Below are 461373 nucleotides of genomic sequence, written 5' to 3'. Positions count from 1 at the left end.
TCTCCGTTGGGTACACTTTTTTCCATGCTTTCGCAAACTACCTGGGAACATGCTTCAGGTAGTTTGCGAATCCTGATTTCCCCATACTTTCGGTTCCCGGCATTTTGGCCATTTCTATTGTCCAATTATTGATTTTCTCCTGAATTTATCATGCCTTCTGTCCAACTCATACACAATCCGGGCGCCGGAGACGAAGAACACACCAAAAAAAAATTGGTGAAAGCCATAAAAACGCGAGGCTACGAGTGTAGATATAGCTCCACAAAGGAAAAAGGCTGGGATGCCTGGGAAGTACCTGAACAGGAGGTCGACTTCATCGCCCTCGCCGGGGGCGACGGCACGGTTCGCAAAGTGACGGCAAAACTGCTGAAGCGCACATTGCTGGAAAAGCAATTCCCCATTGCATTGCTTCCTTTGGGCACGGCAAATAACATCGGCACAACGCTCAGGCTACCGCACGATACCGAGGTGCTAATGGACAGCTGGCCAACGGCAGGAATAAAGAATTTTGACGTCGGAATTGTCAATGGCCCAAAGGAGTCCGCATTCTTTCTGGAAGGCTTCGGTTACGGATTATTTCCTGGTCTGATGAAAGAAATGAAGTCGGTCGGGGAGAAAGAAGATGCCACGCCGGAGGAAAAAATAGATCAAGCGCTGCAAACTCTGCACGGAATATTGCAGAACTTCGAAGCCAGAAAATGCCACCTTGAGGTAGATGGACAAGATATCTCCGGCAAATTTCTGCTGGTTGAAATTATGAATACCCGTTCTCTTGGCCCCAATCTCCACCTTGCCCCCGATGCCGATCCGGGCGATGGATACCTTAATGTAGCGGTGATTAACGAAAATCAGCGATCCGATTTTTCCCAATACCTGATGGATCGGATTCATGGAGATTCCAAGCCATTTTCTTACCATACTTATCAGGCTCAGAAGGTGACCATTCAGTGGGAAGGCACCCTCGCGCATGCTGACGATGAATTGATTAAACTAAAAAAAGGTACCATGGCCGAAGTCGGGATCCGGGCGGGAGTGCTTGAATTCATGGTGCCTTGACCAATGCCGTGCTTGTCAAAAAGCCTCCCCGATCGTGATGTAAAAGTTCCCTTCGGCATAGGGAGAAAGGCCGTAGTCGAGACGAATGTTCAGGTGATTTTTCTTTTGAGCCGTAATGCGTAATCCGCCGCCGTAGGTGTATTTGGGTTTGTTGAAGCGGATGCCATCGTTTTCGTTGCCCAGGAATCCCAGCGACCCAAAGCCAGTCAAGCCGATAAATTTCCACACTTCCCAACGCAACTCGGCCTGGCCAAGAAGGGCGTTTCTGTCGCGAAAAAAACCTTCGTAAATCCCTCTCATTTTCTTGGGCCCGCCCAGAAATGACAGTTGGCTGAACGGAATGTCATCGCCAAATATCGCGCTGGCCGTATAGTTTGTAGCCAGCACGACCCGCTCATGCAGGGAGAAGTAGTTGGCAACGTCGAGATAGATTCTGGTAAAGTTCCGGTCGGCACCAAAAATTCTGGAAGTAGGCAGAACATACAATTCACCGAACATTCCTCTTCTGGGATAAAAAACCTGGTCGCGGCTGTCGCGCAAAATGGATGGCCCAAGGCTGGACGTGCGGCTGAAATCGCTGCCCGCAATGCGACCCGTGGCTAGCTCTCCGTCTTCGACGGTCCCGGTGACCTTGTAGCTTTCGTACTGATAGCGTAGCCCCAGGTAAGTCCTGGGAGCGACAAGCCTGGCGGCCAAAAGACGAATGCGGGGAAAAGTCACGTCGAATTTTTCTTCCGGCACACGATCCTCACCGATTCCGTAATAGTTGAAATTATATTTGAACCAGCCGTTGTCGCCATTGAAGTAGTAGCGGTTGTTGTCGTAGAAAACATTGAATGGGACGAAAAACAGGATTTGCTTTTTCTGAGTGTAGGTGGCACCAAAGGAAATCTGGGAGGGTTTGTTACGCACCGTATCTTTGGCAAATGAGAAAGTAGTGGTGCCGACCACTCCCCCGCCCCAGCCCGTTTCGGGCAACCTGAAAGCGACGGGCAATACTATGAATTTGGTATCGGTAAGAAACCCGGACGTATCGGCTTTCTTTGTAGAATCAGTTGGAAAGGAGAATGCGTAAGCGCAAAAGTGACTACCCAATAGTAACAACAGCAAAAGAAAGCGCATATAAACCGGAGATTTTTGGAGAAGATACGAAGGATGTCCGTAAAGGGTTGCCAATGCCCCACATTAAGCCTTTCTTCCGAACTTTCCCCATAAATAATACCAAAACTCCCCATTCCGGCCTAATTTTACGATTTGCGAAAGTCGATTAATTTATTCACTCAATCACTCATTCAAAATTGAACTACCGTATAGAAAAAGACACGATGGGCGAAGTGCAAGTACCCGCCGACGTGTATTGGGGTGCCCAAACCCAGCGCTCAATCCAGAATTTCCCGATCGCTCAGGACATCAACAAGATGCCCAAGGAAATCATTAAAGCTTTTGCCTACCTCAAGATGGCCGCCGCGCTTACCAACGCCGATGCGGGAGTGCTGGACCGGGAAAAAGCCGATTTGATCGGTAAAGTCTGCGATGAGATTCTGGCAGGAGACCTTGACGACCAGTTTCCGCTGGTAGTTTGGCAAACGGGCTCAGGGACGCAATCCAACATGAACACGAATGAGGTGATCGCCTACCGTGGTCATGTGCTCAACGGCGGCGACCTGGCTGATAAACAGAAATTCCTGCACCCCAACGACGATGTAAACAAATCGCAGTCGTCCAACGACACGTTTCCCACGGCCATGCACATCGCGGCTTACAAGATTCTGATCGAATTGACTATACCCGGCATCACCAAACTCCGTGATACGTTGAAAGCTAAATCTGAGGCGTTCAGGGACGTAGTCAAAATCGGTCGCACGCACTTCATGGATGCAACGCCCCTCACGCTGGGGCAGGAATTTTCGGGTTACGCCTCACAGCTCACCCACGGACTGAAAGCCATCGACCATACCCTGGCACATCTCTCGGAACTGGCACTGGGCGGCACTGCCGTTGGCACGGGCATCAACACGCCGGAAGGCTATTCCGAAAACGTCGCTGCGCACATCGCTGACCTAACCGGTCTTCCCTTTGTGACGGCGGAAAACAAATTCGAAGCCCTGGCTGCCCACGACGCCATCGTGGAAGCACATGGCGCGCTGAAGACGGTGGCTGTAAGCCTGATGAAAATCGGGAACGATATCAGGATGCTGTCTTCCGGTCCGCGTGCCGGGATCGGCGAAATCCAAATCCCCGATAACGAACCGGGTAGTTCCATCATGCCCGGTAAGGTGAATCCCACCCAGTGTGAAGCCATGACGATGGTCGCGGCGCAGGTACTTGGCAACGACGTGGCGATCAGTGTCGGAGGAGCCAATGGCCACTTCGAGTTGAACGTCTTTAAGCCCATGATGGCCTACAACTTTCTCCATTCAGCCCGGCTGATCGGAGATGTGTGCGTATCGTTCAACGACAACTGCGCCGTGGGCATCGAGCCCATCCGGGAGAATATCCAGAAGCACGTCAACAACTCGCTGATGCTTGTCACGGCCCTCAATCCAAAAATCGGCTACTACAAAGCCGCCGAAATCGCCCAGACTGCCCACAAGAACGGAAGTACCTTAAAGGAAACTGCCGTAGCACTTGGGTACCTGTCGCCGGAAGAATTTGACGAATGGGTAAAGCCGGAGGAGATGGTAGGCAAGGTGGATTTAGGCTAAGGCTTCTCCCAATAATCGAAGCCCCTGGAAAGATCGCCTCTCCCCGTACCTTATCAAAAAACAGGGAGGCAACACTAGAAAAGCGGACAACATGGACATACCACCATGTTGTCCGCTTTTCTAGTGTTGCCAAACTCACCGGTGCTCAGACATATAGGGTCTGCCGTTCAACCCATAAATTTAGTGACATCCCCAAAAAAAGTCTATTTTGCCAGGCGATTTGTAAGGATTCCGCGAAAACTCCGCGTCGCTTCCTTATTAATCATTTTACTCTTTTTATTCCATTTCAATTTCTTAATCCATCAAGTATGAAGAAAACTCTCCTCTTATTGCTGAGTCTCATTCTTTTTGAGGCACACGCACAAACTCAAATCCAGGGCAAGGTGATCGATGATCAGTCGTCGCCGCTGCCTGGTGTCAGCGTATTGGTCAAAGGCACCAATACAGGTACAACGACGGATGCCTCGGGCAACTACGAACTGACAGTTCCCGCAGGTGCCACCCAACTGGCGTTTAGCTTTATTGGCTACGCCACCGTAACCAAGGACATCAATGGTCAGACGACCATCAATGTGTCGCTCGATCAGGAAAGCAATCAACTGCAGGAGGTGGTAGTTAACGCCCTGGGCTTCAAAACCCAGAAAGACCGCTCCGGCTCCACTTCTTCCACGGTGACTTCTCAGGCCATCAAAACGACCGGCGAGGTGGGAATCCTCAATAGCCTGGCGGGAAAAGCATCGGGTGTGAAGATCGCCCGCGCCAACGGCGACCCCGGTGCCGGTACCAGCATCCAGATTCGCGGTGCCAACACCATCGGCGGCTCCTCGCAGCCATTGGTAATCGTCGATGGCGTTCCGATTTCCAACGATAACCTCTACGGCAGCGGTAGTTCGCGGGCGGGCGGCGTGTCGCAGCAGTCGCGGCTCAACGACCTGAATCCTGAGGACGTTGAATCGGTGCAGGTCTTGAAAGGCGCCTCGGCGGCGGCACTTTGGGGGTCACGTGCAGCTAACGGCGTCCTGGTGATTACTACCAAGCAGGGCAAGCTGAACCAGCGAATGAAAATTTCGTATTCGGCAAGTTATTCGCTGGATGAGATCAACCGTAAGCACCCTTTGCAAACTACCTGGGGACAAGGCACGGGAGGCAAGTACAACGCCACCTCGGCCAACTCCTGGGGCGATAAAATATCAGCCCGTGCGGGAGGCGAAGATGCAGTGACTACCTCGGGAGAGTATTTTCTGGGCCAGAACGGCGAGAAAGTTTATCCCATCAGGACCAAGAACTCACAGCAGACCTTTGTGGATGACAATTTTAACGATGTTTTTCGCACGGGTTCTTTTCTGGACCACAACCTGACGATTTCGGGTGGCGGCGGCAAAACCACCAACTATTTCAGCCTGGGTTATCTGGGACAGGACGGCATTATCAAGAACAGTGATTACACACGGTTCACGATGCGGTTCAACAACCAGACGTTTTTTAACAATTACGTAAATCTGACCACTAAGGCCAACTACGTCTTTTCGGATGCCAACCGCATCCAGCAGAACTCCAACACGGCAGGATTGTACCTCGGACTGCTCAGGACGCCGCCTGATTTTGATCAAAACCCTTATATCGGCACCCATTTCAGTGCGACGGGTGTCGCCACAACCGACCGGCAGCGCAGCTACCGCCGTTATCTGGGGAACAACGTCAACCCAACCTACAACAATCCGCTATGGACCGTTAACGAACAGGAAGGCACTACGAAGGTCAACCGCTTCAATGCCAATTCCAACCTGAACATCAACCCCGTCAGCTGGCTGCAGCTTGACCTGCGCGGCGGGATTGACACCTATGTGGACAAGCGGGTGTATTTCGCTCCGGTGGGCTCGGCGAGCTTTACCAACGGACGACTCGACAATGAGGACATCACCAATACGGAAATTAACGTGGATGCCATCGCCCGGGCCGATTTTCCGAATCTGATTCCCGACAAAGTAGGGCTGAACGTGACTGCCGGCTTCAATATCAATGACCGCAACCGCGGGAGTCTTTATGCCTCTACCAACAATTTCCTGGTCAACAGCCGCTTGCCGACTTTCGCCAATGGCGTTGCCCCTTTTGACATCAGAAACAATACCACCCGCATCCGGTCCAACCGGGGCTATGGCATTCTGTCGTTTGACATATTCAAGCAGATTTTTCTGAATGTGTCCGGTACGCAGGAAGCCGCTTCCACCATTAGCGGTACGTTTTTCTATCCTTCAGCGGATCTGGCCTGGCAGTTTAGTGATTTGATAAAGAATCAAAACGATATATTTTCCTTTGGAAAATTGCGCCTTTCCTACGGACAGGTGGGCGTGCAACCACTACCCTATAAATTCGGCACGACTTACGAAACTTTCACGTACGGCACCTACGACGACGCACTGGACATCAACGAGTTTGGGGGTGGTTTTCGCCTGAATGACGACCAGGGCAACGCCAATCTAAAACCTGAAATAAAGACGGAGTTTGAGATAGGTACCGACCTGCGTTTCTTTCGCGATCGACTCACGCTGGGAGCCACTTATTACAAAAACGAGATTAATGACATTTTGCTGGCGGTGAACCTGTCACCTAGTTCGGGCTTTTTGTCCAAGTATGCCAACGCCGGACGCATGGAAAACCGGGGTCTGGAAATTGACTTCAATCTTGCGACGCTCAAGAAGGACAACTTCTCGCTCGATTTTTACGGCAACTTTAACAACAATCGCAATAAAGTCCTTGACCTGGCCGGCGTGGATCGCGTGGCCCTCACCGACCAGTCCATTACTTCCAATGCCATCGTGGGGCAGCCGCTGGGCATCCTGTTCGGTAGCCGGGCCGCCCGGAAGCCTGACGGCTCCCTGGATCTGGACGAGAACGGCTTTCCCAAACTTGCTCCCGAACAAGGAATTATCGGTGACCCGAACCCAGACTGGCGGGGCGGCCTGGGCCTGCGGGGAGCGTTCAAAGGGCTGTCGTTCAATGTACTTTTCGAGACGTATCAGGGTGGTGATTTCGCTGAGCGCACGCGTTTCGTGCTGAACAGCTTTGGTACCTACAATGATACCGAGAACGAAGTGACACTGACCAAAGACCTGAAAAATGCGGCGGGCACCATTTTCCCGGCGGGTACTACGGTTCGTGGCAACATTGGCAACTATGGTGCCGGTGATATCCTGCTCGACGAGCAATGGTACACTACCCTGGGCGGAGGCCTGGGTGGCTCAGCCATCAATGAGTTCTCGATCACCGATGGTAGCTGGACCCGCCTCCGCGAGATATCTTTGGGCTACAGCATTGGCGGGGCCAAATTCCGCAACGCCACCAAGCTAGGCTCCATTGACCTGTCCGTTTCGGGCCGAAACCTGAAACTCTGGACCAAAGTCAAAGGCATCGACCCTGAGGTCAACCAGTCGGGCGTCGACAACGGCTTTGGCATCGAGTACTTCACCAATCCAAGCACAAGGTCTTGGGTATTCACAGTGAAGATCAATTATTAATATGGCTGTCGGCCATCGGCTGTTGGCTTTCGGCTTTTTGAAATGAATTGAAGACAGAGTCAAGTACTCTCTCATTCACTCATTCACTCATTCAAAATTGAACAGATGAAACACATAAAGTACCTCTCACTTTCTTTCCTTCTGCTTGCCGGCTCCGGCTGTGAGTCGCTGGTGAAGGATATCAATGACAACCCGAATGAGATTTCTTCGGACAACTTTCAGGCGGGAGTCCTGTTGCTGAAAGGCATGGAACTCGCTAACGTCAGCGTGCAGCTGGGCCACCAAACCCGAATTTCGGGCATGTGGAGCGGCCAAACGCGCGGCGCGGCCCTGCTCTACAAGAGCATATATGAGTACAACCTCTCCGCCGAAGAAACCAATGGCATCTGGCAAAACGCTTATCAGGGCGTGGTAAAGCAAGCAAGACTACTGCGCGAGCACACTGCCGACAGCCCCAAGGCCGCCCAGTTCTCGGGAATCTCCAAGGTGATCGAGGCGAACACCGTGGGAACTATCGCCAACCTTTTCGGTGATGTGCCGTACAGCGAAATATCCAACGACGACATCGCCGACCCAAAGTTTGACACCCAGAAGGAGGTTTTTGCACAGCTCCAAACCCTATTGGACGGCGCTATTGCCGACCTGGGCAGTGCGGCTAACACTGCGGTGCCGGAAGATCTGTACCTTGCCGGAAACACCCTGAAATGGACCAAAGTAGCCTACACGTTGAAAGCCCGGCTTTATATGTACACCCGTGAGTATGACAAAGCGTATGAAGCCGCCTCCAAGGGTATTTCCGCCAGCAATGAAGCGCTGGTTTTCACGCCGCCCAACATTGGTAACGGGAGCTTTAATCTCAACTATAAGATGATCAATGAGCGGGGTGGCTATTGGACTTTCGCTGGCGGGCACCTGGAAACGCTGCTTTCCGGCAAACGAAACAATGCCAAAACCAACGAGGCTGCCCGCTTGACTTACTACCGTTTTGATGGGAATTCGGCTAACAATAACAAAGGCATTGCTGCCGCAGGTCGCCCGATGACCTTGATTGGTTTTGAAGAGAATCTGCTCATTCTGGCTGAAGCAGGTACCCGCACCGTGAGCGCCGAAGAAGGATTGAAGCAGTTGAACAAACTTCGGGCTTATCTGGCTTCGGGCACTGCCTTTCAGAAGTTAAACGCAACCGACGCGCTGAAGTACGACCCCTACGTGCTGGCAGACTTTGAAAAAGGCGGAATCGAGAATGCCGATAATCTGGACTCTAAACAAGCCTTGCTGCGCGAAATAATCGAGGAGCGCTATGTGTCGGGCTTCACGGGTTTGATGCCTTTCGATGATTTGCGGAGGCTGAGTGTTAAGGAAAAGGCTATCGCAGTGCTGCCCCCGTTCAATTCGGCCACCGCTACCAAGTACCCACAGCGCTTTGTAGTGGCTCAAACCGAACTGAGCGCCAACCGCAACGCACCCCGCGATTCGGGAATTTTCACGGAAACGGAGGTGAATAAATAATGATGAATGATAAGTGATGAATGGTTTGCGAGCCATCCTCACTCATCATTCAAAAGTACTTCCATCATTTTCTCGGCGGCGATACGGCTCTTGGTTTTTATAAAATCACGGGGCGTATCGTCGCCGATTTCGTAAGTAATCCCCACAGCGTTGAACCGCACGAAAAACCAGCCCTTGCTCACTGGCTGACCAACGTTGGATGGGGAAATGTTGGGCTCATAATCAGGAATTGCCCGTTTGATTTCGTTCAGCCAGACGTTGGTGAAATCAGGATAGGCTGAGGCCGTGTCGGAATTGTTGGTGTAGTACACGTCCTCATAGGTTGAGTGAAAGTCCAGACCCATGATGACCCTCGCCTGATTTTTATTTGCAAACTCGACAAGGTACTTGGCCATCTGCCTCGTTTCGGGCTGATTGTAGCGGTCCCAGTCACGATTGAGATCGATGCCGCCGGCATTGTGCCGCCAGTGGCCCAGGTCCACGCCGTCGGGGTTCTGCATCGGGAAGAGAAGTACCTGGTACTTTTGCTTGAATTTTTCAGTGAGTGGGTCTTCTTCAAGCAGTCTTTCCACGAAATGCAGGAAGGCGAGTTGCCCGGTAGTTTCGGGCGGGTGCTGACGACTCATCAGCACGATTATCTCGTTCTGCCCTTTATTTTTTTCAAATAGGCTGGCCGTGTAAAGCGGACGTCCCAGCGTGCTTTTCCCGTAGGTATCCATTTTCGTTTCCGGGCTTTTCCGCTTAATTTCCGCCAGCCAACCGCGCAGGTGCTCCGTAGTAAACAGCTCCTGTCCGGCCACCCAGAGCGTATCCTGGCTGAGGTTCAGCGGAAATTGGACATTACCGCCTCGCTTTATTATCAGGTTGCTGTCAAGGTCGGTCCATACTCTACCATCGTACGATAGCTTGGGCAGATAACGGTGCTTGCCGTTATGGTAATCGATATTGAGATAAACCTTCCTCGGAGTTTCGCTCCACAGTTTGAATGCGTACCAGGGACTGGGATTGATGGGCGTGTTTTCGGGTTCGATGCTGACGGTGAAAGTACTGTCGTTCTCCGCTTCAAAATCGTTCAGCCGAGCGCCGTTAAATTGGTTGGAAGCCGATACACCCTGAGCGGTCACATACGTTTTCTTTTCCTGGTATTGAACCGGCCTGGTTTCCGTATCGACGTAGTTGGGGAATTCGTGCGGGCGGGAGTCAGGGTTGTACATTTCCCTGGTACAGCCAGCATTCAGAAAAAGCAACAGTACACAGCCTGTCAGGTAGTTTTTTTGAGTCATAGCGTTCTGTTTGAAAAAATTTCAAAGGTGTGACTTTCCTGGAAAAATTCGTAAAATTCACTCTGCTTCCAGAATTCCTCCTTTCAAGTGGTAGATGTTTTTGTCCGTCCAGGTACTAACCCGGCAATAGTCCATAGCGGCCACTTTGCTGCGGGTACCATTCGTGCAGATGACAACGACATCAGTATAAGGGTCCAGAATTTTACGGTTCTCCCGGATTTTGGAAAGCGGGATATTGATTCCCCCTTCGTTGAATTCCTCAAACTCCCAGGGTTCCCGCACGTCGACTACAACCGTCCCTGGCTGTTTTTGCAGCCGGTGCATTTCGGACAAGTCAATATCGGTGTAGTTTTTTTGTGGCATTTTGATGGTGTATCAAAAGCAGTTACAGCCTTTCCTGGCCTTAGATTGGATAAGTTTCAAAGATAGAAAATAGAATGAGGAACATTTTCACCGTCAGAATCTTTATATTATCGCCAATGGAAGTCCGCTTTGCATTCAAATATTCGATTTGGCGGTAAAGTACCAACACAAACAGACAGGCAAATTGACTTTTTTATGATGTCTCAGCAACTTATCGTCCTGCTTATTTTTCTTGCCGCCGTTGGTTATCTGGGCAGACGGGCCTGGGTGTCGCTACGCCGTCCGGCGCAGGCAGGCTGTGGGAAGGGCTGCGGTTGCGGGGAAACCGACAAACTAGTTTCGGCAAAGCAGCCTGTGTCTGAAAATAACCAGGCTTAGTTTTTCCCGGAATGCTGCGCCGTCCTTTTTCAAAAAGATTATTGCTGGCTATTTTGTCGCTGCTCGTGTTATTGGGCGGCCTTTCCGCTTGGGCCATCACTTACAAAACACGGTTTTTGCAGCAGATCGAGCAGATTTCCCGTGAAAACCTGGACGGCGAACTGAGTGTGCGTGATGTGGGCTTTACGCCTTTCAAGCATGGCGTGGGGATCACTTTCTCCTTTCACGATGTCAGGTTGACTGGCCGGCGATTCGCCCGCTACCATGTACCCCTGCTGGCGGCGGAGAGCGTGAGCGCAACGCTGGATTTCGGCAAGCTATTGCGGGGAGAGGTACAGATTCGCAAACTCGGTGTGGAGCGTGGGGTGGTTAAGGTTTTCAGGGGCAAAGATGGCTACACCAATGCTTCTCTGTTTGAAACAGTCGAGCAGAGATGGGAATCCGATTTACCCGTCAATCAGAGCAGGAACTACTTTGGCAATCTTGAAAAAATCATTTTCCGCGATTGCCCGATCCAGTACGTCGATTCCCTGAAAAACAAGAAATTTGCCGCCACCCTGCGGCAGGTCGAGAGCCAGTTGGGGCGGACTGACTCTACGCGTCGTTTCCTGATCGACGGCTCTGTATTCTTCGAAGAGTTGGTTTTCAACGCCGCCAGAGGCAGCTTTTTCCGGAAGCAATCCGCGCAGACCCACCTCGATCTCGATTACTTCCCGGCCCGGCATTTGTGGCGAATAAATCCTTCGACGGTGCAGGTAAACGATCCGAAAGTGGATGCGATCAGGTTCCATGGAGATATCCATCTAGCCGAAAAGCCAGGCCGACTGGCACTCGATTTTTCATTGGAGAAAACGGATTTGGCGGCTACGCTGCATCTGCTGCCGGCCAAATTGGAAAAAGCCATTGCCAAGCGAAAAATACTTCCCACCCTGCAGGCTGATATTCAGCTTCGCGGACTGTTGAATGACCCTTCCCCGCTACTTACCGTCCAGTTCCAGACCGACACCTTCCGCTACGCACTGCCATACGGCTTCCTGCGAGACATGAGAGTCAAAGGTACTTTTACCAACCGCCTTGACCCGAACGCTCCTACGGGCGACCCCAATTCGCGAATTACGGTCAGCGAGGCCGTGGGCTATTTCGAGACGATCCCGTTACGCGGTTCGCTAAGTATTACCAACCTTAAAACCGCCACATCCGTTATGGATTTTTCGCTGGCTGCGACGCCGGCCACTGTCAACGCGCTGCTGGACACCAGCCTTTATGCCGTCCGGAAAGGCAATGCCACGCTCAAGTTTCACTACGAGGGAAGCCCGGTAAAGTTTTATGATCCTGTTGCCGACCGCATGACCGGAAAGTTGAGGGGTAGTCTGCAAATGAATGACATTGCCTTTGCCAAAAAAACGGGACACATCAACGTCAGCCGCCTGAACGGTGAGGTAAGATTCGATGAAAACCAGGCCATACTGCCGCGGCTGACGATGCACGACGGCCGTAACGACCTCACTATTTCGGGCAAGGTACTGTACTTGCCTGCCTCCCTTTTTGGCTCCCAACGGCCCGCCGAAGCCTTTGTGCACATCGCCATCCCCGAGTGGAATGTCACCTGGCCCGACCGGCTGGCGGGAATGCGGCAGCGACGGCAGCGGGGCAAGTCAAAATTCCGCCTTACCAAGCTCCTGGACGAAACAATTGAAAAGTTGAAAGTAACAGCCAGCCTGGAAGCGAAACAAATGAAATACCGGCAGTTGGTGGCTACCCAGTTGCGGGGCAATGTCACGATTCAGAACCAGTCGCTTGAATTGCGCAACCTTTCAATGAATACCTGCGGCGGCCGAGTCGGCATTTCCGGCGGAATCAAAACCTACGGAGGCCGTAAGCTTCCCATTTTTTACGTGAAGGGAAAAGTGGCACAGGCGAACATCAGATCCGTATTCCATTCAATGGGTAATTTTGGCCAAAAGGCCATCACAGACAAAAATCTGCGTGGCATCCTGTCTGCCGATTTTGCATTTCAAGCCAAAATAAAAAGCGACACCTCCTTACTGAGATCCTCGATGCGTGGAAACATAAACGTGAATCTGGAGAAAGGGCAAATTCTGAATTTCAAACCCATGCTGGATATACGTAAACTGGTTTTCAAGAATCGCGCCTGGGACAATGTCCGTCTGGCTCCTTTACGAACAACATTCGTTCTGCAAGGAGAGGAAATCAAAGTAGCCCGCATGAAGGTGCAGGCCAACGTGCTTTATTTTTTCCTGGATGGGGTATATAGTTTTGGCAACAAAACCGACCTCAGTATCCAGATTCCGATGAACAACCTTAAACGAAAGGCGCCGCAGAATCAATTGGAGATTAGAGAAATAGAAGATGTAAAGGGCCAGATTCTGTACCTGAGGGCGATCAACGAAGGCGATGAGGTGCGAATCCGTTACGACAAGATGAAAAGATTCGACTAGACCTCACAAAACGCTGCCTGACAATTAGAATAGTGAACAAAAATAACTGGTAATCATTTATTTACCCAATATTATTCAATACGATTGAGGATTTTATATTAATCGTACGCCATTGGAAGCCGGATACTGAATAAGGAGCCTTTTCCCGCAACTGACTCGACGGTCAAGCTGGCGGACATCAATTCGCACAAATGCCTGACGATGTGCAACCCCAAACCCTCCCCGTCGGGCTGGCCGGGCGAAGCAATTGGCTCTTCCGGAAGCGAAATCGGCGGATGCTGCGTTCCGGCCGTAGGATCTGGTTCCAGAACAGCGGTGGGTTCAGAATGGGGTTTCAGTTGGGCAGAAATGACCGACGCCAGATTCGGCGGCAGGCCCGGTCCGGAATCCTGAATACCAATATGCCAGCGTACCCCGTCCTCCGAAGACCAGGAGACTGACACGACGCCCTGGGACGTATATCTGATAGCGTTCATCAAAAGATTATGAACGATCCTTTTGACCTTGACCACGTCCCCCTGCACCTTCATCTCCTCGGGTCCGTCGGCCATAAGCATCAGTTTTTTTCCCTCGGCCACGGGACGTGCCCCCGCCACTACTTCCCTGATTATCTTGGAAGCGTCAAACTCCGACAGCTGGAATTCCTCCTGCCCTGCTTCCAGCCGCGCCAAATCAGTGAGCTGGACCAGTACGTCTTGCAAACTTGTCAAGTTCCGGCTCAGCATTTTGATCAACTGGGCGCGTTCCTCCTCAGTACGACCGTCCTGATTCAGCAAAGAGGTCACGCCCTGAATAACCCCAAAGTTGCTTTTGAGATCGTGCGAGGATGTCCGCAGGATCTCACCCCGGTTACGCCCCAACTTATTGAGGTCGTCCAGAGCCCTTTGCAGACTTGCGCTGCGACTGGCGGCGGCAATCTGCTGTTGGATAGCGTATTCCGTCACGCTGCCACGAATGGTTTCTTCTTTCAAACGCGCAATTTGTACTGCTGCGGTCAATATTTCCGTAACATCTGCCTCCGGGTTGAACTCTTTGAAAATCGTCAATTCGTCATTGAGGATTTCGTACAAATAATCTAGTTCATTGAGGATGTCGCCTAGCATTCGTCCCTTGCGCCAGCGATGCAGCCCGTGGAAATTAGCCAGGTGCACCGGGTCGGCGTCCTCGGGTTCATTACGCAGCCGCTGCCCCAAAATATTGAGGATCATCGGGAGGTGGTCGTTAAACTCAATGCGATCAAGCACGACGACATGTGCCAGACTCTCGTCTTCCTCGCATTTCATTCGCCAGCGTTGCAGAATGGCATCGCGGCGGCTAAATAAGTAATCGGCAATTTTCACAGGTGGCGCTATCAGGTCTGATGGCATACTTGGGTTTGTGGGACAGCCCATGCGCAGGACTGGTAGATTTATATTTGGATGGTTACCATCAAATATAAAGATTATTTTGTTCTTACCTGGTTAAACAATTTGTTTAGGGCTATATTTGCTATTACCACTCAATCCTGATCCCGCCCGATTCGATATTTACGATGAATAATTCCGCTACTTCCAAGGTAAAGATTCCCCCAAAAACCGATTTCAGAAAAACTACCCTTCTCCTTATCGAAGACAATCCGGATCATCTGTTTTTGATCAAATCGACGCTGGACGAATGTATGCCCGGCGTGAACGCCATTGGGGTAGAAAATGGGAAAGAAGCCTTGAAGTATTTGGCAGATCAGGAGAATAGCCTAGCTCACCAAACGCCCAAGCTGATCCTTGCCGACCTTTACTTGCCGAGCAGGGAAGCGGGATTACTCGCGCTGCAGACGATCAAAGAATTCTTCAAGGCAAAGAAATCCCCGCCTATCCCCATCGTGATGTTCAGCTACTCCGATCAGGACTCGGACATCAAGGATTGCTACGCCCGGGGCGCCAATGCCTATGTAGTCAAATCTCCCGATTATCAGGAATGGGCGGATTACTTCACCAATCTACGCGAATTCTGGCTGGAAACCGTGAGCCTTCCGCAACGGGGGTAAGAATCCGATTCGCCTGCCTTTCTACACATTCTGGCACAACATCTGCGGATGTACTCAATGCACGCGTAGACTTTGTGTCGTCACTCTCAATTTGGTGCGAAATACGGTCCCTTTGACACGGTTGTAGCCCCGAAATACCGACATGTTTTTTAAGCCACGGTCCATGGCTATCCCCTCCCCGGCTATCGGCACAGGCAGGGTGCGCAGGTACTTTAACGTACAGCCCCGCCTGGATTGATCAGCCCAATTCGCTAAATTCGGTTTGTCACATGTACTTGGGTTGCCTGAATAAAATCTCCAAGGAAGATGAAAAATTCACCATTTAATCAACTTCCTAACTCTCATTTAGTTGACTCACAAAAAAGGTCAATCGGTCCCGAATCGGAATAGGGGTGGCACTAAACTTTTGATGAAGGAGGGATTCAAACTAATGAATTTCACATACTGAAAGTAGTGCTGAACATAAAACAAACCGTATAGAAATCATGAAAAAGATAGCAAGCTTATATATCCTAATGCTTGGCCTGTTGACTGCGCCGGTGGCCCAGGCTCAACTCAGCCCGAACCTCGTACAGGCGGGAATCGATGCACTGATGTCGGCCACCATCACCAATGCTCAGGTGGCCGAAATTTCGCGGGAGGCGGTCAAGGAAATGGATGCGAAAAATCCGGTAGCCAGTGCCAGTGACCCCTACGCCAAACGCCTTAGCCGCATTGTGGGGCGCTACCCTACCATCAATGGCATCAAGCTGAACTATAAAGTCTACAAAGTACCCGATGTGAACGCTTTCGCAACCGCCGATGGCAGTGTGCGCGTATTTCAAGGTTTGATGGACATCATGAACGACAAGGAAATTCTGGCCATTATCGGTCACGAAATCGGGCATGTCGTCAATAAAGATTCGCACGATGCGACCAAAAGTGCACTGCGCCGCTCGGCCCTGCGCAATGCCGCGGCTGCCAACGATGGTGTAGTGGGCCAATTATCGCGTTCCGAGCTGGGGGGCCTCGCCGATTACGTGGCAGCAGCGTCGTTTAGCCGACAGCAGGAAACTGAGGCTGACGATTTCAGCTATGCGTTCCTCAAACGCAACGGCCAGAGCGTACTGGCTTTGGCTTCGTCGTTCGAAAAGCTCGACAAGGCGGGCGGCGGGAAAGTACCCCAGTTCCTTTCCACGCACCCCGACAGCAAGGCACGCGCCGCCCGGGTACGCGCCCGCGCCAAACAAGAAGGAGTACGGTAGTTTTGGAGTATAACCCATAGCCGCTGCTTTACACGTTGTTGTGAAGAAAAATAAAGGCCATATCACTGCGCAAGGCCATGCTATAAGTAAGCGAAGAACGCCCGGATAGCCGTCTCCGGCTGGCGCTCTACCCGGAAAAGAGCCTAGTGCCAGCGGAGGGTTGGACAGGTCTGGGTTTCCTGCTGTGGTAAATGACGGATGGGATGGGTGAAGGTGCAATGAGGCGGGTGAAAATGTTGCCCACAAAATGATCATTTTGTGGGCAACCATCCCGGCAGATCCGGATACGCAATGAAATGACAAACTACTCCCTCGACCAGCAATAGGCAATTCCAGGGAACACCTAATGTTTTCAATCAGCAGGTACTTCCCACTTGATTATTGCGTTTAATCTTCATGAAAACATTCAAAATACTCCAATCATGACCCCGACCATTACCCGTAAAGAATTCTTAAAAACCGGCGCCCTTGCACTGACGCTTCCCTTTCTTACCAAGACTATTTCCTGGGCCAAACCACCCAAAAATATTGGTTTGCAACTCTACACCCTGCGCAATTTGATGGGAAAAGATCCGAAGGGTACTTTGAAAAAAGTGGCCGACATAGGCTTTACCGAGGTCGAGACGTTCGGCTATGCAGATGGCAAGTTTTTTGGGATGGCGCCCGCCGAATTCAAAAACTACCTCAAATCGCTGGGCATGTCCACACCTAGCGGCCATTATATGCCCGGCCAGCTACAAACCAGCCTCAACCAACTGGTGGACGATGCGGCCGCCGCCGGACAAAAGTACGTGGCCTGTGCCTTCCTCATGCCCAATGAGCGGACACTAGACGACTACAAAAAATTTATCGACCTCTTCAATAAAGCTGGTGAAGTTTGCCAGAAGGCCGGGGTTCAGTTTTGTTACCACAACCACGATTTCGAGTTTGAGACCGTAGGCGGAAAAATCCCGTATGATATGATTCTGAAAGAAACGGATCCTAAGCTGGTCAAGATGGAATTGGACTTGTACTGGTCCTCCTTTGCCAAGCAGGATGCCGTAACCCTATTCAAACAAAATCCCGGCCGGTTTCCGCTGGTCCACATGAAGGATATGGCCAAAACCGAAAAACGGGAGTTTGCCGAGGTGGGTAATGGTTCCATCGACTTCCAGCGCATTCTGGATGCGGGCAAGACCGCGGGTTTGAAACATCTTTTCGTGGAGCAGGACGTTACGAAGCAGCCGCCCCTGGAAGCGATTGCGATCAGCTATGCCAATATCAAAAAGATGAATGTATAAGTACGGCAACCGCAGCAAATACATTCATCTCTGTTCTTAAAACAAGGACTAAAAATGGCTCAAAAGCCAATGCCTACAATGCCCCGTCTTTGATTTCCTCCACGACTGCCGGATCAAGCAGCGTGGAGGTATCGCCCAGATTTGACGTATCGCCTTCGGCAACTTTGCGCAAAATGCGTCGCATGATTTTTCCAGACCGGGTTTTGGGCAAACCCGTGACAAACTGCACTTTATCGGGCCGGGCAATGGGGCCGATCACCCGGGCGACCGTAGCACCAATATCCTTGCGCATCATCTCCGGTTCGTCGGGCCATTTTTCGGTGATGACATAGGCGTAAATACCCTGCCCTTTTATATCGTGCGGATAACCCACTACCGCCGACTCGACAACGCCCAGGTGCATGTTGATGGCATTCTCGACTTCCGCAGTGCCGATACGGTGGCCCGATACATTGATGACGTCGTCTACCCGGCCTGTGATACGGTACATTCCGTCCTCATCGCGCAGACAGCCGTCACCCGTGAAGTACATGCCGGGATAAGCGGAGAAGTAGGTCTTCTGGCAGCGGTCGTGGTCACCCCAGGTCGTGCGCAGCATGCCGGGCCAGGGAAATTTGATGCAAAGATTACCACTGACACCGTTGCCTTCGATTACCTTCCCGGCCTCGTCCACCAGCACGGGCTGCACGCCCGGCAGCGGTAGCGTGGCAAATGTGGGTTTCTCGGGCGTAACGCCCGCGATGGACGATATCATTATTCCGCCCGTCTCGGTTTGCCACCAGGTATCGACCAATGGAGTATCGTCGTGGCCAATGTTGTGTTTGTACCACTGCCAGGCTTCTTCGTTGATAGGCTCACCGACCGACCCCAGCTTTTTCAAGGATGAAAGATCGTGATCTTTAACGTATTGCAATCCAAAGCAAATCAGCGCGCGGATAGCAGTGGGGGCAGTGTAGAGAATATTGACCTTGTGTTTCTCGGTAATTTCCCAAAAACGTCCGGCATCGGGATAAGTAGGGACGCCTTCGAACATCAGCGACGTAGCACCGTAGCACAAAGGACCATAAACGATGTAGCTGTGTCCGGTAATCCAGCCGATATCTGCCGTACAAAAGTGAAGCTCACCCGGCTCATACTGAAAAACATTAGCGAAGGTATAAGTCGCATACACCATGTACCCGCCACATGTATGGACAACCCCTTTGGGCTTACCCGTGGAACCGGAAGTATACAGTATGAAAAGCGGGTCTTCGGCGTCCATTTCTTCCGCGGGACAATCAGCATCCACATATTTCACCTCCTCTTCCCACCAGTGGTCGCGGCCTTTGAGCATCGAGACAGGCGTGCGGGTGCGGGTCATGACGATGACATCTTTCACTGTCGAGCATTTTTCGAGGGCATCATCCACGGTTTCCTTCATTGGAATGACTTTGGCTCCCCGAAAAGCTCCATCGGAAGTAATGACCATGGTGCATGCTGCGTCGTTGATGCGGTCAGCTATGGAACGGGCCGAAAAGCCGCCGAATACCACCGAGTGGATGGCCCCAATGCGGGCGCAGGCCAGCACAGAAATAGCCAGCTCAGGTACCATGGGTAGATAGATGCAAACCCGGTCGCCTTTGCCTACGCCGTGCTTTTTCAAGACATTGGCAAAGCGGCAGACCCGGCGGTGAAGCTGACTGTACGTAATCGTCACCGCTTTATCATCAGGTTCATTCGGCTCCCAGATGAGGGCAGGCTGTTCGCCGCGCTCGGCCAGGTGACGGTCCAGCGCGTTCTCGGTGATGTTCAGTTTTGCGCCTTTGAACCACTCGATTTTTGGTTCTTCGAAGTTCCATTCCAGTACTTTATCCCAGGGTTTGCGCCACTGAAAATGGCCTGCTATGTCTGCCCAAAACGCTTCGGGATCGTTTACACTTTTATCGTAGGCAGCCTGGTATTCTTCAAATGTGGTCGTTTTCATCAAAGTTGCAAGGTTTAGCATTTGGTGCCGGATATACAATCGGCAGAGATTCACATTATTGATTAAAAATTGGGAAAATATACGAAAATATTACCTGATTAAACTGATTTATCCCGCCGGCGGGAATAACCGTATGCCATTAGGTCACTGATCATGAATAATTCAACGATCAATATTTTTGAAGGAAAAAACGGTTTTTTTAAAACTGGTTTAGTAGAGCCCGTCTGAGAATCGAGAAAGTGAGTCAGAAGGAAAAACCGTATAATTCTCTTTACAGACCAATGCAATTTATTTGATTGAGAAGAACCAATGAGCCCAGGAGGGGTACTTTGAATCGGCTAGCGAGGGGCCACAGGTTAGAATATTCCCCGAACCTCAATGCGTCGCCTCCCCTGCTCCACTCGGCAGCCGAATCTCTTCCACAATCTGCTGCACATCCTCGGGTGGATCGGGCGTGAAGGCGCTGATTACCAGCGAGACTATAAAATTTGCCAGCATGGCCACCGAGCCGAAGCCCTCGGGTGAAATACCAAACCACCATTCGGAAGCGGGCGACGGCGCTGCTCCCAGCCAGCCCAATTTGAACTTGATCATGTAGAACAGCATCAGCAGCGTGCCGACGATCATCCCGGCCACGGCCCCTTCCTTGTTCATTTTTTTATAAAAAATCCCCAGGATAATAGCCGGAAAAAATGAGGCCGCCGCCAGCCCAAAGGCCAGCGCAACTACCGCCGCCACAAAGCCGGGCGGGTTAATGCCAAAGTACCCCGCCACGCAAACGGCCAAGGTAGCCGATACCCGGGCGGCAATCAGTTCGCCTTTCTCAGAAATATTGGGTAAGATCATCTTTTTCAACAAGTCGTGCGACACCGAGGCAGAAATCACCAGCAGCAGCCCCGCTGCCGTGGAGAGCGCCGCCGCCAGTCCGCCCGCTGCCAGAAGGGCAATGACCCAGTTGGGCAACTGGGCAATTTCGGGGTTAGCCAGCACCATGATGTCGTTGTCGATTTTCAATTCGTTGACTTCGGGATCGGCTACGTATTGAATTTTGCCGTCGTTGTTCTTGTCATCGAAAGCTAGAAGCCCGGTCGTCTCCCAGTTTTTGAACCATTTGGGTACCGAAGCGTAGTCGCGGTTGCTGACGGTTTCGATGAGGTTTGTCCGGGCGAACACCGAAATCGCGGGAGCAGTGGTGTACAGAATGGCGATGAAAAACAGCGCCAGGCCCGCCGACATTCGGGCGTCTTTCACACGCTTGACGGTAAAAAACCGGACGATCACGTGCGGTAGTCCCGCCGTACCGACCATCAACGCCAGCGTAATTGCAAACAGGTCAATTTTTGATTTGGTCCCCTGCGTGTACTCAGCAAAACCTAATTCGCGGGACAGGCCATCCAGTTTATCCAATAGATACACCCCCGAGCCATCGGACAAGGTACTTCCCATTCCGATCTGGGGAATGATCGCACCCGTCATGTTGAAAGAAATCATGATCGCCGGAACCATGAAGGCAAAAATCAGCACGCAGTATTGCGCCACCTGTGTGTAGGTAATACCCTTCATGCCACCCAACACGGCATAAAACAGCACGATCACCATCCCGATAATGACGCCCGTATTGATATCCACTTCCAGAAAACGGGAGAAAACTACCCCTACCCCGCGCATTTGTCCGGCCACATAAGTGAACGACACTAGCAAGGCGCAAATCACTGCCACCGTGCGGGCAACATTGGAGTAGTAACGGTCACCTATAAAGTCGGGGACGGTAAACTTACCAAATTTTCTCAGATAAGGCGCTAGTAGTAAAGCCAGTAGCACATAACCTCCCGTCCAGCCCATGAGATAGACGGTGCCATCGTAGCCCATAAAAGAAATCAAGCCGGCCATCGAAATAAACGACGCAGCCGACATCCAGTCTGCCGCCGTAGCCAGGCCATTGGCCAGCGGCGACACGCCGCCGCCCGCTACGTAGAATTCCTTGGTGCTACCCGCTCGCGACCAAATGGCGATACCAATGTAAAGGGCGAAGGTCAAGCCAACAATTATATAAGTCCAGATTCTTACGTCCAAGGGAGGGGTAGTTTATGACGGGGTGGCCCGAGTTGTTTTATGTTTGTGAGTTATGAGCCATTGTTGCTCAGCTCGGAAATATCATTTTGTGGCTTTGCACCTTTGGGACTTCACACCTCATTCGTCATAGCCATACTTCCTATCCAGTCGGTTCATCAGGAAGATATAGACAAAAATAAGGAGCACGAAAACGTAGATGGAACCTTGCTGGGCGAACCAGAAGCCTAACTTGAAACCGCCCAGTCTGAAATTGTTGAGGGCATCGGCGAAGAGAATCCCCGCACCATAGGAAACCAGAAACCAGATTACCAGCAGAATCGCCAGATAGGTGAGGTTTTCTTTCCAGTAGCGTTGGGCGGTGGTTTTGTCGGGTGTCTTCATCAGGTTAGTTTGGGAGAATTCCTTAGCCAAAGATCAGAAAGGCGTAATTTTACCTTATGAATGATTCATTTTGCCATCTTACTTTTCAGGAGCAAGCCTTTATTCAGGAACATATCAAAGACGATGTTCCAACCCTGCTGTTGCAAAGCAATCGCTATCAGGATATTGATGTCAGAAAAGCGGCGCTCCAGATTGCGGCCCGGCAAAAGGCAAAACATAAACTACCCGACTGGTATGCCAACGAAAAATTGTATTTCCCCCCGCCCCTTTCGGTAGAACAAAGCTCCTCCGAGGCCACAGCGCGCTTCAAGGCCAGCCTTATCTCGGGTCAGAAATTAATCGACATTACGGGCGGTATGGGCGTGGATTGCCATTATTTGGCTCAGAACTTCGAGAAAACGGTTTATTTCGAACAGTTATCCGAAGTAGCCAGGGCAACGGCCTACAATTTCGGCAAACTGGGGATTTTAAATAAAGTTGAGATCAGGGAGGAAGACGCCATCGCTGCACTTGCGCAAAACCCTGAACCTGCCGACTGGATATATGCCGATCCTGCCCGCCGCGACGACCGTAAACGGAAAGTAGCGCAACTGGCCGACTGTACTCCCGACCTGACAGAGTCGTTACCCACGCTTTTCCGTTCGGCGCCCAATGTTTTGGTCAAGACCGCGCCACTGCTTGATATCGATCTGGCTGTAAATCAAATGAATTCCGTTCAGGAGGTCTATGTCACAGGGTTTGACAGCGAGTGTAAGGAGGTACTTTACGTCTTACATCAGTCGTCCGTGCCGGCTGGACACATCCCATTAAAGGTGAGGATTCTGAGTGATGATGGGGGCGTTCTACACAGTTTTGATTTTACCCGGCAGGAAGAAGCCGAAGCGGCACCTTCGTACGATGCCCCCCAAAAGTACCTCTATGAACCGCACGCGGCCATTCTGAAGGCGGGAGCTTTTAAAAGTCTGGCGGTGCGATTGGGCCAGATCAAACTCGCCTCAAACACCCACCTTTACACATCCAGAAAGTTGATAGCCGATTTTCCAGGACGAAGTTTTGAGGTAGTTGCCGTTTGCCGACCAGACGCCCGTGCCCTGGCTGAATTTGTCCCCGAGGGTCGCGCCAACCTCACGCTTCGTAACTTTCCTGGAAAAGTGGATGACTTACGGAAGAAGTGGCGTATAAAAGAAGGCGGCGACGTATATCTCTTTGCGGCGACCCTTTTCGATGGCAAAAAAGTTGTCATTGTGGCCCGTAAACCGTATATTTAAACAAAAAAGTACCTCCTTTTTAGTAAAAATCATATGAGAACAAAAATTTACCTCCTTCTCTTGCTGGGCATGGTGTGCACGCCCGATACCAATGCGCAGGGTGTTTTTCCCGGAAAAGAAAACCTCAATGGCAAAGATTACTTCGGGCTAAATCTCAATTCCGGCATTCCCTCACGCTACTTGGAAAACTACTGGGATGAATTCCTGAATACCTACGGCAAAACCCACAGCCGCCGGGGCGTTATTTCGGTGGACCGGGCCAATGTCCCATCCATTTCGCATGAACCCGTGGAAATGCTGAGCCAGGTTTCTTCTGTTCGTAACATCAGCCACGTTTTTTTGGCGGTAAAAGTCGGCAACCATTTTATTTCCAACTTCACCGACAGCACGTACACAGCCACCGAGAATTTCCTGAAAGAATTCTCTTCCTACGCAGTAGCCCGCGATGAAGTGAGAATGGCCGAAGAATACTACGCCGAAGCCGACAAGAATCACAAAAACCTCGAACGTGACAATGAGCGCATCGTGAAGGAGATAGAGCGAACGCAGAAGAAGCTGGAAGAATTGCTGCGCGACCAAGAAACGAACAAAGCCGATCTGGCCGGATCAATCATCGATCTGGAAAACAAGCAAAAAGATCTGGAAGCTGCCAAGGGTCGTATCCCCAAAATGTGAGTGTACACACTACGGCCCTCCGAATGACCCCATTGCCGGCAAACCCATCACTCTCTTGACTAAATGGTAGTTGGTTCCTTTCCTGCCTTGAAAGGAGACTATTGTTTACCAACAAACAGGTTGTCAATTTGCTGGGTTATCACATCTGAAATCTTTTCTTCTGATACGAATGTTCTGACCAGACCAGGCAATTCGGAATCCATGATAATTTTCCCCTCTTCCACCCGAATACTTCCTGCTATTTTAGTGCTTATCAGACCTTTCTTTAACTTAAAAGAAAAGTCCATGGTGTTTCCTGACCAGCTTTTAGTAGGTTCTTTCACGATCACGCCGCCCGGAAAATCCCGCTTCATCAGTTCGTCTAAAAAAGAATCTATTTTCTGGATAGCCACTTGCTGGCTTGCCTTATGATTTCGTTCAATTCTCATGGTTTCTTCTATTTGAATGCTATGAAACTATACCTGATGTTGATTACAATCAGCATTCAATGTCGTATATAAATTTGGTGCCATGATTGGTACTCCTTTCAGATTTCGAGCAATCCTTTATGAACCCTAGCACAGTCAGTGAGCGATATGCCGTTAGCAATGAGTTTGTAAGGCCAAATCAAAAATTCAGCCATGTCGTCACACACCTCGGCAGCCAGACTCAACCACATCAGAGCGATGGATTGTGTTTTGCTACTTCCCCCGGTCTATTGTTTCAGCAATGTGAAGAATTGTGAGCACGTAACCACGCTAAGCTACTTTCTGGCCAGATTATAACTCAGGTTCAGGAGCGCCTTATAGTAGGAATCCCGATCCAGCTCGATGGGTTGAAGGGCAGCGTACGAATCTATCACCCCTTCATAGTCATTCTCATAACCGAAGGCCTTCCAAATTATTTTATTTTCAAGATCAAGTACCTCCGCAGTGATGGCCCCGCATGCCAGATCGCCGCATTCCGGACAAACGTACAGTGGCACGCGTCCGGTTATCAACCGAGGTTTTTTGACAAAAATCAGCTCATACAGACTCTCCCATTCGTAGTCTTTGCGGACATTCCACCCAAACGGAGTAACCAGATCAAGAGGTGACAGACCCAGTATTTTGTGTAGGCTTTCCCCCCCGATGAGGTAATCATGGTAATGCCTCTCTTTTCTGTTGTCATCTCCCCGCCTGGTTGCGGATTGGAATTGCAAGGTCTTCATCTACGGAGCGGCAGCTGTAAAAAATGAGGATAGACGAACTTTCATCTACCCATTGTTTTTGGTCAGGTACAATCAAAGAACCAGGCGGTTGGGTTGCACCTTCCGTTTCTGGCCCTTGAAATTAACGATTTCCACTCCTACAACCCGCTCGCTCAGAGGAATCTGCCGCACCGACTGGGAGAGGAAAGAGGCACCATAGTACAGTTCGTAGCGGCGGGTTGTTCCGTTTTTAAATTTCACCATGGCAAATGCATCATCGGGTTGGACGGGCAGCCACGTTACCTGCTTTTGATCCTGGCCAAAAACGCGCATCGGTCCCCGGTTTTGGGTGGCTACAATCAGGCGGTTTCCCTGAGCGTCGGGTAGCTGGACCAATCCCTTCGCGTTGCCCGGTACGTAGAAACCCGTTTGGACCTGAGTTTGGGGCGTAAAGTTTCCGTGCCCATCTCCCTTCAGAAGCAAACCATTCGAAGCATCAAAGCGCCCTACACTAACTTCGTTGCCGAAGTCATTGGCTACCAGCAGTACATCTAGGTGACCATCGGCATCGAAATCCTCGGCGATCATGCCGTTGATGGGGGCGACCTGCGCCAGGGCGGGCAGCGGCCGCAACTCAAACCGGCCATTCCCTTTGTTCTCTATGTAAGAAGATTTCAGGTAATTGGCCTGCAAAACCAGGGCTTCCCTGCGCTGTTCCTCCGTTAGCAGGTTATCAAAAGTGGCTTTGGTAAAATCGGCGAAAGTCTGGTACCTGGCCCGCATCGGGATCATTTGTTTGATCATATCCTCGCGTCCGTGGTAGGGGACCAATTCCCGCTTGCCGGCCGCATCAGGATAATATACCATCGGGATGGCGTCGTACATTCCGTCCTGGTTGAAGTCACCCGCCAACATGGTGAGGGGCGTTTCGTCCGAGGTGCGGGCAAGGTTGTTCAACCCCATATTTCCCACCACATAATCCGTATCACCGTCATTGTCGAAATCGCCGCCAATAATGCTGTTCCAGAATCCTTTGTACTTTTCAAGGTAGCTGTTCAAGGCTGCATCGGGAACGAAGTTTCCATTTTTATTCTGGAAAACCTGCAGTGGCATCCACTCGCCGGCTACGATCAGATCCATAAAGCCATCATTGTTGTAGTCGGTCCAGAGGGCATCGCAGATCATACCGCCGTTCTGCAGTTGGGGGGCGACCTGGGAAGTCACATCCGAGAACTTCGGACTACCCGGTTTAGAATCATTCCTTAAGATAAAACTGTTGACCGACCGGGGATAGTGTTGCGGGTCGATGCGCCCGCCGACGAACAGATCGAGATCCCCGTCGCGGTCGTAGTCCGTGGCACGGACACAGGAGGTACTTACTCTGGCCTCCGGCAGCGAGCCTGCGGCCAGGCTGAATCCTCCTTTTCCATCGTTGAGGTACAGCCGATCCTGATAGCTGGGATCACCGGCATTCTGCTCGTTGCTGCCACTGGCAATGTACAGGTCGTTGTCGCCATCGCCGTCCGCGTCGAAGAGCAGCACGCCAATGTCTTCCGATTCTTTCTCTTTGCCTTCTCCACCGGGCAGCAGATCTTTTAGTTGAAAAGTACCATTTGCTTTTTGTACAAAAAATCGTCCTTTGTGCTGGCGGGAGCCCCCCACGAATAAGTCAGCCAGACCGTCGCCATCAATGTCCGCTGCGGCAACCGCCGGAGGAAACTGCGAAAGTTTGTGCAGTAAAAGTTTCTGACCGTTGAAATCGATAAACTCCGGTTCTTCGTGGACATAGTCAATTCCCACCGAATCCATGAGGTTGCGAAACAGCTGTCCAGGAAGCGGGTCAGGTGCATACGCATCCGTGGCCTCTGATTGCCTGACGGTCAGCACCTGATCAGCCTTTACGCTTTTCAGTGTTTGCTGCTTCCCATTGGGCCATACAACGACGACCCGGTCTACGGTCTGCACATCTCCCAGGCCAAAATGCGCCATCGGCTCCACAGAGGACAAGTACCCCCGATAGGGCGAATGCTCGTACATCTGCCGCAGGCTGTCATTGTAAAATATTTCAACACGTGCGCCCAGCCCATTCAGATTGTGTTCGCCTCCCTGAAAAGCAATTCGCAAATAGTGGTTTTTCTCCGGCCTGGTTTCCATCAGATTGTTCCGGTAAACAAAGGCCGAATCATCAATATTGTTGACGATCATGTCCAGGTCACCGTCCAGATCCAGGTCGGCATAGGCCGCGCCATTTGAAAATGAAGGCACGCCGATCCCCCACGTTTCGGTCACGTTTTCAAACGTCAAATCGCCCCGGTTGCGGAAGGCGTAATTCTTGATTTTTACGGTCGGAATCTGGTCCAGCATATAGTCCTTGGAAGCCACGGTGCCACTTTCGGCGCGAAATTGAGCGAAATCGCGATCAGTGACGTCACGGGGAAACCCGTTGGTCACAATCAAATCGCGGTAGCCATCGTGGTCGAAATCAGCCAGCAGGGGAGTCCAGCTCCAATCCGTTTCGGCGACATCGGCCATCATCCCCATATCCGCAAAAATGGGTTCATTGGTACCAGGCTTGTTCCCCATGTTGATCTGCATGGTGTTCCGAACGTACTCGTAAGTGAAGCCGTAAAGGTCATTATTGAGGTACCCCTGGTAGCTGTTCGCCCCCATGAGTTTTTTCTTCCGCTCATTGTCGCGGGGTAGCATATCGAGGGCCATGACATCGGCCAGACCGTCGTTATTAAGGTCGGCCACGTCGTTGCCCATCGCCGAGTTACTGGTATGTTTGAAGTAGGCCTGCGCCTTGTCCATGAAAGTACCATCGCCGTTGTTGATGTAGAGCAGGTCGTTGGACAGGTAGTCGTTGGTGATGTAAATATCCTTGTAGCCGTCGCGATTGAAGTCTGTTATGTTAAGTCCCAGCCCGTAGCCCTCCGTCTGGATGCCCGCTTCTTTGGAAACATTCACGTAAACCGGATGACCGCCCTGCTGACTCCAATCGCAGCGGTAGAGCCGGTCGGTCGTAGCTGAGGAGCCATCCGTGTTTTTTTTGTGGTAAAGATTAGGGTACTCTTCAATGGTGTCGATCAGGACGTATAGATCCAGATCACCGTCGTTGTCGTAGTCGAAGAAGGCAGCCTGCATTGAATGCCCGGTATCGGCAACACCGTACTCGGCGGCCATCTCTTTGAAATGCGGTACCCCCTCAGCGTCATTTCCCTGATTGACAAACAATAAATTGGCTCGTTGCGATTCAGATTTAAAGGTCGTCGCCGAAAGGTAGATGTCCATTTTACCATCTGCATTGATATCCACCAGACTCACGCCCGAACACCAGCGACCCAGATTGGAAAGCCCCGCCTGTTCACTGATGTCACTAAACTTCATCCCTCCCTTATTGAGATACACCTGACTATTGACCTGATTGCCTGAGAAAACTACGTCGGGCAAACTATCGCCGTTCAAATCGGCAATACCCACACCTCCCCCATTGTACACATACTCGAAGTCGATAATATTGATACTGTCGTTCTCAGTAATGCGGTTGGAAAAGTTCACGCCCGATTCCCCGGCGGACAAAAGGGTGAAAAGCTTTTTTTCCTGACAGGCAGTAAAAAGGAAGGGCAGTAGAACCAGCAAAAACAGCTTGGCTGCTGTCGGTCGCTTCCGGGAATTGGATAGAGGCATAACGAAAGTTACAGAGGCTTCCGGAGACTCGATCCAAAGTGAAGCTACAAAACGATTAAGGCTCATTGGAAGGTACTTGTAAATTAAAATGTCAGGTTCAAATATACCAAAAAGGCAAGCCGTTTGGCTTGCCTTTTTGGTACGAAACGAAGCCAAAGCAATTACTTATAGCCCGGATTCTGCTTTAAAGTAGCGGGGCCTTCTGCACCCAACAAGTCGATTTCGGCTTGTGGAATGGGCAACAACTCATCCTTACCCGTAGTGAAGCGTGAGCCTCCCAGGGTAGTTGGCAGGAATTTCGAGTCATAGGTGAGGTAGCTGTTTATTTTCTGCTCGGCCGTTCCCCAGCGCACCAGATCGTAGAAGCGGTGACCTTCGCCCGACAGCTCAAGCTTGCGCTCGAAACGGACAGCATCACGCGCTTTTTCCTTGGTCGCGAACTGTGCTGCCGGATACTCGGCTATAGTATAATTGGCGGCGGGTTTGCCATCCTGCATCACGAAACCTGCTGGGTTAGCCGCGCGGCGACGAACCATATTGGTGTACTCACGAGCTTTTTCCAAACTACCCACCTCGATTTCAACTTCGGCGGCCATCAACAGTACGTCTGCAAAACGGATAATCGTGTAGTTGAGGGCCGTGTAGCCAGGCGTCCAGGTGCTGTTGTCCTGCAAAGAACCCACGTCAGATTTGTAGTAAGTGTATTTCTTGGGAGAATAGGGACCTCCGTTAGCCGGATTCCGAATCCAGTCAGCACCGGGGTGCGGCTGCCAGTCGAGGTACATGATACCGCGGCGACCCACCGAGTGATCCAGACGGGGATCAAGGTTGCCCGCATCCGGGGTGAACGGCTCGGCAGATTTAAGAGGAAAATCACTCTTGACCGCTTTTCCGGCATCGTTATACGAACCATCCAGCAGGGGAAGGCCCGTCGCATCGGTTCGGAAGGAATTCACCAGCTCAAAACTTGGCTGAAAGAATCCGCAGCAGTTACCCGGCCCGGAAGGACCCGTGTTGTAAGGATAATTCAGGTCAAACTCCGGGAAGGCATTGTTGACAGAGCCCGTATTCGCTGCATTTTGGATCGCAAAAACCGACTCCGCATTGTTATCGTTCGAAGCTCTGTAGATGTCGGCGTACTTTGGCACCAGCCCGTATTTCTTACCATCGGAAGTAACGCCGCTGGTAATCACCAAATCAAATAGCGGTTTAGCCTCTGTGAACTTCTTCTGAGTAAGATAAATCTTGGCCAGATATGCTGCAGCCGCCCATTTATTGGCACGTCCTACCGCTCCCTGCGTAGCGGGCAGGTTATCGTATGCGTACTTCATGTCCTCCTCAATGAAGGGGTACATGGGCTTATCGTTCTTGATCGTCTCAATGCCCGTACCATAATCGTCCGCTTCGGTCACGATGGGCGTTTGGCCAAAGTTGCGCGCCAGTTGGAAATAGTAGTGAGCACGCAGAAAACGAGCTTCGGCCGAAATCCTCTTTTTATCAGCCGCCGTTACCGAAGGATCTGCCTTACTTAATAAACGCAGAACGTTATTGGCGCGGGCAATACCTTCGTAGTTACCCACGTAATTGTCCCGAATCACCCCTTGTGTAGGTTGCGTCTCGAATCGTTGAATCGGATTGATGTCGCTGAAATCGCCGGGATCGGTACCTTTATTGGCGTCGCCGCCGCGGATACTACCCCACACCCAGTTGGTGGCGCTGGCCATGCGGTTGGCCCGCCCGTTGAGGTTGGAATAAACCGCGATGAGCGACCCTTCAATCCCTGCCTTGGACGTCAACTGCGACTCACTGATCTGTCCCGTCGCCGGAATTTCCAGAAAGGAATCGTTGCAGGAAACGGCAGCAAAGGCCAGCCCCGCCGTAACGGAGGCGATCAGGGCCGCACTTTTTAATGATATATTTTTCATTGTGTATTAGTTTATATTTTTTCTAGAGATGATAGATCAAAAGCCCAGGTTCACCCCAAAGTTCCAGCTGCGTGTGATCGGGTAGTTACCCACATCAATTCCGAAATTGGTATCGGCATTACCACCCACCGAAGGATCGAGCCCCTGGTACTTGGTAAGTGTCAGCAAGTTATTAGTAGAGGCGAACACCCGCAAACGCTGCATTCCGATGCGTGACAGCAGGTTGGCCGGCAGCGTGTATCCGATCGATAAATTCTGGATGCGCAGGTAAGAGCCGTCTTCCACGTAGTACGAGTTGGACTGGGTGTTGGTGCTGAAATTGGAAGCCGATTCGTAGATGGGTATCGTGGCATCGGTGTTCTGGGGCGTCCATGAATCCAGGATACGCGTCGACTTGCTCGATCCCTGGAAGGAGGGATAGAAATCAGTGAACCATTTCGAGACGTTGAAAATCTTGTTGCCCGCCGTACCGTTGGCGTAGATGTTCAGGTCGAAGTTTTTGTATTTCAACGTAAACGCCAATCCTCCTGAGAACTTCGGTACAGGACTGCCCAGATACGTACGGTCGTCGGCAGTGATTTGTCCGTCGCCATTGACATCACGGTAGCGGAAGCGCCCCACTCCATTGGGAACGGCGTTTGCTTCGGGGTCCTTCGCGTTGATCTCCGCAGCAGCCTGTGTAGAAGTGACACCGTCCTGCTTGGGAGCAGCATCGATTTCAGCCTGAGTCTGGAAGAGGCCCACAACATCATAACCATAAAAAGAAGAGATCGAATAGCCCAATTGGTTACGAATAGGGTTGATTCCCCGGAAGCCGGGGTTTACTGTCGTCAGGTACTGCTGATCGCCCGCCAGGCTCACTATTTCATTACGCAGGATACCCGCCGTTACGTTCACTTCGTAGCTCAGGTCTCCCTTGATACGCCCTTTGTTGATCAGCTGGATGTCAATTCCTTTGTTCGACATCTGGGCCGTATTTACCGAAGGAGGCGCAGCGTAGGTACCCAGAGTAGCCGTCACGGGTACTTGGTAAAGCAGGTCTCTGGTGTCTTTCTTCCATAGGTCCAGAATCACGTCCAGCTTACCATTAAACAGTGTAGCGTCGAAGCCGATGTTGGTCGTAACAGAGGTTTCCCACTTCGCATTGGGGTTGCCAATACGCGTCCGGTAGTATCCTTCCTGGGCGCTGCCGTTGGTGCCATTGATGTCATAGGAAGAGTTACCAATGTTGGCGGCAAAAAGGCTGTATTGGTTATTGGGGTCCACGTTGTTGGAGTTACCCATGATGCCGTAGCCACCACGGATTTTCATGTCCGAAATCCAGGGAATGGATTTCATGAAGTTCTCCGAGGACATCCGCCATGCTGCTGAAACAGCGGGAAACACGCCAAAACGACTGTTGGCTCCGAAACGAGATGAACCATCGCGCCGTAAAACACCCGTCACGATGTATTTATCGTTGTAGATATAATTGACCCGTCCGAACAGCGAATAGAAATTCACCCCCTTGCCATAACCACTGCCTACCACACGCCCGGTTGCACTGACGGTGTTCAGGTTGACGTAGTTGGGATCAGTCGAGAAAGGGCTCTGACCGTTACCATTGATCCCTCTGAAGATGCCCGTGTTAAGTGCTTCCTGACCGGCAAGCAGATCGATGTTATGTTTGCCGAAGCGTTGCTTGTAGTTAGCCGTGTTGGTAAAGACATATCCGAAGGAATAGCCACCACCTTCGCCGTAGCTGAACGCCGAGTTGTTCTCGGAGTTTTCGTACTGCAGGCGTCCGTAGTTGTAGAAGTAGTAGTTATTATACTGACCACCGATGGAGCTGCGAAGCGTCAAACCGGGAATGGGATCGTATTCGATGTACACGTTACCAAATCCGTTGCCGTTGAAGTTCCGGTTAGCGGCAGAACCGTCGCGGTTAGCCACAGGGTTGCGGGGGTTGTTGAATCCTTTGGCTGCCGTACCGGCATAGCCGCCGAATTCATCGTAAATCGGAATGATGGTAGGCATCCGGTACGCCAGGTTGATGTCGTTCTCATCGGCTGCCACGCCGGCACCGTTGTTGCCACCGCCCTGGCCCAGAATCTGCAGGTAAGTAAACTGTAAGTTCTCGCCCACCCGAAGGTTTTTCAGCACGTTGAACTCGGTATTTGCCCGGAAGGTATAACGCTTGAAATCGTTGTAAGTCAGGATACCTCCCTGGTTTTGGGCGCTGAAACTCAGGTAAAAACGACTGTTATCGCCACCGCCTGAAAAACCCAGGGAGTGACGCATGAGAGGGGCTACCCGCGTAATGGCATCATACCAGTCAGTACCCGCCTTGTTCGCACGCACTACCTGGTAAATACCGCCAGCCTTGGGGTCAATGTTGTATTTTTCCCTTTCTGCGGCCAAATCCACCGTACCAACAACCCCGGGCGTACCGCCCACGTTGATGTAATCAGGAATGACGGGTTCAGGACCGGGACCAAACTGCGGATGTTCGTACTTAGGTTCGGTCTTGTTTTGCAAAGCGTCGTTGCGCGCTGCATTGAAAGTCCAATCGGCGTACTGTTGCGGGCTCAATGATTCGAAAGGCTTACCGGGATCGGTGGCTCCAAACAGTCCATCATACGTAATGCTCAGTTTCTTGGCACCTTTGCTTCCCTTTTTGGTCGTGTACACAATTACACCGTTGGCAGCCCGTGCTCCGTAAATTGAAGCAGCGGCAGCATCTTTCAGCACCGTCGTCGACTCGATATCATCGGGAGCCAGAAAGTTGGTGTTTCCCACCGGTACGCCGTCCACTACATAGAGGGGCTCGTTACCTCCAAAGGCACCAAAACCGCGCACACGGATCTGACTGTTGGTACCGGGCTGACCGTTGGTGATCACTGTCACGCCCGCTACGCGTCCGGCCAATTGCTGCTCCACGTTACCCGAGGGTACCTGGGTCAGATCTTTGGCTTTCACCGTGGCTACAGCCCCGGCCGTTTCGCGACGATTGTCGGTGGTGTAGCCGGTTACGATCACCTCGCTTAACTGACTTACGTCATCCTCCATCGTCACGTCGATGGTACTTTTAGTGCCTACCGTCACTTCCGTGGCCTTGAAGCCGATTGCAGAAAACGATAGAATGCTGCTGGGTGAATTGACATTGATGCCGTAAGCACCTTCCGAGTCGGTAGTTGTACCCGTTAAGGTGCCTTTCAGTACGATGTTCACACCAGGGATTCCCTGGCCTGAGCCGTCTTTCACGGTACCCGTGACCCGGCGGTCCTGGGCAAAAGCCGTGAGATTCAACACTGCCAGAAATGCAAGAACACTCATGTTCCTGATCCAGCTTAAGTAGCTTTTTCTCATAAGATTGATTAGGTTAATAATAGGATAGTGAAAGAAATTGAAAATGATTCAATGAAACATTTTCTGAAAATAATTCAATTGCAAAAGTAAATATTTACTTCCTAATATTCAAAACTTTATAGTATTAATGCTGTCACTGAAAGTTCAATATTTGTGTACTTGACACTTTATCAAATTGTTAAGATTCGATCCTGACGATAAAAAAATTGAATTTCAATTCCATTTTTTTGAGTCGCTTCTGAAAATCAATGTTTCACTCCGAAATGATTTTCAAAAAATCAGGAAAACTGAAAGGCAGTCTGTATTATAAACGGCTCTCTATTTGCCAATGGCAATGCATTTCACAGGGAAACAATTTTTGATCCTTTTCTGGCTTCTGTAACAATTGTCACCAAGATTTTGCAGTGAGGAGCCGAACTTTGCTTAAAATTCAGGTGGGGCATGACTTATTTTCAACTGGTTGATTTCCAGGCGGAGGTTGTCTTCGCAGCCTTTTCCTTTTTATGCGTCTACCTGATCAGAAGATACCGCATACCAGCCATACCTGAGTATTTTGCAATAACGGATAGCGTGTCGCACTACTTTTCTGTTCACACACTGTTCATTTTTATCCATCTTCAAAAATAAACTTCAAGTACCCCATGTTCTTTCAACACATTTTTGATAAAACGCTGGCCCAATCCAGCTATATAGTCGGCTGCCAGAAGACAGGCGAATCCATAGTGATCGATCCCAAGCGCGATGTAGACACCTACCTCGAGATAGCCCGTCAGAACGGGCTCCGTATCACCCATATCGCCGAGACACACATCCACGCTGACTTCCTGTCGGGATCGAGGGAGCTGGCAGCACTCACAGAGGCCACCCTATACCTCTCGGACGAAGGAGGACCCGACTGGCAGTATTCGTTTCCGCACCACGGACTCGTGCAGGGCGATAAAATTGAGGTAGGCAACCTGACGCTGGAAGTCATTCACACGCCGGGACACACGCCGGAAAGCATCAGTTTTCTTCTGACCGACAATCCCGCTTCTTCGGTTCCGGTGATGGTATTTACCGGCGACTTCGTGTTCGTGGGCGATGTGGGACGTCCCGATTTGCTCGAAAAAGCGGCCGGTATGGCTGGTACTCAGGATGCCGGGGCAGCACAATTGTACCATTCGGTGCAAGCCTTTGCGTCCCTGCCAGCTTATATCCAGGTATGGCCGGGTCACGGGGCGGGTTCGGCGTGTGGCAAGTCACTGGGTTCCGTGCCCAGCTCAACGGTGGGCTACGAAAAAATCAGGAACTGGGCCTTTGATTACGAAGGTGACCCCGAAGGCTTCGCCAAAGAGCTGCTGTCCGATCAGCCGGAGCCGCCGAAGTACTTTGCCATGATGAAAAAACTGAACAAGGAAGAACGCCCGCTGCTCACGCAGGTACCCGTTCAAAAAAAGCTTACCGCAGAAGAGGTGAGGGAAGCCATCGCGAAGGGGGTAAAGCTAATTGACACAAGGGACAAATCGGCCTTTGCCAAAGGATTCATACCAGGCAGCATCAACATACAGGGAAATAACTCTTTTGCCACCTGGATGGGCTGGTTCATCGATTACGATGAACCATTTATGCTGGTAGCCGCTGAGGACCAAATCGAAGACCTGACTCGCAAATTAATGCGCATTGGGATGGACAATGTCTATGGGTATGTCGAAGATATACGTGTACCGGATACCGACTTACGGCAAGCCGACATCATTGACCTGGGTACTTTTAAAGACTACCGTCAGCGCGACGATGTGCAGGTTGTGGATTTACGGGGCGCCTCCGAATATAAGAGTGGTCACGTTGAGGGCGCTGAGAATATTTTCATCGGTACCCTACCCCAGAACTTCGACAAGATTAGCCGCGAGAAGACAGTAGTCGTTTATTGTCAGGGCGGCGACCGCGCCACCATCGGTTATTCGCTGCTGGTTCGGGAAGGTTTTCAAAATGTTAAAAACTATTCGGGCAGCATGAATGAGTGGGTGGATAAGGGCAATCCGGTTGCGACCGAAACGGTCGGGACAGATAGCTGATAGAACGGGCACGTGCTATCTTGTCCACTTTTAACAGACCATACTGCGGTGGATCTTTAGCAAATCCATCTCTCAAGAAGCTTTTGCTCATCAGCCGGATCACTCTATGAATTCTCTAAAGTCCGTTTTGACCTCAGGCAGGTTCTGGCTTATCGCCTGTCTGACAATGGGGCTGGCTCCATTTCGCCCGGAGCCACACATTCTGGGCAAGCTGCGCTGGGTACTTGGTGGGGCAGCGGGTATGAAACTCGTCGACTGGGGCGACTTTCTCCTGCACGGACTACCCTGGGTTGGGCTTCTTGGCTATGGTATCTGGTATCTAAAGCGTAATAAAAAAGCATGAATCAATCAGAGGAGAGTGGGAAGGTCCACCGGGTTGTTTTCCATTTGTCTATCAGCGATGCGCCTTCACAGAAGGCGCTTATCGGCAACATCACAAACCTACTGGAAGTATGGCCCCAAACCGAAATAGAGGTAGTTTTTCATGGACCCGGCATCGCGATGGTTGTACTCGGGAGCGCGGCACACACTGAGCAATTGAGGGTACTTGTGGAAGAGAATGCTATACGACTGGTAGTCTGTGAAAACATAATGCGGGGCAAGCAACTAACTACGGCGGATTTGCTGCCTTTTGTCGAAACGGTCCCTGTTGCCATTGCTGAATTAATCCAAAAGCAGGAACAAGGTTGGGCTTATATTAAAGTTGGCATATAACCTGGCATTCTCGGTGGAAAGTTGTTTTCAATCCTTCCACCGCCGAAGGAGCAGGCATTCATGGCTGGGAACTACTGCATGTGACATTTGTCACGGAATCCGGGCTGGACACGCTCTAATTTTGGAGCATGAACACTCAGCTGGCTATTGTAAAGGTATTGGCCGTACTTTTTATCGGGTACGCCCGCCCGACTTGGGCCGATGTCCTGGTACCTGTTTCGAATACACCTCAGAGCTTTACACACCAGCAGCCGGATTCTTTGTCTGGGTTGGGTAATTTTCTTCGTCGTGGCCAACTTTCCGCACACGGGCGGCTATTCTGGTTGAGTACGGATAACCGTCAGAACCTGAGCGATTATCATGCGATGGGAATCGGAACCGGCCTGGGCTACCAGACTGCCCGAATCGGCGGGCGAATCGAACTGGGTGGCAGTATCTTTTTCAGTTCAAACCTTTTTTCATCTGATCTCGCGGTCCGCGACCCGAAAACCGGTCAGGGAAATCGCTACGAAGTCGGTTTATTCGATATAGAAAACCCCGCCAGTCGGGGGGTGTTCACCCGCCTTGAAAAATTGTACGCGACGTATCATTTTGGCCCCAGGGCCCATGTTACCCTTGGCCGGCAACTACCCCATTCTCCTTTCATCAATCCGCAGGATGGCCGTTTGTCTCCCACCTTTGTGGAGGGGGTAATTGCAGAATGGAGAGACTCGTCCAATACCCAGATTCAGGCTGAATTTCTGACCAGGATAGCTCCCCGATCCACGATGGGCTGGTACGGAGTGGGCAAAAGCATCGGGCTCTATCCGGAGGGAGTCGATGCGGCGGGCAAGCCTGCCCAATACGCCGGTAATGTACAGTCGGACTATGTCATTCAACTGGGGATCAAAAAGAAGGTGGGCATGGTCTCGTTTCAACTTTGGGATACCCATGTCCAGAACGTTTTTAACATGCTGTACACACGAGCCGACCTGGTCTGGCCTTCCGCAAAAAAACGACAATGGAAAGCGGGTTTCCAATTGGCCCGGCAATGGGTCGTCGGAGACGGTGGCAACAGCCAGCCGGACAAAGCGTACAATCCGGCTTCGAGGCGTTCACTTGTCATGTCGGGGCAGCTTGGTTATCAGACGCCTTACTGGGCCCTGTACGCGAATGCCACACGAATTACGGCCGAAGGTCGGTTTCTTTTTCCCCGCGAATGGGGCCGGGAGCCATTCTACACTTTCCTGATGCGGGAGCGAAACGAAGGTTCCGGTGACGTGACAGCCCTAAGTTCAAACCTGTTCTTTACTCCCAATTCTCGATTAAAATTTGAAGTCAGCCACGGGTACTATCGGCTGCCCGATGTGAAGAACTACGCCCTGAACAAGTACGGTCTACCCGCCTACCGACAAACGAATCTGGGACTTACGTATCGATTTAACGGTTCGCTGAGTAAATTTGACACGCAGGTGTATTGGATAATCAAAACGGCCGTCGGTAGTTCCTACGGCAACGACCGATATGTGCTCAACAAAGTGGGCATGAACCAGCTTAACATTGTTCTTAACTATAAAATATAATCGAAGATGAAAATGCTAAAAGTACTGATGATCCTGGCCGCGATGATAACTACCTCCGTCGCTTTTGCCCAAAAATCGCCAATGGCACCGGGTGATTTTCATGGTGCCGTGGCGGATAAGAAATCATACAAAGTGGTGTACCAGCTTAACAGCGATGACGAAAAGGTCATCAAGGGGACACTCAAAAACATCGCCAATGCGCTGGACGATCCGCGCCTGAAGGGAAAGCTGGAAGTAGAACTCGTGGCGCATGGCGGTGGGGTAACGGTGTTCAAAAAAAATCAGCCCTACGAAGCCCAACTGAAAGCCTTGCAAGACCGGGGCGTGATTCTGGCCGAGTGCGAAAACACAATGCGGGAACGGAAAATCGAAAGAAGTGAACTGTTCGACTTCATCTCCTATGTACCAAGCGGCAATGGGGAGATTATTATCCGGCAACAGCAGGGTTGGGCGGTCATACACCCCTGACCGTGGGACTACCTGCCCGAAAGCTGGCATCCGGCGCTGACTATAAGCGCCGGATGCCAATGGTACTTTACTTCATCAACGATACTGCTTTGTCCACTTGCCCTGCAAAATTGGTAAGGGTTTCGCTTACGCGCATAATGCCGGCTTCGGCTTCTGTCCAATTGCTCTGCTCGATAGCCTCGCGAATCATGGGGAGCGTCTTCACACCATACCCCGTATAGAAGCCCGGGGCATAAATCTGGTGCCGGAACCAGTCACGCCGCGGCAGGCCTTCGGGATGGGTGAGGTAGCGCTCCGATTTGTAAAGGATCTCATTCAGCTTTTTCAAATCGCCCGTTGAAAGCTTCTCAGCTCCGTTGCTTGCCCGTGCGTAGTCATTGGCACTTTTTTCCAAAGTGGCCAGGGCATTGTCGAGCGGGGCAAAGTTGAGATAGGGCACGGTACTTTTGGGCTCCGGCTGAGTGAAGGGTTCCTTCGGATCAGCGGCGAGCTGAAAACGGTTTTCGGCCAACAGTTTATTGTGGTCGTCAGCTTGCATACGCAGGGTTTCGACGCTTTGTTTGATTTCAGTAGCGTACTGCTGCACGGTGTTCGCAAAGTTCTGAAATTCGAATGGCAGTACCGTGGCGTCGGCCAGGCGGAGCACGCAGCGGCCCATCACCTCGGCCAGAGCGATACCGTAAGAGAAATCGGTGTCCTTGAAACGGGTGTAATGGTCGTAAGAATCATAAATGGAGTGGTACTCTCCTCCCCCATCTTCCCCGCCAAAGCCCAGGTTCATGGAGGCAATGCCCAGATGCTGGATGAAGGGCGTGTAGTCGGAGCCGGATCCCAATGCACCGATGCGCAGGTCGCTGCGGCTGCGGGCCTCCTGCTTCGCTTTTGGGCTACCGTCCACAAGTACCTTGGCGCGCAAGCGGTCGGCCACGCTTACGTTACGTTGCGGGTCGGTGACATCGCGGGCTACCTGATTGAGAAATTTTTCGAGCGTGTGCGAGCCGCCCGCATACAGGAAGCCACGGCCGTTGGAGTCCGAGTTGAGGTAGGCCACGGCTTTATCTTCCAATTCCTTTTGCCGCTCTTCTACCCATTCCGTCGAGCCAAGCAGCCCCGGTTCCTCCGCATCCCAGAGGGCATAAACGATCGTTCTTTTGGGTTTCCAACCCGATTTCATCAACTCGCCTAAAGCTCGGGCCTCTTCCAGTACGGCCACCGCTCCGCTCAGGGGATCGTTGGCGCCGTACACCCAGCCGTCGTGGTGGTTGCCGCGAATCACCCACTCATCAGGATATTCACTGCCCTGCAAAGTGGCAATTACGTTATAGGCGGGTTGCACATCCCAGTTGAATTCCAGCTTCAGATGTACCTTCGCGGGCCCGGGGCCCACATGGTAGGTAATGGGCAATGCCCCACGCCACGAAGCCGGAGCCACTTCGCCCCCCAGCGCTTTGAGCAACGGCAGGGCATCGCCGTAGGAAATGGGCAGCACCGGAATTTTCATGATGGTAGGCGCGTCCTTATGGTCGAGCCGTTTGGCATCCTTAGTGGCCCCGTAGCCAGGGGTGAGCGGATCACCGGGATAAAGCGGCATATCCAGCACGGAACCGCGCTGCGCCCCGTTTTCGTTTTTATAGGCGCCTTTGGGATAAACATCCCCCTGAAAAAATCCGTCTTCCTTAGGGTCTGAGTAGATGATGCAGCCAATGGCTCCGTTTTCGGCGGCCACTTTCGGCTTGATGCCGCGCCACGAATTACCATATTTGGCCAAGACGATTTTCCCTTTCACATCAATACCCATTTTTTCCAGAGCCTCGTAGTCCTCGGGAATGCCATAGTTGACGAATACCAATTCGGCGGTCACGTCGCCATCGGCCGAGAAGGCGTGGTAGGTGGGTAGTTGCTCTTTGGTTTGGCCGGAAGTGGCGTCTTCTTTCAGGCCGGGCTCAACCAGTGACGCCTTGAATCTGGTGGGTTCGACCAGCTCTACGATCCGCGTTTTCGGCGTAGGGAACAACACATAAGAAATGTCGATACGGGCGTCGAACCCATACGATTTAAATAACCCAAGGGCGTATTCGGCCACTTCCTTGCCGAAGGGCGAGCCGACATGGTGGGGATGGGCGCTCATGCGCTTCATGTGGGCACGAAGGTTCTCTGCTTTGAGTTGTTGGTCGAACTTCGTTTCAAGGGCCACTTCTTTCTGGGTACCCGCCGCATCAAAGCCCAGGATACTTTGTGAAAAGGCTGGATTCAGTGCACAAAACACAGTTCCGGAAAACAATAGAATCTTTGGTAGATGGTGACGCATAGGTTTGATTAGGTCAATAAAGAAGGTTTTTGGTAAAACAAAGCTTAATTTACTACCAAAAATTAAAAAGAAAAGAAAGAACCCATTTTGGGTTATACCCCAGTCTGTTTCGCAGAATGACGATTACTGGTGAACTTTACTGATTCGTAAGCCATTATCTTCGTTTGCCGTTCATGAGCATTCAATATATTCTTGAAATTGCAGGTACCTGCGCCTTTGCCATATCGGGTGCGCTGGCCGTAAAGGACAAAGACAATCCCGACTGGTTTTCTGCCAGTTTCACGGCATTCGTGTCTTCCATAGGTGGGGGTACGGTACGTGACCTCCTGCTGGGTAGCTACCCTCTCGTCTGGATCAGTGACATCACCATTTTGTACGCCATCATGGTTGGAATCGTCCTGACCTTTATCTTTTATAAAAAACTCATTCGCCTCCGCAGGACCCTTTTTCTCTTCGATACTTTCGGTATTGCGCTCTTCACAATAGTAGGTACGGAGAAAGCCCTTTCGCTGGGTGTCCGCCCCGAAATCGCGGCCATCATGGGTGTTTTTTCAGCGGTCATGGGCGGGGTGATCCGGGATACGATGACTAACGAAATCCCCATTGTTTACCAAAAAGAAGTATACGCTACGGCTTGCCTGGCCGGGGCGGTATCGTACCTGGTGCTCGACTACGTGGGCACTGAGCGCAATACCGCTTTTATTCTCGCGGCGGCGGTCATTATCCTGCTGCGCATTTTGGCGGTTCGCCTGAAGTGGCGGGTACCTACTTTTTTCAGATAGACCCGCGAGTTGGCTTTTTCTGTTTTTTTGTCGAATTTACCTATCGAAATGCAGGAACCGGTCCACCACCGACCCTGCCTTCAAAACAGATCGACATGAAAATCAACGCCTCCACTTTCCAACCTCGATCAGCCCGTATAACCCTTCCTGCCTTCTGGCTGAGCGTGGCTATTCTGGCCACTGGCCAGGATGCCCTTTTCGCTTTTCTCAAAGACACCTCTTTTTATTGGAGTGAAAGCCTGCTGTACAAAATCTACTGGCTGCTGTTTATTCCACTGACTGTTTTCATTAGCCTGGTCGCCAGGCGGTTTCCGGTCAAACACCTGCTTCTCCGGAACCTATTGATCCACGCGCTCCTGGCCATTCTGACAAGTCTGTTTCAAATACTACTCTTTTCGGCATTGATCGCGATTTTGAGTGAGGTTATATTGGGATACCCCTTCTACTTCCAGGGAGTACTCCGCAAATCCCTTTCCGAGGATTTTTTTACCGGGATACTGATGTACAGCCTGCTGATACTGCTTGCCAACCGTTTTACGGAAAAGCGAATCAACCGGCTTCCATCCGCGGGGGTAGTTTCCGGGGCCGATAAAAATGGGAAAACTACCCATTTAAGCATCTTTTTAGTCAAAGACGGAGCCAGAACCTTGCGCCTGGCCACTGAAAAGATCGACTGGATCGGCTCGGAGGATTCCTACACGGTGCTGCATTCGGCAGAAGGCAAATGGCTGTATCCCGAAAGTCTGACCAAACTGACGGAACAGTTGGACCTGGAGAAGTTTCTCCGCATCCACCGCTCCTGCATCGTGAATATTCACCGGGTAAAGAAAGTCACTTCCCGGCTCACGGGCGACTACGATGTGCAGCTGGATGATGGAACAGTTCTGCGCATGAGCCGCCATTACGCCCGGAAAGCCAAAGGCGTGCTGATCTGATTCGCGACTGAGGGGGGAAAGTCCGCGACTCGGCAAAAAAAACTACATCAGCAAGCTGTGTGCCCTTATTTTTGGAAAGTTCGTTTTTTCAAAAATAACCATCACTGCAACGCCATGGATAAGCTATTTCTCATTTCAGCCTTCCTGTTTTCACTGATTTCCTGCCAGAGCCAAAGCCAGCGAAAGCCCGCCGGCACAAGTACCCAACTACCCGCGCCCCCCGTCGGAGGTGGGTGCGATGGCTGCGAAATTATGTACATCGACATGCCCGACGAAATCAATGCTACCGATACGAGCGTCGGCTGGACCGGTGCCCGTACCAAACTTGCGCTGACGGGAACGGTATATAAAAACGATGGCCGCACTCCCGCGCCGAATGTCATCGTCTATTACTGGCAAACCGATGAGCGGGGATTTTATTCAAACAATGGAGAACTACAGGGAGACGCCGCCCGGCATGGGTCGCGGCGAGGCTGGCTGAAAACCGGTGCCGACGGCAGCTATGCGCTCTACACCAACCAACCTGCCCCCTACCCCAATCGCGACATTCCGGCCCACATTCATTTGTCTGTTAAAGAGCCCGGCATCGCCGATGAGTACTATGTGGATGAACTGGTTTTCGACGATGATCCGCTGCTTACCACGGCCAGGCGGAAAGCCCTCGAGAACCGGGGCGGCAGCGGCGTGCTGCGCCCCCGCAAAGAAGGCAACGCCCTGCTGGCCGAACACGACATCATTTTGGGTTTGCATATTCCCAACTACCCCGAAAGCCAAACAGACAAGACTAACACGGGCCTTTCAATCGGTGAGGAAAGCCCATCCTTCACTCCTTACCACGCCTGGGGGGCCGATCGCGGATCAAAAGCATGCCCGGTCTGTAAATACGGACGAAACTACGGCATTTTGTATTTTGTCAGGAAAACCGAATCACCAAAATACATCAAAAAGTGGCTGACTTTTTTGGAAAAGCTTAGCCGCGAGAAAGGCGATCAGTTGAAGGTGTACATGGTTATGGATGCGGGCGATGAGCGCGAATCTACCATTCGACTACTTGAAGGGTTGGGGCGTGAGCTGGATATTCGGCGGCTGGCCCTGACGGTGGTTCCGAACTTTGAGGACAAGGTTAGCGAAGTGCACCTCAACCAAATAGATCTGGCGGCCGCCAACACATTCGTGGTGTATAATGCTCGGGTGATCGTTGACAAGTACGAGAATTTAGAGCCAGGGGCGGCGAATTTCGCGAAGTTGACCAGGAAGGTCCGTTGACTGCAGGATGATCGATTCAGTTAAAAAGAAATACGTTCAGATTTCGATTTTCCGTCATGTTCAGTTGTCCGTCATTTCGCAATTCCAATGACAAAGCGTCGGCATCAGCACCGATGACCGTGACCACGTGGCCGTCGCGAATTACAACCTCGTCGCCAGAGTTAGGCACACGACCGCAGCTCCATGTGCTGGCCACGTGCCAGTCGCCCGACTGGACGCTTTCGCAGGCACTCGGCAGGCCGAACTCGGCGGTGACACTGCGGTCAGATTCCAGGTTCAATGTAAGTACCGAGTCCGTCCCGATCACCGTTCCTGCTTCTGTCCAGTACCTGAACGTTTCCCCGGGGTTGGCCCTGGCAATGAGGGTGACCGGAACATCCCGGAAATATATCCCATTCCAGGGATACGGTGTTGCGCTGACTCCTTCGGTGGAGGGCAAAATTTCGATACTGTTTATTTTGACGTACCCGGCTTCTTCCGATGAGACATTCACGGTCAGACTTTGCTCGCCACTCAGGCCAAACCTATTCCGAATGTGACTGCGGGCATAAGGAGGGCGCTGCTCCACAAAGTCGGTCATTATCTGAATGTTTTCTTCCCAGTCTGTCATGTTTTCAGGGCGTTCCCAGCGGCTAATCTGTTCAGGCATTGCCGGCAGGATTTTTTGCCTGGCTTCATTTATGAATCCTGTCAGTCGCGAGGGCAGGAAAGTCGTGTTGAGCAAGTCGGCATACCGACTGATGAATTGCTCGCTGAAATCCTGGTTTTCCAATAGCCTCCGCAGGACAAACGTCCGGGCCGGACTCGGATACCCATTCGGATCATTGTTGGTGGCGAAGGCCAGTCCATCATGAGCCGGGGAATTGGTCATCCCATAGTCAGTGTCGTACATCATCCAGCGCCATCGTCCGTCATGCCCGTATGGGGCATTGGGCTGGTAAGCGTCCACTTTCTTCCGCCAGCAACGGATGTTGTTCTCAACCCAGTCGGTATTGCTGACGTAGACTTCTGCGATAATATAGTCGATATAGTTCTCGATATCCATTCTCGACTTGACTGTTTCGTAGTCCTGCCCCTGCACGCCATTCTGCAAAGTGGAGATTAGTTGATTGTAGGCCGTGATATCCCCTTCGTTCACTTCGTAATTATTTTCGATCAGATCCACACTATCTAGAGGCACTTGGTACCTATTATACAGGTAAAAGCGATCATACCTTTCCCGCAGATTATGAATCCCCCAGTACTCCCCATTGAGCAGAAGTACCGAGGGGCGGTATCCTTGTGTGTCGAAGCGCAGGTGCTTGACCGCCGTCTGATACATGCCGTCCCTGAACATGGTACTACCCCAATCGTTCCCGGAAGCACGAAGAATCAGCCTTTTGTGAAATTCATTCGACTGCCCCGGAAAAAAAGGCTGGTCGAAGTAGGAATCACTATACAGCCGGAGACTTTTCTGGGGGTTACCACGTGTGTATCCGCCATGTATCCTCAAATCGATGGCCTGGTTTATGACCACATCCTGGTTTGCAGAATCAAGAAATTCGATATTGGCCCGGCTTTCCCATTCGCTTCCCGACAGCATAAAGTTGCCGGGATACCCCCCTGCTCCATAAGCATTTGTCGTACTGTTCCCTGCCCGCCAGCCATCAAAGGTCACCCCGGCGGTATAGATTCCCTCTTCGTAGTCGAAAAGGCCTTTCGGTGGGACAGCTATGGATATAACCGGCAAAGAATAACGGCTACTGCCAGAAGGTGTTACCACATAGGTCTTCGTAATGGTTTTGCTGGGCAGGTATCCCGGCCTTGCCACCATTGAGCGAACAATGGTAGCTTTGAACAAGGAAGAATCCGGTAGATAGGTAGGGTTGTGGTCGTAGGATGATGCATGCAATGACAGCTTGTTGGGTTGGCTCGTGTTATCGCTGATTGCCAGGGGCGAGCTGTAGGTCAAAGTCTCGAAACTACTGTTGAGTAATGGTCCGCTGGGCTGGCCGGGTACTTGTTCGTAACTGTTTTTATATTGAAAACTCGCTCCGCCTGCATCATCGGGATCGGGTTCGGAGCCATCCAGGGTATAATAAATGGTGGCTCCCGGCTCGGATGTGCTCAGGGACAGATCAAAATCGCTCCCATAAAATCCCGCATCCATTGAAAACTCAGGTTCATCCAGTATTCCGTCATAGGCAGCTGCCCCGGTATTGTCAGCCCCCGGACTGGCAGGCGTCAGAAAAAACCATCCACCCGTAGCGTTTGGCTGACGCCCCCAGGATATGTCAGGTCGCTGGGGATCGAAACTGACTTCATCTACCGCAGTGCTCCCATTGGGCTCGTAAAGCCCCACAAATTCCCCATCGGCCGACAAGCTAAATCCCAGGTGTGTGCTTCCCCGTGAGGTTTCGCCACTGGCCCATAGAATAAGGTACCTGTTGGGTCCGATGCTTACGCCCGAAGGCAGTTGATGTTTGGTACGATTGTTGGGCTTGTCGGTTATGTAATATCCAGAAAGATCTATGGTGTTATCTGACGGGTTGTAGAGTTCGATCCAGTCACTATAATCCCCCGCGTCATCGGCAATGGTAGCGTCATTGCTGGCCATCAGCTCATTGATGACCACTGACTGCCCAACGCATGGCCCAAAAAACAGAAACAGATTAACCAAGGAGAAATAGAAGATTTTCATACCAGTCGAAGTGGAGTTGAGTTTAAATTGGTCATAAACCCGCAAAAATCACTCCAAAATTCAGAGGCCATTCCAGGATGCCGGATCGGGTCAATAGGGCATGTCATTTGAGGCAAACACCACCCCTGCCGTTTGATTACTGCCGGGTTGGTCGTAAATTACCGCCTTTTACCGCGAATCAGTTAATCGACGCTGGCAGTGTCTCTACCAAATTCCGGAGAAAGTACCCGCAGCCTGGTACTTTTCTTCCTCCACAATTTTTTCATTAGCATCGGCACCATACTGATTTATGTATGCGCCACGGTGCTATTGCTGCAAAACAACCCTGATCTTTCCCTGCCACTGGGCTATTTTCTGGCGGCGGCAGGCTGTATGCTGGCGGGGAAAGCATACGAACATTTTGAGCACCGCCTTTCGCTCAAAAAGCTCATCCGGAGCGTCATGCTCGTCATCGTAGGGCTGGTGATTCTGCTTTCAGTGGGATTGTATTTTCTCGATCCCTTCGTGGAGGCTGTGGTGTTGCTGATCGGATACCGGGCGATCTACCTCCTGTCGGGATTGGAGTTTTGGGGATTGTCGGCCCTGGTGTTCGACGTGCGGCAGAGCAAGCGCATCTTCGGCATTATTGGCTCGGGCGACCTACCCGCCAAGGCCATCGGCGCCCTGCTGGCGGTACTGATTCACTCGGCTTACTCACTTTACATTTTGCTTTGGGTGGCCTGTGCCGCCTTTTTGCTGGCTTATCTGGTACAGACGCTGACCTTCCGTTCCACCGTGATTCCCGATCATCATGCGGTGAAGCGCCGGACGTTCAACGCGAGCCATCCGCGACTTATTGATCGCCTCTTTGGGGGGAGCTGGTTGGTGTACTACCTGTGCCTGGGAATGGTGTTCGTATCAGCGGCGGCGATTTTTATCGAGTATAGTTTTTTCGTAAATGTCAAGCATAAGTACCACGACCAGGACGACGTCATGAGTTATCTGGGCTACCTGCTGACCATCGCTTTCGGCACGGCCACCGTAATCAAGCTCTTGCTTTCCAGTCGGATAATAGAACGCTTCGGACTACGAACAGTACTGATTCTACTTCCTGTCCTGACAGCCGCCGCTTCTATTGGGCTTTATCTGTTTTCGTTTCTTGACACCAGCGAAGTCGTGCTGCTCAATATGTTCAGCGGGCTGTATATTTTCTTTGAAATCACGCGCAAAACTACCTACGACCCGGTCTTTTTGGTCCTGTTCCAGCCGCTTTTCCTGCACCAGCGTCTGAAAGCTCACACCCTGGCCAAAGGGATTTATGAACCCCTGGGCATGGGAATTGCGGGGGTAGTTACCCTGATCGCTTACCTCAACCACGTGCATCTGGCGGCGGGTTCGTTTTTGTTCATTACAGCCCTTGCCCTGGGAGCTTTGTATTTTTTGGTAAAAGCACACGGACACTACCTTCTGGAACTCAAAAACGCCCTCAGCAAACGTTTCTTCAAGGATGACGATCTTTTGTTTCAGGAAAACGCGGAAGCGCTCATTTTGGAAAAACTCGGCAGCAGCACGCCTAGCGACGTACTTTTTTCGCTGAACTGGCTGGCCTCTCACCGTCCCGATTTATTGGCAGCACAGTTCGATTCCCTGCTCCACCACCCCTCCGAAAATGTTCGTCGCCAAACACTGCTTACGATTGCCGATTCAGGCGAAAATTACGACCCGGTAGCCCTCTACCAACTGGCGCAGCGCGACGAGTCTGCGGCCAACCGTAAGCTGTGCGGCATGATCGCCTGCCAGCAAAACGATCTGGCCGAAAGCCAGGTATTGGCTTTCCTGAACTCAGACGACCTGAGTACCGTGGAAGGAAGTATCATCGGCTGTAAAAGGTCGGGCCGTTTTGTCTCTCTTACTGATGCTACGCTACGTTTTCTGACCGAATCGGAATACGAAGAAGACCAATTGGCTGCCCTTGATTGTATTCAGGAGCTGGGAGAAAAAGGTTACGAGCCCTTTGTCTACCAATCATTGAACAGCCGCTCATTCGCCGTAACTGAAAATGCCATCGCAGTAGTAGCCAGGCAACCGGATCCGGAAACCTGCGCAAAACTGCTGCAACTCACCCACAACCGCACCTACGACAAGCAGGCCATCATGGGCCTGCTGCAGGCTGGCGAACCCGGGGACGCCGGTATACGGCAAACCATCGCAGAAGGCAAACCGCACCTGATCCATTTTATTGCCACCGGCTGCGAGCGCTTCCGCACACCTCGCACCTTGCGGATACTCATCGAATTGCTGGCCAGCAATCGGTTGCGGACACGTACGGCTGCCCTGCGGTCACTCAGTCGGATCGATCCGCCAGGCAAAGACCTCGACCGACTTCCTGACTACTTACAGCAGGAATTCGATCACCTCTACCACTTGGTGGGTGGACTAAATGAAAATAGTAATGAATCCCTGAATAATAGCCTCGATTTTGAGGTCGATGAAAGCATCCGGCGTATCTTCTATCTGTTCATGCTTACCCACGACGCCCGCATGGTGGAAAACGCCATGCTCAATATCGAACACAGCTCGCGCGAGAAGCGGGCTAACGCTATCGAGATTCTGGACAATATCATCCCCCGTAACGAGTATCTGGCCCTTCATGCTCTGCTTGACGAAACCACGCCGGAAAATACGCTGACCATTTTTGAAAAAACGGTTTGCCGCCAGCAGCAGCCGGGTTCCATCGTAAAGTACGTGCTGGCAAATGGCACCGCGAAGTTTAGCGAATGGAGCGTGGTGCAGGCCATCAACGCCACGCCGGGCGGTTTTGACCCAGCTATATTGCTCAGGTATATAGGTCACGCCGATCCGCTGGTGCAGGAAGCGGCTATTCTCAAATCCACGGAACTCAATCTGTTTAATCCCCAGGAAAATATGGTCCACCATGAAGCGAACGTCAGCGTAGTTTCACCACTTGAAAAAGTGATGGTTTTGAAAAGGTCGCCCCTTTTTGAGAATACCCCCGAAAACGTATTATCGGCAATCGTGCCGATAATCACGGAACAAACCTGCGGGTTGGGTGAAGTACTATTCGAAAAAGGAGAATTGGGAACCTGCATGTACGTGATCTACTCCGGCACAGTGGAAATCTTTGACGGCAAAACCAAACTTGCCCAGTTCGGTCCCAACGATATTTTTGGCGAGCTGGCACTGCTGGACGCTGAAACCCGTTCGGCCTCAGCGGTCATTGCTGACCCAACGCTGCTTTTCCGCATCGATCAGGATGATTTCTATGACCTGATGGAGGAGCGTTCCGAACTGCTCAAGAGCGTGTTGAGCATATTGTGCAAGCGAATCCGGATGCAAAACGATCGGTTGCGGCGCATGGAAACACTCACGGATTAAATAACCGGCGGACGGATAAAGCGATTCTCTTCTGGAAGGGCAAATCAGGGTCAGACAAAAGTATTTAAGTGGCCTGACCTGAGTTTTGAGGATGGTTTGTATCTTTGCTGCCCAAATGGGCAACCGCCCGCGACTTTTAACCAAACACTTAACCGATTATTTTTTGTTATGGCCAAAATGATGCTGCTGGAAGGTACCGGATTGATTATCAATCTGGACCAAGTGATTACCGCTCAAAAAGGAATTGCCAATAAGAGCAAAAAAGCCTGTATTCTTTTTAATATGTCCGATCAGAAAGAAGTTCTCTGGGAGTTTGGCGACGACAACGACTGCAAAGAGGCGTTCGACGCATTGACGGGATCAGAGGAGTAATAAATAGGAATTTCCTGAAAAAGAAGGGGCGGTATCCGAAAGGATGCCGCCCCTTTTAGCTATACGCCAAACAGTTTTCGTATGATCGCCCCTTACTTTTTCCATCCGCCCAGAATTGCCCCCATCGCGGTCATGCTCACTACGCTAAACCCTGCGTTCAGCACCGAAAGGGCCATTGGCTTCATTTCGTAAGCATTGTTGGTGAAAATATTGCCGCCCACAATAAGCGAGCCGATCAGGGCGCCAGTTAAGGAACCCATCTGGACAGTCCTGACATTCATCGACTTAAACAGTAAGGCCAGGGCATAAGCACCCAATAGGTAGGTCACGAAACTAATGACATAAGCATCGGCTCCGCCACCTTCAGTTACCACCTTTTCTTCGGTTACGCCCGACAGTTCCATCCAGGTTTCCTGGAATCCCAGGTACCAGGCGGCCCCCAATACGAAGGTAGCGACCGCCGCCGCCAGCACGGCGAGGTAGTTGATTTTTAATGTCATGATTTTAGGAGGGTTTAGTGAATCAGTTTCCTAAGATAGGCAATGAAAACTGATGCCCCAAATCACCCCCTACCCCATTATTTTGCCCAACGAATTGTCATACAAACCCCTGGCTTCCGAAGTACCAATCACAACTTCCTGGTCAACCACAAAATCCTGCGCTGTAACCGTTCCCAACAGAGCATGCGGTATTTTCTGATCTCCGCCCAGGTACTTTTGGAATTCTCCCTGCTGAGCGGGCTTCACCGACACCAGCACCCTTCCCTGCGCTTCACCGAAAAGATAGGCGTCAGTGCGGAAATTCGTGTCGCTGGCGATCTGGAAACCCAACCCTCGGGGCATTGCCGACTCGGCCAGAGCGACAAACAACCCTCCGTCCGATACGTCATGAACCGACTGCACCAGATTTTTGACAATGAGCTGCTTGACTGCCTGATGAAGCGTGTACTCCTCCTCCATATCGAAAGCGGGAGCCGGCGACTCTTTCACCTTGCGGTAGCTGTACAGGTATTCAGATGAGGCAATATCGTTCTTCGGCGCTCCGACCAGGTAAATCAGATCGTCAGTAGCTTTGAAGTCGAGCGTCATTTGGTGGGCAGGATCTTCCATGAGGCCGATCATGCCGATAGTAGGTGTTGGAAACACAGGACCATCATCGGAGCTCTGATTGTAGAAACTCACGTTGCCACCAGTGACGGGTGTGCCGAATTTCTCGCAGGCCGCGCCCATACCCTTGACTGCCTGAACAAACTGCCAATAGACTTCCGGCACGTAGGGATTGCCAAAATTGAGGTTGTTGGTCACAGCCAGCGGTTCGGCGCCGGTGCAAGTCAGATTTCGGGCAGCTTCCGAAACAGCGATTTGTGCGCCGATAAACGGGTCGGCATTGACGTAACGGCTATTGCAGTCCACTGTCATAGCGATGCCCTTTTTGTAATCGGGGCGGCTTACATCACGGATGCGCACCACGGCAGCGTCGGATGGGCGGTTGGTACTGCGGTTGGCCGTGCCCACCATGGAATCGTACTGCTCGTAAATCCAGCGCTTGGACGCAATATTGGGGTGTGAAAGCAGGTGTCGGGCTACTTTAACGATGTCCTCCGTACTGACATCAGATATTTTATCAATATCAAATTCCTTGAATTTCTGGTAGTACGCGGGTTCGCGATACTCGCGGTGATACTGCGGGGCGCCACCGCCCAGCACCAAATCGTGCGCGGGCACGTCGGCGATGAGTTCGCCGTGCTGGTAAAAGTGCAAACGTCCGGCGTCGTCCGGTCCGGCAGGCACCACTTCGCCGATTTGGACGCAGTGCAAATCCCACTTGTCAAAAATTCCCTGAATGATGTCCTCCTTCCCCTTCTGAACTACCACCAGCATCCGTTCCTGCGACTCCGACAACAGAATTTCCCAGCCGTGCATATTAGTCTGGCGGGTGGGTACTTTATCGAGATCGATCACCATGCCGTGTTCGCCTTTCGCACTCATTTCTGAGGTCGAACATATGATACCCGCCGCACCCATGTCCTGAATCCCGATGACGTGGCCCGTGGCGATAATCTCCAGCGTGGCTTCCAGCAGCAGCTTCTCCATGAACGGATCGCCGACCTGCACGGCGGGAAGCTTTTCATTAGACTTATCCGAAATATCTTCAGAAGCGAAGGTCGCGCCGTGAATTCCATCCTTGCCCGTGGCCGAGCCGACGATATATACCGGATTTCCGACGCCATAGGAGGTCGCCTTGGCGACTTTACCTACCTCCACAATGCCCGCCGAGAAAGCGTTCACGAGCGGATTGGTGTTATAGCACTCATCGAAAAAAACCTCCCCGCCGACCGTCGGAATACCGAAGGCGTTGCCGTAGTCGCCGATGCCTTTCACAACGCCACGCACCAGCCACTTCGTCTTGGCCAGTTCAGGGTTGCCGAATCGCAGCGAATTGAGCTGTGCAATGGGCCGGGCCCCCATCGTGAATATGTCCCGATTGATGCCCCCTACGCCCGTCGCCGCGCCCTGATAAGGTTCCAGCGCTGAAGGGTGGTTGTGCGACTCGATCTTGAAACTACACGCCAGGCCGTCGCCGATGTCGACCAGTCCGGCATTTTCTTCGCCAGCCTTGGCCAGCATCCGGTCCGAGTCACGCGGCAGGGTTTTGAGCCAAACGATGGAGTTTTTGTAGGAACAGTGTTCCGACCACATTACGGAGAATATACTCAGCTCGGTGAAGTTGGGCGTGCGGCCCAGAATTTCTTCGATTCGGGCGAATTCTTCGGGTAATACACCAAGTTTGCGGGCGGTTTCGACGGTGGGGATGGCGTTGCCGTCGTTTATTTCAGACTTCATTTAGTAGTGGAGCGTTGAAAGTTGATAATTAAATATGCAGCGACACAGCACAAAACTAGGGTTTTATGCGTAGAGAAGCGGCATCGAAAGATTTTTTCTGATAAAAGTATTGACAGAATGGAAATGATGCTTAATTTTGCAGCCTAGTTTGACCCGAAGAGGAATGGCAGAGTGGTCGAATGCGGCAGTCTTGAAAACTGTTGTGGGGCAACCCACCGGGGGTTCGAATCCCTCTTCCTCTGCAACACGTAAGCGGCTCAGAACCAATAGGTTCGGGCCGCTTTTCGCGTAGAAAACATGCCTTGGTGCCAAATAAGTGCCAGCTGCTCATCGATACATTGGGTCTTTCCATGCCATCATTCTTAGAAAAATACCCTTTTCGAGAGGCGTTCTTATCCGACTCAAAAGGGGACCTATCCAAAAAATGGTACATTAACTATTACGCTTGGTCCGAGCAAAAGGGCAAGCTGATCAGAAAGCGTGTGGTCATAAACCACCCTACAGCAAAGGAGCGCTATGCTCAGGCCAAAATCATAATTGAGGCAATTAATGCCGAACTGAAAGCCGGCGCTGTCGTCGAACCGATACCCTATGTTGAGCCGGAGGTTAGCCCGTCGATGGCGATGGAAAAGGCGGTTGCCTTTTACCTGAGTGCTAAGGAAAAGGAAGTCGGAAAGAACACCATCAAGACGTATAAGAAGGATTTACGGGCATTTTCTGTCTGGTTGAAAGAAGCCGATCTGGAAAAGTTGCCACTGAATGAGTTCGATTTACAGGACGTCTTTGATTTTTCAGACTACCTGGACCGGCGAAAGTCTCCGAAAACAGGGAAAATTGGCATGGCCAAAAAGACCTACAGCAATATTATAGGAACCATGCGTGGAATGTGGGCTATGCTGATTGGGCGGGAGATCATTTCTGAAAATCCATTTTTGAAAGTCAAGAAGCGTAAAGGCGGACGAACCCAACACATTCCGTATGTACCCTGGCAAGTTCGCGAGTACAAAAACATTTGCCTTCGCCAGGTACAGGATCGGCAACTGTGGCTTTTCGTCAATTTTATATACTTCTGCTTTCTTCGGCCACGCGAAGAAGCCCAAAAATTACAAATCAAGCACATCTTAAAGCGTACACTCATTATTCCGGGCGATCTGGCCAAGAATAATAATTCGGAGCACGTAAGGATACCCAAGGGTTTAGAGGATCTGATCGTGGAATATAAACTCCGCTCCTACCCGCCCGGTTATTATGTATTTTCGAAAAAGGGGGAACCGGGACCGCAGCCAGTCAATGACAAATACTTTTGGGAGCATAATAAAAAAATCCTGCAGTTAGCAGGATTCACCGACCAGGATTATGACTTGTACGGCTGGAAGCACACCGGGGTGATCAAATTATACCAAGCCACCAAAGATATCAAACTCGTACAGGTACAGTGCCGGCATAAGGACATCAGTACAACTGATATTTACCTGCGTGACCTAGGGCTTTTTCTGGATCAGGACGCTCTCGACATTTTTCCAGATCCAGAAAAAGACTAACACTAAACTAGCAACCGCCCCGCTCCATCCTCGTATACAGCGACAATAGTCCACCAAACTTCCTCACCAGCTCCCAGAGCTGCCTCGATCTCCTTCCAAAGCGGCTCGAAGCAGGCCCGGCTCTGCCGCACGCAGTACTCGCCGCTCTCGTAGCCCCAGCTCAGCCCAGGCAGCAGACAACCCTGCGTGTCCTTGATCCAGTTGCCTGGGTGACAGTAGATAAACTGGAAACCCAGCACGTCCAGCAGCCAGGGCAGCCACCGCTTGAACTTGGGCGAGTAGCGTTTCCCCACCTGGTACCGCCCGGTCGGAATGGCTGTCTCGGAGTGGACTTTTATCGCTATGAGCTCAGCGAGCGTCATACCGGAATGCAGGTCGCGGTCTTTGTCTTCCACCACAAAGCCATGTTTTTTGCCGTTGACATATAGTATCGACAGGGTACTATTCTTCCCACGCTTCACGCGTTTTTGCAGGATTTCCATTGTTGAATGCTAGATAAAGGAGGATGGCCAGTGAGAAATGCAGGGCCAGCAGCGTGGCCAACAGCCCGCCCATCAGCTGGTGCGGTCGAGTTTCTGGCTCAGGGCGTCGAACTTGCTGCCCAGCGAGTCCATGTGGTGGCGGATCTCGGTGATGTTGTCGCCCATGCGTTGCTGATCGTCCAGGCGTCCCTTCACCGACACGAGCACTTCCAGCGACTTCTGGTTGAAGTCGCCCATTGCTTTGGTCACTTCCTTGTTGTAGTCCTTCTCCTTGGCGTAGAGCTTAAAAAAGACGTACAGGCCCACCACCAGCACGATCACCGCGAAGGCGTAGCCAGCCATCGAGGCCGGCGTCACGTCGCGGGCCAGGTCGAAGCCCTGGGCAATCACTTTATCCTGCATGGCCTGAGCCAGAATTAGTAGGTTCATTTTTTCAGTAAGATTATAGCTGCCATACCGATCGCCACGAAGACGGCACTTGCGCAGAGCAGCATCATAGCCTGCATCATCACCGGCATGTGGGCGTCCTTCTCGCGGGTTTGGGTTTGCACTTGTTTCTCTTCAGTCTGGCTTTGTTGCCGGGCGGCCGATTCGCGGATGATCTCCCGGACGGGATAGGGCGCCGGAACGCGGACGATCTGTGGCACGTGCAGGGTATCGTAGCGCCACAGCGTGTCATACAGTATTTGGCCGGGCAGGTACTCACGGATGATCTCGCGCTGCCACTGCTCTCCCGAGTCGGCCGAGCGGTAGACGGTGCTGTCGGCGCGGGTGGCCACCGTGTGCAGGGTGCGGCAGTCGGTCAGCAGGCTGAACAGCGTCAGCAGCAGCAGCAAGCGAAGCGTTTTCATATACTCAGGTTAACGGAATGAATCACATCGCCGAACACCGTTCCCCGCCAGGTGCGACTAGCATTATCCGGGTCGCGGATCTCGATCGAGTGCGGCTGGTTATCGGCGGCGGGGTTGACGTAGCTGATCGTGACGACCTTCCCTTTCTTCGTCACTTTCGCCAGCCCCCGTTTTTGATCCCAGGCATCCAGCACGTCGGAGCCGTCCAGACGGGGGGTGATCCAGCTGCCGCCATCGATGCGGAAGGACGCATAGTGGCTTTCGCCGCCATCGGTGGCCGCGCTGGTATGGCTGTACAGCAGCACGCCAAAATGAAAGACGTCATAAGTCCACTGCGGGTAGCCGCCGAAACCCGCTCCGTTTGATTTGTAGGGGAATTCTCCAGGCCCTTCCCAGCGATCTTTCCCGGTACCCATCCAGCTCACTTTCTGGTCGGCAGGGTTCTTGCTCAGCCAAAAATCAGTATCCCACACTATGGCGATATCGCCTTCATCCAGACCGAGGAATGCGGCCGTCACGAGTTCAGACGGCGAGAGCGGCGCTTTGTCGGAGCGACTGAACTTTCCGGCCGGGCTGGCCACCTCCACCTGCCAGCTGAATCCCGGAAGCCATTCGTGCACCGGAAAAATGAACACGCCGGTAAACAGCCCCAGCTTCCTGCTGACCTGCATGTTGTACAGGCGCTTGTAGACGTAGGTCGTTTCGTCCGGAGCATTCTTGTACCACCCGGTCATGTGGGTGTTTGTGCTTTTGAGCGTGCCGCTGAATACGCCACGCGGCAAGTTTCGGGCGGGAGTATTGTACACCCAGCGCAAATCCGTCAACTTCTTGTTGGCTGTCGAGTATTCATTCGGCAGAATGTCGTAGTAGTTATGGCTCAGGTAGCGCCGCTTGCCATCCCTCGGAATTCGGTTGCCCAGCTCATCGTAGAATATGCCCCACGAACGGTTGTCCTGGGGAATCCAGTCGTCGCCTTCCATGGTCTCGTTGACCATGACGGGCATGATCTCGATCCGTCGTGCGGCTGCCCGGATATGATCATCGCTGAATGACTTGACCCATTGATTCCCATTCATACTCAGGTTGAGCAGGGTGCGGGTCTGGGGAACATCGTTGTAAACGCGATCGGCTGGCAATCCCGCCTCTTTGGTCCGCCACTTCTGGGAGTAGTGAGTTACGCCCAGGCGAAGCAACTGCGAGATGGTCTGGCCCTCGGTGTGGGGAGCCTGCACATAGACCTTGTTGGCTGGCAGCGTGATCGCGGGCGATGACTCTGGCCAGGTGCTGTAATCCTTGGGCTGCCAGCCAGCCGGCACAGGATTCACCCAAGCCAGATCCTGCGACTGCGGGAGCCAGCCACCTTTAAAATAGTAGGCCGTGACGCCGCCGACGTCGCTGATCGGACCGAAGGCGTAGGAAGCATCCTTATCGAACCAGCTGCCAGGCTGGGCGTTCATGTCCCACCGGGCCAGACTCTCGGCGCCTTTCTTGATCGGATGCTTCTGGATGCGGACGGGCGTGTTGCCAGCGTAGTGGTAGTTCGTCAGGTTCTGGCTCGTCCGGACGATATCGTTATTGACCAGGTACAGAAACTCGTAGCCCTCCCGGAGCTGGAAAGTACTTACATCACTGATCAGCCAGTTTTCGCTGGTGCCGGTGATCGTGACATCAAGTATATAAGGATGCGACTTGCTGAGCAGTACTGGCTGTACGGTTTGATCTGCTCTCCCCGGATCGGGTACTGGTATTTTGGGCGGATTGACCTGGCCAGAAAACTTCTCGATCGTGAATTCACGCGGCTCACTCGATCCCAGACAGGTGTTGCCGATCAGGCGCAGCGAGTAAGTGCCGCCCGACAGGCTTTCATATCCCAAAGTCAGCGTATTAGACTTGGGTTCGAGCTTGCCGGCACGTTGTACAGCACCGTTTTTCAGAATCTCGAAATCCATTCCGTGGACTTCTTCACCGTGGAAAACCAGGACGAGCGATTGCTCCGTGACACTGGTTATAGTTCTGATTTCAGGCCCGGCCTTGCAGGGTTGGAGCGTAGGCGGTGCCGGCAGGGTGATGACGGGCGGTACCTGAACGACCGGCTTGGCCTGTAATACCGAATCGACGTAGTGCTGCACATATTCTTCGCTGGCAAGTTTGCCAGGCGGAAAGGTGATGGTTTGCCCACGGGCAAACGGCAGACAGAAGGCAAAAAACAGACAGGCCGACAATAGCTTTTTCATGAGAAAAAATAAGGTGAGAAATGAACCGACTTGTGTAAAGCAGTTCAAAACTCACCCTTTCGGACCTCCGGTAATAGGACGAAAACTCAGCGGCGCCAGGCGTCGAGCGTGCAGTATCCGCCCAGGGGAAGCGGTGCTTTCAACCCTGACAGATAATAGTCGAGTCCGCGCACGTGGACGGCTACTTCTTCGCCCGCTCGCCGGTGGAAATCCAGCCGGGCCAGCTGGCCAGCGGTGAGGGCCACGCTCAGCTGAACCGGGAAAGTTCGCAGGCGGAATGAATCGTAGCGCTTCCAGAATGTATCCCGCAGATTGTTGGGCCCTACGAAGCTGAGCGACTGGTTACCGTAGGCTGTACTGGCCCTGGGTACGCCACCGACCACGCCTTCCCAATACAGCAGCCGGGGTTTGAATTTCTTGTCGAGCTGGCCGTTGATCGGGCTGATCCCGACCTGCTCCGTGATGGGCAGGCCGGTCGCGCCGTCCATGAGCAGGGTGCTGAACTTTCCTTTCAGCGGGAAAAGCGTCGAATCATCCGTAGCCGGCGCGGTGTATTTGGCTACGGCGGCGGGCGTGGTTTTCATCAGGCCGTCGTCGCTGTCGAGTTCCCAGTCCAGTTCGAGGCGGCGGTCGATGACGGTGCCGGGAGCGAGGTTGGGCTGGGTGCGGTCGGTCAGGTTGAGCCGGGTCGGCGTGGCCAGGCCGCTTTCGGAATAGCGGAGCGTGATCGTGCGGCGGTGGACGTCGTAGAAAGCACTGATCCCGAAGGGTGGCAACGTGAGCGCCAGCAGCAGAGAGCGGGGTGTGAGGTCGGCGGGCAGGTGGTTGCGGTATTCCAGCACGGTGCTGCCGTCGAGCGCAAAGGTGTTGTAGATGAGCAGGCGCTGCGCGGCCGGATCGTCCATGAACTCGCCCTGGAACGTGCAGCCGACGATTTCGCCCAGGCGGCGCAATACCCAGTGCAGGTTGAGCATAGGCACCCGTGGAGCCGTAGCCAGGTAGCCGTCCGCCAGGATGTAGTCATTCATGCGACCGCTGAATCCGCTGGGCGGCGTGGTGCCGTAGAACTGTGCATTGAGGATGGTAGGCAGGGTATAGACCGTGCGGCCGGCCACGACTTTTTCCGGAACGATGTCCTTATGATCGGCGGGCAAGGCTTCGGAGCCAAACGGGATCAGGTTGAGCGGCACGTCGCGCAGGTCGCCGAAGAAATCGCCGAAGCTGCTACCAAAGCTGATCTCGTAGCCTTCGGGCTTGACCCCTTGCAGGAAAGTGAATCCCCGCTCCACTAGGTCGCCATCGGCGTACTGCTCGGTGAAGTACTTGCGCGGCCGGGCCACGGCCTGCGGATCGGCGGCGTACTGGAAAAGCCGGTTGTTGACCGGGCAGTACGGCACCGTGAACCGATACACCTTCGACCCGCGTACCTGACCAAAATCAAACAGCGGATTATACCTTTCCAGGACAAAACCCGTGCGGGGCGCCAAATAAAGCGGTACCCCATCCAACCGAAACTCAACAGATTTTTTCATTATCAACTATCATTTATCACCCTGATATTATTGTCAAGCTGAGCGAAGACGAAGCTAAGCGTCATGCTGTTTCCCCATCGCCGCTGCATCGGCCGCGCGGTTGCTGGCGGCAGCGGCCTGGTAGCCCGCATCGGCGGCGCGGTTGGAGGCGTCGGCCACGCTGTACGTCGCGCCCACCAGGCCGTCGATCTTGCCCGACATATTGACCGTGATGTCTGAGAGGGTACGGATGGCTTCGGCGGTGATCTCCGTGTTTTTCACGATTTTCTCCATCAGCTGCTGGCTCTTGGCGATCTGGGCGTTGGCGGCATCGACGCTGCCCTGAGCGGCCCCTACATCCTGGTAATCGTTACCGTTGTAAGCATCGCCGCCCCAATCGCCGCCGCCAAAATCGACCCCGGCATCAAAACCACCGCCCCCGCTTTCGTAGCCGCCGTAACCGTAATCGTCGTAGGTATTGGCATTGGATGGGGCGCCCATGCTGGTGTTACCGCTGCCCTCCTGGCGGTTGTCTTCCTGCCAGCCAAGGTCTTCGTCGTAGCTACCATCCAGCCCCTCCCGGTACATTTTGCCATAGAGCATATTTTGGTACGAGCCGCCGTTTGAATCCATCAAAGCTCCCTGTTCGGCGTACACGGGCGCACCATTGCGATGCAGCGAGGAGTGCAGCAGCTTATCGATCATCTTCCGGTTGTTCCGGTAAGTGTTTTTGGACAGGATCATCACCGGCTCCCCGCCCTCCATTTCGCCGACTTCCTCGCCGGTGTCGCGCCGGATCATCGAAATACCCGACTGGCCGTAGCTGCTGCCGTGGCCGGGACCGTCCGGAACCCCGGCGTTGCGGATCTTACCGCCCGAAGCAAACGTAGGCGGCGACTGGCGCTTGATCAGGGCGATCTGGGCAATGGTGGTTGCGGCAGCCGCTGCCACTCCCACCAGGCCGAGCGGCCAGCCCATAGTTGCCAGAGATTTCAGGGCGGCGGCGGCTCCGTTGACGACGGCCATCGCGATTTGTCCGGCCTGGTCGCGTTTCCAGGCGCGTATCTTCAACTGCTTCTCCTTTTCATCGGCCTGCTCGTTGATGTTCTTGATGCCCGTTTCGTAGGTCGCCTTGTCGATAATCCCCTTCTGATACTGCTGTTGGAGTTTCAGTATCTTATCATTGCGCTCTTTGTTGTTTTTGTCGATCTGGCTTTCCAGGTACTTCTGGTTGAGCTGCTGCATCACCTCGATGCCCTTGCCGACGATATCCAGAATTTCCGCTCCTTTGGTAGCCCAGCTTTTCAGGCGCTCCTGGTTCATCTCCTTCTCCCCCATCAGCTTTTTCGACAGGAAGTCGGTGAAGCTGGCTAGGTCGCCGGACATGAGTGATTTGATGGCGTTGAACCAGCTTTCCTGGTTGGCCTTGCGCTCTTCCAGGCTTTTCTGCTCGGCGGCTTTGGTGTCGGCGTTGTACTTATTGTTGGTGGCGGTTTTGTCGGCCACCAGTTTGGCGTCGATGCCGCGCGTAGTCGCGTCCAGCTCATTGAGGATCTGCTTCTTTTTCTCGGCATCGTCCCCGGCCAGCTTGATGAGCTGGTTGCTGGTCTCGATGGCCTTCGCCCGTTCCTTCTGGGCAATCTCCTCGATTTTCCGCAGCTCGTTCTGGCGCTCCAACTCGATCAGGTCCAGCTTCAATTTTTGCCGCTGGCTGATGCTAAGTTTTTCGTTGCTCAGCGCATTTTCCAGCACAGCCTTGCTGGTGGCGTACTCGCGGTTTTGCCGTTCGGTGCGGGCGGCTTCTTCCAGCTTACTGATTTCGTCGAGCTTCTTTTTCTCTTCGGCTACCGCCTTCGTCCGGGCGTCGGCTTCCAGCTTCTCGGTTTCGGTCTTGAACTTCTCCCGGAGTGCGATTTCGTAAAGTACCTTGGTTAGGTCGTCGGCCTTCGACTTGGTGTTGGCAGCCAGCTTCTCGTTCAGCTCGAATTCAAGCTGGGCTTTTTTGCGGGCCGTTTCGTCGGTGATGGCCGCAATGGCGGCGCGTTCGATCTCCTTGTTGGCCTTCTCGTTGGCAGCTACGCGGTCGGCTTCCTCTTTTTCGGCGGCTTTCTTAGCCTTGGCTTCTTCGGCTTCCCGGTGTTTCTGGGCCGCTTCCTCTTTTTTGGTCAAGCCCCTGGCGTGGGTACCTACCTCGTTGTTGACGATCGCGTCGATGGTCTTCTTTTCTTCGTCGGCCCGGGCGGCTCCCTGCTTTTGGGCCAGGTCTTTCTGGGCGGCGACGGCCGGCGCTTCGATTTCCTTGAACTGATCGACGAAGGTCGATTTCAGCCCGTTCTTAATCGTATTGAACGTATTGGTGGCGTTGTTCTTCAGCTGGTCGAAGGTGATCTTGCCATCCAGGAAGAGCAGCCCGTCGATGATGAGCTGCAACACACCGACGAGCGTGCCGGCAGCCGCCGCCACGATGCCGAAAACTACCGTGAGGACCTGCATCACGGTTTTGGTTTTGTCGGTCTTTTCGTCGAGTCCGAAGAAGACGGCAATCACTTTGCCGACGCTGCCGAACAAGTTGCTCAGCACGTCCCACAGCATCATGAAGGCATCGAATAGCGGCGTACTGCCCTCGATGACGTCGCCCATGGCCGACTGAAACACGCCCCAGGCGTCGTAGGCCTTGATGATGAAGGGGCTGAGTTTTTCGCCCAGGGCCACGCCCAGATTGGCCGTGGTGGCCTCCGACTGCTTCTGCTTGAATTCCAGCGTGTCGTTGTTGGTCGCCGCCATTTTGTAGGCTTCGTCCGTGCCGGTGAGCGCCGCCGTAAATTCCTTCACCTGCTCGCGGTGATTCATCAGGTGCTGGGCGGCTACGACGTTCTCGGTGCCGAACATCTTGGCCAGTTCGGCGGTCGTGAGGTTGCGCTTGGCTAGATTTTCCAGCGATTGGTCCAGCCCGACGATCTGCGGGTTGAGATCGTCGGCCGACGACATCAGTTTGATGAGCGTGTTCCGGAACATGGTACCCGCCTGCTCGCCCTTGATGTTGATCGTCGAGAGCGATTGCAGGGCGCCGTTCGTCTGCTCGAAACTGACGTTAGCGGCATTGGCCACGGTACCTGATGCCTTCAAGGAGCTGGTCATGTCGGCGATTTCGGCGGAGCCGACCTGGGCACCCGCCGCGATGGCGTTGATGAAACGCCCGGCGTCGCTGGCCGGCGCGTTGAACTGGTTGAGCGCACCCGCCATCAGCTCCGTGGCCGGCGCGAGTTCGATCTTGCCCGCCTGGCTCAGAATGATGGCTTCCTTGGTGACGCCGGCCAGGGCGGCGGCGTTTTCGGTCAGGTCCGATTTGGCCGAACCCATCAGCTGGTAGGCAGCCAGCATTTCGTCGCCGGTCTTGCCCATCTGCGGACCGAGGGATTTGGCCTGGTCTTTCAGGTATTCCAGCTCGCTGCCGGTGATTTTGGTATTGGCCGAGAGTTCTTTGGCGGCGGAGTCGAATTTCTTGAAGTTCTCGACGGCATCGCCGACGAATTGGGCGATTATGCGGCCCGCCTCGTACACGATCGTCATCACAAAGGCCCCCATGATCCACTGTTTCAGGTTGGACCACACGCCCTTGGAGCCATCGGCTTCGTCGGCCACGGCCCTTACGTCTTTCCTGACATTGGATAGCCGGGTATTGACCTCCTTTAACTCCTCGGTCTTTTTAATGTACTCCTCCGTGCCGGGCGTAAGGTCTTTGAGTTCCTTGTTAAGCTGCCGGGCGTAGCCTTCCAGCTGCTTCACCGTCATGCCCGCCTGGCCCATCGTTTCGCGGACGTTCTTGATCTCGGCTTCCAACGCCTTGATCTCCTTCTGGCTTTCGGCCCACTCTTTGGTGCCACGTTGCAGGTCAGCCTGCGCTTTTTTGGTGTCTGCGAGTTTTTGTTCCAGCTCCCCCAGGGCATTCAGGGCGGGTTTGCCGTTGATGTCCAGGTTCCAGACCGAGTTTTCGACGAGTTGCATCCGTAAACAGAAAAAGGTACGCTACGAAGATGCAGCGTACCTTTTGGCTGGGGTAGGACGGGAAAATCACACAATCCGTGTTAAATTGTCAATTTATAATTTCACCTGGAAGATCTACTTATAAATGGGTTATGGAAAAGCAAGAAAAATCACATGATAATCGAGAGTCGATTGAGATAACAAGTCTCGCTCAATTATTAGCATATACCTCTCTTAAATGGTGGCATGTCTTAGCGGTAATAGTAGGTATAACCTTCACTCCATTATATGCTTACTTAACTCTTGGATGGAGTCCTTCTCAAATAGGCCTATCAAAGGAACATTGGCATAGTTCTGGCAGTAGCCTTGTAATAGTCGTTGCCTCTCTCACAAAATCATTGCTTTTTTTCAATTATGTGATCATTATTTTAAGAGAGGATAAAGATGACCTTTGGAAGTACTATAAATTTATAGGACAGGTCTTGCCAGTGATGCTCTTGATTACAATTTCCTTTGCTATTGATTACTATTTCTGCTATTGGTTTGACTCAAATTACTTTACAGGCATTTCTGAAAATAATGAACGTATGTATTTTGATTTCTTTTATTACAGCTTTATGACTTTAACAACAGTAGGGTATGGCGAAATAGTAGCTGTTGGTAAGTCCCCAATGTGTGTTGCAATGATCGAGGTTGCTCTAAGTATTGCTCTTTTTATCGGCATTATCGGTGGCTTTGATAATATACTTTCTGGATTTAGGGGGGCTGGCAAGAAGAACGAAAAGCCCAATATGGAAAACCTTAGAAACTTCACTCATCCCTTACCCTTTGCTAAGAAGAATAACAAGCGACGATCGCGCTGAATAGGTGAACAGATGCATCCACTTGAAGTAGGTGGAAGATTAACAGGAAGAGGAGATTTTAGATATAAATGGCGGGCTTGCCGTTGATGTCCAGGTTCCAGACCGAGTTTTCGACTAATTGCATCCGTTAACAGAAAAAGGTACGCTACGAATATGCAGCGTACCTTTTTCGGAGAATAGGACGGGATTGTTAGGGTTTGAAGGAGGTTTATGGGTACACACCACGGATTAGAACCATAGATCAGGGTTATAATTTAGTAGAAAGGAAAATGCCTTTCCTTATGATCAAAAGTATCAACTCACAAAAAACTACTATGGGCATCGAACAAGTTTCAAAAAACTACCTTGACCAAGTTCCTGATAAAGCGGATTATAAAATATTCGAAGAAGCTTTACAATGCTACATTCATGGTTTGCATAGAGCTTGTTATATCATGATATGGATTTCAATTATTGAATCGTTGAAGCGTAAGTTATTTCAACTAGCTAACTTAAATCACAACTTAGCCAACTTATCAGTTACAAAAATTGAAGGTTTCGAAAGTAACGGAAAGTCGACAGATATATTAATTTTAGATCAGGCATTAGCTTGTGGTTTAATTAGCAAGGAAGAGAAAGATAAACTATCATACATTTGGACTCAACGGTGTATTTGTGCACACCCATACAATACAACACCAACAAATTCAGAAATAATTCATGCAATTGAATTAGGAATAGCGATTACGCTTGGTAAAGATTTAACTTTTGACAAAGGGATGATTGACGAAGTAATTGATTCAATAACCAATTATCCATATTTCATTACAAATGATGTTAATTCTATAAGACAATACACTAACAATACTTTAATAAAAATACCTAAATTTAGATATCAATACACTTTTAATCAGATTCAAATTAAAATTATAAATTTATTAAAACAGACAAATTATGATTCATGGATTTTATTTAAGTTGAGTAATATCAGCTCAAGCATCCTGTTCTTAGAAGGTTATAATTTAAAAAATGATCCGTGGAATATGGAGAAAGAGGCAAAACTTTACCCATTCGAATGTTGGATCGGTTTTACAAATGAAAAAACATGGCCGATGTTACCTGAACGAGTGAAAGATATTTTAATCAACTACTTATCACCTGACTCCTTTGCTGGAAATACCCATCTTAAATCGGCGATATCCTCAATATTTAACTCTAAATCTATTAGCATTTCTCATTCTAAAATTATTGAGTCTATTTTAGATAAATCTGCTTTTGTAAATGTTTGCGACATTTATAATAATAATGAAAAATTAAGTGATCGAATTCTCTACCTTTTAGATCATACAAACTTTTATGAACAAAATGATGCTATCAATTTCTTAAAAACAGAGAAAGGGGTTAATTTCATTAACTCTAATAGTGAAAAATCTAATATTAAAATTGGAATTCTACTTGGAAGAAGTGCAATAGAAAATAACTTTGAAGCTTCGATACTTTTAACTTATATGCAAAATTTCAATTTTATAGAAAAATTTAAAATCAATATTTTTACTGGTTTTTTTATAGATGGATCACTTAGGCTTTCGCTAAATTCTAATAAGAATTTATTAAAACACCTTCCTATACTCAATAAATATAGTGACGATTTCATAGTTCCTGTTTTTGAAAATATTGAAAAGTATATAGCCGATACTGACTCGGACGCAATATGTTATCAATTATATACTTTCAATGATTTCAAATCAAAAGTATTAAAAGAACAATCGTTTAATGTAGCCTTAAAAGAGTGTATTGCTAATCTTTTAGTTGATATCGAAGAAAAATTAAAAGGCTGTGAAGATGATGGTCTTCCTTTTTAATTTTTCACTCCCACCAGTCCCCCTTCCCAAAAAACGGCTTCTCGTAGTACTCCTTCAAAGCCTCCATCATATCCGCGGGTAGCTTCTCCATCAGGTACTTCGCAATGTCGTTGTAGATATTGCCCTTGTTAACATTATAGAAAGGATTCTTCGAGCGTTTGATGGTGTTTCTTATCAAACGGTCACGTCCGAAGGCATAGACCAATCGGGTCGTGGCCCGCTCAACAGTAAGCGCTACGCGTCGACGGGAGTTGATAAAATAGCCTGGCACGAATAGTGTCACAGATTTGGCACCAATCGTGACAGTGTCATTATTGATGAATTTTTCGACACCCACGCCCTCGATGAAGTCGATCAGGCCATCCACGTCTGGAAATTTGGAGTAGATGACTTTCTTCATGTCCTTAAAGCGCCCGTAGCCACGCATCCCCATGCGGAACTGCGCTTCGAGCTGGCCGGTCACGAAGGTGCGCTCCGAGTACAGCGAGCGTTTCAGCTCCTCGGTCAGTACCACGCCCGCCTGCTCCATATCGTAGCGCATCTGGCGCACGCCCTCGCTGAAAATGCGGTCACAGGCATCGACGACTTCTCCTTCGAAGCGTTTGGCTATTTCTTCGGTAACATCCATTTGTTGTTTAGATGTTTAGGGTTTAGTCGTTTAGGTTGTACATTAAATCATTCACCGGGATGGTAATGTCGATGTCGATGAGCCAGCCCTGTACGTTGGCGTTGGCGATGCGGCCTAGGGGCAGGAGGCGATCCTGGTAGATGGTAAATTCCACTTCATCGTCCTCGGTGGCATGGGCGGCGGTCCACTCTGCGCACTCGCGCACGAAGCCGATCAGCCGCAGCATCTTCAACCAGGTACGGTTGCGGGCTTCCAGCTTAACCTTGGCCGTCAGGGCACTACCCCCCATTTTTTCTAGGATCATCACGCTACTGGCGAAAGTCGCCCGGGTGAGTCCGGCGCTGTTGTCGGTCAGCGGCGTTTCGGCTACCTGGGCCAGCATGACGCGCTGGTTGGGGACGATGCTTTTCTCGAAAAGGTGCTGGATTTCCTGGCTACCTTCTTCACCCGACGAGACAAAATAGTAATCGTCGGCCACGCCCAGGTGGGCAGCCGTGGCCTCGAAAAAGGCTTCCAGACCCAGCAGGTCTTTGATGTCGAGCGGGGCGGGCATTTTACTCATAGCTGGTTTCTTCCTGTTGGTTCGCGATTTCTTCCTGAATCAGTACGTCGTCGAGCATGGCCGCCCACACCAGGTGCGCGGGTTGTCGGCCCACCTGGTCGAAGTTGCCGAAATGGCCATCCTTGGCCACGTTTTTCAGCAGCATCAGCCAGCCCCGGCCATCGGGGTAGCGGGGTTCCTCGCTGGGGTCGCCGCCAAAAATCCGATCGTACTGATGGAGGAAGGCCTTGGCCGATCGCTCGAAGTAGTCGAACAAGGCCAGCCGGAGGGGTTCGGGCAGCCGGACCAGGGCGGCGGCACGGTAGCCCGCTTCGATCTCGTTGTAAGGCTTACGGACATCACCGTTCCAGTCATCAGAGTCGCGAAAACGGGCCAGGTCGGGCCGCGTGGGGCGGCAGAACGTGGCCAGGATGCGCTCGAAGGCCGACACGTCGGGTTCGTCGGGATGGGTAAAGGCCATGTACTCCATCAGCCCCATGCTGGTTTCGAGGGCGGAGCTGTCCGAAAAATCTTCGTCGAACACATGGTACAGGATGCCCTCGTGTTTGAATTCGGCAAACGGGCGAACCGTAGGCGGTGTCCAGATCCATTCAAACTGCTGGCAGAGCATCGCCCACTCGACCGGGCCGAGCCGCCACTTGCGCCAGGCTTTGTCCGGAACTTGCAGCCAGAGCTGCGCGGCCAGCATTTTGATATCCTCGGTAATCTGCTCAGCCGGGAGCCGGGAGAAAGGGACCAGGCAGCCCCAGAGCAGGGGGCTGCACTCGTGCCAGCCATCCGGCGCGACGTAATTCTTTCCCCGGTAACTTACTACACTCATACCTGCACGGCCTTAATAATGATGGGCGCATCGCCCCAGTTGACGATGACATTGGCAAAACGGTAGGTCTGATTCCCGGCCAGTACGGGCGATTCCAGTCCTTTGGAAGCAATGGTGAGCCGTAGCTGCTGAAAGGGGCTGGACGCATAGAGGATGCGGACATCGAAGCTGTATGTCCCGGCCGCCAGTCCGTTGGAGGCGTAGCGAATGTTGCCGCCGCCCAGGGTATCGGTATTGGGCACCACTTCGTCGCCATTGAGGATCAGGGCCACCACCGGGCTGTTTTGCCCGCCGATGGGGGTGGTGGAATTCTGCAAGCCCAGGGTAACGGGGGCAGCCAGGATGCAGGCACCGTTCGCATCGGCCAGCTCCTGGGTGTCGAGCGCCGTGGCGGCGGCTTTGGCTTTGGCATCGGCGTCGGCCTGGCTCAGCTCCGAACCGAAGGCATTGGCCGGTACGTCGATGGTCCAGGTCGTGCCGACGTTGCCGCTGGCGCAGTTGCTCCGCTTCTTGGTGGATGACTGACTGATGGCCAGCGACCGGAAGGGCGTGGTGATCGCGTCGCAGTCGGCGGTGGCCCAGGGCGAAATGTAGCCCTCGGTACCGGGCGTATTGGCCTTGGTGATCAGCGGCCGCACGTTGGTACCATCGTCGAGAAAGTACCTGACCAGCTCGTTCACGATGCGACGGCCCGACCGCAGGCCATTGGCCCCGATCTCGCAGGAAGTACTCCACTGCCGCCAGCCCGTGGGGCGGGTTTCCTTGGCGATCTTGGGCAGGCGGCTGAATCGCGTGACCGGGTTGGCGTAGCGAAACGTGAGGCTGCGGCCGATGGGCCACTCCTCGATGCTGTCGGTGGTCAGGCTGTCGAAGGTCGGCGTGAGCGGCAGCCAGTCGGTGGCATCGGCCAGGTAAAATTCCTGCGACAGCAGCAGATCCTCGAAGTAGGTCCGGTGCGCGGCCGTCATGCGGTCGCCGGTGACGAGCGTGATCTGCCGTTCGCCCGTCACTTCGTTGATGACTTCTTCCGAGAGAGTCGGCAGGTAGTCGTGGCCAACAAAGCGCTCGACCAGCTGACGACTCACCTTGACGCTCTCGACCGGATTGCCCACGAAAGCCACGGTATCGTAGCCCCCCAGGCCATTCTGATAGAGCAGATAGCGGATTTCCTCGAAATGCTCCGTCCAGACCCGGAAGCTGCGGACCTCCGAAATCATCTCCTCGAACTCATTGCTGAGCCAGACCTCGTAGCGGATCACGGTTTTGGGTCGGGTGCTCAGCCCGAGTGCACCCATGCCCACCGGCACGGCGTACACGGTCATGTAGCTGGCATTGTTCAGGCTCAGGGCGGTGTAAGTATCGCGGGTATTGTCAGCATACAGACACCGCACCCGGACCAGCAGCCGGGCCGGAGCTGGTGAGAAGTTGGTCAGGAAGTAAAGCCATTCGGGCTGATCCGTCCGGACGAGCTTATTATCGGGCTGCCAGGTCAGGAAGCGCCGGCCACCGCCGATGTGACGCGTGAAAAACAGATCGCGGTAGGTGTCGTAGTCTCGCTCAGCAATGCCCGCCTTGATGGCCCAACTGGAAGTACGCTGCTCCGTATCGAGCAGGGTGCCGGCATTTTTGCGGGTGATGGTGGTGTAATACTGCCGGGTCATGTCGGCACACACCTCAATGCTGGTGGAGCCCAGCACGGGCGGACGGGCCACAAGCAGGTCATCGAGGCGGGTCTGCAACTCGAAATAGGCGCCGGCCGACGTGGTGGAGCTGGCCGTGGGCGGTTCTTCGCTGGCTTCGCTCACCGAAATGGAATCGAACTGACCGGACTGGAAAGACTTCTGCACGAACAATTCGCAGAAATACGCCAGATCGACCCGGCTTTGCCCGCCGGGCAGCACGACGGGATCGACCGCCACGACGACGGGGTTGCGCGTGAGCGCCAGGGCTTGGTGTTGGATGGTGGCTAGGTAGTCCATTAACGCATTCTAAAAACCTTGGCGTACTGGGAATTGTCGGGTAGGCGGTTGGGCACCTGGCTTTCGGCAGCGGTGCTGGCGGCGTAGAGCGGGTAGTCGTCGAGATGCTTCCGCAGGAACGACGTCAGGGCGTTCAGGTGCTTTTTGGACTCGCTTTGCTGCGTGGCCACGAGGGCATTGATCGTGTCGGCCGGGGCGGACTTGCGGTTGTAGATGCCGTCGAAATCGGACGTCACCCGGACGCTGCCGGAAGAAAGTACTTCGAATTGGAGATTGGGCAAAGCCAGCCAGAAAGCCGTATGCGCCAAAGCGCGGGCGATGATAGTAACCAGATCCAACTCTTTTAACGATGCGGTTTGATTAACGAGCTTCGCTTTCAAGTCTGCGTACTGCGCCTGACCCAACCGGGGCAGGATAAAATCGCGCTCGGCCAGCTCGATGTAGGGCCGCAGGTTGACGTAGAGCCGATGGTTCTCGTTGATGATCGGCAGGAACGCACTCATGTCCGTCGCCGATGACACAAACAGGCTCCGTGACTTCTTTGCGGTCGGAGAATTGGTGTACGTAGGATAATCGGCCGACCGACTTTCCAGATACTGCAGCAAAGATTCCAGACTCTGCACGGCGTTGCGCTCCGTGGCCCGCAGGCGCTTGTCCAGCACACCAATGCGGACCGGGGCCGTGGATTCGGTCCCCACTTCCTGCAAACCATTGTCGCCGTCGTTACCGATGGCAAAGGGCAGGTAGTGCAGGTAGGCGTACCAGGCCAGGACTTTCTGGACGTAGGGCAAGACCGCCCGGTTGGCTTCGGTCAGCGTATTGTCGGAGAGCTGGGTGTTCAGCTGCGCCACGAACTCCGGGCCGATGGCGCGGGTGAGTTCGCCCGTTTCGGCCAGCTCAATGTAGGGCGTCAGAAACTCGTCGGTGGTGGCCGACATGACGGCCCGGCCCAGGTAACGGATTACGTCGGGGACTCCTCTAAGCAGCATTATCAGGTTTTTTAGGGTCGGAGCCGTTACCGGCCGACGTGGTTTTGTTCTCTTTGCCCGCGGGGTTCTTGTCGTCGGACACCAGCAGAATATCCTGGAAGCCTGCGAAAACGTCTTTGGGTAGTTTGAGCGCTTTCTTGACGTCGGAGTTGAAAAGACTGCAGACTAACTTTCGCTCCCTGGCCGTGCGGAAGTGTTGCTGGAAATTGGCCGAGACTTTCAGTTCACTGCCCGAGCCGCCCAAGGCGTTGCCATCGGACACGCCGGAGAGTCCGGGCAGGATGCGGGAAGCGTTGGCAAAGCCCAGCAGGGCGATCTGGTAGGCTTCGCTGAGTTCCTTGGCGTTGAGCGACCGCTTGATTTCCTCAAACTGGATGAATCCGGCCAGCTTGCCATCGGGTGTCAGGTCGCACTCGTCGTAGATGATCCGGGGGCCGGTGTCGTTCTTTTCCGAGAACATGGCTTCGACGTTCTCGTAGAACTTATCGCGCACCTTGTTCTTCTGCTTCTCGAAGTCTTCCGGCTCTTCTGGGCTTTCGGTGTCGATCTCCGCCGCCGCCATCTCGTCGAAGTAGCGGGAAGCGATGCGGCACACGTGCGCTAGGTTCTTGTTATGCTTCACCGTCCCGATCATCGACTTGGCGATGTAGTTCATCACCTCAATCCAATGCACCGACTGTTCGCCCCAGTACTGGGCAAACCCATAGTACGGTTGGCCGCTCTGGTAGGGTCGCAGGTGAACCATCGTTTCGAGTACGTCGGCATTAGCAGGATTGAAGACCGGCAGGATCTGGCAATTCTTCTCGACCGACTCCTGATCCGACCAGTCCGGGCAAAGCAGATAGTGTTTTACAACCGGATCGGCCAGCGTCGCCCGGCAGATGAGCGAATCTTTCAGTGAATAAATGGGCAGCTTGTCCACCACGCTACGCCGGACAAACGCGTTGCCCGTCTCGACCAGCCCGGTATTGATCCGATCCACCACCTCGCCCAGATCGGGCAGGCCGTAAGCGCTCTGATACTCCTCGATGGCCTGATTCGTGAACGGCTCCCGGATGGTTTGACCGTCCTTTTGCACGTGTTTGAAAAATCCGAAGCCCCCGCCAAAGAGGAAGTCGATCCGGGCCTGCACCAGGTTCTGGGCGTCGCCATTGGAGCGCAGCAACTTTACCCGCTCGTTGGGCAACAGGTTGTTATCACCCCAGGGGTAGTACTTGTAGCTGGTGCTACCGACTTTCACGGCCCGTTCGGTGCTGGGTTTCGGCCCCGTGGTATCGCGCTGACCTTCATCGGCCATTTTAGCCGGCGCCGAGAACGCGAACTGGCGTCGGCCGACTTTGATTTTGGTAGTTGCCATTAAAATCTGTGATCAATTAAGTAGCCATTGAAAGTGACGAGCAGGCAAAGCAGCACATCCCGCTTCAGCCACCGCCCGCCCTGGTCGCGAAACTCAAACCGCAGGTAGCCCGCGCGGCTATTCTCCCGCCGCACACTCAGCAAGTCCGCCTTCTTCCCCGATTGAATGTGGCCAGAGCGGTTTCGGCAATTTTGTTTCTCGCCGTAACTCCCATCCTTCTTCCGGTAAGTGATCGAAAAAGTACGATCCTCGAACCTGGTCAAGAGGTCAATTTGCCGGCGGACGTCTTTGACATAAATCGTTTGCATGGTACAAGATTAGCCCGCTCAGGTGGTTTGGAGTAGGACGGTTTTTGGCTGTCCGCATCATTCCGGTGTTTGAAAAACATTCAATTCTCACAATCTGGCAGTTAGGCCCAAAAAATACCTTTTTGATTCCGGCACTCTAACAGGCCCATGCCCGCCCTATATCGAATTGGCAATTGCCAATTGCCAAAATGGAATATATGCAGGGGGCTGTCAGGCGGCCGATGCGATCCTCAATTTACCACGGCCTGAGCTGGTTATGGGCACGATGCGTGCGAATTTCTTGAACACGATGTAATCGAAAGCATCTGACAAGTGCGTTGCGTATTGCTGATCCAGTTTCTCGTCCAGTTCGCTTCGCTTGTCCTTCTCGAATGAGTCGCCAATGATCGGAGCATGTTGGAGACTAATGAGTAGCGACTTGCACTCTAACTCATTGATACGGATACGAGGAATGGAAGGCTTTGATTCAGCAAGGATAGTGTTGACAACACGATACCTGATCTTATAAGGAGGATAGGAATTTTGTACGCAGTCTTTCACGACCCATCCGTTTTTACGTAGTACCGCTACGAGTTGTTGGTAGTGGGTTTTGGCCCTACCTGGGTCACCCTTCTTGCCACTGCTATCTCCATAGAGGAACAGGACTTTCTTCCGGTGGTCCTTATACTTATCACAGAATTGCCGCGCCATTTCTTCCACGAGCGTGGTGTCGGCCCGCTTCACGAACAGGTTGTCCAGAAACCTCAATTCTCCCGGAAACTCCTGAGCAATGAGCATACACGTAAACCTCGCATTGAAGTCGCAGCTTACCTCAATGGGTTTGGTGGGGTCGTAGTCGATGCGCTTGTGTACGTACAGCCGCTTCTCGTCATCGAACTGGTAGTCATACATCTGACTATACGTGTGCCGGTTGGTGCTGAGCGCTGCGTAATACGCATTGCTCAGCCTGACCACGCGCCGGTTCAGGATCTCAACCTCAAAGGTCAGCTCATCCGCGCAGCTCTCACGTTCGGTTTCGATGAAGTTCCCTGGCAAGTTGTCCAGGTTGTCATAGGCCGTGGCTTCCTGGAAGTAGTACCGCGCGGGGTCCTTTTTCATGAGTTCCTCCGTGCGGTAGATCCACTGCTGCTCGGGCGTCCAGGCGGCTGATGTGAAGTCCGCGATCAACCAGTGCAGCGGATGGTTGAAGCCCTTCCGGTTAGGCCGCGGATCGGAATACAGGTACTTGTTCGCCCGTACGGTTTTCCGAAGCACCGTATTATAGAACTCCTCTTTCAGCTTGAAAGACTCATCCATAAGTAGTACGTCCAAATTCAGGCCCCGTGCCGTATCGGGACGGTCGGCCGACAGGAAGACGATCGTACATCCGTTTTTGAAACAGATGCAGTTTTCGTAGGTGTTGATGCCCTCGTGCGGTTTCCACCATTCCTCGGGCGGGCGGCGGTTGATGGTGTAGTGTCCCCAGGGCCGCGACTTCGGGTCATACTCGTACAGCCCGTACTCTTCCAGCACCTTCCGGCTCTGCGATAGCACCACATCCTGCACGTGCCGGAACGTCATCGACGCCAACCCTACCTTCGAGCGGGGCAAGGCGAACGCCACTTCGGCCAGCAGCCGCATGAGCGTATTCGTCTTGCCCGAGCCACGTCCCCCGTTAAACGTCGCCCGGAATCCCGTCTGGTACTTCTTGCCGTCCTTTCCTTCAAAGTCGGCCTGATTCTCCATCAAAGCCCAAAGGAATTGCCCTTGGGCGCGGTTGACCTGCAACCGCACCTCCCTACCCGACGCTATACGTGCCATCTTCTACGTCGTTTGGGGGTTGAGAATCGGGCGCGGCCATGTTGACCGACCCGTTGAACACGTATACCCGCGTACCCGCTGGCATGGCCACATCCGGTGGCACGGCCGTTTCTGCCTTGTCGATCTGTTGCAGATCCCGCAGCTCCTTCACCGCTTTCAGGATCAGGGCGCCATCCTTATCCCGCACGGCGATTTGCAAAGCCACGTAAGCCGACTCCACCAGGATCTTGGCTGCCCCGCGTTTGTCCAGCTCGTAGGCATCGCCCCACAGCTCGTAGCTATCCCGCAGGATCTGGTACGCGTGGGTTTTCTCATGGCCGTATTCGGTGTGCAGCATCTCCACCACCTTTTGCGGGCTGAACATCTTGGTGGCCCACGACCAGGCCTTTTTCATTTTCTCAAAGTACTCCTGGTCGCGGTTGTTCAGTTCCGCATGCACCACCAGGTGATCTTTGAACTTATCCATCCGGTGGTTGCCCTTTTCGGGCTTGAAATCCCCCAGCGGGGCCAAATCCATCTCACTCATAGCGCCTAAAAACATAAAGTCACGCCGCAAGATGCAGCGTGACTTTGGCAGAGAGTAGGACGATTCTGTATATTGCCGGAAACTAAATTTCTAAACAAATGGCACTTAGTTCATCCTCCTTATTCCATTTCACAAAAGGTTTACTTCATAAAAACATTTCTCCCTTCGAGGGCTTGAAGGGCATTATTCGCGATGGATTCAATGTCTCAATTTGCGAAGAAACAATTTATTCAGAATTAAGAGAAGGAGAACCATACGAGTATTCTTATGCAATCCCAATGGTATGTTTTTGTGACATACCATTGGCCTTAATTAAAGATCATGCAGAAAAATATACTAATCCCGACTATGGTGTCTATGGGATTGGACTAAGGAGGGAATGGGGCAAAGCCAATGATTTGAGTCCTATAATTTATTCTACTGAACATTCTTTGATTGGATGGTATCTTGAACTAGCAGGGTATCCATACAATCTTATTTCCGACATGGTAGAGCAATTGAAACTACTCTCAGATATAGCAGCCCCCATAAATGTTGATGGCAAAGTGTTTAACAAAGAGTTTGTTGATTTCTTGATCAAGGATGGGAATGACACATTGAAAATTTTAAATGCTGGTATTGAAAAAAAGGTAGCGGGCACAATCTTGTCTGGGACTACCCCAAAGATCCGTCTATTTAGAAAGCCTCATACAGGAAAATATTTTATCCGTGGACAAGAGTACCCAAATTATAATTTTTACAATGAACGGGAGTGGAGATATATACCGAAAGAATTGAAGACTATCCCCCATTATTCAAGACCCGATAAAGAAATTGATCAATTATTGGATAATAACCCTTTTTTAGATTCTGACAAACTATATGCAGAAGCGAAAGAATATTATAATAATACTAGGTTCAGTCAAGCCCAATCTTACGATAACATAACATTTAGCCCAGAAGACGTGTCTTTTATCATAGTCAAAGATCAAAATGATGTCGAAGAGCTCATTGAGGAAATTCTAACTACAGATAAAATATCGTTTGGAGGGAAAGACTTACAAGACAATAGCCAAGATATAGAAAAACAAAAGTATTCCTTGATTTCAAAAATCCTATCCTACGAGCAAATTAAAGAAGATATTTTCTCCCATTAAAAAAAAGAGCCCCAAACGGGACTCTCTCCATTTCAAAACAAACTCATCCCACTCGGATCATTTATAGCCTTCTTCGCCCGCTCCCGAAACTCATCCTCTCGCTCAGCCGGCGCGTGATTCTCCAACTGAGTCCCTTCCCGGAAGAAATGCCCCCAGCCACGCTTAAGCTGACGACCACGCTCATTGTGCTTGTCGTACGCAAAGTCCGGTACCTCCAATTTCCGGAATGAGTGAGTGAGCCAGGCCCACAGCAGCGCCCAGTCTACCAGGCGACTCTTCCGCGCCCGGCAGAGCATCAGCACCGCATGAGTGAGGAACAGCCGTTGCGGTTCGTTCTTATCGTCTTTCTTCTTAGCCTGTTCCTTGAACAAGCAATACAGCGCCCAGATCTCCGACGAGATCATCGGCTCCGCCAGTCCCACATCCTCACTTGACATGATCCGCAGGCGCTTCCACACGTATTCCCCGTAGCCGGAGGAGTACAGTTCCACCGCCCAAAACAGCGCTTCATCCTCCATTCCCCTGCGGATGCACTTTTGCAGGGCCGAGCTGCACACGAAGAAATCGTAGCCGCCCACCGTCGTTATATCGTATTTACCCATTAGATTTTCCTGATTGAGATTACACCATTCATTACTACCACTTCCACCTGGTCGCCCTGGGCGAAGCCCGCGTCCTCCATCCAGACACCCGCCAGTTGCAGCGCCGGTACCAGGCGTACCTCCCGCCACACGTTTTGCCGGGGTTGGTAGCCTATTGTTCTTGTCCTTACTTTCTGTACATTTGCCATCGCTTAGAATTAGTTAACTGTTAAAGGTTGATTGATCTGAACCCGGCCCGCCAGCCGGGTTTTTTCTTTGTCAGAACAGCGAAGTCTGATCGTCTTTCCTGAACAGAGGAAGGTCGCTGTATCCCTTCTTCTGCTCCCGTCGCACCCCGCCAAGGGCGTTGGGCTGTTCTACCATCAGTTCCCGGAGCGCCTTCTGCTCTATGGGTGTCAGCTTATTGAAATCGCGCTTCTTCATCGCTTAGCCAGTTTTTTGAGTAGTTGAAATTCATCGACCTTTCCCTTGGAAATGGACCAGGACAACCGCAGCGACATCGAGAAACTGACCACGCCATGCCTGAACAATCCCCAGGCTTTTTGCATGATGATCCGCAGCCGCGACCGCCATTTTTCATTTTGCTTTTTCATGATTTGCTTAGAATTAAAGTGACTGATTATGTGATCCTTAACTGATATAAAGATCTTCATACAGAACGGATTAACAACTCCGCCAACCTTTTATTTTTCAGTATTTTATAAAAAAAACGACCCGGATTTATCGGGTCGTTTTATGTTCAAAACAGCGACAATTGGCCAACCTTCGGCTTCACTTCTATCGGTGGCGGCACTACCACTTTCGGCTCCGCTTTACGATCTGCCGCCTCTCGCACCAGCGACTGCATCACCTGCCAGGCCACACTCTGCTCTTTCGTGATTGGCAAAAGGTGTGGTATGGGCGGCCCGCCCGTTGCATGAAGCGGATTCACCTCATACCCAAACCGCCAGTCATCCGTCCTGAGCGAGTCCTGACAGCACACCTGCCCCTGGCAACCGTGCATCGCCATGTTCAGCACCGTCATCTTCGCACAAATCGGATCAAGATCCTCCCCGCACACGTAATTACCCGGATGGTAAGCATTGAACGAAAGCAGCGTTCGCCCGCTCCCCACTGCCGGATCATTGATCCGCTTGCCACGCATCGGCTGGGCAGGATCGGTGTTGATCTGGGTCATCAGGTCACACACGTCGGGCGGGGTAAAGAACTGCCCCAGCCACTGCCGTTTGCTGCTGCTGGCCAGGTACTCATACACCGTCCCCAGGGCATCGAACCACGAACGTCCGTCATCCGCTATTTCCTTATCCATCACTTCCATCCAGGCCCGTAGCAGGTTGCCCAGCTGCACGTAGTCCGCTTTGTACTTGGCCAGCATCCGTTCGGCCATCTCCCGATCACCGTGGACCAGGAAGCACCCCACCGAGTAGTCGATCCAGTCCCGGAACACGTCCGCGGGGTCGTAACGATATTGGCCCATATCACGCAATATCTTTATCATCGGCCCCACCGATCGCGGGGCGTCCATCATATATCCCATAAAGTTTTTGATTGAGGTACAACAAAAAAGGCCCCGAACAATCGGGGCCTTTTTTCTCAGAATGGCAGATCGTCGTCGTTATCTGCTGCGGTCACCATCCCGCACATTTTCAACAGGTGTTCCGCGTAGTAGTCTTTGATGCGGAAGGTAGTCACCTCCTTGAACCGCTCCTCCAAGCGCTTCACCAGGCTCCACACCGGATTCACGTACCCGCCTGGCCGATGCGCCTTGATGAAGTCGATCGCATCCTCAAACGTAACATCCGTGTTCAGCAGCTCCATGCTGTTGATCTCCGCCAGCTGACCATCCAGCGCAGCTGCTTCCTTGCTCCACCAGCGGCGGCTGACGTCGGCGGCATGGTTGGGGTCGCCGTAGTGGTTGAAGTCTTCCTTCCTGACGCCCGTCAGCCATTCGTTCAGGATGCTCTCCTTACTGACCCAACTCTCAGCGTCCGCCTTGACTTGCTTCCAGAGCCGCACCAGCTCGCAGGGGTTCACGCTTTGCTCCGCCAGGTAAGTATCCACTTCGCTTTCCGGCATACCCTCCGGCAGCTCCGTAGGCAGGTTGCCCAGGTGAGCCACCGTATACACCTCCAACTTGGCGCACACCAGCGCATCCAGCTTATTGATGTGCATCCGCTGACCTACCTCAGTCGCCCATTTGATGTAATCCTGTTCCCCCTTGCCAGTGGCCTCGATGAACCGCGCCATATTGCTGGGCTTCTTCACACCCGCCACCACCGGAGCCGCCACAGCCTGGGGTTTGGTTGCTACTTTGTTCGACTTCCGAACTTTCGTTTTTGCCGCTACCGGCGCTGCACTCATGCTTACATTTTCCATTTGCTTAGAATTAAAAAGTGACTGATTATGTGATTGTTAACTGATATAAAGATCTTCATACAGAACGGATTAACAACTCCGCCAATCGTTATTTTTCTGGAAAATGAAAGTTTTTTTTGGAGATTAAGAACAAAAAAAGCCACTCTCGAGAGTGGCTTGGCATGGAGGATGGTAGGAGAAGGAAGTGTAACGGTAAATGTAAAGGCTCACAAAAAAAGCCCCCAACTAGATTGTCAAGGGCTTACTACAAAAAAGTGGATACAGTTTCAATTTCTTGTCAAAAAAATTTCATTGGCAATTATTGGCAATACTGCATTATGCAGAAATGTTCCACGGAATTGGCTATACATAATCCCCCGTGTTGTTGAGTATGATGTGCTGTTCAAATACAGAGCTATTTCCTCTTTGAGACTATATTCTTTGATCACGCCTTCGAAAAAATCGTCTATACCTGTCACACTATAAGTACAGATAGTTGTCAATTTACCAAGATGTATTTTTGATTCATCAGTTAAAACACCAATTGTAGTTAGTACCGATATTAACTTCTCTTCCTTGAAGGCTTGATGTTCAATACTAATATCAAATAGAAAAGGTGTATTAGGAGGAAATTGAATTTTAGGTTGACTTAATAAAAAATCTACAATCTCGATTCCTTTAATAGTGACTGTATTTTCTGATGGGATGGAAGGACTCATGCTTCTGCTGCGGTTCTAATTGACATTAGCTGAATTGCGTAAATTTTCTCACCAACATGCTTAATTTGATTCGAATCGTAAAAATTTGCAAACATGAAGTTGCTCTGCTGTTCAGAAACCTGTCTATTAAAGCCATAGAAGACTTTCTCTTCTTCAATTTCAATATTGAGAAGGTCGATTTCCAATGCTCTCTCCAATTTGATCAAAGTATCCATTGTGAAATTATGAGTTCCTGAAAGCCACCTGGTAACCTCCGATGGACTTCCTTTTCCCAATGCCGCAATAAGATCTTTGTGCTTCCATCCTTTATCTTCCATTGCATCAGCAATCTTAGCTGCCATGCTCATTTTTTTATCAGCAATTTCGAACTCTTCATCAGAAATCGAGTCTAAAATGTCGTCGAGTATGGAATCGCTATTTTTTTCTAAATCATTCATAATCATCATCATTAAATTCCAAGTCGCCTTCAAAATCTGAATAACCGTTTATATAACGTAAATCACTATCTTTTAGGCGTTCTGTAATTTTTCCTGATAGCTCTCTCAGAAAATAATTTTCCTTTGTAAGTTTGTCATCCTCCTGAAAAGCCCTAATACTCTTCGGTTTATAACCACCATTGCCTAGAATAATCAGCTCTTGACCGTAACGGATGCAATAAAGTCTTAGATTGGAATCAGGGTCATCATATAGTGCGCAAACGCCATCACCAGGACTCCCTTCATTTACTTTAAAATACTGTTCCCTAGCACCATGATTTTTAGCAATAGATCTCAAACGCTTGACGATATCCTGGACCTCTTCTTTAAAATCTGTGGCGTTCTCTTTTAAAAACTTATCAAAGAGTGTTTCCTGCTCGTCACCTAAGATTACAGAATAAATTGACGCTTTGTCCCCGCTTAGCTTAGAAAGCTTTATGAGTCTACAGTTCATTTGGTGGGTGGGTAGCAAAAGTAGGCAATTTTACTTATAAGTAAAATTTTATTAAAAAATCATTTAAGCTACTTATAATCAGTTAGTTTAATAATCATGCTTTTAAAAGGGCAGCTTCACTGCCTTCTGAAAAGGATGCTTCAAGTTACTTTTACCCGTCGACTTCCGCAACTCCACCACATCGCCAAACACCTTCCTGAGTAAAAGAAAGTCCTTTTCCTCATTCTCCACGTTCCGGAACTCCGCCAAACCACCCCGATTGACAAACGTGTCCTTCTGCGACCAATAGAAGCGCGTATCCTTAAAGATCAGTCGATGGTGGTAGGCATTCAGCAGCGAAACCCAGAAATCCTCGTTGCAATGGATATCGCCGTTATACCACAGCTTCGAACCTGACAGCACGCCATGGGCGCAGCCCGTCACGTAGCCACTGAGCTGAATCGGCTGCAAACTACTAAACCGAATCGGGTTCGGCGAAATCGCGAAGCCATACAGAAAGGCCCCGGCTTTCCGGGCCGCATGAGCCGTCATCTGTACGATATCGTAAGCCACATCAGGGTCCACGATCGGCTCTTCCCCCGGCTCACCATACACCCGGCGCAGATGGTCGATGTCGTCGTCAAGCATGAAGATATCGCCCAGGTTCTTGATCATCCAATCCCGCTTCCGGGTCAGCCCGATCACCGAATCCGGATGAGTGATAATCTCAATGCCCGGATTACACTTCCGGTACTGATCTGCCTGGCGCTCTTCCACGCACAAAGCCGCACCATACACAGCGCTGGTGGTCCTTACCCTGGTCGCTCTCTTGTGTGAGGGAATTACTATCTTTACTTCTTTCATGGATAGATAAATACAAAATGGAGGGATATACCAAAATTCAAAATTTGAAGGGTTTTTATGTCAGTGACAATTCATTGAGCTGCCCACACTGCAATAATCTAATTGTCCCAATTCTATTTAATGGTATTGAGTTCGATTGGCTTTTGATGAAGAGTGCAAATACCTTACAAAATTTGATTGTTCAAGCTACTTGTCCAAACATAGATTGTAGAAGCTGTTTTTTGATAGTTTGTGAATACGCTACGACATGTCATGACATTCCTAATGTTGAAGAATATCTGTATCAGAATCCAAGTGTTTATTTTTATTTACCATTTAAAAAACAACCCGAAGAATTAACTCCATACTTACAAGTAGCTGAGCAAAGACCTTTCTATAAATCATTCCTGAAAATTTATTCTCAATCATACTCAGCGGAGAACTATAAGCTATTCGAAATAGCTGGTATGGGTTTTCGTAAAGCATTAGAATTTCTCCTGAAAGATTATGCCATATATCTGATGCCTGAGCAAGAAGAAGCGATTATCAAAGCTGCTTTAGGTAATGTTATAAATATAAATTTAAAAAACTTTCCAACACTAGTTGAATTAGCAAAAAGGGCCACTTGGCTAGGGAATGATGAAACTCATTATTTACGCAGATGGGAAGACAAAGATATTTCCGATTTGAAACGATTAATCATCCTGACAGCTCATACGATTGAACAGACAGAAATGATCAAGCAGTACCTCGATGAGATGCCTGCTCCTAAGTAGCCCTATTTCCCCAGAGCTTCAATCACCGCCTTTCCCTCCAACACGTGCGTCGTCCCTACCTTGCTTGACTTATAGCACTGGCTCGTATCCAGCCCCAACTTCTCCGAAAGGTGATTCAGGTCGATCTCATTCCGGCAGACGATCACGATCGCATCGTACTTCTCCGAAAACTTCGCCACGATCGGTAACTCAGGTTGCTCTGTGGCCACGTCAGCCTTCGCCCCCGCCAGGTCCGACGATAGCTCATCGAGGCTCAGCCCGAAACTGTCCAGATCCACGTACTCCTCAAACTCCGCCTTCAGCATGTCCATATCGAACTCACCGGCGTGGCTGTTCTCAATCATCATCACCTCCCGCAGTTCCTGCTCGGTCAGCTTACGCACGGCGGTACGGACGTCGATTTCGTAATCCCCCAGGCCATTACTGGCCAACATCTCACAACGCTGATTGCCGCTTAGCAAAGTACTATCAGCATCCCGCACCGGAATTCCGATCATCCCAAACTTTTGCAGCCGCTCCCAAAGTCGCTGCTTTTCAGTAGATTTGATTTTCCGGGGATTCTTAACGTGTGGCACCAGATCGGACACCTTGACCCGCTCGGTTTTGAACAATTCATTAATCATGCAATCGTATGTTTATCAAATGTAAAAACCCCTTCCTCAAAGCCCTCTGGCCCATTCTCCGCATCGTCCTCATTGGCACCGCCCTTAGCCTGCTCATTACCTGGCTAACTGACCAATGTACCCAATCACCGAAGGCTTAGGCCTTGTGAGCCTGGTAGGTCAACTGAGTTAAGGACTATGATCAGATACTCAGAGAACGTGGCGCTCCCCCACCATCTGTTCGATCTGACTCCCCACTTTGGCTAGTTCAGTCTCCCACTCCGCCTTCTTCGACGGCGACGCCTTAGGATTGCCCAGCTTGCGCGTCAGCTTCGAGCGTTTCTCCCGCAGCCGTTGCAGCTCCGTCGTCAGCACGGCCTTCTGAGCCACGTCGTCCAGCGTCCGCGCTTGTACGACGATCGACGGTTCGGATTCAGGCCGAAACACCGGCTGAGCATCGATGCCATTCCGCTCGATAAACTTCTTCTCATCCCAGATCCCCTCGATCTCATTTTGCAAGGCTACGATCCGTTCTGTCAGTTCCGGACAATCCTGATGCGCCGGTACCTTATGGAGCATATTGCTCAACTCCGCCTGTTCCTTCCTGAGCTTACTGGCTTCGGCCGTCAACTCGGCCTGCTTATCCGCAAACCGGTCACTGGATGATTTCACCACCGGAGGTTTTACTGAAACCTTCTGGCTCCTAACAGTCGACAGCTCATGGGTAGAAGTCCCCACAGGGGCCGCATTCGCCATCTTCTGCAAAGCCGCCAGCTCCACCCGAAGCGGCTCGATCTGCTCCGGCCGCGCCCGTCCGGCACTAAGCTGCATTTCAAGCAGCCTGATCGCCGATTGCGTCTGCTGGATCTTTTGCTGTGTCGTCGTCTTCGACATCATCTTCAATAAGGTGCTTGAAATCATTAATGATCGCCCGGTAGGTGAATACCTGGTGATCCAGGTCCATATCCACATCCGTCTGCTGATTTTCGTATTCGCTCAGGTACTGATCAAGTACCGTCCGTATCCAGGCTGCATCCACACGGCGTTCGTGCAGGTACGCCCGCAAATCGCGGAAACCATCGGGAGCAGGGATCATTTGGCAAGTATATAAGCCGGTGAGTCGCTGCTAACAACACGATATACCTAAAAAGGAATACACAAGTCATGCGGCACTTACACCCGCACGCTCACCGGCCATGCCTTGATTCCAGCATAGCCACTTGCGTATTCCTCCAGTAAAAAGCAATCGTATTGTTAGCGTTACAAATATAGCCAAATGCCCCTCCCACGCAATGGACGAAAAAAAAGCCTGACCAATGGCCAGGCTTTCCAGGATAATCAACCGTGCTAAATCTTAGTCCTCCGGCTCTTCCGTCCCATCGGGATCTTCATCAAAGTCATCAACTTCACTGTCATCCTGAGCGAACAGGGCCGCCTGGCGGACGAAGGACTCCACCACCGGCTTCAATCCACGCAGCTTCTCCGCCGACGATAGCTGTAATTTTTCCAAAGCTTCGGCCATCTCGGTCGCTTGCAGGTCCGCGATCTCATCCTCACTCATGCCTTCATATTTAGCATTCGCTTCCAGGTGATCGAGCTGCTTTTGCAGCCGCTGGCTGATTTCGTTTGCAAACCGCGTCGGTTCCGCTTCGGCCGGTGAGCCCTCAAAGGCTCCATCCGTTACTTCGTTCAGTACCGACATGGCACCTTTGGCGGCTGAGTTCAGCTTGCCCAGCGCCGCTTTAATTTTTGTCTTTGACATCTGCAGTATCGTTTACGGTCGTCCGCTCCATGAATCCCGCGGCTATCGGATTCTTAGCCAAGTCAGCCAGAACCTCCTGTGAAAGCGAGTTCGAAAGCACTACACCAGTTTCTTCTTGTTCCAGCGTGACCCTGCCGTCATAATCCGGCAGGACACGCCACTCTTTTTTCTTGCTCATCCGATTGGTCAGGTTAAGCCACAGGTACCGTGAAAGGCATCGCCTTCACTGCCGTAGCATCTGTGGGCAGCACCACCGAAGTGGCCAGGAAAGGCGCGTGGAAATTCAGGTCCATCGCCTTCGCCTTGAAGCTGATCGAGTTCTGATCGCCGCCTTTCGCCCCGGAGTCGTCCGACTCCTCAATTACCAGCGGGTTCCAGCTCGCCCCAAATACCCGGCGATTGCCGTTCTTGTAGTAGGCCACGATCACGCCACCCTCGTTAAAGAAAGCATCCAGGGCCAGCATCGACTCCTTCGACACCCCCGCAAACTTCGCTTCCACCTCGTGATCGTGGCTCTGGTATCCCAGAGCGCCTTTCTTCGAGGATTTGACCCGGCAGGTACCGTGGTCGAACGTGAATTCCGCCCCTACCACCGTTGCTTTCAGGGGCGGCACTACGGTCACTTCACCCGTGACGGTGTCCTCCCGTTTGGGCCAGCCAGTGCCACCGTTAAAGTCGCTTTCGGCAAAGCCCACCAAACGGGCAATTCCCCCCAGGTTGCTTGCCCCACGAGCCACGTAGCTCAGATTTTTGAATTTACCAGGCATAGTATTGAATGATAAAAAATGAATGAAAATTGGGGACGATCCGGGCTTTCGCCAGACTATCGCCCCCAAATAAAAGTCTACTTATAGAGCACGATCACCCGACCGTCCGCGTAATCCACGTTACACTCGAAGTCGATCAGGATCTTGATGTCACGATCCACCTCCTGGAACTTGATGCGGGGAATGTCCGTATCGACGTCCTGGTGCAGCCAGAAGAAGTTACCATTCGGCGACCAGATCATGTTGCTGATGCCGATCATGTACGTGCGGGGCTTGATCACCGTGTTGGGCAACAGGTTAAACACGTAGTTGTCACCTTTCTTGCTCACCACCTGCGAGCCGTTGCTCAGCGCCGAATCCAGGGCATTCACCATGAACTGGTACCAGATGGGCGGAATAAACAGCGAAGCATCTTCGTCCCGATACTCAATCAGCGTCTCCGAGCTGTAAATAAGCTCTACCATCTTTTTCAATTCGCCCAGGATGTTCGCTTCAGTGACCGAAGCCGCGGGGTTGGCCACCTTGTTACCAGCGGGAATGTCCCCTACCCCACCGTTGGCGACCGTCGTGTAGCCGGCCGTGAGTTTGAAGTCCAGACCGTCGAACAGGTTCAGACCTCCCTGCACGCCGGTAGCGCGGTTTTCCACGCCTTTGAAGATCGCCCGGTTGATCTCCTTGCCGATGCCCATCATCACGCGGTTCATCAGGTAGTTGCGTCCGGGCAGACTGTTGATATCGCGCGGATTACCTGGCTCACGCTGGCCGATGTACGACACGCGTAGTTTGTAAAGCTCTTCTTCGGTCAGCTTCAGGTCCACCTTCGCGGGCTTCAGCTTACCGATGCGCTCCTTCTGGCGGATGAACGTCGTCGAGAAATTAGTGCTGCCCGTCCGGCCCGGCTGGGTCAGGTTGTCCAGCTCATCGCGCACCAGCGAGATTTCCTCATTGATGCCCAGGCGCACAAAATCCTGCTTGGCGGCAAAGCCGTCCGCCATCTTCAGTCCGAAGATCTTGCCGTAGTCCTTACGGTCTTTCGTTAGGAATTCCGACAGCGCCGAAACGTCCACTACATTACTTGCCATTTTCTAAAAAATTAAAAGGGTGATACGATTCGGTTAAACTTATTCGGGGAGCATCCCCTTGTAGCGTTCGCTCAGGCGCTTCATTTCTTTGGCTTCGGCGTTCTCCTCGGTCTCGGGAGCTTCGTTAGTCGTGTCGGCCTTGGCACTCACGCCGCCGATCGCTTTCTGGTGAGCATCCCAGGCAGCGGCCTTAGTCTTCAAAGAAGTATTTGAAGCCTTCAAAGCCTTCACCTGGCCAGCTTCCGCTTTCAGGGCGTTGTAGTCCGCAAGCGTCAGGGTCACCGTCCCGGCTGCTGCCTTCGTTTTGGCAGCAGCAGTAGCCTTTTTTTTATGCGCTTCTTCCTGCTCCGCTTCGTCGCCATCATCGGCCTGATCATCGTCATCACCATCATCATCGACGCCTTCTTCATCGGCAGCTTCCTGCTCCTGATCGGCTTCTACGTCGGCTTTCGCAGCATCGGCACTCTTACCGAAGCCCAGGGCGCTTACCATCAACTGGCCCAAAGTCTTGCGTTGTAAATCCATCGTTATTGGTTAAAAATTTAAGGTTGCTAATTTGTCACGGCACGGGCCGCCCCGCCTGAGCGGACCGGGCTGGCGAACCAGTCGAAGGGCTAAGCCGCCAGCTCCATCACTTTCGCCACGGCATTACCCAGGTAGCCGATCTCATCCGCCATGCCGTTCTCCACGGCAGCCCTGGCGTTGAACATCCCACCCTTCGTCTCGAAGACTGCATCAGAAATGCCCGGACGATCCGCCCGTACCGACGCCTCGAAGGCGTCCCGCATCGGATTCATCTCACTTTGCACGGCTTTGATGAGTTTGGCATCGAGCGGTTCCACGGAGTTGAAAAGCGCCTTATTCTCCGAGCCTTCTGCCCGGATGATCGTCACCTTCATCCCCTGCTTTTCCAGCGCCTTCGACATATCCACGTGCATGGCCAGCACCCCGATGGAGCCAACCTCCGAAGCCGTCGCGCTTTCCATCACGATCCAGTCCGTAGCAGCCGCCACCCAGTAGGCCGCACTGGCGGCCATCCCGGTCACGTAGGCCACCACGGGCTTGGTGCATTGCCGCACCACTTCGGCCAGCAGCTCGGTACCATTCACCTCGCCACCGCCCGAGTCGATCTCCAGCACCATCCCGGCCACGTCGTCCCGGCTTTCCGCTTCCAATATCCAGTCGGCAATGTCCTCCGTCCCGTAGCTGCACATATCCCCGTAGCGGGTCATGGTGCCAATAATCGAAATGACGGGGACGTATTTGGGTTTGCTGCTGGCCGCCTGAGCAGCCCCAACCGCAGCTTTTACTCTGTCAGTCTGAGCCTTCTTGTCAGTCTGAGCGGACGGGGCAGTCCCACTGCCGAAGACCACCCTGGGTGACTTCCGGTCGCGTGCCAGCTTAGCCGCCGTCAAATCGACTTTGCCCTGAACCACAAGCGGTGCTAGTCGGTCGTGCAACCGAGGCTCAATGGCCCAGGGCCCATTAAAAAATCTGTGAAGCATTCGTCGTGCTGGATTAACCTGGTACGAACTAAGTGAAAGCGGAAGGAAGGGAGTAGGACAAAAAAAACCGGCAGCAGCCGGATTTATTATTTGAGGATTAGAAACTACAAAAGCTTTCCACGATCAACCGGGCAAATTCGCCGCCTGAATAAAAAGCCCGTTTTTCTGCTCAGTCGTAAGCTGTGCGACCTGAATCACGGCGTCCAGAAGCGGGCTATCGCGCCGGACGGTCGTTCCGCCGTAATAGGCTTCCTTTGCTACCATCTGATTATCTGGATCCAGGGAAGCGATTACGGCGTCAATAACGGGTTTTAGTCCCGCCCGTTCCACCACCACGCGCAACCGCCACGCCGCCACTTCGTCGGGTATAGGATTTAGCGCCGCCAGTTCCGCTTCATTCATCGGCCGGACCGTCCAGCCTAGTAGGTATTGTCCATTTTCGATATCAGCTACCGGATCCGCGATTTCTACCACCTCGTTTTCTTCCGGTTCGGGCGCGTCAAGTTGTATGACCGTCAGTTCGACCAGGTAATCAGGAAGCGGCCCCGGCTGTCCATCGACCAGGTAGCGCCCGTACCGCATTTCGCCGGCCAGCTTTGTTTCCGTATCAAATAGCAGCGTTCTCATACAGCGGTCAGGTTTTGGAGTTGGAGTGCCGATAGAGCCTTCGGGAAATAGGTTACTTTACGGATATAGCCATTGAAATAGTTGGTGCCCTGTAAGGGGCCAAACTTCAATTGGCTGGTCGTGCCGTGGAAGTTGTCGATACCAGTGGGGATGGCTCCACCGCCATCCACGCTGGAAAAATTGCCGTCTGAGCGATACGCTGTCGCCACCTTGCAGTACTGGCCCGAGGGCCTGGTGATCCCTAGGCCCGTCCCATACAGCCCCGCACCCATTGAACTTAGGCCGTACCCATCGGGCGAAAAGTTGGCACCAAGAATCACGTGGGTTGTCGAACTGTTGAAGGTCAACACGCGGGAGGACGACCCATTGGTTTTGGTGAATTCGCACAGAAAAGTGCCTTCGTTGGGATTGTACCAGCTTGAAAAGTTGGCCCCATTGATCTCCATGTATACATGGCCCCGCGTCACGGCGGCACCGGCTGTGGGAATGTAAGACGTTGGGAAGGTCGCACCTTTTTCCACCTGTATGCCGCCAATATCAATGTCGGCGTTGTTGGTGAAGCCTATGTCGATGAATGCCGATGCGTTGGTGCCTGAGTTGATCACCACATAGGCCCTGCGCAATCCCTCGGGGCCGTGTGGTCCGAGGTCGGTAGGACTAGCACCCGTACCAGCGCGGGCCGCTACGGTATAGATTGAGCCACTGCGTACCCGGTAGAAGTACGAAATGCAGTACTGGCTGCCGGTTTGGTCGATTCCCGTCTCCGAACTCACGCGTCGCAGGGTCCGGTAGGCCCCTCCGGTTTGTATCCGCTTCATGGTCATCTGCCCGTCCGCGAATAAACCATAGTTAGAACTCGTCTGGTCTCCCGTTCCCGGACTTGTAAAGAAATACCCATTCATTGAGGCACTACCCAGGTGCGCGTTGGTTCTTCCTTCCTCAAACAGAAGTCCTTTCAATTTCAACGTTATTGGGTCGTGGTCGAATCTCGGCACGTTGTCCCCGACAGTTTCGATAAGTCCGGCATTATTCACGCACGTAGCCACGCCCGAACGCGCAAAAGTGATGCGCGGATCAAGTGGCCCCTCCTTCGTGAAGTCGAGCCTAAGCGTGGGTTGAATGCCCCTGGCACTCTGGACGGCGGCGGTTAAGAAACTCATGCGATTTGTCTTTCACCCGTAAGATCCCATACATTGGCGGCAACGCGCTTCAGTCCCAGATAAGCATACTGCTTGGCAGATTTTAGCGTCTCACTGCTGTTGATCGTCACGCCCGCGCCCGGCACGATCGTCACCTGGCCGGCCCCGGCCTGCACCAGCACGATCTCGGTATGGTCGGCCCAGGCCACCGAACTGGCCGGCGGTACGGTGATGCTCACGGCTCCGGCGAAGGTGCAGCGGATCTCACGCCCGGCATCGGTTAGCGCCAGCACCCGCGCCGCTGTTGTCTCGGTGATGATTGGGAACCAACCCGCCGCCAGGGCAGCGGCCAGGGCCGCATCGATCAGCACCTTGGTCTGCCCGATCTGGGTCTGCCGAGTCTCCACATCCTGGCGGGCGTTGCTGACCGTCACCGTATTCTGCGCTACCTGGTCCCGTTTGGTCTCCACCATGCTCAGCATCTGCGAAACCGCAATGGTATCCTGGCTGACAAGAGACTGCCGGTCTTCCATGTCCTGGCGGGCGTCGCTGACCGTCACCGTGTTCTGAGCCACTTCTTGCCGCTTGGTCTCCACCATGCTCAGCATCTGCGAAACCGCCAGCGTGTCCAGGCTGATTAGCCCTTGCCGGTTTTCCACGTCCTGGCGGGCGTCGCTGACCGTCACCGTGTTCTGAGCCACTTCTTCCCGTTTGGTCTCCACCATGCCCAGCATCTGCGAAACCGCCAGCGTGTTGGTGTCCACCTCCTGGGCCTTGGCCAGCACGTCGGCGAAATAGGCCGGGATAGTCTCAGTCGTACCGTCCGTATAGGTGTAGATCAGGTCGGCATCATTACCCTGCTCCACGCTCACCAGGCCACGCCCGGCGAAATCCGTAGCGTCCGCAATGTCTTCCACCAGCCCAGCCGCTCCCAGGTAGCCCGCTGCCGGCTTGGGTTCTTGCCCGCCCGTCCAATCGGAAACCCGTACGAGCTTGCGCGCACCATCGGTCACCGGCAACAGGACGGGCGTCCAGCCCTTCGGACCGCGCGGCCCCTTGCCCAATACTTCTATTTGCTCTGCCATTGGCCTATCTGCTAACGTCTTGGATTACTTCGAACTTTCCTTCCCGGATGGTGGTCGTGTCGCCTTCGCCATCTGTAACTTCCACATCATACACGTAGGAGCCTGGAACCAATGATTTAGTGGCTCCTGCGGATTTAGAAAACAGGATGTCCCGCCCGTCAATGTAAACATCAGGCTCGAAGGCTACCCGAAAGTCTGAGCCATATTTGCGCACTTGCATCTTTGCCTGGGCGATAGGCAGGATGAAGTCGCCGATCACTTCCAAGTTCTCCTCGAAGGTGTCGCCCCGCCGCACCCGCAGGTCTTTTCTAAGATTTTTGCTTTGGTATACCATCGTCAGTCTATCAATGCCCACACATCCACCGGCTTGCGGTACCGCCTGAAAGCCTTCGCCCCGAATTTCGAGACCATGAAAAAGGCCAGCTGAGCCTCCCACAGCGGCATGCCCAGCAGCAGCAGGTACTCATAAAACATGTAGTCGGCGATCCGGCGAGCCTCGTAAAAGAAAGTGCCGTTGGGCATCACCCCCACCTGGTTGACGTAGCAGTCGTCATGCACAACCGCCGCCGCAAAGCCAATGCCATGCGGCGGGATGATCGCCCAGAACAGCTGCGGCACCGACAGCCCATCCGTCACGAAGCCGGCCGGCACCACCCTCTTACCCACCAGGGGATGGTGGTACTCGAAATCCTCGGTGGTGATGAACTGATCCGTTTTCCTGGGATTGCCCTCCCCCGGGCGCGTCTTACGGATGTTGATGTCAGGCCACTGGGTCATAGGTAGCGCTCCTGGGTCATGGCATTGGCCACGCCCTGCTCCACGAAGGGCAGCAGCAGCGGCCAGGCCTGTGAGAAAATGGCCTGGAACTGCGGGAACACCGCTGTGCCATCGGCCGGGCCTTCCACCAACTCGCCCTGAGCGTTAACAAAGCTTTCATCCGTCGCCCGAAGCAGCACGTACTTCGGTTCCGTACGCCGATGCACCGAGCCGTCCGGCCGGTAGATCGTCGAGACCGTGCGCAGCTGCACCTCCTGGCCGTCCAAGAGGATATTGATGCCCAGAACTGCCACCTTGTGGGTGCAGTCGGGAAAATCAGGATGGGCAGCCACTTCAATTTCGTGTATCATTATATCGATAAGTTAGAAGTAAGTCGAACGGTGACAGTCTTGCCGACCGCCCCCGAAAACGTAAGCGTGTTGTTGGCATTGGCCAGGCAACTGGCGGCTGGCTGCACCGTAATCGTGCAGCCGTCGTTGTAGACCATCTCGAACTGGAAGGCGTAGGTGCGCCGGATATTGAACGACTTCGCCGATCCATTGCCCTCGAAGACCAGCGTCTCCCGCAGCTTGTCGGTTTCCAATACCGATTCCTTCGCGTTGGTGCCCAGCGTGACGCTACCCCCAAAATCAGAGCGGTTGTAGCGCGCCAGTTTCGAGCCGTAGCCATTGGTACCATGCGTCCCGTAAGCGAAAAGCGTACAGTAGTTCCCTATATACACGTTGCCAACGTTAGCGAAGGCAATGGTCTGGAAGGCGATGCCATCGATGGCATCCGTGTTACTACAGATCGAAATCGCGCCCTGGGCAAAATTGTAGTAGAACACGTTGCCACTGCCCGTATAGGCCGCATGGTCCAATATTTCCAGGTAGCCATTGTTCTGAATCGCGACGGAATTGGAGAAGCACAGCAAGCGGTACGTCCCACCGCCGACATTCACATTATTGGTATCCAGCAGGTTGGTGCGATTACGGAATCTGAGCGTGGCCCCACTCGCAATCGAAATCGAAAGATCAGGAATGATAGCACTCAGGTCACTGGTTACTTCCACCAACCCGCTCAGAATCCTGATGGCCAGCTTCTGGGTTTTTCCGGAGTGAAGTTCAATCGCCCTGGCGAGCGTTTTTACTGCCCCACTAGCGGTGCTGTTGTCATCAACGCCCGTGCGGGTATCATTCCCGGTGTCGCCGCGAACGTAAATCGTCGCGACATTATTCAGGCTGCGGGCCACGAAACCTGAGTTCAGGGCTTCGGAGGACGCCTTCACGTCATCGGCGTAGCGCCCCACATCCTTCAAGGCTTCCAGCACATCGGCGTTCACCACGCCCTCCGAGCCGCCTACACCCCGTTTCGGCTTGTTGAGCCGGGCTGTGATGCTGTCGAAAAATTGCTGCAGACTACTGAAATTAGGCATCGGAAATAGTACTTAGGCGTTAAAGTCGAGTGAAAAGCCAATACCAAAGTCCGAATCCGGCAGTACTTCCGCAAGGACGAGACCGTTGGGCGCCACGAGCTGAAACGGGGGTACATTCAGCCTGGCCGTGAGCGTAAATCGTGAATTGGCCACTCCCGCCACCGCCTGGGTCAGCCCGACCCGCAGCCCCCGCTCCTCGTTCCCCAGCACGTAGCAGCGCCCATTGTTGTCTTCCACCAACACCACATACTGCCTGTTTTTGCCCGTCGCAAAGAAATTGGACAGGGCGACGTTCGTGCCCGGCAAGTCATACTCGATCGTGACGGTAGTGATCATTCCCGCGTAGCCAAAGCTCATCGTGCAGCTTTTTGGCGGAAAATCCATGCGGTACAGGGTGGCACCCAGGGCCACCGCCAGGCCGCCCACCGGGAGCAGCCCCGGCGTCGCGCCGGCCGCTGGGTTCCTGCTCGGGTCCAGCACCGACACACAGTTGGCCCGATCCAGCAGGAAGAGCCTACGCACATAACCAATATTCGGGGCATGATACCCCCCTAAAATAGCCTCCTGAGCGATCATTTGGAACCTGGGACGAAAAGTGAGTTTTTGGGACAAAAAAAGCGCCTTTCTGGACGGAAAGTGAGCAAAATGGGACGGAAACTCATTTGGCCATTTTCTGCTGGCGACGCACCCGCTCTCGGAAGCGCTTCGACGACGCCCGCAGGGCCTCCTGCTTATCCGGGTTGTCCTCCATCTTGAATTGCCGGTAAAACTCGAACATGCCGCCCCGCTCCGATCCGTTCCGGCGCATGTAGCCCATCGTGTAGAAGATCGCCTTCAACTCGTAGATCATCGACAGCGCATTCCCCACGTACAGCAGATTCTCCTCGTTCAGAAACTCCACCCGAAGCGGGAACTCCGTGTCCACTTCCAGCAGCCGCGCGCCTGGTATCGCTTCTGGTTCCAGGCGCTCGTGGTAGTAGTGGCTCAGCTCGGTAGGCCCCTTTGTGGCCAGCATAATAATCAGCAGTCCGATCAGGCTATCCTTCCGGACCGACAATACGCCCGGCCCGTGCATTTCGGGCGACGTCAGAAACTCGTGTACATGTGGTTCGACGGGAATCAGTAATTTCATTGAAAAGGAACAGGAATATGGTTTAAGAGCGTTATTTTTGCAACGCAACCTGATTCCGTCTTAGCCTTGCCTGGTGAAGACATTCCAAGCTCCCTGTGTCCAGCAGGGGGCTTTTTTTGTGAAGTGAAGGTAGGGAGAGCCGTATGCTCTCCCTTGGATACATATACGCCGCTGAACCGTTCGGCGATAATTGTATTATTAAAAGGCTAATTTACCAAAGTCCTACCTCATTTCCAGCGTATAACGCGCTATCCAGCACACTTTATTCCAAACCCACCCCAACCAAACCCGGTATTTTTTTTGTATTTTCTTACGCAGTGCCTTACCGCTTATTACTAAGCGAGTTAGCCGACAATTTGGCATAAATGAATTCTTACGCGCGTCAAATATTTTTGTACGCAGCCTCTCTCCTGGGGCCGAAGGCACAAAAACCGTTTTTACTTTTTGTAATTTCTTGACTTCGAAACAAAAAACTTCTTCTCTTTTTTATTTTTGATTCTCAACACTTTAACCAATAGATTTTAATTAAGTCAAAGAATTACAAAAATAAATGAGTTTTAGAGTGAGGGGTTTTGGGGGAGTTCGGCCAGTCCCTTCGAAGCCAAAAAAAACGGCACCCCCTGCGGGATGCCGTGAAAGCGGATTTTGTGTTTTTTAAAGAGTATGGCTGAAAAGCGTCAGCGACTGGCCATGATAACTAAACTCTTCGGTTTCCGCGCGGCTAAACTGCCACAACGCCACTGGGGAGTTTGATAACCTTCTCCACCACGTCGCGGTCGTACACCATCCGACCATCGTTAATCAGCGTCACCAGCTCGCTATAAGAACGTCTGACGAAAGCCATGTCATCGAGTATGAGCAAGTCCAGGTGTTCCACTTTGTAAGGTGGACCTTGCAGGCTCCGCCAGAGCCGCCACACCAGCAGCTTCCGGCCCTTGGCATCCGTCCACAAGCTGCACTCCCGAAGCAGGGCAATGTAGGGATTTGGTTTCGTTTCGTCATTCATGCTTAGATACGGGTACGCCCGCCGGTTAAAAGTAAAAATTTAAGATTCTAAAAGGGCATTTCGCCGGGGGGCATGGGGGCGAGGCCTTCACTCTGATCAGGCCCGGTAAGGATTTCCGGCCGGCGCGTCTTGAAATAGATCAGTTCCTGCCGCTTGCCGTCGTGCTCCCGGATGATGCGGCCCTGTCCATTCTGGTATTCCTCCGGATTCAGCTCGTAACCATGGTAGTCGGCGTACTTGCGCAGGTAGTCGCTGAACTTCTGCGTGCTCAGGTCGCGGATCTTCTCGCTGTCCATGTACTCCTGCTTGGCGTCGGCCTTCGACACGAAGACATTCAGCCGCCCGCTCTCGGGATCGAAGTACAGCTCGGCCCACTCGAAGAAGCGGCCGCCCATCGAGCTGAGCAGATTCCGCTTTTGGATGTTGTTCATCGGCGGCTTCACTTTCTCAGTGGCCGCCAGGTAAAAGGCCAGGCACTCCCCCAGCAGGTTGTAGAAGCGGTTCCAGTCCTCGGGCGTGAAGTCGTAGAAAAGCCTGCGGCCGCCGAAGTCGTCGGTGGGCTGCCGGGTCTCGCGGTAGTTGCCGTTGTTCTCGTGGTAGTAATCCGAGAAACTGGTCACGAGCTTGCGCCGCTGGGTGGATTCGGAGAAATCCCGGTCGCCGAAATTGGAGTCGAACCAGAATTTCGGCGACTCGTCGAAGGGGATGGTATAGCTCTGGGTCTGCTTGGGGTTGGGGTTCATGTCCCCGGTGATGTCGCCGTAAAAGAAACCGAAGTCCAGGTACTCGAAGCAGTCGTCGACGATGATCATGTCCGTCTGCCGGGTCACCTTGTCGTAGATGTGCGGGTTTTTGGTCAGGTTCGGGTTGCGGCCGCTGAACGATACCGAATACCGCCAGATCCATTTGAGCGCCTTCCCGGTCAGCGACTTGCCCGAGCCGCCGTTGGACTTGCTGTCGTCGCTCATGTCGCTCAGCTTGTTGTCCATCGCCCACACCGCCCAGGCGCGGCTGGGATCTTTGTAGCGGTGCATCATGTAGCCCAGGGTGTAAATCCGGTTGACCAGGTGCATGCGCTGCTCCTGGCGCTCGGCGTCGGTAAGCAGCGGACCGGCCAGGTCGAAGCGGTGCGCCGCCAGGTAGGCGTCCTGCTCCTGCTGGCTCCGCTTGGCGAAGAACAGGCCCTCTTCCTCCTGGGTCAGGCCGTGCTCTTCGACGTACTCCTCGCGTTTGGCGGGTTTGTCGTGGGTCATCCAGAGCATCTGGCGCTCCTCCAATTCCTTCCGCCAGTGGACGCGCGCGGTGTTGATCAGGAAGCGCAGGAACATGCAGCTATCGTCCAGGATCTCGATGTCGTAATCCCCTTCCCCGCGCCGCCCGATCCTGAGCATCGGGTCCTTTCGCTTGATGCGCGGCTGGTGGTGCTTGTCCTTAGCCGGATACGAAATGACTTTATCCTCCCACACATATTTGCTGGTGTTCAGCCCCTTGCTCTCCTCGATCGCGCCGGGCGTGATCTTCCAGGTGCAGTTCGGAAAAAACAGGTACTGGTGGTCCGGCCCGGTGGCCACGAAGTCCAGCTCTACCAGGGGCAGGTTGGCCAGGTTCGACACGCTCAGCTGGTTGGTCGTGTACATCGAGTTGCGCAGGTCGAGCGTGATTTCGGGGTCGAACTGCGCCCGCTCTTCCAGGAAAAAGTGCAGGTAATTCTTAACCTCCTGGGGATCGACCTTGCGCACGACGTTGCCCGTGATCTGGACGTAGAAGTACCCGTCCTTGTCCCGCTCCGACTTGAAGCGTGCGAAGCCGGACCTGTACAGGAAGTTGTAGGCCTGCACGTGGTTGAACTTGTACTGGACGATCGGCCGGCCAAATTTGTATTTCGGATTCCCGTCGTCGTCCAGCGTCCGCTCCATGTCCCAGAACCGGTACGGCATGGCCGTGGCCACCAGCCGGTCGAAGTCCTTTTTCTTATGCGGAAAACGCAGGTAATCGCGCAGGTCCTTGGAGACGGCCTTTCCCGTCTCGGCGTCGAATTTCAGGATCTTGTCCGGCAGCCAGATCGTTAGCAGGTTGATGTACTTGCCCGCTAGCGCGTGAGCGGACGTCTTACCCGTCTGGTCGATATCCGGCAGATTGTAGAGCTTGTAGGTCAGCTTCATCAGGGTGCCGTAGTCGTCCCCTCTCAGCGTCTCGGTCTCGGAGTTGAGCCAGATCACCCGGTAGCCCAGCGCGGCCACGTTCAGGGCATCGGAACCGCCGCTGCACTGGATGATCTCCGGCAGCTTCACTTCCTGGCGCTCGACCTCCTTGGCCTTCTCCTTATCGCTTTCCTGGAATTCAGCGGCCGCTGCCTTGGCCGCTTCGGCCTCGTACTTCTCTTTCTTGCATTGCGCCACAAACTCCTGGGCCTGCTGCAGACCGTGGATGAAGTGCTTGGGCTTACTGCCCACGTACCGGAACCGCTTGGCGTGGGGGGCTTTGGGGCGGTAGATCTTGCCGAAAGTACCTTCGTCGAAATAAAAAATCGGGTACTCATCGGTACTGTAGGTAGTGAGGTGTTTGCCTTTGTAGACGGTGGAATACGATTCCAGCGCCTTGCAGTGGTACATCGCGAAGATTTGCCGCCCCTTCTGGGCGCGGATCTCGTCGCTGCTGCCCAGGTTTGCCCACGCGCTGTCGGTCAGGACCGTCCGCAGTTCTGCGACGGTGATCTCACGGGGCACCACGTCAATGTGGCCCTCCTGGTCGGACGGTCCAGCCGGACGCTGCTCGTAGCGGGGTTTGGGGGCGTAGTTGCGGGCGTCGTCCTGATAGTTGTAGAACTGGCAGACATCACCCAGGGCGGGACCGTACTCGATGCCATCTTCCAGCATGGCGATGTGGATGGCATTGCGCCACTTGGAGTCACCGCCGAAGTCAGTGACACCCCACTCCCCCGACTTCATTTTCTTCACACTGGCCGACGGCGTGTTCTCCTTCCGGATCGAGAACTTCCGGTGGGTATTCTTAAAGCTTTCTCGCGAATCGGGATAGCGGCTAACGATATAGCGCTCACCACCGTCTTCGGCAAACAATCGGGCTAGGTCTACTTTATTCGACATTCAGTTAAGTTGTAAAATCCCCCTGCTCTCATAGCCCGGCAATGCCAGGCCTGAGAAGCATTTTTCTAAACAAAAACCTAGTATGAAAGCAGGGGGGAAGGGAATCAATGAGAGAGCGTAAATTTGATTTGCGTAGCCAGGCGGTAGTTCTCGATGGCCCCTTGCAGCCGGTTGCCGTACAGTTCGACGGCAGCCAGCCAGGCATCGCAGTCGCCCCGCTGATGCTTGAAATCGATGTCGTTTTCCAGGATCAGCAGGAAATCCACCATGCCCGTCACGTAGTCATCCATAATGATCCGCAGGGCGGTCCTCTCACCCTCTTGCAGGTGAAGCTGATGGCTGCCTTCTTTCAGCATCGACAGGGCATGCACCTTGCTTTCTGCCGATCCCATGTGGGTACCTGGCCCCATCTTATACTTCTGCTTGGCCAGCAAGATCATCGTGTGCATCAGCCTGATTTCTGCGTAGCTGAAAGCATAGGGCGTCGTCGTGGTTTTTGTGTCCATTAGGTTCAGATGGTTACTACCGAGTTCCACTCGTCTTCCTCAATGATGTACTCACACCCTTTGCATTCATGCAGGTAGGTCTCGTAAGGCGACGTCAACAGGATCTCAGCCTTTTGCTTCAAGCCACAAGTGGGGCATTGAATGATGTCGTAGCGCTTTCCCATCTGGTCAGTATCTTCGACCGTGGTCGGGTATTTGATTTTTTTGGCTGTCGTATTCATTGTTTGTCAATTAGTTGGTGGTACTCACGTTCGTCTTCTGATTGGGCGCGTTGCAGCTCTTGAAGCCGTGATGTGGCGCTATTGGCGGCGATCGCTGCTCTGAGCGTTTCTTTTCGCTCGACGATCCGGGCTTTCAGGATCAGGGCGCGGGATGGGGTTTTCGTGTTCATCGATAGGGATTGCGTTACGGATTTCATAAATGGACCAGCCGATCACGGCCAGCAGGATTATCCAGAGCACCAGAGAGCCAAGCACAGCGGTTGCCTCCTTGATGCGGGTGAGATCTTCAATACTATCGGTCATGAGTTCATCAGTTGCTGGTACTCATCGGCTTTTGCGCGGATAAAGCGCAACTCCTTCACCGTAGTCGCCGGGTCGTGCCATTCGATACCGAAGCGGAGCAGATGATCCTTCCACTCCTCCATTTCGGTCATAATCGACCATCGCAGGTGAGCGTACTGATCGCCAAAAACGGCACCCAGATGATCGGAGTAAGTCAGCCCGTCGAAGAGCCGATTCCAAAAGGCACTGTCTTCCCGCTTCACCGGATTAGCCTCCATTTCACCAAGGAAATCACGCACAGGCGGCACCGGGTTGGGGATTGTGTAGTAATTCAAATCGATTGTTTCCATTTTTGCTTAGATAGTTAAAGGTGAATTATTGATTTGACTCCAAACTTGAAGCTCGTTTGCGCCGGGCGGCGGACGGATTGGTAGTGGAAAGCTGGGGGCGAACCAGCCCCTGCTTACGAATAGCCTTTTCAATGGGCGTGGCATTCGCAACCGCTTTCATATCGGCTACAATAAGCCGCAAGGCCTCATTGCCGACCGTGCCTTTTAAGGTGTTCTGCCAGGAGTGATAGCCAGTATCCGTCTTGTGCCAGTCGGACAGCGCCTTAAGTCGTGCTCGCCATTTCCGACCGTGAATTTTGTACAGCTGATGAAATTCCGAGAGTAACAATTCTTTATTGCCGTTCACTAAATCTCTACTTCCCATTGTGCTTTTTGAATTACATTTACGTCGTAACTATTACCGGGTAACAATTACGACGTAAAGTAAATCACAATTTTGTGATTATACAATAGAACACACACAATTTTGTGGTTAAATTTTTAATAATGGCCCATTCCGTGGAACTAAGCGCACAAGAGCTAAAAAAATTTAGAAAGGAATTTAATCTCAGACAGGAAGATCTGGGGGAAGAACTCGGCGTGCATAAAAACACAATCTCTAACTGGGAAAAAGGCAAGGGAATCCCTGACACTAAAATGCAGCAACTCCTGACCTACATTAACAATTTGCGAAATCCCTCAAAAAATGAAGTTGCGAACTCAATCCATCCACACAAAATCAGATACCCCGACGATGTCGAACTTATTGAACTCCCATTCGTCTCCGTGCCGGCCCGAGCTGGATTTGTGGATTTGCCTGACGGCGTAACAGGTACCACAATTGAAACTTATCCAGTGATCAAAACCAAAAACGTCAACTACGAGGGACAAATCCTAATCGAAGTAAATGGTGACAGTATGGAGCCCAATTATCCCAGCGGCACCATTGTAAGATGCAAGCAGGTGGATCCCAATAACTGGGCCTATCTGAAAAGTGGGGTTTATGCGGTAGTATTTGGCAATAGCTTCGTCATCAAGCGCGTGAAAGACAACAACTTTCAGGAGGGCTTTCTAACGTTACACAGCGACAATACTGATACAGGCGGTAAAATGGACGTCAGAATCAAAGACATCCGTCAGATATGGCGGGTTGAATGGATTGAAGGCGCACCGGCGCGGTAACAGGAAAACAGATCTATTATTTCAGCATACTATGTCAGCAAAAACATCTACCCGCAAAAAACTGATAATCGGCCTTTTGTTTCCCCTGGCAGCGGCATTCATTTTCGTTCGGCAGCAGCAGAGCAATAATCAGCCCCTACCCGCATCCGAACCACAAGGCTCTATCCACTTCTCAAGCAGCGAGTATGGCAAAGCTTGGCCGCTTGTGGGCGTTGATGCTGGCCAAGTTTACTGTGTGGAGAATGCAGTAGTATTCCGGGCCGACAATGGCGGACAGGTTTACGGCTTGAATGGGTATGCCGCCTCTTACGCCCGAGCAAAAGGCTACGACTGGAAACCTATTGGAGATATCCAGGCAGTTGGAAAAAGCATAGACATTATGCTAGTGCCGGGCAGGGAATTGTGCAAATAGCATTCATGCCAAATAAGTGCCAGTGCCAATAAAAAACAGCTTGGTGCCAATAGATTTTTATCAAAAAACAGCCCTCACAGGCCGCAAACAGGCAATGTCTAAGAAAAGATTAAGAGTTCGAATCCCTCTTCCTCTGCAACACGTAAGCGGCTCAGAACCAACAGGTTCGAGCCGCTTTTCGCGTAGAAAATAGCCAGAAGTGCCCCCTAAGTGCCAGTTTCTAAGTGAAACTCTGGGCCTTTTCATGCCAGAACCCAATAAATATACACTTACCGGGAAGCCATTTTAGGCGATTCTGGCGGTGATTTTGGTATTGGCGGAGAGTTCCTTGGCCGCCGAATCGAATTTCTTGGAGTTCTCGACGGCATCGCCGACGAACTGGGCGATCATGCGGCCCGCCTCGTAGACGACCGTCATTACGAAGACATCTATAACCCAGTTTTTCAGGTAGGACCGGATGCCCTTTGAACCATCGGCTTCGTCGGCCACGGCCCTTACGTCTTTCCTGACATTGGATAGTCGCCCATTGACCTCCTTTAACTCCTCGGTCTTTTTGATGTACTCCTCCGTGCCGGGCGTGAGGTCTTTGAGTTCCTTATTGAGCTGCCGGGCGTAGCCTTCCAACTGCTTCACCGTCATGCCCGCCTAGCCCACCGTTTCGCGGACGTTCTTGATCTCGGCTTCGAGCGCCTTGATTTCCTTCTGGCTATCGGCCCACTCCTTAGTGCCGCGTTGCAGGTCGGCCTGCGCTTTTTTGGTGTCTGCGAGTTTTTGTTCCAGCTCGCCCAGGGCATTCAGGGCGGGTTTGCCGTTGATGTCCAGGTTCCAGACCGAGTTTGTGACGAGTTGCATCCATTAACAGAAAAAGGTACGCTGCGAATCGGACCGCCGATGCGGATGCAGCGTACCTTTTGGCTGTGGTAGGACGGGATAGTTAAGGTTTGAAGGAGGTCTGCGGGGACACGTATCAGTTAGCAGTATTTCTTCTCTCTGATATTTGGCAAAGTGCTTTGATCATTTCGCCGAAATCATCTCTTATTGTCAAGTTATCATGAAAATACTTCATTGTGTCACCCGTAGCAAGTTTGATTTGTAGCTTATAATACTTTGGGCCAGCACCTTGACTTATATCGTTTATTTCACTCCATTTTATAGTCGTGTCTTTACTATCACCTAAAATAAATTTCTTTGTCCACACGATTTTTATTTCATTCTGGTCAATTTCCCATGCAGTTTTCCCTGTTACAAATTTTTGCCAGAGTACATAAAAAATGAAAATAATTATAGAAGCAATTAATATGGATAATCCTCTATTTTGAAGTCCACTAGGTGGTAATAGTACTTCTGCACTGACAATAACTGTAATAGAGCCAGTTATAAATAAAACGATAGCATTCGTCTGTGATACCAATTTGACTTTATATATCACTCTTGAAATTCAGAAATTTGATGAAGAATTTTATAGGACTTGTTAGATTTTAGTGTTAGGTCTGTGGGGACACAGACCTTTACCTTTGAGTATTGCGATTATTCCAAGATCACAGATTTATTGGCATTGATTATATCTGAGGGTAATGCCATTCCCCTTCTAGCTTTTTAAATTACCAAAAGAGCCTGTCAGGATAAGTGAACAAGGACACAGACGAAGCATCGAGGCTTACCCGTGGATATAGACTTGTCCTGATTTTTCTGAGCAAGCGTCAAATAGAAATTTGGTGGAAAGCACCGTTATCAAGGTTTTAATGAAACTCAGCAAACCGGCTCAATCTCTAATCCATTCCCCTTTCCATCATGTACAAATTCGTCATCGGGATCGACATATCCAAGCTCACACTTGACGCGGCGCTGATCGTCGGTGGTCAGCCGCAGTCGGCCACCCACCACCACCTGGGCAACAACGTCGAGCAGATCGCCCAGCTCTTCGCCGAGTTGGGCAAAAACCCCGGTTTCTTACTCGATGAGTGCCTGGTCTGCGTCGAGGCCACCGGCCTTTACGCCCATCCCCTACTGACCTTCGCCGCGCAGCACGGCGTGAACCTGTGGCTCGAGTCGGCGGTTCGAATCAAAAAGTCCATCGGCCTGCAACGCGGTAAAAACGACAAGGCCGATGCACTGCGAATCGCAGTCTACGCGGCCAAGAACCAGGAAAACGACCGCATGTGGAAACCCGCCAGCGCCACGCTCACGGTGGTCAAAAACCTGGCCAGCCTTCGCGATAGGCTAATCAAGAGCAAAAACCAACTCACCGTTCCCGTCGAGGAGTTCAGCCAGATGGGCGACACGCGCACGGCGGCCATGCTGGGCAAGGCCATGAAATCCACGATTCGCTCCCTGGAAGCTGACATCGCCGCCATAGACAAGCAGATAAAAGCCATGATCGACGCCGATGAAAACCTCAAAGAACTCTTCGCGTTGGCCACCTCGGTGGTGGGTATCGGTACGCAGACCGCCCTGGCTCTCATGATCTACACCGACGGCTTCACGCTATTCGACGACGCTAGAAAACTGGCTTGCTATGCCGGGGTTGCTCCATTCGTCTATGCCTCCGGCACAAGCGTCAAGGGTAGAACCCGCGTCTCGAAGATGGCCAACATGGACCTGAAGACTGCCCTACACATGGCCTCACTGACGGCCGTCAAGCTCGACGTACAACTCAGGACGTACTACCAGCGAAAGGTTGCCGCCGGAAAGAGCAAGATGTCCGTTCTCAACGCCGTGAAGGCAAAACTTATCCATCGAGTCTTGTCGGTGGTCAAACGAAAACAGAAATATGAAAATTCCGCGAATTTCTCCTTGGTTTTGTCATAGAAATCCACGGTGAGGAAGGATTAGAAACTTTGTCGGTTAGTGAAAGATCATTACCGCTAGAATTACAATAGCCAAACCAATTATCATTGTCATTTTACCAACTAATTCCATTTTTTTTAATTGCTCTTCTGCATCACCTTCCATTGCCTTTTTTGAATAAATATTAATTATTATAATTAAGACAACAAGAATAATTATAAGGACTAATTTTAGAATAAGCAACGGAAGTGTGGGTAGTACACTCCAATAGGGAGTAATTAAATAAAGACCCGAAATAACTAATAAAACGATTCCGATATTTCCCATTTTACTCAAAATAAGTGAGTGCAACCGAAATTGTATTGCTTCATCATGCGTCGTTTTGGAAACTATTATTCCTAGAAATGCGTGGGCAAAGCTTGTGCCCAAGCCCATTGTAAGACCTATAAAATGTAGGATTAGCATTACCTCTCTCATTGTCTTATATATTTAAAATTCCTGAAATTTTTCCTACTGTTGACCCTACTTACCGCTAACTCATAAAGTTAGCCAACTATTATAGTAAAATATCTACCTAAATATCTAGTGAATAGTGGCTTATATAAACCCTTCCGAAGGAGGGGATAGATATTAAAACTACACAAAAAGCCTACTACGCATTTTGTATTGTTTGACAAAAATGTTTTTTTGAAAAACCAAATTTTAACGTATACCCTTGTTGCCTTAGCTGTTTAAAACAGCTGGGCAGGCAAAATTCAAAATTAATGACAATTGTGCTCTTTACTTACTCACTCCCACCATGCCCCCTTCCCATAAAACGGCCGCTCATAGTACTCCTTCAAGGCTTCCATCATGTCCGCGGGTAGCTTCTCCGTCAGGTACTTGGCAATATCGTTATAGACACTGCCATTATTCACATTATAGAAAGGGTTTTTCGAGCGCTTGATGGTATTTCTTATCAAGCGGTCACGGCCGAAGGCGTAGACCAGGCGGGTCGTAGCGCGCTCCACGGTGAGGGCTACACGACGGCGGGAGTTGATAAAATAGCCTGGTACGAATAGTGTCACAGATTTGGCACCAATCGTGACAGTATTTTATTGATGGATTTTTCCACGCCCTCAGTTGCCACAAAAGCTACCATTGAATTAATATAATTTAATATTAAAATAATCGCATTATCAAAAATAATGCCAATATTTCTTTTCATATTAATGTCTTCCGTGTATATTTACATTCAACACCGTACCATACACACACCCAATCATTTATCCCAATTTTTTTGTTCTGGAAAACCGCTCCTTCGTATTAGGTGACTTTTAGACTAAAAAGGTTGCACGGATCAAAAATCAAAAAAAAGAATCCCCTTCACCACTGTCCGACGTATCGGCGATGATGAAGGGGATTCTTTTTAGTCATTATAAGGAAAAGGGCCTCTTAAAAAGGAAACGGCCGTCAAACGGGTCGGTTTGAATGAAAAGATCGTTTCCATCTTCAACTTTTCTTTGGTGTCAATTCTCAATTTTCCGAAATCACGCATCACTACCTGCCTGCCAGGAAGCTCGGGTTTGGCATAGCTCTCATGGGCAATACAGAATTCGATTTCATCCCGAAAAATCTAAACCGCAGAATCGGGCGTATGTTTTCGCAGCCTGTCTGCTAAGGGGAGCGAAAGGGTACCAAAAAACAGCCTGGCAGCAATGCCGCCAGGCTGTCCGCATTACTTTCACAATTATTAACTAAACGATTTTACAATCACTAGTTAACGATCTTTGCATAGCAGTATCCACTGCTTCTCTTTCTAAAAACGCAGATTTGGCAAAAAATATCCCCTTCACCAGTCAGGTGAAGGGGATTTTTAGTCTTGGGATTAGGAGCAAAAGGCCACTTAAAAAGGAAACGGCGTTTGCGGTTTCGGAGTGCTCTCACCGCAGGCCCCAGGCTCAGCCCCGATTTTGTAGTACCGATTCGCAATCTTCTGCGAAACCTTCATCGTCACGCCGTAGTAGCAGATCGTCACCAGGCCGTTGTCCGGTGCCGGATCAGACTGTACGTTCATCGATGCACCCAGCACCAGGGCCGTAAGCAACAGCCCGCTCGTTAGTTTTTTAAGCATAATAAAAGGGTAGGTTATATGTGAAAGCGAAAGATAAAAAATATACTTAAATTCCAATAGTACTCCACAACCTCCTGGCGCTCTTTATCCCCAGGAGGCCTTATTGGCCACGCAGACCGGAAGATTCTGAAAAGCAGAGCGCCAGGTCAGGTTAAACAGTTGAACTGACCTGCATCACCAAGCCTTCCATGCAGGCATAAAAAGGAAACCCGGCGACGTGGGCGTTCATCATTGCCAGCTTTTCTTCCGATGGTTCGTTCCGGTAGCTTTCGATCAAGGTATTGTACTGAACATCCAATGTGCTATATTATGATCGTTTTGAACTGAGTCGGCAGATGGACGCTATTTTCCATGTCAACTGCCAGGATCTTGCCTCCCGGTCGGTGGTAGAAAAAGCCGGCGTCGACAGGGTAAAGAGTATGACAGTACATTGATTTATCTTTTAGAATACAATGAAAAAAATTAAACTCACATGGTTCATTCTTTCGGTGCTGGCGATTAGCTGTGAACAGGAAGAACAGTCTACCGTCAGTAAACAAAGAGACATTCACCAGGAAGATTGGTCGAAAAGGGCCGCGAATATCTCGGAAACCGACTCGCTGATTTTTGGAAAAACCTACCTTTCGGTTTATTCCGAGATGTACAGCTTTTCACAAAAGCAAAAATATAGCCTGACAGGCATGATAAGTCTCAGAAACGTGAGTGAGACAGACACGATATATTTGCTCAGGGCGGACTACTACGATACGGCTGGGTCAAGAATCAGGGGGTACTTTAAGAGCCCTGTGTACTTACGGCCCATGGAAACGGTCGAAATCGTCATCGCCCATAAAGACATTGAGGGTGGGACTGGGTCAAACTTCCTGTTTGAATGGAAAACGCCGCCGAACTGTCCTGAGCCCTTGTTCGAGGGGGTGATGAACTCCATGCAGGGAAGCAAGGGGGTGGCGTTCGTGACGCAAGGCAAGAGGACAAAATAAGACTTTATCAAAATGCATGGTATCCGACAGGTGGCCCTCACCAACAGGGCATACCTCGGGGAGGGCTATTCTGCTCACTCCGTAAGGCCCCGATTCAAAACGATCACCAGGTTCTCTGGTGTTTGGACTTGCAGAGCCTTGACTAACTGACCAAGCGCCGCATCCTCATACCAAAAGTTAATTGATAGACCGACTGCCACACCCAGCCGTCCTTCCAAGTGTGGAAGCTCATTTTCTTTTGCCATTGCATCAAGATCATTGTCTTCTTGGCTCAGCTTCAGGAAACGACACCCGCGCAGTTGCCCAAAAACTTTTTGTAAGTACTTATACTCTTGAAAGGGAGTAATCTGACCGGGCTTGCATTAGCGAACCAATTAAAGAAACGATAGGAAGCGCCATGTAAGCAGAGTCGCTTCGTGATATCAGAAGAAAATCAAATAATTCCCCTATCTCTTAATACATTGATTATAAAATAAATAGCAATATAAAAAAAGAAAATATTTGATCCGCTGTCACCCATTTTGCCAGTGAAGTCGTCTTACTATTGTAAAAGGTATTCTGACTATGGCAAATAAGAGAGATCCCATCGGGAAAGCTGATCTGATATATAGATATCTCAAAGGAGAGCTTTCTTACAGTGAGGAAGAGGAAATCAGGAAGTGGGCTGAGGAAGATACGGCTAATCAGCAATTGCTGGAAAAATTAGAAAATGAGGAAGCAGTAGCAGACGACCTCCAATTTTTTTCCTCGGTGGACAAAGAGTCCGCCTGGGAGAATATCACCAAAACGATCGGCGAATCTTCCGTTGAACGCCCGGCACTGACTTTTAGATACTGGAGATACGCAGCTGCGGCAATGGTAGTGGGTATCCTCACATTCGTGGTACTCAAAAATGCGTATAAAGGTGAGGGTTCAAAAATTGCCACGGTGGATGCACCCAGCCAACCCAATGATGTATTGCCTGGCGGAGACAAGGGTACTTTAACATTTTCTGACGGTTCCCAGGTACTGTTGGAAGACATGGCCAATGGCACATTCAGGGAAGAGAATGGTATCCGTATCAGTAAAAAAGACGGACAGATTATCTATGAGATCATTGATCACGCAGGAAAGCAGCACAATTTATTCAACACCATAAGTACCCCCGTAGGCGGACAGTATCACATCATTTTGCCGGATGGCAGTGGGGTTTGGCTCAATTCGGAATCTTCCCTGCATTTTCCAACCGCGTTTTCCGGATCGAAAAGACGGGTAAAATTGACGGGCGAAGGGTACTTTGAAATCAAAAAAGATGAGTCGATACCCTTCGAAGTAGAAGCCCTGAATACTCGCGTGCAAGTACTCGGCACTCACTTCAACCTGATGGCTTATGCAAACGAAGCCGCTTCCAAAACAACTTTGCTCGAAGGCTCCGTAAAAGTGAGTAATGGCTTAGCTACCAAAATAATAAAGCCGGGACAGCAGGCCATTGCCCGCGATAAGATTCAGATCAAAACCATAGACACCGATGAAGTCGTTGCCTGGAAAAATGGGTATTTCCAGTTTGAAAATGAAGACCTGAGAACCATCCTCCGTCAGCTTAAACGCTGGTATGATGTGGATGTAGAAAACAGTGAGCAAATCCCTGACAAGCATTTTACGGCGTTCATTTCCCGAAACACCCCCTTGTCACAAGTACTCAAAATGTTAGAATTGTCCGGTGAGTTAAAATTCAAAATTGAAGGAAAAAAAATCTTCATTCAAAAGAATAAATAAGAACAATTTAGGCCCAAAAAAAACCGATAGCGGGGCAACGCTACCGGCGATATCCGGGCTTAACGATTGATTGTACAGTGCGAACCATAAACCATTTTTAAACCCAAACTTCGTAAAGTTATGAAAAAAAAGCTACGCTACAAAAGTGGCCGAAGACCTCGCCTTATTCCATCCAAATTGCTGTTCATGATGAAATTAAGTGCTCTACTACTTACCATTGCCTGCATGCAGGTTAGCGCGTCCGCCATTTCGCAGAAAATGTCCCTTTCCGTTAAGAATGCACCTCTGGAACAAGTCCTTAAAATCATAAAAAAGCGAAGTGGCTATCAATTTATCTATAATAACGAGCTCCTTGAAAACGCCAAACCGGTCACGGTGAATATCTCTGACGGTTCCATCCGGCAAGTTTTGGAGCAGTGCTTCGAAAACCAGCCCCTGTCGTTTGAACTACTTGAAAAAACGATTGTAGTCAAGCCAAAAGTACCTGAAACTTCAACAGGGGAGCAAGCGATTGAGCCTGAGGCCCTGGTAGTTCGGGGGAAAGTCACGGACGAGCGGGGCGGCGCCTTGCCCGGAGTGAGTATACTGATCAAGGGGACGCAACAAGGAATGCTGACAGATGCCTCAGGAAATTTCAGCATCGAAGTACCCGATGAAAACGCCGTGCTGGTATTCTCATTCGTCGGATTCATTACGCAGGAAGTACCTGTTGCCAACAAATCGGTGCTCAATGTATCCATGAAAGTGGATGAAAAGGCATTGGAAGAAGTCGTGGTGGTTGGATACGGTACCCGCGCAAAGAGTGACCTTACAGGTGCCATTTCTCAAATCACGGCCGAAGAAATAACAAAACAGAATACGCTCTCCCCCCAATTGGCCATGCAGGGCAAAATGGCGGGCGTGTTTGTGAGCAACCCCGGGAGCGACCCTACGGCCAGGCCATCGATCCGGATAAGGGGGGTAAGCACGCTGGGTTTTAATGACCCTTTGTATGTCATCGACGGTATTCCACTGACCGAAGGCGGCGCAGCCTCCTCTTCCTCACGCGAACAGGATTTGCGAGGGCCGGTCAATGTGTTTTCCCTCATCAATCCCAATGATATTGAATCCATATCGGTGTTGAAAGATGCCTCTGCTTCGGCGATATACGGAGTGAGAGCCTCCAACGGGGTAGTATTGATCACCACCAAAAGAGGTTCCAGCGGCAGAGCCACCGTGAATGTGTCCGCCAACTACGGAGTGCAAAATAATTCAAAGCGCTATAAGATGGCGTCGGTGCAGGAGTACGTAGACTGGAGTATGGAAGCTAAAAATGCGAATCCTGCCTTCAATCCGGATCAATATTTCTCGCTGTATGATGCGTCTTCTCCCAACTACCTGGGTAACAGCCAGGACTACACGGACGAATGGGTAAATTCAGCCATTTTAAAGAATGCCAAGGTGCAGGATTTTAATGTATCCATTTCAGGGGGCAATAAGGTGTCTACCTACGCCGCTGGTGTTGGTTCTTCCATGCAGGAAAACGTCTTCAATTCCAATAAATTCACCAGGCATTCCCTCTTCTTCAATTCTGATCATCAGCTTACCAAGTGGCTGAAAGTCGGGGAGTCGTACCGGTTTATTTATACCAAAACCGATTCTCATCCGGGCGGTGAGCTAACTACCGCTTTCGGCGCACCATGGCAACCGCTTTATGATGCTGATAATCTGTACGGTTTCGCTTCCCCGGGTCGCTCCATCGACGACAAATTCTATTCCTACGGCTATGGTACCGCTACACGCTCCAATTTTCTTGGATTGGCCGAATTGGAAATCAACAACCGGTCCATGTTAAGGAATTTGGGAACCGTCTATGCCGAGGTGACACTGTTGCCGGGCCTCAAGCTCAAGACCAATTTTAGTTTCGATTATTACAACAACAATCGCGATTCCTACTCCGATGTTGACCGTGGAATATTTGAGGTCGTCAGAGCCATGCCCTACCCGGCTACAACCGGCAACACCTACGGCAGACGATTGAACGACAACATAAACCTTGTTAAGGAACTGTCGGCTACATACTCCAATTCCTTTGGCAAACATTCCTTCGATGTGATTTTAAACGGAATGGATCAGAAAGTACAGTGGAACCTTACACAAATGACCGTCAGCAATCAGTCGCCCATTACCGATTTTGATCAGCGGCGGATTGAAGAGGGATGGGACAATAATTCCAAAAGCGTTTTCTACGAACGAAACCGGTCCGGACTTCAAGGGTACATGGGTAGGTTGAGCTATAATTTTGATCGGAAAATCTATCTCGATGCCACCGTCAGGCGCGACGGAACTTCCAAATTTGGCCCTGGATACAAATGGGGTACTTTCCCCTCATTTGCGGCCGCCTGGCGGATATCATCCGAAAAATTCATGGACTTCAAATGGATGAACGACTTAAAGATTCGGGCAGGCTGGGGGAAATTGGGAAATCAGGAAACCCGGGATTACGCATTTCTCTCGCAGGTCAATATGAACCCGAAAGCTGCCTTCGGCACGGGAGCCAATGGCAACGGCACTATATATGCAGCCTCCACCTTGGGTGATTTCCCGATCGAGGACATGAGTTGGGAAACCGTCACAACGAGCAACATTGGCTTCGACGCCCTTTTCTTCAACAGCAAACTGGCTGTTACCCTGGAATATTATAATCGACTGACCGACGGCATCCTGCAGACAATTTCTATCCCGAAGGTCATCGGGGTACTTAGCAGTCCGGTGGTAAACCTTGCCCAGGTGACGAACAAAGGAATCGAGTTTCAAGTCGGGTACTCCGACGTAGCGGGTCCTGTGTCCTATAATGTCTCTTCCAACTTCACCACCGTAAATAACAGTGTAAAGAAACTCTACGGTGGCCAGCCCGTCACGAACGGCAATACGAGAATAGAAGAAGGCTATTCGATGAACTACCTGTATGGCTACAAAACCCAGGGTCTTTTTCAAACTACCCAGCAGGTAGCCGAACACCTGGCTACGGTGACTGATGCTGGGTATGATGCTCAGAAATCGCCCGGTGATGTGATTTTCTCGGATCTCAATGGGGCACCACTGGAAACCGATCCAGAGGGTAGTTATATCAGTTATTCCCCTGACGGAAAAATCGACGGATATGATCGTACCTATCTAGGGAAATCAATTCCTGGCTACTACTATGGAATAAACGCAGGACTGAAATTTAAGAACTGGGACACCAACCTAAGTTTCAGGGGTACCGGCGATGTGCAAAAAGTGAACACACTCGGAAAGCAGACCATCTCAGGTTTTGGTAGTCACTTTCAGTCGGCCTATCGCGACCGGTGGACGCCTGCGAATACTTCAAGTACCATTCCGAGAGCCGCTCAAAGCGATCCTTCGGGCAACAACCGGATAGCCGATCGCCATATTGAAGATGCCGGATTTCTGCGTTTTCAGAACTTCCAAATCGGATACAGTTTCCAAAGTTCTTTCTTGGAAAGTAAGGGCATGAAGCAACTACGTTGCTACCTCTACGGAAACAATGTTTTCGTTATATCCGGCTACAATGATCTCGACCCTGAGGATATCACCACGCCAACCACGTTTGGATTTGGGGTCAATCTTAGTTTTTAACTTTTAGACTATACTATTATGCGAAATATACACTCCTATTTTATTGCCACACTCGTCGCGGTGATGTGCCTGACCGCTTGTAATCCTGACACCATCGATCTTACGCCAATTGGGAATACTGAAGGCGAATATTTTCAGAACGAAATCCAGATGGAGGAAGCGGTGCTGGGCATTTATCAGAAACTTGCTTTTTTCTACGCTTTCAGAGGAGGCCAGAATAACCATTTGTCTCCTATTTGGCTTTTGCCGAGCGACGATCTCACTACCTCGGCCAATTACGCTCAAGAAAATTTTGCTTCGCTGAACGGGGGGAACGGTCAGTTAAGCCTGTTTTACGATTTTTCCTATCAATTGATAGCCCGCGCAAACACAGTCCTGCAAAAAATCGAAGACAACGGAGACTTCGCTTACGTCAAACAACCAGAGCTTAAGAATCATCATAAAGGAGAGGCTCTTTTTTTAAGGGCACACATGTTCTTTATGCTTTGGAATGTCTACGGCACCGCACCCGTGGTGACCAAACGAATCACCAACCTCGCCAATGCTTACCCGGAAAACTCGAAAGGAACGGAGCTTCTGGATCAGGCGATTGTGGATTTGAAAGAAGCAATCTCTCTTTTGCCTGATAGCTGGCCCGCGGCTATGAAAGGACGAATCACCAAGAATGCAGCCCGTGGGCTTAGAGGAAAAGGTTTGGTATTCAGGGGGTCAGTATCGGGGACAAAATCCGACTTTACCGAAGCAATAGCTGATTTCAATTCCATCACTGGTGTCAAGCTTACTGCAAACTATAATGCCAACTTCAATTCTGCTACTGAGAACAACGAAGAATCCCTATTTGAGTACCAGGCGAATTCCTCACCCGGCAATGTGAATCCATTTGTTGGCGGCGCTGGTGGAAATGATGCATTTTCGGTCATTGGAGAAATTGGCGCCTATTTTGGAATGTTCAACCAAAAACCATCCTGGATCGGTAGTTCCTATTTCTATGCAACCCCTTCCATTATTAATGCTTATGAGTCGGGCGATCCCAGAGCAACGTATGTTCTAAAGCCTGGTGTTACCACTGGTATCAATGTAATGAAGTACGTTAAAAACACGTCCTACGCTGCAGGTGGCAATGGCGAAGGAAATGGGGTTACGGTCAATAATCCCCGGATTCTCCGCTACGCGGATGTACTACTACTTAAGGCAGAAGCAATCGTGAGATCCGACGGAAGTCTGGAAGAAGCGATTGGATTGATCAATAGAATCAGAGAAAGGGCCCGAAACTCCGTGGAATCAGGTTCACCATCGAAAGTACCCGCTGATCGCAGCACTACCGTAACGGATAAGGCCACAGTTTTAGATTGGATTTTCAAAGAACGCCGGATAGAGTTGGCGTTCGAAGAAGGCCATCGCTGGTGGGATTTGCGCCGTCGTCACATTGCCAAGGAAATCGACCTGAACAATTGGGATTTCCAATCCAGACTCCTCAATTTTAAATTCGAGGATCGGCATATTTATTTTCCTCTACCTGAAAAAGAAGTCGTCGAAAACCCTAATATGAATCAAAACGAGGGCTATTAGGCACGCAAGACTGAGGACTTAAAAACGGCAGAATACAAGGCATAATTTCATGGCTTTGTATTCTGCCGTTTTTGCTTTGGCATTCTACCATTTTCTTTTGAATAATATGTGCTTAATCTTCCTATCTTAATACAGCGAATGCCACTTTCATAATACTTCATTTAAGGCTAAACCGACGGACTTGATAGCTGCAAACCAAGTGATATATCGGACAGCATAAAGCCAGTCGGCAATTATTCCGCAGCAGAAAGTTGATGAACAAGTAGTTGTAAGGCCCGTTTGCGTGAACAGGCATAGAATATAATTGATCGGTGGAAGCCCAATTTACCACGACGTAATTGTTATGATTTCGACAAAAATTTGTACTTTGCCGAAACATTGGGCACTTTCACAAAGCGCAATGATTAGGGTACTTATGGGTGTATCCGAAATTAGTAGTAGCATGAATTCGTCGAACTATATACCAGCCAATGATCTGACTTTCAAATCTGTATTTGATAGTAGTTACTCTGGTTTGGTATATTTTTCCAGTAAGATTATCGGTGATAAAGCTGAGGCGGAAGATATCGTTCAAAATGCTTTTGTAAGCTACTGGAGATGCAAAGAGAATGTAGGTAGTGAAGTACCTGCTATAAAGAGTTTTTTATACACGACGGTGAAAAACTCTTGCATGGATTTACTCAAACATAGATTGGTGATTCGTAAGTTTCGAGATCAGCTTGAGAAGGAGCCCATGGAGGAAAATCTGATGGAGAATCAAATAATTTATGCCGAAGTACTATCAGAGCTTTTTGGTGCCATTGAAAAACTACCGGCAGGCAGCAGACAGGTACTTGAAATGAGCTATCTGCAAGGGAAAAAAAATTATGAAATTTCGGAAGAATTGGGCTTGTCAATAAATACTGTGAAGACACAGAAGCAACGAGCTATTAGCCTGTTAAGATTAAAATTGGCTCCATCTTCATTCTTACACATGCTGGTTTTATTTTGCATTTAATCAGCAAACCAACTAGTGTAAATTTAGAAATATAATCCTAGCGCAATTTCATGCTGACGCTTCACCAGTCAGCATTTCTTTATACAATCGTAGAAATGGCGAACAGAAGATATAGATGTCAAACCCAACATCAACCCTGTGCGTGCCCCTTTGGTTTCACTGACTCACATAAAAAAAAAGCTAAGCTCTTTCGAGCTTAGCGAATCAGGCGGTCCCTTCAATACTAAGTCTTTCTCACTGCTCCTTTGACTTAGAATCTCTTTTTCCTTTTTTGTCAGCCCTTTTTTCCTTCAGGTTTTTCTCAGCCTTCTTTTTAACACCTTTCTGGACGACCTTTTCTTTTGACATGGTTCTGTTCGTTTTCTTGTAAGGTAGCTCTCTTTGTCGAGCATTCAAGCAATCGAAGCAAACTGATTTTTACCTAAAACTACATTGCCAGAATACAGGACGCAATGCGGCATATTTGGATAGTCATGATTGACATCCAGGCTGAATTCCAGAAAGATTGCATCCGTGGAGGCGTTTCAAAGTTTGTAATCTGTTGTCATGGGTAGTTCGCAGCCAATGGATGCTGGCCTTTTGTTGTCTTTGTTTTTGAGAAATGCGGGCAGTGGAAACTACCGGCCCATCCAGCCGCCGTCCACCAGCATGATGGAGCCGTGCACGTAGGACGACGCCCCGGAACACAGGTACACGACCGGCCCGGCGAAGTCCTCCGGCTCCCCCCAGCGGCCCGCCGGAATCCGGCCCAGTATCGACGCCGCCCGGGCGGGGTCACTGCGCAGCGCCTCGGTGTTGTCGGTGCTGACGTAGCCGGGGGCGATGGCGTTGACATTGACGCCCCTGCCCGCCCATTCGTTGGCGAAGGCCATCGTCAGCTGACCGATGGCCCCCTTGCTGGCCGCGTAGCCCGGCACGGTGATGCCGCCCTGAAACGTCAGCAGCGAGGCGGTGAAAACCACCTTGCCGCTACCCCGCGCGACCATCTCCCTGCCGATTTCGCGGGTGAGGATGAACTGCGCGTTCTGGTTCACCTCCACCACTTTGTCCCACATCTCGTCGGGGTGTTCGGCGGCGGGCGCGCGCAGGATCGTCCCGGCGTTGTTGACCAGGATGTCGATCACGGGAAAATCAGCTTTCACTTTCTTAATGAAAGTGTACAGGGCATCTCGGTCGCCGAAGTCGCAGGTGTAGGCCCGGAAGTCGCGGCCCGTGGCCCGCACTTCTTTTTCCACCTGGCTGCCCTCCTTTTCCAGCGTCGCGCTCACGCCGATGATGTCGGCGCCCGCTTCGGCTAGGGCTACGGCCATGGCCTTACCGATGCCTCTTTTACAGCCCGTCACCAGGGCTGTTTTTCCGTCCAACTTAAATTTATCCAGTACACTCATGAAGTTGATTTTTTGGGATGATGAGAGAATATTTATACCTGGCAATCCATGAGCACCTTCATGCCGTCGGGCTGCCGGTCGATGTCCTCAAACACCCGCTGAATGGTATCGAGGGGCCTTACCGCCGTGATCATGCGCTCCAGCGGCAATGTGCCCCCTTCCACCAGGGCGATGGCCTCCTCGTAGTCTTCGGGCTCGTAGACCCTGGCCCCGATGAGCTTTAACTCCTTCCAGAAGAATTTGAACAGGCTCACGGACTTGGGCTGGCCGTGGATGGCCACCATCACGATCCGGCCCCGGATGCCGGCCACTTCGGTCATCACGTCCACGGCCGCCTGCACGCCCGACACCTCGAAGACCACATCGGCCAGGCGGTTCTCCGTTTGACCTTTCACGAACTCCACCAGATCGATCTTCGCCGGGTTCACCGCCGTGAAGCCCCACTCCCTGGCCATCCCGATGCGGGTTTCGTTCACTTCCGAGATGATGACGTTCGCGCCCTTCTGCCGGGCGACCATCGCCACCAGCATCCCGATGGGTCCGCCACCGAGCACGACCGCCGTCTCACCCGATTCGAGCCCGGCCATGCGCACGTCGTGGCAGGCCACCGAGAGCGGCTCGATGAGGGCGGCCAGCTTCAAGTCGGTCTCTGCGCCCAGTTTGTGCAGGGTGAAGGCGGGCACGTTCCAGTACTGCTGCATGGCGCCCGGTGAGTCGATACCGATGAACTTCAGATCCTCGCAGATGTGGCTGATGCCTTTGTCCGAGGGCTTTTGGCCGCGGTGGTCCAGGGGCCGGACGACCACTTTTTCGCCAATATGGAACCCCGATACCCCCTCCCCGACCGCATCCACGGCGCCGGACATCTCGTGGCCGATGGTCAGGGGCGTCTTCACGCGCTTGTCCATCATGCCGTGGTAAATGTGCACGTCGGTACCGCAGACGCCCACGTAGGCCACTTTGATACGGACCTCGTTCGGAGCCGGCGCTTCGATTTCCCTTTCAATGACAGTGAAGGTCTTGTTGCCTTCGTAAACCGTTGATTTCACTATATCGTGATTTATAATTATTGAGTTATTTATAATGTAAAAGCATCAGAAATTCTCAACTACCCTTCTCTTCCCTGGCAACATGAGATTTCGCTCTTTGGAAAGGAAAACGCATCATACTATGATAGCCGCCGTCATGGTCAATGTGCTTCAATCCCCGGCGCAGGACTTAAAAAGACTCTTTTTTGAATTTGGCGGTGCGATTGAGGCCAATGGCGCGGGGGCTTTGACCTAGGCCATGATGCTGCAATTGATGCCATCCGGTGCCCATTGGATGGTGTATATTCTACGCCCCATCGGTAGTGATCAGCCAGGCAATGCCGCCATGGTAAGACCACACAATGCGGCAAATCCCAAAATAGTACCTGTCTATGTCAATACAGGTTCGGTTGCCAGCTACTTTGAATACTAGTTTTGTGCGAAGAAGTACTTCTTTAGTATCATTTGGGTGTGTGGGGTGTTAAAAGTACCGTGTCAGTCCTCCATCTAATCCACTTTATTAAAAAGATTACAGGTGCCTTATGTCAAAACCTACCTATTTGTCCGATATCAATCAGGAAAACTACCCTTTTTCGCACGGAAGCCGGCTGGTCTATGGCTGTTCAGGACTGGGCGGTGTATGGGGCGAAACCAACTATGACGAGTCGGTGGACTGTCTGCTATATGCCTTTGAAAACGGCATCGCGTCGCTGGATACCTCTCCCTCCTACAATCAATCGGAAACCGTGGTAGGTCGCGCCCTGGCACAATGGAAAGGAAAACGGCCCTTCATCAGCACCAAGGTGGGGCGGCTGAAAAGCGACAATGCCCACGAAACCATTGTAGATTACAGCGCCGAGCGCATGAAACGCAGCGTGGAGGAGAGTCTGGAAACACTCGGGGTAGATCAGGTGGATTTGTTGTTCCTCCACGAGCCATATCTGGTCCGTCTGGACAGGATCGAGGAAATCATCGACACCCTCAAAGGATTCGTCGACGCGGGCTATACCAAACTGATTGGGGCGGGTGGCAATCCAACGGACAGCTTCCGACCTTATATTAAGAAAGACAACTTTCAGGTCGTTTCCGGCTTCCTAAGAGTGGATGCCTGTAATATTTCGGGTTTTGAAAAAGATATGCCGCACAACCTGCGCGAGGGGGTGGCTTATTATGCGGCCTCGGCTCTGCATTTCTCATTGTTGGGCAACCGTTTTGAGCAATTTTGCGACGAGCGCCCCAACGATCAGTGGATTACTGATCGTGACGTGGACAATGCCATCAGAGTGAAAGCCATCGCCGACCGGGAAGGCATGAAGCTTTCCACACTGGCGCAGAGGTTTTTGTTTTCGGTGAAAGAAGCCAATCGCGTGGTAATGGGTGCGCGCAAAATCGAGCAGATCAAATCCACCGTGGAAGATTGGAAGGCGGGCGTTCTGCCTGAGGCGCTATTCGATGAAATAGTGGGAGTCGTCCGATAATTGCGTATAATTATAAGGTGGTCAATAAACCCTTATAAGAATGACCTTGCTTTTTCCCCAAAACACAGCCGGCCAATGGTTGTTCAAGACCATAATGGCCATTTTTACCGGCATGTGCGTACTTTCTTGCCATGCCGACAGGAAATCCCTTGGTCAATCGGGCAATCATCTGGGCAATGCCTCGAGTCCGTATCTTCTGGAACACGCCGACAATCCCGTAGGTTGGTACGAGTGGGGCGATGAAGCGTTGAAAAAGGCAAAGGAAGAGAACAAACCCCTCATTATCAGTATTGGGTACGCGGCCTGTCATTGGTGCCACGTCATGGAAGAGGAGAGTTTCATGGACACGGCCGTTGCCAATTACATGAATGCCCATTTTGTTTCTATCAAAATCGACCGCGAGGAACGGCCCGACCTCGATGAGATTTATATGAATGCTGCCCAGCTCATCAACGGCAACGGCGGCTGGCCACTCAACGCCTTCGCGCTGCCCGACGGCAAGCCTTTCTACGCCGGAACCTATTTCTCCAAAGATCAATGGCTGAAACTCCTGCAAAACATCCACAAAGCCTACGAGCAGGATAACGCCACACTGACGAAACAGTCTGAAGATTTGACGCAGGAAATCAGGAAAATCCAAACGGCGGCGGCTGACGCCGACACTTCGGCCGAGGGCAACGGGACATTATATGAACTTGTTTACAAAGGCTTGCTGGACCAGGTGGATTTCGCCGATGGAGGTTTCAAGGGCGCCCCCAAATTCCCCACTCCCGTTCGTTGGGAATTCCTGATGCAGTATGCCTATTTGACCAAAGACAAAAAAGCCCTTTCTGCCACCACGACCCTGCTCGACAAGATGGCTCGCGGAGGCATCTACGACCAGTTGGGCGGAGGCTTTGCCCGCTACGCCACCGATGACCAGTGGCGGGTCCCGCATTTTGAGAAAATGCTTTATGACAATGCGCAGTTGGTCAGCCTGTACGCCCACGCTTATCAATTGACTGGTAACGAAAATTACCGCCGTATCATCAAAGAAACCCTGAGCTTCGTAAAGCGCGAGCTGACCAGCGCCGAAGGGGGCTTCTACTCTTCCATCAACGCCGACAGCGAAGGCAAAGAAGGGAAATTCTACGTGTGGCAATATGACGAGATGGCCCGTCTTCTCGACGCGCCCGAACTGGCGGCTCTGGAAAAGACTTTTGCCATTTCTAAAAAAGGGAACTGGGAAAAAGGCGAGAATATCCTGTATCTTGATCAATCCGCCGGTCTCTCCGACCTTAGTGAACCACTGGTTGCCAAAGCCAGGGGTAAGCTTTTCGCGGCGCGAGCCAAACGGGTGCATCCCAGCCTGGACGATAAGATTCTGGTTTCATGGAACGCCTTGATGCTCAAAGGCTACGTGGATGCCTACCGAGCCCTGGGTGATCCGGCATACCTGCAAGCGGCGGAAGAAAATGCGAGGTTTCTGGAGAAATACATGTTGGGTAGAAATTTCAGATTACAGCGTAGTTTCCGCCGCCAGAAGGTCTCCATCGATGCATTCCTGGAAGATTACGCTTTCCTGGCCGATGCCACGCTGCACCTTTACCAATCCAATTTCAACAAGCATTGGTTCGATGTTTCTGAGGGATTGATCGAGTATGCGGATACGTATCTTTTTGATGCAGAATCCAATTTTTACACGACCCACACCGCAAAGAAGGAAAACATACTTATCAACAGCATCGGCGTCAACGACGGAGTCGTTCCCTCTGCCAACGGGATTATGAGTCTGACCCAATACCGGTTGGGTAAAATCTTGTATGATGAAAAGTACGTCACCAATGCCCGAAAAATGCTGGACCGGATCAAATTCAGTCTAGCCACGGACGCCTCTTCCTACACCAGCTGGGCGCTATTGCTGGGTCTGGAGCATTACGGAACGTATGAAGTAGCCATCCTCGGTAAAAACGCCCTCGGGCAAAATCTTCTCCTGCAAAAGTACTACCTCCCCAATGCCGTCTTTGCGGGCGGGGAGAACGAAAACCTCCCCCTGCTGGACGATAAAAAAGTGGCCGGGCAGACCCGTATCTACGTCTGCAAAGACAAAGTCTGCAAACTGCCGACCGATGAGGTCGACCAGGCTTTAAAAATGGTCACTTTTTGAGTCAAATTCTTCTTGTTTTCCGGATCACTCCGCGGATTTCTTCTAGTTATTCCTTCTTTCTTTTTGTTTGCGCCAAAATAGTATCAGCCTTTGCTTATTTAACGATGGTGCTTTTTGGTTAATAAATAGAAATTTGTCGAGATTTTCATATAAACCATAAACAACATTTTCTTTTCAGAACAAAGGTAGGGTCCCTGTCTCTTCCTGGCGACATAGGCGTTTCGGACTACTGGCAACGGGCGTGGATTTCCTTCCTGGTTTTCATTTGAACCCCCAAACAACACAGTAACTAACAATCAAAACTATGGTAGAAACTAGTACTCATTTTTTAAGAAAAATGCTTTTGCCGCTACTGCTCTTCGTACTACTCGGGGAGGCATTCGCGCAAGAAGTACTTGTGACCGGAAAGGTCACGAGTGAAGCAGGCGAAATAGTACCTGGTGCCACGGTCGTGGTTCAGGGAACATCGCGCGGTACAACAAGCAACGCTGAGGGCAACTATTCGATCAGCGCTCCGGGCAACGGCACTTTGGTGGTGTCATTTGTCGGCTATGAAACCACGGGCATCCCGATCAATGGAAGGAGCAAGCTAGACATTGTTTTAAAGGAAGGAGCTATCGAACTGGAGCAGGTAGTGGCGGTCGGCTATGGCACCCAGCGCAAGAAAGAAGTGACCGGTGCGGTGGGCCAGGTCACGAACGAAGTACTTGTCAAGTCTTCAACGGCCGACCTGGGTACCGCATTGCAAGGGCAGATTGCGGGGGTCTCAGTGCAGGCGAGTTCGGGTGCCCCGGGTGCCACCGCCAATATCCAGATCCGGGGAATCAACTCTGTTACCGGGGCGAACGAACCACTTTACGTGGTGGATGGCATTCCATATAGTGGCGATCCAAGGCTGAGTATGAGCGAAATCGAAACCATCGACGTACTGAAGGATGCGGCTTCGGCCTCCATTTATGGAACGCGCGGCTCAGGCGGGGTAATCCTCATCACCACCAAGCAGGGCAAGGCCGGTGCCATGAAAGTGAGCCTGGACGGCTACTACGGTATTCAGAAAATTACGTCGGGCGTCCCCCGTTCTGACTTCGAGGGGCAGATGTACTCCAATTTTCTGTACACTAACAATATCAACGGAACGCACCTGGGCAATACCTGGACGCCACTTGAAACCAATCGTTGGGGATTTACCAACAATACGGACATCAACGACGTCATACAACAGGACAATGCTCCTATTCAGAATTACGCCCTCAATATTTCCGGTGGGAAGCAGGATTTGTCGTACAGTATCAACGCCAACTACTTTGGCCAGAAAGGAGCCATTATCAATTCGGGTTACGATCGTTTTAACGTTCGGGCCAATACGAGCTACGTAAGGAACAAGTGGACGTTCCGGACCAGCATCGGCCTCCGCCTGGAAGACCAGCAGTATGAGCCCTGGGGTATGCTGCTTGAAGTATACCGGTACAAGCCGTTCCAGCAAATGATCGACCCCAATGTCGGCACGATTCAGGACGCCGGCAACAATGGGAGCAACGAAGCCATCAATCTGGGTACCCTGACGGCTCGCGTCAAACAAACCGATCGCAGAAAAGGAGGACATTTTAACGGTAGCCTGCAGGCGCAGTACCAACTGACCAACAACATCAAATTGCTATCCCGCTTTGCGGCGACCAATACCTACAATACGCGGGTGCGGGTGAATCCGCTGTTCGTCACCTATGACAACGAAGGCATCCGGCTTCCCGAGGTAGTTCGTTCGGGCGTGTACAACAGCAGCGACCAGGCTCCGACTTTCGTTTGGGAAAACACCATCACGTATTCCAAGCGATTCGGCGAGCACAAAGTGGATCTTCTGGGCGTGTATTCCATGGAGAAGTATTCGTACTCTTCATTCTATGCCCAAAAATATGGCCTGGTCAGCAATGACATCACGGTGCTGAACGGCGCCACCCTGGATCCGAGCGCCGGGTCAGGTTCGGGCTGGGGACAGGATCGCACCAACTCGCTGATCGGGATGCTGGTCAGGGCACAGTACGATTACAAAGGAAAGTACCTGCTTAGCCTGAGTACCCGAAGGGACGGCTCATCGCGCTTCTCCCAAAAGTACCGCTGGGGCATGTTTCCATCCGTGTCGGCAGGGTGGAACGTTTCGGACGAAAATTTCTGGGGCTCCCTGCCAGCCGCCTTCAGTACTTTCAAAATCCGGGGAAGCTACGGCACCACGGGAAACCAGAACTTTCTGGATTATAGCAATGCCGCCACGATCACTCTCGCCAAAGACTACGTTTTTGGCCGGGAAGGAGAGGACATCCTGGCTTTGGGGGCAACTCAAACTTCGTTCGCCAACAAAAACGTGAAGTGGGAAACTACCACCCAGGCCAACCTGGGGTTTGACCTGGCCTTGTTCAACAATAAGCTGACTTTTACGGGAGACGTCTATAATACCCAGAAGCGCGACATGCTCTTCCCTCTGCTGGTGCCACCTGCCGCCGGGGGCGGAAACGGGGCCACGGTTATCCTGAATGTGGGTGACATGAACAACAAAGGCATCGAATTCTCCTCGACTTACCGTCATAGCGGTGACCTTTCCTGGTCGGCCAGCGGTACTTTTTATAAGAACGTAAATACAATCACCAAGATGAGTGGCTCCAACAAGGTCGCTTACATGGCAGGCGGAACTGTGGTGAACGGCGTTCCCAATCCTGACCGTGTGACAGTGATTAAAGAGGGCCTCATTGCCGGAGCCTTCCTGGTGATGCCTACCAACGGCATCATTAAATCCGCCGAAGAACTGGCCGAGTACAAAAAGCTGGTTCCCACGGCCAAAATCGGCGACCTGCGGTACATCGATGCCCTGACGGTCGATACCGATGGCGACGGGATTCCTGACAAAGGCGATGGTCTGCTCAATGACGACGACCGGGTATTTGGCGGCAGTGGAACACCGGATTTTGAGTTGGGCTTCAACCTGAATATGGACTACAAAGGGTTCGATCTCTCCATGCAATGGTTCGGGTCGTTCGGAGCCGAAGTGATCAATGGCAGCAAGATATACTCCTACTACTACGGCACTCACCGTGACCTGGAGTACCAGTACACGGCCAAAAACCCGAACTCCGACATTCCTGCTTACCGGGGTGGCGGCCACGCCAACAATCGCGGCTGGTCAGACTACTGGATCGAGGATGCGACCTTCGTCCGGCTGCGGAACATAAGCCTCGGTTATACCATTCCCACAGCAGTAACGAAGAGGGCAGGCATCTCCAAGTTGCGGGTTTACGCCGCCGCACAGAATCCAATCACGCTTACGAAGTATACCGGATTCGATCCGGAAGTCGGGAACGATGGTCTGCAGACGCGCGGCCTGGACAAAGGAAGCTACCCTATCAGCTCGCAGTATCGCTTAGGTCTTCAGTTCGATTTTTAAATCAAAAAAACTAACACGATGAGATATTCAATATTAAAACACCTCGCCCTCAGTCTGCTGCTGGTAGGCACGTTGGGTTGCTCCGATTTTCTGGAAGAAACCAATCCCAACGAAATGTCTACGGACAGTTTCTGGAAAACCCTGGACGATGCCGACACGGGTCTGATCGCGGTTTATAATGCATTCAAGAACAACAACGTCCTCAGCACAGCCGACGAATACAACCGCAGCGATATGACCTGGCCGGGTTGGGGACGGCCCAATACCTCCAATGAGTACTATCTGCACACCTTCAACAGTGGCTCCGGTGTTCCCAACAACAAATGGGACGCCCTTTACAAGGGTATTTTTCGGGCTAACCAGGTAATAGAAGGAGTCGACAAACTGATAGGAACGTTTAGCGATCCGGCCAAAACAAAACGCGCTACGGTGATCAAAGCGCAGGCACATTTTTTCCGGGGGCTGTTCTATCACTACCTGCATAGCTCATTCAACAACGGCAGCGTGCCCATCTTCGATTTCGTACCCCAGAACGAGTCGGATTTTTATCAGCCCCTACAGGACGCCAAGAAGGTACAGGATTTTTTTCGGACTGACCTTGAATACGCATATAGCAACCTGCCCGCCAAATGGACGGAACGCAAAGACCTGGGCCGTGTTACCGCCGGAGCGGCAGCGAGCGTGCTGGGTACCAGCTACCTCTACGAAAAGGATTACCCAAAGGCTGCCACTTATTTCAAAGACGTAATTGAAAACCCTTTATACGGCTATGCGCTCACACCGAGTATTGGCGATAATTTTACCACCCGCCGGGAATTAAATGAGGAGTCGATCCTGGAAATTAACTATTCCCTGGCCTTTAAGGCCGAGCTGAATCCCTACGCCGAAGAGAACGTTTCCAGCACGTTGAATTACACTTTCAGCCCGGTCGGTGGTTTTCGGGCGGTGCTGCCCAGCCTTTGGCTTATCAACGCCTACAAAAACGAGGTAATGGACAAGAACGACCCGCGCAACTTTGTAACAGACAAAGACGGCACCAGAAGAATGCGCAGCTATTCTCTGCGTACTTCCCATTCCATTGCGCTACCCGATGACCTCGATCAGACGTACTACCTGAAGACGTCTGCCCAGGGGGCTGCCTACAATAATGCCGAAACGGCCTACTACCGGAAATACACCAACTGGGATATCGTATCCAACGAAAAGGACATTCTCCCCAATCTGCGCTCAGGCATCAACGTCCGGGTAATCCGTCTGGCCGATGTGTACCTGATGTACGCCGAAACCCTCATCAAGGGCGGTACCGACGCTGCCGGGGTGCAGGAGGCCCAAAAGTACATCAACCGGGTAAGGCACCGCTCGGCTTTACAGCTTCTGGGGACCAGCGCGAACAGCGAGTTCGCCAGCGCCGACCATGACGGCAAAGCCTACACAGCCACCAGCCTCATGCAGCATTTGATGTACGTGGAACGCCCGCTCGAACTGTCCGTGGAAGGCCATGCCATTCGTTTTCTCGACATGAGGAGATGGGGCATCACCAAGCAACGTTTCCAGGATCTGTCGAAGCAAAAGTACTACGGCGAAAACCTTCCTTTCGTGGGGGTGGACGGGAAGCCCGCCACGCGCTGGGGAAGCGTACTGACGCCAGGTACAAAAGCGACTTACAAGGAAATGGTAGACTATACACAGGCTGCGCAGAACTACACGGAGTCGGCCCACGCCTACTGGCCCATTCCAAGCAGTGAACTCATATCCAACCCCGTTATTAAATAGGCGTGTGTGACCACACGTCTTGTCAAAATAAAAAAGTATGACAATGGAATTTCTAAGAAAAATAAAAATAGCTGCGCTCTTTCTTTGCCTCGCGCTCCTGGCGGGCTGTTCCAGAGACTACGTTGAGCCTAATGAGTTTTCCGACGTATCCTGGTACACCAGTAATTTTCGGGAAAGTACTTTCAGGGTTGGAATCGACGATTTTATGTCTTTCTCCGATTTATCACACAACCCGCTGTCACACAAGTGGGAGATTGCCGAAGGAAACTTATTCTTGAAAGGGCCAATGACCCGTTCTGATACGCTGCTCGATAAGTTCGTCATTCCAGGGGCAGGCCTGGAAACCTCCGACAAAACCATTCATGTCTATTTTAAGAAAGGGGGGATTCAGCCCGTTCGGCTTTACAATACCTACCGCGACTCTGTGGCCTATTACGGAACAGACACAGTTTATTCCAAAAAAATCGGCGATGTGTGGGTAATCGATCACACTTTCATGGTAGACGTGTACGATACCATTCAGCCCCAGATCCAGATTCGTCAGGATGGCAAGGTCATCCCGCTGTCCAAAGACACTATTTATGTGGAAGCGGGTGGTAAACTTGAATTCGTGGACCTGACAAAAATCGGTCGCCCCGACACGCGGTCCTGGACTATTGCGGGGGTCTCGAGTGCCGATTCGGTGGCGGCAATCACCTTCAAAAAGCTTGGTACTTATAGCGCCTCATTCAATTCCAGCCGTCAGCAACCCAATTTCCCCCCGGAAAATGCGCATATCAAAGTACCCAACCCCATTAAGGTCATCAAATCGACCAAGCCCTTCGTAATGACGGGGAAGATAAGTGAGCTGGAGGATGAAACAATCCAGATCCCCTTCAACGGAGAATTTGCGCCTTTCATCGGTCAGGAGAAATTCTTTACGGTCACCATCAATGGCAGGGCCGGTAAGATACAGTCAGTCACGCCCAATGCCAAAGATGCCACCTTACTCAATATCAAGTTGGCCGAACGCATATACCGTCCCGATGTGATCAAAGTATCGTTCCTGCCCGGCAGCACCCTCTCTTCTACCGACGAAAGGACTCCCGCTACCTTCACCGACCTTCCGGTGGCGATGCACGATGTCAACCTGCTGCCTGTGGCCACCTATGGTTTCGAGGCTGGAGGTACGGGATGGGTGCCCATGTGGGACAATGCCGCAGCCTACGAATTCTCGACTACCAACGTCGCAAGCGGGAAATACAGCATGAAGATCGTTACGACTACCGGCAAAGGGGCTTTCACGAGTGAAAAAGCTCCCTTTGACCTGAAGAGTGGCACGACCTACATCTATCGCTACAAAATCTGGGTTGATCCGGCCTCCCCGTCCGCTTCGATCAATACCTGGATTTTGCCAAACTACCAGCAGATGTGGCAACCGCTGAAAGATGTCAAAACCGGCAAATGGGAAACCGTCACCCGCGATGTCGAGTATTCCGGCGACCCCAAAAACCGCTTCTTGTATATACACGTACCCGAGGCGGGAACCTTTTATTTCGATGATTTTTATCTGGTGGAAAAAGAGGAAAGGCCGAAGTAAGATTTTGGATTTTTATTAGAAACCGGGAGCAGTTCTGCGCAATAGTATGCACGGAACTGCTCCTTTCAGGTTAGAAGGTAACTAATGCATCAGCCGCGCATTTTATGCAAAATTCTGAGGCAGGGCATTTACCCCCTTTCTCCTGGTTCATCCCTTTTTTTCCGGAGTACTTTATGATGCATTTGTTAAAATTGAGTCTGGCCTGAAATGCGCCTTAGACATTTTCATGAATACCCTGCTTCGGGTGTCACCAAAACAATCTATTTGGTCATACTCCAAACCGCCATTTTCTCATTTTCCGGAAAACTTGAACTATTAATTGACATTTTTTAGACAAATGCTCTGAACTATGCTAAAATAATACCACCCTTTGCTAATTCATTGATAGTGCTTTTTGGGTAATAAATAGAAATTTGCCAAGATCAATTTCCTTAAACTCAAAACCTATGAATAGACTTAGACAAATTCTTCGATTATCGGCCGACGCCAGGAAGCACTTTCTGCTTGTCATGGGAGTCTGTGCGGCACTGACCTCCTACGGGCAAAATCGCCAGGTAACCGGAAAGGTTACCTCAGGAGCCGACAACATGGGTCTTCCCAGCGCCAACGTCCGCATCGCCGACACCAATCAGGGTGTACTAACCGACAAAGACGGAAACTACACAATCACGGTGCGTGGCAACGACGACAAGCTGGTATTTAGCTACATAGGGTACATGGGCCAGGAGATTGTAGTAGGTAACCAAAGTACCGTGGATGTTAAGCTGGCCGAGGATCTCAAAAGCCTTTCGGAAGTTGTGGTCGTGGGCTACGGCAGCCAGAAAAAGAGCGATCTGACCGGGGCGGTAGGGACTGTGGACGCCGAGGAAATCGGCAAATTCGCCACCGGCAACGCCGCTTCCACTATTCAGGGCCGAGTAGCGGGCGTGCAGGTGACTTCCAATGGCGGTGCGCCCGGCGCGGGTCAAATTGTAACCGTAAGGGGTACGAGCACATTGTCGGACTCTGGCCCGCTGTACGTCATTGATGGGATGCTCACTGGCAGTATGGGTTCATTGAACCCGCAGGACATAGAGTCGGTGTCGGTTCTGAAAGATGCTTCTGCATCGGCTATTTACGGTTCCAGGGCGGCTAACGGAGTAATTATTGTTACGACCAAAAAAGGCCGTAGCGGCGAGCTAAAAGTAGACTTCGATATCACGACAGGGATCCAAACCCCGACTCGCTATTTGCCTTGGGCCAACGCCCGGCAATACGCCGATATCGTGAATCGCGCACGCGACAACGATGGAAATAAGCGCTTCCCGGCAAATGATGCGGAGTTTGACCCTGCGGTTGACAGCGACATTCAGCGCGAGAGTTTGCGCAACGCGCCCATGACCAACGCCAGTCTGCGATTTTCGGGCGGAAGCACCAATATGACCTACGCGCTTTCCTTCAACTACTTCGATCAGGTTGGTATTATCCGGGAGTCGGATTATAAGCGGCTCAACGTGCGGGCTAATTCTACTTTCCAAAAAGGTAAGTTCAAATTACAGGAAACGATCGGGCTGACCCGTTCAGTAAACAACCCCAACTTCTATTTCGGTCGTGAACGCGACCTTCTACCTACCATTCCAATCCGGGACAAAGATGGCAATTTTACGGGAACGGGCCTTCCGGCTGGAAGTACTACCAGCCTGGGAGCTTACTACGGGGTAGGTAATCTTAGCAACTCGCTGGGCCTGGCTACGGTAGAAGACCGTACCAACAAAGAAAACGGCCTGATTGGCAACGTCGAGGCGTCCTACGAAATCATCAAAGGACTGACCTACAAATTGAACCTAGGGGCCGAGGTGAGTGCGGGTAACAACTACCGCTTCACGCCTAAATACTTTTTCAATGCGACTTCCTTAGGAAACACCAATTTTGCCGAATTGGCCGAATCGAACTCCAATTTCCTTTCACAACTTATCGAAAATACCCTAAACTACAACAAATCGTTCGGGAATCATTCGCTGGGCTTATTGGCCGGGCAGTCGTCACAGCGCACCCAGAACCGCTCGCTTGGCGTGGTGGCGCGTCGCTTTCCTTCCAACGATATTCGCGTGGCCTCGGCGGCAGCCGATCGGGCGCAGATGCCTTCCTCTGAGTATGACACCGGGCTACTCTCTTACTTTGGCCGCGTGAACTATACCTTTAACGATAGATACCTACTAACGGCGACTATTCGCCGTGACGGTTCATCACTATTCCGCGAGGATTTGCGCTGGGGCGTGTTTCCCTCGGCGGCTATCGGCTGGAACATCAGCAACGAGTCGTTCATGCAGAATGTCAAAGGCATTTCGAACCTGAAACTCCGCGCCAGCTATGGGGCTATCGGCTCCAACAATGTACAGGCATACGCCATTGATCCCGAATTGAACCTTAACTCGGAGTACATTCTGGGCGTTACGCAGCAGCGGGTAGGTGGCTATTCGATTACTAAGGGCGTGAACTCAAATATCACCTGGGAGACGACCAAAACGACCGACATTGGCTTGGAATTCAACGCGATGAATAACAAGCTGCAATTCACGGTGGATTACTTCATCCGCAATTCGGAGGACGTGCTGGTCAATCTGTCGCTGCCGCTTTACACAGGCTTCGGCAACCCAGTACCCTTTAACTCAGCCAGCATCCGCAACAAGGGCTTCGAATTTCAGGGCGTGTACTACGGCACAGTGGGCAATGATTTCAAGTTCGACCTCAGCGGCAATTTCAGTGTCCTGAACAATGTAGTTACGGCACTTGGACGGGCGACGCCCATCGTAGGAGGCGGCTTTACTTCCAACGGGTTGAGTTCTACCCGCACGGCAGTGGGGCATCCGGTAGCTGCCTTCTATGGTTACGTGCTGGATGGTATTTACCAGACCGATGAGGAGGCCAAGGGAGCTAATGACTCCAACAGCCCTCGCGCGGGAGACTTGAAGTTCAAAGACCTGAACGGCGACGGCAAGATCGACGCCGCCGACCAGGACTACATTGGCAACCCGACGCCGAACTTTATATATGGTTTCAACGTGAACGCCCAGTACAAAAATTTTGATTTCACACTGTTTTTTAATGGCGTAGCAGGCAACGACCTGCTGAACAGTAACAGGTATCGGGGATATTTTGACACCGAGGGCAACTTCCTGGCCGATGCATTGAACGCCTGGACGCCGCAAAATACAGAAACCGATATTCCGCGCAATACGCTGAGCGATCCCGGCTACAACCGCCGGATGTCGGCCTTCTATCTGGAAAGCGGGGCGTACTTCCGGCTGCGCAATGCCCAAATCGGTTATAACCTGCCCAAGGCGGTCGCCAATAAACTGGGGATGGAGCGACTTAGAATTTACCTGACTACCCAAAACCTGTTCACGATCACCAAGTATACGGGCTATTACCCCGAAGTTGGTCAGGGCGGTCGAGGCGGTCCCCGCCTGTTCAACACCGGCGTGGACGAGGGGGCCTACCCGCAAGCGAAAAACTATCAGATCGGTTTGCAGATTGGATTCTAATCAATGGATAATGAATAGTGAACAATGAACACTTTTCATCAATAACCCAATACCTAACCACCAAAAAATCATGAATATACAAATCCTAAAAAAATCCGTCGTGCTTACGGCGGTACTGGGTACCGGAATAATGTTCGGCTGTAACGAGGAGATTCTGGATCAGAAAAATCCAAACGCGCTGACGCCAAGCACTTTCTGGCAGACCCAGGAAGACGCTACCAAGGCCATACTTGGTGCGTACAGTCCGTTCACCCATATCTGGGATTACGCCCGGTTTGAGATTTTCCTATCGGACTACCGGGACGACGTTGTGAACGGTTATGGTACTTCCGAGCGTACAGGCATTGGCAACTTCAACGGCATATCGCTGGGGAACGGTACCATGTGGGTGTGGAGCACCAACTATCAGGGCATTACCCGAGCTAACGAAGTGCTTTTCAATGTGCCTGACATCAAAATGGATGCCACACTGCGGGACAATATTCTGGGCGAAGCCTACTTCATCCGGGCCTACAACTATTTCCAATTGGTCAACAACTGGCTGAACGTGCCGCTGATTACGCAGCCCATTACGGAGATTAAAGATCCTGAGGCGATCACCCAAGCGGATCCCGAAGAAGTGTGGAAGCTAATCATTTCCGACTTGACTCAAGCCCAGAAGCTACTGCCTCAGAAGTGGAACGCTGCCAACGTGGGCCGCGCTACCTGGGGTACCGCCACTGGATACCTCGGGAAAGTATATCTGTACCGCAAGAATTTTCAGGCCGCCAAAGCCGAGTTCAAGAAAATTATCGACAGCGGCAACTATAAGCTGACCGATGACTATAGCGATAACTTTACCGAAGACAAGGAGAACAACTCCGAGTCGCTGTTCGAGATTCAACTCATCGCCGATGGCAACGGCGGCTGGGGGGGCGATGCCCCCGGACTGGGTAAGGGAGCAGCTTTCCAGCCCGACATCGCCCCGGCGGGCTTCACGGGCCAGGACGGGATGCGCATCAACCAATGGGCGCTGGATTTGTTCCTGGACGAAAAAACGATCAACGGCGAAGTCGATCCGCGTACCTATACGACCATGTTCTGGAACACCACGGCTAAGACTAACTACCGGGGCAAAACCCTGGCTGCCACGACTTACGAGGGTAAGACCTACACCCAGGTTTACGGGGCCAACGCCAAGAACCTCGTGTATGGTAACAAGTTTCTGGATACCCGCAAAGGTTATTCGAGCTCGCAGAATATCTCGTGGCACCAGTCGGGCAACAACCTGCGCCTGATGCGCTACGCTGACGTGCTGCTGATGTACGCCGAGGCCGAAATGGGCAGTTTTGGCGGCGGGGCCGCCACCCAGGCGGCCGTGGACGCCGTGAACCTCGTCCGCAAGCGCGCCGACATGCCTCTCTTTGATCTGAAAATGACCATGCAGGACATCGCTGACGAGCGCGTGAAGGAATTGACGCTGGAAAGAAGCCGATACTTCGATTTGCTCCGCTGGGGCATGGTGAAATCACGTATTGCCGATAATCCGCAGTTTAAGTCTGAGAGCGGCGGCACGGGAGCATACAAGCCGGGGCGGGAATATATCGACATCCCGCAAAATGAATTGGACGCTAATCCCAATTTCAAGCATAACCCCGGCTACTGATTTTTATAGGTTAGTTATAGGTTAATTTTACTTAGAGGGATCATGGTCATCGTGATTCCTCTTTTGTGCTGAATATGAAAAGAAAGGGTTTGTTATGCCAGAAATGTACCGCCCATTGCCAGAGCCCCTGAGCTTACGCATCGATCCCATTTGTAGCTTTATTGGATAATTAACACTGATTAAACTCAGAAGTATGAATATTAAATTGCTGGTAATGCTGCTCTTGGGCCTAACGGCTGTTCACTGCAAGGAAAGTACCACTGTTCAGGAGAGTCCGGTAGCCGAAGAGCAACCTTTCTTCAACGCAGGGGCAGATCCCAAGCCTGCCGGAAAGACCTGGAAAGCAGTGGAAAATATGTCCGATGACTTCGAGGGTACTACGCTGAACGAAAAGAAGTGGCAGAAAGAACCCATCGGTAACGACTGGAATTGGATTGGCCGTCCCCCCGGCCTTTTCAAGACGGACAATGTTGTCGTAAAAGACGGCAAGATGAATGTCACAGTGGGAAAGCTGGACAAACCGACGACCATCAACGGCAGCAACTTCACCCATTACGGGGCCATTGTACGCTCTCTCAACCCCGGCCAGGTGGGCAGGTATTACGAGTGCCGGATGAAAGCCAACAAAACCGTGATGTCCTCGACCTTCTGGCTGATGACCAAGTACAACTGTGAGAAAAAACTGGAACTAGACATTCAGGAATGCGTGGGCCGCACCTCCGACAAAACGGCGAGTTGGGCCCAAAAATGGAACCGGATATTTCACTCGAACTCCATCCACCGCCAGACCGACTGTCAGCCCAAACCTGTGCAGATTCAGCGGCAGGTTACGACCGAAACCGAAAACTGGGAACGCTTCTATGTGTACGGGGCCTGGTGGAAATCCGCCGACGAGATTCAGTTTTTTCTGGACGGAAAGTACGTGTACTCCATTACCCCGGATGTGGCCTGGGATGTACCTGCTTATCTACAAATGGCCGTCGAAACCTACGACTGGAATCCTATTTCCGACGATGGCGGAGGGGTGGACAGCGGTAGCTGGGAAGATCGCACGACGCAGTATGACTGGATCAGAACTTGGAAACTTGAATGAAAAATGAAAAACAGTATAACTAAACCCATTAAGAACTTGCCTACGCTGATGGCGCGGCTTTCGATTCCCGTTATGAAAAAACTAAACCTATTTCTTAGCATATTCTTCCTCCTCTTAAGTATTCCCGGCAAAGCGCAGGAGACAAAGTATCAGCCTAGCTGGACTTCGCTCCGCCAGCACCATACCCCGCAGTGGCTCATGGATGCCAAGTTCGGCATCTACTGTCATTGGGGAATCCAGACGATTAGCTACCAAAAAGGCAAGGAAAATCTATCGAACGATGAGTTAATCAAACAGTTTAAGGGCGAAAAATTCGACGCCGATCTATGGGCCAACCTGTTTGAGACTGCCGGGGCCAAATTTGCGGGTGTCATTGGCTGGCACGGCAGTGACTTCAAACATTGGGACAGCGGCTTGTCGGACTATAACTCGGCTAAAATGGGGCCGAAAATCGACATCATCGGTGAGGTTTTCAAGGCAGTAAGGAAGCGGGGAATGAAAACGTTGGTTTCCTATCACTCTATCAAGAATGACGACTGGATTGATTTTGCGAAGGAAGGGGTGGACAAATACGAACCCGATATTTTCTGGGTAGATGCCAGTTTCGGGGGCACGAAGGGAGCGCACGGTGAAAAAACGGTGAGCAGGTCGAAATACATCGGGCAAGCCAAAAGTACCACCCAGGCATTTCAGGAAAAGTACCAGCGCGAATTGATCGCCTACTTTTACAATAAGGCTATCGAGCGAAACAAGGAGGTAGAATTTGTCTACAAATCCAACGACATTCCGCCTTCGGTGGGAATGCGGGATTTGGAAAATGGCATTTTACCCGAAACCGCCTACGACGTGTGGATGACCGACATGGACATGAACGTCCCGCCCGATTTCTCAACCCACGGCTGGTTTTATCGCGAGGGTATTCCGTTGCGCTCTGCCAATAGCCTGGTGGATATGCTGGTGGACGTCGTGAGTAAAAATGGCATTTTCCTGCTGAACATCCCGCCTATGGCCGACGGTAGTTTTCCCGAGGAGGTGACCAACAACCTTACCCAGATGAGCAAATGGCTGCGCCAGAATGGCGAGGCTATTTATGGCACTTCGCCCTGGTTTATCTACGGAGAAGGCCCCAACGACATCGCCGCAGGGAACCACATCTTTCACCACAATAATCACTTTGCGCAAATCGCCTACGACAAAGCAGACATCCGTTTTACATCCAAAGGCAACGACCTGTACGCGACAGTTTTGGGGAAACCCGAAGGCAATTTGACAATCAGAGCGCTCAACACGGCTTTCAAACTGCGTGAAGGCGGTATTACGCGCATCATTCACCTGGCTTCAGGAAAACAGGTAGCTTTCGACCATAATGACAAAGCTTTGGAATTGAAGCTCAATAATGTAGAACTCGACGAAATGGCCAACGTCTTCAGAATTGAACTCAGATAGGTTTAATAGGGAGCTATTGGCCATTCTGATTCACTAAATCAAGTTTTGACAGTTAATTTTTTGACAAAATGAGGAAGATTCAAACCTGCTTTTCTTCGTAGTATCCGGGAGAACCATCGAAGCTCAGTCCGTACCGCGCTACGAGCCGGATTGGAACTCGATACGGGCGCAGTACCAGAAACCGAAATGGTTTCGCGATGCGCAATTCGGAATATTCCTGCATTTGGGGCCTTATTCGATTCTGGCGTACAGCCGTGTTGAGTTTTAGTAGCGTTGGTTCGGAAACGTCCTGTGAACCACTTTTTTATACAGAAACATTCCTAGCAACTCATAGCGATCCCAAATTATATCACCATCAACTACCTTACAATTTGATAGGTTTGATACAAAAGCAAAAGCTAACTATTGGGATTTTTACAGATTATCGGTTTGGTAAAGAAAAACACAAATTACTTAAAGCGGCACCTATATGGAAAGCATAAAAAAAATAACACAGATAGACAAACAGCCCGTATTATGAAAATCCCGATTCTAATTTTTATCTTCTCATTTCCATCCATATTTTGCGCGACCGCCCAGGTAGGCGAAAAAAATACAAAAGGCTTTCCCTTTGTACTACCCAAGGAAAAGCCCAGCCGCCCTCTGAGCGCGGCTATGCAGCGCAACTACGATGGGTACATGGCCCCAAGGCCCGAAAACAACGAACTGTACTCTCAATTCAAGTACACCGAGTTGAAGGGATTTGAGTATAGCGACCATGATGGCACCATTTCTCGTCGCGATCCATCGAAAGTGATTTATGAAAACGGGAAGTACTACGTCTGGTACACCTATCGCCATACCCCGACCCCGCCTCAGGGTGCGGAAAAAAGCAACGATACCATCCCTTCGGCCGATTGGGATCTGGCTGAGATATGGTACGCCACGAGCAAAGACGGTTTCACCTGGGAGGAGAAAGGCGTTGCCGTCCCGAGGCCCCCAAAACCTAATCTCGGCTGGCGGTCGGTGACAACGGCTGATATTCTCAAATGGAAAGGCAAGTATTACCTGTTTTACCAGGGCTTCATGGAGGCCAGCGGCACCCGCGGCGATGACTGTCCGGTGGCCGTCTCGTTTGCCGACTCTCCGGACGGACCATGGACGGCATACGACAAAATCGTGATCCCTAATGGAAAGAAAGGGGAATGGGACCAGTATTCCATTCATGACCCCTACCCTATTGTGTACAACGGAAAGATATATCTGTACTACAAATCCGATTTTGACGGCAACCCGAATCTGGTTCGTATGCAGGGCTTGGCCGTGGCCGATAATCCCCTGGGGCCATTCACTAAAAACCCTTTCAATCCTGTCATTAATTCGGGCCATGAAACTACCCTGTTTCCCTTTAAGAAAGGCATAGCGGCATTGGTTATTCGGGACGGGAACGAGCATTTTACGGTTCAATACGCTGAGGACGGAGTCAATTTCGAAATAGCCGCCATTACGGAATATATGCCCAACGCGGCAGGGCCCTACATTCCCGACGCCTTTACCGATACCAATTACGGCAGGGGGATTACCTGGGGCTTGTCACATTTTACCAACGCTACTACCTGGGACAAAAATCATGCGGTATTGGCCCGCTTCGATTGTGATTTAAGTTTGGATGTAGACGACCCGGAAATGAAACGCCTGGGCGTACAGTTCAAACCCGGGTTCTATTATCAAATGGGTTTAAGCAAAAAACAGCGCGATCGTATCGATGCGCAGAAGGATAAATAAAACACCTGTCAAGCCCCACTGAAACGGAACCCATAAACTGATAGACAGGATAAACCATAAGTACGATTGATGAAACCCACTCACGCCGAGGTAATCATAGTAGGTGCCGGACTGACCGGGCTACTTTTGGCCCGCTACCTGAATCAGGCAAACGTCAGCCTGGCCATCGTCGAGGCAAGAGAACGAGTAGGCGGTAGAATTCTTACCCGGCAGCCGGCGGAAACTACCCCACTTGAAATGGGCGCCACCTGGCTGGGCCGCAAGCATACCGAATTGGTGCGCCTCTTGTCAGAATTGGGCATCGGCACTTTTGAACAACGGCTGGGCGACACCGCAATCTACGAACCCATCTCTACCAGTCCGCCGCAACTTGTTACGTTGCCGCTCAACGCCGACCCCAGTTTCAGAATTGCCGGAGGTACTTCGGCCTTGATTCAAAACCTCCATAAATCGCTGCGGGAAGGTCAGCTGTTTGCAGGCCAAACAGTCAAAACGATTCGGCAAGAGGATGGCGCGTTAAAGGTGCTGACGGAAGATCGGGTATTCGAAGCGCCGGTCGTGGTCAGTACGCTGCCGCCTTACCTGTTCGCCCAGACCATTTCTGTAAAGCCCGCCCTGCCTGCGACGCTCATGGCGGCGGCTCGAGGTACCCACACCTGGATGGGGGATTCGATTAAGGTGAGCCTCGCCTACGCACGACCGTTTTGGCGAAAGGTAGGCACAAGCGGCACGGTTTTTAGCAATTCAGGGCCAATCTCTGAAATGTACGACCATTCGAACATCGAAGAGACACGATTTGCACTGATGGGGTTTTTCAATGGCTCCTACTATTCGGTGAGCCGGGAAGAGCGTTTAGAACTGGTTTTGAAACAACTACAGAATTACTACGGTGAAGAAGCCGGAGATTTCTTAGCGTACGAGGAAGCAGTCTGGCGAAATGAACCTCATACATATTCGGCTTACGATTCGCCCATCGTTCCTCATCAGAACAACGGACACCCCGCCTACCAGCAAGCCTGTCTTGATGGCCAGCTATTCATCGCGGGATCTGAAACTGCTGCAGCTTTTCCCGGCTATATGGAAGGCGCGGTGCGGAGTGCGGCATTTGTTTTCGGGGAGATCAAAAAGCGTTTTCAGTAAAAATAAATATGCCAACGATCAGTAGAATGGATCATATCATTTGCACTGCAAAAGGCCTCACCTCTGTGGCCTTTCCCTACATTGGTCATTGCATCAAATATTTATTTTTCTCTTTTTTCGCATTCACTTTCGTTTCCTGCCAAAAACAACCCGAAACCCTTTTTGAAGAGCAGAAATCCGAAGTCACAGGCATCGACTTTGCCAATAATATTATCGAAAATGACACGCTGAATTATTACACATTCCCATACCTGTACATGGGTGGCGGGGTGGCGGTGGGTGACCTTAACAACGACGGACTGGAGGATGTCTTCTTTACGGGCAATATGCAGGAAAACAAACTGTACCTGAATCAGGGAAAAACCGGAAACGGGTCTTTTTCTTTTCAGGATATCAGTAAAAATGCGGGCGTGGCGGGTGACAACCGCTGGTACGCAGGCGTGACAATGGCCGATGTCAACGCCGATGGGTGGCTTGATATTTACGTATGTGTTTCGGGCAAATACACGACGACCAAAAATCAGCTCTTTATTAACAACCACGATTTGACCTTCACTGAACAGGCCGAAGAATACGGCCTGGCGGATGCATCGAATTCGATACAGGCGACGTTCTTTGATTATGACAAAGACGGTCTGCTGGATGTTTTTGTTGCCAACTATCCGGTCATCAATGTGAGCGTTGGGAATGACTATTACTACCGGAAAATCCAGGAAAACAAGCCCGAAGAATCGGGGCATCTGTATCGGAATACGGGAAACAATACGTTCAAAGATGTCACAGTTCAGGCGGGCATGCAGCGGTTCGGGTTATCGCTGGGGGTGATTGCGCAAGACTTCAACGGCGACGGCCACACGGACTTATACGTTTCCAACGACTTTAATGTGCCAGATTATTTTTACCTGAATAACGGCGACGGGACGTTTACCGAAAGCCTGCAGGAGACCATGCGGCAGACTTCGCAGTTCGGCATGGGCGTGGACGCAGGCGACTTCGACAATGACGGCCTCACTGACCTGATGCAGGTGGACATGACGCCGGCCGACTACAAACGCGCCAAAACCAATATGGCCAGCATGAGTCCCGCCACTTTTTACCAAATGGTGGATTACGGCTTTCACTACCAATACATGCAGAATAGCCTGCAACATAATAACGGCATTGACGCGCTGGGAATGCCGCAGTTCAGCAACGTGGCCCGGCTGACAGGGGTCGCGACAACCGATTGGAGTTGGGGTACTTTACTGGCAGACCTCGACAACGACGGACGTAAGGATATTCTCGTGACTAATGGAATGCGCCGCGATGTCAACAATAACGACATCAACGAAAAATTCAAGGATAAGACATTCTTCACCAAAAACGAAAATTTCGACTATCAGCAATTACCCAGCACCCCTATCGACAACTACGCCTTCCGAAACGAAGGCGACCTGCGATTCCGGGAGATGACTACGGAATGGGGCCTCAACTACGCCGGCTTTTCCAATGGGGTAGCCTACGCCGATTTCGACAACGACGGCGACCTGGATCTGGTCATTAACAACATCGATCAAAAAGCGTCGGTATTTGAGAATAAAGCGGAGGAATTTGGAAACAATTACCTGAAATTAAAGCTAAAAGGGCCACAAAAAAACCCATTTGGATTGGACAGTAAGGTTTCTTTAATCCTGGCTGACGACACCCGGATATCCTGGCAACTCACCCTCAGCCGGGGTTTTCAATCCAGCGTCGCACCTTCCCTGACCGTCGGCCTGGGCAAAAACGCTACTTTGAAGCGAGTAAAGGTGGCTTGGCCGGATGGTCGGGAAACGATCCTGCAGGATATTGCAGCCAACCAACTTCTGGAAATCAACTACGCCAATTCGGTTCCAGCTATTCCGCCGTCCCGGGCGAGTAACGTTTTTACCGATTTGACAGAAGTTTCCGGCCTGAATTTCACACACCAGGAGGATGACTTCGACGACTACGCCGAAGAACCTCTACTACCTCATCGTAATTCGCGGTTCGGCCCGGCTCTGGCTGTGGGTGACGTAAACAACGACGGTCTGGAGGATTTTTTCGTCGGAAACGCTGCCGGAAGTACGGGACGAATGTTTCTGCAGAACCACGACGGGACATTTGCACCTACCCCCGGCCCCTGGGAAAAGGACGCAGCGCAGGAAGACACGGGGGCGTTACTCTTCGACGCCGATGGCGATGGGGATCTGGATCTCTATGTGGTCAGTGGTGGCAACGACAGCCAGCAAAGTGTGGCTTTTTACCAGGATCGGCTCTACATCCAGACCAAAAATGGTTTCGTAAAAAGTAGCCTTCCCGCCATGCCGACAAGCGGCCAGAAAGTGATCGCGGGCGACTACGACAACGATGGCGATCTCGATCTGTTCGTCAGCGGCCGGGTGGTACCGGGTCGTTATCCTCATTCTCCACGCAGCTATTTACTAAAAAATAATGGCGGGAAAGACTTAGCCTTGAGATTCAGTGACAGAACGGACCACGACGCACCCGACCTGAAAAAAATCGGGCTGGTCACATCGGCGGTGTGGCTGGATTTTGATAAAGACGGGCAGCAGGATTTAGTCGTGGCCGGAGAATGGATGCCGTTACGTTTTTTCAAAAACAAAAACGGCAGGTTCAATGAGGTCACCGAAGCCACCGGGCTTCAAAACACCGAAGGCTGGTGGTATGGCCTTACGGTGGCGGACGTCGATCAGGACGGTGACGACGACATCATCGCCGGCAACCTGGGCCTTAACTATAAATACCACGCAAGCGAAGCTTCGCCCTTCGAAATTTACGTCAATGATTTTGACGAAAACCAGCATCCTGACATCGTGCTGAGTTATGAGAAAAAGGGCAAAAAACTACCCTTGCGTGGGCGACAGTGCTCCTCCCAGCAGGTGCCTGCTATCAGCAAACGCTTCGAAAGCTATGCCTCCTTCGCCGACGCCAGTTTGGAAGATATTTATACCAAACCCATGTTGGAAAAATCCCTGCATTTCCAGGCTTTCACCTTCGCACACGCCTGGATCGAGAATCTTGGAAACGGTCATTTCGCCAGTCATGAGCTGGGTCGTCCGGCACAGGTCAGTTCAATCAATCAGATTATTCCTTTTTCATACAATCAGGACAAGTATCCCGATTTCCTTCTTGCCGGAAACCTTTATGGCTCGGAAGTCGAAACACCGCGCAACGACGCAAGTGTGGGAATGATTATGGAAGGCGGCAAAAGCGGTATAGCAAAGTACGTTACGGCCCGCCAATCGGGCTTATTCCTGAAAGGTGACGTGCGGGGCCTGTTGCCGATCAAGTTGGGAAAAAGCAGGAAGCAGGCGTTTCTGGTCGCAGCCAATGGGGCGCAATTGCGGCTGGTTGGATTTCAGCCCGAGTAGAGCAAGTAATGATGTGCAAATTGCGCTGTCTGCCAGATGGACAAGCCCTGACTCTATAATACCTTTCCTTCGAAGTTTTCCTTTATTAAACTACCCCACTGTATAATCTGCTGCCCAAATGGTAGTACGAAAGGAGTGGTGGAACGATTTGGAGCTTAACTGCCGGCGAATTCATAACTACCTGCAAAATCGTTGAATTCAAAGATTCGATAATGTAGTATAAGGTACCTATGACCATTTCCCCGGAAAATCCAGCGGGTCATCGTATTGCTTATGCTACTTCACCAACTCCGTAAAAAGTACCCTTTTCTTTCTTAATAATTCTGGCCGCTCGGTCAGATTGGACCTATCCGTATGGTCCTGTCCAAGGTCGAAAAGTAGGGTTCTCTCGATTTTGCACAAAGCCGGCAAAACAGAGATTCCAAAAGGGGTAATGAAGCGGGCAATAAGGATCAAAATACCGACTTTGGCAAATGCCAGTAATCGTGGGTAGGTTGAAAGCAAATAGTCTGCTGGAGATCTGGACAGCGTGTGGCCGGATGTTGCCAATATAGTATGAATGTATGCTAAGGTAGTTTAAAGGGTTCCTCTCTTTCATCTCTAAATTTGTAGGATAATATCTTGTAATAATGCCATTACTTTGATTTTTGTCTTATCCCGGCACCTCAAAACCTCGGAAAGGGCGGTCGAGCGGAGGCCAAAGTAGTACATTTTTGACCTTGCTTTTTTAATTATTTACCTTCTTCAAGCATCATGTTTTCAAGATCTGCCTCTTCTTTATGTTATCTGCTTGTATGTTTCCTGAATCCCTGGTCTCCGGCCTGGGCGCAGATTGATATAGAGGTGGATTTTACCACCGAGCGCGCCATCGGTGGAAGCAGCCAGCTCGACCGTTCCGCCTATTTCAACCTGCATCAGGGAAGGTCGCTCAATGAATTCAGCGCGGCGGAGCGGAAGTATTTGTTTGAGGATCTCAGAATCGGCGATGGTGGTCGTGAATTTTCAGGTGCAGGGACTCTCGAAGCGGATCTCGGTAACTTACCTGATGAAGCCACGATGCGGGCACGGGGTGAAAGCTATCTGCAGAAGCAGCCTGTATTGAAGGATCTGCGGCAAATGGGTGGAGTGATCTCTACCGATCATCCCCGCCGGGTGTTCAGCATGGAGGTCGATCCGGAGCGGCTGGCTCAGCACACCACTCACTATTTCAACTATTATTTCGGCAAAAACAAACCGCTCCCCGCGTACTACGAACCGATTAACGAGCCATTCGTTCATGCCGGGGAGTTCGGAAAGAACTCGGACGAAGTCATTAGCCGCATGTGTCAATACCACGCACTGCTGGCCGATAAAATGCACCAGCAGGTACCTGGTGTCAAGATTGTGGGCTATGCTTCGGCCTGGCCCGAGTACGACTTCAAGGATTTCACGATTTGGGAGCAGCGCATGAAGCAATTCATGGACGTGGCGGGCGAGAAAATGGATTACCTGTCCGTCCACCTTTACGACGGCATGAACCTCGAAGGCAGCATCGCCAAACGGTCGGGCAGCAATTCGGAAGCCATTCTTGATTTGATTGAAACCTACTCATTCATCAAGTGGGGATATGTGAAGCCGATGATGATTTCGGAGTTTGGCATCACGGGTAAAGGATGGAGTGATCGTTACCTGGAAGCGCGGAATGCACTTACGGTCAACTCTATCCATAACCTTACGATGGGAATCATGGAACGGCCTGAGGTGATAAAAAGAGCGGTGCCTTTCATTACCGGAAAATCACAATGGTATCTTAATTCGCACCCCGGCCAACCCTACCAGTGGGTTATCCTGCGGCCCTCAGCCAACGACTCAGGCTGGGAGTTTACATCGCTCGCGGGTTACTATGACATGTGGAAGAACGTGGAAGGTACCCGCGCCTGGACACAAAGCAGCGACCCCGACGTAGCCACGGCGGCCTTCGTGAGCAAAGGGAAAGCATTTTTGGTGCTGAAAAATCTAGAAGATGACAGTCCCAAAATCCAGTTGAAGGCCTTGAAGGGAAACATGAGGATCAAGGGCATCACACAAAAAGTATGGTACATGAATCCCGATAGTAGTGTGAACTATCAGACTACGGAAATCAGGGAGATTCCGGCAGAAATAGACATGCCGAAAGCGGGTATGATCCTGTTCGAAATAGCCTATGACGCCCCGAACGCCGAGGTTTTTCAACAAAAACTGAATCAGACTAAGTACTATTCTCAAACTTATCTCCAGCCCGTAAAAAAAGGCACTCCGTTGACATTCGAGATAAACGGCGTGAACCAAAAAGCGGAAAAAGCTTACCTGCGCCTGGCGCTTAGCCGCAACCACGATCTTTCCTTGAAGCCCAAGGTCACACTGAACGGAAAGCCGCTGAAGGTACCCGATGACTGGGCGGGTTATGATCAGAAAAGCCGTCATTCGTTCTTCGGTAGCCTTGTAATCCCGGTCGATGGGACGCTCGTCCAACAAGACAACGTGGCCCAAATTACATTCGACGACGCAGATGGAGGGCGGGTGAGTTCGGTGGTGCTGGTAGCTGTTTCCAAAGAAAAATAGTCAGTAAAACATGTCTCACTCAACCCGATTGATTCGAAACAAACAGTCCGGCATCGTTAAATAATCTAAGAGTGAAAACCTGTCTACAGCAAGCGAAAGGACAATTCCTGTTGATTATTCTGACAATTTTTCTTGTCTCTTTTACCTCGCTAACTAGTTCTGCCCAAAGCCAGCGAACCCGCCTCACGCTAAACCGGGATTGGGTTTTTACTCAGGAGAAGAACGAAGACCAACTGAACAGGGCTTCCTTTAACCTCAGTCAGTTGAAGCCCGTCAACCTGCCGCACATTTTCGAATGGGTATCCATGGATTTGAACGGTTCAAAGGACGATAAGAATCAGAAAACATTTCAGCGCACTAGTGGCTATTACGCCAAGGACTTGTCGATCAAACCTGAACCTGATCGTAAATATTTTCTGGAATTCGAAGGCGTTCACCAGGTGACGGACGTGTGGGTCAATGGCCGGCATGTGGGGCAAAACGCGCTGGGGGGGTATACGCCTTTCAGTTTCGATATCACTGCCTTTTTACAGGCCGGCAAGCCCAATCGCGTAGTAATCAAAGCCGACAACACAGTCAATTCCGAAGTACCTCCCGATGGCGACAAGGCCGACTTTATCCGGTACAATGGTCTGTATCGGGATGTGTACCTGGTCACAACGCACCCGGTGCACGTGGGCTTTGCCTGGGAAGAGGCTGACGCAGGTATTTTTATCACTACCCCTTCGGTAACGCCGGAAAATGCGACCGTCAGTATCAGAACGACTGTAAAAAACGAGTCGGCCAAAGTGCAACCAGTGGAGGTAGTGCAGCGCATTATCGATGCCGACCGCCGGGTGGTAGCCAAGCTTTCAGACAGGAAAAAAATTGCCGCCAACGCGACGGTCAATTTCCGACAAACCGCGGGCATCGAAGAAAACCTGCAATTGTGGAGCATTGACACGCCCTACCTATATCAGGTACTTACCGAAATCCTGATCGATGGCAAGGTCGTGGACCATCAGGTCAATTCCTTGGGGATCCGAAAGATAGAATTCCTTTTAGACAAGGGATTTTTACTGAATGGAAATGAGGTGGAGCTTATTGGCGTGAACCGCCACCAGCAATTCCCCTTCATCGGTGACGCGGCGTCCAACACTTTGCACCGGGCCGATGCGCTGCAATTCAAGAAAATGGGTTTCAACGTTGTGCGGCTGGCGCACTACCCCCACGACGATTCGTTCATCGAGGCCTGCGATGAACTTGGCATTTTGCTGTACGAGGAAGCTCCCACCTGGATTCATATTGGCAATCAGCTTTGGATGGATCGGTTGGTAGAATCGACCCGGGTTATGATCCGTAACCACCGCAACCACCCCTCCATCATTATGTGGAGCGGAGGCATCAATCACCGCGGCCCCGTTCCAGCACTTCACTACGCCGCCAAGGAAGAAGATCCCACCCGCCCCACCGCCTCAAACGGCAGCCCATGGACGGGGCCGCGAAATTCGGGCGTCACCGACCTCTACACTCCGATGGACTACCAGGGGCTCGCCCTGCCAGAAGGCGAGCTCATGTTTTTGTGCGAACACGGCTCGTCCGCCGATGCGCATACCAATCAGCTGGAAGTCAGCAAGTCGCGACAGGCTACTAATCGCATCGGCGCCGCTGCCTGGACGGCCCACGAATACCTGGCCTTCGAGCGCGATGATCTGATGAACCTGCGGCGCCCCTTTTCCATATTCCGCCAAACCTACCCCCTGGCCTATTGGTATCAGTCCGAAATGATCCCCTCACCCATGGTGTATATCGCCGACGAGCGGGTTTCGAAAGACGGTAAGGTAATCGTTTTCAGCAATTGCCCCGAAGTGGAGCTATACCATAACGACCAGCTGATTGCCCGACAAACTCCTGACTTTTCGCGCGAAAAAGCGCATCTCAACCATCCTTCCTTCACCTTCGATTTCGACTGGAAAGGTGGAGAGCTACGGGCTGTGGCTTTCCACCAAAAACAAGTTGCGGCTGAATTTAAAAGCCGAAAGTCAGGTCAGCCTTTTGCGATTAAAATGAGCCGAACAGAACTGGACGGCAAACTTTCTGCCAACGGTAGCGATATGACGTTTGTCTACGCTCAGATCGTGGATGATAAGGGCGCTATCGTGTACGATGATTCCACGGAGGTTCGCTTTGAAATCATCGGTGATGCCAAACTGGAAGGCGACCAAGCATCGGGTGCCAATCCTATCAAGGCATCCTTCGGCACCGCTGCTGCCATTATACGCACCGGCACCACCGCTGGTCCGGTTCTGATCAAAGCCACCGCCAAGAACCTGCGAAGTGGTGAAATCAGCCTGGAAATTGGGGAAGAAGTACCTGAGGATTATCCCGTTTTTTTTGAGGAAAAAGCCCATCGTCTGGACTTGGGAAATACCAAAAATAAACTGGTGCAGTTTGGTTGGGAAAACATAAACGACACCAACCTTAAAAACTACCCCCTGGCGAATTTTGGAAAAGCCAAACTAGCCTTTGCCGGCACGTACGAGTTTGAAGATAATTTCGGGGCTGTCGGCGATTTGCCTTACCTGGTTAACGATGGCATACTGGCCAGGAATGGAAGCATTGGTTTGCGGTTTTCCGACCTGCCGAAGGGAAAATATGAGTTAACATTCTACCAGTACCAGATAGATGAAAAGACGGATTATGCGATCAAACAGTCCATAACAATTGAGGACGAGCAAGGAAAAAGAGTGGCAACCGGGCTTTTGCCAAAGAAAAAAAGCAGTGGACCCACTTCCGTCGCCGAGCCTATCCGCTCAACCTACACCATCCATTCAGATGGCAGGAAGGATATTTCCGTGCAATTGAGTACCCTTGACCAAGGCAAGACACTGGGGTTGAACGGACTAACAATCAAAGAATTAAATTAAAAAAATACACTATGCGAGTACCTGACCCTATCTCCGAAATGACTAAACGCAGCTGGCTGATTCTGGCCCTATTTCTTTTTCTTTCCGTAGATGCTGATGCCCAAAACCGACGGGGTGCCGGTCGCGGCGCGGCCGTATCCGGCACCCCGGCACGACCCAACATCATCTATATCATGTCCGACGATCACACTTCGCAGGCCATCGGGGCTTATGGGGAAAGGTTGGCAAGCCTGAATCCTACGCCGAATATCGACAAACTGGCCAAGGAGGGAATGTTGTTCGAAAATGCCTTCTGCACCAATTCAATATGCACCCCCAGCCGCGCCAACATCATCACCGGCCAATACAGCCAGACCAACGGCGTCCTCGACCTCGACGGTAATCTGCCGCCTGAACGTCAGTACCTGCCCGCGGAGATGAAAAAGCTGGGCTACCAAACGGCCATGATTGGCAAGTGGCACCTTGAAAACGAACCCGCTGCCTTCGACTACTACAAAGTACTGAAAGGTCAGGGTGATTATTTCGACCCAAAGTTTGCCGACAGCAAAAAAGGTGCGTGGCCCAATAATATGGTCAATACGAAGGGCTACGTTTCGGACGTGATTACCGACATTACACTCGAATGGCTCGACAAAGCCGACAAGAGCAAGCCGTTTTTTCTGATGCACCACCACAAAGCTCCGCACGACGATTTCGAGTATCCTGAGCGCTATGAAAAGTACCTCGCCGATACTGATATTCCCGAACCAGCGTCCATGTATGCTCAGCCATTTTTCGGCTCGGAAGCCACTGTGGGACGTTACGGGAGCTTGCGCCGCCGCATCGGTACTTCCATTTCAGCCCGCCATCCTTACCGCAGCTACACCCGTCAGTATGGCCTGGACACGATTCTCGATCCGCAGGCCCAGACCTCGGCGGCGTACCAGATGTATCTCAAAAAGTACCTTCGCTGTGTGAAAGGTGTGGACGACAACCTCGGACGGTTGTTCGACTACCTGAAAAAGAACGGCTTATGGGATAACACCATCATCATCTACACCTCCGACCAGGGCATGATGCTCGGTGAGCACGACTACATGGACAAACGCTGGATGTACGAAGAATCCATGCGGATGCCGTTTATTGTCAAGAACGTCCAGTCGGCCCAGGCCAACACCCGCACAAAAGCCCTTGTCAACAACTGCGACTATGGCCCCACGATGCTGGAACTCGCGGGTGGCAAAGTACCCGCCTACATGCAGGGCGAAAGCTTCCGGAAAGTGCTGCAAAACCCGTCTGAGTCTTTCCATACCGCCACTTACTACCGCTACTGGATGCACCTGACGCACCACGACGTACCCTCGCATTTTGGCGTCAGGACGGACAAGTACAAGCTGATTTTCTACTATGGCGCGCACTACCTGCCTGAGCTGTACGGCAAGCCGAGCATGCCCTGGAAAAAGGACATCAATGAGTCGTATCCCTTCGAGCCTACCCCCGCGGCCTGGGAGTTTTACGACCTGACGCTCGATTCGAAAGAGGTAGTTAACCGCTACAACGACCCGAAGTACAAAGCCATCATCGCGGGATTGAAGCAGGAAATACTGGCTCAGCGCAAAAAGTACAACGAAACTGACGAAAAGTACCCCACTATTCAGAAAGTAATCGACGGGCATTGGAACGATTGAGTCGAAGAAAAGCCAATACTTATCCGTATCGTTCAATCATGAAAACCATTGCTACCCTGATTTTCAGCCTGTCCATTTTCCTTCCCGTACAGGCTCAGGAAAAGAAACCAAACATCATTGTTATCCTTACCGACGATCAGGGGTGGGCCGATGTGGGCTTTAACGGAGCGACGGATATTCCCACGCCAAATCTGGATCGGCTGGCTACCAACGGGATTATCTTTTCCAACGGCTATGTCTCGCATCCCTACTGCAGCCCTTCCAGGGCGGGTCTGCTTACCGGACGCTATCAGGCCCGGTTCGGACACGATTGCAATATGCCTTACGGCGATGATAATGATGCGACCATAGGTACGCCACTTTCAGAAAAAATGATTTCAGAAGCCCTCAAAGAGCAAGGATATCGTACCAGCGCCATTGGGAAATGGCACGTGGGCGATCATCCCGACCTCTACCCTACCCAACAGGGGTTTGACCATTGGTTTGGCTTCGTGGGAGGCAGCATGAATTACTGGGGGAAGCGGAATGGTCCGCTACAGACAATAGTGCGGAACGGAGTGCCGGTTCCTGAAAATGAACTGCATTATCTGACCGATGACTTTACCGATGAGGCGATTCGCGTCATCAATCAAAAAAACGACAAACCCTTTTTCATTTATCTGGCCTATAATGCACCACATGCCCCCGACCAGGCCACTGAGAACTACCTCAAACAGACTGAACACATTGAGTACGGCGGGCGAAGCATTTACGGGGCGATGGTCAACGCGGTAGATGCGGGCGTCGGAAGGATTGACTCAACGCTGGCGGCCAATGGTATGAAAGAGAACACCGTCCTTATCTACCTGAGCGACAACGGCGGAAGGAATCAATATGCTGATAACAGGCCCAACAGGGGCTATAAAGGAATGCTGTACGAAGGCGGGATCAAAGTGCCTTTTTTCATCTCCTGGCCGAAGGGTCTTCCGAAAGGCCGGCGGTACGCACAAGTGGTGAGTTCACTCGATATCTTTCCCACGGCGCTTGCAGCGGCTGGTGCTGATCCACTCAAAGAAAAGCAATTGGATGGCGTGAGCCTGATTCCGTACCTTACTAAAAAAAGAAATTCCAATCCCCACGAAAAACTGTTTTGGCGGGCCGTGGGTGGTTTTGAATACGCCACCCGAATCGGGGACTATAAATTGTACAAGCGAGCGAATGAGAAAAACTTAATGCTCTTTGACCTTCAAAACGATCCTTTTGAGCGAAACAACATCGCTGCCAACCACCCCGAAATCGTGGCTAAACTAGACAAGGCCTACCGGGACTGGGATGCCCAGAACATACCCCACGGCTGGGAAGCCCCCCACGTGGAAAATGTAATTAAAGAACAGCAAGCTTGGAAAGCCCAAAGAGAAAAGGCCATGCGTCCGAAAGGAAAATAAAGATTAAAAGATCAAAATATCATTACATCCCATCCTTGACTAAAATGAAACGATACTGCCTCGCCCTCGATCTTAAAGACGACCCCGCCCTGATCGAAAAGTACAAATGGCACCACGCGCCCGAAAACCAATGGCCCGAAATCAACCAAAGCATACGCGCGGCGGGTGTGACGGACATGGAGATTTATCTGTTCGGAAACCGGATGTTCATGATTATGGAAGTGGACGACACCTTTTCGTTCGAACGGATGGACGAGATCAACCAAAACCCCCGATCGGTGGAATGGGAAGACCTGATGTGGGGCTTTCAGCAAGCCGTACCGGGGGCGAAGCCGGGCGAGAAGTGGGTGCTGATGGAGCGGGTGTTCAAACTACCTTGAATGGGTGGCACATCCGTGAGAAAAGAGAGAATTGAGCCTGGGGAGCCATCGGGGATTTCAATGTTGTAGCCCTGCTTATTAGCAACCTGCCCTACCTCACCAATTCTGAAACAGTCGTTAAAATTGGGGAGAAATCTGGAGCAAAAGCAGAGTTCATCACCAGTCAGGAATTACTCTTTCCCCATTAAAATAACTACATTACTTTGTCACCAGTATCCTTTTGGTAAAAGTACGCCCGTCGCAGTTAAATTTTAGCAGGTACGTTCCGGCCGATGAAAGCTTCAGGTCATTTAGCATAATTTCCTTCTCGCCAGGCTCGACAGCCTTAGCCTGTTGACTTACCAATTGCCCCGACAAATCATAAATCCGAACGACTATTTTCTGTTTACGGGCAATGGTCAATCGTAGCGTAAGTGTATCATTGTCAGCAACCATAGGATTGGGGTAAACGGTTAGAACTTCCAATGGCATGGCGGCTTCCTCAACTCCGGTCACTATTTCTCCTTTGATCAGGGCAAGCGAGGCGTAAGGCCCGATAGATACCTTACCGCTATATATTTTTCCCTGAGCATCGAGGTATATTTCGCCGCCCAGATCAATGATTCTGGCCTGCGCCGTGGGGTTGGGCTCAAAGCGGATAAAAGCCGCCGGGTCGTCACCCGCTTCCAGCGTAACGGGTGCCGGCTTGCCATTGGGTTCGTAAGATGGGTATTGCTTCCTAAATTCGTCCAGTGTATACTGTATTGTGGAAGCCCCCTGCACTTTGATGACGTTGCCGGTTTTGAACGGCTGGCAGTAATAGTTGCTGTCCAGCGTGCCAAGTTTGTCCAAATCTGACGGATTGAATGAGTTATTGAAATCGGCGCAATTTTGACCAGGCAATCGGGGAAAAAGAATATTTCGCGTCATGGTATTGTTCAAAGCCGAGGCCGTGCTGCCATTTTCTCCGAAGGTATTTTTGTACGTATTGAGCGCAATCCCGGTACCATTGCAGTTGTACAGCGTGTTGTCGTAGAAGTAGTTATTGCCCGAAAGATTTGCCAAAATTCCCCAGTTGCCCAGGTTATAGACCGTATTGTTGAACACCTCCTGCGCTCGCGAATCGTTGTCTATATAGATCCCGATTGTCTTGACTTGTTCCCCCGCCGGAGCGCCGAGCCGGGCACCGGGCGCATGGTGGACAAAGTTCTCGTAGACTTTGTTTGGGTTCTTATTCCCCACCGTATAAATACCCCCGCCATCGTCTTTAATAATACAAAACCGCTGAATGTCATTGTGGCGGACGACGAAGTTTTTGCCCAAATAATTGACCGCGTGATATCCGATGCTGTCCACCGTATTATTCTCTATGATACTCGGATCGCCCTCTCCATTAGACACCAGCCTCACTCCCGTATAACCGATAAACCCTTCACCGCCCATGCCTGCTCGGGTCGCGATATTGCGAAAGCTATTCCCCGAAATCAGAATTCCGTTGCCGCCCTCCCAGCGAAAACCTACATCATTGACGTTGGTGATGGTGTTGTTCCTGAAAACCGAATTGGTAAACCGCCAGGTACTCGATCCGTAGTCTGCCCCATTGTTCAGTTGGCAATTTTCGATAGTGATATTATCGTCGATCTGCCCGGCCAGAATATTGTTAGAGGCATTTTCCAGCCCTAATCCCTGTATCTTGACAAAGCTGGCATTATTGATTGTAAGTACGCTGGGAAATTGCGGCACCTCGATGTCAAGGGTATTCGGGTCGGTGGTAGAATAAATATAAAGCGTCCTGTTGCTTATATCGTGGCACCACTCGCCCTCGCGGTTCAACGTATTCAGATGGTTTTGGAAAATATAGCCGAAGCGATCGCGGATGGTATTCAGACTTGCGTCCGCGCTCGTCGCCGTCACGACTACGGTATTGCCCGTGTGCGAAACCACTGTTTCGTTATTGAACAAATCCCGGTTAGTGCGAATCGCGATTTCGGCCCCCTTAAAATGATTTTCGGGATAAGGCAATGTGGCAGCTTCTGTAATGAATTGATTGTTGGCTGTGTGGCTACTGATGGTGCGGAATCCTCCATCATTAGGATTAAAGTCGGGTTCGCGGCCAATTTGTTGGGCCACATTGTTAATAAAAAGGGAGGGCGTCCGATAATAAACCAGGGTATTGCTGTTGAGGCGGCTAAGGGGTTCCAGCGCAGTTACCCAGACATTGTTACTTATTTTCTGCCAATTCCCCACCTTCTGCGAGGCACGAAGAACGGGCATCGGCCCTACCCCGTAAGCACTATATACCACAGGATCTTTACTGGTCCCCTTACGCCCATTGATCGTAATGGAGCCATAAAAAATATCGCCTTTTTTGAATAAAATGCTGTCTCCCGCCACAAAGCTATTGTTCATGGAGTCAACCTTTTTTAGCGTTTTCCAAGCCTGGTTTACCGAGGTACCCGGATTGGCATCGTTGCCCTCAGAGGTACTCACGAAGTAATTGGTGGCACTGGCCGCCCGATTAAACAGCAGGAGGATGGCTAGGGTGAAAAAATATTTTTTCATCGCTCGGTAAGGAAGATCATCTGCTATTTTCTACTTTTCCGCTTACGTCCCTTTGCAGGTACTAATTCGTAGCTGCGAATCCAGTCATAATACGTCACATTCTTGTTTGTGTCGGCCAGTTCTTCGGGCGTGGGAGGCACCTCCCAATTGTAGGTTTCGGTGACGAGGTGCATGTACATCGGCACATCGAAAGGTGTTTTGCTGATCGTGGTATCAGGATGAATGGTAAACCTGTATTCGCCATTGTAGTAGAAATCCAGCGTGTTGGCGTCCTTCCACCAGCAGCCGAACGTATGGTACATGCTGTCGGCCGCAGCGACCAGATCCGTTTCGCCGGGCGTGGAAAGAACCGGTAACTTATTGCCGTCACAGTCGGTCCGGAATATGTGGGCGTTGGATTTCATCTTATACTTGAAAGCCGCGTATTTCTTGGCACCACCGATGGCTTCAACGATATCAAGTTCCTGCTGCACTGTTTCGCAACCAACTTTGTGTGCGGGTGTCTTAAGCCAAAACGTCGACGACATCGACACCCCCGAGGCTTTCATACGGGCTTCGTAATAGCCGTAAAGCGCCCCGCTGCTTTTGGAAGCCACCGCCCCGCCCGCCAAGTGATAGACGCCTTCCGGCGGATCGAGTACCACATCTTTGATTTGCAAACTACCCTCTTTCACTGCGACATTTTCAGCCCGGAAGGTAGCCGGCGGGCGACCGTCCTTCCAATAAGGAGAGCGGGCGTACCACTTCGTAGAGTCCAGTGAGGTGCCCTCGAACTCGTCGGAAAATGCTTCGTTTTTAATCCATTTATAGCCTTTGGGGGGAGCAGGTTGGGCATAGGTGGTCGCCAGGCCGGCCCACAAAATGAGCAAAGAGGTTAGCTTGATTTTCATTTCCTAGGGTGATAAAACTATTAGGTAGAGTACGTGCTTTCAGGTTATCGAAGCCTGTTTTGTTTCACAACCCAAAATTATCTACAAATAGTCGCATCAAAGGATAGGTACTTGGCGGAAAGTGATACTAAGTTGGCAAATGATTTAGCACGGCCCCTATCCGTTAAAGGAGGCCTCCACAGTGTGGTAGGCGATTGCCTCCATTTTTCGTTTTTTCGGAATCAACACTAATCCTTATAGTCCCGGGAGTACTGTGTCGGCGTTTTGCCGACAAATTTCTTGAAGTACCGGTTGAAGTTTGAAAGGTTATTGAAGCCGCATTCAAAACAAACCTGAGAAATGTTCAGGTCTGTTTCTATAATCAGCCGGCAGGCGTGGCCCACCCGTACTTCCAGAAGAAAGTTGGAAAAGGTTTTATTCGTTTTTGTCTTGAAATACCGGCAGAAGGAGTGCACGCTCAAATTGGCCACGCTGGAAATCCCGGCCAGGGTTATTTCGCGCTGAAAGTTGCTAAGCACATACTGGTAGATACTATTCAGCCGCTCACTGTCGATGGCATCGTACGTGTGCGAAAAACCCACAGAAGCCAGCTGACTTTCAGTTTCTATTTCGGTGAGCTCAGCCAAGATACTGAAAAGAAGGATGATACGCTGGATTCCTTCCGAACGGTGAAGCTGCTCCATAAGCCGGCTTATCGATTCCGGGGCGTCGCTCCGGATCTGAATGCCCCGTTGGGAGCGGGAAATGAATTCGTTCACATCTTTCATTTCCGGGACGCGAAGAAAACGCTCACTGAAAAAGCCCGGTAAGAAGTGGATGACGTAGGCATCGGAAAGAATACCCTCTCCATGTGCGTCATACCGGAAAAGGTGAGGGAGATCCGTACCGAGAATGAACAAATCGTTTTCTTCAAATGGTGCCACGCAGTCACCTATTATGAAAGTGCCTTTGCCTTTTCTGATGTGGATGATCTCAATTTCTGGATGATAATGCCACTTGTTGTGAAAAACCGGCACTTCGTCATGACGTATGCTGAACGACTGTTCAACCTTGTTGGAAATTTTTAGGAGTTGTGCTTTCATGAGTCAAAATACAGCTGACTGAAATTTCATGCTAATATAGTATTGTTTATTGCTAATTCAAGTAAAGGTTGAACCGTATCTAATCCTTTATTTTGTTTGATTTTTTATATTAAAGAATTAAAAACAGCAATTATCAAAGATTTCTGCCCGGCAAACAGAGCATAGATCAAGTAGTTATGATATTATTCTGATTCTTTTGGGAGAAAAACCTTAGCCGGAATTTTTATTCCATTTCATTCTTAAAAACAAATCCTTGAAGACTATTATTCTCAACAAGCCGGGCGAACTTCACCTGATTGAACGGGCGGAACTCGAAGCCGCCGCCGATGAAGAAGCAATTGTAAAAATTAAGCGAGTGGGGATCTGCGGTACGGATTACCATGCTTTTAGCGGCAACCAGCCTTATTTTTCGTACCCCCGGGTCCTGGGCCATGAGTTGGGGGCCGAGGTCATCGCACTGGGTGGTAGCCAGGCCATCGCCACACTGAAAATCGGTGATAGGGTTTCCGTGGAACCTTACCTTAATTGTAACGATTGCCAGGCTTGCCGGGGCGGACATTTCAACTGCTGTGAACGCATCCAGGTGTTGGGCGTCCACACCGACGGTGGCATGACAGAATTCCTCAAAGTACCTATCCGCAAACTTCACAAGTCGGAGGTACTTTCATTTGATCAACTTGCGCTGGTCGAAACACTCGGAATCGGTCTGCATGCGGTCAACCGCGCAGGAATTCGACCAGAAGATTCTGTCCTGGTGATCGGTGCGGGGCCGATTGGACTATCGGTAGCGCAATTTTCCAAACTGAGCGGGGCTACCGTCGGTGTGGCGGATATGACCGCGGGCCGCCTCGAATTCATCCGCCGTCACGGCATATCCGACCGAAGCATCGTAGTGAAGGAGCCGCTGACCCCTGAGTACATACGCGAGTTTTTTGGAGGCGATCTCCCATCGGTCATCATTGACGCTACGGGCAACCGCGGCTCGATGCTCAACGCTTTCAACCTGATCGCCCACGGTGGAAAGGTCGTGTTCGTGGGGCTTTTTCAGGGCGAGGTGGAATTCAACGACCCAAATTTTCACAGGCGGGAGGTCACCCTGCTGGCCAGCCGCAATTCACTTCCCGACGATTTCAGGAAAATCATCTCCCTCATGGAAACAGGGCAGATAGACACGGCCCCCTGGCTTTCGCATCGCACAGACTTTGAGCATTTATCGACGGACTTTGCCACTTTTATGGAGCCTGACCAGGAACTGATTAAAGCAATCATAGAGGTATAATAATCGTTGACTTACGCTTCAGTTTTGGTCATTATACGAATACACCATCGATTTTGCACCAAAATAGTATTACAAATAGTCAAGTTATCCATACATTCGGTTGGTTATATCCCATAGATTTGTCTATAAATGCTAAATCGGAATATAAATTAATATCCGTTTAACCTCACCTCATTTACCTGTTGATTTTACTATGAAAAAACTACTGCTGTTCATTGCCCTTTCTTGTACCTATGTTCAGGCTGATGCTCAGAACAAATACCAGGAAAACTGGGAGTCAATTAAGGCTAACTACAAAGATCCGGACTGGTTCCGTGATGCCAAACTAGGCATATTCATTCACTGGGGAGTGTACGCCGTGCCGGCTCACAGCTCAGAGTGGTACCCAAGAAACATGTACCAGGATTCGATCGTGCTGGGTGGTCACGGTGAAAAACTGCAAAACAAGCCCTCCGGGGTGAACCTCTATCACGTTAAAAAATATGGCCCCCTCAATGAGTTCGGCTATAAGGATTTTATTCCCGACTTCAAGGCAGAGAAATTCGACCCGGCCGCCTGGATCAGCCTTTTTAAAGATGCAGGCGCGAAGTACATCGTGCCCGTGGCCGAACACCACGACGCTTTCGCGATGTATAACTCCTCCATCACCCCCTGGAACTCGGTCGATATGGGGCCGCACCGCGACGTGCTGGGTGAACTTCGTAAAGAAACGCTGAAGCAGGGGCTGAAATTCGGCGCTTCCTCGCACCTGGCATTCAACTGGGATTTCTTCAACAAGAAGCCCTCTTTCAATAACATGGCCCCCAAGTACGCTCTGTTGTATGGCCCCAATCACGAGCCTTATGCTCCCGCCAGCGAGGACTTTCGGAATTACTGGTGGAGCCGAACCAAGGAAATCATCGACAACTACCAGCCCGACGTTTTGTGGTTCGACTTCGGTTTCGATCGCCCTGAGTATGCCCCGCAACATCTCAAGCTGGCCGCTTACTATTACAACAAGGGCGAGGAGTGGAATAAAAGAGTGGTGCTGCAATCCAAAAACCTTAAATACGAATCTTTCCCGCTCGGCACCAACGTGCTCGACATCGAACGAAGCAAGCTTAACGAAATCCGTGAACTACCCTGGCAGACCGATACTTCAGTGGGAGCTAACTCGTGGGGGTACGTCGAAAACTGGAAGTCGAAAAACCCGAACACGATTGTGGACGACCTAGTGGATATCGTAAGTAAAAACGGCAACCTGCTGCTCAACGTGGGGCCCAAAGCAGACGGCACCATTCCCGACGACCAGAAAAACGTGTTGCTGGAATTGGGCAAATGGCTGGAAGTGAACGGGGAGGCCATCTACGGCACGCGACCTTATAAGATCTACGGCGAAGGGCCCACCAAAATAGTGGAAGGCCATTTGTCAGAGGACAAAAACAAGGATCTCGGCGCGGAGGATATCCGTTACACCCAGCAAAAGGACGGGCAGCTTTACGCTACGATCATGGACTGGCCCAAGGAAAACAAGACCACCATCCATACCCTCGCCAAAGGCAACAACCTGCTTGGCAAGGTGTCGTCTGTGTCGCTGCTGGGCTACGACGGAAAGTTGAAATTCAAACAGGCCAAAGACGGACTGGAAATCACGCTGCCTGATGCCCCCGTGGGGAAGTACGCTTACGTCTTCAAGATTAATTGAGGCCAGGTTTGACCATAAAGGCAAAAAGAGAAAAGCCGCTTTCTCCCGATGGGAAAGCGGCTTTTCTTGTGTAAAAACTACCGCATTTAATCGTGTTCATGGAAGTTCAACACCATATTGGCATGGGGCCTGCGCCGGATGGCAATGGGGTATTTACCCACCCAGGTACCTTCACACCAAGCTTTTCAAAGCTACCGCCGGATCGGCTAGCTTTTCTTTATTGATAATTGCCCTGTCTCTAATCAATCGGGTGCCCATCACGTAGGCTTTGGCGTTGTTCACCGCATCTACGGCAAGTAATTCCTGGCCTTTAAAGTACCACACAGAAAACTGGTCTTCCCGATCTTCCTTCCGCACGACCAGATTATCGAAACCTTGCGAAAGTCCCGCAATTTGCAGCTTGATGTCGTACTGATCCGACCAGAACCACGGAATGGCGTCGTAATAAACGTTTTTTCCACACATGGCGGCAGCGGCCACTTTTGCCTGATCAATGGCGTTTTGAACCGACTCCAAACGTACGTATCGGCGGTAGTGGGGATTGAAATGAAAAGTACAGTCGCCAATGGAATAGATGTGTTCGTCGCTGGTGCGGGCCGTTGGGTCCACTTTGATTCCGTTTTCAATTTCCACGCCCGCCGAACTACCCAAGGCTGTGTTTACCCGCACCCCGGTTCCCATGATGATCACATCCGCTTGGTAAGAACTCCCATCGGAACATTGCAGGGTACTTTGGGCATCGCTACTTTCAACAGCTACTACCTGCTTACCCGTTTCGATAATCACACCATGATTCTGGTGAGTATACCGGAAAAATTCGGACATGAACGGACAGGTAACCCTGTGCAGTATACGTTCTTCTCTTTCAAGGATGTTCACCTCTGCGCCCATTTTACGCAAAGAAGCAGCGGTTTCGAGACCTATGTACCCACCACCAATGATGAGCACCCGCTTTTGCCGGGACACTAGCAGGGCTTCGCGGATTCGGGTGATGTCCTGAGCCGTCCGTAACGGAAAAACGTTTTTTGCGTCGGCCATTCCCTTGATGGGCGGGAGGCAGGGCCTTGCTCCCGTGGCCAGCACCAGTTTCTCGTAATACTGGCGGCGTCCATCGGCGAGCGTCAGGTACCTTTCGGTGCTTTGGACATTTGCTACCTGCACACCCAGACGAAGCTCGATAGCATCTTTCAGATAGGATTCCCGGGGTTTCAGCAGATAGTGTTCTACACCAAGTTCGCTGGTCAGGAAGGCTTTCGAGAGCGGGGGGCGGTGGTAGGGTAGTTCAGGGTCGGCATCAAACAGGATGATCCTGCCCGGCCATCCTTCCCGCCGCAGGGCAAACGCGCAGGTGACCCCGGCGTGACTGGCGCCCACCACGCATACCACCTTATCGTCAGGGGAGTCCATCATCGGGTTTTACCTAGCAACCGTTAGCGTGATTCCGTCCAATGCTTCGGAAATCTGCACCTGGCAACCCAGCCGGCTGTACTCATCCACATCGTCGTTCAGTTCAAGCATATCCATTTCGATCTCTTCCGGCTCGCCCACAATAGCCATGTACTCCGGGGCTACGTGTACATGGCAGGTGGCGCAGGAGCAGACTCCGCCGCAGTCGCCGTCGATTCCCGGCACGCCGTTCTGGACAGCCAGCTCCATCAAAGACCCGGAAAAGGCTTCCAGGGTGATCGATTCATCAGTATTCGTAATGTAAGTAATCCTTGCCATAAGTACTTTTATTATTACTATTTGGTAAATGCTTCGAATGCTACCTCTATTTTGTGAAAACCAACTTTGCGCCTGAATTCACCCCATTCCTCGATGTTTTCCTCGTAATTTCTGATTTTCATGGAACTCACCTTTTGTGACAATCCGACAAGAAGGTGTCTCAGGATTTGTCGGGCGTGGGTTGCGCCCAGGCAATTGTGGTGACTGAATCCAAAACTGACGTGAGGATTAATTTTCCGGTCGAGCACTACCTCATTTGGCTTTTCAAATGTTCCGGCATCTCGGTTGGCCGAGGCCCAGCACAGGGAAACCCGCGTATCGGCTTTCACGGCATGACTGCAGACTTCCGTATCTTCCGAGACCACCCTGCCCATGTGGGTCAATGGAGCAAAGTACCTGACAAGCTCTTCCACGGCCTTCCCCACCATCTCCGGCTCGTTGCGCAGGCGTTCAAGATGTTCGGGGTGCTCTGCCAGATAAGCGATTGAATTCGTAACGGCATTGATGACGGTATCCCTTCCCCCCGCGAATGTAAGTACCATGACTCCCTTCACTTCTTCCCTGGTCAATTTCCGGCCCTGATAGTCAGCAAACAGAAGTACGGAATAGAGGTCATCCCCCGGATTACGGGAGGCATTTTCTATCTGATTGTCGATGTAGTCATACAATATCGCGGCTTTTCCGGCATCGAGCGCTTCGCCTTCGCTTCTAAAGACGTGGGTTCCCCACGAAATCCAGGTTTCTGATTTCTCCATAGGCACATTGAGTAGCAGGGTCAGCGCTCTTGATTGCAGCTTTAATGCGAACTCACCCACTACTTCGACCTTATCCCGGTGAAGTACTTCGTCCAGCAATTCCGAAACCAACGCTGTCAACTTTTCCTGGTAGGCCTGTTCATTGGGCCGCCTGAACCAGGGTTCCAGCAGAGCGCGGTAGTCGGTATGTTCCGGTGGATCTACTTCGAAGGGTACCTGACGGGTTTCACGAATATTGACTTCCGAGGGTACCACAATCCGGCCGGGCGTGGCGCCCGAACGGAAGGTCTTCCAGTTGTGTGCCGTCTTACGCACGTCTTTGAGCCGGAGCAACATCATCACCGGGTCGTCCTGATCGGCCACTTCGCCAAACCCAGCCTTTTCCCGGACTTCTTCAAAAGGGTCATCGAATTGACTGGCTCTCCTGTTGTTGTTCATCACTTTTGCGCGTTTAATTGTAATGGCTATCCCACTTTCCCATCGGTGCAAACTTCCGACATTATGCTTTCGAACGGTTGTCCTACATTTTCAGATTGTTGACCTATATTGTCCAATAATTCAAGAATCGTTAGAGATTTGTGCTAAATGAAAGCTGTTTTTGAAGAAGTCCTGTCAAAAAGAGGAGAATCGGTTTTGTGCAAAAAAGTATCCCTGCCTTCCTTTGACGCTCCATTCCATTTCCATCCCGAATACGAACTGACCTGGATTCGGAAAGGGGAAGGTTTACGCTATGTGGGGATGAATGCCGGGGCTTTCGGCGCCGGAGATCTGGTTTTGCTGGGATCTAACCTACCCCATTGCTGGGTCAACCAACCCGAGGAAGACGGGAGTAATGTGGAAGCATGTGTCGTCCAATTTGACACACGCCTCTTAAACGACTCATTGCTTCAGTGGCCCGAATTTCAGCCCGTTGCCAGGTTACTCGACTATTCCACCGGGGGAATAAGCTTTGACAATCATACTATCGGACCGCTATTCGAGCGATTGGTCGAAGTCGCTGGCCCCAAAAGAATCATCTGTTTTTTGGATCTGCTGCTGCAACTAGCCGAAACGCCACGCCACATCATTATCGAAACGGGTGACTTGTACGCAGATCAGCAGCGCTTTAAGGTGATTTTCAGCTACCTCATCGAGCATTTCAGAGAACCGATCGAACTGGAAAAGGTGTCCGGTCTGGCGGGCCTTACACCTACTTCGTTTTGCCGCTATTTCAAAAAGATAACCGGCAAAACCCTTTTTGACGTAGTCTTGAACTACCGGCTCGAAGCCGCTGCCCAGCTACTGCTGCGAACCGAAAAGCCGGTCAATGATATTGCCTTTATGTCTGGTTTCGAAAACCTTCCTTATTTCAGCCGGACTTTTAAAAAATGGAAAGGATTGTCGCCTAGGGCTTTTCGACATCAATACCGTGCATAATTATCACGTGTTTGCTGCCGATACAAGGTATACTCCAAAGGACGAGGTCAAGCTACAATTGAACTGTTCTCGGAAGTATTGTCAAGCCTGAATTTCTCCGGATGGAGAACTATTGACTCCCAGGAACTACCATCTTCAGTGAAACTATGTAGTCTTCAAAGAAAAAAGAAGACGTTGACCTCCTCCCCTACCTCATTCAAAAGATTTCGGCCCTTTTGCGGGTCGCCAACTTAATCTTGGTTGGCAAATTCTGGTATTAACTTGGCATTGGAGAAAGAGAATCGGGCAATTTGGTGATATTACCGCTAAAATCACTTTATATCAGTTAAATAAACCTTGAAAGACCACGATGACGGGCCGCCGACAATTTATAAAAGAAACCTCTCTGCTTGGCGCTGTTTTGGCAGCCGCACCCATTAAATCGTTTGCCATTTCACACCAGCACCTTCGGCCCGACGACGAGACCATCGGCCACAATGGCTTTCGTTACAAAGTAGATAAAGCCTGGGGCAAAATCAGTCCCGACAGCAACCCGCTGCTTAACTGCCACGAGATGGTGCAGGACAGCCAGGGCCGGTTGATTATGGTCGGCGACAACACGCGCAACAACATTCTGATCTTCGACAAATCCGGCAAACTACTCGACAATTGGGGCCACGCCTATCCCGGCGGTCATGGCCTTACGCTGGCGCAGGATGATAGCGGAGAGGATTTTCTGCTCATCGCCGACTGCGGATGGTACCAGGATAAAACGGGAAAATTCAACAAGCAGCAGGGCCAAATCGTGAAGACTTCGGTGGATGGCCGATTCCACTTTGCCATCGGCCACCCGTTGACCATCGGGATCTATAAAGCAGACGAGCCTTTCATGCCTACCGAAACTGCCGTGGCACCCAATGGCGATATCTACGTGGCCGATGGCTACGGTAGCGACTACATCATTCAGTATAACAGCAAAGGGCAGTACATCAGGCATTTTGGCGGCCACAACAATGCCGATAATGAACATAACCTCTCCAACGCCCACGGCGTGGCGGTGGACTTGCGCGACAAGGCCAACCCCAGGCTAATCTGTACGTCTCGGGCCGAGAACTGCTTCAAGATATTCACGATGGACGGAAAGTACCTCGAGCGCGTCGATCTGCCCGGTATGCACATTTGCCGCGCCGTAATCAAGGGCGACAACCTCTACGCAGGCGTATGCTGGAGCAAAGATGCTGACGGTAAAACCGATTGGGGCGACTCGGGCTTTGTCACAATTCTGGACAAAAACAATAGAGTCGTGAGTAGCCCCGGCGGCATGGCTCCCATGTATGAAAATGGTATTTTACGACCGACCCTGCAAGCGGCCAACCCTACCTTTCACCACGGTCATGATGTGTGTGTGGACGAGGATGAAAACCTGTATGTCTGCCAGTGGAAGGCCAACTATACACCACCTGTGAAGCTTACAAGAGTTTAAACAACAGATAGTTAATCCCAAACCTTGAATCCTGATTTTCAGTAAACTAATATCCTTTTTTACCTTTCAATACTATGCTGAGATTACTAGCTTTCTTCCTGCTCGCTCCCCTTTTAAGCACTCAATCATTTGCCCAAAGCAATACGCCGCCCCAGAAAATGGAAGACGGATCGCAGCGGCTCACCAAAGCACAAATACAGCAATGGGAGTCGCTGGGATACGGGATGTTCATTCACTTCGGGATGAGTACCTACGATGGCATCGAGATGTCTCCCGGCGACCTACCCGCCACGGCTTTCAACCCCACAAAGCTGGATGTGGAGCAGTGGATCAAAACAGCGGCGGAAGCGGGCATGAAGTACGCCGTGCTGACCACCAAGCATGTAAGCGGCTTTTGCCTGTGGCCCAGTAAATACACCGAATATGACGTGGCGAACAGTTCGGTGAAAGTGGATATTGTCAAAGAATTCGTCACCCAATGCCGCAAGTACGGGCTCATGCCGGGGCTGTACTATTGCTCGTGGGACAACAAGCACTTGTTCGGCAGCAAAACGCCGCCCAAACACACAGGATTCGGCACGGCATATACTACCGAAAAGTACCGTGAGTTTCAATGGAATCAGCTGGAAGAACTCTGCACCAATTACGGCGAAATCGGCGAAGTCTGGATCGACATCCCGTTGTTTCTACCCCGTGATTATCGCGAAGAACTCTACGACCAAATTGTAAAATGGCAGCCCAAAGCGGTGGTGACATTCAACAACGGCCACGGCGATGGTACTTCTCTCAAAATTGCTTCGACCTGGCCGACGGATTTGCTCGAAATGGAGCGGCAACTACCCGATGGTAGTTTCATGTCCAAAAAAAGCCAATACGAAGCCTGGAAGAATGTAGATGGAAAGTACTACTACCTGCCCGGCGAAATGAACCTGCCGATCGGTAACGAATGGTTCTTCGTGGAGGGCGATCTGCCTAAATCCGACGAGGAGCTATTGGGCATGTACCTTATCAACCGATCGCGCGGCGCGAACTTCCTGCTTAACGTTCCACCGAATAAAGACGGGGTACTTCCGACAATGTACGTCGATGCCTTAATGCGTTTGAAGAAAAACATCGACAAGCTGGGCTTGGATTAAAAGTCAAAGCCCTTACTTTTTCTTCACAATCAAGATCGCGTCCGCCTTCCCCGACCAGGGCGACCGTTCCGCTTCTCCTTTCACAAAATCCCTTACTTCCGTGTACTCCCCCGTGAGCGTATTGAACCACTGCATGGTGGCGGTTTTCTGGTTTTCCTTGTCCAGAAAGTGCAGGGTCACGGCGTAGTTTTCCTTGGGCATGTACATCAGCACGGTGCCATCCTTCTTATTGGTGAGGTTATAACCGTTGGTATTCTGCCAGGGGTGCGGCTTGAACTGCTCGAAAGAATGGCGGCGAAAGAATTCGCTCATATGCGCAAAATAGTCAAAGTGAGGCTTGTACACACCCGCCGGTTGATCGAACGGATCGTGAATGACGGCGTTCCAGGACGTTCCCTGCCAGTAGTAGGTCGTGTAAACACCCGCAAACAGGCACATGTAATTTCGCCGCAAACACACCTCGGCATTGGTGTAGGCACCCGGAAAAACATGGTAGGGCGATTCCTCGTAACCGCCATGTTCGATGTTGAAGACGGGCTTGTTCTTGAATTTGTTATTGGCATCGAGCATCTTTTGGTACAGCGTGTGCGTCCAATCCTGGGTGGACAAAAAATCCACTTTATCAGGATTGCGGCTGCAGAACCCAAAGTCATGAACCGACACCAGGCGGTCGTATGAGTCCAGATCGCGAATGCGGCTGACACGCTCAGAAATGTACTCTTCCGTGGCACGACCATAGTAAAGGGCTTCTTTCGAAACGTCCCAAATGATGTTGGGAAATGCCTGGTAACGCTTCACAACGTAGTCGAAATACCGATTGTCCTCCGGCGTATTCATGTCCGGCCAGGCCACCCGCTTATTCCAGACATAAATCATTAAATGGCTCACGATCTCGCGATCGTGCATTTCGGCCAGCACTTTGTCCAGGTGCTGGAAAAAGGCCGGATTCAAAGTGCTGTGGTCCGGCTTTTCATTAGAGCCCATAAACGGGAAAATATCCTGTCGTCCGCCATACTCGTGCTCTGGATGATCGGCCAGCCGGCTATCCTTTTTCCATTCTACGTCGTGCGAATAGACGTTCATCACAACCTGATTCAACCCATTTTTTTCCAGCAGATCCAGTAGCTTTTTGGTTTTGGGCAGGTCGCCCTTCCCGTAATCCAGGGCAAACAGCCAGTCGCACTCGAATGCCAGATTGAAGTAGTGCGTTCCATCTTCGTAATAAAAGTGCTGTGGGTCTTCGGCTTCCAGTGTCACTGCGCCGTGGCGATTCGGCTTTTGGTTAGCCGAAGCCTTTATGGTGCCTCTTTTGCCCGACAACGCCGGAATAGCGCTCTCAATCACATAGGAGTATTCGCCAATTTTAGAAGCAGAAAAACGCAGAACCCATTCGTCATTGCCATTGTAAAACAGCGGCAACTTTTTTGTTTCCCCATTCATCGAAACAGTAGCCTCCGCCTCGTGGTCGAATGGATTTCCCTTCACACCTTTGGCTTTGAAGACGATATCATTGACCTCCCATTGGGTAGTCAAAATAACGGGACTTTTGGCCAGGGTTTCCCAGCGCCTTATTTGGGAAAAAGAAGCATGAGAAGTACACACCAGGAGGGTTGCGAGGAAGCATGTTTTCAGGATTGTACGCATGAGGGTTGCAAGAGTTGGATGGATCCGGTTTGCGAGTAATATTTCACCAAAATATTCTACAAAGAATCCCCCCCGTGCGTTCTCATTCCCAATGCCAAGAAAGTACCAGAATTGGGCAATAATCGCCTATTTGCCCCTAATGGAGTTCGCGTCGGCAGGTACTAACGACCTCGACCTTACGGGCTACTTAGCCCTTCCCTCCATATGGAAAGCCTGAGATTTTATTGCGAAAAAGCGCGGTACCGGAACATGATGATGTCAAGTACATTCCCATTCCTTAACGGTCAGCTGACAGCGCCCTGGCTTCAATAAATATGCGTTTGACATCAGGGTGGGCGGTCCTGATGTTCTTTTCAAGCTGCACTACCGCCAACTCCACTTCCAGTGCGGTCAGTTCGGGTTGAAAATTCACATCAAGGGCCAGGAACACCTCATTCGGGCCAAAATGCATCGTTAGCGGCGGTCGGGCGCTTAGCACCGTGGGCTCGGCCCGTATTATTTCGCTCAAGCTCTCGACCACCCGCGGGTCGGCCCCTTCCCCAATAAGCAGTCCCTTACTTTCGTAGGCCAGGAAAATGGCGATAGCCGACAGGATCAACCCAATCACCAGCGAAGCAGCCCCGTCGAGGTAGGGATTGTTAAGCTTGTGTCCCAGGTACACCCCCAACGCCGCAACCACCAAACCCAGAAGTGCGGCGGTGTCTTCGAATATGACGGCAAAATTAGAGGGGTCCTTGCTGGCCCGGATAGCTTTAAAAAAGTTGGGTTCGGTCCGGGTTTGATTAAACTGTTTGAGTGCCAGAAATAAAGCCACACTTTCGAACACACCGGCGAGCCCCAGCACGACGTAGTTCCAGGTAGGATCCGAAAGAGGCTGGGGATGCCTGATATGGCTGATGCCTTCGTAAAAAGACATGCCGCCCCCGATGGAGAAAATCAGGATGGCAACGATCAGCGACCAGAAGTACAGCTCTTTTCCATGACCGAAAGGATGTTGGGCATCGGGGGCTTGTTTGCTTTGCCGGATGCCGTACAAAAGCAGCAGTCCGTTGCCGGTATCGACGATAGAGTGGATGCCTTCGGAAATCATAGCTGAGCTGCCGGTGAAGCTGGCCGCTACGAACTTTGAAATGGCGATGCCCGCATTGGCTGCGATGGCGGCATAAATGGCAGTTTTGGAATCAGATGGTTGGCTCATGTAATTGGTAAACGTTTTTCCTCCTCTTTAAAATAGGTATGCCAAGCTTTAAAACAGGCAAATTGATGGACCTTTCTTGGTTGATCAGGCAGCCGTAATGAATCTTCAGGCCTTAATTGTTCACTTTTGAGGCCAATCGTTAAGGCGAGTGGGGCGTAACTACCCTCGGAGCTCGAATGGACGCCTTCTTCCGACCACCTTTTACGGTGGGCGTTGGCTTTTCAATCTTCATTCCTGTTCTCAATTGCCGGGCTCACTATTCCCGATGCCCTCAACCTGGCAGAGCCAGGTTCTCTGCCAAGTTCGGGACCACAGTTTTGAGATCCGCAGGGAAGCCGCAGCCCCTTAGGCTCGCTTCCTGCCATCGTTACCATTCCCATTATTTCAAATCCCGGTATCCGACTGAAGGACTCTCCTATCGCCGATCAGCATTGGACAACCGCTCAACAATTGCCAAAAGCTCCGAAATTATCACCCGACAGTCAGAAAAAATCGGGTGGCGCGGGTTAATCAGGTAGTTGCTCCTAATGGATAAAATGGCACGGGGTACTTTTACTACCTACCGAGCCTAGCGCATAGCCATTCCAGCACGAAAGTCCGGGAAGGCAGCGGATGAACGTTGCCGACGGCCCGCCCCTGCGCAAGGTTTCCGACCGGCAGGTACGCATCAAGTCAGGCACCTGGCCGTTAATAACTCATTCCCTTAAACCTCAGGGTACTTTTTTTAGCTTTTCACCGGAAACCTGAAAGCGCTGCTTTGATTTCATCTGCGAGGTCAACCTCTTCTCCACCTTTACCAGCCACAACAATCCCACAACCCCGGAAAGTACCGTCCCAACCATAATGGCCAACTTGGCGCCACTCTGTTGCGCGGCATCTGTGAAGGACAGGCCAGCAATGAATATTGACATCGTAAAGCCGATACCCGCTGTGAAGCCCAGGCCGATGATGTGTCGCCATTTCAGTCCAAGGGGCAGTTTGGCCCCGCCTGACTTAACGACGCCCCAGGAAAATAGAACGATACCCAACGGCTTACCCAAAAACAACCCTGCTACGATACCCAGACTCAGCGGCAACGTCAGCAAAGCGTAGATGTTCCCGGTTAGGACGATACCCGTGTTGGCCAGCGCAAATATAGGCATAATAAGGTAGTTGACGGGTTTGTACAGCGCGTGTTCGATCCTGCCCAGTTGGCTGAGTGGAATGGTCACCGCCAAAAGTACCCCGGCAATGGTGGCGTGTACGCCTGACTTGAGTATGAAAAACCAAAGCAACAAACCGGGGATGAGGTAAAACATGAAGCGAAGCACTTTGAAGTAATTGAGCGCAAAGAGTACAGTCAAAGTAGCCGCCGCGCCGAGCACCATGTCGGCGTGAATCTCATTGGTATAGAAAAGCGCGATGACCAGCACCGCGATCAGATCGTCGATCACCGCAATGGCAGTCAGCAGGACTTTCAAAGCAAAAGGCACCCGCTTGCCCAACAGCGACAGCATCCCCAAAGAAAAGGCAATGTCCGTTGCGGTGGGAATTGCCCAGCCGTTGGCGGCAGTAGAATCTGCGTTAAAAGTCAGGTAGATTGTCGCCGGAACGATAGCCCCGCCCAGCGCGGCCACAACGGGCAACACGGCCTGCCGCCAGTCCGATAACTCTCCCACCAGGATTTCGCGCTTGATTTCCAGCCCTACAAAAAAGAAAAAGACGGCCATCAGACCGTCGTTGACCCAGTGACTAATGCTTTTGTCGAGCGGCGGAAAACCGACCTTTTGTTGCCAAAAAGCCAGGAACTCCTCCCCATGTGACGAGTTGGCCCAGCTCAACGCTATGGCCGTAGCCACCAGCAGCAAAACGCCAGACAATCGCCCGCTCTCGGCCAGGTCGCGGATGGGGTTGGTGACCGGCTCTACGACTGGCTTGACTGCATTTTTTATTCTGACTATTCTTCTTTTGGTCTTCATCTATGTTTTTTAAAGCTTGCGCCCTTTTGGGCATGACATTTGGTTATCTGGTGCTGCGCCTTGTAGTTGCCAGGGTTCGTCAATGGATTCAGCCGCATCGCCGTGGAGTTGGAGTTTCTGAAAACAGCCCCCCCGGACGTCCCTGGTACTTGGGCGTGCTTTGCTGATGGCTTTCCCTGGGCACGATGACGCGATGATGGAACGCGGCACGATGCCAATGCGAGAAGGAAAACGGCTGCGACATTGGATTTTTCGCGAATCTCCGACCTGTTGTGCCTTATGCGGATATTTAGTAGGTATGCGTCGACACACCTGGATCGACTATTTCCCTCTGCCCTTCTTAACCGAAGGACTCGAAGGTACTTAAAAGCAACGCGAAAACCGCGATGATGAAAGATTGACTAATTTTCATACCAATGCGGGAATAGCGTACAGGGTTAAGCTTGTTTTTTCGGCAAAAGACTGTGTTTCTCAAAGCGCCATGTGCCCGGCGGCTTCGGGTTGATAAATCACCTCCTCGATCTTGATCGTGACCGTGCCATTTGGTGTATTCATCTTAGTGAGCGTTCCCTGCCGGCAGCCGAGAATGGCAACCGCCAGCGGCGCGAAAATCGAAATGCGCTTTTTTTCGATGTTGGCGAGTTCCGGATAGACGAGCTGGACTTCCAGCGTGTGGTTGCTTTCGGGATAAGTCAGCCTGACGCGGGAATTCATCGTGACCACGTCCGCCGGCATGTCGGCCGGGTCAAGCAACGTGGCCTCATTCACAGTCCGAAGGATTTCATTGGTCTGGTTATTGGAAAAATTGAAATCGGTTTTTGCCCGACCAATCCATTGCTGGAGCCGCTGGTAATCCAGGCGGCTAATGATGAGAGTATTCATGACTTGGCTAATTTGAAAGATGGAATGATTAATTAAGAGGAAATTTTGACGGGTTTCTTTCCAGAAACCTGGTCTTGTACACGAGGCTCTGAATAAGAATGCCCATAATAACGGCCACGGCGATCATCAGCGTGGTGATGACCGACACCCCGGCAGCTTCGCGGTGGGAGACCTGCACGATCTCCTGGCCGGTTTCAGATTGGATTCGGGCAAGCGTGTGCAGGTTTTCGATGCTTTGGCGGAAGAGGGCTACTCCGTCCTTATTATACAACGCAGTGGCTATTTCCCTGTTTTCGTCGGCTGCCTGCTTCATTACCACTTGCTCCAAACGGGCATTGTCGGCCAAATCGGATTTGAATTTCTTCAACACCGCCGCCTCATTCCGGGTAAGCACGGTTTGTTCAAAATCGGCTACCAGTTGGTTATTCCTCACGTCATGTTCCGAAAATCTGGTTTTTAACTCAGCGGTAGTGAGTCTCGAGTGATCGCTCAGGTGGTTGTCGAGGAGCCGGTGCTTATCGTGGAGATTCTCGCTGAGATAAACAATGATCAGCGCGGGCTGCAGGCGATCATTGTAAACCGACGTGACAGCGGCGTCCATGTTGCGTGCTTTTTTTTCCAGGCGCAGCGAGTAAAGGATCACGAGGACCATTACCAGAAATAGCAGGGCCGCTACTTTCGCTTTTTGGGTGAGCAACTGTGAGATAGTCATAATTGAGCCGTGTCTGAATAGGCGATTTGAAAAAACATAATTCCTAAATTTTGAATTTATTTTTTATAGCTGTAAATTTACAACTGTAAAATTACATACGCAAACTTAATGACTTATATCAGCACCGAACCCCGCGTAACCGATTCATGGGAAGACATCTGTTACCCTGTTGAATCACTCTGGCTGAATGACCTGCTGCCCGGCTACGATATAATAGCCACCGACCGCCAGCAACTGGTGATCGGGCAGCATCTCGGGGGACGCAAAACACTTTTTGGCATCCAAAGCGCGGATTATACTGTCGTCCCCAACGCCACCATCCGGGAGATCATCGACGAATTGGTGCCCGACTATCAACTAGTGATCAAGCACACCACCACCGGTGAGTTCACAGTAAGCATTGTGCTGCCTGCCACCGTGCAGATCGGTACGGAAGCCCTGCACCGTAGCCTGACGCTGACTAACAGCTATAATGGCAAGACCCCGTTCAGCATTCAGGGCCAGTCGCTGACGGCTCTGTTGGATCCCGCCACGCGATTGGGCAGCAGCCTTTACCGCAACATTTGCCAGAATGGGCTGATGGGTTGGGCCGATCCGTTCACTGATCTAGCCGAATACGAATCCTGGCTTGAGCCTTTGGCCGGGGGACGCAAAAGGAAACAGCCGCCCAGGAGTGCCAATGCCCCGGAACGGATCCGGCAGACACGCTCAGAGATTCGCAACATTCACCACAGTACGCTAACCATTGAGCTTTTCAAGGAACACTTGCGTGACCTGGTCGCCGAGCACTTGATCACCGAGCAGACACTCACTTCTGAAGTGTACGGTCACTTCCAGAAACCGGTCGCCATGGGAACGGATGATGCCTTATTGAAGGAACTGCCCATTCCGGTGCAAATGGCCAAGCAGGCTAAAGAGCGGTTGCGGTTCGAAGAGCGGATGCTGGGGTCAGAACTTTCGTACTGGCTGCTCTACAACGCGGTCAACTACGCGCTTTTCACTGCTCGCAGTAGCCTGACCCTAAATGATCGCTTTAGGCTTGACGAGCGCGTTTTCCATCAGTTGGCCGCGCACGCGTTTGCCTGAACCTATAGCTTTTATCTTTTTCAAAACAAAAAGACATGAATTCACCTGATCTGTCAACGGACCTGAGCGGCGTCTCAGACGCCCTGTCAAAAATCGACGGCAACCTCCAAAAAGCGGAAGCCAAGGCCGCCTCCAATGTTTTCCCCGACGAGCCACGTGGCGATTTGACCGTTTGCGGATTCCTCTTGCTGAATAATCTTGAGCATGGCACAGCGGTAGGGTGAAGAGCAGGGCCCCAACTAAATAGTATTATTTATTTCTATTGAATATCAATCAGCAATGCATTCAAAAAGAACCACAAAAGAATACCTACTGCTATTTACCAAAGGGGCGGGCATGGGTGCGGCCGACGTGGTGCCGGGCGTATCGGGCGGCACTATTGCTTTCATTACAGGTATTTATGAAGAATTACTGGCTTCAATCCGGTCAGTGGACACGGGGGCGCTCCAATTGTTGCTGGAGTTTCGGCTGGCCGAGTTTTGGCGGCACGTCAATGGAGCCTTCCTCCTCGTGCTGCTCTCCGGGATTGGCTTTTCGGTGTTGGCGCTTTCGCGCATAATCCTGTACCTCCTGGCCAACCACTCCGAACTACTCTGGTCCTTTTTCTTCGGTCTCATCGTGGCCTCGGCCTGGGTGGTAGGACGAAAAATCGGTCGGTGGAGCGTGGGCGTCGTGCTGTTTGGTTTGCTGGGAACGGCCATTGCTTACTACGTGACGGTGGCTACGCCCGCGCAGACACCGGAATCCTACTTTTTTCTATTTTTGTCGGGAGCCATCGCCATCTGCGCGATGATCCTGCCGGGTATTTCGGGCAGTTTCCTATTGGTGCTGCTGGCCAAGTACGAGTTCGTCCTCAACGCCGTTAAGGAATTGCGGCTGGATGTGATCGCCGTGTTTGCCGCGGGCTGTGTGGTGGGGATCTTATCCTTTTCACGCGTTCTTAACTGGGCGCTCAAAAACTACCATAACGCCACGATCGCCCTGCTGACAGGTTTCATGCTGGGTTCACTCAATAAAGTTTGGCCTTGGAAGCATACCCTCGAAACATTTACCGATCGTCATGGGGAAGTAAAGCCACTGGTGCAACAAAATATCCTGCCGGGCATTTATGAGTCACTCACAGGCCATGAATCCTATATGGGCTATGGCATAGTCCTTGCCACGATTGGATTTTTGGCGGTGTATCTGACAGATCACTTCACGAGAACAGAATCGTCATCAACAAACTTCAAAACTACTCACCGATGAAACCCTACCTCGTTGCCGTACTTCTGGCCCTTATAACAATAGCTAGTTGTGGAGAGAATTTGAAGAACAAATCGATCGATCACATCTCAGCGCTTACGATGGAAACAGACGAATCATCGGACGGCCTCATCATCGGGAAGTCCTGGCGGCTGATTGAAATGGAGGGAGATGTGATTGGTGCACCTACCAATCAGGTGAACGAAATTCACTTCACACTTAAAGCTGATCAAAACCGGTTCACAGGGATCGTCGGCTGCGACTCATTCAGCGGTAGCTACAGATTGAAATGGGGTAAAGAGATTCGCCTCTCACGAATAACCATAACCAGAAATGATTGCCCCGAAATGTATGCCCGAAAGAAAAATTTGCTCAACGTCTTTGGGCTGGTGGATAATTACACGATAAAAGGAGACACATTGACCCTGCTATTTGGCGAAAGAGCACCACTGGCCAAGTTCAAAGCGGCACGGTCGGCTGATTCGACGCTGGCTGGAAAAGTAGGGCATCACTTTTGAGTATGATCGGCGTCATCAAAGGATTGGGTAGAAAAATTAAGATTTGCACCCTATACCTAAAAACAACGCTCCATCAAGATGAAAACCGCTTCCCTGTACAAGGACCTGACTTACCAGGACAATAAGCCACTGGTCCAGCCGCTGTTGGAAACAGACTTTACCCGCGAAATCAGAATCGTGTTCAAAGGGGGACAGATGATGAAAGAGCACTTTACGCCCTTCCCAATTGTCATCGAGATCGTGGCAGGAGAGATTGATTTTGGCACGCGCGGTACAATTCACCGCGCCGTGAAAGGAGACCTGATTTCTCTTGGAGGGGACGTACCTCACGACTTAACGGCCTTAACCGATAGCATCGTCCGGCTGACGCTATCGAAACCCGACCGGAGTGAGCGGGTAATGCAAGTGGCCAATCAATAAATGTAGATGCATTTCGAAGGGAAAATGTCCAGCACTTCCTCCAAAATGGTAAAATGGGGACATATAGCAAACACCTCTTCGTAATAGCCCGGTGCCTCGATTTCAGGAATGATAGCAATACTTCGTCAGGCGGCGAAATCCATCAATTCGCGGGCCTGTTCCTGCGTATAGTAGCCTCCGTAGGCATTTGCATTCCCCTCACGGCTGTAAAACGCGGACTGGCCTAGCACTCTGTTCGAGGTCAGGTGGGTACTCCAGGCGGCACGCTACGAAGATGGTAAGAAAAGAATTCCTTTAAATTCCGCTTCGTCTGCTGATCTCCAAAGTTGGCTACTGACTTGTAGACGGCCGCAGTTCAGAGCCTGAAAGGAAGGCTCATGGAGCAATTCCATAAAGACCCATAATTCATACCGCATCTCCTTCGATTCATACCGCGGTCGGCAGCCCTGCTCTCGCCAACTTTGTAATGACAGTCGAAGGGCATTGAGCCCTTCGAAATTACAAACCAATAAACCTCTACATTATGCCGACGCTAACCATTAAAGACGGTACCCAGCTTTACTATAAGGACTGGGGAACAGGACAACCCATCGTGTTTCATCACGGATGGCCGTTGTCCAGCGACGACTGGGATGCCCAGATGATGTTTTTCCTGTTGCAGGGTTACCGGGTAGTGGCCCACGATCGCCGGGGTCACGGTCGCTCTACCCAAACGACGGATGGTCACGATATCGACACCTACGCTTCAGACGCCGCTCAACTGGCCGAGTTCCTGGATCTGAACGATGCGATTCACATTGGTCATTCTACCGGAGGGGGGGAAGTGGCTCGCTATGTAGCCAAATATGGCAACGGGCGGGTGGCCAAGGCAGTCCTGATCAGTGCCATCACCCCACTCATGGTCGCTAACGAGTCAAACCCCGACGGTGTGCCCATGTCGGTATTTGATGAGATTCGGGAAGGAACCGCTACCCGGCGTCCGCAGTATTTCAACGAATTCACCACGGCTTTCTATGGCTTCAACCGTCCAGGGGCTACCGCTTTGCAGGGCGTTCAGGATAACTGGTGGCGGCAGGGCATGATGGGGGGAATTAATGCCCACTATCACGGTATCAAGGCCTTTTCGGAAACAGATTTAACGGAAGACCTGAAAAGTATTGACGTGCCGGTTCTGATCATGCACGGAGAAGACGACCAGATCGTTCCCATCGGGATTACAGCCCATAAGGCGATCAAGCTTCTCAAAAACGGGAAACTGATCACGTACCCCGGCTTTCCGCATGGCATGCCTACCACCGAGGCTGCTACGATCAATGCTGACCTACTGACTTTTGTCCAATCGTAATCACAACACCTCTCGTTCCAAAGGCAGAGGGGTTGTGTGCATACCTGCGCTTGCGGTACGTATACGCCCGAAATCATATTCCCTATGAACCAATCAATTTTAGGCCTCCACCACATCACGGCCATTGCCAACAACGCGCAGCGTAACGTTGATTTCTATACCCGGGTGCTGGGGCTGCGCATGGTCAAAAAGACGGTCAATTTCGATGATCCAACCACCTACCATTTTTATTATGGGAACGAAGAAGGTACCCCCGGTACAATCCTGACCTTTTTTCCCTGGGAAGGCATTGGCCAGGGACACAACGGTACCGGTATGGCTACCGAGATCGGGTATTCGGTTCCGGCGGATAGTCTGGGCAGCTGGGTGGAGCGATTCCGGGAGGCAGGTGTAACAATGGGCGAACAGGCGGCCCGATTCGGAGAAAACTACCTACCCTTCAAGGATCCTGACGGTCTGGAATTTGCCCTGATGGTACCCAGGCAACCCGACGGCCGTCCCGCCTGGGAAACCGGAGAGGTGAAGCAGGACATGGCTACCCGGGGGTTTCACAGCGTCACCCTGACATTACAGAAAATAGACGCCACGGCGAAAGTACTCACCGACATTTTTGGCTACCGGCTGCTGGGGCAGGAAGGGAATCGCTACCGGTTTCAGACGGATAGCGTGGCCGAAGCCGCGATTGTCGACCTGCTGGAAGTACCGGACGGGCAGGCGGGACGCAATGCCGGTGGCACAAATCACCACGTTGCTTTCCGGGTAACCAACGAGAGCGTTCAGATGGAGTTTCGGGAAAAGATTCTTTCCGGCGGATTACAGATTACTCCTAAGATCGACCGCGACTATTTCTTTTCAGTGTATTTTCGTGAACCCGGGGGCGTACTCTTTGAGATTGCAACCGACAACCCAGGATTTACGGTGGATGAGCCGCTGGCCGAACTTGGGAGCCATCTCAAACTGCCTAAACAGTATGAAGCCTCGCGAAGCCGCATAGAAAAGGCGCTCCCGGTACTGAAAACCATATAACTGCATGGAATATGACGAACGTTGAAACAAAGCTGGACCAGAATGGCAAAGGAGCGTTCAAACTGTACGAGGATAAGACAGAACTGGGTGAAATGGTTGTCCGTGTCGATGACGGTAAACTGACCGTCTACCACACGGAGGTAGTACCGGAGGAAGAGGGCAAGGGGTACGCGAAACAGTTACTGAAAGCTGTAGTCGATTACGCCCGCGCACAACATCTTCAAGTGATACCCCTGTGCGCGTACGTTCATGCCCAGTTTCGCCACCATCCTGAGCAGTATGCCGATGTATGGACAGAATCAGCTAATTAAAAAGCTCTCTTCTTTTTCAACTCTCGAACTCATTTTCAACCATGCATCCAGATCGTATTGTGTCGGGAGGGCAACCGCTCACAACGGCAACAAAAGTATTACTGATGCTTCATGGGCGGGGTGGCAGTGCTCAGGACATTCTGTCGCTGGCGCAGCAGCTCGATGTGGATGACTTTGCCCTCCTGGCGCCACAAGCCACTGGCCACAGTTGGTACCCATACTCGTTTCTGGCACCACAGGCCCAGAACGAACCGGCCTTATCCTCTGCCCTGACGATGCTTGGCGACCTGCTGCAAAAACTGGAAGCGCAAGGTCTCAGCCGAAAAAGTATTTATCTGCTGGGTTTCTCGCAGGGAGCCTGCCTGACGCTGGAGTTTGCGGCCCAAAACGCGGATCGCTACGGAGGTATTGTGGCTTTTACGGGTGGCTTAATCGGCGATCAACTCGACACGAAAAAGTACCATGGGTATTTTGCTGGTACGCCTGTTTTCATTGGTACCGGAAATCCCGATCTCCACGTGCCCGTCGAACGGGTACAGGCTTCGACAACTTTGCTGAAAAGCATGGGGGCATCCGTTACGGAAAAAATATATCCAAACCGGGGGCATACCATCAGTCAGGATGAAATTGACATAGCCAACACCCTCATTTTCAAAACTTAGTACAACTAACTTTTCTCTCTATCCTCATGAAAACTACCCTGGGCATATCCGCCGAAAACCGCGAAATTGTGGCGCATGAACTGGCCAAGCTACTGGCCGATGAATTTGTGCTATATACCAAAACGCTCAACGCCCACTGGAATCTGGAAGGCATGGATTTTCATTCCGTTCACCTCTATTTTGAAGAGCTGTATAAGCAATCGGCCGAGATCGTCGACGGTGTCGCCGAACGCATCCGGCAATTGGATCACTATGCCCCCGCTACCCTGAAAAATTTCCTGCAACTCACCCACCTGACTGAGCAGGACGGCAGCGGAAACGACAGCAGGAGTCTGATCGCCAAACTACTCAGCGACCATGAAAGTATTATTGAGTTTATCCGGGGTACCATTGGTGAATTTCAGGAAGCCCACCACGATGCTGGCACAAGCGATTACGTGACGGGCCTGATGCAAACCCACGAAAAAACCGCCTGGATGCTGCGCGCGCATTTGAAGTAAACTTTCTGTTGATTATCATTACATTGTGCTAATAGAAGTACCCATCAATCATTAACCCGCCCGACTGTCCTGACCAGGTACCCTATGACTACAAACGAGCCTATATCAGAACGCTGGCCCGCGTTGCCCTACGCTGAGTGGAGCCAAACCCTGGAAACGCTGCACCTCTGGACTCAGATTGTCGGTAAAATCCGGCTCCGGCAAACCCCCTGGATCAACCATTCCTGGCACGTATCCCTGTATGTGACGCCGACGGGCCTGACGACCGGCAGCGTTCCCTATGACCGGGGCCTGTTCCAGATTGATTTCGACTTTCTGATTCACCAATTGACCATCAAAACCAGCACTGACAAGCGGGTCAACATCGGCCTGTACCCGCGGTCCGTTGCCAGTTTTTACACAGAAGTACTTGATACATTCCGGCAGCTGGGAATAGATATTACGATACAAGGTACCCCCAACGAGCTACCTGATGTCATCCCTTTTGCCGACGATCAGGTACACCAATCGTACGATGCCGAAATGGTCGGTCGGTTCTGGCAGGCCATCGTCAGGATGTACTCCGTTTTTGTCAGGTTTCGGGCGGGCTACACCGGTAAATGCAGCCCCGTGCATTTTTTCTGGGGTAGTTTCGATCTGGCGGTCACCCGTTTTTCGGGTCGTCGCGCACCGCTCCATCCGGGTGGAGCACCCAACCTGTCGGCGCGGGTCATGCAGGAAGCCTACTCGCATGAGGTTAGTTCGGCGGGTTTCTGGCCCGGCAATGCCCAGTTTCCGGAGGCTGCTTTTTATTCGTATTGCTATCCTACCCCAGCGGATTTTGGGCAGCAGCCGGTCGAGCCGGCCGGTGCCTACTTTCATCCGGAGATGGGAGAATTTATTCTGCCTTATGAGGTAGTGCGTCAATCGGCCGAGCCGGAGCAGGCACTACTCGCGTTTCTGCAAACTACCTACGATGCCGCCGTGTCGACCGCCCACTGGAACCGGGACGAATTGGACTGTGACCTGAGTAGCTACGAATACCAGTAAATACGTTAGCATGGATTCCAGCATTTCAATCAACGCTGAAAGTGCCGTCACTACCATCATCATCCAGCGGCCCTATAAGCAGCAAGTCAAGGCCTACGAAAACTGGCTGCGGGAAATAGTACCCCTGGCGCAGGCCGCATCGGGCCACCGGGGGGTTAATATTATTCGTCCGCACGGGATGAGCGATGAATACACGATAGTGCTGCATTTTGATTCGGAAACTAATCTGCGGCTCTGGCTGGAATCCGGCACCCGGAAGCGATTGATCGAAAAAGTACGTCCCATCCTGAATGACGACGAGACAGTTGACATCAAAACAGGCCTGGAATTCTGGTTCACGCCGCCCCAAAACCCACCGGCAGCTCCTCGTTACAAGCAGTTTTTGATTACGTTGTCGGCTATTTTTCCCCTGGCGTTTCTGATTCCGCCCTTTCTCGCACCGCTTATAAAGTACCTCCCTTTTCTTGGCGTTCCACTGATCAAGGCATTCATCACCAGCCTGATCATTGTTGGCCTGATGACGTTTGCCATTATGCCGCACTACGTCCGGCTGGTGGCTCGCTGGCTCTATAAATCGTAGGTACTTAAAGTCTATTCAGAAACCACACCTGGGGAGCTTATTGGAGTATATTTGTAAGGTAGTTGGTGCTCTGCTTACCGAAATACTCATGCTTACGCCAAAAAGTGCCTATGCTGTCAGATACGTGCGATTTTCTTTGTCAACGCTTCATCGGACGACTGGCCTTTTCCGGCTATCGGCTAACAGTTAGTCTCTTCATTTTGGGGATGTGTTCCCCGCATGCCTACTCACAAAATATTAGTCGGCAGCAGGTGAACAATTTGCTCGCAGCGTTGAAAACCAGCCGATCTGATCCAAAAAAGATCTCCATTTTACTTGAATTAGGCAAGTTTCATCTCTATAAACCCGGCGAAGCCAGGGTAGATCTCGACAGTAGCCGGATGTACCTTCGTCAGGCTGAAAAATTGAGTGGTTCGCTGCGATTAGTCACTCGCCAGCACGAAGCGGAAACGTTGCTTCTCGTCGCGGATCTGGAAGGGGGCGACACAGCTACCGGTCAGTCCCGTTTTGCCGACCTGATTTCCAATTGCCAGCAGGCGGGAGACAAGGAAGGGGAAGCCATTGCCCGATTCCGATTGGGTATCTGGCTGCGAAATTTTGCCCCCGACTCTACAACCGTACTGACCAACTTTCGTCAGGTAGCCTCGATCTACCAGTCGCTGGACAAACCCGTAGAGGAGATTAACACCTTGAAGGAGATTGCCATCACCCACTTGTACGAAGGACAGATACTACTGGCTGAGGCTGAGCTATTGAATGTCCTGCATCGCTTTAAGGCGATCCACTACCCCAATCTTCATTATACCTACGATCTGCTTTCTACGATTGGTCGGCTAAAAGGGGATTTGAATGAGGCGCTAAGGTATGGGCTATTGTGCATAGAAAGTATGAACAGGACCCATGACACCGCCTCCGCCGCCGCATTTTACGGTGATCTCGCGCAAATTTACGAGGTGGCCGGCAACCACCCGAAAGCGATTGAATGGTACGGAAAATCCCTCGCGGCATGGCGCCAGGAAGGGCTGCCTAATTTTGCCCTTTACAATGCCGCCGGAATTCTTGCCAAGGACCTGATTGCCCAACAAAAGCCAGAGGAAGCACTCCGTTTTTTTCAAAATCTGGTCAAGGAAATTCCGACGAATACGATCATTCAAAAAGGGTGCGTGGCACAGAATCTGGCTCACTGCTACGCTGCCCTGAAAAACGACCGACTGGCGGAGCGTTACTATAAGGAAGCGCTGTATTGGTACGAAAAAAACAAACTCGATTTTGAAGGATCCTTACAAATCCGGCAGGATTTGGGTTCGTTTTATGTCAAACAGAAACGATATAAGGAAGCAGGTTTTTACTTAAAGAAAGCCCTGACTATTCTGCCCGAAAAAAAAGCCTTGTCTACCTTAAGGGATATTCATTTTATGCTGTTCAAGGTTGATTCGGCCCAGGGGAATTATTTATCGGCCATCAATCATTTTGATCTCTACAAGACTTTTAACGATTCCCTCTTTAACGAGTCCAGAAGTAAGCAGCTGACCCAGTTGCAGTTTCAGTACGATATCCGGGCCAAGGAGCAGAATATCGTATTGTTGACCAAACAAAGTGAACTTCAGCAATCCGCGCTTGAGCGGGCCGAAACCACCCGCAATGCCATGCTGATGGGGGCGGTTTTGCTAGTGGTACTTTTGGGGGTGAGCTACAACCGCTATCGGCTCAAACAACGCAGCAACCAATTGCTGGAAGTAAAGCAGCTTGAAATCAACCAAAAAAATGAATCGCTTCAGCAGGTACTGACGGAGAAGGAGTGGATGCTGAAAGAAATTCATCACCGGGTAAAAAACAATCTGCAGATTATCACCAGTCTGCTCAATGCCCAGGCGGACTACCTTCACGATGCTACTGCGCTGGCGGCGATCCGGGAAAGCCAGAACCGCGTACAGGCCATGGCTCTGATCCACCAGAAGCTCTATCAGTCCGAGCAACTGTCTACGGTCGATATGGCCGAATACATCAACGAAGTGGTGAACTACCTGTTGGAATCGTTTAATTGCCAGCTGTCCATTCGGACGGTCCTGAATGTGGCCCCCCTCCAGATCGATGTCAACCTGGCGACTCCCCTTGGATTGATCATCAATGAGGCTTTTACCAATGCACTGAAATATGCCTTTCCCCAACCGCTGTATAGCGCAGAAAATCCAGGGGTCGTTCATATCAACCTCATGGTAGATGATGCCCAGAACTGCCAGCTACTTATTCAGGACAATGGTGTTGGCCTGCCAGCCGGATTCGATCCGAATAAAACAAGTACGCTGGGGCTGACAATGATCCAGGGACTGAGCCGTCAGATCGGAGGGAAACTGCACATTGAACGGGGTTCGGGTGTAGGTATACGCCTGGATTTTAGCCCTACCAAAAAAATAGAATAGCCTTAGCAGACGTATCCCGAATCCCAGAAAACAGCAACCAGTAGAGCCGGTTAGGTATAGCTGGCACCCAGAGTGACAAATATTTCAGGTGAGGGGTGATCTGGGCGGCAGGCTAATCCCCAATTTTTTAATCCGGGCTTCCAGCGTCGTTGGTTTAAGTTCCAACAGTTCGGCTGCTCCTCCCCTCCCGCGAATTCGTCCCCCCGATTGATTCAGAGCCGCGAGGATAGCCGATCGCATGGTGTCCTCAATGGGCTGTATACGTCCGGTACGTTGTTCGTCTTCCAGGAGGCCATCGGCAGGAAAAGGGGAACGGAGCGGTTCGGCTAACTCCAGCGTCGTAGACCGGGACAAAATAGCGGCTCGTTCCAGTACATGCTCAAGTTCCCGGATATTGCCCGGCCAGGCATACGTCAGCAGCTGGCTCATCGCGTTATTGGCAATGCCGGTCAGCGGCTTACCCAGTTTTTTGCTGATACGTTTCAAGAAATGCAGCGCCAGCCTCTGAATATCCTCGGCACGTTCCCGCAGAGGCGGTATAAGAATCGGAAACACATTGAGCCGGTAGTATAGATCTGTCCGAAACCGCCCTCCGGCCACTTCCTGTTGCAAATTCCGATTGGTAGCAGCTATAATCCTGACGTCGATGTGGAGGGTACTTTTCCCGCCGACACGCTCAATCTCCTTTTCCTGAATGGCCCGCAAGAGTTTCGCCTGTAATTCAAGAGGTAGTTCGCCAATTTCATCCAGAAACAAGGTCCCCCCATTCGCCAGCTCAAATTTACCGATCCGTTTTTCGGTGGCGCCAGTAAAACTACCCCGCTCATGGCCAAAGAGTTCTGATTCGATCAACTGCGCCGGTAAGGCGGCGCAGTTGATCTTGATAAAAGCCTGCCCCTTGCGGGGTGAGCGATTGTGCACGGCACGGGCTACCAGTTCTTTACCTGTGCCGGTTTCGCCCAGAATCAGCACGGTGGCATCGGTAGGGGCTACCTGTTCGATATGGGTAAATACTCGCTGGATGGCCAGGCTGTGGCCGATGATCTCCCCAAAATTATGGGTAGTCTTGATCTCATCGGCCAGGTACGTTTTCTCCTGTTCCAGACGCTCACTCAGGCGCTTGATCCGCTCAAAGGCAAACACATTGTTCAGCGCCAGTGCCATCTGAACGTTAATGTCCTGCAACGTATGGAGGTCTTTATAGGTGAAGGCATAGGGCGACTTACTGGCCAGTATGAGTGAGGCAACCGGCTGCCCGCCTAGGAAAACCGGAGCGTACATAATCGATTGCACGCCCAGGGCCTTCCGGTACAATTCGCCCAGTGCATTTTCGTCTGCCTGATCCGTAAACTGAAAGCCAACGTGCAGGGTGGGTTTTGTCAGACAGAGCCGTAGTGCCGCCATGGCGTCTCTATGAACCGGTTGGCTGATCGTGCTGAGTAGGGTTTGGAGTTCCAGCAATTCAAACTTTCCCTGTACCTTGTGTACGGTTGTTTCCAGGTTAGATTCTGAATGTTGCACTTCATCGGTTCTGTAAAGTGCCAGCAAATCAATAGGCAGCAATCCGTTAATCGCCTGAGCCACCTGAACCAGCATTTCGCTCATACAGCCCTCCGTGCGGAAAGCATTGGCAATTGCAAGCTCGATGGCTTTCGTATGTCGTCGCCTGTCGAGTTCCTCATAAGCCAAGAGATTATCGAGCGTCAGCGCAATCTGGGGACAAACCAAGCTGACGGTCTGGTAATGCCCCTCCGTGAATCCGGACACCTCTTTACTCGACAGCATAATCGTAGTCACCGAGTTGCGTTTCAACGGGATGGGAAAAAGCACCGCTGACCGGACGTCAAATTTGTCGCGACAAGCGCGCGCCGTTGCGTATTCCTGACAGAGCCGGTCAAACTCATCCCCTACAAATATTCCGGTCTGTCCACCCAGGCGGTCCGGTACCTCATGATCCGGTTTTTCAATCAATGGGTCATCCGCCTCTTCGGCCAGCAAAGCCCCCATGTTGACTCTTTTAAATGTATTGTCATTCGTTTTTTCAAGCATCAGCCCACTGAACGATGACTCGTCGGGTAACCCTATCCGCAGCGTGAGATACGAGAATGGCACAAATCGATTGATCTGCTCCGCGATCGACAGGCAAAATTGTTCCCGCTCCTGTATATGGATACTGGCGTTGTTGACCGCTATCTGAATGCTTTGCTGCTCGCGCAATTTGGCTTCTTCGCTGTGGGCGTGTCGGTAACGGGCAATTTCCAGTGTCGACAAAACATCTCGCTCCCGAAATGGCTTGGTCAGGAAGCCAAACGGTTGGGTTACCTTGGCCGCTTCCAGGAGGCTGTCTGTCAGGTTAGCGGATAAAAATACGAATGGAATAGCCTGTTCTTTCAGCCAATGGGCCAAATCAATCCCTGTCTCCTGCCCATCCAGAAAAATGTCCAGCAATACAATGTCAGGTCGTTGGCTGTTTACCCGTTTCCTGGCTTCAGCTACGGATCCGGCTATTCCTTCAACCTGGTAGCCGGCCTTCGTCAGGATACGCCTTAGATCATTGGCGATAAGAAATTCATCCTCAACAATAAGAATGGAGGACAAGGGCGTTGACTCATTAACTGGCAGCATATAGGTTCAGTCATATAACTACCTATAAAGATACGACTCCAATTTGACTTCATCCAGAGCCTCCAAAATAGTGGAGGCTCTACTATTTTGGATTAGTTTCCAGTCTGGACACGATAGATAACTACCTTATAAACAACGGTTTAATCTGACAGGTTGGTAACATCCACGGCCTGGCATTGTATTGATCTTGAAGGTTAATAGAACATTCAACCCTTCATTTTTTGCGAGCCATGAATCAAAACCATTCGCCTGAGTCCTTACATGTAGAAAACCTGAATCTGGATAAATGGACTCAACCTGTCCATTCGACTGGCCATCATTCAATCGTCCTGATTCAACATGGTGAAGGCTACCTTACAATCAACCAAACTCAGTTTCGCTTTCGACCGGGCGATGTTTTCCTCCCAGGCCTCCGGGATCAATACAGTTTTCGCTTTACACAACACTGTGATTTCTACTGGCTCTCCTTTTCTTCTTCCTTCGTTGAAAATCTATTGACAACGGAAACTCAAACCTGGAATTTTATCAACCAGCCTGATCTTACGTGTTCCGGATCAATTGCCACCAACGCTACTGATCAAAAAAATTTACTGGCTCTGGCAGCCATTCTTTTGTCTGAAAAGCGCAGTCTACGGTCTTTAACCCACAGCCCCATCGTCGACTCACTGATGAAAACTTTTCTAAGCATGATCGATCGACTACACAGCCAGCGGGAACCTGCTGCAATGGACCGGCACTCCTATCCGTCGGCAATAACCCGGCGGGTGATTGCCCACATCTGTCGGCATATCCATGAGCCGGATCTATTAAAAATGGAAACTATTGCAAATGAATTCAATTATTCATCAGGACATCTGAGCGCCTTGTTCAGGCAGCAGGTTGGTGATTCCATTCAGCAATTTATAATCAAATATCGACTAAAAATGGTCGCCCGAAAACTGCGTCACTCCACCCTCACTGTTTCCCAGATTGCTGATGAATTTGGCTTTTCTGACGTATGCCATCTGAATAAACATTTCAAGCGGCACTACAATCACACCCCTACGGTACACCGCCAGATTATTCTGCCTTGACTCCCATATTCACCATTGATCATTTTTGTCCAGACTGGTGGATTCTGCCTCATATACCTGCATAAGTCTTGCTCGCTTTGTGAAGATCGGTAAATCAATATGAATAGAAATTTCAGGGTCAATCTACCTGAACATGCCCGAATACTCAAACGGATGTCATCACAACCACATCCTTGTCCGCCGCGCTTTCCCTTTGCAAAGTACGGCTCATTGAAACATCGGGATGGACGTATTGGCCAGGCACGCAGCATTGCTTGGTTTCACAAAACATCTCGTTGGTAGCCACATCTTTTGCACTGTTCTGAAAAGTACAGCCTTGATTACTAGTATGACAGGTAGGCAGCGTCATCTCCAACGTAACCAACTCATTTATAAAAACTTAGCATAAGAATGGTGGCAAAGTCAAATTTTCAAGGCCTTTATTCGTAAATACCATAACCATTAATACGAAGTTAATTAACACGTAAGTGTATGAACATTAGAGGGTTGTATATGATTTTTTTCTTAAATGCTTGGAAGTCGAATTGATTTTGGTTACAATTATCCCAAAAATCAATACATACTCCCCTCCCAAAATGAAGATTAAGAAAACCAATTCTGCCAGCAGTCCAGATACTGACAAAAAGAGTAACATCTTTGTAGTTGCCGAGCTTGCGCGGCTGATCAAAAATTTAGAACTGGACAAGGGTGATATAAGCCATACCCTAACAGATCAGGCGGCGTATTTTCACCTGATCAATCCCAAGTACCTTTCCAATTCTCTCGCCTCCGACTGGATCGCCATCCGTGATTTCATCGGTTTCGATGATTCGGTCAGGGTTTTCAGTGCACAAATGATGACTGCGCCGATTTTAGAGAAAGTAGGCCAATTCACCCGGGCCGATATTGAGAAACTCATGACAATGCTTTACGATTTGCAAGCCAGCCTGGAAGCCGAACTAAACCGCTGAAATCAAGCGCTGGTGCCTGACCAGTCTCCATGTATAATTGATTTTCTGAAGGTCACTTTGTGAACTGCTGGGCAAATCAAGTATGAGTCATTCCCTCCCTGGACAACGCACCACATCCAGGGGTAGCTGGGATTTGTACTCGCTCAACGAGTCACGGTAAGCCGCAGGCACGCTTTCCTTTGGTGCTGCCCCGATGGATACAGGGGTAGCACCAAAAGAAGAGTGTGCGTCAGTATAAACTGGCGGCAGAAATCACGGACTCCGGACAAATGCTCAATGCCATGAGTTCTTACGCCGCTCCGGATAAGCTGGAACCAGGCAATGGCGAACCAAAATTCGATGCTGTGGTCCATTTCGCTGCTGTACCCAGGATAATGATCAAACCCGGTAATGAAACATTTCTGGTCAATATCGTGGGTACATACAATAGGATTAAGCCTTACGAATACACTGAATTTTTTCTCGATTATTTTCAGCAATAATTGGCTGATCGGGTTTTCCCGGATGTGCCCATTGCCCGTAAATCGGGAGAATACAAAGCAATTATTCCAATTGGAAAATTCGTGAAGTTTTGGGTTTTAAAGAATAACGGAATTGGCAGAAGTACGTAAAATTGGACTGAATTCAGGTTTATACGCCTAAAATCAAAAATAATCCAACCTTCAAAAGCGTGAAGTACCTTTTATTAACCCTGTGTGTCCCTTTCCTGTTTTTCTCCTTCAACCATCCCCGGACCAATAGCGGAGTCGAAAAAAAGGGAGCACCAAAAGGCTTTCTGATTTCTGCCCAGGAATTATCCGGCATCAAAGAAAAGGCGGGAGCGGGCCTTGAACCCCACCGCACCAATGTCGCTCTTTTTCTGAGCTTCGTAGATAGTTTGATGCTGGTGTCATCGGATTGGCCTGAGCTATCGGGCGAGGTGGTAATTGCCGGGCGCAGTTCGACAGAACCCGTACAGCTAAGTTCTACCGGCGGCAAGTTGGCCTATGGCACCGCTATAGCGTGGCACCTGACGGGTGATAGCAAGTACGCCGTCAAATCAAGAGAACTCATCCTGAGCCTAACCAAAACCTATGGCTACCGGAACGAGGAGCATAAGGATTTTCAATGGGGTGCGCAGGGGATACTCAACCTTGCCCGTGGAGGCACTCCCTATATTTATGCCGCTGACCTTCTGGAAGGCTGGAAAGGCTGGACCATCGAAAATAAATGGAACTACCAACGCTGGCTACGCGATGTCATGTACCCCAAAGTGGCATGGGCCAGCCGGACCAGAAAAAACAACTGGGGTGTAGCAGGCTCATTCTCCGCAGCGCTCATTGCCTACTACCTGATGGAGCATCCCGATTGGCGTTTGGAAGAAGTAAGTCCACTTTCCGTAAAGCTGGCTCCCGAAGAAGCCTTTGCGGTCCATAACAGGTATCAGATCGGACGCTTGAAAACATCCGCCGATTGGAAGATGGATGCCAAAGGCGACCTGTGGGGCATACTGCCCAACGGGGCGATCCCCGAAGAGATCCGCCGGGGAAAAGACCCGATCGACGGTGAATTCCTACCTTCGGATGGGAGCGGCACCGACTACACTATGACACATATCGAACACCTTACCGCCCATGCAGAGTTTTTATACCGTTTGGGTGATAGTTCACTCTACGACCATAGGGAAGCCGATGGATCAGGCTCTTTGCTTCAAGCCTACATGTTTGTGATGAACAACCCGATCAAATCGCATTGTTTTACGGATACCAGGATCAATGCGCTTTATATGGCCTATCATTACTATAAAGACCCGGCCATGTTACGCTCATTGAAAGAATGCGGGCCCGGAAACATTTCCGGACAACGCCTCGCGCTTTTTGGCAGGTTGACTCATCCTGTTGACCTTTCGGAAAACTAAATGAACATGGTGAACGAATTGCCTTCAACTCCATGATCGCCGCCCTGAACTTCATGAGTGCGATCGGATAGGTTTTTGTTCAGGCTTGTACCCTGTCAGGTTCTTCCAATCAAACCACCTTCCTATTTCTAATTGAAAAGAGGAAATCCGACAGGGGAAATTGAGGACTCTCACCTACTATCTGATCCAGAAATTCCTCTGTATTACCCGGTATTCCCTTACTCAAACAGGTTTTCCGTCCGGTCCAGCATTAGGATCGACGCCTGCGGCACAATGACGTACTTTTCACCATCGTATTCCAGCTCGATGGCGTTACGTTGCAGGTAAATCGCCAGATCCCCTTCTTTGGCCTGTAAAGGCATGTACTTGATATTTTCTTCGATTTCCTTCCAGGGTTCGTCATCCATCGCTGAAGGAATCGGGTAGCCGGGGCCGACCTTGATAACGTAGCCCGTCTGCACCTGCTCTTTTTCGGTAACGGTGGGTGGCAGATACAGGCCGCTGTGGGTACGGTCGTTGGGGCTTTTGGGGCGGATAAGAACACGGTCGCCAACAACGATCAGGCTGCGCAAGCGGTTATCGGGGGTTAATTCCATTTTCTGTTTTTGAGGGTTGATGGTGGATAATTTCTTCACCGAAAAGGTTCCGGTGCCTAATACAAGTCATTCTCTATAAATATATTGACAGGTGTGTTGCCTGCCTTTTTATACGCGTTCATCCAGATTCGGTAGGCATCGCAATCTTCGGAGTAGTTCTCCCGATCCGTGGTGTGGCATCCGCCGCTATTCATATTTGTTTCCGTCATACTTGATAGCTTAAATGTGTCGGCATTGGTCGCTTTTATTTTCGTCACCCAGCCATTTGTCAGGTAGTTATCGACCAGCGTTTTAAGCGCGGAAGCATTGGCAGCCATGGCGGCGGCATCCAGTTTGAAGAAGGTAAATGCATGGGCCCCATGATCGAAACTCTCTTCGGCCTGCTGAATCGAAGACGCTATCCCTGCCACCGGCCCGGCGTATTCGGCTTCATTTACGTAAAATTTGCCGGGCAGATTGCTCCGCAGCAGGTCAAGCGCAAAGCGATGGTCGTAAACCAACGCGTCGTTGATTTTGATTCCATCGAGCTCAGCCGCTATTTCGTTGAACGAAAACGTATTTCTGAGGAAAGAGATTCGGTCATACACCGAGCCATGCTGACTGATGACCCGGATGGTACTGTCCACGTAAGTGACTGCCCGCTTGAAAAGCAGGTTGGTTTCTTTCAGGAGATGCGTCCGGTAGCGGTACCAATCACGCCCATCCGGTCCGCTAAATACAGCACCCGACTTCGGACTTTTGGGTTGAACCTCATCAAAATTAGGGTAGTCTGAATGCCATTTTTGGTTCAAACGCTCGATATCGCTGCCGTACTGAGCCTTCAACCAACGCCGGTAATCCTCTACAATGGGCCGAGAATAGTCCGTGAAACTATTTAGTACATCAAGATCCATCGGCTCTTCACTATCCCATTTATCGGTGCCAAAATCAAACTCTCCCTCCTGAGCGCGCGTCCACACGAGATCAACATAGAGTAGTTTGCCGGAATCCTGCAGGTACTTGTAACGCTCGATTACCTCCGCCGCGAAAGTGGTTATTCTGTTTTTGGTCGATGCTGCCGCCAGGGAGGTCATCACGTGCTGAACGTGCAGCGCGGGTGGCCGCATCAAGCCCCCGTACTTCTGGTAGACTGCTTCAGTACCGTCCATGCCCACACAAAGTACCCGATCCTCCGGTGACCAGCCGTCCCCGGTGGTCACACCATATGGGCCTGACGCCCCGTGCGAAACACTGTCTCCCGTCGCTACATCAATGTTGAGTCCCACCTTCATGCCTAATGACACGGCCTGGTTTATCTGGTCGTCGTACTGCTGCCACAGGTTATAGTCAGGCCTGTTTTCCTGCCGAAGGACTCCTCCCTGCTGTCCGTGGATGGTACCCCATTTGACGGTAAGAAGTACGGCGTTGAAGCCAAGCCGATACGCGCCTTCAATATCATCCAGCCCTTTGTACTGATCCCCCTCGTTGACCAGGGAGATGGCCAGATAGCGTTGGTTGTCCTGCGCATATCCGCTGGCATTGCACCAGCACACCATTACTCCCAGCAACACGGCGCTCCTGAAAGTCTGACCGACCGTCACGAATGGAAAATACAACACCTAGAATTGGAAATAAATGAATTGATTGGACGTGAACACACCAAAGAAATAGATGAATACACAAAGCAAGACGAAAACACTGTAAAACAGTGCGGTGTTGCGGGTGGGAATATGCAAAAAATAATGCTCTTTGACGAGCATAAACAGAATAAGCCCCACCGAAAACCACATCTCCACCCCATTGAGCGGTGAACGCAACGGCTCGGTCCAAGAGAGCGTGAAAATTTTACCTAAAATATCAAATGCCTGACCTACCGGTGCCTTATCGTTTCGGAAGAACACCCAAGTCAATGCCACGAGGGCGAAGGTAAAAATAACGCTCAGCACTCGTGAAAGGGGATTTTTTGGCAAGATAATCCCCCACTGTTTCAGAAATTTATCACGCAGGGCAGCAAGTACCAGGTACAGCCCGTGCAGACTCCCCCAAATTACGTAGTTCCAGCTTGCCCCGTGCCACAGGCCACTCACCAGGAAGACCGTGAACTGATTGAAATAGCGGCGGTACTCTCCCTTTCGGTTGCCCCCCAGCGGAATGTAAAGGTAGTCGCGAAACCAGGTCGAAAGCGAAATATGCCACCGTGCCCAAAACTCGCTGATGGACGCCGACTCGTAAGGCGTGCGGAAGTTCTGCATCAGGTCGAAGCCCATGACCCGCGCCGCACCGATGGCGATATCGGAATAGCCAGAAAAATCGCAGTAAATGCGAAAGGTGAAGAATAGCGTCGCCACCAACAGCGTAAGGCCATTGTGGTCGTAAGGGTTGTCGTAGGCGTAATCCACCACCATCGCCAGGCGATCGCCTATGACTACTTTCTTAAACATCCCGAAGGCCATTTGCATCAATCCTGCTTTCACATTTTCAAAGTCGTATTTGAAATACGAATGAAACTGAAACAGCATGTTCTGCGGCCGCTCGATGGGGCCTGCCACCAATTGCGGGTAGAACATGACGTACAGAGCATAAATCCCGAAATGATACTCGGCCCTCTGGTTTTTGCGGTACACCTCGATGGTGTAGCTCATCGCCTGAAAGGTATGGAACGAGAGACCAATGGGCAGAAGTACCCGGCCGGCCCCGTTGGTAATCCAATCAGCAATGCGGGCCGGAATCAGGCCGCCCAACGGGGGTACGTAGGGTCCGAGGTCAATGAGGGCTAAAAAACTATTGACGGAATCGCTGAGGAAATCGTAGTACTTGAAAAAAGCCAGTATCCCGACATTAGATATCAGGCTGATAATCAAAAGCATTTTGCGCTTTCGCTGGTCTTCCGTTTTTTCGATCCAGATGCCGGCTATGTAGTCGATGACGATCGTCCCGAACAGAATCAGGATATACACGGGCTTGAAGACCATGTAGAAATAGCAGCTCGCCGCCAACAGCAAAATCCAGCGCCCCCGCCACGACAGGCTGTAGTAAGCCAGTGTGACGACAATGAAGAAAATTATGAATTGGAGGGAGTTAAACAGCATCGGCCTTGACGTACTCGCTATTGACGATCTCTTCTTTTACAATAAACAGCGGGCGGTTCTTGGCCTGAAAAAAAATACGGAGGACGTATTCCCCGATAATGCCCAGAGCCAGCAGCTGCACGCCGCTGAACAGAATGATGACGAACAGCAACGCCGTGAAGCCTTCGATCACTTCGGTGAAAAAGAGCTTTTTTATGACTGTAATGATAAAATAAATAAGCGAGATCACGATTGCCACCGCGCCGGTGCGGGTCATGAACTTGATCGGAAACTCGCTGAAATTGAAGATACCGTTATAGGCCAGGGCAAAGAGCATTTTTAACGAGTACTTGGATTCTCCCGCCAGCCGTTCATCACGTTCATATTCGAACCCTTTCTGCTGGAAACCCACCCAGGACCGCATCCCGCGCAGGTAGCGGCTCTCCTCGGGCATTTTGATGAGCACGTCCGCTACCCGCCGGCTAATGAGCGCAAAATCACCACTATCCAGCGGAATATCGACGTACGAAATAGATTTCAACAGGCGATAGAAAAGGAAATACGCCCCTTTTTTAAATACATTTTCCTTTCGTTTGCGACGTACGGCGTACACTACATCATAGCCCTGCTGCATTTCCCGATAGAAATCCGGCAGCAATTCGGGGGGATCCTGTAAGTCGCCGTCGATCACAAAAAGAGCTTCCGTGGCCCGTGCCGAGGCAATACCGGCCGAGAGGGCCAGCTGATGGCCATGGTTGCGGGACAGAAAAACGCAATGATAGCGGGCATCGAGCAGCGCCAACTGGCGCATGAGTGTAGGCGTAGCATCCCGGCTGCCGTCGTCGATCAGAACAATTTCGATCGTCAGGCTCATACTGTCCATCAGCGCGTTGAGTCGCTCCACCAAATGGGGAAACGTTTCGGCTTCGTTGTAGAGCGGTGCTACGATGGATATTTGAGGGAGGTTGTTCAAGATAATGGCGGAGCAGGATTAGCGCACAAAAGTACGTTTTCCGTTCTAGAAGTGCTAAATCAGGGCAAGGTCATGTTCCCGGCCACGAAGGAGCGGCCGGTAGCTTCCGGGCCGGGAGTAAACAAAATCCCCCAATCGTAAGTGCCGGAGGGAAACGCTTCGTACGGAATGACCGTTTCCAAACCCGGCGCGTAATGTTTCAGTACATTTCGTCCTGAATAAGGACGTTGATTGAGCTTAAAAATATAAATACTGGCTCTGTTCCTTAGAAAAACATAGGCCCCGGAATCGAATCCGGCCGGAATTTCTGCGCCCGGTTCGGTGACCAGCAGCCCTTGCGGAATTTTCTCCATGGTAAAACGGAGCGAATCGGGCGAGCCAGAGGCTGCATTTCGTATCTGCCTGGCCAGCGGCTCAAAGGTGTCGGGGTAGTTGTAAATTTGGCGTTCCGTCATGAACTGCATCAGCGAATCCACATAAATCGCCTGGGGCGACCCGGGAACATGGCCCAGGCCGAAGCCATGATGTTCCTGGTTGTATGCATTGGTGAGTAAGTACTTGCGCCTTTCCGAAATCGAGGGGCCATAATGGATGAAAGTCAGGCCATAAATCACAACGCTCACGGCGAGTCCCAATTTAAATCCTGCTTTTTGCCAACGTCCTTCGGTGCTGTTTACGAAAGCCAGATAGCTGACGACAAGAAACAGCGCGGGGTAGATTTTGTAATTGCTCACCACCATGACAAAAAAGCCAAAGCGCGGCCGTAGCAAGGCGATTACTCCGGCATTGGTCAGCAAAAAAAGCATAATGCCCAAACAGAAGTACCCAAGTGCTTCTCGACCAAACGTGGTCCGACCAGACGCGGCCCGACCAAGCGTGGCTCCGTCAGATTTTTCGGACGACACAGCAAAGGAATGCACCCAGGACGGGACTTTCTTGGTCCAATTCAAAGTGCGCCGGAGCCAGGGCCACAGGTAGCTCAGTAACCAAACGGCCACCCAAATCATGACCATCATGCCCATCAAAATGGGTAGGGCAGTGCGGACTTGAATGGAGCGATCGGGCACGAGGTCGAAAAGGCCACCGAGGAAAGCAAAGAAACCTAGAAAAGTCAAGTGAGGATTTTGAAAGAAAAAACCGAGACTCGACTCGTTGTTCAAACTACTCATGCCTGAGAAATAGAGCGCAACGGCCACGGCACCGCTCAGCAACCAAACCACGAGCCCCCGATATCGGGTTTGGAACAACAACACCCCTGCGCCGCCCACCCAAACGAAAATACCGTTGCTCATGGCAAAATTGGCGCACAAAGCGGCCAGAATCGCCAGGCCAAGACGATTTTTTGCCAGCAGGAACATGGAAAGGCACACAAAAAATACTACCGGCTGATGCTGCAAACTGCATATTGCCCACAAAAAAATGAGATGATACTGTAGCTGGAAGAGCAAAAAAGGCACGGGTAAGAAAAAGTACGGGGGTAGTTTGGCCCAGCGGAAAGCCTTCCAGATCAGGAGCAGCGTGCCGAGGGTGAAAACCATTCCTGCGATGTGCAGGAAGGTAAAATTGAGCTCCCCCGTCACTGCGTAGTAGGCTACGGCAATCCCTTTGCCGAATACCATACGATGCTCATTATTGGGTTGAAAAAGCAGTTTTATTTTCTCGCTGAATCCTTCGCTCAGAATCCATTTTCGCAGAAAATCAGGAAAAGGATCGAAATCATCAAACCAGGGAACGTTTACCGAGTACCTGACGACAACAAAGATGAACAAAACAACGGGCAGCAACCCGAAAATCAACAGCAGTCGGTTACGGGTTTTACTCATCGGATAGGGTTTCCTCTTTCATATAGATCGCCTCCTTGCCGAAGTATCCGGCCATCAGCCTGTTCCACCAATGATTGTGATTCTGGTTAATGTCATCAACATAGAGAGACTGGGGGCGGTTTTTGAGCGCAGGCAAATAGACCACAGACTCAGTGGACGATTCGATGAGCTCGTAGCGGCGGTAAAGCTCGGCGTCGTAGGCAGCGGCCCTTCCGCTGAGTAAGTCGCCATAGGCCGCCCTCACGCTGGCACTTTGGTAGGTTGAAAAAATCACCTGCAACCCCAGCAAGCCGATAAGGATGTATTGGGAAATCACAGACATTCCGGGCAAATCCAGCTTTCGGCTTGCCCACTGATATAAAACGCCAAATACATAAAACCACCCAACCAGAAAAAACAAATAGACCAGATTGACTTCCCGCTCCGTGGGATCGATGCCGATGCCGTAATAGGAAGTAAAAAGCTGCGCGGCCAGAATGCCGACGTAAAGCAGGAAGACGTACCAAAACGGCACCGCAAAGCGAGCTCGGGCCTGTGGGGTGATCCGCGAAAGTACCAGCAACCAGGCCGCCGTAAACAGCAGTAACGGCGTTTTTGTGATCCAGCCCAAAGTCACTATCCCTAACATCCGGAAGGCATTCAGAAAAGACAACGGAATGTTACCGCCCAGAGGATTGCCCCCCAGACGCACATCCAGTCCCGGTGCCGTGAAGTACAGGTAACAACCCAGGGCAGCCGCAGCAACTACCCCCACCATCAGTCCGTCGATTTGTCGTTGAAACAAAAGCCTGAATCCACAATAGCCCGCAATCAACAACAGCATGGTGAGCAGATTGGCCTCACTGGAACCAATGACAGCAAAAACCAGAAAGCCCGCCAGGATGCCGGTCAGGATTTTCATCCATTTGGTTTCCAGCCTGTACCAGCGCAGTACGACGATGACCCAGCCGAAAGTCAGGATACTTGGAATGGTGTAGGTCACGAAAGCAGCCATCCAGTAGAAAAACCCCGCCAGACTCGGTATTTGCAGGATGAAGAGAAAATAAAGTACCCCCGCAAAACCCAGGTGTGCCAATCTGGAAAGCGTGGGCGTAAGATGACGCGCCAGTCCATAAAATGCGGCCACCAGCCACAACAAAAGAAGTACGGGCAGAACCTTGAAACCCACGATGGAATGAAACAACAGTGGATTGGAGTGATTGAGAAAGATGCCAAAGTACCGCCCGGTCCAGCCCGTGTAGTAGTAATGCATCGCTTCCTGCCAACCGAATTTGAAAACGGTATCAATGTAGCCGTAATCGTCGGCGGCGGATGGATGGTTGAAGTACGACAGCACCAGAAGCGGCAGCAGGACAAACGCCAGCAGCAGCAGGTTGAAGACATTACCTTCCTTCCGATATTTTTTGAAAAGATCAGTCATGCACCACTTTTTCAATAATGTAGCGGGGGCGGGCCTTTACCTCCTCGTATATTTTGCCAATGTACTCGCCAATCAGCCCGAGCGCCATCATATTGGAACCACTGAAGAAAGTAATGGGAAGCATTGTGGACGTCCAGCCCGGTACGGTGAAGCCAAACAGGTAGGAAGTCAGGATGTACACAAAAATGGCCATCGCGACCACGAAGTTGAACACGCCGAAGTAAAGTACCAGGCGCATCGGAAACGTGGAAAATGAAGTGATTCCGTTCCAGGCAAAGAGCACCATTTTCCGGAGAGGGTACTTGGTTTCGCCGGCCAGGCGATCCAGTCTTTTGTAAAAAACCTGCTCGCTCCGGAAGCCCACCAACGGTACTATGCCTCGCAGGAAAAGATTGATTTCCCGAAAATTGCCCAGCTCCTGAAGCACCCGGCGATCCATGAGCCGGAAGTCGGCGTGGTTGAAGACGACCGGAACGCCCATTTTCTGCATAACGGTGTAAAAGCCCTCGGCGGTCACGCGTTTGAACCAGCTATCGGTAGTGCGGTCATTGCGCACGCCGTACACGATCATGGCCCCGTCGCGGTGTTTTTCCAGCATACCCGTCATGGCGTGGATATCGTCCTGCAAATCGGCATCAAGCGTGATGAAGCAGTCGAAATCGTCTACGTGGTGTTCCAGCCCCGCCAGAATGGCACTTTGATGGCCAAAATTACGGGATAGCTTCACGCCGATTACCGTCGGGTCACCCGCCGCAATGTCAGCGATGATTTCCCAGGTACGGTCGCGGCTACCGTCATTGACAAAGCATATTTTGCTATCCGGGCTGATGAGTCCATTGCCCACGATTTCGGCGAAATAGTGCTTCAACGTCGCATAGGTGTGGTGCAGAATCGCTTCCTCGTTATAGCAGGGCAGTACCAGCAGCAGGCGCGCTGAATTCATAGGGTCGTCGTTTGGTGGGGCAAAATTAGCAGGAAAAGCCAAACCCCCGAACTTCGGTGCAGTTTAAACCGATGCCCGCTTGCGCCGGAGGAGAATGGGATACGCCAGCACGGCCGCCAGAATCACCAGGGTCCCCAGGTAAAATCCGGCGGTCATCCGTTCTTTCTCCCCAAAAATAAGGAAGGCCAGAGCGATACCGTACACGGGTTCGAGGTTGACAGTCAGGCTCAGCATATAAGCCGAAAACTGCTTCATGAGATGCGTGCCCATCGAATAGGCGTACACTGTACAGACCAGCGCCAGGATCAGAATCCAGGGCCAATCGGCTGGGACGGGCCATAGCGGCAGCGCATTGTTGAGCTGGTACTTTTCAAACAAAAAAACGAAAAGCAGCGAGCAGACGCTTGCCCCGATCATTTCGTAAAAAGTAATGACAAAGGCATCGTTCTGCTTTACAAAATGGCTGTTGGCCACGGTGAAGCATGCCGCCAGAAAAGCCGAGCCCAGAGCCAGCAGCAGTCCAAGTGCGTGATCGAACTCGAAATGAAAGACCAGGTACAATCCGGCCAGGGCCACTAGTCCTAAAAGCACTTCCAGGGGATTTACCCGTTTTTTTCCCACGAGCGGCTCCACGAAACTCGTCCAGAGAGAGGTGGTGGACATTCCTGCCAGGCAAACCGAGGCCGTTGAGACACGCGCCGAGGCAAAAAAAAGAATCCAGTGCGTGGAAAGCAGCGTCCCGACGGCCATCATGCGAAATAGCTGTCGCCGGCTTACGCGGAAATTTTTATTCTGTAAGGAAATAACTGCCGCCAGCCCCAACGCCGCCAGCACCGTGCGATACAGCACCAATGCGGCAGGAGCAATGGTGACCAACAAGCCAAGAATCGCCGTAAAACCCCAAATCAGAACGAGGAAATGCAATTGCAGGTACGAGCGTAGCGGCGGCGATTCGTCGTTCATCGCGGCAATGTTTTGAAAAGTCCCAGCCCTACGAAAGTGAAGACAATATTCGGCAGCCACACCGCCAGCAGCGTATTGATATTACCCGACTCAGCCACGCCTTTCGAAAGTAAAAAGAAGAGGATATAGATGAACGCTAAAGCAAAGCCGAGTGCGATCTGCAGCCCCACCCCCTGCCGGCTCTTGCGGCCCGAGACGATAAGACCGATGGCGGTCAGAATCAGCATGGCGAAAGGCTGTGTGAAGCGGGTGTACTTTTCGATCAGATAGACCTCCAAACCGTCGGAACCCCTGCTTTTCAGGAGGTCGATGTAAGCATTGAGTTCGGGTAGCGTGAAGGTCTCGAATAGATTATAGTCACTCTCGAAATCCTTAGGACTCAGATTGATGAGCGTATCTTTTTCGACCCCAAAGCTTAGCGCCTCGTTCTGCTTTTCAAGATTGCGGATGCGGTAGTTCTTCAAAGCCCACTTGTTCTTTTCGGGTTGCCATTCGATCTTGTCGGCGGTCAGTTTACTTTTGAGTTCGTTGCCCACGACGGTTTCCAGCGTGAACTTGTTCCCCGTCTTGGTTGCCACATTGTAGCTTTCGAGGTAGGCGTACACATTGGGCGCAACCTTGATGTGGACGTTGCGCCCGTCAAAATAAAACTCGTCCTTGACGTACTTTTGCTCAAATTCATTTCTGATTTTATTGGCTTTGGGCAACACCCAACCTACCAGCCCGAACATCACTCCCCCGATAATCGTCGCCCCCATCAGATAAGGGACCAGCAGCCGCCCAAAGCTGATGCCACTGCTCAGGATCGCGATGATCTCGGTGCGGGCCGCCATGCGTGAAGTAAAGAAAACCGTGGCGATGAAGACCATCAGCGGACTGATGTAGTTGATCCAATATGGTACCAGATTGAGGTAGTAATCGAAAATGATGGCAGAGGTCGGTGCCTTCTTTTCGAGAAAGTCGTCTACCTTTTCCGTGTAGTCGATCATGCAGATGATGAACACGATGACGAACGCCACGAACAGGAAAGTGACCAGCAGATTCTTAAGGATGTAACGATCCAGGATTTTCAATTCGGAGAGCCTCAGAGGCGTTGAACGAGTAGGTTTTTCGACACTTCCTGACTGATGAACAATGTCTTGACGTCATCGATAAGTACCAGTGCCGACCTGTCGTAGTCGTTGATCTCCCTCACCTCCATCCGGCAACCGAGCATAATGCCCGAGCGGTCGAGGTGTTGAAGAAATGGCGTTTCATGGTCAAGGACACCCATCATCAGCACCTTATCCCCTATTTCGACTTCCGAAAGTTTCAGGTAGTCGGCAGTGGGCATGTTGCCCTTCGCGTCAGGAATGGGATCGCCGTGCGGATCAAACTGAGGGTTGCCCAGAAATGCGGACAGCCGGTCCACCAAACGGTCGGACGGAATGTGTTCCAATTCTTCTGCGATGTCGTGCACCTCGTCCCAGCCAAAACCCAGCTTCTCGACCAGAAAAACTTCCCACAGCCGATGCTTGCGGATAATTTTGAGGGCCAGTTTTTCGCCCATCTCCGTCAGCGTAACGCCCTGGTACTTTTTGTAATTGATCAGCCCCTTTTCTGCCAGCTTCTTCAGCATGTCCGTGACTGATGCAGCACGGGTTGCCGTACCTTCTGCCAGGGCGTTGGTGCTTACCTCTGCCCCTTCGGGACCGGAGAGGTTATGGATGATCTTTAAGTAGTTTTCTTCTGTGAAGGAATTCGCCATGACGAAGAGATGAAATCGGCAGGGAGTTGGTTTAGCGTGCAAAAGTACAGCTTACTTGTGGCAATTAAAAAGATTTAGATTAGTCTAAAAATATTTTTTATCTTTGCCCCGGAAAGGGATTTGGGGCCGCAAATACCTGATTTCAGGCACCTGACAGCTAAAAATACCCTTCTCAGAATCCCTTTGGCTTTGAACCGAATTCTTAAATAACCTTAAATGCATAAAAATTCACTCTTGCAGGAAGAAGGCAAACCTTTGCCTTCCGAACTTTTACCTTCGCTGCCGGAGGTTTACGCTTCCATAAACGTACCGGAGGGAAAAGGTTGGTGGAAAAAAATGGCCGCTTTCATTGGCCCCGGCCTGATGGTGGCAGTAGGCTACATGGATCCCGGCAACTGGGCTACCGACATCGAGGGAGGCTCCCGTTTCGGCTACACCCTATTGTCAGTCATTCTGATATCCAACCTCTTTGCGATGCTCTTACAGCACCTTTCGCTTAAGCTCGGTATCGCCACGGGACGTGACCTTGCGCAGGCCTGTCGCGATTATTATTCACGTCCGGTGTCATTTGTCCTCTGGATTTTGTGCGAGATTGCCATTGCCGCCTGTGATCTGGCCGAGGTGATTGGTTCGGCCATCGCACTGAATCTGCTCTTTGGAATGCCGCTGGCGGTGGGCGTGGTCCTGACAGGGTTCGACGTGCTGCTGATTCTTTACTTCCAGCATAAGGGCTTCCGGGTGCTGGAAAGCATCGTCGGCGGGCTGATTGCCCTCATCATGGTGAGTTTCATTTACGAAATGATTGTGTCCCAGCCATCGCTGGCGGGAATTCTGGGGGGCCTTGTCCCGCAGGCCCAGGTAGTAACCGACTCCACGGCCCTATACATCGCGATTGGTATCCTGGGCGCGACGGTCATGCCGCACAACCTTTATTTGCACTCCAGCATCGTGCAGACGCGCAATTACAAACGCGACGATGAGGGTAAACGCTCGGCGATTAAGTTTGCCACGATCGACTCTACGGTATTCCTGGGTCTTGCCTTTTTTGTCAATGCTGCCATCCTGATTCTGTCCGCCGCCACTTTCCACGCCAACGGCAACTTCGAGGTAGCCGACATCACCGACGCCTACAAACTTCTCGATCCCATGTTGGGAGCCAAATGGGCCAGCGTTCTTTTCGCCGTGGCTCTCCTGGCATCGGGCCAGAATTCCACACTGACGGGTACTTTGGCCGGGCAAATCGTGATGGAAGGCTTTTTGAATTTACGTTTGAAACCCTGGTTACGGCGACTGATCACCCGACTCATCGCCATTGTCCCGGCACTGGTCGTGGCAATCCTGTATGGGGAGAACGGTGCTGCCGAATTACTGGTCCTGAGTCAGGTGATCCTTTCCATGCAGCTGAGTTTTGCCGTTATTCCGCTCGTGATGTTCACCAGCGACCGGGCCAAAATGGGCACATTTGCCAATACAAAACGACTAAACGTTATCAGTTGGGTTGTGGCAACTATCATCCTGGTATTGAATGCCTACCTGCTGTGGGATACGTTTTTTTAAAGGGGCGATTTGGTAAAATTGAAACGCAGATTTGGTTAATGTATTCCGACTCGCTCTTACTCAGAGCGGCAACTACCTGTTTCTACGGCTCACTTGCAGAAAATAGCCCTCAATCCACCGAAAGGTTGATTTTGCAGACTCGATTATCGTATCGGCTGCCTCTGGACGTTTTTGGGCATACGATTCGCAGTAAGCCTGAAAAGTTTTCCACTCTTCAATCTTCCCCCCCGAGAAGAAACTACCTCCATTCTGCGGCTCAACGCCGATGGTCTTTGCAAGCTGGCGGCTGATCACTTTCCCACCCAGCTTGGAGCCTTCGAGCACATACATCACGCCCACTGCCTCGGGTAACGAAAGCCCCCCCTGCCGCTCAATGGCATCTCCCTGGGAAAAATAATCCGGATTAAAACTACCCGAAAGTTGCTTGATATCAGCAATAGCCAAATTGCTGCGCGGGACAAATTCAAGGTTTGCAGGATTTTTATCAAGAGACTCCCGGACCTGACTTTCCAAAGGGGAAAACGCACCGTGAAATGCATACAGGACTTCTAGGTAACCTTCCCGACTGAGTGCCGGGCTCATCACCCGCCGGCTCGGTTCGGTTTGTTCCAAAGACTGGTGCTGCGATTGCGTTTCCGCTTTTAATCTTTTCATAAAGCCTGCCGAGGCGAATGACACCTCAACGGGCTCAGCGGGTAGTTGTGGAGTCATAACAGACGGGAATTCGGGAAAATCAGATAGAAAGCACTACCCACACCGAGGGTACTTTCAGCCCAAATCAACCCTTCATGATTGTGCATCACCTTTTTACATATGGCAAGCCCCACACCCGTTCCATTTTTACCATCAGGCTCATTATTAAGGCGCTGAAACAGTTTGAAGATCGTACGGCTATACGCGGGATCAAAGCCTACTCCCCTGTCCCGAAGTACGATGGAAAAGTAATTTTGGGCCGTTATCCCGAATGCCTCAATCGCTTCTTCGGTGGGCGAGGTAACCTGAATAGAAATCAAATTGGGTTCATCGGGCCGGCTGAATTTCAGAGAATTAGTGATAAGGTTCAAAAACAGTTGTTTCAGTTGAAAAGCAATGCCCACAATTTCCGGCAGTTCCTCCACTTTCAATTCCGCCTGCTGCTCCCGGAAAACATCCGCTTTATCAATGAAGATTTCCTGCACGAGGCTATTCAGATCCACTTCTGCATGTACGTTCTGCTTGGCCGAAATATTGGAATAAGCTGAAATGTCGTCAAGCAACTGCTGCATGCGCCGGGCCGATACCTGCATCCGGTTAATCGAATCCAGCAACACTTCGGAAAGATTGTGTGAATCCTTACTGAGAGCCCGACTAGCTAATACCTGGATTTTCCGCAATGGCTCCCTGAGGTCGTGGGAGCTGATCCAGTTGATGTTCTCAAGCTCTTCATTGACGGCCATCAATCTTTCATTCAGTGCACGCTGCTGATCGGACTCCTGCTGAATGTGCAGGGTGCGCAGTTGTTTACGCAGGGCGAAAGCCAGCCGGGCCGTAATCTGAACCTGAGCATCCGACCAGGGTTCGCTGACGTCACGCACGGTCTGTTGCCAGGCACTGAATGAACTACGCGGAGTAAGGGTACCTTTGCTGTTATTAGGCTGACGGGAATCAGGTTGGCCGCCCCAAGTAACGGTTTGAACCAGCCCCGGCCTGAACCAAACAATGCAGTCCTTAGAAGCAAAATCGAGGGGGTGGTAAATGATTCCAGAGGCTACCTCCTCGATTGCTTTAGCAGCGGGGTAGTGTGCCGCCAGATTTTTGGTCGAGAAACCCTTAGTGGAAAAGGACGATTGCCGAAGAAATTCCACCAGTCTGAGAGTTGCGTCAGACGGCGGAGTCAAGCCCTTACTGTAGATTTTATCCATCACGACTATCGCAACGCCCCAGGCTTCGGCCATTCGAAGCAACTCAGGTTTTTCTACCAGTGCCGGCAGACCAAAACGGTTTTCATCCTCAAAAAAATGCAAGAGCGCATTCAGTTGTTTTTCGGTAGCCAGCGATTCCGCCGACTGCTCCATACGTTCCAGCAACTCGATTTGCGAAGACAGCAATATTCCAATCATCTGGGCCGTATTGCGCTGCCCGAGCGTAGGATGATGGGCAGTGCGGTGGTGGCAGGCAATCAGCCCCCAAAGTTGCCCGTCCTTTACGAGCGAAATGGAAAAAGAGGCACCTACCCCCATATTCCGCAGATACTGGATGTGGATGGGCGACACACTCCGTAAGTAGGCATAACTCAGATCCAACTGCTCGGGAACAGTGCCTGTGCCATCGCCGGGCTGTGTGAAAAGTGCCACGGGTTCAGAGCCTGTGTCATTGATAGACCGTATGGTATTGCGCACATACAGAGCCCGCGCCTGAAGGGGAATATCGCCGGCCGGGTAGCGTAAACCCAGATACGGTTCCATGCCGTCGGCCAGGCATTCGGCAATAACTTCGCCCGAGTGATCTTCGGTATCGAACCTGTATATCATGACGCGGTCGTAGCCCAGGATTCTGCGCACTTCCTTCGCTACGGTATCGCATAAGTCGACCAGACTGCCGGGCGTTTTTATCAGGCTGAGCAGTTCCGGTACCGTAATCGTCTCCGGGTGGTCTTCGACCGCAGGTTCAAGCTCCAGAATAATCAGACCAGCGGAACGGTGCGTCATCATGTGATAACTGACATCGTCATGCCGGAGCGTCAGTCCCGAGCTCTGGCCTTTTTCACCCAGCCGTTCTTCTAAAACATCACGGTGCTGGGGAAACAAGTGAAGAATGTTCCTTCCCAGAATTTCCTGTAAGGGAAGTTGAAGAAACCGGGTGAGGTTTCTGCTGCAATGGGTGACGGTCCCGTCCTGAGGATTGATGGCCAGCAAATAGCCATGGGCCTGAATGGTACCCGGAACGTGAATGGGTTCCTGGTCGCAATTGGAAATGGTGGTGACTGTCTTGTTAGTCAGATCGATCATTTTGGATCCAGATGAACAGAGGAGCGCTGAAACAGCTACTTGACAAGTTCATTTAGCAAAAAGGGAGACGAAGTGGGTGAAATGGCTTTCTGCAGCGCAATTCTCACCAGTATTTTCAATTCATTAAAGTCCCTGGGTTTGCAAATATAATGATCGGCCCCCTTATTTCTGGTGGTTTCGATCATGTCGGCAGAAGAGCTCGTAGAGATAATGAAAACCTTGGTAATTGAATCACCCAGTTTTTTTCGCAAAAAATCAAGGCATTCGAGGCCGCTCAGCCGGGGCATGTTCAGGTCCAGGAAAATAATGTCCGGGGATTCACCGGCTTTTCTGAGCGTGTTCATAAGCGACTCACCATCAGCAAACTCTTTGATGATCAACTCATGCCGCAATTCAGTAATTGCATCCAGAAAAAGAAAACGGTCGTCCTCGTCATCGTCCACCAAAAATACCTTGGGTTTGAATGCCGGAAAACTGAATGCGGATAATGTCATAAATGGGATCTCAAAGGTTGGATATTGAGAAGTCCTTACTCTCCTGCCGACAAAATGAAAAATGTCAGCAGAAGAGCAAGAATAACCATAAGCGGTATTTGCAAATTTAATACTTTGATCCGAATCTGCCGAAGAGTTTTTGCGATCATCCGGCCCAGGGGCACTTACTTCGCCTTCATGTCTATGAAGGGTATGATGACTTCCTCCAACGACACCCCGCCGTGCTGGAATGTATCGCGGTACAGGTTGACGTATTGGTTGTAGTTATTGGGATAGGCAAAGAAATAGTCCTCCTTCGTAAAGACATAGGAAGTCGAAACGTGAGGCTTGGGCAGGAAGAAACGCTCCGGCTTCCGGCATACCAGCAAGTGGTTGTCATCAAAGCCCAGATTCTTGCCGTGTTTGTAGCGCAGGTTCGTATTGGTTTCCCGGTAGCCGATAATCTTGGCCGGCTTCTGTACCCGAATCATACCGTGGTCGGTCGTAAGAATCAACCGTCCTTTTTTCTCAGCTACCTTTTTGATGAAATCCAGCAACGGGGAATGCTGAAACCACGACTTGGTGATGGAGCGGTAAGCTGCTTCGTCGGGAGCCAGCTCTTTGATCATCTGCACATCGGTACGGGCGTGAGAGAGCATGTCCACGAAGTTATACACTACCACGTTGAGGGCATTGCCCATCATGTTATTGAAGTTGTCCACCAACGATTTGCCCTGGTTCGTATTCAGGATTTTGTGGTAAGACATCTTCACATCAAGTCGGTTCCAGTCGAGTTGCTTTTGCAGCAGTTCGCTTTCGTACTTGTTCAGGCCTTCCTCACCATCCGGGGTGTTCTCGTCGCTCACCCACCACTGCGGGTACTTTCGCTCGATCTCACTGGGCATCAATCCGGCAAAAATCGCATTGCGGGCGTAGCCAGTCGTTGTTGGTAGTATGGAATAATAGGAAGACTCTTCTTCAATTGTGAAGTAATCCTGCATTACCGACTGAATCATTTTCCACTGGTCATAGCGAAAATTGTCGATCAACAGGAAAAACAGGGGTTCGCCGCTGCCTTTCAGATGCGGGAATACCTTTTGTTTCATCAATTGGTGCGACAGAATGGGGCGGTCGGCCCGGGGGTCGTTCAGCCAGCCGTCGTACTCTTCCTCTATGAACTTGGCAAAGTTGTTATTGGCGTCGCTCTTTTGCATCGCGAATACCTCCGCCATTCCCTGATCCTGCGAACTTTCCAGTTCCAGTTCCCAATAAATGAGCTTTTTGTAAATATCCGCCCACTCCTCATGCCCGATGCGATCCTGATACTGCATCGCCAGATTGCGAAACTCCTGCTGGTAGCTAAGCGTCGTTTTTTCAGTAACAAGCCGCTTATTGTCCAGGATTTTCTTGACCGAAAGCAGAATCTGGTTTGGGTTAAGGGGCTTGATGAGGTAGTCGGCGATTTTGGAGCCGATGGCGTCCTCCATGATATGCTCCTCTTCGCTTTTGGTGATCATGACCACCGGGAGAGAAGGCCGCATTTGTTTTATCTGGGCCAGTGTTTCCAGGCCCGTCATGCCAGGCATCATTTCATCCAGAAAAACGATATCGTATCGTTCGCTTTCAACCTTATCAAGGGCATCGGCGCCGCTGTTGACGGGCGTCACGGTACATCCCTTGTTGGTCAGGAACATAATATGTGGCTTCAAAAGGTCGATTTCATCATCGGCCCAAAGGATCTTATATTGCATATAATTAGAGGTTTTACGGGTAAAATGGACTGGCGGCTATCGTTGATCGATACGAAGCAGCCCATATAATCGGCTTTAATAATTTAGTTTAAACGCAGAAAATGCCTATCCCGTACTTACAGCTTCAGGACAAAAAACGGGCTGATGGGCTAACCCGCTAGAAGCCAACAAATCAAGGCATCAACAAATCCGCAGCCTTTTACAGAAATTTCCGTGCCACGCGCTCCAAATCTGCCGGCGTATCGATCCCATGCGAATCATCGGGGGTGATAACGGCCTGGATCGTGTAGTCATTTTCCAGCCAGCGGAGCTGTTCCAAAGCCTCGGCCTTTTCCAAAGAGGATACCGGTAACTGCGTAATCTGGGCCAAAACATCGGTACGATACGCGTAAATTCCGATATGTTTGTAAAAAATATGGCGGCCCAGCCAGTCTGCCTTTTCCACTTCCCGGAGATAGGGGACCGTTTGCCGACTGAAATACAATACATTCCGACTCGCGCTGAGCAGTACCTTAGGCGTGTTGGGGTTGAACAGCGTTTCTTCATCATCGATCGCTTTTACCAGCGTGGCCAGCTGCGTTTGTCCGTTGAGCACGGAAGCCAGGCGATTGATCTGCGTGGGCTGAATGAACGGTTCGTCGCCCTGGATGTTAATCACATAATCGTACACGCCTTCCAGGTATTGCAAAGCTTCGAAACAACGGTCGGTACCGCTCTGATGGTTGCCGGAGGTCATGACTACCTTGCCGCCGAAAGACTGCACGTGGTCGAATATACGGTCGTCATCAGTTGCAATAACGACCTGCGAAAGCCTGGATGATAACTTGGCCTGTTCGTACACCCGGCGGATCATACTCACTCCGCCGATTTCGGCCAAAGCTTTGGCGGGAAAACGGGTGGAAGCATAGCGGGCGGGAATGATACCGACAATTTGCAAAGCGTGGTGAAAGTTTGATTATTTGATTATTCTTTGTCCAAAACTACCATTTCCATTCGACAACCCGTGTCTTTGTCCCCCGAAAACCTGTTCACCCATACTTTTTCCGAAACCATCTGGCGGGTTATGCCGCATCCCGACCGCGACGAATGGATTGTGGAATTGCGTGACGCCGAAACGAAAACAGTTTCCTGGGCACTTCTGGACCTTACCACCAATCAGGTACTTTGGCAAAAATCTCCCTCAGCCACCGAATGGTGGACTACCCTGGCGGGTTTCGCCGGGGACCGGGTATTCCTGCACAACTACCGCTTTCCCGATATTCCTGAACCCACCGATCTGCTGGCCCTCTCAGTTGCTGAGGGCGAAGTGGTCTGGGCTCTACCCGGCTGGCTGTTCGTCCGGATCCTGCCAGGCACTGAGCAAATCGTGGTGGCGCAAAAGCAAGCGGAAAGAATTCAGTATCAGCTTTGCGACAGTAATTCAGGGTTGTTAAAAAATCCGGTTCTGGAAAAAGATCTACCCGCTGTAACCGAACCGAATCACCACATTCCCGTTCGCTATGAGCCTCATGATATATACTTCCGTCAGCTTTCAGCGTTTTTGGGGAGAATGGTGGAAACGCAGGACGCTGTTGCCATCGATTATCTTGAATCAGACCCCTATGTGGTCTTTTCTTATTATCTTTACGATCAGGAAAAAGCGGCTCAGTATCTGCTGGTTGTAAATCGAAACAGGGAAATAATCTATCACAACCTATTGAGTGACAAGCGTCCGGGCATCAGCCTGGACACCATTTTGTTAAAAAATAACCATCTGGTTTTCCTGCGGAATACCAACGAACTGAACAGCCTAACATTGACACACTGAAATGAAGCCATTGCAGAGTTTGATTCTCCTTTTACTTGCCTTATTTTCGACGTTTGCGGCGCAAGCCGAAGCTACCACCACTCCTGCCGCTGCTATACGGGACTCTCTCGGTACGGAAGTAGCCAATGGCAAAACATACATCCTTCACAAGGTCGATCCCGGTCAGACGTTGTACGCAGTCATGCGCCGGTATGGCGTGTCAGTCAATGATATCCGGGCGGCAAATGAAGGCATGGCTGACGGCCTGCGGGCGGGCCAGGTGATCCGGGTGCCCTACACCCCTCGTAAGTCGGCCAAGGCAATTGCCCGGGAGGAAAAAGCCGCCGCGAAGGAAGAAAAGCGGGAGGCCAGAAAAGCCGAACCCGCCACCGCCACCGCGCCGGGAATGCATACCGTGGAACAGGGGCAAACTCTGTACAGCATTGCGGTTAAGTACGGGGTACTGATGGCCGACATCCGTAAATGGAATGGCATGACCTCCGACAACGTCATTCTGGGGCAGGATTTAATTGTATCGGAGAAAGTCTATTCCGAACGCAGCCCGAGCATTACGCCCTTCCCCACCCCCAAGCCAGCCGAAAAGGAAGAACCCGCACCGGTGGTGGCTGAAAAGCCTAAAAAGACTATTGAAGAGCCTGCGCCCGCCCCCAAGGAACCCACCGGAAGGCGCATGAGCGAGTCGGGATTGGCCGAAATTATCGACACGGGCGAAAGCAGCAGCAAGTACCTCGCCTTGCACCGCACCGCACCTTTGGGTACTTTGGTGCAGGTCAAGAATCAATACAACCAGGAGGAAATCTGGGTGAAAGTCGTCGGGCGTATCCCCGGCACGAGTGCCAACGAAGATATCGTGATTAAACTTTCGGCGCGGGCCTTTGAGAAACTTTCCCCCAACAGTCGCCGTTTTAGGGCCGAGATCAGCTATATCTCGGCAAACTGACATCCATGAAACATTCCCCCGAATACCGGTCACGACGCGAAGAGGAGCGCGCCGAACAAAAAAAGACCATTGGCTATAAAGTCTGGAGCGTAGTTTTTGCGCTCATGTATCCCTTCATTGCCGTTTTCACCTTCCTGTTTTCCACGCTGGTGATGATTTTTTCCGGCATTTCGCAGGGACTGGCCTATGTGCTGGGTAAGGTAGTCCGCAAGTAATCCCTTGACAGAATCATTAGAAGAACTACTGGATCGGAAGTACGAGCAGTACAATCGCCCCGACTTTGTCCCTCACGATCCGGTCAGCATCCCGCACCGATTCAGTCGGAAGCAGGACATCGAAATCATGGGTTTTTGGGCGGCGGTGCTGGCGTGGGGACAGCGCAAAACCATCATCAATAAAAGTTCGGAACTGGTCGCGTTAATGGATAACGCACCTTACGATTTTGTCCTGAATCATCAGGAAAGCGACCTGAAACGTTTCCTGGCCTTCAAGCACCGTACTTTCAACGCTACCGACGCGCTCTATTTTCTTCATTTTTTTCAGGATTTTTATTCAAAAAATGACTCGCTCGAAGAGGCTTTTCTGGTCGGGAATCAGGAGGCCCAATCCACGACGGAGCAGGGTTTAATCACCTTCCACGATCAATTTTGCGGCCTGGACTATTTTCCATCCCGCACCCGGAAGCACATCGCGACGCCCGCCCGCAAGTCCACCTGCAAGCGGCTCAATATGTTTCTGCGCTGGATGGTGCGGCAAGACGACCGGGGCGTGGATTTCGGGATCTGGCGGCGCATTTCGCCTGCCCAGCTGGTGATGCCCTGCGACGTTCACGTGGACCGTGTGGCACGGCACCTGGGGCTAATCCAGAGGCCCAAAACCGACTGGCAAACAGCTCTCGAACTAACTGCCGCTTTACGCGAGCTGGATGCGGAAGATCCGGTGAAGTACGATTTCGCTTTGTTTGGATTGGGGATCGAAGGATTTGTGTAACAAAGGTCGGGCAGTTGGATAGCGGTGCTATTTAAATTCAATATCCGGATCCCAAACTTCGACGTCCGGGGGTAGATTTGCAGGCTGCAGCCACTTTTCCAGGGAATACAACTTTTACTATTCTATTTCCCGAAAACACGTTTCATGCAAAAAATCGCCATGCTCGGCTCCGGCTTCATTGGCCGCTTCTATGCCGAATCCATCCACGGCCAGCGCAGCCGTGATCGCGTAACGGCCATCTACGCCCGCCGCGATGAGAGTGCCAGAAAATTTGCCAAAGACTATGGCTGTGACTTCGCGTCCAGTGATATGGAGGAGGTGATCGCCCGTCCCGATGTGACTATGGTATGCGTGGCCCTGCCGAACCACGTTCACGCGGAGGCGGTCATGCTTTGCGCCAAACACAAGAAAAACGTCATCTGCACCAAGCCCTTGGGCCGTACCGCGGAGGAAGCCTTGCAAATGATGAAAGCCGTGGAGGAAGCGGGAATCTTCGGTGGCTATCTGGAAGATCTTTGCTATACCCCCAAATTCCTTAAATCCATGGAAAGCGTCAGGAGTGGCGCCTTGGGGCGCATTCTTTGGGCCAAGTCGCGCGAGGCGCATCCCGGCCCGCACAGCGAATGGTTCTGGGACCTGGAACAGGCGGGCGGTGGTTGCATTCTGGATTTGGGCTGCCACTGCATCGAGATTTCCCGTAATTTTATTGGCAAGGACATCAAGCCGGTGGAGGTCATGTGCTGGGCCGACACCCAGGTGAAGCCTATCGAGGCAGAGGACCACGCCATCGCTCTGGTCAAATACGAAAATGGCGCGATCGGGCAGTTCGAGACAAGCTGGACGTTCCGGGGCGGCATGGACTTGCGCGACGAGGTGATGGGAACCGAAGGCACGATCTGGATCAACAACTTCCTGCGTACCGGCTTAGAAATGTACACCTCCGGCAAGGGCGCCGATTATGTGGCGGAGAAAGCCGAAAGCAACTCCGGGTGGCTGTTCCCGGTCGGGGATGAAGTGAACGACCTGGGCTACAATCACATGTTCACCGATATGTTCGGGGCAGCCGAAAAAGGCACTGACCCCGCCGAAACCTTTTATGATGGCTACGTGGTCAACGCCGTGATCGACGCTGCCTACCGCTCGGCGAAAACCAAACGGTGGGAGCCCGTCGAACTGGCCATCTGGCGCGGTCAGGAGGGGTTGACCAAGCCGAGCAACTACACCGACTACGATGCCGACCACTACCTTATCAAGCAGGAAATGACGCACGACGGGCGAAACAAGCTGATTTTGAAGGAAAAAGTCAGTGGGAAAATCGTGGAGCGGGACGTGTGACGGCTTTCGGCTTTCGGCTTTCGGCTTTCGGCTTTCGGCTTTCGGCTTTCGGCTAAAAATATACACCTTGTTTTTTCCAACGTAAAAAGATGAAACACGTACTCCTTTTCCTGGCAACACTACCGGTCTTCGCCCAAAGCCCCACTTTCAAGGCCGAGGTCATCGACCCGAAGATTAGCATCGGCTATGGCCTCGCGACGGGCGATGTGGACGGGGATGGCCAAATCGACATTCTCATGGCCGACCAAAAAGAAATTGTGTGGTATAAGAACCCCGGTGGGCCAGGTACCCCCTGGAAGCGACACGTGATGGCTGCCAACCTTACTGCCCGTGATAACGTGTGCATTACTGCCCGCGACATTGACGGGGATGGCAAGGTAGAAGTGGCCGTAGGCGCGCAGTGGAATCCCGGCGAAACCCGAAATGCCAAAGAATCCGGTGCCGTTTTTTATCTCATTCCCCCTGACGATCGCTACCAGCTGTGGGAACCTGTGGCGCTGCACCACGAAGTTACGATCCACCGCATGCATTGGGTGCAGGATACCGACGGCAAGTACCAGCTCATCGTGCTGCCACTGCATGGTGAAGGCAATGAGAAAGGTGAAGGTGCAGGTGTTAAAATGATAGCCTTCGAGGTGCCGGAGCATAAAAAAGGTGATTGGAACTACCAACTGGTAGGTACCGACATGCATCTGACCCACAACATGGAGCCGATGGAAGCCAAAGGGGCGTTTCTGGGCATGGCCGTAGCAGGAAAGGAGGGCGTGCAGGTTTTTCTGGACGGAGCGGATGGCTGGGCACCTTCGGGCAACTGGATGGTACTTAAAAATGGTGTGGGCGAGATTCGCACCGGCAAGCTGGGTAATAACCAGCTATTCACGACCACCATAGAGCCCATGCATGGCAATAGCCTGGTCGTATACACAAAGGATAGTCGCCGTGTGCTTACCGACCGGCTGAACCAAGGTCACGCACTAGTAACGGCTGATTTTCTGGGCCTTGGCCGCGACCAGATTGCCATGGGTTGGCGAGAGAAAAACACAGCCGAACAAGTGGGCGTCCGCCTCTATGTAGGTACCGATGAAGCAGGAAAAATCTGGCAGGAATACGCTCTCGATGAAAAGGTGGACATGGCCTGTGAGGATATGAAAGCCGCGGATCTGGACGGCGATGGTGATCTGGACCTTGTGGCGGCGGGCCGGACAACGCATAACGTGGTCATTTATTGGAATCAGCGATTTTAGAGCAGAGCAAAAATAGCACATGCATGACCTCCCTTTGTTCAGATAATAAAGTACCTGATATTTGGTAAAGTTCTAAATAATATTAAATTTGTACCATAATACGCGTGTTTAGTGAGTATATCCGCCCCAGCAGTATTCACCCTATAAACTACCGTACTCATGGACAAGGTAATCTCTTCCGCCGCCCGATTTTCGCTCTTCTTCCTACTTTTTCTGGCGTGTAGCCACAGCTTCGCCCAAAGAACACCCAAGCATAACGATGTCGTCGCGCTGAGCAAAAATGCCGACGAGAACGTGGCCGTGCTAAACAACTACCTGGATGCGCTCGTAAGCGGCGACCTGAACCGCGCCCGCTCTTTACTGGCGGCCGACTATCAGGAAAACGGGCCTGGTTACGAAAAGCCGATGAATAGCGAGCAGGCCATTAATAGTTGGCAAAGTTCCCTTAACCAGCGCACCGACCACCGCATCTCCGACCGCCGTACCCTGGCCTATCAGGAAAAATCCGGCCTGAACGAAGGCGACTGGGTCATGGGTTGGGGCACGTATCACTGGAAAGAGAAGGCAGGGGGTACTATGATCGAACTACCTTATCAAATCACCGCCCGGGTGAGTAATGGCACGTTGAAAGAAGCCCGGTACTACTACGACCGGGCCACTGTCCGTGACAAAATGGGCTATGTCGCCATCCCGCCCGAGGTAGATCCTGACGCCTACATGATCCGCAAGATGCTGGAAGCCGAAACGCAGGCATGGCTCAATAACGACGGGAAAACGATGGTTTCCTATTGGGCCGACCTCCCCTACGCCGCCCATACCGTAACCGACGAAGCGGGCAAGGCCTACGACATTACGGCCACCGAAATCGGCGAAATGGTGACCCGACTGTCCACCCAGAGACCCAATAAACCCGGTACGACTTTCACCACATCCAACTTCACTATTCGCCCGAATGGCGATGCCGCCTGGGCCAGTTACGAACAAACTTTCCATTATCCCGATGGCAGGGAACCCGTAACGAATATCGAAAGCCGATATCTGGAAAAAATCGACGGAAAGTGGAAGATTTCCCACATGATTTCGATTCCAAAGCGGTAAAGCAATGCGATGCCCAGCCGTGTACGCCCGGCAGTAGCACACCGAAGCGTGTATGCTGCCGGACGTGCAGCATCTGCACCTTAAAGGCAAGTACCCGCTTAATCAGGCACACTATTAGTAACGAAAATTCCAAACCAAATTCTCGTTATTGAAATGCAGATAGCCTCTAAGCGAAAGTCAGCGATTACTCACGTAGAATCCATGGCCAAATGGATGGATTCAAAATTCACCATTCCGGGTACCGACATTAAGTTTGGTTTCGATGCCCTGATCGGACTTATTCCCGGTGCCGGCGATTTTGCCACTCTGGCTATTTCCGGCTATATGATCACCATCTTGGCCAAGAACGGCGCCAGCGGATTCGTCGTAGCCCGCATGGCCCTCAATATCGTGATTGATGCACTGCTGGGCTCCGTCCCGATTCTGGGTGATATTTTTGATGTAGCCTTTAAGGCGAACATCCGCAATATGAAGTTAATGCAGGAGCATTATGTGGAGGACCGCCACAAGGGCGGCGCCTGGAAAGTGATCGTACCTGTGCTGCTGGTACTTGTGCTCGTGGTGGGTACATTGGCCTGGTTGAGCTATACATTTTTTGTCTGGGTGTTTAGTTGAGTACTCTTTAATTTTATCAATGCGAATTGAATTGTGATTGCGGTTCACAAGATCAATTAATGTCCTCCTAACGAGCATTCACCTGGACGGCAACAGCTACGTGTTGATTGAAAGTATATTATAGTATTCGGAGGCTATATTTCCTCCGAACTTTTCTACATCGCAAATGATTAATTGACTAGTACTAATCACTATTCATTTGCGTCCGCTTCCCCCTGGTAAAGATTCCACTTCCCAATCACTCCGCAAGCGCTTTTCGGCCTTGCAGAATCTGCCACCTTTTTTCCGGCTGGTCTGGAATACAAACAAGCCGCTGACAATCGGCAACGTCGTGTTCCGGCTGTTGAAAGCCGGGATCCCGGTGGTGATGCTGTACATCGGGAAGGAAATCATCGATGAGGTCATTCGCCTTATTGCCGAAGGCGGTTCCCAGCGGTACTTATGGACCATGGTCGCGGCGGAATTGGGTCTGACCGTCTTTTCGGATTTACTGAGCCGGTTGATTGGTTTGTGCGATAGTCTGCTGGGTGATCTGGTCGCGAACAAAACTTCCGTCGATCTGGTCCATCACGCGGCGCAACTGGATTTGTACCAATTCGAAAATCCGGTTTTTTACGACAAACTCGAGCGCGCCCGCCGCCAAACTACCAGCCGCACGGTGCTATTGACGCAGGTACTTTCGCAGGTGCAGGACATTATTTCGCTGCTGCTGCTCGGGGCAGGACTGGTGGCGTTCAGTCCGTGGCTGATTCTTATTTTGATCGTGGCGGTGATTCCTTCGTTCTTGGGTGAAACCCACTTTAACGAGCGCAGCTACTCGCTTACCCGCAGCTGGACGCCCGAGCGCCGCGAACTCGACTACCTCCGCTACATCGGGGCCAGCGCCGAAACGGCCAAGGAAGTAAAGGTTTTTGGCCTGGAAAAGTACCTGACCCAACGCTTCAAGGCGCTATCGGACGAGTACTTCGAACAGAACAAAAAAATCGTCCTCAGCCGCGCGACCTGGGGGTACCTGCTGGCGGCCCTGGGTACTTTCGCTTACTACGGTGCCTACGTCTTTATTCTGATTCAAACGCTCGCTGCCCTCATCACGATCGGTACCATGACGTTCCTGTCGGGTTCGTTTCAGCGGATGCACGGAATGTTGCAAGGAATTATGAGTCGCTTTTCCAGCATCGCTGAGAGTGCATTGTACTTACAGGATTTGTTCGATTTCTTCGCTATTGAACCCACCATCAAAGCGAATGCCAGTGGTGTGCTTGTTCCCAAACCAATTCAGGAAGGCGTAACCTTCGAAAATGTCAGCTTTAAGTACCCCGACAGCGAACGCTGGGCCATTCGCAACCTGACTTTCACCCTTCATCCTGGCGAAAAACTAGCACTGGTGGGCGAAAATGGTGCCGGCAAAACTACCCTTGTCAAGCTGCTCTCGCGACTCTATGAACCCACCGAGGGCCGCATTCTGCTGGATGGTTTACCACTGGAAGCGTACAGCTTGGCTGATTTGCGCGCCAACATCGGTATTATATTCCAGGACTTCATCAAATACGAAATGACTGTCGCCGAGAACATCGCCGTCGGCGACATCGAACGCCGCGACGACGACGAACGCATCGCTGACGCCGCCCGTAAGAGCCTGGCCAGCGAGGTAGTCGATCAACTCCCGGCGCAATTCCAGCAGGTACTGGGCAAGCGCTTTAAAGACGGTCAGGAACTTTCCGGCGGGCAGTGGCAGAAGGTGGCGCTGGCCCGCGCCTACATGCGCAATGCTCAGCTCGTGGTACTTGACGAACCCACTTCTGCTCTCGACGCCCGCGCCGAACACGAGGTGTTTCAGCGATTCAGCCGCCTGATCGAGGGTAAGATGGCCGTGCTGATTTCGCACCGCTTTTCCACTGTTCGCATGGCCGACCGGATTTTGTTTTTGGAAAATGGTCAGCTATTGGAGTTCGGCTCGCACGAAGAACTTCTACGGGTGGGAGGCAAGTACGCGGAGCTGTTTAACTTGCAGGCGCAGGGGTACTTATAAGCAAGAAATTCTGCCTCGCCTTGGTCATGTTAATCCTGTTTCGGCAAATCACGAATTTGCTTCCAATCACATGCTAATCGTATCAATTAGCCAATGCAGCCCGTTGCTTCCGGTATCTTAGCGCGATAAAAGAGGCCGTCGCGGCAATCGTGATGGCGGCAGCGAGGGCGTAGGAAAGTCCGTGGGCAAGCTGAAATCCTTCGGGGGCGATGAAGATGTAGGAACTACACACCATCGTCATGAATACGGCCGGCAGCAGGGAAATCCAGTAGTTTTTGTTGAGGTTAGACAGATAAATCGTGATCGTCCACAGCACAATGGTCGCCAGGGTCTGGTTGCTCCACGCAAAGTACCGCCAGATAATCCCGAAGTCCATCTGAGTTAGACCGAAGGCCACCACGAACAGCGGAATGCTGATCAACAACCTCTTGACCAGCGTTTTCTGATTTACATTAAAAGTATCGGCAATGATCAGCCGGGCGGATCGGAAAGCGGTGTCGCCTGACGTGATGGGCGCGGCCACGATCCCGAGCAGTGCCAGAATCCCCCCAACCGGACCAAGCATATTGAGCGAGATTTCATTGGCGGCCCAAGCCGCGTTGTTGTTGTTGGCGATCATCGCTTCGTTCAATCCGCCCACGGAGCCGAAAAATGTCATGGATACCGCCGCCCACACCAGCGCAACTACCCCTTCGGTGATCATGGTACCCGAGAAAATCATTTTTCCCGAAGTCTCGTTGCCCATGCAGCGCGCCATCAGCGGCGATTGGGTGGAGTGGAACCCGGATATCGCCCCGCAGGCAATCGTAACAAACAACATGGGAAACAGCGGCGTTTTATCAGGATTGGAAGTCATGTTCCTGAGGGTACTTCCGGTGATTTCGGGAATATGGTACCCGCCCGTAAACAGGGCAATCAGCAGACCAACGGCCATCAGCAGCATGGCTATCCCGAAAATCGGGTAAAGCTTGCTGATGAATTTGTCAATCGGCAGCAACGTAGAAAGCAGATAGTAGACCAAAATAATGCTCACCCAACCCCACATGGTAAGGTAGCCGTCCGTCATGCCATCGATGATTTTGGCGGGGCCCACCAGGAAAACCGTTCCCACGAATATGAGCAGCAGCACCGTGAACACCCGCATGATTTGCTTCGCGCTGTCGCCCATATAAATCCCAACTACCTCACTGATGCTCTTGCCATCGTGCCGCAAAGACATCATTCCCGAGAAGTAATCGTGAACCGCCCCGGCAAAAATACTCCCGAGCACAATCCACAGGAAGGCCGCCGGACCGTACATGGCCCCCGCGATGGCCCCGAAGATGGGGCCGAGACCGGCAATGTTCAGAAACTGTATCAGGAAGACTTTCCAGTTGGGCAGCACCACGAAATCAACGCCATCCGCCAGGCGATTGGCCGGGGTGGCGGCGGACTTGTCGGCCCCAAATACGCGTTCCAGAAAACTACCGTAGACATAGTAGCCCAAAATCAAAACTAGTACAGAGAGGATAAAGGAGATCATATAAAATAATAAATTTGCTGATATGCCTACCAGCAAAGATAGCGACAGTCGCTATCTAATCAATTATCCTTCTCACCACCGTTGCTGACGGCGACTCAGCCAGTTCAGACTACCTCCTAAATTCATCTGGAAATAAAATTGACTGAGCCGATCTTGCGGGGCATTGCGCAATTCGGTGTAGTCTGAGTACCACTCGGTCAGGCCGCCGAGACGGTAGCCCAGCCGGAAGCTGGCCAAACTGCTCCATCCCACCTTCCGGCTCACAACGTCGGTCCCTATCCCTATATTCACATAATTCGAAAAATGGGACAGGGAAACAGCATTGCCGGGCTGGCGGAGGATCGCGTCGAAATCGGCGTTTTCTGTCATACGGGTGAGCGTGACGGTGGTTAAATTCGCACCAGCCGCGAGAAAAGGATACACCCTTACGCGCTCGTTTGGCTGATAAAGGGCATAGCTGGCATTGAGTTGCACATTGAGCGTCCTCCGGTCAGCGGCGGAGGTTTCGTTCGTCCGAGGGCCGGAAGGGTTTACCGAGTGAGCCACTTCCAGCCCCAGGAGCACCCGCCTTATGCGGTATTGAATTCCTCCGCCCCAAAATAATTGAAGCTGGCCTAGTTCGGGGTACCCTGAATTGCGCAAGCGCTCATTCACCCCCCGGGCGTTGGATTGCGTTACGATTTGAGTAAAGTAGATTTCGACCCCTCTCATACCGATACGGCTGGTGTCCTGTTCCGCAGGTTTCGCGGGATAAATGATGGGATTTTGCGATTGGGCAGCGGCACTCAGTCCGATCAGCACCGTTAAAAAGCAGAATGATGTTTTCATTTTTGTACGTTTTGATGAACTGAGGAAAAAGCACCAGTCATTCTGGATAATTGCAAGGATGCACTGGGGTTTGAATTGGTTGTAAAGCGCAATACGAATATCATTGTTTCAGCTATTTCGTGAAAATAAAAGGCACAGCGGATAGTATTGGATTGAGCTTTCTAAACATCCACCTTGCCAGCAGTTGCTCAAAAACTAGTTCTTTTTGGGGGAAATTTCTCTGCTCAACTGTTATCTTTGATTAAATACAACTATTTTCCACCAATCTGTAATCCTATTTAACCATGAAAAAAAATGTACAAGTTTGGCTGGCGACGTGGCTGCTCCTCGGGCTGCACACGGCGATGGCCCAGACCCAGGTCAGCGGTACGGTGACTGCTGAGAAGGACGGTTCTTCCGTACCCGGGGTGAGCGTGGCTGTAAAAGGCGCTACGCAGGGAACGCTGACCGACGCCAGCGGCACATACAGCATTCGCGTGAACCCGAATACGACGCTGGTGTTTAGCTCCATTGGCTACACGACAAAAGAGGTGGCCGTGGGCAACCGCAGCATAGTCAACGTAACGCTGGCCGAAGACACCAAACTACTCAACGAAGTGGTAGTTACCGCACTGGGCATAAGCCGGGAGAAGAAGGCGCTGGGCTATTCCGCTCAGGGAGTAGACAGCGAAGAACTCGTTCAAAACCGGCAGACGAACCTCGTCAATGCCTTGCAGGGCAAAGTAGCCGGTGTCACGATCAACAGTACGGGCGGTGCACCCGGACAGGGCGCACGCATTCTGATTCGCGGGATCAATTCCATCGACGTAGGACGCGACAACCAGCCTCTGTTTGTGATCGACGGTATTTTGTTGGATAACAGCACTTCCACGCAGGGTTCAGGCGCCGAATTACGGGGTATGTCCAACCGCGCGGCGGACATCAATCCTGATGATGTGGAAAGCATCAACATTCTGAAAGGCGGGGCGGCTACCGCGCTGTACGGACTCCGTGGCGCCAACGGGGTAGTTGTGATTACGACCAAATCGGGCAAATCAGGGGCTCTACGTGCCAATTTCAGCAGCACCTACGGCGTCGAGAACGTCAACAAGTTTCCTGAAACGCAGGACAAATATACGATTGGGTATAGCGGAGAATATGATCCCAACAGCTTCTGGCCTTCCTGGGGGCCCACCGTGGAGGATGCCAAGAAAATAGACCCCACGCATCCGGATAAACTCTACGATCACTTTCGGGATGCTTACCAGCAGGGCCAGCAGTTCCAGAATAACCTTTCGTTTTCGGGGGGCACGGACAAGGTCACTTTTTTGTCCTCGATCTCCCACCTGCGCCACGAGGGTGTAATTCCCTTTACGAATTTCAATAAAATCTCGGCGCGGCTGAATGCGCAGGTGAAGTTCAGTGAGAAGTTCACGACCAGCACCAACCTGAATTTTATCAATTCCGGCGGCGATCGCTACAATGCCGACCGCTTCAACGAGAGCCTCAACTACTGGTCGCCGCGCTACGACGTCCGCGACTACATCAAGCCGGACGGTACGATGAAAACGTATGGCAATAACAACCCCATCTATGGTGCCTACACCAACAAACTGAATGATAATGTCAATCGCCTGATCGGTGGTGTCAACTTCAACTACTCGCCACTCGCGTGGTTGTCGTTCAACTACCGGGCCGGGCTCGATACCTATTCGGACGACCGGCTGCGAACGGCTCCCGGGCCCCGTGGCTTTGCCGATGAAGACACCTACGAAGACAACGGCTTGGGTTTCGTGTACCAATACCATACGGCCTTCCGCTCCATCACTTCCACCTTTACAGCGAGCGGCACGGCGAATCTGGGTCAAAACCTGAAAGGTACCCTGCGCGTAGGTCACGATCTGTATGACCGCAAGATTCGCAGCTTCGGCGCCGAGGGCAACGAATTGACCGTATATAACTACTTCGACCTGCGCAACGCCCGGACGATCACGCCGACCCAAAGAGCTGAAGACTACCGGCTGATGGGTATTTTCGGCGAGCTGACGCTCGATTACAAAGATTTCCTTTTCCTGACGCTGACTGGTCGGAATGATATTACTTCCTCGCTCCTGGCGCCCAACAATTCGTTTTTCTACCCTTCGGCCAGCGTAGGTTACGTTTTCTCGCAGCAGTTCAATATGCCCGCCTACGTGAGCCTGGGCAAGATACGTGCTTCCTACGCCAAGATCGGCAAAGATGCTTTGCCCTACTCTACAACTACGGGTTACGCGGCTTACAACAGCCTGCCAACGGGCGTTACGGGCTTCTCGCGCGGCTCACGGCTGGGTGACCCCACGCTTCGGCCCGAGTTTACGGAAACCTACGAAGGAGGGTTGGAACTGGGCTTTTTTGGCAATCGCCTGGGTCTTGACTTTACCTACTACCATTCACTCAGTAAGGATCAAATCATCAACGTGAATGTCTCATCCTCGACCGGCTACGCCACGGCAGCGGTCAACTCCGGCACCATGCGGAATCAGGGTGTGGAGCTGACATTGCGGGGTACCCCCGTCAAGAAAAACGACTTTTCGTGGGATGCGAACCTTAATTTTTCGGCTAACCGAAACAGTGTCGTCTCCATTCGTGAAGGGCTGACGGAGATCAGTCTGGCCTCACAGTTTGGCTATTCAGGCTCAACGGTGACCCAAAAACTCATTCCCGGTGAAGCCTACGGTAATCTTTATGGCACCAGCTACCAGCGTTACTATGCCAATAGCGCCGAAGAGGATCCAAGGCGGGTAGATACCAGCCGACCGATCGTGATTGGTTCCGATGGTTTCCCCGTTCGTAACTCGGCCCAGAAACTTCTGGGCAACGCCCTGCCCCGCTGGGTTGGCGGTTTGAACAATACTTTCAAATACCGCGATCTGTCGCTGTCGGTTCTCTTCGACGCGCAGGTGGGTCAGGATCGTTACAACCAATTGGATAATTTCTTTTCGGCCTTCGGTATTGCCAAATACACCGAAGACCGCAATGAAACCCTGGTTTTCGATGGCGTCCTGGCGGACGGCACACCAAATACAAAGGCTGTTTTCAAAGGGCAGGGCGTGGGCCCTGATGGCGTAAACTACGGCAACGGCTACTACCGCAACGTGTATCGCGGCGTCTCCGAAAACTTTGTCGAGGACGCTTCCTGGGTGCGGCTGCGTTCGTTGCGGCTTGCCTACAACTTGCCAGCGTCTATCCTGAAAAAGGGCCCGATCCGCAATGTTCAGTTAAGCGTAACGGGCAATAACCTCTGGCTCGCCACCAAGTACCGCGGCTACGACCCCGAAGCCAGCTCGTTCAACAGCGGCAGCAACGTAACCGGCTTCACCGGCTTCGTCTACCCTGCCGTCCGGAGTTATTTATTCACCTTGAATGTAGGATTCTAAATCAATTTTGAATTTTGAATGAGAGAATGAGTGAATAAAATATTGGGTTCAATTGAATATTCTCTCATTCTCCCATTCTCTCAATCAACATTTTAAAATGAAACGTACCATACTCATATTGGCCCTCCTCACCACCTTCGGGATGAGCGGCTGCAAGGATTATTTCGATCTGAACGAGAATCCTAACCAGATTTCCAATCCGCCCTTACAGTCGCTGCTGGCGACGACGACGCAGAAAACGGGCCTCAACTCGCAACGGGTAGCGAACACGACGTCTTACTTCGTGCAGTACCTGGCCAATCCCGGCGCGGGTGGCTCCACCGATACCTACCAGGAAACGGATTATTCAAGCACCTGGGACGCTCTTTACTATGCGATGGCTGATTTGACGGACATGAAGCGATTGGCCGCGGAACAGTCTTCCAGTGAATACGTGGGCGTAGCCAACGTCATGCTCGCGTACCACCTCAACCTGGTCAGCGACACTTTCGGGGCCGGACCGTTCAAGGAAGCTTTTACGGGTGAGCCGCTCACGCCTAAATACGACTCGGAAGAGGAGATGTACAACTCCGCCCTCACATTGCTCAATGAGGCAATTACCGAACTGGGTAAGACAGATTCCAAGATCAAACTCAGCGCGGGGAACGACCTGATTCACGGCGGAAAGCGCGAGGCCTGGCTGAAAACCGCCTACGCTTTGAAAGCCCGCATGCTCAACAAGGTTTCCAAGAAGGCAAGCTACGACCCCGCAGCGGTACTTGAGGCGGTGAGCAAGTCCTACACCTCCAATGCCGACGATGCCCAAATGAGCGTCTACCTGCTCCGCAATCCCTGGGCGCAGGTGGCGCGCAATAACGCATTGCTGGTACTTGACGGCTGGCTTTCGGCCCAACTCATCAACCAGCTCAACGGCACCACTTACGGCTTGTTCGATCCCCGCATCGAAAAAATCACCGATAAAACGGTGAACGGCACTTACGTGGGTACCGTCAATGGCGCGGGCAATCCAACCGGAGCACCCAATACGGTGAAGGATGAGAACTACATCTCGCTGAACTCTCCGCTGACGGGCGACAATTCGCCACTCCTGATCGTGACTTATGCCGAGGTAAAGATGATTGAAGCCGAGGCCGCCCTGCGTGCCGGCAACCGCGACCGGGCTTACAAAGCTTACCTGGAAGGAATCAAAGCCAATATGGACAAGCTTGGTGTGGCCCCTGCTGCCCGCGACAAGTACATCGCCGATCCCATTGTGTCGGTCGGAATGGCCAATCTGGCGCTGGCCGATATTTTCAAAGAAAAGTACGTCATTACCTACCTCAATCCCGAGGCTTGGAATGATGCCCGCCGCTTTGATTATAAGTATAAAGGGTTCAAACTACCCGTTAGCGCCGCGTTGTCGACATTCATTCGTCGGGTAGCCTATCCGTCCAACGAAATCTCAGAAAACGGCATCAATGTGCCTGCCATCGGTTCACTCGCCGATCCGTTATTTTGGGACAAATAGGTACTTGCTGAACACTTGACGGTGTTTGCAGTTATTAAGCCTTCGATCGGGAGAAAGAATGTATCTCTCCGGTTGAAGGCTTTTTCATCTTAATTATTCAAATCCATGACGCGATTCCTCATTCTCTTCCCGCTTATGCTGGCTGGCTTGTTCAATTTTCCGGCCCTGAATCCCAACCCGATTGAATCCATGCCAGCGATTCCGATCTGCCACACGCCCCTCCCCCTCGACGGCATGAAGCAATTTGCGCTCGATCCGGCTTTCCAGGCGCTGCACCTGTCGCCGCTGCCGCTCGACTACGATGGCATGGGTGAAGAAATCACCTTCGCCACGCCCGACGGCAAAGATGCCAAGGGGTACTTTATCAAAGCCAAAAAGAAGAGCGATAAGTGGCTGTTCGTATATCAGGAATGGTGGGGCATGAACGACTACATCCGCCGGCAGGCCGACACTTTTTACAAAGACCTGGGCGAAGATGTCAATGTGCTGGCCCTCGATCTCTACGACGGAAAGGTGACCGACAACCCACAGGAGGCAGGCAAATTCATGATGGCCACAAACAATGATCGACTCACCAATATTGTGGAAGGCGGGTTTACCTTCGCCGGCCCCAAAGCGCAAGTTGCTAATGTGGGCTGGTGCTTTGGTGGCGGCTGGTCGTTGCAATCGGGCCTCATGGGTGGCAAGAATACCGTCGGGACGGTAATGTATTACGGCATGCCCGTGCAGGATGTGGAGCGGCTCAAAACGCTCAACGGCGACGTACTGGGGCTTTTCGCCACCGAGGAGCGCATCTCGAAGGAAGTCATCGAGCAATTCGATGCCAACATGAAGAAAGCAGGCAAAACGCTGACCTACAAAATCTTCCCCGGTGTGCACGGCTTCGCCAATCCGAGTAACCCCAGGTACGATGCCGAAGGAGCAAAGGAAGCATACGACATGGCTTTAAATTATTTGAAGAAGCGGTTGAAGGTGTAGGACTGGCTCTTAGGCCCTTTGCTTACATGAATGGTTGAAAATCTGTATATTTACAAATACATTTTCTTTCCAGATATTTTGAAGATCATGGATAAATTTCAGCTGCATGAGTCAATCGATGTACTGCCTCCTCCGCTTCAGGCAGAAGTAGCCGATTTTGTGGCCTTTCTACGCTATAAATACCGACTCCCCTCCTCGGAATCAAAGTCGAAAGCGTCGTTATCCGAATTCATCGGTCTTGCCCCTGATCTGGACGTGGCATCGTTTGACCAATACCTCACCGAAACCAGAAGCGAGTGGAAGGAGCCCTTTTAGACAGCAATACGGCTATTTATTTGCTGAACGGCACGTTGAACACCGCCAATTCCAAGGCCATTGCAGAAATTGCGGCCCAGCCCTTTATGCTTTCTGTTATTGGCAAGATCGAGCTCCTTGGCTGGAAAGCGCCCGATAAGGAAGAGGCCTTGAAAGTCAATCAGTTTGTTGAAGCTGCCATCGTGCTGCCTTTAAACGAACCCGTCGTCGAACGAACTATTGCCCTTCGCCGTCAATACAAAATAAAACTACCCGACGCTATCATAGCTGCCACAGCCCTGGAATTCGCACTGACACTTTTCACGCGGAACGTGTCAGACTTCAAATCGATTGAGGATATCACGATAGTAAATCCTTTTGAATAATCAACCTGGCCCATTAATTAGCAACTGTCCGATTCCGAACCAAAAGTGTTCGAAATCGGACAGTTTTGGTTCAGGTACTTTCTGATTGACAGAAGGTTGAATTCCCGGCATGAGTTTTTCCAATTGTAGGGGCGAACCTATGTGTTCGCCCAACGTGCGTCAGCCATCGGGCAAACCTGCGGCTTGCGCATTCATCGGGCGGACACACAGGTCCGCAGGTGCGCCCGTCTGCCCCTACAAATAAAACCATGCTCAAAAACTACTTCAAAATCGCTTACCGGAATCTCCTGCGCAGCAAGGCATTTTCGGCCATCAACATGATCGGACTGTCTTTCGGATTGGCCACCTGCCTGATCATCGGTCTGTTCATTCTGGACGAACTGAGTTTCGACCGCTTCCACCAAAAAGCCGACCGGATCGTGCGGGTGACGTTCAGGGCCAATATGAGCGGCAACAAGATTAACGAGGCCAGTGTCATGCCGCCCACGGCCAAAACGCTGCAGCGCGACTACCCCGAGGTGCTGGAGGCTACGCGGCTGCGGCTGGCAGGCGACTTAAACCTGGTGAAAGATGACGCCGTTTTTAAGGAAACCGCCGTTGCCTTTGCGGATTCCAACTTCTTCCAGGTATTCAGTTTTCCGCTGATAAAGGGCGACCCAAAAACCGCCCTGCTCAAACCCAATACGCTGGTCATCACCGAGAAAATAGCCCAGAAGTATTTTGGCGATACCGATCCGATTGGTAAAACACTGAAATCTAAAGGAAATGAAATTATGGAGATCACGGGAGTGATGGCAGAATGGCCCGTCAATTCTCACATCCATTTTGATTTTCTGATGTCGATGGCGGGACTGGCTGAGTCCAGGGTCAATTCCTGGATGCAGTCCGAATACTTTACCTACCTCGTCCTGCCCAAAGGGTACGATCCTCAGCTACTGCAGGCCAAACTACCCCAAATGGTAGAAAGGTACTTTGGCCCGGAAATCAAGCAGGCCTTCGGGATGAACTACGCCGCTTTTCGTGAGAAAGGCAATGAGTTGGGTTTGGTCTTACAACCTCTTACAGACATCCACCTGTACTCTGATTTCGCCTATGACCTGAGTGCCGCGGGGGATATTCGCTATGTCTATATTTTTGGCGCCATTGCCCTGTTCATGCTGCTGATCGCCTGCATCAATTTCATGAACCTCAGCACCGCCGGCGCATCGAAACGGGCGCGGGAGGTGGGCATCCGGAAAGTGATGGGGTCGGAGAAAAGTACCCTGGTCGGTCAGTTTTTACTGGAATCCATCATGCTTACCGCCGTGGCGCTGGTGCTGGCAGTCGCACTCGTGTGGCTGGCCCTGCCATTTTTCAACGACTTGGCCGACAAAAATCTGACGCTTAGTTTCACGGCCATGCCGTGGCTGCTGCCGGCTTTGCTGGCGCTGGGATTGGGCGTGGGCGTACTGGCGGGTAGTTACCCTGCTTTTTTCCTCTCTTCCTTTGCCCCTATTTCCGTTTTGAAAGGGAGTACCCACAATCCTTCCCGGGGACGCCGGGGCATCGGCTTACGGGGTACCCTGGTGGTCGTGCAGTTTTGTATTTCCATCATCCTCATCGTCGGGACGACCATCGTGTACCAGCAACTGCGCTTTATCCAGAACACCAAACTGGGGTACGACAAAGATCAGGTACTTGTGTTGCAAAGTACCTACCGCCTGGGCCAGAACGAGCAATTGTTCAGAAAACAACTCATGCAGGATTCGCGGGTGGTGGATGCGACCATCTCGGGCTATGTCCCCGCCGGTCCCTCGTACAACAACAATTTCATGGTGTATGGCGACGATCGTGTCAACGAGTTCACCAAGGGCATCAGGTACGACGTGGACGAAAACTACATTCCGACGCTGGGCATGGAAATGGTCGCCGGGCGTAATTTCTCGCCGGATTTTGGTACTGACTCGTCCGCCATTATTCTGAATGAAACGGCGGCCAGAGAAATGGGCTGGGGAAAGGATGCCATCGGCCATACGGTCACCCGCCCCAACAACGAGGGTACCAAAACGACCTACCGGGTCATTGGGGTCGTGAAAGACTTCCATTTCAGATCCCTGCACGAGCGCATTACGCCGCTGATGATGACGCTGGGCAACAACTCCGGAGCGATCCTGGCAAAAGTAAAAGCCCGCGACCTGCCCGCCCTGATCAGCTCGGTGGAAAAGCAATGGAAGGCGCAGGTGGCGGATGAACCGCTGGAATATGCTTTTCTGGAAGAAAACTTCAACGCCACCTACCGCGCCGAGCAGAAAACGGGCCGCATCCTTGGCCTTTTTGCCGGGCTGACGATTTTCGTGGCCTGCCTGGGGCTCTTCGGTCTGGCCACTTTCACCGCCGAACAACGCACCAAAGAAATCGGGGTGCGCAAGGTACTGGGCGCCAGCGTAACGGGCGTCGTGCTGCTTCTTTCCCGAGATTTTCTCAAGCCGGTACTTATTGCCATTCTGCTGGCCAGCCCCATAGCCTGGTACGGCATGAACGCCTGGTTGCAGGATTTTGCCTACAGGATCGATATCAGTTGGTGGGTTTTCGCCCTGGCGGGTGTGCTGGCGGTGGGGATCGCGCTGCTGACGGTAAGTTTCCAAAGTGTGAAAGCAGCTCTGATGAATCCGGTGGAGAGCCTTCGGTCAGAATGAGGTGGAGAGTAATACCTGCGCGGGAATACCGAGTTTTTCGTGAAAGACGCGGGCTAATTTGAGCGTAAGCGGTTTTTTTCGGTTCAGTAGGGCAGAAACGTAACTCTTGCTCCCTACCCACTCCACCAAATCCTTACTTTTCAACCCTTTCTCTTCCATTTTCAGTTTAATTGCTTCAATAGGGTCCGGTGAAGGGATGACATAATGTTGGTCTTCATAAGCCTTGATAAGCAACAAAGCAATTTGTAAATCGTCCCCCGCTGTACTGCCGAGTTCGGGTTTATTGTCGAACTGCGCGTCAACCCAGTCTAACATCGCCTCGTAAGAATTTTCGTCTCTGATTGGTTTTAATTCCATGTTGTTTATTTTATTGATCTCTTTATTGATAGGTATATAGTCTCATTAAGCAAGGTGTATGAAAAGCATGACGCCCCCGATCAACCATTCCCTATTTCTTATACTGAATAGTCTTGACATCAACCTTATCATATTCTGCGTGCGTGCCGAACCATTTAATCTGAACCGCTTTATACGCAAACACTATTCGTACGACCAGGCGATAATGATTCCCCATGATATTAAACACCACTCTGTCATCACCGATTAAGCTCGCACTACCATACACAGTCTTCAAATCCTGAAAACTGGCAAAATCCGAAAGTTCCATCTCGCGATGCCATTCTTTTAGAGCATTTGCCGCCTTGGGATATAAAGTGCAATAAGACAGCAGCGTTTTGCGCGCGATGATGTTGAACATACAATAGTCTACTAATAGTGAACAAATATATTTTAATTCGCTTTCAAGTCAAACTATATCATTAAAATGACTTGCTCCTTTTAAATATACCCGGCCAATACCTGGTGACAAACACCTTCATTTTCACTGAACATGATTTGAGCGCAGGTTGTGGAATCTGGTAAAATCATTATTGAGTAGATAAATCAACCCTATCGTTCAGCACTTTACACACTTTTACATTTCCTTTACATTCTTTTACAGCGCATTTTTCGGTTTGGTAGTTGGGTCCGATACATTTGTTCAGGTATCAACCAAAACATACAAAACAGATGAAAAAGCGAATCAAGATCCCCCTTCTGCTATGCCTTTGCGCACTGGGTAGTTTGGGGCTGGCGCAGGAATCCGGGCAGCAATGCGCCGCTGCCTTCCTGGGCACCGGGATGATCGTTGACGAGTACAGTCCCCGAGGAAAGTGCACGCTGCCGCCTAACACCGAAGGCCAGTTGAGTGTGCATGTGGTCGAACTGTCGGCCGACCGGGCCAGGTCCCTGGGCAAAATCGCTTTCAAGGTGGCGATCAGACGCGCGGAAACCAACACCCTGACCATGTACTCCAATCAGAATTATCAGGAAATAGACCTGAGCCGGATTCTGGCCCGATGCCACACAGGCGACCGCATCGTGTTGCTAACCGTCAATGATCGATACTCCCTCCCCCACAACGAAATCGCTATCCAATGAACAAGCTGAAATCAATCCAAATAATTGCCATGCTGGGCCTGCTGATTCTGGCCGGCATATTCATCTCCGCCCGTACAATCGACGCCGGGACTGCATCCTCCGGTCCGGTTCTGCTGGATGGCAGGACGCTCCACACGTCCCAGATTTGGTTGAATAGCAACGGCAAACTGAGTCTCATCGTCGGCAGCTCCGAAAATAAGGCAGCTACCAGGGTACCTTTCCGGGTCGTACTGAAACGGGGCAATATGATCATCAGCCGGGCGGTCTCCGAGACCGACGAAATGGAAATCAGCCGCCTGTTAAAGTTAGCTGCCTTGGGGGATGAACTTGAGGTAGAACCCCTGGATAAAAACCTGTCGAACGCCAGGCGGGTATTTCGGGTGGGTCAGTACCCGTCTTTCCACTGGATACCGGCCCTGAGAATTCATGGCGATGGTTGCTAGGCACCTGGTTAGCATTTTTTTAGTACATTCGGGGTCATGGGAAAAATCGTAGCGGGTGTCATTTTCTTGGTTTCAGGCTGGCTGTTCATGCAGCTGGCTCCGCCGGTTCACCAGTCCGACAGCCAGCGATTTGAGCAAAATATAAACCTGGCCCTGCGCCGGACGGCCCATCACCTGCTGACTGCGGCGGGCGATTCCACTTCCGGCATTTCGCCCGTCCAGCATCCCGACGCGGTTACCTACTCGATCCGCCTTGAACGGGCTTTCGACTACGACCAGATCCCCGACCTGCTGCATGAATCGCTCCATCTCCACGGGGTGCAGGATTCCTACGACGTAGCCGTCCTCGACTGCGCCGATGGCGTGCTCCGGTTGGGGTACTCCCACCTGGACCTGAAAGAAAAAGCCATTCCCTGCGTGGGGCGGCAGCAGGAAGCCGGCTGCCGCAATCTGCTGATTACTTTCAAAAAGCCCTCCCAACAATCCGGCACCCGTTGGTGGGCCGGGTTGTTCGGCTTCCTACTGGCCGGAATCAGCGGGCTGGTCTGGTACCGCGTCGCCAGATCCAGGGATAAAGCCCCGGTTCCTGCCTCCGCTACGGACCATCTTGCGGAGGTCATCCAGTTCGGTAGAACTACCTTCCACCCGGCTGATCAGTCCCTGAATGCCGCCGGTGTGCAGCACCCCCTCACCTACCGCGAAACCAAGCTACTGCGCCTGTTCGCCACTCACCCCAACCAACTCCTCGAACGCGAGCTGATTCTCAAACTGGTTTGGGAAGACGAAGGCATTATCGTGGGCCGGAGCGTGGATGTATTCGTTTCGCGGTTGCGGAAACTGTTACGCAGCGATCCGACAGTCAGCATCTCTTCGGTACATGGCGTCGGTTACCGGTTGGAAGTAACGGATCAGGAATCTTGATAAAATTTCTTCGCTCTGTACTTTGCGGTAGATTTCTCCTACGTTTGCGCTGAAACGTTCGTTTCAGCCTTCAGATAAACTGTTGAAACTTATTATTAAAAGGGTAAAGGAAGAAAAGTATTAAGAAAATCCTCCGAACGATTAAAACTGGCAGTATTATTGCACTGTTTAAACAGATACTTTAATCCATTAAAGTATCCTGGAGACTCCCCTAATTTATCTTCAAAAACAGTCAAATATGTATCTTGCAGGAAATAATTGTTATCTTGCAAGATAATAAGGCACAGTGGGTTCCCTCGTTCACTTTGTAATACACACTAAAATGGCAGTCCAATCTTTTATTTCCGGGAAAGTATTTATTTCGATTGCCGTTTCAACGTTTTCCTGGCTACTCCTGGGCTGTATTCTCCACTTTTTTTTCGCAGATATTTCGGTGATTATTTTCGTCTGTATCGGCCTTGGTTCAGGCCTAATTTTAGCCGTGCTTCTATCGCTTGTGCATCAAAATCCGATTTCCGTGCCTGGGCAGGCGCCCGAATCCCCTGAGAAAAACTCACCCGACCAGAATTTCCCTACTCCGGAAATTCGTCCTAATCTGGGAGGAGACTCCAAACTTTGAGAATAGGAGAATTAGTTCTATTTATTCCAGCCGCTTCCACTGATTACGCAGGTAGCTGGCGTTGTACTGTCGCAGGCGTTCGTCCAGCTGGTACCCCAGACGGTAACGATTCCCAATCCCGTAGCCCCTGGCGTAAGCATACTCCCAGCGAAACTCTTCCGAAGTACGTAATCGGGCCGGACCTGCACGAAGTATTTTGCCCGGTGGAATGGGAACGGCGAAATTAAAGCCAATCGTGCCGCCGTTGCTGGTTTGGATGGCAAAGAGTGCTACTTCCACATTCGGGAATTGACGGACCAAATCCAATCGCGCGCCCACGTCACCGTCCAGATACCTCCCCCCCGTTAGCTTAACGGTAAAATCCAAATCATTGAAGCGGTAAGCCGCATTTCCGAGGAGCAGAAGCTCATTTATGGAAGTATAGTAAATCCCCCCCTTCGGATAATAGTAGAAGCCGGTCATGCTCGCTTCCAGGCCGTAGGTCCAACGACTGTTAGGATTCATCCGTTGGTACTGGATATTCACGCCGTAACGGTCGTTTTGGAAAAATCCTGCCGACCCGGAAATGAAATGGTTTTCCCCCAGCGCCAAAAACTGATTCAGGTAAAGCGGTGCCAACCGAACGCCGTTGGGGCGCTGGTCGAGGTTGTTCATGACCGGAAACAGCAGGCCGAAATTCAGGGCCATGCCTCGCCACAAATACAACTGGCTCTGGAGCATCACACTTAGCCTGGCTTGTACGGTTTGGGTAGGATTACCAAAGTTGGCGACGACTTCGGGTTGTAGCCGAAAATCCAGTAAATATTTGAAGGGGTTGATCCGGCTTCGGCCGTAGTAGGCGCGGCGTTCGGCCACCGAAACCGGGCGAGCTCGCAAATCATCGCCAAGCGTATACACACCAACGGGTACACCCTGAATCATCGGAATAAGGGTGCAACTGTCGCGCGCTCCGCAGGCCGGGAGCATGCGTACCAAACCTTGCAACGGATTACGGAAAAGACGCTGTTCGTAGAAGACCGCGGCCGAGTCTTGGCTCACGTTTTCCATACTCCCGTACTGTGACAACTGCCCCTGCACCGACCGAGCCAGCAGAAAACAGCAAAGGAGACCCAAAGATTTAGCGGTTTTCCTCATAAATCTTTTTTAGGCGGCGACTGGGTTTGGCTAGGGCGAAGGAGTAAGCGGTTCCGAAGGTAAACTGATCCAGGTTAATGAGTCCGCCTTGCACTACCCAACGCTCAAATAGTTTGACATACCCACCCGCATTCAGGCGGCGGGAATCGAATTCTACCATCAGACCTGCTTTATCCTGAAAATCAAGCTTAGCCCCACCGAATACCCCAACCAAGTAGCCATTATTATGGAAATATTCGCTCTTTCGTTGCCACTTGAAGCTGCTGAATACGCTGGCGTTATTCGTAACGCTGGCATTCCGGTATACAAAATAAGGACTGCCCACTCCTGCGGTTGCCTGGATTTTCCAGCGAGCATCCAAGGCGAAGTTCTTGGTCGCGACTAACACATGCGTAAGCATGGCAGCATCAACGGTGAAAGGCGAAGACAGAATAATTGCCAGGGAAGGTCTTTTTTCCTTTTCCTTCAATAGGAGGTATTTGATATCCAACTGCCGGTCTCCCAAATCCTTGATCACCGGATGTTCTGCGTTGTTGATTGCTTTGAGGACACTAATATTTATGTCAAGGCGGGGCAAAATCGTCAGATTGGCAAACATGATGGCTTCGGCGTTACGGTCTAGCCGGCTAAGCGCGTAGCCTTTGGGATTATAAACCGCCCCAAAAGTGAGATGTCCTTCCGGCGTAGAATCAGCCGTCGGCACATAAAGCAAACCCGGCTTTCCCGAAAGATTCACCTGGCCATTGCCAGGTGTTGGTCTTATAAAGCAGAAGCTTAGCACTAGAAAAATTCCGGTGCTAAGCTTCCTAAACCCGCAAACAATAATCGTATTACAAATAGCGATCATACGTACCCTTGGCTTGACTACACTTCTGTGCTCAAATCTTGCCGGGTCACACTACCAAAGCTGGTAATCATATGCCCTGTCCCTGCTGGTATTCGCAATTGGCGATGAAAATTGGAATTTGGGCAGCGGCAGCGGCAACGGCCGCATCGAAGTTATCCTGAATGGCATTACGGTTAGCATTAAGGGCTGAACTAGCAGCAACAATAGCGGCGATTTTTACCCGATCGCAATTCACCCGCGCCTGGGCTTCCAACTGATTGATTTGGTTGAGTTCCGCGTAGTATTGGACCGTTGCCAGGACAATATACAGATTCTTGAGGTAACTGGGGTAATTGCTGCTCTGGATAGTGGCGATGGCCTGATTGAGTCTTTGCTGAGCGGCAGCCCGTTCGGTGGCAAAAGAAACGCTACTCTTGCAAGCGGCGGCGGCAGCATTGGCCGCGGCAACGGCCTGTTGGTTGGCCAATAAGGCGGCAGCCAGCTGCTGGCTGCGCTGCTCACGTAATTGCGCCAGCGTGGCTTGGTAGGCATCCTGGGCCTGCTTTTTGCAGGAAGTGTTAGCAGCCGTGCGGGCGGTAGCATCTTCCTTTACCTCTTTTTCCACGACGGGCTTGATTTCCTGTACCGTTGGGAGAACCGGCTTAGTAAGATAAATCGATAGAGCTGGACTTGACTCTGCCCGCTCCACAACTCTTTTCATGTTGTCGGGCAGGGCACCACCTGCCATCAGATTCTTGACTACCTCAGGATTCACTTCTGAGAATAGCTTCATCTCGTCGGCAGACAAAGAACTGTTCAGCGCATCGACAGCCTTCTGAAATTCGGCGGGCAATTTACCGTTGGCACCAGTCATACCGTTTTTAAAGTCCAGAGAGACCGCCGCGGGCAGCAGCGCCGAAGGGGTCGTTACGACAGCCTGGGGCGTTACCAGATCGGCGTTGGGCATTTTAATAGCCGTAAAGCCTTTCAGTAAGTCCGCGTTGGGCGTGGTTGACAGTGGCTCGTCCAGCCGTTGGCAATTGAACAGAACCAGGGTAAGGGCTAGCCCGTACACGAGGGGAATTAGGTTGCGCTTTTTCATAATTAGATTGGTTGACTACGGATGTACAAAGGTTGACTACTGGAAAAGATTGAGTTAATTATATGATTATGGTAATGGAATTAAAAAAAAGAAGAATAGGTTACACTATTTAAACAAGGAGACAAATTATTTGCCGCGCCCCTCAACCATTACCTGCATCGTTTTCAAAATCAATTGCAGGTCATAGCGGATACTATATTTGCGAAGATAGCCGAGATCGTGACGCATTCGGGCCAAATTGAGCGTCAGCGAATCGGCATACCCAACGGTGAGCTGACCAATAGAGGTAACACCCGGCTTTACCGTGAGCAGCCGCTTGAATTGGGTAGGATCGGCCCGCATCAGCATATCCACATCGTAGCGGAAAAGCGGACGGGGACCTACCACCGACATTTCCCCCCGCATGACATTGATAAATTGCGGCAATTCGTCCAGTCGGGTTTTCCGAAGGATGCGGCCGATGGGCGTTACCCGAGGATCATAGTTGCCCTGCGAATGTTGCAGCCCCATTTTATCGGCATCGGTGTACATCGTCCTGAATTTGTAGATGTAGAAAAGTTGGCCCCAGCGTCCGGTCCGTTCCTGCTTAAAAAAGACGGGTCCCGGCGACAACAGCTTAACGAGTAAGGCCACCACCCCGAATACCGGAGCACCCAACACCATGACGACCGCCGAGAAAGCCAGATCGAACGTCCGCTTGGCCATTTCGTCCTGCTCGTTGACGTAAGGCTTGGTGGAAACCTCGATTACCGGAACGACATCATGCTCAACCATTTTGGCCTGACAAGGGAGAAAACCCCGGAAGTCAGGAACCAGGCGAACCTGCACCCGCTGCCGCTCTCCAAGGCCGATGATGCCCTGAATCTGCACTGGGGTCAGGGATTTCATGCAACAGTACAGATAATCGGCTTTGGTAGCTTCCAGCCGGTCTTCCAGTTGCGCAAATTCTTCTTCAAAAGCCTTTTCCGAGAACTCGAAGGTTCCCCGGTACTCCATCCCCAGATCTTTCCGGGCTTCGTAGCGATTTCGCAGTTCCTGGCTCATGTCACAATTCCCCACCATGATATAGCCGCTGCGGTTATGTCCTGCCTGCCGGAAACTCCGGAGTGCCTGCACCATCAGCATCCGCACCAAACTGCCCGACAGCACCAGATTCGCAATGGTCCAGAATAACACGAGACGAGAAACGCGCGCGCCGTACTTGGAAAAGAACAGCAGCGCCGCCACGATAAGTACCAAGAGAACGATCACTTTAAAGAACCTCCCCAGGAATTCCTGTACAGAAAGATCCAGGCGAGACAGCGGATAGGTTTGCAAAAAATAAGTGAGACCCAGCCACAAAAGGTTGAGCGCCATCTGCAAAATCAAATAAATATCATCAGCGGGCGGATACCCTAGCATTACGTAGGTGGACAGCCCAAACCCGAGATTCAGAAGAATGATGTCGATCCATAAGCTATAGGCAGCCAATCGACCCTGGTAGTACTGTTTCATAACGATATGGACTTAGAGGTGCAATTCTGTGGACTTGAGCTTTTCAATTGAATTGGTGTCTAAGGGACGTTTACACCGACAAACAAATGCATTTTAATCAGACTTTGCAAATTATTTTAACTGATTTTCCAAAAAATTATCAAGCGGTATTGAAATTTCATGTGCCAACATTATTTTCAATTGGATAAATCTAAATATCCGATTATCAACTAGTTGCATTAATCAAAGAAAAAATAAAAATGACATGCTCAGGACGGCCGCTTGCGGCAAGCCAATAAAAAAACACTTATCATAAGCTTATATGTAACTAAGTACTCAAATAAATTCAATCGCAACAATGTCCATGCCTCAGGTCGCTTACCCAGGGTAACACACCGGGATTGGCAGAGGGCCAGCGGATAGAGGATCAGTATCCTTACTCTTCCGAAGCTTTCAATAAAAGGTTTGTGTATAGTAGGATATTGCCGCTGGTGAGCTTCCCCCGTTGAGGATAAAAAATTCGGGGGCATCGTTAGACGAGTAAGTTCCGTTGTATGGCTACATAGGAGTTACGACATTCAAATGTAAACAGCCTGCATCGGAAAAACTAAGAAAAATTTCTATTTTTTTTTATTAGTGACATAAAATGCAAGTAATCCTCTCTATACTTCCAAAAACTACCCCATGGGATGAGCGTTTCTGACATCACGATCGGTGAGCCGCAAGAGTGACTCTTCCATTTTTGCTAAAATAGCCGTGCGGCCCAGCTGATTCTCGGCGTAGGTACGAGCATTCGACCGGTAGGCCGACAAATCAGTCGCCAACGCCTGTTCAATACCATGGCGCAGGGCCTCGGCCGATTCGGGGGCGACCAGGAGGCCCATATCGTGTTCCCGGATAATTTGGTACAACGATGTCCCGGGCAGGGCGGTCACGATGGCACAGCCGCCAGCGGCCAGGATGCCCGTCAGCTTGCTGGGCATCACCAGGTCCGAGGCCGCCTTTTTCTGCAAGACCAGGTGCAGGTCGGCCATCGCCAGCAGGGCAGACAGTTTCTCGTAGGGCTGCAAAGGAAAAAATCGTACATTGGTCAGGCACCGCTCCTGCACCAGCGCTTCCAGCCGCTCCCTGCCGCCCCCCGAGCCGACGAATACAAAAAGCAGATCGCGGTGGTGGGCCAACTGCGCGGCCACCTCCACCACCATTTCCAGCCCCTGCTTCTCCCCCGTGTTGCCCGCGTACAATACCACCTTCTTTTCCGACCCGATGCCGAGCTCGGTCCGCAGGGATTCCGCGCGGGGGATGGGCTTAATCTTTTCGGTATCGACCCAGTTGGGAATCATGAGTACTTTGTCGGCGGGGATTCCTTTCTCCACAATCTTCCTTCTCATGCCCGGACTAATGGTCGAAACCGCCGTACTGCCTCGCAGGATCAGCCGCTCGGCCCGGAACATCAGCGCCAGCAGCCGCTCGTTTCGGATCATGCCCAATTCTTTGGCGGCATCCACCTGCAGATCCTGCACGTGGGTCACCAGCTGACTCCCTCGCAGCCGGGCGTAGGCCAGGGCCAGAAAGCCCAGGTGAAAGGGCGGCGAAATACTAATCACCAGATCAAACTTCTTCTTGAACAGGAAACTGAGCCACCAGCGCAGGCTGCTGGCCAAGAACGAAAACTCGTGCAGGATGCGCCTGAGCGAAGTCACTTCTTTGGGTACGTACAATGGGCAGCGGTATACCCTCACCCCCTCCCTTTCTTCGCACTGCCATCCCTTTCCGGGGTAGGGTTCCTGCACCCGCCACTCGGGATAGTAGGGCATGGCGGTGATCACCGAGATCTCATGACCACGACCAGCCAGCCAAGCGGCCATCTCGCCAGTGTATTTGCCGATGCCCGCGAGTTCGGGGGCATAGTTGATGCCGTAGATGAGGATTCTCATGGCAAATGTATTCAAGGTACAGTTTTCAAGTATTCAACTTTTAGCCTAATTGGTACCTGCAGATTCAAGAAATCCGGTCACGAATAATTCTGACAGGAGAACCATTACATATTTTATTGGCAGGCAAAGATTTGAAAACAGAGGACCTTGCTCCCACTATGGTTCCTTCTCCTATCCTTACCCCCGGACCGACGAAAACGTCTGTGGCCAACCAACATTCATTCTCAATGTGAATAGGCTCAAAGAAAATTGGGAAATCAGAATTAGTATAGTCGTGTGATCCTGTACACAGATAACATTTTTGAGAAATGACAACATTTTCTCCAATTGTAATTGGTCCTAAACTATAAAGCACAGCATCATCCCCAATCCAACTATATTCACCAATCCTTACCTTCCAAGGAAATTGAGTACGCACTGTCGGGCGAATGATAACACCTCTCCCGATATCTGCTCCGAATGACCGTAACAGGAACCTGCGCCAACCGTACATGAATTGGGGAGAAGGGTTGAATAACAAAGATTGAACAATCCACCAAAACTGAACATACCACCCTTGGCGTCCTCTGAAATCTTTTGGCAATGAAAACCTCTTGAGGTCTTGTATCATCTGATATTTTCAAACGAATGCTGGAATTCCAAAAATGGGAAGCTATTGAAGTAATTCAAATTGAAGAATATCCCTCATTTTCCTAGCAGCTTGGTCGACGTTGTAATTTTCTTTGTAGACCTTTCGTGCATTATTCGACATTTCAAGTTTTTCTTTGGTTGAAATGCTTAACCATTGTATTAACATTTTTTTTGTACCTTCCTGATTATCGTCAGCAACTAGGCCTCCGCCCCCTTTTGCGATTTCCCTGCAAATATTAACTTGATTTGAAATCAACACTGGCTTACCACAGGCTAAAGCTTCCACTACTGCGATTCCAAAATTTTCCTGATGACTCGGTAAAATGAAAGCATCGCAATTATAGAAAGCGCCCCACTTATCATCACCTGTAAGCATTCCCGGAAAAAGTATATTACCATCTTCAGCAGCCATTTCCAGCATTTTCATACCGTAGTCAGTCTCTCTGCCTGGTCCCGCTATTACGAGCTTCGGTAGTATGTACCCCTGCTCTTTCAAACTAAGATAGGATGAAATGAGCACATCAACACCTTTTTTTACATCGATTCGGCTCAAAAATAGTAAATAGCTTTCCTCCTTTAACGATGGGCATATAGTTCTAAACGCACTATACATATTGGTAGTTTCTTCGGGTGGAGGTAAGATCCCGTAACCTACATTTAGTTCCTTTTTGGGGCGATAGGGGCTGAAAGGTTCTCGAGCCAGCAATAATTCTTCCTCGCAGGTAAACAGTACACCATCCGCATAGTTTATTACCTTTCCCTCGATTAGCTTCCAGTAAATAATATTTCGAAGCGCCTTGAGCTTTCTCCCCGCCGCCCTTTGAAACCAGGGATCTAACATGCCATGTGGCATCACAAAGACAAGTGGGTTTGTTTTCTTGTCTTTTTTTTGAAAGTATTTTCTCATCGAGCGGTAAACTGCATAACTCGGGTATACCCAAAGCCCATGAATAATGACCACATCGAAGCGCTTAAAGTTGGTAAGCAGCCATGAAAACAGGGCAGGATTATATCTCCATGGCCCGCGCCCCTCTCCAAGGGCATGAACGGGGAATGTATCTCCCCAACTCAAAGCCTGGGTAGGATTATCGAGACACACTACCTCATTATGCACCCCCAATTGTTCCATCGCAGGAACAGAATTACGAATACCCTGACAGGGGCCACCAATCGTGGGGTTCATACTTGGAATCACTCTGAGAACTTTCATTTTTAATTAGTAACAGATCTATAAATATTCTCAATTTTATCCAATGAGGACTCACATTCGAATCGTTTAGCGTTTTCCAAACCACTTGCGATTAGGAATTTTCTTTGACTTTGGTTTAAAGAAAGCAAACGATCAATTACATGTGCACCTTGCAAAGTCCAATCGCTCAATTTATCATCTTCAAATGGACGTCGATTAATATAGAAAGCCGCATCACCAGCAACCTCAGTCATTGGGGCTTCGTTTGTCGTAATCACAGGAATCCCACATGCCATTGCTTCCACAATGGGCCAGCCAAATCCCTCAGCCAGTGAAGGGAATAATAATAAAGCAGCACTTTGATAGGAAAGTAAAACGAAATTATCTGATCTATTAGTTAAAAAATAAATATCACTTTGAAATTTAGAATTTTCCTTAGCATTTAGCAGAGATTTTGATGGGTTAGGGCCAACCATTAACAGTGGCAGTTTAAAACAAGATAGATGCCTCCATGCATCATATAATTCTACAACTCCAATTCTGTTTTTATACCACTGATTCCCCCCTACATGTAAAATAAATCCATTTGATAAATCTAAATTTAGTATTGAGGAAATCTTTTTACGGGCAAAGAGAGAGTCAGTGGGTGAAAAGTGACCTACTAAACCATTATAAACTATATCAGAAATACTAGGTTTAAAATCTAAAATGCGATATAAATCAGACCGTGTCTTTTTCGAAATACAAATAAAATTTTTTCCGTTTCGCAAACCCATTTTTATGTATCTTTGATAAATTTTTCCACTAAAGGAAGTAGGGTTTTCCAAAATCATACCAGCGGCACTAAATTGGGCAAGAAAATCGTGACAATGAATTATATGATGGAATTTCTTGGTTAAGGGAACCCATGGCCCTAATGCATTATCAGTAAAAACAAATAGAATATCTTTTTGATTATTATTCAATCTTAGTTCAACTAATCTCAGTCTAACCTCTATAGGAAAAATAATATATTGATCGATATAACCCATCCATTTTTTTAAAGATAAAGGAACTGGAAGAGAATAAAACCGAGGATATGCTGTCCAAACCTTTACACTATGACCTCGTGAAAGCATACCATTGTAAAGCCAGTTTGCATATCGCGGCATACTTTGTGAAGAAAGAAATGGAGGATGAGCAAAAAAAATAATATTCATTAAATAAAATTCAAAATTTATCAGTCAGCAAAATAGTTCAAAATATTACTATAAATTGAATCTGTCGAAGACTCTAACGAATAATATTTCAGTCTTGAATATGCCCAGGAATAATCCCTTTCAAAAAAGGATAAGGAGGTAATTTTAGATGCCAAGTCTATTGCATCACCCTCATTGAACACTCTGAATCTTTCCCATGATTTAAAGTCGACGTTACAACCGACTGCATCACTTGTGATTACGCTACAACCTGCCTGCATTGCTTCGTTAACAACCAACCCCCATGTCTCACCCCTTTTTCGAGAAGGCAAGACCAGAATATCTAAGTTCAAATAGTGGGCAGGTAGTTCGGACTGATTTACAAAACCTGCAAAATGCGCCCTTATGCCATATAGATTTTGAATTTCAACCGCTTTAGACTTTAATTCATCTTCCATTTCACCACTACCTATAAAATAAATGTGAACCTTTCGTTGAATTTCAAATGGTAGATATCGAATAGCATCAAATAAAATATCAGGTCTTTTTTTTGAAATTAATTTTCCCGAAAAGCCAATAACCAAATCTGACAATGAAATATTCAAATTTTCACGTAAATTATTTCTAAGAAATTCTTTATCAAAGTTTGAAAAGGCCTTAAAACGATCAATAGTAAAGTAATTAGCTGGGAAAAGCATATTTTCAGAAACACCGTGCTTTAAATAATGCTGTTTATTTAATTCTCCAATATAAAATATTAAGCTAAATCTTTTATAAATTGTTTTATATAAAATAGTCCTGAAAAAAGATTTTACAATAGAGCGCTCAACCGCTTCGTCCTGAGTCTCACATCTAAGACATACAGGAATTCTCCAAATAAATGCCAAAATAAGCGCAGTAAAATCAAATCTGTAATTCATTCCAGTTAAGAATATCATATCAGGTTTAATAGAACGCAAAATGCTATTTATTCCTTTTCCTGTTAATGAATTCCATCCTGACAACGGCTTTCCATTGTCAGAATGTAAAATAATGCTACTATATCCATTCAATAATGGCAAATCCCATGATATTTTTTTATTAAAGCCAGAATCAAGATATCCATCAACAGAACAAGAAGATGCATAAATAACCGTAAAATCGCTACCAAATTTTTTAGCGAGACTTTCCCAAAGTGGAACTCTGTATTGTACAGGATGAGAATCAAAGACAATTAACTTCAAAATTATAAATCGTATAAATATTGCGGTAAAAAAATTTATTGGATATTCATTGTGATTATTTTTATTCAAAAAAATTAAATACTTTTGAGTAAAAACATAAATATCTTAAAAAAGGAATGTGATTCAATATAGCAAACATCGTCTAGTGGTTAAGCTCAAATGAGGAAAAATTTATCTGATAGACTATTGGCTAAAATCTTCTAATAATCTAATTCATGCGAAAACTTAAAATTTTAATATCTAAGATTCCACAAATTACTTACTAATGAACATTTTAAATATAAATATCTAAGATCAAAAATATTAATCCTTTAAAAGAGAACATCTTTTATAAATATTTGTAAAAGATATAAAAATCATAGTAATTAGAAAATAGTTAACGCGAATAAGCAAAATATATCGATATATTAAACTATTACAGATAAGATTTTTTTACAAATGAAAATCTCAATACGAAGAGTAGTTTAGTTTTAATAAATAAAGCTACATTAACTTATCGATGAGTGGGTTACTTTGTAAAATAGGTACATCCTTTTTGTAAAAGAAAGAAATGTGCAAATCCGCATCTTCCCTTAGCTTTCCAATCTTATTCACTACGGCTTTCACCAGATACTAAAAATCAAAGAACACTTAGTTTTTCAATTCCTTTTTACACTGGTCCCAAGCAATTCCACTGGATTCAATTCTGGATTATAACCCGGCAGTGCAACCAGATGCACTCTCCCCGATCTGCTTGCTAGAAAATCCTTAACTGCCTGGCTGTAATGAATATTGGCTCCATCCCACATAACCAGCAAGTTTTTGCTGCGGTACCTGCGGCAGGGGTACTGCAAAAACCAGCTATGCCTTCACCTTTAAAGCTTCGCTCTTTCCCCCCAACATACTATCGACCGTTGGGTGACAAGGCGCAATCAGACTTAGGTGCTCCTCGCCTGCCTTCTCCTTGATAACGGGTGTTTGCACCCCGAGGCGCCAAGGTTCGGCAGAGGAAAGGCACCAGATAGCAGGCGGCTTCGTCAGCAAAAAGGATAACACTGTTCTCATCCTCAGCTTTTTTTATTCCTGAAGCGTCTCCTCTCACCACCGCTATGCATTCCACGGGTCTTGATGGCGAGCCCTCCTAAACGGTTTTTGCAGTCTCCACCCCAACCTTTTGAGGAGGCCGCACCTGGGTTGGGTTATAGCTTGCGCCGAACAGCCTTTCAATCACCCAGTACACCCGTTGACGAGTTCAGACCTCTCCGCCAAACCCGTGGTGCTGGGCTCCAAATTCAAGTTCCTCCATCAGCCTTTCTAACTGATCGGCGGTCAAACGGGGCGGAGCACCGGTGGTCTTGCGGGCAACAAGCCCCTGCGCGCCTAAATCCCAGTATTTCCTCAACGTCTGGCTGACCCAGCCCTCGGCCAGGCCAAGCGCGACCGATATGTCCTTCTGACGCCAGTCGGCATCTTTCAACTCTACACTACGCTTGCAGAAGGCTTCGCAATCAAATAGTTTGTATTTTGTTCTCATGAATACTAGTTACAAACTTCATGCGTTTATACAATGATAAATAATCTAACTTGCAGAAATTCTTGTATACAACAAGATGAATTATAAAATATTATTAAGTATAGCTTTGCAAATATCCTCATTACCAACTTTCAAATCTCTGACTCTTTTCATACCTGCTATCCGTACTTTTTCTATGAGATCATGATCAGATAACAATTTAATTAATATACTTGCACACTCTTCTTTATTGGACCAAAAGAAAGCCTCATTCCCATCTAAGTACATTTTCTCATGTTCAGGTGTTCGCTCTGCAACAAATAAGCTTCCTATAAAAGGAATTTCAACTGATCTTCTCGTATATAAATCACGATTACCTTTAGACAAAAATCCTAAACATATTTTAGATCCCTGTATGCCAGAAACATAATCTTGGTTATATATAGCAGGTCCTTTTATATAATTTTTTAATTTGTCATAATATTTACTTTTATTCCAATGATCACCGTATATAGTAACAGGAATTTTTTTTTCAATTAAATACAGTAGAAACTCATCTCTTTTTTCATAACGCATCCAAGTACCAATAAATGAGACATATGAAGTATTCGATCTTTTAATAAATGATTCTGGTTTATGGTATACCTCGTCATAAGACATAGATACTCTTATAACATTTTTTGCACCTAAGTTATAGTATTCAATAATGTTGATATCTCTAACTACTGCACACAGATCGTAAAAAGGAATGGATTTCTTCAAAGCTCTAAAACGATTACCATCTCGCCCTCCACACGGATCGTCATTATTATACAATATTACTGGACAACCTTTCGCCCTTAATGCGATCAAGCATGATGGTCCGAAAAACTCTCCATTATTCACCCAAATCAAATCTATATTACCGGAAATGGCTAGAATATTTTCTATCCACTTTTTGATTACTTTTTGAAGAAAAAAGTATCCAGTATGATAGTGAAAAAAATTAAATAGTGAAAAATAAAAAAAAATATTTAGCTTTTGTCTTGGATTATAAATAATTGCGTCATATCCTAGCCTTTTAAGAGCCTCAAACCTGTGACGAGATGTTGAGCTTAATTTATCATCTCCTATGTAAAGGATTTTTTTCATTTTTTAGGAAAAAAAATGTATCTAAAATTTTTGAAAAATGGAATATTAGCCAATATAACAAAATACCTTGTATCCATCCTCTAAATAAGAATTGAAAAATATACAACACATTTTCAAAATTGATGTACAAGAAAATATTTGATAATGAAAGCAGACCTAAGAAACTAAATGTCATTTTAGAGGAGTCGCGTTTTAAATAGAAGATATCCCAAAGAAAATATACTGGAATAATTAATATAAACAAAAAAAGGAGATACCACCATCCAAATGATGCCATACCAAAACCCGCAAAATGGCCAACTCGGAACGAACCTAAAGCATTTGTCTCACCACTACGCTGAAATAAAAAATCACCTGATGAAAATGAAAGCAATTTTGATTTATTTATATCCAAATTAAGAATATTTATCAATGGATTAGGCAGAATCGCGAGTGGTCTTTCTATTGCATAGGCAGTAATTTTTGGATCAATATACCCCATCTTTTCTGCCAAATTTAAACTTAAATCATTAAATTTCAAATTACAAAATCTCGATAAAAAAATATTATCAAGATAATATTCATCCCACTTAGTGGCATTTTTGTCATTATTCCCCTTTTTATTTTCATTATATTCAAATATAGCTTTTTTGTCAGAAAATTTATCTAGTGTATTTAACAATAACTCAGTTCTGTCACTATCATTTCTTTGATTCCTTACAATTAGCATTGCAGTGGCTATATCAGATAATGGGCTAATCAATAACCACAATAGCACAGTGCTTAAAACTATATTTTTCGCATTAATTATTCTCGACGAGAATACTGAGAGTAAAAGACCAATAAAGTACCCAAATCCTAATGCTGTAAAACCAAACATAAAGGCACCTCTACTGTTTCTGCCCAAGCTTACTAAAAAAAGTAAAATTGCAAATGCAACTAAGAAAATAATTTTTTTAGTTGTTATATTTAAATTCCTTCCATATAATTTACTAAATAACAAATAGAAAGGTGCATATGTAAATATAGTAATTGCCTGAATGAATTTGTCTGAGACACCATCGATTTCTGAATTATTTGATGGTGAATAATAGTAAATATAAAACATAGAAATGAGTCCTACATAACCCATAATCCATACCTGAATATTTGTTGGAGGCGTGAAGAGATTTAATTTTACTAATTTAAATTGCGTATTTTTAAATAGTTTTGTACTCCCTAAAATCTTACGATATATTTTGTGTGCTATAATTAGAATAATTAGACAAATGATAGAGTGAATAAATACCAAATTAGGAACTATTAAATTATTTGTTACTTCATGGCCTTCTATCGTTGTAAATAATAGTGGAAAATAGAATTGAGTTAAACTATATCCTAAAAGCATAAAACAAGAGATTGGGTATTGATTAAAAATAATTATATCTAGAATATAATATAATGTGATTATCCATGCAAATAATATTATTACTATCGCTAAAAAATTATCGAATCTAGGCCAAATTCCTAATTGAATAAAGCTCACAATTAACAATATAGGCCATGAAAATCTTTTAAAATTATATAAAAAAACTGGTTTCAGTATTTGAATTTTCATTATATATTTTAATTATTGATTAGTGAATTAGTCTATAAAGAACGCTACCTCCTTTTTGCGGAAGAAAGAAGTTAGAAGCTCCGCATCATTCCGTATTTCCTTGACTTTCCTCACCACTCCCTCTACCAAACCCTTCAAATTCAGGAACACCTGATTTTTCAGTTCCCTCTTCAATTGGCTCCACAGGAGCTGCACGGGGTTCAACCGCGGTGGCGGACCACTCCTGGCTATATCCTGGTAAGGCAACCAGGTGCACCCGACCTGGCTTCCTGGCCAGAAATGCCTTAACAGCCCAGCTGCGATGAATCGTGGCCCCATACGATTATCAGATCTTCGCTGCGGTACCTGCGGCACAGGTATTCCAGAAAGTAAACTACCGTTTCACTATCATGCCCACTGAGGTATAAACGGCCATTGGGAGTCAAGGCGGCGATCAGACTCAGTTGTTCTTTTCCCGCCTTCTCTTCGATGACCGGCGTCTACCCTCAAGGTGCCCAAGTACGGCTCAGGAAAGGCAGCAGATAGCAGACGGTCCGCCGCGCGGCTGTTTCATCAATGTATAGGATAACCCTGTTCTCATCCTCAGCTTTTTTTTTGTCCTGGAAGTACCTCATCCCGACAATGCTCGACCTTTTGCTTATCTTGCTGTCGAGCTTTCTTGACAGGCTTCTGTAAGCTCCATCCCAGCTTTTTCAGGATAAGGCCCACTTGGGTCGGGTCATAGCTCACATCGAATATTCTTTCAATCAACGAATTAACTCGCTGTCGGGTCAATATCTATCCCTTATACCCGTGGTACTGTGCTCCCCTTTTAGGTTCCTCCACTAGCTTTTCCAATTGATCGGTAGTCATTCGAGGCAGGGCACCGGTGGCTTTCCAGGCCAAAGGCCCCTGAGCGCCTGACTCTCGGTACTTCTTTAAAGTTTGGCTGACCCAGCCTTCGGTCAGGCCAAGCGCGGTCGATATGTCCTTCTTACGCCAGTCAGCTTCTTTCATCTCTGCGCAGCACTTCCGGAAAGCTTCGTAGTCGGTAAGCTTATATTTCGCTATCATTCTTGCAAAATACAAACCTAATACATTTATTCACTAATCAATAATTCGGTAAGGTATTTAAACTTTTTGGTTTTAAAAAAGCTAAGAAAAATAGTGGAATATAAAAAATACGAAAAAGAATAGATTAGATTTTTAAAATTTAAATCATTCAAATTTTAAAAATTATTAACAGTATTATACCAAAAAAGGATGCAACTATTTTAAATAATATTTAATCAAATTTTTTGCAGTGTATACTCTTCCAACTCGCCCTCCTATAGAAATAATAAAAATAAATATTCTCAGAAACTTTGGAAACAAAAATGAAACAGTTTTCGTGTTTTTGCTTAGAGATTTTAAATAGTTAACGTTTCCATTTACTAAGCATTTTAATCCAGTGTCCTTTTCAGCACAATAATAGCACAAGGTTCCATGAAGTTTAAATATAAACAAGGAGCTATCACTAATTATATTGTTGTACAACCGATTGATAATTGGGAATCTTTGAGAAATTAATTCGCCATTTTTATTCAAAAAATTAGATGCCGCATCTGAATGCCGTCTAATAAAAGTAATATTCTCACTTACAAGACCAAAATGATACAACTTACAAGCTCTTATCCAAAATTCAAAATCTCCAGCATAAGGTATGCTTGGATTAAACCATCCACAATTTTTAATTATTCCAGTTCGCGCAGATATATTTGAAAGGTTCCCTGGTATATTACCAAATACATAAAAGAAAAGATCGGAATTAGAATTGGTAATTATCTTTGGTAATACAGTACTCTCAAACCCAATTAGACCCTTAACATTAGATGGACAATGGTTGAATCTTACAAAGCCGATATTGTTTTGAGCTGTTCTCCAATATTCAAGGATTAAATCCAAAGCATTCGTAGTGTTAAAATAGTCATCTTGGCATAAAATTTGAGAAAATGGTGCCGTACTTTTAGAAAATAAAAAATTCAAATTACCAAAAATACCTAAATTACTTTTTTGAAAGTAAACCTTAATTCTTTTATCACTAATTTCTTTCAGATATTGACGTGATTCATCTGTAGAACCGTCGTCACTAATCAATAATTCCCAATTTTGAAGTTTTTGATTTAAGATAGAACTTATACATTCAACTATAAATGGCATACCATTCCATACGGGTGTAATTATTGAAATTTGAGGACCTATCGTTTCCATTTTAATTTATTTATTTATCATTCCCCTCAACTTGATTAAGATTAACTTTGGCAAATTCATACAAAAATAAATACTGTTCAATAATAAGATTATTATTGAAATCAAGACAATTGGGACTACATAATCTGAAAATCTAGAAAGACAAATCGTAGCTATCCCAGCAGTCAGTATCGAGAAACTAGAAATTAAAGAAGTTTTAATTGGCCATTTTAAACCATTATTTAAAAGCCATCTTTTTGCTACAATTTTATAGCCTTGGGTAGCTACTAACTCGGAAATTAATAGTGCCACACCTGCGCCAGGAAGTCCAAGGTAAGGTACTAAAATAAAAAGTAAAATAAATAATGCTGATACCGCAACTATGGATATAAACAATTGAGGCCTCAATATATTATTACCTCTAATAATCGCCATTGCTGGTTGTGATTGCGCATATACCAAAACACCTAGCGACAAAGTAGCCAGTAGATATGGGTCATAAGCTATTTCATTTTTCACCCAAATTTTATACAATTCAGGAGCTATTGCTTGCAAAATAACAATACCAGGAGCTAACAGCACAATAACAACAATCCAAATAGCTGCAAATGATGCATCTATTTTTATTTGGTCCCTTCTATGTAGAAAGTTCATTAACTCAGGCAGTAATGGATTTGTTATTGTTCCTAGGCCTTGTAATGCAACGTTTGAACCAGTTCTAATTGTAGAAAAAGTAGCGATCCCAACAGCACCAACTAATGGTGTAAGAACTAATCGAACACCCTGCTGACGGAAATTCTCTAGTAAGTCTTTCACGGAAAGTATTAGGGATGCTACAAAGGTTTTCCAACCAAGTTGCAAAGAAGGAATTATATAGTAAACCTTCTCTTTTTTGAGTAATCTAATCATATCAATGTATAGAGGTATATTATAAATTAATGTTACAACAGCAGATACTAAGCCAGTAACAAACAATCCGTAACCCAACAGTACTGAAATAATAGGTGAAGTAGTAGTAACAATCGATGAAACTACTCCCCACCAAGACATTCGAGGATAGTAACCATAAACAGCCAATGCTCGGCCCATAATTGAACTTATACTTCCACTAATTAGCCACGAAATACTTTGCGAAAGTAGTACATAACCCGCAATCCTCACCGTATGTGTATCAATACCATTTACTCCTCCAAAAATCAAATTCAAACTTCCCGTCGCGAATAAAAGCAAAATCACAATAATCTGAACGAAGCCAAGTAATACTCCAACTAATGATCCAGACCACAAAAATCTTCTAAGTTCCAATATGTTTTCCCTACCACAACGTAAAAATTCGAAACCTAAATAATTTTGATAACCTTTGTCAAGAGTTGACAGAATAGATATCATAGATTGAATTGCTAACCAAACACCATATGTGCTAACTTCCCAATGGGTCAAATATATAGGCACAAAGGCCAGTTGACTGATGAGCGTTATAACTATACGGGCCCAAGATGCGGCACTGCCAGAAATAATTCTGTTTGTAGATGACATTAGATCAATACATATTCAAATTAAATATGTAATTTATTTATTCTTAAAAAACTTAGGATTATAGTTTGCTAATTAAATTTTTGAAACAATTGCCATATGTATTCCAGCCCCCAAGCTTTTCAACCCTCAATATTGCAGCATTAGACATACTTTCATATATCATTTTATCAGCAGCCAAAATTTCAAACTTTTCTAAAATCGCATCAGCAGACCTTATGGGTACAATAAACCCTTCAACCTCGTCATTTACAAGATCGTGTGCACCAGTGTTAGTAGAAGCAATGACAGGACAACCACAGGCCAATGCTTCTCCAATTACCATTGCTAATCCTTCCTCAATACTGGAAAGGACAAATACATGAGCTGTACTGTAAAATTCGGATAATTTTGAGTTAGGCACAGTGCCCAAAAATTTAACATGAGTAAGGTTTCGGTTTTTGATCAGATATCTTACCTCATTTTCTAGATTCCCAATTACTATAAATTCTTTCAAAGGATGCTTAAAATTTTGAAATGCCTCTAGTGCGTATAAGAACCCTTTCCGTATACTCACATTACCAACCCACAAAATTCGAAATTTATCAGAAGGGGTTTTAAGTAACTTTTTAAATCTTTCAAGATTTGCCCCATAAGGTATTTTGTTGAGTTTTGTTGCAGGAACTCCCATAGAAATAAATGATTGCTTCACAAATTCCGAAGGAACTGTAATCTGATTTGAAGCGTCATATTCTTTCTCTTCCTTTTCAATGACCCGAGGATCAATGCCTTTGAATTTATAACCCCATATTCTGTATTCTTCTTCTAAAATTTCATTTTGAAATCTAATATGAGAAGATCCTCTATCACATATATATTTTCCACCTAAAATTTGGTTCTTTAATCCTGAAGATAAACCACTTCCAGATAAAGCAATTAGAATCGTGGGATGTGATATATTTCTAGATACAAATTTATCTAACGACTGTTTATCGATCCATTCCCACTCTTTGTTCAACCATGAAAACCTATTTAGGTAAATAGCTCCTCTTTTCATATATGGAGCATGAATCCATGGAAACGTTTTTATTCTAGAATTGGGTATGCCAAATTCATTTTTCAATTTAAATTTAGGATAACCAGTATAAATTGTTTGAAGTAAATCAAATCTTTCCAACTGTCTTGCTAAATGGAAGTGATGGAATCTACCAATAGAAATCTGTGTAACTTTCATAATCTATCTTTCATGTTAATGAAGGCATTCTACAATATTGTTATCTGAATTTTAATATCAAATAATTGGCAATCTAAAATTAAGAGTTAAAATAGTAAATAGATTTTAATCTAAATCTTGATTTAATGATCAGGATTTTTATTTTGACTACCCAAGAGTATGTAATAATAAAAAATTCTCTAAGAATTGAAAGAATTAAGGGAGGATATTTAATATCTTCGCGATAAATATTACCCAAATCAGCATTGATGGAGCTATAATCCACATACCAAATATCTTCCATCCAAAACATTTTTGTACCAAATTTTTTAAATTCAAATAAAATTCGCTTATTATAGTTATTTTGTTCAGTAGAGCGAATTTTTTTTATAAAAAATCCTATTTTCTCATAATCGGAAATATAATTTTCTGGAATATTCTTAAGAAAATTGGAATAACGAATTTTTTGAAAAGTCCTTGAATATTTTCGATATCTTATTCGTAATGTGCTACTCTTATTAATATTTTCTAATATTGAATATAGCCTTTGTCTTGATTGATATTCACTTTTCCTTATCATAGCAAGATGTAAAAAAGAAATAGATTCTACATTATATTCATTTCTACCAGGTGGTACGCGAGGACTATGAAATTTTTGTCCAGCATGTGGCATACCATCGTCCATATATCCAATCAAAAAATAATTCGAATAATTTAAGTAAGTTTCTCCACCTGGCAGCACATCAGGCTTTTTAAAAAGTAATCTTGTCCCCTCATCTAACTGACTAATATAGTTCCATTCAGGAGATTCAATACAACTTAAAGGAATAATTTCATCCGCGTCTAGTGCTAAAAGAATTTTTTTTCCTTCAATTATGCTTCTAGCTTTTTCAATTAGAATATTTTGCCTATAATACTCATTGTAATCCTCTTTAAGATTCTTTAAGTATATAACTTTTGGGTATTTATTAAGTATCGCATACGAATTATCATCTGAGTTTTGATCTATTATTATAATATAGTCAGCTAAAAGAGATGTTATTCTAAGAAATGTATCTAAAATCCAATCCTCATTCTTAATTGGAGTTAAGACAATAATGGGAATATTATTAATCATATTTACCTCATTCATTATTTATATAATCATGAATATTTTAAGCATAAATTAAAAATGCTACTCTTGAAATATATTTTTGTGATACTCTTTATACCAATCCGCAAAATGTATAATCCCATTACTTAATGTGTATTGGGGAGTATAATTAATGTAATTACTTAAGGTCTCATTATTTGCCCAAGTTTTTGCTACATCTCCTGGCTGCATCGGTAAAAAAATTTTTATAGCTGATTTTCCCAGCCTTTTCTCTAATTCCTCGATAAATTCGAGAAGATTTATTGGAGTTCCATTTCCAATATTAAATATTCGATAGTTTGAGTCACTTTCAAATTTTGTTAGACAAGCTCGTTGCGTCCCAATTGCGATATCATCTACATAAGTAAAATCTCTCTCCATTTCTCCATTATTAAAAACATTTATAGGCTTATGGTTCAGGATTGCCTTTGCAAATATCATTGGTGCCATATCTGGTCGCCCCCATGGGCCATATACTGTAAAAAACCTTAAACAAGTTATTGGAATACCATAAAGATGACTATATGCATGAGCCATTAACTCATTACTTTTTTTGGTAACAGCATAGAGACTCATCGGAGAATCAACTTTATCATCTTCAGAGAAGGGAATCTTTGCATTTGAACCATAAACAGATGAGGAAGATGCATGTACCAAATGTTTAGGTGGAAAATACCTACAGGCTTCTAGTATATAATGAAAACCAACAATGTTTGATTGCATATAAACATCAGGGTTTTCAATTGAGTATCTAACCCCTGCTTGCGCTGCTAAATTTATTACATAATCAAATGATTCATCTTGAAATAAACTAAATAATTGTTGTTTATCTTCCAAATTCATTCGTATAAAACGATAATTTATACTAGAAACACTTTTTATTATTTGGTACCATTTTATTTTATCTCTTAAAATGCCCAATTCACCAAGCCGTAAATACTTAAGACGAGGTGAATAATAATCATTTATATTATCAAGACCAACTACCTCGAATCCTAAATCTAAGAATTTTTTTACAACATGATAGCCAATAAAACCAGCACTCCCTGTAATTAGTATTTTCATTATCTTATTTTTTGTTAAATATTTTCAAATTATTATTTAATTATTTAAATAAATATAATCAGTGTCTGCCTTTCAAAACTCATCCCCTTTGTGTTTTTTAACAAAATTCACAAATCTACTATTGAAAATTACTATTTTGTACCTTTTTCAATAGTATTTTCTTCACAGGAATTTCAAATATGTAGTAAATAATAGTTGAGAAAAAAAATAACAGTATAAAATAATTTATAAATTGCCCTATTGTATCAACTTTTATTTTATTATTCAAATAATACTCAAAGAAAAGCAACACTGGCAATTGAAGAATATATAATCCATAACTTATTTCGCCCAACAAAATAAAAATTTTATTATTAAGTAATTTCCTTGGTCTCATACTTAAATTGCATAAGTTTATAACAAATACAAAATATACTGGTGTCAATACCCCACCTTCTAATAATCGATTTTCTTTTGGAATTATCCAAATTGTTCCAATTATCATTATTAAAGATACTATACACAAAATATTTGACATTCTTGCTGGTATTTTTTTTACTGTAAATAGATAATATTTTCCACAAATCATTCCTGTAACAAATATTGAAAGTTTAAATATTGGATGATTGTATAAACTTAAAATTAATTTTTTTATAATGAGAGATGTTCCAATCATGTTTTTTGACAAAATAATCCCAAGTTGATATGTAGTAACTAAACTAATCAACCAAAATAATGTGCCAAATGTAATAATATATTTATTTGATTTATAAATGAGTTTAGAAAATAATAAAGGGAAAAGCATATAAAAAAAATATTCACATGATATTGTCCAGCCTGGAAAATTTATCGATCCGGCGTACAACCAGCGTTGAACACCAAGTATTTCAGGCCAAACTCTATAATATATACTTTTATCAAATTCTTCGATAAAATAATTAAAAGCAATACATATTAACAGAGACAATATATATAATGGGTATATTCTTGCCAATCTTTTAATCCAAAATGTATACCTATAACTTGAATCAATTTTTCTTTCGCCCAATAAATAATTTTGATTTGAAATAATCATTACAAATCCAGAAATAAAAAAGAAATAGTTTACCGCTTCACCAAATTTAGTTATTATTGAATTTGTTGAATATTCTCCTTTTGGTAAAAAGTGAAATAATAAGACAGCAAATGATGCAATAAATCTAGTTATATATAATGGTCCTGTCTTTTCTAATGATTGAAATTCCATGTCTATACCTAGTAAATTACTGAGCTATTTGAATTAAAAACCTAAAGATATATTCTAATTTTATAAATAATAAAATTAGAATATATCTGGCCAGTATTTAGATTTTACTAACTCATTTATTAAAATGATTATAGAAATATTGGGAGAACAAATTATAATACAACTCTGACATTATTAGAATTTAGAAAATTGTGCTATTCATACATACATTCTCTGTTCTTGTCAGCAAGCATAATTATGCAACTGTATATAATAAGTGCATAAAAGTTACAATGTAGCTAAAGCATGTACACTGGGCCGATATAACTAGTTAGAAATTCTGATACAAGTTTTACAATCCAGTTCTCTCCTTCCCAAAATCGCATTATATTCTACACTTGTAGATTCAATATTCTCAGATGAATAAAATTTGATAGTGCGACACGCCATCAATGGCTCATATACTGTAATTGCTTCGTAAACAAATCCTAATTGTTCAAATTTTCTGATTCAGATACCCTATACCTTCCAACTTTCTTTTCAAAAATCAAAACCTCTGACATTATATCTGCTCTAATAATATCGTACAGCCAGATCTAATTGACTGGTATGGTTTTTCAAATTTATCATTTTACGCTAAAACTATCTTTTGAGCAAAAGATAATTGTGACTGTGGCCCACCTAGCGGCTTATTACATTTTGGATGTAACAACTGGGTGTGGAGATGACTATCGTTTTAACAGTATGTGATTATTTCCAACATTGTATTTCTAACTCTTCACCTGGATGCTTTCTCTTCTACAAAGTTTCGTCAATAACACCTTCTTGTGCCGCTGGAAATAATTCACAAACTCCATTGGGCTCTTATATTCACGCTTAAGGTTAGGTCCATCGTCTGCTGCAAAACCGCTTGACCCAATTCTTACTTGCGCTTGGTCGGCTATCATCCATTCCTGTTACTAAATCGTAGTTTAATTATGGTATCAAGGAAAATAGTGTAATCAACATGAGGACAACATAGGAAAACTAAATCGGGCTAGTCGGGATATTCTGATTTCCTTTTCTAAAGAGTTTGGACACATTTTGCTGATACGTTTTCAAAAAAAGAAAGTAACAGCTGGGACTGTGTTTTTTTTTAAAAATCTTTAGTCGATAGTTTCATTTTGTAAATTTAACTTAGTATAATAATTTTAATTAATTATACTTTCGGGCTTACTACTCTGTATCTTTCATACATTGGTAATACAAGCAATTACAATTAGCTGAGATTCAGATAAGTCGAGTTTTACTTGGCTTACTTTATCCCATTTTCACCCCCCTGTAAAAATTAGTATTTGGTAATGACGCTAATATATATGGATAGTTTAAAATTATAGTGTTGTAAAAATCATCATTTAATAAATTCGGATGAACTTCGCCCTAAAGTTTATGAAATCTTTCAGGATACTTTTTTCTAAAATCTTAACTCCCATTTGGGGAAATTTCAATAAAATAGCCGTTTTCTTTAAGTAATTTTGTTCCTAATTTTATCATCTTACTAGGGGATGGAACATGTTCAATAACATGCGAAGAAAAAAAGATATCATTGAATTCTGGAAGCGATTGCTCGTCTGTCTGAATATTTAATCTTAGTTTATTATTACCAAATTCTGCTCTCTGTTTAGATATTTCATAACTTGAACAATTATATCCTTCTTTAAGAAACTGGAACGATTGATATCCCCAACTTGATCCGTAATCCAATATAGAAATATCATTTGGAGCGATGTTACTAAATAATATACTAACAACAACGCTCCACAACTTAATATTTTTGTTATTAAAGTTGCTCTGTTTAAGGACTTCTAACTCTTCATCGGACTGTAATTTTGTCGTTATGTTATCATCTTGCTCGTACCCTTTCTGATTTTTTTTTGAAATGTCTCATTATCTTTTGGATGACGGAATTGCAATAAACATTTTTTGCATTTGAATAGTCTATTAGTGATATATTTCCTATCCACTAATTGAACTTCATCGCATCCGCATGCAGGACAAGTTTTCTCAGAAAAATACCCTTCTATAATTCTTAGCCAATATTTAAATTTCCTAGTTTAAATATTAGGAATATAATTTATTATTAATATTTATTTCTTTGCTAATATTTTTTTTACCCGATTTAAAATCTGTTTGCGTTGTCCATCATTGTCTTCTTCATAATAGCCGTAACCATATCCTCCATATCCGTAACCATAGCCTGCTCCATAATTTACACTATTGAAAATAAGGCTCAAATTGTTGAACCGCTGAGCCTTCTGTAATTCGGCAATATCGCGCAAGTGGGCGCGTAAGGTATAGTTGTATCTCACAATGTATAATGTAGCATCAGCGCACTCAGCAATGAGGGCGGCGTCGGTAACTAGTCCAAAAGGAGGGGCATCCAAAAGCACATAATCGTATTGTTGGCGAAGTTCGTCGATCAAACCGGGTAGGCGACCATTACTAATTAACTCGGAAGGATTGGGCGGCAGAGGGCCACTCGCCATGATGTTAAGATTGGGATGAACGGTTGTTTTCTGGATAAGATCGGGCAATTTCCCCTGGCCGATGAGGTAGTTGGTCACCCCGCGATCATTACTGATACCGAGCCGTAGGTGCAGGGAGGGCTTTCGAAGGTCGAGTCCCACGATAATGACTTTTTTGTCGGCGTAGGCAAGACTAGCCCCCAGATTGAGCGTCACGAAGCTCTTGCCCTCCCCGCCGATAGATGAAGTAAAGAGCAGGACACGGCAGGTACCGTCGCCCAGGTACTGCAGATTGGTGCGCAGGGCACGGAACTGCTCGGCCACGGCGGAGCGGCTCGTCATCTGGATGATCGTGTCCTCACTTCCTTTGGTCCCGGCCAGCATGCCAATTTCTCCCAGTATGGAAGCGTGGGTGGCGGCTTCGATTTCGTCGCGGCGCTGTACGGTATTATTGAGCAGAAAGAGTAGGTTAATCAACAGCAGGGGTGTAATAATCCCGGCAGCTACAGCACCCAGCCAAATTATGGAACGTTTAGGTTTAACTGGTAGGTAGGAGGTCTTGGGCGCATCAAGCAGACGGCTGTCGGTAACAGTAGAGGCGTAGGCGAGGGCGGTTTCTTCGCGCTTCTGGAGCAGGTAAAGGTAAAGATTCTCTTTAATCGTCTGCTGCCGCTTGATGCCGACATACTCGCGCTCTTTCTGCGGAATGGAACGTAACCCCTGAGAGAAGCGAGAATTGACCGAAGCCAGATTTTGCCTGGTGATATCCAGTCCCCGACGTAGGTTTTGCAGGTTTTCCTTGATGGACTGCCGGGTGTTGGCGAGTTGGGAGTTCACGGTTTCGAGCAGGGGGTTTCCCGGTTGAACGGTGCGGACATAACGCTCCTGTTGTTGCTTGAGGTCGGCGTAGCGAGTGAGCAACGACACCAGCACCGGGTCGTTAATCAGGTAGGTCGCGGGAGCAATGGCTCCTTCACCACTGGCCTCGATGTAACGGTCCACACTTTCCAACACACTCATCTGGGTGTTGACTTCATTCAATTTTGTATCGTTTTCCTGAATATTTTCGAGGAAAATCTGCGTCTCAGCTCCAATATCCGTTAATCCCTGGGACCGCTTGTAGGAAGCTACTTCGCCCTCTACATCACCTAGTTCGCCGGTCACTAGTTCCAGTCGGCTCCCGATGAACTCGAGGGTATTGGAAGCTTCGCGGTTCTTGTCGTTAAGATTACTCTGTACGTACACATCGAGCAGGTTATTGAGGATGTCGCGGGCCCGTCGCGGGGAAGTATCTTCCAACGAAATATTAAGTACCGTGCTTTTGGGGTTGCCCTGTTGCACTGAAAGGCGCCCTTGAAAGCTCTCAGCTAAACTAGCCAAGTCGCGGAAATGCACCTGGATGTCGTTAAACCCCCGGTCTTCGATACTATCGGCGCGCGAGACGGTGAATACCCCCCAGGCATTGGTAAACTTTTGCCCAAAAGAATAAACTTTCGATTCGTCATTGAAGCGGAAGTGTCCGGCGTCCTGAATATGGATCAGCAAAGGCTCGGTATAAGCGTAGGCGTTCAGAACCTCGGGCTTTACCACTACATTGGTCGCCTTGTAGAGATCGACCATGTGCAATCCATCCTTGGCGTCATAGGCCACGTTTAACCCCAGGTTTTCGACAACCTGCGCCATCAGGGTGAGGGAGGAAAGCACTTCAATTTCGTTTTCCAGGATTTTATTGCCACTAAACTGTCCCAATTCGGCCAGCAAATCCTCAGTGCCACCACCCATTCCTTTTTGCTCGTCCTTAATGAGCAGTGTAGCGGTGGTAGAATAGACAGGCTGGGTGGTTTGTAAATAAAAGTAAGCGGCCGTCAGAGCGATGACCACAAAAATCGGAAACAGATACCAATAGCGCAGGTAACGGCTGATGTACTCCCGCAAATTGAAATCCGATTCTTCCTGTTCAAAATACTCTTCGTGTTGCATTGAATAGTGCTACGTTCTTGGGATCTGGTTTTGGTTTTCTTAATAGGAATCGAAAGATCCTAACGCGTCAGGTTAATAGCGATCAGGCCCACGGTGGAAACAATACTTATAAAGAGGGGAAGCAACTGGAGGCGGCGGTCAGTAAAAGTGGTCCGGGCTTCGACAGGTTCGATGTACACCACATCGTTTTTATGTAAATAATAATAGGGAGAGCTAAATATGTCGCGGGAGGTGAGATCGACTTTAGCGAATTCGCGTAATCCGTTCTCCTCCCGAATCACCGTGACGTTGTCACGACGACCGTAAATCGTTAAGTCACCCGCCAGGCTCAGCACCTCGGGCAGGGTAATCTTCTCATCGGGAATCACATAGATGGCAGGTTTGCTTACCTCCCCCAGTACTGACACCTTGAAGTTAAGGGAGCGCATGGTGACCGTGGGTTCACGCAGCACGGTAAGCAGACGGCGGCGGATGGTGTCGGCGGCGATTTGCGTCTTCAAATCCTGAATGCGAATCTTGCCCACAATGGGCATTTCGATGTTGCCATCGCTATCGACCAGATACCCCAGGCTTTGTCCTGAACCACCGCCGGTATTGCCGTAACGCATCGCTGAGGTGGTGTATTGATTGGGAACATTAAAAATAACGTCCGACTCGGGATTCAGGCTACCGACGACAATAGACAGCAGGTCATTGGGCTGGATCGTAGGAGTGTAGGATTGCCGGATGCTGTCCACCGAATAGCGGAGCGAATCACTTTGGAAATAAACGATGGACTTGGGAGAGACGCAGGATTGCAGCGAACAAAAAAGAAAATTTACGCTGATCAACAAAAGAATGGCAAAACTCGGTTTGCGGGTGCGGTCAAAATTCATACGTAGGGGATGCGGTATAAATATATTCGTTGCTAACTTATGAAAGAAACTGTTCGAATGTGTGTACAGCAACGCTAAACTTTGGCGGGCCAATGCCGGGAAGTGTTTCTCCCGATAGTGGTTCTCTGAGGGAAGAGCACCAAAGTTTATTCAAAGTAAGAGGATAATCTTTTACTTCTCCTAAAATCGTCTTGTTTTTTTTATAAAATATTCGACAAGTACTATTCTATATGCCCTTTGGTGACAATTTGTAATTTTGAAAAGGGTAATCTTTCAGGTCTTTCCTTTTCGTCAATTTTTTCAACTGCTCCACGTGGCTGATACGGTGGGCATCGGAACCGAGAAAAGTGACGAGTCGATGTTTCAGCAGCCACTCGGCGGTCCGTGTTACGCCTTCCCCGTAGTGCCCGGTCAGCGAGAGGGCATTGAGCTGTAATTCGCAGCCCTGATCGCTGAGTTTTTGAAATATGGTGGGATCGGCGTGGTAGTAAGCGTAGCGTTCGGGATGCGCCAAAACGGGTTGGTAGCCATGGCCAATGATGGAAAAAAGGATTTCCGGCGTGTTCATCAACGGCGTGGTGTAGGGTAGTTCCACCAGCACCCGCTTGCCGGGCAGGGTGAGTAGCGGCTCTCCGGCGCTGAGCAATTCACTGAAATGCTCGTCCAGAAAGTACTCCGCCGCCGCGTCGAGCTGAATGTCCAGCCCCGCTTCGGCGCAGGCCGCCCGCACGGTCTGCAGTCCCTCGGCAATCGTGGCGGGCGTGTTGCGGTAGCAATCCCATATAATGTGGGGCGTGGTGATGAGGTGGTGATAGCCGTAAGCTTTCATTTGCCGGATCATGGCCACGGCCTCCTGCGCATCGCCAACGCCATCGTCGATGCCCGGCAGCAGGTGCGAGTGCATATCCGCGCCCAAAAAAGACAGATCGAGCGGTAGGGACGGGGTTTTGAAAAGCCAGTTCAGCATAGCCCGCAAGGTACCAAATGATTGGCAAAATAAGTGATTTGGCCGGATTAAGTAATTAGTTCTGCTTTTTCACCATCAGGTAGCTTATAAAACAACAAGCCCCGGATTTTTTTATCCGGGGCTTGTTCGGGGAGGTACTTAGTCAACTCAAATCGCTTCCTTCGTCTGCTCATTATTGACCAGCCGCCAGATTCCCATTGGGTTGGCATTTTTCAGCTCGTCGGGCAGGAGGCTGTCCGGCCAATCCTGAAAAGACTGCGGACGCACGAAGCGCAGGATGGCATCTCGGCCCACGGAGGTGAAACGAGAGTCGGTGGTGGAAGGGAACGGTCCGCCATGGTGCTGCGCGGGGCAGACCTCCACACCAGTGGGGACGCCGTTCATGATGAAACGACCCGCCCGGCGGGAAAGCAGCCGCAGCAGTTGCGGGTACCTGGCGGCTTCGTCGGCGTCGGCCATCAGGGAAGCCGTAAGCTGGCCCGAAATGTGCCAGAGCGCGGCTTGTAGTTCCTCCATGTCTTTACACACGACCAGCAGCGAGAACGGACCGAAGACTTCCTCGTGCAAATTGGGGTTGTCCATGAACGCCTTGCCGCTCACGCGGGCGATGGATGCCTGCGACTGGTTTTCACCTTCCACTTTCTCGTCGGAAAGTACCAACGTTTCCACCTCCGGCTCAGCCAGGGCGGCGTCGCGCAGCTTGAAGTAGTTTTGGCGGATGCCTTCGGTCAGCATCGTCATGGAAGTGACTTTGCCCACCTCTTCGGCGTACTTTTCCTCAAATTCTTTTAAAGCCGGCGACTCCACGGTGAACACCAATCCTGGATTGGTACAGAACTGTCCGGCCCCCAGGGTGACCGACCCCGCCAGCGTTTTGGCCAGCGAGTCGGTTTGCGCGGTCAGGGTATCGGGCAGGATCACGACCGGGTTCACGCTGCCCATTTCGGCAAAAACGGGAATCGGCTCGTCGCGCTCCTGCGCCATTTTGTAGAGGGCCATGCCTCCTTTCAGCGACCCGGTGAAGCCCACCGCCTTGGTGTGCGGGTGTTGCACCAGTGCCGTGCCTACCTCGTAGCCGTCGTCGTAGAGCATCGAAAAGACGCCATCCGGCATGCCGGTGCGCTTCGCGGCCTTCACGATGGCCTGCGCCGTCAGATCGCTGACGCCGGGGTGTGCCGGGTGTGCTTTCAAAATGACGGGATTGCCGGCGGCCAGCGCCGGACCGGTATCCACGCCCGCAATCGAATAGGCAAAGGGAAAATTGCTCGACCCAAACACTACGATAGGCCCGATGGGAACGAGCATTTTGCGCAGGTCCGGCTTGGGCGCGGGCTGCCGGTCGGGCTGGGCGGTATCTACCCGGGCTTCGACCCAGGAACCTTCGCGGATGAGGTCGGCAAACTGAGTGAGCTGCCCAACGGTGCGGCCGCGTTCGCCCTGCAGGCGTCCCATGGGCAGTCCGGTTTCCTGGTGGGCGCGTTCCAGAAGTTCGTCGCCCATCGCCATGATTTCCTCGGTAATCGCCACCAGAAAATCGGCGCGTTTGGCGGCGGGCAGGGCGGCGTACTCGTCAAAGGCTTTTTCGGCGAGCTGCATCGTCCGCTGCACTTCCTCCGGCGTGGCGGGGTGGAATTCTTCGGATAAATGTGAATCGCTTACCGGAACGTACGATTGAAAAGTTTTGGCATTGTCGGCGGATTGTGAGAAGCCGATATAGTTTTTTCCTATGATAGACATGGTGTTACTGTTTAAGTGTTGAATTGTTGATTTGTTTAGAGGGTTAGGAAGTTAGGAGGCAGGCTGCTGCGTGGCGTATCTACCCGACTTGTTTAGAGGATTGGTATAAAAAGAAAAGATTTGCGCTGATTTCCTCAAAGGGCGAGCGCAAATCCTGAAATAAATAATGTCTGCGGACATTTACTGGTCAATGGTCAGACTAAGACTTGCCGAACAATTGTCCATTATCACTTATCCATTTTCCATTCACTAAACCAGTCGCCCGATCAGGTTATCCACCGAAATGCCTTCGGCTTCGGCTTTGAAGTTGCGGACGATGCGGTGGCGCAGCACGGGCAGCGCGACGGCCTGCACGTCTTCGATATCGGGGGAGTACTTGCCCGACAGCAGCGCGTTGCATTTGGCGGCCAGAATAAGCGCCTGCGAAGCCCGGGGACCTGCGCCCCATTCGAGGTAGTTGGCGGTGTCGGCGGCGGCCAGTTCGGTATTGGGCCGGGTTTTCTGCACCAGCTTCACGGCGTACTCGATCACATTGTCGGTGACGGGCACGCGGCGCACCAGATGCTGGAACTCCTGAATGTCCTGTCCGCTCAGGATTTCCTGCACGGAATGCCGCTCGTCGGTGGTCGTGGCTTTCACGATGCTCACCTCTTCGGCGTAGGAGGGGTAGTCCAGCGAAATCATGAACATGAAGCGGTCCAGCTGCGCTTCGGGCAGCGGATACGTACCCTCCTGCTCGATGGGATTTTGGGTCGCCAAAACGAAAAAGGGCCGCTGCAGGTCGTGGCGTTGTCCGGCCACCGTCACCGAATATTCCTGCATCGCCTCTAGAAGCGCCGACTGCGTTTTGGGCGGGGTGCGGTTGATTTCGTCGGCCAGAATAATGTTGGCAAAAACAGGGCCTTTCAGAAATTTGAAGTTCCGTTGCTGGTCCAGCGTCTCGGAACCCACAATGTCCGAGGGCATCAGATCAGGCGTAAACTGAATGCGGTTGAAGCTCAAATCCATCGACGAAGCGATGGTTTGAATCAAAAGCGTTTTGGCCAGGCCGGGAACCCCCACCAGCAGGCAGTGTCCCTGACAAAAAATGGCGGTAAGCAGTAGTTTGACTACGTTATCCTGTCCAACAATGACCTGCCCGATTTCGGTGCGGAGTTTCTGGTACGCTTGCGTCATCGCCTCAGCGGCCTCGACGTCGGAATTGTATTTCACTAGATTCAATGATAGAATGAGTGAATGAGTGAATGAGTGAATAATAAAATAGGCAGGCGCAAGCCATATGCTTTGGCAGCGGCCAACCGTCATTCTATCATTTCTATCATTCTATCATTCAAAATTAAAAACTACTGATTCTCTTTTGGGGAAAGCCCGAAGATACTACAGTTTTGGAATTCATCATCCACGCTGATGAAAACATCACCCGCCGCTTTCTTGAACCACTCTTCGAGGGCATTGTTTTTCTTATTGCCCAGCACAATCTGGGATAATTTTTCGTAATCGTCCCGCAGGTTGGCCGTGTGCCCCTCCGATTTGCTCTTGTAGTAAAGAATCCGCATGGCCGAGCGGCCGTCCTCAGTACGGTAAGCTATGGGGGCGCTGATCTGTCCCACTTTCATGCTGTCGAGGGCAAAGTACAGGGCCGGGTCCATCGAAGCATCCAGGGGAATCCGCGTCAGGCCGGTCTGCGGGTCCATGATCAGGCCACCCGCGTCAGCCGTCAATTTGTCTTCCGAATCATTCTTGGCCGCTTCCGCAAAGGTCAACGTGTCTATTTTTATCAGCACGTGCAGACTGTCCAGGTAGCGGGTCGCTTCGGTCACGTCAGTCCCGCGGTTGTAGTCGGGCCGCAGCAGGATGTGGCGGGCGTGGTATTCGGCCCCGCGCGTTTCGAGGAGTTGAATGAGGTGGAATCCGAACTGGCTTTCCACGATGTTGGAAATTTCGTTGGGCTTCATGGCCAAAGCCGCCCCCTCGAACTCGGGCACCATGGCGCCCCGCTTGGCAAATCCCAGGTCACCGCCATTCTTGGCCGAACCAAGGTCTTCGGAATAGATCTGCGCTAGTACAGCGAAGTCTTCGCCGTTTTCGGCTTTCTTCTTGATGTCCAGAAGTTGGTTGCGGAGCTTTTCCTTTTGTTCCTGGGTCACCGCCGCCACACGCACGATTTGCCCTACTTCGACTTCCGCCGGAATGTAAGGCAGGGAATCCTTGGGAATGGTATTGAAAAACTTGCGGACTTCGTTGGGCGTGATCTTGACATCGCCGGCGATCTTCTGCTGCATGGTTTCGACGATCGCCTGGTCTTTCACCTGCTGACGCAGCTCGGTCTTCAATTCGTTCACGCTCTTCCCGTAGGCCTCCATCAGATTTTTTTCCGAGCCGAAGCGCTGAATCATGTAGCTCATCCGCCCGTCGAGTTGTTCGTCCACGCGGCCTTCCTCCACCGTTACGGAGTCGATTTCGGCTTTGGCCAGGAGCATTTTATTAATAATCAGGGATTCCAGCAGCTGGCAGCGTTCAGGTGTACGCTGGCCTTCGGCTTTGTAGCTCTGGTAAAGCTCTTCCAGTTCGGAGCGCAGGATGTAGTAGTTGTCCACGCGGGCAATGATCTTGTCCACGCTGATGCCCGTTTGCCCCTGCCCGAAGCCCAGCGTGGATATCAGGCCGAATGCAAGGAGCAGCGCGTTGCGAAAAAAAGTTGTTTTTATTTTCATGGTTTATTTTTGAGTTTCAAAGTTTCAAAGCCACATAGTGGCAAAGTACCGGTCGGGCTGGCGCACTAGTATAGGCTGTCAGTCTGAGCGGAGCCGAAGACGGGCTGGCGCACCACCGGGCTGGCGCACCAGCAAAGAATTTATTTTGAGCCGTCAGCCGTTAGTTGATAGTCAATTACCGCGTCAGCTTGTCCAGTTCCGCTTTATTGACCTTCACGGGGTACTTCTGCTTCAGCGTATCCAGCCACTGTTTTTCCAGAATTCGCTGGTAGGCATTGATGACCGAGCCCCGCGCTTCGGCAAATGTTTTGGTGCGCGGCTCCTCAATTTTTTCGATTTCGATCGCCGCGACTCTACGGCCCGGCAGATCGACGGTCTGCTTTCCAACTTGCCAGGCCGCATTCCTGAAATACGCATGATCCTGAGCAAAGTACCCGCTGCTGATTTTAACGCTGCCGGGTGCGTCGAGGTTCATGACGCGTTCCAGGTCCTTTCTTGAACGACTGAAAAACTGAAAACTTACGCGGCGGTTGCGATTGGGATCAGGCACGGGCCGGAAGGACCCGTAGTCTTTCTCCATGATCCGGGTAATCGGGATGCCCTGCCCGTTGAGGTAGCGCACCACCCGGCCTATCCGCGCCGCCGACACCGTGTCGGCTTCTTCGGGGGTCCGTGCCCCGGCGACTTCCACCACAAAGTCAGCGTTCTTCTTCATGGTAGCCGCCAGCAGGTACAGGGTGTTCAGTTGTGCCGCCGTAAACTCCGTTTTATTTTCTTCAAATACTATTTCCTCGCTCTTCAGCCGCAGGAGATAAGGCGGCTCCGCCAAAGTGCTCATCACCTGATTCAGGGTGGCCGTGTCCTGTGCCTCCACCACGGTGGCCAAAGCCCGCGCGGGGTACTTGTACTGATCGATATTCTGCTCGTAGAGTCTGACCTGTCCCAGCGAATCGTCGAGCGAACGCTGCCAGACCTGCTCTTCCATGACCTGCGACAGCAACACACCTTCCCGGATGTCTTTCATCAGCGTCCTGAATTCGGGATATTTGGTTTCCAGATTGTCGCGCTCGTATTCCAGGAGTCGTTTGTTGAGGAAATCGTTGTAATAGGTCCGCAAAACGATTTTCGGATCGGCCCCCTTCGGGCGTGGTTTCAAACGGTTCCTGGTGTATTCCAGAAAATCTTTGCTCGTGGCGGCCGCTTTCTCGATGGTGAAAAGCATCGGGTTCTCCACGTCCGCCGAAAAGGTTTCGGGTAGTTTCCATTTTCCTTCCAGCAGCGTGCTGTCGGCCAGTTCAAGCATTTCGCTCCAGGCGTCGGGATTTTCGCTGATCTCGTACTCCCGGCGCAGGCGGTCGGTAAAGGCTTTCCTGATCGTTTCGCCCCGGCTGTCGGTCAGTACTTTCTGCTTCAACGAAGCCTCCATCACGGCATACGATTCCAGCGGACGCTTTTCGACCAGCCGGATGATGTGCCAGCCGTAGGGAGTCTCGACGGGTTGGGAGTATTCACCTACTTTATCCAGACCGTAGGCAGCTTTCTCGAATTCGGGCATCATTTCGCCCACGCCAAAAAGCGGCAGCAGCCCGGCCGCCTGCCGCGACTGAAAATCGTCGGAATACACCTGCACGATTTTCTCCCAGGCTTCGTCTTTTTCCAAACGATTATAGGCTTCCCTGATACGCTGTTCGGCGGCTTTCTTTTTCTCGCTGGAAAAATCCGGCTTCAATTGAATCATCACGTGTGCCACCCGCAGTTTGTCGCGCGCCGGACGGCGGTCGAGGACTTTGATAAGGTGGTAGCCGAACTTCGTCCGCACGGGTTCCGAAACCTGCCCAATCGGCGTAAGGTAAGCCGCATTCTCAAAAGGATAAACCATCTGGAAGGCCGTAAAGTACCCCAGGTCGCCTTTGTTGTCTTTTGCCGTGAGGTCTTTGGAAAACTTCTCTGCCATGTCGTTGAAGTCCGAGCCTTCCAGCAGCCGCCCCCGCATGGCTACCGCCGCCCGGTAGGCCGACAGCGTATCGGCGGGTGAGGCTTCTTCCGGCACGGCCACCAGGATGTGTGCCGCCCTGACTTCCTGCTTGAGGCGGTTGTAGGCTTCCTGCGTAAGTTCGGTCACGAGTTCGTCATCCCTCAGGTAAGGCGCAGCCAGTTGCTCGCGATACGAGGCGATTTCTTCCTTAAAATCACTGGTGGTGTCGCGGCCCTGCGCCTGGGCTCCCAGCAGTTTCAGTTTGGTGCTGGTGTAAACCTCAAAGTACTCCGCCGCGCTCAGCGACTTGGCCGAATCCGCCGAAAAGCGGTTTTTGGTAAATGACTGGAAAAAAGCATCGGGACTGAACGATTCGTCGCCGATTTCTACCAACACGGGTTGTTTGGGTGCGGCAGGCTTGGTCTGCTGGGTGGGTGGGGCGGTGGTCTGGCAGGAGGCCATCACGGCGACAACTCCTGCTACCGACCAGATATTTTTAATCATTCTTTTGTAAAAACGTAGCTATTCCGGCGCTGCTTATGAAATGTATAGTAAACCGCCCGGCAGTTCAAATATTGTCCAAACGCCAAAGTTACGGGCTTTCGCTGCCAGATGAAAGATTCCCGTCACGATTTGGGCCGGGTCCGGCGCTTTACCTGAACCGTTTGGGAACGCAGCTCGTACGATAACTCATAGTGAAAGCTGCTTTTCAAATGCGAATCCTTAAAGGTAAGAGGTACTTTCCACAAGGGATTTTCCACCGCTTTCCGGTACCCGAGCTCGGCGCTGTTCTGGCCAAGAATATCGTCGGCGTCGAGGCGGTCGGCCAGTTGAAAACCTACCCCCGCTGCCGTAAGACCCAGCGAGAGGTACTTTAGAGGCGTCAACGCCACGTCGGCCAGCTCGGCCAGTGCGGCCGGAACTTTGATGAAATCGTGGTACTTGCGGATCGTGGCCAGTGTCTTCTGCGCCTGGGCGTAGTCGTCCACTTCCACCAGCGCCAGCGTCGCCACGATTTTGCCATTTCTGGGTAGCGGAATCTGAATGAATTGAAAATCTTTTTCCGGGAAAACCTGCCCGGTTTTTGCCTCCACGATCCCCCAGCTCCCGTAGCTTACCGCCACGGCTTTCCCGGCGGCGTCGAAGGAAGTCAGCGAATAAGCCATCATCAATTCATCGCGCAGCGTAAGGGTCTCTTCCAGATCCACCGCTTCCAGGCGCATGATTTCCATACTGGTCAAGGTCTGCCGGGTGCAGGAAGAGATTAAAAGTGTGAAGAAGACGAGAAGTTGGGGTAGTTTGGGAGGCATTATCTTTTGTACAAAGTTCTTGGTTCTTCGTTCTTGGTTGGGTTTCCAACCCTCTTGGGTGTAAAGCGGTCTTCGACGGCTGCGACGGACCGTCCCGCTCAGACCGACAACTAGCTATCTATCAACATACTATTCAAACTATCTGAATTTAAAAAGAACACTGAACTAAGAACCAAGAACGGCCGCAGGCTCCTGCTGGCTCAAACAGTGAAAACTACCCTGCCCCCAGATGATTTCGGTGGCCGGAAGCGGGATGATTTTGCGGTCGGGAAAGGCTTGCTCCAGAATATCCACGGCGACCTGGTCGTTCGGATTTTCGAAAACCGGGACGATGACGCCCGCGTTGCAGATCAGGAAATTAGCGTAAGAACCCGGTGTCCGGAAGTCGCCGATCATCACGGCTTTGGGCATGGGTAGTTCAATGACGTTGAGCGGTTTGCCGTTCAGGAGCCGCATTTTTTTGAGCAATTCCAGGTTTGTTTGTAACACCGCGTAGTTATCGTCATTCGGGTCGCTTTCCACACAGGCCACGACCGTGTCTTCATTCACGAAGCGCGTGGTGTCGTCGATATGCCCGTCGGTATCGTCGCCGACAATGCCGTCTTCCACCCACAGAATTTGCTCCACGCCGTAGTAGTTACGGAGGTATTCCTCGATCTGGCCTTGATTCATATCCGGATTCCGGTTGGGATTCAGCAGGCACGACCGGCTTGTAAGCAAACTACCCGCGCCATTAAACTCCACCGAGCCGCCTTCCATGATGATGCCCGGCTGCACCGCAAGCAGCCCCAGATGCTCGGCCACGGCCAGCGGGGTGCGGTCATCGTCGTCGTAGGGCGGGTACTTGCCGCCCCAGGCATTGTGCCCCCAGTCCACGACCAGGCGCTGTCCGGTTTCGGGATTGAGGAGAAAGGCCGGACCATGGTCGCGGCACCAGGCGTCGTTGGTTGGTTTTAGCACGAATTCGATTTGCCCCAAATCTACCCCAATGGCGTCCAGTTCCTGAATAATAAAGTCTTTCAGTGCTTCATCGTTGGCTATGATCCCTACCTTCTCGCCCTGACTAATCGCCTTGATAAAGGCCAGGTACTGGGGCCGCATCCGGGCCAGCTTATCGCCCTGCCACGACGCCTCGTTGTGCGGGAACGTGAGCCAGGTGGCGCGGTGGGGGTGCCATTCGGGCGGGAAGTGGAAGCCAAGTTGTTTGGGCGTGAGGGTGAGGGAAGTATTCAAAAAGCTTGCTGTTGATTGTTTGGATGCAAAATTAGAGAAAAGCGTAGTATTTATGACACTTGCTAAGGGAATCGAACCGCAATAATTACATTTTCTGTAAAAAATTAATCTTATTTGTAAATTCTTTTTTCATATTTTACGTTTGAAATGACGTGGTCGTAATCAGTAAAACCATACTCGTTGAGTTCTGTCAACAGCATTCCAGTGCGAGTTCCGCCCTTAACGATTGGTATAAACGGGTAAAGCTGGCTGACTGGAACGACCTGAATGCCGTTAAGCAAACTTTTAATTCAACCGATTACGTAGGGAATGATCGTTTCGTTTTCAATGTTCGGGGCAATCGTTACCGTATTGTGGCTATGATTTTTTTTGATAAACGCACGGTATTTATCCGGTTTGTAGGCACCCACGCTGAATACAATAAAATTGACTGTACGACGATTTGACAAATCCTATCAATAATGAATTCACCAGCTAACGAAACTGAGTACCGCCAACTAATGGCGACCATCGAAAACTACCTACAAAAAGCCACTTCGCGTGGAAGCTTCGCCAGCCTTACCTCCGAGGAAGCAAAAGAATTAGCGCAATTGGCCGAAATCGCTGAAAGATATGAAGACAGTATCCCTCTTATGCCGATTCAGGTGCCCCAAGGGATTCCCGAAATGATCAGCTTCAAGATGTACGAGCGGAAAATGAACCAACGGGAAATGGCTCAATTGCTGGAAATAGCCGAAACGCGATTGTCTGAAGTCATGCGAGGGAAGCGTCGGGTGTCTCTTACTCTCGCTAAACAGCTACGCGCAAAATTGGGAATAGATGCGGACTTTATTCTGGAAAATGCTTAGTTAGTTACTAATTTATTGATGATTAGCCTTATCAAAATACAATTTACCCTAGCTCTCAAGGCTTTAAAGCAAAAGCAATGAAGATCACCCGAGTAGTCTTCTGGCTGATATTAGCCGTAGCAGTCTGCGCTGTTGAGGGGTGCAATTTGCTTGATTTATCGCCCAAGATTGCCGTGAAGGGTAGAGTTGTGACGTACAGAAACGATATGCCGATTGAGGGAGTCAAAGTGGTTGTTTTAAAGCAATTGTTCAACTGTGGATTCGCTTGTAGTACTTACGAAAAAACGGGTGATTCTACTACTACGGATCCAAATGGAAACTTCTCCCTGTCACCTTCCGAGACAGATTTAATTCTTGGGGTTTACAAGGAAGGTTATTTTGGCCGTTTTCCGGGAAATACAAGAGAATTGCGTTTTAAGGGGACAAAAACTGATTTCGGCGATATAATTTTAAAACCCTACGGCGAGATAGATTTCAAATTCATCAACTCAACGAATGGACAAGATAGCATCAGTTATAAAATCTATGCCTGTGGAGAGGATGTAGATAGAGGGTTTGAGAACGTTACCCACTTTTACAAAGAGTTTACGATTAAAAAAGCTATTGAAGCAGAATGCGAAGTATATGTATACATCACTCTAATTCGGAATGGAAAGAAGAGAGTTGTCAAAGAGTTTTTTTACCTCGACCGAAACGAGATAAAGAAAAAGACGATCGAATTATAGACGATTCCCAATCTTTATAAAATCACATGATAGTATCAAATGATACTATCATGAGCTATCCTTTTGCTTAGCCTGATTTGCATTCGCCTTTGGTGTACCATGTAATCCCGTGCCCTTCCGCCTCGCAATCGTTGCTGTATGTCTTCCCATTGCAACCGCAAACAGGAGTATAAATTCTATAACAACATCTATTGGATGGTTTCTCAATACAACCAGGATCTACCCTGACTTTCTGGCAACCAACAGAAGCGATCAAAATTATCATCGTAAGTATCCTTTTCATAGTCCATTTTCAGTTGAACAAAATACTTTTCACGGAAAACGAAGCGTTGAAAAGTTTTGACCGCATCATTATTCAAAACGAAAAAGCATGAATGCTCTCCTTATTTCCTTTCTCCTCTCTCCTTTCATTCTTTTCTCCGCTTTTGCGCAAGTACCCCTCTATGAGAAAATGCAAAGTCTGACCTGGAAAAATCGCGTGATCGTGATTTATGTACCGGAGGCCGGGTCCAAAGATTTTCAAAAACAAAAACAGATCCTGGCGGAGAAAACCAAAGGCGTCAGGGATCGTGATCTGGTAGTGATCGAATGCATCGGCAAAACCCTCAGCTCCGAGGACCGAAACTACGTTGCCCGCCATTTCAATCACGACCTCGCGGAGTTTGGCGTGTGGCTGGTCGGAAAGGATGGCGGCACCAAACTTTCCGAAACCAGGCCTGTGACCACCGAGAAATTCTTTTCGCTCATCGATGCCATGCCCATGCGGCAGTCCGAGATGAAGCGCGACGGAAAATGACCCTTCGGCTCCGCTCAGACTGACAGCCTATGCTAATGCGCCGGCCCGTGTGCTTAGTTTTTATATTTTTTTATAGGTATAAGCGCAACGTTCCTTGCAGGGCGGGTTCAGGATTAATAAGTTTCCGGTAAGCGAATAGTGCCACTTCACCTCTTCAACCACTTTTGGCGGTATCACTCCGTTGAATCCGGAAGTGACGACCGGGTCGAACTTGAAATAAATAACGTCGGGCGCTTCCAGTCGGTACTCGCCCGAACTGAATATGGGCGCCTGCGACTGACCCGGCTGCGGGCGATTTTCCAGGAAAGTACCATCGGCCCGGAAATCCAGCACCTGCGTGGTAGCAGGAGTGGCGGTTTGGACCGGACAACTGGTATCGCCCGGGCTGAGGCAGAATTCGGTGAGTTGCCACTTGCCCTGAAGCGCACTTTGGGCGGGGGAGAGAGATTCGTTGCTGCTGCATCCTGCCAAAAACAGAAGAATCATCAGCCATCCTAGTTTTTTCATTTTCTTACGGTTCTTTTTATCCAAGATACGGTAGGGTACGAAAAGGTTGGAACGACTGCCGGCACTTTTTGCGAGATCGAAAAAAAATCGGTCAGGGGAAATTCTTCACGTAGGGTTTGGTGGCGTTGCCCGCCGAATCGAAGCCGTACACCACTAACTTGATGGGTTTGCCCTTGGGAATCCGGAAAGGAATGCGCCGGTAGCGAAAATAATCCTTCGTATTGGTCGTGCTGACGCTATCCGGGTGACCGAAATTGTAAATGTAATCGCTCAATTCCGGGGGCGAGAAATTCAGCGAAACGGAATAAGCATCAGCATCTTCACGGATGGACACGTTGGGTTCCATCGTTGGGGGCGTATTATCGATTTCGACCCGCGCTACGGTAGCGTACTTCGGCTGCTGCCAGGTGGCGTCAAAAGTGGGCGCATTGCCGCCCAGAACAGCCAATATCGTCTGCCCTGATACCTTGGGCAGCGAATCAGCAATCATTTTACTCGCCGGCCAGACCTCGCTGTATCCGGCGGGATCGCGGGGGGCGGTCGTGGCGGCCGGGCCTATTTTGTAGCGGTAGTATGCCTTCCCCGAAACGGTCGTGTTCCAGGTCTTCTGAACGGGCCGTCCGCTTAAATCGGAATCTTGCAGATTGGTGGCTGCCAAGGGGTAACCTTCTATTGCCACATTATTTCCCTTGTCCAGCGTGCAGTTGGGCGCTTTCACGTCAAATTTCCCGTTCGCACTCACGCAGCCCGTCACCGCCAGCACCGACAGCGCGTAGTTGGTGCCCGCACGATAGTCGGTACCGCTGGCAACCACCTCGCAGGGCGCACCAAGGTAGCAAGGCGAGGCACCTTCGACCGCCGTCGTATTGATAAGGCCAGATACGCCGTCGGCCAGGCTCCCGAACACGGGCGATCCGGAACTACCCCCGGCGATGCCCGGCGCGTCGTTGGCGATGAAGTCATACCAGGTCCAGCTGAATTCCAGCAACTTGTCTACTACCCTTCCTTGGGTACCCGACGTCCGGCGCATCCGCCACTCGTCGGAAGGCAAGTTGTCCACCGGGATGCCGAAAATCTGGATCGGTGTACCCGCGGCGGGTAGGCTGCGGGCAATGGGCAGGGGCTGAATACCCTTGTCAATCATTTGCTTTACCGTAGCGTTCAGCTCCACAACGGCCAGGTCGGTACCCTTCATGGTCGAGTAAGCGATTTGCCTGACCGCCACTTCGATGCGGGCCGAATCCGGTGTATTTTCGAATACGTTGAAATATATTTTGTGGCTGACAGCTTCGTCGATATGCACCGCATTGGGGTCCCAATCCTGTACGCAGTGACCATTGGTCAGGGCGTAGGCCGGGGCATTTTCGTTGTCGGAAAGCCGCACAAAGACCGCCGTGCAGCGGCTGCCGCCAGAGTACTGACCAACGGCTTTCAGCAGATCGGCGTTGCCATTTTCGTTGGAAACCAGGCCGTCGGAAAAAGCAGGTGGCTCGGGGGTATTGATGGGGTCTTTGCAACTAAACAACAGGCAAAGCGCCAGGCTGGTCAGGATATTTACATTTTTCATACCTCTTAACGATCGATGGAATGGTACTTTTGTAAAAAATAAAAAATCGGAATCCGTTGAAACTTCATGCCACTACTCCGCACGCACGATCATCAGGCACCTTTCTGGCTACCCAACGGCCATCTTCAAACTATATTCCCCGCACTGTTCAGAAAAATTAAAGATGTCCGCTACACCCGCGAGCAGATCGTAACGCCCGATGAGGACTTCCTGAACCTGGACTGGTCGCAAACCGGGCAAGGCAGTGCCAACGCACTGGTTATTCTCTCCCACGGGCTGGAAGGTGACAGCCAGCGGCAGTACATCCTCGGCATGGTGCGGGCGCTGACCCGACAGGGCTTCGACTGCCTGGCCTGGAACTACCGCTCCTGCGGCGGCGAAATGAACAAACAACTGCGGTTTTACCATAGCGGGGCCACGGAAGACCTGGAAACCGTGGTTCGGCACGCCTTATTGAAGGGTTACCAGACAATTCATTTAATGGGATTCAGCCTGGGCGGCAACCTGACTCTAAAGTACCTGGGGGAAAAGGGAAAGTCGGTCTACTCCGAAATAAAAAAAGCCGTCGTGTTCAGTGTCCCCATGGATTTGCTGGCGTGCAGCCGCGCCATCGAGAAGCCCGAGAACCGGCTGTATCTGAAACGATTTCTGGGTTCGTTGAAACCAAAAGTACACGCCAAAGCGGCCGTTTTCCCCGAAGGGATCAACGCCGGAGACTACGCCAAGGTCAAAACCTTCTACGATTTCGACCACATTTATACGGCTGCGCTGCACGGTTTTGAGGGGGCTGACGATTACTACCGGCGCAACAGCGCCAAGTACTTCGTGGAATCTATCAAAATTCCTACGCTCATTGTCAATGCCCTGAATGATCCGCTCGTTCCGGCTGAGAGCCTGCCGCAAGCCGCGATTTCGCGATTACCGAACGTGTGGCTGGAACTAACCGGGGCGGGCGGGCACTGCGGTTTTCGGGACCGAAAGACAAAAAACGGGCTTTATTGGTCAGAAAAGCGAGCCATAGAATTTTTGGTGGAGGAATCCCCGGCTGTTTCGTAATTTTGCGACCTTCAAAGCATTTCACTATACTAACAGGCGAACAAATTCAGCCCAAAAACCTCCCCATGTTGACCCAAACTTTGAACCCCACCCACATTGTCATAGATTTTGACAGCACTTTTACGAAAGTAGAAGGACTGGACGAACTGGCGATGATTGCCCTGGCTGCCCACGAGGACCGCGAAGCTATCGTGCAACAAATCCGTGAACTAACGGATCTGGGCATGAACGGCGAAATGCCCTTTGCCGAGGGATTGCGCCGCCGCATCGCGTTGCTCTCCGCCAATCGCAGCCATATCGACCTTTTGATTGACTATCTGCGCACCAAGGTTTCGGAGTCGTTTTTGCGCAACAAGGCGTTTATCACCGACAATGCCGATCATATCTATGTGGTCAGCAGTGGCTTCAAAGAATTCATAGTACCCATCGTCACGGAACTGGGCGTTCGGGCCGAGCACGTTTTTGCCAATGAATTTTTGTTCGATGAAGAGGGAAACATCATCGGTGTGGACGAGAACAACGTACTGGCCAGCGATGGCGGCAAGATAAAATTGCTGCGGACGCTCAATCTGGTGGGCGATGTGTATGTCATCGGCGATGGTTATACCGACTACGAACTCCGTGAATCGGGTCTGGCAAATCGCTTTTATGCGTTCACCGAGAATGTGAATCGTCCGCGGGTCGTCGAAAAGGCCGACCACGTGTCGGGTTCACTGGATGAATTCCTGTACGACAATAAGTTGAGCCGCAGCCAGTCGTATCCCAAGAGCCGCATCAAGGTACTTTTGCTGGAAAATGTCCATCCGGCAGCGAAGAAGGCTTTTGAGGACGAAGGTTTCAACGTAGAATTCCTGAAAGGAGCCCTGGACGAGGACGAACTTTGCGAGCGTATCCGCGACGTGTCGATCATCGGCATCCGGTCCAAGACCCAACTGACCAAAAAAGTACTGGAAAGCGCCAACCGCCTGATGGCAATCGGGGCCTTCTGCATCGGCACCAATCAGATCGACCTGGAAACCGCCACCGAGCGTGGGGTGGCAGTGTTCAACGCGCCTTATTCCAATACCCGCTCGGTAGTTGAGCTGGCCATTGGTGAGATGATTATGCTGATCCGGAATATCGTCCCCAAGAGCAATTCCATGCATCAGGGGATCTGGGACAAATCTGCCAGCGGTAGTTACGAGGTCCGGGGCAAGAAACTGGGCCTGGTCGGTTACGGAAACATCGGTTCGCAGTTGTCAGTCGTAGCCGAAGCCCTGGGGATGGAGGTGTATTTCTACGACGTGGTCGATCGCCTGGCCATCGGGAATGCCCGTAAGGTCAATTCCATGGCCGAATTGTTTGGAATCGCCGACGTTATCAGCCTGCACGTGGATGGTCGCAAAGACAATACCTATATCGTCGGGAAGGAGCAATTCGACCAGATGAAGGACGGCGTGATTTTCATGAACCTCTCGCGCGGTCACGTCGTGGAAATCGACGCGCTGGCTGCGGCAATCAAGAGCGGAAAAATCGCCGGGGCTGCGGTGGACGTTTTCCCGCAAGAACCAAAAACCAATAACGAAGCCTTTGAAAGTGAACTGGTTGGTCTGGACAATGTCATCCTGACGCCCCACATCGGTGGCAGCACGGAGGAAGCGCAGGAAAATATCGGTCACTACGTACCGAGCAAACTGCTGGAATACATCAACAACGGCAGCAGCTACGGCAGCTACAATTTTCCGGAAGTGCAGCTCCCCAAGCTGGGTGATTCGCACCGCCTGCTGCATGTCCACGCCAACGTGCCGGGGGTACTTGCCAAGCTGAACAGCATATTTGCCAAGCACAATATTAACATCACGGGCCAATACCTGAAAACGAACGAGACCATCGGCTATGTCATCGCTGATATTTCCAAAAACTACTCCGAAGAATTTGTCCGGGAACTCAAAGCGGTGGAAGGGACGATTCGGTTTCGGATGCTTTATTAGGTCAAGGGTTAAACGGTCAAAGGGTTAAACGTCGTTCTGCGCTATCCGGTAGATTTCGACAGAAAAGAAACCTGCGAACCGTTGACCATTTAACCATTGACCTTTTAACCTAAAAAGAAAACGCTACCAACCCCGCCCCATGCCCCAAACTTTTTTCACTCCCGGCCCGGCCGCCCTCTACCCTACTTTCGAGAAGCACCTGAAAAGCTTCGTGGACAGGCAATTGGGCTCTGTTTCGCACCGCAGCCAGCAGTACCGCGATTTGCACAAATTCACGGTCGAGCAACTGCGTACATTGCTTTCCGTCCCCGAAACGCATCAGATCCTGTTTTTGGGTTCGGCTTCGGAGGCCTGGGAGCGGATTCTGCTGAATTGCGTGGAACACGAGAGTTTTCACCTGGTGAATGGCTCATTTTCACAAAAATTCCGTGATTATGGCGATGCCCTGCGCAAGTACACCCACACCTTTGAGAAGCCGATGGGCGAAGGCTTCGACGCCGCCACAATCTCAGCTCCTGAGTACGCCGAACTCATTTGCACCACCCACAACGAAACCAGCTCGGGGGTACAGATGCAGGTAGCCGATATTCACAAACTCAAAAACAAGTACCCCGACCAACTGCTGGCGGTGGATATGGTATCCTCTGCCCCCTATCCGGCGCTGGATTACGAATTGGTGGATACCGCCTTTTTCTCCGTCCAGAAAGCCTTTGGCATGCCCGCCGGTCTGGGCGTCTGGATCGTGAATGAGAAGTGCCTTGCCAAGGCCGAACGCCTGAAGAAAAATGACAGGCTTACCATTGGTGCGCATCACGATCTGCCGACTCTGTGGAAGTTTGCCCAGAAACATGAGACACCCGCTACGCCCAACGTGCTGGCAATTTATATCCTGGGCAAAATAGCAGAGGATTTCAACCGAATCGGGGTAAACCAAATGCGAAAGGAAACCGAATACAAAGCTGGACTACTTTACAACTTCGTCAGGAAGCATTCAAATTTTGAGGCATTTGTCAAGGAAGCGCGTTGGCAATCGCAAACGGTGGTGGTAGCCAACACAAAAATGGATTCCCCGGCGGTAATCGGCAAGCTCAAAGAAAAGGGAATGGTCATCGGCAGCGGCTACGGCGAATTTAAGGCTTCGCAGGTCAGGATCGCCAACTTTCCGGCAACCTCTGTCGAGCAGACCGAAAGCCTGGTGAAAGCCATGGAGAAGCTGGGGTGAGAGCCCACCCTATGCGTGAATACAGTTACGTACACTACCTAGGACTGGAAGTCGTTTTATACAGCAACCCACCAGAACACCCATGTCACAACTCACGCTGTTGCTTTTGCTCCTGATTACGGCCGCTCCCCTTGGTTGTTCACCCGAAGTGATCAAAAGTATCCGTCTGCAAGAATTCACGCGCGGGACGCAGCGGAGCATCGAAGTAGATGCCGAGAAAACAGTCGTGATAATAAACGAGGCGGAGGAAACGACGAAAACCGACCCGGTAGTTTGGAAGGAATTGAAGGGGCAAATCCTGGATTTGCCCCTTACCGCACTGGATAAAGTGACCGTTCTGAGCAAAAAACACCAGTTTGACGGCGCATTGGCCGCTTCCCTGACCATAACTACCCCCGACAGTACTTACACCTCACCCACCTTCGACCACAATGCTCCACCCGCTGAATTGAAAGCCATTGTCGATCGTCTGTACCAACAGGTTCCGGCGGCAATGCGGGAGCGTTTCGGGCAGTAACCTTTACTTCATCGGCGGGCTGATCACGCCCAGCCACCTTCCCATCCAGTAAGGCAACAGCCAGATGTCCCCCGCACTGTTTTCGGACGAGCCATTACTTTTGCTTTTGCTGTCCAACTGAAACGTATTGGCATTGTGCCGCCGGATAGGGCGCTCGTCGGGCGGTAGTACTTCGGCGGTGGTCTGGCCCCGAAAATTGGGGTCGATCAGTTTGATGTCCTGCCGGTGGCTGTTCTGAACATCCCAGTTTATCATATCGAGCGGGTATTCCTGCAAATACCAAACAGCCTCCGTTAGGTCGAAGTTGGGCGTTCCCGTCAGGGCCGTGAAGATATTCCAGGCCCCTTCCTTTTCGGGACGCTCCGCTTGCCAGTGATCGAGGATGGCCTCCTTGTATTTGGCCCGCAAAGTATCGTTGAAGGCGTAGCGGTACAAGCCCCAGTACCCCACAAAGTACATCTCGTCGTCGGAGTGGTTCCAGCCATCCGACAGGTTTTGCGCCAGGGCGCCCGATTCATCGGTAGCTTTGCCGATTTCGCTCATCGGACGCATCAGATTTTCCAGGTAGCCGTGCTTTTGCAGCAGTTCCATCGCCTTCTCCTTATATTTTTCTTTTTTGGTGAAGTGGTAAGCCGTTTGCAGCATAGCCGTGATATTGGATGAATTCAGCTTCCGATCGCCAATGTTGGTTGGGAAGCCATTGACGTAAGCCGGATTCCATTTGCCCCACTGGGTGGGTTTACCGTCGTAGTCGATCAGGTACAAGTCATGGTCGAGGATGTGCCCCATAAGGGTGTCGATGAGGGCAATAGAGCGCCGTTTGAGAGCAGGGTCATCTATCAGCTCGGCCATCGCGCCGAAGGCAAAAATATGGCCGATGGCCTCATCGCTGCTCGTGGTTGCCTTCCAGTCCCACTCCGGGTTTTCGGAATGCTGCCAGCGGTCCGGATCTGACAGCTGGTCGATGTAGCCACGTCGCTCGAAAGAGCGCGACGGAAAACCGGCTACCGGATTGATGGTGTAAAGCCGCTCCATGGCGTCCAGTGATTCGCGGCAGTTTTGCAGGGCTTCGGGGTCTTTGGTAACCTTGTACCGAAAAATTTCGCCGCCCAGGTACATCGACGTCCACAAGCCGTCGTTGTCCGAGTCGCCAAGGTACCCCGTGGCAAGGTTTCCCTTGTCCATTCGGGTAACGGTGGCATTGAAGCCGTTACGGATATGCCGCATTCTGACCTGCTTATCGTAAAACATTGCCTTGTCGTACAGCGTCATGAACTTGAATTTCAGTTCGCCCAGCCCCGATTTGGTCAGAATCAGCACTGAGTTCTCCGGGCCTTCGGCGATATCCACCACCTCGTTGCCCGGCAGCCAGCGCTCGCCATAGTAGTAGTCGATTTTACCGTCTGCATTTACCGCAAAAGCCCCCTGTGAAGTACCAAAGTAGCTCTTGTTGCCAATGATCTTGACCGCCGTGATATCGGTAGCAGGCAGTTTGTTTTTCAATACGGCCTTTTTCGCCGCGGGATTCCATTCCTGGTAGCCTTCCGAAGTACCCACTACGGCCCTGGAATTATCGGCGATGTCGAAAGCGGTGAAGTTTTTTCCACTCAGCACCTCGGTCCATTCCAGGGTGGCGGGCGTGAAGGTGTGCAGTCCCGACTTCGTCAAAACCCAGAATTGCATTTTTTGCGGCTGGTACTTTATGTCGAGAATATCTGACACATCCTCCTGCCATACCTTTTTATTGTCCACCAAAAAGACCAGTTTCTGGCCATCCGAAACAAGAAAAGCAAAATCCTCGCCGCCCGCAAAGTGTTTGGCACCGGTCAGCCCGTGTTCGTCATAGAGGCTGCCCGCCCAGGCATCGCTCAGGATGGCTTTGTCGCCCAGAAACACGAATTGATTCTGGTAAGCCCCCAGATCACTGAGCTTTTTGTCTTTGATAAACCGGTAGCGACCGTCCGGCACGATGCTTCCGGGATAGAGAAACTGACCGCCATGGGGCAGCATCAATCCCTGCGAAGACAGAATTTTGATCACGCCGTTGCGATCAGCGCGCACTTTCCTGAGCTCCACATCCGGAGCATCCAGATAGTACTTTACGCTATATTCCTGGACGAATGGCTTGTCCTGATAGGCGCGTTGGGCTTTTGCCTGACAAATAGCCAGGACCAGGATTGTCAATAAGATCGGAAACAATTTTTTCATGCGAATCGATTGAATTTTGGGGTTTTACTTCTTCATTTCCTTTGGGTCGACCACCACGTACTTGATCGTCTCCCGTTTTCCATCCCGGCTGTACGAATAAGTTATCCGCAGCAGCCCGTCGGTGCCCTGCGTCAGGCAGGGGTAGGAGAAACTACCCTGGTCCTTTGGTTCGTTTTCCAGATAGGTTTTCCACTTCCACGACTGGCCTTCATCGTCGGACAGAAACAGGGCCAGCCGATACCGGCCGTCCACGACATCGTTTCCCACAAATGCCCAGCTGCCGTCACGCAGCGTCAGCAACGCCACGCTTGCCGTGTTCGGAATGTCTGTTTTAGTCGCCGCCGACCAGCTTTGCCCACCATCCTCCGATTCGCTCACCTGCACCCTTGTGGGCCAGTCGCCGCTGTCGCGGAGGTAAGCGACCAGGTTCCCGTTTTTCTTTTGGGCCAGGGCAGGCTGGATGGGCCCGCGCCCCACGAGCGGCAGGCTGGGTAGCCAGGTAGTTCCATCGTCGTTCGAAATCGCCATGAGCGAAAAGTTAAAACCGTCAGAATACAGCGGCAGGACAATCTTCCGGTCTCCCAGCAACAACGGCTTGATCCGGGTCATCCAGCCCGTACTACGCTTGGTGGGATCGGCTGCCGCATCGGCAATCATAGCATCGTAGCGCGGGGCATACTCGGCCCAGCCGCGCGGTAGTTCGGGCAGAGATTTCAGTTTATTCTTCACTTCTGCGGCAAACGATTCGTCGGGTTTGAGCAGGATATTGTCCTGCCAGTTCCAGACGGGCGCTCCGTCCTTATTGTATTCCGTCGAGGTACGCAGCCGCAGGATCGATTGTTCCCAGCGGTTGGCCTGCACCGCAATCCACACCAGAAACAACTTTTTTTCGTGATTCAGGAAAAGTACCGGATTGCAGTCCGGAAGATGGGGCGTGTCAGCCATCAGGAAGGGCGCAGACCACTGCTTCGAGCCTTTTTTCAGCCGCGCCCCCATGATCCGCACATCATCGGCAGACCTTTCGCCACTGCCCTGAAACCAGGCCGCGAGCTGATCGCCGTTTGGCAATTCCACCAGGCTGCTGCCATGGGTGTGGTCTTCCTGCGGGGGGAAAATCAGTACTTCGGAAATTTTAGGAGTGAGTGGCAGGGAGGTCTGCCCGCGGGAGGTAATGCCCAGCGTGACCGTCAGCGCAAATAGAAGGATGATTTTGATATGCATGAAGTTTTGGCTCAATTTCCGCAATGATTACTCCCGACAAGAGAATTTGGGCTATCTGAAATTTAACAAATTGGCAATATGGACAAGCCGTAAATTACGCTGACATTATGAAATTGGCGATTTGCGCAAAACGAGGATAGATTAACGCAAAATGCGACGTAGCTTGTTTTGGAAACCGGTAAATTTAGGTTCCTAAACGTAAAATGGTTGGATGATTCACTGTTCTATCCTACTGTTCCTGAAACCTATCGTCAATAAAACCTCCCTTGACATGACTCAGCCAGACGCCCTCCTCCTCCAAAAGATCATCGACGGCAACCGCAGCGCATTCGGCACACTTTACCAGTTCTACCGAAAGCCCGCGTTACGGTTTTGTATCACGCTTCTCAAAGACGAGGCCGAGGCCGAGAACGTACTGCACGAGGTGTTTCTGAAAATCTGGGAAAGAAAAGAGCAGATCAATCCCGCCCTGAATTTCAACTCCTATTTATTTACCTGCCTGCGAAACTACGCGTTCGATCACTTCAAGCGCATGGAGAAGGACCGCAGGTTGCGGGAGCAGTACCTTCAGCAGATGACTCACCAACTACCTGAAGAATCGGAGGATAAGCATGAGCAATTCCAACTGCTGGACGAGGTTGTCGGCAACTTGTCGGAGAAGCGCCAGCAGGTACTTTTGCTCAATGTCTACGAAGGAAAATCCTATCAGGAAATCGCCGAATTGATGCATATTTCCAAAAACACCGTCAAAAACCAACTCGTCAAAGCGCGGCAGATCCTGCGTGACCAGTTTTCGGTGGCGTTTGCGTGAATTCAGGGTACATCCCCGAGTACTGCAAGGTACTTTCAGAGTTATCGCGACTTTGACTTTATACTTCTATTAAACCCGTCCCTCCATCTGAGCCCCTGAAGAAAGCAACTGACAACGGTGGCCCCGCCCATCGGTGTCAGTTGTCTTCGATACGCCCAAACTTCGTCGTGGCTTCGTATCGGCTCGCCAAAAATTAACATAAAGAAAATATAGCCCGGATAGTCCGATTGATCAGCTGGTCAGTATTATGTGTAAACCAGCAAATTAGAACGGATGCCCTCGCATGATAGAGCTATTCAATTGATTGAAAAGCTAGTCAGAAACGCTCTGTCGGAAGAGGAATTGAACGAACTCCTCGCAAACATCGGACAGCAGGAAATGACCGCAGAGTACTCGGTCATATTGGAAAAATATTTTTACGGATTGCTTACCAAGGATCAAGAATAATTTTTCACACTCAAACCAATCGAATGCTATGAAAACAGGATTACTTCTCCATCTAAGGGCCGGGTTGGCGACCGCTCTGCTGCTGGCGCTCAGCGTGTCGGTGACCCTGGCGGGCCCTCCCCTCGCGACGGCATCCTCCACCATCCGTACCGTCAGCGGTACGGTCACTTCGCAAGCCGACGGCTCCACGCTTGCGGGAGTCAACATTGTATTAAAAGGTACACAAACGGGTACTTCCACGGATGCTTCGGGTAGTTTTTCGCTATCAGTACCCGATAATGGAGCTACGCTGGTCTTTTCTTTTATCGGCTACGAATCTCAGGAGGTAGCGGTGGGCAACCGCAGCGTGATCAACGTATCACTGTCCGAAAGCTCCGAAAACCTGCAGGAAGTCGTGGTGACGGCCCTGGGCATTAAGCGCGACGAACGCTCCCTGGGCTACTCGGTGGGCAAGGTGGACGGCAATGACCTCAGCCGCGTGGCTCAGGAAAATGTGCTGAACGGCCTCGCAGGGCGCGTAGCAGGTGTTTCGATAAGCTCCACGGGCGGCGCAGGCTCCTCGGTGAGCATGGTGATTCGCGGAGCGACTTCGCTCAGCAACGACAACCAACCGCTGTTCGTGGTGGACGGTATACCTATCACCAACTCGCTGAACAACATTAGCCAGGTGGGCCGCGATAACAAGGTGGATTATGGTAACGCCATCGCCGACCTCAATCCCAACGACATCGAAAACGTTTCGATCCTGAAAGGGCCGAGCGCCGCCGCACTTTACGGTTCGCGGGCGGGTAACGGCGTGGTAATCATCACAACCAAGAGTGGATCGAGTGCCAAGAAAATGACGGTTAATATCTCATCGAATACAGTTTTGGAAAAGCCGTACAAGTTTTTGGATATGCACTCCAAGTTCGCTACAGGTATTCTACCTTTCACACCCGACAACAACCCGTATCCGGGCGGGGTACTACTAATCGACGAAGGCTCCGCCGGAGGAGTGGGGCCAGAGTTGGACAAGGGCTACAAAGCCATTCAGTGGAACAGCCCGATCGGAGCTGACGGCAAACCCATCCCGACTGAGCTGGTGTCGCACCCCAACAACGTGCGCAACTTCGTGCAGACGGGCATCACGACAACCAACGGTGTATCCGTTTCCAACAACAGCGACCTTGTCACCTATCGCCTTTCGTACTCCAATATGCAGAACCGGGGCATCATCCCGAATTCTGATTTGTTCAAAAACAACCTGGGACTAAACTCGACGTTAAAACTGAGCAATAAATTGCAGTTGAGCACCGTCGTCAACGTGAGCCGCAGCAACTCGAACAATCGTCCGGCGGGCAACCGGGGCAGTAACCCTATGCAATGGGCCTACGCCGTGTCGCCACACATCGACATCCGTGACATGGAGAATTATTGGATCCCTGGGCAGGAAGGCATTCAGCAACTTTCGCAGTCAGCCGGTAATTTTAACAATCCTTATTTCCTAGCCTACGAGGTCAACAACAGCTTCGTGCGCGACCGGGTATATGGCAACATGAAGGCTGACTGGCAGATTACGCCGGAGTTCAGCGTGATGGGTCGCTTCTCGCTAGATACGTATAACGAGCAACGTGAAACTAAGATTGGCAACAGCTATACTCTTGAGCCGCGCGGGGGATACGGCATTATCGACATTCAGCAGTTTGAGCGCAATACCGACGTGCTGGCCACTTACGCAAAGGATTTCAACGATTTCAGCCTTTCGGTTTCGGGCGGGGGAAACATCCGCTATCAGACTTCCTCTAACGCAAGCACCGCCAGTCGCGAACGGACGGGGCTGGTCATTCCGGGGCTTTTCACGCTGGGCAATATCGCACAGACCGATATACAATACAGCAGCTACCAGAGCCAACGCGCCATCTACAGCGTGTATGGCTTGGCTAACTTTGGGTATAAAGACATGGTATTTCTGGACGTGACCGCCCGGAACGACTGGTCAAGCACTTTGCCCAAGGCAAACCGCTCCTACTTCTATCCCTCGGCGTCGCTGAGCGTGCTGGTCAGCGAAATGCTGCCTTCGTCCAACACCCTCAGTCTGCTGAAACTACGCGGCGGCGTGGCACAGGTGGGTAACGACACCCAACCTTACGCCCTGCTGAACACCTTAGGCAACGCAGAGGCCTGGGGCGGCATCACGCGGCTGTCCAAGTCGGGCAATATTCTGCTACCCGATCTGAAGCCCGAAATTGCGACTTCTTACGAATTTGGGGTGGATGCGGCTTTGTTCCGCAATCGCCTGCGCCTGGCAGCTACCTACTATATGGTGGAAAACCGCAACCAGATTATCCCCACGCGGCTATCGCCTTCAACGGGTTTCTCGACCAAGAATATCAATGCGGGGCTGCTTCGTAGCAAAGGCATCGAACTGGCCCTGGGCGGCACGCCCATCGACAGGAACGGCTGGCGGCTGGACGTTAACGCTAACCTGACGCGCAACCGCACCCGGATCGTGGAACTGGCCGACAACCTGCCGTTTTACACCCTCTGGACCGACGCCAAAGGCGGCGCCTGGACCTACGTAGGCGACGAAATCGGCGACATCTACGACGCCGAGATGGTGACTGTTACGGATAAGAGTTCGCCCTACTTCGGCTATCCGATTCTGGACGATAATGGCTCATGGCAGGATATCAGTGCCTCGAACACCCGCAACAAAATTGGCAACTTCAACCCCGACTTTATTCTGGGTGGACAGGTGTCGCTCAGCTACAAGGCGTTCAGCCTGAATATGTCCTTTGACTGGCGTAAGGGCGGCGATTTCGTTTCACAAACCTACCGCTACGGCGAGTCGGATTTGAAATCACAACGCTTCCTCGATAACCTCATTAATCCTAATGGTCTGTCGGGCGATGCTTTGGTCAACTACCTGAAAGCAAATGAAGATGAATTGATCAGAGTCAACCAAAACGGAAAGTTCAACATTGTGGGCGGTCCCACGGCAGAGTACGGCGGGTTCCCGTTCAGCTATGGTGGCAACACCTACGACTACGCGGTGTTCAATCCGGGCGTGATTGCCCAGTATAACGCTGAGGGCGAGATCATCGGCTATACCGAGAACCTCGGCGGCCCCGACACAAAATACATTCCCTACGGCGACAACTACCCGTGGAGCTTTACCCGCGCCGCTACTTTCGATGCGGACTTCATCAAGCTGCGGGAAGTCTCGCTGGCTTACAATCTGCCGCCCGCTTTTACCAAAAAGTTGAAAATGCAGAACGCCAGCGTCTCGGTTTACAGCCGGAACATCATTCTCTGGACCAAAGCCAAAATCGGCATCGATCCCGAAATGGCCTTCCAGCAAGAATCGGGTGCACAAGCCGGAACGCAGTTCAAGCAGGGCATCGAGCGCTACAACGTGATTCCCTGGGTGATTCCCGTGGGTGTACGGCTTAATTTGACATTTTAACTTTTAGATACTGGACGTTGGCTATTGGATCTTGGGCTTTGTTTCTCACAGAAAGTCCAAAATCCAGTATCCAAAATCCAAAATCCTTTCAGACATGAAATTATCGAATAAAAAGTACCTCGTTTTCCTCGTTGTGCTGACCTCGTTCTTCTCTTGCAAAGATCTGACGGAACTCAACGAAAACCCCAACGGTGTCGACTCCGACCGGGTAAATCCTAACCTGATTCTGCCCACCGTGCTGACCGAAACAGGGAAAGCCTACGTAAATCTCGGTTACGGGGACATCGCCGGGGTGGTGCAGCACACCCAAAAAGACGCCTGGTCGAGCGGCCACAACGACTATGACTGGTCGAGCCAAAGCTGGGGTGGCTACTACAACATCCTGCGTAACAATGACCTGCTGTACCAACGCGCCGTGGAAACTAATTTTGAGTTCCACCAGGGTGTTTCGCTGGTGATGCGAGCCTTCCTGTTCGGCCTCATTACCGATTTGTGGGGCGACGCCCCCTACACTTTCGCGCTGAAAGGCGAGATCGGCGGGGCCGAAAACATCACACCCGCCTTCGATAATCAGGAAACGATTTACAATGGTGTGCTGGCCGATTTGGAGAAGGCCAATGCATTGCTTTCCAAGCCGAAGGGGGAGTACCAGGGCATCGTAGATAACGTGGATGTGTATTTCAAAGGCGACCCGAAGGGATGGCAGAAATTTGCCAACTCACTGGCTTTACGATACTACCTGCGAATTTCGGCCAAGATGCCCGACGTGGCAAAGTCAGGAATTTCAAAAATACTCGGAGACGCGACGAAGTACCCCATCATCACCAAGAACACTGAGGACGCCGTGATGAGTTTTCCCGGCACCAGCAACGATACGGCCTGGCCCGCCAACTCGGACTTTGACGCCAGCGGAAGTAGCTATCGGCGCATAAAAATGGCTTCCACGCTGGTCGAATCCCTGCAAGCCAAGAGTGACCCGCGTTTGGGGATTTGGGCCAATAAGGTGCAGATACCGTTGGTTGTAGACGCCACTTTACCCGCCGGAACGGATAAAATTGTGGATGGCAAGCGGCTTCTTTCCCCCGATAAAGTAGGTACCGAAAAAATAGATACCGATCCCGAGTACGTAGGACTGCCGCCAAGCTTCTCGGCTTTGCCCTCGGCCTATAACCTCAACCCGACGCCTGGTCAAACCTCATTTAACCCCCACGCGTCGTTTTTGAACGATATTTATAAGAAAGCCACCGGACCACTGCTGAAAGCAAGGCTGATCTCCGCCGCTGAGGTGCATTTCATCCTGGCCGAAGCCGCGCAGAAAGGCTGGATCACCGCCGATGCTAAAAGCCAATACGAACAAGGCATTGAAAACTCACTGAAAACCTGGGGTGTTGGCGACAAGTACCCCACCTACATCGCTCAAAAAGGCGTGGCTTACGATGGTACTTTGGCCCAGATTATGGAGCAAAAGTGGATCGCCAGCTGGACTGCCGCCACCGAATCCTGGTTTGACTTCCGCCGCACCGGACTACCGGCACTGAAAGCGGGCCCGGCGGCCAAGCGCTCTGTCCTGCCCGTCCGCTTCTATTACACACAGGACGAGTTGAATCTCAACGAATCCAACACCATGGCGGCTCTGGAAAAACTGGAAGTCACCAACTATTCTCAAGCTGACAATAAGAACAGCGCATGGTCGAAACCGTGGCTCATTCAAGGAACCGGTAAACCCTGGTAATTCGATAGGTTAGTGATTAAACGGGTGGGGACGTTTCCCTGCCCGTTTTTGTACAATATCCCCGCTACGGCGGCCAGATCCATCCATGTCCAAAAAAATATTTCTGCTTCTTGCCCTGGTCCTGTTCGGTTTTCAGCCCGCCCGTGCGCAAGCGTTACGCGCGGGTGCGGCCAAGCGCATCATCACACCCGACCCGCTGCTACCGGTATCGGGCGGCATTGGCACACCCAAGAAAACGGTCGAGAGAAAAGGCGACCTTTTTGTGCGGGCGATGGTGTTGGAAAAAGGTGATACGCGTGTCGCCTTTGTGAGCGTCGACAATCTCGGCTGGCCTTCGGTCCTGGGCGATAAGTCGCGGACTCTGGTGAAGGGAATCAAGCCCGAAAATATTCTGATCGCGGCCACGCACACGCACTCTGCCCCCGATGCCTACGGTTTTCCGAATGAAAAAGGCGAGTCCATCGCCGATTTGAAGTACCTCGACTGGTGCGTGCAGCAGATCGCATCGGCTATTAATGAAGCCGTTGAGAAGCTGGAACCCGCTACCCTGAAAGTGACGACGGGCGAGGCCAAGGGAAAAATCGCCTATAATTATTACGCGCCCCGGCTCTACGATCCGCGATGCGGGGTGATTCAGGCGACAAGTACCCGCAGCGGCAATACCATTGCCACCCTGGTGAACTACGCCGTGCATCCCGAAGTACTTGGTTCGAATCAGGGGATCCTTAGCCCTGACTTGTGTGGCCCGCTTTACGACCGCATCGAGGCCAAAGCAGGCGGCGTAGCTATGTTTATCAATGGCGCCCAGGGCGGGATGGTCACCGCGGACGTGCGCCTCGAAAACGGAAAGGAAGCCAACACCTGGGAGGAGTGCCACCGCATCGGTGAGCTGCTGGCCGACGAAGCCCTGCGCATCGTAAGTTCTGCCCCCAGGCTGCAGAATCCGGATTTGTATTGTACTTCCCGCCGCATCGAATTCCCCATTGAGTCGGATATGATGAAGTTCATCCTGAAAAAGTCTTCACTTGATTACCGTTTTGACAAGCCCGATACGGTCAGTACCCAGCTAAACCTCGTCAACATTGGCCCGGCGCAGATTCTGACCATCCCGGGCGAAGCACTCCCTAACATTGGCTACTACTTAAAGCGTAAAATGCCGACCAAACATGCTTTTCTGTTCGGGCTGACCAATGACGCCTTCGGCTATATGCTCACCAAAGTGGATTTCAATAGTTTCGAAAGATACGAATACGTGAGCCGAACCAGCCTGGGCGAAATGACGGGAGAGATTTATATCGACAAGGCCCTGGAATTGGTGGACAGCAGCCCGAAACCGGAATAGCTGTCGGGCCATTGGCTTTTATTCAGTATTAGAAAAAATGTATTATTATGAAAAGAATTACCACCGCACTCCTGTTCATTTTCTGTCTTCCCTGCCTGGCACAGGAGGACATCACCCCATCCACCGCCCTGGCTGCCTATCTCAAGAATGGCGACAACTCCTACGCCTGGTCGGTGCGGGATTCGTTCCAGATCGCCTCCGTGAAGGGCTACAACCTGTATCTGACCTCGCAAAAGTGGCATGAGTACACCTGGCGGCACCAGTTGACGGTGCTGGTACCGGAAAAGGTCACGCACGACGGCGCACTGCTGTTCGTCACCGGTGGGTCAAATAATAATGAGGTGCCTAACTGGAAGAAAAACGATGACGGGACGATAATCAGCATCGGCAAGATCGCCATGCAGAACAACGCGATCACGGCAGTTCTGTGGCAGACGCCCAATCAACCCCTTTTCGATGGTCGGAAAGAAGATGAGATTATTTCCTATACCCTCCACCAGTTTCAGGAAGACGGCGACTACTCCTGGCCGTTGCTGTTTCCGATGGTCAAGAGCGCGGTGCGCGCCATGGACGCCGTTCAGGATTTTGCCAAAAACACGATAAAAAAGCCCGTTTTCCGGTTTGTGGTTTCCGGTGCCTCCAAACGTGGCTGGACGACCTGGCTCGCCGGGTCGCAGGATATGCGCGTGGCGGCCATTGGCCCCATGGTGATCGACATGCTCAATATGCCCGTCAATATAAAGTACCACCTGACGGCCTGGGGTGATTATAGCGTCGAGATTCAGGATTATGTCGATCTGGGCATTCCCCAAAGCATGGAAAGCGAGAGCGGCCGGGCGCTCAATTCTATGATTGACCCCTACTCCTACCGCCGGGCGCTCACGATGCCGAAAATGATTTTTATCGGAACCAATGACCCCTACTGGCCCGTGGATGCCGTCAAAAACTACTACGACAGCATTCCCGGCAAGAATTTAATCAATTATACGCCCAATGCAGGCCACGACCTGGCCGGCGGAAAGCAGGCACTTGAAAGCCTGAGCGCTTTTTTTGGCACGACTCTGCAAAACAAACCCTACCCCGAGTGCAGCTGGGAGTTTTCCAAAAAGAATGGCAACATCGCCCTCGAAGTCAAAGCCTCACCCGACCAATTGCTGGATGCCATTGTCTGGTCAGCAGACTCGGAGGATCGCGATTTCAGAAATGAAACCTTCACCAGCCGGAGTCTGGGGGTCAATCATAAGGAGAGTGTTTCGGCTACCGTGCCCCTCCCTAAAAGCGGCTTCAAGGCTTTTTACATGGACTTAAAGTACCAGTCACCCAATGGAGGCAGCTATACGGTAAGTACTCGTGTTTTTGTGACCGACACCTCAGGGGTTTTGTGAAAAATAAAGTGATACCGGCGTAAAGCTTCTGCCTTAAAAATATGAACAACTTCACAGCTAAACGACTACCCAACTTGTCTTACCGTGCCCTTACCCTCCTCTTTTTAACGCTTTTCCATACTACGCGCACCTTCGCTCAGTCGCCGTCGCCCCGTGCGGCGGCGTTGGCGGAACGACTGGCCCTCGATGCCAAAATCGACCAGCGGCTCCTGTTCCCCACCGCCACGCCCGACCGGGTGATCATGAACGTGACCGAAACGCCGGAAACTTCCGTAGCGGTCAACTGGCGTACCGACCCTACCCAATCGCAGGGCGAGGTGCAGTGGGCTGTGGCTACCGACGGACCGGAATTTTTGAAAAGTGTTCAGAAAATCCTGGCAACTACCGAATTCCTCTCCATCCAAAACGGTGAGGTGACGATCGAGGCCAACTACCACGCTGCAAGGCTGGCGGGACTGGAGCCAGCGCAGTCGTACGTGTACCGCGTAGGCTTCGGGGATCATTGGAGCGAGTGGCACCAGTTCAGGATGCCCGCGAAAGGCAAGGCGCTATCGTTCCTGTACTTTGGCGATGCGCAGAACGATGTGAAGTCACTCTGGTCACGGGTAGTGCGGGAAGCGTACAAGAAAATGCCGCAGGTGGACTTCATGCTCCACGCGGGAGATCTCATCAATCGTTCCAGCGAAGATATCGAGTGGGGCGAGTGGTTTTATGCCGGCTCATTCATTCATTCAACGGTTCCCAGCCTGATGACACCCGGCAACCACGAGTATGCCAAGGGCGTAATCCTGGCTCCGCAATGGAAAAAGCAGTTTAACCTCCCGGCCAACGGACCGGCAGGGCTGGATGAAACCTGTTACCAGATCAATTACCAGGATTTGAAAGTAATATCACTGGACGCCGAACAGATCGACGAGTCGCCCCGATTTGCTGCTCAGCAAGCCGCCTGGCTGGATTCCATCCTGACCAACGACCCGCGCCCCTGGACCGTCGTGACACTGCATTACCCGTTTTATTCCACCAAGCCCAACCGCGACAACGCCAAACTCCGCGATCAATTCAAGCCCATTATCGACAAGCACCGCGTGGATCTGGTACTGCAGGGCCACGACCATGCCTACGGACGGGGTAGCGTGGCTAACGCCCCGATTTCTGCCAGCAGCCGCAAAAGTTCTTCGGCTACGGTGTATGTCGTATCGGTGTCCGGGCCGAAAATGTACGATGTCTCTGATGACCCCTGGATGGATCGCCGTGCGAGCAACACCCAGCTCTTTCAACTCATTTCACTGGAAGGCAAGCAGCTGATCTACCAGGCCTTTACCGCCACAGGTGAGTTGTATGATTCATTCTTATTGGAAAAAGGCAAGGATAGCATCAATAAGCTGACAAACAAAATCCCAGCAAAGGCGGAACGGGCGGATTAACCCGGCGATTGCGCATCACTCTATGAAGACCTAACCCCTCAATCATGCAATCCAACATTCTGACCGAAGTATTCCTCCCTCTTGCGCTGGCGATAATCATGCTCGGCATGGGCTTGTCGCTGATGGTCGAAGACTTTAAGCGCATCCTGTTGTATCCCAAGGCGATTACCGTCGGGATAATCAATCAGATTGTGCTGTTGCCGTTGGCTGCGTTTGCGGTGGTGGCCCTGCAGGGAATCAAGGCGGAGTTGGCGGTAGGCCTCATCATTCTGTCAGCCTGTCCGGGTGGTCCTACCTCTAATTTGATTTCTCATCTTTCCCGGGGTGATACCGCCTTGTCCATTTCCCTGACGGTCGTGTCCAGCCTGATTACCGTGCTCACGATTCCCTTTCTGGTCAACTACGCCATCGTCCAGTTTATTCCCGGCGGGGAGCAGCAGCCTTTGCCGGTTTTCAAGACGATCATTTCGGTACTGGTTATTACGCTCATTCCGGTAGCGATTGGCATGGCGGTTCGGAAACGCAAACCTTCGCTGGCCCAAAAACTCGACCGTCCGGTAAAAATCCTTTCGGCGGTTTTCCTTTTCATCATCATTGCGGGGGCTTTGTTCAAGGAAAAAGATAACCTTGTCGGCTTTTTCCAACTGATTGGTCCTGCGGCTTTGCTCCTCAATTTGCTCACGATGGCTGTTGGCTACGGTACTTCGCGCCTGACCAACCATAGCCTCAAACAAAGTTTGACGATTGCCATCGAGTCAGGCATCCAAAACGGCACTTTGGGAATTGCCATTGCAACTACGCTGCTGAACAATGCGACCATGTCCATCCCGGCAGCAATTTATAGCCTGATCATGTTCGTGACATCGATCGGAATTATCTGGTGGGGCAACCGGGCCATTCCACAGGTGAAAGGTGAGGTGTAGGGAAGGGGGTTTTTATTTCTTGGACGGTAGACTAGATTCGTCATAGCGTGGCCGCAAACGGTTTGCGGGTTGGCGTAGTGGTGGATTTTTAGCACAAGAGTTCAATCGAAGCACTACACCCGCCATTACGCCAAACCGCTGTTGGGTGCTGCCCTTCTTCTGTTCCAAAATTCATTATTCGCCCATCTATTTTCGTCATCGTAAACTTCGTTTCTTTGATTCAAATACTTTGTAAAGTTGTAAAGGTTGAATGTTGTATAAGCTTCGCTGAAGTCTGTCCCTGAATTGAAAAATAAATTGATGTGTTCAATACAAAATTGAAGCATTTCAAAGTTCTTTAAAATCCCTTGTCCACTCAGCGGGTCAATAGTGTATGCCGAATCACCTAATTCAATCCAACAATGTCCTGATTGATTTTCTGAAAACGAAGTTCTTGCATCAAAAATGTTCAGTTTCACCTTGTCACTGTCGAAATTGGTATTACCTTTTTCATTATACCAACGTGTAGATTTAAGTTGCTCGGTAAAATATTTGATTTTTGATTTAGGTAACAAATCACCATCGGAAAATATTGTGTATATCCTGTTTTTATTAGGTAGTGAATTTGTATAAAACCAACCGTCAGGAAGTGCTTCAATTACAAGGTAGTTTTGATTGTCATTTAGATGGTTTCCAATTGCGGTAAGTGCAACTAACTTGTCAAAGTATTTCTTTTTTGAACCAATTGGATTTAAAGAAGAATTTCTACCTGTTGCGAAAATTAAGAATCGGGATTTAAGAAGTGAGACAGAATTGTCTTGTTTTATTTTCACTTCCCAATTCTGTCTCAAATAATCGATACCTAAAACTTTTGTTTCTCTGTAGATACTATTTCCTGATAATTGAGAATGTTCAAGTAATTTATTTTCTAATGCTGTCCTATCAATAGAAAACCCATTCCCAAACGGATTAAAAATAAAACTGCTTTCCGAAACCTCATTACTACCCCAAATGGAACTATTTCCATAATAATCAGATGATAATGTTTCATCTAACCGAAAGTTTAAAAGATTGAAATATCTTCTACATTCAGGCGACAATGATTCTCCTTGCTTAAATTGATTAAGATTTGTTTTTTCAATTACTCCAATCTTATAACCATTTTTCTGCAACAAAATAGAGGCGGAAGAACCAATTATTCCTCCGCCTATAATGAGAATGTCGAAAACATCACTACAAGGTTCTTTCATCTTCAATCTGCTCACCATTCTTAGGTTTTATAAAACCTAATTTATTGAAGTTATTTATCAAAAGTTGGTGTCCACCATTTGGAATACCTCTTTGCCAATCTGCGTCTGTTCCGTTACTTAACTTAACTCTATCAGGTCTTTGCGTAGGCCACCAGTTAACTCTACATTTCAAAAAGTCTGCTTGCCAAGGCAAAGCCATCAAGCCTGAAATGTCTCCTGCTACAACTTTTGTAGAATCAAAACGGAAAGGTTCAATATAGAGATTGGGATTTTTCACGATAATCCCACCTTCAATGCCTGGGTAAAAACCTTGTCCTACCGTGGTGTCCAATACGTCTTTGTTTAATTGGTCAGCAGATTTAAGAGAAGGTATCGGATTTGAAAGGTCGTTTGTAAAATTTCCATTTACCCATTTCTCTAAAATATCTTTTTGATACTGCGTCAACTCAAAACTGTCTAACGCTGTTTCAATTCTCAGAATTTTGTTACGTACCCCTCTTCTCGTTGGTAGGTTAGTTGTTGCTGTATCTGCCAATACAGACTTACTTTCAGTAATGGGGAAAGCATCCAAAACCCCACTTACCCATTTTATGTTTTTAAATCTTTCAATTATTGGTAATACATGATTGGTAAATGATGGAACTTGAACTTGTTGTAATTGTCCATTCGAAATGGCGACTTGTTCCATAATGTCATAAAGAGTAACTACTCCTTTTACATTAGGAGCATAATCGGGAGGAGCAACAATCACCCACGCTTCTAATGCTTGAACTTCCCTTCCGTCTTCTAATTTTACGCTTGCCTTAATAAAACCGTCAGAGGTATCGTCATACCAATCGTTACTATAATAAAAGTTTGCAATAGGTTGGTTAGTCGGTGATTTTGAAATGCCAGCCCCGCCCAATACTATCAAGTTGCCATTATTATCAGTCCTTAACTCTCCTAAATCAACAGTATTTGTTTTGTATTTACCTTTCAACGCAACACCGTTTTGATTTACTCCAGAGATTTGCTTTTCTCCTGAATCAATGATTAACTCTTGTGAGTTTGGTCTTAACGGTAATGGAATATTAGGTGGAGTGGCTGGCGGTCCTTGTCTTGTAACGCCCGCTTTTTTGTTTACTAAATGAACTGTCCATTTAATAGAAACTAAATTCATATCAACAGGCTTATATTCACCTGTTGCAGAATTCAATTCATAGACTTTGAACCTTGCACCCTGTCGTTTGATTAGACCCGATGCATCTTTGAAGTTTTTAACCTCATTTTCGTTGCCCGAATTGTCAAACTCAACTCCTAACGAATTATTTGATTCAGGGCACAAGTAAAACTGATTAAGGCTTCCGCCTACTCTTGCAATCCCGATTGACGGGAAAATTTTAAATCTTTCCATTTTATACAAATTTTGTTGTTATTATGTTGTTTTTATTAAAGTAATAAGTTTGTGCCAGTGCCAACAAGCTTTCAGCATCTCCATATTCGTCTTGCTCTATGTGTTTTTTAAAATCCAAATGATTTTTAATTGATTCTACAATGCTAAGGATATCGCTAATAATTGAAGTGTTTAATATATCTAACTTCGATTTGTCATTATCAAATGTTAAATTAGTATTAATTTCGAAAGGGGCGGCACACCTTGGCTCAATATCGTAGGAAAATTGACCTTCGCTCAATGGCAATTTTAATAATATCAATGAAATTGAAGGAAAAATATTTCTCATAGATGTTAATATAAGGTCTATAAATTCTTTGGTTTTATTTGTGTCATACTGCTTGTAGAACATAGTGGAGTATATGTCCAAAATCAATGAGGAATAGAGGTTATTAAATAAAGAAGACCATAACAATGAATATTCATTTTTTATTTCTACAGAGGTAGTATATTCTTTATTTGGTCTTGTAATAGGATTAAGAGGGGCATTTATGGCGTTTTCATGGTTGTAATTTCTATATTCTTTTAAGAATAATTCAAAATGAGTATCAATTTCATCGTCATAATTTGCTCCTTCACCTTGTGATGATATTAGATAAATCAGATTTAGTGCATCTTCTCTGTTGTGAACTTTGGAAAGTGTTATTTGATGGTTTCCAACAGCACTACTTGTATTCCACGAATCATAAACAGCGTCATATTTTTGTATCTCGTCAACAGATTGAAAATCACCGTCTCTTATGTGCCAATTTGCTTTAAGGCTATCTGTTGGGGACATTGGTATCCGATTATCTTTGCTGTCATTTTTTTGAAACAGCCAAAATAGTTTCATATAAAGTCCACCAACAGGATGAAGTTCAACGCCAGCTTTGTCTTTTGCACTTCGGTGAATTTCGTCAACTTCTGCTTTAAATTCTTCTGGAATGTCTAACGGAGCTTCAACTGCAACAAATTTTGCCAATAATTCTTTTGAAACAGGCTCAAGTGTAAAGGGAAGTGGGTTATTATTGCCGCTGATAGGTCTATATTCGTCTTTACCCAAATGAATATTTTCTATACCTCCAATACTTAACAGCAAATTTTGAACGGCTAAAAAATGTCCCATTTCCTGAATGGCAATATTGACAAGTGTGCTTTTTAAATCACCACTGCCTTTGATAGAATAAGCTGCATATAAATATTGAATCATTAAAGCATGTTCAACTTCTGCTGCAACTTTCAAAAGATATATTGCCTCCTCTTTAGGATTTGCAACATCCTCTACAACTGGAATTAAAAGTTCAGTTTGAGGTAAATCAAAACTTGGAACTAAATCCAAACTACTCGGTTGTAGTATTTCGTCAACTCTTTCTGTTAGTATAGTTTTCTCTAATCGTCCTTTCAAGAACTCATTTTTATGTAGTTCTGAAATTTCAAGAGATTGTTTCTTCCAACTTATTTTCTTTTTTTTCTTTTCTGTCATTTTCTATTCCTTTTGTTGTCTGTTTATGTCAAGCACTGTCTGTCGTTTAGGGTTGCACCCAACTCTCAAATATGCGAAAGTTTTGTCGTACTTTTTGTATTTATTTGAACTATTTCAAGTATACGTGGTACTTTTAATGTCGTACTTATTTGGAGTGTCCCCTTCGCGATAGCCGTTTTGTTTGAAGGTATGCTACTCTCTTTTTAAGTGCAATGAATCAAATGGGCTCTTGATATTCTCGATCGTTCGAATATTTACATGAGTGTAGCGTAATGTAGTCTTCAAATCATTATGGACTAATAGCTCCTGAATAAGTTTTATGTCTATTCCACTCTCAGATGAGTGAGTTGCGTAACTGTACCGCAGGCTATGAAACGTAACTGATTGAATAATTTGGGCGGCAGTTTTTACGCGCTGAGATACAGAGTTTTAGCTTTTCGTGCTGTACGGCTCTCCTGAATACTGTCCTTTAAGGATTCCGTAGTGGCCAGAGAAAACTTGGCGACGTTCGCATCGCCCTGAAATTTCTGGACCTCAGGGTTTGATCCGAGGTTTCCGATTAAGGTTACCTTCGGTTCGCCGACGCGATTTAAGCCTCGCATGGTTGGGAAGATAGAAAAGGGTGTGTCTCAATGGTTTTCCAATGTAGTAAAAAAACGAATACTGATATGACGGCTACCGAAAAAGTTATCTAACGGCAAAACCCACTTTTCCCAGCCCACCGGTTAAAAGTAGCCCCACCGCTGCTTTTAGTGTTGCATAACCAACCGCCCCCCCCCCGCATGCCAGCTACTTCCAGCAGTTTTTCCCTGAAAATCGTACTAGCGGTTCTGATATTCATGCAGGCTGCCCTGAGCATCCGGGCAGGGGTACCGAAGCAGCCTTTTTTTGATTATTCGGAAAAAGGGAGCAACTCCCCTACCAGCCTTCTCCTTTCCCGCCTGAACCTGAACGCCCCCGGCCTGGAAAAAGTAAAGGCAAATACTCAAAACCCCGAGCGGGCAGCGCAGGAACTGCTCACGTATTACCGCAAAAGGTCTACGGTGAAGCATCCCATAGACCGTCAACAGAAAGCGCGGGCCAGGGGTACCCTGGCTTCCGAAAAAGACATCCAAGTTGCCAACGACGCGCTCAAACACATATTTGTGGGCCAACCCGCCTATCCATCCCACTTCTGCGGGGACGACATCAACTGGGCGACTAACCCTTATCCCGATAAGGAATGGATCTGGCAGTTGAATCGCATGACATTTTGGGATGCAATGGGCAAGACCTACCGCCAAACGGGCGACGAAAGCTATGCCGAGGCCTGGGCTGACCAAATCGTGGACTGGACCAGAAAGAATCCGCGCGATGCGGAACACGCCTACGCCTGGCGCTCCATCGAAGCAGGCATCCGGGGCCACCGCTGGACGGGCCAATTTCAGTACTTTATTGACTCTCCCGCTTTCACGCCCGAGGTGCTGGTGGCTTTCCTCAACAGCTGCTATGACCATTCGACTTTTCTCATGACCAGATACAGTAAAGGCAGTAACTGGGCCCTGATGGAAGCCGAGGGAATGGCGTTCATTGCGATGACTTTTCCGGAATTTCAGGATGCAGAAAAATGGAGCAGTGAAGCCATTGCGCGGTTGAACAAAGAAATTACAAATCAGGTATATGACGACGGCCATCAGCGTGAACTCGCTTTCGGCTACCACATGGGCTGTATTGGCTGGTTTATGCGGACGTATGAGCTCGCGCATCTGAACGGACGGCAAAATGCTTTCCCGGAGTCCTACATTCAGCGGATTGAAAAAATGTGCGAAGTACCTATGAAACTGGCTTTCCCGGACGGCTCCACGCCGCAGTTCGGTGATTCGTGGTCGGGCAAACCCGGTCAGTACTTTGGCCAACTCAAAGAGTGGGCGAAGTTATTCAATCGGCCCGATTTCCTCTACGTTGCCACCGAAGGGAAGGAAGGCACCAGGCCGGATGCCACAGCCTTTGCCTTCCGGGAAAGCGGGCTATATGCCATGCGAAGTAGTTGGGATAAGGATGCCGTAAGCATGGTGCTGAAATGCGGCCCCGACGGCGGCGGTCACTGTCAGCCCGACAATGGTACTTTTGAATTGTACGCCGGTGGGCGTCACCTCATGCCCGATGGGGGTAGCTACATTTATAGCGGCAACCCGGAAGGTCGCGCCTGGTTCCGGCAGACCAAAGTACACCAAACCCTTACGCTGAACGGCGAAAACTCGGCCTACGCCCCGAAGCTTCGGCTGTGGAAACCGGGCAAAGATCTCGATGTATTGGTAATTGAAAACCAAAGCTACCCGGATCTGCTTCACCGCCGGGCGGTGTTGTTTGTGGACAAAAGGTACTTTGTAATCGTGGATGAAGCCATTGGCACTGCAACGGGGGACATCGACCTTCATTTCCAGCTGGCGCCGGGAAAGGCGGTTTTTGATCAGAAAAAATACACCGTGCACAGCGACTTTGATGAAGGCTGGAATGTTTTGGTACAGACCATGCCACAGCCTGGTTTAGCATTGCAGGAAGAGGAGGGGCAAGTGTCCTTTGTCTACACCCAGAAGGAACCCCGCCCTGCCTTCGGGTATCGACTGCAAAAAGAGACAAAAGAAGAAGGTGTACGGTACGTGACCGTAGTTGCGCCCTATCCCGGCAACCGGCCCCGAATCGAGGTCCGATTGGTTGGGCAATCTTCTATTGGTACTTCGCGGCTTGAAATTGAGGTTAAGCTGGATGGAAGTAGTAAAAGGATCTCTTACGAGTATTGAGCGCCCTGCGTCCGAGGTGAGTCCCGGGAGAAAAACGTAAAAACCGGCCTGATTTTTGCTTCTTGACCGATTCGTTACCTTTACCGAAAAAACGAGATTGGATGAAAGTCAGGGCCTGGCTGCTTTGGGGATGTGGGTTGTGGATGTTTGGACAAGCAAAGGCCCAGCAATTGCCGCAAGGCAGCCTATACACGCTAAATCCCTTCGTAGTCAACCCCGCCCTTTCGGGGGCCTACGATTTCGCCGATGTCCGCCTGAGTTACCGCCGCCAGTGGATGGGACTGGACGACGCCCCCAACACCGCCTACCTCACTGCCCACACGCCCATCGGGTACGGCGACAAAGTACCTCGGACGACAAACACCCCACGGTACGCCAGCCGCAGCGGCCTGCCTCCCACCCCACCCCAGGGTTCCTGGCGCTTTGGAGCCGGTGCCCTGCTACTGGCAGACCGCACCGGACCGACTGAGCGCAACATCGCCCAGCTAACGGGCGCAGCCCACCTGAGCCTGGCGGGTGGCTGGCAATTGTCGGGGGGTATTGGAGCGGGAATACTGCAGTACAACTTTCGTTTCGACCGCATCACCACCGCCACGCCTTCGGACCCTATCCTGCCCGATGGCCGTGTATCGGTGCTGCGACCTTACTTTTCGGCGGGATTATTGGTCCGGAAAGGAAATTTCTGGGGTGGCCTTTCGGTACTTTCGCCAGTTTCAATGTCACTGGCCTACGCCACTGCCGGTGGTAGCGAAGTTTCAAACCAAGTACTTCCACACTACTACCTCACTGCCGCTTACCGATTGAATATCGCCGAGGATTGGGCGCTCATTCCACAAGTATGGGTCAAGAGCGTCGGCAAAGCCCCGGTATCCGTTGACGGGCAACTTCGCCTTCAATATGCCGACCGCATTTGGGGCGGAGTTCAGTACCGGGCCAGCGATAGCTTCGGCGCTTTGCTGGGGATGGCTTTATCCCCATCCTTCACGCTCAGCTACGCCTACGAGTACCCGCTGTCGGCTATCAGTTCCGTTTCGTCGGGAAGTCATGAAATACTGCTGGGCTTTCGGTTCAACAACCGGTCAGCGATTTACTGTCCACCAATGGGTTGGTAAACCGCGCGTCGAATTAAAGCCAAATGCCCCGTTTTAAGGGGCATTTTTCGTATCATTGCAACCTTGAACGCAACTCCCTATCCGTATTTATGGATATTTCTATATTAATTATAATCCTCAGTTGCACTGTGCTGTTGTCGTACGCTTTCGACCTCATCAGTACCCGCACCAAGCTGCCCTCAGTGGTGCTGTTGCTGGCTACCGGGATGATTGGCCGGCAGGTAACTGACTACTTCAACATAAAAATTCCCGGCGTGGACGTGCTGCTGCCTACGCTCGGTACGATCGGCCTGATTCTGATTGTGCTGGAAGGCGGGCTCGACCTTGAGCTCAGTGGTGGCAAGCACAAGCTGATTGGCCGTACGCTCCTTTCCGCGCTGCTCGGACTGGTGCTGAGCATGGTAGTGATCGCGGGGATTTTCTATCTGTTACTGGGTGAGAGCTTCTACAACGCCATGGTCACGGCCACGCCTTTTGCCATCATCAGTAGCGCGGTGGCCATCCCCAGTGTGAGCGGGCTCGAAAAACGAAGGCGCGAGTACATGGTTTACGAATCGTCGCTCTCGGATATTCTTGGGCTGATGCTTTTTAATATTTTGGTACTGCCCACCAATTCGGGTTGGGAATCGGCGGGGCAGTTTTTACAAAGTACCTTGCTGATCGTAATCATTTCGGCCGTTTCATGCTTTGTGCTGCTATACCTCATTGCCCGGATCAGCCACCATGTCAAATACCTGCCGATTATTTCGGCGTTATTCCTCATTTATGCGGTAGGCAAGTACTATCACCTTTCGTCACTGCTGGCGATTCTGATTTTTGGATTGTTCCTGAACAATACCGAGTTGTTTGTGCGCGGAAAGCTGAACACCTATTTTAAAAACGACCTGTTTGAAGGAGAACTGGAGCAGTTCAAGCAGCTTACCGCCGAAAGTGCCTTTGTGGTCCGGACATTCTTCTTCCTGATTTTCGGCTACTCTGCCGACCTGAGCGACTTTGCTGATCTGGATGCCTGGATCGTAAGTATTCTGATTCTGCTGGCCATTCTTGGCACCCGGTTCCTGACCCTGAAAACGACATTCAGAGGAAACCTTAGCCCGTTGCTGTACATCGCTCCGCGTGGCCTGATCACCGTTTTGCTCTTTCTGACTATTCCGGAACAGTACATGGTTGTGGGATTCCGGAAAGGGATTTTGATGATCACCGTCATTCTCACCGCCATCACGATGATGCTCGCCGTGATGACCTATAAACGTCCTCTGGAAGAAGAGGATACAGGCGAAGAATTAGAGGAAAGCTCGAAAAGCCCAGAACCGCCGCTCCCGCAGGTACGCCGGAGTTGACTCGTGTAGAAACGCCTCCCGCTCAAACGAAATATTGCGATAGGCCCGATAATGATCCTGATAATGCAGATACCTGATAAAATATTCCACAAAGTACCAGATGTAGAAAAGCAAAAAACCCATTTCGAGTTGCTGCTGCAGGTGAATGCACTCATGGTGCAGAAGCTTTTCTTCCGGTTTTTTATTCTTTACGAAAACGAAAGGATATAACGCCATCCCCGTCACCCAGAGGGAGGGTACCTGAATCACGAAGCCTTTAAAACCAGCAACCACTACTAAAAAAGTTAAATGTTTAAATATCTGTAAGTCCAGCGAACCAAGCTATTACCCGATTGTATTGATAACCCGAATCTAAATTCTAAATGCTTACCACCATCATCATCATTTTTGTCGTCGGCTATCTGGCGATTGCTCTCGAAGAAACCATCAAAGTTAACAAAACTGCCTCAGCTCTCATCACAGGTGTCCTGTGCTGGACGGCTTACGTCCTTTACAGTTCAGAGACGGAGCTGGTAGTGGAAGAATTATCCGCTCACCTGGGTGAGATTTCCGAAATCCTGTTTTTCCTGCTAGGCGCAATGACCATCGTGGAACTGATCGACGCCCACGAGGGCTTCGCGATCATCACCGAACGAATCAAAACCCGCAATCCCGTATACCTGCTCTGGATCATCTGCATCCTGACGTTTTTCCTCTCCGCCCTGCTCGACAACCTGACGACCTCCATCGTAATGGTGTCGCTGCTACGCAAAATAATGCCCGAAGGCGAGCAACGCAAGCTTATGGCAGGCATGATTATCATCGCTGCCAACTCAGGTGGAGCCTGGTCGCCCATCGGTGATGTCTCGACGACCATGCTCTGGATCGGCGGGCAGGTGAGTACTTTCGCCATTATTACAAACCTGATTATCCCCAGTATGGTTTCGCTGGCAGTGCCGCTGCTGTACATGACCTTCGCCATGAAAGGTAGTCTGAAAGCCATACCCATCCAACCGGGCAGCGTTGCTTCTCCCATTTTCGACGCCGAAAACGGCGTATCGCGTGGCCAGGGCCGGTTGATGCTCTATGCAGGTGTGACGGGGCTGCTCTTCGTACCAATTTTCAAAACCGTTACCCACCTGCCACCCTACATGGGGATGCTGCTTTCATTGGGAGCGTTGTGGGTATTGTCCGAGATCCTGCACAGTGACAAAGACGAAGAAGACCGCCTTCCCTACACACCTGCCTATGCCCTGAGTAAAATCGACGTCCCCAGTATTCTCTTCTTCCTGGGCATTCTGGCGGCAGTGGGTGTGTTGGAAGCCACCAATGTCCTCAGCGACCTTGCCGCGCGGCTCGACGCTCTGGTGGGTAACCTGGATGTAATCGTGGTGGTTATCGGGGCGGTTTCAGCCATCGTGGACAACGTTCCGGTGGTCGCGGCCGCAATGGGCATGTATGACATCGACACCTACCCCACCGACCATAAGCTTTGGGAGTTCATGGCCTATTGTGCCGGTACGGGCGGCAGCATGCTGGTCATCGGATCGGCGGCAGGTGTCGCCGTGATGGGAATCGAGAAGCTGGATTTTATCTGGTATCTGAAAAAAATTGCCTTCCTGGCAATGATTGGTTATCTGGCCGGCGCTGGGGTTTATCTGTTGATGTTTTAATGGATTGACTCGGCCACGAAGTGCCAAAGTACCGGGGAATCATCCCTCGGAAAACGGAATCAAAAGAATCATCGTTCTACGCTGAGTTCCGGTATTTTCAATGCCTCATTTCCATTACATTTGTTTCAAAAAACCAACTGAAACAAATCATGAAACACAAAGCAATTTTAGGGCTTTTGCTTGGCCTGGGACTCGGCCTTACTTCTTTCGCTCAGGAGCTTACAACTGCCGATGCGGTTGTTGAAAAGTACCTGACTGCCGTAGGTGGCAAGGACAAGATCCGCTCCATGCAGGACATGACCGTCACCGCCACAACCGATATCCAGGGCCGCACGATGGAAACGGAAACGAAGCTGAAAATACCCAACAAATTCAAGCAGACTTCCTACATGATGGGCAACGAGGCAGGTGGCTCTACCTACGATGGTACAACGCTCTCGCGCTCGATGCGTGGCCAGACTACGACCAAACAGGGGCAGGAAGCTTACCAGGAATTCATATTAAACCATCCCTTTCCCGAGATCTTCTACGATTCGCTGAAAGTGGAGAAAAAGTTGATCGGTACCGAAAAAGTGGATGGCAAAGATGCCTACGATGTGGAGTTCGCGTCCAACGGCAATACCTGGCACGACTTCTTCGACAAAGAGTCCGGATTAAAAGTAAAGCGCACCACTACTACCGAGTCACCCCGCGGGAAGATGGCGGCGGAGTTCACCTACGGCGACTACAAAGCTGTCAATGGCATCATGTTTCCTTTCACCAGCAGCCGAAAATTCGGGCAGTTTGAGATGAGTTCCGAAACTCAGTCCATCAAGCTGAACAAGGGCATCGACGACAAGCAGTTTAAGATAAAATGAGGGATAGTGAGTGATGAAGGGTCCCCTTCATCACTCACCATTCATCAGTTATAATGAGAGGGATTTTCGTCCTGCCATTCGTTGACGCCGTCGCGGATTCGGTTGCGGAAAGTCAGCGTATCCGTAGCGTAGGAGGTAGTACCGTCGGCGTTAGCGTACTTATATTTCAAAAACAGCTTCCGATCCTGCAGTAGTTTGGACCGGTTGAAAGTACTGGGACCATCAGGCAACACTTTCACTTTGGAATCCTTTGCCTGACTTATTTCGATGGTATTTCCATTCAGAGAAATTCGGAAAGCACCTTTTTGATTACTTATCAGATTAGTTTCCAAAGCATTGGGGGCAACGGTTTTCAGGTTCATGACCTTAACTTCCGGTGACGGGATAGTGGTATAATAATTCGTAGTCCGTACAACTTTTCCCGTCGAATCCTTCACCGTGGTTACGCCACCGTGCCAGTAATTGCCAAACAGCATATTTTCGTATTTCAAGCCAATAACGGCATAGCGCTTGCTCACCGCCACTGAGTCTGCATCGGCGGAGTTGATGTAAAATGGCATGGCATAGACAGCATTGAGCGTGGCCGGATCAGCCAGGAACGCCGCCGAATCGGCCTTAATAACTACCGTGCCCGAATAGGTGCCTTTTTTAATAATCATCTGGTTGTTGCTGGAAATAGTGAAATAGTTGGACGGCACCATTTTCAGGGCCGTTACCGCCGCTACCCCGGCTTTCACGTGGTTGGTGCCGTTTTTCATGGTTTCCAGAATTTCGTCCGTGAGCAATTTGCCATCCATGGTAAAATTGACCAGCCGGTCGCGCGTGTTGTCGCGCACCCCGGCCAGGGCCGCGCCGACCTCGATCGTCATACCTTCGCCCACCACGAAAGTGCGGACATTGGTTTGATAAGGGAAATAAATAGAGCTGTAGTCGAAATCCTCGATGTAGTCTTTGTAGCAGGAACTGAGGGCTACCAGAAAAAACAGAGCCAGAATAAATTTCTTTTTCATAGTGAATTGCAAGGTTGATAGTAGGCCAGTGAGTACTTGATTTTTTGGGTGAATCAGTTATTTCCAGGCATCCCAGCCTTCATTCTGCACCAGATTGCTCATCCGCAGCATTTCGTCGTAGGGCAATGGCAGGTAAGCCGATTTGAATGAGCGTGTCTCTACCGGCACGTTCAGATCGTAGGAGAAACTATTGTCGTCATTTTTGACAATCCTCGCCATGTGAACAGTCTTATTGAGCGGCTCCAGACTCGTGGACCAGCGGCGTATATCATAGAAGCGCTGCCCTTCGAAGCAAAGTTCGAGTCTCCTTTCGTTGCGAATGAAATTCGTAAAAGCGGCTTGTCCTGCATTGGCCACTTCCGTCAGGTACGGGTCCGTAGTGAAGCCTTTTCCACCGTCGGAGTTATTGCGGGCGCGCAGGTATCCTATTGCTTCCTTGGCCGACAAACCATACTTGCTGCCGTTAGGCCCTTCAACCTGGTTGGCCGCTTCGGCGAAAGCCAGCACCATGTGCGACCAGCGGATGAAGAATTTGGCGTGCGGCTGCCGGTTGATAGCGTTATCGGAAAAATTAAGTCCCATGAACACCATCTTTTTGATGTGGTAATTGGTCCGGCTGTTCACGGGCGGTCCGGCGGCATCCTTCCCGTTCAGCCAGTTTTCAAAAGTGTACATGACGTTGGACGTATTGATCTTTACGGCCTTGGCATTATTATAGAATATCGTACTGTAAAACCTCGGATCGCGGTTGTCGTATGGCTTAGCGGGATCATAGCCACTCTTCGGATCAGTGATTGGGTACCCATTCTTCATCGGGAAGGCATCCACCAGTTCCTGAGTGACCCCCACCGCGCCGTTACCCTGGAAACCGCCCGGATAGAACATCCTTTCCAGAGCATCGTTGGCGTTTTGGTACCGTGAACTGAATATGATACCCGGAAAATTAGGGTCGAACCAGTTGACGGCCGTGGTTTTGACAAATCCCTTGCTCACCGCGTCGGTGGTGGTTTTAAAATCCATCACCTCCTTGGCATACTTCGCGGCCATGTCCCAGCGAGTCAGGTCATTGCCTGGATTGAACCGGGGGCTGGCCCAGGTCAGGTATACCTGCGCTTTGATGGCCCGCGTGGTGATGCCGTCGAAGCGGCCCCAGTACCGCGCCCCGGCGTAGGCGCGGTCGTTGATATTGGGTACCAGGAAGTCCCGGTGGGCAATGGGCAGGTACTTGTAGGCCGAGTCGCAATCGGCCAGAATCTGCTTCACGCATTCGTCGTAAGGACTACGGGCAAAGTTGACTTCCTTTCCGATATCGACGGGTTCCAGCACAATGGGATAGCCCAACATTTCTCCGTTCATCCCTTTGCCCCCAAATTTTTGTAGCAAATCCCATTGAAACCACGCCCGTAGAGCGAAGGCCTCACCCTGTAAACGATTTTTCACCAAACCATCCAAATGGGGGTCTACCAGAAAACGTGTGTTGTAGCCCCGGCGATCTTTCAAGAACAAGTTGACCGAATAAATGGCGCGGTAGTCGCGGTCCCAATAGGTGCGGAAGGGATCGAGACTGGTAGGTAAAGAACCCACTGCCAACCGGGTCATACTGTTGGTGGTACTGGTGATAACCACATCGTCGGAAGCTCCATCAAGATACACTCCCTCGTTGTCATTGTAGTTGCGGGGCATGTAGTCGTAGCATTGGCCCACCAGACCTTGAACCATGTCCTGGTATTCCCAGAGGTCTTCCGAATCCCGGTTGCCGTTAGGATAAGGGTCGAGGTAGTCGACGCAGGAGGTCAGCAGCGTTCCGATCAAAAGAATAAAAGCAGTGCTGACTGCACTCGTATATTTCAATTTCATAGTGAGTTGCGTTAAAAAGTAAGTTTAATTCCAGTGGAGACAGTTCTGAACAAAGGGTTCACAGTAACCCCCGAGTTGATGGACTCGGGATCGACATCCTTAATTTTCGAAAGTGTCAGCAGATTGGCCCCGCGCGCGTAAATCCGTAGTCCGCGAATGCCCATGAGATTGCCCGCCCCCAGCGGGACGGTGTACGCCAGTTCCACATTCTGGATTTTGAAGAAACTACCGTTGCGCAACCAGAAGTCCGAGGCTACGAAGTTGTTGTTTACTTTATAGTAAGTCAGTCGCGGAGATTCGCCATCCATATTATCCTTGGTGAAGTTTGAATAGTTATTATCTCCCCAGCCATTCCAAAAGTACTTATTGGTCAAGGGGATATCATAACCCGCCCGCCCGGTGCCGATGACCGTCAGGTCGAAGTTCCGATAGCCAACCCGCAGGTTGAGCCCGTAAAACAAGCGGGGGGTGGTATGGCCGATGGGGCTCCGGTCATTGTCATCCACTACGCCGTCGCCGTTCTTATCCTCATATTTGAGATCATCCTTTTGCAGGGTCTCGTCGTAAATCTGCGGTACCACCAGCGTTTCAGCATCGCTTGCGAACTTACCCATGTAGGTCTGGCCGAAGTACGTATCGATGGGCTGGCCAATGATGGACTGGTAGTCGAAGCGGAAGTTGGCTTGGTCGTATTTCAGGATTTTGCTGTTCTGCACCGTGGCATTGCCGCCGACCGAGAACCGCAGCGCGCCAATTTTATCAGAATATTGCAGGGAAGTTTCTAGGCCGTAGTACCTGACTTTGTTGTAGTTAAACCAGGGCCGGGCGTTGGATATTCCCGCCGTATAGGGAACCGTATTGAATAACTGGCTCACCATCCCGTCGCGGAGATTATTATAATAGTTAGCTTCGACCGAAATCTTGCGGTTAAACAGCAAAGCATCCAGGCCAATGCTGAATTCTTTACGCTTTTCCCAGGTCAGGTCGGGATTGCCGATGCGGTTGGCGGTGGTGCGGTACACGGAGTTATCGGTATTCGTACCAAACCACTGATTCGTGGAATAGGGGCCAAACGCGCTACCGGAGGAGTTGACGCCCCAACGGTCCAGGTAAAGAAACGGCGTCAGGAAGCTTTCGTACCCCAGGATACCTGCCTCGGCCCGTAGTTTCAAGTAGTTAATGGCTTTGACATCGGACAGGAAGCTTTCTTCCGAAATCACCCAGCCCAGCCCCGCTGCCGGGAACATAGCGTAGCGCTTGCCCTTGGCAAAGCTGTAGGTACCCGCGTAGTTTAGCACGCCCTGTACGAAGTACTTGTCTTTCAATGAATAAACACCCGTCATTACGGCGTTTTGCTGGCGCTGGGGCTCCTCGATACCGTTCTTGGATATCTTGCCCAAGTAGTAGGTTGCCCCTACCTGCACATCATGATTGCCCCATTGCTTTTCGTAGCTGAGGTTTTCGTACACCACAAAGCGCTGAGAATAATAGTCGTGGAGTTTGGCTTGTTCGGCCAAGTCCGTGCCGTCGTGCACCTTGGATAGGGTGACCGTATCAGCCCCGGAGGCTGTCTTTCCCGGCGTGGCGATGTAAGCGATGTAGTTTTCGGCTTTCCCGATACGCACACTATTGAAAATGTTGAAGCCTACGAAGGTTTTGGATTTCAAACCCGGTAGTATTTCCTTCAAATCGTAATCGAAAGTCAGGTTGGAAGCACCCGTTCGCCCGGTTTCGTTGTAGTAGCCATTGTGCACCAGATTACCGATGGGATTGTCGCGGAAGGCCGTATTAGGACTCACGGCGTACCAGGGTGCATCGGCGTTGTCGCCGAAGGCAGCATAGATTGGGAAGGCGATAGGTGGCGTATCGGTAATATCGGCGATGGCCGAGTTGAATTCAACCAAATCCAGGGCGGTGTTGGTATTTCCATCGTCGCTGGTAAAGTTAGGATTGTACCCGTAGTTGGGTGAACGCCGGATATTCAATCCCCCAAAGAAGTCGACTTTTACCTTGATCAAGTCGTTGATCTTCACGTCGATGTTGGAGCGAACGTTGATTCGGTTATAGTCCGAAATTTTACCCAGTTTAAAAATATCGCCTTCGCCGTTATAGCCTAAGTAAGCCCCATACTGCACGGTTTCGTTGCCACCTGTAGAAGCAAGATTGACCCGGCTGAACGATTTGGAATCTTTCAGCATCAACTGGCGGTAATCCACGCTGGGGTACTTGAAGCTGTAGGGGTCGTTTTTAGCGTACTCACTGATGGCCGCATCGTCGTACAGTGGCGTCAGTCCGCTGTTTGTGCGGGCCTGATTGTTGAGCGTGGCGTATTCGGCCCCGGACGCCCAGCCTGGAAAGCGGTCCACCTGGCTGACCCCCTGCTCGGCGTTGACAGTCAGGACGCGCTCGTTGGCTTTGCCGCGCTTGGTCTTGATGTAAATAATGCCGTCAGCTCCCCGGGGACCCAGCATGGCTTTGCCGACTATATCTTTGACTATAGTCACCGATTCGATTTCCTGCGGGTCAAGGGGCATTTCGGTGATATCGGTAGGAACGTCGTCGATGATGAATATCGGGCTGCGGCCTCGGGTTGCGAGCCCGATTTTCTCGGTTACCCGAAAGTTACCCAGTTCTTCTTCCGCATTCAGACCGGTTGAACCATCGCGCTCAATGACTTCAAGGCCAGGCACCAGCCCGGTTAAAGAGTTCCGCAGGTCATTGGTCGGATACTTTTCCAGATCCGAGGTGCGGAGTACGCTGTATGCCCCAGAAAGCTTACGACGCTTGAAACTCATAAACGGCAGGGGTACTTCGTCCTCCGTGTTGTTGAAAAGCTTGGACTTTTTAAGCTCCACCACGCTATTGTTCACCAAAGTACCAACCAACGCCACCGATTTGGTATAGCCGTAGGAACTTACGGTTATGAAGTTCTCTGGCATAGCCTGGAAAGAAAAAATGCCCGATTCATTCGTTTCGGCGTGCAGGTTGCCTTCGCCCACCACAATAGCTGCGTTTGGGATTGGGTTCCCCTGTTCATCAGTCACTTGCAGACTAATGTTCACGGGCTGGACCTTTGGAGTCTTATTTTGAGCGCTGGCCGGAATCTGGGCCCAAAGGCAAAGGACCAGTAAGGCCACCAAGCCGCGCAAGGGGTAAGTTAAAGTTGATTGCATGACGGTCGATTTAGAAAGTTGTGTCTACCAGACGGTGTTGGGGGTGAATTTGCTCATCTTGTAGGTATCGTCAGTATTGAAAGGCAGGTAGTACATGGCCTCTTTCCACTTTACCTGACGAGTCGCTGGCAAGGGCTGACGGGTGTACCTGAAGCCCGTGGGGTAGGCCGCACTTACCGGGACTTTCTCAACGTCCATGCCGATGAGCGTACCCGTCATGACCTCGGGTGCATCCTTCCAGCGGCGGATGTCGTGGTAGTAGTGCGACCCTTCGAAGCACAATTCAATGGTGCGCTCATTCTTGACCCGCGCCCGGAGTGCATCCTTGGAGGCTGTGTAGGCGGCCAGTACTTCGGGCATTTCGGCCCGCCTCCTGATTTTATTGAGCGCCTGCAGGGCAGTCATGCCGGCGCCGGGCGCCATACCGTTTGGCCCGTAGGCTTCATTGGCGGCTTCGGCGTAGTTGAGATATAACTCACCCAACCGAATGATCGGGTCGGTATACTGCGGCGATGTTTTATTGTTTACACTCTGCTCGCCCCAGGTCTTGCGCTGGTAGTAGCCTGTCTTGGTGATGCCGGAGTAGGTCTGATCCAGCAACTGGCCGTAATTAGCCGCACCGTTTACAGTTTCGTAATAGATTTGGGCTTTACCGTATCCCGGCACCGGGGCCGTGTTATAAATGATGTCGATGTAAAACCGGGGGTCCCGATTGGCGTAAGGGTCTTGGTCGTTGTAGTGCCCCGCGGCGATGGCGGCCTGTCGATCGGCAGCGGTGTTCAGGGGGTCGCCCCATTTGGTTTCGAATTTGTCGACAGTATTCTGCGTGGGCGATTCACCAGAGAAACTGGTTTTTGACGCACCAAATATCCCATTGTTCAGGCCAGCCAGGTCTCCGCTATTATATGCTTTTGTGCCTGCGTACCAAGCCCATAGCTGCTCGTTGGAATAGGTAGTACCAATGTAGTTTTTCTTATAGTCAGCCAGAGACAGAAGGTCGAAGCCAAAGCGTTCGGCAATTTTGATGGCTTCCCAGTTGGCTATTGCCGCTGCCTCCCAGTCCTTCACTCCCTGCTCGTTGTTGAGCGGACTGGCAGCATACAGCAAGGCACGGCCCTTCATGGCCTTGGCGGCCACGCCGCTGGGCCTAAATTGGTTCGGGCTATTCAGGTGCCCCGCCACGCCGGGTCCGGGATCACGGCGCATCAGGTCGGCCTTCTCGAAGAATGTCGCTGCCGAATCCAGGTCCGCCGCAATGCGCACCAGGGTCTCGCGCTTCGACAACCGGGGAACATCCCACGGATCGTCAGGTCCGATCACGGTGGTCAGGTACGGCATGGGTCCCCAGAGCCGGAACAGCGTAAAGTGAGCATAGGCGCGATCGAAGTGCGCCTGACCTTTAAAGTCATTGATATCCTCCGCGTTTACATCCTTCAATTTGTCAATGTTAGCCAATGACATATTGCAGATACGGATGATCTGGAACATGGAACCCAGAATGGGACGCCGGGCCTGGTCGTAGGTCATCTTGTTGATCACCGCCGAGATAGAACCCGCTTTAATCACCTGCGCGTCCATGGACCGCCCCTGGTCACTCATATCGGTGAGGGCTTCCAGGGTGTACTTCTGATCCCAAAAGTTGAAGTAGAGTGAAAAAGAGGTTTTGATGTTGTAGTCCCGCCAAGTTGTCCCATCCAGCTTGGTACCCTCGTAAATGGTGTCGAAAAACCGCTTGAAGTTGTCGTACTTACCGAATACTTCATCGGTGTCGAGACCCGATTCCGGCGATTGATCCAGAAAGTCCTCTTGGCAGGATGCCATCATAGTAGGCACCAGCACGGCGGCGAGAAACAACGCCCCTAACTTTTTGATTTTCATAAAGTTGTGTTTTAGAATAAGGCCCGAACGGCAAATTTAACCTGGGTCATCTGGGGATAAAATCCCTGATTGAAGTCTTTACGCTCGGGATCCCCCTCGATGAGCTTGGTTTTGGTCCAAAGGTTGTTGGCAGTTACGAAAAAGAGCAGGCTATTGGTCCCCAGCACTCTTTTCAAGGTTTTGGAATTGAAAGTGTAAGCCGCGTAAACCTCCTTCAACCGCAGGTAGTCGGCATTGCGCCAGAAGCGGTTCTCGACCATGATGTCGAAACCACGGTCAGCCTCGCCACCGCCCCAGAACAGGTTCTCGGTGCTGCCACCCGCCGAATAGTGCAGCGTAGCGTGGTTAGCCGCGCCGTTGGTAGGCGTCCAGTAGTCGAGTTGCGACGCGTGCACGCGCCAGTCGCCCTTGATAAACTCCACTTCATAGGGCTGGTTGAATTCGACGTACTTGCCGACGTTACCCGTGAACAGAAAGTTAAAATCAAACTTTTTGTACGAGAAACCCGAACCGAAAGAATAGGTAAGCGGCGCGTAGTCGGAGCCGGCAATCGGGTATTTGTCAAGACTTGTAATCTTGCCATCACCGTCAAAATCCAGGTACTTGTAGTCCCCCACGTTCAGGCGGCTTACATCAATGGCCGAGACGTTATTGTGGATGTCATCCACCGAAGTGTAGTAGCCGGTACCGGTGAGTTCGACCCCGCTGAGCTGCGCTCCAAGGGGCTTATCCTGGTTTTTCTGGTAGTCCGAAGCAAAGGGAAGGTCATCTTTGAACAGGATGCGGTTTTCGTTAAAGCCAAAAATCCCCCGGACGAAATAGTTGATGCCCGACGCCGTATTGCGGCGGTACTCGGTCTCAAATTCTATCCCGTGCTTCTTGAGTTTGCCCAGGTTGAGTTCCTTGAAAGAGTTTCCCACCAGCATCGTGACCGTGCGGGGAACCAACAGCATCTTGTCACGCTGTTCATCAAATACATCGACGCTGAAGGTAAAGCTGTCGTTCCAGAGCCCCAGTTCCAGGCCTAAATCCCGCTTCCGGGCCTCCTCCCACTGGGCGGTCGAGTTGGCTCCCAGGTCTTCGTGGATGTAGCCCCGGCTGTCCTTGTAGTAATTGCTCTGATACAGCCAGCGGTTGTCCGCGATGTCGCTACCCACGATGCCATCCGAATAACGGATCTTCAACTTACTGATCCAGGGCAAGTTATCCTTGATAAAATTCTCCTCCGAAATCATATAGCCTACCGCTCCCGACGGGAAGAAGCCATAGCGATTTCCTGGTGCGAAACGCTCCGAACCCGTAAGTCCCAGGTTGACTTCCATCATGTACTTGCCGGCAAAGTCATACGTGGCCCGCCCCACCAGTGCCTGGTTATAGTACGGGAATTGTGTATCTCTGTTTCTCTGCTGACGGTTGGCTAAGGCTAAACCGGACACACTGTGCTTTCCGAAGGTACGGGCGTAGCTCAAGGAGAGCTCATAGTACATGTCCTTGTAGTAGTCGTTCTCCAGACCACCCACGTTGATATCCAGTGGTCCCTGCTTAAATATCTCGTTACCCTGCCCATTGCGGAACCAGGGATTTTCCTCAGTGCCGATCTTGTCGTAATTCAACTGGTAGTCAGGGAAGGAATAGGAGGCCGTCAGGGTCCGGTTGCGGTAATATGTACTCATCGACACCTTGCCTTTGGCAGAAAGACCCTGGGTAATGAAGTCCAGCGTCTGGTTCAGAATCAAGTCCGAGAATAGTTTGGAGCTCAGATAGCGGTTGAACGAACCCTGGTTGAAGGAGGTGTAAGGGTTACCGGTGTACTCGCCGAAGTTCATCGCCAGTCGCCGTCCCTGATCGTCGGGATAGTCCGGGTCAGGGACCTGCTGCAAAACCCACTCGGGGAAATAGGCCGGGTAGCGCGAAGGGCCGGTAGAGTACAAATTACGCCATGGCGAGCCATTAGGCTGGTTTTTTACGCCGGTTTCACCCCCTACGTTCAGCGACAACAGGGTAGTTTTGGTGAGGTTAAAATCAATGTTGGTGCGGTAGTTGAAGCGGTTGTACCAAAAGCGCGTATCGTCGTACCCATTGTGGTACGCCTTAAAAAAATCACCTTCGTGCGTGTAGCCCGCTGAGGCGAAGTACTTGATGAATTCGGTGCCGCCCGACACATTGAAGTTGGCGTTGGCGTTGGCTGCGAAGGGCTTAATCATCGTATCGAACCAGTTGACGTTCGGGTAACGCAGAGCGTTCAGCGGCGTCGAAGGGTTCCGATATTCATTCAAGGCATACTGCGGAATCAGTTCCGAGAACTGCTGGCCGTTCATCAATGCCTGATTGTACATGCTCATCGTTTGGAACGAGCTGATATGGTCCGGAATCCGGGTAGCGCGCGATATACCGTATTGCGCCGTGAAGTCCAGCTTGGGCTTGCCCAGTGCACCTCTCTTGGTAGTTACCAATACCACCCCATTGGCACCCTTCGCACCGAAAACCGCGGTGGCCGAGGCATCTTTCAGGACCGAAATCGTGGCAATTTCGTTGGGGTCCATGTCCTTGAAATCCCGCTCAACGCCGTCCACCATGATGAGTGGCTGCGATCCGTTCCAGCTAGACAAACCGCGGATTATAATTTCGGAGCCGCTGTTACCGGGTTCGCCACTGGCCTGCATGGTGAGCACGCCCGACAGCTTGCCCGCAATGGCGTTGGTGATGTTGGACGTACCCGAGCGCATGAGCTGCTTGTTGTCCACCTGCGTAATGGCCCCTACTACACTCTCCTTGCGCTGAGTACCATAGCCCACCACCACGACTTCTTCCAGGGCCTGATTCTCGGCGACCAGACTGACGTTGATCGTCTTTTGGGTGCCCACGAGCACCTCCTGGCTTTTATAGCCAATGTAGCTGAACACCAGGATGGCTTTCTCATCCGTGACTGCCAGCTTGTACTGACCTTTGGCGTCGGTCGAGATGCCGTTCATGGTGCCTTTCTCCACTACGTTCACACCCGGGATTACTCCTCCGGCGTCATCTTTGACCGTCCCGGAAATAGTTACTACGGCGGCCGGCATCTTTCCGGCATGAACTACTATTTCTTTTCGATCTTCGCTTTCAGCTGCATAGAGCAGTCCCGTGAAACATAGCTGCACCAGAGCACCGAAAAGCACGTGCCTGGACAATGCGTATAAGCATTGGGGTAGTTGTTTTGGCATAGATTAGTTGAGTATGAGGTTGTGACCGACATTTGAGTAAAATATCAGCAATAAGATACAAATGCGATCTCCATACTTGTTTACAACTCATACAATAATTGTTAATTTATTCTTTGAATTAGAAAAATCATATTTTTTAAGATGTATACGTAGTATTCTCACCAAATATTTATATAAAAAAAATTTATCTTTTTGTTAAAATCTTCTCTTTCATCACCGTTTTTTCGGTCAATATCAAGTTACTTCTGGCCTGATTAGTTATTAAAATATTTTTCTTATTGAGCTGCTAATGACCGGAAAATCAGGCCGAAATACGCTGACTGACCGTACCCGTTTTGTACCGAAACCCACAAAGAGAAAGCCCCCCGAAGTTGGACTAATTGTCCAACTTCGGGGGGCTTTCCGGGTAAGTTTCGATCAGGTAATAACTGCCGGTAAAAAGGGGGTTACTTTTTCAAGGGCAAAAATCGTGAGGCAAAAAAGAAGAATTAATATATCATTGCCTATTTATAGTTACATGCAGACATTTCAAGAGAAAATTATCCGCGGCTTATGTCTATTACCTCGAACTCCACGGTGCCCGCCGGGATTTTTATTTCGGCAACTTCGCCAATTCTCTTGCCCAGCAAGCCCTTACCGATGGGCGAACCGACGGATATTTTTCCCGTCTTCAGGTCGGCTTCTTCTTCTGAAACGAGGGTATAGCTCATTTCGGCGCCATTTTTCATATTTTTTATCTTAACGGTAGACAGCACGGCCACCATCGATGTATCGATGGAGGATTCGTCAAGGATACGGGCCGTGGACAAAATCTCTTCCAGCTTGGCGATTTTCATCTCGTGTAGTCCCTGAGCATCTTTAGCGGCGTCGTACTCAGCATTTTCGCTCAGGTCGCCCTTATCGCGGGCCTCGGCGATTTGGTGGGCAATGTGCGTGCGGCCCTTGGTCTTCATTTCGTTCAGCTCGGCCTTCAAGCGATTCAGGCCTTCTTCGGTGTAGTATGATACCTTTGCCATGTGTCAGATATACGTTTTGATTTTGTACAAAAAATGTTGTTTGATCTCAGGGTGTTATAACAAAAAAGAACGGCGCGCCGACCGTTCAAGGGAGAATAAAAAATCACTCGCGGGAGTGATCGTCAGGTCGCCTGAGTCGGGATGCCGTATCGGAAAATTTGCTGCATAGTCCAATCTTGGACGACAAATTTAACAATATTTGCAAACCCCACCAATAGGACCTGGAAAATCGTTAACAGTTCAGCACTCTCAGTTCGGCTTTCGTTATCAGGTTTTCACCCACCATCATATTAATAATCAAATGCGCTTCTTACGCCTTCTCATTCAGTTGTTCGTTATTTTCCTGCTTATGGTCGGGGTCATTTCGCTGTGGGAAAACTGGCGGACGGGGGATTGGCTGCCCAATTGGTTTTCACAGAAAAATAAACTGGAAAATACCCAGACGGTAGTTTTGCAGGAAATCACCTCGCTTGGTAAACTGGAATTGGTGCGCTACAATTTCAAGGACATTGTGGAGCAGCAAATCACGAAGCTTTGGCTGCCCGATGCCAAAGCGGTTCTCATCGTGCAGGGCGAAGCCGTTGGTTGCATAGACCTTACCCAAATGGACATTGCCGATATCGAAGCCGGAGCAGACACGCTTGTAATACACCTGCCCGAACCGGAGCTCTGTTTTTTCAAGATAGACCACGACCGCTCCAAGGTGTACAATACCGAATACGCTTTCATGGAGGAGGCTCAGCTCGTGCAGGAAGGCTACAAGCAGGCCGAACGGCAGATTCGGCAATCGGCCCTGGATATGGGGATTCTGGAGCAAACGAGAGAAAACGCCCGCAAGATGCTGACCCCCATTCTGGAACGAACATCGGGCAAAAAAGTAGTGTTGCGATTCCCCATGAAGGCAGATTTGCCGAAGTTGAGGTAAGCAGGCAAATGGGATTACGGGGTAATCGACTCTCTATTGGATTTGGCCGATTACCCCATAAAAGTACCCTACACGCCGCTAACCGTTGATGCTATTCCCCTTAGCAGAAAACCGATCCTTCAACCCCACGCCGCTCAGCTGGTGGTGTTTCATTTCCTGCAGTAAATAAAATATTTTTTCGGCAGCACGCTCATAACTGAGTCCGTCGGGTCGGATGTTGGAAACGCAGTTGCGACGCTCGTCGGTCAGCCCCGAGCAAGGCCGGTGCGTCAGGTAGGCTCCCAGGCTATGGGGTGAGGTGAGGCCCGGGCGCTCGCCGATCAGGATCAGCGAAATCTCGGAACGCAGTACCTCCCCTATCTCGTCGGCAATGGCCACACGGCCCTGTTCCACCAGCGACACCGGGGCCAGTCGCCAGTTGACTGCCCGGATTTTTTCCAGCAGTAGCCTCACTACCTCGCCCGCGTGGGTGTTCACCGCCACAGCGGAAAGTCCGTCGGCGATAACGATGCAAAGATGGTTTTCCGGTTGTTCGAGATTCTGTATTTCCCGGCGGGAGTCCTGACTCAACGTACGACCGTAATCGGGACGAAGTAAGTATTCGCGCCGATCCGCCGCCTGGCTCTGCAGCCGCACCGATGGCAAGCCTAACACCGTCAGCTGACTTTCCATATTGCCCCAATCAAAATGTGAATAGACTGCATCGCGGGCGCGGGCGTGGTCGAGGTTAAATTCCAGCAACCGCTGCGTGGGCAGACTGTGTCCCGTGCGGCCCAGTGCCACGCGGGCGGGGGTGTGTCGGTAGAGGTGCGGCAAGTTTTCTTCGGATTGTTCCAAAACGTTCAAGGGGGAAGGCTTTTTTATCCTGTGAAAAGTACCACAAGTACGTAATCTACGGTTTAATTCTCAACCCATCCCTCCGCTTTTAGCATGGTTTCGCAGAAATATTGGCTCGCTGGCATCGTCATCGGTTTGCCTGGACTTACCGAGGTACATAACACAGCACAACTTCCCCGCAGTCAAATGCCTGAGATTTCACCAAAGTCAGTTTGAGCCATTCTTTTACTTCACCAAAAATGCTCATGCCGCTGCCCAGCGCGACGGGATTGACGAACAGGTGGTATTCGTCGATCAGTCCGGCTGCGATGAGTGACGAAACGAAAGTGCTGCCGCCGTACACGATAATATCGTCGCCTTCCTGATTTTTGAGTTGATTTACTTCGTCTTCAAGATTCCCTTTTGCCAGGCTTGTGTTGGCCCAGGGCGATTGTTCAAGGGTCTTCGTAAAAACTACCTTGGGTGTTTCCACCATTTTTTTGGCAAAGGCAAACTCCCGGCTTTCTGGCTGATTATCCACTACATGGGTCCAGTACTTCACAAAGCCGTCGGTCATGTTCCTGCCCAGTAAAATGGTATCGATACTATCAGTAAGCGCATTGACGTACGCTTCGAGTCCGGTGTCCTGCCCCCAGACCATCCAATCCATTTCACCGTTTGGTCCGGCCACGTACCCATCTACCGATATCTGAACTTGCAATTTCAATTTCCTCATGATCAATATTTTTTTGAGTTTTCCTTCATTCTGTACTTCACAATTTCTGCAATCAAATCAAGCGGCATGGTCTCGTCCAGCGGAAATTGCACCGAACCTTTTCCTTACTTGTAGCGGGAAAGTTCCTCCTCAAAAGATTTGACTCCCGCCGGAGTTGGATAAAAGCCGATGTGGTTTTTGAAAGCCGCGAAGTGAACCAGACTTTTCCCGTTGAGTGTAAACGTCGGCATTCCATAGCTGATTTTCCCTGCTGCGTCCGGAGCTGCTGCTTTTATCCTCGATCGAATTTGTCCCAAAAGCTGCTGTGTGTCTTCCGGGAATCCGGCGATATATTCGTCGATATTTTTAGGTTTACCAGTATTCATAGCAGTGCCATTGAGGGTGAATTTAACTTGTGGTAATAGCGGTATGAAACCGCCAGGATCGCCAGAATAAATAGTGGGAAGAACGATTGCGGGTCCATTCCGTCCACGGCGATGTGGCTAATGGTGGCGAAGATGAAGTCAAAGGCAAAGCCTGCATATACCCATTCTTTGATTCGCCCCCGCACCTGCGGGATGACCAAAGCCAGCGAACCCAATACCTTGAAAACTACCAGGGCATTGCCAAAGTACTCGGGATAACCCAGGTGATGAATTCCCTCTTTGGCCAATTCGGTTTGCGAAGTTAAGGCGGGCATCACACCTTCAAACAGAAAGATAATGATGGTCGCCGTCCAGTAAATAATTTTGTCCTTTTTCATTTTTGTTTCAGGTTATATTAGTCAATTATACTTATCCATTCTGATAGTACTGCCTGTAAATCTGATGCTTTATTTTTCGCATCAGCGAGGTTGTTCAACGTTATTAATCGACGCCCATCCGTGTAATTACCTTCCAGAATTCCGGAATGATCTTTTATCTTTTCGCCCGTTGGGAAAACCAAGAGTACCTTACCTTTGCGAAGATTCATTACTACAATATCCCGCTTGTATTCTTTCGGATCAAAGGGCGTCATTTCTCCCATATAAAAAAAGCTGGGAGAATTCCATTTTATTCGTTCACCAATGGATTGATTCGTGCCCAGAATAATTTTTCTGACCGCCTCCACCAGTTCTCCAAATTCAGGATCTAGGTTTTGTATCAACTCCGTGACACTTGTGGGATCATTAATATCTTTTTCCATAATCAGGTTCTAAAAGCCAACCCTTTGGTATTCAGGGAAGTCCGGAGGTTTGGAAGTGAGCTTGGCCCCAGGCCATGAAATGTAAGAATTTCCTCTTCGCTGTACTCTGAAAGCTGTTCCAAAGTAGATATGCCGTTATTTTCCAAGGCACGCCTGGCGGGAGCAACAAGCGATGATAGGAAAAGATCGTCCGGTTCAGCGGCCGCCAGCAGCTCGGCAATCTCTATCTTCTTCATTTTTAGCATCGCATTCATCACCCGCTTCAACTTCTCAGGATCAGGATCACCCAGCAATTCACCCAAAGCCTTAGGGATGATCTGCCATGACACACCGAAACGATCCTTGATCCAGCCACACGGTTGTTTTTCGCCGCCCTCGGAAAGTTTCTCCCAAAGCTCGTCTACTTCTGCCTGCGTTTCGCAGTTCACGAAGAGCGAAATGCCCGGTGCAAACGTAAAGTGCGGCCCGCCGTTCATGACCATAAAGTTCTGGCCTTCGATCTGAAAAGTAGCGGTCATGAGCTTTCCTCTCGACTGGGGCATTTCTCGGCCGAATCGCCGAACGTTCAGAACTTTGGCATCCTTGAACACCGACACGTAACGATTCATGGCTTCTTCGGCCTGGTCGTCAAAGGTGAGGCAGGTTGTGATTTTCTGCTGAGCTTTGATTGGCTTTTTTTTCATGATTTTAGATGTCAGGTGGTTGCTGAAATTGCTATTGTGCGTCCTTCCCATAATGCAGCAACCAGTGATTGCCGTATCGATCGGTCAGACTACCAAAGAGGCCGGCCCAAAAAGTGTTTTCGATCGGATATTCGTGCTGCCCGCCTTCGGCCAGCTTGTCGTAACAGCGGCGCATTTTAGCTTCGGTTTCAAATTCCAGCATAATGGACAGGCAGTTGCCCCGATTCAGACCTTTCTCGCTCACCATATCGGAACCCAGCAACACCAATTCGTCTTTGCGCAGCCTGGCGTGCAGGATGCTTTCTTTCATTGCCTCGGGCATCTGCTCGGCCATCGGCGATTCGCCGACGGTCGTCAGGTCGAGTTTGCCGCCAACGCATTCCCGATAGAAATTCATGGCCTCACGGCAATTGCCGTTGAAAGTCAGGTAGGGGATGATTTTTGTCATGATGGCTTGTTTTTGTTCAAAGTCCACTTTGCAAATGTCTATCATAAAACCAATCTTTACGTGGTGCAAAAACGACACTTTACCGGGTTGATCACGACAACAGGATTGCCTACTTTTACAAAAAAAGACACGGTACTATTCGTGTGGCCCAGCAATGCTTTGTGCCCATTCACCATTCGTAACTATTCGTTTTTCAAATGAACGTTTCCATCCTCGTTCCTGAATCCGCCGTACTGGAAGCGGTGGCTGATCCGCGTTATCTGTTCACCGCCGTGAACCAGTTCCTGCAAGCCAGTGGAAAGCCCCCCTTTTTCAGGGTTCGGCTTGTGGGCATGACAAGAGAAGTGAAGTACCACAATGGCCTGTTTTCAGTGCAGACAGATCAACTGCTGAATGAAGTGGACAGGACTGACCTGATCATTATCCCGGCTTTGTTTGGAGACATGAAACGCGGTATTCAACAGAATGAAGCTCTCATTCCCTGGATCAAACAGCAGTACGCAAAAGGCGCAGAAGTTGCCTCGCTTTGTGTGGGCGCTTTCCTGCTGGCATCCACGGGCCTGCTGGATGGAAAGCGCTGCTCTACCCACTGGGCCTTCGCCAGCGAGTTCCGGGAATTGTTTCCCGCCGTCGAGCTTGTAGACGGCAGTATCATTACCGAAGAGCATCGTCTGTATTCGAGCGGTGGGGCCAACTCCTACTGGAACCTGCTGCTGTATCTGGTCGAGAAATATACCGACCGCGACATGGCCATACTGGCTTCCAAGTACTTCGCCATCGACATCGACCGCGACAGTCAGTCAGCCTTCATGCTTTTCAAAGGGCAGAAAGATCACAACGACAGGGAGATCCTGAAAGCTCAGGAGTTTATCGAGGCAAATTACAACGAGAAAATCGCCGTGGAGGCTCTGGCAGATTTAGTGGCCGTAGGCCGCCGGACTTTCGAACGACGGTTTCGCAAGGCCACGCACCATTCGGTGGTGGACTACATTCAGCGCGTGAAGGTAGAGGCGGCCAAGCGCAGCTTCGAGACGAGCCGCAAGAACATCGGCGAAGTCATGTTCGATGTGGGGTATACGGACACCAAGGCATTCCGGGATGTTTTTAAGAAAGTCACCGGCCTTACGCCTATCGAGTACCGCAACAAATACTATAAGGACGCGCTGGTGCTAGCATAGTTGGAGCTGCATGTCAAAATAGAAGTACCCCTCCCCTGCTACCTTTGAATGAAGTCGAAAGTGAATTGCAATCTCCGGACTTTCAAGGCTTCATTTTTATCTGATTTTTGCAAAAAAAGGGGTAGTTTTCAGCAGCGATATGACCTTGCTGGATGGCATGAGCGGCACGGGCGGCCGCGATTCTCTACTTCTTGAACGGCTTCTCCGTAGTCACTTGTTGCTTATACGTGATGCTCCCCGGTTTCCAGTTTTTCACAATACCGTAGTCCTTCTTAACCTCCTCTTTCAGCGCATTTACATCCACCCAACCTACGCGATTGTAGAGTGCAGGCTGGTTTTTTGCGGAGTAGATGGTCGCGTAGTTGTTCCAGTGTCCCTCTGCCCGTTTCAGAAAATCCAGACTTTGCTGTTGATCGGCGGTATGGCTGAGTTTATCGTAGCGAGCCAGGCTGTAGGCTGCGCGGATTTTATTGGCGTAATACAAGCCCACTTCCGCGAAAGCCTCGATGTCGCTCGAAGTCTGCGAGAGTTCGCTCTGGTCGGTGGATGAGAAAGCGGGTAGTTTTTTCAAATGGGTCAGAGCAGTCTGAGCCAATTTTTCCAGCGAATCGGCCACCGAAAGCGGAGAACGCAACGTTTCTGCCGCCTTCGGGTCGTGCAGCCACTGGTCGATCCCGGCAATAGCACTGCCATCCATCGGCTGACGTTTGATGTACTCATCCACGGTATAGAAACTCCGGTACTTGCGGTGGCTGAAATTGGCCTCGGGAAACCACTTCAAATCAATATCGCCCCAAACGAAGCGGGTGATGAACGGAAAAATCATACTGGCGGGTTCCCAGGCTTTCATCAAAGCCGTCGTGTGTGAGCTACCGAACTTTTCCCGGATATTTTCGTCGAAGACCTCTCTGGGTAGCGTTGGGTCGAAGCTGAGCCGCCCCCAGATCATATTGCTGACCCACTGCTTTTTAAAAACCAGCGGCGGGTCTTTCAAGGTGTTTTTATTCAAAAAATCCCGCCCCCACGTATAACCATCCGGGCCCATGTAATAGCCCGCAATTTTATCCACATTGGGGATGGCCCCGATGAACTGCCGGGCAAAATCGACGTTGGCCCAGCGCATGCTGTACACGTCGTCGTTGCGGATCGTGAGCCAGCTTTTATTTTCGTCGGTCAGCAGGTCGAAGGCGGGTAGCGTGAAGGGCGGATTCGGGATTGAGTACATGTGCGCGATGGCGTACTTGATGCTCAGATCCAGGCGGCATTCCAGCCCCTTGAAACTTTCCAGAATATCAGCAAGACCCGTCTGGTGAAATCGGTGAATCAGCCGAAAATCCTCGCGTGGCGCAGCTTTCAGCCCATCGTTGATTCCCTCGCCATAGGTGCGCCACAGCCACTTTTCTTTGCGGTAGTCATTGGTAAGCTTGTTGTCCATGTGCTCGCCCGCCGTAATACCGATGCCTTTGAGCAACGGATACTGCTTCACTAGCTCGCGCACCGCCGCCCGGAAGTAGGCGATCGTTGTATCGTTGGTCTGGTCGTCGGTAATCCCGTGCTTGCCTTCGGCCCCGTAGGTGAATTTATTCCAGGTGAAAATGTAAAATCGGATGCCCCGGTCGTCGGCCATTTGCATGACTTTCCGCCAGAAATCCATTTTTTCCTGAATAGAGATTTTCTTAACTACCTCCACGTCTTCGTAAAGATACGGCCGGTCCCAGCCGTCGGCGTTGTGGGAAAAAGTATCGTCGTACTTCGCCTTCGTACGCCAGACATCATTCAGACCCACCTCGGGGAATTCGGGAATATACACCAGGGATGGGAACGGGTGAAGACTCCACAGCGTCATCACGTTCATGCGATGCCGGGCCATTTCGTCAAAGTACTCCTGCCAAAACTCTTCCTTCCAGACTTCGGGTATATTGGCCTGAGCGGCGTCGCTGGCGTCGGTGTAGCTGGGTGTACGGAGGTCGAGCGGGATGTTGAATTTCAGGCCGCGCTCGGGCAGGTAGGGTTTCTGATCGCTGGCATTCAGCCATCCGGGATGATTGACACGCAGGGCCTCGGCCACATCGAGTCCGCCGTACATCGCCCCAAGAGCGTTACTGGAAAGTACCCACACCTGACTGCCCTTGCGCCGGATGGCGTAGCATTGGTCGGCATCCCATTTGGGGGCAGGCAACTGATTATCGGCACAGACCTTCCTCACCAGGCTCGCGTCGGCGATGAGTTGGACTTGATACTTTCCTAAATGCGGCTTGATTTCGTTTTTGGCAAAGCTGAGCTTAGGGTCATTCTCGGGAAATGATTCAATTTTCTGGGCTTTAAGCCCGTTGAAAATCAGTGAGCAAAGCAGGACAGGCAGGAGTAGTTTCATCGGGCTTAGGAAAATTGTTGCTGAAAGTACCTAAGAACAATTACCAAAGGTTTTACTGCCAGGGGGGGCTGTTTCGTTCAGGCCAAAAAAAAGCGACCCATCGGGTCGCCCTTTTTCATCCTCAATTATTAACTATTTAAGCCTCCATGGCTGCCAGCACTTCTTCTACGCGTTCAGCAGCTTCCTTGAATTCGATAGCCGAATATACTTTCAGTCCTGATTCGTTGATGATACGTGCGCCCTCTTCGGCATTGGTACCCTGCAGGCGAACGATGATCGGGACGGGAATTTCGCCAATGGCCTTGTAGGCTTCCACGACGCCCGCTGCCACACGGTCGCAACGCACAATCCCGCCGAAGATATTGATCAGAATTGCCTTTACATTCGGGTCTTTCAGAATGATACGGAAACCCGCCTCAACCGTTTTGGCGTTCGCTCCACCTCCTACGTCAAGGAAGTTAGCGGGTTCGCCGCCCGAAAGCTTGATAATGTCCATTGTGGCCATAGCCAGCCCGGCGCCATTCACCATGCAGCCTACGTTGCCATCAAGCTTTACGTAGTTGAGGTTATTGGCTCCGGCTTCCACTTCCAGAGGATCTTCCTCGCTGATGTCGCGCATTTCGGCCAGTTCGGGATGGCGGAAGAGCGCATTGTCGTCCAGGTTCACCTTGGCGTCTACGGCCAAAATCTTGTTGTCCGAAGTCTTGAGTACCGGGTTGATCTCGAACATCGAAGCATCGCTTTCGTTATAGGCACGGTAGAGCGCGCTGATGAACTTCACCATTTCTTTGAAAGCCTCTCCTTCCAATCCCAGTGAAAAAGCTACTTTACGAGCCTGAAATCCCTGCAAACCCACGCTGGGGTCAATCCATTCCTTGGTGATTTTTTCGGGGGTGTTCTCCGCCACGTCCTCGATATCCATTCCGCCTTCGGTACTGGCCATAATGACGTTGCAGTTCTTGGCACGATCCAGCAAAATGGAAAGGTAGAACTCCTTGGGCTCCGTGGGTCCAGGATAATACACGTCCTCGGCAATAAGTACCTTGTTGACCTGCTTTCCTTCTTCGCCCGTTTGGTGCGTAACGAGTACTTTTCCCAGCAGATTCTTGGAGATCGTCCGCACATCCTCAACCGATTTGGCCAGGGCCACGCCACGCTGTTCGCCTCCAACGACCTTGCCCTTTCCGCGCCCCCCGGCGTGGATCTGGGATTTCACCACGTACCATTTGGTACCCGTCTGTTCGCTGAGGTTGCGGGCCACTTCCACGGCCTTATCGGGAGTATCGGCCACGATGCCTTCCTGAATGCGGACGCCATATTTTTTGAGAATGCTTTTGCCTTGATATTCGTGAATGTTCATTTTTTTAGTTTAGAGTATAAAGTTTACAGTTAAAAGTATGTTTGTCTACCTGACCGCATCGGATTTTTATAAAAAACTGATGTCTAGAAATTTAGCAAAAGCTGTGAGCCGAAAGCCGGCCACCAAAAGCCAAAACTCGCTGGTATTTCTTAGTTTCACGGCAAATTAGCGAATAATTCAAAACAAGAAGAGGTTTCTTCCGCCTTTTGCAAAATCGAAATCCACCTCTACAAACTCTAAACACTCAACTCCGAACAAAATAATGGCTCTACTCACCGCCACAGACATCGAGCGCAGTTACGGTTCCCTGCAGGTTCTCAAAGGCATAGATCTGCAGATTGAACCCGGCGAAATCGTCGCCATTGTCGGCGCATCGGGGGCGGGCAAAAGTACCCTGCTGCACATCATCGGCACCCTCGACCGCCCCGACAAGGGCAAGGTTATAATCCAGGACACCGAAGTTTCGAAACTAAGCAACAAAGCCCTGGCGCAATTTCGAAACGAGCGCATTGGCTTCGTCTTCCAGTTCCATAATCTGCTGGCTGAGTTTTCGGCTCTGGAAAATGTGTGTATGCCGGGCTTTATCGGCAACCAGCTCAGCGAGAAAAATCTACGGGAGCGTGGCATCGAGCTACTGGAACTACTCGGCCTGGCCGACCGCCTGGACCACCTGCCCTCGCAGTTGTCGGGGGGCGAGCAACAGCGAGTCGCGGTAGCGCGGGCCCTGCTCAACCGCCCCGCCGTCGTACTGGCCGACGAACCCAGCGGAAATCTGGACTCGCACAACGCGGAAGATTTGCACCGGCTTTTCTTCACCCTTCGCGATGAATTGAACCAAACGTTCGTCATCGTGACGCACAACGAACATCTGGCCGAAATGGCCGACCGACGCCTGGTGATGCGGGATGGACTGATGGAGCCGTAGCAGCAATCGAACCGAGTGGTGGGCGAACCTGATTTATCCAGATTGCATTCGTTGAGAAATTCTTCTCAATGAAGCGATTGACTGATAGACTTTTATCCAAAAATCTATCATCAAGACACAAATTCAAAAAACACTTTATGTTAAAAAATCGTTAACATTGCGTGACTTTTGGATGCCGAAGGCGTCCTAAGTCAGAAGTTTTTCATAACGTTGAGTAAATTGAATAGCCGCCCGGATTTTCCGGGCGGCTATTTTGTTTTCGAGCAGGATTGAAAAATCTGTGTATCCGTAACTGGCTTCGTTGAATACATACCAAGGATAGCTCATTTTGAACACACTGAAAGTTCATTGCCATTCGGGTCGGTGAAATGAAATCTCCGTCCGCCCGGAAAGGAGAAAATCGGCTGAACAATCTCGCCCCCAGCGCTTTCCACTTCGATGGCCATTGCCTCCAGATCGTCTGCCCAGATAACTACCAGAGGCTGTGAGGCAGCCAACCCGTCGGTTTGGTAGAACCCGCCCGCCATCTGCCCATCCGAAAAGCTGATGTACTCGGTCCCCCAGTCTTGGAATGTCCAGCCGAAAACTTTACTGTAAAACGATTTGATGGCCGGCAGGTCTTTCGCCGGAAATTCGATATAGCAAATGGCTTTGTTCAGCTCCGGGTTCATGAGATCAGGATTTAAAATGTTTGATTACTTTTTCTCCGTCAATCCGTACACCCGTACATAGTCCACCTCCATGCTTTGCGGGAATATGGTGTTGTCCACGCCTTTCTGTCCTCCCCAGTTTCCGCCAACGGCAATGTTGAGCAACAAAAACTGCTTGCGATCGAATGGCCATTCCTTCCACCCATACAGCCCATCTTTCTGGAAGCGAAAATATTCCTTGCCGTCCACAGCGAAAACAATGAGGTCGGGCTTCCACTCGCAGGAATAAACATGAAATTCCGTGGAGGCCGTCGGTACCAGTATCTCATCGCCCTTGTTGGTACCGATGGAATGATTGAACGCTTTGGTATGAATGTTGGCATGAACCCGGTTCTGGTCGAAGCCCACGTGTTCCATGATATCCATTTCGCCGTTGTCGGGCCAGTATTGGGTTCCGTAGTTACTGTCGGTAGCCAGCGTCCAGATGGCAGGCCAGGTACCCACGCCCGTGGGTAGTTTGGCTCGTACTTCGATTTTCCCGTAAAGGAAATCCCCTTTGCCTTTGGTCAGGAGTCGCGCAGAAGAGTATAATCGTCCCCCGGAGGGTTCTTTGATAGCAGTGATGACAAGGTGGCCGTCTTTTACGTGAGCGTTGGCCAGGTTATCCGTGTAGTTTTGCATTTCGTTGTTTCCCCAGCCACTGCCGCCCAGGTCGTACCCCCATTTGGCAGGATCGGGCTTGCCGCTGTAATCAAATTCATCCTGCCAGACAGGTTTATCCGTGAAAACAAACTCTTTCGGTAATGTTGTCTTTGGATCGAGAACGGCCACCTGAGTGGGCGGGGTCACTTCCTTCCTCTGACACCTGGCAGTGAGTGCAAACATTAGGAACAGCAGAATGGTGACGTAGCGCATGACGAAATAAAATTGATGATAAATAAATAGTGTCTTCTCTGATTCGCGGACAATCCGTATAAACAATTAAGCCCTTAGATCAGTCCTAAGAACCGTAATTAAAATTTTTGCCCCAGGCTGTAAAATCTTTCCTATTTTCGTTTTAAATCTTTCACAGGAAACGCATCCACCAAGCACATCTCCTACCCAAATCCTTTCACTTATGACTCCCCAGCGAAATGGCTCCTTCATCAGGCGGGCCAAAGATATTACCATCAGCAGCACATTGGCGCTGGCAATGCTCGCCAGCGGCGTCGTGCTACCCAGCTGTGAGGGTGGCCAGGATAACGAGGCCGACTACAGCTACGACGAAACTACCTACGCCAAAGGAATTCGCTCCTATATCAAGGAAGTGAGTCCCGGTGAGTTCAAAATTACCGACGAAGAAACCGTGGAATACGACCAGTCGGAAGCCATCGTATCGTACCTCGACGGTACTACCCGCACTCTTAACCCCGATGCTGCCAAGCGGTTGATTGACGAAGAAATCAAGACGCAAAGCGATAGTACCAGTAATAAGGAGGGAGAGCGCCAAAACTACCGCAGCAGTGGACTGTCGAATGTTTTGCTCTACGGAGGCATGGGGTACCTGTTGGGCCGGAATAGCGGTAATAGCTATATGAATAGCTACCGTAACAACAATCAGTCGGGACAGTACTACAGCGATCCGCGCACCTACCAGAAAGCCCAGTCGGCCCGCTCGGCCATGCGCGCCTCCCGTACCGTAACGGCCCGCCCTTCGGGCGGAAGAAGCGGTTTTTTTGGCAGATCACGCAGCAGTAGCGGCGGGTGACCCTGCGGGAAGGAAGCGCCGTTTGAGAGTTGGGTTAAAAGGTCAATGGTTGAACGACTTTCTCGGACTACGCTTTTACTCCTGAAAAATATACCCGCGAACCGTTGGCCGCCACGGGGCGCCCCGCTTTTACCTAAAACCGATGATTCAATTAAGAAACATGCCCCGGCATCCCGAAAAAGCCCTGCACGAGGTAGGCTGGGACTGGATGCTGGGCGAGGATACCCTACCCTACCTGGTTCAGAAGGCCGTATTGGTTTCGGAAGCGGAGGCCAACGCCTTACACGAGGCGGCGCATTCGCTTTACGAAATGCTGGTGGAAGCCGGTCAGTATGCCATCGACCATCATCTTTTGGCTGAGATGGGCATCCCGGCAGCGTTGCACGAGCTGGTCAAACGTTCCTGGGAGGACGATCGTCAGGTGCACCTTTACGGTCGCTTTGATCTGGCCGGGGGCCTCGACGGGCAACCGATCAAACTTATCGAGTTCAACGCCGACACCGCGACTTGCCTGCCCGAAACTGCTGTGGTGCAATGGGCACAACTGAGGGCCAACGGACTCGACGATACCCGCCAGTTCAATACGCTGTATGAAACGCTGGTGGGTCAGTTTAAATATCTGCGTGAGGCCAACGACGACCTCACCCCCAGCTTGTTGCTAACTACACTTCGGGACTACCCTGAGGATGACACCAACGTTGCCCTGCTTACCGAGGCCGCTCAGGAAGCTGGCTTCGACACGGATTTCTGCTATATGGACGAGGTGGAGTTTTCGGCATCGGAAGGGATTTTCAAGCAGGATCCTGCCGACGGTAGTTTCGTTCGGTTCGATTTCTGGTTCAAGCTCGTACCCTGGGAGGCTATTGGTGAGGAGGAGACAGAATTAGCCGCCATCCTCACCGACCTGGTCGTGAATCGGAAAGTATTGATTCTCAATCCAGCCTATACGCTCCTCTTTCAGTCCAAATACATTCTGAAAATTCTCTGGGACATGTACCCCTATCATCCGCTTCTTCTGCAAACCGAGCGTTACGTCTTGCCGCACAAACAGTCGGTGAGCAAGGTACTTTTCGGACGCGAAGGGGCAAACGTGGCTATTTTGGAAAAAGGCGGCACCATACTGGAAAAAGTCGAAGGAGAATATGGAAACCAACGCTGTGTGTATCAGGAATATGTTGATTTCGTGAGCGACGCCGAAGGCTTCCGTTATCAGGCCGGCGTTTTCTACGCGGGTGAACCCTGCGCCTTGGGCTTCCGGCGTGGTGGGCGCATTCTCGACAACACGGCGCAGTTTGTTGGCCATATCATTGAATAATAATTTCATGAATCAGAAAGACAAATGGCTGCTTGCGCTGCGGCCCGAAATCTCTACTTCGCCCGCCCTGAATCTGGCGGAAGAATTTCAAAACAGTGTACTTCGGCCCATTCTGAAATTTCAGCACGAGCGGATCTCGGCTCTATTCCAGGCCCATATTCAAAAGCGGAAAGTCAATCTCTCAGGCATAAGCCTTGAAGCGCGAAAGGATTATGTCGAAGCGGCTTTTCATAAAGACCTTGCCCTGCGCCATCAGCTCATCGGACTGGCTTTGGCATTGATGACCGAAAAGGAGTGGTTGGCGTTTTCCTCAGATAAAGAATTAGCCCGACGACTGAATAACCTGCTGGTCCAGCGGATCCAAAGTACTTTACCATAAAAAAAGCGTGGTCCTCAGTCGAGAACCACGCTTTTTTTAAGCCGACAATTAGCACTAGTCTCTGCGTCCCATGAGCAGGCTCACATAGTACAACAGCGTTGCCAGTGAACCGAGGGCAGCCACAAGGTACGTCCGCGCGGCCCACTTGAGAGCGTCAGCCGCCAGTTCATGTTCACGGGGTGTGACAATTCCGTTGCGATCGATCCAGGCCAGTGCCCGGTTGCTGGCGTCGTACTCGACGGGCAACGTAATGAAGCTGAACAGCGTCGTGAGGGCGAATAAACCCACGCCGATCGCCAGCGGGATGATTGAGGTGTTAATCATTAGAATTCCCGCCAGGATCACCCACTGCATGTAGCGCGAGGATATGGTCAGCACGGGCACCAATTTTGACCGCAATTGCAGCCAAGTGTAAGCCGTGGCATGCTGCACGGCGTGGCCGCACTCGTGGGAGGCTACCGCCGCAGCCGACACACTCCGGCCGTGGTACACGTCGGGGCTTAGGTTAACTGTTTTGTCCTGCGGGTTGTAGTGGTCCGTCAGACGGCCTTCCACCGACAGTACGCGCACATCGAAAATACCGTTTTCGCGCAGCATTTTTTCAGCGATTTCCTTGCCGCTCAGGCCATTGCTCAGGCCGATTTGTGAGTACTCTTCAAATTTCTTCTTTAGCTTCCACTGGACATACATGCTAATGCCCATGACCAGTATACCAATCAAATATGCTCCTGCCATGTCTTTATAGTTTTGACGGGGCAGCCCCCGCTGTTAGTGAATTGTGAATGAGTGGATAAAAAACGATTGACGAACTACCGAATTAATAACTCTTCTTTATTTTTTCAATCATTGACGTGGTCGAATACCCCTTCACGAGCGGTACCGTTTCCACGCTTCCTCCATTGTTTGTTACAAAATCTGCGCCAACGATATTTTCGACGGAGTAATCGTCGCCCTTGACCAAAATGTCAGGTTTCAGAGCTTCAATGAGGGCTTTTGGCGTGGGTTCGTTGAACAAAATGACAGTATCCACAAATACCAGTGCCGCCATCAGCCGGGCGCGGGCATATTCGTCCACGACAGGTCGGCTCGGGCCTTTTAGCCGATTTACCGATGCATCGGTATTTAATCCAAGCACCAGGCGGTCGCCCAGGGCGCGGGCTTTCTCGAGATAGTCGATGTGGCCCAGGTGCACGATGTCGAAGCAGCCATTGGTAAAAACTACCTTTTGGCCGGCACGCTGCCAGTCGGCCACCTTTGTGATTGCCTCGTCGAGTTGCAGTATTTTCGTTTCAGTCGGGGTCATTCTTTCGCTGATTCAACGACGGCGGGCTGCGGTTCGCGCTGCTCCTCCGACTTTTTATTTTTAAATAAAACTACCAGGAATGCCAGGGCGCCAATCGCCAGCATAAACAACATCTGGGTGCCGTGAATGAAAGTCGCCAGCGTCACGCCGTCGGCCTGGGTCAGGCCATAAAGGATCATTACATTGCCAACCAGCAAGTGGTATGCTCCGATCCCACCCTGCGTGGGAGCCGTCATGCCGATGGCCCCAATGACCAGCAACGTCAGTCCGGCCAGTGGTCCGAGGTCGGCCGTTTCAGGAATACAGAAAAAGAGGACGTAGGATACGAGATAGTAAAATACCCAAATCAGCAGGGTACTAAGGATGAACAAACCCGGACTTCGCAATTTTCGGATGCTGAGAACGCCCTCTGCCATACCTTTCAGGAAATCGGCTATTTTCGCGACGAAGGCATTTGCCAAAAGTCTTTCGCGCAAATCTTTGTTTCGCAACACAAAAACTACGGCCAGAATCGCGACAACGACAACTCCTCCCGCTAAAATAAGCAGCAGATTTGGCCCGGCTGATGCATTATTTCCGCTGACTTTTCCCCCAAAAAATTCCAGAAAAAACTGGCTTAGGCGGTCAAATTCAAGTACGAAGTTGAGAGCAATCAAAACCAACAGCGTGAGTACGTCGAAAACGCGCTCCGCCACCACCGTACCGAAGCTAAGATTGACAGGTACTTTCTCCAACTTGAAGAGGGTTCCGCAGCGCGTCACCTCGCCCATGCGCGGTACAATGTAGTTTGCGAAGTAGCCCGTCAGGACTGAGGTAGTGGAATCAAACAGGCTGGGACGGTAACCGAGCGGTTCCAGCAGCATTTGCCAGCGCCAGGCGCGGGTAACGTGCGCCATCAGCAACAGTGCGCACGACAGCGCAATCCAGCGCCAATCGGCCGCCTGCAACCGCTCCCACATTGTCGCCAGATCCATGTCCTTGAACACGAACCAGAGCAATCCGCCCGCCAGAAGGAGGGAAATTGCGTATTTGAGGGTGTTGTTCATTTTTTTATTTAGTTGTCGAGATGTTTAGTCGTTTGGCTCAGCAACGTATTTTTCAAATTTTATCCCTTGAAATTCATTTATGGTTATCTGAAAAATCTCGGCAATTTATTTGTAGATCACCTTGAAAGTCAAAACCTCTAAACGACTCCACAACTAAACAATCATATTACCCTCTCCCGGAAATACTACCCTGGGTTTGAAGGTCTTCGACTCTTCCTCAGACATACTACCGTAGGCGATGATAATGACCACGTCGCCGACCTGCGCCTTGCGGGCGGCCGCCCCATTGAGGCAGACGATGCCCGAGCCCCGCTCGCCCTTGATAGCGTAGGTTACGAGCCGCTCGCCGTTATTGTTGTTTACGACGTGAACCTGTTCGTTTTCAATAATTCCCACCGCATCCAGCAAATCCTCGTCAATAGTGATGCTGCCGACATAGTTCAGCTCGGCCTGCGTCACCTTCACGCGGTGTATTTTGGACTTCATCAGGGTGATTTGCATGATAATTAAATCTGGAATCTTGTTCTGCGCGCTTCTGGCGCTAAAAATCCGCCAAAGTTACGCCTAATATTTACCGCTCCCAAAACACGGCCGCAAGCCCGCTGGTTCAGAAACGGAAAGTTTATGAATAAACGCCTGATGATTAGTAACGCCGGTTTTGAGGATAATTGCACTCTGAAATAAACGCTTCCCGGCTGGCCATTCAATTAACGACCTCTTTCATCGGGTAGTCACGTTAGTGTAACAACCGCCCGAAATTCTCCATGGTCAGTTGTCCGCTATCCATTAGCGAAGCAATCCACGACTCAAACTCCGGTGCGGGGCGCAGTCCGAGCACATCCCGCAGGTAGAGCGCATCATGAAAGGAGGTACTTTGATAGTGCAGCATCACATCGTCTCCTCCCGGTACGCCCATGATAAAATTTGCCCCGGCCACGCCCATTAGTGTGAGCAAGGTATCCATGTCGTCCTGATCGGCCTCGGCGTGGTTGGTGTAGCAGATATCGATGCCCATCGGCAAACCCAGTAGTTTACCACAAAAAACATCCTCCAATCCCGCCCGGATGATTTGCTTGCCATCGTACAGGTATTCCGGACCAATAAACCCCACCACGGTGTTGACCAGCAGCGGATTGAATGCCCGCGCCACGGCGTAGGCCCTGGCTTCACAAGTTTGTTGGTCCAGGCCGTGATGAGCGTTAGCCGACAGAGCCGCCCCCTGCCCGGTTTCAAAGTACATGAGGTTGTGGCCAATCGTTCCTCTTTTCAGCGATAGGCCCGCTTCGTGCGCTTCTTTGAGCAAAGCCAGATTTATTCCGAATGATTTGTTGAGTGCCTCGGTACCGCCGATGGACTGGAAGACCAGATCCACAGGGGCCTTTTGTTCAATAAGTTGCAGCGTGGTAGTTACGTGGCTCAGGACGCAGCTTTGGGTCGGGATGTCAAAACGCTGGCGAATGCTATCAATCATTTCCAGCAGACTGCCCACGGTGGCCACGTGGTCGGTGGCGGGATTGATGCCAATCACGGCATCACCACTGCCGTAAAGGAGTCCGTCTACAATGGAGGCGGCCACACCTTTGTAGTCGTCGGCGGGGTGGTTGGGTTGCAGGCGGGTAGAGAGCCGCCCCTTGAGTCCGATGGTATTCCTGAATTTGGTAATGATTTCGCACTTGGCCGCAACTGTGACCAAATCCTGTACCCGCATCAGTTTACTGACCGCCGCCACCATTTCGGGGGTAAGGCCGGGGGCTAGTTGGCAAAGGCCGGCTGTGGTCGTTTTTTCCGAGAGCAGATAGTCCCGGAATTCACCAACGGTCAGCGAGCGGACGGGTTTAAAGGCATCGACATCATGGGTATCTACAATCAGCCGGGTGACTTCATCGCACTCGTAGGGAATGAGAAGTTCGGTAAGAAAGGTACGTAACGGCAAATCAGCCAGGGCGAGTTGCGCAGCTACCCTTTCTTCGTAGCTCCGGGCGGCTATGCCCGCGAGCAGATCGCCAGAGCGGCGTGGAGAAGCTTTTGCCAAAAGCGTTCTGAGATCCTCAAACTGATAAGTAAAGCCTCGAATGGTTTGGCGGTAGGGCATCTGTGGACAACAGGCTTGACTTATTTCACGATATCAGGGGTTGAATGTACATAAAAAAAAGGCTGATAATTCTTTTTGCACAAAAAAAAGCGGCAGAAACTACTTTCTGCCGCTTTTTCATAATGTCTTTCGCGATTTTACAAAATCACTACCGAATTCTCGTCATTAGAACCTTCGGCGGGAACATACTTGTCGGCTTCCCAGTCATTCTCCCACTTTTCGCCGTCCAACAGGTAGCGGAACTGATACTCGCGACCCGGCTCCAACTCTACGATCGCCTTGTAAGATCCGTCTTTCTGCTTTTTCAGCGAAGTGGCCTCCGAAGGATCCCATCCGTTGAAATCGCCCAATACCGTCACTTTCTTAGTATCGGCAACTGCCTCAGCCGGCAGCGAAAATGTCACTTTGCAGATGTTTTTGCTTTTCAAATAATTTTTTACCAAAGCCATAGTAATAATAGGTTTTGTTGATTGACCCGGCAAAGGTAAAAAACATTATTTTTAATACAATGATTTTCAGCCAAATAAATTTATCACCACTTGAAATAATTATAACCCTACCATTTTTTTTCGGGATAGTACAATTACCGAATTTGATACCGAAAGCCTAAAAAGCCCCGTATTCCCTGATTGGGCGCATATACGTAACTGGGGTCGAAAGTCAAGCCGTATGGATTGGCGGGAGTGGCTACCACCTGCCCCAATGCATCGAATTGCACATTTTTATCGAACGGATCGTGAGGTCGGGCAATGGAATTTGCGGGCGGCCGGAAGTTCAGCAGGTTCTTAACGCCACCATAAATTTCGGCGCGGGTACCTAGTTTTTTGGTGAACTGAACATTTTGCAACGACCACACGGGCGAATACTCGGCACGCGGATCGGTATCGCTGAGCAGGGGCAACCTCATGGGACCGTATACATTACCCGTATAGTCTACTGTCAGCCCGGCGCGGGCAAAATCGTAGGTAAGGGCCCAGGTACCCATGAAACGCTCGGTCAGGATGGGGCGGATTCTGATGCCGTTTCGTACCTGCACATTATCCATAAGCGTGGCACCCGCCACAATCTTGAGCGGGGCATAAAGGTTCACGTCCAGGTTCAGACTAACGCCCTTGGATTCGGCGTAGCCATCGAGGTTATCATAAATAATCTGATTGGGGTTGGTATCATAGTCTGGCAGGATCCGGTTGCTGAACCTGGTATAAAAAAGTGACGCGTCCAGACCCACAAACGAGTTCCCCGTTACTATTTTTTTAACAAAATTCACGTTCGCGTTCCAGCTTTGCTCGGGTTTGAGCGCGCTTTTCACAACTACCTCCCGCGCTCCGGTAAGTGCGGCATGCTCTTCGGTAAACAGGTTGACTACGCGATAGCCGCGCCCAACGTTCAGGCGTAAGGCGTCGGTTTTATTGAGGCTTAGCTTGTAAGCCACGCGGGGCGTGAAAATATTGCCATGCCGGGAATTGTAGTCATACCTCGCGCCGAGCAACAGGCTATGAGCCCCATTCTTTATTTCATCCTGCACGAAAATCCCGGGCAGGAATATACGGTCGGGACGGTTTCCGGTCACTTCCGAGTATGTACCGGTCGTGTTGTCATCATAATAGGTATAGCGCAGTGGCAGGCCAGCCAGCAGATTGTGTTTGCCCGCCTGCTTGTCCCACAGCAGTTGTCCGAACGCAATGCGTTGGGTGGCCACATAGGGTGTAGTACCGTAGTAGGAGTTCTGGGCGTGGGAGTTGAGCGAATACTGAAAGGTGAGTTTCTCCGTCGTCGGAAGCTCGTACAAACCAACGGCCTCGAAGCGCTGGGTATAGATACTCTCGCCATAGACCCGGTCGCCGCCGCGCTCAGCGGGTGAGTAGTTCATTTGGCCACCCCAGCGGTCTTCGTAAAAATAGCGGACCGCCAGCGATGCGGCACGGTTCTGCGGACGTCTCACCGACCATTTGTTAAAAACCGAAATCCGGTGCTGCAAAGTCAGGTCTGTAAAACCATCCCCATTATTGTCGACCGGGTTTTGGTAATTGAAGTAGTTCACGCCGAGTAAGGAGGCAACTCTTTCACCCGCGTTGAATTTAAAGCCCAGGTCCACGTTCAAGTCGCGCCAATTGCTGCTGAACACATCCGCCGAGAAGGTCGGTGCCTTACTGACGTTTTTGGTAATAATATTGATCAGTCCTCCCACCGCCTCGGAACCGTAAAGTGTGGAGGCCGGCCCCTTCACTACTTCCACGCGCTCGATAAGGCTATTGGGAATCCCAACTAGGCCGTAAACCGTAGAAAGTCCGCTCACTATGGGTGTTCCATCCAGCAAAACCATGGTATAAGGCCCTTCCAGACCATTTATGTGAATGTCGCCCGTATTGCAGACGTTGCAGTTCAATTGCGGACGTACGCCATTGACGTAAGTAAGAGCCTCAAATATGCTTGGAACCGGATTTTTGTACAAAAACTTCTGCGTGATGATATCCACCGGAACGGGGCTATCGAGTTTCGATACCTCTTTCATGGTACCCGTCACCACAACCTCATCGAGTTGATCGGTAGCTTCCTGCAAGGATATGGCAAGGAGCTTTGTCTCACCAGAACCCAGCGTGATGCTTTGCTGATAAGATTTGTATCCCATCGCCGAGATCAGGACGTTGTGTTTTCCGGCGGGGATTGAGCCTAAGGTGAATTTTCCGGTGGAATCGGCAGTAGTGCCAAAAGCAGTCCCCTGAACGGCAATGCTGGCAAACTCAACAGGTTGCCCATTATGGTTAACGGTTCCTTCAAGCATATTCTGAGCGTAAGCTGTTAGATTACAGACAGAAAGTACCGTCAAAAGTATTTTTTTTAACATCTCATAATTTTTATTCAGCCAATCATTATTCTTTTTCACAACACAAAGGTAGTTTATATTAATATTGTGCCAAAATAATTTTTAGACTAGACTAAATTTTGTTCTGATAGAATCACGATGCATTTTTGGAAAGAATTTCATAATCTCCGGCTCAGCCTCCCGTTAATCATTCTTTTTACTAATCTCTGCTTATGTCGAACAACTTCTTCAAACCCACCATTCTCTCTGTCAACGCCAATCTGGGCGTTCTTTTTCTGCGCGTAGGATTTGGACTGATGATGATTGCGGGCCACGGATTTCCCAAGCTTCAGAGATACCTAAGCGGCGACCACGGCTTCGGCAACCCGATCGGGCTTGGTGAAGAACCATCGCTCCTGCTGGCTATTTTTGCCGAATTTGTGTGTTCACTGCTGTTGGTCGTGGGGCTATTCACCCGCGCAGCCCTGGTACCATTGGTGATTACGATGCTGGTAGCACTCTTTATTGTACATGGCGGCGACCCATTGAATAAGCAGGAGCTACCAGTGCTCTTCACATTGGCTTTCATTACGTTGTTCCTGACAGGGCCGGGGAAGTATTCGCTGGATCAAATGGCATTTGGCAGCAAGTGAGAAACACCCGGGTCAATCTATTTCTTCTATTGCTGCTCGTAAGCGCGGCCTGCAGCCGCAAGGCTCAGCAGGCCCCGACGCTGACTCGTCAGGAAATGCGCCAGGACATCGCTTTTCTCAATAAAAAATTGAGTAGCTGGTATCCGGGGCTGGGCTACTATAACTCAGAAGCGGCGTATGAAAACCTCCGGGATTCTCTGGTTGCCGGGCTGCCGGATTCGCTGACCAACCGTGATTTTTTCCGACGCATCGCACCGCTCATCAATAGCCAGAAAGACGGGCACATGAACCTCGGTCAACCCAAAAGAAGTACCGATAAAAACACGCCTTATCTGCCTTTTGTAATTCGGGAAGTGGGCGGGAAGTATTATGTCGCCTACAATACCTCGGCGGATTCTACCATTCGACGGGGTACGGAACTGCTGTCCATAGAAGGAGAGCCGATGGCTTATTTGCACGAGCTACTTGCCGATAATTTTCGGGCCGGAGCAGACGCCGACATTCCTACGGGGCGCATGTTCCGTACGCTGGTTGCTTTTCCGGGCCGTTATGCCGCCTGGTTTGGTGTAAAAGACTCACTGCTCGTCAGCTACGTGCGCGTGGATACGGCAGCGGTGAGTACAGGCGACACCCTGCAAAAGTACGTACACAGCCAGACGAGCAAAGTTTCGAACCAATACCTTAAAAAACGCTATCCGAAAGATATCCGAATCACAAAGAACCTGGCGCTTAGCAAACTAGACAGTACTATCAACGGAGCCGTACTGGATGTTACAACCTTCTCCAAATTCAAGAAAGGGGATCCTCTCAATCTGAAATTCAAGCGCAAATTGCGGCAGGCTTTCCGCAAAATCAAGGAGAAAAACTACCAGAATCTGGTCATAGACCTGCGAGGGAATGGCGGCGGGGCAATCGTCAATTCAGGAAGGCTGCTTTCGTACTTATTGCCTGAACCATTTTCGGTTTTCAGAGAATCCACCCTTAAACCAGGGGCCGTTTTCCCCTATGTCACGATGGATCTCAATCCCATTAGCCCGGTGGCCTTTTTCCTTACACACCACCATGATCGCACCACCGGACTATGGCGCAGCAATACGTCCAGAAAAAAGGACTTCAAACCAGCCAGGAAGTATGGGTACCGGGAAAACCTGTACTTCCTGGTCAATGGGGCTACTTTCTCTGCCTCGGTGTCGGTATTGGCCCACGCGCGCAATCAAGGTATTGGCACGCTCGTGGGAGAATCGCCCGGTGGTGCCTACTGGGGCGATTTTGCGGCTCGCTTCAGGGTAATCAAACTACCCAATTCAAAATTTCGTGTCCGGATTCCGCTCAAAACGCTCTATCACGATATAAAACCCGCCGATGATCCGGAAATAAAGCCCGACTACCCACTCAGCCGCCGTTATGAAGATATCGTCACCCCGGGCCGAGATTTCGGGATGGAATTTGTCAAGGTACTTATTCGGGATAGTAGTAAATAAAATTTTACACAAGAATGACTCAGCTTGAAAATCGAATTTCTGTGTCGAATCTATCCAAGCATTTCCCTTAAACCGGCTACGCACCGCTCTACTTCTTCCCGCGTGTTGTAATGCGAAAGACTGATTCGCAGCACCCCGTCATTCAAGTCTTCTACACCCATCGCTTGCAACAATCGGTAAGCGTAGAAATGGCCATTTTTGGCCGCAATATCATAGTTCACCAATCCATCGGCCAGCTTTTTTGAGGCGACTACGGATGATGCAAGCGCAATATTGGCTTCGCGTTTCTCAATGTTTTTTCGGCCCAGGATTCGCACTGGCAACTCACTCAGATTTTCCAGCAGCAGATTGCAAAGTTCGTTTTCGTGTCGGTTCATCAACTTTGCCACGACGCGGGCTTTTTGGTGTAAGGGCAGGTTTTCGCTCCCGGCAAAATGATGGTCGTGCAGCGCGGAGAAATAATCGCCAATGCCGGCCAGGGCAGCGATAGCGGCATGGTCTGGTCCGGCGGAGTCAAGGCGTTTGTTGAGGTATGGAATGTTGAAAAAATGACATTGCGGAGCCAACAGTTCGAGAAAATCTTCCCGCACCACCATCACCCCCATGTGGGTTCCATAGGTTTTATAGGTACTGAACACATAAGCATCCGCCCCAAGTGAATCGAGGTCGGGCCAGCAGTGCGGGGCGTAGGACACGCCATCCACGATGAGTTTTGCGCCAATCCGATGCACCAATCCGGCTATTTCGCGAATCGGGTTGATGGTGCCAATGATGTTGGAGCTGTGTGTAACGGCAACCACTGCGGTCTTATCGGTGAGTAGTTTTTCCAAATCTGCCAGCGCCAGTTCACCGCTTTCGGGATCAACCGGCCAGATTTTCAGCATTGCGCCCTGTTGCTGGCACAGGCGCTCCCAACCGCCAATGTTCGATTCATGGTCTTGCTCAGAGACAATAACCTCGCTGTCCTTACTTACCAAGGGGGTACAGGCAATGGATAATGTGTTGAAGCATTGGGTGGATGACGCTCCCAGCGTAACCAGGTCAGCCGACACGTTCAGTAACTCAGCCATCGTGCGCCGCCCCAAATCCATGGCTTCTCCTGCCTTGTTGGACAGCGGATTGGCACCATATGGCTGTACTTTATAATTGGTATAGAAATCGGTCAGGCGATCAATGACGGCCCCCGCCACGTAGCTGCCACCCGCGTTGTCGAGAAAGCCGATTTTCTGGCCCAGTTCCGTTTTGAAAACAGGGAATTGCTGGCGGACGAAATCAAGGTCGAGCTGTTTCATGAAGTTATTTGCAAAGCGTATTATTTTAATAATCTGTTAGTTAAAGCTTCTCCGTAAGCACGGCTAAGCACATTTTAATGCCTTCCCGAAAATTGCCTATCCTGATATTTTCGTTCGGGCCGTGAATGTTGTTATCAGGATTGGGGATACGAATGGATACAGCAGGTAGTTCGAGCGTTTCTATGAAAGTGGCCATCGGCTGCGAGCCACCGGTGGCCCTGATGTTCACGTGCTTTTCCACGGCGCGAGTCATGGCTTTATCCAGCCAATGCCCAATGTCAGAATCAATGTCCGTGCGGAACGGCTTGGTTCCGATCCGGTAGTCAAAGGATGCCAGCAAAGGGTACTTTGCCCGCTCGGCGTCAGTTGGCACAGACCTGGTCAGGGTCACGCCCTGTGCCTCAATGTGCTTCCTCACCAAATCCACCATGCGTTGACCTTCGGTCTCGGGTACCAATCGGATGTCGATTTCGGCCACGGCAGTGGAGGGTATAATGGTCCTGACCTCCTTCCCTACCCAGCCCGACCGCATCCCGCGTACGTTCAGACTCGGAAACTGCATGGACTCTTCATAGGTTTCACCTACTTTTTCGGCCTGATTGATGCCCAGTCGCTGGTCAAGTTCCGGCAAGTCTTCGGGAATGGCGGCGAATATTTTTTTGTCGGCGTCGCTGATTTTTATCCCTTCGTAAAAGCCGTCAATCAGCACACGTCCGTCTTTATCCTTCATACTGGCCAAAATCCGCGCCAGGGCAAAGGCGGGGTTGGGGGCGTAGTTGCCGTATTGCCCACTGTGCAAATTCTCTTTTGCGCCGAATACCGTCAACGTAATCGTAGCGATCCCCCGGGCGCCAAAAGTCAGCGTGGGAAGATTAGAAATGTGGCGTGTTCCGTCCATGATGAGCAGACGGTCGGCGGCCAGTAGTTCGCGGTGGTCCTGCACGAGTTGGGCAATGGTCGGAGAGCTCATTTCTTCCTGAAAATCCATGATGACCTTGATATTAAAATCTGCCGCGACGCCTTTTTCCTGCATGATTTTCAGGGCAGTCATGAAGCAGGAAGCCGGGCCTTTGGAGTCGGAAGCCGAGCGGGCAAATATTTTGTCATCAGGATCGATAGCCGTATCCAGCGATTTCCAATCGACCAGCTTACCGTTCTTGTCCTTAATAACCGCTCGAAACGGGCTGGGCTGATTCCAGGCCGAGGAATCGACGGGTTGTCCGTCGATTTGCAAATAAAACAGGACGCTTTTTTTGTTAGGATCGATGACTTTTTGGGCATAAAGATGCGAAACACCCCTGGAAACAATTTTTTGAGTTTCAAAGCCCAGGTCTGTGAATGCCTTATCGCACCACCGCAGATTAGCGTCGATTTGCTCAGGGTACCCTCCGTCGTTGGGTAGAGCTAAAAAATCCCGGAAGGTGAGTAAACTACCTTTCAGGGATTGGTCCACGCTGGCTTCGATTTGTGGCTTCGTCATACTCTGGGAAAGTACGGCAGGCGAAGCGATTGCGAAAAAAATCAGGAGCAGAGTAGCGGAATTTTTCATTGGGCACGGGTAAAATGGCGGGTAAAGATAACCGCTTACTAATTAGAGCCAATTCCAATTGGCAAAACTCCTCGTTTCCATTAATTTACCCTTTTCAGCTCCAAACCCTCGATCATGGAAGACATTCCCTACACCCCTTCCTGGCCGGCCGATAGCCGTACGGCCCAAGTGTTGCCCTTGTCCGCCGAAGATATAGCCTACCTTCAGGCCCGGAAGAAAAAGCTTGGCTCGGGCATGAAAATCGCGGCCATTGGCATCATCGGCATTCTTTTTTTTCGGTTCGTCATCAAAGACTCCGACCCCGGACTGATCGTCGGTTTCGGTATTTTGGCGGTGCTGGGCATCGGTCTGTTCTGGTACTTGTTTGCCAGGCGGATCAATAAAACTCTCGACAAAAACACCAAACACGTGGGCCGGGCCCGCATCGCTCAAAAAGTCAGCAACTTCAACGCCGACACCGGCACTTCGACCCTCTCGCTGATACTGGACTGGGAATTCAAGGACAAGCTGGCCAAAGTGTATCCGACGGATAAGGTTTACAATCAACTCACCGAAGGTGAACTCGTGGAAATTCAGGTCGCGACTTTCAACAAACTAGTTCTGGCCGTCAGAAAACCTTCCACACTTTTTTGAAAATCCCGTTAAACAATCTTGTTCCTGATCGCGAAGCGCGTCAGGGCCACGACTGAGTGAATGTCGAGTTTTTTGAAAATATTCCGGCGGTGTGTCTCGACGGTACTTGGAGAGATGAACAATTGATCGGCAATATCCTGGCTCGATACTTCACTGGCAATCAACCGGACAATTTCGATTTCCCGCTTGCTCAGCGACTGGATGCTATCGGGCGTTTCGTGGCCATTCGGAGTGGCTTCGTTTTCGATCTGGGCCAGCTGCCGATGAACTTCCTCGGTGAAGTACCTGGCACCATCGGCTACGGACAAGATCGCCTTCTCGAGTTCCTTCTTGGTGGCCCTCTTCAACACGTAGCCCCACACGCCCGCCTGCATGGCTGAGCGGATGGTTTCCGGCTCCTCTTCCATTGTAAGCAGAATGAGCTTCGTGGCGGGATAATGCTCCCGGAGCCGTAAAGCCAGTTCAATGCCACTGAGCTCGGGCATGTGCATGTCTGACAATACAATATCCACGGGCAGGTGGGTCAGTTTATCCAGCACTTCCAATCCATTGGTGGCGGTGGCCAGGACGTTGACGCGTTCCAGCGATGCAATCATCATCGCCAGGCTATCCAGTACTACTTCGTGATCGTCAGCCAGCAGCACACTTATTTCTTTCATAAATCCACGGTCGAGTAATGGGCGAAGATAGCAAGACTGAGTGTTTAATCCAGTACAATGCCCGACTGGCCGTTTTTCGTTTCTGGAAGATATTCCGGTAATTTACTGGAAATGCTTCAGAGCGAAAGACCTTTGCTGAATAACCCGTATGTTCTTTATGAAAAAAAATAGTTTGATTTTTCTTCTGATTCTTTGGGGAAACTGTGCTTGCCAGAGCTCTTCAAAAAATGTAGAAAGGCCGGATAGCCCGATACATACAGTCGCCACCGTCGATTCGGTGCCCCCTCCACCCCAGATTCCCGCCCTGGAACAGCAGATGATCAAGCAGGGACTGGTCAATGTGCAGACGGTCGATTCTACTATTGCCGTAGAATTGAAGTATTCAACCACTGACAATTTTGTAAAAAAAGATGTGTACGGCGATTTAGAGAACGCCTATCTGCAACCAGACATCGCTAAAAAACTGGCCAAGGCCAGTGCCTCCCTGCGAAAAGCTCATCCCGGCTACCGGCTGCTCATCTACGACGCTGCCCGCCCCAATTCGGTACAATATATACTTTGGGATGCCCTGGATGTCCCCCTACGGCAAAAACCCCAGTACGTCGCCGACCCAAAGATTGGCTCGATTCACAACTTCGGCTGCGCCGTGGATCTGACGGTGGCCAATGAAAAAGGGGCTCCCCTGGATATGGGAACCCCCTACGATTTCTTCGGTCCGCTGGCTTACCCGCGCATGGAGTCACAAATGCTGGCCCAGGGCAAGCTCAGCAGGAAGCAGTTGGCCAATCGCCAAATTCTGCGCCAGGCCATGACGCAGGCTGGCTTTCGGCAAAATACAACCGAGTGGTGGCACTACGACGGGATGTCGCGCAATAGCGCCAGGGCAAAGTACGGAATGATAAAATGATTTTCTTATGGTACGGCCCGTACCACCTTATTCGCGAGCCACGCTGCTGCTACCCGACAGGCGCTGCTCTACCGTAGGATTGCCCAGGTAACGCACGTTGCTGGCCCCGCTGGCATCCACTTTCAGGAACTTGACCACCCGAACCCGGGCGCGGCTCGCGCCGGAAAGGTTGAGGTCGGCCTCGTCTACCGGAAAATCGAAGGCATAAAGTTGTGAAGCGCCGGAAATCTCGCCGATAATCAACCCGCTCCTTCCGTTCAAAGTCAGTTCGGAAGCACCGGACAAATCGATGCCCAGCCGGTCTGCCGAGCCAATGAACGTGGATTTGGAAGCGCCGGAGAGTCGGTAGTCCAAGGTCCGTTCGTTCTCGAAGCCTTCAATGGTTGATACGGAAGCCCCTGAGAAGTCGACGCCACGCAAGCTGGGCATGACGATGTCGATATCCATACGATCGCGGCTTTTGCGCCAGGTATTGCGGTACTTGATTTCCAGCACACCCGACCGGCTCACACTGGCGTCCAGATCGTCCAGATCGTTGAGCTCGCCCGTCGCCTTGATGCTAAAATTTTCACCCTTCTTGACCCGAATGGAGTAGGCGCTTCCCATCGCCAGCTGGTCGAAATTATTCAGATTAAGATCGCGCGTTGCGACACCGCGCGGCGGAATGTCGTTGTCGCGGGTGTTAATGTAAATACAGGATTGCAAACTACTTACGACAACGAGGACGAGAGCAATTTTGAGAACTGATGAGGAGAATGGCTTTTTCATGGCTAATAAATAATGAGTTGATTGCTTATTTGCCCTGTGACAATTCGGTTCTGATTTTCCCCCATCAAACATTAAAGAAATATTTTCTTGGCAGGCGCGTAGGGGTCAGGCCAAGCGCAACTTGTCCCAGGAAAAAAGGAATTCAAACTTGACCGCAACCTTTCTTACCAACCGGGCAGCCGAAGCCGAAGCGGATTATGTATTTTTGCCGAAAACAAAAATACTCGCCTTGGTTCAGCTATCCGACCCGGAAATCGTGCAAGCTATCCGGCAGGGACAGGAGTCCGCTTTCGAGCAGATGTTCCGTACCTACTACGAACCACTGTGCCGTTACGCCAATACGCTCCTGAAAGATAGCGACGAAGCCGAGGAGGTGACGCAGGGCCTGTTTTTGACTATCTGGGAGAAGCGGAGTGATCTTGAAATCACACTTTCGCTGAAAGCCTACCTTTACCGCGCGGTCCACAACCATTGCCTGAACAGAATCAAACATTACGGCGTGCGCGAAACGCACCGCGCCTATTCGCTGCACTTCCAGACCGACAGCCACGATTCGGTCACGGAAGCCATTTACGGCAGCGAACTGGAAAAACGAATCGAACGGGCCGTGAGCAAACTACCCGAGCAATGCCAGGTAGTTTTCAGGATGAGCCGATTTGAGGAATTGAAGTACCAGGAGATTGCCGATCAACTGGGCCTTTCCATAAAAACCATTGAAAACCAAATCGGCAAAGCCCTGAAAATCATGCGGAAAGAGTTGGCCGATTATCTTCCGGTAGTGGGCCTGCTATTTTCGCAATTCTTGATTGAAAGATTAATGAGCTTTGTCCATTATCCATTGTCCGTTATCCATTGAACAACTCTACTCCTATCCTATCCGACGACCTCCTGGCCCGCTACCTGGCCAGCACGGCTACGCGCGAGGAAATCGAGCAAGTGCAGGCGTGGCTCGATGCCTCGCCGGACCACCTGGATGAACTCAAAGGGTACCGCAAGCTTTGGGCACGCAGTGGGATGATGGGCAGTCAGCAGCCTGCCATCGATACCAATGCTGCCTGGGAAAAAGTGCGGTCAAAGATGCAGGGTAATGAAGTACCTGACGTAGCCGAAGCAGAGACGTTACCACTCCCGGCCCGTCGGCGCTTTTCGCCTGCGATGTGGGCCGCTGCGGTAGTCGCTTTGCTGGCGGTGGGCTTTGGTTGGTTTTATTTCTACAATACCCAAAGCCCGAAAATGATGTCGGTCAGTACGCAGGAAAATACCCTCGAAGAAGTGCTGCCCGACGGGACGAAAGTACTCCTGAACTATAACTCGACGCTCACTTTCCCTGAGGGGCTGGCAGGAGACAGCCGCTCGGTCAGCCTGGAAGGTGAGGCATTTTTCGACGTAGTACCCGACGCCATGCACCCGTTCATTATTCAGGCAAACGGTACCGAAATCAAAGTGGTGGGAACCTCGTTCAATGTAAAAGCATACGACGAAGCGGTGCGTGTGGACGTAAAAAGTGGCAAGGTAGAGGTACGCAAATCGGTAAAAGTGATGGAACTGCTGCCCGGCGAAGGCGTCGAGGTGCAGTCCGACACGGCATTTGTCACGTTATCCGCCAATCCCAACGCCGCGGCCTATGGCACCGGGGTTTATGACTTTCGGGCAGCCCAGCTTGGCGAAGTGGTGAAGTCGCTGAGCCAGGGCTATCACGCCGAAGTGAAACTTGCCGACGAAGCTCTGGCCGAATGTCGCCTGACGGGACGCTACGAAGGTGAAAGCCTGGATGCAACGCTGTCCATTATCGCAGAGTCTATCAACATGACTGTTAGCAAGAAAGGCAATTCATATGTGTTCGACGGGCCGGGTTGTCGGTAGGGTCTGTGCTGTTTTTTATTTTCCCGACGTTTTGAAAAAATCCCCCTCTCTAAGGTCCATTTTACTGGTGATGCTTTGTTGCCTGTCTATCCAGGCTGCTCACGCACAAGGCTCTTCCTTATTAGAAACCAAAATCACCCTCCGCGTGAGCAATGAGCGGATGGATGAAGTCCTGCGTCAGATTGCCGGCAAGGGCGGATTCAGCTTTTCCTACAGTCCCGACGCCATTCCTGTCGGGAGCCGGGTATCGCTGAACGCCAGCAATCAGTCCGTGCGGGAAATCCTGAATGTGCTGTTCGATGGCAAGGTACTTTTCAAGGAGCGCCGCAAGTACATTATTCTGCAAAAAGCACCGGAAGTGGCGGAGAAACTACCTGAGGCCTTCTACCTCAACGGTTATGTGATCGACGAAACGACTGGCGAGAAACTACCCAACGCCAGTATTTACGAACCCGTGACACTGGCCTCTGCCGTAAGCAATAAGTATGGGTACTATAAGATAAAACTACCCGCCCAAACAGAAAACTTACGGCTTGAAGTACGTAAGGAAGAGTACGCCGGAAAGTCGGTGAACATCGCTTCGCGCAGCAACGAGTACTTTCCCATCTATCTGGTTCCGCAAATGCCACGGCTTACTTTGCGCGATACAATCAAAGTCATCGCTCCCCGCGAACCCAGAATCGTCGTCAGAACGGACTCATCACGCCCACAAATCGAAATTCCTGTTGTGGTGGTCGCCCCGATTCCCGACCCGGACAGTATCATTCCCATCCAGCGTAAAGAGAAAGCGACGCTGGCCGAAAGTTTGAAAGATCTGCGCGACGGCCTGGTGTATGCGCTTTCGACTACCCGACAGGCCATTCACGTCGACAATATACAGGACTCCTTGCACCGTCCGTTTCAGGCATCAATCATGCCCTTCATCGGTACCAACCGCGAGTTGAGCGGCAACGTGGTAAACGACTTTTCGCTCAATCTGCTGGCGGGGTATTCGCTGGGCGTGGACATGGCGGAGGCGGGACTGGGCTTCAATCTGGTGAGGGGTGATGTTTGTTGCTTTCAGGCGGCTGGCGTGGCCAATGTAGTGGGACGTGACGTCAAAGGCGTCCAGGCGGCAGGCATGGCCAACCTGGTCATTGGTGATTTTGTCGGTTTCCAGACCGCCACGGCCCTCAACATCACCGCCGGTGATTTTCAGGGTGTCCAGCTGGGGAGCATCAACGTGGCCGGAGGGGTACTTGAAGGTTGGCAGCTTTTTGGAGCTCTGAATGTCGCCAACCGGGTGCGCAGCGGCCACCAGATAGGCTTTGTCAACTACGCCGACTCGTCGGCTACGGTGCCGTTTGGATATTTTAGCTACGTCAGAATCAATGGCTACCGACGGCTGGAACTCACGACGGACGAACTGAATTACGGTAACATCACCTTCAAAACCGGGGTAAGAAAATTTTATAATATCCTTACGCTGGGTACCAACGCTTTTATGCCCGATAAACCTTTCGGCAGCATCGGTTACGGGATTGGCACAGCCCGTTACCTGGGTAGCCGAAACAGAGGCGACGCCCGAAAATGGATGCTTGACCTGAATTTTGTGGCCAGTCGGGTAGCTTTGGAGAAAAAATTCCTGAAAGCTCCTTACGCCGTACATACCCGGCTGTCGCTGAACCTGGAACGGAAAATCAGCCCCCGACTCGCACTGACGGTGGGCCCATCGCTTAATCTGCTTTTTTCTCCTTACACTGGATTGCTGAAAGGAAACGAGAATAATTTTACGTCGGTCCTTGTGAGCACGGACAGCAACGGTGAGGGCAGTGCGTACGGCTGGATTGGCTTCCAGGCTGGATTGCGCTTGTGCAATCGGCCAAACCTGGCACTAATTTCCCAGTAGCAGGCTACCGTTAAGTTGCTGGTTGATCCGGGCTGCCATTTCCAGACTGACGCTTGCGGCGGATGCCTGAAAAGACTGAGGAATATCAACGACATGGCCCGACTGAATGATGACTGTATCCAGCGAAGTGGGTACGGTCTGACACGACCAGGTGGTAGTTTGATTCCAGTCTCCATTTTGCAAGCTCTTCACGATCCGGTTGAGGGGATTGGTCGTGAGCGTTTCGGTGTAGCAATCGTTCGCCAATGTTACATTCACTGTATAACTACCCGGTTCATGCGCCATGATGGAGTTATTGACGGCACCCGGGACAGGGCTGCCGTTCAGGTTCCACTGGTAAGTCAGTTGCTTACCCGTATAGGTGGAAAGCTGGACCGGACTTTCACAAGTGATGGGAGGCGGTGTTGCACTGGAGACACGGATATAATTCCCTAACTGCGGAATATTGCGATCCATCCATCTCATCCGTTTGGTCAGCCATTCTTTCAGATAATCTATTTCGGCGGGGAAAGCACCTCGCTCACCCACCACATTCCACCGCTCATAATCACGGGGCTGGGCCTCGGCGACGATAGCCCTATTCTGGTCGATCATTGCCACGACATTGGATGTTTTCAGAATGTCGGAGCGCAGGATATTCCACCTTGCTTGTACCTGGGCCACAAATGCCGGATCATCGAGCAAGCGCTTCCACCAGAATGGCTGCTTGCGGTCCACCCGGCAGAGCCGCTGGCTTTGGTACTGCCAGCCTGTGGTGTCGTTGGCAGCGCAGAAGTTGTAGGGTGTGTTGCCGGTGGAAGAATTGTAATCCCACAGCGGTCCCATTACCAGCTTCCCGCCTTTGCTATCCCGATTTTTGTATAGATAAGTGCTGTGGCTATAAGCGTCCGCCGAACGGACGACTTCCGAAAAAAGGAAATAATCGACGAAACTGGCCACATCGGCGTACTTTTGGTATCCCAGATCCGGATCGGCAAAATTGGGGCTAAGTAGAGCCGTCTCGAACTGATGAATATAGTTCTGAATATAAGTCAGATGCGCAGGGTGGACATCCTCATCCTTGGGTTCATGCAGTTCAAAATCGGTCCGGAAATCGCCGCACTCGTTGGGGTACTGTGACTCCCAAACCGGACCGGGATTGCCCACGTGGTGATCGATTTTCACGATATAGCCGCCCGTCAGGGCATTTCCGATACTGTCTTTGTATTCCAGCTTAGAAATATCAACCCGGTTTTTATCCTGCTTTATCCTTTCCATCAGGACATAAATCCCGCGGTAATCCTCGTATTCAAGTGAGTCGTCAGACGTAATAAAAAGTTCAACGAATGCAGTTCGCGTGGAGTAGCGGCCGGTCTTCCTCACTAAGGAATGCGTCATCACGTCGCGCATGTATGTCTCGTCGTCATAAGAATTGAACAGTACCCAATCGTTTTCCTCGGGCATTCCCAACAGCGATACATTGTAATTAGAACTGTCGGCATTCCTGGTTTCGAATCCGAAGGATTTCTTGGCCGCATTCTGCGACGTATTTCCCCGGAACTCGATCCCAACTTTCCCATTGTAATGGTTGAGGGGGTCAGTGATGCGGTTCCTCACCCCGGCTCCATTGTAAATGATTCCCATGTCGGCCATTACCTTAGGTTCATCCATGATGGACTGTCCATTGGTCCTAACAATGACAATGGGAAGGTTGGAGGAAGTGGGAATTGATTGTGCCAATGAGGTGGCGAACGGGCTGACGATCACAAATGATACGAGTAAAGTTTTCATTTTGGTGCTTTTTGAGGATAAAGGATGGTACTCGTTCCAGAAAAAACTATATCCGTTCAGGAGTCAATAGGTAAGCTATGGGCCGGGAGTCAGTCTCGGGAGTAAACCTACCCTTTACGCTTTTTCGTCACTACCTCTACTGTGCCAATCACAATCACTAGCGTTACAAATTCAAAAACAAGAACTTATGCTACTGTTGCCCACCTGCACCATTGTTGCAAAGCCCCCTTTCCAGGCGTTCCAAACGCAGAAATGAAACATCAATCATCACCCTCTTCCGAAGAGGTCACTCCAAGTACTTTCATGAAAAAGAGCCGGTCTTCGATCCACCGCAAGCAAGTGACCCAAACGATGCTATTGGTCATACTGATGATTCAGGCAGCGCTCAATCCTTTGCTTGCTCAGCAACCCAACCTTAGTCTTCCGCCGGGAAGCGTTGTGGCGCACCAGCCGGCTTCCTCTAAGCAGTACATCGGTTCGCCTAGTCTGGCAGTTTTACCCAATGGCGATTACGTGGCATCGCACGACTTCTTCGGCCCCAATTCCACGGAGCACACCTCGGCGGTGTCGCGGATTTACCGCTCGACGGACAAGGGAAAAACCTGGCGGCAAGTCAGCGAGATCGACGGACAGTTCTGGTCAAAGTTGCTGGTGCATCAGGGTAGTTTATACCTCTTTGGCACCAACCGTCACCACGGCAATACCATCATTCGCCATTCTACCGATGGAGGAAGTACCTGGACCAACCCGACTGACGAGAAAAACGGGTTGCTGAAAGCCGGAGAATACCATTGCGCTCCCGTGCCTTTCCTGGTTCACGACGGCCGCCTTTGGCGGGCGATGGAAGACGCCCACGGGCCGCCCAAAGTGTGGGGCAAGCGGTACAGCGCGTTCATGATGTCCATTCCGCTGGACGCCGACCCGATGGTGGCCGCCAACTGGACCTCATCCAACATCATGCGGTACGATTCGACTTACCTCGACGGAAACTTCAACGGCTGGCTGGAAGGAAATGCTGTGCTGGGGCCGGACGGCGCAATGTGGGATGTCCTGCGCGTCGATGATCGTAGTACGATGGAGGAAAAAGCAGCCTTCGTGCGGATCAGCTCCGACGGGAAAACCGCTACTTTCGACCGCGATGCTGATTTCCGGCCTTTTCCGGGCGGCAGTAAGAAATTCACCATCCGCTACGATCCGAAATCAAAACTCTATTGGACGCTCAGCAATGATATTCCCGAAGAAGTGAAAGCAGCAAACCAGGAAAAAAATCCGGCGAGCATCAGAAATACGCTGGCGTTGTTCAGTTCCCCGGATTTGAAAACCTGGAATTTTCACAAGATACTTTTGTCGCACCCTGATGTGACCTACCACGGCTTTCAGTACGTTGACTGGCTGTTTTCGGGTAAAGACATTTTGTTTTTATCAAGAACCGCCTTCGATGACGGACTGGACGGGGCGTACCGATACCATGACGCCAATTTTCTGACGTTTCACAAAATCAAAAATTTCAGAAAAAAGTAAGTGTGTGCGCAGGGTGCTTTCTTCTTGGTTAATTGCCTAGTTGCAACGAGGCATCGTCACCCATATCCAGCAACGCGCCGTTTTCGATTTCCACTGATTTCGCCTTTGCAATTCCCGTTGGCAGCGCAATGGTATGGCCTTCCGAAATGACAACGGCTTCGCATGCCAGCGGTACATGGCCGCACGACCAGCGACTGGCCTCGTTCCAGTTGCCGGAGCTAAGACTACGGCAATCACCCCGACAGTCTGACTGCCCGTCGAAAATTGCCGTGATTGTCCGGGCTTCGGTAAGCGACGGTAAAACCAATGTGGAATCGGTAGAAATCGTCGTCCCGCCTTCCTGCCAATAGGAAAAAGTGTGGCCCGACTTTGAGTGAGCCGTCAGCGTTATGGGGACATCCTGAAAATAAATACCGGTCCAGGGGTAAGTACTCTCCTCGACGCCGGGGGTGGCGGGCACCAGGTCTACGGTGTTGACGCGCACATATCCGCTCATCACATCCGATACGCCAAGGGTAAGGTCGTGCTGAGCAGGCAGCCCGAATTTTTCCCTGATGTGGCTACGAACGTAGGCTGGCCGCTCCTGGGCAAAAGTGATGGTTTCCGCCACGTTGCTTTCCCACTCAGCCCTACTGCCGGGATGGTTCCACCGCGCAATATGTTCGTCAATTTCCGGATCAATTTCAGCCTTGTACTCATTGACAAAACGCTCAATCCGGCTGGGTTTGAAGGTAGTATTCAGCAGATCGGCAAAACGGTTGATGAAGTAGTTTCTGTAATCGGTATTTTCCAGCATTTTACGCAGAAGCCGGGTCTGGCTCTCATAGCCATTTTCGGTACTGGTGGCCCGGTCGAGGATATTAATGGCGACTCCGTTGTTGTACAATCGGTAGCCTTCGTCGAGGTCATACATAAACCAACGCCACCGTCCATCGTGACCGTAAGGCGCATTGGGTTCGTACTGGCTGGTCTGTTTACGCCAGTATTCTATATTGTTGTCAACCCAGTCGTTGTTGCCGCTATGGATCTCGGCAATCTGATAATCAGTAAAGTTTTTCGGGTCTATTTGCGTCTCTACATAGGCAAAATTCGCGCTATCAGTCAGTGAATTCGCATTCAGGTAATCGAGAAGTGCCAGGAACCTGGCATTGTCGCCTTCCTGCACCTCCTGTCTGTTTTCCAGGATATCCACGCTGTCGGCATTCACACCGTAGGTAGTTTCCAAATAATGTTTATCGAGGCGCTCCCTCAAATTGTGCAGCCCCCAATACTCACCATTCAGGAACAGGACAGACGGCTGACTGGCCTGCGTGTCGAAGGGCAGGTGGCTAACTACCCGCTGCGCCACGGCATCTCGAAAAAGGGAGAAATCCCAGTCACTGCCAGAACTGCGCAGCAATAGTCGCTTGTAGTAATCACGGGGTTTTTCAGGAAAAAAGGGGTATTCGAACTCCGACTCCCCATACTCACTTCGGGCGTAAAGCCGCAGCCCCTTGCGGGGATACGCGCGCGAAGCCCCGCCATGGATACGAACACCAACCCTTTGGTTCAGGCCAGGCTCATTGCCACTGTCATAGTATTCGAAGTTGCCTTCCATCTCGGTTTCACGTCCCCGGCGCAAATAGTTGGCATCTACAAAACCGATCGGAGCCTGACTGGGATTGGCGGCTCGCCAGTTGTCAAAAGCTACTCCGGCTACGGAGATACCGTCATTATAGTCAAACAGTTTGTTCTCCTGTACTGCCAGGGACACTACGGGTAATGTATAGCGCGAGCGTCCCTGCGAATTGATGAAATAGGATTTCGTGACTATCTCGCTGGACAGCGCCCCCGGTTTGGCTACAATGGCACGAACGACATTGGCTTTATTGAGGGATGCCGCCGGGAAGTAGTCAGGGACATTGTCATAGGTAGTTGATATCTCCGAAATTTTGTTGGGGTCAGCAGCGCGATCCGACAAGCTGATGGTACTTTCGTATACATACGATTCGAACGATTGGGCCAGTAGTTCACCCGGAATATCTCCCGGATTTTCTTCATACTTGTTTTTGTATTGGTAGGTAGTTCCACCCACGTGATCAGGCGATGGGTCGGAGCCATCCAGTGTGTAGTAAATTGTGGCGTCCTGCGCATCCGTTTCAATCGAGAGCTGAACGTCGGAGGTGTAGAAACCCGCTGCCACCGAGAAATCGGGCGCAGCCAGTACCTCATTGTAGGGAGCAGCGGTATTGTTTGAGGCACCGGGGGTAGACCCGGAAAAGAAAAAGAGATTGGCCGCACCATCGGGATACCGGCCGTAGGAAATGTCCGTCTGCTGCTCGTCAAAACTAAGCGAATTGATAAGCGTGTTGCCGTCCGGGGCCGTGATGGCAAAAGCCTCCCCACCGGCCGACAGCTTAAAAGGAAGATGCAAAGTACCCCTGGAAGGTTCATCGCTTGCCCAAAGGATGAGGAAGCCATTTGCCGGAATAACTGTCGCGGGGTCACCTGCGGGCAGCCGGTACTTGGTGAGGTTATCGAGCTTGTCGGAAACGTAATACCCACCAATGTCTACGCTGCTGGATCCGGGATTGTAGATTTCCACCCAATCTTCATGTTCTCCCAATTCATCAACGATGGTATTCCCGTTGGAGGCCATGACCTCATTGACGTAAAGAACCTGGGCATTGAGGGTTAATATTGAGCAAAAAAACAGGCAAATACATAGAAGGTGTTTCATCAAAAAAAGCTAAGGTTCCAGATTTATAATCGCTGAATAGTATTCGATTATGAACCTGAAACCCTAAATTTTTATACCTTACTACCTGCCAGCTTCAATCATAGTGAGGAAGCACGGCGGGGAAAATTTGCCTTCCGGGCAAAAACTGCTTTTTCTATCGGTAAATCTGTTTAACCCGGCATGGCTCCAACTTCTTAGTTAGACGCAAACCCTTTTTTTCTTCTGGAGCAAAGTTTCCCCAGGTTGTATAATTTTTTTCTGGCATCTATATACGTTATGGGTCAAAAGCCAATTCTCCGGCTTTTGCTTACACCTTTTTCCGCCGCTGCATAGTCACGCAGTTCCTGAAGTTCCCGCTCGAAACCACCCGACAGAATCGGGAAACGGCACCAGGTGCGGGGATCGAGGTTGAGGTCGTCGAGGTGAAAAGAGGGCGCGTAGCGCTCGCGCTTCCACTGGTTGCGGCTCCATAGCTTAAAAAAGCGCTCGGTCCAGACCAGCATCCGGGCGGGGGTGTAGCGGTCTTTGAATACCACCAATGCAATGCGGTAGCATTCCACGGGCGGCTTTTTATCACGAATGGCGCTTTCTTCCAGCGCGTCCAGAAACTCGTACGGCATGAGGTCGTCTTCGTCAGTCTGCTTGCGGTCGGCGGGACGTAGTTCAGCGGTCGGTTGCAGTCGGTTCACTTTATGCAAACCTTCGATTTTGATGTGTTTGCCCTGCACGTGGCATCCCACGGTTTCGAGCCAAACCAGCCATTTTCGCAAATAGAACTTGTCGATGCCCGCAATCGGGCTGATGCTGCCCGCCGTATCGCCATCCATAGTGGCATAGCCCACGGCCACCTCCGAACGATTGGAAGTCGAAAGCAAGAGGTGATTCGTGAGGTTGGTGAGCAGCCACACGCCCGGTGCGCGTACCCGTGCCTGAATGTTTTGCAACGCGATGTCGTCTTTCGCCCAGGTCAGTTCGCGACCAATCTGTTCTTCGATCAGGCCCGTATAGGTTCCAACTAGGCCGTTGATGTTAATGTTGTGAAAAGTAGCGCCAATGGATTCGGCCAGCGAACGCGCCGAGTCGAGGGTAGCTTCCGAGCTGTTTTCGGTTCCCTGATAAATCGTGTGAATGAGCTCTCTGGCGATTTCTTCGACGGTGCCACACTGCTGAATTTTCTCGATGTGCCCTAGTTTTTGCTTAAACCGATCTAGCCCGATACTTTCCTCCGCCAACCGGATCATCAGCCCGCATAGCGCTACGCAGGCCGCCGAATCGGCTCCGCCTGACAGCGATACCGTAAAACCCTGCGAGCGGCTCTTGCGCAGGTAGTCGAAGAGGGCCAGGCAGACCGCGCGGGCAAACTCCTCCTCTTTCAAAGCCCCGCCGCCTTCGAAGGCTTCCAGAGCGGCCACTTGATGCGGTACGGGTTCGATGTCCGGGTAGTTGAAAGTGGCAGGGACTCTCCAAAATTTATCCTTGGGCAGATCGGCAATATTCTGTACCTGGCTGAGCCGGGTGTACTCGGTGTCGATGACCGCCGTCGTGAGCAGAAAATCCTCGTAGCTGAACCGATTACTCGATTGCAGGAATTCGCCGTTGGAGGCGATCATGGCATCGCCATCATAAATGGCCCGCCCGGCCTCGTTGCCCACCATGTTGGTGTATATATAGCTGCATCCAAACGACCGCGAGGCATCGATGACAAAACGCTCCCGGGTCACGAATTTGGAGAATCCGAAATGGCTGGCGCTGGGATTGAGCATGATGTCCACGCCGCGCTCGTAATGCCGGCGCCCCGGCCGGTGCGCCACCCAGGCATCTTCACAAATCTCGAAAGCGATGCGGACACCCGAAACATCAAAAATCACGTCGCCAATCGGGTAGTCCATGTGGTCGATGGTCGTTCGTTCCACAATGCCCGCCGGCCATTTGTGAAACCAGCGGGCTTCGTAATGGATGCCGTTGTTGGCCAGATTCTGCTTGCAGTAAAACCCCAGAATTCGTTTGTTGGCAACCAGGCAGGCCACGTCGTAGAGCCGGTTGTTGTGCCGCAGCGGTAGGCCAAGGCCCACGATCATATCTTCGGTATGGGCAACGATTTCCAACAGGCATTTCTTGGCCTGTTCTTCCAGATCGTAGGCAAAGAAATAATCCTCGCAGCCATACCCCGTAATGCAAAGTTCAGGCAGGCAGAGCAGGCTCACCTGCTGGCGGCGGGCATCCTCGATCGCATCGATGATGTTCTTGGTATTGTGTTCCCACGCCATCGGCGTTTGATTCAGAACGGCGGTGGCTACTTTAATTCGGGGCATTTATGTAATGGGTGATGGAGAGTGGATAATTGAAAATATGTGTGAGATAGTTTTCAGGGCTTAGTATAGAATCCTATAAGTGATGATCTGCAAACCTCCTTCGTAGGTTTTGCTGTCGACCAATTCCGTTTTAAGATTTTGTTCTGAATCGCCGAAGAGCCTGACACCTTTCCCCAGAATTAAGGGGTTCAGCTTAATCTTCAGCACGTCAATTTTTTGGTTGTCCAGCAACCAGCCCGCAAACTGTCCGCCACCGCAGAGGTACACATCCGTTTTTGCTTCTTCCCGGATTTTCTCAATTTCATCGAGCTGAAGAGGCTTCACGTGCAGCCTGGGGTCTGGTTCGTCAAATGTCAGATGGTCGGAGAAGATAAAGTGCTCCATGTGCGGATAGGCGAGCCGGCCGGGTTTCAGGCCATACGCGTAGCCAAACTCGTAGGTTTTACGGCCCATGATAACCGATTCAAAAGTTGCCAGATCTTTAAGGTACTGCTGCACACCGCTCCCTTCCGGCACAAATCCGCTGATGTCGTCATCCGGACCGGAAATGAACCCGTCGAGTGAGCTGGCAACATAATAGACTATGTCTTTCATGACTTTGTTTTATCAAACCCGTTGTTCTTACTGCTCTTTTCGTTTGCCGGTGAATGTTCCGGTGGCCGCCGTGCCAATCTCCACCTTTCCGCTTATGACTCCGTTGTCGACTTTCCCGTCATATTGCACCAGATTTCCCTGTACCGAAAACTCGATGTGAAAAGTTTCGTCTTTGATCGATCCTTTGAGTTCAGTTTCGCCGAGTTGCCCCTCATAGGTTCCCGTGATTTTTCCTTCAGCATCCTGCTTCAGGTCAAATGTGGGTGTACCACTTCCCATATCTGTTTTTACGTCAAGTACCCAGGGGCCAGTCAGGTCGGTGTTGCTTTGAGCAACAAGCGGGCCGCTCCCGATGAGAAGGAAAGCGATGATCAGGAATAGATTGAGCTTTTTCATGAAAATTAAAGGCTGGTTATTGGTCAGGTAAAAAGGAAACTACTACTTCGCTGCTTCTTCGATATACGTGGGCGTAGGCGGATCGTTGGCCAGGAAATCAAACGATACGCCCCGGCTGAGAGCCCAGCGGTCAATCCACGAAATACCATAATTGCCAAATTTAGTAATCTTTTCGCGGTAAGCGGTATCCTGCAAGGCGGTGGAAAGCGTCACGAAAGCATAGCCATTCCGCTGATACATTTCGGCCAGGTCGTCGAGGTAATCGGCATTGAGCAGACTGGCGTGGATGAGCAGGACCTGCGGAATTTCCCGGTCAAAGAGTTTCCGGCTGGCCTCCTCGTAAAAGTGGATTTTAGCTTCCATGTATTCCACATAATCGGTCCCGATGCGTTGCATGAGCGCACTGTCGTTTTTCCGGTGCGCCATTGCGTAGACTTTGGCAAAAAGGTAATCGGTGTTATCGATCGTCACCGGGGCCTCGGTGTAGCCGGTTTTTGTCAGGAAAACAGCCAGAGAGTCGTAGGCAGACTGGGTTTTACCGATATGGAGATAGGGGTGCCGGAAATAGCGCCACGGCAAGCCCGCGGCTTTGCTCAGCGGCGGGGTAACCACGGCGCCTTTCAGGACATCGGCCGTAAAATCGCTGAAAATGACCTGATGGTAGCTGTTATGCCCGAAAGTATGGTTTCCGAGTTCGTAGCCTCCCGCCAGCCACTGTCGCAGCAGCGCCACCTCTTTTGCGCGCAGCTCGCCACCTTCGTACAGTTTGCTTTCGTTCACAAAACCGATGGCGGGGATACGGTACTTCTGGAAGCTGGCAATCAGTTTTCGGGTGATTTCTTCGTGATTATCTGCTCCGTAAGCCACTGTGGGCAGGTCGTCCACCGAAACGCATAGCTGGCGGGTCTGAGCCAGGGCACACTGGGCGACGAGGATGAAAACAAGAAGGTGTATATTTTTCATAAATCGGGATTGAAACAGACCAGGAACAGAGCGATCAATCATGACCGTGGGGTCAGTTCCCAATGCTTTTCCGGGCATTTTTGTTCTGGCCCTCTTTTTCAAAACTACCATTTTTTAAAATCCGAATCGTCGGGAATTCGCAAATTGTAGTCAGATTTCTTGTCTGTTGCCACCACCAACCGGGTCCCGATACCTACCCCGACCGGGTAGCGACCAGGACTTTTGAAGTCGGGCTAAACCAGGAATGGAAAGTCAGACGACGGCAGATCAGAAGGTCCAGCCGATTGAGGAATGGCCGATGCTGCCGGGTCCAATACGCGGGAGTTCACAAGACAAAGCCCTGGATCTTGGAAGCATGGAAGCTACCGGGCGGAGTAGCCCTAATCTAGGTGGAGTTCCTGTGGCAGGGCGGTGACCTGCCTGACCTGCACATTGCGGTAAAACAGCTCCGCGCCTTCCGATTGAAGGGCGATTTTCCCGCTCCGCAGGGGCACGCTTTTTCCGTCAACAATTTTCCGGGAATTATAGAGCCGCATCACCACTTTCCCGTTGATGATATGAACGCTGCTATCACCCCAGGTGATTACCTCGGCTGTGTTCCACTGGCCATGCGGTTTTTCATTGTCGGGGTACTTCAGAATCCTTCTTTCCGACATTTCACGGGAGAAAAAATTGGTCCGGAGCGGTGCCTTAGGGCGGTAGGCCCAGAATTCGCTTGTGTCCGTCTTGATTGCCGGAATGTCGATCGTCACGTTGCCGACGGGCCAGTAGTCGCCCGCATCACCTTCCTGAATCTGGCATTCCTGAGAGAGGTGCCAGTTGTTTTCCACGCTTCCCTGCTCACCTGACCCGTGGTAGAGCAGCCCGGCGTCGCGGGGTTGATCTTCGCGGGGCGGCCATTTTTTCTCTCCCCATTTGAAATCTACCCTGACGTGGTAGTTCTCAAAATTTTGGTTGAAAAGTAGAGTTCCGAATACCTCGCCGCTGACCCGAATGGCGGGCTGACCATCTTCCCGGACGATGGAATAGACATTCAGCGGATCGTTGTCAACTCCCAGATTCCCGGTGTATCTACCGTTGGCATCCTTCGCCATGCCCGGCACCGCTGATGTTGTCTGCGGGCGTCCCAGGTACTTTGTCCAGCCGTCAAAGGTTTTGCCGTCAAACAAATCCTGCCAGGCGGTAGCGGAGAATGCCTTGAAGTTCTTGTCCCTCGTCAGCAAAAACTTATCGAACTCAAAGCCATCCTCGCGCATCGAAAACTGAATGAGATGGCGGCCCGGCGTATCGATATCCAGATAAATCAGGTAAGGCTCGCCGCAGTGTACTTTCTCGGTGCGTTGCTTGCTTTCCCAGGTCCACGCATTTTTCCCTTCACACCATTGCATCCGCTGCCCCGATTCGGGCCATTGCCCGTCCAGCCCGACATGGATGCCGTTATCTTCCGAGCCGGTAGAATAGGCCCGCACCCACACGTAATAGCGTCCGGTAGTTTGGACATTCACCGGATAGGAAAGTACCGCCATTTGGCCCGCCACGTTCGAAAAATTTTCGCCGGCAATAAGTTTGTCGTCGTGCGTGACGCGGGTATCGGGCAGGCATTCAACGTAAGCTCCCCCGCTGGCAGTGGCCGCGTGCCGGTCTCTGACAATGACCCACTTTCGCAGGTCGTCCTGGGTTTGGGCGGAGAAGTTCTCAGCCTCCACTTCGATCTGCCCGTTAGATTCCGTTGGGATTTTTCCGGAACAGCTCTGAATCACCAGCGCCAGAAAAATTATTGCCAGGGTGTTGTTCATAGGACAGGATTAATTTTTGGTGATCAAAGCCACCCAATCCTTAGCATCGGGCGCGTTGGCAGGTTTTGAGAATGCTTTTTTGGCAGACAGGTTGCCGCCTTCACGAGGGTTGTACCACTGAACAGCCCACTTTCCGGCGGGAATGTCGATCGCCAGCCCGCCGCCTTTGGGCATATACACCGCATACACAGCTCCCTCTTTGCCGAAAACGTAATCGTCGGGATTGGCCGTGGCTTCGTCCAGCGATTTCATATCTGCGAAGGGTATGTACTGTTCGAAAAAGTCACGGGCAATTTTGGCCTGCTCATACTTGTGCGCCCGCGTCCGGTGGTCCTGGGCATTGAGGTCGTTGGTTTCGGCCTGGTAGCCGTAGTAGTATTCAACGCCCGCGCCCCCTGCCATGAGCGTAGCCCACAGCACCTTGTGGCGGATTTCGTCCAGATTATCGGGTAGTTTGTTTTTGAAAAGCGGGCTATCGGCGTCCACCGTTACACCCGTGGAGGCGTTGCCCTGCTCGTCGTTGCATATCACCCACGGCTTGCCGCTTTGCGCCGAAAGCTCGACCCAGCGTTTCACCTGTTCGTGGACGTCATCCTTCTGCAACTGCAGCGACGCACCGGTCAGCTCTGACTGGAAGCCTACCAGATTCAGGTAGTAGTAGTCGAACGAAGGTTGTTCCGGGGCGCCTTTTTTTCCGTGTCCCAGCGGAAATGTGTGCTGCACCACATGATTCCTGTAAGGATCAGTCGACCGGATGTAAGAGGCCGTTTCCCGGATCGCCGCCACGTCCACTTTCGTTTCTTCGCTCAGATTCCAGTTCAGGGCCAGGTGATGTCCGAAACGGGCAATCAGTTCGCGGTAATATAGTTTTCGGTCGTTGGATAATTCATGCTGTCCCATCAGGGCCACGCCTTCGTTCTCGAACGTTTTGAAGTGCAGGAACATGCCCTTGGTTTCGGCGTAGTCGAGCACCCGTTCCCACTGATCGAGTTTGGAGCAATCGAAGCGGTCGTGGTGCACGGCTTTTTCCCAGGATTTAGACTCCTGAGAAGATTTAATGAACAGGGAGTCGTTCCTGACGATATGAGGATAAATGCAGCCGTCATCGCCATCGACCGAGAACGTAAGGAACGAAAAGGCGTTTTGTCCTTTGGCGGCCAGGTAGTTGATCGCCCCCATAATATTTTTACCCTTGCCGTTTTTCCAGGTATACTCACTTACTTCCTTATCGGCATCCTGAGCGTGAGGTTCCCAGGTTTTCATCAACTGCAGGTATTCTTTCCCCAGTTTACCGTATCCATCGAGGGTACCGTCGAAGTCCACATAATGGAGCATATTTTCGGGAGAGTCGGCTCCGACTTTGATGAAGTTTTCCCCCGTCCCGGCGTATTTCAGATACCGGGTACCGTTGTATTCCAGGCGTCCCCTGGCGCGGTTGTCAGGCAAAGCCTTATCGGTGTTTGCCACACTGATACTGCCTTTTTTGCCATCCATGTAGCCCGCCGGTTGCCCCGCACCACCCACGGCAGCATTTTCGCCCCCCCTGAAAGAAACGGTATAGTTCCATCGGCCCATTTTGGACGGGGCAAAATGCACCCGCCAAACGTTCCCGCTGGTAGCCGATGAGTTGGCCGCCTGGCCGTCTGCTGCAAAATACCCCGGCACCACCAACACGGGCGAGCCACTCTCGTGGGCAAACGTGACATCGAGGCGATAATAACTGAAAGGGTTGGGCAGGGCTGTTTCTGAACTCAGCGGGCCTTCAAAGTCAATTGATATTTTGTGCCAGATCTTCTGCTCACCGGAGATTGTCTGGGCGGCGGCAGGCTGGCCGGAGAAAAGGCTGCACAAGCACAGAAGGGCAATAAAACGTTGCTTCATTAACAAGAAGAGGATTATAGGTTTATTGTAATACAAGGGTCAGGGAGACACGGAGCGACCTCTCTTCGCTGACGAAAGATAAGTTCAAGCCCAAACTACCCTTCGCAGTGTGTCCCGGCTGAATGGAAAGCCCCACGCAACCCCATGGCAAGGTAGTCCCGTATATAAAGTACCCAACCCAATCAGATAAACGAACATGAATACCTTCCTGAAAAACATCGCCCTGATATTGGCCATTGCCGTAGTCTTTTCCTGCTCACCCAAAGACAAGGAACTGGTACCCGCCGACAACCTAAACGCAACGCCGGGAGGTAGCACCACGGGCGGAGGTGCGACTTTCGACCCGTCCACCCAGACACTGGTGTCGCAGGGTACTTTTAAAAACGGCGTTCATCCCACGTCGGGGACGGCCAAGCTTTATCAAAAGGACGGAAAATACACGTTGGTATTCAACAGTTTTACCACCGACCCTGGGCCGGATTTACGAATCTACCTGGCCGAAGATACCCAGGCCAGAAACTTCATCCAGCTGGCTGAGTTAAAAAACACCGGAAACTTCTTCCTGACACTTCCTGACGATGCCAAAGTCAATGACCGCAAGCAAGTGCTGATCTGGTGCAAGCAATTCGCCGTGCTGTTCGGATCGGCAGAATTGATGGTTCCTATGCAGAAATAAAGCGTTAGTAATCTAATCCATTGAGGATTTACCGCCGGATCGGCACTACGTTGAAATCGATATTCCAGATGACGTTACTATGCTCGGACTAGTTCTCAGTGATTTGGCATAAAACAGGGACGCAAAGCCGCTAACCTTAGTCCGCAAGCTATTAGCCTCTGTCCTCTTGATAAGGCTTGTTCCAAATTAGCAATAATTCTTACTTCATGCCTCAAGGCGAATTGGTAAATTTTTCGGTGGTTTTGCAACGTTTTACATAACGTTTACATCCTTTTACAATTGAAAAGCTTCGGAATAGCTGATGCTCGATAGCTTTACAGCATTGTATCACCAAACCCATTTTAGTCATGAATAACCTTGCCTTTTTGCTCCTTCTACAATTCGCATTTGCCCTAGATACGGGGTTAGAATTGACCCAGTCATCCCCTCTCGCGCATAGTCAGTCAAAACAAAAAAGCGAAGAGGCCGTAGCTGCAAACCTCATTTTTAAATCTACCGATGGCGGACAGACCTGGCAGGACATCAGCGCAGGGCTGCCTGCAAACTTGCGGGAAGAAGGTATTCAAAGAGATGGTTTCGTTGAAAAAGATCGTGAGCTATATATACGTACCGGAAACGAGATCTACCGCAGTCAGCCCAATTCCACGGCTCCCTACTGGCAAAGAGAGTTTTTCTCGGGCATATTTAACAGCATTGGTTCTGCCAAGACCGGGAGATTGGCAGAAGCCGACGGGGTACTTCTGGCTACCAACCAAAAGGGAATTATCCGGTCGACCGATGCGGGTGAAACCTGGGATTTGGTGATTAGTGAGGGCGGAGTAGGCATCACCGTTGAACGCATTAAAGGTGGATTCGCGGCGATCACGTACAATACCGAGTCGGAGACCAGACGGGTGCGCACCTCCTACGACGGCGGCAAAACCTGGCAGCCCATTGATGCCGGCTTACCCGCAAGCCTTTCCATTGCCTCCATTGTTCAGGTGGGTGAAGACCTCTTTTGTGGTCACCCAACCGGCATTTTCAGATCCTCAGACCAGGGAAAAACCTGGCAACTGATATTTCCTGCTATCGAAGATAAAGTCTTCAATTTATCCGTTTCGGACAACGTAATTTATGCCATCCCCAGAAGTGGAGGATGTTGAAAAATTCGGGTTAATGTTTATCTGTTTTTTCAGCAAAAGCTCCCTAATAAAACAAAGAACCTCGCTCTTCGCCCCTACTCCACTTTCAGCGTCGGAAACCGCTCGGAAATCCCGTTTTCATTAAGTGCCTCGATGGTATAGTAATAGGTAGCTTTGGAGTCCATCGCCTTGAACCAGTACTCATTGTGGGTCAGCACCATAATGTTGTTGTAAAGCTTTTCGGGATGGGTACCGTAGTGAATGGTGTAGCCTTGTGCCCCGCCCACGGGCGACCAGCGAATCCAGGCGCTGCGCTTGTCTTTCTCGGTGCGAAGTACCATGAACTGCTTTACCGCTTCGGGCTTCGGCCCGGCTCCCTTGCCAAATACCCGAAAACCACTCAACGCAAATTTCCCCTGCGGCATGTGCACGTTTTCCAGTTTGAGGTACCGGGTCGAAACGGGCCTGGCGAGTTCGACGTAGTCGTGGGGTACATCCGTTTTGTTGGCCGATTTATCCATAAGTACCTCCCACTTTTTGCCATCTTTGGAGTGATAAAGAATATACTGATGGTACTGATCCGTCACTTTTCCCAACGAGGTGGCATCCTGGTCGGCGTAGTTGATTTGCACGGCATTCAAGGTCGACAGTTCTCCTAAGTCAGATTCAAACCACTCCCCTTTGTTGCCGGTTTTGGCACTCCAATAGGTCTTGATGTCCTCATCCACCGCCAGATTAGGCTGGTATCCACCCAGCGACGACGACGCCCGCACCGGCTTGTTAAAATTCAGCAGCATCCAACCCGTGAATTCGCCGGGCTTATTTTTGTAAGGCAAGTAGTGCGGGTAGTCTCCGTAGGCAGTATTACTGTACATGACATCATCTTTGTCAAAACCCGCAGGCCAGATACCCAGCCGCCGTTCAAAATTATTCTTCCGGTTAATAGTAATAGTCGACACATGCCAGTAGTTCTGGTCATTGTCCTGAAAGGTAGCTCCGTGTCCCGCGCCGCGCGCGAAGCCGCCCAGTTTCATGCTCAGCGGGTCGCTCTGATTCTTGAAAAAACCGAGCGGCGAATCGCCCACCGCCACGCCGTCGGCATAGCCGCTCGACTCGGTGCCGGGCGCACCGTACTGCAAATAGTACTTGCCATTGTGCTTCGTCATGTGCGCGCCTTCCATGAACCCATCCAGAAAGGTGTCGTCCATGTGCTCACCGAAGCGCTGCCAGCCGTAGCGCCACGATTCCAGCAGGTACACTTCCTTGCGGGTGCCGATGGGTTCCATCGTCTGGCGGTTGAGCTCGATGCCGTAGAGCGGGTAGCGGTTGCTCGATCCATTGTACATATAGAAACGACCGTCGGTGTCGGTGAAAAAATCGGGGTCCCAGCCGCCGATGGCGAAGCGCTCGACCAGCGGCTTCCATTCATTCGCTTCGGGATTGGTACTCATCCAGATTGTGAATTCGCCGGTATAGGTCGAGCCGAATACCAGCATGGTATCGCCCACGATCCCCACGGCCGGGGCGCACAGTTCGTCGTACACGTCGTTCCAGGGTCGCAGGAAGCGTCGCGAATGGAATGTCCAGTCCGACATGTCCTTACTATGCCAGTAGCCCCATTGGTTGGTACTGAACAGGAAGAAAGTACCCTTATAGTTGACGATTACCGGATCGGCCGTGGCGCGGTGGCGCCCCCACTCCGAGAAATTGGGAATCGGTGTGTAGCCGTAATCGATATTGATCGGGTTGCAATAGGTAGTTTGGGCAGTGGCAACCGGAGGAGGGGTAAGCAAGATAATCAGCCCAAAAACAAAAAATAGAAATGCCTGCTTATTCATAGTCGAAACGGTAAGTGTATAGTTCAAATGTACTAAATGAGTGGACTGTATTCTATCTTTGACCCTCGAAACGAACCTTATTTTTATGATTATCGGCTACCCAAAACGATTGCTGTTTTTATTTTTCTGCTTTCCATTTCTGATTAAATCTGCTCACGCCCAAACCGATACCACCAGCCGGGATGGTGGTACTTTGAACCAGGTCACCGTGGCAGCCTCCCGCACCGCCGAGCGCGTGATGGAGACGCCCGTGACGATGGAACATATTTCCGCACCACAACTGCAACGCACGGCTTCCATCGACCTCATTTCGGGTTTGGCCAAGTACAAAGGCATCGATGTGAGTCAGTCGAGTTGGCTTATTACCAGTTTCAGTACGCGCGGCTTCAACAGCAACAAAGCCGAACGCGTGGTACAACTCGCCGATTACGTGGACGTCACCTCCCCTACCGCCTCGCTCTACTATGGGAACTGGGTCGGCATTTCCGATTTGGATCTGGCAAACGTCGACATCGTGCACGGGGCCAGCTCGGCGTTGTATGGCTCAAACGCCCTCAATGGCGTGCTGCTGATGCATTCCAAAGACCCTTTCACTACCCCCGGCCTGACTGCTTCGTTGCGCGGTGGCAATCGTCATCTCATTGATTTCCAAGTACGCTACGCGAAAACGATTGGCGACAAATTGGCCTTCAAAATCAACGCCAACTACTTCTCGGCCGACGAATTTATCGCGTCCAGCGATGCAGCCATCAAGCGCGTTACTTCGGGCGGTCTGGCCGGAGCCGATCCCGCCAATAACAACCAAGGATCGCCGCTAGGCTGGAACGCCATCAACCGTTACGGCGACCAGGGCTCCACGGTCACAAACACGATGCTGACGGCTCTGAACGACAACAAAGCCTATCGCGTCTATGCGCCGGGATACGCCGAGCGGGACTTGCTGTGGGCCAAGGCGCCGGGTGATCTGTTCACCATCTGGGGCGACAGCTACAAAGCCGGAAATATCAGAATCAACCCTACGGTGCAATACAAAATTAACGAGCGTACCAAGCTGACCTATGAGTACCGCTATACGTTCAGCAATGGCATTTTTCAGAGCAGCAGCCGCTACGCGCAACGCGCCATGCAGTACGACCTCCACCGCGCCGAACTTGCGGGTAAAGACTGGTTCGTGCGGGCTTACACGGTATTTGATTACGGGGGAAAAGCCTACGACCTGAGCAGCCTGGGTAATGGCATCATGGGCAGCGTGATGGCTCCCAGCAAGCCCGATGGCGGCCAGTACCCAACGTACGGCCAGAACTACTTCGCCCTCTGGAACCAGATTTTCGGCGCAGCCCGTACCAATGGCTTGCCGGGCAATGCCACGCTCAATGGCATCTATGCCGCCAACCCCGACGGTAACGCGCCGCAGCCCTACCAACTCAGCCAGGCGGTGACCGGAGGACAAAGTATTGCCGAGGCTCAGGCTCTGGCATCCCGCATCGCCCAGGACGTAATCTTGCCAGTCGGGAGTAAAGCATTCAACGATTTGCGCCAGCAGATTGTGAGTGGCGTAGGTACCATCGAGGTCAACGGTGCCAGAACGGTGCGCGGCGCGGCCTTCGCCAACACCGCACGGTTCTACGACCTAAGTACCCAGAAGGAATGGCAGCTGGCCCCCGCCACGCAGCTCATCGCCGGGGCCAGTTTCCGCACCCACCGTCTGCGCTCGGCCGGCACATTGCTGGCCGACGGCGACAAATCCCCCATCGCGCCCGGCACCAACGACGTACAGATGCGCGACCGAATCGTTAATTACGAGGGAGGAGCTTACGGCCAGATTCGCCAGAATCTGCTCGCCGACCGCCTTCGGCTGGCCTTCGCCGGGCGGTTAGACAACTTCCGCAACTTTGGTACCCGCTTTTCGCCCCGGGCTTCGGGCGTACTGTCCCTGGGAGAAAATCGACAGCATAATTTCCGGCTGAGTTACGCACAAGCCTACCGCCAGCCCGCACAACTCGATCAGTACATCTATCTGGATTTTGGATCACTGCTGGTAATGGGGAATATCGACGGCGGTTTTCAGGGTCTGAACGCCGTTTCGACGCTGCCCAACGGTCAGCCCAATCCTGATTTCCTGAAACCGCAAACCATCAAAAGCCTTACTCCCGAGCAGGTCAACACCTGGGAGATCGGCTACAAGGCGCAGGTATTGAAAGGTTTGTACGTAGATGCCAGCTATTACCGCTCACGCTACCGTGACTTTATCGGAACCCTCCGCTTTTATGGCCGTGAGGACGGGCTGCCCGTGACAGGAACACCCTTTCCGCCTTCCGGCGACTTCGGCAAGCCCACCACCGACCGTACGCGAGGCCGCCTGATTCAGGTATGGGCCAACGCCGACCAGGCCGTGAACACGCAGGGCGTGGTACTGGCCGCCGACTACTATACGCCGCAAAAACTACACCTTTACAGCAACTACACCTGGTCGCACATCGACGAAGGAGATACTGAAGGCCTGATTCTTGGCTTCAACACACCTGCCCACAAAGTAAACCTGGGGCTAGACGGTTCCCGTGACCGATTTATGTACAGCTTCAACTACCGCTACCAAACGGGCTATACCTTTTTCATGCCTTTTGATGAAGGCTACATAGATTCTTTCGGCACGCTGGACGCGCAGGTCGGCTACCGGATTCCGGCATTGAAAAGTCTGCTGCGGCTGGGATCGACAAACATCACCAATGCCAACGCGGTGTCGGCGTATGGTTCGGCGGCGATTGGGCGGGTGGTATATGTGGGGTGGCTGGTGGGAATCTAAGGGTTCCGTTAGGTTCCAAGGGCCTTGATAAAAGCTATTATGGATAGGTCGAGGTTGGAAAACATTGTAATCTACTGCCTGAGAGTCTGGCTTTACACAGTGCTACTTGCCACTCCAATCTGGTTTTTATTTTGGAATGAGGATGACACGAGCCTAACTATTCTAGCACCATTTGCTGGTCTGTTTTCTTCAATACCTGCCCTCATTTCGTTCGCGCTACTAGGTATAGTAGTCGAGAATAACTTCGGTTATTCATCTGAAAATGTGAGGAAGACCATCTACTCCATTTTGAGTATGGTATTGAACTTCTTAACATTTTGGTACCTCCTGGGGAATGATTTTTGGGTTGGGTTCATTATTCAATCCATTTTTTCAGCGCTGTTTATCTGGACATTCAGGATCAAAGCAATTGGAGTTTTGGAAAGATACGGGTTGATTATTTTCACCACTATGATTGGCTTGGTCAGGGTTTATTGGCTGGTTTCGCAATGGCAAGGAGGATGAAAAACAGGTTGACCGATTGATAGAAAAGGTGGGTTCATTAACATTTGCCCTCTCCTACCCGTTTGGTTCAGATATTCCACTAAATTCAAGAGCCACATGAACACGCAATCCAACCGAAAAACCATCGTCATCGTCGGAGCCACCGGAGATTTGGGGGGGCGCATTGCCCGCGCTCTGGTCAGGCGGGGCGCCAGCGTCAAGGCTTTGGTACGGCACAGCAGCGATCTGGACGAAATCGTGTATCTGAGAAATGCGGGGGTAGTGGTAGAAAAAGTGAATTTCGAGAATATCACCGAATTAGTTTCGGCCATGCGGGGTGCGTCCTGCGTCGTGTCAGCTTTGTCGGGTCTTCGAAAAGTGATCGTCGACCTGCAGACTCTTCTGCTTACGGCGGCGGTCACAGCGGATGTTCCGCGGTTTATTCCTTCCGATTTTTCCATCGATTTTACCAAGACGCCCGAAGGCTCTAACCGCAATCTCGATTTGCGCCGGGAGTTTCGGGCCCGCCTCGATGCGTCCCCCATCGCCGCAACTTCCATTCTCAACGGCATGTTCGCCGACCTGCTTACGGGCGAGGCCCCACTCATTCTCTTTCCGCTCAACCGCATCGTGTACTGGGGCGACGCTGACCAGCCGCTCGACTTCACGACCATTGCCGATACCGCCGAATACACAGCTGCGGCGGCCCTTGATGACACTACGCCGCGCGACTTACGCATCGCCGGCGACACGCTTACGATCCGGGGATTACGGGAAGCGGCCAGTCAGGCCACCGGAAAAGACTTCAAGTTGTTGCGCGTTGGCGGATTGGCGGTACTCGATTTTATGATTAAAGCCACGCGGACTCTTATGCCCGCCAGCGATGAAGTGTTTCCTCCTTGGCAGGGAATGCAGTACTTGCGCAACATGCTCAGCGGCCGCGCCAAACTCGATCCGCTCGATACCCACCGCTATCCTGATATCAGGTTCACTACCGTGCGAGAAGTCGTGAAAGCACGAAAGTGAATTTGCTGTATTCCCGCAATGTGGCAGTGGAAATCATAATGCGCGCAGGTGCGCTCCAATTTGGCAAAACCACTATTTAAACAGCAGAGCGCGTTCGTGCGGTACGTCAGCCGGACAGGTAATTCAGCCCCGCGCCCAGTCAGGCTATTTCTGCATTACCGGGAGACGTTTTTTTGGTATATGCCGTTAACCTAGTGGATTATTTCAGGTAAGTACCTGTAAAATCCGGTACAGACACATGTTCAAAAATTGAGCATCACTAATTTTTGCATTAAATTCGCTTTCTTTCCGAAACCAGCGAATGCTCCACACAACCACACCGAATGACTTTCCTATCACAGATGGGATCGCATGAGAAATCGACACGACGCCCTGTTGGGTGGAGAATAAAAGGGATTTCTTTCAGCTCTGTCCTATTTTTATTTCTTTGCCTATTGGCGCGCGCAACTGCCTTCAGCCAGCCCAGGCCGTCGCTCTACGTCGATCCGGTACTTTGGTCAGAAATAGAAGCCGGGCTTCGTCAAAATCCTGCACCCTCAGACTACACGTTCATTCCGGAACTCATCACAGACCATTTCAGTGACGGGCCTGATTCTGTCTACCGCACCTCTTATGCCGTCATGATCCAGCTGGAGCGTTTGTTCAATCTCGACGCCGCCATCCACGTCGGGGAAGAAATGGCCCGGCTCGCCAAAAAGCATAAAAATTCAGGTCGGGAAGCCGCGGCCTATACTGACCTCTCGCGGTACTACGATGCGTTGGGGGCCTACAAGCTCGCAGCCATGTACCTGGAGAAAGCGCTTACGGTTTATCAGACCCTGGGAGACGAATCTTCCATGCTTTCAGTTGAATTTGCCCTGCTCAAATTCCAGCTCCATTTTGTCAGGAGAGAAAAGGTGATCCCGGGGATGGAGGCATTGCTCACTAAGGCTTTGGCAGTAAAATCGCAGCGGTTAAGCCAAAAATTACAAATGCAGTTGCTGGAGCAATACTTGCTGGCGGGCAACATCAGGAAGGCCGAAGCGTACCTCCCCTCCCTGAATAATCTGCCCGAATCCAATCCCATTCGGCCTGAAGAATACCCCTTACTGATCAATGCCTCCAAATTGAAGGGCGACCTGGCCTTGGCTAAAAGTGACCTGGCGCAGGCCGAGCGCCATTATCTGAAAACGCTGCAATACAGTCAGGCGGAACCGGGTCCCTGGATGGAAATCCACACGCTGCTGGACCTTTCCAGCCTCAAGCTTCTGCAGGGACAAGTGGTTCAAGCCAAGGACTATCTTGAAGATGCCCTGGGGAAGGCAGAAAGACTGCAGCTCGATGAATTGCTGACCCGGACCTACACCCTTAAATCAAAGATCGCCGAGCAGGAAAACAATCCTGCCGATGCCCTGCGTTTTCTGAAGAAAAAGATTTTCCATGAAGAAAAGTTTAGCGCCCAAAGCGCTGGCTTTAACATTGAGAATTTCTATTTGCAGGCAGAACGTGACAAGCTCGCCGCCAACGAAAAGAACCGGGGGTTGGAGCTAAACCTGAAAAAATCGCAGCTTACTTACTCCCTTGTTATCCTCGTGCTGGTGGCACTGCTGGCCGTTGGGCTGGTAATGGGGTACATCCGGCAAAGACGGGGCAAAGTTGAACTCGCCGACAAAAATCGCCTCATCCAGCTGCACGCCAATCAGCTGGAAAGTCTTGATCTGGCCAAGTCCCGTTTTTTTGCCAACATAAGTCATGAGTTGCGGACACCACTGACCCTGATCGCGGGGCCCATCGCGACGCTGATGAGAGAAAATCAGCTATCCGAAAAGCATACGACGCTCCTTAAAATAGCTAATCGTAGCGTAAGGCAGCTGGAATCGATGGTAAAGGAAATTCTGGATTTGCGGAAACTTGAAATGGGTAAGATGCCGCTAGACCTGGAAGCAACCAGACTGAAAGCGTTTTTCGAAGTTCACCTCGACCAGTTCCAGTCGCTGGGTCAATGGAAAAAAATACATTATTCGCATGAGGTGAGGGTTCCGTCCGGAACCGTGGCTGACCTTGATCAGGAAAAGTGCCGGCAGGTTCTTTACAATCTGCTTTCCAATGCCTTCAAATTCACTCCGGCCAATGGAAAGGTCAGGGTCGAGGTTGAATTACAGGGCGAAGAACTCCTGCTCCGGGTAAAAGACACGGGGCCGGGTATTGCCCCGGACGATCTTCCCCACATATTCGACCATTTCTTTCAAACCAGCCAGAAAGATCGGTCTCTGGCAGGCGGGACAGGCATTGGCCTGGCCCTGTGCCATGAATACACCAGGCTGATGAACGGGGCAATTCGGGTGGAGAGCAAGCCGGATGAGGGGACCGTTTTTTTTATTTCCTGGCCAGTCGATGTTTCCTCAAAACAACCCAGTACGCCGGTCCCACTGTATGTCCCCCCGGTCGAAGCCGGGTGCGAAGGCCACGCATCCCTCGGTGAACCAGTGATTGAACCATACCCTACCGACCCGGCCACAGGTCCCCGGCCTACCATTCTTGTGGTGGAGGACAACCCCGGTTTGCGGGAGTATATCGGCTTGATTTTATCCGAAAAGTACCTGGTCCTGTTTGCTGAACACGGCGCAGCCGCTCTGGAAAAAATCAAGCATGGCAAACCGGCCATCGATTTAATTCTGAGTGATCTGATGATGCCCGTGATGGACGGGTACCAGCTGCTTGAAAGGTTAAAATCAGGCGATGCGACGCGGCATATTCCTGTTATAATGCTGACCGCCCGAGTCGAGCTGGCCGATCGTTTACACGCCCTGCGAATTGGGGTGGACGACTACCTGACCAAACCTTTTGATGAAGAAGAACTGGTAGTGCGGATCGAGAACCTTTTGAAAAATCAGTCGACCAGAAGGCAGGAAGTCTTCGTAGAAAATAAGGAAATCGGGGATGAATTTCAGCTTGCAGAAGCTGATCAGAAGTGGCTGGAAAACTTCGAAACCTATATCCGTACTAACCTGGAAAGCGGCCTGCTGGACATCCCCTCCCTGAGTGAAACTTTTGCGATGAGCGAATCGACCCTGCTCCGGCAGCTGAAACGGCTGACGGGCCTGAGCCCCTCGAAGTACCTACAGGAAATACGCCTCAACGAAGCGCGACTGCTCCTGGAAAGCGGAACCCCGGTTTCTGTGGCCGTGCTGGCTTCTCGGGTTGGCTACAAAAACGCTGGCTCCTTTGCCAGAAGCTTCAAAAAACGCTTCGGAAAACTACCGAGCGATTTTGCCTAGACGCTTGAAGCGCCACCTCTCCAAATTGTACTAAAAGGCCTTTTCTTACCACTATTGACGGATTCTGCAACAAAGTTGACGGAATTTGTGCATCCGTATGCCGCAACTTTGTGCCATGCCTGAAATCTCAATGCAGTCAGGTAACAAACACAAAACTCACCATACACTATGAAAGCAAAACGTTTACTTTTCTTCCCGGAAGGCCTCTCAAAATTCAAACCTCTCCTCCTACTGGTGCTGGCTACTGTGCTGTGTTCTGCAGAGGTAGTTGCTCAACTTCACGATCAGGCTAACCTGGACTACCTTAAAAATCTTAGCACTAAATCAAGCCTGACGAAAACCGAACTGGACAAGGTCAGGGCCACTATGCTGGCTATAAACAACGAGGCCCGATTGAACCCCAACTACCGAAAACAGCAGGGATGTCAGACGGCACTCAACCTGCCCTCTAACCTGAAACCGCTGATTATCCATGAGGACCTCAATAAATTGGCACAAGAGCAAGCTGATTATCAGGCATCCATTAAGAATGTCACGCACGACAATCGAAACTACCGTGATTTTGGCGCAAGAGTGGACAGGTACTTGAAAAACCACCCGAAGCCCGAGGCATGCGCGGGTGCCATGAGCCTGTCTGAGTACCCTATAGGCTGGATGAAATCAGAGACGCACTACCGGCCCACCTGGAATCTGGACTCGTACAACGGGAAGAGTATTCCCGTCAATGTGGTGGGATACGGTGTGGCTAAGAATGGGGACATGTGGTATTTTACGGCAATATGGAGCTACGTGGAAGGCGCGGCAAGTCCGGCTACTACCTCAGTTGGCAACACGTCACCCAAAACCGACCCCTTCGCCGCGAATCCGGCCCAAGCGGCTACTCTGAAATATCAGTCCCTTATGAAACCCGGCGACAAGCTGCAGGAAGGCGAAAAACTGGTTTCGGCCAATGGCCGATTTCAACTGAGGGGCACGCCGGACGGTAGTTTTGTTATCGAAACAGTACCGGATAGCCGGGTGGCCTACACCTTTCCGCTTAACGACGGTCTTAATAGTGCGCCCAAGGTGAGCTTTTTGAGCTACAATCCCGACGGCAATATCGTTGTCAACAGCACGCAACAAAAAGCGTACTACGCCACCAATGGGCGCGACGGGGCAGCTTCGACTATTCTGCACAAAAGCGACCACGCTGAATTAACCGACGACGGGCGTTTTGTACTGGTCGACAAAGCTGGGAATGAAATCTGGTCGGCGACCGGAAAGCTTGTTCCAAGAACCAGTTCAGCCAACGCCGGCAAAGGGGCAGTCACCAATTTGGCCCTGAATAAACCCACCAGGCAATCTTCGGAGATGGACCCCAGCTATGCCGGCTCCGGCAAGGCTGTTGACGGCAATACCGATGGCTCTTTTAAAATGGGCGACACAAAAAATTCCATTACCCACACCAGCGACGAACGGTCTGCCTGGTGGGAAGTGGACTTAGGGGCCGTGTACGATATTGAGAAAATTGTTATCTGGAACCGGCAGGATTGCTGCTGGGAAAGGCTGCAAAATTTCATTGTCCTCACTTCGAGCACCCCCTTCGTAATCACAGATAATTCAGTCAATGGTGATGGCGGACTGTATGGACCACTGAACCCATGGTCGGCCAATACGAAAAGCCATACAATAAATGTCAACCAGAAGAGCAGATACGTCCGCATCACTCTGGTACAAGGCTCAAATCCCAGGCCCCTCAGCCTGACGGAAGTGCAGGTGTTCGGGAGGTAGGATTTAGAGACGATAAGAGTTAGTCGGAAATCCTGAAAAGAGTACCCTATCACGCTAAAACCAACCAAATCAATCATGAAAAATTTTATTTCTTCTGTTTTTCTGGTGATGATCCTCGCTCACTCGGCCATCGCCCAGTCGGTTGCCGGTATGCTGGCAGTAGGAGCCAAGCTCACGGAGGGTCAACGCCTTTATTCCCCCAATAAAAGCCACTACCTGACTATGCAACCCGACGGCAACCTGTGCATCTACACCAGCAGCGATAAATTTGTGTGGTGCAGCATGGCCACCAAAGGCAGCGGGAGTTATTTGACCATGCAAGCCGACGGCAATCTGGTGGTCAACGACCGTGACAACCAGGCGGCCTGGTCGACCGAGACACAGGCGTACTTTGACCCCAAGTACGGAACCGGCGACTGGAAACCAGTACGCGCCATGCTGAATGATGATGGACTGTTGGGTCTCTACACCGACGCTAATGAGTTAGTTTGGAATAATGCAATGGGTAAACTCGATATCCCGGTAGCTGTTGCTGTAACCCCGGCTACCGAGCCTGTTCCCGTAGAAGGATATACGGGTCCCACTGAAAGAAAACAGATGAACATCGTGCTCCCAAGGTCCAAGACGGCACAAAATATCGAAGTGGAAATCGCCGATGGGAAAGTGATCTACCAAAGTGACATGATCCTGGGAGATGTCGGGGATTTTACCAGTACTACCGCTCCATCCAATGATGCGGCATCCAACGACGACCAATCCCGGCGATGGCCAAATTCCACTATCCCTTATGTCCTTCCAGCCGGGCACCCTAAAAGAGATATTATTTTGGCCGGTATCAAGGAAGTACATGATAAAACAAACCTTTGTGTAGTACCCCGGACCAATCAGACCGACTACGTTGAGTTTGTCTCCAAGAATGGAAACTGGTCAGTTTTGGGCAAAAGCTATAAAGGAGGTCGTCAGGAAATCTCAATTACCCAAGCCAATCAGGGTACTGTGGTGCACGAAATCTTACATGCCGCTGGTTTTGTCCACGCACAAAGCCGGGAAGACCGCGATACGTACGTTACGATCAGCTTTGGGAACATCCAGGCTGGCAAAGAGCACAATTTCCAGAAGCAGGATGACAAGGCAACCAACATAGGGGCGTATGATTTTAGCTCTGTCATGCATTACCCGGCAAAAGCTTTTTCAAAAAACAACCAAAACACCATCAATCTGAAAAATGCCAAGGGCGATGAAAATTCGGTTATGGGGCAACGCGATGGCTTGAGCGCCGGGGACATTGCCGCCGTGGCGACCCTGTACGTTCCGGGTTCATGCAAGCCCGCTGGGGCCAACATAGTTGCTTCAAATACAGGGAAGCCAACTACTACTTCTCCCCAGACTCCCACACCAACGGTGACCACTACCACGCCCACTCCACCCCAAACGCGCCCAACGGGTACTGAAACGGATCCCGCAGTACGAACACGCCCAACGAGTACCGAAACAAACACACCGGTACGGACGCGCCCAACCGAAACCAGTAACCCAGCTATGAGCCGAACCACGCCGGTGGATAACGCGGCAATCCTGAGGTATCGGGGACAGATGAAGCCCGGCGACAGGCTGCAGGAAGGGGAGAAAATGGTCTCTCCCAACGGAAAATTCCAACTCAGGGGTACCCCCGACGGCAATTTTGTGATCGAGGAAATCCCGAGTGGCCTTAACGTGTATACTTTTCCTCTGAGTAATCCCTTTGGTGAAGGAGTTGCGAAAGGGTATTTGAGCTACAACCCCGACGGCAACATTTGTATCCAAAGTTCACAGAACAAATCGTATTGTGCCACTAATGGAAGAGATGCAGTGGCTCCGGTCATTCTGCACAAGAGCATCCGCGCTGAGCTGACTGACGATGGACGACTAAGACTTGTAGCTGCCAATGGAGAGGAAATATGGGCGACAGCGCCTCCTGCCACAACGCCTAGTAGACAGCCTCAAACCGGGACACCCACGGCAATGCGCACTGGACAACCTCAAACTGAGACACCCACGGCGATGCGTACTGGACAGCCTCAAACCGAGACGCCTTCTAGGATTAGGCAAGGCAAAACTGCCGAGCCGATAACTGACGGCAGAAAACCGGTTCCCATTCCAGGATTTACTCCCAGTGCCGTGGCACTCGATAATTTAGCTTTATTACCCATCGCCAAGACCTGGCAATCCTATGGAGATAACACCCAATTCAGCAATTCTCAGAAAGCGATAGACGGAAATAAAAACAGGGCTTATTTGAACGGCCCGGCTAACTCGGTAAGCCAAACCCCACCCAGCCTCACGCCTGCATGGCAGGTAGATTTAGGTCAGCTCGCCGAAGTAGATCACATAGTGATTTGGAACAGCTCAGAGGCTTCAAATTTAGCGGGCAGGAATTTTTATGTTACCACCGGAGCTGAAGAAATTCACTCACGCCCAGCTACCGAACCATTGGCTCCAGACAATCCCGGATACGATTCTGATGTCTTTGGCAGAGATGCTTCTAGCGGTAGAGTAGAGTCATTAGGCCCATATAGATGGGAAGCTGATCAGACTAGTTTTGTCATACCAATCAACAGGACTACTCGAAAAATAAGGATTTCTCTCCAGAAGCAGGGGCTAGAAATGACTCCACTCAGCTTGACAGAAGTAGAGGTTTATGGCAAGCCATATGTCGGTCGCAGACGCTAATCTAAGAAGGTGTGAGCTAGTTTTATATTAACTTAAACAGCTTCTGAAAGATATTTTAAGGGGTAAGTCTGTTCCGTGTCCCCGCAGCCTCCCATTCAGTCAAACCGGTTTTTCACCCGACAGTGCCAGAACCACTAAATCATAGCAACATGATGGTACATGTAATCCACACCCTTTTTTCAACCCTCGCATTCCTATCGTTGACGGGATGCGCCAGCAAAATGGCCCATCAATCAGAGGAGTTGCGGTGGAAGATTTCGCACTACCGGATGCCATGTCAGGGCGAAGGCGTTCAGTTGTGCTATCTGGTTAGTGAAAAAGGTGGCGAAGCCGAGTTTTTTTACGATTCGATCGATGAGTTCGAGTACGAATGGGGGTACAACTACGAAATTGTTGTGGAAAAACGGGAAATCGACGAGCCCATGGCCGACGGTTCTTCCTTCCGTTATCGACTCAAGAAACAGATAAGCAAAGAAAAGGTAGCTGCCGGCCTTCGCTTCGAACTACCCCTGGTGGTCGACAACTACCGCCTTGTGGAGTCCGATGGCAATCACTGTTTGTACTTTGGCAGTGTGCGCATCAGCTCAGGCCCCACATCGTGCGATTCGCTGGTTAGTGGTCAATTGGGCGTTTTTCAACACATGAATGGTGGACTGCGTCTGGTGGAGATGAGGTAAAACAACCATTCATTACGAATCACACCCCTGCCCATACTCTCCAAGTACCTTATCGAGACTGCTACAAGCATATTCTGACGGATTTTGCGGCAAAGATGACGGATTTTGCTCGTCCCGGTGCTCCAATTTTGTGCCCTCGTACCAACGTAGTCGGCCGAAAATACGGATTAGAGTAGGCAACACACAATAACATTACCCAAATGAAAACTGTATACACATTTATCAAATTTCTGATCGTAATCCTGAGCCTAAGCCCGGCCTTCGCGCAAGTGCAGGTGGGCGCGTGGCAAATCCACGAAGGAAACGAAGGAATAATTGAATTCAACACCCCCGATATGGAGGCGAGGATAGCGGCTTTCGACCAGGCGAAAATCCCCGCAAAATCGGATACCAAGTGGGAGCTGGCCAAGACGCAAAGCGATGGAACTGTAGACTACCCTGACTTGGGTAGAAACGTAAAAAAATGCGCTCAGCAGTTGGACTTCACGTATTTTCAAACCTCGGTTTTTATTCCTAAAAACGTGGATTTGAAAACCTTCACCGTGTCTTACGACATGGCTGACGACGGGGCCCGCATCTATTTTTTCAATAGCAACCATAAAAACGGGGGGTACCAGCCGGGCTCCGACCTTATAGGAAATGCTTCGAAATACAAGGAGGTAGATTTGAAAGATCAGCTCGTAAAGGGCGAGGAGAATCGGATCGTGATTGTTCAATACAACCAATGCACCAACAACAGCATCAGGGGAGTACGCATTAAGGTCAATAGCAAGGAGGTCGCTCCCGCCGTTCTTCCCATCAAATTCCGTCTCCACGCCTACTCCATTAGTGGAAACCGGGTAGAAACAGGCAGCGACTACTGGATGGGGTATGACAAGAATGCGCAGAAGAAAAACGCAGGCGATGGCAACAAACCTTATTTCGAAGGAAAAATCGTGAGCCCCAAAGATGCCACCGTCATGGAGTTTGAGAAAATTGATGTTGACAAAGCGAAAGGTATTATTGCGTTAAAACTGTTGAACTCCCCCATCCCGGACCTTTACCTTCAAGTTGGAAACGACAAACTATTGACTTTGTATCCCGGTACCCCGGCCAGCGGAAGAGGGCACTTTTACGTGCGTACTCCCGAAGAGAAGGAAGCAGGGGGGCTCAATTATATCTCACTCGAAACCGCTGGCTATCCGGCGAACGGAGGCTGGTTTCTGCGGCACCAGGGCTATGTATTAAAAGTAACCCAAGCCGATGCCAATGCCCGCAATGACAAGGTGTACCGTCAGGATGCAAGCTGGTTGTTTGAGCCAGTAAAGTAACGTTGTGAACTGCTCAGGTACGAGCCCCGCTCCGAAGCAACAGTCTTCGGAACGGGGCTTTTTTATGAAACCATGGCCAAACTCCAGTACCCGTGGTCTGCTTTTTGTAGCGGGAGCAAGGAAAAAACGATCTCTAATCAACCTCTGCTTCTCCATGTTGCCGAAAAAGTCTTTTTACTTCCTTATTTGTTTTCTTATTCCCCTCTCCGCCGCCCAGGCCCAATTCTGGATGGACCTGGAAGGAGGGCTTGTTTTAGGAACGCCCTACAATAGAATCAGCATTCCGAACACTGGCGGCACGCAGTTTGACCTGGGCAAAAATAATTTTGAGGTGCAACCCCTCGCCTATAGTCGAGTCAGGTTAGGCGTCACCTTTAACGACCGGCACACCATCACGGCTCTTTATGCCCCGCTGACTGCTACTTACAAAGGACAATTCGATCAGGTAGTTAACTTCAACGGTCTGGCTTATGCCCCGAACGAGGCCATTACCGCCAAGTACCAGTTCAATTCGTATCGTCTGACGTATCGCTACGCCATCGTACGGAGTGAGCGTTTCCGGCTGGGCGTGGGCCTTACGGCGAAAATCCGGGATGCCGATGTGCGGCTTATTTCCGATAGCCAGGACACGCATTTCAGCAACGTCGGTTTTGTACCGCTTTTGAATATCTTCTCAATGTACCGCCTTAGCAATCGCTGGCGGATTATGCTGGAAGCTGATGCATTGGCCGGTGCCGGGCCGGGCCGCGCTGAGGACGTGTTTTTGGGGCTAGGCTACGATTTTGGCCCAAAATTCGGTTTACGGGCAGGCTATCGGGTAGTGGAAGGCGGTGCGGATGTGGAGTCGGTGTATAATTTCACCTGGATCAATTATGCAGCCATTGGGGCAACCTACCGTTTTTGACCTGAGTGTTCAGTATTTTAGGTTTATTTGCTCCTTTCTTTTGGCAGTCATAAAAATAAACCAACCCGGACAATGAAACTAAGGCCATTACTCATCTTGACGCTTGCATTTTTAACTGGCATTTCTGTCCACGGTCAAAACTCGGGTAAGACTATCCGGACCCTGATTGTGGATGGACAAAACAACCATGACCAGTGGCCCAAGCTAACCTACATGATGAAAGAGTACCTGGAGGAAACCGGAAAGTTTTCGGTGGATGTTCAGCGCAGTAAGTACACCTGGAAGGGCGATGAGTTCATCAAGGATTATCCGGTGGCGGGGGCTACAAATACCGAGTCCCTCGAAAAGTCTAAGACAGACCCCGATTTCCGCCCCGACTTCTCGAAATACGATCTGGTCGTCTGCAATTTTGGCTGGAACGCCGCCTCGTGGCCCGAAACCACGAAAGCCGATTTTGAAAAATTCATGAAAAATGGCGGCGGACTGGTCGTCATACACGCCGCCAACAATTCGTTTCCGGATTGGCCTGCCTACAACCAGATGATTGGCTTGGGCGGCTGGGGCGATCGCACTGAAAAAGACGGGCCGTACGTGTATTACAACGATGCAGGCAAACTGGTGCGGGACACCGCACCGGGTAAGGCCGGGGCACACGGAGCACAGTCGGAATTCCTGATAACAATCCGTAACGCCAATCACCCGATAACCAAGGGAATGCCAGCCACGTGGCTGCACACCAAAGACGAGCTCTATAACCGATTGCGTGGCCCAGCCGAAAATATGGAGGTGCTGGCCACCGCATATGCAGCCAAAGACAATAACGGCACTGACCGAAACGAACCGATGATGATGACGATCCGATACGGCAAAGGGCGTGTGTTCCACATGGCCATGGGCCACGTGGACTACTCGGTGCAGGACGTTGGTTTCATCACTAGTTTGCAACGCGGGTCGCAGTGGGCTGCTACCGGGAAGGTCAATATTCCGATTCCGGCTGATTTCCCCACGGCAACGGCGACCAGTTCGCGTTCATTCAGTAAGTAGATGCTCCTCCCCTTCTAACTTACTCGCCAACAGAAGATTCATTGTCAAATACTCAATTTTTAAAGTCAAAAAAGTAGCCTCCACTACTTCCCTAACTCAGTAAGGGGATCGTAGCGGAGGCTACTTGGAAGTTAATCGCAGCTGACTTTTTAAGAAAGCAAATCTTTCACCTTGCTTGCGACGCCTTTTACAACGCCGTTGGTCATCTGCTCCTTTTGGGCATGGCCTTCCGGCAACGGTTCGCCCAGCTTGGGCTCTTCCCCATGCGGACTGGCATGATCGAATGAGAATTCGCCTTTTCCATCTACGGAGGTACCCTTTGCCCAACGTCCGTCGGGCGCTTCGGGTTTGTTTATGTCGGTGGAAATGAAAGAGTAGCTGAACTTTGATAACTCTTCACTTTGTGGAAAGCTGTTCGGAATCGGATGGTTGTTTTCGACGCCTCCCAGCTCTTCAAGTACTGCAAGCCATTGGTTTTGATGCATGGTATCACGTGCGATCAGAAAAGCAAGCATATCCTTCATACCAGGATCGTCCGTCGATTCCCAGAGTCGGGTGGCCAGAACGCGGCCTGTAGATTCAGCCATCACGTTGGCATACATGTCTGCGGCCAAATTGCCACTGCCAACTACCCAGGAACCGTTGAAAGGCACCCCATTGCTATCGACCGCCATCGCTGACAGGCCCGATGAAAGAATGTGGCGTGGGTTCATGCCACCCATGATTCCCGCCACCAACGGATTCTCGTTCGCCACTTGGTCTTTCAATTCGTTAGCCGCTCCCTCAAGGTTGAGAGCCACGGCGGTCGCCAGCATTTCGATATGGGCCATTTCCTCGGTCCCGGTTTCCAGAAGCATGTCACGGTACTTTACCGGTCCCCGGCATCCCCAGGCCTGAAACATGTACTGAAGGCAAACGCGGATTTCTCCCTCCACACCTCCAATGGCCTGTTGGAGCATTTTAGCAAAAGCCGCATTAGGCTTGTCAACCCGCACAGTGTACTGCAACTTCTTATCGTGGTAAAACATGGTGAGATAAGTTTAAGTGAATAAAATGGATACCAACCCGGTGGCGATTGATTTGAATACACCCAACTGTAGTAATTGAGTGCCGCAACTGAGCGCCAACGGGCATTATTCCAAATATCCAAAGAGCCATGCCAATCACCATCCACTTGGCTAACGGGCTCTATAAGCGGGAAAAATGTAGTAAAATGCTTGTGTAACCAGCTTAGAGTTGGGAAACGTATAACCAACTTTGGTCAGAATTCCACATTCAGGAAGCGGTTTCGTATAATAGGTATTCATTCCCCGGTTCTGAGCCTCTGGCGGCTATATCAGGCATTTTGCAACTAATTTACTATCAGATTATTGCCCTAAATTTTATTTTTATTTAGCACATCAAAGGCCTAGTTTTGCCCGTTGTAAATACAATTCAACGAATACCCAAAACTTTCTTTGTAGCTGATGACCAGACGACTGATCCTTTTCGCAGCCGTAGTATCCCTCCTCATTTTTGCCGCCTTCCAAGCCTTTCTTTTCAAATCCAGCGGCTCATTTTTCACCCCAAAAACCGAAATGCCGGTGGCCAGAGAGGCCCCTCCGGCCCCGGTTGTATTTGGCATTGCCACCGATTCGCTGGAAATTGTAGAAGGCGTTGTCGAGTCGGGCGAAACCATCTCTACGCTACTCGGTGATTACAACATCGGCCTGACTCAGGTGCACGATCTTTCCCAAAAAGCCAACGACGTTTTTTCTTTGCGGAAAATGCGGGCCAAGCGTCCCTATACGCTGCTTTGTGCCCGCGATGGGGCCCGCACAGCCAGGTACTTTATTTATGAACCCAACGAAACTCAGTATGTCATATACGATCTGCGGGATAGCCTTGCGGTGACACTCTGCCAGCGAGAGGTAGATATTGTCGAACGCGAACTGGTTGGCGAAATTCATGGCTCTTTGTACAAGTCGATTCTCGATGCAGGCGGCTCGGCCGGGCTGGTCGACCAACTGGCCGATATCTACGCCTGGCGGCTTGATCTGAACCATGTGCAGCCCGGTGATACGTTCAAGCTTATTTTTGAGTCAAAGCAGATTGAAGGTAAAACCATCGCCGACGGAAAATTGAAAGGTGCCTACATTCTGCATCAGGGAAAGCCGCTTTATGCTATCGCGCTGGATCAGGGCAAAGGTGTGAGCTACTTCGATCAGGAGGGCAAAAGTTTTAAGAAGGCTTTTCTGAAAGAGCCGGTAGAGTTCAGCCGCATTAGTTCACGATACACCAAACGGCGTTTCCATCCCGTGCAACGTCGCTACAAACCGCATCTGGGTACTGATTTCGCGGCCCGGCGCGGTACACCCATCCGCACCGTGGGCGACGGCGTGGTGGTAGAAGCCACCCGCACGCGTGGCAACGGCAACTACGTCAAGATCCGTCATGACAAAACGTACACCACGCAATATCTGCACATGTCAAAATTCGCGAAGGGCATCCGGCGTGGTGTCCGGGTGACCATGGGCCAAACCATCGGCTACGTAGGCAGTACTGGACTTTCCACAGGCCCTCACCTGTGCTACCGCTTCTGGAAAAATGGTCGGCAGGTGGACGCCCTGAAAGTAAAACTACCCCTTGCCGAACCCGTTCGGGAAGAATTCCAGGATGTGTTTCTGGCCAGAAAAGACAGCATCATAGGACGCATGGAAGCCATGGATGTCAACCAGGCCAAAACCGAAATGCTGGCCGCTCAGGACGCTGAGCCGGAAAACTCGATTTAGAGTGCGACCGGGCCAGGATGCTACTCGTCCTTTTTCGGACGAAATGGAGCAAGTACCTCTTCGGGAAACGGAAACAGGATGGTCGAGTTTTTCTCAGCGGCGATGTTAGCCAGAGTCTGGTAAAGCCTGAGTTTAATGGCCGAAGGTGACTGATCTATAACCTTTCCTGCTTCGAGCAGCTTATGGGCGGCTTGCTCTTCAGCCTGGGCCAGGATGACCTGCGCCCGGCGCGACCGCTCGGCCTCGGCCTGATTGGCCATCATGCGCCGCATATTTTCCGGCAGCTGGATGTCCTTGATTTTAACGTCGATCACCACTATTCCCCACTGAACGGTCTCTTCGGCCACCGTAGCCTTGATGCTCTGACCCATTTCTTCGCGCTTCGACAGAATCGTATCCAGTTCCACCTTACCGCACACATCCCGCAGGGCCGCCTGAGCCAGTTGGCTGATGGCGAATTGGAACTGCTCTACTTCCAGCACAGCTTTCTCGGGGTTTTCAACCTTGAAAAACACCACGCCGTCAATGCTACAGGGAACATTGTCTTCGGTCATTACCTCCTGCGAGACAATGTTGATCGTGATGACGCGGATATCCACAGTCTGGATAGTTTCCACGAAAGGAATAATCCAGCGCAGGCCGGGCTGCAGAGTTTGCACGTAGCTACCGAAGCGAAACTTCAAAGCCCTTTTGTACTCAAAAATAATGCGTACCCCGGATAGTAAGAACAGGATAATGAAAACGGTCAGAACAGTAACGACAAGATTCATAGTAGTTGGTTTTTAGGAATTTAGGAATTGGTGTTCAGGACACCGGGTATGTGCATAGAAGCAAAACGGAAGACACAACTACTGCTACACGATTTCTTTCCCGAATGGTGTAAAGGATAAACCCATTAATTTGAAGTGTTGTTTTGCAAACGGCAGGCCGATGATCGTGATCGCCAGCAGCACGCCAAAGAACAAATGCGTCAGCGCTATCCAAATACCGCCCACCACAATCCAGATGATATTGAATAGGGTGGACAGGCAGCCCGAATCGCCGGGTACTTCCCTGACCTCTCTGCCGAAGGGCATCAGGCTCAAAATACCAATCTTGAAGCATTGGATTCCGAAGGGAATGCCGATGATGGTCACGCAGAGCAATAAGCCCGCTATCATGTATTCGATAAATACGACCAAACCGCCAAAGATGAGCCAAATGATATTTCCGAGAAGATTCATGGATGATGGGGACTAATTTGGATAGGAAACAGCCGCCCAACGATCGTTGAGCGGCTGTGAAAATACTTAAAATAATTGTTTGAAGCAGGTACCCCCGGAATTTAGCATCCGATTGTCTCCGCGTTCATTCTTCACTGTTACTGGTTCGGACGATTGGCCATACCGGTGTCGTATTCCTCCTGACTCAGTCGACTGTCGCCATCGGTGTCCCAGGCATTGTACCATCCGGCATTATTGTATCCCGTCCGGTACTCGCCATCGTTCAGGAACCCATCTCGATCAATGTCCCAGTCGGCCCAACTTTGGCCTTCGTAGCCATTGTTGCGGGCTCCGGTATTCCACTCGTTTTCGTCGAGTTTGTTGTCTGCATTGGTATCCCAGGATCGGAAATTACCGCCCGAGTATTCGTCTGCGTCAAGATATCCGTCCGTATTGGCATCCCAGTCGGCAAAGTAGTTGCCGTTGGTAGTTACGGTGTTGTCTTCCGTCATTTCGGTGTTTTCCATGCCGTTATCGTCAGTGTCTGAGTCATTATCGGCGCAGGATGTCAGGCCCAGCATCAGGAAAAGGCTCAGGCCGCTAGCCGTCAATGTCATCAATTTATTGTGCTTCGTTTTCATAGTTAGTATTATTGGTTGTGGTTCATTAATGGTAACAGGTACCCAAGCCTAAAAAACTATGCCGCAAAGTACCTATTTAAGCAGAATACCCGAAAGTTAAACCAATGATTATGAAATAATTGAACTGAAAAAGTTTCACTTTACCCAAAACTACCCCACTTTTTTCAAGATCAAATAATCAATAAACCGGCACTAAAACGAATGGCATCTGTGTTGGTAATTCAAGTATTTTCAGAACCAAATAGCTTCCGCTCCGACTACCCCATTTGAGCTCCTGGCGGAACAAAGAAACCCACCATGCAAGACATTGAACCCTTTTAAAACTGGGAAAAGCATTACGTAGCAAATCGCGACGAAAAATCGCCGTTCTATGGACGTGAACCTAATCTTGAGTACTACGAACACGATATATACGGCTATTACATCCACCCTTTCTGGGACGAAATAGGCTCCGAAACACTGTACGTTAAAGTACTGTACGCCGACTACGACATAGGCTTTGTCGTCATCGAATTGTTTGGCGAATGGAACGATGCCCTGCACAATGACATCATGTACTTCAAGCGCCGCGTGGTGGATGAGTTCGTGGCCGTCGGTATCAATCAATTCATACTTATCGGTGAAAACGTGATGGATTACCACGGTGCGCAGGACGACTACTACGCCGAATGGTTTGAGGATATTGAAGACGGCTGGATTGCCGCCGTGAATTTTCGTGATCACATAGAACGCGAGTGGCAAAAGTTCCGGCTGGATTATTATCTTAATTTTGGTGGAACGCTACACCTTTCCAACTGGCGTACCCTTACTCCCCATATTTTTTATGACCTGATAAAAGGGCTGATGGTAAGGAGGCTAACCTAAAAAAGGCGAACTATGGTAGTTCGCCTTTCTAGAAACACGAGGATAATCTTTGAGTACTTAATCGGCCAGTGATTTGTCAATCGAAGCCAATAATTCCTTGATTTCCTTTTCGGCAGTCACAAAGCGATCGTTGGTCATAGGCTTTTGAAGTTCAAGCAGATTGGCCTGCAACTGATCGCGTTCCTGAACCAATTCTTTGCGCTTTTCGACCCACTTTTCACGGTTGGCCTGTTTGGGATCTGTCACTTTGGAATCCAGTTCACCGATTTTCTCGCTCAGGCTTTTCTGCCGATTCTGCAATTCGGTCATGTACTCTTTTTTGGCAGCTTCCAGTTCCTGAGCCGCTTCTGACAGATCCTCCCGGACATCGGCCAGATCGGAAGTGTCGTCGGCGCTTCGAATCTCGGCGCGCGCGATGTCAGCTTCATTGATGGCATCAGCCTGTTCCTCAGCGTACTCTTCTTTACCATCCTTATTATTGTCACAGCTTGTCAGCAACCATCCGGTGGTAAGACAAGCGTATAATGCAGTAGCGAAAACGACCTTTTTCATATATTGGGGTTAGTTTTAGGGACAATGCTTTTTATTTTAGTAGAGTAGGTTAAAAAGTAATGCCACTTCATGTTCGTCACACTGTCATGATCAATCGTGTAATAGTTTCCTCAAAGTCGATGGATATCCACAACACTCTGATTTGCAACCTATGTGGCTAGTTCGTACATTTCGCTTCTAACAAACTAAATAACCATAATCATGGCAGACTACCCCAACCCCTCCGCTGAAGAAGCGGCCAAATCACTGGAAAAAAAAGAAGTCGCTGCCGAACAACTGGCCGCCGAAGGAAAAACGCTGGCCACGGATGAGGTGACCAAGACCGAAGCAAAGGCTGCCGAAGCCGCCAAAGAAGTTAAGAATGAGCTTACGAATCAAGCAAAAAAGGCTGAGGCCGAAGCCCTGGAAATAAAAGCAGATGCTGCCCAGAAAGCGAATGAGGTACAGGAAAGCGTGACTGAAACAGCCGCCGATGTAAAGGCCGAAGCCGCAAACCTGAAAGCAGAGGCCGTCTCGGAAGTAAGCGACCTCAAGGAAAAAGCTACCGACAAAATCACCGAAGCAAAAGCTGAGGCGGAATCGATTTCTACCAAAGCCGCCGGGCAGCTGAACGAGACGAAAACGGGTACTTCTGAAAAAGCCGCCGAAGCAAAGGGGAAAATCGAATCATTGGCCGACCGCGCCGCGGAAGAAATGGGTGAACTACGCCATGAGGCCGTAAAGAAGGCGGGCGAAGCCAGGGCAAAAATCGAATCGCTGGCTGACCGGGCTTCTGAAGAAATGGAGGATTTTCGGGAAGACGCCACTGAGAAAATGGCCGATGTGAGGAAAAAAGCGGCGGAAATCCGCGCCGAAGCCGCCGAAGAATTGGACGAACTCAGAGAAGAAGCAGAGGAAAAACTGGCTGAGGCAAAAGAAAAAGCCACTAAAATCGCGGCCAAGGCCACCGAAGAGTTCAACGAGATAAAAGAGGACGCTGCCGAAGCGATGGAAGCTACCAGGACCAAAGCCAAAGGCTTTTGGGCAAGGCTGTTCGGTAAATAATAGCATTCACGGGTAGATGAGTTGGTGAGTTCAGTAGCCGGTATTCAAAAATACTCTGTCCATTGACCTCCAAACTCATCGACTCCAAAACCTTACAACTCATAGACTCTTACGTCAAAATTAACAGCGAGAACCGCATTTCAACCGTCGAGTTCTTTCATCCGGCGGGCAACGCGCTCCCCTCCGGTATGCTCGATCAGTTGGCGCGGGCCATTCGGCAGGCGGGCGAAGCGCGGGATTCATCCGTTGTAGTGTTGCGCTCGGGCGGAAACCGTGCCTTCTGCGCCGGTGCCTCGCTGACCGAACTGGCTGCCATAACGAGCGAGCAGCAGGGCAAAGATTTCTTTCTGGGATTCGCCCAGGTTATCAACGCCATGCGGCGTTGTCCCAAGTTTATCGTTGCGCGGGCGCAGGGAAAAGCCGTCGGGGGCGGCGTGGGGCTACTTACGGCGGCCGACTACTGCCTGGCCACGCATCACGCTGCGGTTAAGCTAAGCGAACTCACCGTGGGCATCGGTCCGTTTGTGATCGAACCGGCCGTGAGGCGCAAAATCGGCCTGGCTGCCACCACTCAGTTGACGATCAACGCCACCGAGTTTAAGTCCGCTATCTGGGCCTGGCAAAAGGGGCTTTTTGATGATGTGCTGGAAACGACGGAAGAACTCGACGAACACGTCGCCGATATCGCCAATCGGCTGGCTGACTATGAGCCGGAGTCGATGCGCCGCATGAAGCAGGTTTTCTGGGAAGGTACCGACCACTGGGACGAACTGCTCAGACAACGCGCGGAGATCAGCGGGACGCTCGTACTGTCTGATTTTGCCCAAAAATCATTAACAACCATTTTGGCTGGCTTGAAATCCGGATAACCGGGACGTATTCTCTTTCGAAAACCCGCAGGTGGATTAAGTATAATCCGCCTGCGGGTTTCTTTGCCTGAAGTAAAAGTACCTTGACAATCTATCATGAAAAAAATAAGCTTGCTCCTAGCGATTTGCCTGGTGACGGGTTCAGTTTGGGCACAAAAACCGGGCAAATGGCAAAGCCTGTTCGACGGAAAATCAATGAAAGGCTGGCACGCCTACCGCGCTGACAATGCCAAAAAGTGGATGGTCATGGGCGGCGCCCTGATGTCGCACGGTGGCAGTGGCGATCTGGTATCGGACAAGGAGTACGGCGATTTCGAAATGGAATTCGATTTCAAGATTCCACCGAAAGCCAATAGCGGTGTCATTTACAAAGTCATCGAAGATCCCAAGAACGCCACTTACTATTCGGGCCCTGAGTACCAGATTATCGATGATGAGAACTACCCGTCCTTCAACGACGGCGGCAAGATGGTAAAAATCAATGATCGGCAGAAAACCGGTGCCAATTACGACATGCAGGCTCCCAGCAACCTAAATGCCGTGAAACCCGCCGGACAGTGGAACAAGGGCCGCATTAAAATCAAAGACAACCATGTGGAACACTGGCTCAATGGCGAAAAGGTGGTGGACTATGTGTACGGTTCCGATGCCTGGAAGTCCCAACTCGCCAAAAGCAAGTTTGCCAAATGGGGCTACGCCACGCCTCACGCCCGGGGGAAAATTGCCCTGCAAGATCACGGTGACGAGGTATGGTTCAATAATATCCGCATCCGGGAACTCTGACTCCATTGATTATTAATTCATCTGACCTGCCGGTTGGTTTATTCTGTTAAAAAAGTACCATGAAAGCGTATATCCTGTTCCTATTCCTGTTGACCAGTGCCTGTGGGGCTGATCGGCCCACAACCAGTCGGACCGCCAAGGACGACCTGAACCCAAAAATGACGAATGCGGTCAACTCATTTTTAAAAACGCTGGACGCAACGCAAAAGGCGGAGGTAATGCATCCATTGACCGATACCATCCGCTATGACTGGCACTTTATTCCCCGTGAGCGGCTGGGTTTCAATCTGAAACGCATGAGCGAACCGCAGCGCAAAGCCGCCATGAACATGGTGGAAGTGGTCATGAGCGACAATGGCTATGCGAAAATTAAAGATATTATTGACCTGGAAAACGTGCTGCGAGTGCTGGAAAGTCGCCCGCCCAACGACACCCGCCGCGACCCCGAAAACTACGCCTTTCTGGTATTTGGCGATCCTGCCGCCAAAGCTCCGTGGGGCTGGCGCATGGAAGGCCACCACATTTCGATTCACTATACTTCGGTGAATGGGCATATCTCCTTTACGCCGAGCTTTTTGGGGAGTAACCCCGGCCACGTCCTGATAGAAGTACCGCAGAAGGGCAAGCGGGTACTGGGCGAAGAGGAAGATATGGGTTATGAATTGCTCAATTCGTTAAATGCTGAGCAAAAGAGGCAGGTAGTATTGGCCGAAAAGTCGCCCTACGAGATTTTCTCCGTCAACCAGCGGCAGGTCACGGGTATCGAGCGGGGAAATTTTGAAGGTATTGCCATGAAAGACATGACCTCTGCGCAAAAGGAGCTTTTCAAAAAACTGATCTCGATCTACCTCGACCGCTATCACGTCACCCTGAAAAACCAGCAGATGAAGCAGCTGGAAAAGGCGGGCATGGACAACCTGTATTTTGCCTGGATGGGCGATACCAAGCTGGAAATGGGCAAAGACAAGGGGCACTACTACCGGATTCACGGGCCGACGATCCTGATTGAGTTTGACAACACCCAAAACGACGCCAACCACATCCATACGGTAGTCCGCGATCTGACAGACGATTTTTCCGAGGATTTACTGAAAGAACATTACGCCAAATCACATTCAGGCGGGAAGTAATTCTCAAAATAACGTACTTTACCTACCAAGAGCCTTTTCCTGCTATCGGAAAAGGCTCTTCCATTATCAGTTTCAACAAAAATCAGAACTACCCGCTACCCTATCCATCGAATAAGCGGCACGAATTTTTATTGATTCGCTGCTGAACCTAACCAATCGCATTATATGAAATCAAAAAGTTCATTCACCATACCATTCAAGCACCCTCTGAAGCCTGCCAAACCGTTCAAAAAATCAGTTGCTTATTTTTCCATGGAGTTTGCCGTGGACCAGGCCTTAAAAATCTACTCCGGTGGTCTTGGCTTTCTGGCCGGATCACACATGAAGAGCGCTAATTCCCTGAATCAGAATTTGATCGGCATCGGAATGCTGTGGAAACATGGGTACTACGATCAGGAACGAAATCAGGACAACAGCATGAAGCCCGAGTTTCGGGAAAAGATTTACCACTACCTCATCGACACGGAGACTAAGGTCAGCATTGAGATATCAGGCAAACAGGTATGGGTACATGCCTACTACCTGCCACCCGATGTGTTTGACACGGCCCCCATGTTTCTGCTCACCACTGACACGGACGGAAACGATCACGAAGCCCGCTCGATATCCTATAACCTATACTCTTCCGATCCAACCACTAAAGTAGCTCAATGCATGGTACTTGGCATTGGTGGCACCAAAATGCTGGACGCGCTGGAATATGAGCCGGAAGTGTACCATTTCAACGAAGCTCACGCACTTTCCGGAGCCTTCTACCTGTATCAAAAATTCAAAACCGCACCGCAGCTGAGGAAGCGGTTTGTTTTCACGACCCATACTCCCGAAGAGGCAGGCAACGAAAAGCACGACATCACCTTTTTAAAAAATCTGGGCTTCTTCGCAGGGCTAAAATTGGAGACGGTGCGCAAGATCACCGGGCAGAAAGACAGCGTTTTTAATCATTCGCTGGCTGCGTTGCGCCTGGCCCGCAAAGCCAACGGCGTATCCAAACTACACGGTGAGGTGTCGCGGCAAATGTGGGGCGGTTACGAAAAGATTTGTGAGATTGACCACATCACCAATGCTCAGAATCAGGCCTACTGGACCGATAAAACGCTGGATGCCGCCCGACTGGCCCAAGACACCAAGACTATCATGGCCCGCAAAGAGGAACTCAAAAAGGAGTTGTTCAAAACTGTGGCCAATCAATGCGGAAAGCTGTTTGATCCCAAAGTACTTACCATTGTGTGGGCAAGGCGCTTTGCGGGCTATAAGCGAGCCGATATGCTGACCTGGGATCGCGAACGCTTCCACCGACTGATGACTAACAGCAAGTATCCCGTACAGATTATCTGGGCGGGCAAGCCCTATCCGAAGGATATGGGGGCTATCGAAACCTTCAACGGTCTGGTATACCTCAGCAATCTGTACGATAATATGGCGGTGCTGACAGGCTACGAGCTGGCCCTTTCCAAACTGATGAAGGACGGGTCAGATGCCTGGCTTAATAATCCCATCGTGACACGTGAAGCTTCCGGGACCAGCGGTATGACCGCCGCCATGAACGCTTCGCTCAACCTTTCGACCTACGACGGTTGGATTTGCGAATTTGCCCGTGATGGCGAGAACGCCTTCATCGTGCCTGTTGCTGCCGGAGAGGACATCAATAAGCAGGATATGGAGAACCTATATGACCTGATTGAAACCAAGGTACTTCCCACCTACTACGACCAACCCGAAAAATGGCAGGAAATGGTATTGACCAGCATGAATGACGTCAACGCCTTTTTCGGTTCAGACCGCATGGCAACGGAGTACTACGAGAAGTTGTATTGATTCAGTCGGGAAAATTATCAGTAACGCCGGAATCTGTAAATTCCGGCGTTTTTTTTTGATTCATGGGAAAATGGCATTCGATCCAGAAAAGCATCATCGCCGTTCCATCCGGCTGAAAAACTACGATTCTTCCCAGGCAGGCCCCTATTTCGTTACAATTTGCGTGACGGACATGGAGTGTTTTTTCGGGGTAGTCGTAGATGGCAAAATGGCCTTGAATGATGCGGGGAAAATGATCGAGAAATGGTATCGAGAGCTGGCCGATAAATTCCCTGACATCGAGCCAATTGATTTCGTAGTGATGCCGAATCACTTCCACGCTATTGTCATCAATAACGGCAAAGGAAACCCAAATATAAAACTTGTAGGGGCGGACCTGTGTGTCCGCCCAACCGATGCAAAAACCGAACACCTTGTCCCGAATGGCGACATACTGGGCGAACACATAGGTTCGCCCCTACATAGGGTGGTGCAATGGTTCGAAACGATGTCAACGAATGAATATATTCGTGGCGTGAAGGACCACGGGTGGCCGCGGTTTCGGGGTAAGCTGTGGCAGCGGAATTACTACGAACATATCATTCGCTCACAACGCTCCTTTGAAAACATTTCCGGCTATATCGAAAATAATCCCGAAAAATGGGAAGATGATAGGTTTTACCGACCTTGAAATAAAGGACTGTCATTCTTCGGCAAATATCGTTTCATAATGCGCCGATGGCATTAGAATTCCGCCGCTTTTTTCGTAAAATGATTTGTCAGTAACATACACTCCATCTACCGTTTCGGTCCAGTTGGCTCCGTGCATCGGATGGTACGTTTCCAATCGCTCCCAATTTTTGAAATACTGGTGGCCATTGGTTTCCTGCAAGCCAATACTCATACCGGGGAAAGGCGGCAGCCGGGCAGCCACGGCCTTGTTCCAATCTACCAGAATGGGATTGACGGTGAGGTCAGCGCAGAAACAGGGGATTTTTTTCTCAAAAGCCAACTGCGTGATTTTCATAGTCATACTCATGGTTTTGGCAATAGCCTTCACAGCGATGGCTCCGTAGCCTTGCTCGATACGGGTGGCGGCATCTTCCACGGTATGGGCACTTTCGTCAGCGGCCACGCGTACCCCCAGGTCACCCACATAGGTTTCGTTTTCTTCCGCGAAGGGCTCTTCGATCACCGCAATCTGATCGAAAGCTCCGATCTTTTTGGCGTGATCCAGAAAGCGCATCAGGGTTTCCTTTTTTTCGTAACGTCCGTTGGCGTCGAAGTAGTAGGGAATTTTCCCGCTGGCCGTGTAGGGCGTTTCGTAGTGCCCAATGGCTTTATGCACGGCAGTTAGGAAAGCGATGTCTTTCTCGATCATTTCGGATTGTGTACCTGCTGCCCCGGTTTTCAGTTTCAGGATAAAGTACCCCTCGTCGGCGGCTTGCTTGATCCGCTCGGCGGTAGTTCCGACGCTGAACGATGGAATACTCGCCACTTTTTCATGATGGTACGACAGGCCGGGCCGGTAAGCCGCCGGAATCATATCATCAAATTTAGTGAGACCATTTTCATGGGCGTAGAGTAGCCAGGCGGCATTATCCACGGCCACCAGCGCGTTGAGAGCGAAGGTAGTTCTGAGGTCGGGATTGCCCGTGATTTTCTTACCATACGCCAGCACTTCGGGTAGCAGATCATCCACCAGCGCCACGGGATTTTTGAATGAACTACCCTTCATTATTTGCAGGGCCCGCTCAGTCATGGCGTACATGAGGGCATTGCCTGCCGTTTCGGAATGGCCGGCGAATACCTTGGAATCCGACCAGAGAACGCCCTGCGTGCCTTGTCCGATTTTGTGGACATCGGCATCCGTTTTCAGGTAAGCCAAAGTCTGCCAGCTTTCGGTGATCGCGCTACCCTTGAAACGGTAGGGATTCAGCGGTTCGCGTTCGAAGTTGGAACTGACATCCTTGATGCGGATGGTTTTTTCTTTCGGCATGGCGTGTAGGGTATTGGTTGCAGTCAGGCCAAGAGCCACGGCGGCGCTGCTGTATTGGATGAATTCTCTTCGGTTGATTTTCATTAAGTATGGTGTTTCGCTTCGCGCCGTTCCAGAAAATTACTTAGGTATTTCATTCAAAGTGTACCAGGCCTCCGAAGTCCATAGAGGGTGTCCAGAAGCTGATTTCAAGTCAATCGGCAAGCGGAAATAGATGACATTTTCCTTCCGTAAGCCCGGGATTTCCACATACAGCCGCCTGCCATCCTGAGAAAGTGACATTCGACTGGCTTTCAGATCGGTCAAATCCATTTTGGGTCCACCGTAGCTGGGCGTGGGTTTGTACCACCACTGCTGGATAAACAGGTTCTTGAAGTCTGCCTGCACATTTTTGGATAGAGGCTCGGTAAACTCAATTTCAAAGCCCTTCGGCTTAGCCCGCACGGCCAGCATCTCGAAGGGTACTTTGCCCGTATAGGTCAACTTTTGTAAGCCCGAAGTCTGATCCTTCCAACTCCATCCACCGGGAGCCATGCCGACTTCGCCCACGTACAATGCCCCATCAGGCCCCCAGCGCATGCGGTTGATACCTGCCGCGAAGCCCTGCGAAAAGCGGAAGGCTGCGCCCTGGTACTTTCCATTTACTTTTTCCAGAAAATCGCGGACGATTCCGCCATGCGTTACTTCGCCGTGCAGCATTTGTCCTTTGTAAGTACCTTCCGTAATCAGTACGGGCTCTGAGGGCGAATTACCGATTTCGTCCTCGGGTAGCCAGATAGCGGGCGGTACCATGCGCGGCATGGGTGCCGACTCGTCCAGCCACCCCCACCCCATCCCGTTGAAGTCGCCCTCGCGGACGTGAATGAGTTTGTTTCCCGGCAGCCACTGACCCTGGTTGTCCAGCACAAAAAGCTCATCGTCCACGCCGACCCCGATACCGTTAGGCGTCCGTAGCCCGAAATTCACCGACTCGAAACTACCGTCTTTGCTGATTCGAATCGTACGGCCCCGGTCGGGCAGTTGCTTTTCTTCGGGGGTAAGTCGCATGGCCATCGACAGCGTGGCGTAGAAGTACCCATCCCGGTAAACCAATCCAAATGAAAACTCGTGAAAATCGGCAGTGGCTTCCCAACTGTTACAAATCGTGCGGTACTCGTCGATAACCTCGTCGCCGTCGTGGTCGATAAGTTTCGTGAGTTCCTGTTTTTGCAGGACGTAAATCTCGCCATCCACAACTGCCATGCCCAAAGGCTCCGCCAAGCCGGAGGCGATGCGCTTGACCTTAACCTCCGTAGGATTTTCGCCCGTCACGCCATCCAGCACGTACAGCCCACCGACGGCGTCCCAAGTCGTGACCAGCAGACGCCCGTCGGGCAGGAAGGCCATGGCACCTACCTTGGGCTTGAAGCCAGAAGTGTGCAGGTCGGTCAGCTCATAAGCGGGATGAACGCCTGCCAGCGATGCGCCGAAACCGGGTTTGACCGGCAATGAAGCAGCAGAATTCACCACGCCTTCTTCGGTACTTTTCCGGGGCTTGGCATCCTTGGGTTTCAGGGTAAAAACGTAATCGAGAATGGTATTTAGTTCATCGGCAGACAAAGTTGGGTGTGCGTTCATTACGCCACTGCCCCAGGCTCCCGTGCCGCCATATTTGATTTTGCTGCTCAGTTGCGCTAAGGTTTTTACGTCTTTGGGATACCGCATGGCCACCTGCTGGAACGAAGGGCCGACATTGGCCTCGTACAATTCATGACAGGTCAGGCAGTCGCTTTTTTCAATGATTTCCTGACCCTGGTGAGCATATTCTTTCCTGACCACGGGAAGCGACTGGGCGGGAAGGGCATCAAAATAATCGACATGGCGCGATCGGCCATTAGGTACAAATTCCAAATTACCCAACGTCGATTTCAACGTGACCGAAACGTTGGCGGGTACATTACTCGTGACGAAAACCCGTTCCAATCCCGGTTTTCCGGCATTGTTCCGCACAAACTCGGGTCGTTCCTCAATCCGAATGGTATCTATACCGAGCAGGAGATCGTGTTGCAGATAAATTTGATTTTTTCTGAAAACATACCCTTTGCTCTGCATCCGAATCGGCAACTCTTTCCCGTCCAGTTTTGCCGTCCAATTGAAGTTTTGACTACTGTCAGACAGGTAGTTTGCACCCCAGGAAGTCGGCTGAATTTCCTTCTTGCCTGTATAGGCCGTGCCGTCCATCGAAATGCCCCCTTTCCACACTTTGTAAATCTTGCAGCGGGTCATATCGTAGGCTATGTACATTTCCTTATCCAGCGCCACGGTCAGCATCCTCGGCTTTTTGTCCAGGACCGACCGGATGGCCCAAACCTCAAGCGGACGCTGTACTTCATCCTCTTTTACCAAACGACTTCCGGTCAAAGTGAAGATCAGGGACGTAAGTATGAGTACTTTTGAAAAATTCTTCATGCGGTATTTGGTCGGCTGGACCGAAGGACAAACGAAACTACTGTAATAAGACCCCTTAGAACGTACTTTACCCTGATAACGAATTACAAACCTTCTCATGGCCTCACTTTCCGAAAAATCTCCTTTAAGTCAATTGATGGGAAACTTTGCCCAACCGGGTACGGTGGAGTGGCTGGGCATCAGGCCCATCAAGCGACAACCGATGCAGGAAGTAACGGAAGTTTTTGCCCGCCCCGGCACCGGACTCGACGGCGATCACTACGCCGGTAAGCCCGGCAGCAAGCGTCAGGTCACACTGATTCAGGCAGAACACCTCCCGGCAGTAGCTTCTTATTTAGGTCAGGAAACGGTCGATCCGCTGCTCTTGCGCCGGAATATCGTAGTACGGGGCCTGAACCTACTAGCTTTGAAAGACAAACGCTTCACTATTGGCGAAGCGGAGTTCGAATATAGTGGCGAGTGCCATCCGTGCAGTCGCATGGAGCAGAACCTCGGCCCCGGCGGCTATAACGCCATGCGCCAGCATGGGGGTATCCTGGCGAGAGTCGTGCTGGAAGGGCGGATTCAGGTAGGGGATCGGGTGGAGGTGGTAGCGGAAAGAGCCCAGTAAGGTTTTGAATTGTGGTAGAACTGAGAATGTCGTGACTGTGTCGTGCTAAATTTGCCTAACGGGCAGGGCTTTATGCAGGTTGGGAATTAGAATACCGTCTGTCGATAACCGCTGCTGATTGAAAATATATTGTTGAAGTTAAGTGCAAAAGCTGATAGAAATTCGTCTGCCCGAACTGAAGTTTGGATTTGCAAATAGCTGATGTTACAATGTCAAGCCCAACTTGCATAAAACCCAATGTTGATAGCATTAGTTTTTAGTCAGTGTAAAACTTGCCGTCAGCGTATAAATCGAAATATATCGCAAGATTCAAGTTGCTCATACGTTTGATAATTTTTTTGTCCAAATAATGTCCACCTAACATTGTATTACCATTGTGAAAACTTGAAGCAACTTGAATGTGTCCATTAGCTTTGTCAATCAAAATAGCGATGCCAGTTTTGTCTTGCTCTAAAAAGTCAAGAAGCTTTTTAAGTTTATCTTCAAACTCGTCAGCTTCCGGATTAGGTTCAAAAAATATTGAACTTCGTTTCCACAAAACATTTCCGCCTCTTTTGTCGCCCTTGTTACGTCCACCAGTTGATTTTAATTCTGTCATTTTTGAGAGCTCGTCAAAACTGTAAACCTCTGAAACAGCTTGAAAATAAACCGAATTATAAGATTCAGTATTTACGTGTCGAACTGAAACTTCGGGTATTGTGTCAACATAAATGGCTAAGTAAAATATTTCATCGTTAACTGGAAAATAAACAATTGCTGTTCCGTCTTCTTTTTCTGTGTCAACCCTTGCAATTTTCGGTTTGCCGTTTTCATAAACAACTTCGTGAATTTTCAGAAATTGTTCTGTCACACCAAAAGTTTTTGCTGATAGTTCTTCTCTCGCTTTTTGAATAATTAGAGTGTCTGTCATTTTATTGCTACCAACTCATAAATATTCGAAACCACTCATAGATCGAGTTTCGTAAATATGCCTAAATAGAATGCTATTTACGAAACACTAAGTGGTAAAACCTTTTTTCAAAGCTCCATATCGTCCAATGGACTTTTTATCTTTTTCAAGTCTCGGGTCGTTATGTGTAAGTACCCCTCCCTGTCATTACACCAACAAAGTTTCTGCCGGGATACCGAAAGCCGAGCCACGATTGAAAACCATGGCTCGGCTAGCTGGTCATAAAACAGGGAGACTCTGCCAACGGAGCCTCCCTGTTATATCTAGCAAGGTACTTACAATCTCTACTTAGCCGTTTTCGCCACATCTTCCTTCACCACCTTCATCACGCCATTCATCAGCCGCCAGTGGCCGGGGAAGGTGCACACGTAGGGATAATCACCCAGCGTGGCGGGAGCGGTGAATTTCAGGCGGTAGGTTTGGTCGGGATTCACCAGCGGCGTAGAAGCGATGATCTGCGGGATGTCGGGAACGTAGTTCTTTTCCGCGCCGTCCTTAGCCGTGATGAGTTTGTCAGCCGCGGCCCCGATGATTTCCATCGTCTTGGGTTTACCGATCACGACGTTGTGCTGCATGGCGTCGGGGTTTTCGAAGACGATGATCACAGGTTTACCAGCCGTAACGGTGAACTCCGTTTTGTCATACTTCAAAGCTTCGCGGATGGCTTTGATGGTAATTACTTGCACATTCGGGTCGTCAGCATCGGCATCCTTCATTCCGAAGGACTCCATAAAGGCTGACATCCGGTTGGTCAAATCCGACGGAATGTTCTGATTCAGGGTGGCTAAGAATTTCTGAGAAGCCGGGGAGGTAGTTTCCTTCCTTCTTACGTTCCAGCCGTTCAGAATCCCCTTTGTAATGGCAAATTTGCCGTCCGCATCCAGATTTTGGGCACTTTGAAGCATCGTCAGTACCGAATCAGCAGCGGCGTAGGAGGCGTAGCTGCGGGCAGCACGTTCGAGGGCAAAGTCGGATAATTTCTGGGGACGGCGCACTTCAAAGGATTTGCTGAACACATTGTTACGCTCGTCGGCCTCGTCCACGGCATTGTCCTGGTCAATGGTTGCCGTCACGGTAATTTTCCCTGCTTGCTCCGAGGTAAAGCCAAATGCGGCATTCCAGGGACCATTGTTCCCCTCCGATAGTTCAATCTTTTCGCCGGGAGACAATCCCTTGTCCAGTTTGCGGCTGATATAATCTAATTCCAGACCAGCACCGCGCACGGCCACGGTCACTACGGGTACCTTTTCTTTGGAAATTGCCACCTTACTTTGGTTCGTGATTTGCAGCGTAATGCGGCCGTACTCACGCACAAACGGGCTGGACGGATTGAGCTTGATGTCGGTGATGGTCAAGTCGGGTTTTCCTTCGGCCATTTTCGTTTCACCCATCGAATGCTGGCTGTGATCTATTCCCTCGTGGTTCATCGGGGCAGCACTGGCGGTTAAGCTGGCGGAGGCGGAAGTTTTAGACTTGCTGGCCAGTCTTTTGTTAAGGTACTTTTGGCGCAATGCGCCATTGTGTGAATTCATCACTACCGCAAAAGCATCAGGCAACCAGCGGTCGTCGGCTTCTTTGTATTCATCTACCCGTGCCAGCACGGCATTTTCTACGGCGGGCGTCAGGGGCGTTTCAGTGAAGGCGAGTAACGTGTTCAGGACTACGAGGGGCTCTTTGTCGTGCAGCGCGTCCGTTTTGAGCAGAGCCTGCGCGGTAGCGGCGGTTTTCGGCAATACCTGAATGGCATTCTTGCGAACCGCTGCGCTCGGGTGCTGCAGGGCAGCCGTAGCAGCGGCCAGCACGGTTGGGTCACTCATCACATTCAGGCCGTGCAGGGTCCACAGGGCATGGATTGCGGCGGGGTTCAGACCAATTTCATCCAACGAATTATCTTTCAACAAAGCCACCAACTGAGGAACCACATCTTTATTGCCGCGCTCCACCAGCAGCCGCTGCGCGTGCATCCGCCAGAGCATGTTGCTGTTTTTCAGCGTGGCGACCAGTTGGGTTGGATTATTTTTGTCAAGAGAAATGGGCGTGTAGGCAGGGGCATCCTTCCAGCCGATGCGGTACAGCCGACCGTGCGTATAGTCACGGAGGTCGGTGTCGTAGGCATTACCACCACCGTTTTCGAAACCTCGGGGGGTGGGATTGTGCTGGATGATGAAGCTGTACCAGTCGGCTACCCACACGGCGCCATCGGGACCGACCTCAGCGAAGACGGGGGATACCCATTCATCCGCCCCGGCCAGCAGGTTGAAGTCGGCAGCGTCGGCGTAGTCGGTGCCTTTTTTGACCATATTATTTTGGTGCAACACATGGCCCGTCGGCTCGGAGACGAAGGCTACTTTATTCCAGTATTCTTTCGGAAAAGCACGGGCGGTGTAGAAGTTATGGCCGGATGCCGCCGTGAAGCCCCCGAATACATCCACCTGCCGTACTTTGGGCGTGATGGGTTTCATATCCTTGTGCGTATCGGTGCTGCGGCCGCCATTGTCTACGCGACTCTTCCCAAAATAACGGTTTGGAATAGCCATGTACCAGCCGTGGGCGTTGTTGGCCGTGGAGCCAAAGAGATCGCCCGCTTCGTTGAAGCCCAGTCCCCAGGTGTTATTGGAGGTGTTGGTCATTATTTCCATATCCGAGCCGTCGGGCCGGAAGCGGTAGAGCGCCTGCCCGAAGTTAAGGCTATCCTTATCTCCGAATTTTCCTTTGAAGCCCGAATAACCGACCGCGCCATACACCCAGTTGTCAAAACCATAGTGCAGGTTGGAAGGTCCGGCGTGGGTGTCAAAAGTACCAAACCCAGTAAAAAGTACCTTCTTGACATCAGCCTTGTCGTCACCATCGGTATCCTGCAAAAACAGCATATGCGGGGCCTGCGACACGATGAGCCCACCATTGGCGAAAACCAGGCCCGTGGGGATGCTCAGCCCGTCGGCGAAGCGGGTGAACTTGTCGGCCTTGCCGTCTTTGTTCGTGTCTTCGCAGATCAAAATGTAGTCGCTGCCACCGCTGGCTTTGCGCTCGTTGGGGTAGTCTTTGGTAATCAGCACGAACAATCTGCCTTTCTCGTCCCAGGTCATGGCAATGGGGTGCATCACGTCCGGCTCGTGGGCGAATACGTCCAGCGTAAAGTCTACCGGAATCTGAATGTGCTTCACCGATTCTTCGGGCGAGAGGGGTAGTTGCTGAAGCTGCGGGCCGGGCCGCTGCTCGTAGTTGGGTAGTTTTGCCTCACGGTATTCGAGCTTTTTGGGATTCAGCGCGGCGAGAGACGCCCGGGCGTCGTCGCTCACGGCCCAGCGGATACCGTTTTCAAGTAGTTTCTGAAAATCAGGATTTTCCCAGGTGCGTTCATCGTGTCCATAAGCGGTGTAAAACACGCGGCCTTTGCCGTGCGTCCGCACCCAGGTGTAGGGCTCTTTGGATACGCCGGGTTTGTCCTTGGCCTGATCGGGCTGGATGATTCGCTCGGTAATGACGATGTTGTCAGGTTGTAGTTTTTCGTGCAGGTAGGTTTCATCCCAGGTTTTGAAGGGTTTTAGACCTGCCAGCACCGGATGGTCGGGCTTTGCCCAGACGGGCTGAATGGTATCGGTCGTATGCCGCCAGAATTGTCCGCCGATGAGCTTAACTACCTCGGCATTATTCCTGAAACAATAGGATGCGCAGTGAATGGGCAGAAATCCCTTACCACTCGCCACAAAATCCAGCAGGGCATTGGCCTGGCCTGGCGCGATGCTGTCCCAGTTGGCAAAAAGCATCAGGGCGTCGTACTTGCCCAGCGTTTTGGGATTAAGGTCGGTCAGCTTGTCCGTGTAGGTAAAGTTGATGCCTTTGCTGCCCATTGATTCCATCAGCACCGGAACAAAATCAATGGGGCGGTGGTGGCCATTGTCACCGAGGAAAAGTACCTCCAGGCGGCGTGCTTTCGCAGCGGAGTTGATGGTTTGGGCTGAACTTAAACAGGAAGTAAATAGAATCAGGGCGGTCGCCAGGCAAATGCCGAAATGTTTCATTATTTTTTTTTGCTTGAAAATACTGTATCTCATAGAGTTCATAAAAGTAAATTTAGGCTAAAATATACCATTGCCAAAGTACGGGCTCAGCATTTCCAGCCTATTACCCTCGGACCTGGTGTTTTTCCACAAATTCTTTGAACGCCCGTCGGTAACTCTCACTGACGGGCAGAAACACGTCTCCGATCTGCACCTTGTCGCGCTCGATGGCAGCAATCGCATCGTAGGCTACGATGTAGGAATTGTGAATCCGGATGAACCGGTGTTCCGGCAACTCGGCCTCCAGCGCCTTCATGGTTTGCAGCGTGACGATCTTCTTGCTTTTGGTAGTGATTCCAACGTAGTCTTTCAGGCCTTCGATATACAGGATGTCATTCATCATCACCTTGACCAGTTTGGTGCCGTCCTTTACAAAAACATAAGGCAGCCCTTCTTCCCGGGCCTCGGCTGGCGGCACCGCTGGCACAGAAACGCCATGCAGGCGGGCGGTCACTTTTTCCACCGATTTCAGGAAACGCTCGAACGTAATGGGCTTGAGCAGGTAGTCGGCCACATCGAGTTCGTAGCCTTCGAGGGCATATTCCGAGTAGGCTGTTGTGAGTACAACCAGCGGCTTCTTCCGTAAAATCTTCAGTAGTGTCAACCCAGTGATTTCGGGCATATTGATGTCCAGGAAGAGGATGTCCACCGCATGCTGCTGCAATACCTCGATGGCCAACAGCGGACTGGCGCACGATTGGACCAATTGCAGGTAGGGTACTTTGGCCACGTACTGCTCCATGAGCTTGCGGGCCATTGGCTCGTCGTCTACGATCAGGCAGGAATAAGTCATGTTAATCGGAGTGTCAGTTGAACGGAATAGGCGTCGGCTTCGTCCCGGACGCTGAGTTCATGGCGGTCAGGGTAGCCCAGCTGAAGGCGGCGACGCAGGTTATGCAATCCGATTCCTGACTTTTCGTCTTCCGTGGCCTTTTGGGGCAACCGGCTATTGGACACTGAATATACGCACTGCTTTCCGGCAAGGGTAATCTCTGCCTTTACCCAACAGGTATCGGCATTGGTGCTGACGCCATGCTTAAAGGCATTTTCCAGAAAAGTAATGAAAAGAAAGGGTTCGATCATCACTCCCCGGGGATTGCCATTTACCAGGAATGTGATCGGTACTTTGTCGTCAAGCCTCAGCTTTTCAAGGCTGATGTAATTTTCCATGTATTCGATCTCCTTGTTGAGGGGTACTTTGGGATGATTCGAATCGTAAATCATGTACCGCATCATCTGCGAAAGCTTATCGATGACTTCGGTCGTCTTGGGTGACTGCGTAAAGGCCAGGTAGTACAGATTGTTGAGGGTGTTGAACAGAAAATGCGGGTTGATTTGCGCTTTCAGAAACCGTAATTCCGCGGTCAGTTTCTCGTTTTCAATTTCCTTTTTGCGGGCTTCCAGCTGAAACCAGTCTTCGGCGAAGCGCAGCATTCCGATGAAAACGACGATAAATACAATGCTCAGGGTATTCTGGATCAGAAATCTTTCGCCGTAAAGGAAGTTGGCCCGGCCACTTTCCAACCCACCGTATATGAGTCGCTTGACGTACACATGCAGAAAAATAGCCAGCACCAGCGGTGGGAGAAATTCGAGCAGATACCGGACGGCCTTCTTGTGTTTGAGAAAGCGGGACAGGAAATAGTAGTAGTTGAGGTAGGCGATCCCGGCAATAATCAGCACATGCAGCGAAGCATCCAGAAAGGCGCGGGAAAGCACTACATCCTGATTGTGGCGGGCGTAAGTAATCTGGTAAAAGAAAAAGGAGAAATATACCGCCCAGAAAGACAGGTGCAGCAGCATAATGCGGCTGCGTTGGTTGAAATTTTGCATCAGCGATTTTTAGAGTGATGTAAAGAACTGGTTTTTAGCGAATAGTCTGGTTCAAAAACCGTTTTTTTCGACCGCTGACCCATTACATCCGACGGATCACTCAGTAGGCTCTACCAATGCCCGGGAGCACTTCCATCTAACTTTCGAGCCTGTTGGTCGAGTTGTTGGGACGATACGTCTATTTCCCGAAATCGTCTCATTTAATCGGTATTCATTTGTGCACCCAATCAGAAATAACGCAATTCTGCCCTTACTACAAACGCATTCAATCCAAACATGCCGACCATGAAAAATCTCTTTTCCCTCCTCTTCATTCTCGTTCTGGGAGCTTCGGCCCAGGCCCAGTTCGGCCCTCCCGGGGGCGGACGTCAGCAGGGCGACGGCAACGGCCGTCCGCGCACCGAAACTGCCCCCGGCTTTGAAATGCCTACTGCCAAAGGGAACTCCAAAATCAGCGGCTACATCGTGGACTCGGCCATGACCCAGGCCGTAGAGTACGCCACGGTCGCCCTTCTGGACAAAGCCACCCAGAAACCCATGGATGGTACCATCGCTGACGATAAAGGCAAATTTTCGCTGACCAAAGTAGCCGAAGGCGAGTACACGCTGGTGTTCCGCTTTATTGGCTACTCGCCCAAGACGATCGACGGCATTAAGGTAGAAAAAGGCAAGGACATCGATCTGGGGGTAGTTAAAATGTCAGTCAACACCGTTATGCTGGACGCTGTAACGGTCACAGGCGAGAAATCGCTTATTGAAGAAAAAGTGGACCGCCTGGTCTATAACGCCGAAAAGGACCTGACTTCCAAGGGAGGCGACGCGGCCGACGTGCTGCGCAAAGTACCCATGCTCTCGGTTGACTTTGACGGAAATGTTCAGCTACGGGGAACGTCGAACATTCGGGTTCTGATTAATAACAAACCTTCTACGATCATCGCCAGCAGCATCGCCGATGCGCTGAAAATGATCCCGGCCGATCTCATCCAGTCTGTGGAAGTAATCACGTCGCCTTCTGCAAAGTACGACGCCGAAGGTACGGGTGGCATCATCAATATCATCACCAAAAAATCATCGATCAAAGGATTGACCCTCAGCCTTGATACGGGCGTCGGCTTACGCGGTTCCAACCTGGGTCTGAACGGTAGCCTGCGCACCGGCAAACTGGGTGTGACCCTGGGTGGTCACGGTCGGGCATTTTATAACAAAGCCCTGGTGACGCTGGATCAAAACACCGTTCAGAATGGCGATAATATCCTGACCAAGCAAAGTGCGGATGCGTTCGACAACGGCTTGTTTGGCCGGTACAACATCGGTTTTGATTACGATCTGGGCCAAAAACAGTATCTGGCCGCTGGCGTCAACTTCGGTACCCGCAATTTCTCACGAAACCAGGATTACACTACCAATATTTTCACCAACGACGCGCTGACTTCCACCAAGTACCGCAATGTGGATAGCCGGGATTTTTCCAACTCGGTGGACATGAACCTTGACTACGTCCGCATCTTCAAGCCGGGACAGGAATGGTCGATCTCGACCCTGTACAGCGTAAGCAACCTGACCAATAACTTCAATGCTGATCTGCTCAGCTCGGCGCAGGAACTCACCGGACGGCAAAAGAACCTGAATGGAAACGTCAACAAGGAGATCACCCTCCAAACCGACTACATGCAGCCCATCGGCAAGAAACAGCAGATTGAATTCGGCGTGAAGGGGATTTTCCGGGAAGTGAACAGTGACTTCGAGTATCAGCTTGCTGGTCCCACGGGCGTATTCTCCACCGATGCCCGCAACCCCGCCGGACTGCTGAACTACAACCAGAACATTGGGGCGGGGTATCTTTCCTATACCTTCGCCACGGCCAATAAATACACGTTCAAGCTGGGTTCACGCTTTGAGCACACGATGATCGATGCCAACGACCAGAATAGTGAAATCAATATTCCGGCCTACTCCAACCTGGTGCCGAGCGTCAATATTTCCAAGGCCGTAGGCAAGGCATCTACGTTGAAACTGGCCTACAACAAACGGATTCAGCGTCCCGGTCTGCAGCAGCTGAACCCTAACTTCAACCTGGCCAACCTGCAGAATATCAACATCGGCAACTCGAGCCTGAAACCTGAACTGACCGATAACGTGGAATTGAGCCTGAGTACTTCGATCAAGAAGACATATCTGAACATGTCGCTCTTCAGCCGCTCGACCAGCAACGCCATTACCCGCATCACCACTCCCTCTGACTCGCTCATCGGCGCAGTCGTCACGACTTACCAGAACATCGGTCGGGAGCAGACAGTGGGAGCCAACGTATTCGGCAACTTCTACATCACTTCCAAGTGGACGCTGAACGGTGGGGTGGACTTTTACTACAATTACCTCGAAGGCATGCAGGTCGGTCTGACGGGCGTGTCGGAAACGGTCAGTAACTCGGGCTTCGTGATTGGCGGACGGATGCAGTCGCAGATTCAGCTACCCAACGGCTGGGGTATCCAGGCCTTCGGCGGCTTCCGGGGTAACCGGGTGCAGCTGCAGGGCACACAGCGCGGCATGGGCATGTACTCGCTGGGTGTCCGCAAGGATTTCCCCAATAAGAAAGGCAGCATCGGCCTGGCCGCCGACAATTTCTTTGGCGGGATGAGAATGGTAAGTACCCTCAACTCGCCGCTGTTCAATCAGGTAAGTGTCAACAACATCTACAACCAAAATGTAAAGCTGACGTTCAGCTACAAAATTGGCAAGATGGCCCTTGTAGAGAAAAAGCGGACGCGCGGCGTGAAGAACGACGACGTGATGGGAGGCGGAGAGAACAACTAAAAAGAGGCAGTTTAGGAATTGAAAGCCCCACCACGACGGTAGCCGTCATGGTGGGGCTTTTGTTTTAGAGAGTTATTCCCGTCACTACTTGGAGCGTCTTTGTTTTCAAATCAACGAGTGAAAAACTGTTGCTCTGTACGGTCTCGCTTTGAAAAGTGTACTTGCCCAATCCTCCATTTATACGGACGCTAACGGGAATAGTGATGTCTCCCCAATGAAATTCGGCTCCGACGCCCGCCAGCAAACTGATGTCATTCCTCAGCTCCTTCGCCATAAAATCACCTTCGAAGACATATTCGTTGCAACCAATAATACCACAAATTACGCTTCTGGACTCAACCTGGCCTCTGACTCTGATTTTGTAATTGGCTCCAAGTTCTACGAAAGGACTGACCCATTTTCCAGCGGGTATCGCCAATCGGATAAGTACGGGAACATTGAGCGAGTTAAGGGTGGCTCGGTAGCTTCCATTCCCATTGACTTCGAATTCGCCAAGACTCTCATAGCGGTAGCTCTCCCAGTTAGGCTGCAGGCGAATCGTGAAATTAGGGTCTTCTTTGGCGAAAGCGTAGCTAAAATCCGCCCCCACGAAACCTCCGCCCACCTTTTGCCATGGATCTTCTTCCTGGTAAGTACCAAGGATGGTTTTTCCTGCGACCAATCCAACTTGTAGACGTTTTGTCGGCTGTGAGGTTTGGGCGAAGCTATTTCCTAGTGAGGACGCGGCCAACAGCGCGAGTAAAAATAATCTGTTCATGGGAATAGGGTTTAGGTCGAAAATGCTGGCTTTGACAAACAAGACCCCGTTCGCTTTCATAAAGTTGCAGGGGGTCCGACAAATGTCTGAAAAAATCTGGCGTGCCCTGATTCTCCAATTGAATCACTGCCTGAATACCATTTCAGCTTCTCCGTCAGCATAATCATATTGGCATTTTCAGCTCAAAGGGATTGGCGATATCGTACAAGGTTTCGGTCCCGATTACCCAACCGTTTTTAAAGAATCCAGTCGCTTCATTTTTCCACAAAAGAGACGGGTAACTGAAATCAAATAAAAAGAATAAAGAGCAATTGTCGCGTCCTGTGCGAGAATTAACTTGGGAAAACAGTCGGCATTTTAATCCGTCGATAAAATCAACTCATTGGTCGATAGACTGAGTGAGCATTGCAACATGGTTGGTGGGCCATACGTATTCCGAAGCAGTAACAACTAACTGGAAACGATACGCGAAAAATGAAAACCAACCTAACAAACAACCTCCTGCGCAGCAGCATCAACCTGCTGGTGACTGGCATCCTTGTCATGGCTTCCTGCCAGAAGCCAACCGAGGTAGATCCGACAGACGACCCAACCCCGGGTACTGCCGAAACCGGAACGGTCACCAAGACATCGACCTGGAACGGCACTTCAACCGTAGGTGCCCACGAGGCTGCCAGCGACTACGTATGGAATGCTTCTGATGTTGTACCCATCAAGCTCAACGGCACGTCCATCACCATCGGCGGGGCCGGTGCCACGGCCAGCGGCAGCGTGGTCACGATTACCTCCGCGGGTACCTACAGCCTGAGCGGCAGCCTGACCAACGGCCAGGTAATCGTGAATGCCAAGGATGCGGTGGTGCGGCTGATTCTGGACGGAGTCAATATTCATAGTTCGGTCAACGCACCCGTGTACGTCAAGAAGGCGGAAAAAGTGGTACTTGTGCTGGCTGATAATTCGACCAACGTCCTGACCGATGCCGCCAACTACACCTACGACGTTCCGGCTGACGAAGAACCCAACGCCGCGGTGTTCAGCAAGTCGGATCTGACGATCTTTGGCACAGGTACCCTGGACGTGACGGGCAACTTCGGCGACGGCATTGTGAGCAAAGATGGTCTGATCGTCAAGAGCGGCAACATCACCGTCAAGTCAGCCGACGACGCCATCCGGGGCAAGGACTACCTGGTAATCAACGACGGCAAAATCACCATCGACGCCAAAGCCGACGGCCTGAAATCGAGCAACGACAGCGACGCGGCCCTGGGCTATGTCATCATCGACAAAGGTGATATTAGCATCACTAGTGGCGATGACGGCGTCCACGCAGAAACGAGCCTGACGATCAACGGCGGCACGGTTTCCATCCTGAAATCCTACGAAGGGCTGGAAGGCCAGGCGATCACCGTCAACGCCGGCACTATCCACATCACGTCCAGCGACGACGGCATCAATGCCGCCAGCACCGCGAGGAGCGGCAATACGCTGACCATCAACGGCGGCTATATGTTCGTAGACGCCAACGGTGACGGACTGGACGCCAACGGCTCGATCGTCATGACGGGAGGGGTGGTGATCGTGGCGGGGCCGACGGCCAGCAATAATGGCGCGCTTGATTACGATGCGACCTTCAACATCACGGGAGGCTATCTGCTGGCCGTAGGTAGTTCAGGCATGGCCCAGGCGCCAGGTACCTCCTCCACGCAAAACTCCGTCCTCATCGGCTTGACTTCGGCTCAGGCAGCAGGTACGGTAATCAACCTGCAATCCGGCGATGGCAAGTCGCTTTTCACCTTCCAGCCCTCCAAGAAATTTCAGTCCATCGCTTTTTCCTCCCCCGGCCTGACCAATGGCAGCAGTTTCTCGGTCTATACCGGAGGAACGGCCACGGGTACCGCTACGGACGGTCTGTATCAGGAGGGTACCTACACCTCCGGCACTAAGTTCGCCGACTTTACCGTCTCCACGGCCGTCACGAAAGTGGGGACGACCGGGGGCGGAGGGCGCTAGTTTTTCATTTTTTTTTCATGGCACCGAAGGATTTTGATCGGGAAGTCGTACAAACCTTCAATCGACACCGCCAGATTTCCGAATCATCTGCGGCTTTGAGCAAATCAAAAACCATTTCCACTTTCTGACACCTTTTTTAAAATGAAAAAACAACTCTCGATCTTGTTTGCCGCTGCCATGCTGACGGCGGCATCCTGCCAAAAACCGGAAATTGATGCCGTCGAGTCTATCGAGGCGGGTGCGACCAACCCGGACTGGGCGGAAGCTTCGCACAGCAATAATGTGGCTCCCGACTACACGACGGTCTTTCCGCAGGACAAGGTCAACACGCTGGAAATTACGATGACTGCCCAGGAATGGAAAACCATCCAGACCGACATGGCCGCTAAATTTGGAAATGCTTTTGGGGCAAGAGCCAATGCCGGGCCGGGAGGCGGCCCTCCGGGCGGCGGTGGTCCTGGAGGCGGCGGCGGTACCACGTTCAGCACGGAGGACCCAGACTATGTGGCTTTACCCATGAAATTCAATGGTAAAACCTGGACCAAGGTAGGCTTCCGGCTGAAAGGCAATTCCAGCCTCAGCTCGGCCTGGTCGTCGGGCATCTACAAACTACCCTTCCGACTCAATTTTGACAAATTTGAGGATGACTATCCTGAAATAAAAAATCAGCGAATGTACGGTTTTCAGGAGTTGTCTTTCTCTCCGGCTTTCAACGATTATTCTCTGATTCGTGAAAAAGCGGCGTCCGATATTTTCAGGCTGGCCGGGGTACCCGCCGCCCAGACTGCCTTTTATCAGGTCTATATTGATTTTGGGTCGGGCAAGCAGTACTGCGGTGTCTATACGATGGTGGAAGTGATCGACGACACGATGGTCGAGAGTCAGTTCGGGGACGGCGAGGGGAATATTTATAAGCCGGAATCTACTTTCCAGACCTTCGTACAAAGCCAGTTTGAGAAGAAAAATAACAAGACCGAAGCGGACTATTCCGACGCACAAGCCTTCGTAACGGCTCTGAACGCCAGCAACCGCAGCACCGATGCCGCCACCTGGCGGACGAACCTGGAAAAGGTGTTCAACGTGGATCATTTCCTGAAATACCTGGCGGTCAACAACACCATCATCAACTGGGATGCCTACGGGGCAATGGCCCACAACTACTACCTCTACCGGGCACCGACGGGCCAGTTTACCTGGATACCCTGGGATCATAACGAGTCCATGACGACGACCGGTCGGAATGCCGTTTCGTTGGGCATGACGGAGGTAAGTACCGCCTGGCCGCTGATCCGCTACGTGGCCAACGATCCGGTGTACTACGCCCAATACAAGCAGTACGTGAAGGACTTTTCCGAGAATGTCTTCACGACGAGCCGCATGAACGAACTATTCGACCGCTACACTACGCTGATCAGCCCCTACGTGATCGGACCGAACGCCACCGAAACCGGAAAGTACTCCTACCTCAGCGGTTCAGCCAGTTTCACTTCGGCCCTGCCGTCTCTGAAAAGCCACGTAGCCAACCGCCAAACGGCCGTAACCACCTTTTTGAAATGAATACCGACATGATCGACATCGCTCTGGCCCGCTTACAGCGGGAGCGGATCAAGGAGCAGACGCTCCGCTTTTCGGCCATTTCGCTGGCCGAAATGGAAGACGTCAAACTCATGAACCGCACGGACACCAAATTCCTGCTACCCCGGCGACGGATTTCCTCGCTGCTGGATCAGCTGCGGGAAAACTACCGCATGCTGGAAGTGGCGGGCCATCGGCTCTGTGCCTACGAAACCCTGTACTTCGATACGCCCGACCTGCGCTACTACCACGACCACCAGAGCGGGCGGTCCAATCGCTACAAAATTCGGCAACGCCGCTACGTGGAATCGGATCTGCTCTTTACGGAAGTGAAGCACAAGACCAACAAGGGGCGCACCGTGAAAGAGCGGATTCAGAACCGGGAAGTGCAACCGCTCGAAGTCCGCCCGACCCAGCTGGATGCCGAGAGCCGGGCGTTTGTGAACAGCCGCACGAAAGGCACTCCGCTCGACTTGCGGCCCGTGCTGTGGGTAGGCTACCGCCGCATTACACTCGTGGGCCGTTATTCGCCGGAACGCATTACACTGGACCTCGACCTCTCCTTCGCGGACGGGCAGCGGCAGCGGGACTTCGGCGGCCTGGCCATCGCCGAAGTGAAGCAGGACGCCCGGCAGGCATCGGCCTTCCTCGACCTCATGAAACAGCAGGGCGTCCGTTCCGGGTCGATCAGCAAGTACTGTCTGGGCGTAGTAAGTCTGGACAGGACCATCAAGCACAACCGTTTCAAGCCCCAGTTAAGACACCTTCAAAAAATAATAAACCAATGACCCAGTTACTGCAGCAACTCAATCTGACCGATGGATTCGGGGCTCAATCGCAAATGACGCCTGATCTGCTGGCGCTACTCGCCCGGCTCTTTATCAACCTGCTGGCGGTGGTGGTGCTGGTGCGGCTGATTTATTTCCGCATTTACCGCAAAACCGATCTGTTCCTGACGTTTTTCATGTTCAACCTGATCATTTTCCTGATCACCTACCTGCTCAACCAGGTGCAGATGTCCATCGGAGCGGCCTTCGGGCTGTTCGCCGTGTTCTCGATGCTGCGCTACCGCACCGAAGGGCTGTCGGCCAAGGACATGACCTACCTGTTCGTAGTCATCGCGATGGGGCTTATCTCGGCGGTCAGCAACGGCAGTTGGGTGCAGGTCGCCCTCATCGCCGGCCTGATCCTGCTGGTGGTGCAACTCCTCGAAGGCAACTGGCTGATCCGTCGGGAGTTTAGCAAAACGATCGCCTACGACCGGATCGCCCTGATCGTGCCGGGCCGCCGCCCCGAACTCCTAGAAGATATCCGAGACCGCACCGGACTACCCATTCACCGGGTCGATATCCAGGACATCGACTTCCTGAAAGATTCTGCCCGCATCACGGCCTATTACTATGCTCAGGATTCTCAACCAAAAATCAACGAAACTACCCATGTACCCCTCCCTCAAACCGTTCCGCTCTATGAGTAACCTCCGCCCGCGCCTGACGCTCCTGATGCTGCTTTCGCCCCTCGCCGCCTGGTGCCAGACCTCCGGCCTGGGCCTGTGGACGGGAGCCAACGCCCAGTATCGCTTCGGCAAATTCGAGCTGCACGCCAACGCGCAGGCCCGTTTCAGCGACAACGTCACCGTGACCCGCGCCTACCTGGGCGAATTGGGCCTGTCGTACAACCTCAACAAGCACTGGGAGTTGAGCGCCTACTACCGCTACACCGGACGCCTGAAGTACGATAAGGAAACCACCGACTGGTACTACCGTCCCTACCATCGCTTCTACGGCGAGCTCTCCTACGACCATAAGCTTGGGAAAAACTTGAAGCTGGACTACCGTCTGCGCTACCAGAACCAGTTCAAAGATGACAACGAGGTGCTGGTGGCCGACGCCAGCTACCTGCGCAACAAGCTGGAATTCTCCTATGACACGCCCACGCGCCTGACGCCCTTCGTCTCCGCCGACCTGTTTTACCAACTCGGTGACGGCTTCGACCAGGTACGCTACAAGGCGGGCGTAAATATCAAGATCGACAAGCAGCAGAGCATCGACCTCTCGGCCTTCAAGGACGTACCCATCGGCGGCGGCACGCCGGACGGGCTGATTATCGGGGCCACCTACAAGTTAAAGTTGGGCAGCAAAAAGAAGAAATAAACCTCATAAATCGAATAAGGCAATGAGGTTCAGGTTTAGGCCCTGGTAGGGTGCCGGGGCTTTTTTGTGTTCATGTAAAGAAAGGGGTGGCCAGCAGGCTTTGGTATTCTTAGGAAAACTGGCTGAAAATCCGGAAAAAGCGCCAATTGGTCTGCTTTATAGCCTGATACGTAGAATTATACAAACCGGCACCGTAGATTTTCGGTAATATTGCATACACAATCCTATCGACAACTCTTAAACCCCGAATACCATGACCAAAATCAAAAAGGAAGACATCAAGCAGGAAGTATTCGACCTCTACGACGACTACGCCCATGACCGCCTCGACCGGCGGGAATTTGCCCAGAAACTGTCGGCCTACGCCGTGGGCGGCATCACGGTAGCTTCGCTCATGAGTTTTCTTATGCCCGACTACCAAAACAACATTCAGGTAAAACCGGATGATGCCCGTCTGGAATCGGAGTATGTCACCTACCAGTCCCCCAAGGGAGGCGGCAAAATCAAGGCGCTGCTGTCGAAGCCCGCAGGAATGACCAAACCTGTCGGCGGGGTGGTGGTAGTTCACGAAAACCGGGGCCTGAACCCTTACATCGAGGATGTAGGCCGGCGGGTCGCGCTGGCCGGATTCGTTTCCATTGCGCCCGATGCGCTGACCCCACTCGGTGGCTATCCAGGCAACGATGATGAAGGCCGCACCATGCAAAGCAAGCGGAACCGCGACGAAATGCTGGAAGACTTCATAGCTGCCTACGACTACCTGAAAAACAGCAAAGACTGCAACGGCAAAATCGGTGTTGTGGGATTCTGCTTCGGTGGGGGCATCGCCAACCTCATGGCCGTGCGCCTGCCTGGTCTGGAGGCCTCGGTACCCTTCTACGGTGGACAGCCCCCCCTCGAAGATGTTCCCAAAATTCAGGCACCCCTCATGCTGCAATACGCCGAACTGGACACACGGGTAAACGAAGGATGGCCCGCCTATGAGGAGGCGTTGAAGAAAAATAACAAGGAATACACCGCTTATATGTACGCCGGGGCTAACCACGGTTTCCACAACGACACCACGCCCCGCTACGACAAGGCCGCCGCCGAGCTTGCCTGGAAACGTACCATTGATTTCTTTAAAGAAAATCTGTCCTGAGCCGCAGGGAATCCAGATTCTTCAAATCCGGATTCCCTGTGAAAACAGGCTCTTTCAGTACCAGCCCTGACCTTCTTTTTTTCCGAGATAAACATACCTTCCGTAAGCCTTACTTCGCCGGATATGCCCTTTTCAAATTTGAGTCTGGAATGGGGCATGGGTGAGCTTCGTAGGTTTGAGGTCTTTGGTATTTGTTTGTGATATCAGGGTAGTGCCCCCTTGTAAAGCCTGGGGAGACTCAGTCCACGGCGCTTGGAAATGGTTTTTGATATCATCAAGCACGATCTCCCTGACTTTAAATCGAAGCTGATCGACTTACTCAATCTGGAAGTAAAGGCAAATTCCTTCGATCCAGGTGAATTGAATGCGGCACGGAACAGCCTGTTCTACAAGCACGTCGATTTTAAAAAATAATCTCTTGACCCCAATTCCCTGTTTTGCGTGGATCCTCGAAGTGAGACGGGTGCTAAAAATGATGGGCTGTCCAGGCGGGCACCACCGTGCAAAGATTAACTTCATCAGAAGTATTCCCTTTGCCTGGGCCAACTCAGACTATACTTTACCTCCCGCTGCCAGAACACTTCTTTCTGATCGATGGTGGGTAACAGAAAGTTTCCCATCAGATCACGATAAAGGTAGTTTCTGACCAATTCGTTCTAGAAAGTACGTTTCTCACCTGCGTGAATCATTGTATTGAGGTACATTCCCCTGACCATCCTAAATGTGAAAGACATCACCCCCTGAACTGACGGAAATCATTATCACAGGCGTAAAAGCTTTGGTACTTTGTGGCTATGCTGCCAGATTTTTCACCGACCCCGGGCCTGACCGACGACGCCGTTGCCAATTCACGTACCGAACACGGGCAAAACACCCTTCCTTACGAGGCCCGTTCAGGCTTGTGGAAGACGCTGAAAGAAGTGGTTTCGGAGCCGATGTTTCTGTTATTGCTGGCTTCCTGTGCAGTGTATGTGGGGCTGGGTCAGTTGGAAGAAGCGATTACATTGGCCGGAGCTTTACTGGCAGTTGCTGCCATCTCGATCTACCAGTCGGTTCGTAGTGACCGCGCCCTCAATGCCCTCCGTGAACTGACCCAGCCCCAGGTACAGGTGCGGAGAAACGGTCAGCTGGCGCTTGTTCTCGTAGACGATTTGGTGGTATGAGATTCCGTGTTGATTGAAGAAGGGGAGCGCGTCCCTGCCGATGGAGTTCTCGACGAAGCCAACGATTTTTCTGTGGACGAATCCATCCTGACCGGCGAATCGGTTTCGGTGGTAAAGAAGCCGGGTGAGCCGGTTTTTCTGGGCACCAACACCGTATCTGGCAGTGCGTGGTTTACCCTGAGCGCCGTGGGCCAACAAACCGAACTGGGACGAATCGGGCAAAGCCTTATTGCCATTCCGACGGAGAAAACGCCCCTGCAAGTCCAGATCAATCAGTTTGTCGGACGAATGGCGTGGATCGGTTTTGTCGCCTTCGCGCTTGTCTGCGGGATCAACTACGCCCGTTCGGGCGATTGGGTGACCGCGGTGCTCTTCGGCCTGACGCTAGCCATGTCGATTCTGCCCGAAGAAATCCCGGTTGCTTTCAGTAGTTTCATGGCCTTGGGAGCGGCGCGCCTGAGTAAGGCCGGGGTCCTGACCAAACAACCCCAGACCGTCGAAAGCCTTGGTTCCGCCACCGTAATCTGCACTGACAAAACCGGCACGATCACGCAGGAAGGAATGCGCGTTTGTCAACTCTACGACGGAGCCACCGACTCACTCCTGCCACTGCCGGGACCATTGTCTCCTACCGCCAAATCAGTGCTGGAGTACGCCCGCTGGTCCAGTGAAACAGACCCGTTCGATGCCATGGAAAAGGCAATTGTTGCCGCTTTCAGAGAGGCTTTCACCGAAGCTGATCCGGCATTCAATGCGGATAACTACCCTATTGTTCACGAGTACCCGCTGGCAGGTACCCCTCCCATGATGACCCACGTCAGGAAAGGGCCCGCCGGTGATATTGCTGTGGCCGGGAAAGGAGCAGTGGAACATATCCTGGCCGTGTGCCACCTTGCGCCCGCCACGTCCGAATACATCCGAAAGACTACCAGAGAACTCTCGCAGAACGGGTATCGGGTTCTGGGTGTAGCCAGCGGGGCCTGGCAGCCGCCCGCTTTTCCGGCTGAACAGGATGCATTCAATTGGTCGTTTCTGGGCCTGATCGCGCTTGAAAATCCACCCAAGCCGAACGCTAAAGCAGTAATCGAAGCATTTACCGATGCCGGTATCCGGGTCAAACTGATTACCGGCGATTTTGCCGAAACGGCACAGGCCATTGCCCGGCAGGTGGGGCTGCCCGGCGCTGAAACACTGGTGACAGGTCAGGAAATCATGGCCATGGACGAGTCGACGCTGCGGCACCGGACTGCGCAAACGGCGGTCTTTGCCCGGATGTTTCCGGAAGCCAAGCTGCGGGTCGTGAACGCGCTCAAATCGCTCGGCGAGATCGTGGCCATGACCGGCGACGGCGTCAACGACGGGCCGGCTCTGAAAGCGGCCCACATCGGCGTGGCCATGGGCAAGCGGGGCACCGAAGTCGCGCGGCAAGCCGCATCGCTGGTGCTGGTCGATGATGACCTCGGGGGTATGGTGAAAGCCATCGCGCAGGGGCGCCGAATTTACCAGAACCTCAAAAAAGCCATCGCCTACATAGTCTCTATCCACATCCCGATTATCCTGATGGTGGCCGTTCCCTTGCTCGCAAACTGGCAGTGGGCTAACCTGTTCAGTCCGATTCACATCATTTTTCTGGAATTGGTCATGGGCCCGACCTGCTCCATCGCCTTCGAGAATGAACCTGCCGAGCCCGGACAAATGCAGCAGCCACCCCGCCGGGCTACGGATACCTTTCTTGCCGGGCCGGAGCTGGGGCGGAGTATCGTGCAGGGGCTGGCGATTTCGGGAGCAGTGCTGGGGGTGTACTATGTCGCCATGAAAAACGGTGAGTCCGTCGAGACTGTGCGAACCCTGGCTTTTGCGACATTGGTGATGAGCAATATTTTGCTAACGCTGGTCAACCGTTCTTTCACCCAATCCATTTCCCGGACGATCCGTATTCCAAACCTGCTGCTGTCACTGATGTTGGGCTTAACATTTGCGCTGCTGCTGACTACCCTGTTCGTGCCAGCTGCCCGTCATTTATTTGGTTTCTCGACTATTTCCATCCCGGCCCTGGGTTGGTGCGGGCTGGCCGCGCTGATTGGCGTGGGCTGGGTCGAGGTTTACAAGTTGGTCAGCCGAACGAAAACCAATACGGTTCAGCTACAATAGAACCCTGTTGGCCGTGAGGTTGAAATCGGCCTTCTAACCCAGCCAGACTACCTTGAATTTGTGTCTGCCCCTCACCGAAGCAACGTCACCACACCCCGCTGCTGAAAAACGCTCCCCGTGCGGAATGTCACCGTAATGCGGTAGGGATACAGGCCGGGCTCCGCCTTTGCGCCGCGATACATACCGTCCCAGCCGTAGTCAGGTTCGGAGGGCTGGAAATTTTCGCGACGACAAATCACCTCACCCCAGCGGTCGTAGATGATCATTTCTTCGATACGCTCCACGCAGGTGGAGCCTTCCAGAAAGAAAATATCGTTGTGACCGTCGCCATTGGGCGTGAAGGCATTGGGGGCAAACACCGTACATAACCCCACCGACAGCAACACCGAAGCCGAGGCCGTGCAGTTGTGATCCTGGTCGGTCACCGTCACGGTGTAGCGGGTAGTTTCGGGCGGTTTAGCCCAGGTCGCCGCGCAATTGGCGCAGGCGAGCCCCGCCGGACTCTGCCAGTCGTAGCGGTAATTGCCGCCGGGCAGGGCCTCCACGTTGAGCCGGGTGCTGTCCTGCGGGCGGAGGTAGGTATCGGGCGTGAGGGTGAGGCCGATTTGGCGCACATCCAGCGTGGTAGTGACAATACTGTCGCAGAGCGGCGGCTTGCGGGCGATGCGGGTTTGGTAAGTACCCGTGGCGATCAGCACGTCCGGGCCAACGGTCAGTTTCTCCCCGCCACAAATCACTTTACTTTGGGCAAAACGGGCCAGCGGCGTTACACGCAGCGTGGTGATGACCACGCTATCGCAGACGTTCGGCCCGCGTGAGATTCGGGTGAGGTAGGTACCCGCCCGACGGTAGGTCGAGTCGCCGATGGTGTAGCCATCCCCCTCGCAAATGGTTTTGTCCTCCCGGGTCGGGTCGCCGGGTACGGTAAAGTTCACCGTATGGTCGAACTGAAACTCACATTCGTCGCCCAGGCTGGAAAAAGGCTTGACCTTCACCCAGTATTTTTCGCCTTGTTTCGGAGCCACGGCCGCATTCGGACTGGTGGCCCCGTTGCTCCAGCGGTAGGCCGCGAAGCCTTCGGGAGCTTTCAGCGTGATCGTAGGGTCGTAGGCAGGACAGTAAGGGGCCTGAGAAATTTCGGCCTTCACGCACTGGGCATCGAAGTAGGCGTAGCCGAAGTGCCGTCGCTCGGTGCAGCCGTTGACGGTCACCTCGATGTTAATTTTCTGCCCGATGTAATTCCGCAGATCGATAGCACCGGTAGTCCAGTTACGGTAGCGGATGTCATTCTGGATCTGGAAACCGTCGATGGTAGCCGCCGCCGTCACCTCGTAGAAATTACAGGCCAGCGTGGTGTTATCCTGGTTGGTGACCCGAATGCTGAAGCCGGGCTGCTGCCACGGTTGATGGTTGGGGAATTGCAGAATGACGGCAAACTTGTACTGGAGCAGCACGTTGTCGGGCGTCACCACGAAGGAAGTCCTGATCCGGTCGAAGCGGCTTCCCCGCGTCACGTTTCCGATGCGGATGGAGTAATTACTGCCCGGGGCCACCATCGGGATGGCCGGAATCCGGGGATCGTTCCCGTCGCTCGGCCGGGTGAGCAGATGGCCATTTTCGAAAGTACCGGGTACTTCGTCCTGAAAAACGGTCTTTTGGTTGACGTCATTCACTGAGCCGTTGGAGAGCGTCCAGCCGCTGAGATCGCCGTTTTCAAAACCGATATTGTCGCAGGTGGCCTGCCCGTAACCGAACTGAAAGAGGCCAATAATTAATAGTAGAACGAGGAAAAGTCGCTGCATACCGTAAATGATCAGAGGTAATAATAGTCATTACTGATTCAGGGTACGCGCAGCGCAATCCGCACGTTGCTAGTAGTGTTTCATTTATCGGCAAAATAATTAAATGTGTCGGCAAATACAGCTTAGAGACCCGTCATTTTTTCAAGGTGTTCGGGATAGCGGGGGCTTTCGATTTTGATACTCTCAATCCCGCGCAGTTCCTCGGGAGAAAGCGTAATAGTCGTGGCACCGATGTTCTCTTCCAGACGGTGCAGTTTGGTAGTTCCCGGAATGGGTACGATCCAGGGTTTTTGGGCCAGAAGCCACGCCAGCGCGAGTTGCGCCGGCGTGACTTTCTTCTCCTCTCCCATGCGAGCCAGCAGATCCACCAAGCTTTGATTGGCTTTTCGGGCTTGCGGGGTAAAACGGGGTAGATTATTCCGAAAGTCAGCGGCGTCAAATTCCGTACTTGCGTTCATCTTGCCTGTCAGGAATCCTCGTCCCAGCGGGCTATACGGAACGAACCCGATGCCCAGTTCTTCCAGCGTCGGGAATACTTCTTCTTCGGGATTTCGCCACCAGAGGGAATATTCACTTTGCAAGGCAGTAACAGGCTGCACGGCGTGAGCGCGCCGGATGGTGTCCGCTCCCGCTTCCGACAGGCCGAAGTACCTTACCTTACCCGCCTCAATCAGATCTTTCACGGCCCCGGCTACGTCTTCGATGGGAACGTCAGGATCGACGCGGTGCTGATAAAAAAGATCAATGACCTCCACGCGAAGCCGCTTGAGCGAGGCTTCCGCTACTTGCCTGATGTGTTCGGGTCGGCTGTTGACCCCACCCATCGTACTGTTTTCGACCTGGAACCCGAATTTGGTGGCGATTTTCACTTGATTACGAAATGGGGCAAGGGCTTCGCCCACCAGCTCTTCATTCGTAAATGGCCCATACACCTCCGCCGTATCGAAAAAAGTAATGCCCTTTTCCACAGCGGAGTGGAGCAGGGAAATCATTTCCTTCTTGTCGGGCAGTGGTTTGTAGCCATGACTCATGCCCATGCAGCCCAGGCCGAGGGCAGAGACTTCCAGGTCGCTGTTTCCGAGCTTTCTTTTTTGCATTATTTGTGTAGTCAAACTTTTTAGAGCAAGTACCTGAAAATCAGAAATTAGACATACTTATATTTGCTTCTCAATGTCTGGCTGAAACGGCTGATTGTAAAACCGCTTGCCCGTATTTTTGTACAAGGCGTTGGCTACGGCCGCGAATACCGGCGGAAAAGGCGGCTCGCCCAGCCCCGTAGGATCGATGTCGTTTTGCACAAAATGTACGTCGATTTGCTGGGGTGCTTCGCGGTGACGGATGATACGGTACTTATCAAAATTACTTTGCTCAGGCACGCCGTCTTTGTGGGTCAATTTACCATAAAAAGCGTTGCCAATGCCATCCACCACGGCGCCCTGCACCATGTTGGTGGCCGCATCGGGATTGACTACCATGCCGCAATCCACCGCACTGGTCACCCGCTCCACGTAAGGCGTTCCTGCGCGGGTCACTACGTCTACCACGTGGGCAGCGTAGGAATTATGGCAGAAATAGGCCGCTACCCCCCGACTGTATTTGCCCTGGTCGGCACCACCCCAGCCCGATTTTTCCCGGACCAGTTTAAGTACCCCGGCGTAGCGGTCGGCGTCGTACTCGTTGTTTTCACCCACCGGATTTTTCTTAGCTTTCTCCAAAAGCTCCAACCGCATCTCGATCGGGTCTTTGTCCATGGCCTCGGCCAGTTCATCCAGAAACGACTGCTCGGCGGCGGCGTTAAAGTTGGAGCGTGGTGCCCGGAAAGCCCCGATCGTGATGTTGGACGGAATCGCCCAGCCTTCGGCCAGGTAGTTGTCCACTGCCCCCGCCGGGAACCGGTTGGCATGAACCGGATGCTCGGGAATTCCGCCGCCTTTTACATGGAAGGCAATCAGGTTTTTGTCGGCGTCCAGCGCCGCGCGGTAGGTCGCCGTGTACATCGGGCGGTAAATGCCGTAGGTCATATCGTCCTCCCGGGTGTAGATCAGCTTAATCGGGGCTTTGACTTTTTTAGAAATGAGCGCCGCTTCGTACGCGTACTGACCGTACGCCCTCCGGCCAAAGCCTCCGCCCATGCGCGTCATCTGGATTTCAATTTTTTCAGGAGGCAGGTTCAGCAGCTTGGTGAGGGTAGGCTCAATCCAGCCCGGTGCCTGAACGGGTCCGGCCACTACGGCTTTCTCCGGCGTCACATGGGCAAAGAAATTCATCGGCTCCATGCAGTTGTGGGCCAAAAACGGCGCATTGTAGGTGCGTTCGATCACCTGAGCGGCATTTTTGAAAGCCGTTTCGGGGTCGCCGTCTCGTCGTAATTGCTGGGCAGGCTTTTCGGCATACTCCTGCATTAGTTCATGCTGGGCACTGGTACTTTCAATCTTACCCGGAACCACTACTTCTCTTTTTCCGCCTCTGCCGCCCATGGTATCCGTGGTGTCGCCCTTAGGCTCCCACTGCACCACCAGCTTTTTGCGCGCATTCATTACTTCCCAGGTGCTGTTGCCCACCACGACCAGCAAATTGTTGAAGGTGCGGGTATCAAAACCACCTTGTTCGAATCCCTCTTCGTACAATTTCAGGCTGAAAACATCCTTGATGCCCGGCATTTTGAGCGCCTGCGCGGCATCGAACGATTTAAGTTTCATCCCAAAGGCCGGCGGGTGCTGAATCATGGCAATCAGCATCCCATCAGTACGGTAATCCAATCCGAAAAGCGGCTGGCCGGTCACGACTTTCATCCCTTCCACATTCTTCTGAGAATGGCGGACGATACTGAAATCTGCGGGCTCTTTGAGTTTCGCCTTCTCCGGGACGGGTACTTTTGCCGCTTTTTCGGCGAATTCGCCGTATTTGGCCGCTTTCATCGTATCGGGATGCAGGAGTACTCCATTTTTGGTAGTGATTTCCTCGACGGGTACGCTCCACTCTTCGGCGGCAGCCTGGCGAAGCATTTGCCGGGCGGCGGCTCCTGCTTCCCGAAGGGGTTTCCAATACATGCGGACTGAGTTGCTGCCGCCAGTGAACTGCGGCCCCAATTTCACGTTGTCGTGCGGTCCCATTTCCACCACCACATCTTTCCAGTCGACGTCCAGCTCCTCGGCGATAATCATCGACAGAGAAGTCATGACGTTCTGCCCGAACTCGGGGTTGGGGCAAAGGATTCGAATGACATTGTCGGGCGTGATTTGGATATAGCCGTTAAGCTCCGACCATTGCTCGGGCAGATTCAGCTCGGCCATTTTATCGGCGGCTTTCGCACTCGCAAACCAGCTAAAGCTGAGCATGAGTCCCCCGCCCGCCAGGGCCGACGACTTCAAGAAAGAACGTCTGCTATGGGTTGATTTTATGTTTTCCATTTTTTAGAATAGTAGGTAGGCGTCAAGTTTTGAGAAGAACCACACGCACTGAATTTTGAGTAAAATAAATTCGTAAAGCATTATAAATAAACACTTTAAAATCCAAGAACTTTGTCAGGCTGAGCGAAGCCGAAGCCCGAAAGCCACTAGCCCTTCGCGGCCGTTTTTACCGCTTCCCGGATGCGCAGGTAAGTACCGCAACGGCAGATATTGCCGCTCATCCCCGTTTCGATTTCCTCATCGCTCGGATTGGGATTGCTTTGCAGCAGGGCGGCGGCGCTCATAATCTGACCAGACTGGCAGTAGCCGCATTGGGCCACGTCGTGCTCCAGCCAGGCTTGCTGGACCGGATGATCGCCCTTTTCCGATAGTCCCTCAATGGTCGTAACGGATTCGCTGCCTACCGCCGAAACAGGGAGTTGGCAGGAACGCACCGCCGTTCCGTTCAGGTGCACCGTGCAGGCACCACACTGGGCAATGCCGCAGCCGTATTTGGTGCCGGGCAGGTCGAGGTGGTCGCGTAAAACCACAGGAGGGGCGTCGCCGGGTCCACATCGACCGGGCGGGTCTTTCCGTTGATTTTCAGATTATATTGAGCCATAGTCGTGTTTTTTTGAATGATGTAAAATACGAAAAAAATTGTACAGGGTAGCTAATGCCTATCAAACCAAAACTTACGAAATTCAAACAATAGACATTCTTCGGTGGGTACTTATCCGAATGAGATGGATCAATTATCATGAAATTCCGCAGCGGCGGTCTGTCTGTACTCGTTGGGCGATTGCCCTACCCGCTCTTTAAAGAAGCGACTAAAATGTTGGGGGTACTTAAACCCCAATTCAAAAGCTATTTCATTGATCGTTTTGCTCCGGTCAAAGATTTTCTCCTTGGCTACCTCCATCAGCCTGGATTGGATATATTCCTGGGCTGAGCGGCCCGTCTCTTTTTTGATCAGATCGCCAAAGTAATTGGCCGATAGATTCAACTGCTCGGCGCACCAGGCTACTGACGGCAAACCAATGGTTTGTGGTTTATCGGTTTGGAAATACTCGTTCAACAAATTTTCAAAGCTTTCCAAAGTACCCTGATGTACAGTATCGCGGGTAATGAACTGGCGGTCGTAAAAACGGACGCAGTAGTTCAGAAATAATTCAATATTGGATACGATCAGTCTTTTGCTGTGCTTGTCGACGCCCTGTTCCAGTTCGTATTCGATTTTCGAAAAGCACTCCAATACCAATCGCTTTTCCCGCTCGGATAAGTGAAGGGCTTCGTTGGATTGATATCCAAAAAAGGAATAGTCCTGCATGTGCCGCCCGAGAGTAGTACCGTGCAGCAGATCGGGATGAAAAACCAGCGCGAAACCTTTGGGCTGGTACGTCTCACCGTTGCTGTCAACGTTGACTACCTGCCCCGGTCCAATGAATACCAGGGTACCCTCTTGGTAGTCGTAGGTATGCCGACCGTACCGCAGGTCGCCGCATTTCACCTCTTTCAGGAAGACGGTGTAGAACCCAAAGTACATATTGGAAGCCTGCCGGGGGCTGGCCTTCGACAAATCCACGACGCTCACCAGCGGGTGCAGCGTTTCGTTGTTGTTGAATATGTTGTAATCGTTTATGGTCTCGAACCGACGCAGATTGTCCATAGCCTATTTGAATTAACTAATTCAAAGTTAACGCTTTATTTATTACCTGATGGACGTACAATCCCAAATCAGTAATCTTGGTAGAACAATCCGTAATCCGTATACGGTTGGGGCGAATGATAGGTAAGACCTTTGCAATGAATAAATCACCAACCAACAAATAATCCTATGAAAGCTATCATTATTGGCCTTTGTATTTTATCAATGAGTGCACTAGGGGCCTTCGCGCAAAATTCTACTACCGAACAGGAAATAAAAGAGCTTTCCAAAAACAAGTGGCAGTGGATGGCAGATAAAAACGTAGACAAGCTGGCTGACCTCTTCCAGGATCAGGCCAAGTTTGTTCACATGAGTGGTACCTGGAATAAGGACCGCGAACTGGAAATCATTAAAACCGGGAGCATCTGGTACAAGAAGGCGGATGTCCACGACGTGGCGGTGGAAATGATCGACGATGTCGCCCTGCTCTGGAACCGCATCACCTTGACGGCCGAAGTCCGGGGCAACGATGTGGCCACCGAATTTACGGTCACCGAGGTCTATAAAAAGCAGGGGGGCGAGTGGAAATTGCTGGCGCTGACATTCAGCAGTGTGCGGGACACCCACGAGATTGAACATTAACAGAGGTAGGTAAATGGTTGCAGAAAATAGCGCTAATCAAATAATATCCTCAACGAGTTGTTTATGTACACGAAACAAAATGGTACAATGGAGCAAATGGCCGGATTCAAAAGTAAAGTTCATTCAATACTTGTTTTCCAATTAATTATGGCTCTTATGCCGGCAGTTTACCAGACAGTTATGGCGCAGACCCAAAGGATGGTGCGTATAGCAGAAATTGAAATAGTACCAGCTTATCTGGAAGAATATAAAACCATTTTGGAAGCAGAAGCGGCCGCTTCTTTAAAACTGGAACCGGGCGTAATTGCCATCTTCCCGATGTATCAAAAAGAGAACACTACCCAAATCCGGATTCTGGAAATCTATGCTAGCAAAACGGCTTACGAGCAGCACCTAAAAACGCCACATTTCGAAAAGTACAAAACCACTACGCCCCACATGGTCAAGTCGCTAAAATTAGTAGATATGGAAGCAGTGGATGCAGCAACCATGCTTCTGATGTTTAAAAAATTACAGGAAGATAAATAAGGTACGGAGCCGCTCGGCCCAAACAGCCAGGTACTAGAAGGTTTTCGACCAAAGGCCACGTGGGAAGAGACGGGCAATCCGCGAGCCATCGACCGTCAACCACCTACCCCACCAAGCCCATCGTAAACGGCTGGCTGTAAAACCGCTTGCCCGTCGCCTTATACAGCGCATTGGCCAGGGCTCCGAATACGGGCGGGTAGGCGGGTTCGCCCATGCCGGTGGGATCGATGTCGTTTTTCACGAAATGTACCTCGACCTCCTTCGGGGCTTCGTTCATGCGGATCATGCGGTAGCGGTCGAAGTTTTTCTGATCGGGTACGCCTCTCGTAAACGTCAGCTTGCCGAACAGGGCCGTGCCGATGCCGTCCACGATGGCCCCTTCGGTCATGTTCCTGGCTCCATCGGGATTCACCACCACACCGCAGTCCACCGCGCACCAGACTTTCCGCACCAAAGGCTGGCCGTCATTCATTTCCAGATCGACGATGTTAGCCGCGTAGGTGTCATGGCAGAAATAGGCCGAAACGCCCACGTTCCGCTCCCTTTTCAGTTGATCCCAGTTCGATTTTTCGCGCACCAGTTTCAGCACCCCGGCGTAGCGGTCGGGTTCGTAGTCGTTGTTTTTGCTGGAAGGCTTGTCCATGGATTTTGCCAAAATGGCCTTTTCCAACAATTCAAGCCGGAAGTCGATGGGGTCTTTGCCCGCCGCCTCGGCCACCTCGTCGAGGAACGACTGCTCGACGGCCCCCATGAAGTTGGAGCGCGGCGCGCGGAACGAACCCACCGTGATGTTGGTGGGCAGGCTCCAGTCCTCGGCCAGGTAGTTGTCCACGGCCCCCGCCGGGAAGCGGTTGGCCGATAGCGGCGACTCCGGCGTTCCTCCGGCCTTGACGTGGAAGGCGATCAGGTTGTTGTCTTGGTCGAGCGCAGCCCGGAAGGTGGCCGTGTAGGTGGAGCGGTAAATCCCCGAGGTCATGTCGTCCTCGCGGCTGTAAATCAGCTTCACGGGGGCCTTCACTTTTTGGGAAATCAGTGCCGCTTCCAGCAGCCAGTGCGCGTAGGAGCGCCTCCCGAAGCCACCGCCGAGACGGGTCATCTTGATGTCGATTTTTTCCAAAGGCATCCCCAGGCGGGCGGACAGGGTCTGCTCGGTTAGTTCGGGTTTCTGGAGCGGGCCGATCAGTTCGGCTTTTTCGTCGGTCACGTGAGCGAAGAAGTTCATCGGCTCCATGCAATTGTGGGCCAGGTAGGGCGCGGTGAAGGTACTTTCCACCACCTTGGCCGCGCTCTGGAAGGCTGCTTCCGGGTCGCCGTCGCGGCGACGGACGGTGGCCTCCTGGCTGGCCCGGTCCGCCATTTTTGCCGCGTGGTCAGGGGTACTTTCCAACCCCGCCGGGACGGTCACCGTCTGTTTGCGGCCAAATATGTCTTTGTTTTCCGTATAGTCCGCGAAAGGCTCCCACTCGACCCGCAAAGCTTTCCTGGCCTGCATCACCTCCCAGGTAGAGTTGCCAACGACGGCCACCACCTCAGGAAAAGTACAGGTGTCGAAAAACTGCCGCTCGTAGTCGTCTTCCATAGATTTGACAGGGAAAATATCCCGGATGCCCGGCATGGACTTGGCCTTGGCTCCGTCCACCGATTTCAGCTTCATCCCGAAAGCGGGCGGATGCACGATCATCGCGATCAGCATCCCGTCGCGGCGCTGGTCGATGCCGTAGAGCGGCTGGCCCGTCACGATTTTCGGGCCATCCACGTTTTTCTTGGAAGTACCTATGATTCTGAAATCGCTGACTTCTTTCAAAGTCACTTCCTTAGGTACTTCGATCAGAGCTGCCGCCGAGGCCATCTCGCCGTACTTAGCAGACTTACCGCTTTTTTCATGATAAAGTACCCCCGCCTGGGTGGTCACTTCGCCCGCGGGCACTTGCCAGGTGTTGGCCGCCGCGGCTATAAGCATCTGTCGCCCTGCCGCCCCCGCCGTACGAAGCGGCTTCCAACCCTGATGGATCGCCTGACTTCCGCCCAGGAACTGCCGGGTAAAATGCTTGGTGTCCAGGTCGGCCTGCTCGACCACGACATCCCGCCAATCCACGTCCAGTTCCTCGGCCACGATCATAGGCATTGAGGTTTTGATGCCCTGACCGCCTTCGGGATTGGGCGACATGATTTTTATCACGTTATCGGGCGTGATTTTGATATAGCCCGTCAGCTCGTTCCATTGCTCAGGCAGGTTTAGGGCCTCCATTTTATCGGCGGCTTCAGTACCCGCAAACCAGCTGGCTGTGAGCATGAGTCCACCGCCCGCCAACGCCGACGATTTCAGAAAGGACCGTCGATTATATTTTTTCTCAGTGTTTTCCATGGTTTAGGTTGTTGGGATAGGCTTTTAGCGAACCCATCTATTAATTTCTTCGGGTACTTTTGATAAACTGGTCTTTACTATTGAAGCCGCACTATACTTAGAGGTAAGTACCGCAGGGGCAGATATTTCCGCTCATCGCCGCATCAATGTCCTCATCGACCTGACACGTTTTTCGGTTTATATTTTGCCATAGCAACGTTTTTTGGGTCGTGTAAAATACGGAAAAATCCAGAAAGGGTAGTTTGCACCGACTAAACCAATATCTTCGGAGGTCAACTAATTTTGAAATTCAAAAGAGTGCCCCCCATTTTTCCTGCTTTGGTTTGGAGGTGGAATCCTGATCTTCCAGCCAGGGAGCCTGGTAATTGTTGAGGGAATCAGTAAGGGATGGTCGCTTACTTTTGTTGAAGTACTTCCTCGACTCTGGCTTTGTAGCTACGCCCGATGGGTAGTTCGGTATCATGAATACGGAAGTACGAGGCACTGACTGCCTGTACATGATCCAGTGAAACGATGAAAGATTTATGAATCCGAAGAAATTGATCGGAGGGTAGTTTTTCTTCCAGATAACTTATCCGCAGGTAGGAAACCAAAGTACCCGACAGGGTGTGAATCTTGACGTAGTCTTTCATCCCCTCGATCCAGAGAATATCTTCCAGGAAGATTTTAACCATCTCCTTGTTGACTTTAAAGTACTGGTATGCTTTCTCGGGTTTGGGGGCGTGAGCGGGATCCAATTCGGGAGCAGCAGCGGGCAGGAACCGGTAGATTTTACCCACCGATTGGAGGAAGCGTTCAAAGGAGATGGGCTTCACCAGAAAATCCACGGCATCGAACTCGAAGCTGTCGAGGGCATATTCCCTGAATGCAGTTGTGAAGATTACTTTCGGACGGTAGCCCAGGGGACGCAACAATTCAAAACCCGTCAGGCGGGGCATCTGGATATCCAGGAAAAGCACATCGACCTGCGTTTGCTGTAATTGCCCCAGTGCCTGGGTTGGATTATTGGACACGCCGATCAGGTCCATGTCCGGCAGGCGGCCGATGTGGCTAGCCAGCAAGGCGGTGGCCAGGGGCTCATCATCCAGTACGAAACAACGAATGACCATCAGCTTACATTAAATTTCAGGATGGCCAAAAATTGGCCATCCTCTGATAAGGTTCTTAGTTCATGAGCTTCGGGAAACAGGATATCCAGTCGCTTCCTGAGGTTGGACAGTCCCAAGCCCGTCGATGCCGGACTCACCGATCCATCCGACATGGAGTTCTCCACCGTAAAAACCAGCCGGTTTGCCATGCGGGAAAGGTGCAGTTGAATCCAGCATCTGCCTTCGGTCTGGGCAGCGCCGTGCTTGAAGGCGTTCTCCACGAGAGGCAAAAGGAGCATTGGCGGAATCATCAGGTCCTTCAAATCGCCCAGTTCGCCAAAGTTGGTTATCACTTCCAACCGATCCGAATAACGGATCTGCTCCAATGAAATATAGTCCGACAAGTAGGCGATTTCTTTGGCAACTGGTACCGTAGCCCGGTTGCTTTCGTACAGCTGGTAGCTAAACAGTTCGGACAGGCGTACCAGAAGGTTCGTCATTTTGCCGGGTTGATGAAGCGAAACAGAAACCAGATTATTGAGCGTATTGAACAAGAAATGGGGCTGAACCTGCGACTGCAGCAGACGGTACTCCGCGGCGAGTTTTTCGCGGCGGTAGGTCTCGCTCAGTCGCTGCTGCCGCTGGGCGTGACGGATCAGGTTGACCATCACAAAAAGCGCCACTACCAGGTGCAACTGCATGGTATCGGCCAGGATCTTTGGCCAATACCAGAAGGGCTTGAGCAACACCATGTGGTAGTAGTCAGGGTAGAGCCACAGGTAGTTTATGGCGCGGCGCAATATCCCAAACACGACCAGCCCACCCAGCAAACTACTCCAAAATGCCAACAAACGACCGGAGAAAAGAAAGTGCCGAACCGTAACCAGCAAATGCCAGTAACCCGCCACTATGATCAGGGGAAGGTGAAAGCTTATCGAGAAAAAGCTGTTTTCAAAATCGTCGCGGTAGGCTCCGGTATTGAGCCATTCGAACAGGTAGTACCCCAGCCAGAACAAACCGTGCACCCAAACATCCCGGTGTGATTTGAAAAGGCTTGAACGAGATTTTGTCAGGGTTTTCACTGCCATACAGGCACTAATTTACATTTACTTCCCCTTTTTTCCCGAAAAATTAGTCCAATCGCCCACCTTCACGTCCCAACGAGCGAAAAACTCGTCCAACGACGAAATTTACCGACCAACGGCAGCAACTGGATGCAGAAAGTTGTGTGGAAGCCCAACGTGGTCGTTGGTCTAAAATGCCTGCATTGCATCAGATTCTAGCTTTTCTTTACTCAAAGGAAAGTCACCAGTATACTCCACTAAACCTGACCAGCCATGCTAACCGAACCATTTACGCGCATCTACATCCCTGGGAAGTTTGCAAATGCTTTTTTCACCGGAATCTTTGTGCTCCTTTTACTTGCACAAGCCAATCCTCTTCGGGCTCAGTCCGGGGACACGGTTGAAGAAAGCCTTACCGCCACCGAGCTGGCCCGTGGTTATTGGCGCCTCAAAACAAACGTGGCCGATCGCAGCACCTCCATCCGGTTTTACGCCCCTACGCAGGAACTCCTGTACGAGGAAATATGGCCCGGGAAGTGGATCAAGCTGACGGACAAGAACCAGCGACACTTCGATAAGCTCTTGGATAAACTACTGAACAGGCGGCTTGTCGCTTCCGAAATCGCACCCCAGCCTTTTCCTTTCATACAGGCCCAGCCGGAATCAGCCAACAAGGTTGCAAACTCTGACAGATCACGCCATGAAACCATAGCCGGAACGTCGCACCTGGTACATGCCTATGTTACCAAAGCCGGCAAGGTCTACGTAGTGGTCGATAACCCGGATCAACTGCGTTGCAGGGTGTCGGTAACCAATGAAATGGGGCTGACTCTTTACGAAGAGTTCAATCACCTCGACCACTATCGGAGGTGGCTGGACCTATCGAATATTGCCCATAATTCCTTCCAGCTTTTGGTCAAGATAGATGAGAAATCGTACGTCTACAATGTAAGAAGAAAGGATTCCAGTACTTATGACATTGAATCCCCCACCTCTGGTGGTACGCCTCAATTCCCGGTACAGAGGCGAAACGATATCGACTCCCCCCCCATTAGTGCTGACTTGTGAAACCGGGAGCTGCCTTGGGCTGCACATACGTTATGTTTCAGCAAGATTCAAGACCCCTAGCCCCTACCTACCCTACTTCCCCAGCCATTCCTTAAAAGGCGTGATCCGGTCGCCGCTGACGAACACTTCCAGCCGCGGTTCGGGCCGGAGGTCGAGTTTGAGCTTGCCGCCCGAATAGGCGTGAATGGTATGGATCGAATCCAGCGACACCAGGAAGGCCCGGTTGACCCGGAAGAATCGCTTCGGATCAAGCATTTCGGAGAGTTTATCTAAGCTGTACTCGATGGATATATTGAGGCCCTCACGGGTAGTGATCCAGGAGGATTTATCGGCGAAGAAAAAGTAGGCAATGTCACTGGTTTCGATACTGCGGATTTTGGTACCTATCGTTACCATGAACCGATCTTTGTACGTGTTTCCCATGCCCAGGCCAGGCGTTTGTCCGAGCAGTTGCAGCAGGGGCGATAAGTCCGGCGCAGGTGTACTACGTAATCTTTTGAACTTATCGAGGGCCGCCCCCAGTTCGTCGGCGTCCATAGGTTTGAGCAGGTAGTCTATACTATTGGTTTTGAAGGCCTGCAGCGTGTATTCATCGAAGGCGGTGGTGAAAATGATCGGCAACGTAAGCTGCGCCTGCTCGATGATCTGGAAGCCCGAGCCATCTTCGAGGTGGATGTCGAGAAAGACCAATTCAGGTTTCGGGTTGGCCGGATCGGCCAGCCAGGCTACCGCCTTGGCTACGCCGGGTAGTTGAGCCAGTACCTGGATGGTAGGATCATACTGGGCCAACAGCTTTTCCAGTCGCTGGGCGGTGCGTTTTTCATCCTCGATAATGAGTACGTCCATGGTCAATGTTGAATTTTGATTGAGTGAATGAGGAAATAATCTATCAGGAGTTTTTTTTTCTCATTCTCACATTTACTGATTCACTAACTAAGCAATGGCAATTTCACAATAAACTCCCCATTCTCTTCTCCTATCCAGACAGGGCGGGAGGTGAGAAGTTTGTAGCGGTTGATGATATTTTCCAGCCCGATGCCTGTCGAAGGTTCCCGGTCGGGCCGTGGCTGAAGGGGGTTGGACACCCGCAGCCACTCTCCTTCCAGCGCGATTTTCACCCGCAAGGGTTCTTCTTCCGACAGCCGATTGTGTTTGACGGCGTTCTCCACCAGCAGTTGCAGCGTCAGCGGCGCGATGCCATAGCGGTCGCGTGCTGCTTCCGGTACTTCAATCGACACGAATAGCTTGTCCTCGAAACGAATAGTGAGCAGGAAAGTGTAGGCGGCGGCGAAGTCCAGCTCGGTGCGCAGGGGCACTTGCTCGTTGTCGCGCTGCTCCAGAATGTAGCGGTACGCTTTGGACAAACGATTGATAAACTGAACGGCCAGCCCGGAATCTACCTCCACCAGAGAACTAAGGATGCTGAGGCTATTAAAGAGAAAATGCGGGTTGACCTGGTTTTTCAGGGCGTCGAACTGCGACCGCACCGCTTCTTTCTCCATACGCTCGGCCTGCACCCGCAATTGCTGGATGCGCTGCGCCGAGCGGCGGCCGGTGGTTAGGGAAAAAGCCGATAGAAATGCCATAAACAGCAGACCATTGTTCATGCGCTGCCGCTGGTCGGAATCGCGCGGTGAACCGATGTGGCTGCCCGGCGTGGTCTGGTTCAGGCGGATGATCTCTTGCTTCAAATCGCCCCCCATTGTATGGATCAGGATACCGAACATCACGTTAAAGAGCAGGGCCAGCGCAATCGCCAGAAAAAGGGTCGATAATTGGGCGGGCCACCGAAGCGCCCCCGTGCCTTCCTGGCCAAACCAGCCCGAAAACCGCCGCTGCATTTCGTCGATTAGATGAACCCAGGCCAGGAAAATGGCGTAAACCAGCATTCCCTCTATCACCCAAATAGGTAAGCCCTCCTTCACCAGACCCGTGCTGAGCACGGTGATATTCTGGTAAAGCCGGATGGGCCAGTAAACCGCCACCACGCCGAGCGCCAGGCGGGCTTTCTGCCGAAACGGGAGAGGGTCGGGGAGCGTTTTATCCATGATGACAAATCTAGTTCAATAAAAACAGAATCCGACCGACCGGGGAAAAGTCGGTGGGTCGGATTGGCTTGAACGTGCGCCGATAAGCGCTCATTTTCAGGATTCCAACACCACGAAAGTCTCGTGCGGAACGGGCTGGATGATAAAGGTCTTGGTCACGGTACCCGTGGGGGTGGTCACTTTCAGGCTGTACTTTCCTGTGGCCAGTTGGGCGATGTCGAACTGCTGGATAATGCCTTCGTTCAGGGCGACCGTTTCGGTAAAGAGCGAGTGTCCCATATCATCGAGTAGAGCGATTTTTCCCTTCGAAGCTTCTGGCTGGATCATCAGCCTAACCTTTTGGTTGTTAGTGGTTACCACATGGACTTGCGGCTCAATGGCAGAAAAAGATTGAGTGTTGGAATTTTGGGCGAACGATGCGGTTCCGGCTACCAGACCCAGCATCAATAAGATTGTTTTTTTCATACTATACATCAGTTGTTTTTTTGTGATTGACTGATGCAAAGGTGGCTCCTGCCCGCCGCCCCGGAAACTAAATCGGACTGAATGACGGGTTTGGGTAGTTGAGTCGGGCGTTTGGCGGGTTGAGTAGAATTGCATATCCGCTCAGGACAGGAATTCCCCTCTCCAAACGAGATTATACTAGTTGATTAAGCAAGACCACAGTCTCTAAGGCACATCCGCCGCAATGGGTTCTACCCGAAACCAGTCATAATCCGCGTAGCCGGAGTCGTTGGTTTGGGTATTCCGGGTGCAGAATATTCCCATCTTCGCCCCAATCCAGCGACCAGCTTCGGCCTGAAAAAGCTCCCCAACCTTGATAAACTTCTTCCCGTCGAGGCTGTAACTGAACTGGCACCTGGCCCCCTCGGTCACCACAACCCGGAGAAAGACGGCCTTTCCCATCTCGATGGGAGCGATGATTTTCTCCTCTTCGGGAGCACCATCGTAAGCCTTTTTACAAACTACCTGCACCAACTTTACCCCATCTTTATCGCTTCGCAATACCAGGGACGCGTAGCTTTGACCCATCACGATCAGCCCCGTGCGCTCATTTTCCAGCTTGGGATTGGGATGAAAGGTCAATTTGGTGGTAGCCATAAAGGTTTCGGCCGGAAATTTTTGGAGCAGCAGATTCGGGATAAACCAATTATTTACGGCATCGCCGGGGGCTTTGTACGAATAGAGCCGCAAGTACCCCTGATTGCTGGTGGTGTGCCAGATGCCTTTCGGATTGGCCTGCCATTGCCACTGCATTCCCAAAGCAGTTGTCTCAAACTCGTCGGATTCTGGTGGTGTGGCGGCGGCAGCTCCCACTTTTCCTGAAGCCAGCACGGTGGGCTTTTTATGCGTAAGTACGGGTTCCCCTTTGCCATCTCCGTCAGCATCGGCACCTATGACGGGCCAGTCGTTCACCCATTTCATGGGTTGAAGATGGACTACCCTTCCGTAGGCTCCCTTATCCTGAAAATGCAAAAACCAGTCTTCGCCGGGTTTGCCATTTAAGGATTTGGTATCCACCCAAGCCCCCTGATGCGGCCCATTAACGGGGGTACTTCCCTGATCCATCACCACCTTCCGCTCGTAGGGACCGTAAATATTTTTTGATCGCAGCACCAGCTGCCAGCCCGTGGAAACTCCTCCGGCCGGCGCAAAAAGGTAGTAGTACCCTTTGCGTTTGTAAATCTTGGGGCCTTCAATGGTGGGATCAGCTTCATGGCCGTCGTATACGATTACCCCTTCATCAAGTACCTGCGTACCTTCGGCGTTCAGCTTCTTTATGGTGAGAATGCTTTTGATTCCCGCCCGACTACCCGCCCAGCCATGGACCAGGTAGACCTGCCCGTCATCATCCCACAGCGGACAGGGGTCGATCAGGCCCTGGCCTCCTTCCACCAATACAGGCTCGGTCCAGGGGCCCGCCGGATTGGAGGCCTTGGTCAGGTAGATGCCAAAGTCAGGATCGGGATAATAGATGTAAAACTCGTTTTTGTGGTACCTGATCGCGGGTGCCCACACGCCATTGCCATGCTGGGGTTTCTCAAAATGCGCCATGGGGGGCTGACGCTTCAGGGCGTAGCCGATAAGTTGCCAGTTGACCAGATCCTTCGAATGCAGGATGGGGAGGCCCGGCGCGGCGTTAAAGCTCGAAGCCGTCATGTAGTAATCATCGCCCACCCGGCAGGCGTCCGGGTCAGAGTAGTCGGCGTGCAGCACCGGATTCTTGTAGGTTCCGTCGCCCTGATCGGCCACCCATACTTTTGACAGGCTGGAAGTCGCATTGCCGGTCTTTCCTATTTGGGCCATCGCAGGAGACACCAGCATTAACCCCATTACAAACTGCCAAATATTTTTCATTTCACTTTTTTACTTCCGGTTTACCGGGTTTGAACCAGTCATCTGCCTGAGCAGCAATAATCCGGCTCATGGAGAGAATACTTTCGGGTGTATACTTTTTTACTTCTTTTTCAGTGAGTTGTCTGCTCCAAGGTACCCTTTGGTCGGGAGAGGCACCGGGTCCGGTGCTTCGGTATTCGGCGTAAAAGGCCGTTTTTTCATTGGCGGGGTTTCCCCAGTTGTCCCAACCCGCCGGAACAATATGCTCTCCCATCTGGCATCGTATAAATACCGTGTGAGAATTGGGCCGCCACGGACGCCCAAGGTACACTTTGGTGGCCTCGGGGTCAGCAGTCAGATTACAGTCGAAAAAAACAAATCCGTAGGGCTGGTAAACGGGAGTTGCCGCCGCCGTAATGTAAGAATTTGACAGGCTTTTGATGGTGCAGGATTGAAAAACAGAAATGGACTTACCGAAAATAAAATCGGTGGTACCTTCAATCAGGCAATGATCATAAAACTGCCGGCTACCTTCGGCAGCGGCGTACAAAGTATCCTGATTGCCAATGAGGGCGCAGTTGCGGCATACGAACCGATCTGCCTGCACATTGAGCGCTACCGCCTGCCCCACCCGGCCGGCGGAGTTGCGGATGGTCAGGTTCTCCAGAATGATGTCGGGAGCTTCCACCAAGACGGTATAGGAAGTGTAGGTGCTGTGCACAGGCTTGCCGGTCCGGTCGTTGCCCGATGAGTAGGGCTTCCCTGAATAATCGTCCCAGGTGATGATGACTCCTTCCCGGCTTTCCCCGATGAGGTGAATATTGGGCTTATTTGCAGGAATGACCAGCTTTTCAGCGTAGGTACCGTTCCTGATGTGCAGCGTTACCCGCTCCTGCGAATGATCCCGGAAACTGTTGACCGCCTCCTGAATGGTTTTGAAATCCCCGCTACCATCCTGCGCTACAGTGAAGGAGGAGGGGTAGTTTGCATTGACCAGCGTTTGAGCCCAAAGTACCTGCGTTAAAAGCAGCAGAAAACTGGCAATAGATACTCTTTTCATTCCGATTCAATCGTTTGAGCGGCAAGTTAGGACAGAAACTGGTTTTCAACTTCGCGGACAGAGCAATATTTCCAGACCATTTGAAAAAGAATTCCATTTGGCCTTTCCCGACGCGTTCCACACGTTCCTGTTTTTTTAATCCCTGGTTTGACCCTGCTGTCACATACACCAGTACTTTTTCAAATCGTGTTTTCAATTTCCGCAAGTGAATCAGTGCGATTCAGGGTGAAATGGTTTGCTACGATCGCAGCTTATTTTTGGGTAAATCAGGTTCCCGTTCTCCTTATGCTTTGCAAGATTCTGACCGATAGCCTGGACGAATTATCAGGTAGATATTTGCCTACTTGAACAGAATAATTCCCGGCAGGTCTGTGCAGGCTTTAAATTCAGGAAAGGACAATTGTCATACTCAGAAACCGCTAGAAAGATGCAGCACCCGAAGGCTATTTCACTGCCAGGACGAAAACCATTTCAAAATAAAATCAAAAGCATGTGCTGGCTGGTCGGTTTGCTGGTAGTGTTTGGCTTTAATAACCCGTCCGACCCTATAACCGTGTACCTCATTGGCGACTCAACGATGTCGGAGAAAGCTGTGCGGGCCTACCCCGAAACGGGCTGGGGAATGCCCTTTGCTTACTTTTTCGATGAAAGCGTAAAAGTCGATAACCGGGCGATGAACGGGCGAAGTACCCGTACCTTTATCGAGGAAACCCGCTGGCAACCCGTGGTCGACGGTCTGAAGGCGGGCGACTATGTGCTGATTCAGTTCGGGCACAACGACGAGGTGGAAACCAAGAAAAGCTATACGACCCCGACTGAATTCCGGCAAAACCTGATTCGTTTCATTGAGGAGAGCCGGGCGAAAGACGCCCGGCCCGTGCTTATCACGCCCGTGGCCCGGCGGCAGTTCGACGATAATGGAAAAATCGTGGGGACGCACGATGCCTACTCCGAACTTACGCGCGCTGTGGCCCGGGAAACCAATACACCGCTCATAGACCTGGACAGACAAAGCCAGCAATTGCTTCAAGCCTTCGGATCAGAAAACTCTAAATTGTTGTTTCTGCAGCTGGCTCCCGGCGAACACCCCAACTACCCCGACGGCAAAGTGGACAATACCCATTTCAGCGAACTGGGCGCCCGCAAAATGGCGCAATTGGTGCTGGCATCCATCAAAGAGTTGCAACTTCCCCTGGCAGACCGTATTATCAAACCAAAAACCAAATGAGAAAAAAAAGTCCAGACGTTAATCTGTCGATTACCATGAAACTACCTTGCATCATCACTTTTTGTCTCCTGGGACTTTTTTCAGCCGCTGAAGCGCAGAAAAATCAAAAGGACGTTTTTCCTGATGGAACACCCATGTCGGGTTGGTTCCTGGATCATACCAAAGTCAAACTGGGCAACCTGGGCAAGCAGTATGTCATCACCGATTTTGGGGCCAAGCGCGACAGCAACCTCATCCAGACCGTCACCATCCAGAAAGTTATCGACGAAGCGGCAAGAGAAGGCGGAGGGGTGGTAGTAATCCCGAAGGGTACTTTTCTGAGCGGAGCGCTATTTTTTAAACCCAAAACGCATCTTTACGTGGCCGATGGGGGCAAACTCAAAGGGTCGGACGACATAGCCGACTACCCCGCCATGCCCTCACGCATGGAAGGGCAAAATCTGGATTACTTCCCGGCGCTGGTCAATGCCTAGGGGTTGATGGTTTTACCATTTCGGGCCAGGGTATTATAGATGGCAATGGGCTGAAGTACTGGGAAGCCTTCTGGCAGCGCCGGAAAGAGAATCCGCAGTGTACCAATCTGGAAGTGTCACGACCTCGACTGGTATTTGTCTGGAACAGCGATAACGTGCAGGTGCAAGATGTAAAATTGCATAATGCGGGCTTCTGGACGAGCCACTATTACCAGTGCACCAATGTGAAGATTCTCGACCTGCACATTACCTCGCCGCACGCGCCCGTCAAAGCCCCCAGCACCGATGCCATCGACATCGACGCCTGCACCAACGTGCTGATCAAGGGCTGCTATATGTCCGTCAATGACGACGCCATTGCCCTCAAAGGCGGCAAGGGCCCCTGGGCGGATACCGACTCAAACAATGGCGCTAACGTCAACATTCTGATCGAGGACTGCGAGTTTGGGTTTTGTCACGCCGCGCTGACCTGCGGCAGTGAAGCCATTCATAACAAGAACATCGTGATGCGGAATTGTCACGTAGAGGAGGCCATGCGGGTACTTTGGCTCAAAATGCGGCCTGACACTCCTCAGAAATACGAGTACATTACCGTAGAAAACGTCACCGGACAAGCCCATAGCCTGATTTACGTAAAACCCTGGACCCAATTCTTCGATCTAAGAGGGCGGCAGGAAGTACCCCTCTCCTACTCGGAGCATATCACCCTGAAAGACATCGACATGAAGTGCGACATTTTCTTCGATATTGCCATCACCGAGTACGACAAGCTGGCCCAATTCACATTTAAGAATGTGGACGTGGAGGCCAAAAACGGCGCTTACAATCCGGATATTATTGACGGGCTTACTTTTACCAATGTGAAAGTGAACGGCAAAAAGATCTCCCCTATTACCAAGTCCCCCAGGTAGTCACCTCCTAAACGAAGCTCGCCAGCCGTTGAAACCGAAGTACCTTATCAGAACCAGCGGCTCACGTTCACCGAAATCAAATAGTCAGCAAAGGCGGCATCGCCGTGCTTCTGACCCGTTGGGTCCTGCAGGTCGGCGTAGCTTTTGGTGCGATTGCGATACAGGGCTACGGGCACCGTGACAGCGGCCGAAAATCCGTTTTTCATATAGGCTACCCCCGGCTCCACCGACACGATGTAGCCTGGCCGCCGGAAGCCCCGGCTGCCGCCAATCGCATCGTGCGAGGGGACTCCTTCCACGCGCCCGCCCAGCATGAGGGAGAGCCCTTTCACGAAGGGCAGAGACTGATTGACGCCTGCGCGCGCAGCAAACTGATCCGGTACTGAGAAGTACCCGTCAACGGGGCTGGGATCGGTGCCCGGATTACGGCTGACGCCGTTGGTTTCGCGTGGGTTAAAGAGGTAGAATCCGTTGGCGTAAAGTGAGGTAGTCTTGCCAACCTGCCAGTACCCTTGCCCTTCCAGACTGAATCCTACGCCACCGTCTCCCAACTGAATGGATTGATCCACAGGCTTGCGCAGGATGTACTCCTGAGACTCCTTGTCAAGTTTATGAAAATCGCCTTCGACCCGGTAGTTTCCCGTTGGCAGTTTGATTCCCAATCCGAGGGCCACGTTGTACTTTTTGAGCTTCATGGGATCGACCAGCCAGTAGCTCGACGACACGCGCAGGTCGCCGATACCCGCCGATTGGGTATGGAATCGTTCCTGTCCGGGATTGGCGGTGAGGCTATTGCCATAATGCTCGTACAGGGAAGAACGATCATTGTGCAGCACGGGCAAATTGACTGAAAAGGACAACCGCGTAGTGGGCTGAAAACTAACCCCCAGATCAAATGCGTGGGACAGGTTTACGACTTCCGTGTGGTTTTCGATTCGCTCGTGTTCCTGCACATCGCCCCGGAAGTGCCGGAAAGAACGGAAGTACCGATACCCCGTATTCACCTGCCACTTGCCATGTTTTTGCGCAAAAAGGTCGGACGAAGACGCACCGGGAGCGGTGCAACTCATGTGGCGCACGGCTACGCAGCCTTGCCCCAGGGAAGCGGTTGTGGTAAGGGATGCAATAAGAAGCGTGTACAATATTCTCATAGTTCTGAATAGACTTGGGTGGTGGAAAATGAAATATATAAAAGCGTTCAGCTCGTAATTCAGACGGTGTGGTCGGAGAGTCAAATGGCCGATCCGGATGATTTAACACCAGAACCGAAATGCTCGGTACAAGGGGAGATTGAAGATGATGGTGGGGCACATGCCCCGGGTTTTGAGATACTCCTCATTCCCAAAGGCAATACAAAAATTCAAAGAAAAAATGACATTTAAAAATACACCCGGAGCTGCCCCGTTGAATGATGCATTCTGAAACAAACAGAATCCTCCATCAGGTATAGGCAGTTACTGGTACTTTATTTCACGCAATTCTCCGGAAGTACTTTTAATGGATCCTGAGACACAGACCAGGCTGATGAACACATAATGTTTCTGACATTGGCTGAACCAGCATCAGGAACAGGCAACCTTACCCGCCAGGAACGTTTAAAACTATACGTCGAAAGGCCTTACTCCACCACCTCCATCAAGTAAAACTCGTACGGCTCGAATACAAGGTACTCATCATCGCTCCCGACGTCATGGTACTTTTCCTGCCAAAGATCGTACAGTTTCACCGGTACTTCACCGTGTTCCTTGAAAGCATACCAGGTCAGATAGGCACTATCCTGACTGTAATTGAACAGGCAATACAACTTTTTCTCTTCGCTGTATCGCAAAAATCCCGCGATGTGAATGTTGCGTCCCGGCAGCCACGTGATATTGCCAAAGTCGGCCACGACAGGCAGATTTTTACGGATTGAAAGTAGTTTCCGGATACCCGAAAAGACCCGGTTCTCAAGCGTACCGGATTTCTTGACCAGGGCATTCTTTTTCCAGTCGATAATCGGGCGGTGCATCCAGCGGTTGTCGTAGCTCTTTCCCGGATCATCCTGGTAAGAATAGTCGTTGAGGTACGCGGCTTCATCACCGTAAAAAAGCATCGGCAATCCACCAAAGAAAAAGCTGCTGCCCTGCATCATCAGGATTTTCCGGATGGAAATTTCCACCTGTGCATCGTCGTTTTCCTCTATCGCTTTTTCCAGTCCGCAAAGCGAGGCCAGCGTGCCGCTGATGCGGGCGTCCTGCGTTTTTTCGTTGACCGAAAACAGCGCGCCACGCGCGGGGGAGCCGGGGAACTGACCGGCGTAGTATTCCTTTAAGTACTGCCGGTGCGGGTAAGGGTCGTAGCCCCCTTGCTGAATCATGTAATCGTCATAACCAAGGCCGATGTCGTCGTGGCAACGCGTGTAATTTATCCAGGAAGTACCAATGGGCTTTCGGGCCAGTACGGGCTGAGCGGCCCGCATTACGGAGGTCTGGCCGGTAGCGAGGGCATCCCACCGCAGGGCCATTTGGGTGGCATTGTAGGCAAAGTCACACTCTTCGGCCTGGTAGCGCCCCTCGCCGAAGTACTTCATGATGGCCGCCGGAGCCACGATGGCCTCTCCCAGCAGGGCCATACCGGGAGCAGCTATCTCCACGCATTTTTTAATCAGCTGCAGAATCGTGTGCGCCTGCGGAAGGTTCTGGCAGCTGGTGCCGAGCTGCTTCCACAGGAAAGCCGGAGCGTCGATGCGTAGCACGTCCACGCCCAGATTGGCCGAAAAAAGGACATTGTCGAGCATCTCGACCAGCACCCGCGGATTGGAATAATTGAGGTCCCACTGGTAGTTGTGAAAAACCGTCATGACCCATTTCTTGCATTCGGGCACCCAGGTGAAGTTGCCCGGCGCGGCTTCGGGAAACACCTCCGGCATACTCTGCTCATACTGCTCGGGCAAAGTGCTGTATTCGAAAAAGTAGAAGTAATCCTGATAGGCTTTGTCGCCAGCCTTTGCTTTTTCGGCCCAAGCGTGGCGGTGCGAGGTATGGTTCAGCACGATGTCCAGCATGAGATACATCCCCCGCTTACCGAGGGAACTCTGCACTTTCCTCAGGTCCTGAATCGTACCGAATTTTTCGTCCACTTTCCGGAAGTCAGATACGGCGTATCCGCCATCGCTCTCGCCCTCCGGACTGGCAAAAATGGGCATCAGGTGCAGAAGGTTCACGCCAAGATCATTCAGGTAGTCGAGCTTACCGGGCAGGTTTTTCAACTTGCCGCAAAAGCGATCGACGTACAAACTCATACCCGCCAGCTCATTGCTCAGAAACCAGTTTTCGGCCTTGCTTTCATCCCGCTTTTTCAAGGATTCCGCTCTCGACTGATGTACCGAAATCAGCACTTCGATCAGCTTCTTGAAATTCTCCTCATAGGCCGGATGTTCGGCGTACAACTGAGAATACAGGTCATGAATATCGACGATTCGTAACGCCAGGCTGGTGTAAAAGCCGGCGTCGGTGCCGGCTATATCCAGTTTCTTGGTACTGGCAAGATTCAGGAGTAATGAGGTGATTTCTTTTTTATTCATTGTTATTCGCTATTACGAGGTGTGATGCTTTTTGGCTCGCAGTGCCTTCCGAAGCCAAGTCTGAAATGCATTTTCATGATCGACCTTCTCAGTCGGTTTCTTTCCGCAAGCGATCAATGAAGACCGATGACAACATAAGTATATGGATTGTTGCCCCGAGAATCAGGACATGGGATATTTTTTCGTACTCGTTTTCCAAAATCCATGAGCAGGCCAGGATCACACCCGCCCAGATAAGGGAGCTGATGATGATAATACCTCCCTGAATGAATTTCTGTTTTCTTGCATTGTCCATTTTACGCTCCAAGCTTGTGTGAGAAAGGGCACTTCAAAAAATGGAAAATATCCGCGCGGGCATGAGTCCGGGGTACTTCCGTGTCCATTCCATCTAAATTTACGACCATAGGAAGCCTTTGATACCTGACCCGGAGTCAATGTCCTCCCCCACCCCCAAAGGCCACATCTTCCGTTACCGCACTTTTGTTGATCTTGATAAACAAAACCGAAAACGCCGCCAGAATCAGCAACACACCTGCTAATTTGATGGCATTGACGGGGCTGTCGCCCAGCCATGCTTTGTAGTAAAGCGGCATTGTGAAGGTCTCCAAAAGCATCGGAATCACGATAAACATATTAAAAATACCCATGTAAATCCCCGTCCGCTCGGGCGGAATGCTGCCCGCGAGCATAATATAGGGATTGCCCATCATGCTGGCCCACGAAAAGCCCATTCCGACCATCGGAATCAGCAGCAGGTACTTGTCATGCAGATGCGGCAGCGCCAGCAGCCCCATACCCGCCAGAAACATGCAGATACCGTGCAGGTACTTGGGGCCGTAGCGGTTGGCCAGCCGGGCCAGGCCGAAAGCAGAAAAAAAGGCTACGGCATTGTAGAACGCGCCCATCGGCCCCACCCATATTTCGGCCTGCCGGAAGGCGGTACTGCCGGAATCAATGGTACCGAAAAGGGTTTGGGACACGCATTTGGCAATGTACTGCCAGTAAATGAACATGGCGTACCAGCTGAAGAGCATCATGGGAGCCATGCGCTTCATAGTCACCGGCATCTCACGAATGGCATCGAAAATTTCGGCAAAAGTGGAGCCGACGCCGGAAGGGGTGGCGCGAATTTTGGCCTTTTCTTCCTCGGTCAGCGGGATCTCCTTGGTAGTTTTCAGCGTCCAGAGGATGGAGCCGATCGACACCACGCTGCCGATTAAAAAAGCCAGTAAAGTCGATGTAGGAATGCGGCCTACTTTTCCGGCTTCGGAAATGGCAAAAACGTTGATGAGCAGAAATGGCGTCAGGTACGAGAGTGTCTGGCCAAGGCCGGTGAAGGCACTTTGAGTAAGGAAACCGATCGAGTGCTGGGTTTTGGCGAGCTTATCGCTGACAAAGGCGCGATAAGGCTCCTGCGTTACGTTGTTGGCCGCATCGAGTATCCATAAAATGCTCGCCGCCATCCACACTGAGCTGCTGAACGGCATCGCCAGCAGCGACACGCTGCACAACAGCGCACCGATCAGAAAATAGGGCGTACGGCGCCCCCAGCGGGTGATGGTCTTGTCGCTCATGGCGCCGATAATCGGCTGCACGATCAGGCCCGTCATCGGCCCGGCAAGCCAGAGTAGCGGCAGGGTACTTTCATCAGCCCCGAGGTAAGAGTAAATCGGGCTCATATTGGCCTGTTGCAGCCCAAAGCTGTACTGCAGGCCGAAGAAGCCGAAATTCATATTTATGATCTGGCCAAAACTGAGGTGGGGTTTCTTCAACGTCATTGAAAATGTGTTTTTATTCAAATGTAATTGGATTTTTTAAAAAGAAGTACGTTTTCAAGTATCTCAATCCCGAAATTCGCCGACACAAAAGCAGCAGTTGTCGATTTTCAAAAGTCGAATCACCAATTACCCCTACCTTGGCCTTATGCCGCTTTTCCGTCGACCGACACTTCTCTTCCACGCCCTGGGTTGGCTCATTTTTTTGAGTCTGCCCGTGCTGTTCGTCAATCGCGGCCAGGGAAGGGACTTCCTCTTCCCCTTGCTGACGTCGTGGCAATTCTGGCTTTTTTTGCTGGTTTTTGCCCTGATCTTTTACCTTCATTTCTACCTCTTCATTCCGAAGCTTTTCTTCCGCCGGCAATTCCTGGCTTACGGGCTGGTGTTCGGGGCGGGGCTGTTACTGGTGAGCTGGCAGCAGCCGTTTGATCGGCTGATTATGCGCCACGAAAGTACCGACAGACCGTTTGGGCCGCCGCCCGGGCTAAACGAGCGGCCGGAGCGCTTCGACCGATCGGATCGCCCCGCTCCGCCGCCGACTCGACGCGACTCTGGGCGTGAGTCGCTGCTGGATATCGTCAGCATCATGCTGTACCTGATGATATGGGCCATAGGGCTGGCCATTGCCATCGCACAACGGTCGCGCCAATCTGAGCAGCGGGCCACGCAGGCCGAGGCCGACAAAGCCCGAGCCGAATTGTCATCACTGAAAGCCCAGATCAATCCGCATTTTCTGTTCAATACGCTCAACACAATTTATACCCTGGCGCGGCTCAATCACCCGGCCTGCACGGAGAGTATCATGAAGCTTTCCAACATCATGCGCTATGTGTCGGACGAAGTGCGGGAAGACTTCGTCCTGCTTGAAGACGAAGTCGCGTGCCTGCGCCATTACATCGAGTTGCAGGAACTCCGGCTGAGTAAGAAAACGACGGTAAAATTTGAGACGTCGGGCGATTTGGCGCATCAGCAAATTCCGCCGCTGATTTTGATGACGCTGGTCGAGAATATCTTCAAGCACGGGGTGAGCAATCGTGAGGCGTCGGTAATCGAGATAAAAGTGGTTGCCGAAACGGGAAAGGTACTTTTCTATTCAAAAAACCGAATATTCCAGAACACACCCGAATCCGGCAGGACGGGCATCGGACTGGATAATGTCCGCAAGCGGCTGGAACACATTTATCCTGACCGGCATCTATTGAGGATTGATGACGATGAACGATTTTTTATCGTGAATCTTGAAGTAAACACGTGAAGCACGGGTATGACCTGGTGTGTATTTTTGATTATTAAATAAATAACTACCCATTATCAACTCTCCACTAGCAATCAAATGCGTCGCCATCGACGACGAGCCCTGGGCCCTGGAACTCATCCGGCAATACGTCGACGAATTTACCGAACTGGAATTGCTCGCCACTTTCGATGACGCCATTGAAGGCGCGGCATTTTTACAGGAAAATAAGGTGGACGCCCTCTTTTTGGATATCAACATGCCCGACCTGACGGGCCTGGAACTGGCATCACAACTCGTGGAACCGCCAATGGTGATCTTCACGACGGCTCACAAGAAATTCGCCCTCGAGGGCTTTGAGCTCAACGCTTTGGACTACCTGCTGAAACCAATTGACCTTGAACGATTCCGCCGTACGGTCCAGAAGATCAAAGAGTATCACCAGTTCAGGAATCCGGATTCCGAAGCCAAACCAACGAGCCTGTACGTCCGTTCGGAGTACCGCCTCGTGAGAGTAGCATTAGGCGACATTGTGTATATCGAAGGCCTGTCGGATTACATCAAGATTCATCTGAAGTCATCGCCTCATCCGCTGCTGACCCTGATGACACTGAAGGGCATTCTGGACGAGTTGCCGGAGAGTGTCTTCCGCCGTATTCACCGCAGCTATATCGTAGCCATCGATCAGGTACAATCCATCCAGAATCGCAAAGTTCAAATGTCCAATGGCATCGAACTGCCGATCAGTCAGTCGTATGGAGATTTCGTGGAGGTTTGGGGAAAAAGTTAAGAGCAGGATCGACGGATAAAAGGCCAAACGGCCTTTTCTGATTTCACTTTCGCCCCGTTTGCCAAACACCCAAGAACCGTGACGACGGACCGCGACCCACCCTAAACGTTCTATCGTTGGTCCGAGCCCTGCTTTTCACCGATACATTCCTGCCGCCCGCCGAGAAGTAAAATGTGTGCCGCAACATCGCGCCACATTTGGCGTACTAACTACCAAACGGAGCATTCAAAATTTACAGACTTCTATGAAACGTATTGATTTTTTGAAAAAAGCGGGCGTTAGCCTGTTTAGTGCAGGAGTACTCGCTGCCTGTACTAAAGATTCTCTCGAAGCAGCCGCTACGCCCGGCACGACAACCAACCCTGACGGAACTACCACCAGCGGAAGCACCAATACTTCCTGCAGTACTACGCCCTCTGAAACTGCCGGACCTTTCCCAACCAAATCACCGGCCAGTCTGGTGATTAAAGATATCCGCTCTGACCGCACAGGTGTGCCGTTGGCGGTGCTGATCACCATCCAAAACAAGAACAAAAGTTGCGCAGGCCTGGCGGGAGCCGTGGTGGACGTCTGGCACTGCGACAAGGACGGCTATTATTCGGAATACGGCGGAACGGGGATGCAGCAGGCCAATTTCCAGTCGGTCCATTTCCTGCGCGGGCGGCAGACGACCAACGCCGACGGTCTGGCAGCTTTCACGACGATTTTTCCCGGCTGGTACTCGGGCCGTGCTCCACACATTCACGTGCACATTTACGATTCCGGCGGCAAGTCTTTGCTGGTCACACAGATCGCCTTCCCAACCGATATCTGTGACCACGTGTACACCACGGCTACCAGTTTTTATACCCGGGGCAAGCAGGACACGTCCAATGCCCGTGACAATGTTTTTTCGGACTCCATTGCCCTGGAAATGCCGACGGTGTCGGGCAGCATCGCTGACGGCTACACGCTGGCGCACAATATCGTAGTGAACGTTTAATCCGATGAAGCACCTCCCAGTATCCGAAACTGTACCTGCTACTGAAGCCCGGATTTTTCCGGCAACCAGGCGGGCAGGCGCGCAGACGCCCTATTCTTTACAGTTCCAGACGAACATAACGAACACGTTTTCAGGTAGTGATACCCTGCAAAAAATCAGCGACGACACCCTGCGGGCAGGAATCGAACTGTCGATGCTGGCTGACACTGATTCTGTGGTGGTACTTCTGCCCTACATTGGGGACTTGCAAGTGACAAACCAGGACCAAACCGTGCGAACGCTGCTCGAAGGTCAGGTGTTCACTTGGCCGGTAGCCCAAGGGGGTAGTTACCATCTCAGGAACACTTACCAAGAGGAGGCAATTAATTTCTTTCAGATTGTATTTTCTGATCCCTTTCCCAAAACGGTTCATTGCAACCCGACAGAATACCATCCCGCATTAGCCGGGACAGTGATTATGGAGGAGCGCCCCAATGAAATGCTTTCAATTTTTGAGAAAGGCCAGAAAATCTCGATCGGGAAATACGACGGGCGCGCCGAAGGAATTTTTCAAGTGCAAAACCCCGCTCAAGGGGTTTTTGCCTTTATCATTGAAGGCGCTTTTGAAGTACAAAACCGACTTCTCGAAGCCCGCGACGGACTGGTACTACAGAATGTGAATGAAGTGGAATTCGAGGCTCTCTCCCAGGATGCCGTCCTGGTATTGATTGAATTATAGCGCCTGTGTCCTTTTCCAAAGGCTCGGAAAGGCGGGAATTTAGCTGGCCGGTTCTTGGAAAATCAATAATACCGTTGTACGTTTGTGATGTGGCTCTCGCCGGGCCACATTCTTTTTGGAAGCTTACTCTACTAAATTACTATACTAAATAGACTTTTGGAAACTCCCTCCTTTGTTACGTCTGTTCAGGAAAATACGGGTAAAGCAGCCTGGCAGCCCCTAAATGCCGTAAAGATCGCCACTGGTGACCCTACGGAGGATCGCCGACTGGCCGTTTTGGCGCGACAGCAAGGTTACGCTGTTTTCCTGCCTGACCTGCCTGAGGAGTCAGACGCGGTCTTTGCCAATACCATTTACAAATCGGCCGCAGATAAGGAAATTTTAATTGAGACAAAGAATAGTACAAATTCTCTATCAGCCTTCAAAAAAGTTTCCAGCCGTCTTTCGGAAGTAGTGCTTCGCCAGCGCAGCCGTACTGAAATCGCGGTCAACATTTTTTCGGCCCTGGCCCTGATGGTGATCGGCCATCTTGTTTTCAGCTACGCCAGTCTGGACCGGCTGGGCCTGGTCTGGTCCAGTTTGCTGGAAGACGAAGACTTTTTTTACTATCTCATGGGAGGCTTCATTGCCCAAATGATCGACGGCGCACTGGGGATGGCTTACGGCGTTACGGCTACCACTTTCCTCCTGACTCTGGGCGTACCGCCTTCGGTAGCGAGCGCGAGCGTTCACTCGTCGGAAATTTTCACCAGCGGCGTATCGGGCTATATGCACCTGAAATTCGGCAACGTGAACAGCAAGTTATTCAAAACACTGCTGATTCCCGGTGTCATCGGGGCCATCCTTGGCGCCTACGTACTCACCTCTCTTGAAGAATATGTATTTATTATCAAGCCGATTGTCGCAGTCTACACCCTGATTCTGGGCGTATTAATCGTCAAAAAAGCACTGAAAAAGCGGATCGAGAAGCGGCCTTTCAATAAGATCGGCTGGCTGGCCATGCTGGGAGGTTCAATGGACGCCATCGGCGGCGGTGGTTGGGGGCCCATCGTTTCCTCTACGCTCATTGCCCGGGGGCGTCACCCAAAATACACCATTGGCTCGGTGAACCTTACTGAGTTTTTTGTATCGCTGGCCAGCTCAGTGACTTTCATTACCCTGATTGGATTTTCACACTGGCAGGTGATTGTCGGCCTGATTCTGGGAGGTATGGTGGCAGCACCTATTGCGGCCAATCTGTCGCGCCGCTTACCTATCAAGACGATGATGATTCTGGTCGGAATTGTGGTAATTGTGGTAAGTTTGAGAATTATTTATACGGTTATTCTCAATTATTATTGATCTATAAAGTGAAGAAGCAAACTAAAGCCATCCGTACCCAGACGCCGCAAACGCATTTCCGGGAGCATTCGACGCCCTTATTTCTGACCAGCAGCTTTACTTTTGAAACTGCCGAGCAGGGAAAAGCGCTCTTCGACGAAACCGAGCAGGGTAATCTGTACAGCCGCTTTTCCAATCCGACCGTGCAGGAGTTTGTGGATAAAGTGTGTATGCTGGAAGACTGCGAGGACGGTGTCGCTACCGCCACGGGCATGGCCGCAGTGTTTGCCAGCTTCGCCGCCATCCTACAGGCAGGCGACCACATCATCGCCAGCCGCGCGTTGTTTGGCTCGGCGCACCAGATCATCACCCAGATACTGAGCAAATGGAACATCACCCACACCTACCTCGATGCTTCGGCTCCCGAGGAAGATTGGGAGGCGGCAGTCCTGCCGAACACCAAAATGGTGTACGTAGAAACTCCTTCAAATCCCGGTCTGGAACTGGTCGATATGGCGATGATTGGCCGGCTTTGTAAGAAGCACGGTCTGATTTTCAATGTGGACAACTGTTTTGCTACCTCAGCTTTGCAGAATCCTGCCGAATTCGGCGCGCATTTGGTGGTACATTCGGCCACAAAGTTTATGGATGGGCAAGGTCGTGTGCTGGGCGGTGTCGTGGTAGGTACCAAGGAGCACATCAAGCCTTTGCGTTTTTTCTGTCGGCAAACGGGCCCGTCCATGTCGCCCTTCAATGCCTGGGTACTTTCCAAAAGTCTGGAAACGCTTGACCTGCGCATGGAAAAGCATTGCGCCAACGCGCTGGAACTGGCCGAAGCGCTGGAAAAACTACCTGAAATCAAACAGGTAAACTACCCTTTCCTGTCGTCGCATGCACAGCACGAATTGGCCAAACAGCAAATGAGTGCGGGAGGCGCCATTGTCACTATTGATCTGGAAGGAGGCTTCGAGCGGGTTTGTGCCTTTATGAAGGCCTTGCAGATCCCATCGTTATCTTCCAATCTGGGCGATACACGCACCATCGTGACCAACCCCTACACGACAACCCACTCCAAGTTGAAACCGGAAGAAAAAGAGAATCTTGGAATTACCGAAGGGTTGATCCGTATTTCGGTGGGGCTGGAAGCAGTAGAGGATCTGATCGAGGATTTCACACAGGCAGCGCAGGTAAGCGCTGAAATGTTAGTAAGTCAATGAACCGACGGCTGGCCCACATCGCCCTGGTTGTTAACGATTACGATGAAGCCATTGAGTTTTATACAAAAAAACTCAATTTTTCCTTAGTGGAAGACACCAGATTGAGTGAGACAAAACGGTGGGTTTTGGTATCACCAGGCGGCACGGACAGTTGTAATCTATTACTGGCCCAGGCTGCCGATGACGAGCAGAAGAGCCGGGTGGGGAATCAGACAGGCGGACGGGTTTTTCTGTTTTTACACACCGATGATTTTGCACGAGAGTATCAGAATTTAGTGAAGCAGGATATTAAAATCATCAGAAAACCCAGCGAAGAAGAATACGGCACAGTAGCCGTTTTCGAAGATTTGTACGGAAACTTATGGGATTTGATTGAGCCTAAAAAAATGACAGAACGATGATATGGAACGCTGATCATACAACCGATTCACTCCTTAAACTAGTCGCTGGCAGGTCTGAGGTGGAAGCCTTGCGCCTGCTCACCGAACTTTTCCCCGGACAGGTGGCCTTTTCCAGCAGCCTGGGCTACGAGGATCAGGTCATAACGGATATGATCCTTGAAAATGATTTGCCCATTCGGATATTTACGCTGGATACGGGGCGGTTGTTTGAAGAAACCTACAAAACTTTGCAGCGCACCAACCGCCGCTATGATACGAAACTGGAAGTGGTATTTCCGCAACACGAAGCAGTTGAAGAACTGTTGAGCAAGAAAGGCCCTTACAGTTTTTATGATTCCGTCGAAAACCGGAAGGAATGCTGCTTTATTCGCAAAGTGGAGCCGCTCAACCGCGCTTTGAAAGGAGTCAAAATCTGGGTGACGGGTATCCGTGCCGAGCAGTCGGGCAATCGACAGGAGATGCAGTCAATCGAGCGCGACGATGCGCACGATTTGTTCAAGTTCCATCCATTGCTTTTGTGGAGTTTCGGTAAAGTACAAGAATACGTAAAAGAACAGGATGTCCCTTACAATTTGCTACACGACAAAGGGTTTGTAAGCATCGGCTGTGCACCCTGCACCCGGGCGATTCAACCCGGCGAGGATTTTCGCGCCGGCCGCTGGTGGTGGGAAGATGAAAGCAAGAAAGAATGCGGCCTTCATGCCAAGTAATTTGTCGGCTTTCAGGGAAGGCCCCAAAGTTGAAAACATAAAAGTGAAACAGTAATGACGTCAAAAATCGAACTCGACTATCTAGACCAATTGGAGGCGGAAGCGATCTATATCATGCGCGAAGTAGCCGGACAATTTGAAAGGCCTGCACTCCTGTTTTCCGGTGGAAAGGATTCCATAACATTGGTGCGTTTGGCGCAAAAAGCTTTTGCCCCGGCCAAAATTCCTTTCACGCTGGTACACGTGGACACGGGCCACAATTTCGAGGAAGCTATTAAGTACCGGGATCAATTGGTGGAAAAAATCGGTGCCAAGCTCGTGGTCCGTTACGTGGAAGACACCATCAAGGCGAAAGGCTTGCAGGAGCCAACGGGTAAGAACGCCAGCCGCAACTGGCTGCAGACTTTTACCCTGCTGGATACGATCGAAGAATTTGAGTTCGATGCCTGCATTGGCGGGGCGCGGCGCGACGAAGAGAAAGCCCGTGCCAAGGAGCGCATATTTTCGTTTCGTGACGAGTTCGGGCAGTGGGACCCCAAGCGGCAACGGCCTGAGCTGTGGAATTTGTTCAACGGACGGATTCACAAGGGCGAGAACGTCCGTGTGTTCCCGATTTCCAACTGGACGGAGCTCGACGTCTGGTCCTACATCCGGCGTGAGAATATCGCGTTGCCCAGCATCTACTTCGCTCACGACCGCGAGTGCATTCTGCGCGATGGCCGACTACTGAATAACACGCCCGTTATCCAGCCCGACGCCAACGACCAGATCGTAACGCGGCGCGTTCGCTTCCGCACGGTGGGCGACATGACCTGCACTGCTGCCGTTGAGTCCGACGCCGCCACACTCGACGAAGTAGTGGCCGAAATCACGATTTCCCGCATCAGCGAACGCGGCGAAACCCGCATCGACGACCAGCAAACCGAGGCCGCAATGGAAGACCGAAAGAAGGGTGGTTATTTCTAATTTATTTGATAATGGATAGTTGAGAGTTGATGGTGACGCTTGCCGCACATTACTCATGCACTCCTTTGACACATAAACTCATAAACTTACTTTGGACCTACTACGATTTATTACTGCCGGTTCTGTGGACGATGGCAAAAGCACGCTGATTGGCCGGCTGTTGTTCGATACCAAAAATATCCTGGCCGACCAGATGGAAGCCATCGAAAAAGCCAGTAAAAGCCGCAATGATGGCGAAATCGATCTGGCTTTGCTCACCGACGGACTGCGTTCCGAGCGGGAACAGGGAATCACCATTGATGTCGCTTACAAATATTTCCAGACGCCGAAGCGGAAGTTCATCAGCATTGATGCACCGGGGCACATCCAGTATACCCGCAACATGGTGACGGGTGCGTCCAACGCCGATTTGGCCATTATTTTGGTCGACGCGCGGCAGGGCGTGGCGGAGCAGACGCGACGCCACTCGCTCATTGCCTCCATGCTGGGCATCCCGCATGTGGTGGTAGCCGTGAATAAGATGGATCTGGTGGACTACTCGGAAGACCGTTTTCTGGAAATTGCGCAATCCTATCAGGAATTGGCTAAAAAGTTACAGATCAAAGATTTAACCATCGTTCCTGTGAGTGCGTTGAACGGTGATAACGTAGCCGAGGCATCCCCTAACATGACCTGGTACACGGGCGAAACGATGCTTTCGGTCCTGGAAAAAGTCAACGTGCTCAGCGATCAGAATCTGACCGACGGACGTTTTTCGGTCCAGTACGTAGTTCGCCCCCAGACGGACGAATACCATGACTACCGGGGCTATGCCGGGCGGATTCAGAGTGGCACGTTTCGCAAGGGCGACCGCATCACGGTCTACCCTTCGGAACTGACTTCGTCGATTGAGAAAATCGAGTTGGGGGGAAAGGAAGTCGAAGAAGCTTTCGCCTCGCAATCGGTGACCGTGCTGCTGAGTAGTGATATTGACATCAGTCGGGGTGATTTGATAGTTACCTCGGATAATGCACAACCTATCCTGAGCCAGGATTTGGAAACGCTGATTTGCTGGATGGATGACCGCAAGGAATTGAAAGTGGGGAGCAAATTCAACCTCCAGCACGGAACCAGCCGCACCCGTTGTTCCGTTCGGAGCATAGAGTACCGCGTGGACATCAATACGTACGAAAAAATTGAGGAGGTTGAAGGCCTGAAACTTAATGATGTAGCCCGTGTGGTGCTGCGTACCGCCAGCCCCATCGCCTATGACCCCTATCTCAAAAACCGCGCTAACGGCGCCGCCATTCTGATCGATGAAACCTCCAATGTGACGGTTGGAGCGTGTATGGTCGAGTAAATAAACCGACTGAATTCAGAACTGAAAACCAACTTTTGACATTTACTATACTATTCCCATAGACTAATAGATATTATGAACAACCTGGAACTTACCGACAACGTCTCTGCTGCCGCCAAGCGGGATATTTTTGAATTGCAAAAAAAAATTGGCGCATTTTCCAATGACGAAGGAGCCGAAGAGGCTTTCCGTAAGTACCGCCTGACGCGCGGTGTGTACGGGCAGCGCCAGCCGGGTGTTCAGATGATTCGTATCAAACTACCCTAT

Annotated in this window: 387 protein-coding genes, 1 tRNA gene and 5 pseudogenes (1 of these 393 running past the window's edge); 179 read left to right on the top strand and 214 right to left on the bottom strand. The window is 50.9% G+C overall.

Annotated features, from left to right (window positions below; translation table 11 throughout):
• The first annotated feature begins 150 nt into the window (after window positions 1–150).
• Window positions 151–1056, top strand: coding sequence for a diacylglycerol/lipid kinase family protein (locus IE117_RS09160; protein ID WP_189563982.1), 906 nt, complete (start codon window positions 151–153; stop codon window positions 1054–1056).
• Between the two features lie 15 nt (window positions 1057–1071).
• Here IE117_RS09160 and IE117_RS09155 read toward each other — a convergent pair whose 3' ends face one another.
• Entirely contained in the window at window positions 1072–2178 is a 1107-nt protein-coding gene (locus IE117_RS09155; protein WP_189563981.1) for a BamA/TamA family outer membrane protein, read from the bottom strand.
• A gap of 176 nt (window positions 2179–2354) precedes the next feature.
• Between IE117_RS09155 and fumC the strand changes: the two genes are divergently transcribed.
• The 3 genes from fumC to IE117_RS09140 all read left to right on the top strand — a co-directional run bounded on the left by fumC (window position 2355) and on the right by IE117_RS09140 (window position 8785).
• On the top strand, window positions 2355–3761 hold the full coding sequence (fumC, locus tag IE117_RS09150) for a class II fumarate hydratase (protein WP_189563980.1): 1407 nt from the start codon (window positions 2355–2357) through the stop codon (window positions 3759–3761).
• A gap of 308 nt (window positions 3762–4069) precedes the next feature.
• Entirely contained in the window at window positions 4070–7276 is a 3207-nt protein-coding gene (locus IE117_RS09145; RefSeq protein WP_189563979.1) for a SusC/RagA family TonB-linked outer membrane protein, read from the top strand.
• A 105-nt stretch (window positions 7277–7381) separates the two neighbouring features.
• A complete protein-coding gene (locus tag IE117_RS09140; RefSeq protein WP_189563978.1) occupies window positions 7382–8785 on the top strand; it encodes a SusD/RagB family nutrient-binding outer membrane lipoprotein in 1404 nt (467 codons plus the stop codon).
• Window positions 8786–8823: 38 nt separating this feature from the next.
• Here the strand turns inward: IE117_RS09140 and IE117_RS09135 are convergent, their stop codons facing one another.
• Together IE117_RS09135 and IE117_RS09130 are read right to left on the bottom strand one after the other, a co-directional pair.
• Window positions 8824–10068: a M14 family metallopeptidase gene (locus IE117_RS09135; RefSeq protein ID WP_189563977.1), complete on the bottom strand. Its 1245-nt coding sequence runs from the start codon at window positions 10066–10068 to the stop codon at window positions 8824–8826.
• Window positions 10069–10125: 57 nt separating this feature from the next.
• Window positions 10126–10431 (bottom strand): rhodanese-like domain-containing protein, encoded by a 306-nt coding sequence (locus IE117_RS09130; RefSeq protein WP_189563976.1) that lies wholly within the window; start codon window positions 10429–10431, stop codon window positions 10126–10128.
• 195 nt (window positions 10432–10626) lie between these two features.
• On the opposite strand from IE117_RS09130, the gene IE117_RS09125 reads away from it, so the two are divergent.
• Both IE117_RS09125 and IE117_RS09120 read left to right on the top strand, forming a co-directional pair.
• Complete coding sequence (locus IE117_RS09125) at window positions 10627–10809, top strand: FeoB-associated Cys-rich membrane protein (RefSeq protein WP_308439273.1); 183 nt, start codon at window positions 10627–10629, stop codon at window positions 10807–10809.
• Window positions 10810–10850: 41 nt separating this feature from the next.
• Window positions 10851–13268 carry an AsmA-like C-terminal region-containing protein gene (locus IE117_RS09120; RefSeq protein ID WP_229580571.1) on the top strand — a complete coding sequence of 806 codons (2418 nt, stop codon included), beginning with the start codon at window positions 10851–10853 and terminating at the stop codon, window positions 13266–13268.
• A 98-nt stretch (window positions 13269–13366) separates the two neighbouring features.
• Here IE117_RS09120 and IE117_RS09115 read toward each other — a convergent pair whose 3' ends face one another.
• On the bottom strand, window positions 13367–14635 hold the full coding sequence (locus tag IE117_RS09115) for a sensor histidine kinase (protein ID WP_189563974.1): 1269 nt from the start codon (window positions 14633–14635) through the stop codon (window positions 13367–13369).
• Between the two features lie 164 nt (window positions 14636–14799).
• On the opposite strand from IE117_RS09115, the gene IE117_RS09110 reads away from it, so the two are divergent.
• The 3 genes from IE117_RS09110 (at window position 14800) to IE117_RS09100 (ending at window position 17815) form a co-directional block, all read left to right on the top strand.
• Window positions 14800–15291: a response regulator gene (locus IE117_RS09110; RefSeq protein ID WP_189563973.1), complete on the top strand. Its 492-nt coding sequence runs from the start codon at window positions 14800–14802 to the stop codon at window positions 15289–15291.
• A 485-nt stretch (window positions 15292–15776) separates the two neighbouring features.
• Entirely contained in the window at window positions 15777–16535 is a 759-nt protein-coding gene (locus tag IE117_RS09105; protein ID WP_189563972.1) for a M48 family metalloprotease, read from the top strand.
• 422 nt (window positions 16536–16957) lie between these two features.
• Window positions 16958–17815 (top strand): sugar phosphate isomerase/epimerase family protein, encoded by an 858-nt coding sequence (locus IE117_RS09100; protein WP_189563971.1) that lies wholly within the window; start codon window positions 16958–16960, stop codon window positions 17813–17815.
• Between the two features lie 73 nt (window positions 17816–17888).
• Here IE117_RS09100 and acs read toward each other — a convergent pair whose 3' ends face one another.
• From acs to IE117_RS09085, 3 genes are all read right to left on the bottom strand, one after another.
• Window positions 17889–19778 (bottom strand): acetate--CoA ligase, encoded by a 1890-nt coding sequence (gene acs / locus IE117_RS09095; RefSeq protein WP_189563970.1) that lies wholly within the window; start codon window positions 19776–19778, stop codon window positions 17889–17891.
• Window positions 19779–20153: 375 nt separating this feature from the next.
• Window positions 20154–21851, bottom strand: a complete 1698-nt coding sequence (locus IE117_RS09090; RefSeq protein ID WP_189563969.1) for a sodium:solute symporter family protein — start codon at window positions 21849–21851, stop codon at window positions 20154–20156.
• Between the two features lie 117 nt (window positions 21852–21968).
• On the bottom strand, window positions 21969–22232 hold the full coding sequence (locus IE117_RS09085) for a DUF4212 domain-containing protein (protein WP_189563968.1): 264 nt from the start codon (window positions 22230–22232) through the stop codon (window positions 21969–21971).
• A gap of 56 nt (window positions 22233–22288) precedes the next feature.
• Between IE117_RS09085 and IE117_RS09080 the strand changes: the two genes are divergently transcribed.
• Both IE117_RS09080 and IE117_RS09075 read left to right on the top strand, forming a co-directional pair.
• Window positions 22289–23500: a THUMP-like domain-containing protein gene (locus IE117_RS09080; RefSeq protein WP_189563967.1), complete on the top strand. Its 1212-nt coding sequence runs from the start codon at window positions 22289–22291 to the stop codon at window positions 23498–23500.
• 33 nt (window positions 23501–23533) lie between these two features.
• Window positions 23534–24175 carry a hypothetical protein gene (locus tag IE117_RS09075; RefSeq protein WP_189563966.1) on the top strand — a complete coding sequence of 214 codons (642 nt, stop codon included), beginning with the start codon at window positions 23534–23536 and terminating at the stop codon, window positions 24173–24175.
• 98 nt (window positions 24176–24273) lie between these two features.
• Here the strand turns inward: IE117_RS09075 and IE117_RS09070 are convergent, their stop codons facing one another.
• The 5 genes from IE117_RS09070 to IE117_RS09050 form a co-directional block, all read right to left on the bottom strand.
• On the bottom strand, window positions 24274–24603 hold the full coding sequence (locus IE117_RS09070; RefSeq protein WP_189563965.1) for a polyhydroxyalkanoic acid system family protein: 330 nt from the start codon (window positions 24601–24603) through the stop codon (window positions 24274–24276).
• A 314-nt stretch (window positions 24604–24917) separates the two neighbouring features.
• Window positions 24918–25364, bottom strand: a complete 447-nt coding sequence (locus tag IE117_RS09065) for a hypothetical protein (RefSeq protein WP_189563964.1) — start codon at window positions 25362–25364, stop codon at window positions 24918–24920.
• Window positions 25365–25436: 72 nt separating this feature from the next.
• Window positions 25437–29096 carry a VCBS repeat-containing protein gene (locus IE117_RS09060; RefSeq protein WP_229580568.1) on the bottom strand — a complete coding sequence of 1220 codons (3660 nt, stop codon included), beginning with the start codon at window positions 29094–29096 and terminating at the stop codon, window positions 25437–25439.
• 95 nt (window positions 29097–29191) lie between these two features.
• Window positions 29192–30955 carry a RagB/SusD family nutrient uptake outer membrane protein gene (locus IE117_RS09055; protein ID WP_189563963.1) on the bottom strand — a complete coding sequence of 588 codons (1764 nt, stop codon included), beginning with the start codon at window positions 30953–30955 and terminating at the stop codon, window positions 29192–29194.
• Window positions 30956–30991: 36 nt separating this feature from the next.
• Window positions 30992–34303: a SusC/RagA family TonB-linked outer membrane protein gene (locus IE117_RS09050; RefSeq protein ID WP_189563962.1), complete on the bottom strand. Its 3312-nt coding sequence runs from the start codon at window positions 34301–34303 to the stop codon at window positions 30992–30994.
• Window positions 34304–34944: 641 nt separating this feature from the next.
• Between IE117_RS09050 and IE117_RS09045 the strand changes: the two genes are divergently transcribed.
• From IE117_RS09045 to IE117_RS09025, 5 genes are all read left to right on the top strand, one after another.
• Window positions 34945–36357 (top strand): MBL fold metallo-hydrolase, encoded by a 1413-nt coding sequence (locus tag IE117_RS09045; protein ID WP_189563961.1) that lies wholly within the window; start codon window positions 34945–34947, stop codon window positions 36355–36357.
• Window positions 36358–36463: 106 nt separating this feature from the next.
• On the top strand, window positions 36464–36700 hold the full coding sequence (locus tag IE117_RS09040; protein WP_189563960.1) for a hypothetical protein: 237 nt from the start codon (window positions 36464–36466) through the stop codon (window positions 36698–36700).
• Window positions 36697–37071, top strand: coding sequence for a DsrE family protein (locus IE117_RS09035; protein WP_189563959.1), 375 nt, complete (start codon window positions 36697–36699; stop codon window positions 37069–37071). The genes IE117_RS09040 and IE117_RS09035 overlap by 4 nt, the downstream gene beginning before the upstream one ends.
• 128 nt (window positions 37072–37199) lie before the next feature.
• Window positions 37200–38633, top strand: coding sequence for an OprD family outer membrane porin (locus IE117_RS09030; RefSeq protein ID WP_189563958.1), 1434 nt, complete (start codon window positions 37200–37202; stop codon window positions 38631–38633).
• Window positions 38634–38639: 6 nt separating this feature from the next.
• Entirely contained in the window at window positions 38640–39101 is a 462-nt protein-coding gene (locus IE117_RS09025) for a DsrE family protein (RefSeq protein ID WP_189563957.1), read from the top strand.
• Window positions 39102–39168: 67 nt separating this feature from the next.
• On the opposite strand, the gene IE117_RS09020 is transcribed toward IE117_RS09025, so the two are convergent.
• Window positions 39169–41409 carry a M28 family metallopeptidase gene (locus IE117_RS09020; protein WP_189563956.1) on the bottom strand — a complete coding sequence of 747 codons (2241 nt, stop codon included), beginning with the start codon at window positions 41407–41409 and terminating at the stop codon, window positions 39169–39171.
• A 173-nt stretch (window positions 41410–41582) separates the two neighbouring features.
• Here IE117_RS09020 and IE117_RS09015 point away from each other — a divergent pair, with 173 nt between their 5' ends.
• The 3 genes from IE117_RS09015 (at window position 41583) to IE117_RS09005 (ending at window position 44392) form a co-directional block, all read left to right on the top strand.
• Entirely contained in the window at window positions 41583–42191 is a 609-nt protein-coding gene (locus tag IE117_RS09015) for a trimeric intracellular cation channel family protein (RefSeq protein WP_189563955.1), read from the top strand.
• 95 nt (window positions 42192–42286) lie between these two features.
• The gene (locus IE117_RS09010; protein WP_189563954.1) at window positions 42287–43126 is read left to right on the top strand and encodes a LytR/AlgR family response regulator transcription factor; all 840 of its coding nucleotides are present in this window, start codon (window positions 42287–42289) and stop codon (window positions 43124–43126) included.
• A 114-nt stretch (window positions 43127–43240) separates the two neighbouring features.
• On the top strand, window positions 43241–44392 hold the full coding sequence (locus IE117_RS09005) for a dioxygenase family protein (protein ID WP_189563953.1): 1152 nt from the start codon (window positions 43241–43243) through the stop codon (window positions 44390–44392).
• 16 nt (window positions 44393–44408) lie between these two features.
• Here the strand turns inward: IE117_RS09005 and IE117_RS09000 are convergent, their stop codons facing one another.
• Window positions 44409–47072 carry a CotH kinase family protein gene (locus IE117_RS09000; protein WP_189563952.1) on the bottom strand — a complete coding sequence of 888 codons (2664 nt, stop codon included), beginning with the start codon at window positions 47070–47072 and terminating at the stop codon, window positions 44409–44411.
• 198 nt (window positions 47073–47270) lie between these two features.
• Here IE117_RS09000 and IE117_RS08995 point away from each other — a divergent pair, with 198 nt between their 5' ends.
• The gene (locus tag IE117_RS08995) at window positions 47271–50447 is read left to right on the top strand and encodes an MFS transporter (protein WP_189563951.1); all 3177 of its coding nucleotides are present in this window, start codon (window positions 47271–47273) and stop codon (window positions 50445–50447) included.
• Window positions 50448–50615: 168 nt separating this feature from the next.
• On the top strand, window positions 50616–50819 hold the full coding sequence (locus IE117_RS08990) for a hypothetical protein (protein ID WP_189563950.1): 204 nt from the start codon (window positions 50616–50618) through the stop codon (window positions 50817–50819).
• 92 nt (window positions 50820–50911) lie between these two features.
• Here IE117_RS08990 and IE117_RS08985 read toward each other — a convergent pair whose 3' ends face one another.
• The gene (locus tag IE117_RS08985) at window positions 50912–51319 is read right to left on the bottom strand and encodes a DUF1761 domain-containing protein (RefSeq protein ID WP_189563949.1); all 408 of its coding nucleotides are present in this window, start codon (window positions 51317–51319) and stop codon (window positions 50912–50914) included.
• Between the two features lie 69 nt (window positions 51320–51388).
• Window positions 51389–53662, bottom strand: coding sequence for a phosphoribosylformylglycinamidine synthase subunit PurL (gene purL / locus IE117_RS08980; protein WP_189563948.1), 2274 nt, complete (start codon window positions 53660–53662; stop codon window positions 51389–51391).
• Between the two features lie 157 nt (window positions 53663–53819).
• Between purL and IE117_RS08975 the strand changes: the two genes are divergently transcribed.
• Together IE117_RS08975 and IE117_RS08970 are read left to right on the top strand one after the other, a co-directional pair.
• Window positions 53820–53904 (top strand) — tRNA-Ser (locus tag IE117_RS08975).
• A gap of 108 nt (window positions 53905–54012) precedes the next feature.
• Window positions 54013–55203: a tyrosine-type recombinase/integrase gene (locus IE117_RS08970; protein WP_189563947.1), complete on the top strand. Its 1191-nt coding sequence runs from the start codon at window positions 54013–54015 to the stop codon at window positions 55201–55203.
• Window positions 55204–55205: 2 nt separating this feature from the next.
• On the opposite strand, the gene IE117_RS08965 is transcribed toward IE117_RS08970, so the two are convergent.
• The 6 genes from IE117_RS08965 to IE117_RS08940 form a co-directional block, all read right to left on the bottom strand.
• Entirely contained in the window at window positions 55206–55685 is a 480-nt protein-coding gene (locus IE117_RS08965) for a DUF5675 family protein (RefSeq protein ID WP_189563946.1), read from the bottom strand.
• A 72-nt stretch (window positions 55686–55757) separates the two neighbouring features.
• Entirely contained in the window at window positions 55758–56114 is a 357-nt protein-coding gene (locus IE117_RS08960) for a hypothetical protein (protein ID WP_189563945.1), read from the bottom strand.
• Entirely contained in the window at window positions 56111–56536 is a 426-nt protein-coding gene (locus IE117_RS08955) for a hypothetical protein (protein ID WP_189563944.1), read from the bottom strand. The genes IE117_RS08960 and IE117_RS08955 overlap by 4 nt, the downstream gene beginning before the upstream one ends.
• Window positions 56533–58770, bottom strand: coding sequence for a hypothetical protein (locus IE117_RS08950; protein ID WP_189563943.1), 2238 nt, complete (start codon window positions 58768–58770; stop codon window positions 56533–56535). The genes IE117_RS08955 and IE117_RS08950 overlap by 4 nt, the downstream gene beginning before the upstream one ends.
• Window positions 58771–58856: 86 nt before the next feature.
• The gene (locus tag IE117_RS08945) at window positions 58857–60302 is read right to left on the bottom strand and encodes a hypothetical protein (RefSeq protein ID WP_189563942.1); all 1446 of its coding nucleotides are present in this window, start codon (window positions 60300–60302) and stop codon (window positions 58857–58859) included.
• A 54-nt stretch (window positions 60303–60356) separates the two neighbouring features.
• Complete coding sequence (locus IE117_RS08940) at window positions 60357–64286, bottom strand: phage tail tape measure protein (RefSeq protein ID WP_189563941.1); 3930 nt, start codon at window positions 64284–64286, stop codon at window positions 60357–60359.
• 131 nt (window positions 64287–64417) lie between these two features.
• Between IE117_RS08940 and IE117_RS08935 the strand changes: the two genes are divergently transcribed.
• Entirely contained in the window at window positions 64418–65128 is a 711-nt protein-coding gene (locus IE117_RS08935) for a potassium channel family protein (RefSeq protein ID WP_189563940.1), read from the top strand.
• A gap of 314 nt (window positions 65129–65442) precedes the next feature.
• A complete protein-coding gene (locus IE117_RS08930; RefSeq protein WP_189563939.1) occupies window positions 65443–66969 on the top strand; it encodes a hypothetical protein in 1527 nt (508 codons plus the stop codon).
• 4 nt (window positions 66970–66973) lie between these two features.
• Here IE117_RS08930 and IE117_RS08925 read toward each other — a convergent pair whose 3' ends face one another.
• The 9 genes from IE117_RS08925 to IE117_RS08885 all read right to left on the bottom strand — a co-directional run bounded on the left by IE117_RS08925 (window position 66974) and on the right by IE117_RS08885 (window position 75938).
• A complete protein-coding gene (locus IE117_RS08925) occupies window positions 66974–67597 on the bottom strand; it encodes a hypothetical protein (protein WP_189563938.1) in 624 nt (207 codons plus the stop codon).
• Window positions 67598–67619: 22 nt separating this feature from the next.
• On the bottom strand, window positions 67620–68159 hold the full coding sequence (locus IE117_RS08920; protein ID WP_189563937.1) for a hypothetical protein: 540 nt from the start codon (window positions 68157–68159) through the stop codon (window positions 67620–67622).
• A complete protein-coding gene (locus IE117_RS08915; protein WP_189563936.1) occupies window positions 68152–68979 on the bottom strand; it encodes a hypothetical protein in 828 nt (275 codons plus the stop codon). Before IE117_RS08915 ends, IE117_RS08920 begins: the two co-directional genes overlap by 8 nt.
• On the bottom strand, window positions 68976–70958 hold the full coding sequence (locus tag IE117_RS08910; protein WP_189563935.1) for a DUF5977 domain-containing protein: 1983 nt from the start codon (window positions 70956–70958) through the stop codon (window positions 68976–68978). The genes IE117_RS08915 and IE117_RS08910 overlap by 4 nt, the downstream gene beginning before the upstream one ends.
• On the bottom strand, window positions 70958–71947 hold the full coding sequence (locus IE117_RS08905) for a DUF6712 family protein (protein WP_189563934.1): 990 nt from the start codon (window positions 71945–71947) through the stop codon (window positions 70958–70960). Before IE117_RS08905 ends, IE117_RS08910 begins: the two co-directional genes overlap by 1 nt.
• Entirely contained in the window at window positions 71937–73304 is a 1368-nt protein-coding gene (locus IE117_RS08900) for a hypothetical protein (protein WP_189563933.1), read from the bottom strand. Before IE117_RS08900 ends, IE117_RS08905 begins: the two co-directional genes overlap by 11 nt.
• Window positions 73304–73612 carry a hypothetical protein gene (locus tag IE117_RS08895; RefSeq protein WP_189563932.1) on the bottom strand — a complete coding sequence of 103 codons (309 nt, stop codon included), beginning with the start codon at window positions 73610–73612 and terminating at the stop codon, window positions 73304–73306. The genes IE117_RS08900 and IE117_RS08895 overlap by 1 nt, the downstream gene beginning before the upstream one ends.
• Window positions 73613–73822: 210 nt before the next feature.
• Window positions 73823–75412 carry a terminase large subunit domain-containing protein gene (locus tag IE117_RS08890; RefSeq protein ID WP_189563931.1) on the bottom strand — a complete coding sequence of 530 codons (1590 nt, stop codon included), beginning with the start codon at window positions 75410–75412 and terminating at the stop codon, window positions 73823–73825.
• Complete coding sequence (locus IE117_RS08885; protein WP_229580566.1) at window positions 75390–75938, bottom strand: hypothetical protein; 549 nt, start codon at window positions 75936–75938, stop codon at window positions 75390–75392. The genes IE117_RS08890 and IE117_RS08885 overlap by 23 nt, the downstream gene beginning before the upstream one ends.
• Before the next feature lie 98 nt (window positions 75939–76036).
• Between IE117_RS08885 and IE117_RS08880 the strand changes: the two genes are divergently transcribed.
• Window positions 76037–77074 carry an abortive infection system antitoxin AbiGi family protein gene (locus IE117_RS08880; protein ID WP_189563929.1) on the top strand — a complete coding sequence of 346 codons (1038 nt, stop codon included), beginning with the start codon at window positions 76037–76039 and terminating at the stop codon, window positions 77072–77074.
• Window positions 77075–77106: 32 nt separating this feature from the next.
• Here IE117_RS08880 and IE117_RS08875 read toward each other — a convergent pair whose 3' ends face one another.
• The 10 genes from IE117_RS08875 to IE117_RS08830 all read right to left on the bottom strand — a co-directional run bounded on the left by IE117_RS08875 (window position 77107) and on the right by IE117_RS08830 (window position 82523).
• Window positions 77107–77676 carry an AAA family ATPase gene (locus IE117_RS08875; RefSeq protein WP_189563928.1) on the bottom strand — a complete coding sequence of 190 codons (570 nt, stop codon included), beginning with the start codon at window positions 77674–77676 and terminating at the stop codon, window positions 77107–77109.
• On the bottom strand, window positions 77676–77864 hold the full coding sequence (locus IE117_RS08870) for a SymE family type I addiction module toxin (RefSeq protein WP_189563927.1): 189 nt from the start codon (window positions 77862–77864) through the stop codon (window positions 77676–77678). The genes IE117_RS08875 and IE117_RS08870 overlap by 1 nt, the downstream gene beginning before the upstream one ends.
• Window positions 77865–77934: 70 nt before the next feature.
• Window positions 77935–78099 carry a hypothetical protein gene (locus tag IE117_RS08865; RefSeq protein WP_189563926.1) on the bottom strand — a complete coding sequence of 55 codons (165 nt, stop codon included), beginning with the start codon at window positions 78097–78099 and terminating at the stop codon, window positions 77935–77937.
• The gene (locus IE117_RS08860; protein WP_189563925.1) at window positions 78096–78269 is read right to left on the bottom strand and encodes a hypothetical protein; all 174 of its coding nucleotides are present in this window, start codon (window positions 78267–78269) and stop codon (window positions 78096–78098) included. Before IE117_RS08860 ends, IE117_RS08865 begins: the two co-directional genes overlap by 4 nt.
• Before the next feature lie 146 nt (window positions 78270–78415).
• Complete coding sequence (locus tag IE117_RS08855; protein WP_229580563.1) at window positions 78416–79204, bottom strand: N-6 DNA methylase; 789 nt, start codon at window positions 79202–79204, stop codon at window positions 78416–78418.
• A 65-nt stretch (window positions 79205–79269) separates the two neighbouring features.
• Window positions 79270–80052, bottom strand: coding sequence for a hypothetical protein (locus IE117_RS08850; RefSeq protein ID WP_229580550.1), 783 nt, complete (start codon window positions 80050–80052; stop codon window positions 79270–79272).
• 266 nt (window positions 80053–80318) lie between these two features.
• On the bottom strand, window positions 80319–80750 hold the full coding sequence (locus tag IE117_RS08845; protein WP_189563923.1) for a hypothetical protein: 432 nt from the start codon (window positions 80748–80750) through the stop codon (window positions 80319–80321).
• Window positions 80747–81187 carry a helix-turn-helix domain-containing protein gene (locus tag IE117_RS08840; protein ID WP_189563922.1) on the bottom strand — a complete coding sequence of 147 codons (441 nt, stop codon included), beginning with the start codon at window positions 81185–81187 and terminating at the stop codon, window positions 80747–80749. Before IE117_RS08840 ends, IE117_RS08845 begins: the two co-directional genes overlap by 4 nt.
• Entirely contained in the window at window positions 81180–81680 is a 501-nt protein-coding gene (locus IE117_RS08835) for a hypothetical protein (protein WP_189563921.1), read from the bottom strand. The genes IE117_RS08840 and IE117_RS08835 overlap by 8 nt, the downstream gene beginning before the upstream one ends.
• Before the next feature lie 102 nt (window positions 81681–81782).
• Window positions 81783–82523, bottom strand: a complete 741-nt coding sequence (locus IE117_RS08830) for a GREB1-related protein (protein ID WP_189563920.1) — start codon at window positions 82521–82523, stop codon at window positions 81783–81785.
• Between the two features lie 17 nt (window positions 82524–82540).
• Between IE117_RS08830 and IE117_RS08825 the strand changes: the two genes are divergently transcribed.
• A complete protein-coding gene (locus IE117_RS08825; RefSeq protein WP_189563919.1) occupies window positions 82541–83278 on the top strand; it encodes a DUF4145 domain-containing protein in 738 nt (245 codons plus the stop codon).
• Window positions 83279–83280: 2 nt separating this feature from the next.
• Here the strand turns inward: IE117_RS08825 and IE117_RS08820 are convergent, their stop codons facing one another.
• The gene (locus IE117_RS08820; protein ID WP_189563918.1) at window positions 83281–83901 is read right to left on the bottom strand and encodes a ParB/RepB/Spo0J family partition protein; all 621 of its coding nucleotides are present in this window, start codon (window positions 83899–83901) and stop codon (window positions 83281–83283) included.
• A gap of 8 nt (window positions 83902–83909) precedes the next feature.
• Here IE117_RS08820 and IE117_RS26405 point away from each other — a divergent pair, with 8 nt between their 5' ends.
• Window positions 83910–84041: a hypothetical protein gene (locus IE117_RS26405; RefSeq protein WP_262893093.1), complete on the top strand. Its 132-nt coding sequence runs from the start codon at window positions 83910–83912 to the stop codon at window positions 84039–84041.
• A gap of 49 nt (window positions 84042–84090) precedes the next feature.
• Here the strand turns inward: IE117_RS26405 and IE117_RS08815 are convergent, their stop codons facing one another.
• From IE117_RS08815 to IE117_RS08700, 24 genes are all read right to left on the bottom strand, one after another.
• Window positions 84091–84774, bottom strand: coding sequence for a hypothetical protein (locus IE117_RS08815; protein ID WP_229580547.1), 684 nt, complete (start codon window positions 84772–84774; stop codon window positions 84091–84093).
• Window positions 84713–84976, bottom strand: a complete 264-nt coding sequence (locus tag IE117_RS08810) for a hypothetical protein (RefSeq protein WP_189563916.1) — start codon at window positions 84974–84976, stop codon at window positions 84713–84715. Before IE117_RS08810 ends, IE117_RS08815 begins: the two co-directional genes overlap by 62 nt.
• A gap of 258 nt (window positions 84977–85234) precedes the next feature.
• A complete protein-coding gene (locus IE117_RS08805) occupies window positions 85235–85642 on the bottom strand; it encodes a hypothetical protein (RefSeq protein ID WP_189563915.1) in 408 nt (135 codons plus the stop codon).
• Window positions 85623–85820 carry a hypothetical protein gene (locus IE117_RS08800; RefSeq protein ID WP_189563914.1) on the bottom strand — a complete coding sequence of 66 codons (198 nt, stop codon included), beginning with the start codon at window positions 85818–85820 and terminating at the stop codon, window positions 85623–85625. The genes IE117_RS08805 and IE117_RS08800 overlap by 20 nt, the downstream gene beginning before the upstream one ends.
• Window positions 85821–85833: 13 nt before the next feature.
• Window positions 85834–86409, bottom strand: a complete 576-nt coding sequence (locus IE117_RS08795; protein ID WP_189563913.1) for a hypothetical protein — start codon at window positions 86407–86409, stop codon at window positions 85834–85836.
• 77 nt (window positions 86410–86486) lie between these two features.
• Window positions 86487–87491, bottom strand: coding sequence for a hypothetical protein (locus IE117_RS08790; RefSeq protein ID WP_189563912.1), 1005 nt, complete (start codon window positions 87489–87491; stop codon window positions 86487–86489).
• A 39-nt stretch (window positions 87492–87530) separates the two neighbouring features.
• Window positions 87531–88016 (bottom strand): hypothetical protein, encoded by a 486-nt coding sequence (locus tag IE117_RS08785; protein WP_189563911.1) that lies wholly within the window; start codon window positions 88014–88016, stop codon window positions 87531–87533.
• A gap of 89 nt (window positions 88017–88105) precedes the next feature.
• Window positions 88106–88996 (bottom strand): S49 family peptidase, encoded by an 891-nt coding sequence (locus IE117_RS08780; protein ID WP_189563910.1) that lies wholly within the window; start codon window positions 88994–88996, stop codon window positions 88106–88108.
• 123 nt (window positions 88997–89119) lie between these two features.
• Entirely contained in the window at window positions 89120–89623 is a 504-nt protein-coding gene (locus tag IE117_RS08775) for a hypothetical protein (protein WP_189563909.1), read from the bottom strand.
• A complete protein-coding gene (locus IE117_RS08770; protein ID WP_189563908.1) occupies window positions 89620–90783 on the bottom strand; it encodes a phage head spike fiber domain-containing protein in 1164 nt (387 codons plus the stop codon). The genes IE117_RS08775 and IE117_RS08770 overlap by 4 nt, the downstream gene beginning before the upstream one ends.
• Window positions 90780–91847, bottom strand: a complete 1068-nt coding sequence (locus tag IE117_RS08765; RefSeq protein ID WP_189563907.1) for a hypothetical protein — start codon at window positions 91845–91847, stop codon at window positions 90780–90782. Before IE117_RS08765 ends, IE117_RS08770 begins: the two co-directional genes overlap by 4 nt.
• A 4-nt stretch (window positions 91848–91851) precedes the next feature.
• On the bottom strand, window positions 91852–92181 hold the full coding sequence (locus IE117_RS08760; RefSeq protein ID WP_189563906.1) for a hypothetical protein: 330 nt from the start codon (window positions 92179–92181) through the stop codon (window positions 91852–91854).
• A 2-nt stretch (window positions 92182–92183) separates the two neighbouring features.
• A complete protein-coding gene (locus IE117_RS08755) occupies window positions 92184–92624 on the bottom strand; it encodes a DUF1353 domain-containing protein (RefSeq protein WP_189563905.1) in 441 nt (146 codons plus the stop codon).
• A complete protein-coding gene (locus IE117_RS08750) occupies window positions 92621–92974 on the bottom strand; it encodes a hypothetical protein (RefSeq protein ID WP_189563904.1) in 354 nt (117 codons plus the stop codon). The genes IE117_RS08755 and IE117_RS08750 overlap by 4 nt, the downstream gene beginning before the upstream one ends.
• Window positions 92974–94038 carry a hypothetical protein gene (locus tag IE117_RS08745; RefSeq protein WP_189563903.1) on the bottom strand — a complete coding sequence of 355 codons (1065 nt, stop codon included), beginning with the start codon at window positions 94036–94038 and terminating at the stop codon, window positions 92974–92976. The genes IE117_RS08750 and IE117_RS08745 overlap by 1 nt, the downstream gene beginning before the upstream one ends.
• Before the next feature lie 12 nt (window positions 94039–94050).
• Complete coding sequence (locus IE117_RS08740; RefSeq protein ID WP_189563902.1) at window positions 94051–94650, bottom strand: hypothetical protein; 600 nt, start codon at window positions 94648–94650, stop codon at window positions 94051–94053.
• A 46-nt stretch (window positions 94651–94696) separates the two neighbouring features.
• Window positions 94697–95170, bottom strand: coding sequence for a hypothetical protein (locus IE117_RS08735; RefSeq protein ID WP_189563901.1), 474 nt, complete (start codon window positions 95168–95170; stop codon window positions 94697–94699).
• Window positions 95171–95891: 721 nt separating this feature from the next.
• Window positions 95892–96176, bottom strand: coding sequence for a DNA ligase-like domain-containing protein (locus tag IE117_RS08730; protein ID WP_189563900.1), 285 nt, complete (start codon window positions 96174–96176; stop codon window positions 95892–95894).
• A gap of 47 nt (window positions 96177–96223) precedes the next feature.
• On the bottom strand, window positions 96224–99280 hold the full coding sequence (locus tag IE117_RS08725; protein WP_189563899.1) for a hypothetical protein: 3057 nt from the start codon (window positions 99278–99280) through the stop codon (window positions 96224–96226).
• Window positions 99281–99384: 104 nt separating this feature from the next.
• Window positions 99385–99786: a hypothetical protein gene (locus tag IE117_RS08720; protein ID WP_189563898.1), complete on the bottom strand. Its 402-nt coding sequence runs from the start codon at window positions 99784–99786 to the stop codon at window positions 99385–99387.
• Between the two features lie 5 nt (window positions 99787–99791).
• Window positions 99792–100007: a hypothetical protein gene (locus IE117_RS08715; protein ID WP_189563897.1), complete on the bottom strand. Its 216-nt coding sequence runs from the start codon at window positions 100005–100007 to the stop codon at window positions 99792–99794.
• Window positions 100004–100177: a hypothetical protein gene (locus tag IE117_RS08710; protein ID WP_189563896.1), complete on the bottom strand. Its 174-nt coding sequence runs from the start codon at window positions 100175–100177 to the stop codon at window positions 100004–100006. Before IE117_RS08710 ends, IE117_RS08715 begins: the two co-directional genes overlap by 4 nt.
• Window positions 100178–100306: 129 nt before the next feature.
• Window positions 100307–100639, bottom strand: coding sequence for a hypothetical protein (locus IE117_RS08705; protein WP_189563895.1), 333 nt, complete (start codon window positions 100637–100639; stop codon window positions 100307–100309).
• A 25-nt stretch (window positions 100640–100664) separates the two neighbouring features.
• The gene (locus IE117_RS08700) at window positions 100665–101003 is read right to left on the bottom strand and encodes a hypothetical protein (RefSeq protein ID WP_189563894.1); all 339 of its coding nucleotides are present in this window, start codon (window positions 101001–101003) and stop codon (window positions 100665–100667) included.
• A 122-nt stretch (window positions 101004–101125) separates the two neighbouring features.
• Between IE117_RS08700 and IE117_RS08695 the strand changes: the two genes are divergently transcribed.
• Window positions 101126–101800, top strand: a complete 675-nt coding sequence (locus IE117_RS08695; protein WP_189563893.1) for a LexA family transcriptional regulator — start codon at window positions 101126–101128, stop codon at window positions 101798–101800.
• Window positions 101801–101831: 31 nt separating this feature from the next.
• Window positions 101832–102212, top strand: a complete 381-nt coding sequence (locus IE117_RS08690) for a YebY family protein (RefSeq protein ID WP_189563892.1) — start codon at window positions 101832–101834, stop codon at window positions 102210–102212.
• Window positions 102213–102497: 285 nt separating this feature from the next.
• Here IE117_RS08690 and IE117_RS08685 read toward each other — a convergent pair whose 3' ends face one another.
• The 3 genes from IE117_RS08685 to IE117_RS08675 all read right to left on the bottom strand — a co-directional run bounded on the left by IE117_RS08685 (window position 102498) and on the right by IE117_RS08675 (window position 103641).
• Window positions 102498–102851 (bottom strand): hypothetical protein, encoded by a 354-nt coding sequence (locus IE117_RS08685; protein ID WP_189563891.1) that lies wholly within the window; start codon window positions 102849–102851, stop codon window positions 102498–102500.
• A 6-nt stretch (window positions 102852–102857) separates the two neighbouring features.
• On the bottom strand, window positions 102858–103064 hold the full coding sequence (locus IE117_RS08680) for a hypothetical protein (protein WP_189563890.1): 207 nt from the start codon (window positions 103062–103064) through the stop codon (window positions 102858–102860).
• A 115-nt stretch (window positions 103065–103179) separates the two neighbouring features.
• A complete protein-coding gene (locus IE117_RS08675) occupies window positions 103180–103641 on the bottom strand; it encodes a hypothetical protein (RefSeq protein WP_189563889.1) in 462 nt (153 codons plus the stop codon).
• A gap of 362 nt (window positions 103642–104003) precedes the next feature.
• Between IE117_RS08675 and IE117_RS08670 the strand changes: the two genes are divergently transcribed.
• On the top strand, window positions 104004–105020 hold the full coding sequence (locus IE117_RS08670; protein WP_189563888.1) for an IS110 family RNA-guided transposase: 1017 nt from the start codon (window positions 104004–104006) through the stop codon (window positions 105018–105020).
• A gap of 36 nt (window positions 105021–105056) precedes the next feature.
• Here IE117_RS08670 and IE117_RS08665 read toward each other — a convergent pair whose 3' ends face one another.
• From IE117_RS08665 to IE117_RS26400, 4 genes are all read right to left on the bottom strand, one after another.
• A complete protein-coding gene (locus tag IE117_RS08665; RefSeq protein ID WP_189563887.1) occupies window positions 105057–105476 on the bottom strand; it encodes a hypothetical protein in 420 nt (139 codons plus the stop codon).
• 311 nt (window positions 105477–105787) lie between these two features.
• Window positions 105788–106066 (bottom strand): hypothetical protein, encoded by a 279-nt coding sequence (locus IE117_RS08660; protein ID WP_189563886.1) that lies wholly within the window; start codon window positions 106064–106066, stop codon window positions 105788–105790.
• An 818-nt stretch (window positions 106067–106884) separates the two neighbouring features.
• Complete coding sequence (locus IE117_RS08655) at window positions 106885–107112, bottom strand: helix-turn-helix domain-containing protein (RefSeq protein WP_189563885.1); 228 nt, start codon at window positions 107110–107112, stop codon at window positions 106885–106887.
• A gap of 151 nt (window positions 107113–107263) precedes the next feature.
• On the bottom strand, window positions 107264–107389 hold the full coding sequence (locus tag IE117_RS26400) for a hypothetical protein (protein WP_262893092.1): 126 nt from the start codon (window positions 107387–107389) through the stop codon (window positions 107264–107266).
• A gap of 175 nt (window positions 107390–107564) precedes the next feature.
• Between IE117_RS26400 and IE117_RS08645 the strand changes: the two genes are divergently transcribed.
• The 5 genes from IE117_RS08645 to IE117_RS08625 all read left to right on the top strand — a co-directional run bounded on the left by IE117_RS08645 (window position 107565) and on the right by IE117_RS08625 (window position 116034).
• A complete protein-coding gene (locus IE117_RS08645; RefSeq protein ID WP_189563883.1) occupies window positions 107565–108092 on the top strand; it encodes a DUF3124 domain-containing protein in 528 nt (175 codons plus the stop codon).
• 564 nt (window positions 108093–108656) lie between these two features.
• On the top strand, window positions 108657–109847 hold the full coding sequence (locus IE117_RS08640) for a FecR family protein (RefSeq protein ID WP_189563882.1): 1191 nt from the start codon (window positions 108657–108659) through the stop codon (window positions 109845–109847).
• A gap of 120 nt (window positions 109848–109967) precedes the next feature.
• Window positions 109968–113468, top strand: a complete 3501-nt coding sequence (locus IE117_RS08635) for a TonB-dependent receptor (RefSeq protein ID WP_229580544.1) — start codon at window positions 109968–109970, stop codon at window positions 113466–113468.
• 18 nt (window positions 113469–113486) lie between these two features.
• A complete protein-coding gene (locus tag IE117_RS08630; RefSeq protein ID WP_189563880.1) occupies window positions 113487–115037 on the top strand; it encodes a RagB/SusD family nutrient uptake outer membrane protein in 1551 nt (516 codons plus the stop codon).
• Window positions 115038–115380: 343 nt separating this feature from the next.
• Window positions 115381–116034 (top strand): RNA polymerase sigma-70 factor, encoded by a 654-nt coding sequence (locus IE117_RS08625; protein WP_189563879.1) that lies wholly within the window; start codon window positions 115381–115383, stop codon window positions 116032–116034.
• A 617-nt stretch (window positions 116035–116651) separates the two neighbouring features.
• Here the strand turns inward: IE117_RS08625 and IE117_RS08620 are convergent.
• Together IE117_RS08620 and IE117_RS08615 are read right to left on the bottom strand one after the other, a co-directional pair.
• Window positions 116652–117422 carry an SDR family NAD(P)-dependent oxidoreductase gene (locus tag IE117_RS08620; protein WP_189564292.1) on the bottom strand — a complete coding sequence of 257 codons (771 nt, stop codon included), beginning with the start codon at window positions 117420–117422 and terminating at the stop codon, window positions 116652–116654.
• 32 nt (window positions 117423–117454) lie between these two features.
• Window positions 117455–118471, bottom strand: coding sequence for a zinc-dependent alcohol dehydrogenase (locus tag IE117_RS08615; RefSeq protein ID WP_189563878.1), 1017 nt, complete (start codon window positions 118469–118471; stop codon window positions 117455–117457).
• 238 nt (window positions 118472–118709) lie between these two features.
• On the opposite strand from IE117_RS08615, the gene IE117_RS08610 reads away from it, so the two are divergent.
• From IE117_RS08610 to IE117_RS08520, 19 genes are all read left to right on the top strand, one after another.
• Window positions 118710–118883: a hypothetical protein gene (locus IE117_RS08610; RefSeq protein WP_189563877.1), complete on the top strand. Its 174-nt coding sequence runs from the start codon at window positions 118710–118712 to the stop codon at window positions 118881–118883.
• Window positions 118884–118992: 109 nt separating this feature from the next.
• Window positions 118993–119928 carry an aldo/keto reductase gene (locus tag IE117_RS08605; RefSeq protein ID WP_189563876.1) on the top strand — a complete coding sequence of 312 codons (936 nt, stop codon included), beginning with the start codon at window positions 118993–118995 and terminating at the stop codon, window positions 119926–119928.
• A gap of 40 nt (window positions 119929–119968) precedes the next feature.
• Complete coding sequence (locus IE117_RS08600) at window positions 119969–122074, top strand: thioredoxin domain-containing protein (protein ID WP_189563875.1); 2106 nt, start codon at window positions 119969–119971, stop codon at window positions 122072–122074.
• A 337-nt stretch (window positions 122075–122411) separates the two neighbouring features.
• Window positions 122412–125504: a SusC/RagA family TonB-linked outer membrane protein gene (locus tag IE117_RS08595; protein ID WP_189563874.1), complete on the top strand. Its 3093-nt coding sequence runs from the start codon at window positions 122412–122414 to the stop codon at window positions 125502–125504.
• Window positions 125505–125522: 18 nt separating this feature from the next.
• Window positions 125523–127277: a RagB/SusD family nutrient uptake outer membrane protein gene (locus IE117_RS08590; RefSeq protein WP_189563873.1), complete on the top strand. Its 1755-nt coding sequence runs from the start codon at window positions 125523–125525 to the stop codon at window positions 127275–127277.
• 43 nt (window positions 127278–127320) lie between these two features.
• Complete coding sequence (locus tag IE117_RS08585; RefSeq protein ID WP_189563872.1) at window positions 127321–128856, top strand: carbohydrate binding domain-containing protein; 1536 nt, start codon at window positions 127321–127323, stop codon at window positions 128854–128856.
• A 446-nt stretch (window positions 128857–129302) separates the two neighbouring features.
• The gene (locus IE117_RS08580) at window positions 129303–132380 is read left to right on the top strand and encodes a SusC/RagA family TonB-linked outer membrane protein (RefSeq protein WP_229580541.1); all 3078 of its coding nucleotides are present in this window, start codon (window positions 129303–129305) and stop codon (window positions 132378–132380) included.
• Between the two features lie 70 nt (window positions 132381–132450).
• On the top strand, window positions 132451–134025 hold the full coding sequence (locus IE117_RS08575) for a RagB/SusD family nutrient uptake outer membrane protein (RefSeq protein ID WP_189563871.1): 1575 nt from the start codon (window positions 132451–132453) through the stop codon (window positions 134023–134025).
• A gap of 193 nt (window positions 134026–134218) precedes the next feature.
• Window positions 134219–135118, top strand: a complete 900-nt coding sequence (locus IE117_RS08570; protein ID WP_189563870.1) for a LamG domain-containing protein — start codon at window positions 134219–134221, stop codon at window positions 135116–135118.
• 3 nt (window positions 135119–135121) lie between these two features.
• Window positions 135122–136564: an alpha-L-fucosidase gene (locus IE117_RS08565; protein WP_189563869.1), complete on the top strand. Its 1443-nt coding sequence runs from the start codon at window positions 135122–135124 to the stop codon at window positions 136562–136564.
• An 85-nt stretch (window positions 136565–136649) separates the two neighbouring features.
• Window positions 136650–136832 carry an alpha-L-fucosidase gene (locus IE117_RS26550; RefSeq protein ID WP_374757964.1) on the top strand — a complete coding sequence of 61 codons (183 nt, stop codon included), beginning with the start codon at window positions 136650–136652 and terminating at the stop codon, window positions 136830–136832.
• Between the two features lie 248 nt (window positions 136833–137080).
• Window positions 137081–138328, top strand: a complete 1248-nt coding sequence (locus IE117_RS08555; RefSeq protein WP_229580536.1) for a glycoside hydrolase family 117 protein — start codon at window positions 137081–137083, stop codon at window positions 138326–138328.
• 69 nt (window positions 138329–138397) lie between these two features.
• Window positions 138398–139468 carry a flavin monoamine oxidase family protein gene (locus tag IE117_RS08550; protein ID WP_189563868.1) on the top strand — a complete coding sequence of 357 codons (1071 nt, stop codon included), beginning with the start codon at window positions 138398–138400 and terminating at the stop codon, window positions 139466–139468.
• A gap of 26 nt (window positions 139469–139494) precedes the next feature.
• Window positions 139495–142860, top strand: coding sequence for a VCBS repeat-containing protein (locus IE117_RS08545; RefSeq protein WP_189563867.1), 3366 nt, complete (start codon window positions 139495–139497; stop codon window positions 142858–142860).
• A gap of 753 nt (window positions 142861–143613) precedes the next feature.
• Complete coding sequence (locus IE117_RS08540; RefSeq protein WP_189563866.1) at window positions 143614–145440, top strand: hypothetical protein; 1827 nt, start codon at window positions 143614–143616, stop codon at window positions 145438–145440.
• A 71-nt stretch (window positions 145441–145511) separates the two neighbouring features.
• Window positions 145512–148346 carry a glycoside hydrolase family 2 protein gene (locus IE117_RS08535; protein WP_189563865.1) on the top strand — a complete coding sequence of 945 codons (2835 nt, stop codon included), beginning with the start codon at window positions 145512–145514 and terminating at the stop codon, window positions 148344–148346.
• Between the two features lie 38 nt (window positions 148347–148384).
• Window positions 148385–150013: a sulfatase family protein gene (locus IE117_RS08530; protein WP_189563864.1), complete on the top strand. Its 1629-nt coding sequence runs from the start codon at window positions 148385–148387 to the stop codon at window positions 150011–150013.
• A 38-nt stretch (window positions 150014–150051) separates the two neighbouring features.
• The gene (locus IE117_RS08525) at window positions 150052–151437 is read left to right on the top strand and encodes a sulfatase-like hydrolase/transferase (protein ID WP_189563863.1); all 1386 of its coding nucleotides are present in this window, start codon (window positions 150052–150054) and stop codon (window positions 151435–151437) included.
• A 44-nt stretch (window positions 151438–151481) separates the two neighbouring features.
• Window positions 151482–151817, top strand: coding sequence for an L-rhamnose mutarotase (locus IE117_RS08520; protein WP_189563862.1), 336 nt, complete (start codon window positions 151482–151484; stop codon window positions 151815–151817).
• A gap of 198 nt (window positions 151818–152015) precedes the next feature.
• Here the strand turns inward: IE117_RS08520 and IE117_RS08515 are convergent, their stop codons facing one another.
• The 3 genes from IE117_RS08515 to IE117_RS08505 all read right to left on the bottom strand — a co-directional run bounded on the left by IE117_RS08515 (window position 152016) and on the right by IE117_RS08505 (window position 156330).
• A complete protein-coding gene (locus IE117_RS08515; protein ID WP_189563861.1) occupies window positions 152016–154358 on the bottom strand; it encodes a T9SS type A sorting domain-containing protein in 2343 nt (780 codons plus the stop codon).
• Between the two features lie 23 nt (window positions 154359–154381).
• A complete protein-coding gene (locus IE117_RS08510; RefSeq protein ID WP_189563860.1) occupies window positions 154382–155248 on the bottom strand; it encodes a family 16 glycosylhydrolase in 867 nt (288 codons plus the stop codon).
• Window positions 155249–155475: 227 nt separating this feature from the next.
• On the bottom strand, window positions 155476–156330 hold the full coding sequence (locus IE117_RS08505; RefSeq protein WP_189563859.1) for an AraC family transcriptional regulator: 855 nt from the start codon (window positions 156328–156330) through the stop codon (window positions 155476–155478).
• A 253-nt stretch (window positions 156331–156583) separates the two neighbouring features.
• Between IE117_RS08505 and IE117_RS08500 the strand changes: the two genes are divergently transcribed.
• Both IE117_RS08500 and IE117_RS08495 read left to right on the top strand, forming a co-directional pair.
• Window positions 156584–157609 (top strand): zinc-binding alcohol dehydrogenase family protein, encoded by a 1026-nt coding sequence (locus IE117_RS08500; protein WP_189563858.1) that lies wholly within the window; start codon window positions 156584–156586, stop codon window positions 157607–157609.
• A 193-nt stretch (window positions 157610–157802) separates the two neighbouring features.
• Window positions 157803–159293 carry an alpha-L-fucosidase gene (locus IE117_RS08495; protein ID WP_189563857.1) on the top strand — a complete coding sequence of 497 codons (1491 nt, stop codon included), beginning with the start codon at window positions 157803–157805 and terminating at the stop codon, window positions 159291–159293.
• A 171-nt stretch (window positions 159294–159464) separates the two neighbouring features.
• Here IE117_RS08495 and IE117_RS08490 read toward each other — a convergent pair whose 3' ends face one another.
• The 3 genes from IE117_RS08490 to IE117_RS08480 are packed head-to-tail and all read right to left on the bottom strand — an operon-like array spanning window position 159465 to window position 162211.
• On the bottom strand, window positions 159465–160703 hold the full coding sequence (locus IE117_RS08490; RefSeq protein ID WP_229580534.1) for an NAD(P)/FAD-dependent oxidoreductase: 1239 nt from the start codon (window positions 160701–160703) through the stop codon (window positions 159465–159467).
• A 6-nt stretch (window positions 160704–160709) separates the two neighbouring features.
• Window positions 160710–161018, bottom strand: a complete 309-nt coding sequence (locus IE117_RS08485) for a 2Fe-2S iron-sulfur cluster-binding protein (RefSeq protein ID WP_189563856.1) — start codon at window positions 161016–161018, stop codon at window positions 160710–160712.
• A 17-nt stretch (window positions 161019–161035) separates the two neighbouring features.
• Window positions 161036–162211 carry a cytochrome P450 gene (locus IE117_RS08480; protein ID WP_189563855.1) on the bottom strand — a complete coding sequence of 392 codons (1176 nt, stop codon included), beginning with the start codon at window positions 162209–162211 and terminating at the stop codon, window positions 161036–161038.
• Window positions 162212–162358: 147 nt separating this feature from the next.
• Between IE117_RS08480 and IE117_RS08475 the strand changes: the two genes are divergently transcribed.
• The 3 genes from IE117_RS08475 (at window position 162359) to IE117_RS08465 (ending at window position 165787) form a co-directional block, all read left to right on the top strand.
• Window positions 162359–163189, top strand: coding sequence for an AraC family transcriptional regulator (locus IE117_RS08475; RefSeq protein ID WP_189563854.1), 831 nt, complete (start codon window positions 162359–162361; stop codon window positions 163187–163189).
• A gap of 349 nt (window positions 163190–163538) precedes the next feature.
• Complete coding sequence (locus tag IE117_RS08470; RefSeq protein WP_189563853.1) at window positions 163539–164651, top strand: NHL repeat-containing protein; 1113 nt, start codon at window positions 163539–163541, stop codon at window positions 164649–164651.
• Window positions 164652–164725: 74 nt separating this feature from the next.
• Entirely contained in the window at window positions 164726–165787 is a 1062-nt protein-coding gene (locus IE117_RS08465; protein WP_189563852.1) for an alpha-L-fucosidase, read from the top strand.
• 12 nt (window positions 165788–165799) lie between these two features.
• On the opposite strand, the gene IE117_RS08460 is transcribed toward IE117_RS08465, so the two are convergent.
• Window positions 165800–167431, bottom strand: coding sequence for a DUF5060 domain-containing protein (locus IE117_RS08460; protein WP_189563851.1), 1632 nt, complete (start codon window positions 167429–167431; stop codon window positions 165800–165802).
• 91 nt (window positions 167432–167522) lie between these two features.
• On the opposite strand from IE117_RS08460, the gene IE117_RS26395 reads away from it, so the two are divergent.
• Entirely contained in the window at window positions 167523–167648 is a 126-nt protein-coding gene (locus IE117_RS26395) for a hypothetical protein (RefSeq protein WP_262893091.1), read from the top strand.
• Window positions 167649–167708: 60 nt separating this feature from the next.
• Here IE117_RS26395 and IE117_RS08455 read toward each other — a convergent pair whose 3' ends face one another.
• The 4 genes from IE117_RS08455 to IE117_RS08440 form a co-directional block, all read right to left on the bottom strand.
• Window positions 167709–168629 carry a cation diffusion facilitator family transporter gene (locus IE117_RS08455; protein ID WP_189563850.1) on the bottom strand — a complete coding sequence of 307 codons (921 nt, stop codon included), beginning with the start codon at window positions 168627–168629 and terminating at the stop codon, window positions 167709–167711.
• A 710-nt stretch (window positions 168630–169339) separates the two neighbouring features.
• Window positions 169340–170587, bottom strand: a complete 1248-nt coding sequence (gene nhaA / locus IE117_RS08450; protein ID WP_189563849.1) for a Na+/H+ antiporter NhaA — start codon at window positions 170585–170587, stop codon at window positions 169340–169342.
• A 471-nt stretch (window positions 170588–171058) separates the two neighbouring features.
• Window positions 171059–171469 carry a GreA/GreB family elongation factor gene (locus tag IE117_RS08445; protein ID WP_189563848.1) on the bottom strand — a complete coding sequence of 137 codons (411 nt, stop codon included), beginning with the start codon at window positions 171467–171469 and terminating at the stop codon, window positions 171059–171061.
• 28 nt (window positions 171470–171497) lie between these two features.
• Window positions 171498–172181, bottom strand: a complete 684-nt coding sequence (locus tag IE117_RS08440) for an MCP four helix bundle domain-containing protein (RefSeq protein ID WP_189563847.1) — start codon at window positions 172179–172181, stop codon at window positions 171498–171500.
• 108 nt (window positions 172182–172289) lie between these two features.
• Here IE117_RS08440 and IE117_RS08435 point away from each other — a divergent pair, with 108 nt between their 5' ends.
• The 13 genes from IE117_RS08435 (at window position 172290) to IE117_RS08375 (ending at window position 183323) form a co-directional block, all read left to right on the top strand.
• Window positions 172290–173267, top strand: coding sequence for a hypothetical protein (locus IE117_RS08435; RefSeq protein ID WP_189563846.1), 978 nt, complete (start codon window positions 172290–172292; stop codon window positions 173265–173267).
• Window positions 173268–173302: 35 nt separating this feature from the next.
• On the top strand, window positions 173303–173491 hold the full coding sequence (locus IE117_RS08430) for a hypothetical protein (protein ID WP_189563845.1): 189 nt from the start codon (window positions 173303–173305) through the stop codon (window positions 173489–173491).
• Window positions 173492–173546: 55 nt separating this feature from the next.
• Window positions 173547–174515: a polyprenyl-phosphate transporter gene (locus IE117_RS08425; protein WP_229580524.1), complete on the top strand. Its 969-nt coding sequence runs from the start codon at window positions 173547–173549 to the stop codon at window positions 174513–174515.
• Window positions 174512–175030, top strand: coding sequence for an META domain-containing protein (locus IE117_RS08420; protein ID WP_189563844.1), 519 nt, complete (start codon window positions 174512–174514; stop codon window positions 175028–175030). The genes IE117_RS08425 and IE117_RS08420 overlap by 4 nt, the downstream gene beginning before the upstream one ends.
• A gap of 78 nt (window positions 175031–175108) precedes the next feature.
• A complete protein-coding gene (locus IE117_RS08415) occupies window positions 175109–175450 on the top strand; it encodes a cupin domain-containing protein (protein WP_189563843.1) in 342 nt (113 codons plus the stop codon).
• A 523-nt stretch (window positions 175451–175973) separates the two neighbouring features.
• Window positions 175974–176795: an alpha/beta fold hydrolase gene (locus tag IE117_RS08410; protein WP_189563842.1), complete on the top strand. Its 822-nt coding sequence runs from the start codon at window positions 175974–175976 to the stop codon at window positions 176793–176795.
• 84 nt (window positions 176796–176879) lie between these two features.
• The gene (locus IE117_RS08405; protein WP_189563841.1) at window positions 176880–177821 is read left to right on the top strand and encodes a ring-cleaving dioxygenase; all 942 of its coding nucleotides are present in this window, start codon (window positions 176880–176882) and stop codon (window positions 177819–177821) included.
• Between the two features lie 11 nt (window positions 177822–177832).
• Window positions 177833–178132, top strand: coding sequence for a GNAT family N-acetyltransferase (locus IE117_RS08400; protein WP_189563840.1), 300 nt, complete (start codon window positions 177833–177835; stop codon window positions 178130–178132).
• A gap of 41 nt (window positions 178133–178173) precedes the next feature.
• Window positions 178174–178794, top strand: coding sequence for an alpha/beta hydrolase (locus tag IE117_RS08395; RefSeq protein ID WP_189563839.1), 621 nt, complete (start codon window positions 178174–178176; stop codon window positions 178792–178794).
• Between the two features lie 26 nt (window positions 178795–178820).
• On the top strand, window positions 178821–179294 hold the full coding sequence (locus tag IE117_RS08390) for a Dps family protein (protein ID WP_189563838.1): 474 nt from the start codon (window positions 178821–178823) through the stop codon (window positions 179292–179294).
• An 84-nt stretch (window positions 179295–179378) separates the two neighbouring features.
• Window positions 179379–180323: a DUF5996 family protein gene (locus IE117_RS08385; RefSeq protein WP_189563837.1), complete on the top strand. Its 945-nt coding sequence runs from the start codon at window positions 179379–179381 to the stop codon at window positions 180321–180323.
• Between the two features lie 10 nt (window positions 180324–180333).
• Window positions 180334–180903 carry a putative antibiotic biosynthesis monooxygenase gene (locus tag IE117_RS08380; protein ID WP_189563836.1) on the top strand — a complete coding sequence of 190 codons (570 nt, stop codon included), beginning with the start codon at window positions 180334–180336 and terminating at the stop codon, window positions 180901–180903.
• 251 nt (window positions 180904–181154) lie between these two features.
• Entirely contained in the window at window positions 181155–183323 is a 2169-nt protein-coding gene (locus IE117_RS08375) for a histidine kinase dimerization/phosphoacceptor domain -containing protein (RefSeq protein ID WP_229580521.1), read from the top strand.
• A gap of 84 nt (window positions 183324–183407) precedes the next feature.
• Here IE117_RS08375 and IE117_RS08370 read toward each other — a convergent pair whose 3' ends face one another.
• Complete coding sequence (locus IE117_RS08370; protein ID WP_189563834.1) at window positions 183408–185948, bottom strand: sigma 54-interacting transcriptional regulator; 2541 nt, start codon at window positions 185946–185948, stop codon at window positions 183408–183410.
• A 230-nt stretch (window positions 185949–186178) separates the two neighbouring features.
• Here IE117_RS08370 and IE117_RS08365 point away from each other — a divergent pair, with 230 nt between their 5' ends.
• The 4 genes and pseudogenes from IE117_RS08365 (at window position 186179) to IE117_RS08350 (ending at window position 189868) form a co-directional block, all read left to right on the top strand.
• Window positions 186179–187021: an AraC family transcriptional regulator gene (locus tag IE117_RS08365; protein ID WP_189563833.1), complete on the top strand. Its 843-nt coding sequence runs from the start codon at window positions 186179–186181 to the stop codon at window positions 187019–187021.
• A 575-nt stretch (window positions 187022–187596) separates the two neighbouring features.
• Window positions 187597–187971, top strand: coding sequence for a hypothetical protein (locus tag IE117_RS08360; RefSeq protein WP_189563832.1), 375 nt, complete (start codon window positions 187597–187599; stop codon window positions 187969–187971).
• A gap of 239 nt (window positions 187972–188210) precedes the next feature.
• Window positions 188211–188408, top strand: a pseudogene (locus IE117_RS26545) (NAD-dependent epimerase/dehydratase family protein); the annotation flags it as partial.
• 233 nt (window positions 188409–188641) lie between these two features.
• Window positions 188642–189868, top strand: coding sequence for an alginate lyase family protein (locus IE117_RS08350; protein WP_189563831.1), 1227 nt, complete (start codon window positions 188642–188644; stop codon window positions 189866–189868).
• A gap of 218 nt (window positions 189869–190086) precedes the next feature.
• Here the strand turns inward: IE117_RS08350 and IE117_RS08345 are convergent, their stop codons facing one another.
• From IE117_RS08345 to IE117_RS08300, 10 genes are all read right to left on the bottom strand, one after another.
• Window positions 190087–190464, bottom strand: a complete 378-nt coding sequence (locus IE117_RS08345; RefSeq protein WP_189563830.1) for a co-chaperone GroES — start codon at window positions 190462–190464, stop codon at window positions 190087–190089.
• A 56-nt stretch (window positions 190465–190520) separates the two neighbouring features.
• Entirely contained in the window at window positions 190521–192062 is a 1542-nt protein-coding gene (locus IE117_RS08340) for a beta-galactosidase (RefSeq protein WP_189563829.1), read from the bottom strand.
• On the bottom strand, window positions 192063–193532 hold the full coding sequence (locus tag IE117_RS08335; RefSeq protein WP_189563828.1) for an MBOAT family O-acyltransferase: 1470 nt from the start codon (window positions 193530–193532) through the stop codon (window positions 192063–192065). It abuts the gene before it with no gap.
• Window positions 193522–194484, bottom strand: coding sequence for a glycosyltransferase family 2 protein (locus IE117_RS08330; RefSeq protein ID WP_229580518.1), 963 nt, complete (start codon window positions 194482–194484; stop codon window positions 193522–193524). Before IE117_RS08330 ends, IE117_RS08335 begins: the two co-directional genes overlap by 11 nt.
• A 59-nt stretch (window positions 194485–194543) precedes the next feature.
• Window positions 194544–196307, bottom strand: a complete 1764-nt coding sequence (locus tag IE117_RS08325) for a hypothetical protein (RefSeq protein ID WP_189563827.1) — start codon at window positions 196305–196307, stop codon at window positions 194544–194546.
• Window positions 196300–197727: a DUF6056 family protein gene (locus tag IE117_RS08320; protein WP_189563826.1), complete on the bottom strand. Its 1428-nt coding sequence runs from the start codon at window positions 197725–197727 to the stop codon at window positions 196300–196302. The genes IE117_RS08325 and IE117_RS08320 overlap by 8 nt, the downstream gene beginning before the upstream one ends.
• Window positions 197720–198670, bottom strand: coding sequence for a glycosyltransferase family 2 protein (locus tag IE117_RS08315; protein WP_189563825.1), 951 nt, complete (start codon window positions 198668–198670; stop codon window positions 197720–197722). The genes IE117_RS08320 and IE117_RS08315 overlap by 8 nt, the downstream gene beginning before the upstream one ends.
• A gap of 63 nt (window positions 198671–198733) precedes the next feature.
• On the bottom strand, window positions 198734–199633 hold the full coding sequence (locus tag IE117_RS08310) for a DMT family transporter (protein ID WP_189563824.1): 900 nt from the start codon (window positions 199631–199633) through the stop codon (window positions 198734–198736).
• A complete protein-coding gene (locus tag IE117_RS08305) occupies window positions 199630–200706 on the bottom strand; it encodes an LptF/LptG family permease (protein ID WP_189563823.1) in 1077 nt (358 codons plus the stop codon). The genes IE117_RS08310 and IE117_RS08305 overlap by 4 nt, the downstream gene beginning before the upstream one ends.
• An 11-nt stretch (window positions 200707–200717) precedes the next feature.
• Window positions 200718–201380, bottom strand: a complete 663-nt coding sequence (locus IE117_RS08300; protein ID WP_189563822.1) for a metal-dependent transcriptional regulator — start codon at window positions 201378–201380, stop codon at window positions 200718–200720.
• A gap of 216 nt (window positions 201381–201596) precedes the next feature.
• Here IE117_RS08300 and IE117_RS08295 point away from each other — a divergent pair, with 216 nt between their 5' ends.
• Window positions 201597–202937, top strand: coding sequence for an Nramp family divalent metal transporter (locus IE117_RS08295; protein ID WP_189563821.1), 1341 nt, complete (start codon window positions 201597–201599; stop codon window positions 202935–202937).
• A 72-nt stretch (window positions 202938–203009) separates the two neighbouring features.
• Here the strand turns inward: IE117_RS08295 and IE117_RS08290 are convergent, their stop codons facing one another.
• The 5 genes from IE117_RS08290 to kdsB form a co-directional block, all read right to left on the bottom strand.
• Complete coding sequence (locus tag IE117_RS08290; protein ID WP_189563820.1) at window positions 203010–203648, bottom strand: biliverdin-producing heme oxygenase; 639 nt, start codon at window positions 203646–203648, stop codon at window positions 203010–203012.
• Window positions 203645–205924, bottom strand: a complete 2280-nt coding sequence (locus IE117_RS08285) for an ATP-binding protein (protein ID WP_189563819.1) — start codon at window positions 205922–205924, stop codon at window positions 203645–203647. Before IE117_RS08285 ends, IE117_RS08290 begins: the two co-directional genes overlap by 4 nt.
• Before the next feature lie 35 nt (window positions 205925–205959).
• Window positions 205960–206418 carry a response regulator gene (locus IE117_RS08280; RefSeq protein ID WP_189563818.1) on the bottom strand — a complete coding sequence of 153 codons (459 nt, stop codon included), beginning with the start codon at window positions 206416–206418 and terminating at the stop codon, window positions 205960–205962.
• Window positions 206419–206582: 164 nt separating this feature from the next.
• On the bottom strand, window positions 206583–208148 hold the full coding sequence (gene porX / locus IE117_RS08275) for a T9SS response regulator signal transducer PorX (protein WP_189563817.1): 1566 nt from the start codon (window positions 208146–208148) through the stop codon (window positions 206583–206585).
• Between the two features lie 199 nt (window positions 208149–208347).
• Window positions 208348–209085, bottom strand: a complete 738-nt coding sequence (kdsB, locus tag IE117_RS08270; RefSeq protein ID WP_189563816.1) for a 3-deoxy-manno-octulosonate cytidylyltransferase — start codon at window positions 209083–209085, stop codon at window positions 208348–208350.
• 33 nt (window positions 209086–209118) lie between these two features.
• Between kdsB and IE117_RS08265 the strand changes: the two genes are divergently transcribed.
• The 9 genes from IE117_RS08265 to IE117_RS08225 all read left to right on the top strand — a co-directional run bounded on the left by IE117_RS08265 (window position 209119) and on the right by IE117_RS08225 (window position 218206).
• The gene (locus IE117_RS08265) at window positions 209119–209955 is read left to right on the top strand and encodes a DUF4905 domain-containing protein (RefSeq protein WP_189563815.1); all 837 of its coding nucleotides are present in this window, start codon (window positions 209119–209121) and stop codon (window positions 209953–209955) included.
• Window position 209956: 1 nt separating this feature from the next.
• The gene (locus IE117_RS08260) at window positions 209957–210895 is read left to right on the top strand and encodes a septal ring lytic transglycosylase RlpA family protein (protein WP_189563814.1); all 939 of its coding nucleotides are present in this window, start codon (window positions 209957–209959) and stop codon (window positions 210893–210895) included.
• A 5-nt stretch (window positions 210896–210900) separates the two neighbouring features.
• Window positions 210901–211110: a hypothetical protein gene (locus IE117_RS08255; protein WP_189563813.1), complete on the top strand. Its 210-nt coding sequence runs from the start codon at window positions 210901–210903 to the stop codon at window positions 211108–211110.
• A 4-nt stretch (window positions 211111–211114) separates the two neighbouring features.
• On the top strand, window positions 211115–211885 hold the full coding sequence (locus IE117_RS08250) for a TIGR02757 family protein (RefSeq protein WP_189563812.1): 771 nt from the start codon (window positions 211115–211117) through the stop codon (window positions 211883–211885).
• A 144-nt stretch (window positions 211886–212029) separates the two neighbouring features.
• Complete coding sequence (locus IE117_RS08245; protein WP_189563811.1) at window positions 212030–213220, top strand: Gfo/Idh/MocA family protein; 1191 nt, start codon at window positions 212030–212032, stop codon at window positions 213218–213220.
• A gap of 89 nt (window positions 213221–213309) precedes the next feature.
• Window positions 213310–214464, top strand: coding sequence for an FG-GAP repeat domain-containing protein (locus IE117_RS08240; RefSeq protein WP_189563810.1), 1155 nt, complete (start codon window positions 213310–213312; stop codon window positions 214462–214464).
• 159 nt (window positions 214465–214623) lie between these two features.
• Window positions 214624–215562, top strand: a complete 939-nt coding sequence (locus IE117_RS08235; protein ID WP_189563809.1) for a DUF4440 domain-containing protein — start codon at window positions 214624–214626, stop codon at window positions 215560–215562.
• A 153-nt stretch (window positions 215563–215715) separates the two neighbouring features.
• A complete protein-coding gene (locus IE117_RS08230) occupies window positions 215716–216177 on the top strand; it encodes a DUF4112 domain-containing protein (protein WP_189563808.1) in 462 nt (153 codons plus the stop codon).
• A 199-nt stretch (window positions 216178–216376) separates the two neighbouring features.
• Window positions 216377–218206: an ABC transporter ATP-binding protein gene (locus tag IE117_RS08225; RefSeq protein ID WP_189563807.1), complete on the top strand. Its 1830-nt coding sequence runs from the start codon at window positions 216377–216379 to the stop codon at window positions 218204–218206.
• Between the two features lie 82 nt (window positions 218207–218288).
• On the opposite strand, the gene IE117_RS08220 is transcribed toward IE117_RS08225, so the two are convergent.
• Together IE117_RS08220 and IE117_RS08215 are read right to left on the bottom strand one after the other, a co-directional pair.
• Window positions 218289–219728: a carbon starvation CstA family protein gene (locus tag IE117_RS08220; protein ID WP_189563806.1), complete on the bottom strand. Its 1440-nt coding sequence runs from the start codon at window positions 219726–219728 to the stop codon at window positions 218289–218291.
• Window positions 219729–219800: 72 nt separating this feature from the next.
• Entirely contained in the window at window positions 219801–220556 is a 756-nt protein-coding gene (locus IE117_RS08215; RefSeq protein ID WP_189563805.1) for a hypothetical protein, read from the bottom strand.
• Between the two features lie 284 nt (window positions 220557–220840).
• Here IE117_RS08215 and IE117_RS08210 point away from each other — a divergent pair, with 284 nt between their 5' ends.
• The 6 genes from IE117_RS08210 (at window position 220841) to IE117_RS08185 (ending at window position 229791) form a co-directional block, all read left to right on the top strand.
• Window positions 220841–223951: a SusC/RagA family TonB-linked outer membrane protein gene (locus IE117_RS08210; RefSeq protein ID WP_189563804.1), complete on the top strand. Its 3111-nt coding sequence runs from the start codon at window positions 220841–220843 to the stop codon at window positions 223949–223951.
• Between the two features lie 97 nt (window positions 223952–224048).
• Entirely contained in the window at window positions 224049–225458 is a 1410-nt protein-coding gene (locus IE117_RS08205; protein WP_189563803.1) for a SusD/RagB family nutrient-binding outer membrane lipoprotein, read from the top strand.
• A 105-nt stretch (window positions 225459–225563) separates the two neighbouring features.
• On the top strand, window positions 225564–226436 hold the full coding sequence (locus IE117_RS08200) for a dienelactone hydrolase family protein (protein WP_189563802.1): 873 nt from the start codon (window positions 225564–225566) through the stop codon (window positions 226434–226436).
• An 87-nt stretch (window positions 226437–226523) separates the two neighbouring features.
• The gene (locus IE117_RS08195) at window positions 226524–226751 is read left to right on the top strand and encodes a DUF2281 domain-containing protein (protein ID WP_189563801.1); all 228 of its coding nucleotides are present in this window, start codon (window positions 226524–226526) and stop codon (window positions 226749–226751) included.
• Window positions 226733–227116: a type II toxin-antitoxin system VapC family toxin gene (locus tag IE117_RS08190; protein WP_189563800.1), complete on the top strand. Its 384-nt coding sequence runs from the start codon at window positions 226733–226735 to the stop codon at window positions 227114–227116. The genes IE117_RS08195 and IE117_RS08190 overlap by 19 nt, the downstream gene beginning before the upstream one ends.
• 248 nt (window positions 227117–227364) lie before the next feature.
• On the top strand, window positions 227365–229791 hold the full coding sequence (locus tag IE117_RS08185) for an ABC transporter permease (RefSeq protein ID WP_189563799.1): 2427 nt from the start codon (window positions 227365–227367) through the stop codon (window positions 229789–229791).
• Here IE117_RS08185 and IE117_RS08180 read toward each other — a convergent pair.
• Both IE117_RS08180 and IE117_RS08175 read right to left on the bottom strand, forming a co-directional pair.
• The gene (locus IE117_RS08180; RefSeq protein ID WP_189563798.1) at window positions 229783–230148 is read right to left on the bottom strand and encodes a helix-turn-helix domain-containing protein; all 366 of its coding nucleotides are present in this window, start codon (window positions 230146–230148) and stop codon (window positions 229783–229785) included. The genes IE117_RS08185 and IE117_RS08180 overlap by 9 nt on opposite strands.
• 91 nt (window positions 230149–230239) lie before the next feature.
• Window positions 230240–230548 carry a type II toxin-antitoxin system HigB family toxin gene (locus IE117_RS08175; protein ID WP_189563797.1) on the bottom strand — a complete coding sequence of 103 codons (309 nt, stop codon included), beginning with the start codon at window positions 230546–230548 and terminating at the stop codon, window positions 230240–230242.
• A 311-nt stretch (window positions 230549–230859) separates the two neighbouring features.
• Between IE117_RS08175 and IE117_RS08170 the strand changes: the two genes are divergently transcribed.
• The 3 genes from IE117_RS08170 to IE117_RS08160 are packed head-to-tail and all read left to right on the top strand — an operon-like array spanning window position 230860 to window position 232634.
• A complete protein-coding gene (locus tag IE117_RS08170; RefSeq protein WP_189563796.1) occupies window positions 230860–231270 on the top strand; it encodes a hypothetical protein in 411 nt (136 codons plus the stop codon).
• A complete protein-coding gene (locus IE117_RS08165) occupies window positions 231267–231713 on the top strand; it encodes a hypothetical protein (RefSeq protein ID WP_189563795.1) in 447 nt (148 codons plus the stop codon). The genes IE117_RS08170 and IE117_RS08165 overlap by 4 nt, the downstream gene beginning before the upstream one ends.
• Before the next feature lie 36 nt (window positions 231714–231749).
• A complete protein-coding gene (locus IE117_RS08160; protein WP_189563794.1) occupies window positions 231750–232634 on the top strand; it encodes a helix-turn-helix domain-containing protein in 885 nt (294 codons plus the stop codon).
• A 640-nt stretch (window positions 232635–233274) separates the two neighbouring features.
• On the opposite strand, the gene IE117_RS08155 is transcribed toward IE117_RS08160, so the two are convergent.
• From IE117_RS08155 to IE117_RS08010, 31 genes are all read right to left on the bottom strand, one after another.
• Window positions 233275–234387, bottom strand: coding sequence for a YjbH domain-containing protein (locus tag IE117_RS08155; RefSeq protein ID WP_189563793.1), 1113 nt, complete (start codon window positions 234385–234387; stop codon window positions 233275–233277).
• Window positions 234371–235123 (bottom strand): YjbH domain-containing protein, encoded by a 753-nt coding sequence (locus tag IE117_RS08150; protein ID WP_189563792.1) that lies wholly within the window; start codon window positions 235121–235123, stop codon window positions 234371–234373. Before IE117_RS08150 ends, IE117_RS08155 begins: the two co-directional genes overlap by 17 nt.
• A gap of 178 nt (window positions 235124–235301) precedes the next feature.
• Entirely contained in the window at window positions 235302–236315 is a 1014-nt protein-coding gene (locus tag IE117_RS08145; RefSeq protein ID WP_189563791.1) for a hypothetical protein, read from the bottom strand.
• 126 nt (window positions 236316–236441) lie between these two features.
• A complete protein-coding gene (locus tag IE117_RS08140) occupies window positions 236442–237809 on the bottom strand; it encodes a sugar transferase (RefSeq protein WP_189563790.1) in 1368 nt (455 codons plus the stop codon).
• 656 nt (window positions 237810–238465) lie between these two features.
• Window positions 238466–239725, bottom strand: coding sequence for a WcaI family glycosyltransferase (locus IE117_RS08135; RefSeq protein WP_189563789.1), 1260 nt, complete (start codon window positions 239723–239725; stop codon window positions 238466–238468).
• Between the two features lie 64 nt (window positions 239726–239789).
• Entirely contained in the window at window positions 239790–240335 is a 546-nt protein-coding gene (locus tag IE117_RS08130) for a putative colanic acid biosynthesis acetyltransferase (RefSeq protein ID WP_308439271.1), read from the bottom strand.
• Window positions 240336–240377: 42 nt separating this feature from the next.
• Entirely contained in the window at window positions 240378–241565 is a 1188-nt protein-coding gene (locus tag IE117_RS08125; protein WP_189563788.1) for a glycosyltransferase, read from the bottom strand.
• Window positions 241566–241567: 2 nt separating this feature from the next.
• A complete protein-coding gene (locus IE117_RS08120; RefSeq protein ID WP_189563787.1) occupies window positions 241568–242743 on the bottom strand; it encodes a glycosyltransferase family 4 protein in 1176 nt (391 codons plus the stop codon).
• 20 nt (window positions 242744–242763) lie between these two features.
• Entirely contained in the window at window positions 242764–244014 is a 1251-nt protein-coding gene (locus IE117_RS08115) for a glycosyltransferase family 4 protein (protein ID WP_189563786.1), read from the bottom strand.
• 569 nt (window positions 244015–244583) lie between these two features.
• Window positions 244584–244733, bottom strand: a complete 150-nt coding sequence (locus IE117_RS26540; protein ID WP_374757954.1) for a transposase — start codon at window positions 244731–244733, stop codon at window positions 244584–244586.
• A 443-nt stretch (window positions 244734–245176) separates the two neighbouring features.
• Window positions 245177–245458, bottom strand: coding sequence for a helix-turn-helix domain-containing protein (locus IE117_RS08105; RefSeq protein ID WP_189563784.1), 282 nt, complete (start codon window positions 245456–245458; stop codon window positions 245177–245179).
• Window positions 245459–245539: 81 nt separating this feature from the next.
• Window positions 245540–246568, bottom strand: a complete 1029-nt coding sequence (locus IE117_RS08100; protein WP_189563783.1) for a CgeB family protein — start codon at window positions 246566–246568, stop codon at window positions 245540–245542.
• Window positions 246540–248144: a hypothetical protein gene (locus IE117_RS08095; protein WP_189563782.1), complete on the bottom strand. Its 1605-nt coding sequence runs from the start codon at window positions 248142–248144 to the stop codon at window positions 246540–246542. The genes IE117_RS08100 and IE117_RS08095 overlap by 29 nt, the downstream gene beginning before the upstream one ends.
• Before the next feature lie 582 nt (window positions 248145–248726).
• Window positions 248727–248918, bottom strand: coding sequence for a helix-turn-helix domain-containing protein (locus IE117_RS26230; protein WP_262893090.1), 192 nt, complete (start codon window positions 248916–248918; stop codon window positions 248727–248729).
• A gap of 3 nt (window positions 248919–248921) precedes the next feature.
• Entirely contained in the window at window positions 248922–249197 is a 276-nt protein-coding gene (locus tag IE117_RS26225; protein ID WP_229580516.1) for a helix-turn-helix domain-containing protein, read from the bottom strand.
• A gap of 195 nt (window positions 249198–249392) precedes the next feature.
• The gene (locus IE117_RS08085) at window positions 249393–250373 is read right to left on the bottom strand and encodes a glycosyltransferase family 2 protein (protein WP_189563781.1); all 981 of its coding nucleotides are present in this window, start codon (window positions 250371–250373) and stop codon (window positions 249393–249395) included.
• A 6-nt stretch (window positions 250374–250379) separates the two neighbouring features.
• Window positions 250380–251888, bottom strand: a complete 1509-nt coding sequence (locus IE117_RS08080; RefSeq protein WP_189563780.1) for a lipopolysaccharide biosynthesis protein — start codon at window positions 251886–251888, stop codon at window positions 250380–250382.
• Between the two features lie 58 nt (window positions 251889–251946).
• The gene (locus IE117_RS08075; protein ID WP_189563779.1) at window positions 251947–253098 is read right to left on the bottom strand and encodes a glycosyltransferase family 4 protein; all 1152 of its coding nucleotides are present in this window, start codon (window positions 253096–253098) and stop codon (window positions 251947–251949) included.
• Between the two features lie 79 nt (window positions 253099–253177).
• Complete coding sequence (locus IE117_RS08070) at window positions 253178–254209, bottom strand: glycosyltransferase family 2 protein (protein ID WP_189563778.1); 1032 nt, start codon at window positions 254207–254209, stop codon at window positions 253178–253180.
• Window positions 254210–254251: 42 nt separating this feature from the next.
• On the bottom strand, window positions 254252–255274 hold the full coding sequence (locus tag IE117_RS08065) for an NAD-dependent epimerase/dehydratase family protein (RefSeq protein WP_189563777.1): 1023 nt from the start codon (window positions 255272–255274) through the stop codon (window positions 254252–254254).
• 118 nt (window positions 255275–255392) lie between these two features.
• On the bottom strand, window positions 255393–256499 hold the full coding sequence (locus tag IE117_RS08060; RefSeq protein WP_189563776.1) for an acyltransferase family protein: 1107 nt from the start codon (window positions 256497–256499) through the stop codon (window positions 255393–255395).
• A 1440-nt stretch (window positions 256500–257939) separates the two neighbouring features.
• Window positions 257940–258281: a class I SAM-dependent methyltransferase gene (locus IE117_RS26535; RefSeq protein WP_189563775.1), complete on the bottom strand. Its 342-nt coding sequence runs from the start codon at window positions 258279–258281 to the stop codon at window positions 257940–257942.
• A 323-nt stretch (window positions 258282–258604) separates the two neighbouring features.
• The gene (locus IE117_RS08050; RefSeq protein ID WP_189563774.1) at window positions 258605–260962 is read right to left on the bottom strand and encodes a GumC family protein; all 2358 of its coding nucleotides are present in this window, start codon (window positions 260960–260962) and stop codon (window positions 258605–258607) included.
• Between the two features lie 59 nt (window positions 260963–261021).
• Window positions 261022–261837 carry a polysaccharide biosynthesis/export family protein gene (locus tag IE117_RS08045; RefSeq protein WP_189563773.1) on the bottom strand — a complete coding sequence of 272 codons (816 nt, stop codon included), beginning with the start codon at window positions 261835–261837 and terminating at the stop codon, window positions 261022–261024.
• Window positions 261838–262063: 226 nt separating this feature from the next.
• A complete protein-coding gene (locus tag IE117_RS08040; RefSeq protein ID WP_189563772.1) occupies window positions 262064–262804 on the bottom strand; it encodes a tyrosine-protein phosphatase in 741 nt (246 codons plus the stop codon).
• Between the two features lie 147 nt (window positions 262805–262951).
• A complete protein-coding gene (locus IE117_RS08035) occupies window positions 262952–264541 on the bottom strand; it encodes an aldehyde dehydrogenase (NADP(+)) (protein WP_189563771.1) in 1590 nt (529 codons plus the stop codon).
• Between the two features lie 249 nt (window positions 264542–264790).
• Window positions 264791–265753, bottom strand: a complete 963-nt coding sequence (locus IE117_RS08030; RefSeq protein ID WP_189563770.1) for an AAA family ATPase — start codon at window positions 265751–265753, stop codon at window positions 264791–264793.
• 131 nt (window positions 265754–265884) lie between these two features.
• Window positions 265885–267255, bottom strand: coding sequence for a peptidylprolyl isomerase (locus IE117_RS08025; RefSeq protein WP_189563769.1), 1371 nt, complete (start codon window positions 267253–267255; stop codon window positions 265885–265887).
• A 175-nt stretch (window positions 267256–267430) separates the two neighbouring features.
• Window positions 267431–269734 (bottom strand): peptidylprolyl isomerase, encoded by a 2304-nt coding sequence (locus tag IE117_RS08020; protein ID WP_189563768.1) that lies wholly within the window; start codon window positions 269732–269734, stop codon window positions 267431–267433.
• Between the two features lie 122 nt (window positions 269735–269856).
• Window positions 269857–270540: a hypothetical protein gene (locus tag IE117_RS08015; RefSeq protein ID WP_189563767.1), complete on the bottom strand. Its 684-nt coding sequence runs from the start codon at window positions 270538–270540 to the stop codon at window positions 269857–269859.
• 165 nt (window positions 270541–270705) lie between these two features.
• A complete protein-coding gene (locus IE117_RS08010; protein ID WP_189563766.1) occupies window positions 270706–271773 on the bottom strand; it encodes an agmatine deiminase family protein in 1068 nt (355 codons plus the stop codon).
• Between the two features lie 152 nt (window positions 271774–271925).
• On the opposite strand from IE117_RS08010, the gene IE117_RS08005 reads away from it, so the two are divergent.
• The 3 genes from IE117_RS08005 to IE117_RS07995 all read left to right on the top strand — a co-directional run bounded on the left by IE117_RS08005 (window position 271926) and on the right by IE117_RS07995 (window position 273346).
• Window positions 271926–272219: a type II toxin-antitoxin system HigB family toxin gene (locus IE117_RS08005; RefSeq protein WP_189563765.1), complete on the top strand. Its 294-nt coding sequence runs from the start codon at window positions 271926–271928 to the stop codon at window positions 272217–272219.
• Between the two features lie 15 nt (window positions 272220–272234).
• Window positions 272235–272621 (top strand): helix-turn-helix domain-containing protein, encoded by a 387-nt coding sequence (locus tag IE117_RS08000; protein WP_189563764.1) that lies wholly within the window; start codon window positions 272235–272237, stop codon window positions 272619–272621.
• Window positions 272622–272698: 77 nt separating this feature from the next.
• Window positions 272699–273346 carry a peptidase associated/transthyretin-like domain-containing protein gene (locus IE117_RS07995; protein WP_189563763.1) on the top strand — a complete coding sequence of 216 codons (648 nt, stop codon included), beginning with the start codon at window positions 272699–272701 and terminating at the stop codon, window positions 273344–273346.
• Between the two features lie 67 nt (window positions 273347–273413).
• Here the strand turns inward: IE117_RS07995 and IE117_RS07990 are convergent, their stop codons facing one another.
• The gene (locus tag IE117_RS07990) at window positions 273414–273611 is read right to left on the bottom strand and encodes a Kazal-type serine protease inhibitor family protein (RefSeq protein WP_229580663.1); all 198 of its coding nucleotides are present in this window, start codon (window positions 273609–273611) and stop codon (window positions 273414–273416) included.
• A gap of 105 nt (window positions 273612–273716) precedes the next feature.
• Here IE117_RS07990 and IE117_RS07985 point away from each other — a divergent pair, with 105 nt between their 5' ends.
• Window positions 273717–274142 (top strand): DUF4174 domain-containing protein, encoded by a 426-nt coding sequence (locus IE117_RS07985; protein ID WP_189563761.1) that lies wholly within the window; start codon window positions 273717–273719, stop codon window positions 274140–274142.
• 60 nt (window positions 274143–274202) lie between these two features.
• Here the strand turns inward: IE117_RS07985 and IE117_RS07980 are convergent, their stop codons facing one another.
• On the bottom strand, window positions 274203–274649 hold the full coding sequence (locus IE117_RS07980; RefSeq protein ID WP_189563760.1) for a hypothetical protein: 447 nt from the start codon (window positions 274647–274649) through the stop codon (window positions 274203–274205).
• Between the two features lie 91 nt (window positions 274650–274740).
• The gene (locus IE117_RS07975; RefSeq protein ID WP_189563759.1) at window positions 274741–276216 is read right to left on the bottom strand and encodes a trypsin-like serine peptidase; all 1476 of its coding nucleotides are present in this window, start codon (window positions 276214–276216) and stop codon (window positions 274741–274743) included.
• Between the two features lie 66 nt (window positions 276217–276282).
• Between IE117_RS07975 and IE117_RS07970 the strand changes: the two genes are divergently transcribed.
• The 4 genes from IE117_RS07970 to IE117_RS07955 all read left to right on the top strand — a co-directional run bounded on the left by IE117_RS07970 (window position 276283) and on the right by IE117_RS07955 (window position 280981).
• Window positions 276283–277272 (top strand): YheT family hydrolase, encoded by a 990-nt coding sequence (locus tag IE117_RS07970; protein ID WP_189563758.1) that lies wholly within the window; start codon window positions 276283–276285, stop codon window positions 277270–277272.
• A gap of 65 nt (window positions 277273–277337) precedes the next feature.
• Window positions 277338–279242 (top strand): phosphoglycerate dehydrogenase, encoded by a 1905-nt coding sequence (gene serA, locus IE117_RS07965; protein WP_189563757.1) that lies wholly within the window; start codon window positions 277338–277340, stop codon window positions 279240–279242.
• 139 nt (window positions 279243–279381) lie between these two features.
• Entirely contained in the window at window positions 279382–280464 is a 1083-nt protein-coding gene (locus tag IE117_RS07960) for an aminotransferase class V-fold PLP-dependent enzyme (RefSeq protein WP_189563756.1), read from the top strand.
• An 82-nt stretch (window positions 280465–280546) separates the two neighbouring features.
• Window positions 280547–280981, top strand: a complete 435-nt coding sequence (locus IE117_RS07955) for a hypothetical protein (RefSeq protein WP_189563755.1) — start codon at window positions 280547–280549, stop codon at window positions 280979–280981.
• A 3-nt stretch (window positions 280982–280984) separates the two neighbouring features.
• On the opposite strand, the gene IE117_RS07950 is transcribed toward IE117_RS07955, so the two are convergent.
• Window positions 280985–283189, bottom strand: a complete 2205-nt coding sequence (locus IE117_RS07950) for a hypothetical protein (RefSeq protein ID WP_189563754.1) — start codon at window positions 283187–283189, stop codon at window positions 280985–280987.
• 24 nt (window positions 283190–283213) lie between these two features.
• On the bottom strand, window positions 283214–284410 hold the full coding sequence (locus tag IE117_RS07945; protein WP_189563753.1) for a sialidase family protein: 1197 nt from the start codon (window positions 284408–284410) through the stop codon (window positions 283214–283216).
• Window positions 284411–284681: 271 nt separating this feature from the next.
• Here IE117_RS07945 and IE117_RS07940 point away from each other — a divergent pair, with 271 nt between their 5' ends.
• The 8 genes from IE117_RS07940 (at window position 284682) to IE117_RS07905 (ending at window position 295919) form a co-directional block, all read left to right on the top strand.
• Window positions 284682–285221: an RNA polymerase sigma factor gene (locus IE117_RS07940; RefSeq protein WP_189563752.1), complete on the top strand. Its 540-nt coding sequence runs from the start codon at window positions 284682–284684 to the stop codon at window positions 285219–285221.
• A 273-nt stretch (window positions 285222–285494) separates the two neighbouring features.
• On the top strand, window positions 285495–285668 hold the full coding sequence (locus IE117_RS07935) for a hypothetical protein (RefSeq protein ID WP_189563751.1): 174 nt from the start codon (window positions 285495–285497) through the stop codon (window positions 285666–285668).
• 28 nt (window positions 285669–285696) lie between these two features.
• Window positions 285697–289113 carry a SusC/RagA family TonB-linked outer membrane protein gene (locus tag IE117_RS07930; protein WP_189563750.1) on the top strand — a complete coding sequence of 1139 codons (3417 nt, stop codon included), beginning with the start codon at window positions 285697–285699 and terminating at the stop codon, window positions 289111–289113.
• 94 nt (window positions 289114–289207) lie between these two features.
• Entirely contained in the window at window positions 289208–290845 is a 1638-nt protein-coding gene (locus tag IE117_RS07925) for a SusD/RagB family nutrient-binding outer membrane lipoprotein (RefSeq protein WP_189563749.1), read from the top strand.
• A gap of 85 nt (window positions 290846–290930) precedes the next feature.
• Complete coding sequence (locus IE117_RS07920) at window positions 290931–292187, top strand: hypothetical protein (RefSeq protein ID WP_189563748.1); 1257 nt, start codon at window positions 290931–290933, stop codon at window positions 292185–292187.
• A gap of 47 nt (window positions 292188–292234) precedes the next feature.
• Complete coding sequence (locus IE117_RS07915; RefSeq protein WP_189563747.1) at window positions 292235–293572, top strand: PhoPQ-activated pathogenicity-related family protein; 1338 nt, start codon at window positions 292235–292237, stop codon at window positions 293570–293572.
• Window positions 293573–293613: 41 nt separating this feature from the next.
• Window positions 293614–294996, top strand: a complete 1383-nt coding sequence (locus tag IE117_RS07910; protein ID WP_189563746.1) for a purple acid phosphatase family protein — start codon at window positions 293614–293616, stop codon at window positions 294994–294996.
• Window positions 294997–295040: 44 nt separating this feature from the next.
• Window positions 295041–295919 (top strand): bile acid:sodium symporter family protein, encoded by an 879-nt coding sequence (locus tag IE117_RS07905; protein WP_189563745.1) that lies wholly within the window; start codon window positions 295041–295043, stop codon window positions 295917–295919.
• 125 nt (window positions 295920–296044) lie between these two features.
• Here the strand turns inward: IE117_RS07905 and IE117_RS07900 are convergent, their stop codons facing one another.
• From IE117_RS07900 to IE117_RS07880, 5 genes and pseudogenes are all read right to left on the bottom strand, one after another.
• On the bottom strand, window positions 296045–297148 hold the full coding sequence (locus IE117_RS07900; RefSeq protein WP_189563744.1) for an NAD(P)/FAD-dependent oxidoreductase: 1104 nt from the start codon (window positions 297146–297148) through the stop codon (window positions 296045–296047).
• Entirely contained in the window at window positions 297132–298541 is a 1410-nt protein-coding gene (locus IE117_RS07895) for a LodA/GoxA family CTQ-dependent oxidase (protein ID WP_189563743.1), read from the bottom strand. The genes IE117_RS07900 and IE117_RS07895 overlap by 17 nt, the downstream gene beginning before the upstream one ends.
• 1 nt (window position 298542) lies before the next feature.
• On the bottom strand, window positions 298543–300042 hold the full coding sequence (locus IE117_RS07890; protein ID WP_189563742.1) for a ferritin-like domain-containing protein: 1500 nt from the start codon (window positions 300040–300042) through the stop codon (window positions 298543–298545).
• Between the two features lie 192 nt (window positions 300043–300234).
• Window positions 300235–300444: pseudogene (locus IE117_RS07885) on the bottom strand (tyrosine-type recombinase/integrase); the annotation flags it as partial.
• Between the two features lie 5 nt (window positions 300445–300449).
• On the bottom strand, window positions 300450–300644 hold the full coding sequence (locus IE117_RS07880) for a single-stranded DNA-binding protein (RefSeq protein WP_189563741.1): 195 nt from the start codon (window positions 300642–300644) through the stop codon (window positions 300450–300452).
• A gap of 180 nt (window positions 300645–300824) precedes the next feature.
• Between IE117_RS07880 and IE117_RS07875 the strand changes: the two genes are divergently transcribed.
• The 3 genes from IE117_RS07875 to IE117_RS07865 all read left to right on the top strand — a co-directional run bounded on the left by IE117_RS07875 (window position 300825) and on the right by IE117_RS07865 (window position 305274).
• Window positions 300825–302822, top strand: a complete 1998-nt coding sequence (locus IE117_RS07875; protein ID WP_189563740.1) for an alginate lyase family protein — start codon at window positions 300825–300827, stop codon at window positions 302820–302822.
• 101 nt (window positions 302823–302923) lie between these two features.
• A complete protein-coding gene (locus IE117_RS07870; RefSeq protein ID WP_189563739.1) occupies window positions 302924–303934 on the top strand; it encodes a PorP/SprF family type IX secretion system membrane protein in 1011 nt (336 codons plus the stop codon).
• An 89-nt stretch (window positions 303935–304023) separates the two neighbouring features.
• Window positions 304024–305274, top strand: coding sequence for a cation:proton antiporter (locus tag IE117_RS07865; protein WP_229580514.1), 1251 nt, complete (start codon window positions 304024–304026; stop codon window positions 305272–305274).
• Here the strand turns inward: IE117_RS07865 and IE117_RS07860 are convergent.
• Window positions 305218–305547 carry a hypothetical protein gene (locus IE117_RS07860; protein ID WP_229580511.1) on the bottom strand — a complete coding sequence of 110 codons (330 nt, stop codon included), beginning with the start codon at window positions 305545–305547 and terminating at the stop codon, window positions 305218–305220. The two genes, IE117_RS07865 and IE117_RS07860, sit on opposite strands and share 57 nt — an antisense overlap.
• Before the next feature lie 89 nt (window positions 305548–305636).
• Between IE117_RS07860 and nhaD the strand changes: the two genes are divergently transcribed.
• Both nhaD and IE117_RS07850 read left to right on the top strand, forming a co-directional pair.
• Window positions 305637–306926 carry a sodium:proton antiporter NhaD gene (gene nhaD / locus IE117_RS07855; RefSeq protein WP_189563738.1) on the top strand — a complete coding sequence of 430 codons (1290 nt, stop codon included), beginning with the start codon at window positions 305637–305639 and terminating at the stop codon, window positions 306924–306926.
• A 149-nt stretch (window positions 306927–307075) separates the two neighbouring features.
• Complete coding sequence (locus tag IE117_RS07850) at window positions 307076–307783, top strand: hypothetical protein (protein ID WP_189563737.1); 708 nt, start codon at window positions 307076–307078, stop codon at window positions 307781–307783.
• A 44-nt stretch (window positions 307784–307827) separates the two neighbouring features.
• On the opposite strand, the gene IE117_RS07845 is transcribed toward IE117_RS07850, so the two are convergent.
• The 6 genes from IE117_RS07845 to greA form a co-directional block, all read right to left on the bottom strand.
• Complete coding sequence (locus tag IE117_RS07845; RefSeq protein ID WP_189563736.1) at window positions 307828–308793, bottom strand: DUF1735 domain-containing protein; 966 nt, start codon at window positions 308791–308793, stop codon at window positions 307828–307830.
• Window positions 308794–308850: 57 nt separating this feature from the next.
• A complete protein-coding gene (locus IE117_RS07840; protein ID WP_189563735.1) occupies window positions 308851–310650 on the bottom strand; it encodes a RagB/SusD family nutrient uptake outer membrane protein in 1800 nt (599 codons plus the stop codon).
• Window positions 310651–310661: 11 nt separating this feature from the next.
• Entirely contained in the window at window positions 310662–313823 is a 3162-nt protein-coding gene (locus IE117_RS07835) for a SusC/RagA family TonB-linked outer membrane protein (protein ID WP_189563734.1), read from the bottom strand.
• 24 nt (window positions 313824–313847) lie between these two features.
• Window positions 313848–315701 (bottom strand): RagB/SusD family nutrient uptake outer membrane protein, encoded by a 1854-nt coding sequence (locus tag IE117_RS07830; protein WP_189563733.1) that lies wholly within the window; start codon window positions 315699–315701, stop codon window positions 313848–313850.
• 11 nt (window positions 315702–315712) lie between these two features.
• The gene (locus IE117_RS07825; RefSeq protein WP_189563732.1) at window positions 315713–318904 is read right to left on the bottom strand and encodes a SusC/RagA family TonB-linked outer membrane protein; all 3192 of its coding nucleotides are present in this window, start codon (window positions 318902–318904) and stop codon (window positions 315713–315715) included.
• 539 nt (window positions 318905–319443) lie between these two features.
• On the bottom strand, window positions 319444–319920 hold the full coding sequence (gene greA, locus IE117_RS07820) for a transcription elongation factor GreA (RefSeq protein ID WP_189563731.1): 477 nt from the start codon (window positions 319918–319920) through the stop codon (window positions 319444–319446).
• 301 nt (window positions 319921–320221) lie between these two features.
• On the opposite strand from greA, the gene IE117_RS07815 reads away from it, so the two are divergent.
• Complete coding sequence (locus tag IE117_RS07815; protein ID WP_189563730.1) at window positions 320222–320845, top strand: DUF4230 domain-containing protein; 624 nt, start codon at window positions 320222–320224, stop codon at window positions 320843–320845.
• A gap of 78 nt (window positions 320846–320923) precedes the next feature.
• On the opposite strand, the gene eutC is transcribed toward IE117_RS07815, so the two are convergent.
• The 7 genes from eutC to IE117_RS07780 form a co-directional block, all read right to left on the bottom strand.
• Window positions 320924–321691, bottom strand: a complete 768-nt coding sequence (gene eutC / locus IE117_RS07810) for an ethanolamine ammonia-lyase subunit EutC (RefSeq protein WP_229580509.1) — start codon at window positions 321689–321691, stop codon at window positions 320924–320926.
• Window positions 321692–321827: 136 nt separating this feature from the next.
• Complete coding sequence (locus tag IE117_RS07805; RefSeq protein WP_189563729.1) at window positions 321828–322397, bottom strand: dihydrofolate reductase family protein; 570 nt, start codon at window positions 322395–322397, stop codon at window positions 321828–321830.
• A gap of 104 nt (window positions 322398–322501) precedes the next feature.
• Window positions 322502–322762: an iron chaperone gene (locus IE117_RS07800; protein WP_308439270.1), complete on the bottom strand. Its 261-nt coding sequence runs from the start codon at window positions 322760–322762 to the stop codon at window positions 322502–322504.
• Window positions 322759–323139, bottom strand: coding sequence for a DoxX family protein (locus IE117_RS07795; RefSeq protein ID WP_189563728.1), 381 nt, complete (start codon window positions 323137–323139; stop codon window positions 322759–322761). Before IE117_RS07795 ends, IE117_RS07800 begins: the two co-directional genes overlap by 4 nt.
• Window positions 323140–323156: 17 nt before the next feature.
• The gene (locus tag IE117_RS07790) at window positions 323157–323561 is read right to left on the bottom strand and encodes a DUF1801 domain-containing protein (RefSeq protein ID WP_189563727.1); all 405 of its coding nucleotides are present in this window, start codon (window positions 323559–323561) and stop codon (window positions 323157–323159) included.
• Between the two features lie 2 nt (window positions 323562–323563).
• Window positions 323564–324244 carry a VOC family protein gene (locus IE117_RS07785; RefSeq protein WP_189563726.1) on the bottom strand — a complete coding sequence of 227 codons (681 nt, stop codon included), beginning with the start codon at window positions 324242–324244 and terminating at the stop codon, window positions 323564–323566.
• Between the two features lie 31 nt (window positions 324245–324275).
• On the bottom strand, window positions 324276–324692 hold the full coding sequence (locus IE117_RS07780; protein WP_189563725.1) for a VOC family protein: 417 nt from the start codon (window positions 324690–324692) through the stop codon (window positions 324276–324278).
• Between the two features lie 197 nt (window positions 324693–324889).
• Between IE117_RS07780 and IE117_RS07775 the strand changes: the two genes are divergently transcribed.
• A complete protein-coding gene (locus tag IE117_RS07775) occupies window positions 324890–325870 on the top strand; it encodes a GlxA family transcriptional regulator (RefSeq protein ID WP_189563724.1) in 981 nt (326 codons plus the stop codon).
• 184 nt (window positions 325871–326054) lie between these two features.
• On the opposite strand, the gene IE117_RS07770 is transcribed toward IE117_RS07775, so the two are convergent.
• Both IE117_RS07770 and sucC read right to left on the bottom strand, forming a co-directional pair.
• Complete coding sequence (locus IE117_RS07770; protein ID WP_189563723.1) at window positions 326055–328244, bottom strand: hypothetical protein; 2190 nt, start codon at window positions 328242–328244, stop codon at window positions 326055–326057.
• A 136-nt stretch (window positions 328245–328380) separates the two neighbouring features.
• Window positions 328381–329604, bottom strand: a complete 1224-nt coding sequence (sucC, locus tag IE117_RS07765) for an ADP-forming succinate--CoA ligase subunit beta (RefSeq protein WP_189563722.1) — start codon at window positions 329602–329604, stop codon at window positions 328381–328383.
• 262 nt (window positions 329605–329866) lie between these two features.
• On the opposite strand from sucC, the gene IE117_RS07760 reads away from it, so the two are divergent.
• Window positions 329867–330529, top strand: a complete 663-nt coding sequence (locus tag IE117_RS07760; RefSeq protein ID WP_189563721.1) for an ABC transporter ATP-binding protein — start codon at window positions 329867–329869, stop codon at window positions 330527–330529.
• Window positions 330530–330852: 323 nt separating this feature from the next.
• Here the strand turns inward: IE117_RS07760 and IE117_RS07755 are convergent, their stop codons facing one another.
• Window positions 330853–331200, bottom strand: a complete 348-nt coding sequence (locus tag IE117_RS07755; protein WP_189563720.1) for a VOC family protein — start codon at window positions 331198–331200, stop codon at window positions 330853–330855.
• A gap of 24 nt (window positions 331201–331224) precedes the next feature.
• Window positions 331225–332094, bottom strand: a complete 870-nt coding sequence (locus tag IE117_RS07750) for a glycoside hydrolase family 16 protein (RefSeq protein ID WP_229580497.1) — start codon at window positions 332092–332094, stop codon at window positions 331225–331227.
• Between the two features lie 202 nt (window positions 332095–332296).
• Here IE117_RS07750 and IE117_RS07745 point away from each other — a divergent pair, with 202 nt between their 5' ends.
• The 3 genes from IE117_RS07745 to IE117_RS07735 all read left to right on the top strand — a co-directional run bounded on the left by IE117_RS07745 (window position 332297) and on the right by IE117_RS07735 (window position 334620).
• Window positions 332297–332926 carry a Cj0371 family chemotaxis-regulating polar lipoprotein gene (locus IE117_RS07745; RefSeq protein WP_189563719.1) on the top strand — a complete coding sequence of 210 codons (630 nt, stop codon included), beginning with the start codon at window positions 332297–332299 and terminating at the stop codon, window positions 332924–332926.
• Between the two features lie 142 nt (window positions 332927–333068).
• On the top strand, window positions 333069–334241 hold the full coding sequence (locus IE117_RS07740; RefSeq protein WP_189563718.1) for a glutathionylspermidine synthase family protein: 1173 nt from the start codon (window positions 333069–333071) through the stop codon (window positions 334239–334241).
• A 7-nt stretch (window positions 334242–334248) separates the two neighbouring features.
• The gene (locus tag IE117_RS07735) at window positions 334249–334620 is read left to right on the top strand and encodes a glyoxalase (protein ID WP_189563717.1); all 372 of its coding nucleotides are present in this window, start codon (window positions 334249–334251) and stop codon (window positions 334618–334620) included.
• 54 nt (window positions 334621–334674) lie between these two features.
• Here the strand turns inward: IE117_RS07735 and IE117_RS07730 are convergent, their stop codons facing one another.
• The 7 genes from IE117_RS07730 to IE117_RS07700 all read right to left on the bottom strand — a co-directional run bounded on the left by IE117_RS07730 (window position 334675) and on the right by IE117_RS07700 (window position 341906).
• The gene (locus IE117_RS07730) at window positions 334675–335355 is read right to left on the bottom strand and encodes a zinc metallopeptidase (protein WP_189563716.1); all 681 of its coding nucleotides are present in this window, start codon (window positions 335353–335355) and stop codon (window positions 334675–334677) included.
• A gap of 82 nt (window positions 335356–335437) precedes the next feature.
• A complete protein-coding gene (gene rfaE2, locus IE117_RS07725) occupies window positions 335438–335923 on the bottom strand; it encodes a D-glycero-beta-D-manno-heptose 1-phosphate adenylyltransferase (RefSeq protein ID WP_189563715.1) in 486 nt (161 codons plus the stop codon).
• Window positions 335920–336969 carry a lysylphosphatidylglycerol synthase transmembrane domain-containing protein gene (locus IE117_RS07720; protein WP_189563714.1) on the bottom strand — a complete coding sequence of 350 codons (1050 nt, stop codon included), beginning with the start codon at window positions 336967–336969 and terminating at the stop codon, window positions 335920–335922. The genes rfaE2 and IE117_RS07720 overlap by 4 nt, the downstream gene beginning before the upstream one ends.
• A gap of 153 nt (window positions 336970–337122) precedes the next feature.
• A complete protein-coding gene (panD, locus tag IE117_RS07715; RefSeq protein WP_189563713.1) occupies window positions 337123–337470 on the bottom strand; it encodes an aspartate 1-decarboxylase in 348 nt (115 codons plus the stop codon).
• 235 nt (window positions 337471–337705) lie between these two features.
• On the bottom strand, window positions 337706–339061 hold the full coding sequence (locus IE117_RS07710; protein ID WP_189563712.1) for an ethanolamine ammonia-lyase subunit EutB: 1356 nt from the start codon (window positions 339059–339061) through the stop codon (window positions 337706–337708).
• A 137-nt stretch (window positions 339062–339198) separates the two neighbouring features.
• Window positions 339199–339510: an isoamylase early set domain-containing protein gene (locus IE117_RS07705; RefSeq protein WP_189563711.1), complete on the bottom strand. Its 312-nt coding sequence runs from the start codon at window positions 339508–339510 to the stop codon at window positions 339199–339201.
• A 134-nt stretch (window positions 339511–339644) separates the two neighbouring features.
• On the bottom strand, window positions 339645–341906 hold the full coding sequence (locus IE117_RS07700) for a TonB-dependent receptor (protein WP_189563710.1): 2262 nt from the start codon (window positions 341904–341906) through the stop codon (window positions 339645–339647).
• Between the two features lie 191 nt (window positions 341907–342097).
• On the opposite strand from IE117_RS07700, the gene IE117_RS07695 reads away from it, so the two are divergent.
• Window positions 342098–342517, top strand: a complete 420-nt coding sequence (locus IE117_RS07695; protein WP_189563709.1) for a DoxX family protein — start codon at window positions 342098–342100, stop codon at window positions 342515–342517.
• A 29-nt stretch (window positions 342518–342546) separates the two neighbouring features.
• Window positions 342547–343998, top strand: a complete 1452-nt coding sequence (locus tag IE117_RS07690; RefSeq protein ID WP_229580495.1) for a S41 family peptidase — start codon at window positions 342547–342549, stop codon at window positions 343996–343998.
• A gap of 50 nt (window positions 343999–344048) precedes the next feature.
• Here IE117_RS07690 and IE117_RS07685 read toward each other — a convergent pair whose 3' ends face one another.
• Window positions 344049–345290 (bottom strand): aminotransferase class V-fold PLP-dependent enzyme, encoded by a 1242-nt coding sequence (locus IE117_RS07685; protein ID WP_189563707.1) that lies wholly within the window; start codon window positions 345288–345290, stop codon window positions 344049–344051.
• 40 nt (window positions 345291–345330) lie between these two features.
• Window positions 345331–346839, bottom strand: coding sequence for a M20/M25/M40 family metallo-hydrolase (locus tag IE117_RS07680; protein ID WP_189563706.1), 1509 nt, complete (start codon window positions 346837–346839; stop codon window positions 345331–345333).
• A gap of 114 nt (window positions 346840–346953) precedes the next feature.
• Between IE117_RS07680 and IE117_RS07675 the strand changes: the two genes are divergently transcribed.
• Window positions 346954–347472 carry a hypothetical protein gene (locus tag IE117_RS07675; protein WP_189563705.1) on the top strand — a complete coding sequence of 173 codons (519 nt, stop codon included), beginning with the start codon at window positions 346954–346956 and terminating at the stop codon, window positions 347470–347472.
• Window positions 347473–347480: 8 nt separating this feature from the next.
• Here IE117_RS07675 and IE117_RS07670 read toward each other — a convergent pair whose 3' ends face one another.
• Window positions 347481–348131: a response regulator gene (locus tag IE117_RS07670; protein WP_189563704.1), complete on the bottom strand. Its 651-nt coding sequence runs from the start codon at window positions 348129–348131 to the stop codon at window positions 347481–347483.
• Between the two features lie 277 nt (window positions 348132–348408).
• Between IE117_RS07670 and IE117_RS07665 the strand changes: the two genes are divergently transcribed.
• Window positions 348409–349038 (top strand): M15 family metallopeptidase, encoded by a 630-nt coding sequence (locus IE117_RS07665; RefSeq protein ID WP_229580492.1) that lies wholly within the window; start codon window positions 348409–348411, stop codon window positions 349036–349038.
• A 27-nt stretch (window positions 349039–349065) separates the two neighbouring features.
• Here IE117_RS07665 and IE117_RS07660 read toward each other — a convergent pair whose 3' ends face one another.
• Entirely contained in the window at window positions 349066–349806 is a 741-nt protein-coding gene (locus IE117_RS07660; RefSeq protein ID WP_189563702.1) for a head GIN domain-containing protein, read from the bottom strand.
• A gap of 148 nt (window positions 349807–349954) precedes the next feature.
• On the opposite strand from IE117_RS07660, the gene IE117_RS07655 reads away from it, so the two are divergent.
• The 3 genes from IE117_RS07655 to IE117_RS07645 are packed head-to-tail and all read left to right on the top strand — an operon-like array spanning window position 349955 to window position 353557.
• Entirely contained in the window at window positions 349955–350662 is a 708-nt protein-coding gene (locus tag IE117_RS07655; RefSeq protein ID WP_374757953.1) for an RNA polymerase sigma-70 factor, read from the top strand.
• Window positions 350659–351669: a FecR family protein gene (locus IE117_RS07650; RefSeq protein WP_189563701.1), complete on the top strand. Its 1011-nt coding sequence runs from the start codon at window positions 350659–350661 to the stop codon at window positions 351667–351669. The genes IE117_RS07655 and IE117_RS07650 overlap by 4 nt, the downstream gene beginning before the upstream one ends.
• A 31-nt stretch (window positions 351670–351700) precedes the next feature.
• On the top strand, window positions 351701–353557 hold the full coding sequence (locus tag IE117_RS07645; RefSeq protein ID WP_189563700.1) for a carboxypeptidase-like regulatory domain-containing protein: 1857 nt from the start codon (window positions 351701–351703) through the stop codon (window positions 353555–353557).
• Here the strand turns inward: IE117_RS07645 and IE117_RS07640 are convergent.
• The gene (locus IE117_RS07640; protein WP_189563699.1) at window positions 353543–355327 is read right to left on the bottom strand and encodes a CotH kinase family protein; all 1785 of its coding nucleotides are present in this window, start codon (window positions 355325–355327) and stop codon (window positions 353543–353545) included. The two genes, IE117_RS07645 and IE117_RS07640, sit on opposite strands and share 15 nt — an antisense overlap.
• 252 nt (window positions 355328–355579) lie before the next feature.
• Between IE117_RS07640 and IE117_RS07635 the strand changes: the two genes are divergently transcribed.
• Window positions 355580–356848, top strand: coding sequence for a sialidase family protein (locus tag IE117_RS07635; protein ID WP_229580489.1), 1269 nt, complete (start codon window positions 355580–355582; stop codon window positions 356846–356848).
• Window positions 356849–356876: 28 nt separating this feature from the next.
• Here IE117_RS07635 and IE117_RS07630 read toward each other — a convergent pair whose 3' ends face one another.
• The 7 genes from IE117_RS07630 to IE117_RS07600 form a co-directional block, all read right to left on the bottom strand.
• A complete protein-coding gene (locus IE117_RS07630; protein ID WP_189563698.1) occupies window positions 356877–359567 on the bottom strand; it encodes a CotH kinase family protein in 2691 nt (896 codons plus the stop codon).
• A gap of 281 nt (window positions 359568–359848) precedes the next feature.
• Window positions 359849–361879 carry an NAD(+) synthase gene (gene nadE, locus IE117_RS07625; protein WP_189563697.1) on the bottom strand — a complete coding sequence of 677 codons (2031 nt, stop codon included), beginning with the start codon at window positions 361877–361879 and terminating at the stop codon, window positions 359849–359851.
• A 60-nt stretch (window positions 361880–361939) separates the two neighbouring features.
• On the bottom strand, window positions 361940–362473 hold the full coding sequence (locus tag IE117_RS07620; RefSeq protein ID WP_189563696.1) for a dihydrofolate reductase family protein: 534 nt from the start codon (window positions 362471–362473) through the stop codon (window positions 361940–361942).
• Window positions 362474–362500: 27 nt separating this feature from the next.
• On the bottom strand, window positions 362501–362869 hold the full coding sequence (locus tag IE117_RS07615; RefSeq protein ID WP_189563695.1) for a hypothetical protein: 369 nt from the start codon (window positions 362867–362869) through the stop codon (window positions 362501–362503).
• A 42-nt stretch (window positions 362870–362911) separates the two neighbouring features.
• Window positions 362912–363832, bottom strand: a complete 921-nt coding sequence (locus IE117_RS07610; protein ID WP_189563694.1) for a polysaccharide deacetylase family protein — start codon at window positions 363830–363832, stop codon at window positions 362912–362914.
• Between the two features lie 380 nt (window positions 363833–364212).
• A complete protein-coding gene (locus tag IE117_RS07605; RefSeq protein ID WP_189563693.1) occupies window positions 364213–365628 on the bottom strand; it encodes a 3-keto-alpha-glucoside-1,2-lyase-like domain-containing protein in 1416 nt (471 codons plus the stop codon).
• Window positions 365629–365637: 9 nt separating this feature from the next.
• Window positions 365638–367509 (bottom strand): DUF5060 domain-containing protein, encoded by a 1872-nt coding sequence (locus IE117_RS07600; RefSeq protein WP_189563692.1) that lies wholly within the window; start codon window positions 367507–367509, stop codon window positions 365638–365640.
• A gap of 196 nt (window positions 367510–367705) precedes the next feature.
• Here IE117_RS07600 and IE117_RS07595 point away from each other — a divergent pair, with 196 nt between their 5' ends.
• Both IE117_RS07595 and IE117_RS07590 read left to right on the top strand, forming a co-directional pair.
• Complete coding sequence (locus tag IE117_RS07595; RefSeq protein WP_189563691.1) at window positions 367706–368185, top strand: DM13 domain-containing protein; 480 nt, start codon at window positions 367706–367708, stop codon at window positions 368183–368185.
• A gap of 347 nt (window positions 368186–368532) precedes the next feature.
• Window positions 368533–369327 (top strand): sialidase family protein, encoded by a 795-nt coding sequence (locus tag IE117_RS07590; RefSeq protein WP_189563690.1) that lies wholly within the window; start codon window positions 368533–368535, stop codon window positions 369325–369327.
• 74 nt (window positions 369328–369401) lie between these two features.
• Here the strand turns inward: IE117_RS07590 and IE117_RS07585 are convergent, their stop codons facing one another.
• Window positions 369402–371144 (bottom strand): family 43 glycosylhydrolase, encoded by a 1743-nt coding sequence (locus IE117_RS07585; protein WP_189563689.1) that lies wholly within the window; start codon window positions 371142–371144, stop codon window positions 369402–369404.
• 58 nt (window positions 371145–371202) lie between these two features.
• On the opposite strand from IE117_RS07585, the gene IE117_RS07580 reads away from it, so the two are divergent.
• The 9 genes from IE117_RS07580 to IE117_RS07540 all read left to right on the top strand — a co-directional run bounded on the left by IE117_RS07580 (window position 371203) and on the right by IE117_RS07540 (window position 387127).
• Complete coding sequence (locus tag IE117_RS07580) at window positions 371203–373947, top strand: TonB-dependent receptor (RefSeq protein WP_229580486.1); 2745 nt, start codon at window positions 371203–371205, stop codon at window positions 373945–373947.
• A gap of 600 nt (window positions 373948–374547) precedes the next feature.
• Window positions 374548–375456: an NmrA family NAD(P)-binding protein gene (locus IE117_RS07575; RefSeq protein ID WP_189563688.1), complete on the top strand. Its 909-nt coding sequence runs from the start codon at window positions 374548–374550 to the stop codon at window positions 375454–375456.
• A 434-nt stretch (window positions 375457–375890) separates the two neighbouring features.
• Complete coding sequence (locus tag IE117_RS07570) at window positions 375891–378713, top strand: hybrid sensor histidine kinase/response regulator transcription factor (RefSeq protein WP_189563687.1); 2823 nt, start codon at window positions 375891–375893, stop codon at window positions 378711–378713.
• Between the two features lie 168 nt (window positions 378714–378881).
• Window positions 378882–380483 (top strand): galactose-binding domain-containing protein, encoded by a 1602-nt coding sequence (locus tag IE117_RS07565; protein WP_189563686.1) that lies wholly within the window; start codon window positions 378882–378884, stop codon window positions 380481–380483.
• A gap of 75 nt (window positions 380484–380558) precedes the next feature.
• Entirely contained in the window at window positions 380559–383192 is a 2634-nt protein-coding gene (locus IE117_RS07560) for a M12 family metallopeptidase (protein ID WP_189563685.1), read from the top strand.
• A gap of 149 nt (window positions 383193–383341) precedes the next feature.
• Entirely contained in the window at window positions 383342–383869 is a 528-nt protein-coding gene (locus IE117_RS07555; protein WP_189563684.1) for a DUF4377 domain-containing protein, read from the top strand.
• A gap of 200 nt (window positions 383870–384069) precedes the next feature.
• Entirely contained in the window at window positions 384070–385179 is a 1110-nt protein-coding gene (locus tag IE117_RS07550; RefSeq protein ID WP_189563683.1) for a fascin domain-containing protein, read from the top strand.
• 154 nt (window positions 385180–385333) lie between these two features.
• The gene (locus tag IE117_RS07545; protein ID WP_189563682.1) at window positions 385334–386083 is read left to right on the top strand and encodes a porin family protein; all 750 of its coding nucleotides are present in this window, start codon (window positions 385334–385336) and stop codon (window positions 386081–386083) included.
• 72 nt (window positions 386084–386155) lie between these two features.
• Window positions 386156–387127, top strand: a complete 972-nt coding sequence (locus tag IE117_RS07540) for a ThuA domain-containing protein (RefSeq protein WP_189563681.1) — start codon at window positions 386156–386158, stop codon at window positions 387125–387127.
• A 149-nt stretch (window positions 387128–387276) separates the two neighbouring features.
• On the opposite strand, the gene IE117_RS07535 is transcribed toward IE117_RS07540, so the two are convergent.
• Complete coding sequence (locus IE117_RS07535) at window positions 387277–388155, bottom strand: manganese catalase family protein (RefSeq protein ID WP_189563680.1); 879 nt, start codon at window positions 388153–388155, stop codon at window positions 387277–387279.
• Window positions 388156–388593: 438 nt separating this feature from the next.
• Between IE117_RS07535 and IE117_RS07530 the strand changes: the two genes are divergently transcribed.
• Window positions 388594–389898, top strand: a complete 1305-nt coding sequence (locus IE117_RS07530) for a peptidoglycan DD-metalloendopeptidase family protein (RefSeq protein ID WP_189563679.1) — start codon at window positions 388594–388596, stop codon at window positions 389896–389898.
• Between the two features lie 20 nt (window positions 389899–389918).
• On the opposite strand, the gene IE117_RS07525 is transcribed toward IE117_RS07530, so the two are convergent.
• The 3 genes from IE117_RS07525 to IE117_RS07515 all read right to left on the bottom strand — a co-directional run bounded on the left by IE117_RS07525 (window position 389919) and on the right by IE117_RS07515 (window position 391741).
• Window positions 389919–390668, bottom strand: coding sequence for a slipin family protein (locus IE117_RS07525; protein WP_189563678.1), 750 nt, complete (start codon window positions 390666–390668; stop codon window positions 389919–389921).
• An 84-nt stretch (window positions 390669–390752) separates the two neighbouring features.
• On the bottom strand, window positions 390753–391121 hold the full coding sequence (locus IE117_RS07520) for a YccF domain-containing protein (protein ID WP_189563677.1): 369 nt from the start codon (window positions 391119–391121) through the stop codon (window positions 390753–390755).
• Between the two features lie 137 nt (window positions 391122–391258).
• Window positions 391259–391741 carry an EF-hand domain-containing protein gene (locus tag IE117_RS07515; RefSeq protein ID WP_189563676.1) on the bottom strand — a complete coding sequence of 161 codons (483 nt, stop codon included), beginning with the start codon at window positions 391739–391741 and terminating at the stop codon, window positions 391259–391261.
• Between the two features lie 297 nt (window positions 391742–392038).
• On the opposite strand from IE117_RS07515, the pseudogene IE117_RS07510 reads away from it, so the two are divergent.
• Window positions 392039–392605, top strand: a pseudogene (locus tag IE117_RS07510) (hypothetical protein).
• Window positions 392606–392662: 57 nt separating this feature from the next.
• On the opposite strand, the gene IE117_RS07505 reads toward IE117_RS07510, so the two are convergent.
• Window positions 392663–393157, bottom strand: a complete 495-nt coding sequence (locus IE117_RS07505; protein ID WP_189563675.1) for a hypothetical protein — start codon at window positions 393155–393157, stop codon at window positions 392663–392665.
• A gap of 201 nt (window positions 393158–393358) precedes the next feature.
• Between IE117_RS07505 and IE117_RS07500 the strand changes: the two genes are divergently transcribed.
• The 6 genes from IE117_RS07500 (at window position 393359) to IE117_RS07475 (ending at window position 399468) form a co-directional block, all read left to right on the top strand.
• On the top strand, window positions 393359–394201 hold the full coding sequence (locus IE117_RS07500) for a hypothetical protein (RefSeq protein ID WP_189563674.1): 843 nt from the start codon (window positions 393359–393361) through the stop codon (window positions 394199–394201).
• 62 nt (window positions 394202–394263) lie between these two features.
• Window positions 394264–395070 carry an enoyl-CoA hydratase/isomerase family protein gene (locus IE117_RS07495; RefSeq protein ID WP_229580483.1) on the top strand — a complete coding sequence of 269 codons (807 nt, stop codon included), beginning with the start codon at window positions 394264–394266 and terminating at the stop codon, window positions 395068–395070.
• A gap of 96 nt (window positions 395071–395166) precedes the next feature.
• Complete coding sequence (locus tag IE117_RS07490) at window positions 395167–395853, top strand: 3-keto-disaccharide hydrolase (protein ID WP_189563673.1); 687 nt, start codon at window positions 395167–395169, stop codon at window positions 395851–395853.
• Window positions 395854–395912: 59 nt separating this feature from the next.
• Entirely contained in the window at window positions 395913–396983 is a 1071-nt protein-coding gene (locus tag IE117_RS07485) for a DUF3500 domain-containing protein (RefSeq protein WP_189563672.1), read from the top strand.
• A gap of 165 nt (window positions 396984–397148) precedes the next feature.
• Entirely contained in the window at window positions 397149–398798 is a 1650-nt protein-coding gene (glgP, locus tag IE117_RS07480) for an alpha-glucan family phosphorylase (RefSeq protein WP_229580473.1), read from the top strand.
• 70 nt (window positions 398799–398868) lie between these two features.
• Entirely contained in the window at window positions 398869–399468 is a 600-nt protein-coding gene (locus IE117_RS07475) for a transposase (protein ID WP_189563671.1), read from the top strand.
• Between the two features lie 12 nt (window positions 399469–399480).
• On the opposite strand, the gene IE117_RS07470 is transcribed toward IE117_RS07475, so the two are convergent.
• A complete protein-coding gene (locus IE117_RS07470; protein WP_189563670.1) occupies window positions 399481–400860 on the bottom strand; it encodes a mandelate racemase/muconate lactonizing enzyme family protein in 1380 nt (459 codons plus the stop codon).
• A 36-nt stretch (window positions 400861–400896) separates the two neighbouring features.
• On the bottom strand, window positions 400897–403224 hold the full coding sequence (locus tag IE117_RS07465) for a c-type cytochrome (protein WP_189563669.1): 2328 nt from the start codon (window positions 403222–403224) through the stop codon (window positions 400897–400899).
• A gap of 97 nt (window positions 403225–403321) precedes the next feature.
• On the opposite strand from IE117_RS07465, the gene IE117_RS07460 reads away from it, so the two are divergent.
• Complete coding sequence (locus IE117_RS07460; RefSeq protein WP_189563668.1) at window positions 403322–403834, top strand: MOSC domain-containing protein; 513 nt, start codon at window positions 403322–403324, stop codon at window positions 403832–403834.
• Between the two features lie 256 nt (window positions 403835–404090).
• Here the strand turns inward: IE117_RS07460 and IE117_RS07455 are convergent, their stop codons facing one another.
• From IE117_RS07455 to IE117_RS07440, 4 genes are all read right to left on the bottom strand, one after another.
• The gene (locus tag IE117_RS07455) at window positions 404091–404744 is read right to left on the bottom strand and encodes a DUF4279 domain-containing protein (protein WP_189563667.1); all 654 of its coding nucleotides are present in this window, start codon (window positions 404742–404744) and stop codon (window positions 404091–404093) included.
• Window positions 404745–405067: 323 nt separating this feature from the next.
• Window positions 405068–408805 carry a PVC-type heme-binding CxxCH protein gene (locus IE117_RS07450; RefSeq protein ID WP_189563666.1) on the bottom strand — a complete coding sequence of 1246 codons (3738 nt, stop codon included), beginning with the start codon at window positions 408803–408805 and terminating at the stop codon, window positions 405068–405070.
• A 103-nt stretch (window positions 408806–408908) separates the two neighbouring features.
• A complete protein-coding gene (locus tag IE117_RS07445) occupies window positions 408909–409637 on the bottom strand; it encodes a LytR/AlgR family response regulator transcription factor (RefSeq protein WP_189563665.1) in 729 nt (242 codons plus the stop codon).
• The gene (locus IE117_RS07440) at window positions 409634–410677 is read right to left on the bottom strand and encodes a sensor histidine kinase (protein ID WP_189563664.1); all 1044 of its coding nucleotides are present in this window, start codon (window positions 410675–410677) and stop codon (window positions 409634–409636) included. The genes IE117_RS07445 and IE117_RS07440 overlap by 4 nt, the downstream gene beginning before the upstream one ends.
• Window positions 410678–410962: 285 nt before the next feature.
• Between IE117_RS07440 and IE117_RS07435 the strand changes: the two genes are divergently transcribed.
• The gene (locus IE117_RS07435) at window positions 410963–413491 is read left to right on the top strand and encodes a TonB-dependent receptor (protein ID WP_189563663.1); all 2529 of its coding nucleotides are present in this window, start codon (window positions 410963–410965) and stop codon (window positions 413489–413491) included.
• Window positions 413492–413555: 64 nt separating this feature from the next.
• Here IE117_RS07435 and IE117_RS07430 read toward each other — a convergent pair whose 3' ends face one another.
• A complete protein-coding gene (locus IE117_RS07430) occupies window positions 413556–414248 on the bottom strand; it encodes an outer membrane beta-barrel protein (RefSeq protein WP_189563662.1) in 693 nt (230 codons plus the stop codon).
• A 474-nt stretch (window positions 414249–414722) separates the two neighbouring features.
• Here IE117_RS07430 and IE117_RS07425 point away from each other — a divergent pair, with 474 nt between their 5' ends.
• From IE117_RS07425 to IE117_RS07390, 9 genes are all read left to right on the top strand, one after another.
• A complete protein-coding gene (locus tag IE117_RS07425) occupies window positions 414723–416258 on the top strand; it encodes a carbohydrate-binding domain-containing protein (protein ID WP_189563661.1) in 1536 nt (511 codons plus the stop codon).
• 141 nt (window positions 416259–416399) lie between these two features.
• Window positions 416400–417815 (top strand): CotH kinase family protein, encoded by a 1416-nt coding sequence (locus tag IE117_RS07420; protein ID WP_189563660.1) that lies wholly within the window; start codon window positions 416400–416402, stop codon window positions 417813–417815.
• On the top strand, window positions 417812–418621 hold the full coding sequence (locus tag IE117_RS07415) for a polyphosphate polymerase domain-containing protein (RefSeq protein ID WP_229580470.1): 810 nt from the start codon (window positions 417812–417814) through the stop codon (window positions 418619–418621). The genes IE117_RS07420 and IE117_RS07415 overlap by 4 nt, the downstream gene beginning before the upstream one ends.
• Window positions 418618–419310, top strand: a complete 693-nt coding sequence (locus IE117_RS07410; protein WP_229580468.1) for a DUF4956 domain-containing protein — start codon at window positions 418618–418620, stop codon at window positions 419308–419310. The genes IE117_RS07415 and IE117_RS07410 overlap by 4 nt, the downstream gene beginning before the upstream one ends.
• Window positions 419303–419986 carry a DUF2490 domain-containing protein gene (locus IE117_RS07405; RefSeq protein WP_229580465.1) on the top strand — a complete coding sequence of 228 codons (684 nt, stop codon included), beginning with the start codon at window positions 419303–419305 and terminating at the stop codon, window positions 419984–419986. The genes IE117_RS07410 and IE117_RS07405 overlap by 8 nt, the downstream gene beginning before the upstream one ends.
• A 253-nt stretch (window positions 419987–420239) precedes the next feature.
• The gene (locus IE117_RS07400; protein WP_189563659.1) at window positions 420240–421127 is read left to right on the top strand and encodes a dienelactone hydrolase family protein; all 888 of its coding nucleotides are present in this window, start codon (window positions 420240–420242) and stop codon (window positions 421125–421127) included.
• 258 nt (window positions 421128–421385) lie between these two features.
• On the top strand, window positions 421386–421541 hold the full coding sequence (locus IE117_RS07395) for a VHS/ENTH/ANTH domain-containing protein (RefSeq protein ID WP_189563658.1): 156 nt from the start codon (window positions 421386–421388) through the stop codon (window positions 421539–421541).
• Between the two features lie 380 nt (window positions 421542–421921).
• Complete coding sequence (locus IE117_RS26220; protein ID WP_229580454.1) at window positions 421922–422290, top strand: cation-transporting P-type ATPase; 369 nt, start codon at window positions 421922–421924, stop codon at window positions 422288–422290.
• 6 nt (window positions 422291–422296) lie between these two features.
• Complete coding sequence (locus tag IE117_RS07390) at window positions 422297–424441, top strand: cation-translocating P-type ATPase (RefSeq protein WP_229580452.1); 2145 nt, start codon at window positions 422297–422299, stop codon at window positions 424439–424441.
• A gap of 71 nt (window positions 424442–424512) precedes the next feature.
• Here IE117_RS07390 and IE117_RS07385 read toward each other — a convergent pair whose 3' ends face one another.
• From IE117_RS07385 to IE117_RS07365, 5 genes and pseudogenes are all read right to left on the bottom strand, one after another.
• On the bottom strand, window positions 424513–426243 hold the full coding sequence (locus tag IE117_RS07385) for a T9SS type B sorting domain-containing protein (RefSeq protein ID WP_189563657.1): 1731 nt from the start codon (window positions 426241–426243) through the stop codon (window positions 424513–424515).
• A gap of 122 nt (window positions 426244–426365) precedes the next feature.
• On the bottom strand, window positions 426366–427340 hold the full coding sequence (locus IE117_RS07380; RefSeq protein ID WP_189563656.1) for an aldo/keto reductase: 975 nt from the start codon (window positions 427338–427340) through the stop codon (window positions 426366–426368).
• A gap of 57 nt (window positions 427341–427397) precedes the next feature.
• Window positions 427398–429653: a xanthine dehydrogenase family protein molybdopterin-binding subunit gene (locus IE117_RS07375; protein WP_189563655.1), complete on the bottom strand. Its 2256-nt coding sequence runs from the start codon at window positions 429651–429653 to the stop codon at window positions 427398–427400.
• Between the two features lie 146 nt (window positions 429654–429799).
• A pseudogene (locus IE117_RS07370) lies at window positions 429800–430254 on the bottom strand ((2Fe-2S)-binding protein).
• 129 nt (window positions 430255–430383) lie between these two features.
• Entirely contained in the window at window positions 430384–431301 is a 918-nt protein-coding gene (locus IE117_RS07365; protein WP_189563654.1) for a helix-turn-helix domain-containing protein, read from the bottom strand.
• 168 nt (window positions 431302–431469) lie between these two features.
• On the opposite strand from IE117_RS07365, the gene IE117_RS07360 reads away from it, so the two are divergent.
• On the top strand, window positions 431470–431922 hold the full coding sequence (locus tag IE117_RS07360; RefSeq protein ID WP_189563653.1) for a nuclear transport factor 2 family protein: 453 nt from the start codon (window positions 431470–431472) through the stop codon (window positions 431920–431922).
• A gap of 63 nt (window positions 431923–431985) precedes the next feature.
• Window positions 431986–432450, top strand: a complete 465-nt coding sequence (locus tag IE117_RS07355) for a putative quinol monooxygenase (protein ID WP_229580449.1) — start codon at window positions 431986–431988, stop codon at window positions 432448–432450.
• A gap of 103 nt (window positions 432451–432553) precedes the next feature.
• Here IE117_RS07355 and IE117_RS07350 read toward each other — a convergent pair whose 3' ends face one another.
• The 3 genes from IE117_RS07350 to IE117_RS07340 all read right to left on the bottom strand — a co-directional run bounded on the left by IE117_RS07350 (window position 432554) and on the right by IE117_RS07340 (window position 436991).
• A complete protein-coding gene (locus IE117_RS07350) occupies window positions 432554–434815 on the bottom strand; it encodes a xanthine dehydrogenase family protein molybdopterin-binding subunit (protein WP_189563652.1) in 2262 nt (753 codons plus the stop codon).
• 395 nt (window positions 434816–435210) lie between these two features.
• Window positions 435211–435924, bottom strand: coding sequence for a LytR/AlgR family response regulator transcription factor (locus tag IE117_RS07345; RefSeq protein WP_189563651.1), 714 nt, complete (start codon window positions 435922–435924; stop codon window positions 435211–435213).
• Window positions 435924–436991, bottom strand: a complete 1068-nt coding sequence (locus IE117_RS07340; protein ID WP_189563650.1) for a sensor histidine kinase — start codon at window positions 436989–436991, stop codon at window positions 435924–435926. The genes IE117_RS07345 and IE117_RS07340 overlap by 1 nt, the downstream gene beginning before the upstream one ends.
• Before the next feature lie 249 nt (window positions 436992–437240).
• Here IE117_RS07340 and IE117_RS07335 point away from each other — a divergent pair, with 249 nt between their 5' ends.
• On the top strand, window positions 437241–438035 hold the full coding sequence (locus IE117_RS07335; RefSeq protein WP_189563649.1) for a hypothetical protein: 795 nt from the start codon (window positions 437241–437243) through the stop codon (window positions 438033–438035).
• Window positions 438036–438107: 72 nt separating this feature from the next.
• Here IE117_RS07335 and IE117_RS07330 read toward each other — a convergent pair whose 3' ends face one another.
• From IE117_RS07330 to IE117_RS07310, 5 genes are all read right to left on the bottom strand, one after another.
• A complete protein-coding gene (locus IE117_RS07330) occupies window positions 438108–438881 on the bottom strand; it encodes a LytR/AlgR family response regulator transcription factor (protein WP_189563648.1) in 774 nt (257 codons plus the stop codon).
• Window positions 438882–438964: 83 nt separating this feature from the next.
• Complete coding sequence (locus IE117_RS07325) at window positions 438965–440083, bottom strand: sensor histidine kinase (RefSeq protein WP_189563647.1); 1119 nt, start codon at window positions 440081–440083, stop codon at window positions 438965–438967.
• Window positions 440084–440179: 96 nt separating this feature from the next.
• Window positions 440180–440548, bottom strand: coding sequence for a T9SS type A sorting domain-containing protein (locus IE117_RS07320; RefSeq protein ID WP_189563646.1), 369 nt, complete (start codon window positions 440546–440548; stop codon window positions 440180–440182).
• Between the two features lie 204 nt (window positions 440549–440752).
• Window positions 440753–442441 (bottom strand): glycoside hydrolase family 43 protein, encoded by a 1689-nt coding sequence (locus IE117_RS07315; RefSeq protein WP_189563645.1) that lies wholly within the window; start codon window positions 442439–442441, stop codon window positions 440753–440755.
• 1 nt (window position 442442) lies between these two features.
• Window positions 442443–443480 carry a pectinesterase family protein gene (locus IE117_RS07310; RefSeq protein ID WP_189563644.1) on the bottom strand — a complete coding sequence of 346 codons (1038 nt, stop codon included), beginning with the start codon at window positions 443478–443480 and terminating at the stop codon, window positions 442443–442445.
• 490 nt (window positions 443481–443970) lie between these two features.
• Between IE117_RS07310 and IE117_RS07305 the strand changes: the two genes are divergently transcribed.
• Together IE117_RS07305 and IE117_RS07300 are read left to right on the top strand one after the other, a co-directional pair.
• Complete coding sequence (locus tag IE117_RS07305; RefSeq protein WP_189563643.1) at window positions 443971–444708, top strand: rhamnogalacturonan acetylesterase; 738 nt, start codon at window positions 443971–443973, stop codon at window positions 444706–444708.
• A 35-nt stretch (window positions 444709–444743) separates the two neighbouring features.
• Window positions 444744–446092: pseudogene (locus IE117_RS07300) on the top strand (rhamnogalacturonidase).
• Window positions 446093–446139: 47 nt separating this feature from the next.
• Here the strand turns inward: IE117_RS07300 and IE117_RS07295 are convergent.
• Window positions 446140–447243, bottom strand: a complete 1104-nt coding sequence (locus IE117_RS07295; RefSeq protein WP_189563642.1) for a hypothetical protein — start codon at window positions 447241–447243, stop codon at window positions 446140–446142.
• Between the two features lie 21 nt (window positions 447244–447264).
• Between IE117_RS07295 and IE117_RS07290 the strand changes: the two genes are divergently transcribed.
• The gene (locus IE117_RS07290) at window positions 447265–447474 is read left to right on the top strand and encodes a hypothetical protein (RefSeq protein WP_189563641.1); all 210 of its coding nucleotides are present in this window, start codon (window positions 447265–447267) and stop codon (window positions 447472–447474) included.
• Window positions 447475–447710: 236 nt separating this feature from the next.
• On the opposite strand, the gene IE117_RS07285 is transcribed toward IE117_RS07290, so the two are convergent.
• From IE117_RS07285 to IE117_RS07275, 3 genes are all read right to left on the bottom strand, one after another.
• Entirely contained in the window at window positions 447711–449654 is a 1944-nt protein-coding gene (locus IE117_RS07285) for an alpha-amylase family protein (protein WP_189563640.1), read from the bottom strand.
• Window positions 449655–449742: 88 nt separating this feature from the next.
• Window positions 449743–449949 (bottom strand): hypothetical protein, encoded by a 207-nt coding sequence (locus IE117_RS07280; RefSeq protein WP_189563639.1) that lies wholly within the window; start codon window positions 449947–449949, stop codon window positions 449743–449745.
• Window positions 449950–450085: 136 nt separating this feature from the next.
• Window positions 450086–451432, bottom strand: a complete 1347-nt coding sequence (locus IE117_RS07275; protein WP_189563638.1) for an MFS transporter — start codon at window positions 451430–451432, stop codon at window positions 450086–450088.
• Between the two features lie 145 nt (window positions 451433–451577).
• Here IE117_RS07275 and IE117_RS07270 point away from each other — a divergent pair, with 145 nt between their 5' ends.
• From IE117_RS07270 to IE117_RS07220, 11 genes are all read left to right on the top strand, one after another.
• Complete coding sequence (locus IE117_RS07270) at window positions 451578–452684, top strand: sensor histidine kinase (RefSeq protein WP_189563637.1); 1107 nt, start codon at window positions 451578–451580, stop codon at window positions 452682–452684.
• 52 nt (window positions 452685–452736) lie between these two features.
• Entirely contained in the window at window positions 452737–453453 is a 717-nt protein-coding gene (locus IE117_RS07265; RefSeq protein WP_308439280.1) for a LytR/AlgR family response regulator transcription factor, read from the top strand.
• Between the two features lie 244 nt (window positions 453454–453697).
• The gene (locus IE117_RS07260) at window positions 453698–454435 is read left to right on the top strand and encodes a dioxygenase family protein (protein WP_189563636.1); all 738 of its coding nucleotides are present in this window, start codon (window positions 453698–453700) and stop codon (window positions 454433–454435) included.
• 4 nt (window positions 454436–454439) lie between these two features.
• The gene (locus IE117_RS07255) at window positions 454440–455153 is read left to right on the top strand and encodes a pirin family protein (protein ID WP_189563635.1); all 714 of its coding nucleotides are present in this window, start codon (window positions 454440–454442) and stop codon (window positions 455151–455153) included.
• Window positions 455154–455309: 156 nt separating this feature from the next.
• Window positions 455310–456494 (top strand): sulfite exporter TauE/SafE family protein, encoded by a 1185-nt coding sequence (locus IE117_RS07250; RefSeq protein ID WP_308439269.1) that lies wholly within the window; start codon window positions 455310–455312, stop codon window positions 456492–456494.
• Window positions 456495–456502: 8 nt separating this feature from the next.
• The gene (locus tag IE117_RS07245; protein WP_189563634.1) at window positions 456503–457690 is read left to right on the top strand and encodes a trans-sulfuration enzyme family protein; all 1188 of its coding nucleotides are present in this window, start codon (window positions 456503–456505) and stop codon (window positions 457688–457690) included.
• Window positions 457687–458091: a VOC family protein gene (locus IE117_RS07240; RefSeq protein WP_189563633.1), complete on the top strand. Its 405-nt coding sequence runs from the start codon at window positions 457687–457689 to the stop codon at window positions 458089–458091. Before IE117_RS07245 ends, IE117_RS07240 begins: the two co-directional genes overlap by 4 nt.
• Window positions 458088–458801, top strand: a complete 714-nt coding sequence (locus IE117_RS07235; protein WP_189563632.1) for a phosphoadenylyl-sulfate reductase — start codon at window positions 458088–458090, stop codon at window positions 458799–458801. Before IE117_RS07240 ends, IE117_RS07235 begins: the two co-directional genes overlap by 4 nt.
• Window positions 458802–458855: 54 nt before the next feature.
• Window positions 458856–459767 (top strand): sulfate adenylyltransferase subunit CysD, encoded by a 912-nt coding sequence (cysD, locus tag IE117_RS07230; protein WP_189563631.1) that lies wholly within the window; start codon window positions 458856–458858, stop codon window positions 459765–459767.
• 91 nt (window positions 459768–459858) lie between these two features.
• Complete coding sequence (locus IE117_RS07225) at window positions 459859–461106, top strand: sulfate adenylyltransferase subunit 1 (protein WP_189563630.1); 1248 nt, start codon at window positions 459859–459861, stop codon at window positions 461104–461106.
• A 75-nt stretch (window positions 461107–461181) separates the two neighbouring features.
• Window positions 461182–461373: the 5' portion of a ferredoxin-like domain-containing protein gene (locus IE117_RS07220; RefSeq protein ID WP_189563629.1), read on the top strand. Its footprint extends 2004 nt past the window's final position; 192 of the gene's 2196 nt are visible here — the first part of the coding sequence; the start codon lies at window positions 461182–461184; the stop codon falls past the right edge of the window.

The organism is Persicitalea jodogahamensis, assembly GCF_014651615.1.
Classification (GTDB): domain Bacteria; phylum Bacteroidota; class Bacteroidia; order Cytophagales; family Spirosomataceae; genus Persicitalea; species Persicitalea jodogahamensis.
The sequence above is the reverse complement of the archived record's forward strand: the minus strand, read 5'-3'. Positions and strand labels throughout refer to the sequence as shown.

Excerpts from the sequence above, each read along its gene's own strand:
- IE117_RS09160 (WP_189563982.1), top strand. The coding sequence starts at position 151 with ATGCCTTCTGTCCAACTCATACACAATCCGGGCGCCGGAGACGAAGAA.
- IE117_RS09155 (WP_189563981.1), bottom strand. The coding sequence starts at position 2,178 with ATGCGCTTTCTTTTGCTGTTGTTACTATTGGGTAGTCACTTTTGCGCT.
- IE117_RS09145 (WP_189563979.1), top strand. The coding sequence starts at position 4,070 with ATGAAGAAAACTCTCCTCTTATTGCTGAGTCTCATTCTTTTTGAGGCA.
- IE117_RS09140 (WP_189563978.1), top strand. The coding sequence starts at position 7,382 with ATGAAACACATAAAGTACCTCTCACTTTCTTTCCTTCTGCTTGCCGGC.
- IE117_RS09135 (WP_189563977.1), bottom strand. The coding sequence starts at position 10,068 with ATGACTCAAAAAAACTACCTGACAGGCTGTGTACTGTTGCTTTTTCTG.
- IE117_RS09130 (WP_189563976.1), bottom strand. The coding sequence starts at position 10,431 with ATGCCACAAAAAAACTACACCGATATTGACTTGTCCGAAATGCACCGG.
- IE117_RS09125 (WP_308439273.1), top strand. The coding sequence starts at position 10,627 with ATGATGTCTCAGCAACTTATCGTCCTGCTTATTTTTCTTGCCGCCGTT.
- IE117_RS09115 (WP_189563974.1), bottom strand. The coding sequence starts at position 14,635 with ATGCCATCAGACCTGATAGCGCCACCTGTGAAAATTGCCGATTACTTA.
- IE117_RS09110 (WP_189563973.1), top strand. The coding sequence starts at position 14,800 with ATGAATAATTCCGCTACTTCCAAGGTAAAGATTCCCCCAAAAACCGAT.
- IE117_RS09105 (WP_189563972.1), top strand. The coding sequence starts at position 15,777 with ATGAAAAAGATAGCAAGCTTATATATCCTAATGCTTGGCCTGTTGACT.
- IE117_RS09100 (WP_189563971.1), top strand. The coding sequence starts at position 16,958 with ATGACCCCGACCATTACCCGTAAAGAATTCTTAAAAACCGGCGCCCTT.
- acs (WP_189563970.1), bottom strand. The coding sequence starts at position 19,778 with ATGAAAACGACCACATTTGAAGAATACCAGGCTGCCTACGATAAAAGT.
- IE117_RS09085 (WP_189563968.1), bottom strand. The coding sequence starts at position 22,232 with ATGAAGACACCCGACAAAACCACCGCCCAACGCTACTGGAAAGAAAAC.
- IE117_RS09080 (WP_189563967.1), top strand. The coding sequence starts at position 22,289 with ATGAATGATTCATTTTGCCATCTTACTTTTCAGGAGCAAGCCTTTATT.
- IE117_RS09075 (WP_189563966.1), top strand. The coding sequence starts at position 23,534 with ATGAGAACAAAAATTTACCTCCTTCTCTTGCTGGGCATGGTGTGCACG.
- IE117_RS09070 (WP_189563965.1), bottom strand. The coding sequence starts at position 24,603 with ATGAGAATTGAACGAAATCATAAGGCAAGCCAGCAAGTGGCTATCCAG.
- IE117_RS09065 (WP_189563964.1), bottom strand. The coding sequence starts at position 25,364 with ATGAAGACCTTGCAATTCCAATCCGCAACCAGGCGGGGAGATGACAAC.
- IE117_RS09060 (WP_229580568.1), bottom strand. The coding sequence starts at position 29,096 with ATGAGCCTTAATCGTTTTGTAGCTTCACTTTGGATCGAGTCTCCGGAA.
- IE117_RS09055 (WP_189563963.1), bottom strand. The coding sequence starts at position 30,955 with ATGAAAAATATATCATTAAAAAGTGCGGCCCTGATCGCCTCCGTTACG.
- IE117_RS09050 (WP_189563962.1), bottom strand. The coding sequence starts at position 34,303 with ATGAGAAAAAGCTACTTAAGCTGGATCAGGAACATGAGTGTTCTTGCA.
- IE117_RS09045 (WP_189563961.1), top strand. The coding sequence starts at position 34,945 with ATGTTCTTTCAACACATTTTTGATAAAACGCTGGCCCAATCCAGCTAT.
- IE117_RS09040 (WP_189563960.1), top strand. The coding sequence starts at position 36,464 with ATGAATTCTCTAAAGTCCGTTTTGACCTCAGGCAGGTTCTGGCTTATC.
- IE117_RS09035 (WP_189563959.1), top strand. The coding sequence starts at position 36,697 with ATGAATCAATCAGAGGAGAGTGGGAAGGTCCACCGGGTTGTTTTCCAT.
- IE117_RS09030 (WP_189563958.1), top strand. The coding sequence starts at position 37,200 with ATGAACACTCAGCTGGCTATTGTAAAGGTATTGGCCGTACTTTTTATC.
- IE117_RS09025 (WP_189563957.1), top strand. The coding sequence starts at position 38,640 with ATGAAAATGCTAAAAGTACTGATGATCCTGGCCGCGATGATAACTACC.
- IE117_RS09020 (WP_189563956.1), bottom strand. The coding sequence starts at position 41,409 with ATGCGTCACCATCTACCAAAGATTCTATTGTTTTCCGGAACTGTGTTT.
- IE117_RS09015 (WP_189563955.1), top strand. The coding sequence starts at position 41,583 with ATGAGCATTCAATATATTCTTGAAATTGCAGGTACCTGCGCCTTTGCC.
- IE117_RS09010 (WP_189563954.1), top strand. The coding sequence starts at position 42,287 with ATGAAAATCAACGCCTCCACTTTCCAACCTCGATCAGCCCGTATAACC.
- IE117_RS09005 (WP_189563953.1), top strand. The coding sequence starts at position 43,241 with ATGGATAAGCTATTTCTCATTTCAGCCTTCCTGTTTTCACTGATTTCC.
- IE117_RS09000 (WP_189563952.1), bottom strand. The coding sequence starts at position 47,072 with ATGAAAATCTTCTATTTCTCCTTGGTTAATCTGTTTCTGTTTTTTGGG.
- IE117_RS08990 (WP_189563950.1), top strand. The coding sequence starts at position 50,616 with ATGGCCAAAATGATGCTGCTGGAAGGTACCGGATTGATTATCAATCTG.
- IE117_RS08985 (WP_189563949.1), bottom strand. The coding sequence starts at position 51,319 with ATGACATTAAAAATCAACTACCTCGCCGTGCTGGCGGCGGCGGTCGCT.
- purL (WP_189563948.1), bottom strand. The coding sequence starts at position 53,662 with ATGAAGTCTGAAATAAACGACGGCAACGCCATCCCCACCGTCGAAACC.
- IE117_RS08970 (WP_189563947.1), top strand. The coding sequence starts at position 54,013 with ATGCCATCATTCTTAGAAAAATACCCTTTTCGAGAGGCGTTCTTATCC.
- IE117_RS08965 (WP_189563946.1), bottom strand. The coding sequence starts at position 55,685 with ATGGAAATCCTGCAAAAACGCGTGAAGCGTGGGAAGAATAGTACCCTG.
- IE117_RS08960 (WP_189563945.1), bottom strand. The coding sequence starts at position 56,114 with ATGAACCTACTAATTCTGGCTCAGGCCATGCAGGATAAAGTGATTGCC.
- IE117_RS08955 (WP_189563944.1), bottom strand. The coding sequence starts at position 56,536 with ATGAAAACGCTTCGCTTGCTGCTGCTGCTGACGCTGTTCAGCCTGCTG.
- IE117_RS08950 (WP_189563943.1), bottom strand. The coding sequence starts at position 58,770 with ATGAAAAAGCTATTGTCGGCCTGTCTGTTTTTTGCCTTCTGTCTGCCG.
- IE117_RS08945 (WP_189563942.1), bottom strand. The coding sequence starts at position 60,302 with ATGAAAAAATCTGTTGAGTTTCGGTTGGATGGGGTACCGCTTTATTTG.
- IE117_RS08940 (WP_189563941.1), bottom strand. The coding sequence starts at position 64,286 with ATGCAACTCGTCGAAAACTCGGTCTGGAACCTGGACATCAACGGCAAA.
- IE117_RS08935 (WP_189563940.1), top strand. The coding sequence starts at position 64,418 with ATGGAAAAGCAAGAAAAATCACATGATAATCGAGAGTCGATTGAGATA.
- IE117_RS08930 (WP_189563939.1), top strand. The coding sequence starts at position 65,443 with ATGGGCATCGAACAAGTTTCAAAAAACTACCTTGACCAAGTTCCTGAT.
- IE117_RS08925 (WP_189563938.1), bottom strand. The coding sequence starts at position 67,597 with ATGGATGTTACCGAAGAAATAGCCAAACGCTTCGAAGGAGAAGTCGTC.
- IE117_RS08920 (WP_189563937.1), bottom strand. The coding sequence starts at position 68,159 with ATGAGTAAAATGCCCGCCCCGCTCGACATCAAAGACCTGCTGGGTCTG.
- IE117_RS08915 (WP_189563936.1), bottom strand. The coding sequence starts at position 68,979 with ATGAGTGTAGTAAGTTACCGGGGAAAGAATTACGTCGCGCCGGATGGC.
- IE117_RS08910 (WP_189563935.1), bottom strand. The coding sequence starts at position 70,958 with ATGGACTACCTAGCCACCATCCAACACCAAGCCCTGGCGCTCACGCGC.
- IE117_RS08905 (WP_189563934.1), bottom strand. The coding sequence starts at position 71,947 with ATGCTGCTTAGAGGAGTCCCCGACGTAATCCGTTACCTGGGCCGGGCC.
- IE117_RS08900 (WP_189563933.1), bottom strand. The coding sequence starts at position 73,304 with ATGGCAACTACCAAAATCAAAGTCGGCCGACGCCAGTTCGCGTTCTCG.
- IE117_RS08895 (WP_189563932.1), bottom strand. The coding sequence starts at position 73,612 with ATGCAAACGATTTATGTCAAAGACGTCCGCCGGCAAATTGACCTCTTG.
- IE117_RS08890 (WP_189563931.1), bottom strand. The coding sequence starts at position 75,412 with ATGGCACGTATAGCGTCGGGTAGGGAGGTGCGGTTGCAGGTCAACCGC.
- IE117_RS08885 (WP_229580566.1), bottom strand. The coding sequence starts at position 75,938 with ATGAGTGAGATGGATTTGGCCCCGCTGGGGGATTTCAAGCCCGAAAAG.
- IE117_RS08880 (WP_189563929.1), top strand. The coding sequence starts at position 76,037 with ATGGCACTTAGTTCATCCTCCTTATTCCATTTCACAAAAGGTTTACTT.
- IE117_RS08875 (WP_189563928.1), bottom strand. The coding sequence starts at position 77,676 with ATGGGTAAATACGATATAACGACGGTGGGCGGCTACGATTTCTTCGTG.
- IE117_RS08870 (WP_189563927.1), bottom strand. The coding sequence starts at position 77,864 with ATGGCAAATGTACAGAAAGTAAGGACAAGAACAATAGGCTACCAACCC.
- IE117_RS08865 (WP_189563926.1), bottom strand. The coding sequence starts at position 78,099 with ATGAAGAAGCGCGATTTCAATAAGCTGACACCCATAGAGCAGAAGGCG.
- IE117_RS08860 (WP_189563925.1), bottom strand. The coding sequence starts at position 78,269 with ATGAAAAAGCAAAATGAAAAATGGCGGTCGCGGCTGCGGATCATCATG.
- IE117_RS08855 (WP_229580563.1), bottom strand. The coding sequence starts at position 79,204 with ATGATGGACGCCCCGCGATCGGTGGGGCCGATGATAAAGATATTGCGT.
- IE117_RS08850 (WP_229580550.1), bottom strand. The coding sequence starts at position 80,052 with ATGGAAAATGTAAGCATGAGTGCAGCGCCGGTAGCGGCAAAAACGAAA.
- IE117_RS08845 (WP_189563923.1), bottom strand. The coding sequence starts at position 80,750 with ATGAGTCCTTCCATCCCATCAGAAAATACAGTCACTATTAAAGGAATC.
- IE117_RS08840 (WP_189563922.1), bottom strand. The coding sequence starts at position 81,187 with ATGAATGATTTAGAAAAAAATAGCGATTCCATACTCGACGACATTTTA.
- IE117_RS08835 (WP_189563921.1), bottom strand. The coding sequence starts at position 81,680 with ATGAACTGTAGACTCATAAAGCTTTCTAAGCTAAGCGGGGACAAAGCG.
- IE117_RS08830 (WP_189563920.1), bottom strand. The coding sequence starts at position 82,523 with ATGAAAGAAGTAAAGATAGTAATTCCCTCACACAAGAGAGCGACCAGG.
- IE117_RS08825 (WP_189563919.1), top strand. The coding sequence starts at position 82,541 with ATGGAGGGATATACCAAAATTCAAAATTTGAAGGGTTTTTATGTCAGT.
- IE117_RS08820 (WP_189563918.1), bottom strand. The coding sequence starts at position 83,901 with ATGATTAATGAATTGTTCAAAACCGAGCGGGTCAAGGTGTCCGATCTG.
- IE117_RS26405 (WP_262893093.1), top strand. The coding sequence starts at position 83,910 with ATGTTTATCAAATGTAAAAACCCCTTCCTCAAAGCCCTCTGGCCCATT.
- IE117_RS08815 (WP_229580547.1), bottom strand. The coding sequence starts at position 84,774 with ATGTCGAAGACGACGACACAGCAAAAGATCCAGCAGACGCAATCGGCG.
- IE117_RS08810 (WP_189563916.1), bottom strand. The coding sequence starts at position 84,976 with ATGATCCCTGCTCCCGATGGTTTCCGCGATTTGCGGGCGTACCTGCAC.
- IE117_RS08805 (WP_189563915.1), bottom strand. The coding sequence starts at position 85,642 with ATGTCAAAGACAAAAATTAAAGCGGCGCTGGGCAAGCTGAACTCAGCC.
- IE117_RS08800 (WP_189563914.1), bottom strand. The coding sequence starts at position 85,820 with ATGAGCAAGAAAAAAGAGTGGCGTGTCCTGCCGGATTATGACGGCAGG.
- IE117_RS08795 (WP_189563913.1), bottom strand. The coding sequence starts at position 86,409 with ATGCCTGGTAAATTCAAAAATCTGAGCTACGTGGCTCGTGGGGCAAGC.
- IE117_RS08790 (WP_189563912.1), bottom strand. The coding sequence starts at position 87,491 with ATGGCAAGTAATGTAGTGGACGTTTCGGCGCTGTCGGAATTCCTAACG.
- IE117_RS08785 (WP_189563911.1), bottom strand. The coding sequence starts at position 88,016 with ATGGATTTACAACGCAAGACTTTGGGCCAGTTGATGGTAAGCGCCCTG.
- IE117_RS08780 (WP_189563910.1), bottom strand. The coding sequence starts at position 88,996 with ATGCTTCACAGATTTTTTAATGGGCCCTGGGCCATTGAGCCTCGGTTG.
- IE117_RS08775 (WP_189563909.1), bottom strand. The coding sequence starts at position 89,623 with ATGAGAACGCTGCTATTTGATACGGAAACAAAGCTGGCCGGCGAAATG.
- IE117_RS08770 (WP_189563908.1), bottom strand. The coding sequence starts at position 90,783 with ATGAGTTTCTTAACCGCCGCCGTCCAGAGTGCCAGGGGCATTCAACCC.
- IE117_RS08765 (WP_189563907.1), bottom strand. The coding sequence starts at position 91,847 with ATGGCAGAGCAAATAGAAGTATTGGGCAAGGGGCCGCGCGGTCCGAAG.
- IE117_RS08760 (WP_189563906.1), bottom strand. The coding sequence starts at position 92,181 with ATGGTATACCAAAGCAAAAATCTTAGAAAAGACCTGCGGGTGCGGCGG.
- IE117_RS08755 (WP_189563905.1), bottom strand. The coding sequence starts at position 92,624 with ATGACCCAGTGGCCTGACATCAACATCCGTAAGACGCGCCCGGGGGAG.
- IE117_RS08750 (WP_189563904.1), bottom strand. The coding sequence starts at position 92,974 with ATGATACACGAAATTGAAGTGGCTGCCCATCCTGATTTTCCCGACTGC.
- IE117_RS08745 (WP_189563903.1), bottom strand. The coding sequence starts at position 94,038 with ATGCCTAATTTCAGTAGTCTGCAGCAATTTTTCGACAGCATCACAGCC.
- IE117_RS08735 (WP_189563901.1), bottom strand. The coding sequence starts at position 95,170 with ATGAAATTACTGATTCCCGTCGAACCACATGTACACGAGTTTCTGACG.
- IE117_RS08730 (WP_189563900.1), bottom strand. The coding sequence starts at position 96,176 with ATGAATGACGAAACGAAACCAAATCCCTACATTGCCCTGCTTCGGGAG.
- IE117_RS08725 (WP_189563899.1), bottom strand. The coding sequence starts at position 99,280 with ATGTCGAATAAAGTAGACCTAGCCCGATTGTTTGCCGAAGACGGTGGT.
- IE117_RS08720 (WP_189563898.1), bottom strand. The coding sequence starts at position 99,786 with ATGGACACAAAAACCACGACGACGCCCTATGCTTTCAGCTACGCAGAA.
- IE117_RS08715 (WP_189563897.1), bottom strand. The coding sequence starts at position 100,007 with ATGAATACGACAGCCAAAAAAATCAAATACCCGACCACGGTCGAAGAT.
- IE117_RS08710 (WP_189563896.1), bottom strand. The coding sequence starts at position 100,177 with ATGAACACGAAAACCCCATCCCGCGCCCTGATCCTGAAAGCCCGGATC.
- IE117_RS08705 (WP_189563895.1), bottom strand. The coding sequence starts at position 100,639 with ATGGAAACAATCGATTTGAATTACTACACAATCCCCAACCCGGTGCCG.
- IE117_RS08700 (WP_189563894.1), bottom strand. The coding sequence starts at position 101,003 with ATGGGAAGTAGAGATTTAGTGAACGGCAATAAAGAATTGTTACTCTCG.
- IE117_RS08695 (WP_189563893.1), top strand. The coding sequence starts at position 101,126 with ATGGCCCATTCCGTGGAACTAAGCGCACAAGAGCTAAAAAAATTTAGA.
- IE117_RS08690 (WP_189563892.1), top strand. The coding sequence starts at position 101,832 with ATGTCAGCAAAAACATCTACCCGCAAAAAACTGATAATCGGCCTTTTG.
- IE117_RS08685 (WP_189563891.1), bottom strand. The coding sequence starts at position 102,851 with ATGACGGTGAAGCAGTTGGAAGGCTACGCCCGGCAGCTCAATAAGGAA.
- IE117_RS08680 (WP_189563890.1), bottom strand. The coding sequence starts at position 103,064 with ATGCAACTCGTCACAAACTCGGTCTGGAACCTGGACATCAACGGCAAA.
- IE117_RS08670 (WP_189563888.1), top strand. The coding sequence starts at position 104,004 with ATGTACAAATTCGTCATCGGGATCGACATATCCAAGCTCACACTTGAC.
- IE117_RS08665 (WP_189563887.1), bottom strand. The coding sequence starts at position 105,476 with ATGAGAGAGGTAATGCTAATCCTACATTTTATAGGTCTTACAATGGGC.
- IE117_RS08655 (WP_189563885.1), bottom strand. The coding sequence starts at position 107,112 with ATGCTTAAAAAACTAACGAGCGGGCTGTTGCTTACGGCCCTGGTGCTG.
- IE117_RS08645 (WP_189563883.1), top strand. The coding sequence starts at position 107,565 with ATGAAAAAAATTAAACTCACATGGTTCATTCTTTCGGTGCTGGCGATT.
- IE117_RS08640 (WP_189563882.1), top strand. The coding sequence starts at position 108,657 with ATGGCAAATAAGAGAGATCCCATCGGGAAAGCTGATCTGATATATAGA.
- IE117_RS08635 (WP_229580544.1), top strand. The coding sequence starts at position 109,968 with ATGAAAAAAAAGCTACGCTACAAAAGTGGCCGAAGACCTCGCCTTATT.
- IE117_RS08630 (WP_189563880.1), top strand. The coding sequence starts at position 113,487 with ATGCGAAATATACACTCCTATTTTATTGCCACACTCGTCGCGGTGATG.
- IE117_RS08625 (WP_189563879.1), top strand. The coding sequence starts at position 115,381 with ATGATTTCGACAAAAATTTGTACTTTGCCGAAACATTGGGCACTTTCA.
- IE117_RS08620 (WP_189564292.1), bottom strand. The coding sequence starts at position 117,422 with ATGAGTGTACTGGATAAATTTAAGTTGGACGGAAAAACAGCCCTGGTG.
- IE117_RS08610 (WP_189563877.1), top strand. The coding sequence starts at position 118,710 with ATGATGCTGCAATTGATGCCATCCGGTGCCCATTGGATGGTGTATATT.
- IE117_RS08605 (WP_189563876.1), top strand. The coding sequence starts at position 118,993 with ATGTCAAAACCTACCTATTTGTCCGATATCAATCAGGAAAACTACCCT.
- IE117_RS08600 (WP_189563875.1), top strand. The coding sequence starts at position 119,969 with ATGACCTTGCTTTTTCCCCAAAACACAGCCGGCCAATGGTTGTTCAAG.
- IE117_RS08595 (WP_189563874.1), top strand. The coding sequence starts at position 122,412 with ATGCTTTTGCCGCTACTGCTCTTCGTACTACTCGGGGAGGCATTCGCG.
- IE117_RS08590 (WP_189563873.1), top strand. The coding sequence starts at position 125,523 with ATGAGATATTCAATATTAAAACACCTCGCCCTCAGTCTGCTGCTGGTA.
- IE117_RS08585 (WP_189563872.1), top strand. The coding sequence starts at position 127,321 with ATGGAATTTCTAAGAAAAATAAAAATAGCTGCGCTCTTTCTTTGCCTC.
- IE117_RS08580 (WP_229580541.1), top strand. The coding sequence starts at position 129,303 with ATGAATAGACTTAGACAAATTCTTCGATTATCGGCCGACGCCAGGAAG.
- IE117_RS08575 (WP_189563871.1), top strand. The coding sequence starts at position 132,451 with ATGAATATACAAATCCTAAAAAAATCCGTCGTGCTTACGGCGGTACTG.
- IE117_RS08570 (WP_189563870.1), top strand. The coding sequence starts at position 134,219 with ATGAATATTAAATTGCTGGTAATGCTGCTCTTGGGCCTAACGGCTGTT.
- IE117_RS08565 (WP_189563869.1), top strand. The coding sequence starts at position 135,122 with ATGAAAAACAGTATAACTAAACCCATTAAGAACTTGCCTACGCTGATG.
- IE117_RS08555 (WP_229580536.1), top strand. The coding sequence starts at position 137,081 with ATGAAAATCCCGATTCTAATTTTTATCTTCTCATTTCCATCCATATTT.
- IE117_RS08550 (WP_189563868.1), top strand. The coding sequence starts at position 138,398 with ATGAAACCCACTCACGCCGAGGTAATCATAGTAGGTGCCGGACTGACC.
- IE117_RS08545 (WP_189563867.1), top strand. The coding sequence starts at position 139,495 with ATGGATCATATCATTTGCACTGCAAAAGGCCTCACCTCTGTGGCCTTT.
- IE117_RS08540 (WP_189563866.1), top strand. The coding sequence starts at position 143,614 with ATGTTTTCAAGATCTGCCTCTTCTTTATGTTATCTGCTTGTATGTTTC.
- IE117_RS08530 (WP_189563864.1), top strand. The coding sequence starts at position 148,385 with ATGACTAAACGCAGCTGGCTGATTCTGGCCCTATTTCTTTTTCTTTCC.
- IE117_RS08525 (WP_189563863.1), top strand. The coding sequence starts at position 150,052 with ATGAAAACCATTGCTACCCTGATTTTCAGCCTGTCCATTTTCCTTCCC.
- IE117_RS08520 (WP_189563862.1), top strand. The coding sequence starts at position 151,482 with ATGAAACGATACTGCCTCGCCCTCGATCTTAAAGACGACCCCGCCCTG.
- IE117_RS08515 (WP_189563861.1), bottom strand. The coding sequence starts at position 154,358 with ATGAAAAAATATTTTTTCACCCTAGCCATCCTCCTGCTGTTTAATCGG.
- IE117_RS08510 (WP_189563860.1), bottom strand. The coding sequence starts at position 155,248 with ATGAAAATCAAGCTAACCTCTTTGCTCATTTTGTGGGCCGGCCTGGCG.
- IE117_RS08505 (WP_189563859.1), bottom strand. The coding sequence starts at position 156,330 with ATGAAAGCACAACTCCTAAAAATTTCCAACAAGGTTGAACAGTCGTTC.
- IE117_RS08495 (WP_189563857.1), top strand. The coding sequence starts at position 157,803 with ATGAAAAAACTACTGCTGTTCATTGCCCTTTCTTGTACCTATGTTCAG.
- IE117_RS08490 (WP_229580534.1), bottom strand. The coding sequence starts at position 160,703 with ATGATGGACTCCCCTGACGATAAGGTGGTATGCGTGGTGGGCGCCAGT.
- IE117_RS08485 (WP_189563856.1), bottom strand. The coding sequence starts at position 161,018 with ATGGCAAGGATTACTTACATTACGAATACTGATGAATCGATCACCCTG.
- IE117_RS08480 (WP_189563855.1), bottom strand. The coding sequence starts at position 162,211 with ATGAACAACAACAGGAGAGCCAGTCAATTCGATGACCCTTTTGAAGAA.
- IE117_RS08475 (WP_189563854.1), top strand. The coding sequence starts at position 162,359 with ATGAAAGCTGTTTTTGAAGAAGTCCTGTCAAAAAGAGGAGAATCGGTT.
- IE117_RS08470 (WP_189563853.1), top strand. The coding sequence starts at position 163,539 with ATGACGGGCCGCCGACAATTTATAAAAGAAACCTCTCTGCTTGGCGCT.
- IE117_RS08465 (WP_189563852.1), top strand. The coding sequence starts at position 164,726 with ATGCTGAGATTACTAGCTTTCTTCCTGCTCGCTCCCCTTTTAAGCACT.
- IE117_RS08460 (WP_189563851.1), bottom strand. The coding sequence starts at position 167,431 with ATGCGTACAATCCTGAAAACATGCTTCCTCGCAACCCTCCTGGTGTGT.
- IE117_RS26395 (WP_262893091.1), top strand. The coding sequence starts at position 167,523 with ATGCCAAGAAAGTACCAGAATTGGGCAATAATCGCCTATTTGCCCCTA.
- IE117_RS08455 (WP_189563850.1), bottom strand. The coding sequence starts at position 168,629 with ATGAGCCAACCATCTGATTCCAAAACTGCCATTTATGCCGCCATCGCA.
- nhaA (WP_189563849.1), bottom strand. The coding sequence starts at position 170,587 with ATGAAGACCAAAAGAAGAATAGTCAGAATAAAAAATGCAGTCAAGCCA.
- IE117_RS08445 (WP_189563848.1), bottom strand. The coding sequence starts at position 171,469 with ATGAATACTCTCATCATTAGCCGCCTGGATTACCAGCGGCTCCAGCAA.
- IE117_RS08440 (WP_189563847.1), bottom strand. The coding sequence starts at position 172,181 with ATGACTATCTCACAGTTGCTCACCCAAAAAGCGAAAGTAGCGGCCCTG.
- IE117_RS08435 (WP_189563846.1), top strand. The coding sequence starts at position 172,290 with ATGACTTATATCAGCACCGAACCCCGCGTAACCGATTCATGGGAAGAC.
- IE117_RS08430 (WP_189563845.1), top strand. The coding sequence starts at position 173,303 with ATGAATTCACCTGATCTGTCAACGGACCTGAGCGGCGTCTCAGACGCC.
- IE117_RS08425 (WP_229580524.1), top strand. The coding sequence starts at position 173,547 with ATGCATTCAAAAAGAACCACAAAAGAATACCTACTGCTATTTACCAAA.
- IE117_RS08420 (WP_189563844.1), top strand. The coding sequence starts at position 174,512 with ATGAAACCCTACCTCGTTGCCGTACTTCTGGCCCTTATAACAATAGCT.
- IE117_RS08415 (WP_189563843.1), top strand. The coding sequence starts at position 175,109 with ATGAAAACCGCTTCCCTGTACAAGGACCTGACTTACCAGGACAATAAG.
- IE117_RS08410 (WP_189563842.1), top strand. The coding sequence starts at position 175,974 with ATGCCGACGCTAACCATTAAAGACGGTACCCAGCTTTACTATAAGGAC.
- IE117_RS08405 (WP_189563841.1), top strand. The coding sequence starts at position 176,880 with ATGAACCAATCAATTTTAGGCCTCCACCACATCACGGCCATTGCCAAC.
- IE117_RS08400 (WP_189563840.1), top strand. The coding sequence starts at position 177,833 with ATGACGAACGTTGAAACAAAGCTGGACCAGAATGGCAAAGGAGCGTTC.
- IE117_RS08395 (WP_189563839.1), top strand. The coding sequence starts at position 178,174 with ATGCATCCAGATCGTATTGTGTCGGGAGGGCAACCGCTCACAACGGCA.
- IE117_RS08390 (WP_189563838.1), top strand. The coding sequence starts at position 178,821 with ATGAAAACTACCCTGGGCATATCCGCCGAAAACCGCGAAATTGTGGCG.
- IE117_RS08385 (WP_189563837.1), top strand. The coding sequence starts at position 179,379 with ATGACTACAAACGAGCCTATATCAGAACGCTGGCCCGCGTTGCCCTAC.
- IE117_RS08380 (WP_189563836.1), top strand. The coding sequence starts at position 180,334 with ATGGATTCCAGCATTTCAATCAACGCTGAAAGTGCCGTCACTACCATC.
- IE117_RS08370 (WP_189563834.1), bottom strand. The coding sequence starts at position 185,948 with ATGCTGCCAGTTAATGAGTCAACGCCCTTGTCCTCCATTCTTATTGTT.
- IE117_RS08365 (WP_189563833.1), top strand. The coding sequence starts at position 186,179 with ATGAATCAAAACCATTCGCCTGAGTCCTTACATGTAGAAAACCTGAAT.
- IE117_RS08360 (WP_189563832.1), top strand. The coding sequence starts at position 187,597 with ATGAAGATTAAGAAAACCAATTCTGCCAGCAGTCCAGATACTGACAAA.
- IE117_RS08345 (WP_189563830.1), bottom strand. The coding sequence starts at position 190,464 with ATGGAATTAACCCCCGATAACCGCTTGCGCAGCCTGATCGTTGTTGGC.
- IE117_RS08335 (WP_189563828.1), bottom strand. The coding sequence starts at position 193,532 with ATGCTGTTTAACTCCCTCCAATTCATAATTTTCTTCATTGTCGTCACA.
- IE117_RS08325 (WP_189563827.1), bottom strand. The coding sequence starts at position 196,307 with ATGAGTAAAACCCGTAACCGACTGCTGTTGATTTTCGGGTTGCTGCCC.
- IE117_RS08320 (WP_189563826.1), bottom strand. The coding sequence starts at position 197,727 with ATGACTGATCTTTTCAAAAAATATCGGAAGGAAGGTAATGTCTTCAAC.
- IE117_RS08315 (WP_189563825.1), bottom strand. The coding sequence starts at position 198,670 with ATGAATTCAGCGCGCCTGCTGCTGGTACTGCCCTGCTATAACGAGGAA.
- IE117_RS08310 (WP_189563824.1), bottom strand. The coding sequence starts at position 199,633 with ATGAACGACGAATCGCCGCCGCTACGCTCGTACCTGCAATTGCATTTC.
- IE117_RS08300 (WP_189563822.1), bottom strand. The coding sequence starts at position 201,380 with ATGGCGAATTCCTTCACAGAAGAAAACTACTTAAAGATCATCCATAAC.
- IE117_RS08295 (WP_189563821.1), top strand. The coding sequence starts at position 201,597 with ATGCATAAAAATTCACTCTTGCAGGAAGAAGGCAAACCTTTGCCTTCC.
- IE117_RS08290 (WP_189563820.1), bottom strand. The coding sequence starts at position 203,648 with ATGACTCCACAACTACCCGCTGAGCCCGTTGAGGTGTCATTCGCCTCG.
- IE117_RS08285 (WP_189563819.1), bottom strand. The coding sequence starts at position 205,924 with ATGATCGATCTGACTAACAAGACAGTCACCACCATTTCCAATTGCGAC.
- IE117_RS08280 (WP_189563818.1), bottom strand. The coding sequence starts at position 206,418 with ATGACATTATCCGCATTCAGTTTTCCGGCATTCAAACCCAAGGTATTT.
- porX (WP_189563817.1), bottom strand. The coding sequence starts at position 208,148 with ATGCAATATAAGATCCTTTGGGCCGATGATGAAATCGACCTTTTGAAG.
- IE117_RS08260 (WP_189563814.1), top strand. The coding sequence starts at position 209,957 with ATGAAGCCATTGCAGAGTTTGATTCTCCTTTTACTTGCCTTATTTTCG.
- IE117_RS08255 (WP_189563813.1), top strand. The coding sequence starts at position 210,901 with ATGAAACATTCCCCCGAATACCGGTCACGACGCGAAGAGGAGCGCGCC.
- IE117_RS08245 (WP_189563811.1), top strand. The coding sequence starts at position 212,030 with ATGCAAAAAATCGCCATGCTCGGCTCCGGCTTCATTGGCCGCTTCTAT.
- IE117_RS08240 (WP_189563810.1), top strand. The coding sequence starts at position 213,310 with ATGAAACACGTACTCCTTTTCCTGGCAACACTACCGGTCTTCGCCCAA.
- IE117_RS08235 (WP_189563809.1), top strand. The coding sequence starts at position 214,624 with ATGGACAAGGTAATCTCTTCCGCCGCCCGATTTTCGCTCTTCTTCCTA.
- IE117_RS08230 (WP_189563808.1), top strand. The coding sequence starts at position 215,716 with ATGCAGATAGCCTCTAAGCGAAAGTCAGCGATTACTCACGTAGAATCC.
- IE117_RS08220 (WP_189563806.1), bottom strand. The coding sequence starts at position 219,728 with ATGATCTCCTTTATCCTCTCTGTACTAGTTTTGATTTTGGGCTACTAT.
- IE117_RS08215 (WP_189563805.1), bottom strand. The coding sequence starts at position 220,556 with ATGAAAACATCATTCTGCTTTTTAACGGTGCTGATCGGACTGAGTGCC.
- IE117_RS08210 (WP_189563804.1), top strand. The coding sequence starts at position 220,841 with ATGAAAAAAAATGTACAAGTTTGGCTGGCGACGTGGCTGCTCCTCGGG.
- IE117_RS08205 (WP_189563803.1), top strand. The coding sequence starts at position 224,049 with ATGAAACGTACCATACTCATATTGGCCCTCCTCACCACCTTCGGGATG.
- IE117_RS08200 (WP_189563802.1), top strand. The coding sequence starts at position 225,564 with ATGACGCGATTCCTCATTCTCTTCCCGCTTATGCTGGCTGGCTTGTTC.
- IE117_RS08195 (WP_189563801.1), top strand. The coding sequence starts at position 226,524 with ATGGATAAATTTCAGCTGCATGAGTCAATCGATGTACTGCCTCCTCCG.
- IE117_RS08185 (WP_189563799.1), top strand. The coding sequence starts at position 227,365 with ATGCTCAAAAACTACTTCAAAATCGCTTACCGGAATCTCCTGCGCAGC.
- IE117_RS08180 (WP_189563798.1), bottom strand. The coding sequence starts at position 230,148 with ATGGAATTAAAACCAATCAGAGACGAAAATTCTTACGAGGCGATGTTA.
- IE117_RS08175 (WP_189563797.1), bottom strand. The coding sequence starts at position 230,548 with ATGTTCAACATCATCGCGCGCAAAACGCTGCTGTCTTATTGCACTTTA.
- IE117_RS08170 (WP_189563796.1), top strand. The coding sequence starts at position 230,860 with ATGAAAAAGCGAATCAAGATCCCCCTTCTGCTATGCCTTTGCGCACTG.
- IE117_RS08165 (WP_189563795.1), top strand. The coding sequence starts at position 231,267 with ATGAACAAGCTGAAATCAATCCAAATAATTGCCATGCTGGGCCTGCTG.
- IE117_RS08160 (WP_189563794.1), top strand. The coding sequence starts at position 231,750 with ATGGGAAAAATCGTAGCGGGTGTCATTTTCTTGGTTTCAGGCTGGCTG.
- IE117_RS08155 (WP_189563793.1), bottom strand. The coding sequence starts at position 234,387 with ATGAGGAAAACCGCTAAATCTTTGGGTCTCCTTTGCTGTTTTCTGCTG.
- IE117_RS08145 (WP_189563791.1), bottom strand. The coding sequence starts at position 236,315 with ATGAAAAAGCGCAACCTAATTCCCCTCGTGTACGGGCTAGCCCTTACC.
- IE117_RS08140 (WP_189563790.1), bottom strand. The coding sequence starts at position 237,809 with ATGAAACAGTACTACCAGGGTCGATTGGCTGCCTATAGCTTATGGATC.
- IE117_RS08135 (WP_189563789.1), bottom strand. The coding sequence starts at position 239,725 with ATGAGAATCCTCATCTACGGCATCAACTATGCCCCCGAACTCGCGGGC.
- IE117_RS08130 (WP_308439271.1), bottom strand. The coding sequence starts at position 240,335 with ATGATACAAGACCTCAAGAGGTTTTCATTGCCAAAAGATTTCAGAGGA.
- IE117_RS08125 (WP_189563788.1), bottom strand. The coding sequence starts at position 241,565 with ATGAAAGTTCTCAGAGTGATTCCAAGTATGAACCCCACGATTGGTGGC.
- IE117_RS08120 (WP_189563787.1), bottom strand. The coding sequence starts at position 242,743 with ATGAATATTATTTTTTTTGCTCATCCTCCATTTCTTTCTTCACAAAGT.
- IE117_RS26540 (WP_374757954.1), bottom strand. The coding sequence starts at position 244,733 with ATGTGGGATGGAGCCAATATTCATTACAGCCAGGCAGTTAAGGATTTT.
- IE117_RS08105 (WP_189563784.1), bottom strand. The coding sequence starts at position 245,458 with ATGAGAACAAAATACAAACTATTTGATTGCGAAGCCTTCTGCAAGCGT.
- IE117_RS08100 (WP_189563783.1), bottom strand. The coding sequence starts at position 246,568 with ATGAAAAAAATCCTTTACATAGGAGATGATAAATTAAGCTCAACATCT.
- IE117_RS08095 (WP_189563782.1), bottom strand. The coding sequence starts at position 248,144 with ATGAAAATTCAAATACTGAAACCAGTTTTTTTATATAATTTTAAAAGA.
- IE117_RS26225 (WP_229580516.1), bottom strand. The coding sequence starts at position 249,197 with ATGATAGCGAAATATAAGCTTACCGACTACGAAGCTTTCCGGAAGTGC.
- IE117_RS08085 (WP_189563781.1), bottom strand. The coding sequence starts at position 250,373 with ATGGAAACGATAGGTCCTCAAATTTCAATAATTACACCCGTATGGAAT.
- IE117_RS08080 (WP_189563780.1), bottom strand. The coding sequence starts at position 251,888 with ATGTCATCTACAAACAGAATTATTTCTGGCAGTGCCGCATCTTGGGCC.
- IE117_RS08075 (WP_189563779.1), bottom strand. The coding sequence starts at position 253,098 with ATGAAAGTTACACAGATTTCTATTGGTAGATTCCATCACTTCCATTTA.
- IE117_RS08070 (WP_189563778.1), bottom strand. The coding sequence starts at position 254,209 with ATGAATGAGGTAAATATGATTAATAATATTCCCATTATTGTCTTAACT.
- IE117_RS08065 (WP_189563777.1), bottom strand. The coding sequence starts at position 255,274 with ATGAAAATACTAATTACAGGGAGTGCTGGTTTTATTGGCTATCATGTT.
- IE117_RS08060 (WP_189563776.1), bottom strand. The coding sequence starts at position 256,499 with ATGGAATTTCAATCATTAGAAAAGACAGGACCATTATATATAACTAGA.
- IE117_RS08050 (WP_189563774.1), bottom strand. The coding sequence starts at position 260,962 with ATGCAACACGAAGAGTATTTTGAACAGGAAGAATCGGATTTCAATTTG.
- IE117_RS08045 (WP_189563773.1), bottom strand. The coding sequence starts at position 261,837 with ATGAATTTTGACCGCACCCGCAAACCGAGTTTTGCCATTCTTTTGTTG.
- IE117_RS08040 (WP_189563772.1), bottom strand. The coding sequence starts at position 262,804 with ATGCTGAACTGGCTTTTCAAAACCCCGTCCCTACCGCTCGATCTGTCT.
- IE117_RS08035 (WP_189563771.1), bottom strand. The coding sequence starts at position 264,541 with ATGTCTATCATAGGAAAAAACTATATCGGCTTCTCACAATCCGCCGAC.
- IE117_RS08025 (WP_189563769.1), bottom strand. The coding sequence starts at position 267,255 with ATGAAAATAAAAACAACTTTTTTTCGCAACGCGCTGCTCCTTGCATTC.
- IE117_RS08020 (WP_189563768.1), bottom strand. The coding sequence starts at position 269,734 with ATGATTAAAAATATCTGGTCGGTAGCAGGAGTTGTCGCCGTGATGGCC.
- IE117_RS08015 (WP_189563767.1), bottom strand. The coding sequence starts at position 270,540 with ATGCCTCCCAAACTACCCCAACTTCTCGTCTTCTTCACACTTTTAATC.
- IE117_RS08000 (WP_189563764.1), top strand. The coding sequence starts at position 272,235 with ATGAATTCACCAGCTAACGAAACTGAGTACCGCCAACTAATGGCGACC.
- IE117_RS07995 (WP_189563763.1), top strand. The coding sequence starts at position 272,699 with ATGAAGATCACCCGAGTAGTCTTCTGGCTGATATTAGCCGTAGCAGTC.
- IE117_RS07990 (WP_229580663.1), bottom strand. The coding sequence starts at position 273,611 with ATGATAATTTTGATCGCTTCTGTTGGTTGCCAGAAAGTCAGGGTAGAT.
- IE117_RS07985 (WP_189563761.1), top strand. The coding sequence starts at position 273,717 with ATGAATGCTCTCCTTATTTCCTTTCTCCTCTCTCCTTTCATTCTTTTC.
- IE117_RS07980 (WP_189563760.1), bottom strand. The coding sequence starts at position 274,649 with ATGAAAAAACTAGGATGGCTGATGATTCTTCTGTTTTTGGCAGGATGC.
- IE117_RS07975 (WP_189563759.1), bottom strand. The coding sequence starts at position 276,216 with ATGAAAAATGTAAATATCCTGACCAGCCTGGCGCTTTGCCTGTTGTTT.
- IE117_RS07970 (WP_189563758.1), top strand. The coding sequence starts at position 276,283 with ATGCCACTACTCCGCACGCACGATCATCAGGCACCTTTCTGGCTACCC.
- serA (WP_189563757.1), top strand. The coding sequence starts at position 277,338 with ATGTTGACCCAAACTTTGAACCCCACCCACATTGTCATAGATTTTGAC.
- IE117_RS07960 (WP_189563756.1), top strand. The coding sequence starts at position 279,382 with ATGCCCCAAACTTTTTTCACTCCCGGCCCGGCCGCCCTCTACCCTACT.
- IE117_RS07955 (WP_189563755.1), top strand. The coding sequence starts at position 280,547 with ATGTCACAACTCACGCTGTTGCTTTTGCTCCTGATTACGGCCGCTCCC.
- IE117_RS07950 (WP_189563754.1), bottom strand. The coding sequence starts at position 283,189 with ATGAAAAAATTGTTTCCGATCTTATTGACAATCCTGGTCCTGGCTATT.
- IE117_RS07945 (WP_189563753.1), bottom strand. The coding sequence starts at position 284,410 with ATGCATATCAAAATCATCCTTCTATTTGCGCTGACGGTCACGCTGGGC.
- IE117_RS07940 (WP_189563752.1), top strand. The coding sequence starts at position 284,682 with ATGACTCAGCCAGACGCCCTCCTCCTCCAAAAGATCATCGACGGCAAC.
- IE117_RS07935 (WP_189563751.1), top strand. The coding sequence starts at position 285,495 with ATGCCCTCGCATGATAGAGCTATTCAATTGATTGAAAAGCTAGTCAGA.
- IE117_RS07930 (WP_189563750.1), top strand. The coding sequence starts at position 285,697 with ATGAAAACAGGATTACTTCTCCATCTAAGGGCCGGGTTGGCGACCGCT.
- IE117_RS07925 (WP_189563749.1), top strand. The coding sequence starts at position 289,208 with ATGAAATTATCGAATAAAAAGTACCTCGTTTTCCTCGTTGTGCTGACC.
- IE117_RS07920 (WP_189563748.1), top strand. The coding sequence starts at position 290,931 with ATGTCCAAAAAAATATTTCTGCTTCTTGCCCTGGTCCTGTTCGGTTTT.
- IE117_RS07915 (WP_189563747.1), top strand. The coding sequence starts at position 292,235 with ATGAAAAGAATTACCACCGCACTCCTGTTCATTTTCTGTCTTCCCTGC.
- IE117_RS07910 (WP_189563746.1), top strand. The coding sequence starts at position 293,614 with ATGAACAACTTCACAGCTAAACGACTACCCAACTTGTCTTACCGTGCC.
- IE117_RS07905 (WP_189563745.1), top strand. The coding sequence starts at position 295,041 with ATGCAATCCAACATTCTGACCGAAGTATTCCTCCCTCTTGCGCTGGCG.
- IE117_RS07900 (WP_189563744.1), bottom strand. The coding sequence starts at position 297,148 with ATGAAAGAACCTTGTAGTGATGTTTTCGACATTCTCATTATAGGCGGA.
- IE117_RS07895 (WP_189563743.1), bottom strand. The coding sequence starts at position 298,541 with ATGGAAAGATTTAAAATTTTCCCGTCAATCGGGATTGCAAGAGTAGGC.
- IE117_RS07890 (WP_189563742.1), bottom strand. The coding sequence starts at position 300,042 with ATGACAGAAAAGAAAAAAAAGAAAATAAGTTGGAAGAAACAATCTCTT.
- IE117_RS07880 (WP_189563741.1), bottom strand. The coding sequence starts at position 300,644 with ATGCGAGGCTTAAATCGCGTCGGCGAACCGAAGGTAACCTTAATCGGA.
- IE117_RS07875 (WP_189563740.1), top strand. The coding sequence starts at position 300,825 with ATGCCAGCTACTTCCAGCAGTTTTTCCCTGAAAATCGTACTAGCGGTT.
- IE117_RS07870 (WP_189563739.1), top strand. The coding sequence starts at position 302,924 with ATGAAAGTCAGGGCCTGGCTGCTTTGGGGATGTGGGTTGTGGATGTTT.
- IE117_RS07865 (WP_229580514.1), top strand. The coding sequence starts at position 304,024 with ATGGATATTTCTATATTAATTATAATCCTCAGTTGCACTGTGCTGTTG.
- nhaD (WP_189563738.1), top strand. The coding sequence starts at position 305,637 with ATGCTTACCACCATCATCATCATTTTTGTCGTCGGCTATCTGGCGATT.
- IE117_RS07850 (WP_189563737.1), top strand. The coding sequence starts at position 307,076 with ATGAAACACAAAGCAATTTTAGGGCTTTTGCTTGGCCTGGGACTCGGC.
- IE117_RS07845 (WP_189563736.1), bottom strand. The coding sequence starts at position 308,793 with ATGAAAAAGAAATTTATTCTGGCTCTGTTTTTTCTGGTAGCCCTCAGT.
- IE117_RS07840 (WP_189563735.1), bottom strand. The coding sequence starts at position 310,650 with ATGAAATTGAAATATACGAGTGCAGTCAGCACTGCTTTTATTCTTTTG.
- IE117_RS07835 (WP_189563734.1), bottom strand. The coding sequence starts at position 313,823 with ATGCAATCAACTTTAACTTACCCCTTGCGCGGCTTGGTGGCCTTACTG.
- IE117_RS07830 (WP_189563733.1), bottom strand. The coding sequence starts at position 315,701 with ATGAAAATCAAAAAGTTAGGGGCGTTGTTTCTCGCCGCCGTGCTGGTG.
- IE117_RS07825 (WP_189563732.1), bottom strand. The coding sequence starts at position 318,904 with ATGCCAAAACAACTACCCCAATGCTTATACGCATTGTCCAGGCACGTG.
- greA (WP_189563731.1), bottom strand. The coding sequence starts at position 319,920 with ATGGCAAAGGTATCATACTACACCGAAGAAGGCCTGAATCGCTTGAAG.
- IE117_RS07815 (WP_189563730.1), top strand. The coding sequence starts at position 320,222 with ATGCGCTTCTTACGCCTTCTCATTCAGTTGTTCGTTATTTTCCTGCTT.
- IE117_RS07805 (WP_189563729.1), bottom strand. The coding sequence starts at position 322,397 with ATGAGGAAATTGAAATTGCAAGTTCAGATATCGGTAGATGGGTACGTG.
- IE117_RS07800 (WP_308439270.1), bottom strand. The coding sequence starts at position 322,762 with ATGAATACTGGTAAACCTAAAAATATCGACGAATATATCGCCGGATTC.
- IE117_RS07795 (WP_189563728.1), bottom strand. The coding sequence starts at position 323,139 with ATGAAAAAGGACAAAATTATTTACTGGACGGCGACCATCATTATCTTT.
- IE117_RS07790 (WP_189563727.1), bottom strand. The coding sequence starts at position 323,561 with ATGGAAAAAGATATTAATGATCCCACAAGTGTCACGGAGTTGATACAA.
- IE117_RS07785 (WP_189563726.1), bottom strand. The coding sequence starts at position 324,244 with ATGAAAAAAAAGCCAATCAAAGCTCAGCAGAAAATCACAACCTGCCTC.
- IE117_RS07780 (WP_189563725.1), bottom strand. The coding sequence starts at position 324,692 with ATGACAAAAATCATCCCCTACCTGACTTTCAACGGCAATTGCCGTGAG.
- IE117_RS07775 (WP_189563724.1), top strand. The coding sequence starts at position 324,890 with ATGAACGTTTCCATCCTCGTTCCTGAATCCGCCGTACTGGAAGCGGTG.
- IE117_RS07770 (WP_189563723.1), bottom strand. The coding sequence starts at position 328,244 with ATGAAACTACTCCTGCCTGTCCTGCTTTGCTCACTGATTTTCAACGGG.
- sucC (WP_189563722.1), bottom strand. The coding sequence starts at position 329,604 with ATGAACATTCACGAATATCAAGGCAAAAGCATTCTCAAAAAATATGGC.
- IE117_RS07760 (WP_189563721.1), top strand. The coding sequence starts at position 329,867 with ATGGCTCTACTCACCGCCACAGACATCGAGCGCAGTTACGGTTCCCTG.
- IE117_RS07755 (WP_189563720.1), bottom strand. The coding sequence starts at position 331,200 with ATGAACCCGGAGCTGAACAAAGCCATTTGCTATATCGAATTTCCGGCG.
- IE117_RS07750 (WP_229580497.1), bottom strand. The coding sequence starts at position 332,094 with ATGCGCTACGTCACCATTCTGCTGTTCCTAATGTTTGCACTCACTGCC.
- IE117_RS07745 (WP_189563719.1), top strand. The coding sequence starts at position 332,297 with ATGACTCCCCAGCGAAATGGCTCCTTCATCAGGCGGGCCAAAGATATT.
- IE117_RS07740 (WP_189563718.1), top strand. The coding sequence starts at position 333,069 with ATGATTCAATTAAGAAACATGCCCCGGCATCCCGAAAAAGCCCTGCAC.
- IE117_RS07735 (WP_189563717.1), top strand. The coding sequence starts at position 334,249 with ATGAATCAGAAAGACAAATGGCTGCTTGCGCTGCGGCCCGAAATCTCT.
- IE117_RS07730 (WP_189563716.1), bottom strand. The coding sequence starts at position 335,355 with ATGGCAGGAGCATATTTGATTGGTATACTGGTCATGGGCATTAGCATG.
- rfaE2 (WP_189563715.1), bottom strand. The coding sequence starts at position 335,923 with ATGACCCCGACTGAAACGAAAATACTGCAACTCGACGAGGCAATCACA.
- IE117_RS07720 (WP_189563714.1), bottom strand. The coding sequence starts at position 336,969 with ATGAACAACACCCTCAAATACGCAATTTCCCTCCTTCTGGCGGGCGGA.
- panD (WP_189563713.1), bottom strand. The coding sequence starts at position 337,470 with ATGCAAATCACCCTGATGAAGTCCAAAATACACCGCGTGAAGGTGACG.
- IE117_RS07710 (WP_189563712.1), bottom strand. The coding sequence starts at position 339,061 with ATGCCCTACCGCCAAACCATTCGAGGCTTTACTTATCAGTTTGAGGAT.
- IE117_RS07705 (WP_189563711.1), bottom strand. The coding sequence starts at position 339,510 with ATGGCTTTGGTAAAAAATTATTTGAAAAGCAAAAACATCTGCAAAGTG.
- IE117_RS07700 (WP_189563710.1), bottom strand. The coding sequence starts at position 341,906 with ATGTTAAAAAAAATACTTTTGACGGTACTTTCTGTCTGTAATCTAACA.
- IE117_RS07695 (WP_189563709.1), top strand. The coding sequence starts at position 342,098 with ATGTCGAACAACTTCTTCAAACCCACCATTCTCTCTGTCAACGCCAAT.
- IE117_RS07685 (WP_189563707.1), bottom strand. The coding sequence starts at position 345,290 with ATGAAACAGCTCGACCTTGATTTCGTCCGCCAGCAATTCCCTGTTTTC.
- IE117_RS07680 (WP_189563706.1), bottom strand. The coding sequence starts at position 346,839 with ATGAAAAATTCCGCTACTCTGCTCCTGATTTTTTTCGCAATCGCTTCG.
- IE117_RS07675 (WP_189563705.1), top strand. The coding sequence starts at position 346,954 with ATGGAAGACATTCCCTACACCCCTTCCTGGCCGGCCGATAGCCGTACG.
- IE117_RS07670 (WP_189563704.1), bottom strand. The coding sequence starts at position 348,131 with ATGAAAGAAATAAGTGTGCTGCTGGCTGACGATCACGAAGTAGTACTG.
- IE117_RS07660 (WP_189563702.1), bottom strand. The coding sequence starts at position 349,806 with ATGAAAAAGCCATTCTCCTCATCAGTTCTCAAAATTGCTCTCGTCCTC.
- IE117_RS07640 (WP_189563699.1), bottom strand. The coding sequence starts at position 355,327 with ATGAAAACTTTACTCGTATCATTTGTGATCGTCAGCCCGTTCGCCACC.
- IE117_RS07635 (WP_229580489.1), top strand. The coding sequence starts at position 355,580 with ATGAAACATCAATCATCACCCTCTTCCGAAGAGGTCACTCCAAGTACT.
- IE117_RS07630 (WP_189563698.1), bottom strand. The coding sequence starts at position 359,567 with ATGAAACACCTTCTATGTATTTGCCTGTTTTTTTGCTCAATATTAACC.
- nadE (WP_189563697.1), bottom strand. The coding sequence starts at position 361,879 with ATGCCCCGAATTAAAGTAGCCACCGCCGTTCTGAATCAAACGCCGATG.
- IE117_RS07620 (WP_189563696.1), bottom strand. The coding sequence starts at position 362,473 with ATGAAAGACATAGTCTATTATGTTGCCAGCTCACTCGACGGGTTCATT.
- IE117_RS07615 (WP_189563695.1), bottom strand. The coding sequence starts at position 362,869 with ATGAAAAAGCTCAATCTATTCCTGATCATCGCTTTCCTTCTCATCGGG.
- IE117_RS07610 (WP_189563694.1), bottom strand. The coding sequence starts at position 363,832 with ATGAAAAATATACACCTTCTTGTTTTCATCCTCGTCGCCCAGTGTGCC.
- IE117_RS07605 (WP_189563693.1), bottom strand. The coding sequence starts at position 365,628 with ATGAACAACACCCTGGCAATAATTTTTCTGGCGCTGGTGATTCAGAGC.
- IE117_RS07600 (WP_189563692.1), bottom strand. The coding sequence starts at position 367,509 with ATGAAGCAACGTTTTATTGCCCTTCTGTGCTTGTGCAGCCTTTTCTCC.
- IE117_RS07595 (WP_189563691.1), top strand. The coding sequence starts at position 367,706 with ATGAATACCTTCCTGAAAAACATCGCCCTGATATTGGCCATTGCCGTA.
- IE117_RS07590 (WP_189563690.1), top strand. The coding sequence starts at position 368,533 with ATGAATAACCTTGCCTTTTTGCTCCTTCTACAATTCGCATTTGCCCTA.
- IE117_RS07585 (WP_189563689.1), bottom strand. The coding sequence starts at position 371,144 with ATGAATAAGCAGGCATTTCTATTTTTTGTTTTTGGGCTGATTATCTTG.
- IE117_RS07575 (WP_189563688.1), top strand. The coding sequence starts at position 374,548 with ATGAACACGCAATCCAACCGAAAAACCATCGTCATCGTCGGAGCCACC.
- IE117_RS07565 (WP_189563686.1), top strand. The coding sequence starts at position 378,882 with ATGAAAGCAAAACGTTTACTTTTCTTCCCGGAAGGCCTCTCAAAATTC.
- IE117_RS07560 (WP_189563685.1), top strand. The coding sequence starts at position 380,559 with ATGAAAAATTTTATTTCTTCTGTTTTTCTGGTGATGATCCTCGCTCAC.
- IE117_RS07555 (WP_189563684.1), top strand. The coding sequence starts at position 383,342 with ATGATGGTACATGTAATCCACACCCTTTTTTCAACCCTCGCATTCCTA.
- IE117_RS07550 (WP_189563683.1), top strand. The coding sequence starts at position 384,070 with ATGAAAACTGTATACACATTTATCAAATTTCTGATCGTAATCCTGAGC.
- IE117_RS07545 (WP_189563682.1), top strand. The coding sequence starts at position 385,334 with ATGTTGCCGAAAAAGTCTTTTTACTTCCTTATTTGTTTTCTTATTCCC.
- IE117_RS07540 (WP_189563681.1), top strand. The coding sequence starts at position 386,156 with ATGAAACTAAGGCCATTACTCATCTTGACGCTTGCATTTTTAACTGGC.
- IE117_RS07535 (WP_189563680.1), bottom strand. The coding sequence starts at position 388,155 with ATGTTTTACCACGATAAGAAGTTGCAGTACACTGTGCGGGTTGACAAG.
- IE117_RS07530 (WP_189563679.1), top strand. The coding sequence starts at position 388,594 with ATGACCAGACGACTGATCCTTTTCGCAGCCGTAGTATCCCTCCTCATT.
- IE117_RS07525 (WP_189563678.1), bottom strand. The coding sequence starts at position 390,668 with ATGAATCTTGTCGTTACTGTTCTGACCGTTTTCATTATCCTGTTCTTA.
- IE117_RS07520 (WP_189563677.1), bottom strand. The coding sequence starts at position 391,121 with ATGAATCTTCTCGGAAATATCATTTGGCTCATCTTTGGCGGTTTGGTC.
- IE117_RS07515 (WP_189563676.1), bottom strand. The coding sequence starts at position 391,741 with ATGAAAACGAAGCACAATAAATTGATGACATTGACGGCTAGCGGCCTG.
- IE117_RS07505 (WP_189563675.1), bottom strand. The coding sequence starts at position 393,157 with ATGAAAAAGGTCGTTTTCGCTACTGCATTATACGCTTGTCTTACCACC.
- IE117_RS07500 (WP_189563674.1), top strand. The coding sequence starts at position 393,359 with ATGGCAGACTACCCCAACCCCTCCGCTGAAGAAGCGGCCAAATCACTG.
- IE117_RS07490 (WP_189563673.1), top strand. The coding sequence starts at position 395,167 with ATGAAAAAAATAAGCTTGCTCCTAGCGATTTGCCTGGTGACGGGTTCA.
- IE117_RS07485 (WP_189563672.1), top strand. The coding sequence starts at position 395,913 with ATGAAAGCGTATATCCTGTTCCTATTCCTGTTGACCAGTGCCTGTGGG.
- glgP (WP_229580473.1), top strand. The coding sequence starts at position 397,149 with ATGAAATCAAAAAGTTCATTCACCATACCATTCAAGCACCCTCTGAAG.
- IE117_RS07475 (WP_189563671.1), top strand. The coding sequence starts at position 398,869 with ATGGCATTCGATCCAGAAAAGCATCATCGCCGTTCCATCCGGCTGAAA.
- IE117_RS07470 (WP_189563670.1), bottom strand. The coding sequence starts at position 400,860 with ATGAAAATCAACCGAAGAGAATTCATCCAATACAGCAGCGCCGCCGTG.
- IE117_RS07465 (WP_189563669.1), bottom strand. The coding sequence starts at position 403,224 with ATGAAGAATTTTTCAAAAGTACTCATACTTACGTCCCTGATCTTCACT.
- IE117_RS07460 (WP_189563668.1), top strand. The coding sequence starts at position 403,322 with ATGGCCTCACTTTCCGAAAAATCTCCTTTAAGTCAATTGATGGGAAAC.
- IE117_RS07455 (WP_189563667.1), bottom strand. The coding sequence starts at position 404,744 with ATGACAGACACTCTAATTATTCAAAAAGCGAGAGAAGAACTATCAGCA.
- IE117_RS07450 (WP_189563666.1), bottom strand. The coding sequence starts at position 408,805 with ATGAAACATTTCGGCATTTGCCTGGCGACCGCCCTGATTCTATTTACT.
- IE117_RS07445 (WP_189563665.1), bottom strand. The coding sequence starts at position 409,637 with ATGACTTATTCCTGCCTGATCGTAGACGACGAGCCAATGGCCCGCAAG.
- IE117_RS07440 (WP_189563664.1), bottom strand. The coding sequence starts at position 410,677 with ATGCAAAATTTCAACCAACGCAGCCGCATTATGCTGCTGCACCTGTCT.
- IE117_RS07435 (WP_189563663.1), top strand. The coding sequence starts at position 410,963 with ATGAAAAATCTCTTTTCCCTCCTCTTCATTCTCGTTCTGGGAGCTTCG.
- IE117_RS07430 (WP_189563662.1), bottom strand. The coding sequence starts at position 414,248 with ATGAACAGATTATTTTTACTCGCGCTGTTGGCCGCGTCCTCACTAGGA.
- IE117_RS07425 (WP_189563661.1), top strand. The coding sequence starts at position 414,723 with ATGAAAACCAACCTAACAAACAACCTCCTGCGCAGCAGCATCAACCTG.
- IE117_RS07420 (WP_189563660.1), top strand. The coding sequence starts at position 416,400 with ATGAAAAAACAACTCTCGATCTTGTTTGCCGCTGCCATGCTGACGGCG.
- IE117_RS07415 (WP_229580470.1), top strand. The coding sequence starts at position 417,812 with ATGAATACCGACATGATCGACATCGCTCTGGCCCGCTTACAGCGGGAG.
- IE117_RS07410 (WP_229580468.1), top strand. The coding sequence starts at position 418,618 with ATGACCCAGTTACTGCAGCAACTCAATCTGACCGATGGATTCGGGGCT.
- IE117_RS07405 (WP_229580465.1), top strand. The coding sequence starts at position 419,303 with ATGAGTAACCTCCGCCCGCGCCTGACGCTCCTGATGCTGCTTTCGCCC.
- IE117_RS07400 (WP_189563659.1), top strand. The coding sequence starts at position 420,240 with ATGACCAAAATCAAAAAGGAAGACATCAAGCAGGAAGTATTCGACCTC.
- IE117_RS07395 (WP_189563658.1), top strand. The coding sequence starts at position 421,386 with ATGGTTTTTGATATCATCAAGCACGATCTCCCTGACTTTAAATCGAAG.
- IE117_RS26220 (WP_229580454.1), top strand. The coding sequence starts at position 421,922 with ATGCTGCCAGATTTTTCACCGACCCCGGGCCTGACCGACGACGCCGTT.
- IE117_RS07385 (WP_189563657.1), bottom strand. The coding sequence starts at position 426,243 with ATGCAGCGACTTTTCCTCGTTCTACTATTAATTATTGGCCTCTTTCAG.
- IE117_RS07380 (WP_189563656.1), bottom strand. The coding sequence starts at position 427,340 with ATGCAAAAAAGAAAGCTCGGAAACAGCGACCTGGAAGTCTCTGCCCTC.
- IE117_RS07375 (WP_189563655.1), bottom strand. The coding sequence starts at position 429,653 with ATGGAAAACATAAAATCAACCCATAGCAGACGTTCTTTCTTGAAGTCG.
- IE117_RS07365 (WP_189563654.1), bottom strand. The coding sequence starts at position 431,301 with ATGGACAATCTGCGTCGGTTCGAGACCATAAACGATTACAACATATTC.
- IE117_RS07360 (WP_189563653.1), top strand. The coding sequence starts at position 431,470 with ATGAAAGCTATCATTATTGGCCTTTGTATTTTATCAATGAGTGCACTA.
- IE117_RS07355 (WP_229580449.1), top strand. The coding sequence starts at position 431,986 with ATGTACACGAAACAAAATGGTACAATGGAGCAAATGGCCGGATTCAAA.
- IE117_RS07350 (WP_189563652.1), bottom strand. The coding sequence starts at position 434,815 with ATGGAAAACACTGAGAAAAAATATAATCGACGGTCCTTTCTGAAATCG.
- IE117_RS07345 (WP_189563651.1), bottom strand. The coding sequence starts at position 435,924 with ATGGTCATTCGTTGTTTCGTACTGGATGATGAGCCCCTGGCCACCGCC.
- IE117_RS07340 (WP_189563650.1), bottom strand. The coding sequence starts at position 436,991 with ATGGCAGTGAAAACCCTGACAAAATCTCGTTCAAGCCTTTTCAAATCA.
- IE117_RS07335 (WP_189563649.1), top strand. The coding sequence starts at position 437,241 with ATGCTAACCGAACCATTTACGCGCATCTACATCCCTGGGAAGTTTGCA.
- IE117_RS07330 (WP_189563648.1), bottom strand. The coding sequence starts at position 438,881 with ATGGACGTACTCATTATCGAGGATGAAAAACGCACCGCCCAGCGACTG.
- IE117_RS07325 (WP_189563647.1), bottom strand. The coding sequence starts at position 440,083 with ATGGATAAAACGCTCCCCGACCCTCTCCCGTTTCGGCAGAAAGCCCGC.
- IE117_RS07320 (WP_189563646.1), bottom strand. The coding sequence starts at position 440,548 with ATGAAAAAAACAATCTTATTGATGCTGGGTCTGGTAGCCGGAACCGCA.
- IE117_RS07315 (WP_189563645.1), bottom strand. The coding sequence starts at position 442,441 with ATGAAAAATATTTGGCAGTTTGTAATGGGGTTAATGCTGGTGTCTCCT.
- IE117_RS07310 (WP_189563644.1), bottom strand. The coding sequence starts at position 443,480 with ATGAAAAGAGTATCTATTGCCAGTTTTCTGCTGCTTTTAACGCAGGTA.
- IE117_RS07305 (WP_189563643.1), top strand. The coding sequence starts at position 443,971 with ATGTGCTGGCTGGTCGGTTTGCTGGTAGTGTTTGGCTTTAATAACCCG.
- IE117_RS07295 (WP_189563642.1), bottom strand. The coding sequence starts at position 447,243 with ATGAGAATATTGTACACGCTTCTTATTGCATCCCTTACCACAACCGCT.
- IE117_RS07285 (WP_189563640.1), bottom strand. The coding sequence starts at position 449,654 with ATGAATAAAAAAGAAATCACCTCATTACTCCTGAATCTTGCCAGTACC.
- IE117_RS07280 (WP_189563639.1), bottom strand. The coding sequence starts at position 449,949 with ATGGACAATGCAAGAAAACAGAAATTCATTCAGGGAGGTATTATCATC.
- IE117_RS07275 (WP_189563638.1), bottom strand. The coding sequence starts at position 451,432 with ATGACGTTGAAGAAACCCCACCTCAGTTTTGGCCAGATCATAAATATG.
- IE117_RS07270 (WP_189563637.1), top strand. The coding sequence starts at position 451,578 with ATGCCGCTTTTCCGTCGACCGACACTTCTCTTCCACGCCCTGGGTTGG.
- IE117_RS07260 (WP_189563636.1), top strand. The coding sequence starts at position 453,698 with ATGAAACGTATTGATTTTTTGAAAAAAGCGGGCGTTAGCCTGTTTAGT.
- IE117_RS07255 (WP_189563635.1), top strand. The coding sequence starts at position 454,440 with ATGAAGCACCTCCCAGTATCCGAAACTGTACCTGCTACTGAAGCCCGG.
- IE117_RS07240 (WP_189563633.1), top strand. The coding sequence starts at position 457,687 with ATGAACCGACGGCTGGCCCACATCGCCCTGGTTGTTAACGATTACGAT.
- IE117_RS07235 (WP_189563632.1), top strand. The coding sequence starts at position 458,088 with ATGATATGGAACGCTGATCATACAACCGATTCACTCCTTAAACTAGTC.
- cysD (WP_189563631.1), top strand. The coding sequence starts at position 458,856 with ATGACGTCAAAAATCGAACTCGACTATCTAGACCAATTGGAGGCGGAA.